This is a genomic window from Hwanghaeella grinnelliae (genome assembly GCF_004005845.1).
Lineage (GTDB): Bacteria > Pseudomonadota > Alphaproteobacteria > UBA8366 > Aestuariispiraceae > Hwanghaeella > Hwanghaeella grinnelliae.
Map to the genome: position 1 here is coordinate 1,088,572 of NZ_SADE01000001.1, position 448,762 is coordinate 1,537,333.

Consider the following 448,762-nt stretch of genomic DNA (forward strand, 5'->3'; position numbering starts at 1 on the left):
CCGTATCGCAAACACACTCCATACAATCTGTCACGAAATTGCACATACATCTGATGGTCGGATGGTTGATAGCGGAAGGTCGCATCGATCCCACCTTGCCGGTGTCGCGTGTTCTGCCTGACATTGGCGATGGTTATCGCCATGTCACGGTCCAGGACTTGCTGGACATGCAGGTGGTGAATGATTTTTCCGAGGATTACAGCGACCCCAATGCCGATTGTTATCGGGAAGAAGTCGCCCTTGGATGGCGTCTGCCGCCGCAGGGGGAGAGCGAGTCCGGCCTGTCGGATTTCGCCCATGGGATCGGTGGGGCGGGCGTGAGAGCCGGTGACGGTGTTGTCCATTACAAATCGGTGAACACCGATGTCTTAACGCTGATTTGCTCACAAGTGTCGCCGGTCCCCTTGGAACAATTGATAGAGGCTGTCGTATCCGCCGCTGGTTATGAGGGAGCTTTTCATATCAGTATCAGCCCGGATGGGTATCCAGCCTTTTCTGGGGGCGGTTGTCTCACCGCCCGGGATGCGGTTCGGCTTGGATTGTTGTTCGCCCGATGGGGCGCTGGACCGGATGGATCTACGATGTTCAATGGAGCCTTCCTGAGGAAAAGCATCGAACGATCCGCCCCGCGTTTCAAACCGCCGCGACAGCACGTCCGATATTCGAACCATCTGATGACCAACGGTGTTTGGGTTGGTCATGCGGGGTACGGCGGCCAATTTGTCATGGCTGATCCTAACCGCGGCGTAGCAGCGGCCTTTCTAAGTGTCCTGGACAATGAGTCCGGATATGACGAACGGTACATGGAAAACGTGGTGCGAGATCTCGATACAGTGATATCCAGCGTCGGCGCCTAGCCGCGTTGAGACACTTGGCCGGGAACCTTTGCGAAGAAACTCAGGCTTTGTGTTGTGGATAAGAAATGACGGATAGGTATCGGATAGGGAATTCGACCAACCGTTCCGGTCCATGCGGCGCGTCGGCATCGAAGAACAGTGTGTCGCCGGGTTCAAGGTGATAGATCTCGCTCCCGTGCAGGTAATCCACTTTGCCTTCCAGCATATGTATCATCTCGATCCCGTCATGCTGGAAGGTTTTGAACGTGTCGGATTTTGTATTCAGCGATATTAGATATGGTTCAACAATGACGCCGCTTGAATTCGATCCGATATGGCCCAACAAATTGTATTGATGCCCCGCTCTTGTGCCCGCACGTTCCGTTTCCATCCCCTGGCCGGCTTTGGTTAAAACGGCTTCACGTCTTTCTTCAAAGCCGCGGAAGAATGCGGTCAGCGGAACGGAAAGCGTGTTGGCGAGCGTTTGCAGGGTGGTCAGAGAAGGGGAGGTGTTGCCGTTCTCGATCTTCGACAGCATCCCGATGGAAAGGTTGGTCAGTTTGGCCATCTCCGCAACGGTCATGCCCTGCTGCTTCCGGAAGGCGCGAATTTCGCGGCCAATAGCGACCTCTAGGTTTTTCTCGCTGTCGTCGCGAACGCGATGCGGATCTTGGTCAAGTTTCGTTGTAGATGGGCGTGGGCCAGTGTCCGTCGCCATGTGTTTCCTCGATTGCGCTTGGTCACGATAAGATCAGAACCGGCTGTCTTTGTTAGCCTTTATTCACTGATTTAAACTATTTTTCCCTTCATTAAACAAGATCGAGGGGACGGTTGTTTTGGGTTTGGCAGGCACGACAACGCGTATCGGAGTTCTACTTTGCCCAGGCCCTCCAATGGCCCGGCTAACTCGCCGTTAGAGCCGCATTGCATGGCTGACCGGATTTTGGACCCGCGCCTCCCGGCATGCAGGTCCCCATCCCCTGTGGCCAACGAACGCTTTGGTGCTGAATTTGAAATCTGAATAACGTATTGAATTCGATCACTTTGCGCCCTCTAGCCAGGTTGGTTCGGGAACCTACAGGGGCTTTGGGGCCAAAAACGACGTCGCAAGCGAAATAAGTTGTGAAACCCGCGGAGATATGGCGGCGAACGGCCTGTAACTATTTGAAGTTACGAGATTAAAAATCCCGTTGGATGCTTCGGGACGCCGTGCCGCGAGGTCAGCAAAAGTTTCTTAAAAGTAAAAATATATTCACCGTATTGCGATTTTAAAACGTCGCTGCTAACCTGCCTGCAACGGCCCGGAAGGGACAGAATGGTGAGCGAGGAGCGGCCAAGAAATGTGCGGAATTGTAGGCCTTTTTCTGAAAGACAAAGCACTGGAACCTCAGCTGGGTTCCTTGCTGACCGCTATGCTGGTCACGATGACGGACCGGGGTCCCGATAGCGCGGGCATCGCGATATATGGGGAAGACAACCCGGCCATCTCAAAATTGACGGTCCAGTCCGACGAACCGGAACAGGCGTTTGCGACGCTGGAGAAAGATTTGGCGGCTGCCTTGGGCGGCGCGGTACATCTGCGCGCAAAGGACACTCATGCGGTGTTGGAAGTCGAGCGCGGGCAGTTGTCCGCCGCGCGCGCACTGCTCACCAAGATCGCCCCGGACATCCGTGTTATGGCGACGGGCGATACGGTTGAGATTTATAAAGAGGTCGGCCTGCCAAAGGATGTGGCAGCCCGTTTCGATTTGGCGTCAATGTCCGGCACCCATGGCATCGGCCATACCCGCATGGCGACGGAATCGCTGGTCACCACCATGGGGGCGCACCCGTTCAACACCGGCCCCGACCAGTGCCTCGTACACAACGGGTCGCTGTCCAATCACAACCGCCTGCGCCGGAAACTCCAGCGCGAAGGTGTGCATATTGAGACCGAGAACGATACCGAAGTTGGTGCTGCCTATATCACGTGGCGCATCCAGAACGGCGCGACCTTGGGTGAAGCGCTGGAGGGCGCGCTGAATGACCTCGACGGGTTCTTTACCTTTCTAGTCGGCACCAAGGACGGGTTTGGCGTCGTGCGAGACCCGATTGCCTGCAAACCCGCGGTGATGGCCGAAACCGATCAATATGTGGCTTTCGGGTCGGAATACCGCGCGCTGGTCAACTTGCCGGGCATCGAACAGGCCCGCGTTTGGGAACCGGAACCCGCGACCGTCTATTTCTGGAGCCACCAAAGCCCCTCCACGCCCACGAAGAAGGCCGCCTAACATGCAGACGATTGACATGGAAACCACCGCTCTGCGCGATTTGAACGCAACACTTCAGGCCCAGGCGGAAACCACGAACCAGACCACATGGGAAATTACGAACCCCAAGGGCAGTCACGCAATTGCCGTGGGGCTGGACGCGCCGATTGACGTAACGGTTAAAGGGTCAACCGGCTACTACTGTGCTGGCATGAACAAACAGGCCACGATCACTGTGGACGGCTCGGCCGGTCCGGGGGTTGCCGAAAATATGATGAGTGGCAAGGTCGTGATCACGGGCGATGCGTCGCAATATGCCGGTGCGACCGGCAATGGCGGCACGCTTGTCATCAAGGGCAATGCCTCGTCGCGCTGCGGAATATCTATGAAGGGCATCGACATCATCGTGCACGGTAATGTCGGACATATGTCGGCGTTCATGGCGCAATCCGGAAATTTGGTGGTCTGCGGTGATGCCGGCGATGCCTTGGGCGATTCCATCTACGAGGCGCGTCTGTTTGTGCGCGGATCGGTGAAGTCGCTGGGTGCGGATTGCATCGAGAAGGAAATGCGACCCGAACACTTAACGCTTCTTACGGATCTTCTGGAACGTGGCGGCTGTGATGCCAAACCCGAAGAGTTCAAGCGCTACGGTTCGGCGCGCGAACTTTACCACTTTAAAATCGACAATGCGTATTGAGGGCAGGCGACATGAACGACGAAAACATCAGCGCCCCGCGCACCATGCCCATCCAATCCGCAACCTTCAGCCAAGACACCAACGCCGAAATCCGGCGTGCCGCGGCCACGGGTATCTATGATATCCGCGGCGGCGGGGCCAAACGCAAGGTGCCGCATTTTGACGACCTGCTGTTTTTGGGCGCGTCAATCTCGCGTTATCCGCTCGAAGGGTATCGGGAGGCTTGCGACACCTCTGTGACGCTGGGCACGCGCTTTGCCAAGAACCCGATCCAGCTGGACATACCCATCACCATCGCCGGTATGTCTTTTGGGGCCTTGTCCGGTGCCGCGAAAGAGGCGTTGGGCCGTGGCGCCACATTGGCAGGGACCTCTACCACCACAGGGGATGGCGGTATGACCCCCGAAGAACGCGGCCATTCCGAAAAACTGGTATATCAATACCTGCCGTCGCGCTATGGGATGAACCCTGATGACCTGCGCCGCGCGGATGCCATTGAAATCGTCGTGGGCCAGGGCGCAAAGCCAGGCGGCGGGGGTATGCTGCTGGGGCAAAAGATCACTGACCGCGTTGCGGGCATGCGGAACCTGCCCAAGGGGATCGACCAACGCTCCGCCTGCCGCCATCCGGATTGGACAGGGCCTGATGATCTTGAAATCAAGATACTGGAGTTGCGTGAGATCACCGGCTGGAAGGTTCCGATTTATATCAAGGTCGGCGGGTCGCGGCCGTATTTCGACACCACGCTGGCCGTGAAAGCCGGTGCGGATGTCGTCGTTCTCGACGGGATGCAGGGCGGCACGGCGGCCACGCAGGATGTGTTCATCGAAAATGTCGGGATGCCCATCCTTGCCTGTATCCGCGAAGCGGTGCGGGCGCTGGAAGACCTTGGCATGCACCGGGAGGTGCAATTGATTGTGTCGGGTGGCGTGCGAACCGGCGCCGATGTGGCCATATGCATGGCCTTGGGGGCCGATGCCGTTTCAATCGGCACCGCCGCATTGATTGCGCTGGGCGATAACGATCCCAAATGGGAAGCCGAATATCAAAAGCTGGGCACCACGGCGGGGGCCTATGACGACTGGCACGAAGGCAATGATCCTGCGGGCATCAGCACGCAAAACCCCGAGCTTTCTGCGCGTCTCGATCCGGTTGAAGGCGGGCGGCGCTTGCGCAACTATCTCAAGGTGATGACGCTTGAAGCGCAGACAATTGCGCGCGCCTGCGGCAAGAACAAATTGCATAACCTGGAACCCGAGGATCTTTGCGCGCTAACCATGGAGGCCGCAGCAATGGCCAAGGTCCCGCTAGCGGGCACGGATTGGTGGCCGGGTAAGCCAGGCACGGCATTTTAAGGGGAGCACGAAAGGCGCGGCGCGGATGCCGCGCCTTTTCCAATTCATGGACAGACAATGGGGAACGGATTGCATGACCACTGATCTCGCGAAATTCGCCAAAGACAACGGCGTCAAATATTTCATGATTTCCTTCACGGATCTTTTTGGCGGGCAGCGCGCCAAGCTGGTGCCTGCGCAGGCCATCGCGGATATGCAGGAAGACGGCGCGGGCTTTGCCGGGTTCGCCACATGGCTCGACATGACCCCGGCGCACCCCGATATGCTGGCCGTGCCGGATCCGTCCTCCGTAATCCAACTCCCATGGAAGCCTGAAGTGGCATGGGTCGCAGCGAACTGTGTGATGGAAGGCGAGGACGTGGCCCAAGCCCCACGTAATGTCCTGCGGCGCTTGGTGGATGAGGCGGCCGATATGGGGCTGCACGTTAAAACAGGTGTTGAGGCCGAGTTTTTCCTGCTCACCCCGGAAGGTGACCAAGTCAGCGATCCCTTCGATAACGCTGAAAAGCCATGCTATGATCAACAGGCGGTCATGCGCCGCTATGACGTGGTGCGAGAGATTTGCGACTATATGCTCGAATTGGGCTGGGGGCCGTACCAGAACGACCACGAGGACGCCAATGGCCAGTTCGAAATGAATTGGGAATTCGACGACTCGCTCAAAACCGCAGACAAGCATTCCTTCTTCAAGTTCATGACCAAATCTGTTGCGGAAAAGCACGGCTTTCGCGCGACGTTCATGCCCAAACCCATTGAAGGCCTGACCGGCAACGGCTGTCATGCGCATGTGTCGGTTTGGGATGCGCCGGGCGAGGCGGCCACCACGAACGTGTTTGCAGGGGAAGGGGAAGGCCAGACCGGTGAACTGGGCCTCTCCGAGCAGGGGAAATTTTTCCTTGGCGGGATCATGAAACATGCCAGTGCGTTGGCCGCGATCACCAACCCGACCGTGAACAGCTATAAGCGCATCAACGCCCCCCGTACGATGTCGGGCGCAACCTGGGCGCCAAATACCGTCACATGGACCGGCAACAACCGCACCCACATGGTCCGCGTGCCCGGTCCTGGCCGGTTTGAGTTGCGGCTGCCCGATGGCGCCGCCAACCCGTATTTGCTGCAGGCCGTCATCATCGCCGCCGGTCTGTCGGGTATCCGCAGCAAGGCAGACCCGGGCAAGCGCTACGACATCGACATGTATGCCGAGGGCCACACGGTGCGCGGCGCCCCCAAGCTGCCGCTAAACATGCTAGACGCCATCCGCGAATATGACAGCGACACGGAGCTGAAAGAGGCGATGGGCGACGCGTTTTCGGCCTCGTACATCAAGATGAAAATGCAGGAATGGACGTCTTTCGTAACCCATTTCAGCCAATGGGAAAAAGACAACACGCTCGATATCTGATCCGGGGTCTAAACGATCCGTATCGGGTGAGGGGCATTGGATCGCGGTGCGCGGGAACCTTCACCGCGACGGTGATGATGTCGATTTCGGGATCTGCAAGCATCTGGTAGGGGGCTGAGAACCATTTCTCCGCACCGAAATCCTTGGCTGACGCCTTTGCGCTTTCTTCCCGCCGGGTCGCGACCGCTAAGAGCCTCAGCGGCGGTTGCGTCATCAAGGCGGGAATGTGTGATCCTATCAATCTAGCGGCGACCGCGCCGGGCTGGCAGAATTATCTGAAACTCAGCGCGGAAGCCGGAAACCTCACTAGTCGGAAGAACAAGATTCTAACGGCGGCACCGTTCTATACCGCTCCGAAGGAATTTTTACTGAATTCTTGGCTGACGGGCTGAATGGTCCGCCGGCCTATTTCCTCATGCAAGCAACAGGGTTCCGTTATCGCATCGGGGCCGATAGGCCGCGTCGTTTCGGTTCTCCCCGTCGCACGGCGAGCGCGCTGAAGACAATGACGGCAGTGCCGATCAATGCCTCGACAGTCGGCAGTTCTTGGAACATCAGGAAGCCGACGAGGATGGCGAAGGCGATGCGAAGATAGGGATAGGGCGCGAGCGCGGATACTTCCCCGACCCGATAGGCCTCGACCGTCAGGATCATGCCGATCGTTCCCAGACCGCCCGATAGAAATAGCATCCCGATCAATTCCGGCGCCAGCGGACGCCATTCCTGGATGACGCCGGGCAGGGCGCCCAACGTCGTGATCAGGCCGATATACAGCATGATGGTCGGTGTCGTCTCGCTGCGGGTCAGTACTCTGTTCTGGAAGACGAGCGCCGCGGCGGCCATGGCCGCCACCAGCCCGTAGACGAAGCCGAAATTGAAATCTGCGGCGAACAGGTTTTCCGGCCCCATCGCCAGCATCACGCCCGCAAAGCCCAGCAGCGTCAATGCCCATCGCCCGGCGGAGACATGTTCCTTCAGCAACGGTCCTGCCAGGACGACGACGAAAAGCGATGTGGTGAAGGTCAGCGTTGTGGCGACCGCGATATCCAGGCTCTGGAAGCTGCGATAGTAGAAGAACCAGCATAGCAGGCTGGTTAGGCCGCGGATTAGATGCAGGCCAGGCCGGGCGGTTTTCACAAGGCTTGGCCGTGTCGCCAGGATCCAGCCCAGTACAATGATCAACTGCACTGCCGCCCGCGCAAAGACGATCTGACCGTTGGCGACCTCCCCACTCAAGAGGCGGACGACGGTGACTTCGCCGGTGAAGACGGCGGCGGCAATCGCCAGCAGCAGCGCGCCGCGTGTATTGTTGACCGATAAGGGGGCGCTCATTTTTGGCGATAGGGCAAGTATTGGTCGGGCGACTGCTTTCCGATCCTGTCCAGAATGGTGATCCAGGCGCGAATGCCATCGTCGATGGCGGAGACGCGAAGGAATTCGTTCGGCGCGTGGAACTGTTCGTCGGCGGTGGAAAAGGAAAACATGATCGTGTCGATACCCAATTCGCGTGCGACAAGGTCCGACAAGGGCAGTGTCGCGCCGATGCGGACACGGACCGGCTTCTGACCGAAGGTTTCGAACAGGGCCTCTTCCGCTGCCAGCAGCAGCGGGTGCGCCCCGGGGACCGCATAGGCCTTTGTCCACCCGCGGTCCGCCGTGAAGGTCAGTTCGATGCCAGGCGGCACCAGCGCGGCGATATGGGCCTTTACCGCGTCGCGGATTGCTTCCGGCTTTTGGCCTTGCACCAGACGCATGGTGATCTTGGCATGGGCCTCGTTCGGAATGACGGTCTTGCTGCCGGCACCCTGATAGCCCCCCCACATGCCGTTCACTTCCAGCGTCGGGCGATCCCACAAACGCTGCAGGGTCGTGTATCCGGATTCACCTTGTTCGGCGGCCCCGACCGCGCCCGCCCAGGCGGCGCCGTCGAAAGGAATGGCGTGGAGGTCGGCTTCGGTCGCGGCGTCTGGCATGACGATATCGTCATAAAAGCCGGGCACGGTCACCCGGTTGTCCGCGTCATGCAGGGCGGCGATGACCCGCGCCATTTCATGCAGGGCGTTGGGTACCGCGCCGCCATATCGGCCGGAATGCAGGTCCAGATCGGCGGTTCGCAGGGAAAATTCGAGTCCGCCATTGCCGCGAGAACCGACATTGACGGCCGTCAGGTCCGACCGCCAGCGCGCGCCATCGGCGGACAGGATGGCATCGGCCGACAGCAGGTCGGCGTTCCGCTTCAGGATATTGGGCAGGGAAGGGGACCCGGTTTCTTCCTCTCCCTCCAGCAGGATCTTCACGTTCAGGGGCAACCTGTCCTGAACGGCGATATAGGCGCGCATCGCTTCAAGTGCGATCAACGTCGGACCCTTGTCGTCGGAAATGCCGCGCGCGTAAAGACGCCCGTCGCGTTCCTGCATGTCGAAAGGCGGGGTGGTCCAGCGGTCCAGTGGGTCCGGCGGCTGCACGTCGTAATGCCCATAGATCAGCATGGTCGGCGCGCCGTCGGCTTTCAGCCATTCGGCATATAAGGCAGGGTGTCCGTCGACGCCGCCATCCAGTTCCCGGATGCCGGAAAATCCCATGCCGGTCAGCAGGTCGGTCAGGAAAGACCTTGCCGCCGCCATGCCTTCCGCATAGGCCGGGTCCGTACTGACCGATTGGCAACTGAGATAGGTTTTCAGGCGGGTGTGAAAAACCTCACGGCCGGCCCGGCTTTCCGCCAGAACCTCCGCCAGTGGATCGGTGTTCATCTATGGCCCCCGTCGACGGACAGAATCTGTCCGGTGATCCAGGAAGCCTGGTCGCCGACCAGGAAGGCGACCGCGTTTGCGATGTCTTCCGGTTGGCCCAGACGGCGCAGATGAATGTTCTCGACCAGCGCCTTCTGGCCGTCCGCGCCGTAGCTTTCCCATTGCCGCTGGGTGGCGTCGTTCGACAGTACGAAACCGGGGGCGACGGAATTGACCGTGATGCCGAAAGGCCCTAGTTCCAGCGCCAACTGCTTGGTCAGGCCGACCAGCGCGTGCTTGGCGGCGGTATAGGCCTGGATCTTGGTCAGACTCGGCTTCAACCCCGCGCCGGAGCTGATGGTCACGATGCGACCCGCGCCGCGTTTTTTCATGGCGGGCGCGAACATCTGCGCCAGGAAGAAAGCGCTGTCCGTATTGGCGGCGAAAATGGCGCGCCAGTCGTCTTCCGCGACATCCTCCACCGGATGGTGGACCTGACCGCGGACACCGCCCGCGGCGCTGACCAGCACCGTCGGCGCGCCCTGGTGCTTTTTGATCGTGTCGGCAAGGCGCGCCACATCTTCCCGGTTGCCCAGATCGGCCGCATGGCCGGGCAGGCCCAGTTCGGCCTGTGCCGCCTCGAAAGCAGGGCCCGGCATGTCGGTCACGACCACATCCATGCCATCCTGCCGCAATCTGCGCGCGATGGCGGCACCGATGCCGCCCACCACGCCGGTAACAAGCGCGAGGGTCATGCTGCCGCAGTCCCCCGCAGGACCTTGTCCAGTTCCATGAAGGTGTCCTTGCTTTGCGGCCTTTTGCCGTCTTCGATCTCGTGGATCAGTTCCACAAGCCGGGCCAGGACGGGGACGTCCAACCCGTGTTTTGCGGCGATCGTCACGATGATGCCGATCTGCGGGTCGACCTCCGTCCGGCGTTTGCGCACCGCCAAGTCGCGCCAGATTCCCGAATGGGTCTTCGCGGTCTTAGAGGTGAACGCCGCCAACGCGGCAATCGAGGCCCGAGCTTCGGCATCGCCCGCCGTATCGCTATAGGCGGCCGGGTCGAAGCCGTTGAAGCCGCGCGGTGGGATATTTTCGGCCTTGGCGACCTTCATGACTTCCCGCCCCAGTTCGATCAGCACCGGTACCCGGTCGGGATCGGCGAAATTGGCCGACATGCTGTCCGGCGTCAGCGCGGTTGCGAAAAGCTGCGCGCCGTAGCCAAGTTTACCCCAGAGATAGGACCATATGTTTTCGGTCAGAACCGCATCGGGCTCGAAGACCTTCAACAGGTCGAACATCTCACGGGTTCTGTCACGGATGCTGCCGTCGATTTCGCCGACCACGACCGCGCCGCGATTCCCGAACAGGATCCGGCCCGGCCCTTGCCAGTCGCTGCCGTAATTGACGAAGGCGCCCATCGTCCGCTGTGGGCCGGCAAGTTCAGCGATCAGATGCTCGTTCAGACCGTTCTGGGCGGACAGGATGTACCCGTCGTCTGCCAGATGCGGCAGTAGCATCTTCATCGCGGCTTCCGTTGCCTGCGCCTTCACCGCAAGCACCACGCGCCGGAAGGTGCCTTTCACCTGGTCCGGCGTGGCTGCGGGCACGGCTTGGATGAATTCCTCGACTGGTCCTTCGATATGCAGGCCTGTTTCATTGCAGGCCGCGACATGGGCCGCGTCGATATCGACCAAAAGCACCGGATGGCCGGCGCGCGCCCAATAGGCGCCCAGAATTCCGCCGATGGCGCCGGCGCCCCAGATCAGGATCGTGTCTTCTTGCCCGGCCTCCGTCATCACCGGTTGTCCCAGTTCGGCCAGGGGCCTTCGATGGCCTCGCGGGTTTCCTCGACACCGGCATTCCAGACTTTCATGACCTGATCGTCCGGCATTTGCCAAGGGCCGCCGAAATTGCCGTCGCCCAACAGCTTTTTCGCGTCATGCGGGGCCGCCGCCTTCACCGCGTCCAGGTTCACGACGGGCTTTTCGCCTTCCGGGGCAGGCGCGTGGGGCAAACGGGTCCAGGGGAAGTTTTCCATCCAATTGGCATGGCTGCCGACAGGGTGGACGTCCTTCACCGCCTGCATGGTCTTTGGCGCGGCCCACCAGTTGTGCAGGCGGACTGAGATGTCGCCGTAATCGGCCATCAATTCCTGCGCCAGTGCGCCGATCGGGTTGTTGCCGCCATGGCCATTGACCATCAAGATATTGCGGAAACCGCTGCGGCGCAGCGACCCTATGACATCGCGCATCAAGCCCATAAGGGTTTCGACCCGTAGCGTGATCGTCCCTGGATAGGCGCTGAAATAGGGGGTCAGACCGAAAGGGATGACCGGATAGACGGGAACACCCAGCGGTTCGGCGGCTTCCCGGGCCACCCGTTCGGCCAGGATGACGTCGACGCATAGCGACAGTTGCGCATGTTGTTCCGTCGATCCGATGGGCAGGACGCAGCGTGGGTCCTTGGCGACCTGCTTTTCGACATCCATCCAGTTCATTTCAGCGATCATCATGTTTCGGTCTTCCCCGCTTCTTGTGGATTGAATGAGTCCGGTATCTCGTCGGAAAGGGGTGCGCAGTTCAGCACGACCTTCGCCAGCAGATTGGACAGGGTTTTCAATTCGTCTTCCTTCAGGCCGTCCAGCATTTCCCGTTCACGCATTTCGAAGACGGCGACGGTACGGTCGAACAGGGCGCGCCCGTTTTCAGTCAGATACAGCGACTGATTGCGGCGGTCCGATTCGTCCTGCTCGCGATAGATCAGGCCTTCCTTTTCAAGCTTGGCCATGGCGCGCGACAGGCTGTTCTTCGGAAAGCCTGAGGAGTGGGCGATGTCCCTTGCCTGGCCGCCCTCGCACAGCGCGATGGAATAGATCACGACGTATTCTATGCGGCTGAGCCCTTCTGTCTTCTGCACCCAGCCATAGCAGGGGGTGTTATAGCGAAGCGCCAGATAGTTGAGTCGAAAGGCAAACGGGCAGGGATTGGTCCAAAGTTTGGCCTCGGTCATTTCATCCATTCCCGATACCCCGCCGCTTCGTCGGTTCACGACAAAGTCATTTGCAAATTGCATGTTTCCCACCCTCTTTTGAAACTTATTTAGTTCCATATAGAACTTGACATCAACACTATTCCGTACCACCGTCAAGCTTGTAAGTTCCATGTGGAACTATTTTGACACACACAAACTTGGACGGGGGAGCAATGAAAGCGAAACAATTGTTGGCATCCTTGGCAGTTGCCTTGGGTGTTGCAGTGTCCGCAGCAGGCGTGTCTGCGCAGACGCTCACGATGGGAGTCCGTGGTGGTCCGGAATCTTTGGATCCGCATTATTCGGCGTTGGGCAGTCATGCCGAAGCCGCCAAGCATATCTTCGACACCTTGGTCTGGTCCGGTGACGACCTGCAGATCGAGCCGGGTCTGGCGACGTCCTGGAAGCCGTTGAACGAGACGACCTGGGAATTCAAGCTGCGCGAAGGGGTCAAGTTCCACGACGGCTCCACCTTTGACGCGGAAGATGTGAAGTTCTCCATCGAACGCATTCCGGCGGTCAGCGGCCCGACAACGACGACGATCTATGTTCGCCGTGTCGAATCGGTCGAAATCATCGACCCTTATACGATCCACATCCACACCAACGGTCCGGCCGCCACGCTGCCCTACGACTTCGTAAGGCTGTTCATCGTCAGCGCCGAAGCCGCGAAGGACTACTCCACGAAGGAAACCGCCTCCGCGGGCTTCAACGGCGGTCCGGCCGCGGTCGGCACCGGCCCATACAAGCTGGTCAGCTGGGAGCCGAAGGGTGACCTTGTTCTGGAACGGTTCGACGATTACTGGCGCGGCAAGGGAGCCTGGGAAAAGGTCATCCGCAAGGAAATCCCGAATGACAGCGCGCGTCTTGCCGCTCTGAAGGCCGGCCAGGTGGACATCATCAACTATGTGTCCTCCGTCGACTATCTCGCCTTGCAGCGGGATTCCTCGGTCGATGCGGTCGTCGGCGACAGCGTCTACATCATGAACCTGCAGCTGGACCAGCGTCCTGATACGCCGAAGGTCTATGCCATGGACGGGTCCAAGCTGGCGGAAAATCCGTTGCAGAACCCGAAGGTTCGTGAAGCGATCGATCTTGCCATCGACCGTGAGACGATGGTCGACATCGTTCTTGAAGGGCTCGGCAAGCCGGCCAATCAGATGATGCCGGCCGGCTTCTTCGGATCGAGCGAAAAGATCCCCGCCCGCGTGCATGACAGTGCCAAGGCGAAGGCGCTGTTGGCCGAAGCCGGCTATCCGGACGGTTTCCAGATGGACCTGTATTGCACCTCCGACCGTCTTCCGGGCGATGGCGCGATCTGCCAGGGCCTGGGCCAGATGTTCAGCCAGATCGGCATCAAGACCAACGTCAACGCCATCTCAAAGACCGTTTATTTCCCGGCTCAGTCGCGCCTGGAATATTCCGTCTTCATGAACGGCTGGGGCACGCTGACCGGTGAAGCGTCCTATACGCTGGGTGCGCTGGCGCATTCCAACGACCCCGACGTCAAGATGGGCGCCTTCAACCGCGTCGCCTATAAGAACGAGAAGGTCGACGAGCTGATGGAAAAGGGCGCGATGACGCTCGATGCCGATGCCCGCCGTGCGTTGTATGAAGAGGCGATGGAACTGACCATGGCCGACCGGGTCTACATTCCGGTTGTCCAATTGCAGACCGTTTGGGCGACCAAGGCCGGAAAACTTAGTTTCCCGCCGCGCTTCGACGAAGACACGCTGGCTTTCTTCATAAAGCCGAAGGGTTGAGTCACAATGGCTGGGGAGGGCGTTTTCCTCCCCGGCCATAATTTTCAGATTAAGTCAGGGCTCGATCCGTCATGCTGGGGTTCGTCATTCAACGCCTGATTCAGGCCAGCCTGGTCATGGCGGCGATGTCCGTTATCGTCTTCGTTGGGGTCTATGCCATCGGCAACCCCATCGAAATCATCATTCCGCCCGAAGCGACGCAGGAAATCCGCGAAGCGACGATTCGTAGCCTTGGCCTCGATCTGCCGCTTTGGAAACAGTATTTCATCTTCGTCGGTAATTTGACGGAGGGCGATTTCGGGCGCTCCTTCATTTATAACCTCCCGGTTCTTGAGCTGATTCTGGGTCGATTGCCGGCGACGCTCGAACTGGTCTTGATTTCCGTCATCTCCGCCACGGTCGGCGGTGTGGTTCTTGGCATTTATGCCGGGTACAGACCTGACAGCATCATCGCCAAGACGATCATGGCGGTCTCTGTGCTGGGCTTTTCCGTCCCAAGCTTCTGGGTTGGGCTAATCCTTATTCTGACATTCGCCGTCAATCTCGGCTGGCTTCCGGCTGGCGGACGGGGCGAAACCGTCTCGCTGTTCGGCGTGCAATGGAGTTTCCTGACCTTCGACGGTCTGTCCCATATCGTGCTGCCGGCGCTGAACCTCGCCTTTTTCAAACTGGCGATGATGATCCGCCTGGCGCGCGCGGGAACGCGGGAAACCATGCTGACCGATACGATTAAATTCGCGCGGGCGGCGGGCATTTCCGAAGGGCGCATCCTGCGCCGTCATCTGCTCAAGCTTATTTCCATTCCGATCATCACGGTCTTCGGCCTTGAACTGGGGTCGACACTCGCCTTCGCCGTGGTGACCGAGACGATCTTCTCCTGGCCGGGCGTCGGCAAGCTGATCATCGACAGCATCGCGGTCCTCGACCGGCCTGTCATGGTCGCCTATCTGATCCTGACGGCACTGCTCTTCGTGCTGATCAATCTGACGGTCGATCTGGTCTTCGCGTTCATCGATCCGCGCATCCGCGCCAAGGGGGCATGATGTCAGCTTCGGATACCCAATCGCCGCTGCGCCTGTTCTGGCGGGAATTCTCGGAGAACAAATTCGCCGTCGGGTCCCTTGTCGTCGTCGTGCTGCTGGCCGTGGTCGCTTTCCTGGCGCCGCTGCTGGTGCCGCAGGACCCGTACAATCTGGAACTGCTATCGCTGTTGGACGCGCGCCGCCCGCCGGGCTTCGTGGGTTCCGGCGGTTATGTCCATGTGCTGGGCACCGACCCGCAGGGACGGGACCTGCTGTCCGCCATTTTCTACGGTTTGCGCATCTCGATCATCATCGGCCTTGCGGCGGGCGCGATCGCCCTGGTCCTGGGCACGATCGTCGGTATCTTCGCCGCCTACGCAGGGGGCTGGATCGAAACCGTGCTGATGCGGGTGATCGACCTTCAACTGTCCTTCCCGGCGATCCTGCTGGCGCTGGTGCTGGTGGCGCTGCTGGGGCAGGGGAAGGGGCAGCTGATCGCCGCGCTGGTCGCCGCACAATACGCCTATTTCGCACGCACTGCTTATGGCGCGGCCAAGGCCGAACGGCGCAAGGACTATGTGGAGGCTGCCCTCGCGACGCCGCTTGCCGGTTACAAGGTCGCCGTCCGGCATCTGCTGCCGAACTGCATGCCACCGCTGATCGTTGTCGCGACGGTGCAGATCGCCAATGCGATTTCCCTGGAGGCGACCCTGAGCTTCCTGGGCCTAGGCCTGCCGGTGACGGAACCGAGCCTGGGCATGCTGATCTCCAACGGCTTCCCCTATATGATGAGCGGCCGGTACTGGATTTCGGTCTTCCCGGGCATCGCGTTGATAATCCTGATCGTCGCCATCAATGTCGTCGGCGACCAGATCCGCGACCAGTTCAATCCGAGGCTCCGCAAATGACTCTTGTTCTCGACGTTCAGGACCTCTGCACCAGTTTTCACACCCGGGCCGGTGTCGTGAAGGCGGTAAACGGCGTCAGCTTCACCTTGCGCAAGGGCGAAGTATTGGGGCTGGTCGGCGAATCCGGGTCCGGCAAGACGGTCACCGGTTTCTCCCTGCTTGGGTTGGTCGATGCGCCGGGCCGGATCGATCGCGGGCGGATCGTCCTCAATGGGCAGGATCTTGTGGGATTGCCGGAACGCGAATTGCGCAAGCGCCGGGGTCGCGACATCGCCATGATTTTCCAAGACCCGATTGCGACCCTGAACCCGCTGTTGTCCATCCGCACCCAGATGACGATGGCGCTGGATGCGCATGCCTCGATGGGCCGTGCAGCAGCGGAAAAACGTTGCGTGGAGGTTCTGGAAAAGGTCGGTATCCCGGATCCGCGTTCGCGGTTGGACAACTACCCGCATGAATTCTCCGGCGGTATGCGTCAGCGCGTCGCCATTGCCATCGCGCTGTTGCACAATCCCTCGGTCATCGTTGCGGACGAACCGACGACGGCGCTGGACGTTTCCATCCAGGCGCAGATACTGCACGAAATGCGCAGTCTGGCGCAGGAGACGGGGACCGCACTGATCTGGATCAGTCACGATCTGGCAACCGTCTCCAGCCTCGCCACGCGACTGCTGGTCATGTATGCGGGCAGGGTGGTTGAAGAAGGGCCGACGGCCGAAGTCTTGAACAACCCGCGGCATCCCTATACGCGGGGATTGATCGACTCCCTGCCGGCGACTGCTGAGCCGGGCAAGCCGCTGAGCCAGATTCCGGGCACCACGCCCTCGCTGCTATCGCTGGGTCAGGGCTGCCCCTTCAAGCCGCGCTGCACTTACGCCACGGATATTTGTGATACGGCGCCGGCCCTGTCCGCCGTCACCAAGCGCGCCTGGCGCTGTCATCATCCGCTGGCCATGGAAGGGGCTGCCTGATGGATGCCTTTTTCGAAGTAGAAAATGTGGTGCGCGAGTTTCGCCCGCCGGTAACGCTTGGCGACAAGATCGCCGCCAGGCTTGGCGCCAAGGTGGAAATGCGGTCGGTCAAGGCGGTCAACGATGTCTCCCTCACCCTGGAGAAGGGCAAGACATTGGGGCTGGTCGGCGAGTCGGGTTGCGGGAAATCCACGCTGGGTAAAGTTGCCGCCGGTATCCTGGCGCCGACCGCCGGTACCGTTTTATTGGACGGCAAGCCGGTCATGACGGACGGGCGGAAGCAGACAACTCGCGTACAGACCGTGTTTCAGGACCCCTTCGCCTCGCTCGACCCGCGGATGAAGGTGGGCGACGCGGTGGCGGAGGGCCCGATTGAGCACGGCCTCGTCACGCGGGCCGATGCGCGCGCCTATGTGTTGGACTGGTTCGCCCGTGTTGGCCTGGATCCCAGTTATGCCAACCGTTACCCGCACCAGTTCTCGGGCGGTCAGCGGCAACGCATCGCCATTGCCCGGGCCCTGGCAATGCAACCGGACTTGTTGATCTGCGACGAGCCTGTGGCCTCGCTGGATGTCTCAATTCAGGCCCAGGTCATCAATCTGTTCCTGGACCTGCGGCGCGACCTGGACCTGACCTGCCTGTTCATCAGCCATGACCTGTCGGTGGTTCGCCATGTCAGCGACCGGGTTGCGGTCATGTATCTGGGGCGGATCGTTGAAGAAGCGCCGACGGAAGCCCTGTTCGAGGCACCGGCGCATCCCTATACGCGGGCTTTGATCGCATCCATCCCGAAACTGGTTTTGAATCGGGAAACGCTGGTGGAGTTCGACCCGATCGCGGGTGAGATCCCGTCGCCGCTGTCGCCGCCGCCCGGGTGTTATTTCGCGCCGCGCTGCCCCTTGGCCGCCGACCGATGCCGAGAGACCGCGCCCGACCTTCGAACGACCGAGAATGGGCGTCGGGTCGCCTGCTATTTTCCCGTCAGCACTCGTGGGGCAGATTGAGTAGATTGCAACGGGCCCATTCTTTGGATCGCCCAGGGGACTGCTATTCTGTGCATGAATAAAGCATGACAGTTGTCGCGAAAAATGCGCAATCAAAAAACATAAATAATTCAGTTGGATAGTGGTGCTGCAGCGGGGAATTGAACCCCGGACCTCTCCCTTACCAAGGGAGTGCTCTACCCCTGAGCTACTGCAGCGCCGATCGGGCCGACCGATAGTTTCCGGCGCGGGGTGGGCCGTTGGCCCGTGCCTCCCGGAACGGCGCGGTGTATGCCACAGGCTTTCCGGGCCTGCAAGCGTTGACGGCCCCCCCCGAGAACGTTTTCCCCGAGCCGACTGGCAAAGGGTTGGAGGCGGGCCCAGAATTGGTCCTATAGGCAGGTTGGGGGCAGGGTCGCAATGCGCCTCTGCCGTTGGTGGGAGAATCCGGTACAAGGGGGAGCGATGAACCTACCGAACGGGCTGGAAATCCAATGACTGCTTGGCAAAAAGCGCTGGAGGAGGGGGACCCACTTGGGGCCGCCGAACTCTCGTTCGCCGCCTATGCCGGCGGTGACCGGGATGCGGAGACAGCTGATTTCGCCTTTAAGGCCCAGTGCGGCACGGGGCGTTTCGAGGAAGCGCTGGAAATTCTGGCGGAAACGCCCACCGCCGCGCAATCGACAAGCAGTTTCGTTTCCCTGCTGAACATGATCGCCATGACCGGCGCAACCGAGCTGGTGGAGAAATACGGCCTTTTCCCGGTCATGGAAGCGAATGAGGGAACGCATCCGGGCATCTCGGAATTCGGCGTCCGGATCGCGGCGCAATGCCTGCGGCGGCGCCCGGATCATGCCGAGGCGCGGTTGTTCCTGCACACCGTCTTTCCGAAACTGATCGCGGGGGCGGATTGGAATCTGCTGCGCTGTGTCCTGGTACCGGTGTCGGATGCTGACCGGCAGTTGATGGTGAATCGGATAGATGGCGCCTTCGGCGGGGTTCCTTACCCGCTGGTGCCGGAACTCGCGCGCTTTTCTTCGACGGCCGTAGACAATTTGTGCGGTCCCGATATCCTGACCCGCCCGATGGAGGCGGTATTCTTGCCCCAAACCATCGTCTGGCGCATCGCGAACGGGGCCGCCCATATGCAAGTGGCGGAGGATCGCCCCGCCTCCCTGACCCCACCGGTCCTGAACCGGGAGCGAATTGCCGCCAATGTGCGGGCGCTGCAACGGGCGGCGCGCGACTTTGTATCGACGGCCCGGGACTATCCGTTCGACCGGTATGAAGGCTTTGGCGATGGCGTCCTTGGAAGCGGCGCGCCGGTGATCGTCCTGTCGACCGGCCGCGTCGGGACGATGGCCATGGAGGCCCTGCTGAAACGGTCGGACGGGTTGTTGCCCTTCCATGCGTTTAATCTGCATGTGGAAACAGGCGACCAGAATGCCATCCTTTACAAGCTGATCTCCGAGGATCCGGGGAGTTTCGAACGGGATATCGAATCCATCCTGCGCTATCGGTTCAGCGAATTCGCCTATTGCCGGGCAGCAGGCAAGATACCGGTCATCGTAAACCATCTGGACACGGTCCTGGCGCCCATCCTGATGGGGGCGTTTCCCGACGCACGGCTGATCCGCATGCACCGGGCGCCGGAAAAGACCCTTCTTTCGCTAGCCTACAAGAACCAGTTCGGGTATCGGCAGTTGCGCCATCTGAAGAGCCGTTTTGACAAGGACACGGGGGAGTTCGTCTTCCGGCGCGACCGGTCGCTCACGATCGAACAGGAATGCGCCTGGTACATGTATGTGACCGATCTATTGGCCGATATCTACCGAACCGAACTGGCCCGGCCCGGACGCTTCCTGGATTTGGACATGGAACAGGTCTTCGGATTGGCGGCGGGCGCAATAAGGCACTTGTCGGATTTCCTGGATGACCCGGCGATCACACCGGAAACCTGCCGGGACGTGTTTTCGCAACGGATCAACGAGAAGAGTTTTTATACCTTCGATCCGGTCCGGGGGGACCTTGCCCGCCTGGCTGCGGAATTGGAAAAGGCCTATACCGCCTTGGAGGGCGAGGGTGGTTTTGGTTAGGCCATGACGAGCGACTGGGAACAGGCGGCGGAGAGGGGCGACCTCGACATGGAACCCGCCGTCGCCCTGGATGGGCATGTTCTGGAAAATCTGGTGGCGTTCCTGGACAATCCCGGAATCTCTTCAGAGTCTTGCCGGGCCGTCTTCGCGCAGCGGGTGAACGAAAAGGCGCGTTACACCGTCGATGTGGCGAAGGCCGACCCGGCCCGATTGACCGAGGTCGCGCGTCATTGGTCCGTGGTCCTGGACCGTGAGGGCACCTTCCACTCGGCATGATTCGGGGATTGCCGGTGCCTGGAAACGGCCGGAGATATTCAGCACAAGCCTTGGTAGCGTGATTTATCCATCAATTTTAAGGGCTTGCGGTCTGTCTTGAGTCTTGATTGTGGGCCGTCTTGAGGTTGCCTGCCGGATACTCACAATGACCGTTGGACTGGGGCAATGGAACGATGTCGAACGGCAAGTCCGATAAGGGTGGCAAACCGGATCGCGATGAGCGGCTGGCGGCGCGTCTGCGCGAGAACCTGCGCAAGCGGAAGCAGCAGGCGCGGTCGCGGGCGTCGTCGGAGCCGGATGAGAAGTCCGATCCGCCGGGTAACAGTGATTAGGGATTAGGAGCACGTCATGGCGATTTTGCCCGACACATGGATTCGGGAACGCGCGTTGAAGGACAAGATGATCGAGCCCTTCGTCGACAGCCAGAAGCGCGAAGGCACGATTTCCTTCGGCGTCTCGTCCTATGGATACGATGCCAGGGTGTCGGACGAGTTTCGCATTTTCACCAATGTGGACAATGCGATCGTCGATCCCAAGCACTTCTCCGACAGCAGCTTTGTCGAACGGAAGACGGATGTTTGCATCATCCCGCCTAACAGCTTCGCACTGGCGCGGACGGTTGAGTATTTCCGTATTCCGCGCGATGTGCTGGTCATCTGTTTGGGCAAATCCACCTATGCCCGCTGCGGCATCATCGTGAACGTCACACCGCTGGAACCGGAATGGGAAGGGCATGTGACGCTGGAATTTTCGAACACCACGCCCTTGCCTGCGAAAATCTATGCAAACGAAGGGGCCTGCCAGTTCCTGTTCCTACAGGGGGCGGGCCCGTGTGAGGTCTCATATGCCGACAGGGCGGGGAAATATATGGGCCAGACGGGCGTGACCCTGCCGCGCCTTTAGTTTCCGGGCAGTCCTCGGTTGCCACGATCCGGACGGTCCCGATGGTCTCAATTTTGCCCAAATTGCTTGTTAAGTGCTGTGCCGGGAAATGAGTGAAATGCTTTTATGCAGCCGTGTGATGCCCCAATCATTTGATGCCTGGGCCGTCCTGCTGGACCGCGACGGTGTTGCGTAACCTTTAGAGAGTGCTATGGCCCCGGACGACAATCTTGTATCGCGTATCGAACGGCATCAATCAGAAGAACCATCGGGCGCACGTGCGCGGGAGGGCGGAATGGATCGCATAAGAATTACCGGCGGCAATCGCCTGAGCGGCAGTCTGCCGATCGCCGGGGCGAAGAACGCCGCCCTGCCTTTGATGGCCGCCGCGTTGCTGACCGACGAGACGCTGGAACTTCAGAACCTGCCCTTGCTGGCGGATATCGACACGCTCGCGAACCTGTTGGTGCAGCATGGCGTGACGCTGACCATGAAAAGCGTCGGCGTCGGCGAGGGGCACCGCAGCCGCAGTTTCGTGATGTCGACGCCGGAGATCACCTCCACCGTCGCGCCTTATGACCTTGTCCGGAAAATGCGCGCCAGCGTGCTGGTCCTGGGTCCGATCCTGGCCCGTTGCGGCGAGGCCAAGGTCTCCTTGCCGGGCGGCTGCGCCATTGGGACGCGTCCGGTCGATTTGCACCTGAAAGGGATGCAGGCCCTGGGCGCTGAGATCGAGCTGGACGGCGGTTATGTCGTCGCCCGCGCCCCCAAGGGGTTGATCGGCGACGAGGTCGTCTTCCCCTTTGTCTCCGTTGGGGCGACAGAAAACCTGTTGATGGCGGCGGCGCTGGCCAAGGGCGAAACCCGCCTGGTCAATGCGGCGCGGGAGCCTGAGGTGGTGGACCTAGCGCATTGCCTGATGGCGATGGGCGCGAAGATCGAAGGGGCCGGAACCGACGTCATCAAAATCCAGGGCGTCGACCGTCTGCATGGGGCGGTTCATCCGGTCATCGCCGACCGCATCGAAACCGGTACCTATGCCATGGCGGCGGCCGCCACGCGGGGCGATGTGGAATTGATTGGCGCACGGCCGGAAATGATCAAGAGCGTCGTCGAACACCTGACCCTGGCCGGTGTGACGGTGGAAAAGACAGATGCGGGCATGCGGGTGAAGGCGGATGAGATCCGGGGCGTGGACGTCATGACCGAGCCTTTCCCGGGTTTCCCGACCGATCTTCAGGCCCAGATGATGGCGATGCTGGCGACGGCGGACGGGGCCTCGATGATCACCGAGACGATTTTCGAGAACCGATTCATGCATGTGCCGGAATTGACGCGAATGGGCGCGAACATCAACCTGCATGGCCGGTCGGCCATGGTGCGGGGATCGCGCGACTTGAAGGGTGCGGAAGTGATGGCGACAGATCTGCGGGCCAGCGTCAGTCTTGTGATCGCCGCGCTGGCGGCAAAAGGGGAGACCGTGGTGAACCGAGTCTACCATTTGGACCGGGGTTACGAGCGCGTTGAAGACAAGTTGGCAGCCTGCGGCGCTGACATTGAGAGAATTTCGGGCTAAGACAATAGATGTGGGCCGGTCAGCCGGCCGGTGTGAGCAGAATAGGGGCGGTTTTGAAAGACGGGGACGATCATCTGCGCTTACGCGCGCAGGATCTGGAAGACCTTACCGTTATCGGGACGATGGTCCAGGACGCGCTGGCCCCGGCGGGGGACATGCGCCTGATCAAGGAGTCCCGGCAATTCGTCATCGTCATGAACCGCTTTCGCTGGGAAAAAGCCGGGGATACCGGTCCTTATTCGCGCATCCATTCCGGGCTTCGCTTCGATGGTGTCCAGCGGGTGCAGTTCCGGGGCATCGACTGGCACGACCCGGACAAGATCATGTCCTTCCTGACAATTGCCTATAATCGTGATCCGGATGGGGAGTACGAGACAATCGTCATCCATTTCGCCGGCGGTGCAGCTGTTCGGATCATGGTCGATACCCTGCAATGCGCCTTGGACGACCTCGGGGAACCTTGGCCGACCCAATGGAAGCCGGACCACGAACCGGACTAGGATCCTACCCTGAAAACTCAATGGAGTTTTGACGGCAACAGCTTCCCGCCACCGTTGCCCGATACCAGGAGGCTTGATATAGTTTCATTTGAAACTAATTCTGCGTCCTGGTCGGAATTCTCGTCCGGCCTGCACTAGTCGTGACCGGGCGCTAGGTATTGGGCGCTCGATGCAGGGCGCTAGATCGGGTGAGGGACAATAATCATGAAAAACTATATCTCGTTTCCCCGTATACAGGGCACTGCCAGCCGCCAGGCGCATGCCGGTCTGCCGGAAGGAACGTTCGAGCGTGAGTTGGGCAAGGAAGGCTTTTTCGGCCCGGCGACGCATATGTATCACGAACATCCGCCAACGGGCTGGACCGCCTTCGACGGCGATCTGCAGCCGCGCGCCTTCGACCTGACGCGGATGAACGAGGATCAGCCATCACCCTTCGACGCGCAGACGGTCCTGCACAACGCGCAGACAAAAATCCGTTTCTGGCGCGCGCCGAAGAAAATGGATCATCTGGCCCGCAACGCGGATGGGGATGAGCTGTTCTTCGTCCATGAAGGGGCGGGTGATCTGTATTGCGACTATGGGCATATGTCCTTCACGGCGGGCGATTATATCGTCCTGCCGCGCAGCACCATGTGGCGCATCGACTGTTCCGAACCGGTGACCGCCTTGCTGATCGAGGCGACGAATTCGACCTATATGCTGCCGGACAAGGGCATGGTGGGCCGGCATGCGATCTTCGATCCGGCAATGTTGGATATTCCGGAATTGGACGAAGCGTTTATTGCCCAGAAGTCCAACGGTGCGGGACAGGAAACCAAGGTGCGCATCAAGCGCGGCAACCGCTTGGCGACCATGACCTATCCGTTCAATCCGCTGGACGCGGTGGGTTGGAAGGGCGACCTGTCGGTCGTGCGGATCAATGTGAAGGATATTCGCCCGCTGATGAGCCACCGGTATCACCTGCCGCCCTCGGCGCATTCGACCTTCGTGGCCGCAGGTTTCGTCGTGTGCACCTTCGTGCCCCGGCCGTTTGAAATGTCGGAAGACGCACTGAAGGTGCCGTTCTATCACAACAACGACGACTATGATGAAGTGATCTTCTATCACGCGGGTGACTTCTTCAGTCGCGACAATATCGATGCCGGGATGATGACCTTCCATCCCTGTGGCTTCACGCATGGCCCGCATCCGAAGGCATTGAAGGCGGCGTTCAAGCCCAAGAAGGATGCCACGAACGAATATGCCGTGATGATCGATACCCGTTCCGCGCTGGAGGTCGGCGACCTTCCGGCCGGGGTCGAGAATACGGACTATGTGAAAAGCTGGGCGGGTGGCGGTTCCTACGAATAGGCCTGCCCCAAAACCGAAAAGCGTTTGACGACAAAATCTAAAGAAAAGAGTGAATGGGATGAAGCTTGCGACTTTGAAGACGGGCACGCGCGATGGCGAACTGGTGGTGGTCAGCCGCGATTTGACCAAGGCGGTGAAGGCCGAGGGCATCGCGCCGACGCTGCAGGCCGCGCTGGATGATTGGGAAACCATGGCACCGGCCTTGCAGGTCCTGTCCGACCGCGTCAATGACGGCACGGCCGAGGAGATTTTCGACTTCGATCCCGCCCGGGCGGAAGCGCCCTTGCCGCGCGCCTATCAATGGGCGGACGGCTCGGCCTATGTGAACCATGTGGAATTGGTCCGGCGCGCCCGCGGGGCCGTCCTGCCAGAAAGTTTCTGGACCGATCCGCTGATGTACCAGGGCGGGTCTGATTCTTTCCTGGGCCCGTACGAAGATATCCAGGCCGGCGATGAAGCCTGGGGCATCGATTTCGAGGGCGAGGTCGCGATCATTACCGACGATGTGCCGATGGGTGTTGCCGCCGAAGACGCGGGCAAGCACATCAAATTGCTGATGCTGGTGAACGACGTTTCCCTGCGCGGCTTGATTCCGGCGGAACTTGGCAAGGGCTTCGGCTTCTTCCATGCGAAACCCTCCAGCGCCTTTTCCCCGGTGGCGGTCACGCCGGACGAGTTGGGCGGTGCCTGGGACGGCGGGAAGGTTTCCCTGCCACTGTTATCGCATTTGAACGGCGACCTGTTCGGCAAGCCGAATGCGGGGGAGGACATGACCTTCACTTTCCCGAAGCTGATCGCCCATGCGGCGAAAACACGACCGCTCGGCGCGGGCTGCATCGTCGGCTCCGGTACCGTCTCCAACAAGCAGGATACCGATCACGGCTCCGCCATCGCCGATGGCGGGGTGGGCTATTCCTGCATCGCGGAAGTGCGGATGATCGAGACGATCAATTCCGGCGAGGCCAAGACCCCCTTCATGCGTTTCGGCGACCGAATCAAGATCGAGATGAAAGATGATGCCGGTGCTTCCATCTTCGGGGCGATCGATCAGCAGGTTGTGAAGTATGACGGTCCTTGATAGGGCTTAACTATACAAAAACAAAGGGATCGTTCGACCATGCCTGCATCCGACCGCACCGGCTTTATCGCGCTTCTGGAACAACTGCGTCAGGATGACGACGCGGCGGTGGTTGCCGCGGCCCGTGAAATCACCGCCCGCATGGACGCAAGCGGCCTGACCTGGGAAGCCCTGATCGTGGAGGCGGATGCCGAGGACGATGTTGATGACGGTGATACGGCCTTCGTGCCGGTCAGCGATGCATCCAGCGATGCCGAACTGATCGACAACCTGCTTGCCCGCGGCGACCTGTCCGAAGACACCCGCGAAGAATTGGAAGACTACAAGCAGGACATCGCCGAAGGCGAGTTCACCGAAGCCGACAGCCAGTATTTGCGGGCCTTGGCGAAGCGGTTGAGCGACTAGGGCAAGAACTTCAACTGCATTTTTTACCAAGTGATATCTCGTCGCAGGTGAGTTTGGACATTGGAATGGATGGGAAGACTGACAGCGGTGTTCAAATTGGCGCCGGATCATTCTTCGTGCGTCTGAGCCGTCGGAACGAACCTAGCGCCGACAATGGGAGCTCGTTGGCGGAGATTGAGGTTAAGGCTGGCCCGTTCACCGGCCTAGTTGCCGATGACGTGCTTTTCGGTGTCGCTGAGTTCTGCTCCGACCTTCAATCGCTCTATGACCGCCTCACCGGACGCGCAACGTTACGCAGTTATGAGAAGTTTGAGCTCATGGCCGAGGGCAACGGCCGTGGCGCGATCCATGGGCTTGTAGAGCTATATGGCTGTCACGATCCCCTCTCGAAATTGACGTTTGAATTGGACGTTGATCAGACATTCCTACCGGATCTCATTCGAAGTCTGAGGAAAGAGTTTCTAGAACCGCATTGATTTTGAGTTCTGTCGAGCGTGGCCGTTCTCAGAATTCGACAGCTGTTATCTGGAACTCCTGGCAAGCGGTTGAGCGGCGGGGCGCAACACAAGGTGCTCGCCGAGAGATCACTCAGGTTAGGCACGCAAGTCAACTAGCCAACGCACTCGAAAATCAGATGGCAGTTTGTGGGCTCTAACACTTGGTCGCCTTCGTAGTAGTCTAAGTGAAAGTGGTCTTGGCTGGATGAGTTGTGATCGAAGTAGTTTAATAGGCTATCTCCAATTATCCTTAGCGCGTGATTTGTACCTTCAAAGAACAGCGATTCAGCATTTGCTGACACTTTGACACGATCTGTACCCTCAGATCGGAGCACGATCACGATTGACGTGAGACTGTGTGGATAGAACTCATTGCCTGATGCAGGGAGTTCGAATTCTTGGGTCGAGGTCACGCTATTTAGAAGGGAGCCAAATGCTCTGAGGTCGGCAGCGGAACCGGAAATTGAAATTTCTGGCTCTTGTTGGTCACCGTCACAAGCGGCGCGAACTTGCGATATCATTCGTACCATTACATTCGACCTTCACGATGGACAGGCTCCACTCTAAACCACAGCCTCTTCCAAAAACTTCTCACTCGCCGGCCGCGATGGCTTGTGCCGTTCGAGTGGATGAAGGCCAACGCTGAAATTCGCATTACAAAAAGCTGCAAGTAGTCCTACACTGTTGTTCAGTGCAAAAGTACACACAACTTTTTTGTAAGCCTATCGGGGCGCGTGATGGTCAAACATTTGGGGCTTGCTGGTGACGGCGATGAATTGGACTTGGTTGACGATATTGAGGAGGCGTTCCGTGTTCGCTTCGCGCTGGAAGCTTTAGAAGCGGTCCGAACTGTTGGAGAGTTGTTTGAACACCTGGAAGATCGTCGGCCCAAGAATATTGATGCCGGGGGGCGTTGTGCTACCGCGATGTGCTTCTACAGACTGCGAAAAGCACTCCAGCCCTATGCAGCGGTGCAACTAAGGCCCGACACTCCTATCGAAGAATTGCGAGGAATTTCGGGCCGAAAGCTTCGGCAATTGATTTCGTCCGAAGATGGCCTGCAGCCTCCTATGTTTCACCTATCCAGAATTTCATGGGCCGCTTTGTTCTCCGCTATTGCGTTCGGGCTTCTTGCTCTGTTTGCTCATTGGCCTTGGTACATAGCTTGTTTGAGCATGATTTTGTTTTGCTTCCTGTGCTACATGGCGCCAATTCGACTGCCGGAGGACGTGAGGACTCTAGGAGACCTGGCGAAAATGCTAACAACAACATCGATTGGTAGCCTAGTTGAGCGAGGCGCACGATTGGGACGGGATGAAGCTTGGGACATCTACCTTGAACTGCTTGCTCGTCACACCGGTATTCCTAAGCAACTGATCATGCGTGATACTTACCTAATTGATGCTAGCTAGCTGCATCCGCGCTGGCGGAGGAACCGTTGGTGTGTGTTAAACCACCGCTTCTTCCAAAAACTTCTCGCCCGCCGCGATGCGATCGAAGCGGAAGGCGGATAGGTCCAGGGTTTCGAATTTTCCGGTTACGATGAGTTCGGAAAGGGCGCGGCCCACCGCCGGGCTTTGCTGAATGCCGTGGCCGCTGAAGCCGTTCGCGAAGAAGAGGTTGGTGATTTCGGGGTGCGGGCCGATGACCGCGTTGTGGTCGAACAGGTTCATGTCATACATGCCGGCCCAGAAGTTCACGACTTTCAGCGCTTCGAATTTGGAACAGCGTTCCGCCATAACGGGCCAAATCTCGTTTTCGAACCAGGCATGGTCGACCTCGAAATCGTCGTCTTCGACCTCCGGGTCGTTGTCTTCGTCCGGTGATTTTCCGCAAACGAAGTATTGTCCCTCCGGCCGCCAATAGACGCCGGTATGGTCGATCAGCAGGGGATGGCCCGGGATCTGTTCCTTGATGTCGACGACAAAGACGCTGCGCTTGCGCGGACGCACCGGCAGGTCGGCCCCGGCCATCGCCGCGACCTTGCCGCCGCGATACCCCGCCGCGTTGACGACGATTCCCGCCGACAGGGTTTCGCCGCCCTTTAGATGGACCGCCGTCACTTTGTTGCCGTCGCGGTCGATGCCCACTGCCTCGTCGTCGAAATAGGTCGCGCCCAAGGCGCGCGCCTTGCGCCGAAAAGCCTGTAAAAGGGCGAAGGGATCGATCCAGCCTTCATTCGCGGTGCCAAAGGAACCGAGCGAAATGCCTTCCAGGTTCAGCCAGGGAAATTTCACGGCCATTGCATCGGCATCGAGCAGCGTGACAGGCGCGTTCTCACGGTTCTGGATATCGTGGATTCGGCGCATACCGTCTTCCATCCCCGGCGTGCCCAGGAACAGATATCCCTGTTTCTTGAAGCCCACATCCGGGCGGTCGCCGTCGACTTCCAACAGATCGCCGATCTCGGCCAGGAACTCCGCGGTATATTGGGAGATCTTGATGTTTTCCGGCGTGGTGAACTGTTGCCTGACACCGCCCAGCGAGCGGGGCGCGGAGGCGTATTCATAGGTCTGGTCGCGCTCGATCACCGCGATACTGCCGGTGAAATCGGGCCGGTTGGACAGGAAATAGGCGATGGCGCTGCCGATCACCCCGCCGCCGATGACGACGACATCGAATGCCTTGCTGGTCATGAAAACGGATCACCATAAGAACGCGTGAATATTGGCTGCGGCGGGGCCGCCCTTGCCCACTCTAGGCGCGGTTTGGGGGACTTTTCCAGTCCTGTGACACCGGGGAAGCACATAAGTTTCCCTTCAGGGTTTCACCGGGACTTGATGTAGCATGAGGATTGCATTCTAGTACGCGTCGAGGAGCTTGTTTCATGTTCGAAAAACTTCGGGACGCAATACAGGAAGCCGTCGAACGGCACCGGCACCGCCCCTTTCTGGAAGCGGCGATGGCGGCCTGTGCGTATGTTGCCATGGCCGATGGCAGTATCAGTATCGGTGAGCGCGGCCGGGTGGACGACATCATGGAACATCTGGACCAGTTGCGAATTTTTGACCCTCACGAAGGGGTTGATTTGATGAATGAGTTCGCGGATGGTCTGCGCGACGACCCGAAGAAGGGCAAGAAAGCGGTGATGAAAGCTGTGGCGGAAATGGCCGACGATCCCGAAGCCGCTTATCTGGTCGCTCGCATGTGCATCGCCATCAGCAATGCCGATGCAGATTTCAGCCAGGTGGAACGGGAAGCGGTGATCGAGATCATCGACGTCCTGAAAGCGTCCGACAGGGTGACGATCTAAGTCAGGCCGCTTTTGGCGCCCACAATTTTGGGACGCCACGCAGGATCGGTCCTGTTTCCGACGGCGATACATCGTCGAAATAACGCGACAAGATATCCGGAACGTTCAAGCCGCCCCTGCGGCGATCGTCGAAGTTTTGTTCGAACAACAAACCGTCTGGCGGTAGGAGCCTTGCCAGGCCCTGGCCATATCCGTCGACCTGCGCTTCGGTCATTTCAGCGAAGGAAAGCGTGTTGAGGCCAAGATCCGCATGTTGCAGGCATTCGACGATGTCGGACCAGGCATAGTGGGGAACGAAAAGAAAGTCGTCGTTCTTGTCCAGATTTGCCTCAGACCGACCGTCGAAGAACGCAATGCGGGCGTCCGGCCGTGTCGCGGACAAATAGGCGGCTGAAAATGCCAAACTTGAGGGAAGGTCGACGATAACATAATGAAGGTTTGGCAAGGCGCGTTTGAGAATATAGGCGATACCGCCGAACCCGCCGCCGATTTCCACCACCACATGCCGGCGCGTTTGTTCCATGATGTGTTGGATCGCGCCGAAATTCGCCATCATCGCAATGCGTTCCGAAAAAGCGATGGTATCCAAATTCACCACGCCATGCGGACCTAGCCATCCCACTTCGCCCATCTGTTGGGGCAGGGTGATTGGGAGGAGTGCCGAGAACTGCTCCGCCGCGTCCAACGCATGGGACATTTCCAGATCCAGGCCGCGCGCCTCGATCGAGGCGAGCGAAGCATCGGGATCCGAATAGTCGGTCGGTCCGCCAATCACTTCCGGACTGGTGGCCATGTGAAGCAGCGAAATACCGGAAAACGGCCAGGAGAGAAAACGGAGGCGCTCCAAAGCCGCCTGCTCACCGGCTACAAGGTCAGCGGCATAGTCGGTAACGCCGGTCCAGAGCGGGGAGGTTTCCGTGAAACCATCCCCGTCCAGCGTCTTCTGAGTCTCCATGAACGACCTGACGATATCCAGTGCATTTCGTGCGCGGGCCAGTTGTTGGTCACTCAGCGGGATTTGGTCCCGGAAGTAACAGAACCGCGCCCGGTCTGCGGCTGGTTTTGTCAGGTCGTCCGATGGCGTCATAGACCGAGTTTTTCGACATCCGCAGCGGTTGCGTCGAGAGCCTGGCGCAGGGCGGCGACCAAATCGTCGATCTGCTCCTTCTCGATGATCAGCGGCGGGGAGACGACCATGGTGTCGCCGCATGCCCGGGAAACCGTGTTCAGTTTCATGATATGGTCGCGGCACATGGTGCCGACCTTGCCCACATCGGCAAAGCGTTGACGGGTCTTCTTGTCCTTGCAGATTTCGACCGCACCCAACAGGCCTAGTGTGCGAACCTCGCCCACCAGGGGGTGATCTGCCAGCGTGGCGAGTTTTTCGGCCAGATAGGGGCCGGTTTCATCCCGAACTTTCTCGACCAGATGCTCGCGCTCCATGATCTCGATATTCTTCAGCGCCACGGCGCAGGCGGCCGGGTGACCGGAATAGGTATAGCCGTGGGTGAACTCGCCGCCCTTGTCGATCAGGACCTTGGTGATCTTGTCGGAAACGGCGACAGCCGAAATGGGCAGATAGCCCGACGACATGCCCTTGGCCATCGGCACCAGATCGGGCTTGATTCCCAGTGTCTGATGACCGAACCAGGACCCCGTCCGGCCGAAACCGCAGATCACTTCGTCGGCAATCAGCAGCAGGTCGTACTTTTCACAGATGCGCTGAACTTCCGGCCAATACGTGCTGGGCGGAATGACCACGCCGCCGGCGCCTTGGATCGGCTCGCCGATGAAGGCGGCGATATTGTCGGGGCCCAGTTCCAGGATGCGCTGTTCGATGGCGTGTGCCGCGCGTTTGCCGAAATCTTCCTTGGATTCGCCTTCTTCCGCATTGTCGAACCAATGCGGCTGCATCACGTGGGTGATTCCGGGGATCGGCAGGTCGGCCTGTTTATGCATGCCTTTCATGCCACCCAGGCTGGCGCTCGCGACGGTGGATCCGTGATAGGCGTTCCAGCGGCTGATGATCGTCTTTTTGTACGGCTTGCCCATCAGATTCCAATATTGGCGAACCAGACGGATGACCGTGTCATTCGCTTCCGACCCGGAATTGGAATAGAAAAGATGGTTGAACTCGTCGCCCATCAGCGAGGAGACCTTCGCCGACAATTCAATCACCGGCGGCGTCGCCGATTTGAAGAAGGTGTTGTAGTAGGGCAGTTCCAGCATCTGCCGATAGGCGGCCTCCGCCAGTTCCGCCCGGCCGTAGCCGACATTCACGCACCACAGGCCGGCCATCCCGTCCAGCATCTTGTTGCCGTCCCCGTCATAGAGGTAACAGCCTTCGGCGCGGGTAACGACGCGCGCGCCGCCTTCCTTGCCCAATGCCTTGGTATCGGTGAAGGGATGCAGGTGATGCGCCATATCCAGGCGCTTCAGCTCTTCGATGTCGTAGTTGCGAACGGGTTGTGTATCGAGCGTCTCGGTCATAACGCAGGTCCTTTTCGATTGAGTGTCATATAGGCGAAAGGAACCCGCCGGATCAGGGATTGTACCCGATCCGCGCACAGAGGATCATCAACTCCATCTTTTCGTTACGAGCGAACATGCCGGCAGTATAACAGGTCTTTCCCGAAGGGGTAGGGGGCCGGGACAAATTGCCCTTCTGAAAACTCCCTTTCCCGGCAAAAAATAATTCGGGATCGGACCCTAGACGGATTTAGGCGTCGGCTCAGTTATCGGTGCGGTCCGGGCCCCGCCCAACGTCGCGACCAGTTGCGAAAGACGCGCGACGACGCGTTCCACCGTCGTGGACATGTCGAGCGTTCGTTCGGCGTATTTCCGGCTTTCCACTGCGGCCAGCTTCACCCTGTTCATTCCCTCAGCGGTCGCGTTGGACGATGCGCTGGCAACCGCGCCTTTTTCCGTTACACCGCGCGCGGCATCGGTGACCCCGGCGATCATGTCGACGACGCTGTTCGTCTCCACCTTGGCAGACTTCATCTTCTCAGCGATTTCCGAGGCTGCGGCCGATTGCGTCGCGATGGCGTCGGTGATCGTTAGAACGGCATCGCCCATAGAGGTCGTCGTGTCGGCAATTCCCGCGATGATCCGGGCGGTGTCGTCGGATTCCAACTGCACTTTGCCGATGGTCGTGTTGATTTCGTCGACTGCGGCCGTTGTTTGGTTGGCGAGGCCTTTGACCTCATTGGCGACGACGGCAAACCCTTTCCCGGCTTCTCCCGCCCGGGCTGCTTCGATTGTCGCATTCAGGGCCAACAGATTCGTCTGGTCTGCGATATCTTTGATGAAATTCAAGATATTGCCGATCTCGCCGACCGCTTCGGACAAACGGGCAACGCTTGCCGATGCCTCCTCCGACCGTTCCTTGGCTTCGCTGACGACAGAGCGCGTCTGGCCGGTTGTCGCTTCGATCGACGCGATCGCATCGCGCACCGTGACCGTTCCCTGTTCCGCGGCATCGACGGCGTCACGCAGGGAAATGGAACTGTTTGAAATCGTCGAGGTTTCGGCGAGCAGGCTTTCAAGAGAGTTGGAAATGTCGTCAACGGTTCGCGCGGTTTCCCGGCTTTCCGTTTCCATTGTCTCTGTGCTGCTGAAAGTCTCCTCGCTCTGGCTGCGCAAGGTATGGGCAATCCCTGACAGATCGCTTGCGGAGCTTTGCAGTTCCTGCGCATTGGCCGCGATGCCCGTCACCAGGCTATCGACATTTTCGATGATTCTGTTGAAGGCAAAACCGAGTTCTCCCGATTCATCCGCGCTGCTTTCTTCAAGCCGGCTCGTAAGATCCGCATCGCCGCGGGACAATTCGAGCATGCGGGCAAGGACGATTCCCGTTCCCAGGCTGGTTCCGTGCTCTGCCTCATTCAGGCCGATCAACTCATGCTCGCGCGATACCCGAAGGCCGCCCGACATGGATTTGTCCATCAGGAAAAAGGTCAGATAGGCGACACCGAAGGCCCAGACGAAGCCGATGGCGACACCGGCGCATTGCACGCCGATCTGCGACAGGCGGCCCTCCGCCGGCAAAAGGTCGGCGGGCATCAGGACGGCCAGAATGATCGTGCCCCAGGCACCGGCTACCCCATGTACCGCGACGGCCCCGACGGCGTCGTCGATTTTGAACCGGCGAAGCAGGATATGGCCCGCCAGCAACTGCACAATGCCGCCGGATATGCCGACAAGAACCGCGGTTTGCGTCGAAAGCACATCACAGCCGGCAGTGATCGCGACAAGCCCACCCAAGACGCCGTTGATCGATCGGTCCGGTTTGAAATATCCATCCAGCACCCGCGCAGCCAGCATGCAGGCAAGACCGCCCGTCGCGCCGGCGACGACCGTATTGGTGATGATATGGGCGAAGGCCGGGGTGCCGGCCGTCGTCGACCCGCCGTTGAACCCGATCCAGCCGATCCAAAGAATGATCGCCCCCACGGTCGCCAGCACAGGACTATGCCCGTGTATCGGCAGGGGGTTGCCGTCGCCGTCAAAGGCGCCCAGGCGCGGGCCGAGTACGATGCAGCCTGCCAGGGCCACCCAGCCGCCGACGGAATGCACGACCGTAGATCCGGCAAAGTCGATGAATCCCCAATCGGCCAGGAATGCCGGATTGTCCGCATGCAGCAGGTTGCCCCAGGCCCAATTGCCGAAGAACGGATAGATGATCACGGAAATGATGACGGTGATGATCAGGTAGCCGGAAAATTTCATCCGCTCGGCAACGGCGCCAGACATGATGGTCGCCGCGGTGCCGCAAAACACCACTTGGAAAACGAAGAATGTGAAGGTCCAGTCTGCGACCTTGTCGAAGATGAACAGCTCCGCTTCCATTCCAACGATACCGTTCCAGCTTTTACCGAACATCAGCATGAAACCGACGGCGCCATAGGCCACGACAGCGATGACCATGTCGGCGATATTCTTCTGCGCCACGCTGATCGAGTTCTTCGACCGGACCATCCCCGCTTCCAGCAGAAGAAATCCGCCCTGCATGAAAAAGACCAGTGCCGCCGCGATCATCGTCCAGACATGGTCCAGGTTCGTCTGCACCTGCGCGGCATCGATCGACTGGGCGAAGGCGTTTGATGGTAAGCCCGCAACTGCGGCCAAAACGATCAGTAGAAGTTTCATGTCAGTACCTTCAGTCTAGGCCGATAGCGGCGTTTGATCTTGGCCGTCGTGCTTGCGCAGGACGAATTGCCGGATGCTCATCAGTGTCGTGTATTCCAGGCGGGTGAAGGCGCAACCGGCGCCGGCTGCGGTCGACCGAACGACCTTCAAATGCGTCGCCAAGACCCGCTGCCCCGTCGCGGTTGGCAGGATGAGGTCGACGGAAAGCACCGCATTCTTGGCCAGCCTGTCCTTGCCGCTCTGAATGAACAGACCGCCGAGTGAGATATCCCGAACCGGGTGCTGTACGCCGTTATGGGCAACGAAGCACCCATGACAGAGATGCCGCGTGTCTTTACGCCGGTCTTTTTTCGATTTCCTGAACAAGCGAAGCATTTCAGCGCCTCAGTCCTAAGCCCTCGCATAAGGGGAACTGCCTTGACGCAGGTTCCCTCCGCCAAGCTGATAACTTAACATAGGTCTAAATAATTAAAGGATTATTAGCACCAAAAGCGGCTTTCTATCCCTGCACCGGTTGTATAAAGCGGGTTACCGCAGGACCGTTGCCACGCTTAATACTATCTTGGGATGCGACGATGTCATTCTTTCTGGGGATAGACCGGGCATTCTGAGAATGCGGGGAGGACTGCGGAGGGATGCTCTAATTGGCATTGTGATCGTTACAATAAGTGCGGTACCTTGGTCCGGCATTGATCGCCTTGGAACGGGCGAGATATGGGCGAGATATGGTCGAACGACGGGCAGGCAGTCATCACTGACGATGCCATGGCCAACCGTTCGTCATTCCCCAAGAAATAATCCGCCGAACCCCTTTCAGGAGACCGAGAATGACGATTACATCGCCCTATTACCCGATCATCTACGTTCGGGGTTATGCGGCCACGATGGGAGAGATCGAGAACACGGTCGCCACGCCCTATATGGGATTCAACCTGGGCTCGACGAAAATCCGCCAGGACTACGATGGCGATATTGTACCCTTCGTCTTCGAATCCCCCTTGATCCGTCTGATGAAGGACGAGGGATATATCGACTCCTATCGGGATGGAAAATTCGTGCCGCGCGGGCAACGCGTTCCGGCGAAAAGCGTTTGGATTTTTCGGTACTATGAGCCCGTGTCTGAAGACCTGGGATCGGGCCAGCGGCAAACCATCCCGCGTTTTGCGCTGGAGCTTCGGAAGTTCATTCTGCGCATTCGCGACCATGTCTGCGGCGACGACCAGGATGCACGGGACAAGTTCAAAGTCTATCTGGTCGCCCATTCCATGGGGGGGCTGATCTGCCGGACCTATCTTCAAAACATCTGCCGGAACGGGGTCCCGGAAGGGATATCACTTTCCGATATCACAAAAACACCGGGAGAGACGTTGGAACTGGACCAATTGCCGGCAGACCCGATGGTGGACAAGGTTTTCACCTATGCGACGCCGCATAACGGGATCGAGTTGAAAGGCATAAACGTGCCGGATGTCGGGACACTCGACCCGGTCCATGTGCGCAATTTCAATCGGTCCTATATGCGCGAATATTTGAGCTTGCCTGAGGGCGAGGGCGCGGTGAACAAGCTTGATGGGGCCTTCCCGTCGGAACGCTTCTTCTGTTTTGTCGGCACCAACTACAAGGATTACGACGCCTTTTTCGGCCTGTCGAAAAAAGGCACCGGCGCGATGAGCGACGGGTTGGTGATGATCAAGAATGCCAGCGTCGACACGGCGCCACGCGCATTCGCCCATCGCAGCCATAGCGGCCACTACGGCATCGTGAATTCCGAAGAAGGCTACCAAAATCTGAAACGCTTCCTGTTCGGCGACCTGCGGGTCGACGTGAAGCTGCTGGTCGACGAAATCACCCTGCCCAAGGAAATCATGGAAGAGGTCGACGGGAACCTGTCACGGGTGAAGGCGGCTTATAATATCGAAACCTCGGCCAAGATCCGGGGGTTGAACGTCGCCTTGAGCGAACGCATGGTCCGCCACGGATCGGCGATCCGTCTAACCTATGAGGAACTGGTTCACGCGGGTAAGCCAGCCTATCTGTTCAGCGGCTACCTTCAGCGAAAGGCGAAGATGTCGGGCGCCAAGGACACAGCGATGGCCTTTGCGGTAGAAATCGGCGTTCAGGTTCCGGTCTATGAAATCGACAACAGTTTTTGGTTCGATGAGCATTTCGAGGGCGGTCTTCTGTTCAAGGAAACCGTCATCTTCCATGTCCGGCGCACGGCGCAGGGGGAGACGATCCGCTACGGGCTGGCGTCCGAAACCGGCATGATGGCCGCCAACCGCCCGATGCAGCCGAGCCAGGTTCACGGCAAGGGAGCCACCTTCGAATTGCCGCTGGGTTTCAAGGAAGGTGCTGCCCGGAAGCCCATGCCCGGCTTGCGCGGCCGTCTCGTTGTCGATGCGTCGCTTTGGAACACGGAATGAACAGCAAAAAAACCCGGCGCATAACACGCCGGGTTTTCGGTCACACGTTCAGCAATAGGTTTTCGCGTTCCCAGCTTGAGATGACGCGCTGGTAGAGGTCGGACTCGTAGGTCTTCACTTCCGCCAGCAGCTTCACGAACTGTTCGCCCAGCATCAGCTTCAGCGGCCGGGCGTAATTTAGTTTGCTCAGCGAGTCTTCCAGGTGCCTTGGCAGGTTGAAGGCCAACCGATAGGCGTCGCCATCGATCGGTTTGGTCGGTTCGAGCTTGTCCTTCAAACCCAGCAAGCCGCAGGCCAGGGACCCGGCAAAGGCGAGGTAGGGGTTGGCGTCCGCGCCGGCGACGCGGTTTTCCACCCGGAAAGCATTCGGCGCCGAATCGGGAACCCGCAAGCCGACGGTTCTGTTGTCGATGCCCCAATGGGTGTTGATGGGCGCGTCGGAATACGGGGTGATGCGGCGATAGGAATTCACGTTCGGCGCAAAAAGCGGCATGGCGGCATTCACATATTTCTGCAATCCGCCGATATAATGATGCAGCTTCTTGGAATGTTTGCCCTTGTCCGTGGCGAAGATGTTCTTGCCGGTGCGCGTGTCCAATACTGATTGATGGATATGCATCGACGACCCCGGTTGATACTGATGGGGGCGGGCCATGAACGTGGCGTACATGTCGTGCTTCAAGGCCGCCTGCCGGACCGTGCGTTTGAACAGGAAGACCTGATCGGCAAGGTCCATCGGGTCGCCATGATTGAAATTGATTTCCATCTGCGCGGCGCCGGCCTCATGGGCCATTGTCTCGACATCGATGCCGCTGCCTTCGCAATAATCGTAGATGTCTTCGATCACCGGGTCGAATTCGTTCGCGGCTTCGATGCCATAGGCTTGGCGGCCGGTTTCCTGCCGGCCGGACAAACCGGCGGCCGGTTCCAGGGGATAGTCCGGATCCAGGTTCTTCTTGATCAGATAGAATTCCAATTCCGGTGCGACGACCGGTTTCAGGTTCCGCTTCGCATATTGTTCCAACACGTTCCGCAAAACCGCGCGCGGCGCGAAGGGGACCGGCTTACCGTCCAGGAAACTGACGTCGCAGATGACCTGCGCCACCGGTTCCGGATACCAAGGCACCATGCGAATGCTGGAGGGATCGGGCTGCATGAAAATGTCGCGGTTGGATTCCCAAACCACCCCGGAAACACTGGCGACGAAATCGCCGGTCACCGTTTGCAGGAAGATCGCTTCCGGGATACGCAACCCTCGATCCGACAATCCGCCGATGAAGCGCTGTGTCGGGACGATCTTGCCGCGCGCAATGCCTGAAATATCGGCAACGAGGCATTCGACCTCGTCGATACGGTTTTCCCTCAACCAGTCGGACATTTCGCTTAAGGAGGGTTGGGTCACGTGTGATTCCATTCATGGTTATTGTCGATGGCGTCGAGAATATCCCTCAGGGCTTGACGCGGCAAATCCCACGGGCACCATTCTGCAAATGGTTGCGCTTTGCCGGATTTGTGCGGAACGCTCTTAACGTGGATTGCTCATGACCCAGCTTTTAACACAAGAATCCGTCGATGCCTTTCTTTCCGAACATCCCGATGTTGAGACGGTCGACGTCCTTCTGCCGGATACGAACGGAATCTTTCGCGGCAAGCGGTTGCAGATGTCGGCCCTCAGCAAGCTTACCAAGGAAGGTATGCGGATGCCGGGATCGACATATCTGTTGGATATCGAAGGGCAAAACTGCCTTACGACGCCGTATGGATCGACGGACGGGGACCCCGATTTGGCCGTTTTTGGGGTGGACGAAACCCTTTCCCTGATCCCGTGGGCCGAACGCCCCTCAGCGCAAATCATGGGAACGATGTTAAACGATGACGGCGCGCCGTTCTTCGGCGACCCGCGCCAAGTGCTGTTGTATGCAATGAAACCGCTGACGGATATGGGGCTGACCCCGGTCATCGCGATCGAGCTTGAGTTCTATTTGCTGGATCCGAAGATGGGACGTGACGGTATGCCGCGCACGGCGATTGCCCCGGATCTGCGCCAAAGGCCCAAGACGGTTCAAGTCTATAGCATGGATGACTTGGGCGATTTCGATGCGGTGCTGACCGAAATCGAACGAAGCTGCGAGATACAGGGCGTGATGGCGGATGTGACCACGTCGGAATTCGCGCCGGGGCAGTTCGAAATCAACCTGAACCATGTTGCCGATGCGGCGGCGGCCTGCGATCAGGCGGTCCTTTTCAAGCGGGTCGTTAAAAGCGTTGCGCGGAAGCACCGGATGATTGCCAGTTTTATGGCGAAACCATTCCCCGAACAGGCCGGAAACGGCATGCATGTGCATGTCAGTCTTGTCGACAAGGAGGGGCGGAACATCTTTTCCAGCGAGGCGGTCGATCCGGAAACCGGCTTGAACATGGATGCCAGCCTGAAACACGCGATTGCCGGTTTGCGGCAGACGATGGCGGATGGGATGGCGATCTATGCGCCGAACGCCAATTCATACCGGCGGTTCCGCACCGATAGTTACGCGCCGGTCAACCGGGCCTGGGGCGTGAACAATCGGTCTGTCGCTTTGCGCATCCCGCATAGCGACGCTGCCGCCGTCCGTGTGGAACACCGCGCCGCGGGCGCGGATGCCAATCCCTATCTGGTCACCGCCGCAATTCTGGCGGGGATCCATCACGGCATTTCGGAGAGACTTGATCCGGGGCCGATGGAAAAGGGCAACGCCTATGACCGACCGCAAGGGGGCTTGCCGACACGGTGGGAACCGGCGCTCTTAAAGTTCCAGGGTAGCGACGTGATGCGGCGCTATTTGGGTGAGACGTATCACGAAACCTATTTGGGCATTCGCCGGTGGGAGGCCGACCAATATCATGACGTTATTCCGCCGCGGGATTATGAACTTTATATGCGCAGTGTGTGATAAAGTGCCCGGGTTTGATTGGTGAGGCCTGAATTTCCATCTGATGAGTAGCTTTAGGGCGTTCGTAAACGGTAATTTGGCGGGTGTGACGCATGGTTAGATCATTTTCGATGATTGTCCTTTTGCTGGCCTTGGCCTGTATGGTCGGTGTGCAGCGGCCTGCCTATGCGCAATCTGTTCTGAATTCGCCGATAGAAGGGCTGTGGATCGCGCGTTTCTTCGGGTCCGACAAGGATACGAGCGGCGCCGCGCAATCCTCCTTCTGCGGTGCCCGCCGGTCGCCCTTCAGGGATCTGTATTTCCAGTTTGGTCGCGTGAAAACCACGCTGGAGGATGAATACGGCTACCGGTTCGATCTGGCAGGGGCTTTCATTGGCCGCAACTTCATCGGCGAAGTACGCCTCACGGACGGGCAGGGGCTTGAACTGCTCGGACCGGCCAAGGGGGTCTTGACCGGCAGTGGCCAGGCGCGGATTTCTTTCAAGGCGAAAAACCTCAGCGGCGCGTCGGACTTGGTCTGCAATGCGGTGTTGCACCTGAAGAAGGGTGCCGGCGGCGATTGACCGGGTTGATAAACACACCCTAAGATACCGTTTATGGGGTACTATTTTTCTCTTCTCGGCTGCGTTCCCGGTCATTCTTGTCAGGCTATCGTTTGCGCTTCTTTCAGGCGATGGGGATGCGCATTGCTCATGCTTGCCCTGGTTACGGCCTGCCAAACGACGGCGGGCGGTCCGCCGCGGGATGAATGGGTCAAAGTTCCGAAGGACCTTCTGCGGCTGCAAGTCGCTGATGACTTCTACGCCAAGCGGATCGATGCCCTGGGAAGCGAGGCGGAAGTCGCTTGGTTGACCGCCAAGGGAAACCAAAAATATTTTGAGCGCCTAACCTTCCGTGGGCCTTCTTATCTGATGAGCCTGCATCTCAGAATGTTGCCTACCGGTTGGTATTGGACCGTCCCCGAATCCGCCATTGGTCTGCAAGGCGACCTTGGAATTTTCTATGACTGGGCGTTGGGCGACGTTGACCTAGCGGGCATATCGGTTGTGCAGACAGGGTTTCCCCGTTCCTTCTATGCACGGTTTACGTCGAAGGGCCGCGATTGCGCCGGCGTGATGATCGCAAGCCGGGTCGCCGGGCTGTCCAACAGTTTTCAGAATACGATCGTCGGCTTTCTTTGTGCGTCGGCGGGGAGTGCTTCGTCGCTTAGTGACGATACGATCCGGGCCATGATATTTGCCGTCAGCATCAACGATCCCTACTACAATGGCGACGGTTTCAGCGACGAGCAGATCGAGTATTTCAAGGGCCAGCAAAAAGGGATTGTCCTGTATCGACCGAACTTCGTGCCCGGGCAGGGCTGAAGGTCCCGCGCACCCCGCGATAGCTGAAAATCCTGAACAAAACGCTTTTTGTGCAGTCGTCGCGGCCCCCATCTGTGGCTTTTTTGCCATAGTATGAACAAGATATTGGATTAAAATTAGAGAAAGCTGAAGTTTTAGATAGCCACGGGATCATTTTTTACTAAACTAGCCCGGTACCACACATAATCAGCCCGGCATCAAGATCGGGAGGATAGAGAGTAGGGGGACGCCATGTTTGCCCTTGTGGGAGTAGCCTTTTTCTTCGCCGCGTTGGTGCCGACCTATGTGTTGAGCCGGGTTCTGCTTGTCTTCTTCTGGCGGTCCGACAGCGGTCCATCCCTTATCGCAGGGTGCCATGTGGGCGCCTATCTGTTCTGCGCCTTGATAGGCGCTGTCGGTTTTGCCGCGGGTGACGCGGCCGCCGGGGCGCCTAAGGTCATGCTCGCCGTGCTCAGCTTCGCCTTGCCTCAATTCGCTTGGCTGGTGATGGACCTGTATCGGTTCGAGCAACGATACGGTGCGCGCCGTCGGGCCGAGACGCCTGTTCGCGATGTCAGGCCCGCGCCGAGCCCATTGATGCTGCCCCCGCCGGATCATTTCAGCCGCAGTGGAATGCGCTGAGCCTTCATTCGTGATGGATGCACCGCGCCCGACGTGCCGGGTTTGATTAGCATTTCCGCAACATTCCTACCCGCGTACAGGGCTTGTGGCCCCCCCACCGCGGGCGCTAGAACGGATGTGTTCTATTACTTATCGATGGACGAATTCCCATGCATCCGACGAATGAACCTCTGTCCTATTACAGGGCCAGCGCCAACGACCATTCCGATCATCCTGCGTTGCAGGGGGACATGACGGTGGATGTCTGTGTCGTCGGCGCCGGATATACCGGCCTGTCTGCCGCGCTGGATCTGGCCACGGCAGGTTATTCGGTTGCCGTGCTGGAAGCCAAGGTGGTCGGCTATGGCGCGTCCGGGCGGAACGGTGGGCAGATATGTTCGGGCTTTAACAGCAGCTTCGAACGCATGGCAGAACGGGTCGGCAACGACGATGCCGTGAAGGCCTGGAACGTGGCCGATGACGCGGTGAAACTGGTTGCGCAACGGGTGGCGGACCACAAGATCGACTGCGATATCAAATGGGGCTACATGCATGCTGCGATCAAGCAGCGTCAGGTCGATGAACTGGAGCATATGGCGGAAGAATATACCCGTTTCGGGCATGACGATGTGCGCCTGTTGGACAAGGACGGGATTCGGGAAAAGATCGGTTCGGATGCCTATGTCGGTGGTTTGTGGGAAGAGCGGGCCGGTCATCTGCATCCGCTGAATTATTGCCTGGGATTGGCCAAAGCGGCTGTTGAGGCCGGGGCGCGGATATTCGAGAATTCGCCCGTTTTATCTGTCGAAACCGAAGGCAGCCCGAAGGCGCATACGGCGAACGGCACGGTTTCCGCAAAATTCATGGTATTGGCGGGGAACGCTTATCTGGGGGGCACGGTGCCGTATTTGTTCCGTCGCTTGATGCCGGTACAAAGCTATATCCTGGCGACGGAACCTTTGAGCGACAACCTGGCGCGGGACGTGTTGCCGGAAGATGACGCGATCGCGGATTGCAATTTCATCGTGAATTATTTCCGCCTCAGCGGCGACAAACGAATGCTGTTCGGTGGGCGGGCGAGCTATTCCACGGTGCAGCCCGGCGATTTGTTTTCCTTCATGAAGCCGCGCATGACGGCGATTTTTCCGCAGCTATCAGAGTCAAAACTCGATTATTGCTGGGGCGGTTACATCGGCATCACGGTGGATCGGATGCCGCATTTGGGCCGGATGGGCCAGTCGACCTATTTCGCACAGGGCTTTTCCGGGCACGGGCTTGCGCTCAGCGGCATGTCGGGGCGCTTGATGGCGGATGCGATCCGTGGACAAGCCGAACATTTCGACGCTGTTGCCAAGTTCAAGCACCCGATCTTCCCCGGCGGCCGTTTCCGCACCCCGGCCCTGGTGATGGCAATGATCTACTACCGTATGAAGGATTTACTGCCCTGATCCCACCGTCGTTGGCGTCAATAGGCTGATGGGCCGTTGCGCTGACGGTGTGACCGAAATCTCAAGACCGAAAACCGCTTCTTCGCCGGATAGCAAGTACCGGGTGTCGTGAGCGGCAGGACCGGCCCATGAAAGTTGCTTGTTCTTACAACAAGCAAGGAACGGTTCCATGGGTGCGCGTCCAATGTCAGCCGGTGTATGGGGGTTGATTGTCCTTTTATCCCTGGTCTGGGGTGGCTCTTTTTTCCTTACCGAAATCATCCTCACCGGCATGGGGCCACTAACCCTGGTGACCGGGCGCGTCGGAATTGCGGCGGTGGGCCTTTGGGTCGTCATTGCTATTCGGGGTGAAAGCTTGCCCCGCTTCGGGTGGATCTGGCTCGGCCTGCTGGCGATGGGGGCGCTGAACAACGTAATCCCCTTCAGTCTGATCAGTTGGGGACAGACACGGATCGATAGCGGTGTCGCTTCCATTCTGAACGCCACGACCCCGCTTTTCGCCGTTCTTGTTGCGCATGTCTTCACGCAAGACGAAAAATTGACCGTGCCGCGTATGGTCGGTGTGTGTTGTGGTGTTGCCGGCGTGGCCGTTCTGATCGGGCCGAATGCCATCACGGGGCTTGGCGATTGGCGCGAAGGGGCTTTGCTGGGCCAATGTGCGGGCCTCGCCGGCGCGCTTTCCTATGCGCTGGCGGGCGTCTTCGGCCGCCGGTTGCGCGGATTGTCGCCCTTGGTCGCGGCCACGGGCATGTTGACCGGCAGCACGATCCTGATGGTGCCGATCTCCATGATCGTCGAACAGCCCCAGGCCGGGCCTTTTCCGGGGCTTGTTCCCTTGGCGGCAGTCACGGCAATCGCGCTCGTCTGCACTGCCTTCGCCTATCTGCTCTATTTCCGAATTCTGGCGCGGGCCGGTGCCACCAATCTGTTATTGGTGACCTTGCTGATTCCGGTGAGCGCACTCTTCCTTGGATCGGCCTTCCTGGGCGAGGCGATCACCCCGAACGCCCTTATCGGCATCGGGATGATCGGCGCGGGCCTGTTGGCCGTTGATGGCCGCCTAATGCTGCTGCTCTACAAGCCAAGCACTTCTTCAGGGGCGTGATAGTCCATGCCGAATTCATCGGCGACCGCCCGGTAGGTGCACTGTCCCTGGTGGATGTTCAGTCCGGCACGCAGATGCACATCCTTGCCAAGCGCCGCCCGGTATCCGTCATTCGCCAATTTTAAGGCGAAGGGTAGGGTGGCGTTGTTGAGCGCGAAGGTCGATGTCCGCGCCACCGCGCCCGGCATATTGGTGACACAGTAATGCACCACGTCATCGACGACATAGGTCGGGTCCGAATGGCTGGTCGGGCGTGAGGTTTCGAAACAGCCGCCCTGGTCGATGGCGATATCCACCATGACGGATCCCGGCCGCATCGCTTTCACCATGTCCTGCGTCACAAGTTTCGGCGCGGCCGCGCCCGGCACCAGAACGGCGCCGATCACGAGGTCCGCGTTGGTCACGTGATGTTCGATCGCATCGACGGTCGAATAAATAGTGTTCAGCGTCGGCCCGAAGATCGTATCCAATTCCATCAACCGGTCCAGCGACCGGTCGATGACGGTCACGCGCGCCTCCATTCCCATGGCCATGCGCGCCGCGTTGGTGCCGGAAACACCGCCGCCGATGACGACGACATCGGCCGCAGGCACGCCCGCGACACCGCCCAGCAGCACGCCGCGTCCGCCCTGTTCCTTTTCCAGATGGTGGGCGCCGACCTGCACGCTCATCCGGCCTGCCACTTCGCTCATCGGCGCCAGCAAGGGCAATCGACCGCGAGCGTCGGTGACGGTTTCATACGCGATGGCGATGCAGCCGCTGTCCATCAAACCCCTGGTCTGCGTTTCGTCCGCCGCCAGGTGCAGATAGGTGAAAAGTATCTGCCCGTCGCGCAGCATCTTGATTTCGGAAGGCTGCGGCTCCTTGACCTTGACGATCATATCCGCCTTTTCGAAGACCTGGGGCGCGTCCGGCAGGATTGTCGCGCCGGCCCTTTCATAGTCTTGGTCCCATACGCCGATGCCGGCGCCGGCCTCTGTTTCGACAAATACTTCGTGCCCGTGATGAACCAGTTCACGGACGCTGGAAGGCACAAGGCCGACCCTGTATTCGTGAATTTTTATCTCTTTCGGAACACCCACTCGCATAATCGTTCACTCCCGCTTTTGCTTTTGATTTTCTCCGAGGATAACAGTTCCACGCTGTTTTCCAATTGGCAGTTGACCGTCGGGATACATGGTTGAAAGCTGTCGCCGGCGGCCGACTAGGTTTGGCGGCCTTTCGATTTCGCGGCGACGCATTTTTACGAGGGATGGGATATGACGGGATCAAGTGAGCAAAAGGGCGACCAGGGTTTTCGAAAGACGGACCCCTATGGCCGTTGGCGGGAATCCACCTATTCCGGCACGCTGTCCTTCTTGCGCCGTCCCTATACACGCGAGCTTGAGGGGATTGATGTCGCGGTAACGGGTATTCCGTTCGACCTAGCGACAACCTATCGGCCGGGCACACGCCTTGGCCCGCGCGGGGTGCGCGCCGGCAGCGTCCAATTGTCTGAACTGTTGGCTTTTCCGTTCAATTTCGACCCCTTCGACCATCTTGCCGTGGTCGACTATGGCGACTGCTTTCTTGAAGTCGGATATCCGGAAAAAATGCCGGCGATCATCACCGCCCACATCCGTGAGATCATGGACGGCGGCGCGAAGCCGCTTTCCATCGGCGGCGATCACTTCATCACCCTGCCCATTCTGGAAGCGATTGTTGAGAAACACGGTCCGATCGGCCTGGTCCATTTCGACGCGCATCCCGATACGTGGGACGACGACGGCAGCGAATTGAACCATGGCACGATGTTCACCCGTGCGGTAGCGAAAGGTTTGGTCGACCCGGCGCGGTCGGTTCAAATCGGCATTCGCACGATCACCGATGACGACCGGGGCATCACCATCCTGGATGCGCCTTTCGTACACAACAACGGGCCGGAAGCGGTGATCGAACGGACGCTGGAAATCGTCGGGTCCGGGAAGGCTTACCTGACCTTTGACATCGACTGTCTCGATCCGGCCTCCGCGCCCGGCACAGGCACGCCGGTGGCCGGCGGCCTCAGCAGCGCGCAGGCGCTGGAGATCGTCCGCGGCCTGGGTTCAATTGATTGGACGGGGATGGACATCGTCGAGGTTGCGCCGCCTTACGATCACGCGGAAATCACGTCTATCGCCGCGGCGACCATCGCCCATGACTGGATTTGCCTGGAAGCGCTGCGAAAGAAAGCGGCGTCCTAGTTAGGCTGACTGACCTTTCAGCCGGTCCATACGGATGTGAAGGCCTCATGGCTGGGGCGGTCCTTGACCGGGCCTGTCCCGTCCGGTGTGCCCATATAGATGAAGGTCACGATGGCGTCCTTGCGGCTAAGGCCGAGCGAACTTTTCACATGTTCGTCATACGCCGGCCAACCGCTGAGCATGATGGCCCCGTAGCCCTTGGCATGGGCGGCGGTAATGACGTTCTGCGCGGCGCAGGCGGCGGCGACCACCTGCTCGACCGGCGGCACCTTGGGATGGTCCTCGGTGATTTCGGCACAGACCGCGACGATCAGCGGCGAGCGAAGCGGTTTGGAACGGATAGACTCCAGGGCGGCCTTGTCGGAATTCGGTTCACGCAGGATCAGGGCCTCGGCGAAGACGTCGCCAAGGCGTTGCCGCGCATCCCCTTCGATGATTTTGAAGCGCCAGGGCCGCAATGCGCCATGGTCCGGCGCGGTCATCCCGGCTTGCAGTATTTCCGCCAGGTCCTGGCCCTCGGGCACAGGTTCCTTCAGCGTCACGGCGCGTGCAGATTGGCGGGAAAGGATGGCTTCAATTGCTTGCATGGATCATCACCGTTCGAATGGCTTAAAGAATGAACCGGCCCGAAACGCCGACCGGCTGACAAGGATATAAGGGCAAACCCCCGGCCGTGCCAGTTCCCCGGCCCGTCGCAGGCAGGAAGGTTAACGGGTTGGAAGCCGTTTCTCCAGCATGGGCATCAGGATAAAGCCCAGGATGAAGCCGCCGAGATGCGATTCCCAGGCAATGCGGCCTTCGACGCCGAACAAGGCGCCCGGTAGCACGCCAACCACCACGGTTAGGCCAATCCATACCATGATGAAGACTGCGGCGTTGCGCGGGTCGTTGAAGGGGCGGGGCGGCGGCAACCTGTCCGGACGCGGCTTCAAGGCGACTGCCGCGACCGCGCCGACCATGCCGGAAACGGCGCCGGACGCGCCGATCACGATTGCGGTCGATTCCGAATTGAGGACCTGCAAGGTCAAAACGCCCGCAATCGCCGTCAGCGCATAGAGCAGCAGGAACTTCAATTCCCCCATGCGGCGCGCCACGACGCTTCCAAATGCCATGAAGAAGGACATGTTCATGAACAGATGCATGAAGTCAGCGTGCAGAAGCGTGTAGCCGATGGGCGATATGATCGCCGCGACCGGGTCCGCCGCCAAAGCGCCTTCGCCCGTGTACCGCGCCGGCATGTAGGCGAAGGTTCTAAACAACCATTCCTGGGCGGGATAGGACAGGAACATGCGGCCGACATGGACCAATACATTGGCCGCGACGACCCAAGTCACGATTGGGGGAAGATTGAAAATCGGCGGTTCAGCGCGCGGATTACCCCCTTGCGGCGGCGGCGTGTTGGGGGACGAAGGCTCGGTCATCTGTATCTTTCTTTTCCAGAGCCTACCATGTGGCTTCTGAGGCAAGCGCCTGCAAGGCCAGCCCGTCAAGTTCCAGGATGCGGGCCTCCTCGTCCCTGGCGCCAAGCGCGGTAAAAAAGGCCCGTGCGGGCAAATTGTCGCTCATCACGCCCCACCACAAAGATGGCAGGCCGGAGTTGACTGTTTCGGCGGCAACGGCGCTGAAAAGTTTGCGCCCGACACCGAAGCGGCGCTTGTCCGGCATGACGAACAGGTCGGTCAACCAGATGCCGCGCCGGGCAAGATCGGAATTGAACATCCAATGATACAGCGCATAGCCGGCCGGACGGCCGGTATGCTCGGCAATCAGGAAATGGCATATACGGTCTTCGGAAAAGGCCTCGTCATGGATCAACTCCGCGGTATAGAGGGTGGCCGGTTTGCCGTGCGCCAGGTTCAAGGCATTCGCCATATCGGCCAGCGCTTGGGTGTCCCGCGGTTCGGCGCGCCGCACGGCGACGGCATCCTCATTGTTCTTTGGGGCGGGCCTGTTCACGGAAAACCTCGAAATGCAGTACGGCGGAGCATTCCGACTCTAGGCCCGGGGGCCGGCGGATGCCAAGTTGCCCCATTTGGCCGCACATCGAAACAAGCAGTGTTGCCGTTCGCGGCGTTGTCGCTGACTGAACCGCATGCCAATCTTTCGCCAACAAGTAATAAATTTCGAGGAGGATTTAGGCATGGCGGATCGCTTGGCGGGAAAGGTCGCCCTTATTGTCGGGGCGGGATCTTCGGGCCCGGGTTGGGGGAACGGCAAGGCGACGGCGGTGCTCTTCGCCCGCGAAGGGGCCAAGGTGATGTGCGTGGACCGAAATGGCGACGCGGCGGCGGAAACGGCCGCTGTCATCGAAGCCGAAGGCGGCGAGGCCAGGACGTTTCCGGCCGATGTCACTTCCCATGACGACATCAAGGCCATGGTGGATGCTACCATGAAGGCCTGGGGTCGGATCGATATTCTGGACAATAATGTTGGGATTGCTGAGACCGGCGGCGTCGTCGAGACGACCGAAGAGCAGTGGGACTTCGTCCATGCGGTAAATTTGAAATCCGCGTTTCTATCGATGAAACATGTGATTCCCATCATGGCCGATCAGGGCGGCGGGTCGATCATCAATATCTCTTCCATCGCCGGGATCGCCTATACCGGCGTGCCCTATTGCACATATTACTCGACCAAGGCAGCGATGAACCATCTGACGCGGACGACTGCCCGGCAATACGCGAAAGACCATGTGCGTGTGAACGCTGTCTTGCCCGGCCTGATGAAGACGCCGATGGTCGCCGCGGCCACGGGACTGGTGTCTCAATACGGTGAAGGCGATGTGGAAGCGACCTGGGCGGCGCGCGACGCGCAATGCCCCATGGGCCATATGGGGGATGCCTGGGATGTCGCCTATGCCGCGCTGTTTCTGGCCTCGGATGAATCGAAATACGTCACCGGGCTGGAAATGGTTGTCGATGGCGGTATCACGCTTGGTTACACAAGTGGGCAGTAGAGCGTTGCTGGGACGGATGGCTGTAGGAAACGGATAAGATGAATCTCGCGACTTGGTTGGCGCGCGCGGCGCGTAGTTTTCCCGAAATTTGCGCGGTCGGGTTTGGCACCACCCCCTATCAGGACTACCGCACGCTGGCGAACCGGGCCGCGCGCCTCGCCGCGACTTTGCGCCAGGACCTTGGTCTGAAACCGGGGGACCGGGTGGCACTGGCGATGAAGAACACGCCCGACTATATGGAAATCCTCTGGGGCTTGTGGTGGGCGAACATTTCCGCCGTACCGGTCAATGCCAAGCTGCATGGGAACGAGTTCAAATACATCCTGGAGAACTCCGGCTGCCGCGTGGTCTTCACCACGCCCGACCTGACCGAAACGATCGAGCAATTCAAGCCGGCCTGCGTCGAACGTGTTTTCGAGGTGCGTACGGCGGAACACGAAGCGCTGTTCGGCGATGTGACGCTGGACCTGCAGGATGCCCATCCCGATGATATGGCGTGGCTGTTCTACACAAGCGGCACCACGGGGCGTCCCAAGGGCGCGCAGATCAGCCACCGGAACATTGCGGCGATGACCTTCGGCTATCTGTCCGATATCGAGCCGATCCATCCCGGTGAGCAATGCCTGCATGCCGCCCCGCTCAGTCATGGGTCGGGCATGTATATGGTGCCGCATCTGTGCAAGGCCGGTGTCAATGTCATCCCCGAATCCGGTGGCTTCGACCCGGCGGAAATCGGCGAATTGGCGAACCATTGGGGCGCGGTTTCCATGTTCGCGGCGCCGACCATGGTGACACGGTTGACCGGTCATCCGGGCGATATCGACCCGAGTGGCATTCGGACCATCACCTATGGCGGCGCGCCGATGTATGTAGACGATGCGATTCGTGCCATCGACCGGTTCGGCAACCGTTTCGCGCAACTTTTCGGTCAGGGGGAAAGCCCGATGACCGGCACTATTCTGTCGAAAGCGCAGATCGCAGACCGGAACCATCCGGATTGGCGGCACCGCCTCGGCTCCATCGGTATTGCCAATTCCACGGTTGAATGCACGATCGCCGATGACGACGGCACTCTGCTGGGCCCGAATGAAATCGGCGAAGTGGTGATTCGCGGTGACGCCGTTTTCAAGGGCTATTGGAACAATCCGGAAGCGACGGCCAAGGCGCTGAAGCATGGCTGGCTCTATACCGGCGATGTGGGGGAAATCGACGCGGACGGTTTCATCACGCTGAAGGATCGTTCAAAGGACATGATCATCTCCGGCGGGTCGAACATCTATCCGCGTGAGATAGAGGAAGTGCTGCTCACCGACGACCGGGTTCAGGAAGTCTCCGTCATCGGGCGCCCCGACGCCGATTGGGGCGAAGTGGTCGTGGCCTATGTCGTCGGGGAGGGTGTCGGTCCCGCCGATTTGGACAAGCTGTGCCTGGATAATATCGCCCGGTTCAAACGCCCCAAGGAATACGTCTTCGTCGATGCGCTGCCGAAGAGCAATTACGGCAAGATCCTGAAAACCGAGCTGCGGGAAACGGACAAGGCACGGCAGGGATAGGTATTGCGCGTCAATCAAAGACAGGCGTTGGAGCGGGGCAATCTTTGGTATAGTTTTTGACCGACACTGTCCCGGAGTTAGGCTGCGCCCTCGGCTTGTTATGAAATCCGACCGTTTTTCCCCTTTTGCAGCCACGCTGCTTTTCTCACTGTGTTTTCCGTTCCTCGCTTCCAACGGCTTGGCTCAAGGGGCGTCCGACCCTGGTGCCGTCGCCCGTGAGATCCTGTCGAACGGACCCTACCAGACCGAGTTGGACCTGGCGAAACCCCGCGAGAAGCAAGATCTGAATTGGGATTGGTCTTGGCTGAGCGACTTGTTTTCCTTCAGCGAGTCGATGGCGCCCGCCATGCGGGCCGTTCTTTACGTCCTGCTCATTGCCGGGATTTGCCTAATCCTCTTCGCGGTTTTCCGAGGATTGTACGGCCGTTTCCGTCCAAAGATCGACACTGACGAAGAGATCGATGACGACGCCGGCGTTACGGTCCGAACACGACGGTTTGACGGTGTGGGCACGTTGAACGACGCCGATGCGCTGGCCGAAGCGGGCCGGTATTCAGAAGCCGTGCGCGTGCTGATGTTTCGAAGCCTTGAGTTTCTTCGGTCTGGGATCGGGGATGCGCTTTTTCCCTTCCTGACCAGCCGGGAAATTCTGCTGGTGTCGGGCTTGGACGCGGATGAACGGGACGCCCTTCGGCGGATCGTCGCGGCGGAAGAAATTTCTCATTTCGGCGAGACCCTGTTGAACGCGGAAGCCTATCGAAGCTGCCGGCAGGATTTCATGGTGTTTTCCGGTCAATCCGGTGAGGGCACGGCATGAAATCGGGTGCCGTATTTGATACCCGTGTTGTGGCCGTACTGGTCTGCCTAGGCATTGCCGGATTCGTCGGGTCGTTGATCGTCGGATCGTTGGCCGGCGATCCGGAGGTCAGCAAACCTGTCGGGGCGAACGGATTTTCAACTTCGGCGGTCGGTCATCGGGCGTTCCGGGAATTGCTAACGGAATTGGGCCATGACGTTCGGACCCATACAAGAAAGGAAGTCCCGCCGGCGGGTGACCTGTCAGCCTTGGTGCTGGCTGAACCTTTGACCGGCAAACGCGCCCATGTTCAGCGCATGGTGCAAGACTACCCGACCCTGGTTGTCTTACCGAAATGGTGGGTACGGCCTGCTTTCAACAACCCGCATTGGGCCGCCAGTGCGACATTGCTGAGTGACAATCACGTTGCCGCTATCCTGGATTGGGTCCTTGAAGACGCGGAACTGCAGCGGATCGAAAAGGCCCCTACGGAATGGAAAATGGCGTCCAGTAGCGACATGCCGACGATCGATGGGGTGGTTCAACTGGTTCGGTCGGACCGGCTTTTCCCGTTGATATCGACGGATCAAGGCATCTTGGTTGGGGCCGTCGCCGATGGCGCTCAAACGACTATCATCGTCGCCGATCCGGATATGCTGGCGACCCATGGTCTGGGCAAGGGTGAAAACGCCGCCTTGATGGTGAAACTGATCGAGTCCTTCGGCGGGGCCGGGGCAATCGTTTTCGATGAGACAATCCACGGGTTCCAGATCCATCCCAGCGTGACCTCAGCGATTTTCGATATGCCCTTTGTCTGGATAACCGTTTTGGTGGGTATGGCGATCGGGGTCCTTGTCTGGGCTTCGTTCGGCCGGTTCGGGGCGCCCTTGGCTGTGCGCGACACCGTGAATACCGGCGGCGCCACCTTGGTCGAAAGCACGTCGGACCTGGTTGTGGAAGCCGGGAACCTCAGTGAATCTTTCAAACGCTATGTCGAGCAACTTCAGGCGCGGGTAGCCCAGCGACTGCATGCGCCGAAATCCCTTTCACGGGACGAATTGGTGGACTGGCTGGACAAGGTCGGCCGCAACCGCGGATCACAATTGGGGTATCGCGAATTGATGCGCCAAGTTTTGCTTCAACTAGACGGAAGCGGAACGTCGAATTCAAACGTATTGCGGCTGGCTCGTGCCTTGCGCCGCTGGGAAGAGGAGGTCACGCATGGCGATCGAAGCCGTCCGCAAAATGGCGGATAATCTGAAGGCTGAAGTCGGAAAGGTCGTCGTCGGCCAGGAAGATGCGGTGGAAATCCTGCTGGTCGCCCTGCTGTCCGAAGGCCATGTGCTGATGGAAGGGGTGCCGGGCACGGCCAAGACCTTGCTGGCGCAGACGTTTTCATCCGCCCTGTCTTTGGATTTCGGACGCATTCAGTTTACGCCGGATCTGATGCCGGGCGATGTCATCGGGACCAATTTGTTCGATTTCGGGTCGAATTCCTTTTCCCTTGTGAAGGGGCCGATCTTCACCCAGTTCCTGCTGGCCGATGAAATCAACCGAACACCGCCGAAGACCCAGGCTTCCCTGCTGCAAGCGATGCAGGAAAGGGAAGTGACGATCGACGGCAAGACGCATTCCCTGGGCGACGCCTTCATGGTGGTGGCGACCCAGAACCCGATTGAGCAACAGGGCACCTATCCCCTGCCGGAAGCGCAATTGGACAGGTTTCTGTTCAAACATGTTCTGACCTATCCAAGCCGCGATCAGGAACGGGATGTCGTCCGGCGGCATGGGGCGCGGACGGCGATGCCGTCGGTCAAGGAACATGGCGTTCGCCCGGTCGGCGATCTTGATGCATTGCGGGCCGCACGCGGCGTCGTGGCCGGCATCACCCTGTCCGATGACATGACGGATTATATCGTCGATGTTATCCGCGCGACGCGGGAACATCCGGCGCTTGCGTTCGGCGCCTCGCCGCGTGCCGCGACCAATTTGTCGGCGGCGGCGCGGGCCTATGCCGTTCTGCAGGGCCGCGACTATGTCATTCCCGACGATGTGAAGGCATTGGCCAACCCATTGCTTCGGCATCGCGTCGTCCTCTCGGCCTCGGCCGAAATCGAAGGCACGGGTGAGGACCAGGTGATCGATCAGATCCTGCAGCAAATTCCCGTGCCGCGCTGATGAAACCGACGATCCGCGCCGTTCTGCTCTGTGCTGCCGGCATTCCGCCGGTGGGGGCGTTGATCGTGATGGACGCCGCCTATTGGCCGGCTTCCGTCTTCTATATGCTGTTCGTGATTCTGATCGGCGGTGCGGACGCGGTGCTGTGTCCTTCAGCTCGATCCTTGACGGTCGCGATGGCGCCGCCGGGACAGCTATATGTTGGGCGGAACGGCGCGCTTGCGATGACATTGGCGTTCCACAGAACAGGGATGGCCGTTCCGGTCGACTGCCTGCTGGACGTCAACGAGGTGCTGCGGCGGCCTGCGCTGCGCCGCGTGACCGTTCCGGGCGAGGGTGAGGTGCAATTCGACATTCCCCTGCACGCCGACCGACGAGGCATGGCGGAGGTTGAGGCGCTTTGGCTGCGATGGCGCGGCCCGCTCGGTCTTTTTCAGCGCAGCCATGCGGTGGAAGGTGGCCGGATCCCGGTCGTCCCCGACGTCAATCTGGTTCGGGAAATGGAAATACGGTTCAACGCGCGCGACGCCATGCATGGCGTGAAGGTTCAGCGCCAAAAGGGCGAGGGGCAGGAATTCAATGCGCTTAAGGAATGGCGGGCGGGAATGGATACCCGCTCGATCGATTGGAAACAGTCGGCCCGCCACCGCGCCTTGATCTGCAAGGAATACGATGTCGAACGCAATCATCCGGTCGTGTTCGCCTTCGATACCGGCCATTTGATGGGCGAAGCGGTTCACGGACTGACGAAGCTGGACCACGCGATCAATGCCTCGCTGGTTCTGGGATGGACCTGTCTGCAAGGCGGCGATCGGGTCGGTGCCTATGGGTTCAATGCGCGGATGGGCGCCTATGCGGCGCCGGTCAGTGGGCGTTCCGGATTCTCGCGCCTGCAGGGCTTCGGCGCGGAACTGGCCTATTCCTTCGACGAAACGAATTTCACGCTGGGGCTCGGCGGTCTGCTCGGCCGTTTGGACCGGCGCAGCCTGGTCATCGTCTTCAGCGATTTTGTCGATACGGTGACCGCGGACCTGATGATCGACGGGCTGCGCCGCTTGGCCGGGCGGCACGTGGTTCTTTTCGTGACCTTCCGGAACGTCGAATTGGAAGACGTCGCCGAACGCATGCCGGCCGGTCCGAAGAACCTGGCCCAATCGGTCATCGCCGCGGACCTGATGCAGGAACGCAGGATCGTGACGCGCAGTTTGGAACAGATGGGGGTTCTGTGCTTGGAAACGGTGCCGGGCGAAATGAGTGCGTCCTTGATCAATCGGTATACGGACATCAAACGGCAGGGGCTGATCTGATCCATGAGTGAGATGATCCTGAAAAGCGCCGTCTTTCGCCAGGAACGGGAAAAGACCTGGCAGGAATTGGACGCGATCGTTACCCAGATCGAGAAAAAGGGCGTTCGGTCCCTGACGCCGGAACAATGCCATCGTCTGCCGCTGTTATATCGCGCGACGCTGTCATCGCTTTCCGTCGCGCGCAGCATATCGCTGGACCGTAACGTCCTCGACTATTTGGAAACGCTGTCCACGCGCGCCTATTTCTGCGTTCACGGCGCGCGCGGATCGGTCCTGAAATATCTGCGTGCGTTTCTGTTCGTTGAGTTCCCCGAAGCGGTTCGAGCGGCCAAATGGCACCTATTGGTCGCCATCGTGCTGCTGCTGGGGGGATTGCTTGCCGGGCATTGGTTGGTGGTCGCCAATGTGGATTGGTATCACAGCATCGTCCCGGAAGGCATGGCCGGCGGCAGGACGCCCGAGGCAAGCGCGGAAGACCTGCGTGCCGTCCTTTACGCGCCACCGGAGGATGGCGAGGCCATGCTGCATGTCTTCGCGTCCTATCTGTTCACGCATAATGCGGGTATCGGCATTCTGTGTTTCGGGTTGGGCTTTGCCCTGGGCATCCCGGTTTTTCTGCTGATCTTCTATAACGGGCTGATGATCGGGGCGATGACCGGTCTGCACGCAACGAAAGGATTGCTGCCGGATTTCGTCGGGTGGCTGTTCGTCCACGGCACGACCGAATTGCTGGCGGTGGTGCTATGCGCGGCAGCTGGTCTGATGCTCGGTTCCGCCGTTGCTCTGCCGGGCTCTTATTCACGGCTAGAGAATCTTCGGCGTCAAGGGCGGCTGGCGGCAAAGGTCGTTGTCGGGGCGGTGTTGATGTTCCTGGTTGCGGCCTTGCTGGAAGGTTTCGCCCGGCAATTGGTGACCGACATGACGACGCGGTATCTGATCGGCACCACCGCGGCGGTTCTATGGGCCGCATATTTCATTCTTGCCGGACGGGGGCGCCCGCATGGCTAGTCCGGCCGCCACCACAGCCGACGGCAAGAAACCGGCCGAAAGGAAACTATTGGGCGCGGTGCAAGAGAAAGCACGGCAGACGCGCCTGATTTCCACACCTGAAGGAGTCCAGGTCAGCGTTGCCCTGGCCGACCGCGGCGAACGCGCGGGGGCCGTTATTCTGGACCTGATCTTCATCGGGTTGGCGCTGACCGGTGTCATCCTGGCGCTGGGCGGCCTGCGGCTGAGCGGCCTTATGACCATGGACTGGGTGATCGCCTTAGGGTATCTGATGTTCTTTCTGATCCAGAACTTCTATTTCCTGTTCTTCGAACTTCGCTGGCAGGGCAGAACACCCGGCAAGAAAATCATGAACCTGCGGGTCATCGACCGGCGCGGCGGAACGCTTTCCGCCGATGCGGTATTCGCCCGCAACCTGATCCGGGAAGTGGAACTATTCATTCCGATGCTGCTGTTACTCTCAGGGGCCGGTAGCGGCTTGGGTGCCTGGGGGACGCTGTTTCAATGGTTGTGGATTGGCGTCTTTCTGTTTTTCCCGTTTTTCAACAGGGACCGGATGCGGGTCGGCGATTTGATCGCGGGAACCTGGGTTGTCGTTTCCCCCAAGGCGGCGCTGCTGTCCGACTTGTCGGAGGAGGACCGTTATTCACCGCAAACCTCGCCCGAAGCAAAACAGCGCGGGCGTTTGCAGACCGTGCCGGATGCGGAGTCCCAGACAGGTCCGCAGGCTGCTCCCCAGACGGTTGTCCAGACGGCTGCCCAGACGGCTGCCCAGGCACCGCCGGAGGAGCCCTCGAAACTGCGCTTCACCTTCACGGACAAGCAGTTGGATACCTATGGAATCTTCGAACTTCAGACGCTGGAGGACGTGCTGCGCCGATCCGGCCCGGAAGCGTATGCGGTCCGCGCCGCGGTCGCCAACCGGATCCGCCAAAAGATCGGCCATGCCAGCGGCGCTGCGCCTGATGGAAGCCTGACCCCCGGTCAGGTCGCCCCCTTCCTGGACCAATTCTACAAGGCGCTGCGCCAACGGCTGGAAGCGCGAATGCTGCTGGGCGACCGCAAGGAAAGCAAATACGACTGATCCAATCGAAGGGTCAGTCGAAAACTGCCGCGACTTCGTCCTGCCGGCAGCCCTCTTTGGCGTTTCGTATTTCGTCGTATAACGCAGCAATGAAGATCACGGCAAACACGTACATCGGCGTGCCGATCGCATTTGTCATTGGGATTTTCGAATTTGCTTCCGCGAAATTAACTATTTCTGCGTCGTGTATCAGATACATTAGTTGAAACGCAGAAAGCCCGACAAATTGTATGATGCTGTAAAAGATCGCTAGCACCAGCAAAGCGACGAGAATCTTCCAACGATACCCAATGACCAATGTCTTGCTTCTGAAAAACGCATCCTTGACGCCGAGACCTTCACGCACAATTGCGGGAGTGACTAGCGCGTAGGTCGCGATGAAGTAGAGGCCGGGTATCACAAGCAGAATCAACCCGAGCCCAAACCCAATATGGGTAAGGATTGTTCCGATATACACGGGGAGCATTCCGATCAGACCGTTGCCGAGCGATGTGAATAACTCTGGTTTGGCGCCAGCCAAGCGCTGCAAAGAGAATGTAGTAATTGCTCTGCTTGCCACACTGTAAATTGCCAATTGTCCAAGGAAAAAGATTACGCCAAGAATGCTCGCGATATCAGTAAGCCGGTATTCCGACAACAGCGTGTCCGGAGTAACTGCTAGTATGGCTACAAAGGGTAGGACGCCGATAAGTCCGAAAACGATATTCTGCGGTAAGTACCGGAAGAATAACGAACAGCTTCGTCCAAACACTGAAAACACTGAAAACACTGAAATTGGCGGTGCCTTGCCGGTTTGAATCTGAATTTCTGCCGGACTGTCGGTCAAAATCCGCCTCACAAACATTATTGATCCCGGAACCACATTGGTCCGTCGTCATGCAATGTGGATATGTGCTTTTTGACCTCAGTCGAAGACGGATGCGATTTCTTCCGCGCTGGACCCTTCCTTGGCGACCCGGATCTGGTGATACAGAACCGATGCGAAGACCAGAATGAAGAGGTATTGAACCGCTTCGAAGAGCGAGCCAATAACGATTGCTGCGGTTCCGGGCGCCGTCTGGATCAATTCGCCTGACAAGGTGAAGGGGAACGTTCCCGCGGCGATGCCGAAAGCGACCCCGACGGCCAGCATCAACAGAAATGCAAGAATCCCTGCGCCGAAGATGCGCCATCGATACCCTTTGGTGAGGGCGGCGCTTCGGGAGAGAGCAGCGAAAGGACCTTTACGCTCCGCCACGGCGGCCGGAACGGCAATGAACAGCATGGTCATCACAATCACGCCCGGGATGACGAGGAAGACGAAGCCGACCATCATGGCCAAACCTTGGAGCACCATTACAAAGAAAACAGGAATGCCGCGCTTCAACCCCTCAACCATGGAGGCAACGATTGAGACGTCACCGTTCGCCAGGAGGACACAGGCCATGTGCGTGATCGCACCGTAGAGCCACGACACCAGGAGCCATGAGACAATCACATAAGCCGCGATGAATACGGGGCTTGCTGCGCCTGTCATCATATCGGCCTGGAAGGATGGTGCAATCAAGATGACCGCGAGGGTGGGGAGCCAGGTAACCGCGGCGAGCAGGAAGAAGCGGTGGAAATTCGTGAACAGGATGGAAAGGGTCACCGAGAAGACCGTACCGATTGAAAGCGTCCCCGGCGCCATGGCCGGCGCGGACACGCCGGCTGCCCCGGAATCTGATGTACCGCTTGGAATTCCGCCATTCTGATCCGACATTGCTTTCCCCCTGTAAAGCTCAATCCCCGAGACGACTCGGTGCAGCTTTCAACCTTGATGGCTTTGTCAATAAGGGGCAACCAAAAATGAACGGCATTTGTCCGGAGTCGAGCGTAGGTTAGGAGGCGACTTCCACAATGAGGGTGGAGCCTTCTACTTCGGTCACGCGGGCCTTGGCGCCCGCGATGAAATCCGACCCATCGGTGCTGCGGGCGGACCAGGATGAGTCTTCAAGCTTTACCCGGCCCTGGCCGTTCACGAAGGCATCGAGGACGATGACGGTGCGGCCGATGTAATGGGCGCCGCGGCGGTTGAGCATTTCATCGGAGGATTCGGTTGGATGGCGTTGCTGCCAATATCGGAACCCCGCGATGGAGACGACGCTGATCACCGCGAAGATCAGCATCTGATATTCCCAGTCGATGCCGGGATGGATCAGCAATAGCGCGCCGACGGCGGCGGACGCGACCGACATCCACATGAAGAAGGTCCCGGGGACAACGATTTCAAGCGCCAGCAGCCCCAAGCCAAGGGCCCACCACCACCAGAATTCGATCTGGTCTAGCCACTCCATGGGCCGCTCCTCGGCGTCGTCGGGGAGTCGTCATCATCATCGCCCAGGTCCAACGCGCCGTCCCCGCCCTTGAAGTTCAGCGCTTCCTTGGCGAGGTCGGCGATCCCGGCGACCGAACCGATGATCGAGGCAGCTTCCACCGGCATCATCAGAACCTTCTGGTTCGGGGATGAGGCCAGATGTTTCAGCGCGTCGGTATATTTCAAGGCGACGAAATAGTTGATGGCCTGCACATTGCCGCCGGCAATCGCCTTGGAAACGATGGCCGTTGCCCGCGCTTCCGCCTGGGCTTCGCGTTCGCGGGCCTCGGCGTCGCGGAACGCTGCTTCCTTGCGGCCTTCGGCTTCCAGGATCGCGGCCTGTTTCTGGCCGTCCGCCTGAAGGATGGCGGATTGCTTGTCGCCTTCCGCTTCCAGGATGGTGGCGCGCTTCTCGCGTTCCGCTTTCATCTGGCGCGCCATGGCGTCCACCAGGTCGCGCGGGGGGGATATGTCCTTGATTTCAATACGCGTGACCTTCACGCCCCAGGGATTGGTCGCTTGATCCACCACGGTCAGCAATTTGGTGTTGATCGCGTCGCGTTCCGACAGCACTGCGTCCAAGTCCATGCCGCCCATCACGGTCCGAAGATTGGTTTTGGTCAGGTTCATGATGGCGCGTTCCAGGTTATTGACCTCATAGGCCGCCTTGGCAGCGCTGATGACCTGAAAGAAGACGACGCCGTCCGCCGTGACCTGGGCGTTGTCGCGGGTGATGACTTCCTGACTTTCGACGTCCATCACGGTTTCGCGCATATTGATCTTGGATCCGACGCGGTCGACGATCGGCACAATCAGGTTAAGGCCCGGCGTCAGGGTCTTGGTATATTTTCCGAACCGTTCGACGGTGTATTCCATGCCCTGGGGAACCGATTTGATTCCCATGAAGACAAGCACGATCGCCAGAATGACCGCCAGAATGACGAAAATGGCGAAACCTTCGATAGGGAAGGGCAATTGTTGCATCGGCTTTCTCCAGCCTGTTCGACCCAAAAGGGACACGACGGAAAAAACCGCCTGTAGTCAAATAGATAGGGTGGATTAAGCTCTTTTCCAAGCACCCTAAGGTTGCAAATTGGTTGCTATCATTCCTGCTTTTTAATCCCGGTCAGTTTGAAGAATTGCGGCGCGACAATGACCACATAGGCAATTCGCACCACGTGATGGGTCGCGACGAAGGCGACATCGGCGCCAAGGGCGAGGGCCACCAGGGACATTTCGGCAAGTCCCCCCGGCGCATAGGCCAGGACCACCATCAATGGGTCCAGGTCGGTTATCCAGCCGATGCCGACGGCGAACATGGCCGTTACCATCAGCATCAAAACGGTCGACCCGACCCCGATCCTGATAACACGCAGGATTTCCTTCGGCGGCACACCGACGAAACGACAGCCGATGACCGTCCCAATGATCCATTGCGCGGTGTTGACGATTTCCAGGGGCGGCTGGGCTGAGGTGATGCCCGCCAAGTGGATCGCCGCGCTGGCGACCATGGGCCCGACCAGCATTTTCGCGGGCAGGTTCAGGATCTTGGCGATCGGGTAGCCGACCACCATGCAGGACCCCAGGATGGCGAGGTCTTTCAGCGGCACATCGACGATGGACACGCCGAACTGCGATCGGTCCGACATGTCCAGGCCCTCGACCAGCCGGAACCAGATCGGGATGATGAACACGGCAATCAAAATGCGGCTGGCATGGGTCAGGACGATTTTCTTTTCATCCCCGCCCATCACGGCGCCGACGATCATCATTTCGTTCAACCCGCCGGGCATGCCGGAGAAATAGGCAGTCACGGGGTCGTATCCCGCGACTTTGCGGAAATAGGGATAGGCGACGAGGCCGATGACGCCGACATAAAGCGCCAGCATCGCGATACTGACAGACCATTCGGCGACATGGTCCATCATCTCCGGCCGGAATCCGCTACCCAACATGACGCCGAGGATCATGATCATAGGCGGGCGCAAGCGGATCGGCCCCTTGACCGGCAGGTTGAACAGCGCCGCGATCAGGCAGAAGGTCATCGGCCCCAGCATCCAGGGCAGGGGCAACGTCGCCAGATTGGCCAGGAAGCCGCCGGCGGCGGCGATCGACAAGGCGAATGCAACCTGCATCAGGTCGGACTTGCTGGGCGCGTTGAAAGAAATAGCCATTACGGCATCACCCGGCCGAGCCGAACCGCCGTCTGTCCCTTGCGGGCGGCGTGGCTCGGCATGACCAAGGCGCAATCGTCATAGGGGGTCGTGACATCAGCCGACCCATCCCGGCCGATCACGGTTCCGGCCTTCTCTATCCGCTCCATGCCCTGGAACGGTTTGGAAAAGGTGAAGCTGTCGGATGAAACGGTAACGACATCGGTGACGCGGACAACCTTTTGATCGGATGGTGGCGCGCTGAACCCCTGGGCATCGAGGAATGCGCTGTCGGCGAGCTTGGTGGCATGCAGGAAGGCCAGCAAGACCGTCCAGGCCATGTCGCCGGTTTGCCGGTGCCAATGCTGTCCACACTCGACCAAAAGCGCGTTCCTTTTAGAACTCGGATCGCCGAAATCGCGATAGTCGCGCAGTCGAACCCCGGCGGCATGGCCGGAATCGATGATGGTCGTTCCCGGATAACCGACGGCTTTCGCGAAATCGACGCCTTTGTTGAGCGGACCGGCGAGCATCATGGCCGGTGAATTACCGGACATGGAATGGATGTCCAGCAACAGGTCCGTCTCGTCGATCAAGGGGCGGATCTTCCGGGCGCGCGTCAATTCAAGGCTCTGCCGCGGGCCGTCCAGCACGTCGGCCGACCACAGCCGGTTGAAGTCTTCGTCGACATATCGGGATTGGCCCGGGTTCATCGGATCGAAGTTTTCGTATGCAGCGATATTCGCGAATCCAAGAAGCAGGCTGCCGCGGGCGGGCCGAAAACCGGATTTGAAAAGCCGGTCCAGTGCGATTGCGCCGCAGATCTCGTTGCCGTGGGTCAGGGCGTTCACCATGACCGTTGGCCCGGCCTGACCGCTGTCGAAACGATGATAATAATCGACACCGGTATTGCCCTGCCGGTAGGGCGACAGATCGGGCGCTGTCAGGTCGACTTGGACTTCGCTTGAACCGGATTGTTTTGAGGACATTGGCCTGGATGCGTTTTTATTGCAGGGGTGTTGGGATAGAAGTGCGGCTGTTTGGAAGGGATCTCAATCCACTGGGGCTTGGATAGGGACAGATCAACCCGATGTCTCCGCAGGCGGGGTGTGACAGACGGCTTGGATCTTGTTGCCGTCAGGGTCGCGGATATAGGCGCCGTAATAGTTCGGATGATAGTGCGGGCGAAGGCCCGGCGCGCCGTCATCCGACCCGCCATGCGCCAGGGCGGCAGCGTGGAAGGCATCGACCTGATCACGACTTTCCGCCAAGAAGGCGATATGCGTGCCGTTGCCGACTGTCGCGGGTTTTCCGTCGAAAGGTTTCATGACCCAAACCTGATCACTACGGGCATCGCCATAACCGGCATGGTCGTCTTGCAGATAGAAACGCTCGATCCCCAGACATGCGAAAACGGCGTCATAAAACGCCACAGCGCGGTGTATGTCGTTCGTGCCGATGGTTGCATGGCTGAACATGGCGTCTAGTTCCCGGACGTTTGCTCAAATCTCAGCAGAGTGAATTGCGGAGAGTATAAGCCGCGTCGCGGGTGACCGATACCTTCTTGGGCGGGCAGCTGTATTGCGGTTCCGGCATGGTTTGGGGACATACCCCGCCCGGGATGAGAAAAGGGCCCCGGCAAAAGCCGGGGCCTAGTCACAGGGAGCACCGTGCCGGGATGAGGAACCCCGGCCCTACGAACACCCACTCGTCGCGCCACAGGTGACGCATTTCATGCAGGTGCCGTTCCTGACGAGGGTGAAGTTTCCGCATTCTCCGCAGGAATCGCCCTCGTAACCCTTGGCTCTCGCCATACGAACTTGATCTAATCGATCATCAACCGCGATTCGGGTTTCCTCGTCTACCTCTACGGACACGGTGGTTTCCGTCTTGACCACTTCGACCGTCGCTCCGCCATTTCCGCCGCCGTTATTGCCACTCACCGATACGGGATTGGAACTGCCTTGTGCGGTGGCCGGTTTGGAGGACGACTTTGCACTCGAAAAGCCCGACAGCGACGATTTACGCACGAAGCCGTGGGACGTGATCCGCTGGATGGCTTCCATCGCGGCACCGAATTCCGCGGGGGCCTCGCCTTCTTTTTCGCCCCGGCCCATGGAGTCGGGAAGCATGTCGCCCGGGGGTACATGCGCGAGATCTTCGCGCGCCAGATAGCTGATCGCCAGTTCGCGGAAGATATAGTCGAGGACGGAGGTCGCCATCTTGATCGCCTCGTTCCCTTCGACCATGCCCGAGGGCTCGAACCGGGTGAAGGTGTAGGCGTCGACAAACTCTTCCAGCGGCACGCCGTATTGCAGGCCGATGGAAACCGCGATGGCGAAATTGTTCATCAACGACCGGAAGGCGGCGCCTTCCTTATGCATGTCGATGAAGATCTCGCCTATCGACCCGTCTTCGTATTCACCGGTGCGCAGATAGACCTTGTGCCCGCCGACGATGGCCTTCTGGGTATACCCCTTGCGGCGATGCGGCATCTTACGGCGTTCGGAAATGCGCTCGACGATCCGCTCCACGATCTTTTCCGCGATGACCGGTGCGGCGGCTGCGGCCGGTGCGTCCAGCATCGCATCCAGTGCGTCTTCGTCATCGTCGAACAAGGCGGAGGACAGCGGCTGGCTGAGTTTCGAACCGTCGCGATACAGCGCGTTCGCTTTCAGGCCCAGGCGCCAGCTCAATAGATAGGCGTCCTTGCATTCCTCGACCGTGGCTGCGTTCGGCATGTTGATGGTCTTGGAAATCGCACCGGAAATGAACGGCTGCGCCGCCGCCATCATCAGGATGTGGCTGTCGGTCGCCAGGAAGCGTTTACCGTTCCGGCCGCAAGGATTGGCGCAATCGAAGACCGGCAGATGCTCGTCCTTCAAATGCGGCGCGCCTTCCAGCGTCATGGCCCCGCAGCAGAAGATGTTGGCTTCGTCGATATCCTTCTTCTTGAAGCCCATCGCCGCCAGCATGTCGAAGCTGAAATCGTCCAACTGCGCTTTCGTGAAGCCCAGGCGGTCGATGCAAAGCTCTTCGCCCAAGGTCCACTTGTTGAAGGCAAACTTGATATCGAAGGCGCTGGCCAGTCCCGCTTCCAGCTTCGCCAGGTCTTCCTCGTCAAAGCCGCGCTCACGAAGGGTGTTATGATTGATCTTCGGGGCGTTCTTCAGCGTGCCGTTTCCGACCGCGTAGCGGATGATGTCGCTGGTTTCCTTTTCCGAGTAGCCCAGGTTGGCCAATGCCTCGGGAACGGTGCGGTTGATGATCTTGAAATAACCGCCACCGGCCAGCTTCTTGAACTTCACCAGGGCGAAGTCCGGCTCGATTCCGGTCGTATCGCAATCCATCACCAGACCGATCGTGCCCGTCGGGGCGATCACGGTGGACTGGGCGTTGCGGTAGCCGTGCTCTTCGCCGAGGCGGACGGCGTTGACCCAGGCCCGGCCCGCCGCTTCGACAAGATCGGCCTGCGGGCAGTTTTTCGTATCCATCGGGACCGGCGGGATGGAAAGGCCTTCATAGCCGTCCTTGTTGCCCAGGGCCGCGTTCTTGTGATTGCGCATGACCCGCAGCATGGCGTCCGCGTTTTCCGCGTGACCGGGGAAGGGGCCAAGCTCGCCGGCCATCTCCGCGCTGGTCTGATAAGCGACGCCGGTCATTAGTGCAGTGATCGCGCCGCAAAGCGCGCGGCCTTCGACCGAATCGTAGCTGAGGCCCGAGGCCATCAACAGGCCGCCGATATTGGCATAGCCCAGGCCCAGGGTACGGAACTTGTAGGACAGGTCGGCTATTTCCTTCGACGGGAACTGCGCCATCATGACCGAGATTTCCAGCGCGATCGTCCACAAGCGCACCGCATGCTCGAATTTCGGCACGTCGAAGGAACCGTCCTTCTTGCGGAAGGTCATCAGGTTGAGCGAGGCCAGGTTACAGGCCGTATCGTCCAGGAACATGTATTCGGAGCATGGGTTGGACGCGTTGATACGGCCCGAATTCGGGCAGGTGTGCCATTCGTTGATCGTTGTGTCGTATTGCGTGCCCGGATCGGCGCTGGCCCAGGCGGCGTGGGCGATCTTTTCCCATAGCTCGGCCGCCTTCAGCGTCTTGGTCACCTTGCCGTCGCGGCGTGAGGTCAGGTTCCAGTCGCTGTCTTTTTCGACCGCGTCCAGGAAGTCGTTGGTCAGGCGAACGGTGTTGTTCGCGTTCTGGCCGCTGACCGTCAGATAGGCTTCAGAATCCCAATCCGTGTCGTAGGAGGGGAAGTCGATTTCGGTATAACCCTGACGCGCGAACTCGATCACCCGCTGGACGTAGTTCTCCGGGATCAGCACTTTCCGGGCGGCGCGGATTTCCTGTTTCAGGACCAGGTTTTCCTTCGGATCGAACGCGGCGTCGCCGGTGGCGCCTTCCGCATGGCAGGCGGCCATGATCGCGTTCAGATGCTTGGCGTGGAGTTTCGATCCGGTAACGATGGAGGCCACCTTCTGTTCTTCACGGACTTTCCAGTCGATGAAGCCCTCGACATCCGGGTGGTCGATATCGACCACGACCATCTTGGCAGCCCGGCGAGTCGTGCCGCCGGATTTGATCGCGCCGGCGGCCCGGTCGCCGATTTTCAGGAAGGACATCAAACCCGACGACTTGCCGCCGCCGGAAAGACGCTCGCCTTCCCCGCGGATGGCGGAGAAGTTCGTGCCCGTGCCCGACCCGTATTTGAACAGGCGCGCCTCACGAACCCAAAGGTCCATGATGCCGTTCTCGTTCACCAGATCGTCCTTCACAGACTGAATGAAGCAGGCATGCGGCTGGGGATGTTCGTAGGCGGATTTGGACTTGGTCAGTTTGCCGGTGCGGTAGTCCACATAGTAGTGGCCTTGGCCGGGACCATCGATGCCATAGGCCCAATGCAGGCCGGTATTGAACCATTGCGGGCTGTTGGGCGCGGACATCTGCTTGGCCAGCATGTAGCGCATTTCGTCGTAATAGGTGCGGGCGTCTTCCTCGGCATCGAAATAGCCGCCTTTCCAGCCCCAATACGTCCAAGCCCCGGCCAGGCGGTCGAACACCTGGGTGGCTGAGATTTCGGACCCGAAATGCTCCTCCTCGTCCAATTCTGCCATGGCGTCCGTATCCGGCACGCGCCGCCACAGCCAGTTGGGGACTTCCTTCTCCTTGACCGGGCGGGATTTGGCCGGGACGCCGGCTTTGCGGAAATACTTCTGGGCCAGCACATCGGCGGCGACCTGACTCCAGGACGCCGGCACTTCCACATTCTCAAGCTTGAAGACGACCGTCCCGTCGGGATTGCGAATCTCACTCGTCGTCAGTCGGAACTCGATACCTTCATATGGTGACTCGCCGACCTTGGTGAAACGCCGATCAATCCGCATGCTAAAATTCTCCCAACTTTCCCCTGATTCCGCCCGCAAAGGGTGCCCGGTTCAGACTGTCGTCGGTGACCCGCGAAACCGTCTTGAACCCTGCCCGAACCGCCCTGAAAACGGGCCGAGCGGAAATCTGTTAAACCTATCAATCACTTGTGCCGAACCAGAGATTTTGGCGAACTTTTACGCTTTTGTTTCAAACGCGGTCGCTATATCTTGTGTTGGCTTGCCGGGAAGGATACATCATCTGGATAGGCGCGCAACAATAAATCTTCCCATCCGAGGTACTTTTTTCTTGCGGTAGTCTTCACCGCCAAGGAATCCCTATGTCTTCGGCAAGTAATGACCAAGTAATGGGAAAGAGTAGCCGAATTAAAGGCGTTACGGAGTCTTAAATTAACCTATTGCAGGGCCTGGAATCGGGACATGATCTCCGATTTTCCGGGCGGGTGTGAGCCACTTGAAGCGGGCAAACCGAGCGGGCTATTTACGCGGTTGGGGCCGCGACTCGGTTGCGGAAGTCAGGGCTGTTGACGTGACAGCAGCGCCTTCGCCGCCGGCGCCGCATAGTCCAGCGTCACCTTCAACGAGGTTTGCCAACTGAGCGGGTCGTTGTAGCGGCCGACAAAGGCGGCAACGACAAAGTCATGTTCCGGCTGAACGGTAAGCCGTTGTCCGCCATTCCCGACCGCGATCGCAAGCGGGGCCTTCGGTCGGCCGGCGATGTACCACAGATAACCGTACCGGGTTCCTTCGGTAACGTCGGCGCGCGGCGTCACCGATTCTTCGATCCAGGCTTTCGGAACAACCTGCTTGCCGTCATATCGGCCATCCTGCGCGACCAAATGTCCGATTTTAGCCAGGTCTGGCAGTGTCAGCCGCAGGCCGGACGCGGCGGAAGGCGTACCGTCGGCCCCGCGCACCCACTCGAAATGGGAAATGCCCAGTGGTTCAAAGAGCGTGTGCCGGGCGTAGGCGTCGAGTGACATGCCGGTGCCGATCTCAATCAATCTGCCCAACAGCGCCACCGCGCCGCCGCTGTAGATCCACGATTGGCCCGGTGCTTCCCGGATAGGCTGCTCCAGAACGTAGCGATACCGGTCCGAAGCGCGTTCCATGCCGATTTCGCTGTTTCGAGGGTCGCTATAGGGAAGGTCTTCATTCCATTCCAACCCCATCTGCATGGACAGGGCGTGAGCGACCAATATGCGATCGCGGCCGGGTTCCGCCATCAAATCGGGATAGTCCGGAAATTGTGCGTATAGAGGTTCGCTCGGCGCGGGAACCTTCCCCTCGGCCAGGGCGATTCCATACAGAAGGCCGACCACGGATTTGGTGACCGAGCGTAAGTCATGCAGCGTGTCCGGGCCGTGCTGTCGTTCGCCAATGGGGGAGCCCCACCGTTCATCTTTCCCCGGGAAATAGATTTCCGCCAAGCGGCGCTTTCCAAGATCAATGACCGCGCCGTGCAAGCCGGGCAGTTCGCCATTCTTAAACCCGGCCCGCAGTTTCTGGTCCAGCGTATCCGCTAGGGCGCTGCCTGGGGCGTTGGTCAGCGCGGCGGTCATTAGTAGAGCTGCGGCAAGGGACAGGGCCGGTATGGCGCGCATGGCAGTATCTCTTATAGGTGTCGTTAAGAGGGGCGATTAGCGTTCCTCAGATTGGATCTCCATTGGCCTGAAACAAGCGTAATTCCAGCGGTGGACATAGGACCTATCATGTCCTTGTCCTCGCTATCGAATTTCCCGCCGGTGTCTGGACAGAATAGGGTGCTTGGGCCATATTCGCCGCTCATTCGCGACAACGGCTTCGGATACATTCATGGCGAACGCAATTACCCGCGTCATCACCTGGCTGAACGGCGAGCGTGTGGGCGAAGACCAATTCGGCAACGTCTATTACCAAACCCGCAAGACGCCGGCCACCGGTCGCCGTCGGCGGTGGGTCATCTATTCCAGCGGTGGGGACGAGGCGAGCAGGGTGCCGCCCGAATTCCACGCTTGGCTGCACTACACCAGCAACGATTTGCCGGCGAAGGATCACGCGAAGAAATATCCGTGGCTGCGCGACCATGCGCCGAATCTGACCGGGACTGCCGCGGCATACCGTCCGCCGGGCCACACATTGCAGGGCGGCAAGCGCGATCATGCCACCGGCGACTACGAAGCCTGGACGCCAGAATAGGCCGATGAACAGGCTCAAAAGAAGCGTAGCGCATCGCCCGATGAAGTGCCCCGTGATCATCTTGGCGCTGGCAGGGGCGGGACCGATCCCGGCCCCTGCACTTTGCCCGGTTGGCGAATAGCGCATCGATGCAGATCAAGTCAGACAAGTATAATATTTTGGTCGGGGCCTCGGTCATCGGGGTCATCCTGGCCTATATGATTTACGGCTATATGTCCGACCGCCCGGGAACGGAGGAGGACGGCTATCTCCTCACCGCGAAATTCCGATCGATCGACGGTATCGTCGAGGGCAGCAAGGTGCTTCTGGCCGGCCTGCCCGTGGGCGAAGTCACGAAGACGGATTTCGATCCCGAGACAAATAACGCAATCCTGACGCTGGCCGTCCACGACGATATCGAATTGCCGCTCGACTCGGTCGCCATGATCGTCAGCGAAGGCGTTTTCGGCAGCAAGTTCGTCAAGATCGCTCCGGGGGGCGATTTGGATATGCTGGAACCGGGCGATCAGTTCGAATATGTCCAGGATTCCGTGATCTTCGAAGAATTGCTTGAGAAAGTGATTCTAGCGGCGGAAACGAAGAGACGGGCTGCCAACGAAGAGAAGGCCGCGGATTAACGCGTCGGACCAAGCGCCGGACTTGAAAGGAATTTCGATGAAACGCAGCGCCATAGAAACCGTTTTGGGGGCCGTCGTGCTTCTGGTGGCGGCCGTCTTCATGGTCCTTGCCTACAACACGACCGACCTGAAACCGAAGAGCGGTTACGAGTTGATCGGAAAGTTCTACGCGGTGGACGGTCTGACCGTTGGGTCGGATGTGCGGATCGGCGGTGTGAAGGTCGGCGCGGTCATCGATCAATATATCGACCCGGACCTTTACCAGGCGGTCGTAAAAATCTCGGTACAGGACTCAATCAAGGTGCCGGAAGATTCGACAGCTTCGGTTTCCAGCAGTGGTTTGCTGGGCGGCAAATATCTGAAGATCGACCCGGGCAATTCCTCAACCCTGCTGACCGGCGGCGGCGAGATCAAGCGGACCAAGGATGTGGTTGCCCTTGAAGAATTGTTGGGCAAGGTCATCTTTTTGGTGACGGATCAGGACATCGATCAATAATCCGAGGCCGCGGATTTCGTGGCCCAAATCGGCGGGACACTGTGATGGCGAGTGATGTGGGTCAGCGGGCGACCCAGAAATGGGACCCGTCACGATATCAAACCAATGCGGGATTCGTGCCGAAGCTTGGGCGCCCTGTGCTGGATATGGCGGCGCCCGTCGCCGGTGAGCGCGTTCTGGACCTTGGCTGCGGCGACGGTGTTTTGACCGAAGAGGTCGTGGCGCTGGGATGCACCGTCACCGGCGTCGATTTCAGCGCCGACCAGATTGCCGCCGCACGGGACCGCGGGCTGGATGCCCATGTCATGGACGGCCAGAAACTGACTTTCGATACTGAATTCGACTTGGTCCTGTCCAATGCCGCCATGCATTGGATGCCGGATCAGGCAGCGGTCATCGACGGTGTCTGGCGCGCCTTGAAGCCGGGCGGGCGGTTCGCCTCGGAAATGGGCGGCGGCGATAATGTTGGCAAGATCCGGCGTGCGGTGCGGACCGCGCTGTCCGCGCGCGGTATCAATGCGGAAGCCCTCGACCCCTGGACCTTCCCGGGGGTGGACGAACAGCGCGCCCGTCTGGAAGCCCGTGGCTTTACCGTCGAAAGCATAAAGCTGATCGACCGCCCGACGCCCTTGCCGGGCGATATTGAAGGCTGGCTGTGGACCTTCTGCGAGAGTTTCCTGATGGCCGCGCCGGAAGGTGAACGGGCCGCAATCGTCGACGAGGTTCGAACGGCCTTGGACCCCATCCTGCGCGACGAAAACGGCGTTTGGATCGCCGACTATGTCCGCCTTCGTTTCCTTGCGCACAAACCGGCTTGAACGAACCAATCATGCGATTTTTGAGATTTCTGACCAGTAGCGCGCTCGCTGTCGCATTCTGTGGGGCAATGACCGCAACGACCGCCGCCTTCGCTTTCCCCGGCGACAAGGTCATCATGCAGGGGCTCGACAAGGTGACGGCGCGGATTTCAACTTTCGAAATCGGTTTGGAGGAGGAAGTCTCCTTCGGTACGTTGCGAATCCGGTTGCGCGCCTGCGACCGCACGCCGCCTGAAGAGCCGCCCGAATCCGCCGCTTTCCTGGAGATCATCGAGATTCGTCCCGACGAGCGTCCCGAAACGCTCTTTACTGGTTGGATGTTTGCGTCTAGTCCGGCGTTATCGGCCCTGGAGCATCCCGTATACGATGTCTGGGTAAAAGAGTGTGTCGTTTCGGAACCGTTGGATACCGCGCCCGCGGCCCCGGCAGATTGATCGTATAGGCTGGTAATTCTTTAAGTTCTTATGCCCCGTCGGGCTCTATCCTGCTGATTTCAATAATTTTTCACGAGGCGTTTCGACTGCCGGGCAATCGTGTGCCGGGTTTTCCATCGACGATGGTACAGTCTGTGCGTGGGACGCAACCGGTCAAATACGGATACTATGCGTATGAAGTTTTTCGGCAAAGCCGAACCAGCATCGGGAAGAGTCCGGCGTGCGCGCATCGCGGCTGTCGTTACTGCCTGTCTGGCGGGGGCGCTTTGGCTTGTGGCCGCACAGATCTGGCGCGCGCCGTTGGTTCCTGTCGAGGTAACTTGTCTTGCCGTCACGGCAGATGGCACCGATGGCGGATTCCGCACCCTTGATTTCGATCTGACGACGGACGAGTTCCGGGTGGCCTTGCGGCGGGAATTGGAAACCAGCGGTCAGACGGTAGAGGATATCGGGGGCCGGTTGCGTCTGTCGCTGGCGGGCACATCCACATCTTCGCTCTTCGGGGCCGATGGCCCGATCGATTCACCCGAGACTTTCGCACATTGGGTTTCCTATGGCGCGATGCTGCGCATGATACAGGCGCGTATCGATCTCGGCTTGATGAACCGGCAGACCTTGGAGAGTTTTACAGTCACCAATCCGGCGACCGGTAATACGCGGGTTCTCGACCCGGGGAATTGCAAGGTGATGGAGCAGTTCGTGCTGGTCGGCGGCCGTTTCGCGGCTGAGTGAGACTTCCGTCCCCGCGCCATTGTTTAGGGCGGGACTCTCCCCTAGAACTAGAAGCAGTGCATAACTGGGTTTTCCAGCCCGTTTGAGGGCGCGGAAATACCTGGACGAAAATATTGGTGGAGGGGCGCGATGGCGCGGAAGTCGGTCCTGGTCTTGAACGGGCCCAATTTGAATATGCTCGGTCTGCGGCAGCCGGAAATCTACGGCACCATGTCGCTGAAGGACCTGGATCAAATCTGTGTCGACGCGGCCAAGGATGCCGGATGGACGGCGGATTGCCGCCAATCGAATATGGAAGGCGAGTTGGTCGGCTGGATTCACGAAGCACGCACCGATTTCGACGGAATTGTTATCAATGCGGGCGCCTACACACATACATCCGTGGCGCTACGCGATGCGATTTCGGCGGCGGAAACACCGACCATAGAGGTGCATTTGTCCAATATTCATAAGCGTGAGAGTTTTCGGCATCATTCCTACCTGACCCCGGTTGCGGTCGGAATGATCTGCGGGTTCGGCGCGCATGGATATGTCCTGGGCATACAGGCTTTGGCCCGGATGGCGGACGAATAGGAACTGGATCGGGCTATGCCCGGTTGTACCCGGTCGATGCCGGCCCAGTTCAGGTCCTGGCGGTGCCGCGGCACAAAACTTAGGATGGAAGTGGCGGTACGAAGCCGCTAGACAAGCTTCGAAACATTGGATTGAAAACACTGGAATGAAAACGGGTTCCGACAAAATGGCGAAACTGACGGTTGATACGGATCTGGTCGATGTGCTGGCGGATCTGATGGAGAAAAAGGGCCTGACCGAGGTCGAGGTCACCGTGGGTGATCAGACGCTCAGGCTCTCCAAGGGTGGCACCGCGCCCGCGGTTACCCATATGGCGGCACCGGTCGCGGCGGCGCCCGCACCGGCGGCGGCCCCGGCCGCACCCGCGGAGCATCCGGGCGCGATCAAGTCGCCGATGGTGGGGACGATCTATCTCAGCCCCCAGCCGGGCAATCCGGCCTTCATATCCGTCGGCGATACGGTGACCGAAGGGCAGACGCTGCTGATCGTCGAAGCGATGAAGGTCATGAACCCGATCCCCGCCCCGCGCGCGGGCAAGGTGACCGCCATTCTGGTGGACGATGCGGAACCGGTCGAATTCGACCAGCCGCTGGTCGTTCTGGAATAGGTTGGGGCGGTTTACGAAACAGTGCACGGGACGATAAGCGGAGACGAGTGTGTTCGATAAGGTTCTGATCGCCAACCGGGGGGAAATCGCGCTGCGGATCCACCGGGCTTGCAAGGAAATGGGCATCCAGACGGTGGCGATCCATTCGACCGCCGATAGCGATGCGATGCATGTGCGACTGGCGGATGAAGCCGTTTGCATCGGCCCGCCGGCGCCCAAGGACAGTTATCTCAACATGGCCGCGATCCTCTCGGCGGCGAATATCACCGGCGCGGATGCGGTTCATCCGGGCGTCGGGTTCCTGGCCGAAAACGCGGATTTCGCGGAAATGGTCGAAGAACATGGCCATGTGTTCATCGGGCCTACGCCCGAACATATCCGCATCATGGGCGATAAGATTGCCGCCAAGGAAAAAGCGCGGGAGATCGGCATTCCGGTCGTGCCCGGTTCCGACGGCGGGATCGAAACGGACGCGGAAGCGATTGCCGTCGCCAAGGAAGTCGGCTTCCCCCTGATCGTGAAGGCGGCCGCCGGTGGCGGTGGGCGCGGCATGAAGGTGGCCGAAAGCATGGACCGCCTGCCGGAAGCGCTGTCGCTGTGCCGGTCCGAGGCAAAGGCGGCCTTCGGGGACGACGCCGTCTATCTGGAACGGTATTTGGGGCATCCGCGCCATATCGAGGTTCAGATCCTGGCCGACGGGCAGGGGAACTGCATTCATTTGGGCGAACGCGATTGTTCCCTGCAGCGCCGGCACCAGAAGGTCGTGGAGGAAGCGCCGAGCCCCGCGCTAAACGAGGAAGAACGGAACAGGATCGGCAAGACCGTCACCGACGCCTTGGCGAAAATGAACTACCGAAGCGCCGGAACCGTCGAGTTCCTGTACGAGGATGGCGAGTTCTTCTTCATCGAGATGAATACCCGCCTGCAGGTGGAACACCCGATCAGCGAGATGATTTGCGGCATCGATCTGGTGCGCGAGCAGATCCGCGTCGCGACCGGGGCAGCCCTGCCGATCACGCAGGAAGACATCAAATTCAATGGCCATGCCATCGAATGCCGCATCACTGCCGAGGATCCGGATACCTTCGCACCGTCACCGGGGCGGATCACGGACTACCATGCTCCGGGTGGGCTCGGCGTTCGCGTCGATTCCCACCTCTATTCGGGCTATTCCATCCCACCGTATTATGACAGCTTGGTTTCAAAACTGATCGTGCATGGGAATACGCGTAACGAATGCCTGATGCGGCTGCGGCGCGCGCTAGAAGAATACGTTATTGGGGGAATTAAGACGACGATCCCCTTGCATGAACGTATCATTATAGAGCAAGCTTTCATTAACGGCGACTACGACATCCACTGGCTGGAACGCTGGATGGGTCTCAAATAGGGGGCGTTCCGTTCTTCGGCATCGGGCCGGGGGAAGGAATGACCGATAACTGTGGCGCCGATGAACAAAGGGACGCCATGGAACCGCTGGATCTAACACCGGATATGTTACTGCGTGCCTATGCCATTGGGGTATTCCCAATGGCCGAGGACCGAGACGATCCGGATCTGTTCTGGATCGATCCGCGGATGCGCGGCGTTATGCCATTCGAGCGGTTCCACGTGCCGCGGCGGTTGGCCAAGACCGTGCGGCAGGGGCGGTACCACGTCACCTTCGACCACGCCTTCGAGGAAGTCATGGAAGGCTGTGCGGAGATGACGTCACGCCGGCCGCGGACTTGGATCAACGACAAGATCTTGACCCTCTACACATCGCTCCATCGCATGGACCAAGCTCATTCGGTTGAGGTTTGGGAGAAGGGCGAATTGGTCGGCGGGCTGTATGGGGTGTCGCTCGGTGGCGCATTCTTCGGCGAAAGTATGTTCAGCCGTGCCCGCGACGCCAGCAAGGTGGGGCTCGTCCATCTGGTCGCGCGCCTGACCCGCGCCGGCTACACCTTGTTGGACAGTCAGTTCGTGACCCGGCATCTGGAAAATTTCGGCGCCATCGAATTGCCGCGCGCCGAATACAGGACCCTGTTGTCCGAGGCGATCGTGCAGGACACTGACTTCCACAGCGATTATCGCGACGGGGAAGTGTTGGAATACCTCCGCAGTTTAACCTGAAACCCCGTTTGGCTTCCCGTTCGGCTTCATTCGGGCCCGACCTAGCGCTGTCCGCTATTCGCTGCCGCATTCGCGGTCAGGTCCGAAACAGCTTTTGCGCTTCCGGCGACGGTGGAGGGCGGATCGTCGCGGCCGTGATCCTTTTTGAGCAGCGGAAGCCACTCATCCATGCGTTCCTTCAGCGTATAGTTCTTCTTCTTGAAGACAGACCAGCCGACGCTGGAATGGACGGCACCGAAGATCAACTTCCGTTCCTTGACCTTTGACGTCGTCATTCCCGCCAGGAACATGGTGTCCGCGAAGACCCAATCCTGCCGGCGCGCCTTTGTCCGAAAATCCGTCCACCCCATGTAGAGATAGTCGTGAAGGATGCTCGCTTCCAAATGCGGTCCGATGGGGCCGATCAGGGACCACAGCAGTTTCGGAACCGACGACAAGTCGGTGAACATTCCGCGGGGCGCCTTGATCGTAAGCGGATAGGGCGACCCGTTCACCGGATGGACCGTCATGCTGGCCCGAAAGTCGGCGGAGAGTTGCCAGAGGGAAGCCGGCGTCTTGTCGACATGTATGTTGGCATGCCTGATGAACTTCAGTTCATCCAGATAGGTAAAGTCGGTGATCTCTTTGAAATCATCCGCAGGAAACGGGTCCGGACCCGGATTCCACCCTGCCATGACGCTCCCCCTTTGCAATCATTGGCGCGGTTGTTCGCGTGTTTGGTCATCTATCCAAAACTAAATCATAGACTGTATTGCCGAGTCGATATCGACGAACGACCCCCGTCTCGGGTGCTCGGCGGCTGAGTTTGGATGGTAGATTAAGGGTTAACGATTAAGATATTGATTTTTAATTTAAAAATAACATACCTAAATTTTCGGTTCAGGCCTTGCCATGCCGATTTTGCAACACGCGGATGCGCCCCATCATATCTGTCCAATCCACATAGCAGCCGCGCAGGTGCCGAGCGCCGGTGTTGGGATCGAACTTGGTTCGGCCGTGAAGCGTCCGCCGATTGTTGAAGGCGAAGACATCGCCCGGGCGGCTTTTCAACTCGAACCGGTAATGCGGGTCATAGGTGAGGGCCAGGAAGGCGCGGTAGGCCCGGTAATAGGCAATGGACTCTTCCGGATCCATGTCGAACACATCCGTCAGATGCCGGTTCCAATTGACCTCCACAGGTTCGCCGCGGGCGTCTTCCGCCAGGACCGGGCGGCTGAAACGGATGTCCCAATCGTCATCGAAATAGCGGCTGGGGATTTTCACGTCTCGCAGCAGGCGATAGGCATCCGGGTTTCGGTCGCGCAGGTCCTCGGCCATGCGGATGCCGTCTGCGAAGATCGAAACGCCGCCTTCCGCCTCGTTCCGCAAAGTGTGCAGGAACTGGAAGCCCGGGGGCGTTTCCTGGTTCGATTGATCGGTATGAAGCGGCAGCGCGTCGGCCGTATAAGCTTGGTTCGTCGGATTGGGTTTTGAGAAAACTTCGAACACGGTCCCGAAGTTGGTTTCCCGCAGATGGGCGATACGCCGGCACAGTGTTTCCAGGCTGCCGACAACCGGCGGGGTGTTCTCAACCACGGTCAGTCCCAGACAGGTTATATCCTCCAACCAAGCCAACAGGGCGCGGTCGTCCTGCATGATCGCGTCGTGATCATGGCGCGGCAGGCGTTCGCCGAACCTGCCGTCCCAGCTTTCCGGCACGATCGGGGCGGCGGCGCGGCGGCCTTTCTCCAGAAACTGTTTGCGCAGGAAGTCGCTGTCGAAGCGTGTGACATGACCGTCTTCCCAGGTCAGCGTCACCGCCTGGCCGTCCTCGACAACGCTGCTGTCAACCAAATGCGGCTCTTCGGGAACGGACAGAAGGTCGAAGACCCGCTCGCCGGTTTCCGGGTGAAATCCCATTGGGTCGTGATCGCGCAGCCATATCAGGGCATGCCGGGACGGGGGCGCGTCGGCCCAGTCGACGGTCAGGAAAAGAGCATCATGATTCAAGGCGGATATGGACACGCACAGGCCTCCCAAGCAGCCGGCTGGTTGAGCGAATTCGACCGGGTCGCCCGGCCACTCAAGGGAGGATGTTGCGGCGCACCATCAAATGCCATCGAAAAAAATGGACCCTGCCGGTGAACGAATTGAAACCTCGCTCTCAATGGAGGGAATTAATTTTTCAGGTTTGGATGACTATATAAGGCGCTGATTAATATATTAAATTTAATGAATTCGTGAGCGATGATGACGGCGATTTATGGCCCGCATGTCGGGTGATCGCGACTGTGGGGATATGCCGGTCGTCTCATTTTTCGAGAATTGATGGAATGCCGCTGCTGGGCCGGCTTGTTGAGGGATATTCGTTCGGCCGGACCAAGACGGTAACGCCCATACCGTCTTTGACGGCGGGGGCGTTCCGTTTGGTCTCAACCTGCCAAAGCGGGATCAGAACGTCGCTGAAATTTCTCGGACGCAGGCATTGGCGACGCTATTGCTGGCTTCGGTCGCACCCGGCATCGTCGCCCAACCGGCTTCGATCAGGATATCCCGGCGCTGATAGGTGCTTGCACCCTTCAGTTCGGCGATTGTCGTCCCGGAATTCGGATCGTGCTGGTATTGGTCGAGGCAGATCGGCACCAAGGCGGCAACGACTTCGAGCTGCGCTTGTTCGGATGCGAGTTTCTCGGCGGTGCTACCGGTGACCCAGCCGCCCCAGGAAAATCCAACATAGGCAAGTACGGCGGCGCCAGCGGCGGCGCCCATCAGTCCAGGTTTCAGCCATTCAGGCAAATTCATAAATCTCTCCCATAGGGGAAGAAGAATCTCTTCCCGCTCAATTATGGAGATTTAGCTGGAAGAAAACAAACTAAATTATTGATTTATTTATATTTTTTTATTTCATAAATTATGATCCATCCGGAATCTGCGCATCGCGTTGTTTTCGTTGTTCAATATGCCCGATCCCAATCGCCGATCTGCGTACCGCGAAACAATCTTCAGTCCAATTGCCGGCGCATGATCGGGCGGGTTTCCGACCGGCGCGCGACTTCCTGGAAACCGGCATTCCGGAAGCTGCCGGCGAAACCGGTCCAGGCATAGGCCGTCGGGTAAGGCTTTTTCACCGGGTCTATGGGATAGCCCTCGACCATATTGCCGCCTTGCGACCGCACGAAATCGTCGGCCGCTTCCAACAGGCGTTGGGCCAGTCCGTCGCCGCGATAACACTTCTTGATGAAAAAGCAGGAGACGGACCAGACCGGTCGTTCATCGACGGGCGAAAGAACCTTTGAGGCGCCGAGGCGGATGAAGACATCGCGCGGCGCGATTGAACACCAGGCGACGGGGTCGGCACCGTCATAGGCGATCAAGCCGGGTGGTGGGCCTGTTTCAAAAGCTTTTCGAATATCCGTCTTGGCCGTGTCGCCCTTGTTGGCTTTCATCTGTTTGGCGGTGTAGCGCCAAGCCATGCACCAACATCCGCCGACAGCACCCTTGGGGCCCATCAGGCGTTCGAAATCCGGCCACCGGTCCGGCGTTGCCGGGTGTATTGCGATGGCGGAGTCGCTATGCCCCATGCCTTCAAACCGCGGGCGGCAGGGCGCAGACCTGATCATAGGCGAAGCGCTCGGTGATCACACCATTATACGCGAAGATGTCCAAAGTGGCTTCATAGGCTTCCTTGGTGATCTCCACATGCGGGGTCCAGGTGCCGAGTTGTTGATAGGCCGCGATGCATTTGGCCAGCACATCTTCGTCGATCTTCGGGAAATAGGGTTTCTCCGCTTTGGCGATTTCCGCCGCCGGGGTGTCGTTCATATAGCGGCGCGTTTTGATGTAGGCGCGGGTGAAGGCCTTTGCCATATCGGTTTCCAGCCAGTCACGCGTGGTCGCCAGGCTGGAGAACCCGCACGGGCCGATCTGCTTGCCGACCTGCGCGACCACATGACCGATGCCGTCGGCCTCCAACTGCTGCGGGAAGGGGCCCTGTTGCTGAACATAGGTGCCTTCGCCGGCCCGGAAGGCGGCGTCGATATCCGCCGCGTTGCCGGGATGGATCGCCTTGATCTTGTCGAAGTCGATACCGGCCTTGTGGCAGGCGTATTTGAACATGGCCAGCGGTTGACCGCCGCCGAACAGAACGACTTCCGACCCTTCCAGCTTCTTCCAGGTGAAGTCCGGGTCGGGCTGCCGGCCGGTCAGGAAGAACCCATCCATTTCATTGACCTGGGCGAAATGGACCGCGGGCGGGGTCTCACCCTTGTTCAAGGGACCGAAGGCCTGGCTTAGGGCCGATTGAACCACATGCGCGCTGCCGTTCTTGAGGGATTCGATCGCCGTGACGCCGGGGGGCGAAACCGACCATTCCGGTTCCAGGCCCTCCGCCTCCAGAAAACCGCCGGACATGGTGGAAATCAGCGGCGAATAGAAAGCGGAAAAGAGTGTGAACTGAATGTTGATCTTGGCCATCGATGATTCTCCCAGGGGCGCATGTGTTCTTGTTGATCGCGATGGTAACACGCTACGCGGGGCTGGCGAGTGGCCTTGGCGGCAATGCTCTCTTTACGGGGGGCTCTCTTTACGGCGGGGGTTCTCTTTATGGAGGAGACATCCCCGCGACCTTATCCCAGAAGGGCGAGGACGACCGATCCAACAAGAAGAATCGCGAAGGTTATATTCGCAATCCGCCCTGCGGTCGGATGCCGCAACAGGCGCGCAAGCCCGGCGCCGAGGACGAGCCAGGTCGTGTTCACCGCCACGATCACGATCGACAGGACGATCAGTTTCACCGCCGCGTCCCGGATCGGCGCGTCGGCAATGACGATGACACTGGTATAGACCGCCCCGATCGCCGCATAGGCTTTGGGATTGGCTATGGCCAGCAGATACCCGCCTGCGAAGGCCGGGGCGGGACGGTCACCCTTGTCTTCCGACAGGACCGGCGCGGTGGCGATCCGGTAGGCGAGATACAGGATATAGGCCGCCGCCGCGATGGTCAGCACGGGCATCAGGCCGGGGACAGTGAACAAGACACCGGTGACCCCGGTCGCGATGATCGCCAGGACCGTGGCGGTTCCCAGGCAAATACCGGTGAGATAGGGGATGCCGCGGGCGATGCCATAGACCGACCCGGTGGCGGCGGCGCTTAGGGTGGCGGGGCCGGGACTGCCCATCAGGGGCAGGGCGGCAAGCAGCAGGACAAGGATGTTTTCGGCCATGAACCGGTCTCCGTGGATAGGGCGGCCAGTATGGCAATCCCCGGCGGGGAGCGTCTTGAACGATACTGCGTGACTTGGTGCCTAGTCACGTTGGCGCTTTTTCGGATTGGCGGGCCGCTTCCCAGTTCAGGCGCAATTGACGGGCGTCCGGTCCGAACCCCTCTTCAAGCACGTCCATGCTTTGTATCCGGTCGATCCGGAAGTGACGGAAATCCTTCCGCAAACGGCACCAGGCGGCCAAGACCGCGACTTGCACGTAATACACCAGGGCGACCGGCAGGATTGTCCGTTCGGTGGCATCCCCGGCCTCGTCCAGATAGGCGATGCGCAGCGCCCGGTTTTCGCGCAGCGCCGTGCGCAGGGCGGCCATATCGATCAGGTCGGGGGGATCGGCGCCCCAGTCGGAAACATTCAGATGGCTGCCCTCGGCTTCCCCGCGGCGGCTTTCGGGCAGGACTTCGGCGATCTTTGCATTGGCCCGCCGGGCGGCGGTTTGCAGGCCGACATCGCCGGTGCGCGCCAACAAACTCAGGCCGACGACGATCGCCTCCATTTCCTCGACGTCGAACATCAGCGGCGCGAGATCATAGCCCCGGCGCATCAGGTAACCGATACCGGCCGCGCCCTCGATCGGGACGCGCATGCCCTGCAGGGTGGCGATATCGCGGTAGACGGTGCGGATATTGACTTCCAACTGCTCGGCAAGCGCGGCGGCGGTCATCGGGGCGCGGGCCTGCCGAAGCAATTGGATGATTTCGAATAAGCGATCGGCGCGCCGCACCCGGACCTCCCTCTGTTCGTGCCAGGCCGTTGCTGACAGAAAACGCATAACACATCGCTACTGACAATAGGGTGTCAGTATCGGGCGATTATATCCCCCTCCACACCAGCATGGAGGACATGATGCCCAGCAGCGCCGACCGCCTTTCCGACGGACAAATTGCCCATATTCGTTCGCAACCGTTGTTTTTCGTCGCGACCGCCGCGCCGACCGGCAGGGTCAACCTGTCGCCGAAGGGGATGGATACGCTGCGCGTGTTGACGCCGAACCGGATCGTCTGGCTAAGCCTTTCGGGAAGCGGCAACGAAACCGCGGCGCATTTGCTGGAAGACAGCCGGATGACGCTGATGTTCTGCGCCTTTGAAGGCAAGGCAGGCATCCTTCGCGCCTACGGCACCGCGCGGGCTGTCTATCCGGGTGGTCGGGATTGGCCGAACTTGTCCGGCCTATTTCCGGACATGGCGGGAACACGGCAGATCTTCGATCTCACCGTCGATCTCGTTCAGACCTCCTGTGGTACCGGGGTTCCCGTCATGCGGTTCGAGCGTCAGCGCGGTCCCGATGAACTTCTGCCGTTTTACGATGCGTTGGGGGCCGACGGTGTGCGGGCCTATTGGGGGCGGAAAAACGCGGTCAGCCTGGATGGACGTCCCACCGGGATTTCCACCAACCTCCGTTCGGATGAAAGGATATGAGCGCCGGCGCGGGCGCTGTCGAAGCCAGGTTCAAAGGCGCCTTTTTGGTCGTCGCCTCGGCGGTGTTGTTCGCATCCGCGGGGGTGTTCACAAAACTAATCCCGTCGGATGCCTGGACCATCCTGTTCTGGCGCGGCCTTATCGCAGCCGTGTTCCTGGGGGCACTGATGGCGATGCGCGGCAGTTTGCGCGATCAAATCCTACGCATGGGGTGGAGCGGCTTCGCCGCGGCCTGCGTCTCCAGCCTGGGCAGCGTGGCCTTCATCCCGGCTTTCAAGGAAACGACGGTGGCGAATGTCACATTGATCTACACGTCCGCACCTTTCCTGGCGGCCTTCGTCGCGTGGATTTGGATGCGGGAAAAGCCGTCCCGACGGTGTATGGCTGCTGCCGGGGCGGCCCTGGTCGGTGTGGCGGTGATTTTTGGGGCGCCGGCGCCCGGCGTCTCCGTGACCGGCGATTTGTTCGCCTTGTGGATGACGCTCTGCATGTCGGTGGCGATGGTGATTTACCGGCGGTACCCGGCAACGCCGGCGGTCGGGCCGATGGTGCTGAGCAGTCTGATGCTGCTGCCGGTCGCGGTCTTGTTTTCCGACCCATTCGAGGTTCCGTTGGGTGAGGTCCCGATGCTGACGGCATTCGGCCTGTGTTTCGCGCTGGCCTCTGTGGCATTGCTGTCCGGCGCCAAACTGCTGCCGTCTTCGGAAACCGCTTTGCTTAGCATCATGGAAACACCCTTGGCGCCGCTTCTGGCCTGGTTGCTTCTGGCCGAAACACCGTCGCTGCGGTGTTTGGCGGGCGGCGTTCTGATCATTGCCGCGTTGATCTGGTATTTGGGGAGAAGACCGGACAGAGGGACCGGGAGGGTTGCCGCTGGGGCTGATAATCATACAGTCTAATATAAATATCATATGATTTTATGATGTTGATGTGTGATGGGATGCTATCTTTAGAGCGCTCTCACCGACCGTCTTTTTCGCCGCAATTCAACGCAAAGGCCTTATGACCGGAACCGCCCCAACGATATCCTCGCGCCTCGGGGCATTCATCGTCGCATCCATGGTGTTCGTCGCCTTGTCCGGCGCCACGCATTACATAGTGACGGCGGAAAGTGACCGCCTTGAGCAAATTGAACGCTCGAAGGTTCAGCAGCGCCTTTCGACCTTGGTTTCGCGCATCGAAGCGGAGCTGAATGCCAATGTCTTTCTGGCCAATGGGCTTGTTGCCTATATTTCGGCCCTTGGGGACAATTATGGGAGCCGGATGCAAGCCGCCCTGAAAGCGGTCCACGATTTTGGCAGACATATCAAGAATATAGGCGCCGCGCCCGGCAACCGGCTCAGCTACATCTATCCGTTGGAAGGCAACGAGGCAGCGTTGGGCCTTTACTATCCCGATCTACCGCGACAATGGCCCGCCGTTCTGGATGCGATTGCGAAGAGAGAAACCGTCCTGGCCGGCCCTGTGACTTTGCTGCAGGGCGGCGAGGCCTTTATCAGCCGGACCCCCGTTTTTTGGGAGGACGGAACGTATTGGGGCATTCTCAGCCTGGTTCTGGATAAGGAAAGTCTGTTCACCGCGGTCGGCTTGTCAGCGGAGGTCGACGGCATCCGCTATGCCGTGCGCGGCAAGGACGCGCTGGGCGCCGAGGGCGACGTTTTCCATGGCGATTCTGCGCTTTTCGGAATGGATTCCGTTCAGGTTCGTTTAAGCGTTCCGGGCGGAGAGTGGGTGGCCGCGGCCATTCCGGAGGGGGGATGGCAATATGGGCAGGATTACCTTGTCCTGGCCGAAGCGGTCGGGATTTTATCCGCCCTTATGATCGCGATCGGTGTTTTCAGCTATCAACGGATCCGGACTCAGACCTTTGAAAGCGAGAAACGCCTGCGCGCCTTCCAGGAAACGACGCGTGAAGGGGTGATTGTCGTCGACCAAAACGGCGTGATCGAGGAGTTCAATGCCGCTGCCGAAAATTTGTTCGGCTATACGTCGGAGGAGATCGCCGGCACGCGGGCGGACCGATTGCTGCCAGATTTGGACAAGGTGCGGGACAGCTTTCAAGCCGGCGAAGGCGAGAGCAAGAGTTTACAAGTGGTGCCGGGCGTACATCGATTAAAGGGGCAGCGGCGCGACGGCAGTTCCGTTCCGACAGAAGTTGCCATTGGCTTGGCTGAGATCGGAAACCGACGCTTCTATGTCGTCTTGGTCCGCGACATTACCTTACGAGAGGCGCATGAAAACAAGCTCGTCGAACTTGCGACCACCGATGGCCTGACCCATGTGCTGAACAGAAGGGCTTTTCTTGAAGCCGCGGAGGATGGCTTCAAGCTGATGCGCCGGTATGGGCGGCCGTTGAGCTTGATGATGATCGATGCGGATCACTTCAAACTCATCAATGACAATTTCGGCCATCACACCGGCGACGACGTTCTTGTCCGTTTGGCGGAAATTTGCCGGGAAAGTTTGCGGGTCACCGACAAGCTCGCCCGTTTCGGCGGGGAGGAATTCATCGCGTTGCTGCCCGAAACCGGGGTGACGCAGGCCGCTGAGGTGGCGGCCCGTCTGCAGGATAAAGCCCGGGCGTGCGACGTTGCCGCTGATAAGGACGGGACCGTCCGTTTCACCGTCAGTATCGGCATAGCCGGAGCCGCCGGGTCGGACGAGACCATCGACGACGTGATTAAACGCGCCGATGCCGCGCTCTACGACGCCAAGGAACAAGGCCGCGATAGAACGGTCGTTGCATCGCCACCCGCCTGACCCAATCTGTATCGGATGATGTTGGAAAAGCGAGACAGAACGCAACTGAATGAAGCCAAGGCGCGGCGCGCCGGGCTGATCGCGGTCGTTCTGTTCTTTGCGGTGTGCGTGTATGCCGGCCAGATCCCCGCATCCGCCGAAACCCCGCGCGAAAAGAAGCAGGCCGAGCCGCAAGGCAGTCCGTCCCGTCCCGCGTTTCAACCGCGGTCATCGGGGACCAGCCAGCAACAGGAACGTCAGGACACTGCCCGCCCGGCGCCGGTCCGGAAGAAGGCAAAGCCGGGGGAAAGCCAGCAGGACGCCCGCAAACGCCGAAACAAGGAACGGGCCTTGGGGCAATAGCCGATCGATTCAGACAAGGGGCGCTGTTACGCGATCTCCCCCCGAACGATCAGCAAGTCTCGCTTTGCGGCCTTGTTGGCGAAGGTCTTGGCCGCCTGATAATCCGGGTCTTCATAACAGGCGACCGCGTCTTCATAGGTGGGGAACTCGACGATGATGACCCGTGCGGTGTCTCGGGCCTCCTTCAAGATCGGCGGCGTTTCGGTGGGGTTGATCTTCACCCCGTATTTTTCGGCGATGGGCGCCCATAGACGGTTGTATTCCGCATGGGCTGCCTGATCAGTGACTTCCGTGCCGAGAACAATCCAGTAGCCTTTCATCGCAAATCCCCTTCTTGCGGCCCCTCGTGCCGTCTTCGTGCCACCCGTCGTGACTGTCTGCTCAATCGCTACCTAGCATCATGGCGACGGGGACGACAGAGATTTGGTGACGGGCGCGCGCCTTCCTTCCTGACAGTATGCTGTCAGCATGTACCGGGTAATTATTCCCAGGTTTGAATTGATCGAAAACCCAGGAAGGATACGACCCGACATGGACGCGTGGACACTTTACCTACCCGGTATTCTCTTGGCGTTGGGGGCTTGTGGGCTGGGCCTGATGAGCCCGGGGCCAAACGTCATGGCGGTGATCGGAACCGCCATGTCTTCCGGGCGGTCGCAGGGAATGGCGCTTGCGGCCGGTGTTTCCACCGGTTCCGCCCTGTGGGCCTCGGCCACGGCGGCCGGCCTTTCCTCGCTGCTGGCGGCCTATGCCGGCGCGCTGACCATCATCAAGATCATCGGCGGTGTCTATTTGCTCTGGCTCGCGTTCAAATCCTTCCGTTCGGCAGCAAGCCCCGGCGATCTTGAGGGGCGCGTTCAGACCAGCGGGCACGGACTGTCCCGGCTTTTCCTGCGCGGTTTGACGGTCCAGATGAGCAACCCGAAGGCGGCGTTGACCTGGATTGCCATCATGTCCCTCGGTCTTGCGCCAAATGCGCCGATCTGGGTCGTGGCCGTGATCGTGATCGGTGCCGCCTCAATGTCGCTCGCCGCCCACAGTCTGTATGCGCTGGCCTTTTCAACCGGCGTGATGGTCCGGCTCTATAGCAAGGCGCGGCGCTGGATTCAGGGCGCTCTGGGGCTGTTCTTCACCTATGCGGGGATCAGGATGCTGGCCGCGCGGCTTTAGGCGCAGACGAGCAGGTAGCGCGGTTAGGTCTCCAGACCCAACCGCGTGTGCCAAGCTTCCAGGGATTCTTCCGGATAACCGTCATAGGATTGGTCGTCCGGCCCGTGTTCCACGGAAACCCAGGCCGGTTTCGAGGCGAGCATCAGATGAACCAATTCCGGCGGTTTCGGCAGGGGCGTGTCGATCGCCCCCGCATGCGGGTGGATCAGGTCCGGCCAACGGTCGTCCCAAGCCCATAGGGCCGAGCCGCAGTGACTGCAGAAATGCCGGCGCAGCGGGCTTTGTCCAATTTCCTCGCCGGCGTCGTCACGGATCGCCGCCTGATAGACGGAAACGAATTCCTGCCCCGTCACCTGCATCGTCTCGGCGATGCCGCCGATATTGATGGCGAAGCCGCCGCTACCGGCCGTTTTGCGGCAGATTTCGCAATAGCAGCGGTTGAAAGGAACCGGATGGGGGCTTTCCACCTCGAACCGTACTTTCCCGCAGTGACAAGATCCTTTGAGGTGCATTCTCTTTCTCCCTTTCCCGGTTCGCTCTAGATTTCCTTCACCATAAACCGAATCCGAACAGGCGAGGGAGAGTGTCATGCTGTTGGATGTGCGTACGTACAAAGTAAAGCCCGGTTACATGAAGGAACATATGGCGCTGTATGAAAAATACGGAAAGCCCGCTCAGTTCCGTTGTTTGGGTGAGCCGCTGGTCTATATGACCACCGAAACCGGCGATCCGAACGAATACGTCCATATTTGGGTCTACGAGAATGCCGGCGACCGCGAAAAGAAACGTACCGCCATGTGGAAAGACCCGGAATGGCTGGAATACACCATGAAAAGCCGCGAACTGGGCGCGCTCGTCGAACAGTCGAACAAGCTGATGGTGCCGACCGCTTTCAGCCCGCCGATAAAGCGGTAGTTGCAGCAAAAGCCTGTCGCCGTCCCCATATCCTGTTTCTGACGATCAGGGGACGGCGATGCGGTTTCTTGCCACAATCCTAGCCTTATTGTTACCGATCCTCGCCGGACCCGTTCTGGCGCAGGATGCCGGTGTGACCGTCTGGCGCGGCAAGCCGGGCCATTATGGCGACGCTAATCACGGCCGTGAAATGGCCGCCTGGATCCGCGAAGCGCAGGGCCATCTTGGTGTCGGGGCGGCGGCGATTCCCAAGGACATACACAAACGCTTCCGAATTGCCTTTCCGGCGGGACTGTTCGATTGGGCGCGTTTTCGGGTCGGGGGGACGGACAGGTTCTGGCGGCAAGCCGCCCGGCGCGGATATGGCAACGGTTTGGTTCTGGTCCTGGGCGACGTGATCCTGTTCCGAACCGAGGATGCGGCGCGAAACCACACCCTGTGGTATGCGGGCTTGGAACAGGCGCAGAATTTTCGGCGCTTCGGGATCGAGAAAGCGTTGGAACGATCTGGTGCCGCGCAGCGAACGGCGACGCCAACGCGACTCCTCGGCCGGAATCGCATCCACACCTATCCCTACCGGTTTCTTTATCCGCGATGGAAGACGCCGCGCGGAAAACCGCCGGACGAAACGGCGCCGAAACCGATCACCGTGCCCGGAAAGATCATCGTGAAACCGGTGAACCCGTTCTTGAACGAATAGACATTGTTCGACCCGAAGGTCGGGATGGTCTCTCCGGTGTTGCTGGGGGGCTCTGTTGACCTGCATCAACGACCAGAACCACGTTTTCTCCTAGACCAGCAGGTAACGAATTGCCCTGCCATGAAGGGCGGATGCGGTTCGCGTTCTCAACTCCAGGAGCGATGCAATGGGGCGGTGTGCGCTGTCCGAGTGTCGTATCTGGTTTTCGCAAAAGAAGGTCTAAGGATGAAGATGAAAAACCAATTCATTATCGCTATTGCCGTCGCCATGGCTGTTATATTTGGCGCAGCTTCTCAATCGAGCGCCGCGGAAGACCCCAATGCCGGCCTGTTCGTCAATCTGACCAGCGGGGACACGGGCATGGCGGGACATGCGCTTGTTTTCGCCGGCAAGGCCCTGAAACGCGGACATCCCGTGGTTCTGTTCCTGAACCACAAGGCCGTCCTCATCGCGGCGGAGGGCGTTCCCCAAACATCCTATCAAGGCATGACGTTGACCGATCACCTGACCGCCCTCATCACGGACGGGGCCAAGGTCATCGTCTGCCAGATGTGCATGAAGATGCACGGCATGACCGAAGCGCATCTCATCGACGGCGCGGTCCGCGGAGAGCCTGACTTGGTGCAGGGTTACTTCTTTGACCCGATCTACAAGGTGATGAGCTGGTAGAAACACCGCAAAGCTTGAGCCATCCAGGCAAAGCAAAGCGGCGCAAGTTTCGATAGCCTTGCGCCGCTTCCTTGTTCGGAACCTGGATTTCAGGCTTCACTCGATCGGGACGGTGACGTTGAAGCCGCCCTTGGTTTTCAGTTCGAACTTGCCGTCTTGCACGGCGCGGGTCCAGGCGGCGGTCTTCTTCAAGCCGCCCAAGGGATACATATGCGCCATGTCGATCCCGCAATTCGGGTCGGTGGCGTGATAGGCGGCCAGGTCGCGAACTAGGCGGTCGGGTGCGTTCACCGTCATCAGCTTGGTGACGTTCAGCGCCTGTTTCTTCAAGAAGTTCATGGAATTGCCGATGCCGCAGGCGACCGCGTGCTTCATCAATGTCTTGACCGTGGCCAGGCCGGGAACCCCGATATGGATCGGCAATTCGTTCCCCGCGTCGCGGATGGCCTTGTCCCATTCGATGATCGGCTTGGCTTCGAAACAGAACTGGGTCGTGATGTACATATCCGTCCCGGTTTCTTTCGCATAAACGTTCTTTTCCAGCAGGGCGGCGATGATGTCGGCATCCTTGATGTCCGGCGACCCTTCCGGGTGCCCGGCGACACCCAGGCGGGTGATGCCGTATTTTTCCAGCAGGCCGGTGCGGATGACCTGGATCGTGGCGTCGAACTCACCGACCGGCGTGTCGACACCGCCGCCGATCAACAGTGCTTCGGAAACGGCGGCTTCGCCTTGAAGAACTTTCAGGTTCTCTTCCAGGAAGGCCTTGGACGGGATCGAGCGCGCGGCCAGATGCGGCACCGGGTTCATTCCTTCGGCGCTAAGCTTTTTCACTGTCTTTACGGTTTCGGCGAAATCCGAACCGGGCAGGAAGGTCACGAAGACGGTCGTTCCCGCAGCGAGCACTTCCCGAAAATCGTCGACCTTGGAGGCCTGGGTCGGCGTGACCTCGAAGGTGGCGTTGCTCAAGAAATCCCTGATCTGATCGGATTCGGTCCCGGTGTTGGTCATGGGCTGAGCCTCTTCAAGTCGAATTGCGGCGTTGGTCACTGTCTTCATCCCTTCGAAAAACGGCACCCTGGCCGGGCTGTTCGTTCGGTTCGTCTATTGGGCGCGCCGGCGGCGTCGGCGGCGGGAATCGTCGCCGCCATCGCCGTCGGTTGCCTGTTTCGGTTCCGGCAATTCGACTTCTTTCCGCAGATTCGGAAAAGGCGCCGTCTTGTTCGGTATCGCCATCGCGTCGACGAAATGTTCCTGAAAGCGCGGTTCGACCGCGGTTTCGATTTTCTCGATGCGGGTAATGACTTCGCGGATCTCGTCGCGCGACTTCACATTCAGCAGGGCAATGCGCGCGCCGGTTCCGGCCGCGTTGCCGACCGAGGCGACCATGTCCAGCGGGCAATCGGGAATCAGGCCCAGAATCATGGCGTATTTCGTGTCGATATGGCTGCCGAAGGCGCCAGCCAGGACCACCCGCTCCGGGGGCTTGCCGATTTTGTCGATCAGCAGTTGCGCGCCGGCATAGAGGGCCGCCTTGGCCAACTGAATCGCGCGCACATCTGCTTGGGTGACGCGGATTTCCGGTTCGCCCCGATGCAGGACGTAGGAGAAGGTTCGCCCTTCCGGCACAATGCGGTCCGTCTTGGCCGCCAGGGACCCGTCGATGATGCCGTCCCGCGTGATCACACCGGCAAGGTACAGTTCCGCCATGACCTCGATGATACCGGAACCGCAAATGCCAGTGACGCCGGTGCGTTTGACCGTTTCGGGAAATGCCTCGTTATCCGACCAAAGGTCGCCGCCGATGACACGGAATCGCGGCTCAAGCGTTTCCTTGTCGATGCGCACGCGTTCGATCGCGCCCGGTGCGGCGCGCTGGCCGGACGAGATTTGTGCCCCTTCCAATGCCGGGCCGGTCGGGCTGGAACAGGCCAGAAGCCTTTCCTTGTTGCCATAGACGATTTCCGCGTTGGTGCCGACATCGACCACCAAGGTCATCTCATCCCGGTATTGCGGCCCTTCGGACAGCACGACAGCGGCGGCGTCCGCGCCGACATGGCCCGCGACACAGGGCAGGAAATAGGCCCGCGCGCCGGGATTGGTCTTCCCCTCCAGTCCAAGTTCACTGGCCCGGATACGGACCGGCTGATTGGTCGCCAGCGCGAAAGGCGCCCAGCCAAGTTCCGTCGGGTCTATGCCCAGCATCAGGTGATGCATGATCGGATTGCCGACCAAAACGATTTCCAGAATATCGGTAACGTCGACGGACGCTTCCAGTCCGGCTTGGCTTAACAGATATCCCAAGGTCTCGCGCACGACCTGGGTCATTTCCTGGTCGCCGCCCGGATTCATCATGACGTAGGACACCCGGCTCATCAGGTCCTCGCCGAAGCGGATCTGCGGGTTCATCGCCCCGACAGAGGCGACAACTTCACCATTCTGCAAGTCGGTTAGATGCACCGACATTGTGGTCGATCCAATATCGACTGCCGCGCCGAAGGCCTTGTCATGAAAGCCGGGCCAGATATGGACGATCTTCTTGTCCCAACGGACGGCGACGGTGATCTTCCATTCGCCTTCGCGCAGCGCCTTCTGCAGGCTTTGCAGTACGGGAAGGTCCGCGCGTTCCAGACCCGTGATGTCCCATTGCTCGTTCAATGCGGTCATCACGCGTTCCAGGTCGCCCGATGGATGGTGCATGTCGGGTTCAGCGACTTCGACATAATATAAGCGTACGGCCGGATCGATCTCGATGTTGCGGACTTCCGCGCGCTTGCGGACGACTTGTTTGTGGACCTGGCTTTCTTCCGGGACGTCGATGACGACATCGCCCAACAGCTTCGATTGACAGCCGAGCCGCCGGCCGTCCTTCATGCCGCGTTTGGATTTATAGCGTTCCTCGACCGCATTCACGCCCGACAGGTGATCCGTCTTGCTCTTGACCCCGAATTTGGAAAAGTCGCCTTCGCTCAACTTGCATTGGCACCGACCGCAAATACCACGGCCGCCGCAGACGGAGTCCAGATCGACGCCAAGCGCGCGGGCGGCTTCCAGCACGGTTGTCCCGGCCGCGAAAGCCCCCCGTTTGCCGGATGGCGTGAAGACAACCTTCGCTTCGGCGGCCACCGGTTCGGTTGCCGTGTCGAGGCCGTCGTCATTCGCCGGCGCGGTGTCTTGGTCCGCCATTCCATTGCCCTCCTGGGCGAGGCCGCACGAAGCGCCCGGTTTCGTCAGGCGACGCGACGGCGGCGGCGTTCGCCGCGACCGCCCCGCGCACCCCGGCCGTCTTCGGTTTCGGCGGCCGGCTCACGGAATTTCCGAATCCAGGTCGTGCAGTCCTTGTCCACGCCATTGATCACGTCCGCGCCAAGCAGGCCGACCATTTCCGGTTCGTGCAGCGGGTTCAGAATGGCCGATGTCATGCCGGCGCCCGCGGCCATGGCAAGAAAGGCCTGGTTCAACTGATGACGGTTCGGAAGGCCGAAGCTGACATTGGACGCGCCGCAGGTGGTGTTCACCTTAAGCTCCTCGCGCAGGCGGCGGATCAGCGAAAGGGCGCCGCGGCCGGCCGTGCCCAAGGCACCAATCGGCATGACCAGCGGGTCGATCACGATATCCTCCTTAGGAATACCGTAGTCGGCGGCGCGCTCGACAATCTTCTTGGCGACTTCGTAGCGGACGTCCGGGTCTTCCGAGATACCGGTTTCATCGTTGGAAATGCCGACAACGGCGCAACCGTATTTCTTCACCATCGGCAGGATCACTTCCAGGCGCTCTTCCTCACCGGTGACGGAGTTCAGCAGCGGCTTGCCCTGATAAACCTCCAGCCCGGCCTCCAGCGCTTCGACGATGGAGGAATCGATGGCCAGGGGCACGTCGACCAGGCTTTGCACCAGCTTGATCGTATCGGCTAGAATCTTGGGTTCGTCGGCCAAGGGAATGCCCGCATTCACATCCAGCATATGCGCGCCCGCGGCCACCTGCGCGAGGGCGTCCGATTCGACGGTGGAGAAATCACCGGCCTTCATTTCCGCCGCCAGTTTCTTGCGGCCCGTCGGGTTGATCCTCTCCCCGATGACGCAGAACGGACGGTCGAACCCGATGATGACTTCCTTTTTGGCGGAACTGATGACGGTTCGTGTCATTTTCGGACCCTTTCGCGGGGATTGTGCGGGCCGTTCCGGTTTCCGGACGGGGCTACGCGTTGAAACGAAGCGGGGTTGCGTCATGGTTCCGGCGCGGACTGGACGAACCCCCTTTACGAGTCTTATGCCTGTGCGATGGGGCTGTCGGATTGCTGACTTGCGCCGAAATCCTTCTCGCAAGCGTCATCGACGGCTATGCGATGGCGCGGATGACGAATTTCTTCCTCTTTGTGGTGGGGTTGCACTGGATTGCACGCCAGTTCGGATTAAATCGTCTTGAGGATAACGTAAAATGCTAATATAAAAACATTATGGAAAACTGTAATGCGATATCTTGGTGCTCGGTTAGCGGGTGTCAAAGGTGATCTGGAGCGCAGTATCGTGCGGCGAAAGCCGAGAAAGGAACCCGTCGACATGAAAGTCCTAATACAGTCATCCTACGCGATGGAACGGGCCGGGATCGTCGGCTTGGTGAATAAGGTTTGGCCTGACGGCGAGGTCTTGGATGTTGAAGACCGCGCCGCGTTGGAGGGCGTCAAAGGGTGGGACGAGAATGTCGATCTTCTGATTCTCGATTGGCGGAACGAAGCCGCCGCGGAGGAATTGATCGAGCACTTCCTGGGCAGCGGCTTCGATTGTTCCTTTGATGTAAAGAAAAGCAACGGCAATGGCGAAGAAAAGGGCGGAAGCGACAAGAACGGCACGGCGTTCAAGAACCGTCCCGCGACGATCGTTTTCTGTCACCGGCCGGATGTCGAGCAAACCCGACGCATTGTTGCGCTTGGCGCTAAGGCGGTTGTTCCCCTGACGGACCCGCCGTCGGTTGTCGCGGCCCTGCTGAACTTCATTATGGCTGGCGGGACGTATCTGCCGCTGGCGGTTTTGAACCAGGTCCCCGCGAACAGCCAGGGCAGAGGGGGGCGTCCAGCGGGTGCACATGCCGTGATCTCAGCCGACGATCCGCGCTTCAAGGTCCTGACGCGGCGCCAGCGGGAAGTCCTGCGGCTGATCAATCGGGGCTTGTCGAACGAAGAAATCGCCGAAGAAATCGGGGTGACGCTGAATACGGTGAAGTCTCATGTCAGCAGCATGCTGAAGGCTTTGGGCGTGAAGCGCCGCACACAGGCGATGCGCATGCTGACGGTGCCCGAAGACCGAACCGGCTTGTAGGCGCTGCTTACACCGACATTCGATCGACGTGCTGCGGCGGGCCAGGGCCCGCCGCACGGCATTTTATTTCCGGGAGTTCAGTTCCGCCGTGGTCTTCAGCAGGCGTTGGCCCAGGTCCCGTGTCATTTCGAACGAGAAATACGGATCCTGCCGCGCCAGTTCCACAAAGACGTCGCGGTTGAGGCGCAATGCCGTCAGCGCCGTGCGGGCGCGGACCGTTGCCGACCGGGGCGTATCGCATAGCATGGCCAATTCACCCAGGACCTGGCCGCGCTTCATGACATAGAGGATCGTCTCGTCCCCATTCGCACCTTCCAAAACCACTTCGGCCTCGCCGTCCAGCACGACGAAGGCGGCATCGCCCTGGTCGCCCTGTTTGACCATTTCCTCGCCGGGTTCATAGGTTTTGCGGTCACTGGTAAAGGCAAGAAGACGAAGCTTGCTGGAATCCAGGTTTGCGAAAAGCGGCAATTCCCGAAGGAACTTTGTTTCCGCGCCGAGCGCCGCCGAGGTGTCGATGCTTTCCTCTTCCTCGACGGTTTCCGGCGGCCCGGCGGCGACCTCGGCCGCTTCGCCATGCAGTGGCGTCAGCCGGCCGTTTGTCAGTTCGAATACATGATCGAATTCGATATCTTTCGCGGGCGCGCTGTCGACCCAGATGAAGGTGGTGTCCGGCAGTTCGGCGAACAGGCGCGATACGATCCGTTGCTGCGCTTCGGTATCGAGTGCGCCGAAGGCTTCGTTGACGATGCAGATATCGGGCTTGGTCAGGATCGTGCGTACGACGGCTATTTTTTGGCGCTGCATGGCGGAAAGCCGCGTTCCGCCGATCCCGACGGGGAATTCGAAGGCCGCCGTCAGGATGTCTTCCCACAAACCCAGTTCAGCGACGATGCCGACCATGGCTTCCAGGATCTTGTCCGTCGCATCGGCGCGGCCATGGACGATGCGGCCGAACAGGACGTTGTCCAGGATCGAGACGCCGTTGTTGTATCCGTCGGGGTCGAACTTCCGAATTTTCGTGCCGAACAGTTCCGGGTGCTTTTCGTGCAGTCGATGGCGCAACTTGACCACGGTCTCACGCAGTTCATCGTCAATCAGGCCCAAGCGGTGACGCTGCGGGATCAATTTGAAGGGCAGGGACATCACAAGGTCCCGTTCATCGTCGTTCAGGCTATCGATACCGTCCTGTTTCGCGTGGCGAATGACGGTTTTGAATTCCGGCAGCAATTCTTCATCGACGAAGGAATACTGCTCGAAGAAGGGATGGCCCGGCGGTAGCCCCTGAAACAATTCCAGCATCAATTCTGCGCAGCGCATCCCGATATCCAGAAAGCGGGGGCGCATGTCAAACTCGTCGAGAATGCTCAGAATAATGGGGTTGGCCCCCATGTTCTCCTTTCTGAACTCGTCCGCGGCGGGTTTCCCGAACAGGACGTTTTCGGCGATCGTGCTATAGGTGTTGAACAGTTCGTAATCGTAGCTCTGAACCAGATCCTCGATGCCGCGTTCGTCAAGAACCTCGCGCATGCGGTGCCGCGCCTTCAACAGTTTCTCGACCATATCCGGGTGTTTCTTCGGGTCGATTTGCTGGCGCAGACCCAGTGAGTAGAGTTCCTCGTCCAATTCGAAACGTTCAAGCAGTTTAGCTGTGTGCGTCATCAGATCGGCGCGGTTCTCGTATCCCACGGCCTGATAGTCGGTCCAGTCGCCATTGAAGGGGAACGGCGAGTTCCCGGTCGCCAGCGCTTCATCCAGATCGCGTTCCCATTCCTCCGGGTTTTCCGAGGGCAATTCTGGCGGGAGGTGCTGGAGCCCCAGAAACAGATTGGTTTCGATCGAGGCGTTGAAAAATATACTGTTTCCCGTGAGGACGGCCATCCGCCGGCCGGTGACCGCTTCATGGAGATGGGCGAGGTCCATGTCACCGACTTGGATCTTGCCGCTTGTCGGCATCATGAGGCGGCCCAGCACCGCGGTCGCGGCTTCCTTTGCCGTGCCGTTGTTGGACAGGATTGCCGTGCGCGACCCGACCGGCAGTTTGAAGGTAGCGCCGTCGAGCAGTTTGACGCCGTCTTCGTCGATGTAACTCAGGCTCTTTGCCTCGATATCCAGGTTCAGGCGCGGAATCTCTTCCGGGGGATTTTCCTGCAGCTCTTCCGGCAGCATCCTGTCCGGCGCGAATTGGCTGGTAACCGCTTCATACTTGATGGTGGCATCCGCCATCTGATTGTAATAGCCGAGCAGTTCCTTCCACGGCGCGGCGAGGTCCTTATAGGCGGCAAGCGCCGCGACAAGCGCGCCGACGGACAAAGACCCGTTGATGACGAGATATCCCCCGACGGAAAAGAAGAAGAAGGGGGTCAGCTGGTTCATGAAGTTGTTGACGAACTTCATGAAGAACTTGCGCTGATAGATTTCGAAGCGGATCCAGAAAATCTTACCCAGACGGTGGCCCATATCGGCCAGGATATAGCGGGACGTATCCTGTGAATGGATGTCCTGCACCCCGCCGATGACTTCGCCGATCCGGCCGGAAAGCGCGCGGACATGCTTCACGCGTTCCTTGCCCAACAGGTTCACTTTGCGCTGCAGCTTCGGGATGACATAGCCTTGGACCGGGATCATCGCGAAAGCGGCAAGACCGATGCGCCAGTCCTGGGCGAACATGAACGCCATGATGGTGGCGAATTGCCCGCCCTGGAACGCGACGAGCACATAGGCGTCGCCGAAGAATCCGCCAAGCGGTTCGACCTCCTGCGCGACCATGCTGACGACTTCGCCCTGCGAGGTGCGGCGGAATTCCGGCAATGGGAAACGCAGTGTTCTGTTTAAAAGGATATAGCGCATGCGGCGCAGCAGCCGTTCGGCCATCACGCCTTTATAGGTATTGATGCGCAGTTTGAACCCGCCGTTGATGAAAACCAGGGCCAGGAATATCCCGCAGAGCGTGAACAGATAGGGCAATTGATCCATCAGGATCCCGTCCCATCCGAACTGGACCCCGAAAAGGTCGATGTCGAAGGCGAAAAGATGCGCCGGGAAGCGGCCTTCTTGGGTGTCGATGGCCTTGTTGATGATCGTCTTAGGAAGGTCCAGGGAGAAATAGAGGAATGGGAAGGAAACAAGCGTCAGCGCCAATGCAGTCAGCTGTTGTGTGCTGCTGTACCGCCATATGAACTTGAACATACTACGGTCCATCGTGCCGCCCCCAAATACCCAAACCAGGCGCTCTCGAAAATGAGGGACGCACCTGCTTTGCGTAACGTTGTTACAGGCCGAAAACCGAATATTTCCTTAAGATTCTCCCCAGGAAGGTCGGCGGCCTATTTCTTGTCCAGATCCAAGACGCCGTCCCAACCCTCGGACGGCGGCGACGCCAACATCTCCCGCGTTCGGTCGCGCGCGTAAGCGGCGGCCTTATCCCCCTTGCCGGCGAGTGCGTCGAATACTCCTATCGCGTCATCAAATTTCCTTGACCACCGAAGCTGCAACCCTGCCTCAAATTGGTCCCGCTGCACAAGAACCTCTTGCGATACCGCGCCTTTTTCCCCCAAAGGCTCACGCAAGGTGACCGGCGTGTCGCGCCCGACCACGCGAACACGATCAATGACCCGCCATTCGAAGTCGTCCTTGCACTGTTCCCAGGTCGTATCGCCGACCAGCAGGGTTGTGCCGAATTGCTTGTTCACGGATTCCAACCGCGCGGCCAGGTTCACATTGTCGCCGAAAACCGTGTAGTTGGCCCGTTGCGCGCCGCCGACATTGCCCACCGTCATCTCACCCGAATTGACGCCAAGGCGGGTTACGACCTCCGTCCCCTCCGGCAGGTTCACCAGGTATTCCTTGAAGACGTCCTGGCTTTCCGCCAATCGTTTCTGGATGCCAAGGCAGCAGGAAACCGCGTCGCGGGCATGGTTCGGGTCGTCCTTCGGCGCGCCGAAAATCGCCATCACCGCGTCCCCGATATACTTGTCCAGAATGCCGTTATGGTCGCGCAGGGCCTCGTCGAAGATATTGAAATATTCGTTCAGGAACGAAATCAGGTCTTCCGGTGGCAGGTTTTCCGAGAAAGAGGAAAAACCGGCGATATCGGAAAACAGCACCGACACCTCGCGCGTTTCCCCGCCGAGAACCGGGGGCGAGCCGCTGTCGATCATCTCGTCGATCACTGACGGGTCCAGGTAGAATTTGAACGCCTCGTGGATCAACGCGCGTTCCTTATCCGTCGAAATGAAGCGATATCCGATGCTGGCACCCAGGCACAGAATGCCCGCGAATAGCGGCGCGCTGAGCGGCAGGACATAGGATTCCCGGAACGCGGCCGTGGCGATCGCGGTCCATACAAGGCCGATGATCACGGCCAAGGGGGCGGATTTTTGCGGCCGGAGGCCCAGCGCGAGCACCACAATCACGCCGGCGACCGACAACACGCACAGAATGCCGAGCCAGCTCGGTGACTCCTGCAACGCGTTGTTGCGGACAATGTTGTTGATCGCCGTCGCGTGCAGATAGACACCGGGGGTCGGGGTTCGCGCTTCGGCCGGCGCGAACTCATACCCTTCCGAACACGGGGCGGGCGCGCCTTCGAAATCGGCATGGGTGACGAACCTGTTCGACGAAACCTTCCGGTCATCAAGGTTGCTGACCAGACCGAAAAGAACGGCTTTGCCCTCGAAATGACGCTTGAAATAGTCGCTGTTCCCCGCCCGTGCGCAGGCCAGCAGGTCGGCGAAGGAAAAAGTCGGTATGGCGCCGACGCCCGTATCGAAGTTGAGCAGGACGGCATTGTTTCCATAGGAGGGCAGAACCGCTTCACCCAGTTTGATCGTGCCATCCGGATCGATCGTGGCGGAATTTCCTGTCAGCCTCGAAGCGAGTTCGAACGCCATGCCGGTTTGAAACGCGACCTCGCCGTGCTGGTCCTTCGCCTGCACGAAATAGGGAACGCCTCGGACGCCGCCATCCCTGTCCGGATGCGCCAGCAAGGAACGGATGTTGGGTTCGCCGCCCACTTGCCGCCGGTATCCTGGAAAAGGTTGAAGGTCTTCCACATCGCCGGAACTGTCGAAGACGCCGAAGGAAACCTTCCCAAGCAGCAGGCGGCCTTGTTTCAAGCCGTATTTGCGCAGGCTGAGCAAAAGGGGTTTATCGAACCGTTTGTCGGCAACGAAGGCGGCCGGCGAGGTAGGCAGGATAATATCCCACCCATAGTACGCGGCACCGTTCTCCAGCACCGCGTTCTGGACTTCCGCCATTTGAGGGGTCCACAGGATGCTGGGCCTGCCGGCAAGTTCGGGTGCGATATAGCTGGCTTCATCGATCGCCACGACCACGGCCGACGACGAGGCAGGGGCGGCATGTTGCGGCGCAATCTGTTCGCGCAGCCAGTGCAGGGCGTCTATGTCGAAGCCTTTGAGGTACCAGGTGTGTGAGATCGTCAGAGCGATCATCGCGGTGACCAGCGCGATCAGCAGGCCGGCAATTCCCATATGAAGGCGCTGAACGGCGGACTTGCCGGGTACGGTGGGTTTTCTGACACTCTCCGGCCCCGTCACGTTCGTTCAATCCTCAATACTGAGAAAGGTCCGGTCAAGGCCGTCACTCGTCCCTGCGATCAAAAAGGCAGAAGGCGCGCCAGGGCAGAGGCGCCACTGCCTTCGGCGAGGCGAGAGATCTTGAAAATCACTTCCCGTTCACCCGCTTTCGCTTTGTAGGTTCCGCCTGGCGTCAAGGCGATCTTTGCCTTGGCAAAGTCTACCACGGCACCGGTGGCGGAGACACGGTGAATGACTTCCTCCGTATCCAACCGGGATATTTCCACCGCTTCCGCGGGTTGGCTCAATTTGACCAAGGGGCTTACACCGAAGAGTATCCGGCTCGCGTTGAGTTCATCCGTGCCGGCATCCCTGAATGCCGCCGCGCCGGCTTCCTGTTCGGCGCCGACTTGGGCGACGACGGGACCGCTGTCGCAATCCACATAACCGGAGTCCTTCTTACCGCCGGAAACCGCGCTTTCATTTTCACCGACCGTAACCGTGCCGCCGGTAATCGTTTCCTGAACGCAAGAACGCAGGTATCCGATAACGATTGTTTCGTCGGCGGCGAGTTTTATGGTTTGGCCGGGTTCCAGATAATCCAACAGCTGTACATCGTCGCGGTCGGACGTAATGTCCTCTACCAGTGCCGAAGGCTCGGCCTGGGCGGCACCGGCCGCAAGAATGCTCGCAAAACCCAGTGCAATCGGCATCCTCAAGACTTTGAAACGCATTGTGACCTCCTCAAAACCATCCGTCGGGATGGCGAAATCCCCATTTGGGGCATCCTAACGCCACCACGCCCAGGATACTAGAGTTCCGCGGTATTCGGGTCTGTGTCTCCGGTCACATTTCTACGGAAATAGAATTACGTCCGCCCGTAAGTGTCTTCCAGGCGTTCGATATCGTCTTCGCCGACATAGGAGCCGACCTGTACTTCAATCAGGTGCAGGGCTTCCTCGCCGGGGTTTTCCAGGCGGTGTTGCTCCATCACGGGAATGAAGGTGGATTCGTTTTCCCGCAGCACGATCACCTTGTCGCCGCGTGTGACTTTGGCGACCCCGGTGACCACCACCCAATGTTCCGACCGGTATTGATGCCGCTGCAGGGAGAGCGTCGCGCCCGGTTTGACGATCAATCGTTTGACGCGGAAGCCCGGACCCGCATCGATATCCTGATACGATCCCCAGGGTCGGTAGACGAGGGGGTGTTCGCGGGCCTGTTTCTTCCCCGCTGCCGTCATCTCGGCGACCAGGTCCTTGACCTCAGCCGTGCGATCCGACTGGGCGACCAGGACCGCATCGCCGGTGGCGACGACCGTGACGCCCTCCATGCCGATCACCGCCAGGGACTTGCCGTCCTCCGCGCGCAGATAGCTTTCCTTTGTGTCGCGCAGGTTCACATCGCCCGCGATGACATTGCCGGCGTCGTCGCGGGGCGACAGTTCCCACAGGGCCTGCCAGGCGCCGACATCGCTCCAGCCGATTTCAGTCGGTACGACGGCGGCCTTCGCGGTTTGCTCCATGATGGCGACGTCGATGGATTCCGACGGGCAGGCGGCAAAGGCCTCGGCGGACAAGCGCAGGAAATCGAGATCCGTCCGCGCGCCTGCCAATGCGTCCCGGCAGGCGGCGACCATGGCAGGCACCAAGCGTTCCGCTTCCGCCAGGAAGGTATCGACGCGTAAGACGAACATGCCGCTATTCCAGGCGAAGCCGCCTTCCGCCAACATCGCTTCCGCGCGTTCACGCTGCGGTTTCTCGACGAAGCGATCGACGGTGAAGGCGCCCGGGATGGCGGGAAGCGCCGCGCCCTGTTTGATATAGCCGTATCCCGTCTCAGGCTTGGTCGCCGTCATGCCGAAGGTCACCAGGTATCCCTGCCGGGCCGCTTCCGCGGCGGCAGCCAGGCCGCGATGCAGGCCTTCCGTGTCGCGGATGATGTGATCCGACGGCAGCAGGATCATCACGCCTTCCGGGTCCTTGGCCGCGATGTGAAGCGCCGCGACGATGGCGGCGGGTGCGGTATTGCGTGCGCAGGGCTCCAGGATGATTTCAGCGCGGTCGATATCGGCTGCGCGCAATTGCTCGGCAACCAGGAAGCGGTGCTCGTCATTGGAAATCGTCACCGGCGCGCCATAGCGGGATTTGACGGCGAAGCGCATCGCGGTTTGCTGCAGCAGGGTCAGGTCTTCGACCGCGCCGTTCGTATCCCCGGCGGTCAAGGCCAGGAATTGTTTCGGGAAGGTTGCCCGGCTGAGTGGCCAAAGCCTGGTGCCGGAACCGCCGGAAAGGATGACGGGATAAAGGGTCAAGGTCGGGTCCTAGTCGGCTGCCGTTCGTACTATCGCAAATCAGGCGGTAAACTGCTCTTTCAAAATGCGTTCTTCAAGGTCGTGCTCGGCATCGAAAAGGGCGGTGGCGAAACGGTCCAGGTCTTCCATGACGGTCACGCGTTTAACGTCGCGGATTTCCGAGGCGTCGGCCACCGCACTGACGGGCCGCTTTTTCGATTCCAGTACTTCAAAGTCGATCTTTGCATTATGCGGCAACAATGCGCCGCGCCAGCGCCGCGGCCGGAACGGGCTGATTGGGGTGAGGGCGAGGATCCCGGACCCCATGGGGACGATCGGCCCATGCGCGGACAGGTTATAGGCCGTGCTACCGGCGGGGGTGGAAACGATCACGCCGTCGCAGGTGAGGCTGGGCAACCGTTCCACGCCGTCGATCAGGATACGGATCTTCGCCGCCTGGCGGGTCTCTCGGAAAAGGGAAACTTCGTTGATTGCGATGGCTTCGGCGTTCTCGCCGGATTCCGTAACCACCTTCATGACCAGCGGATAAAGGCGAACGGACTCTGCCGCCAGCAGGCGCGCAGGCAGTTCGTTCGGGTCGTATGCATTCATCAGGAAGCCGACCGTGCCGCGGTTCATACCGAAAACCGGTTTTGCCAGGGCGAGGGAGTCGTGCATCGCCTGCAGCATGTAACCGTCCCCGCCCAAGGCGACGATGATATCCGCCTCGGTGACTGGTACGTGGTCGTACAGGCTCATCAATTCGGACCGGGCGGCTTGGGCCATCGGCGTATCCGCGGCCACGAAGGCCATTTTCAACTCGGTCATGCGCGCCCTTCCGCCCATATATGTCATTATGCTTTGGGAATTTTCCGGTTCGCCCGACATCCCTTTTCCGGCACTGTATCGTCCAGCCGGTTTGCCGACCGAGACCCGTTGATCCACTATTCCCTATAGTGGGACGCGCCTTTAGTCTGTTGTTGTATAGCGTCTGCCCCCGGATCACGAAAGTGAGAGAGATGACATTGACTTATGATCACCGTGCGGAACGCCGGTTCACCTGTCGGCCATTTGCGGTTCTGTTTCTCGTGTGCGCCGTTCTTGCCAGTCTCACCGGGGCCGGCGATGCCGCCCAGGCGGAAAGCAAGCATGAAGGATATTATTATCCGCCGCCCAGTTCCGAGGAAACATATGTCGCCCGTGTCGATACGATGCCGGAAGCCAACCGGCGGACCCGGATTGCCTTCGTCACCGGGCTGACCGCGCAGCAATCGCAGAGCGCCTATCCGCCTACCTATCATCTGTTCGCGAAAGGGGACGGGGCGCAGAAGTTCATTCTGGTTTCGGTCGACCGGGACAAATACTCGACGCTGTATCAACTGCGCGCCCTGCTGGCAGCGATGACGGCGCTGACCCGTAACACACCCTTGTTCCAGGACTCCGCGATGCCGGAGAACCTGACATTTCTGGATTTGTGCAAGCTGATGGGGGTTCAGGAGATCGTGGTGTCCAACGGCGTGGCGGTCGCTCACCGGATCAATATCAAATAGGCGCCGATCGGTATGATGACCGAAGAAACGGCCCTGTTCGCCAACGAAGCCTTCTATGCCGCGTTTCGGGAAGGCGATTTTCCTGCCATGGCGGCTCTTTGGGCGAGTGCGGCGAACCAGTGCTGTATTCATCCGATGTGGGAACCCTTCTTCGGGCGTGAAGCGGTTCTAGAAAGTTGGCGGGAGATTTTGCAGAACGCACCGCCGATCGAATGTCAGGCCCCCTATGTGATCGCCACACCGGCGATGGCGACGGTATTCTGTTTCGAGAAGATCGAAGAGACCTTTCTGTCGGCAACGAACGTTTTCATTTTGGAAGACGGCCGCCCCCGCATGGTTCATCATCAGGCCGGCGCCACACGCGGCAGGCCGAAAGCGGGTCTGACGCGGAGCAGGGTGATCAATTAACGATGGGTTCCGGCAACTTTTTGCCCTGATCACGATTTGCGCTGATCACGATTTGCGCTGATCACGATTTGCGCTGGCTTTCGGCATGTTCGCTCGGCTAGGTTCCCGGAGGGCTGGGGGGCTTGCTACATGTCGAATTGAGTTTTCAAAATGCCCCCTGCAGAGTCTGGCGAAACACAGCCCGTTTCCGGAGCTGAGAAAATCGCGACCTTCCTGGAATCCCGGAATGTTCTGCGATTCTTCGATTATTGGCGTTCCAAGCGAACGGGGCGGGGCTTGCCGTCCCGCAGAGATATCGACCCGATCGAGATCCCCTGGGCGCTGCCTTGGATATTCCTGATGGATTATGAGGTTCCGGAAACCTTCCGCTTTCGGTTGGCGGGCCAGGAATTGGTGGACGTCTTCGGGCGGCGTTTGAAGGGCAGCACCTTGAAGGACGTATTGTCGGACGAGGTATTTCCCCAAGTGACGGAACGCTGGCTGCCGTTAGTCAATTCCCGTGCGGCGATTTGCATGAAGGGGATGGTCTATGAGGTGAAGGGCAGGCTTCCCATCGGCGAGCGGATCGTACTCCCTTTGGCGGATGAGCCTGATGGTCCTGTCACCGGATTGGCCGGGGTGACGATTTTTTCTTGGGTTCCGGAGGGCGCTTTGCCGGAAAGAAAGCCGGCGGAGGTTTTGACCGTTCCCATTGATACGATTTTCTGATCGGCCAGCCTTGGAACCCGATCGGCTGTAAATTCAGCCGCCCGTGACGCTCATATGGCGGACATTGCTCTTGGCGCCGCGGCGGCGGTCGATGACGAAGTCGTGGCCCTTGGGTTTGCGGCTGATGGCTTCGTGGATGGCATCGACCAGAAGCGCGTCGTCATCGCTGGCGCGCAGTGCGGTGCGCAGGTCGGCCGCGTCTTCCTGGCCCAGGCACATGAACAGCGTCCCCGTGCAGGTCAACCGAACGCGGTTGCAGCTTTCGCAGAAATTATGGGTAAGCGGTGTGATAAAGCCCAGCCGCCCGCCGGTTTCCCGAACGCGCGAATAGCGGGCAGGCCCGCCGGTCGTGTAGTCGATTTCGTCCAATGTCCACCGTTTCGCCAGTTCGGCGCGAACCATGGAAAGCGGCCAATACTGATCGACGCGCTCCGCGTCGCCGATTTCGCCCATCGGCATGACTTCGATGAAGGTCAGGTCGAAGCCCTCGCGCCCGCACCAGGCAACGAGGTCGTGGATTTCACCGTCATTCACGCCTTTCAGCGCGACGGCGTTGATCTTTACGTCCAGCCCGGCGCTTTTCGCGGCTTCCAGACCCGCCATGACCTTGTCGAGTTTACCCCACCGGGTGATCGACAGAAACTTGGCCGGGTCGAGCGTGTCGAGGGATACGTTGATGCGGCGCACGCCGGCCTTGTACAGGTCGTCGGCGTATTTGGTCAGCTGGCTCGCATTGGTGGTCAGGGTCAGCTCATTAAGCTTGCCGGTCTTCAGGTGACGTCCCAGCCGGTCGATCAGCCACATGATGTTGCGGCGAACCAACGGCTCACCACCGGTCAGGCGCAGCTTGTTCACGCCAAGCTCGACGAAAGCGCTGCACAACCGGTCCAGTTCCTCAAGTGACAGCACATCCGATTTAGGCAAAAAGGTCATGTCTTCCGACATGCAATAGACACAGCGGAAGTCGCAGCGGTCGGTAACCGATACGCGTAGGTAGGAGATATGTCGGCCGAACGGATCAATCATGGCACACATCTTTAGTGCCGGGGCCTGGAAATCAAGCCCGACCGATGCACAATATCGGAAAAAGACCGTGAACGGGGGAACCTGAGCGTCCGGAAGGGCGTTATCCACCGTGACGAATCCAATCCATCGTTCTAATCCATCGAACCGAATCTAATCATTGGAGTCCTGACACCGTGCGGATACGCGCCGTTCTCAATCGCGAGGGGGGAACCCTCAAGACCATGGATCTTGAGATGTTCTCCGATCATCTGCGGGAGGTTTTCGGCCGCGAGGGGCACGACTTCGACGTTTGCCTGGTGAATGGCAAGGAAATGGAAGACGCCCTGGAACAAGAAACCTCGGCCGGGGATCTGGATGCGATCATTGCCGGGGGCGGGGACGGCACCGTCAGTTGCGCGGCGGCCCATGCCTGGAAGAACGGCATGCCCTTGGGCGTTCTGCCGGCCGGTACCATGAATCTGTTTGCACGCTCCATCGGTGTTCCGCTGGATATCATGGTGGCGGCCTCCGCGCTGGCCCGGGCGCCGGTTCGGCAGTGCGACATCGGGACGGCGAATGGCAGACCTTTCGTGCATCAAATCTCCGTCGGGATGCAGTCGCGCATGATCGACGAACGGAAACGCAGCAGCCACAAATCGCGTTTCGGTAAGATCCTCGCCAGCGTGTCGGCGACCTTTTCGATGCTTTCCCGCCCGCCGAGATTTCCGGCCGTGGTGACCGTTGACGGGGAAAGGGTCGCGGATGGCAGGTTCAGCGTCGTCTCGATTTCGAATAATCCGTTCGGGGAAGGGCATCTGCCCTATGCGGACCGATTGGACCAGGGCGTGTTGGGGGTTTACCACGCCGCTGCGCTGGACCGGGGCGCCTCGGCGCGTCTGACCACCGATTTGATCATGGGAAGCTGGGCCGGCAATTCCGATTTCAAAACCGGGTCGGGCCGCAAGGTCGAGCTTGAATTTCCGCGGCCGAAACGATCCGCACGGGTGGTTGTCGATGGCGAATTGATCCGTTTGGCGCCGAAAGTCAGCGTCGAGATTCATCCAGGCGAGTTGAAGCTGTTGGTGCCGACGGCAGATTGACGACAGCCGGAAGACTGTCGTTCAGTTCCCGGGCGGTTCACTGGCGGTTGCCGGTTTGGGGATTGAGTTCCATATTCATGGGAACAATTTCAACAACCCGCAGGCTACCGGGGATGACCGCGCAAAAGGCTGGAAACGACAAGTTCGCGCTGCCGAAGATCGGCGCCGGGGGCGATGTGCCGCAGGACGGGCCCATCGTCGTGCCCGACCCGGACGACCCGCGCCTGACCGAAGCGGTGACCGGCATCGATCATCAAGGACGTCAGGTCGAAACGCGCGTCGTCGTCGAACGGCCGTTGACGCTGTATCTCAATGGGCAGGAGATCGTCACCAATATGACGATCGGCGACCATCCGGAATATCTGGCGGTCGGCTATCTGTTGAATCAGAACATGCTGCGGGCCGACGATAGAATTATCGCCGTCGACTATGACGACGATATCGAGACGATCGTCGTGCGGACCGAACGCAGCACCAATTTCGAGGAAAAGCTGAAGAAGAAGGTGCGCACGTCGGGTTGTGCCCAGGGGACGGTCTTCGGCGATTTGATGGAAAAGTTCGAGGATGTGGCCCTGCCGAAAGCGGCGCGGATCCATACCTCATGGCTGCATCACCTGACCAAGGCGATCAATACCATGCCCAGCCTGTATCTGGCCGCAGGCGCGATCCATGGCTGCGTCTTGTGCCAGGGCGACAAGCCTTTGATCTATATGGAAGATGTGGGCCGCCACAATGCGGTCGACAAGATCGCGGGCTACATGCATCTGAACGGCATTTCGCCGGACGATAAGATCTTCTACACGACCGGCCGCCTGACATCGGAAATGGTCATCAAGACGGTTCAGATGGGCATTCCCATCCTGGTGTCGCGCTCGGGCTTTACGGCTTGGGGGGTCGACTTGGCGCGGCAGGCCGGCTTGACCCTGATCGGCCGGGCCAAGGGGCGCCGCTTCATTGCCCTTGCCGGGGAAGAGCGCATTGTCTTCGACGCTGTCCCGGCGGAAGCCGATGACGAAGACGCGCGTCATAAGCGGAAAGCGAGCCTGCCCGATGACGCCGTCTGACGAAACGGGCAGGGGCGCTAAGAATCGCGCTGCGGCGAAGGGGTCGGAAACGGGCGCGGAACGGCGCGGTCCTGATCGCCCGCCGGCCTGCAAGCCGCAGGACGTACTCGGCGCGCTCGACGAAGGCGTCGATGAACTGCGCCGTTTCATGCAGGCCTGGCACCGTTCCATCGTGTGCGGCAAGCCGCCGGATAGGCGGGTGATGGCGCTCGACTCCCATATGCAGACCCAGTTCGGAAAATGGATGTCGGAACGGTCCGGCGACGGTTTATTGCAGCAGCCCGCCTTTGAGGAACTGACCCGCTCCCACCGGCAGATCCATGAACAAGCGCGCCGTTTGGCCAATGTCGTGCTGGAGGGACAGCCGATCCGCACGGCCGAATACGATGGGCTTATCAATCATGTAAGCCGGTTCTACGATCAATCCCGCCGGCTGCGGGACGCTTTCGCCAAGCTGGTATCGGAAATCGATCCGCTGACCGGTCTGCATAACCGCCAGATCATGGCGCATGACCTGGATGTGGAATTCGAACGCGGGCAGCGCACCGGCGGCCCGCTTTGCTTGGCGCTGACCGATATCGACCACTTCAAGCGGGTCAACGACACCTATGGCCATGCCGCCGGGGACGTGGTGCTGGCCAGTGTCGCCGGGCGCTTCCAATCGAATTTGCGGCCCTATGATTCCATCTACCGTTATGGCGGGGAGGAATTCCTGATCACCTTGCCGAACGCCAATACGGGGACCGCGATTTCGGTGTTGGAGCGTCTGCGCGGCGCGTTGGAAACCGCGCCGATCGCGCTTTCCGACGGCACCCGATTGCCGGTCACGGCCTCGTTCGGGATCGTGCGCGTGAAATACGATATTCCGCTGAAACAGTCGATCGAGCGGGCCGATAAGGCGCTTTATGCGGCGAAACAGGGGGGGCGCAACCGCGTCGTCACCTGGAGCGAAGCGCTGGAGACAGAGACGCTTGAAGATCAGGCGGAGGAAGAAGAATGAACGGGGAGGGGATGCGTCTTTGCGGCATCCTGCTGGCCGGCGGACAATCCCGGCGTATGGGGGGCGGTGACAAATGCCTTCGCGCCCTTGCCGGCAAGACCGTGCTGGCCCGGATCATCGGGCGGATTGGGCCACAGGTCGACACCCTTGTGCTGAACGCCAACGGCGATACGGCTAGGTTCGCTGAGTATGGGTTGCGTGTGATTCCGGATGCGATCGGCGATTTCGCCGGTCCCTTGGCGGGCGTGCTGACAGGGATGGAATGGGCGTCCCAACACGGGCATCCCACAAACGGCCCCGATAAGGGCGGTGAGGTTACCGTCGACAGCGGCTACACGCATATTCTGACCGTGCCGACCGATGCGCCATTTCTGCCCACGGACCTTGTAGAGCGGCTTGCGGCCCCAATACAGGCTGGAGAAGCGGATATGACCTGTGCGATGTCGGATGGACGCACCCATCCGGTCGTGGGTATCTGGCCAATATCACTTGCCGGTGACTTGCGCCGCGCGATGGTGGATGAGGATATCCGCAAGGTCGACCGTTGGACGGCCCGTCACCGGTTGGCGGAGGTTCCCTTCGGGACAGAGCCTTTCGATCCGTTCTTCAATATGAATCGTCCGGAAGATGCGCAACAGGCGGCGGAATATGCCGCGCTTGTCGACAGATAGGCCCGACAGGCCGGATCACCCTTTCAGTTGAAGTGAGCGTGCCGCGCCATTCCACCGCGACATCCCCCAATATCTTTTTGCGCGGGCAAAAAAAATGGCCCCACGGCGAAATGCCGAGGGGCCAGTATTGGGAGGAAACGTAAACTCTACAAAGGGTACTCGTACTAACCGTCCGAAAAATGGACCTAAGCTGTTCGGGGCGGAGTATGCCCCGTTTCCGGGCCTTTGCCCCGGCCGTCCCTGGGAGGAAGCGAACGGGCCGAAGCAGAAGGGTCCCGAAAGACTAGGGAAATTGCCCGGTGCCGGAATATGCGGCAGCCGTTACGGCAAGATCCTTAGGACGTAACCGGGCGCCCGGTGGCAACGGTCTGACCGAACAAGCCGGTGAAGCTGCGGCCGATGCCCTTGAAGATTTCATGGAAAGTCTCGCTACGGGCCACTCGGGCGCGAGAAATCGCGGCGTCGATCTGTTCCGGGCTGTAGTCCATGCTGGGTTTCGTGATCGTGGTCATAACATCAATCCTTCCATATGCGGCGGGACAGTATATTTCGGCCTTGTCTCCGCCAGGTGAATTTTGCTGCAACTGCGTAAGAAAACCTGGGTTCCGCTCTTCGCCGTTTGCATGATTGAAAGATACTCACGGGCACAGAAAATGTAATGGGTCAAAAATGTAAATGACCTTTGAATACTAGGAACAGATAAGCGGTGACATAATGGTGCGATGCAACAATATTTAATAATGAAATGGCGGTTTTCTGCGGGTTTTGGGATCAAGCCGGATTTCATGAAGTTTTAACGACATCGGCCATTTATCCCCATGCCCTAGCCGTGTTCGATCCATTGTTGCCGAATTTCCGATGCGGGCGGACCGCGGATTGATGAAGTTTTACCCGGTCGGTGCCTGTCTATTAGTTCTTTTTACCTCGTCTCACAGGCATAAAATGTTGGTTGGCCGGCTCGTCTATGCTAATTGTTCATCAAAGCTATGGGTCGTTGTGCCCAAGCGGAAAAAATAATTCGTCGATGGGTGGGATTTCCGGGTCATGGATAACATCAATGAAATGCAGGTCTTCGCGCGCGTCGTGGATACCGGCGGGTTTTCGGCCGCTGCGCGCAGTTTGAGTTTGAGCCCTTCTGCGGTCAGCAAGCAGATTACGCGGCTGGAAGACCGTTTGGGTGTGCGGCTTTTGACGCGCACGACGCGGCGTTTGAACCTGACGGAAGAGGGCGATGCCTTTTATCACCGCGTTAAGCGCATTCTGTCGGATATCGATGAGGCGGAGCAGGCTGTTTCCCTTTCCAAGACCGCGCCGCGTGGTCACCTTAGAGTGACTTGTTCGGTCGCCTTTGGTGAGCATCAGGTCGCGCCGATCATTTCCGAATTCCTGGACCGTTACCCGGAAGTGACGCTGGAATTGATGCTGTCCGACGGCATTGTCGATCTGGTCGAGGAAGGCGTCGATGTCGCGGTGCGCATGGGCAAGCTCAGCAATTCGGCCATGGTTGCGCGCAAGCTGGGTGACAACAAACGTCGCATCTGCGCCGCGCCCGCGTATATAGAGAAGTATGGCATTCCCGAAACGCCGGATGATTTGAACCATCATAACTGTCTGGGTTTCGCCGGGCATCAGTTCCTGAACGAATGGCCCTTCCGCTATCCCGACGGGCGCCGGCAAGCGATCCGGGCGTCCGGCAATTTCGTCGCCAATAACGGCGAGTCGATCTACGACCTGCTGATTGCCGGATTGGGTATCGCGCGCTGCGCGGAGTTCCTGTGCCGGAAGGATATTCGGGAAGGACGTTTGGTCGAAGTGCTGGGCGACTTCCTGGAAGACGAACCCTCGCCGATCCACGCGGTCTATCCCGACCCGCGTCATCTGTCGCCAAAGACTCGCGCCTTCATCGACTATCTGGTCGAAAAGTTCACGCCGGTCCCGCCCTGGGAAAAGTAGGCGGTATACCTGTCAGCGCGGAAAACCATTCTAACAATAGTAAATAGCCTCTCCGGCTGCGAAAGACGGAGAGGCTATTTCGTTACGTGAAAACGGTTTTGGCCTACGCGACCCAGGTTACGGTCCAGGTTACGCTATTGCGCGCCGCCGCTTGAGGCGGGGTACGCCGAATAGGGCGATCAAGCCCGCGGACAACAGCAGGAACGGCGCCGGCAGGGGAACGGTCGAAATTGCGGTCACGCTGTTTATGTCAAAGCGCATTCGTGCGACCGAGCCGTTGATACCATCCGGGTGATCGATGTCGCGGAATTCTAAGGCGCCCTTGAATCCACCCTTCGAGGTTTGGGCGCTCGCCATCGCGATAAGGTCGGCGAGGCTCGGCAAGGCCGGCGGAGTGAGGATCGGATCCGCGCCGGAGTTTTGAACCGGGTCGAGGAATTCGCCATACGTCAGCAGAAGGGTCGTGAAAGTGTGCCCGTTGATGGTAGGGCCCGTCGGCGGCGGATTGACGAAAGAGTAGGATGCACTGAAATCGTTGGAATCCAAGGATGGCGCTAACGGGATTGAGAAGAACGTTGTTTCTGCGAATCTTCCGCCATCGACATAGGCCCAGGTTCTCGTGCCGTCCGAGAAACTCAACAGCGACATGGCGCCGGTGGTATCGTCGAATATGAGCTGTCCCGATATCTCCTGATCGACGGCGAACTCCCCGTCGAGGACGGTCGGTCCGTCCAGTTCGATCGATGTGATCGTGCCGCCGTAGTTTATCCCGACCGCGTAAGCGGATGCCGGGACAAACAGCAACGCCGCAAAGAATGCTGCTAAGATTTTCCTCATCTGACCTCTTCCCCATTAATCTGATACCGTGAGGCTAGGTCAGTTTAGTAACAAGGCAAGCACTAATGTTGATTTATGAACGACGGTTGACGGCATGCGGCCGGTTAAACCATGACGGTTAATGTTTCGCCGATTTTGTCATGGTTTCAGGCGGGAAAATACAGGCCGCCGACCCGCGTGCGGTCCGGTCGCGGTGCCGGCGACGCTACATCGGTTCGGTCACCTTGCGCCCCATTTCCATCACCGCCTCGCGGATCGACAGATCCGGATTGCGGATCATCAGGAATAAGGCGTCGCCCAGGATCGGATCGCTGGTGATGCCGATCTTCTGCAGCAGCGTTTCCATCCGCAGTTCCGTCGTCCGGTCGCACCAGGGCGCGGTGCGGAAATCCCAATACCGGTTTTCCCGTTCCCGCCCGACCGGCCGCCAAGGCATGTCCGGTGCGATCGCCTCGCCGGGACCGATCCGCCAAAGCGGGCAGAAGTCGCGGGAAAACAGAACGCGCGATCCGTCTTCCTCCTCCCAATCCCCGAAGGGAAGCCTTAGCCGCATCGGCAGACAGTCGGCGGCGGGTTTGGCGGGAATGGAAAAGTCCTGGCGTTTGACCGTGGCCTTGCCGGCATCGGTGAACAGCGTGGCGCTTTCCCCGTCGCACCGCAGGATCACCGCGGTGGAGCCGAACCGCGCCTTCAGGCGCGGTGTTCGCAAATGAACCAATCGGCCCGATTGAAGCCCAGAATGCAGGTTGGACATGAAATCCTCCTATCCGCGATACCGGTTCGATTTGAAGCGTGAAACGATTCGACGGGATGCGATAGCGGCATGCATCTGCATTGAAAAAAAGTTTGCGAGGGGGGTGTTCCGATACCAGCATGATGGACGAATACACGGTGTAGTGTTCAATTTGACTGAATCCCGCTAGCCTAGTGACCGGCAGCATTGGGGTGCTGGCCTGGGGAACTCGCCGTCACAGTAGAACACGATCGGCGAGCAAAGTAATTTGGGGGGGGAGCCATGCACGCGAAAGACGATCAGTCGCGGCAATCTTGGATCGATGCGTTTCTCGACATGTCCCGGCATAAGCCGGAAGGGGCGTCGATGTCGGAGGTTCGGTCCTGCATCATCAAGCTGGACGATATCCTGCATCGGAACTGGAAGCTGGGAAAGAACATCATCCTGGCCTGGACGCCATCCCATGAAGGGCTGGATATTCTGATCGTCCCGCATCATTCGATCATCGACTACATCACAAGTCCAAACCGGATCGAGGAAGTCAGCTTCATCTTTCAAATCATATCCGGCCGCAAACAGGTGACGCCGCGCTGGCTGAAACGTATCGCCGCAGCGCTGGGGACCGAGATCGTGAGCGTCGATCTGGGTTTCGCGACCGGGCGCTGGCTGGACGATGAGACGGTGGAAGCCTTGATCCGCCGCTATTCCCTGTCGCACGGGACGGACCGGGCGGTCGCGCTATTCGACGCGGTCGGCTTTTCGCTGCTCAGCCCGTTGGAACAGGTGACACAGCTGAACAGTCTCGCCTATTCGGTGAACTCCGCGCATGCCAAGCTGCGGGACAAGTCGATCACCATTAAATTCGCCAGATCCACGACGGGGGACGGGTTTTATATCTGGAACCGAACATCCAGCCTGCAGGCGAACCGGGATCTGTATCACTTCATGCATCTGATCCTGGCCGACAACGCGATTGCCCAGCGCAAGGCGACCAGTAATTCAGTGCCGAAATTGCGGGCCGCCTTTCATATCGGCGATCATTATGAATTCTATCAATCGGAAGGGTTGAGCCCGACCACCTTCAGCTACATCGTCGGCGACGTGACCATCGAACTGGCGCGGATGATCGAACGGGCTATTCCGGGCCAGATCATCATGGGCGATTTCGACATCACCACCCCGCATCCGCTTACGGGGGAAGATTGGCATCTGGGCACGCGGGAATTTATCGAAACGGCGCAATTGAATCTGGCTGACTTGAACGGCCTGGTCCTCAGCGATGATGAGATTTCCGACATCAAGGTCTATCTGACGGGGCCGCCGGTGAAGGAAGGCGGCTTCGGTATCAACCGCTACCGGATCCAGGACAAGCACGGCAGGTCGCGGTCGGTCTTCAACGCCAAGGTGAACATTTACCGTCAGGCGAAGGACCCGATTTTCCTGGGCATCCAGGACAATCAGCTTGGGCCTTTCCAAACCATCGGGATCGAGACCCTGGCCGGATGAACCTATCCGGCCGGTTTGCCCGGACCGGGTTTGATCCATCTCATTTCCTGCCGCAAAAGCTTCGCTATGCTGCGGATCGCTAAAGGCAGCGGTGGAGCTTGAACATGGCTGAATTGATGAGGGCAATGGTTCTGCGCGACGGCGGAGGCGGGGTTGAGCTGCGGGATGTTACCATCCCCGAACCGGGCCCGGGTCAAGTTCGTATCAAGGTAAATGCCTGCGGGGTATGTCGCACGGATCTGCATGTGGTCGATGGCGATCTTTCCAAACCGCTGTCCAATGTCATTCCGGGTCACGAAGTGGTCGGCACGGTCGAGGCGATCGGGCCTGAGGAGTCGGATGGAACGGCCGGGTCGAAAGGTCACGCCTTGGCAATCGGTGACCGCGTCGGCGTGCCCTGGTTGGGGCATACCTGCGGGCATTGTGACTATTGTCGCGGCCATCAGGAAAACCTTTGCGATACGCCCGGTTTTACCGGCTATACGCTGAATGGCGGCTACGCGGAATTTTGCGTTGCCGATGCCCAGTACGTCTTCCCCTTGCCGGACGAATATGACGATCCGCACGCCGCGCCGCTGCTCTGCGCCGGGCTGATCGGTTATCGGTCTTGGGCCATGGTCCGGGACGCGAAGGTGCTCGGTCTGTATGGGTTCGGGGCGGCTGCCCATATCATTGCCCAGGTCGCCATGGCAAAGGGTGTCGAGATACATGCCTTCACCTCGCCGGGCGACATTCAGGCGCAGGACTTCGCGCGTGGGCTGGGCGCCGTCTGGGCCGGTGGGTCAGACGAGGCGCCTGTGAAGCCGTTGGATGCGGCCATCATCTTCGCGCCGGTCGGCGGGTTGGTCCCCGCCGCCCTGCAAGCCGTGCGAAAAGGCGGCACGGTCGTCTGCGCCGGCATTCATATGAGTGACATTCCCAGCTTTCCCTACAGCATCCTTTGGGAGGAACGCGTGGTCCGGTCGGTCGCCAATCTGACACGCGCGGACGGGGATGAATTCATGGCGCTTGCCGCCGAGGTGCCGATCGAAACGCATGTCCGCCCTTATCCCCTGGCCGAAGCTCAACAAGCCTTGGATGATCTGCGTGCAGGCCGCCTGTCAGGCGCGGCGGTATTGATCCCCTGACCGCGCCGGCCGACGACCCGCATTCGGCGCCGTACATTATTTTATAGGCCATATTATAGAACGCGCGCGCGCAGCCACCCGCTTGCCTGTTCCACCATCAGGACCAGGATGAAAATGGAAATGATGATCATGCAGGCCAGGTCGTAGCTGAAGAAATCCATCGCCACCTTCAATTCGATGCCGATGCCGCCGGCACCGACCAGGCCCAGCACCACCGACGACCGGGTCGCCTTTTCCAGGGCGAACAGGCCGGTGGCGATAAAGCTTGGGATCACCTGCGGGTAGACCGCGCTGAACAGAATGCCGGTGCGCCCGGCGCCCATGGCGGTCAGTGCTTCCTGCGGGCCGTCATCGGCCTCTTCCATCGCTTCGGCGAAGAAGCGGGCACAGAACCCGATTGTATCGATCATGATGGCCAATGTGCCTGCCGCGGGACCCAGGCCGACTGCGATGACGAAGACAAGCGCCCAAATCAGGTCGGGGACGGTTCGGAAAAAGGCGATGAGCCCGCGGAACCCAATTCGCAACAAAGGATGGGGCGCGTGTTTGGCGCTGGCCATCACCGCCAAGGGCAGACTGAAGGCGATGCCCAGAACCGTCCCGACGACGGCCATCTGAAAGGTTTCCAGCAGCGACACCAGCACCGGTGTCAGGCGGCTCAGGTCCGGCGGAAACATCTGGCTGACCAAACGGGCCAGACCGGGGCCGCCGCCGAGGATCTTTTCCCAGGACAATCCCACATGGTTGAAGGACACCAGGACGAAGGCGGCGGCGCCGACGGTCAGTGCGAAGGCCAGCGGGGTGATTTTCCCCATGCGATGGGGCACGCCGTGATCAGGTCCGGTCGTTGCTGTCATAAATCCAATCCAGGTCCTGTTCCCGCAGCCGGGCGGTGGGTTTGTCCTCGACGACAAGGCCGGCCTTCAAGGCGACGACCCGGTCGCCATAGGCCAGTGCGTGTTTCAAGTGGTGGGACGTGAAGATCAGGGTGATGCCGCGTTCGCGCATCAAACGCGCGAAAAGGTCCATCACCTCTTCCGCCGAACTCGGATCCAGGCTGGCGACCGGTTCGTCCGCAATCATGATTTCCGGGCGCTGCATCAAGGCGCGGGCAATCGCCACCCGTTGGGATTGGCCGCCGGACAGCTGGTCGGCGCGTCTGCCGGCCAGATCCGTCAGGCTGACTTGCGCCAGGCAGTCCATGGCTTCTTCCCGCAGTTCCTGGGGCGCCAATGCCTGGTGACAGGCGCGCAGGGCGCCGGCGCGGCCGTGGGCGCCGTGGATGACGTTGGACAGAACGGATAGGCGGGTCGACAGATTATGGCGCTGGAAAACGAAACCGATCCGGCTTCTCAATCGCCTGAGACCCGCACGCCGAAGCGACATGACGTCTTCGCCTAACAGCGAGACGGACCCCTCACTTGGCTCCAGCAATCTTGGCAGGCATCGCAGCAGCGTCGATTTGCCGGCGCCGTTCGACCCCAGAACGGCAACCGCTTCGCCATCGGCGATGACGAGCGAAACACCTTTCAGGATTGCCGGCGATCCACGCCCGCCGAAGCGCAAGACCAACCTGTCGACGGCACAGACGGTAGCGGGCCGGTCGGCGGGCACTTCCGTCACAACGGGGCCGGGGATGAAGTTGCACTCCACCCCCGATGCTTCCGGTATGCCCGGTTCGACCGGCCTGGACCGGGTTGCGGTTGACTCGGACACGGCGGCCTAGTTGCCGACGAAGGAGTTGAACTTGTCCACACCGATGGTCGAGTACATCGACCGGACATAGTTGTAGTCCTTGTCCTCGATCGTAGCCAAGAAATGCCCGCCCAGATATTTCTTGTTGTCGTCGCCTTTGACGACCTGCGCCATCAGATCCTTGCCATGCTCAATGAAGGTGGTGCGGATTTTGTCGAACATCTCTGCCGACACATGCTTGCCCGCGATCAGAATGTCGTTGGGCAGGTCTCGGCCGCGCGCGACGACGGTGAAGGCATGGTCCGGAAAAGCCTTCCGGATTATATTGAGATGACCGAAGTTCATACCGACCGCCTGAAGGTCGCCGCGGATCATCGCTTCGACGGCGACGTTTCGCGAAATGATCTGCGGTGCGTAGTCCTTGTTATAGACAAGGCCCATATCGGCCAGGGCCTGGGCCGGACCAAGATGCTGGCTGGTCGAGCCGACTGAGCCGAAGGAAACCTTCTTGCCGCGCAGGTCTTCGACGGTCTTGATCGGTCCGTCGGCCATGACGACGATCTGCGCGAAATAGTCAGGCCGCTGCCAGCCGACCACCACCTTGGCGTCTGTGCGGGACTTGAAGACGACATATTCCGCCGGGCCGGTCAGGACAAAGTCGATATGTTCGGAACTCAAAGCTTCGACCGCGGCGGTGCGGCTGTTGACCGGGAAGAATTCAACGTCGTACCCGGTGAGCGCGCTGAGCTTGTCGCGGAACGGGCCGAACTCGGTCTGCAGCGCTTCCAGTCCCTCGACATCGGTAACGGCGAAGCGGATCGTCTCGGCCGCGCTGGCGGCCGTGGCGGTCAGGGCAATCGCCGTGGCGGCAAGCGCGCCGGCGGCGGCGGAAACAAAACGGCGTCTATTCATCGTGCAGGTCCCTTAAAGGTGAATCGGATTCGATGCCGCCGTTTCGATTCTCCAGCGGCATGGTTGGCTTTGAACCAGGTGGCGGGCAGGGCGCGTCACGCCCAACCCGGTCCGCCTTTTCATGGCGTGTGAGGATGGGGCTGGTGTGCGGCAACGGCGTTTCGGAAATGTTTCGGAACGGCGAACAACCGAAGAAGGTTTTGTTTCAACGGCCCGAATAGGCCCGTCGGGGCTTGTTGCCCGTCGGCCGGCCGGGATAGAGATGCGGTCCCGGTTGCGCGGCGCGATTGCGGTTTGGAGGATGAGTATGACGACGATAGTGAACGGCCAGGTCCTGTTGCCCAGCGGCGATTTCGCCGAAACCAGCGTTCGTTTGGACGGTGACCATATAGCCGGCTTGGGCGGTGCTTCCGATGGCCGGGAAATCGATGCGACCGGCCTTTGGGTCTTGCCGGGCATGATCGACATTCACGGCGATGCCTTCGAGCGCCAGATGATGCCGCGCCCGGGCGTCCATGTGGACCATGCCATTGCCTTCATGGATACCGACCGGCAGTTGGTGTCCAACGGCATCACGACGGCTTTCCATGGCATCACTTATTCCTGGGAACCGGGACTGCGTGGCGCGGAGCAATGCCGCAGCGTCCTGGATGCGATTGAGGAATTGCGGCCGTCCTTCGGCTGCGATGCGCGAACCCATCTTCGGTGGGAGACCTATAACCTCGACGCGGTGGAAGAAGTGGCGGAATGGATCGCGGCGGGGCGGATCGACCTGCTGGCCTTCAACGATCACGCGCCCACCATCCTTAAGCGCGTCCTCAGCCCCGAGAAGAAGAAGCTTGGCGAATATACCGGCCGGACCGGTTTGACCGAGCAGGACTTCGTCGACCTCGCCAAGCGTGTCGCGGCGCGCAAGGACGATGTGCCGGGCGCGATCGAACGCCTGGCCGCCGCGGCGGTGAAGGCCGGTGTGGCTCAGCTTTCCCACGACGACACGACGGCGGAGACGCGCGGCTGGTACAACGGGCTGGGTTGCACGGTGGCGGAATTCCCGATGACCGACGAAGCTGCCGACGAAGCCTTGCGGCTGGGCAACCCCATCGTTCTCGGCGCGCCGAACGTGATGCGCGGGGGCAGCCATAATGGGTCGCTCGACGCTGCGGTAAATGTCGCGGCGGGACGGTGCGATATTCTGGCCAGCGATTATTACTATCCCAGCATGTTGGCCGCGGCTTTCCGGCTGGTGCGGGACGGGCGCTGTTCCTTCCCGGAAGCCTGGGCGCGTGTCAGCCGGAATCCGGCCCTGGCCGCCGGGCTTTCCGATCGCGGTGAAATCGCGCAGGGGGCACGGGCGGATCTGGTTCTCGTCGATCCGGAAACATCGGCCGGTCCGCAGGTGCGCGCGACGATCGCCGGTGGCGCAATTGTCTATGACAGCGGCCCGGCCCGGAACGGGATTTAAATCCGGCATGTGAAACCGGCATGTGAAACCGGGATGTGAACAGGACGCTGTATCGATTGATTTTGTTAACAGTCGTTCAAAAGGACGGTCGAATATGCAACGCCCGTGTATGAGCGCCCCCTATTGGAGGAAACGTGCATAACCTATACTGGTCCGGTCGTTTCTAAAAATGTGTCGTCAATTCTTCGATTGTTTAAGCCTTAGGGGAGGCATCCATGCGTATCGCTTTCAAAACCTTCGCCGCAGCCGCTGTCCTCAGCGCGTCGGTGTTCGGATACACCGCTGCCAACGCGGCATCGCTGGTGATCCTCGGCCCGCCGGACTTGCAGCGGGAACTTGATGTGAACAACAACAAGCCCGGGATCGCACACTTCAATCCGGGGCCCGGCACGGGCTCTGTCCTGTCGCAGATCGATAGTTTCATCGATACCGGCAGCACGGACCGGACGCTGAACAACGAAACCCTGAACATCTTCAATTCCAGCAGCAACGGCCAAAACCGCGGCTTGGCCATCGATGGTCTGGCGGGGTTGTCCTCGGTCACCATCCAGTTCACGTATTTCGGATCCGAAGCCGGGTACTTCAATCTGGCATTTCAGGACAGCAACGGTGGGTTCGATCTGATTTTCGATGAGACCGCCGCGATCGGCGCCACGACCCAACGCACTTTTTCGGTGGCTGATCTTGGGGCCGCGCCCGCTTTGCTGCCATTCGTCTTCCGCACCTCGCAAGGCGCGCAGGAAGCCAGCAACACCGGCGATATCGACGGGCAGTTGGAAATGGCTTTCCTGAACGTCATTGACGAAAACGCGCTCGGCTTCGCCGATGGGTCGACGATTGCTTTCTTCGGCGATGGCGGCGGCGGTTTCGACAAGGATCTCGATGATCTGGTCATCGGGATCGGTGTTGCCAGCGTGACCGCAATCCCGGTTCCGCCGGCCGCGGTCCTGCTGTTGACCGGCTTGTTCGGCATCGGCGCGCTGAAGCGCATGCGCCGTGGCGGCATGACAGCTTAAGAACTGCTCAGCGCGGCGTCATCCGCCGCGCCGCAGGTTTCCAAAATCGCGCTCGGTCATCCAGACCGGGCGCGTTTTTTTTGCCCGCCACCCGCTATTGCCTCGCAAATGGACTTACGTTAACGTAAACGTAAATCAGCGCAAGATAACCGCGAACAGCAGGTCATGTCCCAAACCTATACCATCCGTGAACTGGCCGACGCCTTCGACGTGACGACGCGGACGATCCGGTTCTATGAGGACGAGGGGTTATTGAGCCCGCTGCGGGACGGCCAGAACCGGATATTCCGATCCCGCGACAGGGTGCGTTTGAAACTGATTTTGCGCGGCAAGCGTCTTGGATTCACGCTGGCGGAGATCAAGGAAATCGTCGGTATGTACGACGCGCCGCCGGGCGAGTCCGGTCAATTGACCCTGTTCATCGAAAAGCTGCGGGAACGCCGCGCGGAGCTTGAGGATAAGCGCCGCGACATCGACGAGACCTTGGCGGAACTCGACGCGCTGGAAGAGCAGAGCGTCGCGCGGTTGAAGGAGCTGACCGCCAAATGACCCCTGCAAAACCGACTTTCGCGCCGAAGAACCCCGATTTCGAAACCCGGGTGCGGGACAGTTTCAACCGCCAACCCTTCATGCATCACTGCAACATCACCATGCCGGTCGTCGAACCGGGTTATGTGGAAATGCGGGTCGATCACGACCATGCCTTGACCCAGCAGCACGGTTTCCTGCATGGCGGGATGGTCGGCACCGTGGCCGATTGCACGGCGGGTTATGCGGCCTTTTCCCTGATGCGGGCCGAAGACTCGGTCATCACGGTGGAGTATAAGATCAACATGCTGGCCCCGGCGCATGGCAGGACGATGCTGGGCCGTTCGCGGGTGATCCGCGCGGGCGGCAGTCTGATGATCTGTCAGTCGGACCTTTACGTGCTCAATGGGGCGGGGGACGCGGCGACGGAGAAGCATTGCGCAACGGCCCTGGTGACGTTGATGGTGCTGAAGGACACGCCGGACGCGCCGCCGGAATAACCAGGCGGCGTGCCGAAAACTGAATGATGAGGCGCGGGGCGGCTGAACGCCCCGCCGGAGGAAACGGAGCAAATCATGATCGCCAACGATTATCCCAGCCTGAACTTCAACCTCGGTGAAACCGCGGACATGCTGCGCGATGCCGTCCGCTCCTTCTCGGCGGATGAGATCGCGCCGCGGGCGGAAGAAATCGACCGCACCGACCAGTTCCCGATGGACCTTTGGAAGAAGATGGGGGACCTCGGCGTGCTTGGCGTGACGGTCGAGGAGGAATACGGCGGCGCGGCCATGGGCTATCTGGAACATGTCGTCGCGATGGAGGAAATCAGCCGGGCGAGCGCTTCGGTAGGCCTCAGCTATGGCGCGCATTCCAACCTCTGCGTTAACCAGATCCGCCGCAACGGGACGGAGGATCAGAAAAAGCGCTATCTGCCGAAGCTGATCTCCGGCGATCATATCGGCGCACTGGCCATGTCGGAACCGGGCGCGGGGTCGGACGTCGTTTCCATGAAACTGCGGGCTGACAAGAAGGGCGATCGCTACGTCCTGAACGGCAACAAGATGTGGATCACGAACGGGCCGGATGCCGATACGATGGTGATCTATGCCAAGACCGATCCGGATGCCGGGCCGCGCGGGATGACCGCCTTCCTGGTCGAGAAAACCTTCAAGGGTTTCTCCGTTGCCCAGAAGCTCGACAAGCTCGGCATGCGCGGAAGCCACACCGGTGAGTTGGTTTTCGAGGATTGCGAAGTGCCTGAAGAAAACGTGCTCGGCGAGGTTGGCCGCGGCGTCAACGTACTGATGTCCGGCCTCGACTATGAACGCGCGGTGCTGGCGGCCGGCCCGACCGGCATCATGCAGGCCTGCATGGATATCGTCGTGCCTTACTTGCACGAACGAAAGCAGTTCGGTAAAGCCATCGGCGAATTCCAGCTGATGCAGGGCAAGCTGGCGGATATGTACACGACGATGAATGCCTGCAAGTCCTATGTCTACATGGTGGCGCAGGCCTGCGACCGGGGTGAGACGACCCGAAAGGATGCAGCCGGGGTCATTCTTTATGCGGCGGAAAAAGCCACTTGGATGGCCCTTGAAGCGATTCAGACGCTGGGTGGAAACGGTTATATCAACGAATATGCGACCGGCCGTTTGCTGCGCGATGCCAAGCTTTACGAGATCGGCGCGGGCACCAGCGAAATCCGCCGGATGCTGATCGGCCGTGAGTTGTTTAACGAAACGGCCTAGCGCCAATTTTCTTGGCGCGCACCCAGCCCGCTCCCCCTGTCTGCCACCCACAGAATGGTAAGCCTAGGTGGTTGCAAGGGCGAGGGGGCGAAACCGGTTTTGCAATGTCATAGGAGGTCGGGCGGCGACAACCGCCCCAGCCAACAATGCGTAACACATCAGTTAGTTTGTTCGACTTCTTCGAAATGGCCTTTGGTCTCATCGGCTTCAGCCGAACCACCGGGCTAAGGCTGGGCGATGCGGCGTCACCGGCGATGCCAAGGGGCGGGATGCGGCAGACCGCCGGACCGGCCAATGAAAATGGTGTCCGCGGTCTGACCCCGATCGTATCGATGGCGGTTTCCGTCTGTCCGGTCTCCCCGGTCGTGAAACGCACCTGATAGGACCGTTGTTTGAACGGCAACAGGCAGTCTGGAAGGATGCGAATGACGAAGGAACGTGAAGCGGATATCGCGGGCCACTACACGGATGGCGCTTTATTTGAGCGGCTGTGTGCCCTTCTTGCGACGGACGGCGCGGACCCGAACCACCCGACACTTGCCGACCTGGCCCCGTACGACCAGTTCCATGGCCGCGCCTTCGAGGCGACACGGGAACTTGCCGATCTTTTCGATCCCGGTCCGGGGGGACATCTTCTGGATATCGGCTGCGGCATCGGCGGCCCGGCCCGCTATCTGGCGGATCGCTACGGCTGCCGCGTTACCGGCATAGACCTGACGGAAGAGTTCATCGACGTGGCGCGGCGGCTGACCGATCTGGTCGGGATGGCCGACCGTGTATCCTTCGAATTGGGAAATGCGTTGGCGATGCCGTTCGACGATGACAGTTTCGACGGGGCCTTTTGCATGAATGTCTCGATGAATATCGAAGACAAGGACGGGTTCTACCGGGAAACGCTTCGTGTCTTGCGGCCCGGTGCCCCCTTGGTCCTGTCCGAATTGGCGAGCGGGAATCCGGCCGCGATAGAGTATCCGACCCCCTGGGCGGATACCGAAGCGGCGAGTTTCCTGGTGAGTGTGGAAGATACGGTTTCCGGGCTGCAGGCGGCCGGGTTTCACGTCGAGAATGTCAGGGACGCGACCGAAGCGAATTTGGAATTCGGTAAACGCAGCAAGGCAATGCTGGATCGCGGTGAAAAGCCGCCCCATCGGGGCGTTCATCTAATTCACGGTCCGGCCTTGGCGAAGGTCGCGACGGCGAATACCGCCAAAGGGATCATCAGTGGAAATCTAGTTCCGATCGAGGTGCTCTGCCGCAAGGAGGTCTGATCGCGACAGAGCACCTGATGGAACCGGCGCCGGGAGGGACTAGGCGCCGGTCTTGGGGGCCCGGTGTCGTTGTCGTCGAGGTTCGGGACGTCTTCCCCAAAAAAAGGATGGGATCAGATGATCAACCGGCTGACCGTCGCCGGCTCTATGATCATCTTGTATTTCGGATGACGACGCAGTTTCGTGATATGCAGATGCGTCAGTTGGTGCCCTGCGGACAGAAGCAGCGTGCCGTCGGATGCGCAAAGGTCGGTTTCCAAGATATCCCCCGACATCAGCCGCGACGGCGGAAGTTCCAAGACCTCAACCTGATCCGTACCGCGGAAAGATGCGTCATGGTCCAGAATATCCTGAACGATCAGGACCACCGCGGGGTCGTACTCCTCCCCATCCATCGATAGGTTCCGGCACAATTCCGGGTCGGGTCGCATATTGGCCCCCATCGGGGTCACCGCGTTCAACACTTTCAGAATGCGGCTGCCCAAGGGAATTTTTTCACCCGCGATAGCATCGTCGGGATAGCCGGAACCATCGAAGTTTTTTTCCTGATAGCGAATGATACTGGCCACGCCACCCATGCGCGGCACCCATTTGATCAGGTCATAGGCGACATCCACATGACGCTCGATGAGCTCCTGCTCCTCGGTGGTCAGTTTCTGTTTCAACACGACTTTCTGGATGATGTCATCCGGGACGCTGATCCACCCGATCGACGACAACAATGTCGCGATCTTGATTTCCCAGTTGTTGATGGCACCCAGGGCTTCGTGCGTCTTTTCGGCCAAACCGCGCAGGCCGCAAACCCGTCCGAAGGCAATCGGGTTGGTTACTTCCATGACGTCGAGCAACACCTTGACGCTGCCGGCCAGCGTCCGTTCCATCAGGTCGCGTTCCAGACAGCGCAGGCGATGACGTTCGATGGCGCCTTTCAGCGTTTCCCGCAACTCGTCCATGGTGCAAGGCTTGTTCAAGAAGCGGTACACATGGCCTTCATTCACCGCTTTGACCGCGGTCTCCTGATCGTTGTTGCCCGTTAGCATGATGCGGGTCGGATCCGGATGCCGGACCGCGACGGAAGAAAGAAACTCTACGCCGTCCATACCTGGCATGCGCATGTCCGCGACGATTGCCGCATAGTTCGTGCCGCTGTTGATCATATCCAAACCGGAGGGACCGTCCTCGGCGCAATCCACGTCGAATTCGTTCCGCAATTGGCGGCGAATACCAGCCAGTAGCATCGGGTCGTCATCGACAAAAAGTATCTTTTCCATTGTTTCCTCCTTTAACAGGCATGTTCTAGGGCGCGCTCGCTCATCACGCCGGGTCAGACCACGGCGGGATGCTTGCGCAACCAATTCGCCAATTCATTGGCCGGGACGGGTTTCGAGAAGTGGTATCCCTGCATCTCGTCATAGCCCAAGGCGCGGACGAAATTGGCATGTACGTCGTCCTCGATTCCTTCGGCGATGGTCTTGATGCCAAGGCGATGGCCGAGCTCCCGCACGGCAAGAAGGACCGCACCTTCGGATGGGTTTGTCGTTGCTTTGGATACGAATTTCCGGGCGACTTTCAGGCAGTCCAAACCTAAGGATCGCAAAAAAGCGAAGGACACATAGCCCGTGCCAAAATCGTCGAGCGATAGACGAACGCCCATCTTCTTAATCTCGGCGACCGTGCCCGCTGCGGTTTTGTGTTGATGCAGTTCCAGGCCTTCGGTGATTTCCAGTTGGAGCGACCGAGGACTGAACCCCGTTTTTTTCAACACCCGCGAAACCGTATCGACCAAACGCGGGTCTCCGAACAGCACAGGCGAAATGTTCACCGATAACGGCATCTGCCGACCCTGTGTATCGCGCCAGTTCGTCCATGTGGCGCAGGCGGCGTTCAATGCCCATTCGGTGATCCAGATGATGTCCCCTGTCTTCTCCGCGGCCGGGATGAAAGCGGCGGGCGAAACCTGCCCAAGGGTCGGACTGTTCCAACGGATCAAGGCTTCGATGCTTTTGGTGTCGCCTGTGGCGGAACAAACACGGGGTTGGTAGACAAGGTTGAATTCCTTGTCCGCGTCCGCGCTGTTGAGAAACTCTGCCAAGTCGCGGCCATGCTTGGCGCGGGGCGTGGTACTGTTATCGCGATCCTTTAACTCAACACATTCATCGAGGACTTCAAGCAAGCGCTTTGCGTTGATTGGCTTTGCAAGGAACCGGTATACGGAAGCCCGATTGATCGCGTCCGTCATAATGTCTGCATCAATATAACCGGTCAGCAAAATCCGGGGAACATCCGGTGCTATCTTCTTGGCCTTTTCCAGAAACTCGAGCCCTGGCATGTCCTGCATGCTCATATCGCAGATGACCGCGCAGATATCGCCATGGTTTTGGAGCAGGGTGAGGCCCGTCTCGCCACAGTGTGTGGTCAGAACATCGAATTGGCGTCCCGCGATTCGATTGATCGCGTTCAGTGTCATGCGATCATTGTCCGCTGCGAGAATTTTATACATCGTCAGTGCCTCTTTGGGTCTCGATACAATCGATATAGAGGCCGGCGCAGGCCCGGCACATCCGCATTTGGGGGCGATTCAGATGAAAAGATTTTGGCGGGATACTGCTGTGGCTCGCATGGTGGTGGGGCGGATTCCGGTTGGTCCGCGTTTTAAAGCCAAATAAAGGTAATAAAGAGGGGGGATGCGCGGATCAGGCAGAAGCGCGGCTTTGAATCCAATGGGCAAGGTCGCCTTGCGCCAACGGCCTGGAGATATGGAAGCCCTGCATCTGGTCGAATCCGAGTTTCCGGATGAACTCGGCGTGCTGAAGGGTTTCGACACCGGCAGCGACGGTCTTGATGCCCATTTTGGCTCCCAGCTTCAGCATGGCTTGAAGGGTGGACACAGGGTCTTTTCCGGTCACCCGCCGTATGAATTTGTCGCCCCTTTGCAGGCAGGCTTGGTTTTCGACGGTCAATGTAGAATCGGGAAGTCCCTGATCGACAACACTGTCGATGTTGACACGGACGCCCAAGTCCCTGAGTGCGGCGGCGGTGGCGCTGGCTTTCTTGTTGCCGCAAAGACTGAGCCCTGCGGTCACCTCCAGTTCCAAACGGTTTGCAGGTATGCCGGCAACCCGGATTGCATTCGCGACCAATCCAATGAAGCGGGGATCGGTATAGCCCATCGGCGAGATATTGACGGAAACCGGGATCGCCGGACACCCTTGGTCGGTCCAGTCCCGTACGGCGTTACACGCGGTCTGCAGAGTCCAATCTGTAATCCATGCGATATCGCCGCTCTGTTCCGCGACGGGAATGAAGGTCGCCGGCGGGATGGCGCCCAATGCGGGGTTTTCCCAGCGTACCAATGCCTCGACGGCGCAGACGCGGCCCGACGCCGTGCAGATCCGCGGTTGGTAGAGCATGTTGAATTGCACGTCGGGATCGGTTTTCGACAAGGCATCGCGAACGTTCTCATCGTCGGAATTGCTGCTGAAACCGTGGCCGGGCGGCTTGTCGGCACCTGAAATTTGTCCGTCCAACAGGGCAAGAATTGTCCGGGCGTCGACTGGCTTTTCGACACAGTGCCAGAAAGGCGAACGCCCATCCATGCGCTGGGGCCTGACATCCGTCGTGGGGTCGACCATCAGCACGAAAGTCGCGTCCGGCACGACCTTGGCGGCTGCTTCCAAAAATTCAGGGCCGGACATGTTGCTTGCCTTGGTATCGCAGACCACCGCGCCGACCTTCGAGAAATCAGCCAACAGGCTCACAGCCGTCTCGCCGTCATCGGCGGTTAGGACATGGAAGTTGTCCTGAAGCATCCTCTTGGCGGATGCCAGGACCGACAGGTCGTATGAGACAACAAGTACCTTAAGCATTTCCGGCATCCCCAAGAACATTGTCTGAGGGTATATGCCTGGATCCGGACTTGACCTATCCGCATTTGGGGGCGAATTGATAGGGTGTTAATAAAGATGTTCTAACATACGAATATGATAGACAGCCCTAAGGTCACATTTGTCGATGATGACGCCGCCGTTCTTTCCGGTTTACGCCGGGCGTTAAGGGGCAGGCGGGATTCCTGGGACATGAAATTCTACCAGGACCCTGTCGTGGCCTTCGACGCTATGCGCGAAAATCCACCGCATGTCGCGGTCGTGGATATACGCATGCCGGTGATGGATGGTGTCGAACTCGCCAAACAGATACGCAGCGCAATACCATCGGTGCAAACCATCGTCTTGTCGGGGTCGACGGAGTTCGATGTCGCGGTGTCGATGATCAACGATGGAAATATCTTTCGCTTCTACGTTAAACCTTGCCCCGCGGAGCAATTGTCTGAGGGGATAGAGGCCGCACTGTCCAAGAGGCTGGCGCAATCCGAGGACGAGACTGCCATCGCCGGCGACGTCGGTGCCTCTGCATTGAACAATCTTCCCTTCGCGGTGCTTGTGACCAATAGCGATGGAAAGCTTCTGTTCACCAACCAGTCGGGCGGTGAGTTGATTGCAAACCATACGGGACTGACGGTCGATAACGCCGGCATTCTGCGGGCTACCCGGTCCGAGGATACTGAGCGCCTGCATGGCGCCATGCGCTCGGCCCGGGACACCAATCGCACCGCGGGATTGAGGTTGGAAGATGAAGACGGTGAGCCCATTCGGGCCACGATCCTCGCCAACGCCATGGGCTCGTCGGAAGACACGCGTCTATATCTGTATGTATCGCGGGATGGCACCGCACCCAATCCGACGCCGGATTTGATCGCGGCGCTATTCGGTCTGACCGTTTCGGAATCCCGGCTTGCCGCGGCAATGGCGCAGGGACTCAGTTTAGAGGAAGCGGCAGTGGAATGCGGCGTGACCAAAAGCACGGCGCGGACCTATTTGAAGAATATCTTTTCAAAGACGGGGGCGACGCGGCAGGCCGAACTCGTCCGCAAGATCCTGCTTTCGGTCGCATCCCGGTAGGTGACGCGGCGCGTCGCGCTGCGCTATCGCTTGGTGTTCTCTTGTAGTTCCTGCAACGCCTCGATCACCGCATCGCGCCAGATTTCGATGCGATCAAAGCACCCGGTCGCCGTCAGGTATTCTTCATCCAAACCCCGTTTGACCATTTCCTCCGGTCCCATATCCGGGCGGTCCAGCGCCCTGACCAGAAGTTGGGCGGCGTGGACGCAGGCCAAGACGTCGACGGAGCGCGGGATGTCGGGCACCAGCGTGTCGGACGGGTTATGGTGAAAGCAGACGGCTTCGATGATGTTTGGCGGAAAGTCCCAAAGGCCGACGAGGCGAGCGCCCAATTGTGCATGCGAGGCACCGAAATGGTCGGTCTCCGCTTCCGGCAGTGCGCTCCTGCCTTTTTCCACATCCGTCATGGCGGTATTGAATGCCTTGTTGTCGTTGACCTGTAGAACCAAAGTGCCGACATGGCAGAGAATGCCGGCGGTCGATGCCGCTTCCCTGTCCTCCACCGGAAGCTTCTCCACCCTGGCTATCCGTGCGGCCGCCGTGCCGATGGACAGCGATCTTTCCGCCAACCGCGCGACCACATTCTGTAATTCAGGTTTACGGTCGGCGATCTTGTGGAACTCGGCCAGGGTGGCCAAGGCTTTCACCGTCTCCAATCCCAGTAGTTGAACGGCCTGCTTGCAGTTGGAAATTCTGCTCGGCATGGAAAAACAGGGTGAGTTCGCAAGCCGAAGGATTTGTGCCGTCAGCCCCAGGTCGGACTCGACGATCTTGCCGACGGATGCCGCGCTGGATGTCGGCGAGTCTATTTCGGCCATCAGCGCGATAAAGGTTTTCGATGGGGATGGCAGTGATCTTAAACTGTCCGTCAGATGGCGGAGGCTCTCGGAATGCACGTTGCATCTAAGATTCAGCAGCCGGTGCAATATGTCGATCAGCAGATCGGGTTCGCAGGGTTTGGGCAGGAACTGATGGGCGCTGCCGACAGCCCGAAGAAGCATATCCTGCTCTGCATGGCCTGACAGTATGATGCGGACCGATTCAGGATGGCGGTGCGCGGCCTCGGCCATTACCGAAGCGCCGTCGACGACCGGCATTCGCATGTCGGAAATCACCGCGTCGATCTTGTGGGTGGCCATGTAGTCCAGCGCGGCCTGCCCGCCTTCCAGGAAGACCATATCCCAGATATCGCGTTTCTTGCGCAAATTTCTGCGAAGACCGTCAAGCACGTGGCCTTCGTCATCGACGAAGATGATCCTGGGAAGGCCTTGCGACATCGACTCCAACCGGCTGAAAATTTCCTAATAGCTCGAATATAGTGGAAACCTCAGCTAAGCAACAGCCGTCTCTTTGGGGGTGTCATTCCGGTCCGATGGCTTCTGTGCCTCAGTATTGCAGGGCAGGGTTATGACGAATTCGGTTCCGCCACCCTCCGGCGTTGTGACCTCGATCGTGCCATCGTGTTTGTCGCACACGATATTCCGGCAGATCGTCAAACCTTGGCCGGTGCCCTTTCCGGGCGGCTTGGTCGTAAAGAAGGGATCAAAAACACGGTTGCGGATTTCCTTCGGAATGCCGGGGCCGTTGTCTCGGACGATCAACGCTACCCGGTCGCCCCGGGTTTCCGTTTCGATTTCGATCCGGCCATGCTGTTTCGTTTTGTCGTCGTCGCCCTCATTGCCGCTTTCGATCGCGTCGGCCGCGTTGACGATCAAATTCACCAGCAACTGCGTAATCTGCCCGTCATTCGCCACGATGTCGGGCAGGTTCTGGTCCAGTTTTTCTTCCAGGTCGGCGACGTATTTCCATTGGTTCCGGGTGACGATCGCTGTGTTGCGGACCGCTTCGTTCAGACTGATCTTCTGTTTTTCGATCGCGCCGGGATGGGCATAGAATTTCACCGCGCCGATGATATCCCGGATGCGGCCTACACCCTCGATCGATTGGCTTGCCGCCGCGGGCATCTCCTCGCGCAGGTAGTCGTAGTCGGCTTTTTGAAGCCTTTGCTTGCTCGCGTCCTCCTTGCCGCAGGACTTGAGGTCTTCGCTCATCCCGTCGATGCATTCGAACAGGTCGCCGATGGAATCCGACAGGAAGCTTAAATTGTCGCCGACGAATTGGGCCGGGGTATTGATTTCGTGCGCAACGCCGCCCGCAAGGGTCCCCAGGCTTTCCAGCTTCTGCTTTTGCATCAGGTTGCGTTCCAGCTTGGCATTCTTTTCGGCTGCCGCGAACAGGTCCGTGACATCGGTTTCAACAAGCACGATTCCGCCATCGCGCATGGTTTCCTGGGTAGTCTGGATAATCCGGCCGTCGGACAGTTTCGTTTCCCAACGGCGGAAACGGTCCGGTCTTGCATGTCGTTCCATGCGCCCGGAACTCAGCTCATTCTCACCTTCCCGTTGGGGCGGCGGCGTCAACAGATGGCCTTCCAGCATCTCACGCAACGCGGGTAGGTGCCGGTAGTTCGCACCTTCCCGGACCAGTTTCTGGTCAAAATCAAACATTGTGCATAGGGCGCTGTTCACATGGACGACCGTCAGGTCGTGCTCCAACACCGCAACGCCTTGGGGCATGCTTTCGATAGCATCGTACAAGCGGTCCTCTGCCGCGGCGCGGCGTTCTTCGGCGAGGGCGCGGGCTTCTTCCAACCGGTGGGAATAATTCTGCAGAAACTCCGACATGATGTTGAAGCTGATCGCCGTTTGGGCCAGTTCGTCTTCGCCGCGGACTTCCGTTTGGACGCCGAATTCACCATTGGCGACCCGGTTCGCCGCTTTTTGCAGCCGGACGAGCTGTCTGGTCAGCATCTGGCCAAGCAACAGGCCGAAAACCGCGACGACAAGTATTTCCGCGCCCGCGACGCTCAACATCCACTCGCGCGCATCGGCAACGGTTTCCTTCAATCCGCTGGTGGACATGCCCAGTTCCACGCGGCCGAATGGCTTCCCGGCGACGACGATCGGGGACCAGACGTCCAGGCGATGGTCCTCATGCGCATCGGCAACCGACATATCCTGCTTGAAGGGCAGGGCCAGGACGTCATCCGGGCCTTCTTCCGAGATGACAGTGCCGTCCTCAAGCCGGACCCTGGCATAGTCGATCCCTGGGTTGGAAACCGCCTGGTAGACCAATTCCTCCAACGTCGCGATATCCAGAGAGACGGTCGCGTCGGCAGTCATCGTGGCCAGAAGCCGGCTGGCGGTCTGCGCCTGCTCGACGATCCTGTCTTCGTTAGAGGTTCGGATATAGTTGAGACTGCTGACGATGAGCACGGCCAGCATGAGGAATTCGATTGCCGCAATTCCCAGAACGGTTTTCAGCCGGAATGACATCGATTGCCCGTTTCATCCACGATTTGGGTTTGGGCCTTGTCCAAATGCAACGAACGGACATCGTCCCAATCCGCGTTTTTTCCATCTTCAAAGCCTAATATACCCAGATTTTTCAAAATGTCGCCGTCCGCTGCGGAAAGCGCCAACAGGGCTGCCTGGATGCCGTCCCGCAGGCCCGGATCCATGTCCTGCGCCACGGCGATCGCATGCGGCGTGTAGGGGGCGGTTTCGTAGAAGATATCCAGTTGATCCCGGATCTCCGGCGCCAGGGTGTTCCAGGTCCGCCGCACGCCGCCGCCCGCCTCGTACAGGCCAAGCGCTACGGCGCGATAGACGGAATCGTGGGATTTCACGTAATCGGCGGTGAAGTCGACACCTTCTTTCCGCAACTCGGCGCGCGGGATGACGCTGGCGCCGAAGGCGGCCGGACTGGGAAAGGCGAGTTTCGCGCCTTGCAACTGCTTCAGTTCCGTCTTCGGGCGATCCTTGCGGGTCACCAGCAAGCCTTTGAGTTTTTTGTCTTTTTGCCGTGCGATTGCCTCATACCCTGTCTCGTCGTGGAACACCACGTAGTGATACGGGTTCATATAGGCGATGTCGTAGGCGCCCTTCGCCAGGCAGGATTCAAAGGTGGGGATGTCTTTCGCGGTCGCGAATTCGATCGATCGACCGAGTTTCTCGGACAGGTATTGCGTCAACGGCAGCCAAACCCGGGCCAAGCGGCTGGCGGATTGCTGCGGAACCACGCCGAACAGAACCGTCTTCTCCGCCGCTAGCGCCCCATTGGCCCCAAATCCGGTATTCGCGAAAAGCGGCGCTACGATAAGTGCGGCGTAAAGAACGGCGCGTTTCATTCTCCTGGTCCTCCTGCGTTTTCACCCCGCGGCAGATGTATCGGAGGGAAGGGGGAAACCATACCCCCAAACAGGGATGATTTACCCCAGGTTGAGAAGAAATTGGATCCGGGAAATTGTCCGGCGGCGATTTTCCCGACAATTAATATGATACACTTTTTCCGTTGAAATTAAAAAAACCATATCATATTATCTGGGTAGGTGAGGTGAACAAACTGGCTGCGATGCCTCTGCCGCGTCGGACGCAAAGCGACGCAAAAGGATGGCGAAATCATCCGCGGCGAAAACCGGACGGGACGGAAACGCGACATGGCCTATACGATTGCAGAAAAGCCGGAAGAGGCGCGCGCCTTCGCCGCCGAAACCGCAAAGGATGAAGATCCGGCGAAGCGGACGGCATTCGACGAAAAGGTCGCCGCGGAAGGCAAGATCGAGCCGCGCGACTGGATGCCGGAGAAATACCGCAAAACGCTGGTTCGGCAGATTTCCCAGCACGCGCATTCGGAATATGTCGGCATGCTGCCGGAAGGAAACTGGGTGACGCGCGCGCCCAGCTTGCGGCGCAAGGCCATTCTGCTGTCGAAAATCCAGGACGAGGCGGGGCATTCCCTGTACCTCTACAGCGCGGCGGAGACCTTAGGCGTTTCCCGCGACGCGATGCTGGAAGCGCTGCATGACGGCCGCGCCAAATACAGCAGCATTTTCAACTATCCGACCCTGACCTGGGCGGATGTGGCGGCGATCGGCTGGCTGGTCGATGGCGCCGCGATCGTCAACCAGGTCTCCCTTCAGCGCTGTTCATACGGCCCTTACAGCCGCGCGATGGTGCGGATCTGCAAGGAGGAAAGCTTCCATCAGCGCCAGGGTTATGAAGCGATGATGGCGCTGGCCCAGGGCACGCCGGAACAGAAGAAGATGGCGCAGGAAGCGCTGAACCGCTGGTGGTGGCCGAGCCTGATGATGTTCGGGCCGAGCGACAAGGACAGCCCGAATTCCGAACAGAGCATGGCCTGGCGGATCAAGCGCGATTCCAACGACGATCTGCGTCAACGCTTCGTCGACATGACCATTCCCCAGGCCGACTATCTGGGCCTGACGGTGCCGGACCCGGAGCTGAAGCTGAACGCGGAAACCGGCCATTACGATTTCGGCGAAATCGATTGGGACGAGTTCTGGCAGGTCGTGAACGGCAACGGCATCTGTAACCGCGAGAGGCTGCAAAACCGGCGCGATGCCTGGGACAAAGGCGCCTGGGTTCGCGAAGCCGCGATGGCGCATGCGGACAAGAAAGCCGCCCGCAAACTGGCCGCCGCCGCCGAGTAACGGCGCCCGATTTTCAAACGAGTACAGTCACGGGTCGCCGAGTGCGCCCGCATATCGAAAAACAGACTGGCAGACAGGCAGGAGTGTATCCAATGTCGAAAGAGTGGCCCCTTTGGGAAGTCTTCACCCGCAGCAAAGCGGGGATGCATCATCGCCATGCCGGCAGTCTGCGCGCGCCGGACGCGGAAATGGCGCTGCAGAACGCACGCGACGTCTATACCCGACGCGGCGAAGGGGTCAGCATCTGGGTCGTGAAATCGGTCGACATCACCGCATCCGACCCGGACGACAAGGGCATGCTGTTCGACCCGTCGGACGACAAGATCTACCGCCACCCGACCTTCTACGACATCCCCGATGAAGTAGGACATATGTAGAGTCCGATAGGATCTGCATCGCATTGAATAAGAACGGATTTCAGGGATCGCTATGAATAAGGATCAACATGTCGAATTCCTGCTGCGGCTGGGCGACAATTCGCTCGTCCTCGGCCACCGCCTGTCGGAATGGTGCGGCCATGCGCCGGTGCTGGAAGAAGACATCGCCATGACCAATGTGGCGCTGGACCTGATCGGCCAGGCGCGGATGCTGTACAGCCATGCGGGCGAGATCGAGGGCAAGGGCCGGGACGAGGACGCCATCGCCTATCTGCGCGACGTGCTCGATTGGCGGAACTGCCTGCTGGTGGAACAGCCGAACGGCGACTTCGCCGATACCATGGCGCGCCAGTTCCTGTTCGATGTCTGGAATTTCGAAGTCTTCTCCGCGCTGACCAAATCGTCTGACGAACAACTCGCCGCCATCGCCGCCAAGGCGCTCAAGGAAATCTCCTACCACCGCCGCCATTCCGGCGACTGGGTCATCCGCCTGGGCGACGGGACGGAGGAGAGCCGCGCGAAGATGATCGCCGCGCTCGACCGGGTCTGGGGTTTCACGGACGAGCTGTTCCAGATGGACGATGTGGACAAGGCCGCGCTGGCGGCCGGCATCGGTGTCGATCTGGAAGCCTTGCGCCCGGCCTGGGAGTCCCATGTCGGCGCGGTGCTGGCCGAAGCGGGCCTGGAAAAGCCCAGCGTCACCTGGTCGGTCAAGGGCGGCCGCACCAAGGGGCACCACAGCGAGCATCTGGGTTTCCTTCTGGCCGAGCTGCAATTCATGCAGCGCGCCTATCCGAACAGCAACTGGTAGGCGCGGGGGCATGGGATAGGAAAGGCGGCAGGCGATGAACACCCATCCGATCACCGATCCGGCGCTTGGCGACCGAGCGGCCTGGGCCGTGCTGCGCGATGTGACGGACCCGGAGATTCCGGTCCTCACGCTGGAAGACCTGGGCGTCATCCGCGCGGTGGATGTGGACCTTGAACATCACAGCGTTCATGTGACCATCACGCCGACCTATTCGGGTTGCCCCGCCATGCAGACGATGGAAATCGATATCCGCGACCGATTGATGCGCGCGGGTTTCACCACGGTCGATGTGGAGACCGTGCTGTCGCCGGCCTGGACCACCGATTGGCTGACCGAGACAGGGCGCGAGAAACTGCGCGCCTATGGCATCGCCCCGCCGGCGAAAGGCGAAGGCGGCGGCAAGGCCGTGCTGATGGGGCATGACCCCGTGGTCGCCTGTCCGCAATGCGGATCGGAAGACACCAAGCCGATCAGCGAATTCGGCTCCACGGCCTGCAAGGCGCTTTATCGCTGCAATGCGTGTTTAGAGCCCTTCGACTATTTCAAGTGCATATAAAGTTCTGAGGAAACGAATCTCATGTCCAAGTTCCACCGCTTGAAAGTCAGCGACGTCCGCCGGGAGACCGAGGACACCGTCTCCATCGCCTTCCAGGTGCCGGACGATTTGCGCGCCGATTACAGCTTCATGCCGGGCCAGTATCTGACGCTGAAGGCGGATCTGGGCGGGGAAGACGTGCGCCGGACCTATTCGATTTGCAGCGCGGCGAATGAGTTCCAGGGCGGCGCGGGGGAATTGCGCGTCGCGGTCAAACGCGTCGATGGCGGGCTGTTCTCCTCCTACGCCAATGAAAACATCTCAGCCGGCGACGAGATCGAGGTCATGGTGCCGGACGGGCGGTTCACTGTTTCGCCGGACCCGGCCGCGTCGAAAACTTATGTCGCCTTCGCCTCGGGCAGCGGCATCACGCCGGTCATGTCGATGATAAAGACCGTCTTGGCGGCGGAGCCGGACAGCAGCTTCACGCTGTTTTACGGCAACCGGTCCACCGGCAGCATCATCTTCCGCGACGCGCTGGAGGATTTGAAGGACCGCTATCACGACCGCTTCACCCTGGTCCATGTGTTCAGCCGGGAATTCCAGGAAGCGCCGCTGTTCAACGGCCGTCTGGATACGGACCGCGCCGGGCAATTGCTCGATGCGCTGGTCGAGCTGGGCGATGTGGACAAGTTCCTGATCTGCGGCCCGGGCAGCATGATCGCCGACGTCACCGCCGCGCTGGAACAGCGCGATGTGCCGAAGGACAAGATCGGGTTTGAGATGTTTACCCCGGCCGACGGGTCTTCACCGCTCGCCAAGCCCGCCTCGGTCGGCGCCGCTGACGGGGCGGGGGACAGTGACGTCGCGGAACTTGCCGCGCCGGGTGCGGAAGCGGAAGTCACCGTCGTCATCGACGGCGCGCGCACCAAATTCGCGCTGGCGGGCGATGGCGACAACATCATGCAGGCCGCCCGGGACCAGGGCGCCGACGCGCCGTTTTCCTGCACCGGGGGCGTGTGCGCCTCCTGCCGCGCGCGGCTGAAGGAAGGCCGCGTGGAAATGGACGTCAACTTCGCCCTCAGCGACGAAGAACTCGCCCAGGGCTATATCCTCACCTGCCAGTCCCACCCCCGCACCACGCGGGTCGTGGTGGACTATGATGATGCGGTTTGAGAAGCGCGCTATTCGTATACTGTGACATAAAATTCTGCTACCTAAACTAAGTAGCTAAGAAGTTTCGCTTTTGCTTTTGTCCTGTGTCAGGTGCGCATGAAGCGTGATTTCAAATATCTTTTCTTCCGTCCCATCGACGGTACATATTGCTGATTTCAAGTCCGCAGTTGGTGCTTCATCCTCAAATCGCTGCAGAAAACTCTTGGCCACATAAGCGGCTAACTTTTGAGTTGGCCGTGTTCCCGGAACACTTATCCTCATCGTTCCGTTTCGGTCCATTTTTTCGTCAGGATCGCGAAACATGAAACTTACCTTCATCGCCATGGTTGCTCCAACATTCTTCGCTTGTTCAAAATGCCGCTTTGAATGTTCTTCAGCAAACATCGGTGCGGCCGCTTCATGTGAAATCAACATGCTAATCTCGAGCGCGAGAAGGCAAAGCACCTCAGCTTTGTCTTGTTCATGAGGTTGCCAAGCATTCCCACGTTTTCTGTTCCCGTGAAAATAAAACCCACGCATATCAACAAGGTGATCGATCACCCGATTCACTGTAGGCGACTGAGATAGCAATTTCTCAGTATCGGAGTTTCGTGGTCTCGTTGGCGGCGTGCGAACGCTGAGAGCTTCCGTGATTATTGCGTGCAAGTCCGGATTTGCCTTCAACGCAGCCTTTAACTGGACGGATTTGAACTTTCCATCGCCATACAGAGACTCGATTAACAGGAAAGAATAACGAAATGAATCGATGAATCTTTTTTCAGTCATCGCTTTTCGCGATGCAGCTACCAAAGTGGCTTCGAACTCTGGTGCCGGTCCGCTTTCGGCGGCCATCAATGCCATAGTGAGCATCGAGTAAGGTATTTCTAAAGTATGTTCAGCCTTACCCGTGCTTAGTTTCTCTATTTGGATTTCCCTTATCTCTTCGTCCGTTTCACCTTCGAAGGCTGTTTCAATTTCATCAATTAGTATTTCAGTATCAAAATAACATCGTAGGTAGGAGAAAGCCTTCTCGACCTGCATGCTAACAAACGGCAGCAAGGAATCGCGATCTGTGATTGAGGCTTTAGCCTTCCCGTGTTCATGCACCTCAAGCTTGGGGGAAAGGCTCAAAGGTTGACCAATGAAAGTGATTTTGAAGGCGATAATTTTTCCATCTTGGGAGACCGGGTTCAGTTGGCCGTCCAATATTGGAATCGGCCAGTAGTCTTCTAGACGGATTGGCTTGTCGAGTTTCAAAAGATAACAAATACGCATTCGGTATGTGCTTTCTGAAATTACGACGACGAAATTGTGACGACCGTTTTCGAAACTTCTTGGGCTGGAATTTCAGAATTCAGTTTCGTGTATTGGTAGATGAATTGAAAGGCATTTACTTTGATCTCATGCAATCAAGTCGCTGTGTAGACTTAATCCTAATGACTAACTTTCGGCCATTGAAAAGGTTCTGTCGGTAAGTCTCTTAGTGAGCTCACGCCAAGAAGTCTTCGACCGGAAATGACGGCTCTTGAGCGCGCATCAGTGTACGCGCCAATCAATTTTCGAACTTCGTTATCAACATGCGTGTCAAGGTTAACAAAAATATTGGAATCATTACAAAAACGATAGTGTTTTCCCCAACCGTGTACCGTCCCAGATATTCGCAGCATTGTTGGCACTAGTGCGAATTCTGGTTTGAATTTCTCTTCTGATCCCAGCATCTGTTTCGATGAGTCACTTACAATACTGTGAATTTTCTCTTTGAATTTTCCTACAGATTGCCCATCCGGGCGGATCAACCCGTTAATCATCTCAATTCCAAGAAAAACGAAGCCGTCCTTGAAATTTTGAACACCAAAACTCGATTTTTCTTTGGAAAAGTCCATACCTAAACCATCAAGATATTTCTTCGCATACCTGAACGTTCTAGAAACCTCCTTTTCACTTGGCCCCAGTATCAAAATGTCATCGATGTACCGAATACAGCGACAGGCTCCTTCGTTCATTGTTCGATCAAAATCATACAGTAGAATATTTCCCATCAACGGTGAGAGCGAGCTGCCTTGCGCTACACCAAGATCTTCTCGCGGGAATCGATTGGCGCCAACTCCGAGCTCGGACAAGTTCGACAACTCGACTTTTATGCATTCGTCGAAAAGAGCTAAAAAGTCGGGGTCCGGAACGGCATCTGATACAATTTTTTTGACGGTAGATTTCCTGATCCTTGTGAAGAAGGATTGGATGTCTGCACATCTGACAAATTCCATCCCTTCCGCTTTTGCATCGAGTGCCGCACGGATTGCAGCAGGCACCGCCGCTAGACTCTCGTCATCACGCTTCTTTACACCACCAAAGCTGTAAGGTGTTGAGGCATATGGCTTCAAATTCGCGTTAGCCAACAAATAATCCAGTACCGATCTCTGTATGATGCGGGTCTCAATCGGAGCTATAACAAGCGGACGAAAGTCCCCCGGATTTCGCTTGGGGATTTTTTTGCCTACGGCAGGCTGAAATACGTATTTGTCGGAACGTAGTTGCCTTTGCAGGCGGCGAATTTCTTTGTCGATTTTCAACGCATATTCGTCGACCTCGTCGCTCGTACGGCTAGAGCGCGATGACTTGCCATTTGCGTAAACCTGTCGCCACGCAGCCATAAGCGCGGCCTGCGTCGTCACGGATTTGAATGCCTTGCTTTTCATTCGGTCCTGGGGGCCCTGTTGGTCGCTTACCCGTCCGACCGTGCGCTAAACTCTGCCGAGGTGCCAACTGGCCCTTTCGGAAGCTCCGCGACAAGGACGTTCGCCCTTATGGCGGCGCTGCACTTAACCTCAAGATCACTGGGAAGCCCAGTCAGCCAGAGGCCAAACGCCAAAGTCACTCCGAGCGAATACCGAAACCAGTCCAGTAGCCCGGCCCGCGCCAGCAAACTGGCACGTTTTTGCATCGATCATCCATCAGCTTCTCCTTTCAAAACTGTACCCTTTTTGGGTGCAGAGGCAAGCCGGTGGCGATCTATCGCCCTCCACCCGCGCCTCTTGAAAAATGCCGACCAGCCGCCCCAACAGGTCCCCTCGACGGAGAAAGCAACGGCTATGGTCGTACCGGACGGGTGGGCGCTAAACTCTGCCGAGGTGCCAACTGGCCCTTTCGGAAGCTCCGCGACAAGGACGTTCGCCCTTATGGCGGCGCTGCACTTAACCTCAAGATCACTGGGAAGCCCAGTCAGCCAGAGGCCAAACGCCAAAGCCTAACCAACTAAATATTGTTCCGCGCGAGCGAAATTTCAAGGACTACGGTCAATATCTTGATTATTTTAACTATAGGTAGCAGGTAAGGAGATTGTGTGTCGGGTTACGGTGACGGTAACCCAAACACTATGGAGTTACGGTAGCAGTAACCAAAATAGGATTGCACCTCGTCAGGCCGTTGCATCCGATAAAGGCTCGACCTGTCTGTTGATATCACGGCCGCTTTCCGCCGATGCGCGGGACAGGTCGTGGGCGAATTGCAGGTTCATCCAGAATTCGGGCGTGGTGCCGAAGCATTTGGCGAGGCGCAGAGCCGTGTCGGCGGTTATGCCGCGCCAACAATAAGTCGACAGCATCCGTCTCAATCACATTGCATGTGCCGACAGACGGTTTGCTTGAAGGCGCGTACACGCTCTTCGGCAAAGCGGATGCCGCCATTGACGCGGAAGTCGACGAACGAAACTTTCGCCATCACATGCGAAGAAAGCACGGTGTAGTAGTCGCAAAAGAAATTCGGCTTGGCATTCTCCGGAGTGCGATAGCACCTAATCTTCCTAATCAGGTCGCCGGGTTTTCCGAAATAGACTTCGCTGGTCCCCAGAGTATCGTGCCGCTTTAATGTGCCATAGTCGCCGATATACGGCTCATAGTCTCGCGGATGAAAAATTGCTGAATCGTAAGCGACTGGTTTAGACGTTGAAATTGCACCTTCTGTGAGAACGGAGCGAAGTTGGGTCGACGGACTCTTCAAATCGGTGTTTCCATTCCGTCGCGCAGCGACAAAGCTCTCGTTCAGCCGAGCAAGTGCAACACTGTAAGGCTCGCCGGCGGGATAAGTCAGGACGATGAAGATTGTATCTGCTTCGATCTCTGACGGAAGCTCAACAACCTGCTTTTCTGAATGGTGGCTGGTGAGGTAAATGTAAGCCCTCGGTAGATTGAACACGGCTAGAGGCGCCGCTTCAGTCTCGCCCCTCGGCATCGGCATCGTAATTTTTATTAAGTCCATCTCGGTCGTGAAAAAGAATCCGTTCGGAATATCACCCATTCCGGGGATTCGGGTCGCCTGTGAAACGCTCGAAGAAACTAAAAGGACAGCCAACGCAAGTTGGCTGACCAGGAACGTTTTGCCACACCACCAAGCAGGGCCAATTGTGTCAGAGGCCAAGTTTGCCATTCAGATTACCCTGTCTTCCTGCAGCCGATGCATCTCTATGATGCCGACTTGTTCTTCCAAGGTCTACTCTGACGGCACCTTCGTTCTCAACTGGCAGGCTGCCCGCGACCAGGGCGTCGATGCGCCGTTCTCCTGCACGGGGGGGCTGTGCTTCCTGTCGCGCGCGGCTGAAGGAAGGCCGCGTGGAGATGGTCGTCAACGTCGTGCCCGGCGACGAAGAACGCGTCCAAGGCTATATCCTCACCTGCCAGTCCCACCCCCGCACCGGTTGAAACCGATGCAGGGGCAGTGTGCCTGTGTCGCATCCCGTAGGGGCGGTGAGGCGATACGATTACAGTACGGTCAGTGTGCCATCATCGCGTGGACGATATCGTCGCCATTCATGGATGACGGGTAATAGGTCGGCCAATTGGTCACTTCTTCCAGAAGCGCCGCGCGGTCGTCGCCCCAGTAAAGGTGATAGTGGTCGGCCTTTTCCGGCGCGATGCGGTGATCGCTGAACTGAATGAACTGAGGGGCCTCGCTGTCGCCGGCCGTTTTCTTGAAGATGAACCGCACGCCGCGATTTCCCTTCTTGTAGGTCAGGACCTCATAGCCGTCCGCCGCATACTGGCCTTGGACGGATTTGCCATCTTTGTAGAAGGCGACGCTGCCGGGACCGATGACGATGCGGTCGACATCCGTTCGATAGCCGATTTCGTAATAGGCGCGGTATTCCTCGGCGGTTTTTTTGCCATGTTCCGCCTTGTGTTCCATGACCGGGTCCAGGGTGCCGTCCTGCAAATAGGGATAGACGGATTGCCAATCGCCTTCCCAATCCGACAGGGACCGTTCCGCGATTTGGCTGTCCTTGAAATAGCCTTTGTAGACGTCGTTGTCGTGATTGTGCGCATGGTTATGCGTTGAGGAGCCGGCGGCGATTTGTATGCCCTGCATTTGCGCGGCGCCATTCGTCGCGAACAGCATCGTGATGGCCATGGCCAGCGCGCCGACAGTTTTCCTGAACGTTGCTTGCATTTCTTTTGACCACTCCTTGTGTCGATCTTGGATTTCTGGGTTTAGTGAATTTGTATGTAATAACATAACATACATGGGGCGCGTGATTTAACGCAGTCTTTCGCGGCGCACAATCGGATTTTAACCGAGCCCCCGATTTGGCGGTGGGCGCATGTTATTGGGGGGACGTTATTGCGCGCATGTTGTTGGGCGCATGCCATGCGCGGCTGAAGGAAGGCCGGGTGGAAAGGGACGGTCAACGTCGCCCTCAGTGGCGAAGAACGCCCAGGGCTACATCCTCACCTGCCAGTCCCACCTGCGCACGACGCGTGTTGTGGTGGACTATAATGATGCGGTGTAGGTAGGTTACGCGGAACCTAGCGTCACCCGGTTACTGCCAGAAAAGCGGCGGAAAAACGGACGCAATAATCCTTCCAGTAGTGCATTTTTGACTTGAACCTGCATATTGTCCGAAAGGGGTGGGGCAACTGCGGCGTTTAATACCGCGTGATCGGGAGTCGGAACAAATGACTGTTGAGTTCAAGCAATTCTACAAGAATAGGATTGCGCCATTGGTTGAGGAGGCGGAGGCGAAGACGCGCGGATTGCGCGGGAAGCGCAGACCATTGGCCGCTGCCGTCGCCGGGGCGTGGTTGGTTGCCGCGGGGGCGGGGATTTATGCCCTGCACGAGGGGCAGCCAATGTTGGTGATTATCGCGCTTTGTGTCTTCGCGGTCTTTGGCGGGCTGGTCCTTTTCGGCGCGATCGGGCGTGACGGGAGCGCCGGTTTCGCCAAGGAATTTGCCGGGAAGATCGCCGCGCTTTTGACGGAAAAGGGGTTCGGCGGCGACTTCATTGCAAACCCCGATGATGATCATGTGCGTTATGGCGTTTTGGCGGATTTGGGCGGCTTGAAGAAACTGGCCAAACCGCGTCTGACCTACGGATTGTCGGGAATCTGGAACGGCCGGGCCTTCCGTTTGCTTCACCTTCATTCGTCGAGCCGGGGCAGCTACAGCTCAAGCGAGAAAATGAGCGGTACCCCGTATCATTCGGTCTCGTTCAACGGCGTCGTTCTTGAAGTCGATTTGCCCGCAGCAACGCCGGCTATCGTCATTCGAGAGCGGGACTTCTTGAAAGATCTTCTGTCCAAACAGCCCGACGGTTTCGAGTTGCAAGACTTTACGGCCGGCGTGGCTGAATTTGATGATCGCTTTCAGGTGCGTACAGATAACCCCGATGCCGCGAAAGACTGGATTACGCCCGAGTTCGCGCGGGCCTTCGCGGCGATTCAGACTGACCTGTTGGCCGCCGCCGATACGATAAGCGCCGCGTTTTTCGAGGGTCGGTTCTATTTTTCCGCGACCCGGGCCGGCATGAATATCCTGTCAGATCTGGAGCCGCAGCTAAAACTTGAAAGCGTTCTTTCATATGAAGAGCGCGCTGAGAGGGCCTATCAGGAACTCTGCCTGCCCTGCGGCGTTCTTGCGCGATTGCCGCTTGGACCGACCGGTTAGGGTACGGCGGTCGCGGGCGCTAACAGACCTTAGCGGAAATAGGCGGTCCAAGAAGTAACGCTCAATACGGCAAATACGGCAAGTATAATCGTCAATCTCTTAACTCCCCGATGATAGCCATCCACACCGACAAGGGTCGATATTTCAGGTGCTTGCGGGTCGTACACCACAGTGTAATGCGCCCCGACCTCCAGGTAATCCTGGTATTCCTTACCCACATTCTCCGATTCAGTGATCAATTGTCCGGTTTCCGTCATGTATTCATATTCGACCATATATGACGTTGGCCCCGATCGGTCGCTCGGATTGTCCGTGGTAGCCATGCTGCTGCTGCCGGTTGATGTTTCCTCATATTTTCTAAGAATTTCGGCCTCGGTCGTTACACCTCTGGCGTTCAAATTGTCTGAATTCACAAAATTGTGGTAATACAGAAACACAAAAAGGGCGGTCAGAGCCGTGAATATTATGCCGAAACCAAGAAAGACGCCGTTCATTTCTCATCCCATTCAAATCACAAAAGCAGGCAATGCAGGCAGGTTTCTGGCAAGCCATGCAGTGTCATGCTATGTGCGGTTTTAAGCCCAGATCATCAAAAAAGCTTTGTTGATGGCGTTTTCTGGCAGATAAAATCCCATCGGAAAGTGACGGTACGCACATAGTTATCATTCAGGAGTGGTAATTATGACCCTCCGTTTATGATTGCGTCACGTTTATGATTGCGTCATTAGCCGCCGCATAACTTTTTTCTTGATGCTGGAGACCTGTGAATTGTTGAAAACCCATTTATCGATTTTGGCCGTTTTTATCCTGCTCGCGATTCCGGTTTATCTGATTGATCGTTGGTTGCTGATGCCGCGGGGTGGTGGAAGTTTCCTTGACTTGAGCGGCTTGTTCTTCTGGCTGTATGTGGGCTTTGCGGCCGTTCACGTCGTTGTCAGTTCTCTGGGCTTCTTTCTTTTTCGGCCAGGCAGCATGGTGGCTTTGCATGTCTTGGCTGTATTGGTTTCTATCCTTGCGCTGGGACTTGGCATCTACGCGGTTGAGAGCTACAGCAGCATGAAAACCAGGGAGGCCCATCAAGAAAAGATGAGCGCCCGCGAAAAGCTGTACGATACCGTTGTACTTGAAAAATGGTGGTATGCGCCTGAGGAGGCGGATCCGCAGGCCGTCTACATGGAAGTGTCATTCAAAAGAGGCGGCCGCTTTTCCGGCAGCATGTCGGCGCGGGGACCGGATGAGGATTCGCTCATCAAGTTTTGGGCGGAAATGGACAGGCAAGTGTCTGTTGGGCCCGGTGACCGGCAGATCTTCAAGATGCCCGTTCAACGAGACCAGCCGGGCCGGGCAGACTACGTTATTTTCTGGCTGTATCTGTTCCCTGAAACACCGCAGCTGACAGACAACCATATAACGAAAAGGTATAGTCCCGAGATCGATCTGAAAGATGACGGCAAGGTGATGTATGCCGTCTTACCGGAGCGATCGGCCGCGCCCTGAGGCATGCCGCGTTACGGTGGCCCCCCTTTTGGACAAGGGCGCGGTAGACGTATAGCGGTCGATGCGCGACGTGCCTGTTGGCCGAGAGGCAGAGAGGGCGAGGGGGAGCATGAATTCCTCTTTCAGGATTTCGCCCAGATGTGTCTTGATGCGCGCCATCGGTTTCTATCCTTGGGACTACCGTGACTGAATTTGATGACAGTTTGCTCTTCTCTTTGGCCCAACGGCCATCGATCATAGACACAGATTACATCTTCAGCGGCATTCTGTACTGCTCCCCACGCCCCCTGCCTGGTCGGGCGAGGGGGCGCCCATAAGGGGCAGTAGGCCGCTTAACTTTCGTACCGGAAGCCGAGTTTCAGGGTCACTTGGTAATGGCCGACTTTTCCGTCCACGATGTGGCCGCGTGTTTCGATCACTTCGAACCATTCGACGTTTCTAAGTTTTTTCGACGCCGTGGCGATGGCGTTCTCGATCGCATCCTCGATGGTTTTGTCCGAGGAGCCGACAATCTCGCTAATGGAATATACATTGTTGCTCATTGGGCTTTCTCCATGGTTTTGGGCGACGGATTTCATCCTCCGTCGTGTGGATTGATATGCCTTATTAACGCGGCCCAACCAGGCCGGTTGCGATGTGCCCCCGCAATACGGGGTGGGCAGCGCGGTGCCGCGTCTCATGGCACGGCATCAAGTCCGGCAGGGCTTCACGCGGCGACAGGTTCCAATCCGATCTCGTGCCCCTAAACGTCCTTGGGCGCCCTGTGTGGAACGGCCCCGCCGATTGGGAGGGCACTCCACCGCACGCCGCGGATCGATAGGATCAATGTTGGTGTCCACGCCCGCCGATGCAAGGCCCGGCCCGGTCTTGTGGAGAGGTCAAGGACGTAAGCCATCGCGCTGAAAGGCGCACGACTTGCCTGCGCTTTCCCCACCCGAAGCGTCCAAGCCGAAGATCGGCGCATAACCGGCAGGCCCCGTCATGCGGTGGCCGACCGTGCTACCTGTAGCGTCTTATCCTGAGGAGAAGGTTCAGCAGATAGATAAAGACGAAGAGGGAGATATAGAGTTCCTGCAGTTCCTGATAGTCGCGCGTGGTCATGACATAAGGGCCGGTGACGCTGATGTCGAACCAGAGCTGAATTCGCTCGGCGAGGCGCGGCAGGAACACGATCAGGCTGGTGGGGACCAGCGCCCGCGTCGGCATCAGCCAATCGACGAACGGATACTTGTCCAGAAACTTCAAGCCAGAGCGGAACAACGGTAAAAAGAACCCGAAGATCAGAATGATGAAGGTGGCAACGGCCCTGGGTTTCTGATCCAGGGTATTCTCCGCCACATTGTGCAGGTTGGTTTCGCCCTGTTTGTTGATGTCGGACAGCCATTCCGGCGTATGCCAGCCGAAGAAATGCTGTCCCCAGCTCCACTCCTCGCCGGCGACGAACATCGCGACGGCGAAAAGAGAGTAAAAAGAACCGCGCAGCCAGGCGACGGGGATGAGGCGTTTCTGCCGTGCCAAGACGAAGGCCAGCACGGCGGCGAGGACGAAGACGCTCGCGGTGATGTTTTCGCCCGGTCCTGTTTCGCTGCCCGCCCACCAGACGAACAGATCCCGATCGATCAGCAAAAAAACCACGCTGGCCAGCAGGAGCGTGACGGGAAGACCGAACCATACAACGGGTGGCACCGGGGTATCGCTTTCGGCGAAGACCGTGCCTTGGTATTGCCCGCGCAAGGGGTCGAAGAGTTTAACGAAAAGCATGCCTGTATAACCGGTGGATTTGTAAAAGGGGATGCCCAAATCGGTCATCAAGCCCGCCCACCAACAGGAGCGGGAGGGGTGACGACGGTACCAGCGTGACCATCGCCCTTCATGGTTGTCAAGAAAACGTCACGACAATGTAACAATCTCGCAGATTTCCGAGATGCGTCGGCCCTGCCGCCCCTTGGCCGGCTCGTTCAGGTCCGTCGATATCCAAATACCGGCTGCACCGATTCGCCGCGCAAGCCTCTTGGCGATACAGCGCATGAAGACATGCAAAGGGCAGGGGCGAGGCAGGTTAGTCGCTGGGCCCGATCATCTTTTCCGGACGCACCAGCGTGTCGAATTCCGCTTCGGTGACATAGCCCAGCTTGAGGGCTTCTTCGCGAAGCGAGGTGCCGTTCTTGTGCGCGCTCTTGGCGATTTCCGTCGCCTTGTCGTAGCCGATGGCGGGGGCCAGTGCGGTGACAAGCATCAGGGAGCGTTCCATCAGCGCCGTGATATTGTCCTCGTTCGCGGTGATGCCGGCGACGCAGCGATCCGCGAAGCTGTTGCAGGCATCGGCCAGCAGCTTGATCGATTGCAGCATGGCGTTCGCCATCACCGGCTTGAACACGTTCAACTCGAAATGCCCTTGGCTGCCGGCGAAGGACAGCGTCGCCTGATTGCCGTGGACCTGAGCGCAGACCATGGTCATCGCCTCACACTGGGTCGGGTTGACCTTGCCCGGCATGATCGAGGAGCCGGGCTCGTTTTCCGGCAGCGAGAGTTCGCCCAAGCCCGACCGCGGACCGGAGCCCAGAAAGCGGATGTCGTTGGCGATCTTGAAGAGCGAGACCGCGACCGTGTTCAACGCGCCATGGGCATGGACATAGGCGTCGTTGGCGGCCAGCGCCTCGAACTTGTTCGCGGCGGTCCTGAACGGCAGGCCGGTGATTTTCGCGACCTCGGCGGCGAAGGCTTCGTCGAACCCCTTCTTCGTATTCAGGCCCGTCCCGACAGCGGTGCCGCCCTGGGCCAGCGCGTAGAGACCGTCCAGTGCCTGTTCGACGCGGTGGATGCCGAGGCCGAGCTGCGCCGCATAGCCGCTGAATTCCTGGCCCAGCGTCAGCGGCGTCGCATCCTGCGTATGGGTGCGGCCGATCTTCACGATATCGGCCCATTCCGCGGATTTGGCGTCCAGGGCCTGTTTCAGATGGTTCAGGGCGGGCAACAGGCTGTGCGTGATTTCCCGCGCGGCGGCGATGTGCATCGCGGTCGGGAAGGTGTCGTTGGAAGACTGCCCCATATTGCAGTGATCGTTCGGATGCACCGGATCTTTCGAGCCAATCTCGCCGCCCAGCAGTTCGATGGCGCGGTTCGCGATCACTTCATTGGCGTTCATGTTGGACTGGGTGCCGGACCCGGTCTGCCAGACGACCAGGGGGAAATGATCGTCGAGCTTTCCGTCGATCACCTCACCGGCGGCCTTGTCGATGGCATCGGCGATCCGTGCGTCCAACTGACCTTGCGCCTTGTTGATCCGCGCGGCGGCCTGCTTGATCACGCCCAGCGCGTGCACCAGGGGGAGCGGCATGGTTTCCCCGCCGATCGGAAAGTTCATCAGGGACCGCGCGGTTTGCGCCCCGAAATACATCTCGCCCGGCACGTCGAGCGTTCCGAAGGAGTCGGATTCCTGGCGAATGGATTTTGACATCTGCGATCTATTCCTTGAATGGCGATGCTACCCTTGAGACTTAGTGCGTCTTTCCGATTTGTCATCCGGCGATGTTTCGCCAGGGGCCCCGATGCGCTTCACCAACTGCTGACCCAGTCGTGATTGGCCGTGCCGGCGGTTTCGGCCAATGCTGGTCGCACAGAGCGTGTGCCGATTGTCGGCCGCGTGAGAAGACGCAAGACAGGCGAGGGACGTCTCATGGTATCGGCAGGCAGATTTCCGACCCGCATGGTCTTGCTCGCGCCCCTGATTGCGCTGTTTCTTTTCTGGTCGACCGGAGTATGGGCCACCGACATACGGCTCGAGGGAAGGGCGCCGCTGCCGGATTATGTCATCGCGGCATTCGGTCAACCGCCTTCCATCCCCGATGGTCCCTTGTCCGAGACAGTGCGGGCCGCCGTGCAGGTGGCTTTCGTCGACAGTGCCGAGCAAGCGATCTGGGGTTTGGAACAAGGCGCGGCGCTCAGTGAGATCGCACAGTCGAAAGACCCGCGGCTGGCCTGGATCGTCGCCGACATGATGCGCTTCATCACCCAGCGCGACCTGCATACTACGCTTGCCCAAGCCGCCGCAGAATTGCTGGGGCTGGACCTGCCGCGCGACCGGTATTGGGCCTTCGTGACGGACCATCTGATCGCCTGGGACATCCCCGCGCCGCCCGACTATCTGCGGGTCAAGCGAGCCATTTTCACGAGCGTCCTGCCCGGTTGGGAGGAGATCTTCGTGCCGGGCGATATCGATTGGCGGCATGTTTCCTGGGGGGGCGTGCCGATCGACGACCGCGCCTATGACACGACCGACACGCCGTGCAACTGCATCCCCGCGGCGGACAACCCCGAAGTGAGCAGCGCGGCGGAGGCCAATTGGCTAAGGGACGAGGATATCGTCTTCGGCATCGGTGTGAACGGGGAATACCGGGCCTATCCGCGGCGCATCATGGAAGTGCGCGAAATGGTCAACGACACTTTGGGCGGGCGGGATCTGGGCATTCCCTATTGCACGCTCTGCGGTTCGGCCCAGGCCTATTTCACCGATACTTTGCCCGACGGTGTCGCGCGGCCCATTCTGCGCACCACGGGCCTGCTGATCCGGTCGAACAAGGTGATGTACGATATCACCACCCAGTCGGTCTTTGACACTTTCCAGGGCAAGGCGGTGACGGGGCCGCTGGCGGAAAAGGGCGTGCAGTTGGACCAGGCCAGCGTGGTCACGACGGAATGGGGCACCTGGAAACAGGCACATCCCGAAACCACCGTGCTGGTCGAGGCGCTGGCGCTGGGCCGCGACTTCGATTTCCGCAATACCCGCGATGCAGACGGGCCGATCTTTCCCATCGGCGATGTCGACCCGCGCTTGGCTGTCCATGAGGATGTGATCGGCGTTGTCTCACCCTCCGGCCAGCCGGTGGCGTTTCAACGCAGCACGGCCTTCCTGACCTTGAAGAAAGGGAAGGATATCGTTTTCGCGGATATACGTCTGGTGCTTGAGGCCGGCGGCATCAAGGCCGTGGGGGCAGACGGTTCCGATCTGGGCAGCCATCAGGCCTTCTGGTTCGCCTGGTCCCAGTTCCATCCCAAGACCGCGCTTTGGCCGCAATAGCCGGCTGGGTTCTGTCGGCGCCAACGCTAAGGCTGGCGCCAACATCATTCCGGGGCGGGGGGAACGAGTTTGGGGGCGAGGCGGTCTTGGACCTCCCGCGCGTCATAGGCATTCGGATCGCCGTCAGGTTTTTCGCCGCGACGCAACTGGATTTCCGCAAAGGCCGTATAGCGGTGGCGTTCCTGCGTGGTGCCAAGAACGTAGGAGGGACCGAACCGGTCGAAATACCGGTCATAAAGTGGGTCCCCGCGGGAATAGCCGTAAGTGCTAAAGGGATAGTCGTCGTCGAAAAAATGGGTAAAGGCGGTCGTCTTGCGTTCGGTATCCTTCTCCACGATCAGGAAATAGTCGTAGCCCCGTTGCAGTGTGACTTCCGCCGCGCGGTACAACAGATAATCCTCCACCGTCTCGCGCGTCGTCAGGAAATTTCCGGCGAAAGTCACGCGGAAGCGGTCGTCCTCGATCGCGCGGTCGCTGAACCCTTGGCCGTCCTGTTCCGCTTGATAGGGCGTGGGATGGGCGCAGGCCGCCAACGCCAAAAGTCCGGCGAGGAAGAAGAAGCGAACTTCGCCGAAGCGGAGTCGGGGGTGGCGAATTGATCGGGTCATGGGGGACGGCTTACCTCTTGCGTCTCCCCATGAAATTGGGTCGTCGGGCAGAAAATCAAGCAAATCCCCGTGCATGAACCGACCGCGTTGCGCAGGGGCGGCGGTGATAAAAATGGCGCGGTGTGGTGGGAGAACGCCCCGGTTATCGTTTATCCACGATAAAGCCGAAGGCTTCCATTCTGAATATATCCGTCTTGCCTGCCGCCAAGTCGTATTCCGTGCGCTCGGCCTGGTCCTCGAACCGCGTGCCGTAGAAGTGGAGGTGCAGCAACGGTTCGGTCCCGACACCCTCGATGGCGTGGATGCCTTCCGGCGTCAGCGAGACGGCCGTGCCGGGTTCGCAGGTCAGCGTCTCCTTCAGGATCGGCGTGCCGGGCGCGGCCGGGTCGGCCAAATATAGATCGTGCTTTTCCTGTCCCTGAACGGCGGCGATCATCGCCCAGGATCCGCCATGGTCGTGCGGGCGGTATGTCATGCCGGGCACGGCGGTGATGGCGTAAAGCGCCGCCCCCTCCGCGTTGTCATAGATCAGATAGGTCCGGTCGGTGACGTCACCCGTGGGCAAGGGAAAGTCCGCTGCCGGGAAGAGGTCCGCCCGTTCGGCAAGCGCCATCAGATGCGGCTTGGCCTGTTCCAACCGGTCCACGGTGGGGGCGTCGCCGATGATCGATACGATCCGCTCGGCGGTTGCCGTCACGGCTTTACGGCGTTCCTGTGCGATGCTCATCGTCCGGTCTCCTCGTTTCAGGTATAATACCGAATATACAAGATGGCCTGTCCGGCCGCCCAAGATTCCGGGCTTCTGAAAGTATCCTACGAGTTCAAGCCGACTTTAAGTCAAGGGTGGCAGAAAGCGGTTTGATTCCCATCCTTTTGCGGGATGTGTTGTCGGGGGCTTGGCGAAACTGGCAGGGAAGGTGCCGTGGCGGGCGCTGGGACGCAAGACTCCGCGCGATTCACAGCCGAACACCATCGACGTTTACGCTTTTTTCAGTGGTTTCATATATACTGATATTAGCCTTTATGGGTGACTTGAATTTTTAGTGTTCTGGAGCCGTCACGGTGCGGGATTTTTTGAACAATTCTTCAACAGGGGCTGTAAAGCTCTCGGATATGTTTTGCGACGAACCGGTGTTCAGTCCCTCAGCCGAGGCGCTGATGTCACAACGGATCGCGGAAGCGGCATATCCGTTGGCGGACTATTGCCTGAAAAACGGCAAGCATTTTGCGGTCCTGACGATTTCCTATCGCGAAATTTATGCGATGCTGCGTGTCTTCGGTCCGCGCATTGTGACGCAAATCCACCTTCGCGTCGTTGAGGTGCTTCGGCAGGAACTGCCATCCCATTGTTTCGTCGTCGCGGCACAGGGCGGCTTGGTTCTGTTGATGCAGGACGTCAACCGCGAGGAGGCATTTCAACTCGCTATTCGCTTGGAATCCATTTTGTGCGGCAGTTTTCGCATCGACGGCTTCGACTACGGCGTGAATTTTATTTTTTCGACGGGTGAGTTTCCGGGCCATACCACCGGCACCGATATCAGTATAGCGGAGTTTCACCGGCTCTTTACATTGTATGAAGACGAAAATTACGAACTCTACAAGGACACCGGAACACGGGTTTTTTCGATCACCAAGGAACGTTTCGAATCGCTGTCCCGGGTCCATGAATTGGATCGATTGATGCGGAACGACTTCGCCGCGGGGCGGTTCGTGATGCACTATCAGCCGCGGGTGGAACTGACCACAGGCAAGATCGTCGGGGCCGAAGCCCTGATGCGTTGGGACAGCAGCAAGGATGGCATGATCTCGCCAGGTGTGTTTATTCCCATAGCCGAGAAGAATGGCTTCATCCATACGCTCACGCCCCATGCGGTGCGGTCGGTCGCGCGGGACGTCGGCCGGTTTTGCGCGGCATTTGGCCAGGACTTTACCGTCGGCGCGAACTTGAGCGGCATTTGCATACGGTCCCCGAACATCGTCCCGATCATCAAGGAATGCTTGGACGAGTTCGGCGCGCCCCGTGGTTCACTTGAGATTGAAATCACCGAAAGCCAGTTGATCGATCAACGCCGTTTCGTGATGGACCGGTTGGAGGAATTGCGGGAGGCCGGCGTCGCTACTGCCTTGGACGATTTCGGGACGGGGTTTTCCAGCCTGCATGTGTTGACGCATATTCCTCTCGACTATCTGAAGCTGGACCGGTCTTTCGTCAGCCTCTTGTCGGACGACCCGACCGGAAAACACGCGGCGATCGCCCGAAGCATTTCGGAAATGGGGAAGGCCTGTGGCCTTCAGGTCATTGCCGAAGGGATGGAAACGGAAACCGAAGTCAGGGCCTTGATCGAAAAGGTCGGCTGTCCGCTCGGGCAGGGTTTCTTCTTCGCGAGGCCGATGCCGCTGGAGGACTTCCTGGCCCTTCCCGAGTGTTTGCCAACCGCTAGCAAACACTAGACAACGGATCGTTGCGACCGACAGGCCCGCCACCGGAAGACCCAGTCTCGCGCCGCCCAATCGTCTTAAAACGCCTTTGCCCTACCAGTACCGGACGGGGCCGACATCCATATGAATGAAATTGGATTTCGCGTATTTGCCGACACCGCCGACCTTAAGGGCCCGGGCGGCCTTGTGCAGGCGGTCGAGATCGACACGGTCGGTTCTGATGTCAGACGCCATGCCCCGCATGTGATAGCTTTTCTTGGCGACGCCGTTGCTGTTGGCGGCCAGATTCGCATTCGTCTTAGGCGAGCGGTATCCGGAAATGAGCTGAAAGCGGGGCTGCGTTTCGACCACGGCGGAGAGCGCATAAAGCGCGTCATAGAGGTTTGCGTCGATTTCGAAAATGTCCCCGGTGCGGTGGTCGCGCATCACGGTGTTCAACTCGGCGAGTGCATCGGGATTATAGTGGCCGTGTTCCCAGAATGTGACCTTGCACTTTTCGCCCGTATGCAGGCTTTCGACCATCAGGTCGCGGTGTTCGGCGGTTTTCATCGCAAGGGCGGGCGTGCTGCCGATCAGGGCCGAAAAGGCTATGGCCTGGGTAATGAATCCGCGGCGGCTAACGGGGTTGGCGATCAATCTTCGGCTCCTATGCGCATCATTCTGGTATTTTTGCCTGTAATCACTAACGAATGGCTAATGGATGCCAGAATCTCCGCACATTTTCTACCAGTATTCTGCACCTGCCCCCAAAATGCCTTATTTCGGGCTGCCGGCCAGGGACTCCTGCAGGCTTGCGTCGCGCCCGTAGATGTCGGGCCGGAACTCAATCGTGCCGCCTTCGCCTGCCCAGGCCGTCGCATAGGTGATGTAGATCGGGATCGGCTTGGAAAGCGGCACCTTCACAGGCTCGTCCAAGGCCATCGCCTTGGCGATTTCCGTTTCGGTCCATTGCGGCTGATCCGATAGCAGTAGGGCGGCCAGATCCGAAGGGCGTTCTACCCGGATACAGCCAGAACTAAAGGCGCGGCTGGCCCGGTCGAAAAGGGTCTTGTCGGGCGTGTCGTGCAGATAGACGCTGTACTGGTTCGGGAACATGAACTTGACCCTGCCGAGCGCGTTTTTAGGCCCCGGCGGCTGAACGTAGCGATAGGACACCAACTGCGACATGGGGGCGTGCCAATCGATTTTTGCCGGATCGATGATCTGCGCGTCCCGGTTCCAACTGCTGAAAATACGGATGCCCTTCTTGGCCAGCAATTCCGGGTCCTTACGCATGCCGGGGATAATGTCTTCCTTCAGGATGGTCGGCGGCACCGTCCAGGTCGGGCTGAATTCAAGGTAGGAAACGGCGGCGGAGAAGACCGGCGTGCGCCGGAACGGGCGTCCGACCACGACGGGCATTTCTATGCTGGGCACGCCCAGTTCGAAAACCTGCAACCGAAAGCCTGCGATATTGACCAGAATATAGTCGTCGCCCAGATCACCGGGCAGCCAGCGCCAGCGTTCCATGTTCACGGTGATCTGGTCGATGCGCGCCGCGATGGAAATGTTAAGTTCCGCCAGCGTCTGCTTGCCGACCACGCCGTCGGGTTCCAAACCATGGCGTTTCTGAAACTGGATCACCGATTGTACCAGAGCTGGATCGAAGAGATCGCCCTCGTTTCCGGATGGTTTTGCGATGAGGTCACCCAACTGATTCAGGCGGTCGCGAATCAGGGGGACACGGCCATCCCGATTGCCGGGCTTGATGGACGGCCCGCCAGGAATGGGGTCGACCGGCGTGGTGCCGTTGTTCCGGGCCATGGCCTGATAGGTCGATAGCGCGCGTCGAAGGGCCCGGTATGGCGCATTTCCCGGGACCGCGTTCTGCAGGGCCACCTCGATGTCTTCCGCTGTGGTCAAAAGGGTCAGCGCCTTTTCGACATCGAATGCCTTGTCGCCACCGACCGATTCCGGATCCTGCAGGCGGCCGTGCCGTACTTCGTAAAGGAAATGCAGCAATTGCCCCGTGATTGTCATGTCCGCGGCCAAGGTGGTGGCCAGGGTGACGGCAGGGTCGCCCGGCGGTTCGTTGCTCAACGCTTGGAGCGGATCGGCCGCACTGTAATGCGCCGGATCCAAACCTTCCTGATCCGGGTTGGCCAGATGGGCAAGCGCCTGCTTTGCGCGATCGGTCAACGCGCCGTTCTCGATCCAGATCGGGACATTGCCGCGTGCATCGTAGAACCGGTTTACCTGCGCCCAAAACGGTTCAGTCACCGTATGGCGCAATGCGTCCGGGACCGGGAAATCCGTCTCAGCGGCCGCGCAAACGGCCGGCGCGGCGGTGGCGAGCAGAGTGGCCAGCGACGCGGAGAGGAGCAGGCGGCGGGAAAATTTCATTGGTGCCGGACTTCTGATTCCAAAGGTATTCAAGGAGTATGGCGATATTGAAGCGGTACCATGGCTCACCGCTACCGAACAACTGATGAAAGGCGATCTTAAGCGGGACCGATCAACACCCTCGGCTCAGGCTCGGACCAGGTCCTCGTAGTTGGGATCAATGCCGTGGCCGATATCGATGAAATCCCGTTGGAGTAAATTTGCGCCGAGTAGGGTGTTTTTTTCTTCCGAGCCGAAACCAAGGTCTTCGGTCGTTTGGTCGGAAAACAGGATTTGTCCCGCTTCGCCATTTCTGGCCGGCGCCAATGGCAGGCCGACGGCCTCGGCAGCGGTCGATTGTCCGGATGTATAGACTTGCTCCAAGTCAGCCCGGAAACCGCAGGGCGTTTCGACCACCGTTTCCATGATCCGTTTCACCGACGCGACCCGGTCGTCCGGCACATAGTCGTAATAGTTTACGAGGGTGACCGGAAATCCCATTCGTTCGCGCAAATTTTCGCCAATGATACGAAATTCGCACCGCAGGTCCTTGATGACCGAACAAAGAGCGAAATGCGGTGTGATCGCGGCAAAGTCCGCAATGTCCAGATCGGTGAATTTGGGCAAGTGGTTGCTGTTCGCTCGAAGATACTTCGAATACCCGAAGATCAGCCTGCGCCCCGCCGCGGTTTTGCACCGGCCCGCCACCTGTTCCAGGTTGCCCACAAATTCAGGTTTCTTGGAAACCCACTGCATGCCCAATTCCTTGTTCCCCCGGTGCTTCGGAGTGGGTTTCACACAATGCCAACCTGCCGCCGGCCAGTACCATCGGCAAGCCTTCAGTATCTACTAATATGACTCTTGGAAACCGAAAAGAACAAGGTGAAGAGCGACGTTTCCGCAGGTTGCGCATCTTAAGGTGAGCCATGGCGGTCGCCATACTATTGATGTTTGCGAAGCGATTTTATCAGGCGCGACCCAGGGCACGCAATTGCCTTGAGCGCGTCGTTCAGTGTACCCAAGCCGAACGTTCTATTTTGGAGGAGACGCAGCATGGACCGTTTCACCGGGGGTTGTCTTTGCGGCGATGTCCGCTTCGTGGCGACGGGGCGTCCCTATCGGGTTGGTCTGTGCCATTGTCTGGACTGCCGGAAGCACCATGGCGCCTTGTTCTACGGCGCGGCCGTGTTTCCTGAGGACGCGGTAACGGTGGAGGGTGAGACCCGCGACTATGCCGGCCGGCATTTCTGCCCGCGCTGCGGGTCATCGGTCTTCGCGCGCAGCGGTGACGAGATTGAACTGCATCTTGGCGCCCTGGACGAACCCGACCAACTGACGCCGACCTATGAAAGTTGGACCGCCCGGCGCGAATCCTGGCTGCCGCCATTTCCGCTGTCGAAACACTTTGAACGGGACCGCACCGGCACGGACCGGTCCGAGGACTGAGCGGGCGCGATCATCCGTCCACGCGGAACGTGACTAAAGAATCGGCAATTCCGGGGCGGCGCGTTCGGAAAGCAGTACCGGCGCGCCGTCGGTGATGAGCAGGTTTTCCTCGTGCACCATGATCTTGCCGTCTTCGACTTCCATGCCGGGTTCCAGCGTCATCACCATACCGGGTTTCATCACCGTCATGTCGAAATGGATGTTCGACGGGCTTTCCGTCAACTGCATTCCCAGGCCATGGCCGTAGCGCCCGACATTGCCGCCACTGGTCTTGCCCTGGGGATCGATCACGCCAGCCATGGCGTTATAGAGATCGCGGCAGGTAGCGCCGGGCCGGGCGATGTTCAAGGCCGCGTCCGTCGCCTCGTAAAGTGTACGATAGGCGCGCCTGGCCGCGTCGCTGGCATGGCCGAAGGCCCAGTTTCGGTCGAAGTCGCAGTAATAGCCGCGCAAGGTCGCGCCGGTATCCAGCATCAATACATCACCGGCCCGCAGCGGTTTATCGCCGGGCGGTGAGATGACATCCGCATAGCCACCCTGGTCCGCGCCGCCGACAAGATAGGGAACGTCTTCCGCCCCTTCGCGCAGCAGGTCGATCTTGAAGGCGCGGAAGGCTTCCTTCAGTGTCTGGCCCTCGTGGAAAAGCCGCGGCGCGTTGGCGAAGGACCGTGAGGCGATGGCGCAGATCTCCGCGATGGTCTCGACCTCCGCCACGGATTTCACTTCGCGCAAGGATTGGATTAGGGGCGTGGCATCCACCGGTTCCATGCCGGGCAGCAATTCGTGAAGCCGGGCCAAGTCGTTCAGAGGCATCCGCAGAGAACTTTCCCGGCCCATGGGAATGCCGACCTTGGTGCAGTCGCGCAAAGTGTCCGCCAGCATGGAAACGCCGTCGTCGTCTTCATGGGGGGAGGACCAGCTGCGTACATCGTCGATCCAGGTCGTCCGCATCAAGGCGGCGCCTATTTCCGGAATGACGGCGATGGGTTTGCCGGTCTTCGGGACGACCAGGAACCAGGGGCGCGTGGGGCTCAACCAGAAGAGAGTCCGGAAGCCGGTGAAATAACGCATCTCCGCTTCCGTGGTGAACAGCAGCGCATCCAGACCTTGGTCGTGCATGGCCCGCTGGGTGCGTTCCAATCGCGTTTGGTATTCCGATACGGGGAAGTCCGGCTTGGCGGCGTCAGTCATCGATCTCACCTTCCGATACATAAAGCAGAATACGGGATGCATCGCCCAAACCGTTGATGGCGCCCGCGGTCTTTGCGGTGACCAGCCCGGCAAGTGCCGCGGCGGCTGAAGGCGAGGTGGCAATGCCGTGTTTCCCATAAAGCGCCACCGCGTCTCCGGCCTCCGCCTCAGTCACCGTCATAAAACCGTCGGCCTCCCGCGCCAGGTATTTCAAGGCCAGATGGCTCGGCTCCTTGCAGTCCAACCGTCCCATGCTGGAAACCGATCCTTGGGTGGTCACGGGCTTGCCCGCTTCGATGCTTTCGATCAGGGCGGGGGCCGCTTCGGGTTCGACGACGCAGATATGGACCGCGTCGCCCCATCTCTGCCGCGCCATGGCGGTGCAGGCGGCGGCAAGCCCGCCGACCCCGGCCTGCAGGAAGATATGGGTGGGTGGTGCAGGAATGTCGTCGGCCGCTTCGGCCGCCATGATCAGATAGCCTTCCATCACGTCGCGCGCCGGATCGGTATAGCCGATCCATGAACTGTCGGAGAGCAGGCGCCAGCCCTTGGCAGCGGCATCCCGGGCGGCGGCTTCCATGCTTTCTTCATAGGTCGCGCCGGCGCGGACGACATCCGCGCCCTTGGCCCGCAATCGGTCGGCGAAGTCTTCGGGGACGGGATCGGCAAGATAGACCGCGGCATTGGCCCCGAAGACCCGTGCGCCGGCGGCGACCGACAAGCCGTGATTGCCGGCGCTGGCGCAGACGAAGGTTTCACCTTTCAAGGCATCGGTGTAGTCGGCGGCGGCGCCGTCGGTGACTTTCTTCGCGGCCAGTTTGGCGATGGCGTGGGCCGCGCCCAGCGCCTTGAAACTGCCCAAGCCCATGCGTTCCCGTTCATCCTTGATGAACACCGACGCCAGGCCTAGCTCGGCGGCAAGGGCGGGAAGGGCGGTCAGCGGCGTCTTTTGTGCCGCGGGGCATAGCTTGTACAGCGTCATTGCCGCGGTGGCGTCGGTGCAGACCTCTCCATCGGCAATTTCTATCCCAGTCGGAAGACCCGTGCCGCGCAGCCGGTTTGCGATGAACCTCATTACTAAATGCCCCCGTGTTGGAATCAGCCCGTCGAAGCGGGTCGGCACTATGCAGGAGCGTATCGTGGGAAACCAGCCGTTGGGAGCAAATTATCAGACCGCGGCGAGGTCGTAGTAAAAGTCGCGCCGCGCGGCGAGGCGGTCGAAGATGTCGCCATCCAATTGCCCGTCATTCACCATGGCGCGCATGATGCGGATCACGTCCGCCGCACTCTTGCGGTCGCGATAGGGGCGGGGTTGGCCTAGCGCCTGGAAGATATCGGCGATGGCGACAATCCGCGATCCCTTGTCCAGGTCGGGACCCGACAGGTGATAGGGATAGCCGCCGCCATCCAAACGTTCGTGATGGTTCGCGGCCCATTCCGGAAAACGCGCGCCGGGGAAACACCGTTCCAGCATCTGCCGTGTCTTGGTGACGTGCTGCTTGATGACGGAATATTCTTCCGCGTTCAGTGCACCATCCTTCAAGACGGCGGCCGTGGGCGCATCCACATAGCCAAGGTCGTGCAGCAGGCCGGCCGTGTGCAACTCCTGCTGTCCCCTTCGGTCGAAGCCCATTTCCGCCCCCAGGTCCTCGCAGATCAGCGCGACGCGTTCGGAATGCTCAAGGGTGAAGGCGCTTTTGCCATCGACCAAACGGGCCAGGAAAACGGCCAGCTTGCGAAGCTCTTCCCGGCCGATATCGGATATGAAGTCAGGGGCTTTTCCAAGGTTGGCGCAAAGGTTCTGCAATTCCGGCCCGCGCAGGGACCGCCAGAAGACCGGGTCGTCCATCACCGTGATCAAGGCGTCGACCTGGGCCCTGTTGAACCGCTCTCCGGCTTCCTCCCGCAAGGCGGAAGCAACCGTTTCCGGCGTGTCCGGTACGCCGCCAGCACCTTCTATCAGCCTGTCGGCGAAACCGGATAGATTGATCAGCGCGGCCGCGTCCCTGTCCGGCTGGGGGATCGGCAGGGCCTTCAAGGTGGACCACGGCGTGCGATAGTGCCGGATGATGTTCGCGAAAGGGCGCAGCAGGGAAATGTGTTTGGCGTATTCGGCGCCACGGATGCAGGCGCCGCAATCGGGCTCTACGTTTCTGCCGTCGCCCGACGGAATATTGTCCGCATCTGTGGGCAGGCCGCAATTGTGGAGTACGCCGGCAATATAAATGAACTCCCGCCGCGCGACGGACCAGCCCAGCTGTTTTGCACAGCGCGTGGCGATATAGGCGGTTCGGAACCCGTGATCCTTGCCGTCGCTGCCGATATAATTGACGGCGCGGCCGATGAGAAGGGCCAGGTGCCGCAAGTCCACGCGGATCTTATCCGGAAAGGCGCTGGTCTCGGCAGGCGGCATATGAAGCTCCCCGTTTCGGTCCGTCCCTGGTGCCGTCTTAGCCGGACGGCGCGTTCAAGGCGGACTCTATTGCGGAAATAATGGCCTCGGAATCCGGTTTTGTCACGGATGGCCACCCGGCGAGTGCGCTGCCGTCCGGTCCGATCAGTATCTTGTGGAAATTCCATCGGGGCGTGCCCTCGGCGCCCAGCGCTTCCCGCGCCCATTTGTAGAACGGATGAGCGGCGTCGCCGCGCACGACCTGCTTTTCCGTCATCGGAAAGGTGATGTCGTAGGTGGTTTCGCAGAATTCCTTGATTTCAGTCGCCGTGCCCGGTTCCTGGGACCCGAAATCGTTGCTGGGGACGCCCAGAACGACCAGTCCTCGGTCCCGATATTTCTCATAGACCGCTTGAAGTGCCTTATATTGACCTGTGTAACCGCAGAACGAGGCGGTGTTGACGACCAGCACGGCCTTGCCCGCGTAGTCGTTCATGGGCATCGCGTCGCCCTCGATGGATACGAAGTCGTATTTATGCGCGTTTGGGTCTGCCGCGGATGCCACTGATGCGGTGTTCGTCAGGCTAAGCGCCGCAAGCGCGGCCACGGCCAGGGCGAAGAACAAGGTGTGTAGCTTGGTCATAGGCAATATGGCTCCTAAGCTAGTGAAATAACCGTCTGTCGATAATACGGGCGGATCGGCGGCGCCGATCAATATATCACCGAAACCGAAACAGGTGGAATTTGGGCCGTCCGCTCCGCGAATTGTGAGAATCTCCACGGGAGGGTGCAATGAGTCAGCAAGTCATGGAACAGGCGATTCTGCTGTCGCTTGAGCCGCTGTTCGAGAAGGCGGAAGCGGAAGGGTTCTGGTTCTATCATCATTCGAAGGAAGCCGGTGAGATCTGGTGCTCGCCGAAATATCTGCGTGTCTGCCATGACAAGGGCCGATACATCTGGGGACCCGACAATTGGGAACTGCGCAGTCCGCTGATCTATATGAAGCAGCTGAAATACAAGGCGCAGGAACTGGTCGAGGAATATAACGAGATGGCGGAACGCATGAAGCTGGAGGAGAAGATCGAACTCGCCTCCGTCTCCAGCAATCCGGCCGATCTGCCGGAAAACATGCCCCCCTATGACAGTGAGACGGAAACGGCGTAAGAAGGGGGCGCTTGCCAATCCTTACCGGCCGAAAGGCGCCCATTATGTCGAAACCGATTACCGTTGCCGGCGATGATGCCGTTCGCGCCAACCTGACCGCCTGGGACGAGGTCGCGCCCATTCATGCGCACCACAACCAGGCCGATCTGCTCAAGGCGTTCGCCCAACCCGGCTTTTCGGTTCTGGAAGACGATACCAAAGCGGTCTTTGCCGAATTGGGCGTTGCCGGCAAATCGGTGGCGCAGCTTTGCTGTAACAATGGCCGCGAACTGATTTCCGTCAAAGCCCTTGGGGCGGGGCGTTGCGTCGGTTTCGACGGGGCGCCGGCCTTCGTGCAACAGGCCCGCGAGTTGAATGAAGCGGCGGGACAGGACTGTGAATTCGTCGCCGGGGATATCCATGCCGTTCCCGCCGCCTATGACGGGGCCTTCGATATCCTCTATGTGACAATCGGCGTGCTGTCCTGGATGCCGAATTTGCGCGCCTTTTTCGATGTGGCCGCCCGTCTTGCCAAGCCCGGCGGGCATTTCCTGATCGAGGAGCAGCACCCGATCATGAACATGGTGGAACCCGGCGGCCCGGACGCCCCGGTCGAATGGCGCTATTCCTATTTTCAGGATCACCCCTTCGCCGAGGAAGGGCTGGATTACTATGGCGAGACCGAATACGAGGCCGCGACCCATTTTTCCTATCAACACACGATGGGCGACATCATCAACGCGTCGATTGCGGCGGGGTTCGAGGTTCTACGTTTTGACGAACGTCCGCAGCACATTTCCAACACTTGGTACAATGTGGAGAAACAGGGCCCGCCGATGCCGATGAGTTTCGACCTGTTACTGCGCAAACGCCCCGGGGCTTGTGGCGCGTGATCCGTCAACACTGTTCTGCCGCCGGGCCGCTTGTCGTCCTCTGTAGTTGAGGGCTAACGTCCACCCCGAAGAAAAAAACCGAACAGGGGGAGGATACCCATGGCTTTCGTGATCATTCCGGAATTTCGCGTAAAGGACGACAAGGTCGAGGCCTTCAAGGAACTGATGGTGAAACATTCCCGCAATTCCGTCACGAAAGAGGAGGGATGCCTCGGTTTCGACTGCTGTCAGGATCAATCCGACCCGACCCGTTTCGTACTGTATGAAAGCTATGTGAATGAAGCCGCCTTGGATGTGCATCGGGCGAGCGATCATTTCGCCTGGTATAACGACCAGGCGAAAGACATGGTCATCCCGGGGGATGACGGCCGCCTGCCGCAGAAAATCACGTTCTACAATCGCACGGCTTCTGGGACGGATGGCGCTTAGCTGTCGGCGATGCCGGTTAGGTTTGTATGACTATTGGGGGCCTGAGGGGGGCGCTGTGCCCCTGACGGTCAGCCGGCTTTCGCGATCTGTTCCTGATCGAAGGGCAGGCCGGGTTCGTCTTCCTGCCGGGGGATGCTGATCGTAACGGACGTTCCCTTGCCCAATGCGCTTTCGATGCTCAAACGGCCTTTGTGAAGGCCGACTAGGGCGTTGGCGATCGCCAGGCCCAATCCCCAGCCTTGTTCGGAATCCAACGGGTTCCGTTCCCCGCGGGTGAAGGGGTTGGTGATGTTCGGCAGGCGCTCCGGCTCGATCCCTTGGCCGGTATCGGCAACCGTGATCGTACAGTCCCTATCCGTCGCCGTTGCCTGAATTGAGATTTTGCCCTCGGGCTCGGTGAATTTGATCGCGTTCGTGACCAGGTTCAGCAGAACCTGCTTTATCGCGCGTTTGTCGGCCATCATGGGGGGCAGGTCTTCGGGTACGTCGGTGTCGATTATCAGGTTCTTCTCAGCAGCCCGGCCGGCGAAGTTCTGGAAGCAATCAACGATGAGGTCCGAAACGTTGACGGGCTCAAGGCTCAGTTTCGTCTTTCCGGCCTCGATAAAGGAAATGTCGAGCAGGTCGTTGACCAATTCTAGCAGATAGCTGGCGCTGTTATGGATGTCGTCCGCGTATTCCAGGTATTTGCGGTTGTGTAGCGGACCCAGCATCTGTTCGCGCAAAATGTCGGAAAACCCCAAAATGGCGTTCAAGGGCGTGCGCAGATCGTGGCTCATATTCGCCAGGAATCGCGATTTTGCCGTATTGGCGCGCTGGGCCTCCGTCAGGGCCCTGTCGCGCTCCATTTCCGTTTCGACTTGATCGGTGATGTCCCGGCCGTTGCCTCGGTATCCTTTGAAATTGCCCTTTTCGTCGAAATAGGGCTGGCCGCTGATGGCGAGGTGGACCAGCGAGCCGTCCGGCTTCCGGCGCCCATGGATGAAGTTCCGGAAGGGGCGGTGCGCCGCGAGATCAGCGAGTTGTTTCCGATAGTCTTCCGGATCGCAGAATTTCTCGACACCGGATTCCTGCCGGTTCTTGCCGACCAGCCATTCGGAATTGACGCCCGTGATTTCGGTGAATCGGTCAGAAAAATAGCAGAACCGCAGGTTCTCATCCATTTCCCAGAACCAGTCCGAGGTGGCTGAGGCGAAATCCTGGAAACGCTGGCGTGCGAATTCCAGGTCCTCCAGCATGATGCGCCGCTCAAGTTCCGCGGATGCGCGCATGGCGACGATTTGAAGCAAGGTCTCGACCAGTTCGACGTTTTCCAGCGGTTTTTCGTCGACGATGACGATGAGGCCGATGGGATTGTCATGGTCGCCCCACAAGGCGATGCCGGCATAGCTTTCCGCATGCATATCCCCCAGCAGGCCAAAGGTGGGGAAAGTCTGTTGGACGCCGGCCGGGTAGCAGCAGAGCTCTTGTTCCAAGACGGTTTTGCAGGGAGAGCCGGGCAGGCAGTACCCGAAATTCGGGGCGATGGCGCCGTGGGCATACAAGGCCACGGTTTCGACCTCTCCGTCATTGCCCTCAACGACCCGGTCGACGAGTGCATAAGCCACGCCGAGAGATTCTGCCAGATGCGTCACCAGGGCCGAGAAGAAGTCGCCGTCCGTTTCTTTCCAGCCGCGCTGGGCAATGAAACGCAATGTCGCGTCGACCGTACCGCGGTCGGAGAGCAATTGGGGGCGAGTCTTCCGCGCTGTCTTTTCACTCATTCAAATGTCCTGGCCGCCGGGATTTTTGGATATCCGGCGGCATCGGCTGGTTACAGTCGGCTCGCTCAGGCGTCGCGAACTGCCCCCCTGCCTGATCCGTCGGCCTTAATGTAGCGAACGCTGGATTAATATCACCTTAATTGCGGGTGCCGCGCCCATATTTGGGGTGTGTGTCGATGAATTAAGGATTTGTTGGTTCGGACTATGCCCTGGGGGGCTAAAAAAAGGTCCAACACCACCTCGCTTTTTCCATGAAGCGGGGATATAGGGAGGCATCATTGGAACCCAGATCGAATCGGGCGGTTGCAGTTGTGCCGTGCCCTTTCTTTTTTCCGCCCGTCATCCCCGGCGGGTTAAACCTGTTTTTTGAAAGCACTTCGAATGTCCAAAACCGCCCAAGACGGCGCCGCTGCGATGGATCGATCCCCAATCGGTATGGGCGAGTTCGTTATCCTGATGGCGGTCATGATGTCCATGCTGGCGCTGTCGATCGACGCCATGCTGCCGGCATTCAACGATATTGCCCAGGATCTTGCGCTGGAGGACGCGACCGACGTCCAATACATCCTGTCCTTCATGTTTGCGGGGCTTGCCGTGGGGCAGCTCTTCTACGGGCCGTTCTCGGACAGTTTCGGGCGGAAACGCGCGATCTATCTTGCCGCGACCATCTTCTGCACCGGTTGTCTTCTGTCGATTTTTACCGACAGTTTCGCGGTCATGCTGGTCGGTCGGGTGCTGCAAGGTTTGGGCGCGGCCGGAAACCGGATCGTGGTCATGGCCATCGTCCGGGACCGATATGAAGGCCGCATGATGGCGCGCGTGGCGTCTTTCGTGATGTCGATCTTCATTCTGGTTCCCGTCATTGCTCCCTTCATCGGGCAGGGCATTCTATGGGTGGCGGAATGGCACATGATCTTCGTGATGTTCCTGGCCGTGTCACTGTTCTCCACATCCTGGTTCTTCCTGCGCCAGCATGAAACCTTGCCGCCGGAACGCCGCAGGGCCTTTTCCCTGGCCCCGATCATGGCCGGGTTCCGCGTGGCGGCGACCAACCGAACCACCTTCGGCTATACGCTGTGCGCCGGTGCGGTCTTCGGCTCGTTCCAAGGTTATCTCGTCTCGTCCCAGCCCGTTTTCCAGGGCGTCTACGGGGTGGGCGACATGTTCCCGGTCTATTTTGGGATACCCGCGCTGGCCATCGGTTTGGCCGGTGTCATCAACGGCAAGATTGTCTTGAAATACGGGATGCGGCGGCTTGTGCGTACGGCGCTGATCACGACCATCGGTCTTGCAGTCGCTTTCGGCGCTTACTCAGCCTGGATCGGCGGCGTGCCGCATTTGGCCGCTCTGGAGGTCTATCTGATCCTGACCTTTTTCTGCATGGGAATGCTGTTCGGCAATCTGAACGCCTGCGCGATGGAGCCGATGGGCGCGCTGGCCGGAATCGCGGCTGCCTTTGTCGGCTCGGTATCGACCATGGTGGCGATTCCGCCCGCGGCCGTTGTCGGGCATTTCTTCGATAATACGGTCGTGCCGATGGTTGGCGGTTTCGCGGTGCTCGGCTGCGTCGCTCTGTTAATCAGCCTGTGGGCGGATCACGATCATCCACCAGGACCGATCGTTGAAGACGCCTGATCCTCCGAGGCCTGTCTTAGCGTCGCGGCGGTACAAGATGTTTGTCCTGGCCGGGCGTTGCCTGGCCCCGTGATTGACGGTAGCAAGGTTGGCCCAATCCAGCAGAAGGATATCTTGCCATGGCGATGCTTATACAATGCACGGACAAACCCGGGATGCTGCAGACGCGCCTCGACACACGCGCCACGCATCTCGATTACCTGGACAGCAAGAAGGACATCATCCTAGCCGGTGGGGCGGTGATGGACGCGGAAGGGAAACCCTTCGGCTCCGTCCTGATCATCGATACGGATGACGAAGCGGTTGCGCGGGATTTCGCCGAGAACGACCCCTTTAACAAGGCTGGTCTGTTTGAAACGGTTACCGTCACCACTTGGCGCAAGGCCTTTTTCAATTTCGAAAACCTGACGTAAGAAACGGCAAGAATGGGACGGCGCGGCGCGGGTTTTCCGCGTGTCCGGCGCGCGATAGGGAGAACAGCGAATGGCCGACGGGCAGAATCAACGCAATGGCGGACGCATCCTGGTCGATGCCCTGAAGGGGCACGAGGTAGAGTTCATGTTCGGGGTGCCGGGGGAAAGTTACCTGGCCGTTTTGGACGCCCTGCACGACACGCCGGAAATCCGATACATCAATGCCCGCCATGAGGGCGGCGCCACGATGATGGCGGATGCCTATGGCAAGCTGACGGGCAAGCCCGGCATCGCCGTCGTAACCCGTGGACCCGGTGCTACCAATGCGTCTTCCGGCGTGCATGTCGCCTTTCAGGATTCGACCCCGATGATCCTGCTGATTGGGCAGGTCGGCCGCGACATGGTCGAGCGCGAAGCCTTTCAGGAAATCGATTATCGCCGGATGTTCGGTCAGATGGCGAAATGGGTGGCGGAGATCGACGACCCGGCCCGTATCCCGGAATTCATCAACCGTGCCTTCAACGTGGCGGTTTCCGGCCGCCCCGGCCCGGTGGTGCTGAGCCTGCCGGAAGACATGCTGACCGAAACGGCTGAGGCGGTGAATATCGGCGCCTATACCCAGGTCGAAGCGCATCCCGGCGACCAGCAGATGGCGGATCTGCGGATGATGATGATGTCGGCGGAAAAGCCTTTCATGATCGTGGGCGGCGGCGATTGGTCGGTGGATGCCTGCGCGGACATCATGGCCTTCGCGGAACATATGCATCTGCCGGTTGGTGCGTCTTTCCGCTGCCAGGACTATTTCGACAATTTGCATCCCAATTACGCCGGACATGTCGGCATCGGTATCGATCCGGGCCTAGCCAAACGCATCAAGGAAGCGGACCTGCTGATCGTGGTCGGCGCGCGCTTGGGTGAGATGACGACCGGCGGCTATTCGCTGATCGACATTCCCCGCCCGAAGCAGAAGTTGGTTCATGTCTATCCCGACGCGGCGGAAATCAACCGTGTCTATGATGCGGATCTGGGAATCGCATCGGGCATGAAGGCTTTCGCGCGGGCGGCGTCGCGGCTGTATCAATTGCGCGGCACGCCGGTCTGGAGCGCGGAGGTCAAGGATCTGCATGACGGCTATCTCGCCTTCTCCGAACCGACGGAAGTGCCGGGCGCGGTGAACTTCGGAACCGTGATTAAGACCCTGGACGAAAAGCTGGGACCCGATGCGATTTATTGCAACGGGGCGGGCAACTATACGGTCTGGATCCACCGTTTCCGGCGATACCGGAAATACCGGACCTGTCTTGCGCCGACCAGCGGGTCGATGGGCTATGGCCCACCGGCGGGGATCGCCGCTAAGCTGGTGCATCCGAACAGTCCGGTCGTGGTGGTGGCCGGGGACGGCTGTTTCCAAATGACGGGGCAGGAGATGGTGACGGCGGTTCAATACAATCTGCCGATCCTTTACATCGTTGCCAACAATGCCATGTACGGCACGATCCGCATGCATCAGGAACGCGAATACCCGACCCGGGAATCCGGTACGGCGCTCGCCAATCCCGACTTTGCGAAATGGGCCGAGGCGTGCGGCGCGCATGGTGAAGTCGTTGAGAAGACGGAAGACTTCGAAGCGGCGCTTGACCGGGCGCTCGCCAGCGGCAAGCCTGCCTTGATCGAGGTTCGCACCGATCCCGAAGCGCTCACGCCGGCGGCCACGCTGAGCGGCACGCGCGACAAGGCGCTCGCTATTCGGAAGTAAGGTCAGGGTGTTCCGGCGCGTTTCATTTCCCGGATCAGGAAACGCGCCGGATGCACCGCTTCGATCAGGTCTTTCTCCAACGGCAGGGGCATGCCCGCGAGCATGTCCGCCAACAGTTCGGCCATCAGCGGCGAAAACTGGTACCCGCGGGCGCCAAGGCCTGACAGGACGTATAGGCCATCCCTGTAGCGGGCCGGTGGGTAGTCGACCCAATGACGGCCGTGATGCAAATCCCCATAGTCGGATCCATAGGCTTCCGCGTCCGGCATCGGTCCAGCGATGGGCAGGCGGTCGCCGGTCATGGCGCGCAGCCCTGTCCAACCGGCCTCGGCCGGCGGCGGTGACAGGTCGAAGGCTTGGGAAAAGACTTGGGCGAATTCCGCCGCATAGCGTTGGTGATCGTCATGGGACCAGACTTGCCAGCCGGTGTCGCCGTCCGGGTCGGGCCAGGCATCGAAGCTGGAGCCTAGGACCCGGCCGCGCCTGCCGTCCCGCAGGGTTATGTTCGGTGACAGATAACCGCCGAAGCCGATTCCTTGCTCGGGAATGCCGGCCGGAAGGGCGTCACCCTTGATCCAACTCACTTGTCCCCGGCTGGGGCGGATTTCGAGCCAGGGTGCCTGCAGCAGACGGCCTGTCCAGCCGCCCGCCGCGACGATGACCCTGCGTCCGCTCCAAACTTCGCCGCAGTCGCCATCCATCAGCCGCCAACCGCCGTCGATGGGGATCAGGGCGTTTATATCCGCGCTTTCGACCGGCGCGCCGATGACATTGCGCACCGCTTGCGGATCCAGGCAGCCGGAGGCCGGGTAGGACAGGGCGGATCTGCCCGCGACTTCCGTCACGGTGATGAGGTCTTTGGGCCAATCGAGCGCATCGATCAGACGGGCCTGCCGGTCATCCGAGTCCACCCCTTCCGCGGCGGCTTGCATCGCACCGCGCGGGTCATACCAGACCGTGGGACCCAAGCCATCATAGAAGGCAAGCGCCTTCAGGAAGGTGAGGGCGTTGAGCCGGCCGGGCAGACTGGCGTTGACCGGCAGCTTCGGCGCGATCATCGCGACGGGGTTGGCCCCCATTCCGCCTGCCGGGCCCGCACGGTCGAAAAGCGTCGCTTCTATCCCGCGCGCTTTCAGCGCATGCCAGCAGCATTGCGCGGCGATGCCGCCGCCGATGATGGCGACCTCACCTGGGTCAGCCGGGGTGGGTGGGAGGGAGAACCAGGGCGTTTGCGCCTTTTCATCATCGGGCGGGGTAGCGAGTGTGCCGGTCAGGCGTTCCCGCTTATGCGCAAAGCCGGGATGTTTTTCGACGGAAAAGCCAACATCCTCCAAGCCACGCCGGACATGGCCGGCGGCGGTATAGGTCGCAAACCGGCCGCCGGGTTTGGTTCGACATGCGATGGCGCGAAAGACAGGAGCGGTCCACATATCCGGATTTCGGGCGGGCGCGAAACCATCCAGATACCAGGCATCCATTTTTCCCGAGAGTTGGGAAAGGCTATGCTCCACTGGGCCGAAAAGCAGAGTCAGCTGCACCCGGCCGCCGTCGAGGGATAAGCGATGGAAACCCGCATGACGAAGGGGAAAGCGGTCGCAGATCTCGTCGATCAACGACGCTAGGCCGGGGATGTCCCGGTAGAGCTGCAAGGCGCGGGTGAGGGAGTGTTGGTCGAGCGGATAACCCTCGACACTGACATAATGCAGGCAGGCATCGGGCATTGCGGTGCGGCGCCAAAGTGCCCAGGTCATCAGGAAGTTCAGACCCAGGCCGAACCCTGTCTCGCCGATCGCGAAGGTTGGCCGGTCCCGCCATGCCGAAGGCGCGCCGATGCCGTCCAGGAAGACGGTCTCGGTCTCCGCCGCCGCGCCGGCCGGCGACGCGTAGCCGTCATTGAACAGGATCGAGCGCGGCCCGCTGTCAGGATCTATGTCGAAATCCGGCGAGGGGAGCCGCGGCCAGCCCGTCATTCAAATCCCTTTATTCAAGGCATGACATATGGGGGAACGGTTTGCGGGCAAAACCATCGGCAGACGGCTAGCCGACTTCAAGCCGCTTTTCGAGGTCGGTCAGAATTTCAGTCAGTTCCACGACCTTCTGCTTGGCGATCGCCAATTTACTGCGGACCACCTCTTCATCACTATCCATTTCCATGAATTCATTCTCACGCCCTTGCAGCAGCCAGGGGGCGGTCACGTTCAGCAAGCCGGCCATCATCACGATCTGGTTCGCGCGCGGCACACGCCGGGATTTTTCCCAGCCGCGGACGGTCTTGGAGGTTACGCCCAGGCGTCTTGCGAATTCTTCCGCCGTCAGGTTGGAAGACTTCCGCGCAAACTTGATACGTTCGCCCAGTTGTTCCTGGGCCAGGTCTCCTGCCTTGGCCAGTTCCTTCTTCATAGAATACTCCACTACTACCTATGCTTTCTCGGGAAATCAGGTCACACCGACACACCATAGTCGGCCGCCCAGCTCAGTCCTGCTTTCGTCTCGCCCTTGGGCCGGTATTCGCAACCGATCCAGCCCTGATATCCAAGCCCGTCCAGCAAGTCGAACAGGAAGGGATAATACACTTCCCCTATGTCGGGTTCATGACGATCCGGATTTCCCGCAATCTGAATATGCTCCACGCGGTCGAGCAATGCGCGTGTGCGCATGGCGAGGTCACCCTCGCTGATCTGCAGGTGGTACAGATCTAATTGGAGCCCGATATTCGGTTCATCGACCGCCTCTATTACATCCACCGCCTGACCGGTCGTTGCAAGGAAAAACCCCGGAATGTCCCTTTGGTTGATCGGTTCGATACACAGATTGACGCCATCCAAGGCCGCGCGTTTGGCGGCTTTCTTAAGGTTCGCCACATAGGTTTCGGTATTGGCGCCGTGCTGCCGCATGCCCGCCATGACATGCAGGCGCGGGCATTTCAGGGCCTTGGCATAGGTCAGCGCTTTTTCTAGGCTTTCCATGAATTCGTCTTCCCGGCCCGGCAGGGAGGAAAGGCCGCGTTCGCCGTTTTCCCAGTCGCCGGGCGGCAGATTGAACAGCGCCTGCTGCAGGCCGGCCGCGTTCAGCTTTTCCGCCAATTCGTCGGGCGCGAAGTCGTAGGGAAACAGGTATTCCACCGCCTTGAAGCCGCAGGCAGCCGCTTCCGCGAAGCGATCCAGGAACGGCACTTCGTTGAACATCATGCTGAGATTGGCGGCGAGCTTTACCATGCGTTTTCCTTTCGAATTTCGGCAAATACGGCGTAACCGGTGGGCGGACTGTTCAAATAGGGAACCGTTCGCGCAAGTCGGCGACCTGTTGCGGGGTCAGCGTCCGGACGGGGATGCCGCGCAGCATCAGATGCAGCTTGGCGGTTTCCTCCAACTCCTCCATCGCGCCGACGGCGTCGCGCAGGCTTTTATCCGCGACAACCGGCCCATGATTGGCAAGCAGGCAGGCTTTGTGATCCTTGAAGACGGGCCGCATTGCGTCGGCCAGTCCTTTATCGCCGGGCGGGAAATAGGGCACCATCGGCAGCTTGCCGATGCGCATGACGTAATAGGCCGTGATCGGGGGCAGGGCGTCCTCCGGGTCCGTTTCCTCCATGACCGACAGCGCGACGGAATAGGAGGAATGCAGATGAACCACCGCTTCGGTCTGTGGGCGCACCTCATAGACCGCCATGTGCAGGAAGGTTTCCTTGGTCGGCTTGTCGCCCGAAAGATGCGTGCCGTCCGGCGCGATCTTGGCCAGCCTGTCCGGTTCCAATTCCCCCAGCATCGACCCGGTCGGCGTCATCAGCCATCCGTCATCCAGCCGGGCGCTGATATTGCCGGACGACCCGGGTGTCAGCCTGCGGTCGAACATCGACCGGCCCAGGCTGCAAATCTCCTCCCGCAATGTCGATTCGGCTCGGCTCATGACAGGACCTTGAAGGCTTTTTCGAAAAAGTCGGGCGCACCGAAATTGCCGGATTTCATGGCCAGGGCCGTCGGATCGTCCTCCACGGACGCAGTCCAGGGCACGCCCGGATCAATCTGGGGTCCGATGCGCAGCGCCGTAACGTTCAGTGCCTTGACCACCGCACCCGACGTTTCTCCGCCGGCGGAAACGATGCGCCGTGCGCCTTTGGCGTGCAGGCCCTCCGCGACACGGGCCAGGATGCCTTCCATCAATGCGCCGGCCTCGTTTCTGCCGATGCGGTCCTGAAGGGCTTTGACGTTTTCCGGTGCCGCAGTCGCGGACACCATCACCGGCGTATCGCCCAATTGCGGCGCGGCCCAGTCCAGAATGTCGTCGGCCAGCGTCTGACCCTTTTCGACCGCCATGTCGGCGTCGATCCGCCATAGCGGCACGCGGTTTTCCATGTAGTCCACCTGACCGCGCGTGGCTTCGGAGCATGAACCGCTCAGGATGGCGGCCGTGCCCGTCACTTTCGGCAGGGCATCCGAAACCTGGTCCTCGGCCAGCAGCCCGGCGGCCCGGAAATTGTCCGGCAAGCCCATGGCGACGCCGGACCCGCCGGTCACCAGTTTCAAATCCTTGCAGGCATGGCCGATCTCGATCAGGTCCCGGTCGCGGGCCGCATCGACGATGGCGTGGCGCAAGCCGTCCTTTCGCATCGTACCGAAGGCCTGCTCGATGGCCGTTGCGCCCTTGTCCACGGTCAACTGGTTCACCAGTCCGACCCCGTTCGGCGTTTGCCGGGCCAGGACACGGACAAGGTTGGGATCGGTCATCGGCGTTAGTGGATGGTTGCGCATGCTGGATTCCGACAGCAGCACGTCGCCGACGAAAAGATAGCCGTTGAAAATCTGCCGGCCGTTTTCCGGGAAAGCGGGGCAATAGATGGTGAAATCACCCCCGGCCGCGTCGAGCAAGGCGTCCCCCACCGGTCCGATATTCCCCTCATCGGTGGAATCGAAAGTCGAGCAGTATTTGAAGAAGATCTGCTTCGTGGCGCGGTCCGCCAGCCAGCGATAGGCGTCGAGCGATTGGTCGATGGCGTCTGGCGCCGGAATGCTGCGGCTTTTCAGGGCGATGACAACGGCATCCGTATCGCCCAGGTCGAGACTGTCCGGCGGAATGCCGATGGTCTGCACCGTCCGCATGCCGGATTTGACCAGCGTGTTCGCAAGGTCGCTCGCGCCCGTGAAATCGTCCGCAATCGCGCCGAGAAGAATGGCCATGCGCCGTGTCCTGCCCCTGTTCGTTTTCGTGTTCTTGCTTGTCTGACAACAAAGAATACACGAGTGCCGGGGGCAGAAAAGGGCGGCCCAGGTCCAAAGTGAAACGCCGGGCACGACAAGGCCCGGCGTTTCAAAACGGTTTGCGCGCCGATGACGGTCAGGGTCAGGCCGCGGCCTTCACTTGGGCTTCCTTCATCACGCCGGCGACCAGGCCGTAACACTCGGTCCAGGCTTCCTCGACCTCGGGTGTGAAATCATCACCAAGGCCTTTGCCCAGCGTAAAGAGCAGGGCCGCGCCGACGGCGTCATATTGTTCCAGTTTCACATTGTAGCCATTGTGCCGCGCGCCGCAGGCCTGCAGGGCCGGGACGACTTCCTCGACCCGGTTCAGGCCGTTGACCGCCATGGCCAGCAGTTTCAGAAGCTTCTTCTTTTGCTCGCTCATGTCGTCTGGAAACAGCGGCCGGACCTCGGGCGCGATTTCGAACAGCCGAGCATAGAAGATATCGGCGGCCGCATCGGCGATGGGTAGGACCTTCTGAAAACTGGATTGAACGAGTTCGATCTGTCTGGGGGTCATTATCTTTATCCCGGTTTTTTGCGTGATGCGGGTCGCCTCACAATCCGGATAAAGATAAAACATTAAATACTAATGTAATGTGAACGTAGCCAGCGGGTTAAGCGGACTGTCCAGTTTGCAACCTGTCCCGTCGCCTTGATCGGTGTCGGTTTCGCCATGTGGAACCGCGCGGGCTCAGGCCGCGGCCATGGCTTGCAGCCAGGTCAGAAAGGCCTGGCTGTCCTTTCCGGCATTGGGTGGGGACAGCGCGACATAAGCGATGCCGCTGGGGATGAAGCCGAAAGGCGCGACGAGGCGGCCAGCCCGCAGATCGTCCTGAACCAGAATATGCGGTGCGATGGCAACGCCCAACCCGGCTGTCGCGGCCTCGAGCAGGAAGTAGAAATGTTCGAAATATTGTCCGTCGAGCGGTAGGGACGCGCCGACAGATGCGCACCATTTCGGCCAGGCCCCCACCCGTGTTTTCGTGTGCAGGATCGGCAGCGCTGCCAGTGCGGCGGGGTCGTGAAATCCCCCTTCGGGAACCAGAGACGGGCTGACAACTGGACCGACAAGGTCTTGCAGAAGCGGTGTAACGACCGCATCGGCCCACTGGTCCTGGCCGCCTTGGTCGGACCGGATGGCGATGTCCATCTTGTGCCGCCGGAAGTCGACCGGGATGTCCTCCGACGTCATTCTGATTTCGATGGCCGGATGCCGGTTCTGGAAATCGTAAAGGCGCGGGATCAACCAGCGCAGCACGAAGGTGCCGAAGCAGGAGATGTCGAGCAGGCGCTTTTCCTGCCCGGTGACGCGGTTCACGGCCGCTTCGATCCCGTCGAAGGCCTCAGTCAGGCTGGGCAAAAGATCTTCCGCCGCGTCGGTCGGGCGCAACCGATTGCGCGGCCCTTCGAACAGCGTGACGCCCAGCACTTCCTCCAGCGACCGGACCTGACGGCTGACCGCGCCATAGGTCACGCCTAGCTCATCGGCCGCCAATGTCATTTTCCCATTTCGCGCCGTGGCTTCGAAGGCGCGTAGGGCGTTCAGGGGCAATGCGCCGCGTTTCATGGTAAGGTTCCTATGTGTGGAAAACTCACAAATGATGTCCGTAAACATCGTTTTACTTGAAAGATGAACAATACGAAAAGACGGAATGTCACAAGAAAACACACTCCTTCGACCCTTGTTCATGCGGTTTCGCCCACTCAAATGCATTCGGCACTGGTGGCAGAAATCGTCTTCCCGCATTGCGCTGGCCCAGCTTCCCGATGAAAGGCTGGCCGATATCGGCCTGACGCGGGCGGAACGTGACCGCGAAGTCGCGCGTCCGTTCTGGGACTAGCCGTTCTGGGATTAGAGTTCTGGGATTTGCATTCTGGGACCAACGAAAAAAACAAACCGTTCCGGTTGGGATAAAAGATATGGAATTCGTCGTCTTTCTAGCGGTCGTTGCCGCCGCCATGCTGCATGCCGGGTGGAACTCCGTCCTCAAACTCGGCATGGATCGCGGCACCGCTGTGTTGCTGCTGACGTTGGTTCAGGCCGGTATCGCCCTGCCGATGCTGCCCTTCGCAGTCCAGCCGGATGCGGCCGCCTGGGGCTGGATCGCGGCGTCTGCCGTGTTGCATTGCGGCTATATGATTTTCCTGTCGCAGGCCTATGCGCATGCGGATCTAAGCTTGGCCTATCCGCTGGCGCGCGGCACCGCGCCGTTATTGGTGGCGGGTGTCTCGGTCGCCTTCCTCGGTGCGGTGTTCAGCGACACGCAACTGGTCGCGATTTTGGCGATTTCGACCGGCATTCTGGTGATGGCGCTGCGCGGCGACAAGAACGGACGGGCCGGCGGCATGGCGCTGTTCTATGCTTTGGGGACCTCGGTCTTCATCGCCTCCTACACGCTGGTGGACGGAATGGGCGTGCGGGCCGCCGGCGCGTCTTCCGGCTATATCCTGTGGCTGACCCTGTTCGAGGGGGCCGGCATGGTCATGTGGACCGTGCTGCGCCGGGCCTTGCGCCCGTCACGCGGCCCGGAACCATCGATCCTGTCGGCGATCCGGCGGGAATGGCGCAAAAGCGTGATCGCCGGGGCTATGTCGCTCGCCGCCTATTGGATCACGGTCTGGGCCTTCCTGCATGCGCCGATCGCCCTGGTCGCGGCCTTGCGTGAATCGAGCATTTTCTTCGCCGTTGTGATCGCCGCCTTCGCCCTGCACGAACCCGTGCATCGGCTCCGCTGGATTTCGGCCGCCGCGATCGTGCTCGGTGTCGGTCTGATAAGATTGTGATGGGGGTCGAGTTCCCCCGGGTTTCCCCAGGTTTCCCCAGGTTTCATTGACCCGTGGCGGGATACCCGGAATCTGATTACAGTTTCCAATTGGTATCGGCTTGGTCATCGGTTTCATGGAAGGCTACGGCATGTCCCTTGCGCAGAATGCGGACGCACCGCGCCTGTCGCCCACCGCGCGGCGGGTAGTGGTGACGGGCGGGGCGGGGTTTCTCGGCTCCCACCTTTGCAAGCATCTCCTTGCGCGGGGGGATGAGGTCGTCTGCGTCGACAATTACTATACCGGCCGCCGGGCGCTGATCGCCGACCTGCTGGATGATCCCCGGTTCGAGGTGCTGCGCCACGACATCACTTTTCCGCTCTATTTGGAAAGCGACGAGGTCTATAACCTCGCCTGTCCGGCATCCCCCATCCATTATCAGCGCGATCCGGTGCAGACGACGAAGACCAGCGTGATCGGGGCGATCAACATGCTGGGCCTGTCGCGGCGGGTGGGCGCGCGGTTCTTCCAGGCCTCGACCAGCGAGGTCTATGGCGACCCGGAAGTGCATCCCCAGCCGGAGGACTATACCGGCAACGTCACCTCCATCGGCCCGCGGGCCTGCTATGATGAAGGCAAGCGCTGCGCCGAAACCCTGTGTTTCGACTATCAGCGCCAGCACGGGCTGGACGTGCGCGTGGCGCGGATTTTCAACACCTATGGCCCCAACATGCATCCCGATGACGGGCGGGTGGTGTCCAACTTCATCATCCAGGCGCTGAAAAATCAGCCGATCACGATCTATGGGGACGGGTCGCAGACACGCTCCTTCTGCTATGTCACCGACCTTGTGCGCGGGATCGTCGCACTGATGGAGGCCGAACGCGTGGAAGGCCCGGTCAACCTGGGCAATCCGCAGGAAGTCACCATCGGCGAATTGGCCCGCATCGTGATCGACATGACCGGATCCAAGTCGGACATCGTCCATCATCCCTTGCCGCAGAACGACCCGGTCCGGCGCTGCCCGGATATCGGTAAGGCGCAGGGGCTGATCGATTGGAAGCCGGCGACGCCCTTGAAGGAAGGGCTTGCCAGCACCATCGCCTATTTCGAGGATTACCTGCGCGGAAACGGGGAACTATAGGCCACGGTTAGTCGAACAGATCCGAGGTTTCGAAGGCGTCGATCCTGGGACGCCATTTACATGTGCCGCGCAGTCTTTCCGACGCCATTTGCTGGTCCAGCGTCGGGCCTTCGGCCCAGGCGCCGTGTTCGGCGACGAGCCCCTCCTTCGACAGAATGACGGTTTCTGGCGGGGCATCGTATTTCGCGGCGATGGCCTCCACTATTTTGCCGACCGGCACGCCGGGTTGGGCGCTTGCATTGAAATGCCCGCTCACGTCCCGGTTTTCCAGCAACAGCCGATAGGCGACGGCCAGATCGTCGCGGTGGATCAGCGGCCAGCGCGTGTCCGCTCCGCCCCAAACTTCGATGGGTTCACCGGCTTTGGCTTTTTCCAGGAAGCGCGTGAAGACGCCGCCCGCGCGGTGATAGACCATCGCGGGGTGAATGACGGCGGTCGAGAATTTTCCGGACGCGGTCAGCCGCTCGGCATTCTCGACCATCCAGACGAAGGAAGAGATCGGGTTAAACGGGCTGTCTTCCGTGGCGACATCGTCGCCGGTCGCGCCATAGAGCCAGCAGCCCCCGGTATAGACAAAGCGGACCGGCGGTGTCGAAGGCGGGGCGGCGGCGATCAGGGCGTCGATCACACCGCGGTCCACGTCACCCATATCCTCGGTGAAGGTGACGGCCGCCTGAATGACGCCGTCGACCTCGTTGACGATGCCGGCCCAATCTTCCGGCCGACGGAGATCGCCGCGCAGGGTTTCGTATCCAAGGGCTTTCAAATCACGTTCGGACGCGTCGGACCGGCATAGGGCGAGGACTGTGTGACCCTGTCCGGCCAATTCCCGCGCGACAGCCGTTCCGATCGATCCGGTCGCCCCCAATACCAATACTTTCATGGTCGATATCCGCTGGTGTTCACGTCAGCACGCCGCATTCCGTGAGCAGGCCGGCATGACCGGTCATGAACCGGTCGAGATGGGCCAACTGCCGCCGGCGCAGGTCTTCGCGCAGGAAAAGCTTCAGGTTCATTTTGCGCGATTTGCCGTTGACGCCCAGGTCCAATTCGCCATCGACATGCCGGTCCCCGGCGGAGGTCGCATGGACGAAGCGCGTTTTGCCGGTGCCGTCGGCAACCGCGTCGTCCAGCAACGCGCCGTGCGCATTCCATTCCGACGTATCCAATTGCCGGATTTTATTCGGCGCCGAATGGGCCAGCGTGTTGAAGCTGTTCTGTTCGAACAACAGCCAGACATGCTGTTTCAGAACCAGATCGCGCCAAGCATGGGCCAGGTTGGCATCGGTGCAAATCAGGAAACCCGTGTTCAAATAATTTGAGTCAGGGTCGACACCGAAGTCTTTGATTTGTTTTGCGAAAGGTTCGATGTCACGGTCCCGATTTCGCCATTGATCGATGAAGCTCGACAAGCTGCATCCGACATCGTCCGGGCAGAGCGCGGCGCTTTGGCCGTCCACGCGCATCTCGGCCGCCAGGTCAGCGAGATCGGCGGCGAAGGGGCGCAGCGGGATGATATCGGCGTCGATCCAGACGAACCCACGCGCGGCCATTTCGGCGGGGGGCAGGAAATCGCCCATGGCCGCCTTCGCATACCAGGGATGGTCATGGCCTTGAAGGAAGGCGGGCTTGGACAGCAGCACGCCGATTTCTTCCAGGAAGCGCCGGACCGGCGGGCTGAACCCGAAATCGCAGACCTTGATCTCCACCCCCGGATTCAGCACCGCGACCGCGTCCAGCAACATGAACAGATTGCCGAGCAGATGATCGTCGGCGCCGGAGAGAAAGAAGGGGGCGGTGGTTTCTGTCATTCGATTGAAATTGGTATGTCCAAGTTGGTCGGCGGCAATAGGCGTCTGTAGATTGGCGCCAAGAAGTGACTTTCGGAGACGAAGCCAATGCTATTCATCACTCTACTATCCAATGAATTGTCTCGGTTGTCGCCCAGCACGAAGTAATGACCGTCGGGTACAGAATAAACCGGTGTGTTATCCAGGGGTCCATTGCCTTCGTAAATCTTAAGAATCCGATGCATTGGTCGGATCAAGGTGTTTGTTCCTCCCTGCTCAGTCGATGGCAGGCTTTCCCTATATTGGCGAACGCGCCTTTCAGCTTGTGTGTTAGGATGCATCACGAAATCAGGCAGCCGAATTCGCTCGGTAGGGACGCCGTTGATATGCAGAATTCCCCGAATGAATTGGACCGTATCACCCGGGATGCCGATAACACGCTTCAGATAAATGTTGTGTGGGTCCGTTGGTCCACGAAAGGCGCCGATTTCCCCACGTTTCGGAGGTCGCCAAAGATATGCCCATTTGTTGGCCACCACATTCTCTCCGGCCCGTAAGGTCGGCAGCATTGAACCAGCAGCATTGTTATAGGTTTCAATGGGCCATACCGGCGTTGCTTGCAGGGCGGACAAAAGCCCCGTAGCGGCGAAAACACCCAGATAGATTGCAAAGCCGCCATTGCTGCCCTCGAATTTCAGCTGGCGTGCGGTCCAGTAATAGGAAAACAGGCCTATCGCGATCAAAGGCCAGACCAGATGGGGCTGGAGGTTGGCAAATTCTTCCCGTGGAAGCAGTAAAAGCGGCAGATAGAAGATGACGACCGTTGCGCCGGTGACCAAGGCCGATCCATAGCAAAGCACTCTAAATAACGTCGAAACAGTTACCGAACGGCCGGCGAGTTTCAAAAAACAATAGGGCACCAGCATCCAAAGCGCTGTCGCAAGAGCGAACGTCGCGAAGGTTGAAAGGGGCAGGGGATCCAAAAATTTGGAAAGGGGAAGGAATGTCGGCGGCAGTTCGAATGCCGGCGTGTGACCGAGAACGATCATTTCTAGGGCCGAAAGAACGACAAGGTTCGCGATCAGAAACCTCAAACCGGGCATCGGTTCGATTTGTTTAGCGGAACCTCGGTTACTGCTTTCGCGGTTCGCCGACGATAACGCTCGCGGGTTGAACCAAGCCAGGAAATGGGTCTTGGCGAACGACGGTATCGCTTTCAACACCTCAAACAGAAAGACGGAGGGTCTGTGCGCCGCCACTCCAAAATCCTTCTCGGAATATAAGGGGCCTGGTGATTGGATGCCGTGTGCACGTGACCGGGTTGTCGGGGGCCAATACGTTACACGCATGCGTAGTATGCGGCAGGTTACGCACAAAAAAAAGGGCGGCGCCGGCTTTCTTTGAGAAGGGGCCAGACGCCGCCGCAAATTCCGTTCCCAAAGATACAGGGGACGCCGCGCCTTTATGCGACGTTCTTGCTGGCTTCCTTGGTTACTTCCTTGCTCGCAGCCTTGTTGGAGTCTTCGCTACCGCTGCTGCTGCGGCGATACGCGACCGCGCAATGGGAATTGCAATAGGGTTTGCCCGGAGCGGCGGTCTCACCGCAAAAACGGAAATCGTCCTGGCCCGGATGGCCGATCGGCCATTGGCAAGTCCGTGCCATTTTGCTGAAATCGATTGGTGCTTCTTCGCGCTTTACCGGCTGCGGACGGGACGAAAGGCCCAACCGGTGCGCCTTGCCGATGACTGCGTTACGCGTAACACCGCCCAACCGCTCGGCAATCTGCCGCGCCGTATATCCGTTTTTCCACAGTCCCTTTAGGGTCTCGACCCGTTCTTCGGTCCATTCCATGACGCCTACCCCTATGGTTTTGATCTCTAAGGAAACGGTCTGGTTTTCCCATACCCACTATATATTAGGGTTGTCCCGATATATGGTGGTTTTTGTCTCCCCGTTGACAATATACAGCCAGCGGCACGCAAACAATATCATTATATGGCGTTTTTTATCCACACACCCCCAATATCTGGGGAAAAGTCTGTGGATGATTCGGAGCTTCTTGCTAGATATCAACGGCTTTAAGCCGATTCCAGCCAGGGCAAAAACTTTTCGAATTTTTTTGCGGATTGCGGCGCCGGATTTCGGGAACCCGGCGCGGTAGTCAGCTGTGCCGGGCGACTTGGCCGAGGGACGGCCAATCGGGGCGTGTGGCGACGTCCTTCGACCCGCAGCCGCTGCACCGCATATGCACGCCGATATCGGGTACCGGCAGGGCAGGGCCCAAGGACGCGGCCAATTGATGACTGTCCACCACCGCATTGTGGCCGCAACGGTTGCACCAGCAAAAAATGGCGATGCCCTTTGGCAGCAGATCCCCGATCCGTGTCGCGGTCAGCGTCTCGTCCCGTTTGGCCATGGCTTGATGTTTCATACGTCCCATCGCGAGCTCCATTTGATCACGATTTGTTCTCTTTAATAGCGTTCTGTTTTTGTTCTGTAAAGCGACAATTGATGCGATATCCGCGATGCGATGAGAGGGGGCGCGCGACGGAAAGCCTTAGAAAGTGAGTCCGAAGCGGTGCTTATTCCATTGATAAAAATGGGAAAGGCAGGTCAGCCGCGTTGAGGGACGAGGCGAAGCGGTTTGTCAAAAATCGCCAGCGCTTCGGTTAGCGACTTTGATTTGGCCAATATCCGCCGGCCGTTCAGAACAAGGTATTCGAACCCTTTGCCCGATGTGCGCTTGGCGACGGAGAAGACAGGCGTTTCGTAGCTGTGCCGGAAAATAGAGAAGATGGCGATCGGCCCGTGCTGGTCGACGGCATAGTCTTTCCATTCGCCCTGGGCCACCCGCATGGAATAGACGTTCAGAAGGGTCCGTAACTCAGTCCGGTCGAACCGGATGCGTTGTTTTTTGTTGCGGCGACGGTATTCCGAAAGATCGATCAGGTTGCTCATGCGGCAGCCTCCATCTTACTGCCGCGGCACTGTCGACTTTCCTCGGTCTTTCCTTCGCTTGCCGTCAACAGACATCCCCTTCCGTTGGACTTGTCCCGGTTGCTGCCGGGCCCGCAAAGCGCATCAGAACGGCGCGTAAATCAGTATAACGCGACGGCAACCGCATGGAAGACATTTGTTACGGAAATCTTACCTGCAGGGCAGGGCTGTCGGGGATCCTGCCCCGGCGCGTGGCAGGGGCTAGGGCGGGTTACGGCAGGGTGCCGCTGACTTGTTCCGCGCCGTCGCGATACGGATCGGGCTGGTCGTAGCAGTTGATCGTTCCCAGGGTCCGATAACAATAGACCGGGCGTTCGATCACGCGCTGTTCGGGGGCGCGGCACAACGGGCCCTTATCCATGGATTGCCGGATGGAATTACAGTCCAAACCGGTCACGGCATCGGCGATGAAGTCTGTGGGCAGCTTGTCGGAATTGATGACCGTCGAGGTGGCGGCGGTGAGAGCGAGGAAACCCGGTTCCGCGCCGCCGCAACCGGCAAGGGCTAGAATGGCGAGAACGGCCCCGATGCGGCCGGCCCCTGATCGGCGGAAACAAGATCGGCGGAAACAAGAACGACCAAACCGCGCTTGCCGCGGTTCTGCGGCAAGTCTGGATCCGAATAGGTTTTCTACCTGCATGGAAATCTCCGGCATAAAGCGAACGCCAATACTGCAAGCACAAATCATGCCATGGATCGCGCGGCGATGGTACGGCGTGGTGATCACAGGGCGAATACCCGGCGAATGCCCAGCGAATGCCCGGCCGTCGGGGGGCGCATCGCCGATCCGTGCGGGAAATCGGGCTTTTCTTGCCGGTTCGTCGTGCGGGAACGGTTGCCGCATCGGGTGCGACACCGTAAAGAATGCGCTTGGATTTGCCCGGCGGGGCGCGCCCGGTGTTTATCACGCCTTGGGCGGTGCGGTTTCCGCGGGCAAGTCGGGTTTGAAAACAGAAAATTTTGCCGTGAATACGGGGTCATAGCGTGTCGGAAATCTTTCGTGAAATTGATGAGGAACTGCGCCAGGACAAGCTGAAAGAGCAATGGGCGAAGTATGGCCGCTACGTTGTCGTGGTGGCGGTCCTCGTTGTCGGCGGCGTCGGTGGATACAAGGGCTGGCAGTACTATGAGCTGCAGCAGCGGGAAAAAGCGGCCGCGATGTATGCGGAAGCGATCGACCTTGCGGGCCAGAAGAACCTCTCGGAAGCCGCAGCCCGGCTGGGGCAGTTGGCGGATGTGGGCGGTACTGGTTACCGTATCGTCGGGACGCTGCAGCAGGCGGCACTTCTGGTGCAGGCCGGTGACCATCAGAACGCGGCGGTGATTTACGAAAAGCTCGCGGCGGATACCTCTATACCGGAATATTATCAGGAACTGGCGCTGATCCTGATGGCCATGCAACAGGCGGACGACGCGGACCCGCAGGCGCTGATCGACCGCATTTCGCCGCTTGCCGCGGACGGCAAGCCGTGGCGCAACACCGCGCGCGAATTGATGGCCAGCCTGTATCTGCGCCTGAACGATACCGGCGCCGCCCGTAAGGAACTGGCGGCGGTGGCGGACGATTTGGACGCGCCGGCGACGGCCCGCGCCCGCGCCGCCGAATTGCTGCAGACCCTGCCGGAATAAGGGGCGGGCACGCGGATCATGTCGCATAGGAATTTGTCTCAACGGAATCTATCCGGGGCCGGCCGGGTGGCGGGTGCCTTGCTGGCGCTTGCCCTGTTGGCCGGGTGCGGGCTTACCGACGAATGGTTCGGAGATCCCGAAGCGCCGCCGCTGCCGGGCCAGCGGATTTCCGTCATCATTGATTCCGGTGCCGTCGAACCCGATGCACGTCTTGCGGATCTGGATGTGCTGCTGCCGCCGCCATACCTTAACCAGGCTTGGCCGCAGGCCGGTGGCAATTCCAACCATGCGATGCACCACCTGAAGATCGCCGACGGTCTGTCGCGGGCGTGGAGTAGGGATTTCGGTGAAGGATCTGAAGGTGACCAGCGTATTCTGACCGGTCCGGTTTCGGCCAATGGGTTGGTCTTTACCATGGACCGCGATTTCGTCGTCCGCGCCTTTCGTCTGGATAACGGTGCGCCGGTGTGGACCTTCGACCCGGAAGTGCCCGAGGAAGACGAGGAAGCCTTCGGCGGCGGCCTTGCCTATGACGAAGGCAAGCTTTTCGCCAGTACTGGCTTTGCGCAGTTGATCGCGATCGATGCGGCACAAGGCACGGAACTTTGGCGGGCCAACTTGCCGGGGCCGATGCGGGCCGCGCCGACGGCGGGCAGCAATACGGTGGTGGCGATCACAATCGACAACCAGGCGACCGGCTTCAACGCGACGACAGGCGAACAAGCCTGGTCCCATTCCGGCTTCTCCGAAACGGCCGGTTTGCTGGGCGGCGCCAGTCCGGCGATCGAAGGCAATATGGTCGTCGTGCCCTATTCGTCCGGCGAGTTGTTCGCCTTGCGTTTGGGGACCGGACGTTCGATCTGGTCCGATACGCTGACCACGGTGCGCCGCGTCGATACCCTCTCGACGCTGGCCGATATCCGTGGCCTGCCGATCATCGACCGTGGGGTCGTCTACGCCGTCAGTCATGCGGGCCGGTCCATCGCGCTGGATGCGCGCACCGGCGGCCGTGTTTGGGACCAGCAAGTGGGCGGCCTGCAAAGTCCGTGGATCGCGGGTGAGTTCCTGTATCTGATCACCACGGAAGGCAATCTATTGTGCCTGACGCGCCGTGGCGGCCGGGTGAAATGGGTGTCCAGCCTGCCGATTTGGGAAGATCCCGAAGACCGGCAGGACCCGATATCCTGGGTCGGCCCGGTTCTGGCAGGTGATCGCTTGCTGCTGGCCAATAATTTGGGCGAAGTCTGGGCGATTTCCCCCTATAACGGAAAAGCCTTGGGTAAGATCGACGCCGGGTCGCCCATACGCGTGCCGCCGATTGTGGTGAACGGCACTGTCATCGTGCAAACCGAAGACGGTAACCTGCAGGCATATCGCTGAGCCCCGGCCTGGCATAGGAAAAATGACAGAATTCACCGTTGTTATCATCGGACGCCCCAATGTGGGCAAGTCGACGCTGTTCAATCGTCTGGTTGGCAAACGGCTGGCTATTGTCGACGACACGCCGGGCGTGACCCGCGACCGGCGGGAAGGAAGCGGCAAGATCAGCGATCTGCGTTTCCGCGTCATCGACACTGCCGGTCTGGAGGACGCCACCGATCATAGCCTTGAGGCGCGCATGCGCCGGCAGACGGAGATGGCCCTGGAAGAGGCGGACCTGGCCTTCTTCCTGATCGATGCGCGCGCCGGGGTGACGCCGCTGGACGAGCATTTCGCGGGTGTTCTGCGCAAGGCGAAAACGCCCGTGACCCTGCTCGCCAACAAGTGCGAGGGGCGGGCCGGGCAACCCGGATTGCACGAAGCTTTCAGGCTGGGCCTGGGTGAGCCTGTGCCGGTATCGGCCGAACATGGCGAGGGGATGAGCGACCTTTACGACGTCATCCGCGAAGCCAAGGAATTGTGGACCGGCGGCGACGAGTCCGGGGTGGAATCCGAAGAGGATTTCGAGGATCGGTTGGAAAAGTTCTTGGCCGAGAACGAGGACGGCGAGCTCGACGCCGAAGCCCTCGAAGCGGCTTTCGCGGCTGAAGCCGCGCCGCGCAAGATGAAGCTGACCATCGTCGGCCGGCCGAATGTCGGCAAGTCGACCTTGATCAACCGGTTGATCGATTCCGACCGGCTGCTGACCGGCCCGGAAGCCGGGATCACGCGTGATTCCATCGCGCTCGATTGGACCTGGAAGGGCCGGCCGATGGAATTGGTCGACACGGCGGGGCTCCGCAAACGCGCGCGGGTCAGCGAAAAGGTGGAACGGCTTTCAGCCGCCGATACCCAACGCGCGGTCCGCTTCTCACACGTGGTCATCCTGCTTCTGGATGCGGCGGACATGTTGGAAAAGCAGGATCTGACCATCGCCCGCCAGGTGCTGGAAGAAGGCAGGGCCCTGATCATCGCGGCGAATAAATGGGATGCCGTCGACGACCGCCAGGAAGCGCTACAGAAACTGCGCGACCGCATTCTGCGATCCCTGCCGCAGGCCAAGGGTGTCCCGGTCACGACCGTTTCCGCCCTGCGCGGACAGCGCGTCGATGCGCTGCTTGATATGGCCTTCGACGTTTACGATTTGTGGAATACGCGTGTTCCGACCAGCGCGCTGAACAATTGGCTGGCCGATAATGTAGAGGCGCATCCACCGCCCCTGGCCAACGGCCGGCGCATCAAGTTGCGTTATGTGACGCAGGCGAAAACCCGCCCGCCGACCTTCGTGCTCTTTGCCTCCGTCCCGGAATCCCTGCCGGACAGTTACCACCGCTATCTGATCAACAGCCTGCGGGAAACGTTCAATTTGCCCGGCATCCCCTTGCGCCTGTATGTGCGGCGAGGCAAAAATCCTTTTGCGACCGACGCTGCCAAGCGCGGCGGCAAGGGTGGTGGCAAAGGTGGCGGACGCCGCCGCGGTCATTGATCGCGGCCGTGTTTGAACGACTTAGTTTGAGCAAGAGGGGCGGAATGCCGAGTTTTCTATCATCAATGAAACAGGTGGCCCTGACGGCGGTCCTCCTCACCGGGCTTGCGGGCTGCAACACCGCGGGTCTTCTTCCGGGCGAGCCATCCCCCTACGATGGAATCTGGGCGGGCAGAGTCTTGTTCACCTACGGCGTGGCGAGTTGCCCGCGCCGCGGCGCCATAAAGGCGGAAATCCGCGGCGGCAATCTGGATGCGGAACTGCGCTGGTCGGACGGTACGGGCGATATGGACGGGTCGGTTCGCGAGGACGGAACGCTGTTCGGCAGCAGCATGTCCAGAAAAGGTTTCGACTTCGGTGAAGCGGAAGGCAAATTCGAGGAACGGACGGCCAAGGGAACGTTTTCCGGCAAGAAATGTCGGGGATCCTGGGAATTGCAAAAGGTCCGCAACCTTTGACGACCCTGGCGGGTTCGACGATTTAGGCGGTTTATTTGGGGGTTTGGTACATGAGCAAGGATAAGAAATTCAGACCGGTTTCGGGGACGGTTCTGCCGCGTTTCGCAGGCATTCCGACCTTTATGCGGCTGCCGCATGTCGCCGTTGAAGAGGCCGACGCTGTCGATATCGGTATCATCGGGGTGCCGTGGGACGGGGGCACGACCAACCGCGCCGGTGCCCGTCACGGTCCACGCCAGATGCGCGATCAGTCGACGATGATGCGGAATGTCCACCACGTCACCGGTATTCGCCCTTATGAACTCGCCAATTGCGCGGATCTCGGCGATACGTCGGTCAATCCGGTGGATTTGTTGGATACGCTGAAACGGGTGGAAGAATTCTATCAAGGCGTTCACGCCAAGGGCATCATGCCGTTGACCGCCGGGGGCGATCACCTGATCACCCTGCCGGTCATGCGCGCCATCGCGGACAAGTCGCGTCCGCTGGGCATGGTTCACTTCGATGCCCATACCGATACCTGGGACCGGTATTTCGGCGATTACGAATACACCCATGGCACCCCCTTCCGCCGCGCCATCGAGGAAGGTCTGCTCGACCCGAAACGGACGATCCAGATCGGCATCCGTGGCGGACTCTACACGCCGGAAGACAAGGATTGGGGACTGGAACAGGGCATCCGGGTGGTGGAGATCGAAGAATATTTCGACCTGGGGCCCGAGAAGGTCGGCCAATTGGCGCGCGAAGTGGTCGGCGACGGACCGGTCTATGTCAGCTTTGACGTCGACGGTTTGGACCCGGTCTACACGCCGGGGACCGGCACACCGGAAATCGGCGGGTATTCCACCCATGACGCTCAGAAGATGCTGCGCGCCTTGCGCGGCCTGGACATCGTCGGCGCGGATGTCGTCGAAGTGTCGCCGCCGTTCGATCCATCCGGCGCGACCGCGCTGGTCGGGGTAACGATGATGTGGGAATTGCTCTGCATGATGGCGGAGAAGGTGGCGGCGGAGTAGGCCCCTGTCACCACCGCCGTTTCCCAAGCGCCGGGTTCGGCTAGGCGGGGCCTGCGCGGTCGCTTTGCAGGGCGCAGGGCAGGGTGACCGTGATACGGGTCCATTCGCCTTCCGAGCTTTCGATTTTGAGTGAGCCGTCCATTTGCTCCGCCAAGCCACGCGAAATGGCCAGCCCGAGGCCCGTGCCGGGATTCGAGGAATCGTGAGCGGAACTCGCCTTCTGAAACGGCGTTCCCAGGCTGGGCAGGATATGCGCGGGAATGCCCCGCCCATTATCTTCCACGAATAGATCCACGGCGGACCCGACATCGGCGATGCGGGCCGAAACCGAAATAAAGCCGCCAATGGGCGTGAACTTGGCCGCGTTGGACAACAGGTTAAGCAGTATCTGATGAACCGAGCGCTGGTCGGCCGTCAATGCCGGCAGATCGGCCGGCAGGTCCGTCGCGACCGTCAGGCCGGCTTTCTGGATCATTGGGCGAATGGCATCGACGGCGTTGTTCACGGCCGTGTCGATCGCGACATCTTCAATCGTCAGATCAACGCGCCCGGCTTCGATCCGGGACAGATCCAATATCTCGTTGATGATGGACAGAAGATGTTGACCGCTGGTCCTGATGTCACCCGCATAGTGCCGGTATCGTTCCGCGCCGAGCGGGCCGAAGGTCTCGCTTTCCAGTAATTCGGCAAAGCCGATAATGGCGTTCAATGGCGTCCGCAATTCGTGGCTCATCGTGCCGAGGAACTGGGTCTTCGCCTTGTTGGCGTTTTCGGCCAATTCCAACTGTAAGGCCAGTTGTTGCGACAGGTCGCTCAATTCCCGATTCCGGCGGTCCACATCGGTCATGTCGCGAGCGATGGCTGTCACCAGCGATTGCGAGCCGATTTCCGAGTGACCCAGCCGGACCATGATGGGAAACAGGCTGCCGTCTCGGCGACGGCCCTGCAGCAGCCGCCAATCGCCCATGGTCCGGGCGATCCTTTCGTCTTTTTCCATATAGGCCATGGCCATGGCCGTGTGGGTGTTCCGTTGTTCTTCCGGAACCAGCAGGTTGATCGTTTGTCCGACAATTTCGTCCCGCGGCCAACCGAAGACCTTTTCAGCCGCGGCGTTGAAGGACTGAATCCGCAGTTCGGATCCGACAGTCAGGATGGCGTCCGGGGCGTTTTCGAGGACCATCGACTTCCAATGTTCGCGCTGACGGAAACGGTCCTCCAGTATCTTCTGTTCGGTTACATCGACGATCACGCCCCGCACCTGATCGGAATTTTCTTCCCGTCTGCGCCGGTCATCGACCGTGGTCAGGTGGCGCATCCATACGATGGTCCCGCGGCGGGAAATCATCCGATACTCGAATTCATGCTCCCGGCCGGCCAGCGCGGCCTTCTTGTGTTCCTCTACCGCGCGTTCCCGGTCCTCGGGGTGGATGTGATCTGCCCAAAAACTCGGTTTCGTCCATTCGGAAAGCGGGAATCCCAAAACGGATTCCGCGTAAGGGGAGACGAAGCTGAATGTCAGGTCCGGCGCCGTTGCTTCATACAGGATGACATTCGCCCCGGCGACGATCTTGGAAATGCGGTCTTCCGACCAATCCGTCCGTGTCGCCCGCGCACCCAGCCGGGTGGCATCCTGCAGAAAGGCGATCAGGTATAGGGGGGTTCCATCCTCGTCCGTGACGGCGGAGGCTTGGACATTGTTCAGGAAGCTTGTGCCGTCCTTGCGGTAGCACTGAAACGCGGCGGAGGTCGGCAGCCCTTGACCGATCTTCTCCTTGAAGTCGTGCCATTCAGGCTGGTCCAGATTTTCGCCCAACATGAAACCGCAGGGGCACCCAAGCGCGTCCTCGACGGCATAGCCCGTCAGTTCGGTGAATGCCGCGTTCACATAGATCAAAGGAATGGTCGGGCTGCGGTAGTCGGCAATCGCGACGCTTTGATTAAGCTTATCGAACAGCCCGGTCAGTTCATCGAGACTGGGCTGAGACCCGGCTGTGGCATTGGCCCGATCTGCTGCGGCGCGATGGTTCCGCAAACCGCCAAAGAAGCGGGATAGGCGCTGTAACGCGCTGTGAACTGCGTTCGGTCCAGCCATGGGTTCGGATTACTTTCCGCAATAAACGTCGACGGCGCGGCACCAGCCCGTCTTAGGTGTCGCTTCGCTTCGAAGCGTTTTTTGCAAGAAGGGAAGGACAGTTCGGTGACGCTAACTAGAAATGGTGAATGCATCCTTAATTTGTAGGAAATTTTACACAATTCGCCCAATAGGACGCCATAGATTCAAGGCAGGCAAAATCTGCCAAAATATGCCGAATTATTCAAACTAAAGAATGAGGTTTTTTGCGGTTTTTACTAAATCGACCAGAGGTTTCTGCATTTGTTGCCGAATGACGCACAACGCAAGATGGTTGGGGCGGAAACAACAAAGGGCCCCGGAAAGGGGCCCTTTGGAAACAACCGTATGGAAACGGTGTGTCTTACTTCATCTTCGATTCCTTGAAGACGACATGCTTGCGAACGACCGGGTCGTATTTCCGCATTTCGAGCTTCTCGGTCAGGTTCCGCGGGTTCTTCTTCGTGACATAGAAGAAGCCCGTATCGGCGGTGCTGACCATCTTCACCTGTAAAGTCGCCGGTTTGGCCATGGGATTACCCTTTCATTCCGCATCCCGGCTTGGGCCGCGCCCATCCAGGTTAATTCAAAATCATCCACACATGCTTGTCGACAAACCTAAAAGGGCCGATTCCTTCGGAAAGGGTTCAGAAGGCCCAGCGGCACGTCGGCATTTCATGAGTCCGGCGCGCAACTTAGGTATTTGTGGGGCGAAGTCAAGCGAAGGAATCCTTGAGGCCCAGGCGCTTGCCGGCCGGCACTCAGTCTTCTTCCGGCCATTTCAGTGTTTCCGGGTCGATTTGCGGCTGGTCGCCCGGTTTGTCCTCGGTCATGGCGAAGGCTCTGTTCCGTTGCGTGAAGCAGGGGATCGGCCTGTCGGACGGCTCAAAAGGCCCGCCATTGGGCGACCCCGCGCACCAGATGGCCAGCGCCCTGCACAATACGAAGCGGGTGATGTTGGCCATGGGATAGGTCGCGATGACCATTTCGGCCCGGTGCCAGGCGACGTCCTCCAACTCTCCCGTGGCGCGGGGCTTGCCGGAGACGTAGCGGCCCTCCGGCCCGGCATCGGCCAGGAAGAAACGGCTGTCGAAACGCATCGGTGATTCCCGCGGCGTCACGGCCCGGGCGATGAAGGCCATTCGTTCGGCGCCGGGCGTCACCCTTTCAGCCCGATAGGCATCCGCCGCAACGCATTTTCCCGTCTCGATAGTCCATTGGCTGTCCGGCGCCCCGAAAAAGACCTCAGCCTCCTCCCAGGCTTCCCGCAGGGCGGCCCAGACAAGGGCGCCCTGGCGCTCGGGCGCGGCATGCCGGGCCAGGGACTTCATGGTTTCGGGGTGCAGCGACAGCCCCTGTGAGACGGCGTCATCGGTGTCGTCGACGGTGCCGCCGGGAAAGACGTAATAGCCCGGCATGAAGCGCAGGTTTTCGTTCCGTCGGCCCATCAGCACTTCGGGTTTGTCAGGGGTACCTCGCAGCAGAACAAGGCTGGCCGCGTCGCGCGGTATTACGGGCATGGTTCGGCTCCAAATGCCAAAAGTGCGCGGGGACCGCGCAGTCTTTCGCGAAGGGATAATCGGCTGCCGGGGCGGCAGCAAGGGAAACAGCCTGTCACGTGGCGGGAGGCAATTCCAGGGTAATTGCCGTTTGATACAGGTCGGGGCTGCTCAGCAGGCGGATCCCGGTGGTCGTAGTCAGGTCGGGGCCTTCATCCGGCCGCCAAGGGCACAGTGTCGCCACATGTTCGCGGGCGGCGGCATCGTTCGGTCCGACGCGCCGGCGCAGCGACAGATTATGGATTGTTGTCGCAGGTTCCACGAGCAGAACATGCCTAAGAAGCGAATCGGGCGGGACCGATTGTTGCGAACAGATGGTCGGCATGACGCCCGCTTCATGCAGAACATAGCCGCTTGGCGCCAGAAGACGCGCCCATGTCAAAATCAATTCGCCGCCATTGGGCAGGTCCAGGACGGTTTGCACGGTGCCCTTCCCGAAAGATGACGACCCGATCGGGACGGCTCGTCCCTGGTCCTGCAAGGCGGCGGCCAGGACCTCCGCGGCGGATGCGGTCGCGCCGTCGATCAGAACGGCTACTGGCTTGCCCGCGGAAATATCCCCGGGTTCCGCCTCGAAATCCTGGAAGCTGCGGGGGTTGCGCCCATCCGTTCTGGAAATCGTGCCGCTGTGCAGGAACAGGTCGGCGACGTCGATGGCCTTGTCCAGCAGCCCCCCCGGATTGCCGCGCAGATCCAGGATATAGCCGGTAAGGTCTGTGCCCAGGGCCGCCTGTGCCTCGCTCACGGCTTCGGCCACACGCTTGGGCGTACGGTCGTTGAAAGCTGTGATGCGGATAATCGCCGCATTTCCTTTCGGCATGAAGAACACTGTGTTCGGCACGATATGGGTCCGCCCGACCGTCACGGTCAGCGGGTTCTGCAAACCGGCGCGGCTGATGCTCAGGACGACGGGCTTTTCCACCGGGCCGCGCAGCTTGCGAATGATCTGCCGAAGCGGCATGCCGCCAAGCGCGCGCCCATCGATGGTGATCAGGATATCGCCGCCATGTATGCCGGCGGCCTGGGCGGGATGGCCCGGTGTCACGGTTAGGACGCGCGCGCCAAGCGGGTGGGGCCCCACCGATACGCCGATGCCGCCGAAGCCTTGCCGCGATTCCCGGTTGGACTGTGCTTCGTCCGCGCCGGCATAGCGCGTGTAGCGATCGAGATGCCCGACCATCGACCCGAACATGATGCCGTAAAGCTTTTCATCGGGCGTGTCGCGCAAGGGAGCGGAAACCGAACGGGCAACCGTCAGGATGTTGTCGGCTTGTATGGCCCAAAGATCGAGTCGCTCTTCCGCCGGGATGTCAGTCCGGTAGACTTCTGAGTCGCGGTAGATCAGCAGGATGGCCCCTTCATCGGAATCGACGGAAAAGCCGGGATCGATCTCACGGATCGATTCGAGTGCCGACAGCGTCAGGCTTTCGGCGTCTTGGGGTTCGATGTAGTTGATTTCGATGGCAGACAGTATCGCACCGAACATTTCGGCGGTCAGGGACGGGGGGCCGTCATTCCGCAAATCCTGCCCGCCGGCGCAAGCCGCCAATGCGAGCATCAGGGCTGCCCCCAGCAGCCTTTTCGTCCCCCTAATAAACATCCGTCCCTCTTGATCGACCGACCACGCCCCCGGCCCGATACCCCATGATCGACGACCGTGTGCAAAGGGTGACGCCCCTTTGCCGGGGACGCAAGCGGCTAAGCGACCGCATCGCGATGATGTCAGCGTTTCGCTTTCCTGCCGGGACGGCCCTTGGATTTGCCGCCGCCCTTTCGGCCAGCCTTGCCACCGGCTTTACCACCGGGGCCGCCCCGGCGGTTGCCGAAGGCACCGCCACGGCCGGCGCGCGGGATGTTTTTCAGGATCTGTTTGGATGCCTCTTTCCCGCCGTCGATCACTTCGAAGACAAGGCCGCCGGTCAGGGCGTTCGCTTCTTTAAGGCGAACCGTCACACGGTCGCTCAAGGTGAAGGCAATGCCGTTTTCCCGGCCGACGAGGCAGTGATGAACCTCATCGTGATGGTAACGGTCCCAGGGCGACAAGGTGCTGATCGGCACTAGGCCGTCAGCGCCCGTCTCGTCCAGCGCGACGAACAGGCCGAAACGTGCGACACCTGAAATCCGCGCCGGGAACTCCGCGCCGACACGATCGCTGAGATAGGCGGTTACATACCGTTCCGTCGCCTCGCGCTCGGCTGTGGAGGCACGGCGCTCAGTGCCCGATATCGCATCGGCGATTTCATCGAATGTCTCGATTTCCTCCGTACCTATGCCGTCGTCACCCAGGTTGTAATCCGTGACGAGCGCCCGGTGGACAAGGACATCCGAATAGCGGCGGATGGGCGAGGTGAAGTGGCAGTACCGCCGCAGGGCCAGGCCGAAATGACCCATATTGTTGGACGAATAGACCGCCTGGGATTGGGACCGCAGCACGATGTCGGACACCAAGGGCCCTTTGCCGGCCTTTTCGGCCTGATCCAGGATACCGGTGAACATGCGCGGCTTCACGACCGCGCCCTTCGCCAGCTTGAACCCGAGGACGGCCAAGCTGTCCCTGAGCGCTTCCAGCTTGTCCAAGGGCGGCGGTTCATGGACGCGGTACATGATCGGGATCCGCGTCTGCGGCTGTTTCTTTTCCAAGGCTTCCGCGGCGGCGACATTGGCGCAGATCATGAATTCTTCGATCAGCTTGTGGCTGTCGAAACGCTGGCGCACGACGATTTCGGAGATCTTGCCGTCTTCTCCGATTTTGACCTGGCGTTCAGGCAGGTCCAGTTCCAGCGTGCCGCGCGCCTCACGGGCCCGGGACAGCGCATGGTAGGCTTGGTACAGCGGTTTCAGAACCGGATCCACCAGGGTATCGGTCGCGTCATCCGGCGTGCCGTCCATGGCGGCCTGGACCTGAGTATAGGTCAGGCGGGCAGCGGACCTCATCAGGGCACGGCTGAACCGATGGCGCAGTAACTGTCCGTCGGCATCGATGACCATGTGGCAGGCCATGCAAGCGCGGTCTTCGTTCGGGCGCAGCGAGCACAGATCGTTGGACAGACGTTCCGGCAGCATCGGCACGACCCGGTCCGGGAAATAGACCGAGTTGCCGCGTAGCCGCGCAGCTTTGTCGAGCGCGCTACCCGATTTCACGTAATGGGCGACATCGGCGATGGCGACGATCAGCTTGAAGCCGCCCGGGTTTTCCTTGTCCTCATCGGGCTGGGCCCAGACGGCGTCGTCGAAGTCGCGCGCATCCGCCCCGTCGATAGTGATCAGCGGAACGTCCCGCAAATCCTCGCGCTTGCCTAGTTCCACGGGTTTCAGCTTGTCCGTCTCGGCCAAGGCATTTTCGGGGAAGGCAACGGGAATACCGTTCTGGTGGATTGCGATCAGGCTGAAGGCCTTTGGATCGCTGAGATTGCCGACCCGCTCCACCACTTCGGCTTCGCGCGGCAGGTTCTCGAACCGTTTGGAACTGGGCGCGGGCAGGGGGCGGATCAGCACAAGGTCGCCGTCGCGGACTTCCTCAGGCACGGTATTCAGGGTGTATTCCCGGTCGATGCGCCGGTCCGTCGGCTTTACCCGCCAGCCTTTCGGGGTTCGGGACACAGCCCCCAGAATGTTCTCAGGCCCGGCGCGTAGGATGCGGATCGGTTGCGCCTCGTAGCGGCTATCGCCGATCCGCTTGAAGCGGGCCAGAAGCCGGTCGCCCGGTTTCGGCAGGCCTGTGGCCCGGCCGCCGGGCACGACAATGATCTCCGCCTCGATATCCGCGAGCGGGCCGACGGGTTTGGCGAAAAGCTCGCCATCGACACTGGCGTCTGAAACCATGACCACGCCGACTTCGGGCAAGGAACCCTTCGGGGCCATCTTCCGTTTCCGACCCTTGTCGATCGCACCGTCGCTTTCCAATTCCCGCAGCAGGGCTTTCAGCTCAATGCGTTGGGCACCTTTGATCTGGAAGGCGCGGGCGATTTCGCGTTTTCCGACGGGGGTCGGGCTGTCTTGGATGTAGTCCAGGATTTCCTGTTTTGTGGGAAGCCTGTTGGGGTCGTCGGTCACCTTGGATCAATCCGTCCCGGCGGCGGGTTTCTTTGCCGCGGCTTTTTTGGCACCCGCTTTTTTCGCGCCTGCTTTTTTGGCTTTCGCCTTCTTAGCCCCGGATTTCTTAGCGCCAGATTTCTTAGCGCCAGATTTCTTAGCGCCAGCCTTCTTCGCAGACGCCTTTTTCACTGGCCCACCCTTGGCGGCCTGTTTCGCGGCCTTCTCGGCCAGCAGGCGAACGGCTTCTTCCAGGCTGACGCTTTCCGGTTCCACATCGCGCGGAATGGAGGCGTAGAGCTTGCCGTGTTTCACATAGGGACCGAAACGCCCGGCCCCCTGGGTGATCGCCTTGCCGTCGTCCGGGTGTTCGCCCAACGAGCGTGTGGCGCGGGCCTTACCCTTTTCGCCTGCTTGGGCGATGACCTCGACGGCGCGGTTCATGCCGATCGACAGAACATCGTCATCCGCCGGTATCGAGACATAGCTGCTGCCATGTTTCAGGAACGGACCGAACCGGCCGACGCCTGCGGTGATCATTGCGCCGCTTTCCGGATGCGTCCCGATTTCGCGCGGCAGGGCCAGCAGGCGAAGGGCAAGGGCAAGGTCCACATCCGCCGCGGACATCCCTTTCAATAGGGACGCGCGCTTCGGTTTCGGTGGTGCCTTCTTGCCCTTTTCCTTCGGCAATTGTTCGCCGACCTGAACATAAAGGCCATAGGGACCTTTCCGCAGGCTGACGTCTTCGCCGGTCTCAGGGTAGGGACCCAGAACTTTCGGATAATTCGCGTCTTCTCCGTCTTCCGACCCGTCCTCGCCCAATTGGCGCGTATACCGGCAATTGGGATAGTTCGAGCAGGCGATGAAAGCGCCGTGGCGACCGAAGTTCAGGCTCAACCGGCCGCCGTCGCAGGCCGGGCAAACGCGGGCGGCTTCGGTGCTGCCGTTTTCGTCCGCCGGGAAGAAGTGGGGGCCAAGCTCGCGGTCGATCGTGTCTCTGACCTCGACACCGGTCAGTTCCTTGGTGTGTTCGGCGATCTTGTAGAAATTGTCCCAGAAGTCCCGCAGGACCTGCTGCCAGTTGCGCCGCCCATCCGACACATCGTCCAATTGTTCTTCCAGATCGGCGGTGAAGCCGTATTCGAAATACCGGTCGAAGAAGCTGGACAGGAAGGCAGTGACGAGGCGTCCCCGGTCTTCCGGCACAAAACGCCGGCTTTCAAGCAGCACATAGTTACGGTCCTGAAGGACTTTTAGAATGGAAGCATAGGTGGACGGTCGCCCAATTCCCAATTCCTCCATCTTCTTCACCAGGCTCGCCTCGGAATAGCGGGGCGGGGGCTGGGTGAAGTGCTGTTCCGGAATGACGTCCTTGAGGGACGGGGTTTCGCCCTCGGTCATGTTGGGAAGGCGCCGATCATCGTCGTCCGACCCGTCGCCCTGCTGGCGGTCGTCGACATCCTCGAAATACAGTTTCAGGAAGCCGTCGAATTTGATCACCGACCCGTTGGCCCGGAAGGTCGCCGCCCCGTTGGCGCTGTCGATATCCACGGCGACGCGGTCGATCACAGCACTTTCCATCTGTGAGGCCATGGTCCGTTTCCAGACCAATTCGTAAAGACGGGCCTGATCCTTATCCAGATATCGGGCGACGTCTTCCGGCTTACGGAACAAATCCGTCGGGCGAATCGCTTCGTGCGCTTCCTGGGCGTTCTTGGCTTTGGTGCGATAGACGCGCGGGGAGTCGGGCAGATAATTGTCGCCAAAGATTTTCTCAATGGCGCGCCGGCTGCCGGCGATTGCCTCGCCGCTCAAACTTGTGCTGTCGGTCCGCATATAGGTGATCAGGCCGACGGTTTCGCCGCCCAGTTCGATCCCTTCATACAGCCGCTGAGCCACGCTCATCGTTCGGCTGGCGCCCATGCCGAGCTTGCGGCTGGCTTCCTGCTGCAGCGTAGAGGTGGTGAAGGGCGGGGCCGGGTTCCGCTTCTGCGTCTTGCGCTCGACCTTGGTGACCGAATAGGGCTGGCCCTCGGCCATTGAAACAGCGCGCTTGGCGGCGGCTTCGTCGCCCAGGTCGAAACGGTCCAGCTTTTTGCCGTCCAGATGCGTCAGGCGGGCCTTGAAGGCATCGCCGGCCGCGGTCGCCATCAAGGCGTCGACGGACCAGTATTCCTGCGGCCGGAAGGCTTCGATTTCCGCTTCACGCTCGCAGATCAGCCGTAGCGCGACGGATTGCACACGGCCGGCGGACCGGGCGCCGGGCAGTTTGCGCCACAAAACGGGCGACAGGGTAAAGCCGACCAGATAGTCCAGCGCACGCCGCGCTAAATAGGCGTCGATCAAGGCCTGGTCCAGATCACGCGGATGGCTGACCGCCTCGGTCACCGCCTTCTTGGTGATTTCGTGGAAGACGACGCGGCTGACATCCATGCCGTCGATCACATTGCGGCGGGCCAACTCGTCCTTCACATGCCAGGAAATGGCTTCTCCCTCGCGATCCGGGTCAGTTGCGAGATAGAGATGTTTCGCGCCTTTGACCGCTTTGGCGATCGCGTCCAGCTGCTTCTTGCCGCGGACGTCGACTTCCCACCGCATGGCAAAGTCTTGATCTGGATCGACGGACCCATCCTTCGCCGGAAGGTCGCGAACGTGACCAAAACTGGCGAGAACCTCGAAACCGTCGCCGAGGTATTTATTGATGGTTTTGGCCTTCGCCGGTGATTCGACGACGACTACGCTTTTATCCGCCATGTAAGTGACCAGGCTCCCGATTGCTCTGTACAGGACGCGAGGTACTGGCACGGTAGCTCGGTTGCCGTCAACTGCTCAAAGAAGTCTCTAATGTCGCAAGAGGGCGGTATCGACGTCAGTGTTTCGTCGCGCCAGCGGAGATGCACCAAGCGTTCACAGTGGTCCGGGCTTGGTCTTTCGTCAATGCTTCGAAGGCCTCGATCGCGCCGTTGATCTGATTATTCGCACGCATTTCCTTCATTGACCTGTGGCCCAGCACTTCGGGCATGACGGTCATGTATTGATTCGAGTCCATCCCAAAGGCGCGGCAAATGATACCAAGGGATTCGGCGCCGGTCCGCGTCAGCATTTTGCGCGTTTCAACTTCCGTCTTGCCGATCACAGCGCCCACCGCTTCGACGAATCCTTCCTCACCTTGCCCTTCAAGGGCGCCGATCAGGCGCTGGGCATGGTCGCGGCCCTTCTCGTCGTACCAGTCGATCCCGGCGTCTTCCGCTTCCAGCGCGGCATCGACGGCGTCGGATACGGCGTCGGCAACGATGACCGTGTCTAGATCGTAGTTGCGTCCGATATAGTCGCGCAGCGCGTCGCCGACCCAGGCATACATCCGTTTGGCGACGGCCGGCGGCAGATCGCGGCGCTGAAGCAGAGGCGCCTGAAGGTCTGCGTCGTGAACTGAAAGGCGAACCGTCTCGCCGATGCCCCAGGGCGTCATCTCGGCCGACAGGTTGCGCAAAAGGTTGATCAAAACTTCGGTATTGGCGGTGGAGACCAGCTTGTCGCTGACCGCACCGGTCAGGCCCGGCCGTTTGGCGACCGCCATTTGATGGGCCGCGCCGTTGTTGTCGATGATCGCGATGAGGTGGTCGTCTTCCAACTGGGCCGAATGCACCAGGATCGGATAGGCGACATTGATGACGTCGTTCGCCAGGAAGTCGAGAAGGTCTTGGGGAACATCGACCCGTTCCGCCAGATAGTCCGCGATATAGCGCCGTATCTGGACTTCGACTTGATCGATCAGTTTTCGCAGAATGTCGAAGGTGAGGGAGAGTTCTTCTTCGTTCAGGTCGGCGCGTGAATCCAGGCACATCTTTGCGATGGATGCGGCTAGCCCGCCTTTGCCATCAACTGCGCGTTGATGTGCAAGTTTCAACAACCTTTCGTAAGACGCGGAACCCACCATTTGATTTGTACTAACCGCTCCATCCGGCTTCCCCAGCCCGGACTCTGTCTTAGCTTTTTTGTTACCCGTGTCGCCTGATATCAAACTCGACATTTCAGACACCCCAACACAGCTGGGTAACAGCTGGTTAAACCATTCAGGATTGGGTGCGCTGACGCACTGACGGCAGGAAAAATGCGCGCCGGGTCATGCCCGACAAAGATGCTCCCTGACAACACCATGGTTCAGGTCACCACAACCTTCACCCGTGCTCCGTCTCCCCCAAACCTGATCCGCAATTGTCTGCGTGAATTGTAAACTAACTGTTAACAGACACAGCTTGTTTGAACGACGGTTAACATACCTGCGCAGGAAGAACTAGCTAAAATGTGCTACAGGAGTCTGTATTTACGTGATTATTAGCGGGATATGAATCCACCGGGATGGCGGGAGAGCCTGCCGGCCAGCTCCATTTCCAGCAAAACGGCGTTAACCAACGGTGCGGGAAGGCGCAATTCCCTGATCAGGGCATCGACGGCGACCGGTGTGCTGCTCAATCCGTGTTCGACGCGCTCATGAATCACCGCGATCGTCCCGTCATCGGGTTCGCTTGGTATCGCCGCCGGCGGATCGGAAAAACCCGTCGCCGGACCGAAGGGTAGGCCGACGGCGTTTGAAGGGGGAAGGTCCTGCAGCACATCGTCAACAATTTGAATCAGGGTCGCGCCGTCGCGGATCAAGTCGTTGCAGCCGGCACCGCGCACATCCATCGGCGCGGATGGGGCGGCAAAGACCGATCGGCCCTGTTCCGCCGCCCGACGCGCGGTAATCAACGAGCCTGATTTGCGCTTCGCCTCGATCACCACGACAGCCAGCGACAATCCGGAAATGATCCGGTTGCGGCGCGGGAAGTGACGGGCCAGCGGCTGCATGCCGGGCGGCATTTCCGAGATCACCGCGCCTTTCTCGATCAAGGAGCGATAAAGGCCGTCGTTTTCCGGCGGAAAGACAATATCGACGCCTCCCGCCAGGACGGCGATGGTGCCGGTTTCCAACGATCCTTCATGGGACGCTGTATCGATGCCGCGGGCCATGCCCGATGCAATGGCATAGCCGGCCCGGCCGATATCAGCGGCCAGCTTGCGGGCGAAGCCCTTGCCGGCGACCGAAGCGTTCCGGCCCCCGACCATGCCGATACAGTCCCGTCCGACCAGATCCGGATTGCCGAGCAGATAGAAAAATGGGGGGGCATCGTCGATCGCGGCGAGTGGCAACGGATAGCCCGCCGCGCCGAAATGCAGGTCCCGCGCGCCGAGCTTTTCCGCGGCTTCACGTTCCTGGTCGACCACGTCAGCAGCAGCGATCCGCAAGGCCTTGGCCCGACCGCCGCGCCGGGCCAGGTCCGGCAAGGCGAGCAGCGCTTCCTGACCCGACCCGAAGCGGCGCAGCAATTGCCGGAAGGTGACCGGGCCGACATTCTCCGTCCTGGCCAGGCGAAACCGGGCATGGCGTTCCTGCTCGGTCAAAGGGGAAGGGGTTTTTGTCGCCGCGTCGCTCATCCCCAATCCTCAACCGGGCGGGGAATCGAGTCAACGTAAAGGCGCTTTCGGGAAAAGAATCAACCTTTGCGTTTAAAGCTGATTTTCGATTCCTCGCCGGCGATGAGGCGGCCGATATTCTGGTGATGCCGTATCCAGCCTAGGGCGGCGAGCACCGCACTGGCGACCGTGATGTCGGTCAGTCCCAAGGCCCAGGCGATTAAGGGCGCGGCCAAACCGGCGGTGAGCGCGGCTGCGGAGGAATAGCGGGTCACGACGGCTACCAGCAGCCAGACCAGGCCGGCCCCCAAGGCGACCAGCGGCGCGATCGCGATCAGCACGCCGAAGGTGGTGGCGACACCCTTGCCGCCTTTGAAGCGAAGCCAGATGGGGAAGTTGTGGCCGAAAACCGCGGCCACGCCCGCCAGGATGCCCACGGTCGGCCCGGCCAACATCATGGCGATAACGACCGCGATAGCGCCCTTGCCGCTGTCCAGTACCAGGGTAGCGGCAGCCAGGGGTTTATTGCCGGTCCGCAGCACATTCGTCGCGCCGATACTGCCGGAGCCGATGTCGCGGATATCGCCCAGCCCGGCCAATCGCGTCAGCACAAGGCCGAAGGGAATGGAGCCGAACAGATAGCCCCCGGCAATCGCCAGGGCTGCAATCTCGATCGGGGGAAAACTACCGTCCACTGTAACGGCCTAAAGCGGTGCGTCGGGCGCGCGGAACAGCGTGCGGCCGTCGACAATGGTCATCAGCGCTTTGCCCTGGACCGGGCGCTTGTCGAAGGGCGTGTTCTTCGACCGGCTCTTCATTTTGGCTTCATCGATCTGCCAGGGGCGGTCGGGATCGAAGATCACAAGGTCCGCCGGCGCGCCCCGGACCAACCGTCCGGCCTTCAGGCGCAGCAGGTCGGCGGGCTTGCACGTCACCGCGGCCAGTGCTTCCAGCAAAGTCATATGCTTGTTGTGATACAGTTCCAGCGTCAGCGGCAGCAGCGTTTCCAAACCGATGATCCCGAAGGAGGCCTGCGGGAAAGGCAGACGCTTGGAATCCTGGTCATGCGGCGCGTGATCGCTGGCGATCGCATCGATCGTGCCGTCGGCGATGGCCGCGACAACCGCCTGGCGGTCGCCCTCGTCCCGCAGCGGCGGGGAGACCTTGGCGAAAGTCCGGTAATTGCCGATGGCGGTCTCGTTCAAGGCGAAGTAATGCGGCGCCGTATCGCAGGTGACCGGCAGGCCCTGTTTCTTCGCTTTGCGGATCGCGTCCAGCGCCTCGGCGGTGGTGACATGGGCGAAATGGAACCTTGTGCCGGACATGGCGGCCAGGCGCAGATCGCGTTCCACCATGATGATTTCGGCTTCGCGGGGAATACCGGACAGGCCCAGGCGGCTGGCCAACTCACCCTTGTTCATCAACCCATTTTCGGCCAGCGAGGGTTCTTCCGGATGCTGGACGATCATCGCGTCGAAGGCTTCGGCGTATTTCAAGGCGCGGGACAATGTCTTGGCGTTCACCGTCGCCTTCTCGCCATCGGTGAAGGCGACGACGCCCGCTTCGCTCAACAATCCGATTTCGGTCAACTCCTTGCCCTGCATGCCCTTGGTCAGCGCTGCATAGCAGTTGATCTTGACCTTTTTCGCCTCCCGCGCGCGCCGGGCGATGAACTCCACCACCGGCACGTCGTCGATAACCGGCTGGGTGTTCGGCAGGCAGGCCAGTTGCGTGATCCCGCCCGCCAAGGCGGCGTCACCCGCGCTGTTGATGTCTTCCAGATGTTCCTGACCGGGTTCGCGCAACTGAACGCGCATGTCGACCAGCCCGGGCGCAAGGCACAGCCCCGCACAATCCACCACTTGGCGAACCGACGGCGCGCCGCCCTTGAACAGATGGGCGCCGAAATCGGCGATCTTGCCGTCTTCGACCAGCACCGCGCCGGTCTCGTCCAGGCCGGTGGCCGGGTCGAGCAGACGGGCGTTCAGATAGGCGATGCGTCCGGCGGGCATGCGGCTCAATTCCCTCCCGCCGTTTCGGTCGGATCGACGTAGGTGTCGCCTGTTGGGCCGGGGCGGGCCTGGTTGCGGGTTAGAATGTCGATACAAGCCATGCGAACCGCGACCCCCATTTCAACCTGCTGGCGGATGACCGAACGGTCGATGTCGTCGGCCAGTTCGGAGGCGATTTCAACGCCCCGGTTCATCGGGCCGGGATGCATGACGAAGGCGTCCGGCTTGGCATAGGCCAACTTGTCGGCATCCAAACCGAAATACCGGTAATATTCCCTGACCGAGGGTACGAAGCTGCCCTGCATGCGTTCCAATTGTAGGCGCAGCATCATCACCACATCGCAATCGGCCAGCCCCTTGCGCATGTCGGTGAAGACCTCCACCCCAAACCGGTCCATGGCCGGCGGCAGCAGGGTGGGCGGGGCGACCACGCGGACGCGCGCGCCCATCGTGTGAAGCAGGTGGATGTTCGACCGCGCCACGCGGCTATGGGCGATGTCGCCGCAAATCGCGACGGTCAGGTTGTTCAGTCGCCCGATGCGGCGGCGGATGGTCAGGGCGTCCAACAGTGCCTGGGTCGGATGTTCGTGGCTGCCGTCGCCGGCATTGATGACGGAACAATTCACCTTCTGCGACAACAGTTCCACCGCGCCCGAGTCGGCATGGCGCACAACCAGCACATCGGGGTGCATGGCGTTCAAGGTCATCGCCGTATCGATCAGCGTCTCGCCCTTCTTGATGGCGCTGGTGGCGACCGACATGTTGATCACATCCAGGCCAAGACGCTTTCCGGCAAGCTCGAAAGACGTCCGCGTGCGCGTTGAATTTTCAAAGAAAAGATTGATCAGCGTTCGACCGTGAAGCAGGTCGCGCTTCTTATCGGCCTGGCGATTCTGCTCGACATAACCGTCCGCCGTATCCAGCAAAAGCGAGATTTCCGAGGCCGATAGGCCTTCCATGCCGAGAATATGCTCGTGCGGGAAAATGGAGGGTAAATCCGATGTGGAAGGGGTGCTATTCATCGGGCGGCGACTATACGCCGGAGTCGGATTAACGCAAACGGAATGTCACCTGAATTTTCGGAATCGCGAAACGTGTGAATTCGCTTCATCCAGGGGTCGCAGATTCTAGGGCTGCACGTTCCCGGCGAACCGGTCATCATCCGGGCCGGTTTCGAACACCGTACAGACATACGGAACAATATATAGGGAAGGGGTTCGCCCATGAAAGTTGGCTTCATCGGTTTGGGCAATGTCGGCGGCAAATTGGCGGGCAGTCTGCTGCGCAACGGGGTCGATCTGACGGTGCGGGACCTGGACCGCAAAGCGGCCGAACCCTTCCTGGCCCAAGGCGCGAAATGGGCCGACAGCGCCAAGGCCGTGGCGGAAGCCTGCGACATCACCATCACCTGCCTGCCCAGTCCGGCGATCTGTTCCGCCGTCGTGGAAGGACCGGACGGTGTGCTGGAAGGCCTCAGCCCCGGCAAGATCTGGGCGGAAATGTCGACGACGGACGAGGGCGAGGTAAAACGCCTGGGCGCGATGGTCGAAGCGGTCGGTGCGCATCCGGTCGATTGCCCGGTTTCCGGCGGTTGCCATCGCGCGGCGACCGGCAATATTGCCATCCTGGCCGGCTGCGACCGGGAAACTTTCGAGAAGATGTTGCCGGTGCTGACCATCCTGGGCCGCCGCGTGCTGCATACCGGCGCGCTGGGCACGGCTTCTGCGCTCAAGGTCGTGACGAACTTCCTGGCGACCGCGAACCTGGTCGCTGTAACGGAAGCGCTGACCACCTGCCAATTGGCGGGGATGGATATGAATGTCGCCTTCGAGGGGATTAAAATATCGTCCGGCAATTCCTTCGTTCATGAGACGGAAAGCCAGGTCATCCTGAACGGGTCGCGCGACATCAACTTCACCATGGAATTGGTGTTGAAGGATATCGGTCTGTTCCAGGGCATCGCCGACCGGGTCGGCGCGAAGCTCGACGTCTCGCCGCTGCTGATCGAGATTTTCAAGGACGGCATCGCGAAATACGGCGGCGGCGAATGGTCGCCCAACATCATCCGCCGCATCGAGGAACCCGCCGGCATCAAGGTCCTCGCCCCCGGCTTCCCCGCCGAAATCCTCGACGACGAACCGGAGGAGCGGGGGTATGAAGTCACCCCGGCCCGCGGTTAGGCGCTAAAACTCTGCGGGACAAAAAAAGGGACCGGGTTTATGCCCGGTCCCTTCAGTTTTTGGGAGGATCAACAGGGGTAAGGGGACTATTCCGTCTGTTCTGTGGCCTGAGCGGTATTTACCTTGGCCAGGGCGGGCTGAAGTTCCATGAACATGTCTTCCACATGCGGGATCAGGTCGATGACGATTTTCTGGGTGGCCTCGTCGGAAATCCGGTACCGATAAGCATCCGACCCCCAGGACGTGCTCAGTTTCTCGAACTTTGTCTGCGCGTTGGCAGTGCCATAGGGATACCCGTTTCGCACGCCGATCAGCAGTGCCTTAGCGGAACCTGTCACCTGCATTGAGCGTGTCGGCAGAACCGCGCCGCCGATGATGGTCAGGTCCAGGAAGGCCAGCGCGGTGTTTTCCTTTTTCGCCTCAACATCCACTTCATAGACAAGAATCGCGTCCATATGTTGTCGCGCCGCGCCAAGGCGCACCTTCTTGACGGTGTTGGCAACGCCATAGCCACTGTCCAGCCCCAGCGTATGGGCTGTGAAATCCGCAATCAGCGGGTCTAAAGCGGAAAATCGGCCCAGCAGCCGGTATTTGTCTGCCAATTCAGCCCAAACCTTGAATTCAGCTTCCGGTATTTCCGTCAGTTTTCCATCACGGAGCCTCGCCAATCCGATATGCGCCGGGAATTGAAGGGTCGGTTCGACGGCAGCCGCCTCCCGAAGCATTCCGTCAAAGGTCGAAGCGCCGCTTGTACCGTCGGTGATCGCGGTCGTTTCATATTGGCTCAGGTAGTCCGCGCCCGAACTGGTCTGGACCGCATGCGTGGTGCAGCCGGACAGGAAGGCCCCCAAAACCCCTAGTGCCAATACGCCAAGAAAATGTTTCATCTCTCCATCCTCTAAAAATGTGCAAGGTGCACATTAATTGGTGAAAGAATGATTTGTGGTCAAGAGAAAATGTGCATATTGTCCATTTCATGAAGACGACCCTTGAACCCGAAAGCACGGACAAACCGTTCCTGGACGCCTTGAACCGCATTCTTCGGCCCTTGGCGCGCGCCTTGATCGAACAGCGCATCGGGGTGCCCGCGCTTGTGGACCGCTTGAAGGAAACCTTCGTGGCGGTGGCGACGGAGGACTACCGGCTTGAGGGTAAGCCTCCGACCGACAGCCGGGTCAGCCTGTTGACCGGGTTGCAGCGCCGGGACGTGAAAGCGGTTCGGGAAAGGCTTGCCGACGGCGGGCCGGCGGAACCGGAACGGGGCGGCGGCTATTTTCCCAGGGTGATTGCGCGCTGGCGCGGCGATGACCGGTTCCGGGACGGGGCGGGGCAGCCCCTTGTGCTCTCACGCGTCGCCAGGGACGAAAAGCCCAGTTTCGAGGAATTGGTGGCCGAGGTCAGCCAGGACATGCATGCCCGCACCGTGCTGGACGAAATGCGCCGGTCCGGCATGGTGGCGTGGGACGAGGCGGCGGATACTATCCGCCTGCTGGCCGAGGCCTATACGCCACATTGGAACCAGGCCGACCTACTGCATTATTTCGGGGCCAATCTGGGGGACCACGCGGAAGCCGCGGTGGCGAATGTCATGGCCGGGCCGGGCAAGGCGCCCTTCTTCGAGCGGGCGGTGCACTATAACGGGCTGACGCCGGAATCGCGCGCGGAACTCGATGCGCTTGCCCGAGACCTGCAGATGGATGCGTTGCAGGCGTTGAGCGATAAGGCCCTGCAATTTCAGGAGCGGGACAGGGACAAGCCGGACGCGACGGAGCGTTTCCGCTGTGGCGGCTTTGTCTATTGGACGGCGGAAAAACCGGGAAAGGACGATGCGTCATGAAGGCGGCTCACAGGATGAACCGGCGGTCGATTTTCAGGACCATCCTTTTCGCCGTGCTGCTTGGCGCGACGGGATTGTTGTTTGGTTGCGCGACCGAGCCTGAGGAAACCATCGATCACCAACCCGGTAAGGATTGTCCCCAACGCGTGCCCGGCACGGGCAGCGACGGCGGCATCGGCGGCACCGGCATAGAGGGCGATGTCGCCGACCCGGACGGCGGCATCGGCGGCACGGGCGCCAAGGACGACCCCTGCGCCAGCGATACACAGGTCAATTGACGGCCTTAGCGCAAGACAAACCCGAACAGCTTTGACCATCGAACCGCGCGGGAGGGCCTGGGACCATGACACGCCTCTTTGTCCTCTTCCTGCTCTGCGTTTTTGCCGGCTGTACACCGTTTGTCGATCGGCTTCCCGAGCCGACGGAAGAAGAACGCGTCAGACTGGAGACCCTTTGCGGCGGCGTTTGGATTATTGCCGATCGCGGTGAAGGCATGGCGTATGAGCGCAGGATTCCGGTCGAAACATGCCTCGACTACGTGCAGGGACATGGGGAGCCGGGCTACCCGTATCTCTACCATTACCTGACTGAGGTGTGCTGGCGAGCCGCACCAAAGTCGGAACGCCGCCGTCGCTCCATATGGACCTTCGATTACAAGGATTGCCTAGCGGAAGACCGTATCGACAGAAGAGTGGTTGCTGATCTTAGAAGTATTTTTATGCCCCAAGTCTCCTGCCTTGCTTGGTTGCTCAAGGAACCGGACAGGCTGGAGGATGGGTTTTGTATTTTTGGTACTGCCGGGATAGGTAACAATGTGGTCCTGAGTGGGATCGTTCAGGACTATTTCCGCCGCTTGCGACACGGGGAAAGGGCACAGGGTGAGCCCTGCAATTATGATCCGAATGAGGGGGCGTGGCCGGTACCATATCGGATATCCATTGAAGACCTGATCGGTCAAAAAAGGCCAACGGAAGCGGTGTTGAGTGCCTACCTCACCGATCTGGGATTGGAATGCCGTTCTGCTGAAAACGACTATGGGCGGAATCGTCGGTGCGAAACCGGGGCTTTGGTCATTCCTTGGTCGCGAAGCGACTATTCATCGTTTGGATTGGTTACAAATTTTGCGGGTTGGAGCCTAAGTATAGACTACGGTGTGAACCGGGAGGACGGCCGCGTCGACGAAGCCTGCTACAGCATGTTTGCTCTATCCCCGTAAGCGGCGGGTTGTACGTGCCGTGACTCATGATATCCATGGCTGCAATCTTGGATGGCATACACTTAGGGGGTAAATGTGTTCCGTTTTACCAGCGTTCTCGGTCTTCTTCTTGTTCTCGCCGCTTGCGGCACACCTCAGAAAAACAACTTGAACACAATCGCGTCGGCCCCGGCTGGCTCGGGGACGGTGGTCGTTATCGATGCGCCGCTGCCGGTTGCGACGGATGCCGTCATATTCGGTATCGAAGAAAGTGGGTATGAAATAAAGCGCGCGGACCGGCCTGGCCCGGTCACGAACCGTGTATTGATGGTTCATGGCGTCACCTTGACCAGTTGGGGCGAGGTAGGCCGGGCGGTTCTGACACCGACATCCCCGGCAACGACGAGCGCGGAGTTCTTCGTTCGCCAGCGTCACGATCTCGAGGAATGGCCGAACACGGAACTCGAAGAGCTGGAGGGTTGGGAAGCCTCGATCCAGAAATTCCTGGCCGATGTGCGTGTCGGCGCAGGCGTTACAGATGCGATGAAAGTCACGCAGCGTGATATCGCGGAAGTCGGGGCCGACGAACAATCCGGGGAAAGGGCGGTTATCGGCTTCTTGTCGGGCGGGATATTCGGTGCGGCGATCGCGAGCGATGGTGTGGAGGAGGATATCGATATCCGGACGCCCTATCGCTACACGATGGCTGATAAGAACGGCGAAACGGCGGTCGTGCTATCGTTTTCTCTGCTCGAAACTGGAGATTGCGCGGCAGCCTATTTCGGGCCTGAGAATGAAGCCCCGACATTTGAAAAAGACGACGTCTCGATCATTTACCTCGTCAACCGGCCATCCTCAGACTGTGCATTCTAGGACCGAACGGAACAACCTTCTCTGGGATTCGTAGAGCGGCATCGTCCGAAGGGAATTAGAACGGTTATGGTCGAAGGGGGATCGCGCGGCGACCGGCAATATCGCCATCCTGGCCGGCTGCGACCGGGAAACTTTCGAGAAGATACTGCCGGTGCTGACCATCCTGGGCCGCCGCGTGCTGCATACCGGCGTGCTGGGCACGGCTTCTGCGCTCAAGGTCGTGACGAACTTCCTGGCGACCGCGAACCTGGTCAGTGTGGCCGAGGCGCTGACCACCTGCCAATTGGCGGGGATGGATATGAATGTCGCCTTCGAGGGGATCAAAATCTCGTCGGGCAATTCCTTCGTTCATGAAACGGAAAGCCAGGTCATCCTGAACGGGTCGCGCGACATCAATTTTACCATGGAACTGGTGCTGAAAGATATCGGCCTGTTCCAGGGCATCGCCGACCGGGTCGGCGCGAAGCTCGACGTCTCGCCGCTGCTGATCGAGATTTTCAAGGACGGCATCGCGAAATACGGCGGCGGCGAATGGTCCCCCAACATCATCCGCCGCATCTAGGAACCCGCCGGCATCAAGGTCCTCGCCCCCGGCTTCCCCGCCGAAATCCTCGACGACGAACCGGAGAAGCGGGGGTATGAAGTGGTAGTGGCGCGGGGCTGATTCTAAAGGGCGCACGCCCGCGTCCCCTTACCAGCGGGCATGCGGCGGTGTCGTGGCCGGGACGGTTCAACGAACAGGGCCCCACCGACTGGGCTATCTTCGAAGTGTATGGTATGCGAATACTCACCGATGCCGCGCATTTGCGAAGGAAATGGCCATGTGGGTTTTCGATTGGCTCAATAAGCATGCAACGGACGCGACGGAGTCCGAAAAGGATCTGGCCTCGGCGGTTCGCTTTGCCGTAACGGGCAGTATTCTGGGGCTCGGCGGGGTTTTGATGCTGGCCGTCGCGGCGTCGCTCGCCGAGGACCGCGCGATCGCATTCGCTCTCTTCGCGGTGCTGCTCGGGATATCCGGCGCCGCCGCCGTCATCGGCGGGTTGCTGGGCTTTCTTTTCGGCATCCCGCGCACCTTGCAAGGGGACAGTGGTGGGAATGGCGGCGCGGGCGATCGGGTCAATACCAATCTGGAGCAGATATCCGACTGGCTGACCAAGATTATCGTCGGTGTCGGTCTGGTTCAGGTGCAGGAGATTTCCAACCAAGTCTGGGAAGCGGCCAGCTATATAGAGACCAACGCCTTCCCGATGCTGACCTGGGCGGCCATCGGGGTTCTTTGCGTCGCGGTATATTTCGCGGTCTTCAGTTTTGTCGCCGGTTATATCCTGACCCGGATGCGGCTATCCCTCGCTTTCATCCGTGCGGACAAGCAGGTCTCGGATGTTGCGTCGGCGGACCAGATGGTCGTCCGGCAGGCGTCGGCCGCGAGTATGGAGGAGTTCCGCGGCGGCAAGACGATTGACGAGTCGGTCCTGACCGCTGCACGCGCCATCGTCGAGGTCCCTCTGCGGGAGATCAAGGACGCGGCCGCCGCCGCTGACTGGGCGCGCTCGCAGCGCATGCTTGGCAATGACGAAGCCTCCGTGGCCGGGTTCCAATATGCCGTGAAGCTTGGGGTGTCGGACCCTGAAGTCTTGCGGGAATACGCAGCCGCCTTGCGAACCGTGGGCGACAGCAAGCGGTCGCGCCAAGTCGCACAGGAAGCGGTGGATGCTGCCGTCAAGCGCAAGGACCCCCGCCTTGCGGTGAAAGGGAAGATGGATATCGCCCTTCAATCCCTCTATGACGCACCGCCCCAGGGGTATCTTCAGGCGCGCGATCAGCTTGAGGAGATCGGTGTGTTGAGCGATGCGTCGCTTGAGGCGCGGCGGCAATATTACCTGGCCTGTGCAGCGGGTCAGGAAGCGACCTATCATCGGGCTTCCGACGCCGAGTACGAAGCCGCCCGCGACCGTGCAGCCGAAGCGATCCGGGCGGTGATTGAAGCGGACGGCAACAGCGGACGATGGGTGCGGATGTTGCTTTGGGTCTGGGACAAGGACTCGCCGCATTTCAATCCACGCGAAAACGACCTCGCCGTGTTCTTTGAAAAGCAGGACCCGGTCATCGACGATCTGATGCGGCCTTTGAGACGGTTTGCCTGACCGGTTTTTCCTGTTCAGGCGGCTGCCTTTTCGAACTGTTCCATCCCCTGCGCAAAAAGCTCTTCCAGGAACACGCTGAGCAATTGGGAGCGGCCGTCGACTTGGGCCTTGGCGTAGATCTTGGCGCATTGGGCGCGGACGGTGCCCGGCGCGGTGCCGCGCATCTCGGCGATGGCGTCGTTCTCGATCCCTTTCAGGATCATCAGGGCGACGTCGCGCTCCGACGGTGTCAGGCCCCATTGGTCGAAGAAATGATCGACCAGTTGGGCCATCTCCCCGCGCGCGGCGCGCAGGCCGGTTTCCATGGAGGCGACCCGTTGTATCAAGATCCGCAATTCGACCATCAGGAAGACGACCCCGGCAACCAGGCCAAGGGCGACGCAGGCTTCGATCGCCAGATGCAGTTCGACCAGCCCGTCGCCGCCCTGTAGATCGACGATCACGTCGCCGATGAAGAAAAGCGCGCAGAGCGCCTGGAACAGAATGATGACGGCGAGCGTCGCCGCCCGCCGTTCCTGCGTCAGTACCGGCATCAGCCTTGAAAACATGCGGTGTGCGTTCCTTTCATGAACAGCGGGCACTTTGAGGGCGTCCGCGTTTCATTCCCAGCACGACCTTACACGGTCCTTACGACACCGGACCTTGACCCCAGTCAAATCGCTTGGGGTCAAACCGCTTGGGATCAAACCGGCGGTAGGCTTATTCGACCGGCCTGCCTTCGGGGACTCGCTTGCGGCCGTCAATCATGGCGCGGACCAGAGGAACGCCAGACCGCCAGGTGTCGAAAAAGACGCCCGCGACATGCAGCGCGACGGAAAACATCAGCCAGCCGAAGGCCGCTTCGTGCAATTCCTCGACCCATTCCATGCCGAAGAAGGTGACTGTGGTCATCATATAGCCGGTCGCCCCCAGGGCCGCGACGGTCGCCCAGATGTTATAGACCATCAGCGCGCCGAGCGGGTTGTGGGACAAATGAACCGACCTGTCGCCCTTCAGCATCGCGAACACGTGGTGCAGGGCGCGGGCCGGGCTGGGCGGGAAGGCGGTGAATCGGGCCGGTTTCGTTCCGATCAGGCCCCACAGCAGGCGCACAGCCACAAGGCCCAGGGCCACGTAACCGACCCATTCATGCAGACGGCTTTCCTCGTCCGTAAAGGCGCTGTTGATCAGAATGCTAAGCGCCAGGGACCAATGGATCAGGCGCACCAGCGGGTCCCAAACGGGAACGGTACGCGCGGGTTCCGGGCCGCCGGTTTCTGGGGCGCCGGTTTCTGGGCGGGCGCCCGGATGGCGCCCGCTTGTCTGTGTGTCGAGGGAGGTCATGACCGGATCACTTCGACTTGATCTTGCTGACTTGGCCGGTCTGCTGGTTGACGTAGATTTCCGACATCTTGCCGTCCTTCACGACATAGGCTTCGATTTCTCCGTCTTCCATTTCAGCCTTGCGAACCTCGTAGCCCATTTCTTTCAGCTTGGCCTGGACCTGTTCCATGCTGGTGCCCAGTTCTGTGCCGGTGGTGAGGTCCATGGCCATCGCGGAACTGGCGGTGAAGGCGGCGAAGAACGCGGTGGCGAGGATTGTTTTATACGTCATTTGGAAACTCCTGCGGTGGGGATGCCCGAAGCCCCTTTGGCGTCGGTGGTGCAGAAGTAGCGGTGGCCGGCCCGGGCCGGAATTGGCGAGGCGCTTACAATCCGCCGCATAAGCGCGTGCTTACGATGAATGCGTCGATGCCTGATCCGATGGACAGGCGAAAAATGGATCAGGAATGGTCCGTTTCCCTAGAACCTCTAGCTAGGGTCTGTATCCCAGCATCCATGATCATCGTCTCTGTCGCCAAGCAAACATGGAAAATTAATATTAGAATATATAATTTTTATGGCTTGATTGGCTCGAAAGATTGATTAACGATATATTAGGAAAAATTGATTTAAAGGCTTTGCAAACAAGAATTGATTGGCCGGTTTCAAAGAACTGTGAGTTCGTATCGGTTCGGTCCATACGTGCTTTCAGGTGTATGAAATCCCGCCGCATCGGTTCGGGAGGATGGAAGTATGAGGTTGTTTGCACGTTCGGCTTCGGGAGGATCGGCAAATGGTCAACTCGGTGTCGCTCAATCAATGGCAGCGCTCGAGATGCTGCCCGTCAACTGCATGATCGCTGATGCAGACTACAACATCGTCTATTTGAACCCTGCAGTGCGATCTTTCCTGAAAAGCTACGAAAGTCGCTTGAAAGAATCGCTGCCGAGCTTCGCCGTGGACACGCTGGTGGGCCGAAACATCGATGTGTTTCATAAGGACCCCTCGCATCAGCGCCGTATGTTGGATTCCCTGGCGGAAGAATATATCGCGCATATCCGGGTGGCCGGGGTGATGTTCGGTCTGAACGCGACCCCTCTTCGGGATACCTCGGGCAAGCGGATCGGGACCATGGTTGTTTGGTCCGATGCAGAGGAGACAGCGGAAAACGCGGCTCTTGTGGACGCCATCAATCGGTCCCAAGGTGTAATTCAATTCGAGATGGACGGCACGATCATTGATGCGAATGAAAATTTCCTCAACGTTCTAGGCTATAGCCTCGATGAGATAAAAGGCAAACATCACAGCATGTTTGTTGAACCGGACTATGCCGCCAGTCAGGAATACAAAGAATTTTGGGCGGCGCTGAATCGCGGTGAATTTCAGGCAAGCCAATTCAAACGTATCGGCAAGGGCGGAAAGGAGGTTTTTATCGAGGCTTCCTACAACCCGATCTTCGATCCGCTGGGACAAGCGTACAAAGTGACAAAGTTCGCAACGGACCTGACCCCTCGGAAAGAGGAAATGCTTCGGCTTGCGGACAATTTCGAGAAAAATGTGCAATCGCTCGTTTCGACGGTCGCATCCGCTGCGGCCCAGATGGAATCGACAGCGCGCGGTTTGTCCGAAGCGGCGGAACGAACGAGCGGCCAATCCGGCACCGTGGCATCCGCGACGGAGGAGTTGTCGGCATCGGTGAACGAGATTTCCGGTCAGGTCTCCAACTCGGTTCAAATAGTAAACGACGCGGTCAATCAGGCGAAGCAGACTGAAGAACTAGTCAATGGGTTGGTGACCGCGGGCGGCAAGATCGGTGAGGTGACCGCGTTGATTTCTGAAATCGCCGATCAAACCAATCTGCTTGCCTTGAACGCCACGATCGAAGCCGCGCGCGCGGGCGACGCAGGGAAGGGGTTTGCCGTCGTTGCGTCCGAAGTCAAAAGCCTCGCCTCCGAGACGGCGAAAGCGACGGAAGAGATCGAAGGCCAGATATCAAGCATCCAATCCGTCAGCCAGACAACGGCGGAAGCGATCAAGGCAATCGTCAGTGTGATCGGTCAGGTCAGCGAGATCAGCACTGCCATCTCCGGCGCGGTGGAAGAGCAGTCTGCCGCGACACGGGAAGTTTCCTCCAACATAACAGGTGTGCAAACCTCAGCGGGAGAGACAGGCGATTCTTCAGCCGTTGTTCTGAAAGTCGCCGGTGAACTCGCTGAACAGGCGGAAGATTTGCAGACACGCGTTAGTGCCTTCCTGGTCGAAGTGCGCAGTATGTAGCCGCAAGGCGGACGCGACTTCTATCGTTTGGTCACGTCACGCTCGTCAGGTCGCGGTGCCGGGTGATCAGGCGGCAGGCGTTCAGGTAGTTGGGCAGTTCGACCAAGGCGCCGTCGACCTCGACGCGGGCCTCGCCCCGGGCGCGGGCTTCCTCGAACCGTTCTTTGACGATCCGGGCCTGGGCGACGGCCTCATCGGACGGGGTCAGGATATCGTTGATGATGCGGGCATGGGCGTGGTGGACCGCGCTTTTGGCGGTATAGCCGCGCCGCCGTGCCCACAGGGTTTCGGCCGCCGCGCCGTCATCGTCGCGGAAGGTGAAGGGGCAGTCGACGGCGACCACCTCCGCCGCGCGGCATTCAACCAGAAAGCGCGCCCTGGCATAGTCCAGTTCCGCGCCGTCCATGCCCCGTTCCGCGCCCAGATCGGCGGCAAGGTCTTCGGATGCGATCAGGCAACCGACCACGCGCGGGCTGGCCCCGGCAATCGCCGGCAGGGTCATCAAGCCCTTCGCGGATTCCACATTCGGCAGCAATCGGGTACTGCCTTCGGGCAAGCCGTATTCCCGCTCGAACCGCGTGACCGCCTCATCCAGTTCCATGACATATTGATGCCCGTGCACCTTGGGCAGGGCCACGATATCCGGCGCGCCCTTCATCACGGCGGCCAGATCGTCCATCCCGTCGCGGCTCAGCGGATTGACCCGCACCGCGACGACCGCCCCCGCCGCGCGCCAGGCGGCATAGGTCTCGACAGCCAGCGCGCGCGCCTTGGGCCGTTCTGACGGCGGGGTGAAATCCTCCAATTCCTGGATCAGCACATCCGCCCCGGAACCGGGCGCGGTAGACAACGCGTCTTGATTTGCCCCCTCGACAAACAGCCAGGACCGGCAGAGGTGCGAGGGGCGGGGTTCTTTCGATACGAGTTCCGAAGGCGGGGACATCGGCTGATCCGTAGTGAGTTTTCTTTCGGCAGCGAGGATAAAAGCCGCTCAAACCTGCCGCAACGTTTCCGACGGACCAAGCGGGGGTTGAACCGTCACAAGGCGATTTTTATCACCGCCCTGTGGCTGGTACGTCGACGCGAAGCGGGCTATTGAATGCATCCGGAGGTTGGGTGGTCTAAGGTCAAATGGGGGTTGAAGTGGCGCTGTCCTGTGTTTCCTGTGGCAAGGAAATCGACTCGAATGATATCAACATCGAAAAGGACCTAGCGAAATGCGGTTCCTGCGGAGAAGTCTTCGCGGCCTCGGAAGCTCTGCACGGCAACGAAGCCGGGGATCCTTTCGACCCGCATGATTGTCCCGGCGGTGTGTCTTTCGTCGAAAACTACCAAGGCTTTGTGTTGACCGCGTCGACCCGGTCCGCCAGCGCACTCTTCCTGATACCGTTCACTCTGGTGTGGAGCGGTTTTTCACTCGGTAATATCTATGTCGTGCCGCTCCTGGCGGGTAAAAGCCTTGGTATGTTGGGCTTGTGAGGCATTCCCTTTCTTATCGGTTCGGTGGTTCTTGGTTCCGCGTGTGCGATGCGTGTGATGGGGCGGGTCGAAATTCGCGCCGACGGTTACGATGGTTCCGTTTTCACAGGCGTCGGGCCGTTCGGTTGGACGAAGCGATTTTCGTGGCGGGATGTTTGGCGGATCAATGAAGGGGAGAGTTCCATCCGCGTGAACAGGCAGGCGCGACGGCAGCTCAGTCTGGATGGAAAACGGCATATCGCCTTCGGCTGGATGTTGTCCGGGGAACGCATGTTTCACGTCCGCAAGACACTGGAGCTGATGTTGAAACGCTTGGCGTGAGGTAGTTACCGCAACGCCTCCAACGCGCCTTGCAGGATGTAGGCGGCGGCAATCCTTGCGACGACCACCGAAGCCCGCATCGGGGATAAAGGAAGTTCGCGGACTTTCACGATTCACGACTTCCGGGATGATTTGGGTTGCCGGCACCGCCCCAATCCCGATTAGTCTCCCGCGAATCAGGAAATGCTTTTCTAGGACGGGTTCGTAAGTTTCAGCAACTTGGCGACAGCATCGCCTTCGAAACGAGGCTTTTTGATCTCTGGTTCAAGATGAGAAATATCTTCGACCTCGTAACCGGCTTCTTCGGAAATCCTAACCATCTCCTCAACACTGAAGTACCAGTCTTTGTGCGATAGTCGAAAGGATTGTCCTGAAACATGAGCCGTGAAACTTGCCAAAAAAGCGCCGCCCGGCTTCAGGTGGGGGCGGGCATTCGCAAGAATTTCCGCGACGTCTTCAAGAGGCATATGCGTAAACACCCCATAGCACCATATGAAGTCCATTTTGCGTTTCAGCCACGAGAAACTGTTGTCCAGTGTGTGGAGCAGTTCAGGGTTCCGCGTCATCAATCCCAGCTGTTCCAGGCGGGTCTTTGCTTCGTTCAAGCTGTCGATGGCCAAATCGTTGGTAGAGTAGTGGCCCGGCTCTAGATAGGCGACCAAGTGCTGGGTCGTACGCCCCCGGCCACAGCCCACTTCATGGAGATAGTGATCAGGTAGTAGACCAAGCGCTTTCAGGATCTCCAAGTCTTCGTGGCCTGTCGCGTAAATGCGTTCAAGCGCACCTTGATTTAAGACAGGCGCATCGGAACGACGGTCGGCATCCGCTTCGCGTTCTTTGAAATTCGCATACCATTCGACATAGGTTTTGCCTCGCAGGCGATAGGCAAATTGCTCTAATGCCATGGCGGGAATGCGGTAAAGGTTCGCGTCCATCGATGTGTGCTGGCCGCGAAGTTTCACTCTAACGCTTTCGGGGATCAGTGCTCTCAGTGGCCGTAAAATGTGAAAGAAGCACGAATACAATGCGATTAAGCCGCTCAGGATAGCGGAAAAGACAGTCTTGATGAGTTTCATAACAGGCCAGCCACCAACTTTTTGATTTGATTATTGCCACACACACTGGTGTCGAAGGTTTGGCGGCTTCGCTGCCAACGTCCTTCAATCCCCGTTGCAGAACGGTATTGGAGTTCAAGAACAACGCGAGTTTTCGTATTACCGCGGCTCCCATAGTGCAAACACCTAGACGTGTCGATGAAAATAGCCCCACCGCGTTCGCCCAAAAGCGATATTTCATCTGGGGATGTTGACAAGACGTCTTCATCGCTCATCCGGCCCGTAACCGGCCCGAATTTTTTCGCGATCTGTTCGGTTTGGTCAGCACTGACGAAGGTGAACGGGCCATGGTCTGTCGTCATGTCAGTGACGGCAACGATGCATTTAAAGATCCTCGTGTCACCAATGTCGCAATGGTAGAGTTGTGACCCCTCTAAGGATTCATTTGGAAGTGATGCGTAGAGGGTGATTCCTGAGATGACCGGTATCGTTCCCAAATATGCTGCCGCAGAGGACACAATCGTATCGCTGAGGGCAAAGTCCAACAAACCGGGGATAGCTTCCGCATCAATCGCGAGAATGCTTCCATCGTTGTTGGACGGACCACCCGGCGACAGCAAATCGACCGACCAAGTATCGTCCCTCATATTGTCGACAATGTCCTGCTTGGATTGATAAAAAGCCAAGCATGTGTTTGCAATTTCAAGAGATCCCGGCAATTCCTTAGGCGAGAAAAAGCGATATCCGGACGATTCCATCTGGGCGTCTTTATCGTATCGCCGTGCCAACCTCTTTCGGGTTATCGTGGAAATTGGAGAGATCAAAGATCTAACGCAATGCACGGCGGTGAAACGAAGATCCTTCGGAATTCCCGCCTGACGCGTGAAGGAATAAACTAGATTGCCAAGACCCCAATGCTGAATACGCGAAATTGGGTTCAAAAGTGATGAGACTTGCATCTCCGAGTCCTTACATTGCTTTGTCTCTCAACCCAAGCCGCGACGCCCAGCAGTTTGCTCTGGATATCGATTTAAGATTGTGAAGGCAATAGTGTTTTGTCCTTTTTTCCAATGCTTGCCGTTTTATCGCAGGCCTAACGCAACGCCTCCAACGCGCCTTGCAGGATGTAAGCAGCCGCCATTTTGTCGACGACTTCGCCGCGGCGTTTGCGGGTCATGTCGGCGCCGTCGATCAGGAAGCGCTCGACCGCGCTGGTGGACAGGCGTTCGTCCCAGAAGGCGATGGGGAGGGCCAAGCCCCGGTGTTCCAGATTACGCGCGAATTGGCGGGTGGACTGGCAGCGCGGGCCTTCGCTGCCGTCCATATTGACCGGTAGGCCCAGGACCAAGCCGCCGATGCGCCATTCGGCGATCACCTTGTCCAAGGCTTCGGCATCCTTGGTGAATTTGGTCCGGCGGATGGTTTCAAGCGGTGTCGCCACCGTCAGACCCGGATCGGCCAGCGCAAGGCCGATGGTCTTCTCCCCCAGGTCGAGGGCGAGCAGCCGGTGCCCCCTGGCGAGGGCATCCGGCAAGTCCTTAAGCTCGACGATCACTTGCGCCGTCTGCCTTCCGTCACTCGGCCGCGAGCGCCAGGCCGCCCGCCGCCGTGAAGCCGCCGCCGACGAGCGTGCCGTTCTTATAGACAGCCCGGTGGTTGGTCTTGTCCGCTGCCATTTCGATATCGGCGACCGGGTTACCATCGACGATGACCAGGTCCGCCAGCATGCCTTCGGCGATGGCGCCCTGTTCCGGCAGGCCGATCAGGTCCGCCGCGTTGCTGGTGGCGGTGATCAGCGCGTCGGTCGGCGTCATGCCGCCTTCCACCATGTAGCGCAGTTCCTGCAGGTTTTCCCCATGCTTGTTAAAGGGCGTGCCCGCATCGGTGCCCAGCGCGATCTTGCCGCCCAGCTCATAGAAGCGCTTGAAGCTGGCCTTGTGGATATCGGCGATGCGGAGTGACTTTTCGATGACGTAATCGGGAATGCCGTTGCCGGCGTTTTCCAGAATGTTGCGCAAAGCCGCCAGGGTCGGAACCAGATAGGTGCCGCTTTCCAGCATTTCCTCATAGCATTTTTCCGACATGAAAATGCCGTGTTCGATGGAGGAGATGCCCGCGCGCACCGCGTTCAAAATGCCTTCGGTGCCCTGGGCATGGCTGGCGGTGGGTTTGTGGAAGCGTTTCGCCTCATGCACCCCGGCGGTCATTTCCTCCGGGCTGTAGTGGGCGTCTTCCGGGTTCACGCCGGGGGTCATCACCCCGCCGGTCGCCATGATCTTCACCAGGTCGCAGCCAGCATGGACCTGTTCGCGCACGGCCTTCTTCACATCGTCGCAGCCGTCGGCGACGCGGCCGGTGCGGTTGCCGTGCCCGCCGGTCATGCAGATCATCCGCCCCGCCGCACTGATCGAGGGGCCGACGAACTCGCCCTTGCGGATCGCGTCGCGAACCGAGAATTCGATATAGTCCTTGCCGCCGCAATCGCGGATCATGGTGATGCCGGATTTCAGGCTGGTCTGCGCGTTGGACAACACGGTCAACGCGATCTGCCCGGTGGATTTCTTCATCATCGAGGCGTTGGGGTCGGCGGCGGCGTCATAGCACAGATGCACATGGCAATCGGCCATGCCGGGCAGCAGGGTGCCGCCGGAGGTATCCACCACGTCGCCCGCGAATCCGTCGAATTCGCCGACCGGCGCGAGTTTCGCGATCTTCCCGCCTTCGACCAGCACCGCATGCCCGTCCAGCAGCGTGCCCTTGCCGTCGAAAACCTTACCCCCAGTGAATAGCGTCGCCATCCCCATGCCTCCTGACTGAAAATGCAATTAGCGCCCGTACGGGCCGTTTCCGAAGACTATGCCTCTGGAGCGGTGAGGCCAAGCAGAGGCTGGAGGATGCGCAGGGCATTTGTTGATGGTGCGCGGGCTCTGTCTTTCGGGCCGTGCCGATTGTCTGGATGTATCAACCAGAATGCCGATCGAGTTCAGTGACAGTATTTATCGACCGTGTCGTTGAAGACGTCGCTATCACGGTAGCTGTTCATGAGCTGCGAAAGGGGAGGGCTCCCCTCAGTCTTGGAGGATGTGTCCAAGTAGTGGCTCAGGCCGAAATAGGGGATCATTCCCCGCTCCCGTATAGCCGTTTCGAACCTCTGGAATCGATACTGGCGATCGAGAAATCCTTTCTCGAACTTGTCTATGGCATCATTAAGATTCCTCGCCGACCCATTGTCTATGGCAGGCTTCAGAAGCGCCCAGTACACCATGAAGTCCACGCTCCCATTATTCAGTGCGGACTTGAACTTCTTCTTGGTTTTCGCGAGCGATCTGTAGTCGTCGAACTGGCTGACAAAGAATTTCTCCTTTGCCTCAGGCTCTATGAAGGATTTCGCAACGAAGCCCCAGATGGCTGCGAATTCCTTGTCCGCTACGACAAGCCGACGAAAAGCCTCCTCCAAAGGACCCTCTTGCCAGGAGGCTCCAGAATTTCCTTCTGCAGCCAGTAGGTAGGCTTCTTTTGAGCGGATTTTTTGCCATCTGGCCCAGATCTCACGCCAACGCGCGATATTCTCCGGCTTCAAGTTTAGTTCACCCTGCTCCAAAGCGTATTCCAGCTTAGCCCTCACATCCCCCCATCTCGTGTCAGCGTCACCGTCTATTATCGCTTCGGCAGCCGCAATTCGTGTGCGTTTGATTTGCTGCGTCTCATGAAACCGTTCCTCGAAGTTGCTCATTGCGGTCACGAACGCGCCGGGACGTTCGGTGTTGTTGGCGCCCGTCACGTCGCGAAGTTTGTTTACTAGATCCCTGTATCTTTTCGGGTCTTCGCTTTCGAATTCTGCAGCGAGCTCTGCTGTGCCAACTCTGACTTGCTCGATTTCTGTTCTGAGGAAAATGTCGTGTACGGCTCCCGACATTTGCTGGATTCGTTCCAGCGCGCTTGTGACGAAGCTCTGTGCACCTGCCGCGAAACGGGCCTTTAGTTCCTGTAACTTCTGACCCGCGATCGGCGGCAGAGTGCGCTTCGCGGTGACGCTGGCGTCCCTTGGCGGGGAGTTAGCAGGAGTGAATATCGACTTTATTAGTTGGAGCCTTTGTTCCAGCGCCTCCGAGAAGTATTCGCCGACAGGGCCTTGAATACCGCCCGCGACGACGTCGAGGGCAATATCGAGGAAGGGGTCGCCGCCGGATGCCGCCCGAATGGCTGGAATGTGCCGTGGATCCAGGATGGATGCGCTGATGAGGTCCAATAGCTCTGTTCGATAGGTTGCCAACCTGTCCGGAAGCGCAGAAATTTTACCGATTGGCTGGGGGGCGCCAACCTCCTCCGCCATGGCCTGAATAGCGCTGGTGTAGTCCTTGGCGAACCATCCTTCCGCTTGACGGGCTTCCGATACGCTCATCTCCGAGAACGGCGCAACTTTTCGGGAAATTTCGGCGCCGGTGCTTCCTCGTTCCTGGGTTGGGTCGACTACCGTATGCCCATTCCGACCATCGGCTTCGCCCCGCGGTTTCTCCTCCGTCGGCGTCCCGCCGGTCCCTCTCCCGTTACTTGGCCCACTTGGCCCGTCGGCACTGCGGGGCGGTGGCGGGTTCCAATCCCCAAGGTCCAATGCGGCGAAACGCCCGGGCAGATGCGGGATTACATTGGCGACGTAGGCGTGGTCGTCCTCATCAAGATCCTGTGTATCGAGCAGGCTTTCGAGTATCGATGCGAAAATCCGGGCGGCCGCTTCCGTGGCGGCGTGTTTCTCAACGCCGTCATTGAGTGTCAGATACTGGCCGTAGGCCCCATTGATGGACGCACGAACCCTTCCTTCCGGCGCGGCAACCTGACCGCCGAGCAGGGACGCTGAAGTGGAAAGAGCGGTGACGACGACCAGAACATCGACAGCGGACCTGTACCGGGTGAAGTGTGGAAAGGCGAGGTCGAGAATCCTCTTGATGCCGGACAGTGGAAGGTCGTCACCCTTTGTGCCAGCCTCTGCTCCTGAATACTCGGAATTATTTTCCCGCGACAAGCGGACCATCAACAAGGTGGTTTCGGTCAGAATTCCCAGAATTATCACCGCTAGAGAAACCGAGAACAGAACTGCAGGAGAGGGCAGGAACTCATCGACAAGGGTGGATGTATCGAGAAGAAATGCGTCAATATCCTGAATGCTCTTGAGGGTCAGAGATCCATTCTGAATGCCCAGATTCAGGGCGGTTTCCATGGCTTTATAGAGGAGGCCGACGGAAAGGACGACGAGGCCGACTTGCCTAGATTTTCTGCCGGTTGCTTTCATGAAGGCGCCGAACATGCCCCCAGGTCCGTACCGAGCGACGGCTTCCCCGAGGATTGCGGCGACGAGCGACCAGGCAATGACTGTCCAAATACTCATGGCGACACCTCTACCTTAATCGTTGAAATAGAGATTTTGAACAACCAAGGGTATCCATAACATAGAATTTGAAGTCAGAAAAGTTGTAAGGGGGCGGCTGGCCGAGGCTCTTTTATTGGGCTGCCGGGGCCGGTCGCGTCCGCATATGTCGCGGAGTTACACATTCAAGCGGTATCGCGGGGCCGTGGCGGCTCCCCCCCTATCCCGCCTTGTTCCCCTCCTGCCTTGTTCCTGGGGGGCGTGGGTGTTAGAGCTTGTCTTCGCTTCGGTCGCGCGGCGGAAATGGCTGCGGGCCGGGGCTTTCTCGGGTTTTCAAAGCAGTGATGGAAAGGGCGGACATGGCGCTCGACAAGCAAACCGTGGCCAAGGTCGCGCATTTGGCGCGCATTCGCGTCGAGGAAGACGAGTTGGAAACGCTGGCCGGCGAAATGAACTCCATCATCGGCTGGGTGGAGCAACTGGGCGAAGTGGATACCGACGGCGTGGAGCCGATGACATCCGCCGTCGACCTGAAGCTGCGCCTGCGCGAAGACGCAATAACCGACGGCGATTATCCGGACCGGGTGCTGAAGAACGGCCCGTCGACCGAGATGCATTTCTACGTCGTTCCCAAAGTTGTCGAATAGGGAATGGAATCCATGTCCGATATGCTGACACTCACCCTCGCCGAAGCGCGCGACAAGCTCCGCGCCAAGGAAATCACCGCCGTCGAACTGACCGACGCGTATCTCAACGCCATGGAGCAGACGCGGGATCTGAACTGCTACATCACCGAAACGCCGGAAAAGGCACGCGCCATGGCCAAGGCCTCGGACGAGCGCATCGCCGCCGGCAAGGCGGGCGCGATGGAAGGCCTGCCGATCGGGATGAAGGATCTGTTCTGCACGAATGGCGTTCAGTCCACCGCCGGCAGCCATATTCTGGAAGGCTTCACGCCGACCTATGAAAGCACCGTCTCGCAAAACCTGTGGGACGCGGGCGCGGTGATGCTGGGCAAGACGAACCTGGACGAATTCGCCATGGGCTCGTCGAACCTGACCAGCTATTACGGCGGGGTGAAAAACCCCTATACCAAGGCGGGGTCCAACCAGTCGCTGGTGCCGGGCGGGTCTTCCGGCGGGTCGGCCGCGGCCGTTGCCGCTCATGCGGCCATCGCCGCGACCGGGACCGATACCGGCGGATCGATCCGCCAGCCGGCCGCCTTCGCGGGCCTTGTCGGGTTCAAGCCGACCTATGGCCGGTGTTCGCGTTGGGGCATCGTTGCCTTCGCCTCCTCGCTGGATCAGGCCGGACCGATGACCCGCACCGTGCGCGACAGCGCGATCATGCTGGGCGCCATGGCAGGGTTCGACGCCAAGGATTCCACCAGCCTGGACGTGGCCGTGCCGGATTTCGAAGCGGCGCTGACCGGCGATATCCGCGGCATGAAGATCGGCATTCCCAAGGAATACCGCGTCGAAAACATGCCGGCCGATATCGAAGCGCTTTGGAAACAGGGCATCGAATGGATGAAGGATGCCGGCGCGGAAGTGGTCGACGTCACCCTGCCGCATACGAAATACGCGTTGCCGACTTATTATATCGTCGCGCCGGCGGAGGCTTCCTCCAACCTCGCGCGGTATGACGGCGTGCGCTTCGGCTTGCGGGTCGAGGGCAAGGACCTGAACGAAATGTACGAGAACACGCGCGCCGCCGGTTTCGGGGCGGAAGTGCGCCGCCGCGTGCTGATCGGCACCTATGTTCTCTCGGCCGGATACTACGACGCCTATTACCTGAAGGCGCAGAAGGTCCGCACCAAGATCGCCCAGGACTTCAAGAATGCCTGGGGCCAATGCGACCTGCTGCTGACGCCGACGACGCCCAGCGCCGCCTTCGCGATGGACGAGAAGATCGACGACCCGGTGGCGATGTATCTGAACGACGTCTTCACCGTGCCGGCCTCGCTGGCCGGGCTGCCGGGCATTTCGGTGCCGGCGGGCGTCGACAAGGACGGGCTGCCGCTGGGCCTGCAGTTGATCGGTCCGGCAATGGGCGAGGAAGCGGTTCTGCGCGCGGCCGGCGTGCTGGAAACGGCGGCCGGGTTCTCCGCCAAGCCGGCTTTGATGGCGGCCTGATCGGCGACGGGGAACGGCATGTCTTCCGAACCGGTCAATGTCGCGATCCCGATCCTGCCGTCATCGGATACGGCGGCGGCGGTCGCGTTCTGGCAGGGGCTGGGTTTTGAGATCGGCCATGTCTTCGGCGCGGAAAACGAGGGTGGAGGCTACGGCATCGTGCGGGACGGGGAGGTGGAGTTCCACTTCCTGGACATGGCGGACAGCCATGTGGCGCAGAATACAAGCTGCTACATCCGGGTGTCGGATGTAGATGCCTGGTTCGACCGCCTTGCGCCGAAGGTGAAAGCCCCGGCGCGGGTCAGCGAGGAACCGTTGGACCGAGAGTGGGGCATGCGTGAGTTTTACATCTGGGACCGTGACGGGGTCCTGTTCAAGTTCGGCCAAGTTCTCGATTGAGGGCGTTGGGCTGGACGGTACCGAGTTTGAAGATCTGAAGGACGTAAGCGATGGGCGACATCATCAAGGGCGAAACCGGCGACTGGGAAATCGTGATGGGCTTGGAAGTGCATGCCCAGATCACCTCGAAGTCCAAGCTGTTCTCCGGCGCCGCGACCAATTTCGGCGGTGACCCGAACGAACAGGTCAGCCTGGTCGACGCGGCCATGCCGGGCATGCTGCCGGTCCTGAACGCCGAATGCGTTCGCCAGGGCGTGCGCACCGGCCTGGCGCTGAAGGCGCAGATCAACAAGCGCTCGGTCTTTGCCCGCAAAAACTACTTCTACGCCGACCTGCCGCAGGGCTATCAGATCTCACAGTACGAAGAACCCGTGGTGGGTGAGGGCGAGGTGCAGATCGATCTGGCCGACGGCACCAGCAAATCCATCGGCATCGAACGGCTGCACCTGGAACAGGATGCGGGCAAGTCGCTGCACGACCAGCATCCCAGCAAGTCCTATATCGACCTGAACCGGTCTGGCGTCGCTTTGATGGAAATCGTCTCCAAGCCGGACATGCGCTCGGCCGACGAAGCGACGGCCTATGTGAACAAGCTGCGCTCCATCGTTCGCTATATCGGGTCTTGCGACGGCAATATGGCCGAAGGCTCGATGCGCGCCGACGTCAACATCTCCGTCCGAAAGGCGGGGGAGCCCATGGGCACGCGCACGGAGTTGAAGAACCTGAACTCCGTCCGTTTCATCCGTCAGGCGATCGAGATCGAGGCCAAGCGCCAGGTCAAGGTCATCGAAGGCGGTGGGGAAATCACCCAGGAAACCCGTCTGTTCGACCCGACCAAGGGCGAGACGCGGTCCATGCGGTCCAAGGAAGACGCGCATGATTACCGCTATTTCCCGGACCCGGACCTGCTGCCGCTGGAATTGGAAGACGCCTTTATCGACGAGTGCCTGAAAAGCCTGCCGGAACTGCCGGACGAGAAGAAGGCCCGCTTCATGGCCGATTACGGCTTGGGCGCCTATGACGCCGGCGTGCTGGTGGCGGATCAGGAAACCGCCGCCTATTTCGAGGAAGCCGCCAAGGCCGCGGGCGACGCCAAACTGGCCGCCAACTGGATCACGGTGGAACTGTTCGGGCGCTTGAACAAGGCGGGCACGGACCTGGGCGACAGCCCGATTTCGGCCAAGCAGATCGGTGAGCTGATCGGCCTGATCAAGGATGACACGATTTCCGGAAAGATCGCCAAGGACGTCTTCGACGAAATGTTCGAGACCTCCAAGGACCCCGGCGTCATCGTCGAGGAAAAGGGCCTGAAGCAGATCACCGATACGGGTGCGATCGAGTCCATCGTTGACGACATCATCGCCAACAATGAAGGCCAGGTCAGCGCCTATCGCGGCGGCAAGACGGGCCTGCTCGGCTGGTTCGTCGGCCAGGTGATGAAACAGACCCAGGGCAAGGCCAATCCCGGGGTCGTCAACAAGCTGTTGAAAGACAAGCTGGACGGGTAGGGGGGATGGCGGCCTGTGGCACGGTGTTAGGTAGATCACCGTTCACACTGTGAAACGCAATCTAATTCCCCTGTAATTGACACCCGTATTTGGAAAAAGATAGGCTGATTATTCTATCAATGTTTGTTTTGGGGGGTGTGATGTTTCGCAAGGTAATCGCTTTTTCGGTGCTCGTGGTTCTGAGCGGAATAGGCAGTACGCACGCGGCTACGGTCAATTTTACGGCAAAGATATCTGGCTTTTCAGGAAACCTCGCTGCTCTTGGAGCTTCAGATGGAGATAGTGTTTCGGGCAGTTTGTCGTTTGACGACATAAACCCCTTGGAAGACAGTTTATCGAAATCCGTGTACAATCTGACCGAGCTCACAATGAGTATTGGATCGGTCTTTTTTCAATCTCCAGATCCCTTTCCCGCACCGCCATTTTCTTCGGCCAACAAATTGCGTATCAACAATGACATCCAAGGGCCTACTTCACCTGTACCTACGGACACGGCTGAAATCTCGGTTCAGGACGGTGCATTCGCAGCAAATGGACTTTTCCTGTCCGTTTTTAACATGACTTTGTTCGCGAATTCATCCGCGATTGAAGACGCATCCGGGACACCTGTTGTGAACCTCTTGCAGGCGATCGTAGGACCCGCAGCGACGCAGAGGTCCTTCGTAATCAATGTCGGTGATGAACAGGGGCGGTTCTCTGGTCCGTCGGTTGGGTTTTCCGATTTGGTGTTTAGTGGAGACGAAAACGTTTCAACTGTTCCAGTTCCGCCAGCGCTTGGTCTCCTAGCGATAGGACTTGCCGCGTTGGGATCGGCCAAGAAGCAGCGGACGTCGGTTCGGATGCGCGCCGTAAACTAGGACACATCTCTGTATCTGTCCTTCGGTTTACGGATTGACGCATCGAGATAGGCCTCAATACTCTTGAATGCCCGCTGTACGTTGGGATCGTGAGTGTTTCGATGGGCTGTTTTCGCGTCTCTTTCGGCTGTTTTCTTTTCGTCTGTTCGATGGCGGCTGTGCCCGTGCACGCTGAGTTGGTCAATGCGGACTGGCGGATCGCCGGTGACAAACTGCTGACCCGGGACACGGAAACCGGCCTGGAATGGCTGAACGTCGAACAGACCTATCGGCGGTCGAAGGCGGATGTGAGCCAGTTGTTCGGGATCGACCAGGAATTCGAGGGGTTCCGCTTCGCGCGGCTGGACGAGTACCAGACGCTTTTGAAAAATGCGGGGATCCCGCTGACTTTCGATCGCGCGGAGCCGAGCAATAACTTTTTCGCGGGTGAGGTGACGAACGCAAAGGCTGCCCTGACCCTGATGGACCTAATCGGGTATTCGGTGTTCATGTTCAAGCGCGGCGCGCCGGATGACGGGCACAGGCGGCTTCACGGCGTTCTGGAGGACGGGTTCAGTCCCATTCTGGAAACCTTCCAGCCCATCGATGCTATCACCGGTGAAAACGACGGCGGGTTGCGCGCAAGGCTGTCCGCGGCGGTCCTGGAAGATCATCAAGTCGGCGTCGATGTCGGCATGTTCCTGGTGCGGGAGGCGATCGTTTCGGCGGTCCCCAAACGCTCGTCCCTTGCCATGCTCACATTGGGATCGACCCTTTTTGCCGAGACATGTTGCGGCCGGATGCGCTGACGGCGGGGACAGAAGACCAACAGGTCCCGTTGATGATCCTGGCGACAGGCGAGAACTCCCCGCACCAAACCAGCACCCATCGGCACTGCGCCTTCATCGGTAGCAAGGACGGCAACCTCACGGCGCTGAGTGGACGTTACGGCTTTTCCGACCCGCGTCCTTAGGCAGGAAAGTTTAGTGAACTGCCTTTGTATTCCCGGTCATGGAAATATTCGAAAAGGGGGGGGCTGCTATCAGGACCTTGGATGACCCGATTTCCAGCGCACCAATCCCACACCCATGATCGCCGACCCCAACAAAAGCAGTGATGCCGGCAGGGGCACTGCGGTTACGGTTACTCGGTCAATCGTAAAGGCGGCAACCGGGCTGTTGGATGAGGTGCTGTCACGGAAGGCAAGATTCGAAGTCGACCGGGTCGTCTGATCAAACAGCCCCTCATGAGTCAAAAGGTCAGTGCCGGAAAGATCGAAGTTTTGAGAAATGCTGGGATCGTCGAATGTCGACGGATCGGTGAAAATGTTGGCACTGATTTGATGAAGGAGAAAGTTATCCAGTGCGGGGCCTGTAAAATCATCTGATGAGACAAAGACCTGGAAGAAATCCCTTGGGACCTTCTCTCCAATTGCTTCGTCCTTGAATAAAGGATTGTTCGAAATCGAAAAACTGCCGCCGGTCGCAGTGGCTGAGTACGCGGTGGTGACGAACTGAAGTTCGGTTAGTGTGTAGGACGCTCTGTCCTGCCCGAATTCGGGAAGGAAAACACGGTTCTCGCTGTTTGTATCGAACCGTGCGGATAGTCTGAACGGGTCGCCGACAGTGAAGAACTGAGGGAGGGGGTTTTGTGCCGCCCTCAGAGAGCCGGTGAGTTCGATTTTGTATGTGGTGGCGAATGCCGGTCCTGCCATTGTCACGAGCAGGCCGAGTACGGTGATTAGAAATCTCAACATTGAACTCCCCAAAATCCAAACCCCACTATGGGGAGCGAAACCTTCATTTACCAATCGAGAATATATTTTTGAGGTTTAAAGAAAAAGGGTTATTGCTATTTATAATGTTAACGGACGGTGTCATTCATCAGACACTGGAAACAGCCGTGATTACGGTGTCAGTTCACTTCTTTCAGTCATGCCGAAGGTAAGGACGACGCCGTTTGCCGTCGAGAATGTCAGGTCGAGGGATTGGGCTTTCGGCGTCGGGCCGAACAACAGCGCCTCTCCGGTTGCCAGCGTTTCGGTCATTCCCCCCGCCGCGACGCCCACCGCACCGTCGCAGACGACCACAAGATGCCAATGGGCCGGCGGCAGGGTCAGTGGGGTCTCGCCTTTGACCGCCTGAACCTGGTGCGCCACCGAAACCGCATCGCGCCGCCAGATCAGGTTCAGATCGTGGGAGGTGCCCGCGATGGCGGCGGAGACGGGTCGGTCGCAGGAGAAGCTTCGCGGAGCGAATGTCTCCAGGGTCAGTGTTTCGCCGTCCTCGAAGTCGAGCGTGACCGGCGGGCCGTCGATGAGGGTGATGATGCGGTCGCAGCCCGAGAAAAGGGAGAAGGGGCCGCTTTGGTGGATCGTGGCGATGCTGGCGCGCCAGAGAATGCCGTCCGCGTCCTCCACCTTCCAGATTTCGCGGGTGCTGCCACCGCCGTTTTTCCACGGCATGACAGTCTGCAGGCTCAACGGGAGGGCGGTGATCTGCCTGTGGGAATGGTCCATGCCGGTCACATGCCCGCGGGGTTCAGCGCCGCCTCACGCCGTTTCAGCATGGATGGCGGCCATTCTTCCTCCACCTCATAGAAAATCTCGAAGGCTTTCTGGGCGTCGGGGATCACGACCCAATCCAGCTTCGAGCGGGTGAAGATATGAACGTCGGGCTCAATTGCGCTGGGGTCGTCCAGCGTGCCGACGCGGACGAAACGGTAGTTCGGCCGGCCGCCGTAGTCGCTCCAAACCGCCGTCTGGCAGGATGGGCAGCGATATATGTCATGGGGCCGGCCGGACTCGGAGGGCCCCGGAGTCACGGCAACCGTGCCCGAAAGGATCTCGATGCAATCATTCTCGATGATGGTGTTGAGGGCGAACGCGCTGCCGGTCAGTTTCTGGCACTGGGTACAGTGACAGCAATGGGTGAACATCGGCGGTTGCGTCAATTCATAGCGCAGGGCGCCGCAGGCGCATTGGCCTTTCAGCGTTGAATTCGACTCGGCAATTGGCATCTTCCACGTATCCCAGGATGCATAAACAGATGCAGCCATGATTGGGACACCGCCCGGCTGATGGCAATAGGCGGGTGCAAATTTGGGGGCGGCAATAGGGCTGAACCAAAAAGGGTGGGGGCAAGGCGCCGAACCAGCGTGTCCCCATGCCCGACCTTTTCGATCCGGTGTCGGCCAGATAGGTGGCGGTCTATTTCTTCTTCATGATGCTAACCCGATCCGATGCCGTGCTTTTGCCGGAATCGGCAGTCGCCAGGACTTTTGTGACGGTTTTCTTGGGCTTCTTGTCTTCGCGGTTTCCGCGTCTCTTGTCGCCTTTAGACATTTTAATTCCTCTTTAAGTGGTATTTTTGGCGATGGGGCCGAATTGGCAGCAACGCAGGGTTAAAATTTTCAGAATGGTAGAGATGGTCGATATGCCGGAGTTTTCTTACCACCGGAGCGGGCCGCGGCGTGGGAGACATTCTTCAGCCTGCGGCATGCGGATCACTGTATAGGGATTGCCGTCTTTTGGATAACGAAATCGAAAATCAACTTTTTATGGATTTTTCCGGTGTTGGCCCCATATGTATGGATGCGGCAAATCATTGTCCGCACCGACCCGAAAGGGGTTATCCATGTCATTCAAGAGTTTCGCCGCGTCGACCGCCAATATCGGCAAGGACAAGACCGACACCAAAGCCACGCCCGCAACCGAAGCGCAGGTGGATAAACCCGCCGCGAAACAAGGTGATGCAGCGCCGGCGACAAAGTCTTAGTACGGTGAACGGCGGGGGCTGCACCCCCGCCATTGGCCGCCTGCTTTTTTCGGCTCACTACGCCTTCCGGCGAATCTCGGTTTTCGCACCCCGCGTAACCAGGTGACATTCCATGAGTGATATTCAATGACGACCCGCACGACCAAATCGACCGTCACCTTCGCCCATCCTTTTACCCTCGGCGAACTCGATGAAGTTTTGCCGTCGGGGACCTATGATGTGGAAACCGACGAGGATTTGATCGAAGGTCTTTCGTTTCAGGTTTATCGACGGGTGAAGACCCTGTTCCATGTGCCGGACAAATCCGGGAAGCCGGGCCTTGCACGGACCTTGACCATCCATCCGGATGTGCTGGATGACGCCATGGACCGCGACAATGCGGCAACCGCCGCCTAGCAGGTCGCGTCACGCGCCGGCTAGAATGAACCGCGCGGCTTTTTCACCGATCATCATGGACGGGGCGTTTGTGTTGCCGCCGATCAGCGTCGGCATGATAGAGGCGTCCGCCACCCGCAGGTTTGCCATCCCCTTTACCTTCAGCGTCAATGGGTCGACCACGGCCTGATTGTCGGTTCCCATTTTACAGGTGCCGACGGGGTGGAAGACGTGCAGCGCTTCGGCCCGCAGATAGGCCAGGATTTCGTTGTCACTTTCGACATCGGGACCCGGTAGCATTTCCGCGCCGCGGATTTCATCGAAGACGGGAGAGGCGAGGATTGTGCGGGCGATTTTAATGCCTTCCACAAGGGTCAAGGCGTCTTGTTCCTCGGAAAAGAAGCGATGGTCGATCAAGGGGGACATCCGGTCCTTGTCGAGTGTGATCTCGCCGATGCTTTTCGGCCGCAAAACGCAGGTGTGAACTGCATAGCCATGGCCGTATTCGATAAGCCGGCCACGATGGCTGCGATATCCGGGGACGAAATGGAACTGGATGTCAGGCAGGGCCGTCGCGAATTTCGTTTTCGCGAAACCGCCGGCCTCTACATAGTTCGTCGTCAACATGCCTTTCCGTGCAGCGAAGTATTGGAAAGGCGCCGCCAACATGGACGGCAGGTTGAGCAGGGACAGGCCCAGCGTCTTCGTGCTTTTGGACCGAACGGTGATCATGCCGTCGACATGGTCCCGCAGGTTCTTGCCGACCCCGGGGACGTTGCTTTGGCATTTGATCCCAAGTGCGTTGAGCGCCTCACCCGGACCGATGCCGGATGAGAGCAAAATGCGCGGGCTGCCGATTGCGCCGGCGCTCAAGACGATTTCGCCCTTGCAGGAAAACGACTTCTTTTCACCGTCCAATAGAACATCCACACCGGTCGCGCTTCCGTCCTTGCAAATCAGGGTGTTTACGTCCGCCCCGGTGACGATGGTCAGGTTTGACCGGTTCATGACGGGCTTCAGAAAGGCCGTGAAGCTGGAAAACCGTTCGCCGTTGTCTTGCGTCACGTTGTAGACGCCGAGGCCAAATTGGCTCTCCGCATTGAAGTCCGTATTCTTGGGCAATTGGATATATTCGCCGGCTTCGACGAACATATCTGAAACCGCGTTGTGGTCCTTCGGCCGATCGACCAGCAACTCGCCTTCGAATCCATGGAAGACGGGGTTTTGACCGATCCGGTTTTTCTCCAATCCCTTAAAGACCGGCAATACATCCGAATAGCCCCAGCCGGCGCAGCCCAGCGCGGCCCATTCGTCATAGTCGGCAGCGGCCCCGCGAATATACACCATCGAATTGATGATAGAGCTGCCGCCCAGGCCCTTGCCCCGATTGACGGGCATGCATCTGTTGTTCATTTCCGGCTGGGGAACGCCGGAATAGCCGTAGTCGAAACGCGGGCTGTTGTAGAGCGAGAGGATACCGGCCGGCACCCGGACCTGCATGTTTTCGGCCGGGCCGCCGGCCTCGAGCAACAGGACCTTGTGTCTGGGATCGGCGCTCAATCGGTTGGCGAGAACGCAGCCCGCGGAACCCGCGCCGATGACGATAAAATCGTAGGACGTTCCAAACGTGTCGCTCATGGTCGTTTTGCCCCGACCTTAGTGTTCGTCATCGTCAGTGTCCTTGAGAAGTTCAAGGATTTCCCGCTTCGTGGAAATGAAGTCGGGTTCCAGGACAAGATCCATGTTGCGGGGACGATCGAAGTTGATCGTGATTTCCTTCTTGATCTGACCGGGGCGGCCGGACATGACCAGGACCCGGTCCGCAAGCAGGATCGCTTCTTCGATATCGTGGGTTACGAAAAGTACCGTTTTTTTGGAATGCTCCCATACTCGAAGCAACAAACCCTGCATGGTGTGCCGCGTTTGCGAGTCGAGGGCGCCGAACGGTTCATCCATCAACAGGACCATAGGATCGTTGGCCAGGGCCCGCGCGATTGCGACGCGCTGCTTCATGCCGCCCGATAGTTGGGAGGGATAGTGGTCCGCAAACTTCGACAGGCCGACCTCGGCCAGGAAGTGGTCGACGATATCCTTACGTTCCGCGGCCGGGTATCCTTTCCGTTTCGGACCGTATTCGACGTTCTTCGCGACGGTCAGCCACGGGAAAAGAGTATAGGCCTGGAAGACCATGCCGCGTTCCGGCCCTGGGTCGGAAACCGGTTTGCCATTCACCGTAATGGTGCCCGCTGTTTTGGTTTCGAGCCCGGCCACGAGGTATAATAGGCTGGATTTGCCGCATCCCGACGGACCGACAATGACGCAGAACTCATTGGGTTTTACGTCGAAGGATATGCCGTCCAGTGCCAGGACCGATGAGGGGCCCGTGCCGTAACGAAGGTGGACATCGTCGATCACGATGTCGGCGCTTCTTAAATTCGCGTATCGCGATTTTGCCATAAGAGTCGAATTTCCATCCATTGGATTGCCCAATCGCTCAAAGCGCCCAAGGGGCGGCGTATTTACGGAGCAGGCGGAAGCCCTGATCGGTGATAAGACCGAGGATTCCAATCATTGCGATCGCCATGAAAATGACGTCGACTTGAAATCCGCGCATCGCTTTAAGGGATATGTATCCCAGGCCCGACCGCGCTGCGACCAGTTCAGCGACAACGAGATACGTCCAGGCCCAGCCCATGGTTACACGCAGGATATCGAAAATGTTCGGCAGCGATGCCGGCAGCACGATGTGAAAAACCGTATGGGCCCTGCTGGTGCCGAGTGTATAGGCCGCGTTGACCAGGTCGCGCGGGACTGATCGCGCCGTGTCGGCCAGCATGACCAGCTGTTGGAAGAAGATACCGAAGATGATCACGGTAACCCGCTGTTCGATGCCGATGCCGATCCACAAAATGAAAAGCGGCACAAAGGACGTGACCGGCAGATAGCGCATGAAATTGACGAGAGGATCCAGGAAGGCTTGGACGATCCGGTAGGTGCCCATGAACAGACCCAACGGCACGGATACCACGCTGGACAGTACGAAGCCTATAAACACCACTTGGACACTTGCCGAGGTATGTTCCCAAAGCACGCCGTTCTGAATGTATTTCAGGGTGCGTGACACCACCATGTCAGGCGTTGGCAGGAAGGTCTCGGTGATCATGCCGGAATAGGTGATGGCCGACCACGAGGCGATGACCACCACCCAGATGGCGACACCCAGGAATACGATCATCCATTTCGGTATCTGTTCGAACGGCGTCGTAATGGCCCTGAAGGAAAAAGACGGTGACTTCACTTGAGGGAACTCCGGTTTGCCGTCACGCCCCTGTGACGGTCGGAAGGGCAGGGGCCGGCCCCCGGAACCCCGGGCGATATGCCCGATTCCGGAAGCCGGCTTTGCGCTGTAACGCCCGTTAAAGGCCCGAGAAGCTAAAGGCCCAAAAAGCTGGCATCGATGGCATCGTCGAAGGTGATGTCCTTCATCTTGACCTTGCCGGCCTCACCCCAGATCTCGCGTCCGAGCATGATAAGCTTGCCGGCCTCGCCATCGGCGTTGCCTTTGAAGAACTCGAGATTCCGCTCCTTGCCGTAGAAGTTCACGCCGGAAGCGGCATCGGCGAAGTCTTTCGGGTCTTCAAGCCAGCCGCCAACGCCCTTTGCCATGATCTTGTAGGCTTCGTCCTGGTTCGCTTTCAGATATTCGTGGGCCTTGTACAGACCAGCGACCAGCGCCTTGACGTCTTCGGGATGATTTTCGATGTAGTCGCACCGAAGGGAGAGAACGTCGACAATCACGCCCGGCGTTTGCGAGGAGTCGATAAGGACGTGGCCCTTGTTGGCTTTCTTGGCCAGGGTCAAATGCGGTTCCCAGGTGATCGCAACGGGGATCCGGTCCGCCATGAAGGCGGCTGCCGCGTCGTCCGCGCTCATATTCGTCACGACAACATCGGCTTCGGTCATGCCTTCGCGCTTCAGCAGAATGTCGAACCAGAATTGCGACACCGAGCCTTCGTTCATCGCGACTTCCATGCCTTTCAGGTCGGCGATGGATTTGACGTCCGTGGGGGCGAGGATGCCGTCTCCGCCATGCGAATCGTCAAGGGCATAGACTGTCTTCGTGCAGAAGTCTTTCGTTCTGTATTGCAGAATTTCGTCAAGCGTTCCGGCGTCGCCGTCAAGCTCCCCGGCCGCTTCGGCGGCCATGGCGTAGGCGTGGTCCTCAACGATTTGAAGGTCGACCTCCAAACCGCCTTCCTCGAAATAGCCAAGGTCGCGGGCAAGGAATAGAGGGCCATAGCCGACCCATGTGGTCATGCCGAGTTTCATTGTGCCGGCATGCGCGGCGGAAGCAGCCGTAAGCAGGGCCAAGCCGGCTACGGTTGCCTTAAGAACAGTTACGAATTTCATCACGTGTATTCCCCATTCGGGCGCACACGAAACGAGGCGCTTAATGTATTATTGGTTTTGTTGCGGCGCAGCGTTACGGCACGCGATCCTGAATCTTTTGATGTCCAGAATCCTCCCTTGAAGGAAGCGTAGGCGCGATTTTTAATTTGTAAAACAATAAAATTTTTTATTTTGGCGGATGACGATTTGGGATGACAGGCCCCTATTCTTGTTCTTAGGATCGTGTTGCGTCGCAACAATTCCCGGTCACGGTTCGACTTTCGCGCTTTTCCGGCCCGGAAGTTTTACCGGGCGGTATGCCGGGCGTTTCACCGGACGGTTTCCCAAATATCTCTTTGACGGAGCACCTTCTTGAGCAATCCCGCATTTGATTTGCAAGGCCGTGTCGCCGTGGTGACAGGGGCAAGCAGAGGGTTGGGACGGGCCATTGCGGTGGCATTGGCGCAGGCGGGTGCAAAGCTTTGCCTCACGGCACGGGACGCGGACGGCCTTCACGGCACGCAGTCGATGATCCTGGAGAATGGCGGCGACTGCATCATCGCCGAACAGGATGTCCGGAATTTGGAGAGCATCGGCCCGACACTCGATGGTTTCGTAACCCGTTACGGCGCCGTCGATATTCTGGTTAACAATGCCGGGATGGAATCCGTGCGCCCATCCATCGATGTGGACGAGGCGCTGTGGGACTCGATCGTCTCGACGAACCTGAAAGGGGCGTTCTTCTGGTCCCGTGCCGTCGGCAAATTGATGGCGGAAAAAGGCAGCGGTGGCGCCATTGTCAATCAATGCTCCTTGACGTCGTTTGTCGGCGTCCCGACAGCGGTTCCTTACGGCGCCTCGAAATCCGGTGTCTTGGGAATGACACGGGCTCTTGCGACCGAATGGGCCCCATACGGCATTCGGGTCAATGCGCTTGCACCCGGCTATTTCCGGACCGCCATGACCGAACCCTTCTATCAGGATGGTGATTGGCAGCAGCAGATGCTCAACAAAATCCCGCAGCGCCGCTTCGGCAGCGATAGCGATATCGCCGGCGCGGCGGTTTTCCTATGCAGTGATGCTGCATCTTACATTACCGGCCATTGCCTGCCAGTTGATGGCGGATATCTGGCCTCGATTTAACAGTGAAGGCGAAGCTCGCGACATGGACAAGGTTACATTCCACGACTACGCGGCATTGAACGCGGAAGAACGAAGCGCGATTCTGCGGCGCTCCGAAGCGGACCTTTCCGACTTCCTGGAGAAGTCCAAACCGATCCTGGAAGCGGTCCGCACCGAGGGGGACGAGGCGGTCGCCCGTTTCGGGCGGGATTTCGACAAGGCAGCCGTTACGAAGGATACGATCAAGGCGACGGCGGCGGAATTCGATGCGGCGTTCTCGATGGTCGATGCGGAAACGATTGAGGCGATTGAGTTCGGCATCGCGAATATCCGCAAGTTTCATGAGGAACAGGCGCCTGAGGCGATGTGGCTGAAGGAAATTCGGCCGGGTGCCTTCGCCGGCGACCGGTTCACGCCGATCAAGTCCGTTGCGCTCTACGTGCCGCGGGGCAAGGGGTCTTTCCCATCCGTGACCATGATGACTGCCGTGCCTGCGGTTGTCGCCGGCGTGCCGGAACTGGCCATCGTGACGCCGCCGGCCCCGGATGGCTCAGTGGACGCCGCAACCCTTGTGGCGGCGCGGCTGGCCGGTGTCGATACCGTCTATAAGGTTGGCGGCGCGCAGGCCGTGGCCGCCGTCGCCTATGGCACGGAGACGATCAAGCCCGCGCTTAAGATCGTTGGCCCGGGCAGTCCATGGGTCGTGGCGGCAAAACGTTTGCTTTCCGGTGTCATCGATACCGGTCTGCCGGCCGGTCCGTCGGAATGCATCGTCTTTGCGGACGATACGGTGAATGGGGGGCTTGCCGCGCTCGACCTGTTGATCGAGGCGGAGCATGGTCCCGACTCTTCAGCCTATCTCGTCACCCATAGCAGGCGGGTGGTGGAAGAAGCGCTTGCCGCGCTTCCGGATCATTGGTCACGCATGACCGAACAGCGCGTGGCGTTTTCCAAAACGGTCCTGACCGGCCGTTCCGGTGGCATTGTTCTGACGTCGTCTGTTCAGGAAAGCTACGATTTCATCAATGCCTATGCGCCGGAGCATCTTGAGATTCTGTCCCAGGATCCCTTTGCCCACTTGTCCCACATCACCGAGGCGGCGGAAGTCTTGATGGGACCGCATACACCGGTGAGCATCGCCAATTTCTGCCTGGGCCCCAACGCGGTGCTTCCCACCAGCCGTTGGGCGCGGACCTATGGGCCGCTCTCGGTGACCGATTTCGTCAAACGATCCTCCATCGGCTATGTGACGGCGTCGGCCTATCCGGAATTCGCCAAATACGCTCATCGGCTTGCGACATATGAAGGCTTTTCGTCGCATGCCAATGCGGTATCACCGATACGGGAAGACTATTTGAAAATGGCATCGGATTGATCGCGCCTGTCGGGGCCAATTCGCGGCAATCCGTCGGTTACTCTTCCGGCGGAATCAGGCAGAAATCCGGCAGCGTGTTTTCATTCTTCAAGCTGCCAAGAAGAAAGACCGTCTTGTAACTGCGCACATAGGGCGACTCCCCGAAGACGTTCTGTGCCATGTCGTGATAGGCCTCGATGGTCTTTGCCTGGACGATCAGTAGAAAGTCGAAATCCCCGGTCACGATATGGCACTGCTGGACTTCTTCCAGGGATTGGATCCTGCGGGTGAATTCCTGGGTATAGCTTGCCTTGGGTTGGGTCAGCGTGACCATCACAGCGGCGGAGACAGGGCGTCGGAAGCGTTTGCGGTCCAGGACCGCTACCATGCGGTCGATATAACCGTCGGACCATAGCCGGGCCATGCGCTTGGCGCAGGCCGACAGGGACAGGCCAACCGCGTCGGCCATCTCGGCGGCGGTCGTGCGCGCGTCTTTCTGAAGCAGGGATAGAATGCGCCGGTCGCGGGCATCGAGCATGGTTTTCAATCCAGTTTTCCAATTCGACTAATTATCGCGTCTATTCCAGTATTTTCGAGAGAAATTCTTACTGAAGGGCAATAATAGAGAATCAGCGGCTGCTGCGCCGGATAGGATTGAGGAAATCCAACCCCAGCGGGAGGCCTCACCTTGTCCCAATCCCCGTCGCCCAAATCCGATTTTCTCGCTCGTGCCGACTCCGTCCTGCTGCGCTTTGGAGCGCATTATTTCGACAAGCAGATCGTTTCCGCCGACGGCAGCTATGTTATCGCCGAAGACGGCCAAAAGATCCTGGATTTCACCTCCGGTCAGATGAGCGCCATTCTGGGGCATCGCCATCCGGAATTGACCGCGGTGGTTCATGAATGGACGGACCGCCTGGTGCATCTGCATTCCTGCATGTTGTCTCCCCCGGTGCTGGACCTGGCCGAGGCGCTTGTGAAGATCACGCCGGACGGGCTGGACCGCGTTTTGCTGTTATCCACCGGGGGGGAGGCGAATGACGCCGCCGTGCGCCTTGCCAAACTGGTGACGGGCGGGTTTGAGGTCGTCAGTTTCGCCCAGTCCTGGCATGGCATGACGGGCGGGGCCGCGGCGGCGACCTACGCGGCCGGGCGAAAGGGCTACGGCCCGACCGCGCCGGGCAATTTCTCCATTCCCGTGCCGAACGCCTTTCGACCCCGTTTTCCGGGTGTGACGATCGATTGGCGTGACGAGTTGGACGACGCCTTCAAATTGATTGACGCCCAATCGACCGGCGCTCCGGCGGCATTCATCGCCGAACCGATCCTGTCGACCGGCGGTATCATCGACCTGCCGGAAGGCTATCTTGCCGCCCTGAAGCAGAAATGCACGGAACGCGGAATGTTGTTGATTCTGGATGAGGCGCAGACGGGTATCGGCCGGACTGGTTTGATGTTCGCCTTCGAACGCGACGGTGTTGTCCCGGATATACTGACCCTGTCCAAGACGCTGGGCGCGGGCCTGCCCCTATCGGCCGTGATGACCAGCGCGGCAATCGAGGCGACGGCGCATGAACGTGGCTTTCTTTTCTATACCACCCATGTGGCCGATCCCTTGCCGGCGGCGGTGGGCGCGAAGGTGATCGAAATCGCCCTGCGTGACGATTTGCCGGGACGGGCGGCGCGCCTCGGTGGGCGGCTTGAAGATGGGCTGCGGGCCTTGGCCAACAAATACGAGAAGATCGGCGATGTCCGTGGGCGGGGCCTGCTGCTGGGGCTGGAGGTCGTGACCGACCGCGCGAGCAAACGGCCCGACGAGGCCTATGGCGTGAAGGTGATGGAAATCTGCGCGCGCGACGGGCTGAACATGAACATCGCAAGCCTGCCGGGTCTGTCCGCCGTTTTCCGCATCGCGCCGCCCCTGTCGGTGACGGAGGGCGAAGTCGACGAAGCCCTCGACATCCTCGACGGCGCGCTGGCGGAAGCGATGGGATAGGCCGCAAACGCGCAAGTCCCATTCTCCTCAGGACGCCATCTCTTTTGCGACGGCGCGGACGGTATCGCACAGGTCGCTTGCCGCCGCCGAGGGGCCGTGGGCGGATAGCATCCGCAGTTCGACCGGCGGCAGGTCGGGCAGTGCGTAGCGACGCGTGATATCGGCAATACCTTCGGGGACGCTTTTCCCGGTCCGCACCGAAATGCCGTGCCCGCCCCGAACGGCGCCCCAAACACCGGGCAGGCTGGGCGTGGTCAGGGCGAGCCGCCATTTGCGGCCGGCTTGGTCCAGTGCCTGTAGGGCGGCCTTTCGGAACAGGCAGGGATGGTCGTACATGACCAGCGGCAGGATATCCTCCGCCGGCCTTTTCATGCCCGTCGCCCCGTACCAGTGCAGCGGTAGATCCGCGATATGCGTACCCTGGCGTTGGACGCCGTGGTCGAAGAAGGCGATGGCCGCGTCCAGCCGGCCGGTCAGGACTTCCTCCTCGAACATATGATTGCGTCCGGCGCGGACTTCCAAATGCACGTCCGGCCGCAGACGTGAGTAGCGGTCCATGACGGCGGGCAGAAGATCCTCGAAATAATCCTGAGGCAAACCCAGCCGAACCGTCGTTCGGTTCACCGCCGTGCCCAGCGCGGCGGCAGCCTCGTCGTTCAGCGCGATGATCCGGCGTGCATAGCTCAGCAGTGCCTCGCCCGGTTCGGTGGGTTCCAAACCCCGGCCTTTCCGGACGAACAGCTTTTCGCCGGTCTGCTCCTCCAGCTTCTTCAATTGCATGCTGATCGCCGATTGTGACCGACCGAGGTGATTGGCGGCGCGGGAGAAACTGCCGAGTTCGACGCCGGTAATCATGGTGCGCAGTGCGTCCATGTCGAAGGTTTGGTTCATAGTTTCGAAATCCGAATACGGGTTTTCATATATATTCGTTATTCAAAAGTATTTTTGGGCGTTAGCGTCAAGCCAATTCGGAAGCGCTGTCGTATGGCGGCCACCTGAAAAGCTGTTCGAAAATCCTGATGGAAATGAAGGAAGGATGACATGGCCGACGTATCGCTGATCAAGGAACTTGCCTATCTGACCACCCCGCATATCGCCGATGGATGCCTGGTTTCCGGTAATCCGATCCGGATTGCGCCGGCGGGAACCAAGGCGGTCGTTGCCGGCATGACCTGCTTCGGCCGGGCCAGGCCGATCCAGCATCTGGGCAGCATCGATATTTTCCTGGAGGCGATCGAAGCAATGCCGCCGGGAGAGGTTCTGGTCGTCGACAACGGCGGCAAACTGGATGAGGCGTGCATCGGAGACATCATCGTGTTGGAGGCACAGGCCGCGGGCGCGGCGGGATTCGTCGTCTGGGGGCTCCATCGCGACAATCGGGAACTGACGGCCGCGGGCTTTCCGGTGTTCAGCCTGGGGGCGGTGCCAACCGGCCCGCAAAGATCCGCGATCCGCCCGGACGATGTGCTGACCCGCGCCACGGTCGGCAACGTCACCGTGACATCGCAGGACTTTGTCGTGGCCGATGAGAACGGCGCGCTTTTCCTGGCCGAAGACAAGCTTGAGGAAATCGTGCCGGCCGCGATGGCCTATCGCGATATCGAAGCGCGTCAATTGAAAGCCATGCGGACCGGCACGTCATATCGTCAGCAGGTCGCCTTCGCCGACTACCTGACGGTCCGGGCGCAGCGGCCGTCCTACGGTTTCCGCCAGCATTTAAAGGAAATCTCGGCGGCGGGCGAAGTCTGACGCCGCAGCCCGGACGATCCTCCACCCAACAACATCCCCAAAAACCAGGAGTAACAATAGTCATGTCCTATGCCATCCGGATACATCAAACGGGCGGGCCCGAGGTTCTGAAATGGGAAGAAGTCGACCTGCCCGCACCGGCGGCGGGGGAAGTGATGATCCGCCAGTCGGCCGTCGGTCTGAACTATATCGATATCTATCAACGCGACGGACTCTACCCGATCCCGATCCCCGGTGGTTTGGGCGTGGAAGGGGCGGGCGTCATTGAAGCCGTCGGCGCCGGCGTGACCGGTTTCAAGCCTGGTGACCGCGTCGCATATGCCGGGGCGGTCGGTGCCTATGCGGAGGTTCGCAATGTTCCCGCCGCCTCCGTTTTGGCCCTGCCGGATGGCGTGTCGGAAGAAGACGCAGCCGCCACCCTGCTGAAAGGCATGACGGTGCAATTCCTGATCCGCCGAACCTATGCGGTCGGCGCGGGCGACACGGTTCTTTTTCATGCCGCCGCCGGCGGTGTGGGCCTGCTTGCTTGCCAATGGCTCAGTGCTTTGGGTGCGCGCGTCATCGGTACGGTCAGCTCGCCGGAGAAAGCGGCCCTTGCAAAGGCCAATGGCTGCGACGAGACCATCAACTACCGTGAAGAGAACATCGTTGAGCGGGTCAGGGACCTGACCGACGGCGCGGGCGTGCCGGTGGTCTACGATTCAGTCGGCAAGGACACCTTTGAGACCTCGCTTGATTGCCTGCTACCGCGCGGCATGCTGGTCAGTTACGGGAACACGACCGGCCCGGTTGACGGCGTCAATATCGGGGTCTTGGCGGCGAAGGGGTCGCTTTATGTGACGCGCCCCGTGCTTGGCGCCTATATCGGGACGCGGGCTGAGTTGGAAGCCACCGCCGCGGACCTGTTCGCGATGATGGAAGCAGGCAAGGTCAAGGCATCGATAGGGCAGCGATACGCCCTGAAGGATGCCGCCAAGGCCCAGGCCGATCTTGCCGCAGGGAAGACAGTCGGTGCGACGATCCTGCGCCCCTGAGCGGGATCGCGGCGCACCGCAGCACCTCCGTGAACACGACGCGTTCACGGAGGTGTTTATTCCAATCCGTTTGGAGCCCCTGTATGCCCGACAGCGTCGGAAATGCACTGGCAAGGGACGATGGCGGTGGCGCGGATTGGTTTTGCACCTCTTCAGGACATTGCAGAAGAAGACCTGATCGCCTTGATGAACGAACCGGCGGTCGGACATTTTCTGCCGTTGTTGGGAGACGGCTTCACGGCGGCGGATTGCCGTGCCTTCCTGGTGGCGAAACAGGCCCTTTGGGACGCGCATGGCTATGGTCCCTGGGCCTTCCTGATCGATGGGGACTTTGCCGGCTGGGGCGGGCTTCAGCCGGAGCAGGGGGACGCGGATTTTGCGATGGTCCTGCATCCCCGGTTCTGGGGCTGGGGCCGCCGCATCTTCACCCTCATCAAGGTGCGCGCTTTCGGTGAAATGGGGCTTACCTCCATCACTGCGCTGCTGCCCCCGGCACGTACGAACGCGAATGCAATCAAACGCCTTGGATTCGTCGAGGACGGCAGCGTGCATGTCGACGGTGAGCGGTTCAGGCGGTTCCGCCTCTGCCGCGACGCCGGTCAGAAGGCGTAACGATGCATGCCGCCGTCGACCGGGACGGTCACGCCGGTGACATAGCCCGCGATGGGGGAGGCGAGGAAGACGATAACGCTGGCGATCTCTTCCGGTTCGCCGAAGCGCCCAATCGGGATCATGGAGTCGATGAAGGCGTCCCGCGACTCTTCCGTCGGATGCAATTTCTGCATGATCTGGCGCGTCTTGATCCGGCCGGGCGCGACACAGTTCACGGTGACCCCGTCTTTCGCGACTTCCGCCGCCAGCCCCTTGGACCAACTGGTCAGGGCCGCCTTGGCGGGCGTTGCCGCGTTCACGTTCCAATAAACCAGCGCGCCTGAAATATTGACGACCCGTCCCCAGCCGCGTTCGCGCATGCCGGGCAGGATCGCCTGGGTCAGTTTGCGGCAGGACGTGAAATTCAGGGTCATGGATTCTTCCCAGACACGTTCTGCCTCTTCCGGTGTAACACCCTGCATCGGGCGAGACCCGCCCGCATTGTTGATTAGGATATCAACCTCACCCAAAGCGGCGAGCGCTTGTTCGGCGACCGAATCCGGGCCGTCCGGATCGGTCAGGTTGGCGGTGCAGATCGCCGGGGCTGGAAATCCTTCCGCCACGATCGCGTTGACCAAAGGCGCAAGGCGACCTTCGTTGGTCGCGGCGACGGCCAGCGCAACCCCTTCGCGCGCCAGAATACGCGCAACTTCATAGCCGATGCCTGAACTTGCGCCGGTCACCAAAGCCCGCTTTCCGGTCAGATTGAGATCCATGTTTTTTTCCCTGTTTGAACAGTATTCCTTACGGTCTGTCTTATCATTTCTACCCGCAATGTAGCACCGGCCAACGGTCACATCTGAGATGCGCCGATACGGGTCAATCCCTGGCGAATGTCGTTAACGGTATCTGGCTGCTCAATTGACACCCGGCAAAATGGATTTCATCGTTATCCCTTCCCCATAAATTACCGTTGAGCGTTTCTTCCATGACAGTTCGATCAATGCTCGGGGCCGCTTCGGCGCGGCTCTTCCGCACGAGTCCGTTTCTTGCCCTGGTCCTGGTATTGCCTCTGGCAGGGTGTGTCACCGCGACCCAGAAGGCCCGGGTTACAGGTCAGACGCAGGGCGTGGTCGCAGACGCTGCATCGGGCGGGATCGACTATGCGGCGCTGGAACATGGCGAGCATTTGATGATCTGCACGATCCTGTTGAACGCGCGGCATTATAAGGCGCTGGACGATTGCATCGCGGTTTTGGAACGGCGCAAGGCGGCCGCGCAGGAAGGCTTCACCACTGGCCTGGTTGCGGTGACGCCGGCCTATTACGAGTCCAGCCTGGCGTTGATCAAATCCAAGCGGGCGAACGAGTTGGGCGACTATGACGAAGCGGCGCGCAGTGCGCGCCGTGCTGTCGAAATCGGCCAGGGCAATGACGCGCTGGTGCAGGTCAACAGCGGCTACAGCATGCTTTCCGGATTGTTGACGCTGGGCATGGCCGCACCCAACGATCCGGACTCTCCCTATCAGCAAAATTTGCGTCGGATCGTGTTGGCTGATGCTTACTCCGCGATGGCGACCGCGCAATACGGCTTGGGCGACATGCAGGCGCTGGAAGGCGTCCGCAACGCGTTGAAACAAATCTATTCGGAAGAAAACCTCAGCGAGCAAAATCCGCTGACCCGGCATTTGAAGCACAGCCTGTCGCACAGTTATTTCCTGACCGGCGATTACAAGCAAAGCTATGACTGGCTGGTGCGGGACGACCGCAGCGCCTTGCTGCAGCTTCTCGATGGGGTGGGGGAAGCCTATATGACCATTGGTGTGCTCGCCACGCCGGTCAGCGAGGCCATGGCGCAAGCCATCGCAGGGGCCTCGACCGAGGATCTGAACTTCATCAACAATCTGCCCTTTGCCTTCCGGCTATGCGTCACCGCGCTGGAAGTGGGCCGCAATGATGAAGCTCGCAACTGTTTCGAAACCATTTTGAACGAACCGCTCAGCCGGCCCTTTGGCGAATACCGCTTCGGTACCTATTACGGTTTGGCGCGGATCGCACGGGATGCGGGGGATCCGGCGAAAGCGATCGGGTATCTGAGCAATGCGATCGACCTGATAGAAGGCCAGCGTGCATCCATCCTGACGGAGGGTCACAAGCTGGGCTTCATCTCGGACAAGCAGGATCTTTACCGCATGCAGGTCGACCTGCTTCTGGAAACGGGCGATGTGGTCGGCGCGCTTGAATATGCGGAACGGTCGAAATCGCGGGCGCTGATCGACTTGTTGGCTGCCCGCGAGGGTGGGGAGGCCGGCGTTCTGGTCGCAGGCGACAATGCGGCTGCGCTACCGGCGCAGGTCGCCGCCCGGGACCGTCTGTTGGAAGAGTTGTCGTCGATTGAGCAGGAAGCCCGCATCGGTCTGCCGAACCGGGACCGCGGCGCGTCGCTGGCAGCGCGCCGGGCCGAGGTGTTGGACCGCCTGCGCCAGTCGGACCGCAGGGCCCTGCCTTTGGTTCGGGTCGACAAGCCGGACCTTGCGGCGCTTCGCAGCCATCTTCGTCCCGATGAAGTTCTGCTTTTCTACTACGGGGACGAGAATGGGCTCGTCGGTTTCCTGTATGATCAGGCGGGCGTTTCCGCGAAACGCCTGGACAGCAATAACTTGGATGTCCTGGTCGAAGTGTTCCGTGAGCAATTGGCCAGGAAGACGGGGGGCGGATACCGGACACATGCCATTCGGCTGTATGAACGCCTGATCGCGCCTTTTGCGGCGCAGGTGGCAGGCAAGTCGTTGGCCATCGTGCCGCATGGAAAACTCCATTACCTGCCCTTTGCCGCGCTGTATGACGGGGATGCGCATCTGGCTGAAAAGCACGCTTTGCGCATCCTGCCCAGCGCCAGTGTTCTCGACTATATCGACCGGGGTGCCGGTGGCGCCGGGGCCATGCTGGCCTTGGGCAATCCGGCGCTGAACGATCCCTCGCTGGATCTGCCGGGGGCGGAGCGAGAAGCACAAGCAATCGCTGCCGAGTGGAACGGCTTGGCATCGTCCGGCGGCGCGCCGGCAAGGGCGGATCTGTATCTGCGCAATCAGGCAACGGAAACGGTCGTGAAGACCGGGGCGCAGGGCTACGGCGTTCTGCACCTGGCCAGCCATGGTGTGTTCGACGGGGATAAGCCGCTGGCCTCGCGGCTTCTGCTCAGCGCGGATGATCGCAATGACGGCGTGCTGACGGTGCGGGAGATCTATGACCTGACGCTCTCCGCCGACCTAGTGACGCTAAGCGCTTGTGAAACCGGTCTGGGTGAGGTCGCCAACGGCGACGACGTCATTGGTCTGACGCGAGGCTTTCTCTATGCCGGGGCGGGGTCGATCGTGTCCAGCTTGTGGACCGTGTCGGACGATGCCACCGAGGTCCTGATGAAGGCCTTCTACCGCAACCTTCAGACCATGCCGAAGACGGAGGCCCTGCGCCGCGCGCAATTGGAAACGGCGGCGCAGTATCCCCATCCGTATTTCTGGTCGGCCTTCCAAATCAGCGGCGCAGTGTGAGGTGAAACCGTGCAAGGAAGGCGTCGTATTCAGCCTTCCTTGCCAATCCAAGCCCGGCCAAACAGGCCCTGTTTTTTTTGAAGTCGCTTTGCAACGTTGGTTTGGGAAGGAGAGGGCCGCCGATGCGACGGGCGCATTGTGCCTCTCCGCCCCGCGCCTGATCTAATCAGACCTATTCTCGCGGTTTTCCAATTCAGATCAGGCTGAATTGCGTGTCGCGGCGCGAGCCCGCCGCTTGCGGAAGCGGGCCATTACCGAAAAGCCGACAATCGCGGAAGCCAAGAGTGGAAGAGCTGCCGGTACCGGAACCGCATGCACCACATTAAAGGTCACCGTAAAGTCCATGTTTGTCGACTGCGGTCCGGGTGATATCGTTACCAGCCCGTTGAACCCAAACCGTAAATTCCCCTGAACATCCCCCGGCAACGTGCCTACAGCAAAGGATCGGTTGATGATTTCCGTAACCGATCCTGGTTCAGAATAGGTATCAAAATCATCAAATGTCGCAATGAACGTCTCAAGGACGACTTCAAATGGGTTGAACGTTAGGAGATCGAAACTGTTTCCGTTGAGACCATTGGGGCCGACTGGGGCCCAATCCACCTGTACCGACTTCAGGACGGAGTTTTCCGGCAGGACGATGTTGAACGCATCGAAATTATCGAAGAACGTACCGCGGACAATGTTGTTGCCGAAGTCGAAATTAAAGGGTGTTGCAACACTGTCGTCAATGTCGCCACTGATTGCCTCATCATAGAAAAACGGCGCCGCGTTGGCCTGTCCACACAGAATGACTACGGTTCCGATTGCCGCAAGAAATGCTCTTAACTTCATAGATCTACCCCCTACTTCGCGTGATCCGCGATTAGCCCCCAATGGCAAGAATTTGAAGCTAGCTCTCTCCGGTGCTGATTGCCATAAAAAGTAGCGTCGTAATTTTTAACGTATGTTCACGGTATCAATCAATTGTAGACAGCGGGGGGGGCCGCTTGGTCTTTTAACTTCTTGGCAAAGATAGCACGTCCGCCCATGGGGCGAGATCGCCAATCCGGAAGATGAGCGAAACGACCGGCAGGTTGAACACCATGCGGTAGATCCGTTGCATTACATTATTTCCGGCGTTCGGTCCCCGCACGGTCTAGGTCGCGTTTCACAAAGTTGGGAAAGGTGTTGAAAATGCCGACGACAACCGCGGCCCAAAAAGGCCGCGGCTGCGTTGAGTTAAGGTGAGGGATGTCTTTGTATTTATGACTGTTCCTCCCTGATTGGCGCCCATACGCCCTTAGCGGCTGTCTCAGTGGCAAAATCGGCGAAGTCGCGCGGGGCGCGGCCCAATGCTTTTTGCACGCCGTCGGTCACCTGGGCATTGCGGCCGTCCAACACGGTGGTGAACAGATAGTTCAACAGCCAGATGAAGTCGCCGGGGACTTCGGCCGCTTCCAGATAGGCGGTGTATTCTTCCGCCGTGATCTGGCGGAAGCGGAAATCGCGGCCGCTGGCCTCGGCGATTTCGGCCACCGCGTCCGCGAAGGTCAAAAGGCGCGGGCCGGTCACTTCGTAGATTTTACCGATATGCCGCTCGTCGGTCAGGGCCGCGGTCACGACATCGGCGATGTCGTCGACATCGATGAAGGGTTCCTTCACATCGGCGATGGGCAGGGCCAGTTCACCGGTCATCAAGGCGTCCAGAATGAAGCTTTCGCTGAAGTTCTGCGCGAACCAGCTGGCACGAACGACGGTCGCGTCCGCGCCGCTTTCCATCAACACCTGTTCGGCGGCCTGCGCTTCGTCCTCACCCCGGCCCGACAGCAGCACCATGCGCTTGACACCCTGACCCAAGGCAATCGCCGTGAAGTCGCGGATGTCATCCACAGCGCTCGGCACGGCAAGGTCCGGTTGGTAAACGATGTAGAGCGCGGCGGCGCCTTTGACGGCGTTTTCCCAGGTGGATTTATCTTCCCAGTCGAACGGCGTGCCGGTGGAGCGGGAAACGGCCCTGACGGGAATGCCCTGCGTTTGCAGACGGGTGGCGACACGGCCGCCGGTTTTGCCGGCGCCGCCCAGAATGACAACGGGTTTACGGTTCTGAATGTCGGTCATGAAAAGATCCTCCAGCGTTGAAAGTTTACACGGTGTAAAGTTTGACGAAACGGCAAATAGGTGTAACTTGACACGATGTCAAGGGATGCAGCCGAAACACGCGAAAAAATTTTGAACAGCACGCTCGACCTGCTGGAGGCCGGCGACCCCCATCGTGTGCGCATGTCCGATATCGCGAAGGCGGCGGGGGTGTCGCGTCAAGCGGTCTATCTGCATTTCCCGTCGCGCGCGGAATTGCTGATAGCCGCGACCTATTTGCTGGACGATCGCAAGGGCGTGGAAGAACGGTTGGTGGCCAGCCGCTCGGCCGGGTCGGGACGGAACAGGCTGGATGCCTATGTGGATTGCTGGGCCGGATACCTGCCGGAAATCGCCGGTGTCGCCCGCGCTTTTTTGGCGATGGTGGAAACTGACGCGGAAGCGGCCAGCGCCTGGAACCAACGCATGGAGGATGTGCGCGAAGGCTGCGAAGCGGTCGTGAAGGCCCTGAAGGCCGATGGCGACCTGGCGAAGGGCCTGACCATCAAAGCCGCCACGGATTTATTCTGGACCCTGTTGTCTGTGCGCAATTGGGAACAGCTCACGCGGGACTGCGGCTGGTCGGAAAAGGAATACGGTAAATACATCAAGGCCGCGGCGCGGGCGGTGTTGGTGAAGGGGGAGGGCGGTTAGCGACTAGATTCAATTTTGCCGAAGCGCCAGCGTGCATAGGCGGACCATATGGCCAGCGCGAGTATGGCTACCATGGCCATCAACGCAGTATAGGCAGAGACCAGAGAGATTTGATTATACAATTCAAACCCATCCGCATAGTCGATATAGCGATGTGGCTGCGACATCGTTAACTGCAAGATCAGATCGTTCGAGTTCAAAGCCGCTATAGACGTGAAAAACGGCCAGAAGAGCCACCGTGATATGCGTGGAAATCGCATGGCGTGAAATCGATCCTGGACCCAGGTTATGGCAGCCAAGATAAAGATCACGAGCAGTTGCGCGATCAACGTATGAAACGATGCCACCACATAGGAGGTGTCTAGGAAAATCCCGTTCTGACCGTCACTCCCAAGTAAAACGGCAACAGGAATATTTGCCGAGATAAAAAGCGAGGTGATGCCGAAGCCTCCCAGCAGGTGCATGACCGACGGCCTTATCCCGCGAATGTGGGCGGTTACGAGCAGCAGGACAGTCAGAACAAACGCAGTATGCGCTGCCAGTCGAACAAAGCTGGAATGTCTAGCTAGAAGATCCAGCCATACTTTGAGGTCTATCCAGTCGTGCGGTGTGATAGACGTTATCCCTTCACAGCGAGCGTTGCGAACACCTTCAGCTTACCACCGTTCAACTCGGTCGTGTCTTCGACGGTCAGGCCGGCCTGGGTCAGCCAGTCCTGCATTTCTTCCTTGTCGAAGCCGGGCCAGAGGTGTTGCAGGGCGGTGCGGATTTCCGTGTTGTCATGGCGCACCAGGTCGATGATCAACACCCGACCCCCTTTGGTGAGCACGCGAGCGATTTCGGTGATGACCAGCGCCGGTGTTTCCGAATAGTGCAGCACCATATGAACCAGTGCGGTGTCGAAGGTTTCCGCCTCATACGGCATTTGCGTCATATCCGCGTGGCGGACCTGGCAATTGTTGAGGTTCGACTCCTCGATATTGTTCCGGGCGATGTCGAGCATTGCGAAGGAATTGTCGATCCCGATTCCGGCGCCGATGGACGGGCCCAGCTCCAGCAGGGCCTTGCCCGTGCCGGTGCCCACATCCAGCAAATGCTTCACCGGCTTCGCCAATAGGACGTCGCGGATATGCGCGTCGATCGCCGATTGATTGACCAGTTCGGCCCGCATTTCCTCCCATTTCGGGGCATTCTCACGGAAGAATTGCTGGATCCGCTGCTGCCGCGCATCCATCCGGCGGGTCAAAATCTCATGATCTCGTCGGAAGACCGGGGACATCATATCGATATTTTGCAGGATATAGCGGGCCAACGAGATGCCGGCCTTGTTCGAGTCCTGACCCGGGATGGCCGATCCTTGCCCCGCCAGGCGATAGCGCGCCCATTGGCCTTCCTGATAGCGCTCGAGCAAGCCTGCCTCGACCAATATCTTCAGGTGGCGGGAGACACGCGATTGCGTCTGGCCCAGGACCTGGATCAGGTCCGTGACCGAGAGTTCGTGCTGCGCGCAAAGCGCCAGTATCCTCAACCGCGTCTGTTCCCCTGCCGCGCGCAAGGCCTGAAGCAACAAATCCACTACGACCACCCAACTTTGATGCCGGCCCCGGTTTTCCCCGGTTCTATTGGTAGGTCCAGGGGTTTTGCGGGAAAGGGCCAAGCGTTTCCTTCCGCATTCTATCGCCATAGAGTCCGAGATAAATCAAGAAATCAAGAAAACTTGATATATTGATATAGGCGTGCATAATGGGCCGGTGAGCAAACCGCCATGCGCGACCGGAGAAACCGGGCGCCCCCGGCAGAGAGGTCCAGATGAGCAAACCGGCGCCCGACCACGCGACCAAGATCAAGCTGTCCTTCGAATATTTCCCGGCCCGGACCGAGAAGGCGGCGGCGACCCTGCGCCGCACCGCTTCGGCTCTGGATGCGATGGGGCCGCGTTTCACGTCGGTTACATACGGCGCGCTGGGTTCGAACCGGGATGCCAGCATCAACACAATCGCCGATGTCCAGGATGCAACCGCGGCCCCGGTCGCCGCGCATCTGACCTGTTCCGGTGCCTCGCGAGAGGAAATTCACGCGACGGCCGACCGGTTCTGGGACATGGGCGTGCGGTCCGTCGTCGCCTTGCGCGGGGACGCGGCGGATGACGCGGACGCAGTGCGCGCCTACGACCATGCGTCGGACTTCGTGGCCGGGCTGAAAAAGCGCCATGGGTTCGAGGTCAATGTGGCCGCTTTCCCGGAAGGACATCCCGAAACCAGCGGCCCCGGATTGGACGGCCAATTGGTCGATATCGAAAACCTGAAGCGCAAGGCGGATGCCGGCGCGGACCGGGCGCTATGCCAATTCTGTTTCGACGATGAGGCCTTCCTGCGCTATCGCGACCGCGCTGCCGCGGCGGGGATCGGAATCGAAATCGCCCCCGGCTTTCTGCCGATCATGAATTTCCGCCGCTTGGTGGATTTCAGCGAGAAATGCGGCGGCACCCTGCCGCAATGGCTGTGGGACCGTTTCGCCGGCTACGAAGACGACGTGGAAGCGACACGCCGCATCGCCGTTGAGGTGGGCGCGCGCCAGATCGAACGCCTGCGGGCGGCCGGCGTCGACAGGTTCCACGTTTTCACCCTGAACAAGGCCGCGCTGGTGCAGGACATTTTCCGCGCCGCCGGTGTCGAGACGCGCGACCGTATCGCCGCCTGACCAAATGATGAAACGGCCGGCGGGGCGATGGCCCGGCCGGGGATAAGAAAGAGAGGCCGACAATGGCAACGCAATCATCCAATACCGACCTTCTGCTCGAAGTCGCCAAGGAGCGTATCCTGGTCACGGACGGCGCCATGGGTACCATGATCCAGGCGGAAAAGCCGACAGAAGAGGATTATCGCGGTGAGCGTTTCGCGGATGTGAAGGCGGACCTTGTCGGGAATAACGAGCTTCTGTCCCTGACCCGGCCGGACATGATCCGCCGCATCCACGATGCCTATCTGGAAGCGGGCGCGGACATCGTCGGCACCAATACTTTCAACGCCAATGCGATTTCCCAGGCCGATTACGGGCTGGAGGATCTGTCCTATGAGTTGAACTATCAGTCGGCGCTGCTGGCGGATTCCATGGCGGATGAGTGGACCGCGTTGACGCCCTTGAAGCCGCGTTTCGCCGCCGGTGCGGTCGGGCCGACGAACAAGACGGCCTCGATCTCCCCCGATGTGACCGATCCGGGTTTCCGCGCGGTCGATTTCGACACCCTGGTCGCCGCCTATAGTGACGCGGTGCGCGGGTTGATGGATGGCGGCGTCGACCTGCTGCTGGTGGAAACCATTTTCGATACGCTGAACGCGAAGGCGGCGCTCTATGCCATACAGTCGGTCTTCGATGAACGCGCAACGACGCTGCCGATCATGATTTCCGGCACCATCACCGACCGGTCGGGCCGGACGTTGACCGGCCAGACCCCGGAAGCCTTCTGGGCCTCTGTCGAACATGTTCGCCCCTTCAGCATCGGGCTCAATTGCGCGCTGGGCGCGGATGAAATGCGGCCGCATATCGCTGAGTTGTCGCGCATCGCCGATACCCGGGTCAGCGCCTATCCCAATGCGGGCCTGCCGAACGAGTTGGGCGGCTATGACGAAACCCCGGAGCAGACCGGCGGCGCGCTCGGCGAATGGGCCGAGGCAGGATTGGTGAACATTGTCGGCGGATGCTGCGGCACGACGCCGGACCATATCCGCGCCATCGCGGCCGCCGTCGACGGCGTCGCGCCCCGTGACATTCCGGCATCGAAGACCAGCTTGCGTCTTTCGGGCCTGGAAGTGTTCGAGTTCCGCGCCCAATGATCGGTACATTCATCAATATCGGCGAGCGGACGAATGTTACCGGCTCCGCCAAGTTTCGGAAGCTGATCCAGGCCGACGATTATAACGGTGCGCTCGACGTGGCGCGCCAGCAGATCGAGAACGGCGCGCAGATCATCGACGTCAACATGGATGACGGCCTGATCGACGGGGAGGCGGCGATGACCACCTTCCTGAACCTGATCGCGTCGGAACCGGATATCAGCCGCGTGCCGATCATGATCGATTCCTCGAAATGGTCGGTCATCGAAGCGGGCCTGAAATGCGCCCAGGGCAAATGCGTGGTGAATTCCATCAGCCTGAAGGAAGGCGAAGCGGATTTCCTGGCCCAGGCGCGCGAGGTCCAGAAGCTGGGCGCCGCCGTCGTGGTCATGGGCTTCGACGAGGACGGCCAGGCCGATACGGTCCAGCGCAAGGTGGAGATCGCCGAACGCAGCCACGCCTTGTTGACGCGCAAGGCCGGTTTCCAATCCCATGACATCATCTTCGATCCGAACATTTTCGCCGTGGCGACCGGGATCGACGAACACAATGACTATGGCAATGCCTTCATCGAGGCGACGCGCCAGATCCGCGAAAAGCTGGAAGGGTGCCACGTCTCCGGCGGGGTATCCAATCTGTCATTCTCCTTCCGGGGGAATGAACCGATCCGCCGTGCGATGCATTCGGTCTTCCTGTATCACGCGATCCGCAACGGCTTGACCATGGCGATTGTGAATGCGGGCCAGATCGACATTTACGACGAGATCCCGAGACATATCCGCGACACGGTGGAAGATGTCATCCTGAACCGCCGTGACGACGCGACCGAACGCCTGTTGGCGCTGGCGGAAGAAGTGCGCGATACGGGCGGTCCGAAGAAGGAAGCCGCCAATGCGGAATGGCGGGAAAAGCCCGTCGTGGAACGCCTGCGCCATGCGCTGGTAAACGGCATCGACAAACATGTTGTCGAGGATACGGAAGAGGCGCGGCTAGAGGCCGACCGTCCGCTGGAAGTCATCGAAGGCCCGCTGATGGCGGGCATGGGTGTGGTCGGCGATCTGTTCGGGTCGGGCAAGATGTTTCTGCCGCAGGTGGTGAAAAGCGCGCGGGTCATGAAACTCGCCGTCAATCATCTGATCCCGTATATGGAGGCGGACAAACGCGCCGAGGACCGCCAGGAAAAGGGCAAGATCCTGATGGCGACGGTGAAAGGCGATGTGCACGACATCGGCAAGAACATCGTCGGCGTGGTGCTGCAATGTAACAACTACGATGTCATCGATCTTGGCGTCATGGTGCCGACGGAAAAGATCCTGGAAGTCGCCAAGGCCGAGAATGTGGATGTCATCGGGCTCAGCGGTCTGATCACGCCCAGTTTGGACCGGATGGTCGATGTGGCGTCGGAAATGGAACGCCAGGGCTTCGACATTCCGCTGCTGATCGGCGGGGCGACGACCAGCCGCAAGCACACCGCCTTGAAGATCGAGCCGCAATACAGCGGCGGCGTCATTCATGTGGACGATGCCTCGCGCGCCGTGTCCGTCGTTTCCCGTCTGCTGTCCGACAATACGCGCCAGCAGGTGCTGGACGAGGCCGCCGCGCTGTACGAGGGCATTCGCGAAAACCGATCGCCGGACGCCCGCGCCAAGGGCGGCGTGTCGCTGAAAGTGGCGCGCGGGAACCGGTTCCAGGCGGATTGGTCTTCCTATACCCCGCCGCAGCCGGGCTTTACCGGTGTACGGGAAATTGAAGACCTGTCGCTTGCCGACATCGCCGAGCATATCGACTGGACGCCCTTCTTCCATACCTGGGGCGTAAAGGGGGCCTATCCCCGCGTACTGGACGACCCGAAGAAGGGCGCCGTCGCGCGCGACCTGTTCGACAAGGGCCAGGCGATGCTGGATCGCATCGTGAAAGAGGAATGGTTCCAGCCCCGCGCCGTGGTCGGCTTCTGGCCGGCCAACGCGGATGGCGACGATGTTGCGCTCTATACCGGCGAAGACCGTGCGGATCCGCTCGGCCATTTCCGGTTCCTGCGTCAGCAGGGCGACAAGTCCGCCGGCCGGCCGAACCTGTGCCTGTCGGACTATGTGGCCCCGAAGCAGAGCGGGTTGAAGGATTGGATCGGCGGTTTCGCCGTGACCTCCGGCCCGGAACCGGACCGCATCGCCGACCGGTTCGCGCAGGACAACCGCGACTTCGACGCGATCATGGTGAAGGCGCTGGGCGACCGCTTCGCGGAAGCCCTGGCGGAATACCTGCACAAGCGTGTGCGGCGGGAACTCTGGGGCTATGCGCCCGACGAGGCTTTGGACAACGACGCGCTGATCGCGGAGACCTATCGCGGAATCCGCCCCGCGCCCGGCTATCCGGCCTGCCCGGAACATACGGAGAAGGGCCTGCTGTTCCAGCTTCTGGACGCGGAGGAAAAAGCGGGGATCAGCTTGACCGAATCCTACGCAATGTGGCCCGGCGCCGCCGTCTCAGGCTTCTATTTCAGCCATCCGGAAGCCCGTTATTTCGGTGTCGGCCGCATCAACCGCGACCAGGTCGCCGACTATGCGGGCCGCAAGGGCATGACGGTGGAAGAAGCCGAAACATGGCTCTCCCCCAGCCTGGCCTACGACCCGGCCGATCCGGAAGAAGCGGTGAAGGATGCGGCATAGTGTTTGAGGTCCGGCCCCGGTTCAGGATGATTTAAATCTTCCAGAATCGAACTACCCTGCGCATCCCGTTGCCGATCATTGGCGCGGGTGTGGGCGGGTTCAACGATGGCCGAATTTGCGGATAGGGCTTCTTTCAGCAACTACTTCCTCCCCGAACTTTTCGATGAGGAGGTGCGGAAGGCTGTCCAAAAGGCGGTGAGCATCGGCTTCAAGGGGCAGTTCATCGAGGCGATGGACCTGCTGGACGGGCTTGAGAAGACCGCCAGCCCGGATCAGGTCGCGGTCTTCATCAACGGTCCCGTCTATCCGGCGCTTTTGTTCAAGCTGGCGCAGCAGGCGGGCGACACGCAGACCGCCGAGCAGATGCGGGAGATCGTCCAGGCGCGCGGCGGAAACCTTGTCTGGTGCTTCAACGATCTGGCGGTTCTGTTGGCGGAACGCGGGGATTACGCTGCGGCGGCATCGACGTTGACGGCGTTGCATCGCGATGCGCCGGACGACCTGACGGTCCTGGCCAATCTGTTGGCGGTTTCCGTCGTTATGGGGATGGAGGCGCAGGTTGCCGCGACGGCAGAGGCCTTCGCCGCCCGCAACGACGGCTTGGCGGAAATGGTGGCGAAGGGCGCCGACCCAAAATTCGCGCCCTATCGACGGCTTTCCGGCAGCATTGTTTCGAACGTGACAGGGACGCTTGTCCGCTACGGCCGGCAGGATGTGACCGACGATGCGGTGAGCGAGATATTGGAGAGTGTCTTCGACGCGATCCTCGCCGTCCTCGATGGATTGCCGGACCCGGACCGGGACACCTATCTGGCCGGCATGCTGGAAGCGGTGCGGTGGGACAAGGCCGCCATCGTCGCGATGATCGACGGCGGGCGTCTTTCCCCAAGCCGAACGGTTAGCCTGTTGCGCGCCGGTTTAGCCTTTCAATGTGTCGAGCCCGACGCGGAAGCGCGCCTTAAGGAAATCGCGCCCAGCGACACGGGGCGCATCGCGCTCTATGGCCTGGCGCTGCTGGCGGGTGAGGCGGGTCGGTTGGAGGAAGAGCGCCAGTTGATCGAGCAATTGCTGGAACGCGATCCCAATCATTCGCGGCCCTGGTTCTATCTGGGATCGAACCGGTTCAGGGCAGGGGACTTGGAGGCGGCGAACGCCGCGGCGGCAAAGGCGATTGAACGCTCAAGCGGCCCGTCCAACGAAATGATCGCCATCGCCAAGGCGCAATCCCAGTATCTGCGGAAAGCGATTGCGGAGGACATTCCGGAACGCTGGCCGGAAATCGACCCCTATGCGGATGTGGAATGGGCGCTGAACTACTGGGAAAAATATCTGTTCGATTTCGAACATCTCAGCTACCGGCAGGACAATACGACCTTCCTGAACAAAACCTATATCGAGACCATTGGGGAGATGCTGAAACGCGACCCGGCGATTTCCAGCGTGTTCAATTTCGGCGCCTTCTGCGGCAAGCCCGACTATGACCTGGCACAGCTTCATCCCGACCTGACGGTGATCGGTTTCGATCGGGACAAACAGGCCATCGCCGAAAGCGGCAAGCGGTTCGTTGCATCGAACCTCAAATTCCTGGCGGGCGACCTCGCCGACGCGCTGGGCGAAATGCCGGAAGAGGGCCGGTCGGTCATGGTGCATATCCGCACCTGCACGACGCTGTTTCCCGAAGGTGTGCGGCGGGTCTATGCGGCCGCGGCAAAGGCGGGGGTCGACTATATTCTGGGGATCGAGACAACCGGGTTTTCCTACCAGACTGTTTCCTGGCCCGACTTCTCCGACCCCGAACAGGAACCGGTGGTGCCGCTGGGCGTGATGGTCGACCATCATTACCCGAACCTGCTGGCGGAAGCCGGCTATACGGATTTCCAGCAGGACCTGCTGCTCTATCCCTATCTGATGCCTGCGACGGTCAATCCGGAAGCACAGACGCCCAGACGGTTTATAGCGTCTGGGGCGTCTGTGGCAGGAGTGAAGCGGAGATAAGCGGCCTGTGGCGGTGGCTGTCCGCAAACGGCGCTTGATCTTCCGCTTCATCCCTATGCTCTACCGATCAAGCGGTGTATCCGATCACCCATAGAAGGGTGAGTTCATGGCCCGGCTCGCTTCTTCGGTGATGCTGGCGTCGAAGATGCGCGTATAGAAGGCGGTGCCCAGTTTGGCGGCCGTCTCCGGAAAGGCATTGATCGCGTAATCGATTGCCTCGTCCAGGCTTGCAAAGGCGTCGAACCCGCCAAGGCTATGGGTGCCGTGGCCGCTCAGCCAAAGTTTGTTCTGCAGGCCCGGCACGGCCTTCAATTCCGCATTGCGAGCCTGCCAGGAAAAGCCTTCGAACGGTTTGGAAATCTGCAACTCCGTATAGACGAAGGCGGCCGGTTTCTGGGCGGGTGCTGCGCCGTAATGCACCGATCCCATGTCTTCGCTTGCCGCGCGGACAACCTCTGCATCGAAAACCCGCGTGTTATGGGCGACCCCGAAGGAACGCGGTTCACTCGGGAAATAGCCGGTCACGAATTTTGTCGCGTTCTCAAGCGAGTCGAAGGCGTAAATGCCGCCAAGGGATTGGGTCGCGTGTCCCTGCAGCCATGTCTTGTTCAGGAAGCCGGGCTGTTTCTTGATATCCTCGTTGATCTTCTTCCAGGGGGCTTGGTCGAAGGGAACGGAGATGGCGACTTCGGTGTAAACGAATGCTTTCGGGGACATGCTGTTTTCCTTTGCTTTGAGAAGGGCGGGGGTGAGGATTGTGCCGGCCAGGGCCGCCGATGTGGCGAGGAACCGGCGTCTGGGCATAAGGGTTCGTTCGCGGAATGCCGCGTTTTCATCGTCTTCAGTCATGGGTTCTCCTAGTCAACTTGCGTTTTGCAAGTTCACTATGAAATACATATCAACTTGCAAAAGGCAAGTTGATATCGATATATTTTCGACATGAAGAAAAATACCAACCAAACCTATGACACCGGTTGCCCCGTTGCGTTTGCTTTGCGGATGTTCGGCGATCAATGGACGCTGCTCGTCATCCGCGACATGGCGGTGAAGGGCGCGCGTACCTATTCGGAATTGCTGGACGGCGGGGAGGGGATCTCCACCAACATTCTGGCCCAGCGGTTGAAGCAGTTGGAGGAGAACGGTCTGGTTTCCAAAACCCGTGATCCGGAAAACTGGCGCAGTTTTCTTTACGCCCTAACCGACAAGGGGCGGGACCTGGCCCCGGTGCTGGCCGAAATCATTCTGTGGAGCGGCAAATACAATCACGGCGACAATGCGATGACGGATACGCTGCAAAAGGTCCGGCGCGACCGGTCCGGCTTTGAGGAGAGCATCCGCAACGGCGCCGTTCCGTAACGCCGTGCGCCGTCTACAGCGGCGACGCGAAGAGCGGCTAAGCCTGAATTTGCGCAACCGCCTGATGGAATACCTCCCGCAACCCGGTGTGCCGGTCTTCCAATCCCCCCATGCAATAGCTGTTCAGGAATTGCCTTCCGGCGAACAGGGCCTGGTCGGTTGGGGTGACTTCCGACGCGTCGCAGGTCTCGGCCCAGCTTTCCGCGATCGTGGTGATCTGGCCTTCGATCAGGGTGAGCGCCTCGGCCTCGCTGAGTTGATAATCCGCCGCCGCGTTGAGGCAGGCTTCCAGCGTGCTCGACCGGTCCTCCCCCTTGATCAGCATGGCCTGGGTCGCGACGTTGCCGGTGCGGCTTTGCGGGCAGATGTCATAGGCGGGGGTGAGGGAGAGCGCCCTTCCGTCCCAGAAGGCCGCATGGTTGCGGGCGTGGTCGTCGGTATTGCCGCACAGGATGTTGAAACAGATCCGCCCGAACAATTCCTTCAGCGTGGCGCGCGGGTTGGTGAAGCGGTGGCGGATGATCTCGGCCAAGTCCTCATAGGAGGCATAGCGCGCCATCATCTCGTCCATGCCGAACATGGTCAGCGCGGACACCATCGCGCGGCGGGCCCAGGCATCGCCTTCCTTGACGCGGTCGAAGCGTTCGATCAGCAGCACGTCCTTGCCGCCCGCATGGGTGACCGATACGGGTGCTACGTTCAGTCCGCAACGGGCCGCCAGCCGCATGGCGATGAACTCCGCTTTCACGACGCTGTAGATGTCGACGCCGGACGAGAACTTGGCGATGAATTTCTTCTCGTCCGCGTCGATCAGCGCCTTGGGCCGCGCCCCCCCGATGGAGGTGCCGTGGTTCAGCGCCTGGTCCAGGGCCGGGGTGATCGGCAAGCCGTTCTCGATATGGTCGGCGGCATCCAGCAATTCCTCCAGCGTCGCCGCGGCGGTCTGGCGCGGCACGTATTCCTTGGCGGAAGATTGGAAATCCAGCGCCCCGATCCGGTCCGACCCCGATTGCAGCAGGAAAGTCAGCTCGCCCAGATCCGGAACGTCGGGCCCGTCCGGTTTCATACCCGTCATCCGGTTGATGATGACACGCCGCCCCCAGGCATCGGGGGATCCGTCGCGGATGCAGCTTGGCATCGTCAACCCGGCCAAGGGTTCGATCGACCCGGCGCGCAGTGGCAGTTCCGGCTCATAGATCGGGATGGCATCCGGACGGGCGCGATAACTGGCGCCGTAGTTGAAGATCATGCGGTCGCCATCCTGCACCAGCCGGCCCGCGACGACGGGCTCGGTCGCGCCGGGAAGCCAGACCCAGACGAACACGTCTTTCGGGGCGCCGGGGGTCGGATCTCCCGGTTGCGTTTCGTCTTCAGAAGTCATCGTCGACCTCGCGTTTCGGCCGCCGGACGCTTTGCGGCAAAAGGGCCAGTTTTTCGGAAAGCCGTTTGTCCTGAACGGCCAAATTGCGGCTGTCGGGCTCAAACAGTTGCACCCCGACGATGGCCGCCAGTTCGAAGACCGTCCCGATCTCAGGGCCCGGCGCGCCTTTCTCGATGCTGTAAAGCGTCGTTCGGCTGATCCCGGCGCGCTCGGCCAGGTCCTGGGCGGTCATGCCGCGCTCAATCCGGCCGATCTTGATCAGATTGCCCAGGATCGACAGCGCCTGCAGGGTCATGCGCGAATAGGTTCTGGTGCGTTTCATAGGGCAAGCCTACAGAATGTTCATTTAGTTAAACATAAACCGATTTCGTGTTTGTTATATTGAACAACCTAGTTCCATGCAGGAGGTGGGTCAAGGGTTGTCTATTATAATGAACATTAAAGCGTTTGATGTTTAATAAAATGAACGAAACGTATGATTTCAACGAAACGACTTCTAGCTGGCCGCTGTGTCGTCAACTGACCGGCGGCGCGCCGCCTTGTTCGGTGCGCTTGGCGATGAAGGCGTCGAGTTCCTCGATCCGGGCTTCGTCCATCGGTGGGGGCGTGAAGTCGGCCAGCTTCTTTTGCCACAGCGCGGTGGCGCGTTCATCAGCGGTCATGGCGCCGTTTTCCGTCCAGGAGCCGAAGTTGGACCAGTCTGCGATCAAGGGATCGTAAAAGGCGGTCTGGTATCGCTGCATGGTGTGTTCAGCGGCAAAGAAATGGCCGCCGGGTTCGACTGAGGCAATGGCGTCGAAGCCGATATCGTCCGCCTCCGCCGGGGCGGGCGTACACAATTCGGCCAGGGTCTGCAGCGCTTCCAGATCAATCATCATCTTCTCCAGCGAGAAGGTGAGGCCGCCTTCCAACCATCCCGCCGAATGCACCACATAGGTGACGCCCGCCATCAGGCAGCCCCATAGGCTCATCATCGTTTCCGTACTTGCCTGGGCATCGGCGACATTCGCGGCGCTGGCCGCCGCGGAACGCCACGGCAGGCCGATCAGCCGGGCCAATTGACCCGATCCAAGGGTCGCGGTCACATGTTCCGGGGTGCCGAAAGCGGGGGAGCCCAACTTCATATCCACATTGGAGCTGAAGCTTCCATAGAGCACCGGCGCGCCGGGCCGAACCAGTTGAGTCAGAACGATCGCGGCCAGGGCTTCGGCATGCTGCAAGGTGATCGCGCCCGCCATCGTGATCGGCGCCATGGCGCCGGCTAGGCAGAAGGGCGTGACGACGGAGGGCTGACCGGCCTTGGCCATGTCGATCAGGCCCTGGGCCATGGGAATGTCCAGCGTACGGGGCGAATTGGTATTGATGACCGTGTAGCACCAGGCGTCGTCCCGGAAGGCATCGGCATCCAAACCACGGGCGATGCGGATCATTTCCAGGGTGTCTTCGACCTGCGGCGTGCCGCGCGCATAGACGAAGCAGGGCTTGTCGCTCAAAACCAGGCCGCCGCGCGTCATCGCATAATGGCGCAGGTTGATCGGCACGTCTTGGGCCTCCACATGCGGGCCGATCGTGTGCAGAACATCGAAACTCTGCGTCAGTTTCACGGTTTCCAAGTAGTCGCTCAGCGTACCCGGCCGGCGCCCACGCGCCCGGTCTGTCAAATGCGGGCAGCCTGCGCCGGCCTGAAAGACCAGCGCGCCTGGTTCCATCGTCACGTCGCGCTGTGCTTGGCCGCCACGCAGGCGAAAGCTTTTCGGGGCGGTGCGGATCGCCGCGTCGACGACCTCCCGGCCGATGCGGACCATCTCGGTTCCGTCATCGACGATGGCGCCTGCTCGGGCGTAGATCTTCCGCGCCTCGGGCAGCAGAACCTTGATGCCGAGTTCTTCAAGAATGCGCAAAGCGGTCTCATGCATCTCGGCGATGCGGTCGTCACTGAAGGCTTTTTGCGGGGCGAATGGGTTGCGGAGCTGGCGGTAATCTACCGACCGTTGGGCTTTTGGCGTGGCGCCCTCGGCCCGCCGCCTTGACTTTCGTTCCCGCCGTACCGGTTCGTCCACCATGTCGGATCCTCCCGACAAAGGCGTAGATTGAAAGGAGGAGAGGCGCAAGTGTCTGGAATTAAAGGGGCTTCAAAAGGGTAGATTTTGGTAGTTCGAGAGTCCCGTAACAGGCAACCGCGAATGGCTGGGATTTTAAGAAACAGCGATAAGAATGTCGGGTTTATCCGAAGCGATATGAGTCGCCTTGGTGAGCGAATTCCTAAATCTTCCAAAACGAGGTGAGCAGGTCGGCATTCGGATGGGATGGAGGCTTTTGAGATGGTTGAGGTTATTGTGCAAAAGAATTTCTTTTTGACGGTTGATGAAGTGGAATTGCTCCTCGGATGCACCATCGATCCGATGCTGCGTGCGCAGTTCCATCGGGCGAAAAACGTGCCGGACGGCGATTTCTGTCTTTTGACGCTGACGGAATCGGAACTCCACGAAGTTTATGCCCTGTTGGCGGAACTACTGACCGCCGAGGGATTGAACGACGACGGCTTCTTCAACGCCATCGGCAACAAGGTAGATGCGATCATGGTGGTGCTGGAAGCGCAGATTTCGACCAACGAGGACGAAACGGCACCCGGTCCGGATCTGTCGCCCTATACCGAGCTTCTCGCGGCGGAATGAGAGGACTAGGCGACCCCGGTTTCTAACCTGGGCGCCAAGCTGGGCACCGAACCGGGCGCGAAGTTTACCCGGTCACCCTTTACGGGATCGGCGGCGGCGTGGTTCGTTTTCGCCCTCCGTCCCGGCGCTAACCGCGACCAGCACGACACCGAGTTCCTTTTCCAATTTTTCGATACGGGCCAAGCGCTCTCTGTCCAACCGGGCGGGCGCGACGTCGACTTGCGCCATCGCAAGCAAGGGCGCGCCGATTTCCGCCTCAAGCGATTGCAAGGCCGCCAGTTTTTCATCGGGTATTGTTGCCAAGGTGAATACCATCTGCGGATCCTCCTTCAATTTCGGGCAGTTTCGGGCAGTTCCAGGCCTTTCAGGGCCGATACGGGTTTGTTTCCCGGCCCGTTCGCGGATGATACGCTAAATCAGTGCGGCGGATCATCTTTCTTTTGCAGCCCATCGGATGTGGCGGCGATTTCGACCTCTTCCATCATATCCGCCATCTCCTCAACATAGGCTTCAGGCTGCGCTTGGATCGGCGCGGTGGCTGAGACGGCGACGAAGTCTTCCTGCGTTTCCTGGGGCGGCAATGCTCGACGCGTCATGCGCCAGAACGTGTAGAGCACGAAGAGGCCCGATGTTGCGGCAAACATTAGGAACAGTGCGCCAGGGTCGAAATTCTCCAACAGCAGGCTGCCGACCGCCGGGCCCGCAATAGCGCCGATGCTCCAGGCCAGGATAAGGGAGGACGCGAGGGACACATGCTGCCCCGGCCGCGCGTGATCGTTCGCATGTGCTGCGCCGACCGAATAGAGTGTCTCCATCGATCCGGCCATGATCATGAAGACGGCTGCGACAAGGAACAGCCCGCCCAACATCGACAGGTCCAGCAGTCCGACGATCAGGGCCGATGCGGTGGTCAGCACCGCGGCAAGAACCAGGATGCGGCGGCGGTCGTATTTGTCCGACCACAAGCCCATCGGCAATTGCAGGGCCAGGTTTCCCAACGGCGCAATCGCCATCAGGATTCCGACCTGTTGCTTGTCGAAACCTTCCAGCAGGGCATAGACCGGACCGACACCGTAGAAGGTCATGGTCAGTGCGCCCGCCGCGGCCGAGCCCACGAAACCAAGCGGCGAAATCCGAAAGGCGCCGCGCAGGTCCATGCCGGCCTGTTCCGGCGGGGGCGGGGTTGGGGCGGGCGTGAAGACGAAGGGGATGATGGCGGTCACGTAAAACGTCGCGCCAAGGACAAAGGCGCTTGCGGTGTCCAGGTCCAGCCGGCTCATGATCAGCGATCCCAGGCCGATCCCGATGACATAGATCACGTAGAAGACTGAGAGTACCCGGCCGCGTTGGTCCGACGGTGAGATTTCGTTCAACCAGCTTTGCGAGGCGATGAAAATGGCGGTGGAGGCAAAGCCGGTCGCCAACCGGGCAAGGGCCCATAGCGGGACGGAGGGGGCCGCGCTCATCGCCAGGATGCTCAAGCCCGCCAGACTGCAGAAGAAGGCGAGGGCGCGGATATGGCCGATGCGCCGGACCAGACGGCCCGCGAAGAAACAGCCCAGCAACAGGCCGATGCTGAATGCAGTGACGACAATGCCGACTTCGCCCTCACCGAAGCCGAGCAGCTTCAGACGTGTCGGCGTGAAGGTGGCCATGAGTCCGGCGCCGGGGGCGATCAAACTCATGCCGCCGATGACCCACCATGTGGCCTTTTGCTGATCGACGTCGTCGTCGGATATCATCGTCATGGTCGGCACTTCCCCCGGAAGCGGTTCGGCGCATCGGTCTCCCACAGGAACCGGTTGCCATTCCAACTGCCGCACTACACCCTTCCGGAAAGGCCCGCAACGACGGGAGCGGTCGGTTCTTCCATGTCTGCGACCGCATTATGTTGTCAGTTGGTTTGTATTGAGGTGAGACGTATCCGTGAGTATCGAACTTTACACTTGGCCGACGCCGAACGGGCACAAGGTGCATATCCTGCTGGAGGAACTGGCGGTTCCCTATGCGGTCGTCCCGGTCGATATCGTTACCGGCGAACAGTTCGCGCCGGACTTCCTGAAGATCAGCCCGAACAACAAGATGCCGGCCCTGGTCGATAGCGACGGACCGGATGGGCAGCCAATCACGATGTTCGAATCCGGCGCCATCATGATTTATCTGGCGGAAAAGTTCGGGCGCTTCATACCGGGCGATGCGCGCGGCCGGTACTCGGTTTTGCAATGGGTGATGTTCCAGATGGCCAGCATCGGGCCGATGCTGGGACAGGCCCAGCACTTCTTTCAATATGCGCCGGAAGCCAATGACTACGCGAGGAACCGCTATTCCAAGGAAGCGGCGCGGCTCTATGGGGTGGTCGACCGCCGATTGGCGGAAAGCCCCTATATCGCGGGGGAGGAATATAGCATCGCGGATATGGCGGTTTGGCCCTGGATGAAGTTCTCGCACTATCAGGGTGTCGAGCGGGACGGCTTTCCGAATTTTCTGCGCTGGTATGACGAGATCAAGGAACGCCCGGCGGTGCGGCGGGGCATGGATGTGCTGAAGGACAAACGCCGCAAGCACACGATTTCAGATGATGCGAAAACGATCCTGTTCGGCGACCGGCAATACGAACGCCGGGAATAGCCAGCCGTGCCGCTATGAGTAGCGGACCGTTTGGCGCGGCCGGATGTCGACGACGCTTGCCGCCTCCGCCTCGGGTTCCTGCCGTGTCGGGTCGTCTTCTTCGTCTTGTGATCCGGCCTTGAAGTTCGGCCCGATGACACGGCTGCGGCCGAAGACCAAGCGGACCTCCGTCCATTGGCCGAATTCGCTGTCGATGACCAGTTCCGCGCCATGGGCCTCGGCATAGGCCGCGACGAGCGACAGGCCCAGCCCGGTGCCTTCCCGGCTGCGCGACAGGGTGGAGTCGACCTGATAGAAGGGCTCGGTCAGCTTGGCGATGACGTCCGGCTTCATACCGATACCCGTATCCCGGACGACGATGCCGACGCCGCCGTCTTTTGCCTCGGCAACAGTCATCCCTATGCTGTCGCCGCTTTCCGAATATTTCACGGCATTGGACAGCAGATTGACGATCATCTGCTTCAGAAGCCGTTCGTCCGCGAACAGGTTCGGGCAGACTTCCGGAAGCTCCATGGTGATGTTGCGGTCCGCCGATTCCGGCCACCCTTTACTCAAGGTAAAACAGGCTTCCATCACCTGCCGTAGGTCGACCAAATCCTCATGCAGTTCGAAACTGCCGGATTCAATCTTCGACACATCAAGGATGTTGTTGATGACCGACAGCAGATGCTTGCCGCTGTCGTGGATGTTCAACAGGTATTCTTTGTATTTCGGCTCGATCGGGCCCAGCAGCTCGCCGTGCACCACTTCCGAAAACCCAATGATCGCGTTCAGGGGCGTGCGCAATTCGTGGCTCATATTGGCCAGGAATTCGGTCTTCGCGCGGCTGGCGGCGACGGCGGCTTCCAAGGCTTCGCGTTCCTTTTCCGCCAGTTCGCTGCGCGCGGTGACGTCGCGGAAGGTATAACTGAACAGGTTGCGCGTATTGGTCCGGCGTTCCCATTTGGTTTCGCTTGGGCGTATGACGAAGCGGCCGACCACGACTTCCAGAATTAGGGGCAGGCCGGTTGCGGGGCTGACGTTAATTTCCCGCGGGCCGACGAAGCGGGCCTCATGGCCTTCCTTCTCCAGCGCTGTGAGTTCGTTCTCCATAGCGCTGACTTCCGGCAGGAAGCCCGCCATGCTGTTGCCGATCATTGCGCTGGGGCTGGTGCCCAAAAGGCGCGCGGCCTCCTTATTGGCGCGTTCGATGCGGCCGATGGAATCGGTCACGACAATGCCGTCGAAACTGTCTTCAAGAACCCGGTCGATCACGCCGCCGCGGTGCAGCAGCATCATCGCATGCCGGAACAGGTCGGCGGCCTTTTGTTCCAGGGCGATCAACAACCCCCACAGGAAACAAAGGAAAAGCACAAGGTCGATCGCCACGGTGGGCAGCAGAAAGGGATAGAAACTTTGCAGACCGAAAGCCAGGGCCTCGGTAGAGACAATAGCGGCAACCATCGCCAGTCCCGCCCATTGCCAGGACCACCGGGTCAGCCTTTTTCCCAAGACCATGGCGACGATCAGGACGAACCCGATGATCGCTTCCGGCCGTAATTCCTGCAAGGCGCGATCCTGGACAAGGGATTCATAAGCGACGGCCTGGATCACCGGACCGGGCAGCGACCTGAAGACAGGCACAGCGTGCTGATCGCCCAGTTCCGTCGCGGTTGCGCCGATCAAGACCTTCTTACCCTTGAAGGCGGCCCCAGGAATGCGGTCGTTCAAGACATCGACCAGCGAGTAGCGGGGAATCGTTTCGGGATCGATGCCATAGTCGATGGAGAATTCCGGAATTCCCAATGCCTTCGGTCCGGCAAGCAAAGTCACGAAGGACGGCAGCGTTTTTTCTTCCCAAACGTGGGTGGTCATCAAGTTCCTGACCAGTCCGTCGCTTTCAGGGAATATGGTCACACTGCCCAATTGGACGAACTGAATGAAATCGCGGTGAGGGGAGGTGTCGTGCACACCCGACGTGGCGGCGCCCGGCCGGGCCTGTTGCCGAAAAACCGGCAGGATCACCAGTTCGCCGAGTTCCCGCAGAGTTCCCGCCAGCACATCATCGGCCGATCGTTTCCCGCGGGAGGAGAAATCGACATCGACGGCGATTTCGGTGGCGCCGGCACGGGCCAGCTTTTGTAGCACGCCGGCATACACATCCCGGGGCCAGGGCCAAACGCCTACTTCATTTATGGAAGTCGGGTCGATTTCGACGACCGCCAATGTCCCCGTGGCGGGGCGGGTAATCGTTTCCAAACGCAGGTCATAGAGCATTCGGTCGAAGGGGCGAACCGCATTGGAAAGGAATAACACGGTGACGACAAGGGCCAGCAGAATATGCGGGTAGTCGACAAGCAAACGTCCCAGACGCGAGGTAATCGCAGTCCGGGACGCTGAATTCATTGGCTGTTCGATCTCCCCCATCGCCTACAGCCGTTATGTCTGAACGGGGTGGCTAGCCATTGCCATTGCCATTGCCGTTGCCGTTGCCATTGCCATTGCCACCGGCATTGCTATTGCCGTTGCCGCCGGCATTTGCGTTGCCGCCACCGGCATTGGGGTTGCCACCACCGGCATTGGGGTTGCCACCACCGGCATTTGGATTGCCACCACCGGCATTTGGATTGCCACCACCGGCATTTGGGTTGCCGCTGGCAACGTTGGTGCTACCAGCTCCGTTGCCGTTGCCGTTGCCGTTGCCGTTGCCGTTGCCGTTGCCGTTGCCGCCTGCGCTGCTGCTGTTGTCTGTTCCGCCGCTATTGCCATTACCGTTGCCACCGGCATTGCTCTTCTCGGATCGATTGATCTGGCCGTTGTAACTGCCGGGCAACGAACTGGTGACCACAGCGACATCTACGGAGACCACGCCGAGCGTGCGCCCGATTGCCTTGCCATTGCCGCCGGCCTTGCCGTCGCTGGCTTCGGTCGCCGTTGCGAACCCATCGGCGCTTTTCACGCCGCCTTGGGCCTTGCCGTTGCCGCCCGCATTGCTGTCACCCTGGCTGGCATCCAGCGCGGCTGTGTCGGTTTCGGCTTTCTTCTGCTGACCGGGGGCGGCCGCTTTCTGGCCTTTCACGTCCAATCCCGCGGCGGCGGCATTGCGCGTCGCTGTTTGTCCGGGGCGGACGAAGACGGCTTGGCCGGTAACCGCGTCGGCGACTTGGACCAGACCTTCCATAACATGCACAGCCGCGCCGGACCGGTCCACGTTGACCGTGAAGCTGGTGCCTTTGACGACGGCGGCAAGATAGGGGGTCACGACTTCAAAATGTTCGGTCTTCTTCTTTTCAACATTCAGGAAAAGCGTACCGACCTTTTGCAGGATGCGGGTCGCCAGACCATTGGTCTTTTCCAAGGGAATGGACATTTCGGTGCCCGGCGCGACGACGATGGTCGATCCGCCGCGGGTCAGGACCGCCCGACCGGTCTCGCCGGTCACGACACGGTCGCCCTCGGAAAGGGCATCGCCGGGGCTCAGGGCCACGGGCTGGATACCCTCCTTGACGATTTTGGCATCCCCTTCGATGGCGCTGACCGTCCATTCGGACCCGGCCTGTGCGGCGCCGGCCACGAAAAGCGTGACGAAAAGGACTGAAAGGAAGTGGAAAATATTGGAGGTCACCGTGGTTGCGTGGCGCGGTGAAGTCACAAAACATGTACGCATGATAGAGATTCCCCGAAGAACTTAACCGAACTGTACCCTGCATCCCTGGTGGAAACCTGCCCCTAAGAATGCTTATTAGTATATCAACATTCTCGCAAAAAGACCTCTTCGATGGAAATTGCCTAAAATTAAAGAGACATTTTCCTCAAATCACTTTCGGGTTTCCGGGATGCGGTGTCCTGCCCCACGCGGCGCCGCATCCATCGAAAGCTTGATCGGATATTTCCATAAGGTAATTAATATATCGTAAATCTCTGTTGGTTCATGATGATGAGAATCCAGGCCGCGATCGCGGGTAAATCGGGTGGCGATCGTGGTTTGCAAAAAAAATTTAGTGCGTTTGGAGGGGACCGGTTTGCGACAATTCATACCTTCGATGGTCTACATCGGGGCTGGTGCATATATTCTTTGTGCCGCCCTTGCCGGGCCGGTACAGGCGCAACGCGCTGATTCCAACGACGTCATCCAAATCAAACGGCAGATCGAAGAAGCCAAGCCGGCCCGGGAAGAACGCCAGCAGGAAATCGAAACCGAAACAGTGGTCGAACCCGAAGCCGTCGCGCCTGAAGACGGTGTGTCTTTCATTCTGGGGGGCGTGGTGGTTGAAGGCAGTTCAGTCTTCGAACCGTCGCGGTTCACCGAGTTTTATACCGACTTGATCGCGCGTCAGGTGACCTCCGCCGATATCGACCGCGTCGCGAAAGCCATCACCGATTTTTACAAGCAGGAAGGCTTTGTTCTGACCCGGGCGGAAGTGCGGCCGCAGGAAGTTGCCAGCGGCGTGCTGACCATTGATGTGATCGAAGGCTATATCGCCGAGGTCGCGATCCAGGGCGATGGTATCGACGCGAACAGGTTTCAGTCCTATTTCACCGATTTATTGGAGGAACGGCCCACCCGCCTGTCGACAATGGAACGCGCGCTTTATCTGACTGGGGATCTGCCAGGTTATTGGGTCGCGAAGTCGACCGTGACGGAAGGCGCTGCACCGGGCGCCTATATCCTGAATGTGACGATTGGGTATGATGCCTTCGACTTTTATACCTATCTGGACAACCGTGGCACGCCGGAAAGCGGGCGGCTGGAGAGCTGGACCGCGGTCGGGGCGAATGACACGCTTGGCCTGAACGAACGCCTGCAATTGGGTTTCTTCACCAATCCGCTTGAGCCGGCGGAGGTTCTGTACGGTGAATTCGCCTGGACCCAACCGGTCGGCAACGCTGGGACGACGGTGACGACGACCCTATCCGCGACCGAAACCGATTCCGGCGGCAGCGACCGCAATTTGGATCTGGAATCGAAAAGCCGCAACGCTACGCTGGACGTTATTCATCCCCTGTTGCGCGGGGCGGGGCACAGTATCTGGGCGACGGGAAGTTTCGATTTCATGGAACTGCGCGAGCAGCAACGCGGTATCGACAATTTCGATGATCAAACGCGCGTGTTACGGGCCGGGCTGCGCTATTACGGTGCGAACCGATGGAGCGGGGATCACTTCCTGCAATTGGAGGTGAGCAAGGGATTGGAGATATTCGGTTCGTCGGAAACCGGCGACGCGAACCTGTCGCGTGCCGATGCGGAACCTGATTTCACGAAAGTCGAATTCTTTGGCCGCCGTGTACAACGGATGGGAAATATCTTCAGTGTCGAGGTCAGCGGCAAGGCGCAATGGTCGGATGCTCCGTTGCTGACGACGGAGGAGTATTCCCTTGGCGGCGCGGCGTTCGGCCGGGCCTATGATTATGGCGAACTTGAAGGTGAGGGCGGTATCGCCGGCCTGGCCGAAGCGCGCGTGGATCTGGGACAATTCGTCGATTTCATGAGCCAGATCCAGTTCTATGGCTTCTATGATGTCGGAACGGTTTTCCGGGACAATTTCCAAAGCGATTGGGAATCGCTTGCCTCCGCCGGCGGGGGCGTGCGGCTTGGCGCATACGGCCTCTATACCGATTTGCAGATCGCCAAGCCGCTGACGCGCCGGCCGTCGGGACAGAGTGACGACGACCCCCGCTATATGTTTTCCGTCAGCCTAGGGCTTTGACGGAGCAGGTTAGTCCGGTCAGTCCGGAATATCCGCTGAGGCTTTGGCGATGATCGCGAAGCGGTCGGATAACTCCGTCATCGCAACTTCATGGACAAGTTCGGCGGCGACCGTGCCGTCGCCCGTGGCGCTCGGCAGGGGGCGTGTGGCCACGGCGGAAGCGACGACTGTCGCGCCATAGCCATGGTCCAGGGCGGATCGCGCCGTGGCGCTGACGCACATATGGCTCATAAAGCCGACAATGATCACTTTCTTCCGGCCGATCCCCTTCAAAATCTCATCCAGATTCGTTCCCGCAAAGGAATTCGGCAGGGATTTCTCCACTTCCGCCTCGCCGGGTTTCGGTTCCGCCTGCGTCATATATTTGAAACCGTTTCCATCCTTGCCGAAGGGGCTGCCATCCGGTCCGACATGGCGGACATGGACGATGGGCGTGGCGGCGGCCCGGGCACGATTCAAAAGGGTCGCGATTTCCTCCGCCGCAGGGCCGACCCCGGTCAGCACCAGGGGGCCATCGGAATAGACCCGCTGGGCGTCAATGACGATCAGCGCGGCGGCGCTCATCGCGGCGGGGGTCAAGTCTGCGCCTGCCATCTGCATCAGCGTCTTGGGCTGGTCGGACATGGGATGTTTCCTCTTTCATGGTGTGAGCTATTCCGCTTTGTACTTCTGCATTTTTGCTAGATCCAGCTGGATTATTTCGCCGGCCTGCCGCAAAAATGCAGGATGATCAATTGGAACGATATGCGGTTCGTGCTCGCGATCGTGCGGGAAGGGACACTGAGTGCTGCGGGCCGGTCACTGGGGGTCGATCAGACCACCGTCACCCGGCGTTTGGCGGCGTTGGAGGAAGGGCTGAACGCCCGGCTTTTCGACCGCCGTGACGGACGCCTGATTCCGACGCCGGCGGGGGAGGAGGTCATCACCCGGGCCGAGCGGGCGGAGGTCGAACTGGCCGCGTTGGAGCGTGACGTCGCGGGCCGGGACACCAAGCCCGGCGGGCTGGTGCGCATGACCAGTGTGCCGACGCTCTCCAACCGACTGCTGGCGCCAAGGGTCGGCCTTCTGTTCGAAACCTATCCCGATATTGACCTGGACCTCATCGCCGAACCGGCGACCTTGAGCGTGACCCGGCGGGAGGCCGATATCGCCCTGCGCCTGACGCGCCCGACGGAGGACGGAATGATTGCTCGCCGCCTGGGCGCCATACGCTACGCGCCTTATGCACGGTCCGATTTGGCGGATCGGGTCGATGGGGCTGAGGGGCGGAGAGGCGCGGGAGACGCTGACCTGGCCTGGATCACGTATGAGGAGAGCTTCGCCGCCATCCCGCAAGCAAAGTGGATCGCCAAGGAGGGTAAGGAGCCGCTCAGTCCTTTGCGGGTCAATGACGGCGAACCTATTCTGCAGGCCGTCCTTGCCGGATTGGGCCGTTCGCTGCTGCCGGTTTTCGTTGGTGAAGCGGAACCCGGACTGACCCGCCTGTCCGACCCCGTCACAAGCCGCGATGTCTGGTTGGTCGTGCACCCCCATGTACGGCGCAGCGCCCGCATCGACGCGGTCGTCGGCTGGATCGACGGGATCTTCGCGGAATTGAAAAAAGCGGGGGCGGTTGCGTAACCGCTGCGTCACATTGGCAATTGCCCGGTTTCATGGAAACCGTCATGGTGTGGAGGTATTTCAAGCTGTGGGGGCAGCCATGTCATTACGGTCCGAAACCGTCGACACGCAAATCGCCAGTATTCTACTCGATTGCAACTCCGAGAAGCTGCAGAGTTTGATCGACGAGGCGGGGCTGGATCCTTTGGTGCGGGCCTATATCGACGAGCACTTCGGCGCCCGGCACATCGAGGATCTAAACAATCGGCAGATCCGGGATGTGCTGAATCTGATAGCCGCTTTTCGGGCTTTGGCGAAAGGGGCTGCAGGGTGATGCATTACGAGCGCACTGCCATCGACGCACCAATCAAAACAGATGACCTTGTCTATTGCCGGGCCGCCGCTTGGTTTCGGGCGACGCGGGGCGATGCGTCCGCCGACACGGCCGCTTTGACCAGGATCCTTCCCTATCTTCAAGTGCAAACGGTGTCGGGTGACGAAACGCGGTATCTCTATTGCGGCACCCTGACACCCGCGGGTGCGCTATACGGAAAGGATTTTTGCCGCACGGCCGCCGGCAAGTCCGGCATACCCGATGAAAAGGTCGACCGTTACCTGACACGAACCTATTTCGACGTGGTGCGGAACCAGCGTCCCGCGTTGGAGCGGGTCGCCATGCCGGTTCAGGTGGAGGGCGTGCCGCATTTCTGCGATTTCTATCGCTTCATCTTTCCACTGAACCTGAACGGGGTCAGCGCGGTGGCTGCCCTTGCACGCTTCGCCGATACTCCAACTCCACTAAATTGACCAAGTGGCGGCTGTCCATCCAGCCGATCAAATCGGTCGGCAGCAGCCAACCGTGATAATGCCGGCCGATTGCCTCATACATCTTGAACCAGGCCTTTGACGGAAAGCCGCTATCGACCACCTGTTCGTCGAAGAAGGCATAGACATAGTCCGGCGACCAGCGCATCAGAATGGCGATGGTGCCGAGATGGATGAAGGTCCGCGCCAGGTTTGTCTTGCGGAAGTCCGGCGCGACCCAGCCTTCGCCGTGATAGACGCATCGCCCCTGCATCCGCGCCATTGCTTTGCAATCGGTGACCTGCTCTTCGTCGGTCCGGAAGAAGCGGCGGAAACGGGCGTCTATCAACACGCCGAGCGGGGTGTGGCCCGTATCGTCGATCCGGGCTGCCTGGACCAGGACGGTTCGGCCCTTTGCGGTACCGTGAATCCAAAAACTGTTGTCGGGGACCAACTCGTAGGAATCGGGATGGAAGTACGGGGACAAGGGCTTGTCCTCAAGCGCCGGCTGCACCGTCTGCAGGGCGCCGATTTCCTGACAGAACTCAACCTCGATCCCGGCTGCCTCGATCTCATCCAGATAGAGGGCCATCAGGCGTGCCGCCCTGATTGGATTGTAGCTGGCCATAGTCCCCCAATCGCCTGCTGCCGACTTGCACAAGGGCTTACAGGGACTCGGGTTTCCATGCCAGTGGTTGCCACGCAAAAGCGAAGGGCGGCCTTATGGCCGCCCTAATCTTAACGCCTTTGTGGCGATTGCCTGCCGCAATATTACGCGGGCATTGGAATATCGCTGACATATTTCGGTTGATCGTAACCGCGTTTGGTCGCGGGACGGTTCGCGATTTCAACATACCAACGTTTGACGTTGGGGAATTCGTTCAAGTCAATCTGCTGCCATTCGAACCGCGAAACCCAGGGCCAGGTCGCCATGTCGGCGATGGAATATTCCTTGCCGGCCATGAAGGCGCCGGTCTCGGAAAGGCGCTTGTCCAGCACGCCGTAAATCCGCTTGGCTTCCTTGCCGAACCGTTCTTCCGCATAGGCCGCTTTGCCCGGGTTGAAATGCAGGAAGTGATGCGCTTGGCCCAGCATCGGCCCCAAACCGCCCATCTGCCACATCAACCATTCGACGCAGCGGAAGTATCCTTCCTCATCCTGGGGAATGAACTTGCCGGTCTTCTTGGCCAAATACATCAGGATGGCGCCCGATTCCATCAGTGTCATGCCGTTGTCGTTGTCGACGATGGCCGGGATCTTGTTGTTCGGGCTGATCTTAAGGAAGTCCGGCGCGAACTGTTCGTCCTGACCGATATTGATGGAATGGCTGGTATATTCCAGGCCCATCTCCTCAAGCGCGATGGAGACCTTGCGGCCGTTCGGCGTGGTCCAGGTATAAAGATCGATAGACATGCACTATTCCCCCTCGTTAAGCGTTTTCATGTGTCTGTCTTGGGTATTCCAGATAGTTCAGGAACCGGCTGCGTCCAGCGCCTGTTTCAAATCCAGGATCAGATCGTCGGCATTTTCGATTCCGACACTCAGGCGCAAAAGGTCGTCGGCAACCGGGCTGTCCGGCGGTTCGACCGATCGGCGGTGCTCGATCAGCGTCTCCACCCCGCCCAGCGACGTGGCTCGCTTGATAACCTGCACCCGTTTTGCAACGGCAAGCGCGCCGGGCGCGCCACCGGCGACGTGAAAGCTCAACAGGCCGCCGAAACCGTCCCGCATCTGACGCGCCGCCAGGTCATGGCGGGGATGGCTCGTCAGGCCGGGATAATTGACCCGCGTCACCTTGGGATGGGCTTCCAGGAATTCGGCGATCTTCATCGCGTTGGCCGATTGCCGCTCGACACGAACGAACAGCGTGCGCATGCCCCGGACCAGCAGGAACAGGTCGAAGCCGCCCGGTTGCGGGCCGGTCAGATAGCGGTGTTTGCGGATACGCTCCCAGAAATCGGTTTTGTCGCGCACAGCCAAGGCACCGGCCAATACGTCGGAATGACCGTTCAGGTATTTCGTCGCGGAATGCACAACGATATCCGCGCCGAACTCGATGGGTTTGCAATGCACCGGTGTTGCCGTCGTCGAGTCGATGCACAATACGCCGCCCGCTTTGTGGGTGGCGTCGGCCACGGCGGCGATATCCGTCACGTGCAGGTCTGGGTTCGACGGGTTTTCGATCCAGACCAAGGCGGTTGGCGCCTCAGCGATGGCGGCCAGCAAGGCCGCTTCGTCGCCGGAAGGGACGAAAACCGGTTTCAGGCCATGGGCGTTACCGAATTCGGCCAGCCAAGTCGGCACCCCGAAGTAAATGCCGCTTTGGACCACGACCCGGTCGCCGGGTTGAAGCGCATGAAACGGCGCCATGCAGGCGGCCAGACCGGAAGAGAAGACCATGGCGTCTTCAGCGCCTTCCAGGGCGGCGATCATCGATTCCGCCTGGTCGAGCGCGGGGGACGCGTCGCGGATATAAGTCCGCCCGTCCGGCAGTTCGTAATTTTCGTCTCGTGCGAATGTGGTGGAGACATGGACGGGCCGAATGACCGCGCCGGTCTCGTCGTCTTCCCAACCCAGGCCCTGGGCGGCCAGGGTTTCCGGGGCTAGCGGCGCATTCTTTTTCATCTTCGGCGTCCCTTCGAAAGTGGCAGGGATCGTAGCCGCTTCGGCCCGCCGGTCAATCGCGCGGTCCTGTCCGCGGGGGAAGTTCAGTCTTTCGCGCGGTTTCCGGAATTGGCCGGTTTTGAAAGGGGCGGTTTGCCCTTAATCTTTCCTGCACCGGCCCGGAATGGCCCGCAATGAATGGAAAACAAACGGATAAGGGGGGCGTTATGGCGGCTCTATTGATTGTCGATGTCAAAGAAATCCGCGATCCCGAGAAATACGAGATCTATAAGACCATGACGCCGGACGCGATCGCCGCTTTTGGCGGGCGCTTCCTGGTGCGCGGCAATCCCTGCGAACAGCTGGAAGGCGATTACCTGCCCAGCCGCCATGTCATCGTCGAGTTCGAGAGCATGGACAGGCTGAAGGAATTCTATCATTCCGACACTTATGCCCCGGCGCTGGCGATCCGCTTGGCGATCGCCACCAGCAACGCCTATGCGGTCGAAACCCTATGACGATGCCTGTCTACGATTATGCCGGCAAGAAAGCGGTCGTGACCGGCGGGTCGAGCGGGATCGGAAAGGCGATTGCCGAACGGCTCAGGGATGCGGGGGCGGCGGTCCAGGTTTGGGACCTGTCGGAACCGACCTTCGACGGTGTCACCTTCGCGGCGGTCGATGTTAGCAAGCCTGACATGGTGACGGCGGCGGCAAAGGGGCTCGACGGTGTGGACCTGTTGGTCAACAGCGCCGGGTTCACCGGACCTTCGGAACCGCTGGTGGATCTCGACCCCGCGATGTGGCGCAGGGTCGTGGATGTGAACTTGATCGGTGTTTATGAAGTATGCCGCAATCTGGTGCCCATCATGCAGCGGCAAGGGAACGGCAAGGGGACGGGACGGATCGTCAATATCGCTTCCCTTGCGGGTAAGGAAGGCACGCCCAACGCGTCCGCTTATAGCGCGGCGAAGGCCGGCGTCATCGGGCTGACCAAGTCGCTCGGCAAGGAGCTCGCCCAAACCGACATCCGGGTGAACAGTTTGGCGCCGGCCGCGGTGGACTCGCCGATTCTGGCGCAGATGTCGCCGGATCATGTCCAGATCATGATCGACAAAAGCCCGATGAAACGCCTCGGCACGGTGGACGAGGTGGCTGAAATGGTGCTCTGGATGCTGTCCGATGCCTGCACGTTTTCAACCGGCGCGGCCTTCGACCTCTCCGGCGGGCGCGCAACCTACTGAGGATTGGCCTGATGCGATTGATGCCGGCGGAATGGGAACGCCACGACTGCTGTTGGATGGCTTGGCCAGACCACCCGATGTGGGAGGGCATCCTGCCGCAGGTGGAGGCTGAATACGCCGCCGTTGCGCAGGCCATAAGACAATTCGAACCCGTTCGCGTGATTGCCAATCCGCACTCCGCGTCCCGGGCGCGGAACCTGTTGGGCGCAGATATCGATGTGTTGGAATTGCCGCTGGACGATGCCTGGTTCCGCGATGCGGGGCCGTCCTTCGTGCGCCGGGACGATGGCGGAATTGAGGGTGTCTGCTGGCGGTTCAACGGCTGGGGCGGGGCGAATGCGGAATTCGAGAAGGACGCCGCGCTTGGCCGGGCCACGCTCGACCGGGTCGGCCTGCCGGCGGTGACCTCCGCCTTGGCGATGGAAGGCGGGGCGCTGGCGGTGGACGGGGCTGGGACGCTGCTGACCACCGAAACGGTCGTTTTCAACCAGAACCGCAATCCCGGTCTGACCCGCCAGCATGCGGAAGCGGAATTCGCCCGCACACTGGGCATTCGCAAAGTGATCTGGCTGCCCGGCAATACAGCGGAGTTCGGGACCGACGGTCATATCGACGGCATCGCCTGTTTTGTCCGGCCCGGCGTGGTTCTGTTCGAGGACCCCGCGATCGCGTCCGGCCCCGGCTTCGACACGGCGGAAGGCAACCGCCGCGCACTGGAAGGCCAAACCGATGCGGAGGGCCGGCCGATTGAGTTGATCTTTATCCGCGAGGCGCCACCCTTGGCCCGCGAAGGACAGGGGGATTGGGGCTATTGCCGCTCCTACATCAATTTCTACATCGCCAATGGCGGCGTGGTGATGCCGAAATTCGGCATTCCCGAGGACGACGCGGCGCGGGACGCGGTCGCCGCCGCCTTTCCGGACAGGACGGTGGTGCAGGTCGATGTCTCGACCGTTTCGCAGGGTGGCGGCGGCATTCACTGCATCACGCAGCAGCAGCCAGCGGTGTGACGTTGGTTTGCGGTGGTACGATATCCAGCTGCGTGGCGTTGAAAAGACGGGTAGGAAGAAGGCCGGTCAGATGACCACGAGGCCGTCGATCTCGTCGCGATGGCTGACCGGGGCATAGTGCAGGATATTAATGAATTTGTTGGGCCGGATCCCGTCCTCCGCGACCGGCAGGACCAGCTTTGACATGGTTTTCGCCACCCCGGACTTGGTCGGAACATCGCGCTGAAGATAGACCGGCCCGCCTATTTCCAAGGCTTCGAAATAGGGCGGATAAACGAGTGGGTGCTTGTCCGGTGGAAAAACCTCGTCCAGATAACGCCCCGTATTGTCGGCCTGTTCGATCTTCGTGACCTGTGTGCCGGCGAGGCGGATCTTGAAGCGGATGGGATCGCCGTATTCGATTTCGTAGATACTGACCCAGCCGATCCAGTCCATGAAATCGGTCATGTCGAAATCAGCGCGCGCCGGCAGCAGGCCCGGCCCGGGTCGTCGGGCCTCCCAAAGATCCACAATATTGGCGAAAATCTTGCGGACGTTATCTTGATCGGTCGCGCTCATCCCCGGAATTGGTAAGCACTGAACCGCCGGTTCGCAATATTTTATAAATTACTGGTTTCTTTTATTATGGCGTGGCTTGGAGACCTGCGAAGGCTTGGTCCAGAAAGGCATACATCAGGTCCTGGCTTGACTGCCCGACCAGCCTGATGCGTCCCGTTCGTTCCAAGACAAGGGTCCCGACAGCTTGGGCAATGCCACCGCCCGCCGTCTTCGCGGGGTCCGGCAGGCCGGCTTTGGCGCAGGCGTCCGTCAACAAGGTGAAAAGGTCCGCCAATTGGGCGTTCAGCGCGCGATCCAATTCCTTGGTCAAACCGTTCGGCCCCAGGCCTTGAAACAGATACAGGCCCAGCGCCAGTTCGTCGGGCCGGTCCTGGTAATAGTCATAGAAAGCGGTCAAACCGGCCCGCGCCCGCGCCGGCGGTGTTTCTGCCGCAGCGATGCAGGTCCGAATATAGTCCTGCAGCAGGTCCAGAGATTCGGTCAGCACCGCGCCGTAGATTTCTTCCTTGCCCTGGAAATACGGATAGATCGCGCCGGTCGTGCAGTTTGCTTCGGTGGCGATGGTCCGCATGGAGGCTTTTTCCAAGCCGTTCCGCATGAAGACGCTCTTGGCGGCTTCGATGATGGCCGCGCGTCTTTCCTCTCGCAAAGCCCCGGCCCGTTCCTGTGTCAGGTCCTGTACCTTGGGGGCTCTTTGTTTGGCCATCTGGCGCCTCTACTGTCCTGGCAGATTACAATTGACCGTTTTCGCTTGGCTGCCTGCCGAAAAGGCCGGAATTGATCATGCCGCTATTTTGGGGCGTTGATCGGCCGGTTGGCGGTCCAATCAAAGGTTCCCTGGTCGCGTTCCCTTACCGCGTGTTTCCACGTCATCTCTTCGGCCCGGTTTTTGAAATTCAGGCCCTCCGGCGAATGCCGCGTAATTCCGTCCAAGATAGTAGCAAGGCGCTGGGTGTTGGCCAGTCCCATTGCTTCGATTGCCTGGTTGATCACCATCTTTTGCATCATCAACTGGTTCACGGGAACCGAACACATCCGCTCGGCGAGGTCTTCGACTTCCTTGTCCAATGCATCGACCGGCACCGATTTATGTACCAGGCCGATCCGGGCGGCTTCCTTGCCGTCGATCTTATCGCCGGTGAACAGCATCCGTTTGGCCATTTCCGGGCCGATCCGATAAACCCACATCGCCGTCGTCGGGCAGCCCCAGACGCGGACCGGCATATAACCGATTTCCGCATCGTCTGCCATGACGATCAGGTCGGAGCAAAGCGCGATGTCCGATCCCCCGGCAAGCGCATGACCGTGGATCTTGCAGACCACGGGCCGGTAGCTACGCCAAAGCGACATGAACAATTCCGTGTTCCGCATCATAAAGGCATAGTCCTTCATCGGGTCCCATGGCATGTCCTGTGTGACGTCGTTGCCGCCCGGTTCCTGGGCATAGGCGGTCAGGTCGTAGCCGGCGGAAAAGGCGCGCCCGGCACCGGCAAGCACGATGACGTGAACGCCCTGGTCCGCGTTTGCCCGCTCGACGCAATCGGCCAGGTCCTGCGGCATATCGCTGTTGATGGCATTCAATACATCCGGTCGGTTCAAGGTTATGCGGGCTATGCGCCCGTCCTTTTCATACGAAACCGTGGACATCGAATTTCCTTTCTGCACCCGGCAGGGGAAGGCCGGATGTTTGATATCTTGCGCGCGTGTTCGGACCGGACGCAAGGTGGCCGAACGATACTGGAAAATAACACCGTTATGATGGAGTTCAACCGGTTTCTTAAACCGCCCGATAGGGAGGCCGACCAGTTTAAAGAGGACTCGACTTGCCGCCGGCCTGGTGCATGATCCATCGCTGATTCACGCGCGTACCAAACTGATGCATGCGGACCGATACCGAACCCAGGCATGTTTCCCATCGCGCAACCGCATTCGGCGACGAACGACGGACGGTTTTTTGAAGGCGGTTCCTGACGAGGGACGTCGGATGGATGAAGGATCCTGTGACGGACAATTCAGCGACATTCTATGCGACGCTCGACAGCTTCGATGATTTCGCCGGGGTTCACGACCTGGGCCTTTATCGGCCCGCGCCGGACGACTGGGCCGTCATATTGGCCGACATACGGGGGTCGACCAAGGCAATCGCGGAAGGCCGATACAAGGATGTGAACATGATCGGCGCGGCCTGTATCACCGCCGTGCTCAATGTTCTTGGCGATGTCGAAATCCCTTATGTTTTCGGCGGTGACGGCGCGACGATGCTGGTGCCGCAGACCAGTCTGCCGGCGGTGCGTGCCGCCTTGCTGAAAACCAGGAACCTGGCGCAAGTCAGTTTCGATCTGGACCTGCGTGTCGGCGCGGTGTCCTTGCCGGCAATCCGGGCGCAGGGCGCGAATGTGTTGGTCGCCAAATTCCGCCTCAGCCCCGGAAATTATCTGGCCATGTTCAATGGCGGCGGGGTTTCGTTGGCCGACCGGTTGATCAAGGCCGACACTGGCGATCAGGGCTACCTGTTCACCGAAAGCGGCGAGGGGGACGAGCCGGACTTGGAAGGTCTTTCCTGCCGGTGGGAACCGTTGAAGTCCCGACATGGGGTCATGCTGTCCATCCTGGTTCAGCCGCTGGCCAAAGATCGCGAGGCGGCGGCCGCGGTTATCGGCAAGGTGCTTCGCCAGATCAATCTGGCGTTAGGACACGCCATTGAGCAAAACAGGCCCGTTTCGGCCGAGAACATGACCTTCAAATGGCCGCCGCGCGGGTTGGTGTCGGAGGCGCGGGCGACCCACGGACAGGGCCGTGGGTTCAAACGGCGGCTGGCCAAGATCCTGGTGCAGAGTTTCATCCAATATCTGCTGGAGAAGTTCGACAAGGAAGCCGGCGGGTATGACGCGCCGGCCTATCGGGCGGAACTGCGCCAGAATTCGGATTACCGCCGCTTCGATGACACCTTGCGCCTGGTGCTGGATTGTCCGGCCGGGGATGCGGACAAGATCGAGGCCGTTTTGCAGCGGGTGCGGGCGGACGGTGAAATTGCCTTCGGTACCTATCGAACCGACGCCGCCCTGATGACCTGCCTGCTGTTCAGTCTGGAAGACAGCGAACATGTCCATTTCATCGACGGATCGGACGGCGGCTTCGCCATGGCGGCGGTCGGCCTCAAAGAACAGTTGCGCGAAACCGCCGAGGCAGGCTGACGCGCGCCTGAAAACCGCCGGTTGGATCGTATGCCGGTCAAAAGGTTACGGACTTGCTTTCCGGCGCCTTCGGTCCGGCGGCGTCCAATTCGTCCAACAGGCTCAGAACGTCTTCCGAAGCTTTCTCCACCTTGCCGATGGCCGTCATTGCGCCATCAAGATTGCCGGCATTGAAAAGCCGTGCTGCTTCGATGCCGTTTTGATGAACGGCGGCGTGGGGTTCTTCCAGCCGTGCGAAGGCCGCGTGTTCACGATAGGGAAGCGAGCCGGGCCCGTAATACCACTTGCCCAGCCGGCAGGACTTGTGGTCCGCCAGTTCCGATTCCGAGAGAGCGGCGCGGCCGACGGACATGTCGACAAGGCGTTTTTTCCAAAGCACGTGATCGGCCTTGGCCAGTTTGACGACCTTGTTGACGGCATCGAACTTGGCGAAATTGCCCAATTGTTGAGCGACGCTGCGCTGTGCTTCATCCAGTGCGTCGGCAAGGGCGGCGACCTGGGTCACGTTGTCCCCCGTCTGCTCGGCGATACCGGTGACGCCCTGCGCCACTTCCGCAGAAGCTTGCGTCTGCTGTTCCAGAATTTCCGCAATCTCCTCCATCCGGGAGGTAACAGTTGAAACCTTCACGCCGACGGTGTTCATGTCGTCGCCGAGCGTATCGATTATCGTCTTGCTGCGTTCGACCGTATCGGTGCCGGCGGTCATTGACGACACGATGCCATTGATCTGGCTTTGCAGGCCTTCGATATGGGTCCGGATCTCTTCGGTCGCACTGGCGGTCTGCTGCGACAGGCTCTTCACTTCGCCCGCAACCACCGCAAACCCCTTGCCGGCCGCGCCGGCCCGCGCCGCCTCGATTGTGGCATTCAGGGCGAGCAAATTGGTCTGTTTCGCAATCGCTCCGATCGTGGCGACGATGGAACCGATCGCTTCTGACGCTTGGCTAAGGGATTGCGCCTGGGCTGATGTTTCAGCGACGGTTTCCGCCAACTCGCCCATTGCGCGGACCGCGTTTCCGGCCTCTGTGTTGCTATGCTCGACAGAGGCTTGCATTTCTTCAGCGGCGGCCGCCGCGTGCCGGCTGGTCTCACTTATCTGATTGACTGATGCGACCATCTCTTCCGTCGCCGCGGCAATCGACTGCGCCTTTGAATCGACGGTCCGCGCCGCCTTCAGGATATGCGCCGTGGCGACCGAGGCTTCGTTAGCGACCATCGCGATCTTAACGCTGTGGTCCAGGTTCGATGACAGATCCGCGCGCAGCAATTCCGCCAACTCCGCCGCCTTGCGGCCGATCTCCGTGTCGCCACCGTAGACCTGCGTCAGGTCGCGCTCCGTCAGCGCGGTCAACAACGACAGCGCGGCGTCTGTCTGTTCGGATCCTTCGGCTGTCTTGCTCTGGCCGTTGAGAGCATCGCGAGGCATGTTCCACCCGTATATTTGTCGATTATTCAAGGATTGGCACAATTATGAATGTACCGAAACATACACCGAGTACAAGAAGGCTTTCGACATTCTTGCGACAGCGCATTCGGGTTTAGAAAACCTTTGATATCCTTGGATAAATGCCGAGTTTACATGCTATCTGCGCTGATGGAAAATACCAATTACTTTACGAATCCTGCCATTGGGTTGGCGGGCCGGAGCCGGGTCACCAAATCTGCTCGAACGCTCGGAACGCGGTCGATGTCCGCGCGGGCCGTTCGGTGTATCGCAGGCGCGCTTCGATCCCGGCTGAGAGGGCTTCGACCAGGGCCAATCCTTCCATCAACTCCGTGCAGCTGAAATAGGTAAGCAGTGTCTCGGCCAGGTCTTCCTTCCCCTGGCCGATCAGGATTTCTGCCATGGCGAGCGCCTGTGCGACCGCATCGGCCAATTTCGCTTCCCTGGCCTCGAACACGGGCAGAACTTCCCCGGCGAAGCGGTCGGGTGCCTGAACCATCAGATAGAGCAGCCGCTTGCAGGCCGCCACGGCCGAACGGGAACATTCAACGGTTTGTGAAACGGTGGAGAGTTGGCTGGGGCCGTCATCGTCCGTCTTGCGATTGTCCATGAAGGTCCGGTCTTCGCCGGTCGTCAGGTAACGATGCTTGCGGAATTCGTCGGGGACTTTGCTCTGCCCTATGAAGACCGGTGCGAAGGGCGCGGCCACCGGCCCGATCGGGGCGTGCCACAACATGCGCAGCATGGCGTTGCCGGGCGTATTCAAGGGCACGACCTGGCCGTAACCGGCCGTGTCGCCGGTCAATCGGGGGGACCGCACGGCGAAGACCATATCTTCGAACCCGATCTTTTCGGGGCGGGCGGCCCTGTCGGCCATTTCCGCTTCTATCCATTGCACGCCGTCCCAGGGACCTTTGCCATCGCCATAGATACGGTTCGCATCGAAGGGCGTGCCCGCTTCGTACCAGCCCTGCTGCACGGCGAAATCGACGAAGTTGTCTGAATAGAGGAAATCGGGATGGCCGGGCCGGTCGACCGGAACGATGGTGATATAGCCCGGCCGTGACGCGCGGATGCTCGACGGCCCCAGCCGTTCCGCCGCCCAAAGACCCTTGCCGCCGGAGAATTGGATCATCACCCAAGCCTCGTCCGCATCGGCGATCAGGTGCGAGTTTCCGCCATAGGTCGCCTCCCCATGGGTGCGGATCAAATCGGCAATGATATCGATGCCCTCGCGGGCGGTGCGCGCTCGGGCCAGCGCGATGCGCGCCTGTTCGCTGTAATTCGGGCCGGTCTGCTCCGGCGGGGTCATGGCGGTCAGTTCCGGACGGGACGGGGACCAGACGTCGCGCACGGCGACGCCATATTCGTTCAACCCGCCATTGACCAGCGGGGCCGGCGCGCCTTTGTAATAGCTGTAATTCACACAGATATGACGGCAGGTTTCCCTTGCCTGGGGAATGGTTGACAGGCGACCCGGGATATCCGCGTCGGCCGTGACCCCGACCGTGATTTCCGCTCCCTCTTCATGGGTCGAGCGGGGAACGATATCCAGCCAGTGGCTCGACGGTTCGTCGCCATAGCCCGCCAGCCAGGCATGGCCGTCGCGGCTGTGGTCGCTTCCGATATAGATGGCATAGCTCATGCCGTACTCCCTGAATGCCTGAAATGGACGTGGCGTGGATTCGCATGCCGCCGGCAACGGCGGTCCGGCCCCACAAGGGACCGGACCGGCCGTCTATCGGTGAAGGAACACTGGGAACGGGACCGTTACGCCACCCACCACCGTTCCGCGATGCGCCTGCCGTCCATGGCGCCGTCGGCGGCCAGTTCATCGTGCTGGACCGCATCGCTCCGCGCCAGGACGTCATTCGCGAAGCAGGGAACCACCGCACCGCCGCGATCGCGCAGAATGATCTGCATGTCGCGATAGATTTCCCGGCGGATTTCGGGGTTGGTTTCCGTGCGGCCCGCGGCCATCAGCTTGTTGAATTCCTCGTCGTCCCACTGGGTGTCGTTCCAGGCGGCGCCCGGCGCATAGCCGGTCAGGAACATCTCGCTTTCCGTCGTGTATCCACCCCAATAGCAGGCGCACCAGGGCTTCTTGAGCCAAACATTCGACCAATAGCCGTCATTGGGCTCGCGAACGACCTGAATGTCGATACCGGCAGGCCGGGCGTGTTCCTTGTAGAGCACGGCGGCGTCGACGGCACCGGAGAAGGCAGCGTCGGCAGCGCTGAGCTTGACCGCGATCGAGTCATGGCCCGCCTGTTTGAGGTGCCAGCGCGCTTTGTCAGGGTCGTAGGGCAGGCGGTCGATATCGTCGGCGAAGTAACGGTAGGACGGACCGATCGGGTTGTCGTTGCCGATGGAGCCGTGACCCTGGAGAATCTTGCTCAGCATTTCCTCACGGTTGATGGCGTGTTTCAGCGCCTGCCGAACATGCACATCGTCGAAGGGGGCGGTCTTGGTGAGCATGGGGAAGGTGTAGTGCAGCGACCCGCTGGTTTCTTCCACATTGATGCCCGGCGTTTTGGCCAAGCGGTCGAGGACTTTCAATTCGACGGAGTCGATCGCGTGGACGACGCCCGTCATCAAGGCGTTCACGCGCGCCGACGGATCGGCGATCACCAGCATGGTGATCTGGTCCGCATGGGCGCGGTCCGGATTCCAATAATTCGGGTTGCGCTCCAGTTCCGCGACGACGCCGGGGTCGTATCGCTTCAGCTTATAGCCGCCGGTACCGTTGCCGTCCTGCCAGTTGATATGTCCGTTCCCATCGCTGGGGAAGATCGTGAAACCGGCCGAGGTCGTCGTGACCGGGAAGTCGGCATTGCCGCCGGACAGGTGGAAAATCACCCGGTGCTTTCCGTCGGTCTTGATATCGGTGATCTGGTCGACCAGCGGCTTCACGAAGGAAGCCAGATCTTCCGCGCGGTGATGGTTGAAGGAGTCGATCACATCCTGCGCTTCCATGGTCTTGCCGTTGTGGAACTCGACGCCCTTGCGCAGCTCGAAGGTCCATACGCTGGCATCAGCATTGGCGCTCCATTCGGTTGCCAGGCTCGGGCCGAGCGACCCGTCGGCCAGCGTTTCCGTCAGCGTATTGGCGATCGCGAATTGGACCATCCACTGATAGCCGTTGGGCAAAAGGCCGGGGTTCAGCGTGTCGGTTGTTGCGCCATGGGCGGAGGCCAGCTTCATATGCCCGCCCTTCTTGGGCGTTGCGGCGCGGGCCTTGGCCGAAGGCAACAGGCCGGCAAGGGCGGCGGTGGCACCCAGCACGGCGGAGGAGCCCAGAAGGTCACGCCGGGTAAACTGGCGGCCGAAGCCGGTTTCTGCGCCGGGCGTGGTTCCGAATGCGGGGCTCTTTGTGGAATTCGACATGGACGGTATCTCCCGATTGTTGGAGGGGCCTCGTGAAAGGCTCGGTCCGCTTGCCGTCGCTGCCGGAAGGGCGCGACCGGTGCGGTCCGCGAGGGCCGGTTTTCAACGCCGGCGGATGCGACGATAGGGATGCGCCGGGGCGGGCGACAATTTCTTGAGTTGACGGGGGTTTAAGTTATTTTACGTTATAGGGCGTAAAAACGCGTCATATTTTGACCGGGCCGCCGAAAAAATTTTGGGAGAGGGAGTAGAGAGACTTATGGCATTGGACGGTTTCCCCGCCAATCTACGCCTGCTGTGCAGCGAGCGAAGTTCGGTCTCGCAGATCTGCCGGGAAATCGGCGTGAACCGGCAGCAATTCAACAGCTATCTCAGCGGCCGGTCGCGGCCGTCCAATCACAACCTTCTGAAGATCTGCCGCTATTTCGACGTGACGGCGACGGAGCTGGAACGCCCCTCGGCGGAATTCGCCCGAAACCGGCAGCCCGCGACGGCGCTTGTGGGGACCGGTGGGCCGAACCGAATGATCGGTCTGCTGAAACAGGCGATGGGAACCAAGAACCCCTCGATGCAGCGGCATGTGGGCTTTTATCACAGCTATTTCCAAGCGCCGCATGACCCGAACAGCATCGAGCGCGCCTTTATTTCGCTGTATGAGGAGGGCGGGAATTTCTTCACCAAATCCATCGAGCGGTTGGATAGTCCGGGCCGTCCGAAAACCTTCTCGAAATACGAAGGAATCGCCAGTTTCCTGGGCGACAAGATTTTCGTGGTGGAATTCGAGACCTTGTCCAAGGATACGATCGTGGAAACGATCCTCTACCCGACCTATCGCCGCAGTCTTTCTTATCTTTATGGATTGACCTTCGGCACCACCTCTTTCGGCGACCGTGCGCCGTTCTCGACCCCCATCGTCTGGCGCTATCTTGGTGCCAGCGTCGACGCCAAGGAAGCGCTCGCCCAATGCGGCATGTTCAACGCCGACTCCACCGCGATCAATCCGACGGTTCGCAAGATGCTGCGGGAAAACTTCCAACTCACCGGCAGCGCCACGACCGTCGAACGGGAGTGGTAAGCGCGGGCGATACCGGAAAAACCAAGCCGTCAACGCCGGGACGACATCCCCGGTTCCGTCCCGCACCTCATGCCTAGGATCCTCTCTTGGGCTGACAGATATCGAACAGGCCGGCAGCGATGCGAAAGACATTGTTTGTCGTGTTGTTGGAGAAAACCGCGATCAGCAGATCGTCGTCGAGGCTGTATATGAAATAGCTCCGGAACCCGACGATACTGCCTTCGTGCATGACCAGGTCGCCGCTTCTCATCACGCCGAGGCCGTAGCGGGCCTCGCCGCGCAGATCGCGACCGGGCCAGCGTTTCGCGTCGATCGGCGCGACCGGCTGCAGCATTTGCTCCAGGAAGGGTCTGGAAAGCCGGGGGTGGGTCATGCGTTTATATACGCCCATCCAGCGCAGGAAATCGTCAGCGGTGGTCACCAAGCCGCCATCGGCGGGGGTTACGGGCAGGGACACCACATCGTCCCTGACATGTCGGCTCGATGCGTCCTCCCATCTCAGCCCCAGGGCATCGGTCGGCCGCGGTAGAAATCCTTCGTCGTGAATTTCTGAGTCCGTCATTTCCAGGGGGGTGAGTAGTTCTTCCCGGATATGGGCGGCGTAACGGCGCCCCGTCTGCGCTTCGATGATTTTGCCCAGAAGCGTAAAGCCGATATTCGAATACTCGAACCGGCTGCCCGGTGTGAAGTTCAAGGCGCGCGTCATCGCCTCACCGATCATGCCGTCAATCGTCGTATCGAAGGCCCAGCCGTCGGTCACATCGTAATAGTCGCGTGTGACCGCATAGTCCGGGATGCCGCTGGTATGGCTGAGGAGGTGACGGACCGTGATGTCTGTCCAGATCGGCGCGGTGTACCTGTCCGGCAAAAGGCTGTTGATCGGGTCGTCGAGCGTGATCTTCCCAGCCTCGACCAATTGCAGGATCGCCGCGGCCGTGAACTGTTTCGTCACGGAACCGACATGCAGCCGCTGGTCTGCTTGGTTCGGCTGGCTCTCCGAGGCGGGTCCATAAGCGCGCTTGTGAAGGACACGGTCGCCCGACGTCACCAGAACGGTGCCGGAAAAATGCTCGGCCGCGACCATCTCGCGAAGATAGGCTTCCGAGGTATCATCGATTGTTTCGCCCACTTCGAAGCTCCAGCCGCCTCTTCAGCCTGTTAAATGTCACTGCAAAGCGTCACCAAAATGCCAATGGCGGACGCCGTTGCCAATGCCGAATGCGGTCCCCCCTTGGAACAAATGGGGGCCGGGATCAGACAGAGTGACGCCGGCTGCTACGGTGGAATGCCGGGAATGGTTACGCGGTCCTTGTGCGTAAATCGGCCAGATACGATGACAGAGTTTCCTCCATCGACTGGATGGCGTCGTTGAGCTTCGTCGTCGACGACGCAACATCCCGGGCGGACATCATCGTTTGATCGGCATTTTCCGAGACTTCGGTAATATGCCCCGTGATATCCTGGGTGCCGCGGGATGTTTCCCGCACATTTCTGCTAATCTCCTCAATCGCGGCATTTTGTTCTTCAATCGCCGCCGCGATTGCCGAGGATGCAACATGCACTTCGTTGATCGTGTTTGTAATGCCTTCAATGGCATGAACGGCGTTTTTCGTTTCGGTTTGGATCGCCTTTATCTGATTGGAGACCTCATCCGTCGCTTTAGCCGTTTCGTTGGCAAGGTTCTTCACTTCGGATGCCACCACCGAGAACCCTTTGCCGGCCTCCCCGGCGCGGGCCGCCTCGATCGTTGCGTTCAGCGCAAGAAGATTTGTCTGCTCGGCGATGTCTTGAATGATGCTCACGACCTCGCCGATTTTCCCGGCGGCCCCGTCGAGGATCTGAATGACGCTGTTGGCGCGTCCCGCTTCTTCCGCGGCTTTTTGGCTTATGCTGTTTGTATTCTCCACCTGCCGTCCGATTTCATTGCTGGACGCATTGAGCTCTTCCGTGGCTGCGGCGACCGTTTCAACGTTTTGTGAGGTTTGTTTTGAAATCGACGCGACGCTGTTTGTCTTCTCATTCGTTGCATCCGCCTTCGAGGACATAACCCCCGCGGACGCCTCCAATTGACCCATCACATCGCTCATATTCTTGACCGAAGACTGCATCGTGGATTCGAGGTTGTCCGCCATGCTCATCAACGACCGTCTTTTCTCTTCCTCCAATGACTTTTTGCGTTCTTCTTCCCGACTCGCAAGTTGCGCGGCTTCCCGCTCCGCGGCCTTCAGATCGACCAGGGCGTTGTGAGACGCGTTGAAGAGATTGAAGAGCCGCCAAGCCAGCCAAAGCATAGGCCCGCCGACCAAGACGACGTAAGTGGCGTGAATCAGAAAATGGTACAAAGCGTAATCCGCGCTGGGCCAGATAAGCAGCGGGAAAAGCAGGGAGAACAGAACGTGGTGGACGGTCGCGATGACATTGACGATCAGTATGGTCCGCCAGCAGAAATAGGCGACAAGCTGCGCATTCAAGACGAAAAACAGCATATGCGCATCCAGGACGAACCCGTCCGGAAGGCCGCTGGCGTCGAGAACGATAAGGGCCCACATCGCGGTCAATGAGGCGGCGATGGCATAGCGTGTCGCGCTCGCGTCCCGGCTTCTGATGTACAGTCCCGTCGTAAACAATGCGAAAACAAAGGCCAGGCCTGTCGATTCCAGAACCGCGCCGTCAGCGATGTAAGCCACCCCGGCAGTTACAAGAACGAGGACCCAAAGATAGGCAATAAAACATTTGCTGGCCAAAGACCGTATTCTTTGCAGCTCCGGAGAAATACCGCCTGATTTTTGATCGTCACTCATCTTATTTCCTCGAGATGTTTGTGTAGCCTTGAGGCCCCGCACAGGTTCGGAAGTCGGCTATACTGAGCGTGAATAGAGCGCCGCTGTCGCGGATCTTGTGCGCAAAATCTTGCCGCTGTGGCTTTACGATAACGATGGACGCACCAAGCCCGTCTCCGACAGGCAGCCCATTGGCCGCGACAATCCGGGAGAATATTTCCTGCGCCGCCATGGAAGGTGGGAAAAACACAGCCTGGAGAGACTCCGGCGCCCCTCTGAAAAAAGTAAGATAGAACACAGCACACAGGGTCAGAATGCCAATACCGGCCGCCGGCAGAAGATCCCGGGCGCCGCCACTGTCCGTTCTACAGTCTTTCATGTCGGTAGAATGGCTCATGGTTCATGGCTCTCGTTTCACAACCAAGTGTGAGCCATTATTTATTAGAGCAATATAATAATTTTAGGTTAACAGCCTGAACTGCCCGTTCCGGACAGTCCGGTGCGCGTCAATTCCTGTGCGTCGTGCTGCCGCCGGTGACTTGGTTTTTTTAAGGGGTACGGACCGCAGCGCCTGATGGGGGCTGATGAGGGCTGGTGAGGGCGAGGTGGCTCGATCTGGCAATGCGTTTCGGGTTCACCGAGCATGATGTCGGTCCGCTCACCGCAATGGCGTCTTCGTAATCGCGGGTGGCCGCTACGGTACAATCAGGGCCGAACCGCTTTGTCTTCGGCAGGGCGGGCCGACCGGACGGGTGCCGTTCCGGTAAACCGAGACGCGGTCGAATATGTCCGACGGCACCGTCCAGAAAGCCATTCTGGATGGACACCATTCATAGCATCGGTGTCTCTCTTGCATCGTTTGGCGATTTTTGATCGGGATCGATACCCTCCCGCATGTACAGGATTTCCCGCCCTAACTTGATGGTCGGGCGCATGCCGAAAAGGATAGAACCGATCAGAAACAACCAGGTGCCGAAGTAGGTCGTACTCTCGCTGAAGAACAACACGCTGCCGACGACAAACAAAAGAGCAGCGGAAAAATCCACCAAATTGTAAACAAGTTCGGTGGTTGCGTGAATTCTGCGATGATTGGTGCTTAGGTCGTGATTTCTGGGGTCGAACAATGTCATGGGGCAGAGCCCTCCATTATGGCTTGCGGGTCATATCGACAGCGTCTGGTTTAAGGGCGCTTTCAAAGAAAGACGGGGAGGCCGGCATACTCTCAGATCGCGGCAGTTCAGGCAGCCCAAAAACCGCCGGCCGGCCAATGCCGCCCGACGCGCCTGTCTATAGCGCATAATTCACGAATTCGATGACAGTATACTTTATTCCGCCTTAGGCTTCGGCCCTCTTTTCAAGGGGCGGACGCGGCGGCCCAATTTGCGTTCCACTTTTTTCAGCCAGTCCTCCGATCCCAGCGGACGGCCGATCGTTTCGGCGTTATGGATCAGGGCCGACATTTCCGCATCTTCTCCGCCCTTCAACAGCGCGCGAAAATCGGGGTAGCGTTCCAGAACCGGTGCGACGTCGACAAGCCCGTCGCTCTTTCCGGCAAGATGGGCGCGCGTACTCGCCCATTTCCAATCCCGCGCCCGCCGGATGAGCCGCGCCCGCACGGGGTTGAGCGACACATAGCGCACCGCATGCATCAAATGCTCTTCATCCATGGCGACGGAGGCGAACCGCCCCTGCCACAGATGGCCTGTCCAGTCGTGGCGCGCGTTGATGTGCCGGGTATAGCGCCGATGCGCGTCGGCCAATGTCGCGCGCAACCCGTCCTCGGTTTTCGGCACCAGGATGAGGTGGACATGGTTCGGCATCAGGCAATAGGCCCACACGGCCGTGCCGGCCCGTTCCGCGGCCTCGGTCAGAAGGCGTTTGTAGAGGATGTAATCCCCATCCTCAAAAAAGACGGGCTCACGCCGGTTACCCCGCTGCGTGACGAGATGCGGGATACCGGGAAGAACGATGCGTGCGATACGGGCCATGGGGGGAGGATAGCGTGGAGGTGGGGTCTAGTAAAGTAAACCGTCACCGTAATTCCAAACCGTCACCGTAATTCCCACCGTAATTCCAAGTAAGCTGTCACCGTAAAATGGTCACTGCAAAATGTCACCGGAGCCACGCTTCAGAGCAGGCGGATTCCATACCCAAATGCATCATTTGATGGGCAAGTTCACCGTAGTCCGCCATGGTAATTCCACCCGCTATGACTATGGTTTTCTAGGCACACCAAACAAGTTCGGCTGGTCTATCATCCGATAGCAGGCCCGCGTTACTGAGGGTGAAAGCATCTGAAATGTGCCAGAAGCAGCTGTTGTGTGTTATAAAAAATCGGCGCGATTTTTTGACGTCATGTTGAAAAGAAAGAATGTCAGTTGCGACTTTCAGCCAATTTACGGCTCGCTATTACGTTTTTTTTCGGGATGGTGATGTTTGCTACCACCTCTGCGACAGTGTCTGGCGAGGAGCAGCCTACGCTGATTCTTGCTACGATAGAGGGCTCAGACGGCGTGCGGATCAGGAGCGAGAATGGCCAGCTCATATCGGACAATCCCGGCTATTATCCTCTTTTGGCAGCGAAAGCGGCTGACATCTGCGGCGCTAAAGTCGAGTTCAAGTTCATGCCATGGAAGAGGGCTTTGGAATCCGTCAAAGCCGGTCGGGTATCGGCAGCATTCGCAAGTAGCTTCAAAGAAGAGCGGGCCGTATACGGCGTTTATCCAAGAATAAATGGCACCCTTGATCCAAGCCGTGCCCAGCGTGTCTACGCTTACCATTTTTACGCCAAAAAGAACAGACCGGAAGCAAAAGAAGGCTGGAGAAAGACGATCGGTGACGCGCTGGTCGGCGTCGAACGTGACGCGTCGATAATCCCGATGCTTAAAGAACTTGGGGCAAAGCCATACGAGAACTCCCAATACGACATACTTCTAAAAATGCTGGTTAATGGGCGCTTCCCTTTCGTCGTTGGAATTGCCGATAACTTTGACCCCGTAGTCAAGGCGGATGAAACACTATCTGCCCAGGTCGTTAGACTGGAGCCGGCTCTTGAAGTCAGGACCGGTTACGTCATGTTTGGTAAAGCGTTTTATGAAGCAAATAGAAACTTGGTCGAGTGTTTTTGGGATGAATCCGCCCGCATTTCAAAAACACAGTGGTATCGGGACGTGGTCCGCCAACACTACTCGCAATAGGATCGACTGGCTCATCTAGGGGCTGCGTCAGGTCAATATGCGCTCTGTCTCGCGCAAACTTTTGGGCTCGGCTCGTCCCACGGGCACGGGACGGAAATCAATAGGCGGATTCAGGTTAGAAGTGCACCACGCGTTCCGCTTCGCCAAGCTCGGCTATTGCGTCGATTGATCGATCTATGAGGTGTTTCAAGCTCGTCTTTGGCCATCGCTACTCCTGTTCGCTTAGTTTTGATGTGCGGTCCCAGGAATCGTGCCAGTCGATCAGACTGTCTCCTTCGCGAATATCACCCTGCGTGTGCCAGACTTTGAATCCTGACCGTTTTGCCGAGTGAATGAAAACGGACGCATTTTTCTCATCGATGGGGCCGAATTCTGAGAAGAATTGTTTGGCCTTATCCGTGTAGGCCGTGATCCTCACATTCGTCAGCGGCTGGGCCGTCAATTTGAAATCATAGTCCATGCGTAATCTCTTTTCGTAATGTTCAAGGCCTGCGTGCTCGATATTGCGTCGTAGGGTTTCCTCATGCACCCGGTTGGTTTGCGAATTGCGGTGGAATTACGGTGACGGAATTACGGTGACAGTTTACTTAACTGCCTTTCTGTCCGCTTAACCGAGCGCTAAGCTGAAAAGTCTATGAATTAAGTAAACTGTCACCGTAATCCGTCGCTCTTTCCGGCCAGATGCGCGCGCGTACTCGCCCATTTCCAGTCCCGCGCCCGCCGGACGAGCCGCGCCCGGAGAGGGTTGAGCGACACATAGCGCACCGCATGCATCAAATGCTCCTCGTCCATGGCGACGGAGCTGAACCGCCCTTGCCACAGATGGCCCGTCCACTCATGGCGCGCGTTGATATGGCGGGTATAGCGCCGATGCGCATCGGCCAGCGTCGCGCGCAAACCGTCCTCGGTTTTGGGCACCAGGATCAGATGAACATGGTTCGGCATCAGGCAATAGGCCCACACCGCCGTGCCGGCCCGCTCGGCCGCCTCGGCCAAAAGGCGCTTGTAGAGGATGTAATCCCCGTCCTCGAAAAAGACGGGCTCACGCCGGTTGCCCCGCTGCGTGACGTGATGCGGAATACCGGGAAGAACGATGCGTGCGATACGGGCCATAGGGGGAGGATAGGGGGGAAGCGGGTTCCAGTAAAGTAAGCTGTCACCGTAACACATTTTGTATCGAGCAGTTCAGAAAATGTCGTCTCTAGCAATAGCGTCTAGCTGCGCTGCTATCCGGTGCGAATACGGATCTATTTCGAGCGCATCTGGCGTCGAGACTAGCTTGTCACCCCAAATCGGATATCCATTTTCGACCTTTACTGGAGGTTGTTCGTTCTTTTGAAGCAAAGAATTGGCGGCGAGTACCGCGTCGTTGATCGAATTTCTGAAAAACAGTGAGACATATCCGTTAGACTTTTGCGCAGATACTAATGCATTTCGCCATGCGACCAGATCAGGCTTATTGTCGGAAATGCCATTTACAATTTCTGCGGCAGACGGCACGTTGGTTGGGTCAAGCCGCTTCGCGGTGATATAGGAAAAATTTAATTGGCCGGGAAGATAACCGGCCCGGCGGGAAAGCGTCGCGGCAAGACTGCTGCTTGTTGGAGTGCCTCCGAATTTTTCTGCGAGTTGCACAGCGCTCAGTGTTTCCGATGAAATCTTAACTCCAAAATCTTGGGCCAGCAGATCCTCTGCCAATGCTAGGTCAGAATATGCATATGCCAAACGGCGTCGCTGGCCTATCGGCACTTCGATCAACTCTATGGCAGTCACAGGAGGAAGGGAGTGCCTCAACTCGGATACGACTGATTGAAGCAAAAGATTCCGAACATATGCAGGTGCTTCCGAATAGGCACTGTTCTTGTCTCTGTATCGTGCCAATAGAAACTGCGAATTCTCAATAGATTCTTGGAACTTCAGAGTTCCGAAGGTGGTACGCGGCAAATCTGTGATACTTACGGGTATGCGTGTTGGCTGTTGCTCGCTTACAGATATTTGGTCCGATCCAAAATCTGTCACAGTCAAGAGCAATCGCGCGTCGGTTTGGCCGGGGCCTGAGTATTCCGCCTGTCGAATTGTCTGAAGAGCGAGGATTAGTTCTTTCGATAGACACTTTTGTTCGCTATATCGGTAGAGCTTGTTCAACACTCTCAAGTGTCTCTCCCCGAGTTCACTCGATATCCAACCCTTTCTTATCCACGAGAATATATGTAAGAGATCAAGTGCTCCAAAGTTGCGATCGGACTGGTACAACCATTCCAGTTCAGCATCTCCGAGATGGTCGTCGGTGAGATCGTGCTCTAGTTTTACTAGGATATCGCTGGGCGGAATTTGATCACGAAGTAATCTCAGTATTTTAGGACGAACCAAGAAGTTTCCTTCAGTCATTCGTGCTGATTCCAACGCCGCGACGAATCCCTTTTGTCGAAGGTTCTCATCAGTTTCGTGATCGAATTTCTTGTGCAACGAGGCAAAGCCCATCCCACATTCGCTGATGACCAGAGATCCAGACTGACCTTCATGTACGATCTTGTTCGTGTGGAATACTGTGACGTCATCAGGAATGTTGTCGTATTTTCGCGTTGCCTCGATATCAATAGAAACCTCGAAATGATGTCCATCTACAACGAATCCCGCAGCCCTTCCTCTCCACGGATGATCCCGACCAAGCAATAGGGGAACGGCGCCGTAGTCCAGTCGTTGGCCTTTCAGGGCTTTGAGAATGACGAAGTCAATGTCCGTGTGTGAACCCGTTCCAAGGCTTTCAAATTTGATATAACGTTTGGGGTCCCTTGAAGGTCCAAGAACCAACCGGAGGTTTTCCGGATCCGCATATTGGACCACATGCATTGCGGTGACGAAATAGCCACGTGAATCAATCGCTGTTGCGGTTCCAATGGTCCTGTCGCCACCATCTTTAGGAGCGCGTAATTCCACAACCTGGTAATGCGTTCGATCAATCAGATCATCTAGATTCGGCTGATTGTTGCCGGAGCATGTGCAAGTGGCATGTGCCGGGAGAACCGGAAGGAATAGTGACAATAGTAGAAATATAGCGGCAACGTGCTGTTGAATGCACATGTGGATCTCTGGTGTTTGACTATTGTACTTCAAGGACATCTACCGGCTCTAGAATGACTCTGCGAATGTTCGCACTGGCTAACCCAGTCGGCAGGATGTCGGCTATCTTTGCTAATCCTCCTTGCGACGCGACGCCTAAAAAAAATGGGTTCTCACCGCCAACTTCTAGCCCCGTGTCGCCAACAGCTTTCCAATTGGCACCAGCACTAGCCCCGACCTGCTTTGCAAGTGTTAGACCGGCCTCAGCTTTGAACAAGTTCGTTTCTGAGAACTCATACCTGAGTTGGCCTTTGATCGCCCGCACCACAACAAAGAGCCGGTTGGCGTTACCTTGATCTAGCAATTGTTTTACCCTCGCGAGACACTGCTTCTTGATTGGTCTCGTCATACCAGTTTGGTCGAAGATGAGCTCGCTTGTTGCGATGCTATCTTCAGAGGTGTTGGTCAGTGCAATTTTCACGTTTGATGACTGTTTGGTCTCTACGCCTAGTTTTGCCGAGGAGGATGGGCCAAAAACTTTTTCAAGAAGACTTGCGCCAATTGAGAAGTCTCTGTCGGAGTGGCCACTATAGTTCGCAAGAATTACGTTGCTGTTCCGAATAAGACTACGCTCGTACTCGAACAAACCTTCGGGACAAATTTCCTCAACATTAACAAGCTTTTTGTCCTTTAGATCGCCCAAGATGACGTAGTTTGGACCCCAGTTTTCTCGCAATGGGTAGTAAATAGAATACCCTGCTTGATTTAGAGATGCTTCGAATCCAGAGAGATTTGCTGTTCCGTTACACCCTGTCAAAAAAAGCAGGATGGTCGCAACCATCTGAAACGCAGTTGTCTGTCTTCCCACAAGTAAACCCTCCCAAGAAATAGCTTCGCAGGGTACTAGGCTCCAAACGCCATCTGAGATCATATATTCAAAAATTGAACGACCTAATGATACAAAAAATGAAACTGAAATGCAATTTTAAGGAGTCATGGCTGTATGGGGGAATTGTGTGCGGCTTGGGAGTCTTTCTTTGATTTAGCCGTGTCTCGTCGATTGCTGATTGAGCAACGAAGCTGACGTCCTGATAACGGTTTATTCTAAGGTAGGTGGAGCTCGACTGAAATTGTAAGAGACACCGAAGTAGCTGATTGGCTTAACAGTCACTGATTGCGACAGGATGAGAATTGTCGACTGTATCATCGGCATTCGTGCAATTTGTAAGACGCCGTGGCGGTCTCACCCCGGCCGCCAATACTCAAAACCATCGAGGCTGCCTTTGCGGACGCGCTGGCTCTTGCGGGTTTCGCGTCTGGCTTCCAGCAATCCGCCGAAGCGCTGGTCCAGCGCCGGGGCCGGTAGATAGTCCTTGGGCGGGGGGGCGTAGTCGCCCTTGGCCATCACGGCGGCGACATGGGCGTCCGCCGCGCCGGCCAGGTTCAGATACAGGTCCTGATACAGTTCCGTCGCCTCCGCCGCCAGGCCGGGGTCGGGATGGATTTCAAGGGGCAGGGCCGGGCTGTTGAGGACGATCCGCCGCCAGGCATGAACCAGCAGGCTGCGCAGCACGAAGGCGCGTTCCGCGTCGCGGTGCGGTTGCTGCGGCTCGCTGGCGTCCAGGCCCGCGGCCGCCGTGCCAAACAGGGTCAGGAAGTTTCGGTATTTCGCCTGAAGGGTGTCGAGCGGCCAGGCATCGCGGATCATTTGATGCAGGGCGTCGGGCTTCACGCCGGGCAGGGCGCCGGCGCGCCATTCCACCACCTTGTCGGCGATGCCCAGACTGTCCAGGGTCTGCGCCACGGCCTCAGGCGCGGGCACCGCGTTGACCAACAAATTGGGGCCGATCTGGGCGAAGCCCTGCCAGCCCAATTGCTTCACCGCGGCGGCCCGTTCCCGGCGGCTCAACCCGCCGGTCAGGATCAGCACCGTCCACTGTTCGTCCCAGGGAACCGCGTCGCCGGCATAGATGCGCCGTTCGGCGGCGTCGAAGGTCAGCCGCGCGGGCTTGGTGAGCGAATAGAAACTGCGCCGCCCTTCCTTGGTGGTGTCGAAATAGGCGTCCTGGCTCAACCGATAGACGGCGGTGCGCACCACGCGCTCGCCGACCCCGAAGGGTTCCATCAGGCGGATCAGGTCCGACAGCCAGATCGCCCCGCCATGGGGGACGATGGCGTCCCCGAAGACGGTCACGATCATCGACTTGCCGCGGATCTCCATTTCCGACAACAGGCGGGCGACCAGCGGATCGGCGCTGCTATCATAAGGGGCGTGGGCCCGGGATGTCGCGATGTCGGCGCTGTCTGCCATGATTGCCTTTCTAATGCCGATGCCGATGCCGATGCCGATGCCTGTTCGGTTCCGGCTCTAGCGGTGGTCGACCACGCGCTTGGCCTTGCCCATGGAGCGTTCGACCGCACCTTCGGGCCGGATCTGCACCTTGGCGCTGATGCCGATCAGGCTCTTGATATGATGGGTCAGGTCCTTGGCCATCGCGGCGGCGGCGCTTTCGTCGGCGGGCGCGCGGCTTTCCACATTGACCGTCAGCTTGTCCAAGGGGCCTTCCTTGTGGACCTCCAACTGGTAATGCGGGGCGAAGCGGTCGTCCTTCAAGATCAGTTCCTCGATCTGCGAGGGGAAGACGTTGACGCCGCGGATGATCAGCATGTCGTCCGTCCGGCCCGTGACCTTTTCCATCCGCCGCATGGTTCGCGCCGTGCCCGGCAACAGGCGGGTCAGGTCGCGGGTGCGATAGCGGATGATCGGCTGCGCTTCCTTGGACAGGGTGGTGAAGACCAGCTCGCCCAACTCGCCGTCGGCGACCGGCTCGCCCGTGTCCGGGTTGATGATCTCCGGGTAGAAGTGATCCTCCCAGATATGCAGCCCGTCCTTGGTTTCGATGCATTCGACCGACACGCCGGGGCCGACGATTTCCGACAGGCCATAGATGTCGACCGCCTGGATGCCCACGCGTTCCTCGATGGTGCTGCGCATTTCCTCGGTCCAGGGTTCGGCGCCGAAGATGCCCACCTCCAGCGAGCATTCCTCTTTCGTCAGGCCGGTGCGTTCCATCTCATCGGCGAGCGCCAGCATATAGCTCGGCGTGACCATGATGATGGTGGGGCGGAAATCGCGGATCAGCTGAACCTGCTTTTCGGTCTGGCCGCCGGACATCGGAATGACGGTGGCGCCCAGGCGTTCCGCGCCGTAATGCGCGCCCAGGCCCCCGGTGAACAGCCCATAGCCGTAGGAGACATGGACCATGTCGTTCCGCGTGCCGCCGGCGGCGCGGATCGACCGCGCCATGACCTGGGCCCAGACGTCGATATCGCCCTTGGTATAGGCGACCACGGTGGGCTTGCCCGTCGTGCCGCTGGAGGCGTGCAGGCGGACGATATCGCTCATCGGGCTGGCGAACAGACCATAGGGATAGGTGACGCGCAGGTCTTCCTTGGTGCTGAAGGGGAATTTCTTCAAATCCTCCAGGCTGTGGAAGTCGTCGGGATGGACGCCGTGGGCGTCGAACTTGGCCTTGTAATGCGGCACGTTTTCATAGGCGCGGGTCAGGGCGCGTTTCATGCGGCCGACCTGGACGGCGGTGATTTCGTCGCGGCTGGCGATTTCGATCGGGTCGAGGTCTTGGGGGTCGTGTTTGCTGACGGTCATGGCGCTCTAGACCTCCGATTGGGGAAGGGAGGGATCGATGGGCTGGCCCAAGGTGCGGGACTTGCCGCGGAACAGCGCGATGATCGTGCCGTCCTGGTTGGTGACGGTGACGTCGTAGATGCCGGACCGGCCGCGCCGCAGCGCCTCGGTGCATTCCGCGGTCAGCACATCGCCTTCCTTCGCCGAATTGGTGAAGTCGACATCGCAGCTCTGCGCCACGGTCATCTTGTTATAGCTGTTGCAGGCAACGGCGAAGGCGGTATCGGCGAGGGTGAAGGTGAAACCGCCATGCATTATCTTGAACCCGTTCAACATGTCGGGGCGGATGGCCATTTTCACTCTGGCATAGCCGGGGCGGACCTCTTCGACCGTCATGCCCAGCGATGTGCTCGCCGCGTCGTCGGCCAGCATCCGGCGGGCCGTTCCCTCGGCGATCCGTTGCGCGGATGTCCCGGCGTCCTCCTGTTCCGAAGCGGTCATGATCATTCCCCCTTGAAGGCGGGTTTGCGCTTCTCGAGAAAGGCGGTGACGCCTTCGCGGTAATCCTCGGTCTTGCCGGCCATGCGCTGCAGGTCGCGTTCAAGGTCCAATTGCTGGTCCAGCGTATGAGTGGGGGACTGGTTGAAGGCCTGCTTGATGAGGCTGAGGCCGCGGGTCGGCTGGGTCGCCAGATGACGGGCCATGTCATTGGCGGTCTGGGCCAGGACGTCATCGGCGACGCAATCCCAGATCATGCCCCATTCCAGCGCCTTTTCCGCCGGCAGCGTGTCGCCCAGCAGCGCCAGGCCCAGCGCGCGCTGGCGGCCGATCAGGCGCGGCAGCATCCAGGTGCCGCCGCAATCGGGGATCAGGCCGATCTTGCAGAAAGCCTGAATGAACTTGGCCGATTTGCCGGCGATGACGATGTCGCAGTTCAGCGCCAGATTGGCGCCGGCCCCGGCGGCGACGCCGTTCACCGCCGCGATCACCGGCAGTTCCAGCGCGCGCAATCTGCGGATCAGCGGGTTGTATTCCTGGTCCAGCGTGGCGCCGGTATCGGGCGGGGCGTCACCGGGTTTCACCGCCCGGTCGTTCAAATCCTGCCCGGCGCAGAAACCGCGCCCGGCGCCGGTCAAAACCATGGCGCGGACGGCCTTGTCGCTTTCGATCCGCTTCAGCGCGTCGCGCAATTCGGACCGCATCTGGCCGGTGAAGCTGTTCAGCTTGTCCGGACGGTTCAGCGTCACGGTTGCAACACCCTCGGCAATGTCGAAAAGAATGGTCTCGTAATCACTCGTCGCGGACATGCGTTTCGTTTCCCCCAAGCTTCGGACCGGTTCGGCCCGGTTGTTTTCGATCTTGAAAAACGTGATACGATATTGGCGCGGATTTTTCAATTTTGGTATCACGTTTTTCCCGCGAAGTCTGATGCGGTTGTGTGAGACGCCTCACCGGAAAGGATGAAGATGGCCCTTGTATACGAAATCGACGGCGTCCGCCCGGTCGTGGACCCGTCGGCCTATGTGCATCCGACCGCGGTGCTGATCGGGGACGCCATTGTCGGCCCCGAGGTCTATGTGGGACCGGGCGCCAGCATGCGTGGCGATTTCGGCCGGCTGATCCTGGAAAAGGGATCGAACCTGCAGGACAATTGCGTCATGCACGGCTTCCCGGAGGGGGAAACGGTGGTTGAGGAAGACGGCCATATCGGCCATGGCGCGGTGCTGCATGGCTGCGTCGTGAAGCGCAACGCGCTGGTCGGCATGAACAGCGTGGTGATGGACGGCGCGGTGATCGGCGAGGAATCGATCGTCGGCGCCATGGCCTTCGTTCGCGCGGGCCAGGTTTTCGAGCCGCGTTCGCTGATCGTCGGCATGCCGGCCCGGCGGATCCGTGCGGTGACGGATGCGGAAATCGAGTGGAAGGGCGGGGGCACGCGGGACTATCAGAACCTTGTCGGGCGCTGCCTGAGAACCATGAAAGCAGTCGAACCGCTGACCGAATTCGACCCGGACCGCCCGCGCGTTCCGGTGCAGTCGACCCGGCCCCTGTATAAAGTTAAAAAAGCATAGAAAGCGCCTTTACCAGCCTTGGTTTCCTTGACATGACCCCGCCCACCCTTACGTAAACGGGGGGAACCACACCGCGCTGAAACACTTCAAACTGCTGCAAGAAAAGGGGATCGTCATCAACGACGCCTGGACATCGCCACCGAGACCGAACACGCCGTCGGGCGAGGTTCGTCGTATCGGCATTGAGTTGGAGTTCATCGACCTCGACGCCATGACCAGCGCCGAGATCGTGAAATCCCTGTTCGGTGGCGACTTGGACAGGGTAAGCCAGCACAAGGTCCATGTCCGCGGCTGCCGATTTGGCGATTTCCTGGTCGAGCTCGATCTGCAGTTGCTTCACGAGGGCGATCCGACGAACCCGCTGCGCCAATTGGCCGGCGAACTAGGCGCGGCCCTGATCCCGATGGAGATCACCTGCCCGCCGATCCGTTTCGACGAGGCGCATGTCATCGATGCGTTGCGGGAGGAACTTCGCCAAGCCGGCGCGCAGGGAACCCTGACGAGTCCGTTCTATGCGCTGGGCGCGCAATTGAACCCGGAACTGCCGTCCCATGAAAGCGCCTATCTGCTGTCGGTATTGCGATCCTTCGTTTTGCTGCGCGACTGGCTGCGGGATGAGATTCAGGTGGACACGAGCCGACGGCTGTCCTTCTTCGCCTCCGCCTTTCCTGGCGATTGGTGCGACATGATCCTCGACCCTCGCTATGCCCCGGACATGGCGGGATTGACCCGCGGCTATCTGGATCACAACCCGACCCGGAACCGGGAATTGGACATGCTTCCCTTCCTGGCTTTCTTGGACGAAAAGCGGATCCGGTCGGCCGTGGCGGGACAGAAGGTCCATAAGCGGCCGACCTACCACTACCGTCTGCCTAACGCCCTGATCGATTCCCCGGATTGGTCCCTGGCGCTTGAATGGGAACGCTGGCTTGCGGTCGAACAATTGGCGGAGCGGCCCGAGCTGATCGAAAAATACGCCGCGCTGTGGCGGGAAAACCACGCCCGGTTGATCCCCCATGACTGGACGCCGACATCGCGCGAGTTGCGGGGGCAGTTGTGACGCGGCCCGTCATCGGCGTGACAGGCGGACGCGGGCGCGGGCGCATTTCCTGGCTCTGCGCGGCGTTTTCCCTGTGGCTGCATGGGGCGCGCGCCGTTCGCATCACCGCCCAGAAAGACCCGCATTCGCACTTCGACCCGGCCGTGGTTGCCGGCCTGGATGGGCTGGTGATTGGCGGTGGGGATGATATCGGCGCGACGATCTATGGCGCTGAGCCGACGCCCGATGTACGACTGGACCCCGCCCGCGACGCGCTGGAACTATCGGCGCTTGAATCCCTATGGGACACGGAAATCCCGATCCTGGGCATATGCCGCGGGTCGCAGATGCTGAACATCTATGCCGGCGGCAATCTGCACCAGGATATCTATTCCGCCTTCGCGGAAGTCCCGCGCATTCATACGCCCCTGCCGCGCAAGCGGGTGACCCTTGAGCCCGGGACCCGGCTTGAGAAGATCATCGGGGCCGGCACCGTGAAGGTGAACGCGCTGCATCACCAGTCGGTCGACCGGCTGGGGAAGGGGTTCCGGGTCGCCGCACGGGACGAATTCGGCATCGTTCAAGCAACCGAGCATCAAGGGGCGGTTTTCAGGGTCGGGGTCCAATGGCATCCGGAATTCCTGTTCTACCGTTTTCCGCATCGGCGCTTGTTCGGATCGCTGGTGGAAGCGGCACGGGGCTACGCCAACCGCATGTAACCCGGACCTGTCAGATCTCCGCGCAGGGAATCTGAACGATGTCTTCTTCGAAAAGCGCCATGCGTTTCTGCTCGCTTCCCGCCAAGCGATACAGGCTGACGCCGATGACATGGTCGATCCGGCCGTCGGCGGAGGCGAGAGGCATTAAAAGACGTTCCGCCCGCCAAAGGTCCTGGCTGGAGAGTTTTTCTTGCTTTGCGCCGTATTGGACAAGGGGGGTGTCGATGATCTTGCGCCATCTTGCTTGGACGACGGGGTAATCCTCATCCCCGACGACTTGGCGTAATGTTTTGTCCTTGATTGGATGCCCCCAGGCACGGTTCACCTCTTCGCCCGCCAACAGGCAGACGAAATCACCGGCCACGGGGTCATCACGGTACAACCAAGTGAAGCGAAGCAGCGCGGGCATCTGGAAGGGGTCGAAATCCCGTTTGGTCGGCACCGCTGCCCCGGACCGGGCAGACCGCCAGGCATCGAAAAATACTAGAAGCCGCGCGTCTGTGCCGGGTGGCAGTATTTCGTCGGCCGGTCGGGCAAATCCATCATGTCCTGTGTGTTCCATATCAACCGGAAGCCTAAGATTTCGAAAGGGGCGGCGGGGGGCGTGATCGGCTTAGTATCGCCGAATGGATGAACTAAAAAAAATGTTTTCATTGCATTAGGGAGGAATACCAGAGCGCACCGTATTCTAAGGTTTGGCGGCGATACGTCCGTTTGACTCAGACCTCGTCACAACGCAGGCGAAACTTTCCCTCGTTGATCGATGTTCTGACAGGGACGTTTCCGGTGGCCAAGCTGTACAGGCTGACGCCGATGATATGGTCTGCTTGTTCGCCGTCCGTACTCAGCGGCATAAGCAAACGCTCAGCCTTCCAAAGCGACAGGTTGGATAGCTGTTCGTCTCTTTGTCCATATTGGACCAATGGAACGTCGAGCACCTCCCGCCAGCGCTGAAGGATGGCAGGGTGTTCGTCTTCGCCAACAATTTCGGCCAAGGTTTTGCCTCTGATGGATCTACCCCACGCCTGGTTCACATCCTCACCCGCCAGCAGACAGAGGAAGTCACCAATCTGCGGCTCGTAGCGGTAGAGCCATGCATAACGCAACAGGGACGAAATCTGAGACGGGTCGAAATCCCGCTTCATCGGCAGCAGCGCACCCTTGCGGCAGGACCGCCAAGAATCGAAGAATGTCAGCAACCGAGAGTCGGTTCCTGGGGGGAGTAGTTCGCCCGCGGGGCGGCCGATAGCACCCAATCTGTTATGGTTCATATCAATCAGTATTAATTAAAAGGAATTTACGCGGGTCATAACAGCATAGGCTGGCTATTTCTATACCGCGAATGAAAATTTTATACGCATTTTCAGATGTTTAGGTGTCTTGATACCGCGTGGTATCAAAATGCGTCGGAGTCAGGAATTAATCGAAAATGGGAAAGGGTTTCCCGTCGGCTGCGATCGAGTGTCGGAACGGCGAGAAAGGGAGGATCCGGCTGCACGCATATGCTGGACCTATGGCCGGGCTTGCTCTACGCACAAAGCTGCCCAAATTTTGGGCCTTGTACGACGACGGTCTCTTTTGGGCCATGCGGACCGGCAACAGATCGAACGACAACAGCGAGGCGACATGTTCAGATCCTTTTTCCTGTCCAAGGAATGGGCCGTATGGGCCTGGGGTGGCATGGCCATCATTTTCGGCGGCACCTGGTATCAGGTTCAGTTGGACGTCAGAATCAACGAATGGTTCGGCGGGTTCTATGACGTTGTGCAAAAGGCGCTTGGGGAACCAGGCAGCGTAACCATGCCGGAGTTCTATGGCTTTCTGCTGACTTTCGGAAAGATCGCAGGGATTTATATCGTCGTCGCGGTGTTTCTGGGTTTCTTTACCAAACACTGGACCTTCCGCTGGCGGCACGCGATGAACGACTTCTATACATCGCACTGGGACAGCCTGCGCCATATCGAAGGGGCCAGCCAACGCGTTCAGGAAGACACCCGCCGTTTCGCTAATATCATGGAGTCGCTGGGAAGCCGTTTGCTAGACTCCCTCATGACGCTGGTCGCCTTCCTGCCGATCCTGTGGGGATTGTCGAAGCAGGTGACGGAGATTCCGATCTTCGGCGAAGTTCAACATGCACTGGTCTATGTCGCGATCATCTTCGCGCTTTTCGGCACCGCCGTTCTGGCGGTGGTTGGCATCAAACTGCCGGGACTGGAATTCAACAACCAGAAGGTCGAAGCGGCCTATCGCAAGGAACTGGTCTATGGCGAGGACCACGAGGACCGCGCCACCCCGCCGACGGTAAAGGAACTGTTCCTCAATGTGCGCCGGAACTATTTCCGACTGTTCTTTCACTACATGTATTTCGACGTCGCCAAATGGTCCTATCTGCAGTTCGGCGTTTTGGTACCCTATATGGCCTTGGCGCCGACGATCGTGTCCGGCGCGATCACGTTGGGGGTGATGCAGCAGATCGTGCGCGCCTTCGGACGAGTTGAAAGCTCGTTCCAGTTCCTGGTCCATAGCTGGACGATCATCGTCGAATTGATGTCGGTCTATAAACGCCTGCGCGCCTTCGAGGCGACGATCTACGACGAACCGGATCCTGACCGCTGGGAAGTCGCGGACGATACCGTGAAATAGAGGGCCGGAGTATCTTTGTTGGCTGATTAGGCGGTTGTAAGGTTTTCGCCCAATACCTATTCTAGGCTGTGCGCTCGGGAGGCGCGGGTTCGGTGTATGTTGTTTGGGGGGAATATGAAGACCATCAAATTCGCGGCCGTTCCGGCCATGGTTCTGGTTTTGGCCGGGTGCAGCAGCAGCTTCGGCTATTTCCATGATCGCACCAAGCCGCCGGAGACCGTTCGGTCGGATTATTTGGAATGCGGGCGCATCGCCTTTGTCCAAAAGTCGAACGTCCACATGCCTCTGAAGCCCAATCAAGCCGCTGTGTCGGATTCAAGCACTTCCGCCGCGACGGCGACACCGCCGACAAACAATGCCGCGGCCGGGTTCGCAACTGGTTTTGCCTCCGGCTTCGCCGAGGGTTGGAACGAAGCCGAACGTAAGAAGCAGAACATGATAAAGTGCATGGCTTTGCGCGGATACGCGATGTACCACGCGGGCGGCAGCACCAATTCCGAATTCCAGGCCTTGCCGCGGGAAAAGAAGATGGATCGGCGCGTCGAACTGGGCGGTCTGGAAAATCCTGTCGGCGAGTTTGTCGCCTACCCGCCGGAATGGGATTTGGGAGCGGAATGACGCCAAAGAGTCCGGCTGGGCCGTATCGCGATTATGGCCCGGTTGTTTGTGCCGGACGGCGCACCAATTAGATACAATCATTTTGTTATTCTAACCGGATGTTTCGCTCGGCGGGGCATTCGCCGGTGGCCTGTGCTATATATTTCAGGAAACCCTTGAACACGTTTTCGGACCGCGTATGGATATTGTTCTGATCACCACGATTATTGCGTCGCTTTTCCTGGTGATCGGGACCGCGGAGCCTTTGGCCGCCCGTCTGAAACTGCCCTATAGCGTGATCCTTGCCGTCATAGGCATTTTGATCGGCCTGGGGGCGACGTTTTTTCTGCGCACGGAACTGACGGATGCGCTGAACCCGGTCGCGGAAGCGATCTTGGACCTGCCGATCCGGTCCAACGTCTTCCTGTATATCTTTCTACCGACATTGCTGTTCCAGGCCACCTTGGGCATGGATCTGCGGCGAATGCTGGACGATTGGGTGCCAATCCTGGTGCTGGCGGTCGTTGCCGTCGTGGCGGCGACCCTGTCGGTCGGCTTCGCCTTGGCGGCGACAAGTGTGATGCCGTTGGTCGCCTGTCTGCTTGTAGGCGCCATCGTGTCCACCACGGACCCATCGGCGGTCATCTCGATTTTCCGCTCCCTGTCCACGCCCCGGCGCTTGGCCAGGATCATCGAGGGCGAAAGTCTGTTGAACGACGCGGCGGCCATCGCCTTGTTCGGGTTCTTCATGGGGTTCGTCATGACCGGCCGGCCGGACCCGACCTTCATGGATGCGCTGACCAGCTTTCCCATCCTGATCATCGGCGGCGTGCTGACCGGTTGGCTGACGGCGCGGGGCGCGGTGTGGCTGATGGCGATGTTCGCCCGGTACGAAAAGGCGCAGTTTTCGATTTCCGTCGCGCTGCCCTATCTGGCCTATATCATCGCCGAGCAGAGTGTCGGGGCGTCGGGCGTGATTTCCGTTGTCGTGGCGGGACTTACATTGAACCTGGCGGGACCGGGGCGGTTGACGCCGCAGTCTTGGACCGGCCTGCGGGAAATTTGGGATACCCTGGCGCATTGGGCCGGCGCGCTGATCTTCATCTTGGCCGCGCTGTTGATTCCGCGCTTGTTGGAACAGGTACGGCTTCAGGAAGTGTTGCTGATCGGTGTGGTCGTGGTGGCGGCTTTTTTCGCACGGGCGGTCATCCTGTACGGCGTGTTCCCGCTGTTGACGGTGATGCGCGCGTCGCCCCCGGTTCAACGGCCATATCGGGCGGCTATCCTATGGGGCGGCCTGCGCGGCGCGGTCACACTCGCCCTGGCCCTGGCGGTGACGGAAAGCTTCCGGGTGCCGATAGAGGTCAAGCGCTTGGTCGGCATCCTGGCTACAGGATATGCCGTGTTTACCCTGATCGTGCAGGGGACGACCTTGCGGTCGGTCGTGAGGTGGCTTGGCCTGGAACAACTTTCCCCGATCGATGTGGCGCTGTCGAAACAGGTGGTCGCCGTTGCCTTGCAGACCGTCCGCGAGGACATGGCCAAAACGACGGAGAACTACGAACTGGCGCATGACATCGTCCGGTCGGAGGCGAAACGGTTCGGTGAACGCCTGGATGCGGCGGTGAAGGAAGCGGAAAAAAGTGGCGAGATCCTGGATCGCGACCGTGTGACGTTGGGCCTGTTGGCGCTTGCCGGGGCCGAACGGGACCTGATCATCGCCAGGGCCCGGGAACAAACCGTGTCGTCGCGGCTGACACAGAAACTGCTGGCCGACGCGGACCGATTGATTGAAAGCACGCGGGGCGGCGGGCGGTTGGGCTACCGCCGGGCGGCGCGGGCCAGTGTTCATTACGGCGGAGTTTTTCGGGTCGCCGTTTTTCTGCACAACCGTTTCGGACTTTCCGCGCCGCTGGCGGTGATGACGGCCGACCGGCTTGAAGTCCTGCTTTCCAAGCGGCTGATCCTGCGCGACCTGACCGGCTTCATCGACAGAAGAATACGGCGCATTCACGGCAGGCGCGTCGCGGAACTGCTTCGCAGTTTGCTGGCGCTTCGCTTGAATGCCATCGATACGGCGTTGCAAGGGCTGCGGCTGCAATACCCGGGTTATGCCGGGGAACTAGAACGGCGCTTCATTCGCCGAATGGCGCTGCGCATCGAGGAACGCGAATACGAAGCGATGCGCGCCGACGGCTTGATCGAGACGGAACTGCATGCGGCGTTAAGCCAGGAAATCGCTGTCCGAAGCGCGAAGGCGCGCAGAAGACCCCGTTTGGATCTGGCCCTTAGTGGCAGCGAGCTGGTACGGCAATTCCCGCTTTTTTCCGACCTGGACGAAAAATCCATCAAGCGGCTCACCAGGGCGCTTTCGACGCGTTATGTGAATGCGGGAGAGGTCGTGATCAGCCGAGATACCACGGTGAAGAGTGTTTATTTCATCGCCTCCGGTGCGGTTGAGTTGGAAAGCGTGGCCGGTCGCACGCGCCTGGGACGCGGGGAAATGTTCGGGCAGATGGCATTGTTGATGGAGCGCCCCCGGCGGTTCGAAGCCAGCGCCATTGCGCCGACGACCCTGCTTGTGTTGGACGAATCCGGGTTCCGCCGACTGCTGGGACGCAGCCCTTCGATGCGGGACGCGGTGCGCGCGAGCGCTGAAAAACGGGGTATTTCCCCTTCGCGCTTGATTCCGCTGCGCCCCCCTAAGGAGGATTGATCTTCCGCGAAGCAGGTCAATGAAACCGTTCTGATGAGGTAATTTGACCAGCAGCGCTATGGCCAGCCGTTATCTGGATTGCTGCTATTGTCACAGCCGGGATGCGGTTATCAGCTGTTGCCGCCGTCGGTCTCGATCTTGATCGTTTCGCCGCAATGCTTGCAGTGGACGGCGTCGGGCTCATGCCGGTTCAAACCGCATTCGGGGCAAGAATACTTGACCTTCGACGGCTGGAAGATCGCGCGCAGCAATTGCAGGAACAGCGACACGCCGACCACCATGATCAATACCGACAGCAGCTTGCCGCCGGTCGTTTCCATCGTGATGTCGCCGAACCCCGTTGTCGTCAGGGTCGCGACCGTGAAATAGAGCGCGTCGACATAGCCGCTCACGCCTGCATGCCCCTCGAAGGCCAGGACGAAGACGCAGGAAGTGGTGAAGAATATGAAGACCAGAAGGTTCACCGCGGCGAGGATCGCGTCCTCGTGCAGGCGGAAGAACCGGCTTTCCTGGCGCAGGTCGCGCAGCAGATGATAGGCGCGGATCAGCCGCAACCCGCGCAGGATGCGAACGAAGCCCAGGTTCTCGGCAAAGAAGGGTGCCAGAAAGATGGAGGCGACCACGACCACATCGGCGATGGTGTGGATGCGCGTCAATTCCTTGCGCAGCTTGTCCGAAACCCAAAGCCGGGCGGCGAGGTCCACCAGGATCGCAAGGCCCAGCACTAAATTGATCACCGTATAGACCGGGTCTTCCGGCAGGGCGGAGATGATCACGAAATAGACGATGCTGACCGCGTCGAAGGCGATCAACCCATATCTGAACTGCCGCGCGCGTTCGCTGCTGCCCGTGTAAAGTAGGCGGACGGTGCGGTGAAAATTGGATTCTTCGGCCAACAACTGCCTCGTAGTTTTCATTTAAGGGACTGCCGCCACCGTAACGCCGCCGGCCGGCCTTGTCATCGCAATGCCCAATTGCGGAGACGGTTGTCTTGGTTTTGGGGGACAGAAGAAGACGCATACGGGGTTTGTCAAAACCGGTTCTCCGCTACTGCTTCTGAGCGGAGAGGTCCCTTGAAAGCGGACTGTCAGTCGTTTTCCATACGCCTTTGTCGGTCGCGCGGCCGTCCTCGAAAGTGACGTAGCTTCGGCTGCCGTAATGCGGCAAGGGGCGCATCATGCGTTCGATACCCGCCGTATCTATTGCCCGGATCAACAACACCGGGTGGCCTTCCGGGCTTCGGAACGTCCATGCGGCGGCGGCGCTTTCCGAAACGGGTTCCGGTATGTCGGATTCCAGATGATCCCTGACATAGGACACGATATCCGCGCTGTTCCCGATGACGATGGCCGGGCCGGTTGGGGCACGCTTCGGCACCCAGGTCGGATTCTTCGACAACCGGCCGGTGAGGGCGCGTGCGGCGGACGCGAAACCCTCATCGCTGCCCAGCACAGTTGCATCGACATTCCGCGCCAGCGTGATGTCCCGCAGGATCGGCGGGCTTTCGCCCGGCAGCAACCGGCGAAACACGTCGAAGTCCGGATCGACCCGAACACGAAGGGGCGCGCTTTCCAATTCGATGGAGAAGGTTTCTTCCGCCGACGATAGGCGGACCTGTTCGTGGATGGCTTCGCCCTCGGTCTCGACGATGATCGGCACCGTCAGACGATAGAGAGGACCCTTCTGGCGCAGTGTGACATGCAGTGTGTGTTTCCCGCCGGTTTGCTCAACCCGTGTTTCCGCAAGGGTGAGTTCCGGTGCGCCCGCTTGCCCAACCCATTGGGAGAAGAACCAATCGAGATCGCGGCCGGACGCGGTTTCAAGCGCGTGCTGAATGTCCTTCCATGCGGCGGTCTTGAAGCGATGATCGTTCCAGAAGGCGCGTATCCCTTGTTCGAACGCGGCCGGGCCGATCTCAAGCCGCAGCATGTGAAAGATATGGGCGGTCTTGTTGTAGCCGATGACTTGGGAGGCCTGGTGCGTCTTCGAAGTGAAGGCGGATACGGGCGTGTCGTCCGACGTGGGCAGGGCGGCATAGTCGCGCAGCCAGCCAAGGCGCATTTCCCGCGCCGCGTCGGGGCCTTGCCGTTCGGCCAGACCGTAATCGGCGAAGAAGGTCGTCAGGCCTTCCGACCAGTTGCCGGTCGCATAGTCGATGCCCACGCCATTGCCCCACCAGTTATGCAGAACTTCATGCGCCAGCGAGCGGCCGCGCATGAAAGGCAGCGGCACGATCGTCCGCCCGATATAGGTCATGTTCGGGAAGCCGAGGCCGACGGGAAGCGGGGCTGAAACCACGTGGAAATCATCGAAGGGATAGGCGCCGATCATCTCGGCGAAGATGCGGATGTAGTCGGCGGATTGCGTAATATAGTGATCGGCGGACCCAGCGATTTCTTCATGGAAATAGGTTCTGATCCGCGTGCCGTCGACGATCCGCTCAGTGACGGTATAAGGCCCGATGAAAAGCGATGGCGCCTCGGTCGGGTAATCAGCCGCGAAGACCGCTTCGAAAGCGCCGTCCAAATCCGTTTCAGACAGAATCCGGCCTGTCGCGACCGGGCGGAGCGACCCGTCGATGCGCACTTTCAGGCGGTATGTGACGTGGGCCGCCCCAGTATCGGGTATCCATGCGGCGTAGCTCGGCAGATAACTGCCGTCCCACGCGTCCGCGGCGGCGCCCGATACACCGCGCCGCTGGTCGGCGGGCGGCATCGCGGGGACGGTGCCTTGGGCGCTGATCGTGAGGGCGTCGATCGGGCCGTTCGCACTGGAAATCCGCCAATGGCGGCCGACACGGTCGACGGATAATGGTACGCCGTTCGCGTCGGCGCGGTCTATTTCCAGCCAATCGGCCAGGACGACGGTGAGGTTGGCAGTGGGTGAGATCGTAAGGCGGTCGGTGACGCCGAGTTGGCCGGTTTTCTGATCGAAAACGACCTGGACATCATGGTGAGGGAAACCGGATTCCGCATGTGCGGGCAGGCCGATCAAGACGAACAACAGCGTGCAGAAAAGGACGACGGGTCGATTGAATGTCATTGATCCGCCCCGGCAAGCGGCGGGAATTTGGCGACGACCGAAAGTGTTTCGCCACCGCGCCGGATTTCAAGGGGCAGCCATGTGCCCGGTGCCTGCCGTTGGATGATCTCCACCAGGTCCCGGACCTGGCGTACCTGCGTTCCGGCGGCCGTGACGATGATGTCGTCCGTGAACAAGCCTGCCGCCTCGGCGATGCTGTTCGGCGTCACTTGCACGATGCGGATGCCCTGGTCGCCCGCGTCGCCTTGGTCAACCGGTTCGATCACGACGCCGAGGCGTGGTTTCGGCTTTTCCGCTTCGGCCTGCGCGGGCGGGTCGACGGTAAAGACAGCGTCGGCCAAACCAGGTTGTGCAGCGGCACAGTCTTCTCCGGCCTCCAAGGGGATGAGAACGGCAACATTGTCGATCCCTAGATCGGACAGCTGATGCGGCACGCCGTGGCGGTAATCGATATGCCCGCGCCCCATGACGCCGATGATCAGCGCGTTCGGATTATCGTTCTTGGCTGTCGCCAGCGCTTCCGCCATGGCGCGGTCCCAGGTGACTTGCGCCTGGACGAAATTCGCGAATGGCTCGGACTTCATGATCGATTCCAGACTGGGTGCCGGGCTGTCCGACGCGCTGTCTCCTCGGCTGTGGCCGTGCTGCAGTTTGGCGAGAAAAACCTCGGCGAGTGACTCACGGTAGGCGAAGCTTGCCGGGGCGGGGTCCGTCACCCCCTCGCGGTCGTCCGCGGCCACGGACGCCCACCCTTCGCGGCCCACTTTTGCGATCAGGGTTCGCGCGACGTTCAAGGCGACCATCGGGTTTCTGTTCAAGCGGGCCTGTTCGAACATCGGCATATAGAGTTCCGGCGGATAGCCCCAAACTTCCGACCAACGGCTTTGCTTCAGGAATTCCTGGCGGGTGGTCGCGCCCGAAATCCATGCGTCCAAAGCGGGTTGCACCGATCGTGGGAACATCTCGAACCCCAGCACGATATCAGGGTTCAGGGCCTGCAGGGCGGCGATCGTTTGGGTCTGCCAGACATGATGATCCTTTGTTGTGTGCTGCTCGCCAAGCAGCACGACATCCTTCCCGGCCAGGTCGGCGAGCAAGGCACGCGCATCCAGGGTGCGCTTGGTCGCGGGATCGACCCATTGACCGACCTTGGCGCAGGCGTTGGACGCCGCCTGCGCATCGGGAACCGTCGATGTGGTGCACCCGGCAATAGCCAAGGGAACCGCCAAGGTGGCTGCCAGGCAGATAGGTGGAAGAATGGAACGTGGAAGCCTGCCGAATACGCGTTTCATGACTCTTTCCCAATTGCGATAACGGATGCCAAATCGGTGCATCTTATACGGAAACGCCGGGGTGGAGACACTCCTGCCTTAATGCCCATGCGCCGCCGGGGGCTGGGTGTGGCTGTTTCCTTTGATCCTAGACCAGCTATGGTGAGTATACGGTCGCGATGCGGTACCGGACCCACGGCTTTGCCGGACAATTTGTCACGGGAACACGCCGATCAATCTCGATCGGGTGCCGTATCAAAGCGTGACCGGCAATAGAACTGTCACCGTGGTGCCTTGGTTCGGGCGGCTTTCGATCAGCAGTTCGCCGTCATGAAGGTCGACGAAGGCTTTGACCAGCGACAGGCCCAGGCCGACGCCGTCCTGGGTCAGCACGGCGGAGCCGGTGCCGCGGACGAAAGCTTGTGTGATCCGGCCCAGATCCTCTTGCGCGATGCCGATGCCGGAATCCCGTACGCGGATCCGCACTTTGGTGTCGGTGCCAACGTCCCCCACCGCGTGATCCGCAGGTGCAATAGCCGCATCGACGAAAATCGTGCTGTCCTTGGGGGAGAATTTCACGGCGTTGCCGACAAGATTGATCAGGACCTGCCACAACATCCGCCGGTCGCCCTCAACAGTCAGGTCCGGCGGGATGATGTCAAAACGCAGCTGGGGTAATGGCCGATCCGGCGTTTCCTGGAACATCTTTCCGACATCCGAGAACAGGTCCGCGACCGGAATCGCGTGGCGTTCGAGCGATTGATGACCAAGTTCAATCCGGGACAGCTCCAGAAGATCCCCGACCAAATCGTTCAGAACCGTGCCGCTTTCATTGATATGCGTTGCATAGTCCCGGTATTCGGGTGCAAGCGGACCGAAGATTTCATGCTGCATGGCATTGGAGAAGCCGACAATTGCGTTGAGGGGGGTGCGCAATTCGTGGCTCATGGTTGCCAGGAACTGTGTTTTTGCCTCCGACGCGGCCTTGGCCTCCATCTCGGTCCGTTCGCGCTCTGTTGCAAGGGTCGTCGCCCGATGCGCCGCTGCCAGGGCCGCCACGGTTTTACGGTAGAGCCGTTTGTTGACCAACCAAAGCGCCAAGGCGCTTTTGATGCGTTTCGCAAGCGCGCGGGATATGCCCAACATGCCGATCGTGAAGACGAGTACGGCAAGCGCCATGCCGATATGGGCGTCGTGATCGGCCAAGACCAGGCCGAGGACAAGGAGTGTCAGATATGGCAGTACGAAACAGGTGAAGCCCCAGGTGACGGCGCTGAACGAGGCCGCCGCGGCTGCGGTCATGCCCGCGGCGCAAAATGAAAGAAGCACGCTGACGATCAATTGTTGGTCCACGACAATCAACCAGAGCGATCCCGCGCCCCAGGCCAATCCCGAAGCGACTGTGCCGGCATAGAGAATGGCTCTGGCGCGTGCCGGGTTGCGGGACAGAATAGCCGGCTTAGCCGATTGTTTTACGGAAATGGCGCGCAAAGCCGTAACGAGCGCGATGGCCGCGAACCAGGACGCCGGCAGAACGAATTCAGTGACCGACGCTATCGCAATCGCGATGGTCAGACCTCCGCCGAGCGTGCCTGCCATGGCCCAGCGCAAGCCGTCGACAAAAAGCCGCCAACGCGCCCGTTCCAATATGTTCTGCTCGTAGTCCGACTCCGGTGCGGATCGCCGCATTTCTGTGCGAAGACTGTATGCCCGGCTTGAATTTTCACTCGACATGCTGTGACGGGGGGCCTCTACACAGTTTCAGCTTTACCCTTGGCACCGGGCCGTGAGGGCCTTGCGCCAGGACGATCAGAGGGCGGTGTGAATGGTAAAACCGCGAAAACTTCGCGTATCCAAGGCGATGGAACAGAACTACGCGACGGTAGAGTTATACCCCCCGTATGGTAAATCTAATATTAACGAGTCGAACTGGGTGCCCGAAAGTGCAGATCAGTGAAGTCTGTTATACTGCCTTTACAGCAGGTGGGGCGTCGTCCTGTGCCGAGAGCTGCAGCAAGGCGGCGAGGGTGCCGACGACGATGAGCGAGATCCACCCTGTCGTATAGCTGCCGCTCCATTCGAAGCTCAGGCCACCGAGCCAGGCGCCGAGAAAGGCGCCGATCTGATGGCTCAGGAACATCATACCGAACAGCGCGCCGAAATTGGTGGAGCCGAACATGCTGTTGATCATGCCGCTTACCGGCGGCACGACGCTGAGCCAGAGAAACCCCATCGCGGCGGCGAACAGCAATGTCGATTCCACGCTGACGGGCAGGGTGAAGAAAACGGCGATGGAAATCGTGCGCAACAGATAGATTGCGGCAAGGACATTGCGGTTGCCCCAACGCTGGCAGCAATAGCCGGCGGTCAATGTGCCGATCGCGTTGCAGATACCGATCAACGCAATCGCCTGTGCGCCGACGGTCGGCGGCAGGCCGCAAATGCCGATAAAGTTCGGCAGATGGGTCGCGACAAAGATCAACTGAAAGCCGCAAGCGAAGAAGGCAAGTGCCGAAATAACGAAGCTGCGGTTCGCCAAGGCTTCCTTGATGGCCTGGCGCGCATCCACTTTTTGAGGCTGGGCCACCGTCGTACTTTTGTACCCGATATCGGCCGGCTTGTTGTTCTTGAAGACAAAGGCGGCCAGGGCCATCAAGCCGGCGAGGGCGGCCAGCCCGACTAGCGACAGTTGCCAGGACCAGCCTTCCAACATGGTCTGCGCCGCGGGCGCGATGAAAAAGGTGCCAAGTGACCCCGCAGCTGCGAGCACGGAAACCGCGGTGGCCCGCACGGCCGGTGTTGCCAGCCGCGATATGATGCCGACGAGGACGCCATGCGATGTGCCCGCCACGGCCAGGCCGATCAGCACGCCGCCGCCTAGGAAGAGGGCGGCGTGATTGCCGGTCGCCATCAGGAACAGGCCGGCGCAGAACAGCGCCGCCGCGATGGCGACCACCAATTTGCCGCCGAAGCGGTCGCATAGAGCGCCCATGAAAGGCTGGCCGATTCCCCAAGCCAGGTTTTGAACCGCCATGGCAAGGCCGAAACTTGCGACCGTCACGCCCGCGCCGCGCACCATGGGTTCCATGAACAGGCCCAGGCTTTGCCGCAGCCCCATGGACACGGACAGAATGACAATGGCGGCGGCGAGCGCGGTGAGCAGGGCGGGCGACCATTGGCGGGTGTGGTCGGTGTGCATGGGCTTCCTCCTATGGACTGGCGGCCATAGGGTACCTGCACGGGACGTCGCGCAAACTCACTAGTCGGTATACATGGAGGAGACCTTGCCTGTGCCGGTGTCAGACGGCCTCTTTTTGCCGGGCCGTGCCATGCCTTGTCGTTGCCTCTCCGGTCGCTATATCTCCGGTCGAGGCGGCCGCCACCAGAAGTGCGGCGGCTTGCCCGGCCACCCGCGCATAGGAAACATCCCGATGGACCAGGATCTGGGCGATCGCCCCTTCGATAAGGGTGACAACCTGCTGACCCAACAGGGCCGGGCCTGCGGTGCCCGCTTCCTCGAACGCGCGGGCCAGCCACGCCTCGAAACGCTTCTTATGGTCCGCCGCCATGATGACGGCGGGATGGCCCGGCATGTCGATGAGTTCTATCGCGGCCCGGGTAAAGCCGCATCCACGCCAGTTGGGTTGGCCCGCATACTCGGCCAGACAGGAAAACAGATGCCGTATCCGGTCCGGCATCGGCCGGTCTGCGGCGCCGAGCCAGGTGCGGTAGCGTTCGATCGTGGGGTTGTCCCGCGCTTGAAGATAGGCTTCGATCAAATCGTCTTTGCTGTCGAAATGATAGTACAGGGTTCGTTTGGTGACGCCGGCGCGTTCCGCGATCATGTCCACACTGACACTGCGCAGCCCATGTTCATAAAACAGTTCTTCCGCCGCACCGATGATTTTCGAACCTGTGCTTTTTTCGGGCATGCCTGGACCTTTCGTTCGAACATCACTCCGCCAGAACAATTGCCTCCGGCGCGGGTTTGCCCAGGATCAGGTCGCTGGCCTTTTCGGCTGTCATGATGACGCCGGCGTTCAGGTTGGCGCTGACCATCATGGGCATGATAGAGGCGTCGACAACGCGAAGGCCGTCTAGGCCATGGACGCGAAGCTGGTCGTCGACCACCGTCGTCTTGTTTTCCGCCGGACCCATGCGGCAGGTGCCGGCCGGATGGAAGGTAGTGGTGCCGCGGCCTTTCACCGAGTCGAGCAATTCGTCATCGGTGACGATGTCCTTACCGGGGAACATCTCCTCCTTGAAATAGGGGGCCATCGGTTCCGAATGCATCACACGCCGCGCCAATTTCATGCCGGCAAGCAGGACGCGGCGGTCGGATTCCTCTTCCAGGTAGTTCGGCTGGATGATCGGCTTGTCGAACGGGTCGGCGGTTTTCAGTTTCACATAGCCGGAACTGTTCGGACGCTGTTGCCAGGTGGCGATGGACATGCCGGGGAAATTATCCAGCGTCGCTTGCCGGCCCATCTGATAACTGGCCGGCGCGAAGGTCAGTTGCAAATCGCTGTTCGCGATCTTCGGGTCGGACCGCCAAAAGGCATAGACCTGGGTCGCCGGAACCGACAGAACGCCGGGCTTCCCCAACACCCATCGCGCGATTTGGGGAATAAGGCCGATGCCTTGGGCGTCCTCGTTGAAGGTACGGGTGTTCTTAACCTTGGCGCTAAACCGCGGCGCATAATGGTCGCGCAGGTTCATGCCGACGGAGGGCAGGGCATGCGCTAGCGGAATACCCATTTCCTGCAGGTGATCGGGATCGCCGATGCCGCTGAGCAGCATCAATTGCGGGGAATTGATGACCCCGCCGGACAGGATGACTTCCTTGTTCGCCGCCACCTGCCTGGCGCTGCCGCCCCGTCCGCCCTTGGCGTAGTTTACGCCGGTGACCTTCTTGCCCTCCAGGATCAGGCCGGTCGCATGCGCTTCGGTAATGACGGTCAGGTTCGGGCGGGATTTGGCCGGTTTCAAAAAGGCGCGGGCGGTCGACATGCGTCGGCGCTTGTGGATCGTGCGCTGGGTATAGCTGACGCCTTCCTGGTGGCGACCGTTATAGTCGTCGGTCTTGGGAATGCCCTGTGACTCGCAGCCGGCGATGAAGGCGTCGCACAGTTTGTGTTTCCAGTCCGTGTCGGTGACGACCAGCGGGCCTTCTTTGCCGCGAAAGGTTTCTTCGCCTCGAAACTCCGTGCCTTCGCCGTTCAACTTGGTTTCGGCGCGTTTGAAATAGGGCAGCACGTCGGCATAGCCCCAGCCCTTGTTCCCGAACTGGGCCCAGGTGTTGTAATCCTCCCGATTGCCGCGGGTATAAACATTGCCGTTGATCGAACTGGACCCGCCCAGCGTCTTGCCGCGGGGCACGGGGATCGCCCGGCCGCCTGTCCATTCGGACGGTTCGGTCTCATACCGCCAATTCAGGGTCTTGTGGTCCATCAGCTTCATGAAGCCGGTAGGGACGTGGATGTAAGGACTCCAGTCAGGCGGGCCGGCTTCCAGCAGGCAGACGGTGTGTTTGCCGTCCGCGCTCAACCGATTGGCCAGGACGCAGCCGGCCGAACCGGCGCCCACGATGACGTAATCGAACCTATCCACGCGTTTCCCTCATCCCTGCACCGCTTTTTCGCAGTGCCTGATTGTCCCATTTTTTATCCCGGGACTGAACATCCCATTGTCCTTATGGCCAAGACGTTAGGGGAGGGGGATGGTTTTTGGAACCGGTAAGAGGCTTCCTGTGGGTCAAAACAGTTTCGGCTGGATAAGAACAAGTCGGGTTGCGGGGCGGTCGTGGATCGGCCTGGGAACCGTGGTTTCGGCACTGCCTTCAGCCCAAGATGCCGGTTGCACTGATTATCATTAGTCAATAAAGATAGTGAATGGGCGGATATTTTTGAAAAATATAAAAAAGTGAGCGGTGATATTGGAGAATGCGCCGGGTCGCTTTTCCATAATCGAGCCCGCCTCCAACATTTAAAATTCGTACGCGGACTATCCCAGGGGCACCGTTTTTCCCAGGGCCAGTGTTTTTTCCAGGGCCAGTGTTTTTCCCGGGACCAGTGTCTTGCCGGGGCAAGCGGGGAACCCGCCTGTCGCGACACTGGTTCACTCGGCTTAGATCCGCGCGCCGACATGCTTAGCGTTCAATTCATTTAAAACATTTCAGGAGGTGTCTATGACGCCGGAGTCACAAAGTGAAAAGGGTAGCAATGCCGCCCAGCGGGAGGCCGAGGAGATGGCGTATTTCGGCATTACAAGCCATCCCGTCACTGTTTTCCACTACAAGGATTATCGCTACACGCGGCTGGAAGACGCCTTGGCTCAAGCCCGCCGGACAGGACCCGACGCCCCGGCCGACGGACGGATTGGCGGCCATTTCGCAATGGAAAACATGGGCGGCGCCGTCCGCAACAAGCTCGCTGCGGCGCCGGACAAGCCTTGGTGCGATACCAAGGGCAGGAACATCGTCGAGGGGAGTTACACCCAGTAGCGCCTTGAACCCGATGACCGGTGGCCCCGTTGCCCCGGTTGGGCCGCAAGGAGCAGGGTCGCAAATATAGGAATAAGCGCGTGCATGACGAGCCTGTCGATCTGGATGCAAGGCGTGGCCGCGCCGGATTGATCGAAACCGAGAACCGGCGGAAGTCGTTGCATGACCGCGGGGCGGAAAAGGCTGCGAACGAAGCAGGGCACGCGGCCGTCGATGAGGCCGATGATCTGGCTGAAGCGACGGGGTCCTGGGTGTCGGCGGCCGATAAGGCCCGTCACCTGTTGCGCCAATACGCCCGGACGCGCGAAGGCCGGATACCGGCGCAGAGCCGGATGATCGAGCGAACGTTGAACGACCTTTCGGTGTTGATCGACACAGCACGGAAAGAGGCCCAGGAGGCGGGCAAGGAAGGGGAAGATTGACCCTTCCGTTTTTATTTATGAGGACAGGAGGTGGGGATGTTCATTCGGGTTGGATTTGAAGCAAAGGTGGATTGTCCGAATCCGACGCCGATGTTGCTGGCGTTGCGGCTGGACCCCGCCGGGGACCGGAAGGTCGTCGGGTCGGACGCGGTCAGGTTGGTCCCCGAGGTGCCGCTTGAAGAATATTACGACACTTTCGGAAATCGTTTCGGCCGGGTCACGATGCCGGTGGGCCAGACCATGCTTTGGTCCGATTGTATCGTCGAGGACAGCGGTGCGAGCGACGTTTACGATTGGCAGGCCACGCAGCACGAAATCGTGGATCTGCCGAAGGAAACGCTGCAATTCCTGATGCCCAGCCGGTATTGCGAAAGCGACAGCCTGATGGCGACGGCCTGGGGGCTGTTCGGCAATACGCCGCCAGGATGGGCGCGGGCCCAGGAGATTTCGAACTGGGTCCATAACAATGTGCTGTTTGGCTATCCGTTCGGCAGGCCCAGTAAGACCGCGGTCGATGTCTTCCGGGAAGGTACCGGCGTCTGCCGGGACTTCGCACATTTGTTCATCACGCTCTGCCGGGCAATGAATATCCCGGCACGTTATGTCAGTGGGTATTTAAGCGATATCGGGGCGAATCCGGACGGCGCGGGCGATTTCTGCGCCTGGGCGGAAGTCTATCTGGGTGGCCGATGGTTTGCCTTCGACGCGCGCCACAACACGCCGCGCATCGGCCGTATTCCGATGGTGCGCGGACGGGATGCCGCCGATGTGGCGATGATCACGGCCTTCGGCTTTTACGATCTGTCCTATCTGAAGGTCTGGACCGAGCCGGTCGACGAGACTATCCCGGAACAGCAATTTGACGACTTGCTGGCCGAACGACCGGATGTCGAGGCGTTGGTCCTGAACGTCATTCCGGACCGAACCATTCGCGACAGCTTCGTGCCCGGACCGACTTAAGCCGGAAAGGCTCGTTCGATCCGGATTCGGGTTGTCATGGGACGGCCTCTCAAATACCCAGGGGACATGGAAAACAGGATCCAAAGCCTTGGCGTGGTCGCGCGGCTTTTTCCGCTTATTCTCAGCGGGGTAAAGACCTCGACGATACGGTGGCGGGAGGGACGCATCCGTCCGGGCCCGATGCGTTATGTGCATGACGACGACCCTGGGCAATGGGTCATCGTGCAGGTCACCCGATGCACGGATATGCCGCTTGCCGACGCTGCCGCCTATCTCGGAAAAACTGCCGAATGGCCCGACGATGTGATGCTGGCCGGTATGCGCGAGCATTACCCGGAGATCGCCTTAACCGATACCGTCCAGGTGATCGAACACGATCCGCCGCCCCAGTCCTGAATGTATTCCTGGCGGCTTTGCAGCCGACATGCATGCGCCTTTCCAACTTCGTAGTCTTGGACAGATCAGCAACATCTGGTAGAATTATACTTGTCAATGCAACCCGAATTTAGCTACCAATTCGGGATGTATGATGAGTTAAAGGTCTGCCAAAACATGACAAAGCCTGCGGCGAGCAAGCCACCCCGGGAAGTGGTCGAGACGATGAAACTGCACATGGCCGGACGGCTGGATGAAGCCGAGCGGCGTTACCGCGCCTTGCTGCCGGAGCACCCCCGTGTGGCCGATCTACATTATGGGATCGGGTTTCTGGCCTTGCAGAAAAGGCAATCCGACGCGGCGATGAAACATCTGGAGACAGCGCGGATGCTGCGGCCGGGCCATGCGAAAACCTTGGGCGCGCTTGGCTCCGCTTATCTCGGCACCGGTCGGGTGAAGGAGGCCATGGCCCGGTTCGGGGAAGCGTTTCAGGCGGAACCCTCGGCGATGGCGGCGGAAAATTGGGCGATTGCGGCGCGACAAGCCGGCGATTTCAAGACAATGGTTCAGATATACGAAACTGCGTCACAGTCCGGTTTTGCCACCCCGCGGCTGCAAAGCATGGCCGCGCATGCCACTGCCGGATTGGGCGATGCCGACCGTGCGGCCGAGATCGTCCGGCAAGCGGTAGAAGGCGCGCCGAACGACATCGAAATTCGCCAAGTGGCGGGTAAGATCGCGACGCTGCGGATGCAGCCGAAAGAAGCGATAACGCATCTCGAACTGGCGGTGGAACAAGCCCCGTCGGCTGCGCAACTGCACCTTGATCTGGCCTGGGCCTATATTTTTGGCGAGCGCGCCGATGACGCTGCGCGGGCGCTTCGGGCGGCGGTGCAGTATGCAGGGGGTAATGCGCTGATCTTGAGGGATTGCGCCAAAGGACTGGAGCGGCTGAACCTTTTGGCGGAGGCCGAGCCGATTGCCGCCGAAGCTGCGAAAGCATTGCCCGGGGACGCCATTCTTTCAACGCTTCGCTCAACCTTGGCGCGGCGCGATGGCCGTTTGGAAGATGCTCATGACGTATTGGCGCCGTTGATACACGAAGCGCCTGTGCAACACCGTGACGTTTGGTTTGAATGGGCAAAAGTGCTCGACGGATTGGGGGACGTTGAGGCTGCGGGAAATGCCTATGGGAAAGCCAATGAACTTTGGAGGGCCTATCCGAATTCGGTTGCCTGGGCGGAGAAGGAAAACCGGGACATGGAAGCCAGGCTTCGGGATGTAGAGTCACTGCCGGAGATCGCTTTGCCCGAAGGTCTGGCGCCTCTGCCGTTTCGTGTGGTTTTTGTAACCGGTTTTCCGCGTTCGGGTACCACGCTTGTCGACCGGATCTTGGGCGCGCATTCGACGGTCAGCATCTTGGAAGAGAAGCCCTTGATCGAGGCTGTTTTGAAACAGGTGGAAGATAAACACGGGCCCTATCCCGCCTGCCTGCCGGCGCTGGCGGCGAACCGGGACGACATGAACGCCTTACGGGACTTTTTTGCCAAAACCGTGGAACTGCACGGAGGGGCCCCGGGCGGTGTGTTGCTGGACAAGCACCCGATCAACTATTGGCGCCTTGGCCTTATCCGGTTGCTGTTCCCGGAAGCGCCGATCCTGGTACTGCGGCGGAATCCTTTGGATTCGGTTTTGAGTTGTTGGCAGCAGGATTTTTTCCATGCGCCGAACCTCTGTGTGTTTTCGACCTTGCCGGACGCCGCTGCGGCCTTTGACCAGTGGCATCGGCTTGTGGAAGCGATTGGCCGGCGTTTGCCGCTCGATTTGATCGACCTGAAATACGAAGAACTCGCCGCCGAGCCGGAAAAGACAATCCGGCAGGTCCTGCCCCGGTTGGGGCTCGACTGGGAAGACGCAATCATGCGGTTCGCCGAACATACGGTGGCAGGCGCGGTCGTGACATCGGCCAGCTACGCCCAAGTGGGCGAACAGATAAACAGCAAAGCTGTCGGGAAGTGGAAGCGATACGAAAAACAGCTTTCCGCGGTGGTAGGGGTGCTGAAGCCCTGGTGCGACCGTTTTGGGTATTCGGTATAAAGGCGCCGCCGACGGGGGCACCTTCGCCGATCTTCAGCTTTCCAATTCTATCACCGCTTCGGCAGCGCGTAGACCCGACATATAGGCGCCATGTGTTGTGCCCGCATAGTCGAACAAAGTGTGTTCGCCGGCGAGGAACAGGCATTCCTCAATCGCTCTGGCTAAGCCGTCATAATCGGATTTCTTGTTGCCGGGTCGGGGATAGGCATAGGCGCCGAGCGTATAGGGATCAGTGGCCCAATGGGTCGCCAGAACCTGCGTGGGGGTGCCGACATCCTCACCCCAAACCTGGCGCAGCACGTCCAGACCGTCTTCCGTCATCTCCGCATCCGTCATCCTGTCGGCGATGGGTGCGTAGGCGCCGACGCTGAGGCCCAGTAGGATGTTTTCCTCCGAAAATGTCCGGTAGTTCAGCCAATAGTTCCAGCGGCCCTTAGGTTCGGTGACGATACCGAAATACTGGGTTTCGATATCCCAGAACGGCTCGGCGAATTTCAAGGCCAGTTTCGTCACACTGCCGAAGCCGAGTTTGTCGATTGAGTTCCGGTAGCGCTGCGGCAGTGGCGGATCGAAGGCGATCTTTTCCGCCTTCAGAATGCCGAGCGGGACCGTGCAGATGCAGTAGTCTCCTTCAAAAACCCCCTGGTCGGTTTCGACCGCGACCCCATCGCCCTTTTCGTAGGCGACCCCGCTCACCGTGTGGGACAGACGAATATCCAACCCTTCGGTCAAAGGGGTCAGGATTTTGTCATAGCCGGTGGTGACGACGACATCCGGCGTGTCGAAAGCCTTGTCGGCGTTAAACAGAACCGCGGACAGGTCCTCGATCGGCCCGCCCTTGGAAAATTCCGTCCAGGCGGAAAAAGCCCACATCACGCGGGGATCATCCAACAGGTCGCTGTCATAATCGCGGATCGCCTTGAGCAGGGAACGCGGGTCGTTGTTCTCAAAGTTTCGGTCGATGTGTTCCAGGACGCTTTCCCATCCGTCGCTCATTTCCTCATAATCTTCTTCCGCGAATTCGTTCCCGTTGCTCAGGAAATAGGTCGCGTTTTCATCCTCGGTCACGACGTATTCCGCGCCGACCGCGTCGGCTAATTGTCGGGACGGGTTTTCCTCTTCTGGTCCGTGGATCCAGCCGGCGCCTACTTCAAACGGCGCGCCCATCGACCAATCGGTCAGCAGTCGACCGCCGATATGCGGCTTTCCTTCCAGTACGACGACCTCCGCGCCCTGGTTTCGCAGCGTGTGCGCTGCGCCCAACCCGGCAATTCCAGCACCGATAACGACGACCTTGGTGCCCTCTAACGCTTGCGCCCGTGCCCGCCCAATGGGGGTCATCGCCAATACGCCGGTCGAGGCCAGCAGCATCAAGCCAACATCGCGCCGCGTGAAGGTCATCGATTTCATCATTTTTCCTTATGTCCTTGTGATGGCCGTTGCAGCCATCCTCCCCCCTCATTGCACGCATGAAGCATTTAACGATTTGTGAATGTTCGGCGATTATATGGCAAAAACAGAAACTATATGCGTAAATGCTAAACAATAGAGCGGTGAGGAGTGCCGACAATTGCAAGACGATGTTTCCGTTTTCTTTTTATTGTTAAACAACATCTCGGTCTTTGTTGTTCTGATCGTCGGATATTCATTCCTGATTGAACGGTTGCAGTCGCGAACCGCACTAACCCGGCAGGCTGTCATGGGGCTTTATTTTGGCCTGATTACCCTTGTCAGCATGCATGTCAAAATTCCTGTCGTCGAAGGTGTGATCGTCGATCAGCGCAATGCATTGATCGTCTTGAGCGGTGCATTCGGCGGCCCAATCTCGGCCCTGATATGCGGTGCGATGGCTGGTGCCTTTCGCATGTATCTGGGGGGCGCCGGGGTCGTTGGCGGTGTCTTTGGTATCACCCTGTCAGCCGCGTTCGGGGCAATTCTGTACTTGGTGCCCAGGCGGACCAATATCGTTGTTTTCATGTTTTTGGCTGCGGCTTTCGCGGTCGTCTTTACAGCGCCCGGATTCCTGCTGGTCGGTGATTTCGATCAAGGCTTGGCCTTGATGCAACGCATGTTGCCGCCCTGGGGCATGGCGATCTTTGTGGGGATCTTCCTGGGCGGGCTGCTTCTGTCGCGGGAAGACCAAAGGCTGAAATCGGATCAGGAAAAGCGGGCGACGGAAGCCCAATTCAAGACGCTTTACGACGGGACCGTCATCGCCATCCTGGATGTGGATCTTACCGAAATCGTCACGGCGTTCAGGAAGCTTCGCGAAAAGGGAATTACCGATATCGACGCCTTTGTCGCGGCTGGCGGGCCCGAAGTCCCAAGTCTTGATCGGCGCGTTATCGTGCGCCATGCGAACCCTGCCGCACGAGCACTGTACGGGGCCGATTCCATAGGGGACATGCTGGGGCGTTTCGACGGCGGCTTTGGGCCGGAGAGTGGTGGCATTCACCCCGCCATCGCACATGGACTTTGGTATGGCGAGCCAAGCATTACCTTTGAGTCGAAGCATCGAACATTCGATGGAAAGGCCATCAATGTCTCCATCTCGATGCCAATTCCAGGACCTATTGATGGGCCGTTGGAGAAATTTGCGAGCCTTCCCGTTACCGTTCTTGACGTGACCGAACACAAGAAGGCGGAAGCAGCCCGGGACGAAGCACGGCGGAACGCGGAGAATGCGAGCAAGGCGAAATCGGATTTCCTAGCGGGAATGAGTCACGAGTTGCGGACACCGTTGAACGCCATACTCGGTTTTTCGGAAGTGATACGGGACCAGATGCTCGGGCCTTTGGGACACAGCAAATACGGTGAATACGCGCGGCACATTCATTCCAGCGGGGTCCTGCTTTTGGAGCTAGTGAACGACATTCTCGATATCGCGACCATCGAAGCCGGTAGGAAGAGTCTCTCTCTTCGGGATATCGACTTGGACGATTTGGTGGATGAATGCCTGGCCATCGTCGAACATCGTGCGAAAGAAGCGGGCGTGAGCATACGAAAACAGATAGCCGTGACCGAGGACCAGTCGGTTCTGGCCGACCGCCGCGCCTTGCAACAGGTTCTGCTGAATCTGCTGACGAATGCCGTAAAGTACACACCGGCCGGCGGGCAAGTCGCTGTATCGGCCCAACTGGGTATATCGGAAGCGGAAATCGTCGTTTCGGATACTGGCTGCGGGATTCCCAAAGACAGAATCGAAAAGGTTGTCAGCCCCTTCGAGCGCGGAAGCGACGACCCGTATCTAGCCGAAAAGGGGTGGGGGCTTGGCTTGGCAATCGCCAAGACCCTTGTTGAGCTTCATGATGGGGAATTGCGGATCGACAGTGTTGTCGGGGACGGCACCTCCGTGCGGATTTCACTGCCACGGCAAACCCAATGACGCTGCGATGGGCCATTTCGTAACCGGTTCACGAAATGGCCCGGCAGGGTGAGCCGCCGGGCCGTCTTCGTCAAAAGAAGTGTTAGCCGATTAGAACATCGCCACTGGGTTGATGATCATCTGCACCGTGCCGCGGATGCGGGCCTGGCCCAGAACGAACATGAATTCGTTAGCCCCAGCGCGCAGGACCGGGCCGGTATTCATGGTCTCCAGCAGGTAGATACCCTTTTCCTGAAGGGCCAGAACATGGCCGTAGAAGACCCCGTCGCCCTTCGGAGCGGGAACCGGTTCGACACCCCAGGTATCCGCGCCGATCGCCATCAGGTTCTGCGAGGCGAGCCATTTCATGCCCTCGTTGTTGACGCCCGGTTCGCCGGAGACCCAGGCATCCGGGTCGCTGTCCAGCTTGTTCTCGGTCCAGCCGGTGTGGAAGAGGACGATGTCGCCTTCGCGGATTTCGACGCCCTGCGCCTTGGCGGCCGCCTGAATTTCCGCCGATCCGAAATGTTCTCCCGCATCTAGGAAGTCCTTACCCGCGTGTTTGGCCATGTCGATGATAACGGCCCGACCAACCAATGGCGGGATGTTGTGGACCCCCATCTTTTTCAGCCCGGTGATGCCGGCGAAGTCCTTTTCGTTATTGCAGTTGTAGTACAGGCCGTTTTCGCCGAGATGGCCCAGGCCATCGATCTGCGAGCCGATGCCGATCCAGGTTTGCAGGACATCGTCGTTATAGTTTGCCGGATAGCCGAAGGGCAGGCGTTGGCCGCCTTGCTGGTTCGGCTGGACGATTTGAAGGCTCAGGCTGCGTGGCGCGAAGGCCGGGGTCTTGCTGTCGATGACGATGCCGAGAGGCATGGTCTTGCCCTGCTTCACAAGTTTCAGCGCCTCCATGGTGCGCTCGGGCGTCACCAGATTGGCGGAGCCCAATTCGTCGTCCGGCCCCCATTGCGACGGCACGCATTCTGTCGCTGCCATGGCGGTACCCGCGCCAAAGGCCATCAAGCCGGTCAGAACACCGGCAAACCCAATTTTTCTGATCATTTATTCCTCCCACAGTATCGTTTGTTTTTTGGTTACGGTATCAGGGTGCCCAATCCTGCCAAGGTTGCATAGGGAAACTAGCTGCAATTGCAGACATTTCGCGGCAATGGGCAGGGATGGGCGGGGGATGCCGATTTCGTAAGCGGGCCTCCACCCCCGCGATACCCGGTTCCAATACCCAGTTACCCTGGGGAGTATCGCTGAATCGTGTACTCTTCGTTCATCGACGACCGCCGCATAGAAAAAGACGGTTGCGATACAGCGGGAAGGAAAACGCGATGTATGTTCTCATACTCGTCGCGTGCATGAGTTTTAGCGGTGAAACCCACTGCCAGAACTTCGAACGCGACCATGCTTTCACCTCCGAAAATCGATGCCGTATGGCGGCCGCGATAGAGCGCGGCCAATATTCGCAACGTAGCCAGAGCCGCAAGGACTGGTTGACCTATGATTGGCAATGCAGGCCAACCCAGGTGACGATGTTGGAGGAAAGCGCCGAATAGGCGCTTTACCGGCCCTTCGGCCGGGATGTCAGGCCCGGCCCTGCCGGGCGGTTTATCCGGTGCGAAGCTGCCGCGCGGGCAATAGGCAAATCGGCGTACCACGTGCCTAAAAATTAAACAGAGACTAATATTTAAGCAAATTTTGGAACGTCTATTCACTTTTTGAGTGTGGGCCTGTGTGCCGAGAATCATAAAAAATACAACAAAAACAAATGACTATAATGTATCTTCTGGTTGTTTTTCAGATGGCATCCTTATTGCGATTGGGCTTGGTCTACTATCCGTATCGGGAGAGATCAGGATGAAAATCAAAGTAAATAAAATGTTGGGGGCGGCCTCCGTACTGGTGATGGGACTTGCCGCAGGGGCGGCGCAAGCGGCTGACACGATCAAGGTCGGCGTTTTGCACTCATTGTCCGGCACGATGGCGATTTCCGAAACCACGCTGAAGGACACGATCCTGATGCTGGTCGAAGAACAGAATGCCAAGGGCGGACTTCTGGGCAAGCAGCTGGAAGCCGTTGTGGTCGACCCGGCGTCGAACTGGCCGCTATTCGCCGAAAAAGCGCGCGAACTGCTGGAAGTTCACAATGTCGACGTGATCTTCGGGAACTGGACCTCGGTCAGCCGCAAGTCTGTCCTGCCGGTGATCGAGGAACTGAACGGCATGCTTTTCTACCCGGTTCAGTATGAAGGGGAAGAAAGCTCGAAGAACGTTTTCTACACAGGCGCCGCGCCGAACCAGCAGGCGATCCCCGCGGTCGATTACCTGATGAGCGAAGCGGGCGGTTCCGTGAAGCGGTTCGTGCTGGCCGGTACCGACTATGTCTATCCGCGCACGACCAACAAAATCCTGGAGCAATACCTGATCGACAAAGGTATTCCCAAAGAAGACATCATGATCAACTACACGCCGTTCGGTCATTCTGATTGGCAGACGATCGTGAGCGACATCAAGACCTTCGGTTCCGCCGGCAAGAAGACGGCAGTGGTCTCCACCGTCAATGGCGACGCCAACGTTCCCTTCTATAAGGAACTGGGTAACCAGGGCATCACCGCGGAAGACATTCCGGTCATCGCGTTTTCCGTCGGGGAAGAAGAACTCAGCGGCATCGATACCGGCCCGCTGGTCGGCCATCTCGCCGCCTGGAACTATTTCATGAGCGCCGAGTCGGAAGCGAATGACGAGTTCATCACCAAGTGGCACAAGTTCATCGGCAGCGAAGACCGTGTAACCAATGACCCGATGGAAGCCCATTACATCGGCTTCAACATGTGGGTTAAGGCAGTTGAAGCCGTCGGCACGACCGACGTCGACACGGTTCGTCAGGCGATGTACGGCATCACCTACCCGAACCTGACGGGCGGTATCGCGGTTATGAACACCAACCACCACCTGACCAAGCCGGTCCTGATCGGTGAAATTCAGGATGACGGTCAGTTCGAAATCGTCTGGTCCACGCCCAAGGGTGTGATCGGCGATGCCTGGACCGACTTCCTGCCGGAATCCAAGAACCTGGTGGCTGATTGGACCGCGCCGATCATGTGCGGAAACTTCAACATCACGTCCGGTAAATGCTCGGGCCAGAATTACTAAGGCTCGATCTGTGACGGCCGACGGGCGGGGCGACAATAGCCGTTCCGCCCGAACCGGTCACTGTCCCATCGGGTCGCGTTTAGCGTCTTCGCGATGGGGTACGGGCGGCAGCACCTGCGTGGAGGTTTAGGGGGCGCGGGTTGCTTGCCGGGGGTAGTTATCGACAGTTCCAAGCTTTGGGCGAATGGCCCGGGTGTTCCGTTATTCTGGATAAATTCATGTCTGTTGCGGCTTTGATTTCTTCCTTGCGCACGGGTTTGGTAACCGCGCTGGCCGCCTTGGTGCTGGCCATCTGCGTGACCGGGACCGCTGGCGCGCAGGATGCGGCGTCCGAAGATGCGTTGAAGGCTGCCTTGCCGAAGCTGACCGAACGGTCCTTCGACGTTAAGGGCCAGGCCATCAAGGATATCTCAACATCGGGCGACCCGCGGGCGCTCGACCTGCTGCTCGCCATTCAGGAAGGCGATCTCTATTACCGGAAAAGCGACGATTTGATCGTCTACGCCGCGGATGCGGAAAGCGGCTATGACATTAAAGATGCACTGACCGGCGAAGACCTCGGCAATGTGGGCAAGCGCAAGGTCAAAAAGATCAGCATCAATAATCAGCTGCGTTCGATCCTGAAAGGGGCGATCGGATCCCTGGAATTGATGTCGCCGAACCCGGATCAACGCGTCGCGGCGGCACGCGCAATGCTGTCGAACCCGACGGCGGACGCGATGCCGATCCTGCTGACGGCGTTGGAAAAGGAAACCGATCCGGCCGTCCGGGATATGCTGGATTTGGCGAAAGCGGCTTTGGAAGCGTCCATCGGTTCTGTCGAGGATCGCCTCGCCGCGGTGGAAATCATGGCCGGGTCGATGAACCCGGATGTCTGGGCCATTCTCGGCCGGTTGGCCGCCAAGAGCGACGGTTCCGGCAGTGAGGACGAAACCACGGTTGGAAAGGCCGCTCAGCAGGCCTTGAACGAGATAGAGGGGCAGAAACAGGTCTTCGCCCTTGTCGAGACTGTCTATTTCGGTTTGAGCCTGGGGGCGGTGCTGCTGCTGGCCGCGGTCGGCCTGGCGATCACCTTCGGGGTGATGGGCGTCATCAACATGGCCCATGGCGAAATGCTGATGATCGGCGCCTATGTGACCTTCGTGGTCCAGCAGTTGATGCCGAACCATATCGAATATTCGCTATTCGTGGCGATCCCGGCGGCCTTCGTGGTCACCGGTCTGATCGGGATCGGCCTGGAACGCTCGGTGATCCGCGTGTTGTACGGCCGGCCGCTGGAAACGCTGCTCGCCACCTTCGGAATCAGCCTGTTCTTGCAGCAGACCGTGCGCTCCGTCTTCTCGCCGCTGAACCAGCCGGTAACGACGCCGGAATGGATGAGCGGCTTCTACGAGGTCAATGGCGCTTTGTCGCTGACCTATAACCGCCTCTATATCATTTTGTTCTGCCTTATCGTCTTTGCAGCCCTGCTGCTGCTGTTGCGGAAAACCCCGCTCGGCCTGCAGATGCGGGCGGTGACGCAGAACCGCGCGATGGCCTCCTCCATGGGCATCCGAACCGGCTGGGTCGATGCCATGACCTTCGGCCTGGGATCGGGGGTTGCCGGGATCGGCGGCGTTGCGTTGAGCCAGTTGACCAATGTCGGGCCTAACCTCGGGCAGGCTTATATTATCGACAGTTTCATGGTCGTCGTCTTCGGCGGCGTCGGAAATCTGTGGGGCACCTTCGTGGGAGCGATGTCGCTGGGCGTGGCGAATAAGTTCCTGGAGCCCTTCACCGGCGCCGTCGTCGCAAAAATCATCGTCCTGGTCCTGATCATCCTGTTCATTCAACGGCGGCCGCGCGGCTTGTTCGCGCTCAAGGGCCGCAGTGTGGAGGGCTGAGCATGGCAAAGGCAGAGACGATGACGGAAGCGAACACTACACCGCGCTACTCGTCCTGGGTTCTGTCCGCGCTGACGGACCGGACCTCGGTATCGGTGCTGGGGGCGATCGGGGCCCTCGCCATAGCCTGTGTGCTGCTGAACCAATTGCCGGAATCCAGCGCCTTCCATGTGCCCACCTATATGATCAGCCTGTTCGGCAAGTATCTGTGTTACGCGGTGCTGGCACTGTCGGTCGATCTGGTTTGGGGCTATTGCGGAATTTTGAGCCTGGGGCACGGGGCGTTCTTCGCGCTCGGCGGTTACGCGATGGGCATGTACCTGATGCGCCAGATTGGCGACCGGGGCGTCTATGGCCACCCGATATTGCCGGACTTCATGGTCTTCCTGAATTGGGAGGAACTGCCCTGGTACTGGTACGGGTTCGACTTCTTCCCCTTCGCCATGCTGATGGTGGTGGTGGCGCCGGGCGCGCTGGCCTTCGTTTTCGGCTGGTTCGCCTTCCGGTCACGTGTGACCGGGGTGTATCTGTCGATCATCACCCAAGCGATGACTTATGCGCTGATGCTGGCCTTCTTCCAGAACGATATGGGCTTCGGCGGCAATAACGGCCTGACCGACTTCAAGGACCTGATGGGCTTCGATCTGCGGTCCGACGGGGTGCGGAATTGGCTGTTCCTGTCGTCCGCCGCGACGCTGGCCATCGGCTATATCCTGTGCCGGTTGGTGACGACGTCCCGCATGGGCAAGGTCCTGATCGCGATCCGCGACGCGGAAAGCCGGGCCCGGTTCCTGGGCTACCGGGTCGAGTACTATAAACTGTTCGTCTTCACCCTGTCGGCCATGTTGGCCGGGGTTGCGGGCGCGCTTTACGTGCCTCAGGTGGGGATCATCAATCCCGGTGAATTCGCGCCACTGATTTCCATCGAGATCGTCATCTGGGTGGCGCTCGGCGGGCGCGGTTACCTCTATGGCGCCATTGTCGGCGCGCTGGTGGTCAATATCGCGAAAAGCTATTTCACCGTCGCCTTTCCGGAAATCTGGCTGTTTTTCCTAGGGGGGCTGTTCGTGCTGGTGACGCTATTCATGCCGCGCGGCATCGTCGGCCTGGTCGGCGAAACGATCGGGTCCGCCTATGGATCGATGAAGGGATCCGCGCGCCGGCGCGCCGAAGCGATGGGGGGCGCCGATGACTAATAGAAAGGGTGTCACGCCGCACGAAGCGGCGAAGGTGGCCGATGGGTCGATGCTGTATCTGGACGGCGTGACGGTCAGCTTCGACGGGTTCAAGGCATTGAATTCGCTGTCGATGATCATCAAGCCCGGCGAGATGCGGGCCATCATCGGCCCCAACGGCGCAGGCAAGACGACGATGATGGATGTCATCACCGGCAAGACGCGGCCCGATTTGGGCGACGTGCTGTTCGACGGCGGTGTCGATCTGACGAAGCATGACGAAGCGGCGATCGCCTCCATGGGGATCGGCCGGAAATTTCAGAAGCCGACCGTCTTCGAAAGTCATTCGGTCTATGACAATCTGATCCTGGCCCTGAAGCAGAACCGCACGGCGCGCGCCACCTTGTTCGCGATGACGGGCAAGGCGGACGAGGACCGGATCAATGAATTGCTGGAATTGACGCGCCTGACCGCGCAGCGCGACCTGTTGGCCGCGAACCTGTCCCATGGGCAGAAACAATGGCTGGAAATCGGGATGTTGCTGGCGCAGGACCCGCGTCTTCTGCTGGTCGACGAACCGGCCGCCGGTATGACCGATGCGGAAACGGCCGAAACGGCGGTGCTGCTGAAGGAAATCGCGAAGTCGCATTCCGTTGTCGTCGTAGAGCATGACATGGATTTCGTGCGTGATTTGGACGTGCGCGTCACCGTGCTGCACGAAGGCAGCGTGCTGGCCGAGGGGACATTGGATCAGGTCAGTTCCAACGACCGCGTCATTGAAGTCTATTTGGGACGATAGGAACGGGCACATGCTGGCTGTTGAGAATGTCGATCTGTTCTACGGCGCGGCCCAGGCGCTGAAATCCGTTTCCGTCACGGCGGAGCAGGGCAAGGTGACCTGCGTGCTGGGGCGCAACGGGGTGGGCAAGACCAGCCTGTTGAAGGCAATCGCCGGGCAGCAGGCGGTCAGCGCCGGGACCATCACGCTTGCCGGTGAAAACATCCTGTCCATGCGGCCCTATGACCGGGCGCGGAAGGGCATTGCCTATGTGCCGCAGGGGCGGGAAATCTTTCCTTTGCTGACGGTGCGGGAAAATTTGGAAACCGGCTATGCCTGCTTGGACCGGAAGACCAGCTTCGTGCCGGATGAGGTGTTCGAACTGTTCCCGGTGTTGAAGGATATGCTGCGCCGGCGCGGCGGGGACCTTTCGGGCGGTCAGCAGCAGCAGCTTGCCATCGGCCGCGCCCTTGTCATGCGGCCGAAACTGTTGATCCTGGACGAACCGACGGAAGGGATCCAACCGTCGATCATCAAGGATATCGGCCGCGCGATCGCGTTCCTGCGCGATCGGGGCGACATGGCCATCGTGCTGGTCGAACAGTATTTTGACTTCGCCAAGGAGTTGGCAGACAGTTTCGCTGTCTTGGACAGGGGCGAAGTCGTCGCCTCCGGCGGACGGGAAGAGTTGGCGAATAGCGATGTACGACGGCATCTTACCGTCTGATCAGGTAAAGCGGTTACAGCGCGTCAGCGCCACGGCTTCCGTGACACTGCACCGGAAGGACGGCGCCGTTCGGCTGTGCCGGCTGTATCAGGCCGGCGCCGCGAAGATACGCCTGCCGAAGTCCTACGCACCGGACCGCGCCGACGTGACATTGATCAACACCGCCGGCGGATTGACCGGCGGGGATGTCTTCGATGTCTCTGTCACCGTCGCGGAAGAGGCGGCCGCCTGTGTCACTACCCAGGCTTGCGAGAAGATGTATCGCAGCCTGGACGGCGACGCGGTGGTCACGAACAGTCTTGCCGTCGGCCCCGGCGCGCGCCTCGCCTGGATGCCACAGGAAACCATCTTCTACGACCGTGCGTCCCTTTATCGGAAATTAAATGCAACGGTAGACCCGGACGGGGCGTTGTTTGCCATGGAGCCGATGGTCTTCGGCCGTACCGCCATGGGCGAGTCGGTCGAGCGCGGTTCCCTCAAGGACGCTTGGACAGTCAAACGCGGAGACGTGCTTGTCTATGCGGATCGTACCTACCTCAACGACGAATTCGCCAGCGTCCTGAGCAGGCCCGGCATAATGCGCGCGGCAAGGGCCTTTGCCGCCGGCGTGTATGTCGGGCCCGGGCAGGGGCGGGTGCGGGATGCGATCCGCGCCGTGGCCGAGCCCGATGGCGTCACCGCCGGCGTCAGTATTGTACGGGGGGCGGTTTCAATTCGGTGTGTCGCAACGGACAGCCAAGGGTTACGCCGGTGGATCGGCGCAGCCTATCAAGCTGCCTGGGGTGAGGATCTGCCCCGTGTTTGGGGGTGCTAGTTTTGCTTAGGGAAAGACGGGAAGCGGGAGAGAAAACATGAACCTGACCCCGAGGGAGAAGGACAAGCTGCTGATATCGATGGCGGCCATGGTGGCGCGCCGCAGGCTTGAACGCGGCGTGAAACTGAACCATCCGGAAGCCATCGCGCTGATCACCGATCACGTGGTCGAAGGCGCCCGGGACGGCCGGTCCGTCGCCGACCTGATGGAGGCGGGCGCCCATGTCATCACCCGCGATCAGGTGATGGAAGGCGTCGCGGAGATGATCCATGACGTTCAGGTCGAGGCGACCTTTCCCGATGGCACCAAGTTGGTGACCGTTCACGAACCGATACGCTGAGGGGGATTGAACCATGATACCGGGCGAACTCTTTCCCGCGGACGGGGAAATCGAATTGAACGCGGGCGCGGAAGCGGTGACGCTCAGCGTCTCCAATACCGGCGACCGGCCCGTGCAGGTCGGCTCGCATTATCATTTCTATGAGACGAATACCGGGCTGGACTTCGACCGGGAAAAGGCGCGCGGCATGCGCCTCGACATCGCGGCGGGCACCGCCGTGCGGTTCGAACCGGGCCAGACCCGCGAGGTGACGCTGGTCCCCTATGGGGGCGCGCGCCGCGTGTTCGGTTTCAATCAGAAGATCATGGGTAGCTTGTAAGGGGGGCTAGGAACATGCCGGCAAAAATCAGTCGCGCCGCTTATGCGGATATGTACGGCCCCACCGTCGGGGACAAGTTGCGCCTGGCGGATACGGACCTGATCGTCGAGGTGGAGAAAGACTTCACCACCTATGGCGAGGAAGTGAAATTCGGCGGCGGCAAGGTGATCCGCGACGGCATGGGCCAGGCGCAGACCACCCGCGCCGAAGGCTCGGTCGATACGGTCATCACCAATGCGCTGATCATCGATCATTGGGGCATCGTGAAGGCGGATGTGGGCCTGAAGGACGGCCGCATCGCCGCCATCGGCAAGGCCGGAAACCCGGACGTTCAGCCCGACGTGAACATCGTCGTCGGCCCCGGCACGGAAGCCATCGCGGGGGAGGGTAAGATCCTGACCGCGGGCGGCTTCGACTGCCATATTCATATGATCTGCCCGCAGCAGATCGACGACGCGCTGATGTCCGGCGTCACCACCATGCTGGGTGGCGGCACCGGCCCCGCGACGGGCACGAATGCCACCACCTGCACGCCCGGGTCCTGGCATATCGGCAAGATGATCCAATCCGCCGACTCATTCCCGGTGAACCTGGCCTTTTCCGGCAAGGGCAATGCCAGCCAGCCCGCCGGGCTGGTGGAGCAGATCCTGGGCGGGGCCTGCGCGCTGAAACTGCATGAGGATTGGGGCACCACGCCGGGCGCCATCGATTGTTGCCTGTCGGTCGCCGACGAGTACGACATTCAGGTGATGATCCATACCGATACGCTGAACGAAAGCGGTTTCGTGGAAAACACGGTCGCGTCCTTCAAGGGCCGCACCATCCATGCCTTCCACACGGAAGGGGCGGGCGGCGGCCACGCGCCGGACATCATCAAGGTCTGCGGGGAGTCCAACGTTCTGCCGTCGTCGACCAACCCGACACGGCCCTATACGGTGAACACGCTGGAAGAACATCTGGACATGCTGATGGTCTGCCATCATCTAGACCCCAGCATTCCCGAAGACGTCGCCTTCGCCGAAAGCCGCATCCGCAAGGAAACCATCGCGGCGGAAGACATCCTGCACGACATGGGGGCGTTTTCCATCATCGCGTCAGACAGCCAGGCCATGGGCCGGGTGGGCGAGGTGCTGATCCGCACCTGGCAGACCGCCGACAAGATGAAGAAGCAGCGCGGGCCGCTGAAGGAAGAAACCGGCGATAACGACAATTTCCGGGTTAAACGCTATATCGCGAAATACACGATCAACCCGGCCGTCGCGCAGGGCATGTCGAAGCATATCGGCTCGGTCGAGGTGGGCAAACGCGCCGACCTGGTCCTGTGGTCGCCCGCCTTCTTCGGCGTGAAGCCGGACCTGGTGATGGTCGGCGGCATGATCGCCGCCGCGCCGATGGGGGACCCGAACGCCTCGATCCCGACGCCGCAGCCGGTGCATTACCGGCCGATGTTCGGCGCCTTTGGCCGCGCCAGGGAGGCTGTCGGCGCCACTTTCGTCTCGCAAGCCGCGCTGGATGCGGGGCTGGCCCAGACGCTCGGCACGGGCAAAACCCTGCTCGCGGTCGAGAATACGCGCGGCGGGATATCCAAAGCCTCGATGGTTTTGAACGATGCGACGCCAAAAGTGGAAGTGGATTCAGAGACTTATGAGGTCCATGCAGATGGCGAATTGCTGACATGCGAACCTGCCGATGTACTTCCGATGGCACAGCGGTATTTTCTATTTTGACGCAAGTGCGGCTGAAGCATCGCACGGAATTCATGCTAGGGAGATTTTATGATTAGAGCGGTTACGGTACTTGAACGCGGCACGTGGAACGGCGAGGCCGTCGATACGGTTGTGTTGGATTATGACGCGCGCCACCGCCGGCGCATTGCCATGAACGGGGTGCACGGGCTTTCCTTCCTGCTGGACCTGCCCCGGCCGGTGGCGATCTCGTCGGGCGACGCGCTCCGGCTGGAAGACGGCCGCCTCGTCGCGGTTCAGGCGGCGGAAGAAAAGCTGCTGGAAGTGACCTGCGAGAACCGCCACGACCTGATGCGGGTGGCCTGGCATCTGGGCAACCGGCATCTGCCCACGGAGATCCATGAAGCGGCGGTGTTCATCCGCTACGATCATGTGATCGAGGAAATGCTGAAGGGCCTGGGCGCGTGGACGACCGTCGTTTCCCGCCCGTTCCAGCCGGAAGGCGGGGCCTATGGCCAGGGCACCGTGATGGGCCACAGCCACGGCCCGCATGACCATGTCCATGCCTATGACGCCAGCGGCGACCACGACCATTCCCATTTCGGGCAAACCCACTAGGGCCAAAATCGTTAGGGGCTGAACCATGGCAGCGCCGTCCTCTCTTTCGGAAAGCCGGGCGCTGCTGCGCTTGATGACCTGGATGTCGCCGTCCTTTCCGGTTGGCGCCTTCACCTATTCCCATGGCTTGGAATGGGCAGTCGAGCAGGGGGACGTGAAAGACGCGGAGACCCTGCGCCTGTGGCTGTTGGATGTGTTGCAGCACGGCTCCGGCCGTAGCGACGCGATACTGCTGGCGGAAGCGTGGCGGCGGGTGACCGGCCAAGCGGGTGAGATAGGTGAAGGCGTGGATCTGGCCGATCTGGTCGACCTCGCCTTGGCGCTGAACCCCAGCGAGGAACGCCTGCTGGAATCCGAATCCCAGGGCAAGGCCTTCGTGAAGGCGGCCAAGGCCGGCTGGCCGGTACTGGACGGGTGCGGCGAGGATCTGGTCCGGGACATCGCCCGCGCGCCCTATCCCATCGCGGTCGGCGCGGTGGCGGGGTTGAGCGGCATTGCCCTGGAAGACGCGCTGGCGGCATTCCTGCACGGGGTGGTGGCGAACCTCGTTTCGGCGGGGGTGCGGCTTGTGCCGCTGGGCCAAAGCGACGGCATCCGCGTGCTCGCCGCGCTGGAAGGCGAGCTGCTTTCCCGCGCCGACTGGGCCGCCAAGGCCGGTTTTGAGGAATTGGGCGGCTTCGCGCCGCTGATCGACATCGCATCGATGAAACACGAAACCCAATATACAAGGTTGTTCAGGTCATGAGTGCAGTTGCGGAAACATCCGGTCCCTTGGAAAATACATCGAACATGAACGGGCCGCTGCGCGTCGGCATCGGCGGGCCGGTCGGGTCGGGCAAGACCGCGTTGATGGAACAGTTGAGCCGCGCGATGTATGGCCGCTTCAATCTCTGCGCCATCACCAACGACATCTATACCAAGGAAGACGCGCGCATCCTGACCGAAACCGGCGTGCTGCCCGAAGACCGGATCATGGGCGTGGAAACGGGCGGCTGCCCGCATACCGCCATCCGGGAAGACGCCAGCATCAACCTCGCCGCCGTCGACACGATGATGGAAAAGTTTCCGGGCCTGGATTTGATCCTGATCGAAAGCGGCGGCGACAACCTGGCCGCCACCTATTCGCCCGAACTGGCGGACCTGACCATCTATGTCATCGACGTCTCGGCGGGGGAGAAGATTCCCCGCAAGGGCGGCCCCGGCATCACCCGTTCCGACCTGCTGATCATCAACAAAACAGACCTCGCCCCCCTCGTCGGCGCCAGCCTGGACGTCATGGACCAGGACACCAAACGCATGCGCGGCGAACGGCCGTACTACTTCACGAACCTGAAGGCCGGGAAGGGCGTTGAGGAGATTGTTGAGTTCATTGTGAAGAGCGGCGGATTGGACGGATAGCTCGGCAAACTGTCACTTTCCGTCCATCTTCCGTCGTTAACCTCATTGAGGCTGCGGTAGCTGCCCGTGCCGGTGAAACCGCTTCGAGAGGCTTCAGGTTCTAACGATCCTCCTCTCGTTCATTCTCGCTTTTGGGGGATGAAAATTCGAGGATGTCTCCGGGTTGGCAGTCCAACGTGGCGCATATCTTATCCAGCGTCTCGAAACGCACACCTTTGACCTTACCTGACCTGAGCAATGACAGGTTTTGCTCGGTGATGCCGATGGCCTTCGCCAGTTCCTTCGATTTCATTTTCCTGAGTGCCAATTGCACATCCAGGCGGACAATAATGGTCATGATTGAATCCCGGTTCGGCGATGTGATGGCTCTAGACGAATGACTGGTTTTCGACATTCAGATTGTGCCCAACGGACATGATCCACGCCGTCACACGCATCACCAAAGCCGCAAACAGCGCAAGTGCGTGCGTATGGTCAAAGCTTATCTCCAATTCGGGAGAGGCCGTGTGGTAGGACATGGCGATGCTCAAGAGGGATTCCGAGACCATCCAGATGATGACGAAAAGCACCGCTGCCGTCGCAATCCGGCTGTAGATCCGAACGGTCGCCTCGGAAAAGAACACGCCTTTTGAATAGAGCGCGAACAGTTGCTTGAGGTGCCACAACCCTTTCGCCATGAAAAACCCCGGCAGAAAGCAAATCAGGATCCCCAATGCCCGCTGTTCCGGCGGCGGCGGCCAGGAATCGAAGTACTTCGTCGACTCGCCGAAAGGCATCTGGTCAAACCACAGGTCGGTCGGCAACAGCCAGTGATGGGCCAGATAAAAGGGGAGGAGGCAGAGCAGCGCGAGGCAGAGAAAAGAGAGCTTCTTGCTCGTGCTGGTGATTCTTTCATACCGTGTCATAAGGGGGTTCCTGAAATTGAAAAGCATAGAAAAATTAACGTAAAACAGTAATAAAATACTGTAAACAGAAAAATTGTGCCGAGCGAGGGCAACTTGTTCGTGCCCTTGCCGGCGATGACAGGTTCGCGCCGTCCAGCCCCAAGCCCCTGAAAACAAAGCCGTCTTGTGCCGGGGTGCGGTTTTTTGGAATGAGGTGGATATCGATGTCGACCAGGGGGACTGGCGGGGTAGGGGGGCGGCCGCCTTCCCGTGTGCCGGATGATTGCTTAGACTATGGCTTTGGGCCGCCCGCAGGCGATCAAGGAGACGAGCGTGAGCGAAAATTTTCAAGACGGGTTTTATCCGGACGGGCTTCCCGGGGATGTCAGCGTCGTGACGGACGAAGCCGCATTGCGCGCGATGCACAAGGAACCGATGACACGGTCGACCGACAAGGTGCTGCCGGCGCTCGACCGGCATTGCCGGGCGATCATTGCAAAATCGCCGTTTTGTCTGATCTCGTCCCAAAGCGACGACGGGGCCGATATTTCCCCGCGGGGCGACCCGCCGGGTTTCGTTCGGGTCATCGATAAGTCCCATTTGCTCCTGCCCGATCGGGTCGGCAACAACCGGCTCGACAACGCGGCGAACCTGCTGAAAAACCCGAAAATCGGTATGTTGTTTCTGGTACCCGGCATGAACGAGACATTGCGCGTAAACGGTCTCGCCCGGATTACCGACGACCGCCGTCTTCTCGATCCTTGCGCGGTGAAGGGCCGCGCGCCGATTACCGGCCTGCTTATCACGGTGAACGAGGCCTTCGTGCACTGCGCGAAAGCCTTGCAGCGATCTGAGCTTTGGAACCCGGATGTCCAGATTCAGCGGAACGAGCTGCCCAGCTATGCGACGATGCTGGTCGACCATTGCGAAGGGCTGACCCAGGCGGAATCGGACCGTCAGGGCAAGATCATGGCCGAGAGAGGACTTTATTGAACGGCGCGCGTCGCTAGGGATCTGTCAGAGGTGAATCCACCTCGTAACCGTCACCGCAAGTGCACCACGCTTTGCGTCTGAACTTACCATTCAGTAGCCATCGCAAGGCAGGCATTTGTTTGGTAGGCTGCCGTCTTAACGAAAACAGTAAACGACGACCATACGGATGGGGCGTGGGATGTTTTTCAGAACAAGCTTGGTCGCCATGGCAGCGGTTCTAACCTTGGCGGCGCCGGCTGCGGCGCAGAACGTAGATTGGAAGCTGTTAGATTCGGGTGTCTTGGTTGATACGGCCCACGGTAAAGGAGTGGAAATGCGTATCCAGCCTGAACCGATGGTCGATGGCCTGTTCGACAGCCCGGAGATCGGCAGGATCATGGTGCTGCTTTGCAATCACTATGTGCCGTATGTCCTTCCTTATGTGACGGAGAAATTCGACATGGATAAAGCGGATTTCATATCTGTCCGATTGCTATCAGGCGGCGCGGTGTTTGGTAGATACATACAAGAATTCTATGCTGTATCCGACGACGGGTGCGGCGCGGCGCTCTGAGCCAAACTCGGTTACGCAACATGCAAAGAAACACTGCTGCTTATTTTGACCTAGAACGTGACTTGTGCCCAATGCTTGAACAGGTGTTGGCGCAATTGTCAGAGTATCTTCTGACGCATTCTATATCGAGCCTTGATAAGGGGCTTCTCTTGAATTTGCCGATATGCAGCGATTTTTCCAAAGCTATCGAAGACGTAGGTATTTTTAATTTTTTAGCTAAATCAATCGATTGTCGGGGAAAGTTCCAAAACGCAACCCATAGACAAATGTTCGCTAATTGGCTTTTGGTTAGAGGCTTAGAGGTGTCGGCAGCTAGAGCGGTAGAAGATGTCAAGCTGTACCTTTCGGCGTCCGAGATAGATTTTTATGTGATAGCTTTGGTGCACGGTATTTTATTTGAAGATGATTTCGAGGCACTCGAATTGGGTGACGGTGTGTTTGTCTCGCCAATAGAAACGCCACCTGTGCGATTTTTTAGAGGCTATGCAAAAGAAGGCGCGAATTGGCGAAGCTCGCTGGCGACAGCGTTACTGTTCAAGAAGATATCAAGACCTCGACGCGAAGGGGAAGGCGCGTTTAGTAGCCTTCAAACAGTTGATAATGTGGAGGCAATTCGGGAAGAGATAAATGATGCGCGTTTGATTTATGCAACTCAATCTCAAAAAGGTATTCAGTTAGAGGGGTTTACCACTATTCCGGCTGACTCAGTTCCACACTGGGGTGGGAGTTTTGTGTTACATAGAAATTTCTTAGGGCCAGTCGAACTAAACGGGGGAATATTAGAGAGAGATGCGACATGTACGAAAATGTTGTTAGAACAGTTTCGTCGCTTAGATAGAACCGAGAGAGAGCGACTGAGTGTACCTCTGCGCTTCTATAACGATTATCTTTCTGTTACTGGTCCGGAAGACCGCGCCATGTTCTTGCGAGTTTGCTCTGAGGCTTTGTTTCTTGACGACAACGAAACAGGAGAACTTCGATATCGCCTTGGTCTAAGGGCAGCTTTTTATTTGGCAGATGAATTGGACGAAAGAAAGTCTGTCATTAAGGCGGTTAGAGACGGATACGATATTGGTTCGAGAGCAATTCACTCTGGTAGGATTCAAAGTACGAAGACCTCCGAAGAAAAACTAGATCATGCTGCCAGCTTAGTTCGAAAAGCGATTTTGAAGCGAATAGAAACTGGACCAGTTGATTGGAACGAAATTGTTCTGCAATCAAAATAAGGTATCGAATTCAGAGTTACGGTGACAGTTAACTAAATAGTAAAGTCAGTTGATGCCGCGATTAAACCCTCACCTCACGGTAGTTTACCCAGTCGTTTCAAGACGGTCTTGGTCCTCGACTGCATTCTCACGATGGAGTCGTCCGCAAGGCTTTGCGGGATTTCCGTTAGGGCGAGCCAAGCCAGATCGTTCGATTCCGGGCTGACGATGAAGTCTCGGTCGCCGGCCAGTATCAAGAACCTGCAATCATAATGGTAGTGGGTCGGGGTGCCTTTCCTTTCCGGGATGAGGTGGACGTCGATATCGAACAGGGCCTCGTCGAGCAGGTCCATTTTGGCAATGCCGCTTTCTTCCCGTGCTTCCCGAAGCGCGGCGGCTTGTATGGAACTGTCGTCCTCCACGTGACCGCCGAGCTGGAACCAGCGGCCAAGTTTCTTGTGGTGGGTGAGCAGGACTGACTTCAGGTCGGGGGAGAGTATCCAGGCCGATGCCGTGACATGACCTTCCAAAGTTTCCCTGCTTGCGCAGTTCGGTGTGCGGCTTACGAAGCCGAGCGTATTCTTCCGGTGTTCCTCTTCCGTCTCGTCGGCGGAAACATGGTTCTGGAGCAATTCAATCAAGTGGCGTTGCATGGGTTTCCAAACATTTCATCTGACTACAAACGGGATGGATAGAATTACGGTGTTTTGTTTGAGGCGATAGTTTAACGAACAATTCTATCTTAAGATCATGGTTCCGATGATCATCCGATGTGGAATACCTAATGCATCGACTATCGATAGGCGATTCAGTATGCAATTGTTCGGAATAAACTTAGGGAAAAAGAGGTTTGAATTTCGATGTTCGGGCTGCGGGAAAATGCATCGAGGCTCGCCCTCTATCAGTTATCCTCGTCCGATTCAGTATTATTGGATCCCAGAAGACGAGAGAACACAACGCATCAAAGATAGTGATGACTTTTGCATAATTAGCCATACGTCTGGTACGGAAGAAGACTTAGATTTTTTTATTCGGGGCACGCTTGAGATTCCAATCCACGGTGTTGATGACCCGTTTATTTGGGGCGTGTGGGTCTCACAATCAGAGGCAAATTTCGAACGGTATCTCAAGACCTACGATTCCGACCAAACCGGACTAGGCAGTTTCGGTTGGCTGACCGTGACCATGCCCTATTACAATCAAAGTGAGCCCGGTGAAGAACTGGCGAATGTGGAATGTAATGTCGAATGGGGAGCAGCCCGACCGAAGATCTACGTTCGGGAATACGACCACCCGTTATTTTTCGATCAGCAGAATGGGCTGCCATGGGACAAAGCTGTGGAAATAGCGCAATTGGCTCTTCACGTGACCGATGACTAGTGTCTTCAGTAAGGTAGTGTCACATCGGGCGAGGGCCTCGGAATGGTATTTTGACAGTACCATAGAGACATAGAATCTCGGGTCACCAATGGGATCGAAACATGCAACTAGTGCACATTCGACTTGTCGTGTTTTGCCTTTCTATCATCGGCATAACGGGTGCATCGGTTCTTGCCGGGGAGGCGTCCCCATCCGGTCCTGCGGGCGGCGCGGGTATCCCGCCCGACTTCTTTGCCGGGGACTATGTCGTGGTCGGCCAGCTGCCCGATGGCAGGGCAGCCTATAGCGGCAATGCCCGCATCGCGGCCGATGGCGACGGCCTTTCGATGCAGTTGCGGATCGACGGCGAAACAACATCCGCGGCCGGGCGGTTCGACATCCCCAGCCCGCCGGGGGAAGGCATGGTCCTCCGGTTCGTAGAAGCGAGCGGCGCATGGAAATCTACGTGTTTGTGGCACGTCGACCTGGACAACTACCCACGGCTGACCTGCACTAAACTGCTGGCCGGGGCCGATCACACCGCGCCGGGCTTGGAGAGTTTTTTCCCCACCGGCGCTTGGCCCGACAGCGCGCCGGGCAAGGCTTTCAACGCCCCTGACTAGACCCAGCCGGACCGGGGTCGAAACCCAGCCGTCTTACGCCCCGAACATTTCGTCAAACAATAGACGGGTTAGTGTGAATTAGGGTGTCTGACAGAGTCGCGCGGTAATTGCACCGCGTTCATTGATCCGCCGGTTCGGCCCGGGCGTATCCCTTGCACCAAGCAGTCGTACAGAGTGGCGCGCTTCCGGCGCGGGAAAGCATTGGGATATGCATGAAAATGGCGCGGGCGGGGCAGGGACGACCGTTCTTTACGACGGGTCCTGCCCGCTCTGCAAAGCCGAGATCGGCCTGTATCGGGACCGCGACGTGGACGGCCGGTTGTGTCTTGTCGATGTCTCCGCACAGAACGCCGCGCTCCCTCAAGGTCTCGACCGGCAGGCGGCGATGGCGCGTTTCCATGTCATCGCCTCGGACGGACAAGTGCTGTCCGGCGCGGCGGCGTTTATCGAAGTCTGGCGGGCGTTACCCGGCTGGCGCTGGTTGGCGCGGTTGGCGGCCCTGCCGGGCGTTGAGCCTATCCTGGAAGTCACCTACCGCGCCTTCCTGAAAGCACGGCCCGCGATGGTCCGGCTGTTCGTCGCCGTAAAGCGGTTCTGATCATCCAAACGTCACCCCCCGAACAATTCCTTCAATTCCGCCAATTGATCCTCCGTCAACCGGTCGCGGCCTTCCGCATAGTTTAGCGCGTTCATATGGTAGAAACGCGCATTGCCCAAATTCGCTTTGCTGTTGTCGCGTTCCGCCACGCGTTTGCCGGGGACGCCGGCGATGATCGAGTTTTCGGGGAAGACCGCGTTTTCCCGAACGATGGTATGGCCGGCGACGATGGAATTCGCGCCGATCTTGGCCCCGTCCATCACCGTGGCGTTGATGCCGATCAGGCAGCGGTCGCCGATCTCGCAGCCATGCAGGGTGACATGGTGGGTGATCGAGCAATCCTCGCCCACGATGGTCGGCGTTCGCGCGCCCACATGGATCATCACGAAGTCCTGGATATTGGTGCGCGCGCCGATCCGGATTTCCTCCATCTCCGCCCGCGTCACCACATTCGGCCAGATCGAGGCCCCGGGGCCGATATAGACCTTGCCGTAAAGATAGGCGCTGTCATGTACCAATGCCGGATTGTCCAGCGTTACGTCCGCCCCGATATGTCCCATCGCGCCGTTTCCTCCCATCATCGCCGTTCGCTGATCGCCGTTTGGTCCGGCAACCTTTCAGGCACTATCTGACCACGAACCGGGCCGTGCGACCAAGCCGCGATGTGGGGGCAACAGGCTTTGTCCCATGCCCAGACCCGATGCCTGCGTGACAGGCATCGGCGTCATGAGCGGCGGTATCAAACCGTGAGGCGACGTTTGCGCCAGCCGAGCAGGCCGAACCCGGCTAAGGCCGCGCCCATCAAGGGAAGTGCTGCGGGGAGCGGGACCACCGCGCTCTGTGAGACGAAAGTGGCATTGTCGAGTTCAAAAGTATCCAAGCCGGATGGAAATGCCGTTCCGGTGAACTCGATGGATGAAATCGTTCCGGTGCTGATGAAACCGGCAAAGCCATCGTCTGATACAAACGTGCCTCCAATGACGTCGTGCAACAGGAACGTTTCCGCACCATCATCGTCAATGATCGTAACGTTAACGCCGGCGTTTGCTGCAGCGTTCACGCTGAAAGCATCGAACCCGATCGCGAAAAAACCCGTTGGAAATGTCCAAACAATGCTGGTCGGCCGAGAGAATTCGTCTTCGAAGTCTATGTCCGCATTGAACACACCCGAACTCACATTGTGACCGAAACCGGAAAACGGGGTCGCCGTGGAAATCACACCGGAGGCGAAATTGAGAACGGCGGCATTCGCGATGGCGCTGTCGAAGGTTTCGGTCACGGTGGTCGTGCCGCCGGGCAGGGCGCCCTGGAAAGCGGTCAGATCGTCAAAGGTGGTGACGGCGGCGCTGCCGGTTGTGCAAATCGCCATGGTGCCGAGGAAGGCCAGGGCGGTCAGAGATGTCTTCAACATAGGATGCTTTCCTTTTTTACCAAAAATCATGCCGCACGGTTTTTTCCGAACGAACCGTTTACGGCGCTGACCGTTTCGATCAGCACCGTTCAAATTCACATGTGCCCCTCAACCTCATGTGTCGGGCGCAGGGTAGCCCAATAGGCACCTCGAAGATGTCAACCCAGCCGGCGACATTGTGTACAGCTGGACATAGGATTGTATGCAGAAGCGGTCTGAGGGCCGGTTCGGCTGCCGCGAAACAGCGGAAAATCCCCAATCTTTGCCAAGGAATATGGATTTCGGCCGACTGATGATGGTGACCCGAATTGGCGACTCTGACAGAGAGTGGTGGCAGACGCCTGACGATTGCAATTCGGGGAGGGTGCCCTGGATACAGTGGCCGGGCTACGGTGGTTTGGGACAATCGAGGGAAGCGGGCGAATGTCGGTCGAAGCGAATAAGGCGCTGATGCGCCGGTTTTATGAGGAATTCTGGTGCAAGGGGAATCCGGATGCGGTGGACGAACTGGTCGCGCCGGACTTCACGGATCATCAATTGCCGCCGGGACTTCAGCCGGGGCCGGAGGGGTTGAAACAGCTAGTCCGCGAATGGCGTACGGGCTTTCCGGACATGCATGAAACCGTGGACATGATCCTGGTTGACGGCGAGATGGTCACCGGACGATTTATCCTGACCGGGACGCATCAGGGGCCGTTCTTCGGTATTGCGCCGACAGGACGAAAGGTGCGCATCACCGGGATCGACCTCGTGCGCATCCGGGACGGGCGGATCACCGATTTCTGGTATAGCGAGGACCAGCTGAGCCTATTGCGGCAGTTGGGCCAGATCCCGGATGAGCCGATGCCCTCGCCGCAGCCGGTGTGACGGGGGGCTGCCCAAACCGAGCGCCGCCGTTGCCCTTTCATCTGCCCGGTCTACCTGATGTTGATAGGGATATGAAAATATCCTAATGTCTTTGGCCGGAATATAGGGAAATTCTTCCCGCGCTGGCGGATGGCCGGTTTCCGGCACAAGGCAAAGCATTCAGGGCAGAAATGGACGATACGGTACGGTACGACGTCAAGGCGGCTTTTGCCCCGCAGGATCTGCGGACGTTTCGCACCGGTGACGGTAAGACCTATGCCATCGTTTCGCATTTTCCGGAAAAGAAGCTGACCATCGATACATGGATCGGCGGTTTTTACACCGTGGCCGAATTTCGCGCGGTCCTGACCTATATCTGCGACCAATTCGATGCCGGCCGATACGCGTATTGGCTGGCTGACCTGCGCCACTTGAACAGCGGCTTCCATCATTCGGAAACGTGGCCCGCCCGCAGGTCTGTTGGACGCCTGGGCTTGTTCGCCGCAAAAGAAATAGCCGAGCAGGACAATCTGCGTTAGGCATTATTCTTGCTGGTTCTGCGTAGAAGCCGAGATCCAATAGAAAACATGGCGAAAGGACGGAACGCATGCGGGTTCTTCTGATAAACCCCCAAGGGAATTATCCGAATAAGGGCCCAAGCTTGGATATGATTCCCCAAGGCCCGGCCTATATTTCCGGCATGATGATCGCGCAGGGGCATGCCGTGCGGGGGGTCAATACAAGTTGGATACTCAGCGATGAAACGGCGCCGGACGCCCTGGCGCGCTCGATCAAAGAAAATATCCATGAGTTCGAACCGCAAGTGATCGCCGTCGGTGGCATGGTCGCGGAGTACCTTTTCGTGCGGGACGCGATAGGGTTTGTCCGTAAATTCGCGCCCGATACGCCGATTCTGTTGGGCGGCAGCATCCTGACCAATGACCGATCCTTGTTCGAAACCCTGCGTCCGGATTTCGGTATCATGGATGAGGGTGAGTTGCCGATCAAAGAACTGCTGCACGCTTTGGAAACCGGCGGCTCGGTGGAAGCAATTGAGAATATCTCGTATTGGCGGGACGGCAGACCCGTCTACAACAAGCTGCGCAATGCGAATTACGGTTTGGACGAATTGCCGTTGCCCGATTACGACGTGATGGAGATCGAAAAGTACTTTCAGATCAGCAATCAGTTCGACAACTATTTTCACGTCATCACGCAAAAATACCCGCGGGTTCTTCCTTTGAGCTCCGGGCGTTCCTGCCCCTTCAAATGCACGTTCTGCCAATATTCGACGCTCGATGGATCGCGGCGGAAGTACCGGGGCAGGTCCATGCAGAGCGTGGTCGACGAGATCGCGTATTTTCATAACAAGTACGAGATCAACATTCTCAAGATCTATGACGACTTGTTTTCGGTGAAGTCCGACCGGATTTACGAGTTCTGCGACCTGCTCAATAAGTCGAACATCAAGATCGATTGGAACGCGTCAATGCGCGTTGGGGATGTGACGCTTGATCTGTTGAAGGCAATGAAGGACGCGGGCTGTATCCATATCGGCTACGGATTCGAGAGCGCGGATGACGGCGTGCTCAAAAGCATGAACAAGCGCATTACCGCTAGCCAAATTCAAAACGCAATCGAGTTGTCGGAACAGGCCGGTATTGGCGTTCAAGCCAACTTCATCTTCGGCGACCCGAAGGAGACCCGGGAATCCGTCGAGAAGACGATCTATTTCTACAAGAAATACGGTATCGATCATATCATCCACACCGATTACATCATGCCTTATCCCGGCAGTCCGATCTTCGATGTCGCGAAGGCCAAGGGGTTGATCGAGTCGAACATCGCCTATTGCGAGACCTTGCATTACCGTCCCAGATACAACATGACGGAAATGAGCGATCAGGAGTTTTACAAGGCTATCGATCCGATCATTGAGGACAAACTGGCCGGCGCGAAATTCGCCGAAAACGTCCGGATAGGCATCGACACCAGTCCCAAGTTCAAGTCGGCGTTTTTCGCCACCAGGGTTCCCTATGCAGTTCAATGCACCTGCCCGCATTGCAGCGAGGAACAGGACTTTGTTTTCCCCATGCCCAAGCGTGACATCGGCAAATGGTCCGAGCGGGCCCGATTCTTTCCGCCCCATAAGTTTTATTGCGGAAGTTGCTATAAACGCATCCTCATTTCATTGCTCTCAATCGGTGGTATGGAGGAATCCTTCACAAAGTACCTTATGGAACTGCAGTCGATCGCGGCGTCCGGTAAATCGATCGTCATAGCGAACACGGTCCCGTATGAAATTATAGACTCGCTGAAGGCCTATGGTGTCGACTTTGACAAGTTGAACATTAATAGATTTTTGCAAAAAGAGAACCTGACCCAGTTCACGAGCTTCCTGGATTATAAATGTGAGACCCGCTCGACCGAGAATGTTATGCGAAACGCCCATCTTCTGCATGTGATCCTTCCGCATCATGCCGCGGAACTGGTGCTTGAGGATTTGCGCGCGACCGGTTTACCCGACAGTAAGATTCTGACGATGGATACCACTCAGATTCCCGATGCAAAATATCTTGCGGCGAACGGCTGTGAGGACCCTACCGACCTTCGTCTGGTGGCGGCATCCGCCTGATTGTTCGAGCGGTTTTTACGAGCGACGCCGGGGCGCCTTTTGGCCGATCCCGAACGCGCAATACATTGAGGGGGACGGGCGAATGTCGGTCGAAGCGAAGAAGGCGCTGATGCGCCGGTTCTACGAAGAATTCTGGTGCAAGGGGAATCCGGATGCGGTGGACGAACTGGTCGCGCCGGACTTCACGGATCATCAATTGCCGCCGGGACTTCAGCCGGGGCCGGAAGGGTTGAAACAGCTAGTTCGCGAATGGCGTACGGGCTTTCCGGACATGCATGAAACCGTGGACATGATCCTGGTTGACGGCGAGATGGTCACCGGACGATTTATCCTGACCGGGACGCATCAGGGGCCGTTCTTCGGTATTGCGCCGACAGGACGAAAGGTGCGCATTACCGGGATCGACCTCGTGCGCATCCGGGACGGGCGGATCACCGATTTCTGGTATAGCGAGGACCAACTGAGCCTGTTGCGGCAGTTGGGCCAGATCCCGGATGAGCCGATGCCCTCGCCGCAGCCGGTGTGACGGGGGGCTGCCCAAACCGAGCGCAGCCGTTGCCCTTTTATCTGCCCGGTCTACCTGATGTTGAGAGGGATATGAAAATATCCTAATGTCTTTGGCCGGAATATAGGGAAATTCTTCCCGCGCTGGCGGATGGCCGGTTTCCGGCACAAGGCAAAGCATTCAGGGCAGAAATGGACGATACGGTACGGTACGACGTCAAGGCGGCTTTTGCCCCGCAGGATCTGCGGACGTTTCGCACCGGTGACGGTAAGACCTATGCCATCGTTTCGCATTTTCCGGAAAAGAAGCTGATCATCGATACATGGATCGGCGGTTTTTACACCGTGGCCGAATTTCGCGCGGTCCTGACCTATATCTGTGACCAGTTCGATACAGGTCGATACGCGTATTGGCTGGCCGACCTGCGCCACTTGAACAGCGGCTTCCATCATTCGGAAACGTGGCTCGCCGAATATGCGTTTCCACGGGTGCTTGCTGGCGGTCTCGTCCGTGAGGCCGTTGTTCTACCCGAGGACAGGGGCGACCCTGCGGACTACGATGTTTTTGGATCCGCGTCCGCCGCCCTAAGAAAAATTACCGACGGCAAAATTCGCGGCTTCGGCAATGTGAGCGACGCCAAGGCCTGGCTGTTCGACGTAGGCTGACCCGCGCGAAGCGGAAACCCGGCTGTACCGAATGCGTTGGGAGAACGTTTTTTGCCGCTGAACCGGTTCTGAATAAGGAGAAGAAGGATGCGTATCGGACTGTTCCTGGTTCCTATGTTTATGCTGTCCGCCAATGCCTATGCGGCCAATTGCACCTCTTACAATTTCTCGGTCCCGAAATACGAAACGATCTGCTTTTCGCAATCGAAGTATCAGTACCGGTGTGTGGCAAGTGAAGGGCGGCCGGCCTTCAGCTACGTTCAGAAAATCACCCTCAAATCGTCTTTGAACGATGCCAGCATTTGCGACTATCTGGACGACGAGCATGCGGAACCGCAGGGACTTCCGGCCGGTGCGAAGGTTCTTGAAAAGTAGGGACCGACCGGGCTGGATTCCGGCGGCAAACCGTCGGCGGTTTCTCGCCGTCCCTGGTTTTACGATGGCGCGCGGTCCAGCAGGGTGAGGAAGGACCGAAGGGCGGGCTGATCTTTCTCCGCCCGCCAGACCATGCAGGTCTCGATGTGAGGCGGCTTTTCTTCGATCGGCACGTAGCGGGCGCCGGTGCGGTTCATCGCGGTCATGGATGTCGGCACCAGGGACACGCCTAGACCGGCGGCGACCAGGCCGATGATGGTCTGCATCTGGATCGCTTCCTGATGGATGTGCAGCGGCTTTCCGTTCCGGGCGTAATACTCCGCCACGATATCGTAATAGGCGGGCGCGACCTGACGCGGGAAAAGGATCAGCGGTTCCGCCGCGATCCGGTCGAAAGGAACGGGCTGGCCCGTTTCCGCGCCGGGAAAGGTGAAATCCGCCGGCACCACCGCGACCAAAGGTTCCCGTTGGAGCGGTCGGTGGGATAGGCCGGCGGACCGAAAACCCTCGCCGGACGGAATGATGATCCCGGCATCGATTTCGCCTTTCGCGAGGGAATCCAACTGTATGTCGCTTGTCGCCTCCCGAAGGTCGACCCGGACATCCGGAAAGGCATCGCGGAAACGGCGGACGAGGTCGGGCAACACGCTGTAGCTGGCGGTGCTGACGAAGGCGAGGCGCAACCGGCCCAGCTCTCCACGGGCGGCGCGCTGCGCGATGGCGGGCAGGGCTTCGGCGTCGGCGAGCACCCGGCGGGCATGGTCCAGCCAGATGGCGCCGGCCGGTGTCAGTGCCACGCTGCGTTTCGTGCGGCGGAACAGCGGCACGCCCAGGGTCTCCTCCAACCCGCGGATGGACATGCTGAGCGGCGGCTGGGTGATATTCAGCCGGTCGGCCGCACGTCCGAAATGCAGTTCCTCCGCGACCGCGATGAAATGCCTGATTTGGCGAAGGTTCATGCCGATCTCACATTGATATATTTTAAGTATGAGTAAGGTCTTAGTTATATATTTCACAAACAATCCGGCAAAATCTAGGATTGCGGACAAGGCAAACAAGCTTCAATCCAATGAAGGGCATGCCAGCCGCGGTGAGGAACAGCGTGCAGGGCGAAGCGCGGCAGGAGCGTGACACGGTGGAGCGGCACAAGGAGGAGCGGCGCAAGGAGGAGCGGCACAAGGTTGGGGCGGGCATCGTGATGATGTGCGTAGGAGTCGCCTGCCTCAGCGTCAACGACGCCATCGCCAAGCACTTGATCGAGGTCTATTCGCCGCTGCAGATCCTGTTTCTGCGCAATGTGATCGCCTTGCCCTTCGCCTTGGTGATCACGGCGCGGGTCGGCGGCGTTCAAGCGCTGCGCTCAAGCCGACCCTTTCCGCATCTAATGCGTGGCTTCCTTTGGGTCGTGGCGACGATCCTGTTCTTTACCAGCTTCGCCTATCTGGACTTGGCCGAGGCGACGGCGCTGATCTTCGTCGCGCCGTTGTTCATTACCGCGCTTTCGGCGGCCTTCTTGAAGGAGCAGGTCGGCTGGCGCCGCTGGTTCGCGGTGATTGCCGGTTTCGTCGGCGTGCTGGTCGTCATCCGTCCGGGATCGACGGCGTTTCAACTGGTCTCCCTGCTGCCGGTTGTGGTGGCCTTCCTCTACGCCTTGCTGATGCTGGGCGCGCGCTGGGTCGATCCCCGGGAAAGCGCCTGGACGATGCTGCTCTATATGACGGGCGCCAGCGCCTTGTTAAGCGCCTTTGTCGTGCCCTTCGTCTGGACAGCCATCCGGGTCGAGGATTTCTGGTTCTTTGCCGGCGTCGCGCTGTTCGGCACCGCGGGCATGACCCTGATGACTCAGGCCTTCCGCTTTGCACCGGCCTCGATCGTGGCGCCTTTCGATTATACCGGCTTACTCTGGGCGACCGTGTTGGGTTGGTGGTTCTGGCATGAGGTCCCCGACGCCTGGGCTGTCTTGGGCGCAGCCATCATCGTCGCCAGCGGTATTTTCATCCTGTGGCGGGAACGGGGGCGATCCTGAACAAGAAAACGCCCGACCAAAGGGCCGGGCGCTTTGTGCGTCTATTGCTTAGCGGCGGTTATGCCGACGCCTTCCCACGCCGACGCCATGACATGAAGCCAAGACCGCCGATGGCCGATAGCAGAAGCGGCAAGGCCGCCGGGACGGGCACGCGAGAAACCGTCATCTGCATCGATGCCAGGGCTGCATCGGCGGAGTCGTAAAGGACAGTAACGTTTGCGTCGGATATCACCAAGATATCCGGATCGTCGTCGCAACCGATGAAATGACAGCCGAAGAAACCGCCGGCGCCGCCCTTAAATGGATTGCCGCTCGCCACAAACGTAGCGGATAGCCCGTCTGCCGCGATGGTGCCTCCAGCCGAATCCCATCCGGTAAATGTGAAGTCGGTGATGCTGTCGCCGGTAACCGTGATGTCCGTCGAAACGATATCCGACAGGGAGAACGATCCGCCGGCCGCGGCATTGATCTCTATCGTGCCGGTCGCGCGCAGGGTGGTATCTTCGGTCGATACGACACCGGGCGCATCGGCGGCGCCGGACCAGAAGAAGTCGAATACGGTGGCGCTCGCTTCGCCCCCCAACATCGCCAGCAGCGCGGCCGCGCCGATCAAGCTTTTCCACATTTTCAGTCTCTCCTTCACCTTGAAGTTAGTTTGGAACGGCAAGCGCAGAACCTTTGCACGTGTTCTAATGCGTTTCATTCTTTGACGTAACCGCTTGAGACGGAAACTGCGTTAACGGGCCCCTCATGAAGTCAATGAGTGTTCACGCCTTCATCACGCGAGTGTGTTTATTTGGCTTTTGGAGCAAAGAGCGGGTGCGCAATTCGCGCATTCTTGGAAAAGCATCGGATGACGGAACAAACCGACGCTGTTAGCGTTCCCGGTCAGAGTTGACGCACGCTTGAAACACTGTTTGATCCGGGGTGCCGGGACGTTGAAAGGGAACGTGGTGGACTGTCGGATTCTTGGTTTCGCGGTGTGGTTGGTTTTTTCCATGGTCGGGAGTGTGCCCCTGGCCGAGGCCCAGAACGCGGCCGTGACACCCAAAGGCGATGGTGGCGTGACGGTGGAGGGCGCCGATGAGGGAGCCGCCGAGTTCAAGCAGATCTTTCAGTTCGGAAAGAAAAAACCGCAGACGGTGGCGCCGAAGAAGCCTTCAATGGACTACGACGCGGAGATCAAGAAGGCGAAGGCCGCGGGTGACTATTTCAAAGCGGCCATTCTGAAGAATTGTCAGCGCGTGTCGCCAGGCACCACATTGACGACCTCGCCGGCGACAGCCGCGATCATGCGGCAATACTGTACGCCGCGGGATTTCGACATCGCCGTCGATGCAAAGCAATTGCACAAGGGGCCGATCCGCACCGACCCGCCGGTTGCCGCGAAACAGGAAAGCGGTCGCCAACCCGACCCGGCGGTCGAAGCCTGCCGCAGGGAAACACTCGACCATGTCATAACCTGTGCGAAGGTGACCGATTACCAGAACTGCGAGACCTGGGGCTGCCCTGAGATCATTCAGTGCGACAAGCGCCTGACCAGCTGCGACGATCACGGCTCGCCTTATAACGAAAGCGGCAATTTCTATTGCGATACACGGAACTGGCGGACGCGGGATTTCGACCTGAACGCCCTGCTGGCGCGGACCTGCCCGGGCGGATAACGGGGCAAGCAAGCCCGACCTGACGGAACAGCACCTTCTCCACGACGGTGCGGTTTCTTCCATTGCGTGAAAATCGAGACCCGGCCACTATTCTCCGAAAGAGGGGGGCTGACACGGTCGAGAAGCGGCGTGAGAACGGTCCCGCCATGGAGGAAATTCTCATGGCCATTTCCGTTACGGCGATGGATGCGACGCGCCCGACCTTCGGCGCCTTGGTCGAAGGCGTGGACATCGCCGCCGGGGTTTCGCCCCAGGTCGCGGCGGAAATTGAAGACGCGATCGATATCTATGGCGTGCTGGTCTTCCGCGATCAGGTGGTCGATGACGACCAACAATATGCCTTTTCCCAGCATTTCGGGGAGATGGAGACGGCCACGGGCGACATCGCGCGGCCGCAGGATCGCCGGTTACCCATGACCGTCAACGACATCTCCAACCTGGACAAGGATGGCAATGTGGTGGCGCGGGACGACCGGCGGCGGCTGTTCGGACTGGGCAACATGCTGTGGCATTCCGACAGCTCCTTCAAACGCATACCGTCGAAGTTCTCGCTGCTCTCGGCCCGGACGATCCCGGGGGAAGGCGGCAACACCGAATTCGCCGATATGCGCGCGGCCTGGGAGACGCTGGACCCTGCCTTGCAAGCGGAATGCATGGACCTGATCTGCGAACACAGCCAGATCCATTCCCGGGGCAAGCTGGGCTTCGTCGAGTTTACCGAGGAGGAACGCGCGAAATGGGCGCCGGTTCTGCAGCGGCTGGTGCGCAGGCATCCGCGGACCGGCAAGCTGTCGCTCTATCTGGCTTCCCATGCCGGGGGGATCGTCGGCTGGCCGGTGCCAGAGGCGCGGATGTTCCTGATGGACCTGACCGAACACGCCACCCAGCGGCAATTCGTCTATGCCCATGAATGGCGGCAATGGGATTTGGTGATGTGGGACAACCGGGTGACCATGCACAGAGCCCGGCGCTATGACCACACCAAACCCCGCGACATGCACCGCACAACGGTCGCGTGCGAAGATCCGACGGTTGCCGAACAGGCGGCGTGAAGGGGTGGGTCAGTCCTTTTCCTCAATCACCTTATGTTCGAAATGACCCAGAACCAGCACGATGGTGACCGCGAAACCGCTGAATAGGGCGGCGAGCGGCAAATAACCCAGACCGCAGGCCAGGCCGATGGCGCCGGCCGCCCAGACCGATGCGCCGGTTGTGAGCCCTTTAATGTCTCCGCCGCTCTGGATGATTGCGCCCGCGCCGAGAAAGCCGATCCCGCCGATCACCCCATCGATGATCCGGGTGGGGTCGATGCTGGCCGACGGGTCCCCTTCGGCGGTGGCGAACAGCAGGCTCATCCCCATGATTATGAAAGCCGCCGAGCCGAGGGAGACCAGCATATGGGTGCGCAAGCCGGCAGCTTTCCCGCGGACCTCCCGGTCCAGACCGAGAAAAAAGGCGAAGCCGCACGCGCAGGCCAGCCGGATCGCCATATCCGCGATCGGGATTTCGGTTTCGAAAGTCATGGCGCCGGTCTCCGCATTTCCGTTCGATATCTCACGGGAACAACGGTTTACCGGGAAGGTGGGTTGCATGGCGGGCGATGGATCGCGTGCCGGTGCCGGTCAGTTCGCCGTAGACCCGCGCGACCCGGCACAGACATCGCCCTCCGGGATGCCGTCGGCCCAGTCGCGCAGTTGCGCGATGCGGGGGCCGGTCAGGTTCGCGGCGACCGAGGCCATGCACATGGACAGGCTGCTGCCGTATTCGTACTGCGCGTCCGGCGTGTCCGCTTTGGGATAGACGGCCGCGACATGGGCTTCCCGGAAAGCCAGCCAAGCTTGCTGCGCGGCACGGATTTTTCCCAAGGTTTCGGGATCGCCCCGGAACTTGTCCAGCACGATCGCATAGAGCGTGTTCATCTGTATTTCCGCCGCGTCCATGTCCCGCGCCGCGCAATCGGTCAGGTCGCGCTGTGTCACGGCCTTGTCCCAGCAGGCATCGGACGCGTCCTGCGCCAGGGCCGGCGCGGCTGTAAGGGCGAACGCGGCGAAAGCGGCGGTAAGAATGGAACGGGCTGTAGGATGCATGGAAACCTCACGTCTGGACTGGGGAAGGGGATAAATCATAGCATCCGTCAGCCAGGGGCCCCAAGACGCCGTCCCCTTGCACCCTGATCACTATATCGTCTTCTCTGCAATTACACTTGTGTTCCCATCTGTCCGGCGCTGCACTGCGTCACGGTATTTGAGCTGATTTTCCATTGGGGTTCGATTTTTGCGTTTCGATCTGGTCGACGGGATACGCGGGCATTTGCTGATCGGCATGTTGGTCGCCCATCTCAGTTTCCATCCCGGCATGGGGTGGCTGCTGCATTTCCATCACCATGCCCTGTTCAAGGTCTTCGACGCGGAATTTTTCGTGGTCATCGCCGGGTTCCTGGTCGGTTTTTTGGCCAGTGAAAAGATTGGGGCGAAACCCGCGACGCGTTGGGAACTGGCCCAATATCTCGGCAGGCGGACAATGACGGTCTATGCCTATTTCACCTTGGCGGGCTTCGCCCTTTTGATGCTGCTGGGGGAGGGGGCGTATTCCTGGCACGGCGCGTTGTCGACCGCGGCGGATGTGCTGATCTTTCAGAACGGGCCGCGGTTCGGCGGCATCCTCGGCCTGTATATCCTCTGCTTCCTGCTGTTGTTGGCGGCCGTGTTGGTGCTGGGGGTGCGGCCTTTGGGGTTGTTGGCGCTATCCGCCGGTTTGTATCTGTTGAGCCAATTTTCCTACATGCGCGGGCTCTGGGGGATCGGCGGGGATATCATGGCCTTCGACGTAGCGGCCTGGCAGTTTCCTTTCATCGCGTCCTTCGCGCTCGGCTTCCACCGCAAGGCGGTGGGGCGGGCGATCGATCGATTGCCGGAACCTGTGGCCCTTGCCGCGGTCGTCGGATTATTCTGCGCCAGCCTCGTATTGGCGAAGTTTTGGATCACCCCACCCTTTGCCGAAGTCCCGCCCGAGATGCCGCGCCATTGGCCGCGCCCGCAGTTGCATCCGTATCATCTTTTGAAGACCCTCGTTCTGGCCTTGGCTGTTACGATAGTGCTGGTCGGTGGGCATCGCCTGTTGGCCTGGCCGCGCGCCGTCGCGGCGGGATATTTCCGGTTGGGCTTCCTGCGCGCCATCGGCAAATACTCCATCCGCATGTTCACCCTGCATCTTATTCTGGTCTCGCTCTTCGCATATAGTGTCGATAGGCTGACACAGGGCGAGAAGACGGCGCTGGCCTTTTTCATGCTTGCCGTCTTCATCGCCGCGCCAAGCGTCGTCACCGCCATCGGGCGCGGGTACGGAAAGCGCGGCAAGCAAACCGAAATTCGACCGTGACGTGGGGACCGCAGCATGACTCAGACCGCCGAATTCCAAGACGGCGCCGCCTATTCAGGAGGCGTCTTTATGCCCGTGGCGGAGGCAAAGATCTCCGTCCTCGATTGGGGCTTCACCCGGTCCGACGCGGTCTATGACGTGGTGCATGTGAAGGACGGTCGGTTCTTCCGGCTGGACGATCATCTGGCCCGGTTCGAACGCTCCATGGCGCGGCGGCGGATCGCGATCCCGGAAAGCCGGGAAGACGTGAAGGAAATTCTGGTGCGCTGCGTGCAACTGGCCGGGCTGACCGACAGTTATGTGGCGATGGTCGCCAGCCGCGGACGGCCGCAGGTCAAGGGTTCCCGCAAGCCGGCGGATTGCGCCAACCATCTTGTCGCTTATGCCATTCCCTGGATCGACGTGATCCCGGCCGAGGTCCAGGAACGCGGTGCGACCCTGATGGTGTCGGACCACCCGCGCGTGGCGGACGACGCGGTCGACCCGACGGTGAAGAACTATCAGTGGTCTGACCTGACATCGGGCCTGTTCGACGCGGTGGACGAGGGATTCGACACCGCCGTGCTGTGCGACGCACGCGGCATGGTGACCGAGGGGCCGGGTTTCAACATCTTCGCGGTGATCGGCGGCGGTTTGGTGACGCCGGAACACGGCTGCCTGCACGGCATCACCCGGCGGTCGGTGATCGACATCTGCGCCAAGCAAGGCATCGCCTGCCGCACCGGGGACCTGCCGCGAACGGATCTTGAAAGCGCGGATGAGGTCTTCCTGTGCACCACCGCCGGCGGCATCATGCCGATCGCCCGGATTGGAAACCGAAAGATCGAGGCCGGCGCGCCCGGCCCGGTGACCCGCCGTGTCATGGATGCCTATCAGGCGATGCACGAAGACCCGGCCTATGTGACCTTCATCGACTCCCCGACACGGTTCGCCGCGGCGGAATAGATGTTTGGCATGTCGTTGCGGCAACCTCACATCGTCCTCGAAGGCCTTCGGTCTGATAGCTTTTCCCCTGGATACGCCCCTTTTTCAGCGACGGCACGATAGTCGGTCACAGCGGATGTTTGTTGATTGCACGTTAGTGGTGCCATGTGAAACAGCGTGTTGCGGTTGGCGCGGCTGATTGAACACTATGAAAACAAATAAAAACTCGTGTTCCTGGGATTTTGCGTTAGGCGGAACATTACTTTTTCATTGAAAAACCAGCGTCAAACACAAACTTTAGATAATGAACTTGGTGCGCATGCCGGCATGGTGGTCGGATGGTCAAAGACGAACAGGGTTATTTATTGTAGGTAGAATTTTCACATAGTGATTTAGGTCAGACCATCATGATGCCCGGCATCCGCGCCACAACGAAACGGGGTGCTGGGAAATGAATCATGATGGAAAAAGGCTCAACCTAGTTAGAAATACTCTGTTGATTTCATTGGCCTTGGGCCTTAGCGGCTGCGGGGGCGTCGATGGACTGTTCAACGGAAGCAGTTATCGCAAAAAAATCTACTCGCTGAACACGCAAAAAGCGGACCTTACGCTTGCGAACCAAAAAGCCCAAAAGCAGAACGAGGCGCTAAGCAACAGGAATGTCGCGCTGGAAAACGAAGCATTGCGGCTTGGACGGGAAGTGCAAGTCCTGCGCTACGGCAATGCGGATTTGGCTGAACAGCAAAGGGCCTTTCGCTCGCTGCTTGCCACGCTTGAGAACAATCCTTGCTTCGACGTAACTCGAGGCTCCAATTACAGCGTGTCGATTCAGCCGATCTACAATGAGGAGTGCGTGCAATGAAAACGCGACGCGCCTTTATTGGGCTGGTTGGGGCAACCGCCATATACAGAGTCATGCCGGTTAGGCCGGCTGAGGCAAACCCATTCATTTTTTTGCTGCGGTTTCTGTTTTCGGCGGTTACGCGCCCCTTGGTCGGCGCCGGGGTACGGAGATTGAGCGGTAGCGTTTTGGGACGTGGAACCGGGTCCCATATTGTCCGGCAATCGGGGAACAAGGTTTTTCGATCCGCACCGCGAAGCCAGGCGCTTGCTGGGGCGTCGCGCCGCGTCCAAGAATGGACGGCCGATTTCATAACGATGGGATTGGAAGAACTGGTATTCGGAACGATCAATGTGCCGCCGATGAGTGACGATGGCCGGGTTGAAGTTCCAGACGACGCGCCCGTGTTCAAGCGTGGCAGGTCGAATACGAGGATCCCGATCAAAATCGTGAATAAAAGCGATGTTTGGCAGCAGCCTGACGTTACCGTCTATCTGTTCGATATCGATTCGGGAATTGTGGAGAAAAAACCGCCGAAGCTCGCCTTGTCCTTAGCCCCAAGGGGCAGCATGGAAGTTAAGGTGAATTTGGGGACGTTGAAACATAAGGGCCGTAAGGTGCTGTGTGTTGAACAAGACGGTTTTGATCGGCGGGTCAGCCAAATAATCTACGTTACCTAGGACGCAGCGAATTGGTATAGATGGTCCGCGCAATTCGAGGATCGTTGCAATGACCGAGCCGATCGGCCCCGTGCCGCTTATCGTTCTGGACGTTCAGGACGCCATCGACCAACCGGTTTGGGCAGATAAGAGCAATCCGGATTACTTGGCTTCGATCCTGCGCCTGGTGGCTCATTGGCGGGAACGGGGCTGGCCGGTCATCCACGTCAAGCATGACGAGGCGACGCCGTCCTCCACCTATCACACCCACGGCCCCTGGAACGGCATAAAGGCGGAGGTCGCGCCGGTCCCCGGCGAACCGGTCGTGGTGAAGCATCAGAACTGCGCCTTCATCGATACCGATCTGGATGCTGTTTTGAAGCGGCTGGGGGCGGCGTGTTTCGTAATGACCGGCGTCGTCATTCATAACAGCATGGATGCCACCGCGCGGGCGGGCAAGGCCTTGGGCTATACCATCCTGCTGCCGTCCGACGCGACCACGGCGGTGCCGGTCGTGGCGAGGGATGGCCAGAGTTGGGATGCCCGGACGGTACATGACCTGACGCTGGCCATCCTGGATGGGGAATACGCGCAGGTCACGGACACGGACGCCCTGATTGCGGAGATCCGTTAGGCCGGCGCTAAATCTTCTTCACGAATTCCGATTTCAACTGCATCGGGCCGATGCCGTCGATCTTGCAGTCGATGTCGTGGTCGCCTTCCGAGAGGCGGATGTTCTTTACCTTGGTGCCGACCTTAACGACCAGGGACGAGCCCTTGACCTTCAAATCCTTGATCACCGTCACGGTGTCGCCGTCCTGCAGTTGATTGCCGTTGGCATCCTTGAAGACCGGACCTTCCGCGCCCGCGGCCGCCGCAGACCATTCATGGCCGCATTCGGGGCAAATCAGCAACGCGCCGTCCTCATAGGTATAGGTGGACTGGCATTGCGGGCAGGCGGGCAAGTCGCTCATGACGGTCTTTCATCTTTTTCATAGCAGGGGTGTTTCGGTTCGGATGGCTTAGCCCCCGGCGGACCGTTTGTCGAGGCGGCGGGATAACCCATTCGTGACAACCGCGGGCATGGTCCCCTGTGCTAATCCTTCCATATCGATAGGACGGAAGAAAAATTCCGGTTCCGATCCGACAGGAGGCATTCGCGATGACTTTAACCGCAGAAATTCCCAATGATGGCGCGTCCACTGTATCGCCGGACGAAATCGATCCCCGTATCTACGATTTGTATGATGAGTTTTGCCATACGGACATGGACCGCCGTACCTTCCTCTCCCGCGCGGCAGCGCTGGGGATTGTCGGCGGGGTCGCGATGGCGACCTCCCTGCTGCCGCGCTATGCGGAAGCCGCGATGATCAAGTTCACGGATCCGCGCATCAAAGCGACCTATATTGAATATGACAGCCCCGGCGGCACATCCGGCAAGATGCGCGGCTACCTCGTAAGACCAACGGGCGAAGGACCTTTCCCCGCCGTCGTCGTGATCCATGAGAACCGGGGCCTCAACCCGCATATCGAGGATGTCGCCCGCCGCGCCGCGGTGGAAGGGTTCCTGGCCTTCGCGCCGGATGGGCTTTATCCCATCGGCGGTTATCCTGGGAACGATGAGGACGGCAAGGTCATGCAATCCTCACTCGACAAGGGCAAGCTGTTTACCGACTTGCTGAATGGGGCGAAATTCGTGAAATCGCACCCGCTTTCGACCGGCAAGCTGGGGGCGACGGGGTTCTGCTACGGCGGCGGCGTGGTGAACGCGTTTGCCGTGGAAATGGGCGAGGATCTAAACGCGGGCGTCCCGTTCTATGGCGCGGCGGCAAAGGCGGAAGACGTGCCGAAAATCGAGGCGCCGCTGCTGATCCAATATGCCGAAGACGATGCCCGCATCAACGCCATGCGCGACGGCTATGAGGCGGCGCTGAAAGCCAACGGCAAAAGCTTCGAGAGCCATGTCTATCCCGGCACGAAGCACGGCTTCCACAACAACTCCACCCCGCGCTTCAACGAAGAACAGGCCAAGATCGCCTGGGACCGCACGGTGGCGTTTTTCAATGAACACCTTGCCTGAGGCGTTGTAACCTTCGTTGCATCCCATCGTGGATATTGGTCCGGCACGCGTTGTAAAAGCGCGTGCCGGTCACGTTGACGCGCAGGCCGTCGCGCCCCAGCGGTAAGCAGGGAAAGTGCTGGTAGAACGCTGTTGCCGTGCAAGTAACGCTATCCTCGACATGGTTTTGGAAGCACCAGTCGTACATACCGCGGGACTGACCGCCTACGTGTTCCTCGCGGTGTGCATACCCTTTTCGATCCGCTTGGAGCAGCAGCGAGGACGGGTCGTTGACGATCTCCCCTAATGTCTTCCAATACATGTAGTCGAACCGCAGGCCGACGGCCTTTGCGAGATCGCTATTGAACCCTTTTTTGTAGAACAGGATCAGATTATGGGGATCGCCTGCATATAGACCTGCGCGCAGTGCTTCCATGCCGTCGCCTAAATTTATGTATCGGAACGCGTCATCCGGCAGATTGGCAAGAAGACTCGCCAATACCGAATCCAGATATGGATCTGGATACTCTTCCGTGGCGTCAATAAGATCACGGAGGTCCCGGTGATCAGGTGGGCCAGTGTCCGAACCCCTGCTCACGAATTTTAGGAAAGCGTCGAAAACGACTTTCCGCGGTGAGTTTGCTTCCGCCGCAATGGTCGATAAGTCAGGAAGGGCCTTGCGCAAAAGTGCGCGCGCTTTCGGTGCGAGGGTGTCATCGTACATTTCGCCGGCAAGCATCTCGAAGAATGCCGTACCTGCTGCCAGGGACCGCTTCTCGAGGATGGCCGCCCTAATGGTGGCGCTGTACCGTTTTTCAACTTTCGAGAAGCCTGAGATGTTCAATGGATCGCCCAGCGCGAGCAAGGCAAAGCCTGAAAGATAATCGTGCCAGCCGTCAGCGGAACTCAATATGGGGACGTTCCCGCTATGCTGATACGCATCCATGATGTCGTCCAGAACCAGGACCGCTTCAGCCCTGTCAGGGTGCAGGCCGTCGGTTGCCCAAGCAAATCCTTGGATGAATTGAAGTGCCAGAAGACAGCCGGCTACGCGTGCGGATCTCCGAAGATTCCGTATCCACGCGTCACCGAGTGAAACCCGAACCGTAAGACGGTTGAACTGATAAGGCATATGCTAAGGCCAGTGTGCTGTTGCTGGAATCACGGCGCTGCCCAACGGATGGCGACGCCGCGCCATTTGCGACGATAGGCCGAGGCCGGGATTCCGACATGTTTGCGAAAGGCGGAGCGGAAGCTCGAAGGCTCTGAGTATCCACACTCGGCGGCGATATCCTCGATGGATGTCGCTGTCGTCTCCAGCATCTGTTTGGCTTCCTCGACGCGCAGGGTTTGGACGTATTCGGCAGGTGACTGCCCTGTTGCGCGGCGGAACCGGCGCAGAAAGCCGCGTTCCGACAAGCCGCTGCGCGCGGCCATGGCGCCGACCGGGTTGGGCTCGTGATAATGGTCCGCGATCCAAAGCTGCGCGTCCGCGATCAGCCGGTCTTCATGCCGCTTGCCGCTGGCCAGCGAGGCATAGCAGCGCTGGCCATCCTCATGCGGTTCCAACAGATAGAGTTTTGCGATACGGCGGGCTTGCTCGGCACCGGCCATCCTACCGATCAGGTGCAGCATCAGGTCCGTCCAGGCCGAGGCGCCGCCGGCGGTGATTACGCGGTGACCGTCCCCGGATTGAACCAGAATGCGTTCGCGCTGAAGGTGGATGGCCGGGAAATGGTGGATCAGGGCATCGGCATATCCCCAATGGGTCGTCGCCTCCCGCCCGTCCAAGACCCCGGCGGCAGCAAGCAGCAGCGCGCCGGAACAGGCAGAGGCGACAATCGCTCCGTTGTCATAGGCTTCGGCGACCCAGCGGGCGGGTTCGTCGATCCATTGCGGGACGGGTCCGCCGGGATCGACATGCAGGTCCGGGACGATGATGATGTCAGGCGCCGGATAATCCGCCAAAACGCCTTCCGGCACGATCGTCCTGCCGTTCATGTCCTCGTACGGCGCGCCGTCGACCGATAGCAGCGTCGCCTTGAAGACCTGCGGGCAGGCGGGCTCGCCATGCAGCATCTCCCAATCGCGCCCGACTGAGCCGAGCACATCCAGGATTGAATAAGCGATCGACGAGCCCACGGCGGGGCTGCCGAAAATAGCCACGGAGAGTGGGCCGTCTGTCGATGTTCCGTCCTGCTTTTTGCTTTCCAGCATGATTTCCCAAGATACCGCTGTTGTCTGTCCGATTATCACCGGTTCTTACGGTTTTGCTTCTAACATGTTTCGGCCATCCAGGCCATTTCCGTCTCCCGCAGCGGGGGTTCCCCCCAGGAAGCGAAAACTAAGAACTGGAGATTGAAGTGAACCATCACGCCCCATTGGAAACTTTCGACGACAACAAGGCCGAGGCTTTCGCCGGCCGTTTTGTCGGCGCGCTGAGCGATGCCGCGCTGGTCCTGATGACCGCGCTGGGCCATCGTACCGGCTTGTTCGACGCCCTGGCCCTGCGCCCCGGCGTGACGGCGGAAGACCTGGCCGCGGAAGCCGGATTGGCGGAACGCTATGTCCGCGAATGGCTGGCGGTCATGGTGACGTCAGCCGTCATCGACTATGACCCGCAGACAACGGCCTACACCTTGCCCGCCGAACATGCGGCCTTTCTGACCCGGCAGGCCAGCCCCAATAACATGGCCGTGACCGCACAGTTCATCGGTGTCGCTGCCTCGGTCGAGGACGCGATGCTTGCCCGGTTCCAATCCGGCCAGGGGCTGCATTACGGCCATTTCGACCGCTTCCACGAGGTGATGGCCGAGGATAGCGCACAGCTCGCCGTCGCGGCATTGCTGGAACATATTTTGCCCATCGTTCCCGGTCTTACCCTACGCCTGACGGATGGGATCGAGGTCGTGGATATCGGCTGCGGCGCCGGCCGTGCCATGCTTCGGATGGCTGAAGCTTTTCCCGAAAGCACTTTCCTGGGCCTCGACCTGTGCGCCGATGCCTTTGCCGAAACGGAAGCGGAGGCGGTGCGGCGCGGCCTATCCAATCTGCGGTTCGAGGCGCGCGACCTTTCCGGTCTGTCTTCGCTCGGCCAATTCGACCTCGTGACCGCGTTCGACGCGGTGCACGACCAGAAAGACCCGCAGGGTTTTCTTGCGATGGTGCGCCACTCGCTGCGCCCGGGCGGGGTGTTCCTGATGCAGGATATCGGCGGGTCGCGGGACCTGGAGCGCAATCTCGACAACCCCTTCGCGCCGCTTCTCTACACCATATCCCTGATGCATTGCACGCCGATCTCGATCGGTCAGGGCGGTCCCGGCCTGGGCGCCATGTGGGGCGTGGAAACCGCCCAGGAATACCTGGCGCAGGCCGGCTTCGACACGGTCGAGACGCATCGCCTGCCGCATGATCCGATCAACGCCTATTACGTCGCCCGGCCATGAGCCGGCGAGCACAAACGAGGAATCAAGAAATGAGTGCGATTGAAACAACACAAGCGTTGGTGATCGGCGCGGGCCTATCGGGGCTCGCCGCCGCACGGGAACTCACCCGGCGCGGGTTGCAGGTCACGGTGGTCGAGGCACGCGACCGCGTGGCGGAACCCTGGCGCGGGCGGCACCCGGCGCTGCGGCTGAACATCCACCGGCACTTCGCAAGCCTGCCCGGCATGGCGATGACCGATCGGGACGGGCACTTCGTGAAACGCGATACGGTCGTCGACTATCTGGAAAGCTATGCCGCGGCGCTGGACACGCCGATCCGGTATGGTGTCGAGGTGACCGGGTTCGAGAAGACCGATGGCGGCTGGCGCGTGACGACGAACGGCACGAATTATGACTGTTCCCATGTCATCGTCGCCACGGGCCGGGACCGCGTTCCGCATATTCCGGATTGGCCGGGTCTGGATGACTATCAGGGCGAGGTGCTGCACGCCGCCGATCTGGGTGATGTGTCGCGGTTCGACGACAAGCGCGTGCTGGTCGTCGGCGCCGGGAATTCCGGGGCCGATGTACTGAACCATCTATCGCGGCACAGGCCGGCGCGTGTCTGGATCGCGGTGCGGCATGGGCCGGCGGTGGTTCCCGCGCGGATCTTCGGCTTTCCGCTGCACCGTCTGGCGCGGGTTTTTACGGCCCTGCCGCTCGCTGTGGTGGACCCGGCGTTCCGACTGACCCAACGATTGTTCCTGGGCAATCTGGCGAAATTCGGGCTGTCGAGCCATCCGGATGGCGGCGGTACGCGGCTGCTGCGCGACGGCATCGCATTCGCCATCGATGACGGCTTCGCGGCCGCGATCCGGTCCTATCGCTTCCGTATGGTGGGGGATGTCGCCGGTTTCGCCCGCGACCGTGTCTATGTGAAAGACGGTAAGTATTTCGCGCCGGATGTGGTGATCTGCGCCACCGGATACAGGACGGGCCTGGGCCCCTTGTTGGGACGTTTCGGCGTGCTGGACGGGCAAGGTGAGCCGCGTCACCCGCGCGGCGAGGCGGACCCTGAAAATCCGGGCCTGTGGTTCACGGGCTTTAGGTCGGGTTTCACCGGGTATTTCGACGCGGCTGCCATTGCCGCTAGACGGATCGCCGATGGCGTGGCAACGGATTTGCCGCATACCGTGCCTGCCGAATCCGATAGAAAGCTCCCGAACGCTGGGACGCGCGCCAATCGGTCGATGGTGACTGCCGCGCGCGGGGGAGAGTGAGCATGAAGAAATCGGTCGACCCGAAAGGGATCGCCCCACCGGCCAGCGCCTATCGTCACGCCCTGTTGTCGCAGGGCGTGACCGACCTGCTGACCCTGTCCGGCCAATTGGGCGAGGACCCGGACGGGAAATGCGCGGAAGGCGCGCGCGCCCAGGCGGAGCAGGCCTGGCAAAATGTACGGGCCATCCTGGACGAGGCGGGCATGGGCTTTGCCGATATCGTCAAGGTCACGAGCTATATCGTCGGCGAGGAGAATATCGCCGCCTATGTCGAGGTTCACAAGGAACTGCTCGGCGATATCCTACCGCCTTGGACGCTGGTGGTCGTGGCGGCCTTGGGCCGTCCGGAATACCTGATCGAGGTCGATGTGACGGCCGCGCGCACGGCGCAAGAATGACCGCCGCCGCGCCTTCCCAAGAACGCTGCACTGCTTATACTGCGCGGTTTGGAAACCCGTGAACCCGTGGGGAAACATGATGCGCCGTCCCGTCCTATATGCCGCCGTCCTGGCGATTGTCTGCGGCCTGCCGGGAGTGTCGCGGGCCGATGCGCTGGACGACAAGCTCCGGCCCTTGATCTCAGAACAATACGCCGCCGAATTCATGCAGAAGTCGCTGAAGGGCATCCACTATCTGAACTGCGACGGTGTGCCTTGCCGCCGTACGGATGAGTTCGAATTGTTCAATCCGCCGGTGTCGACCGCAGATACGCGCCAAATCCTGGTCTATGCGATCAAGGGGGCGCTTGCCTGGTGGTGCGGGCTGGACGAGGGGCGCGGCACCGTCGCGCTGGGCGAGTTTCTGCAGGAACGCGATTTCAATGCCAGGCAGACGGCGTTGGCATCGGCCATGCACGGTACCTTTATGCGGATGCAGAAGGCTGTTTTCGATACCTCCGGAAAGACCTGCCAGGCGGAAACCAAAGCGGAACTGGACGAAGCCCTGCCGAACGGGGTGAAATAGGGGCAGGACAATTTATCCGGGGCCCGTCATGACCGCCAGCGATCCGCTTCTACAGCCTTTTACTCTAAAACATCTGACGCTGAAGAACCGCGTCGTCTCCACCGCGCATGAACCGGCCTATACCGATGGGCGCATGCCGGGCGACCGTTACCTGCGCTATCAGGCCGAAAAGGCAAAAGGCGGGATTGGGCTGACCATGTTCGGCGGGTCCTGCACGGTTTCCGCGGATTCACCCGCGGCCTTCGGGAATATCGATGCCTCGACGGACGAGGTCGTGAAATTCTACGCCGATCTTTCCGATACAATGCACAAGCACGGCGCGGCGATCATGAACCAGATCACCCATCTGGGCCGCCGCACCAGTTGGTCGACGGAACATTGGCTGCCCATTGTCAGTCCCTCCACGGTGCGGGAAATGGCGCATCGTATGTTTCCCAAAGTCGCGGAAAAAGAGGACATAGACCGTATCGCGAAAGACTTCGGTCAGGCCGCACTGCGGTCCAAGCTCGGCGGGTTGGACGGCTTGGAAGTGGAATCCTACGGCCATCTGTTCGACGCCTTCGCGTCCCCGCTGACCAACAAGCGGCAGGATGAATATGGCGGCAGTTTGGAGAACCGCTTGCGTTTCGGCATGCAAGTGCTTGAGGAAATCCGCAAGGCGGTGGGCGACGACTATATCGTCGGCCTGCGCATTTCCATCGACGAACGCCTGCGCGGCGGCATCGACAAGACCGAAGGGTTCGAAATTGTACGCCGCTTTGTGGAGACCGGCATGGTCGATTTTCTGAGTGTCATTGTGGGGTCGGTCGACAGCGACGAGACATTGAGCCATGTGATCCCGGTGATGGGAACGCCCGCCGCGCCGAACCTTGCCGTGGTGGGCGAGGTGAAGCAGGCATTCGATCTGCCGGTCATGCATGCGGCCAAGATCGCCGATGTCGCGACCGCGCGGCATGCGATCGAAAGCGGCGCGATGGATCTGGTGGGGATGACCCGCGCGCATATGACCGATCCGCATATCGTCGCAAAGCTGATGCGGGGGGAGGAGGAGCGCATCCGACCCTGCGTCGGCGCGGGCTATTGCATCGACAATATCTATATTTCCGGCGCGGCTTATTGCATCCACAACCCGGCCACGGGGCGTGAGAAGACGGTACCGCAATTGGTCCCGCCGTCGCAGGGGCCGGCGAAGAAGGCGGTTGTCGTGGGCGCCGGCCCGGCGGGCCTTGAAGCGGCGCGTGTGCTGGCGCTGCGCGGGCACACCGTCGTGCTGTTCGAAGCGGCGGAGCGTGCCGGCGGACAGGTGGTGATTGCCGCCAAGGCGCCGCGGCGCCGCGACCTGATCGGCATCGTCGATTGGCTGACGGCGGAGGCTGAGCGCGCCGGCGTCGAAATCCGCTACAATACCTATGCGGAGCAGGCGGAGATCGCGGCGGAAAACCCGGACCTGGTCATCATCGCGACGGGCGGACTTCCGAACACGGCGTTTCTGGAAGAAGGCGAAGACCTGGTCGTGACAAGTTGGGATGTTTTGTCCGGTCAGGTGGCCCCGGCGGACACTGTGCTGATGTATGACGAGAACGGACGGCAACAGGGACCCTCCGCGGCAGAATTCATGGCAGAGGCGGGATCGACCGTTCATTTCGTCACGCCGGACCGGATGGTCGGCCCGGATATCGGCGTCACCAACAATCCGTCGATCCTGAAGGGTTTCTACGATCATGGGATCAAGGTTTCGACCGATCACCGGCTGCTCGGTGTGAAACGGGACGGCAACAAGCTGATTGCCAGTCTGTACAATATTTTCACGCATCAGATATCGGAACAATCGGCGGATCAGGTGGTCACCGAATATGCGACCGTCGCGGCGGACGACGTCTATTTCGAGGTCAAGAACCGGTCCAAGAACAACGGCCAGACGGATATCGACGCGATTAAGGAAAACCGTCCGCAGGAAAGCGTTACGAACCCGAACGGCGATTATTTCCTGTTCCGGGTCGGCGACGCGGTCAATGCACGGGACATACATGCCGCGATATTCGACAGCCGCCGCCTGTGCCAGCATTTATAGCCTGGGCCCGCATTTACGGAATACGTCACCCCGAATGCATCACCCCGAATGCATCACGCTGGATGCGTTGAGTGGGCGGATCGCGTCGAATTGGTACTTTTGGTTCCCATATTGCGCGACGATGATATGATCATTCCGTTTCTATGACAGAACAGGCATCGCACTGTCAGCGGAGCTGAACCTGGGAATGGCCGTTTGATCGTTAAAACCCCAACGGTTCGCATGCGCGCGCCGGAGAAACCCGCAACGAGCTGGGGGCTTCGGTGGGGCAGGGCTGCGGCAATTTGGAGTGTTTTTCTCACAATCGCGACGGCGATGGACGGTGCGGCCCATGCGGAAGAGCCCATTGTCGTGCTTCATACCCATGATGAGGAAATAGGCTCCGACATCCTGGAGGAGAGCCCGGCGGTCGGGGCCATGCGATGTATTTTTCGCAGGTTGGGGCGTCGCGTGGATATTCGTCGTGCCCCGAGAATTCGAAATAGGGAATTGTTGAAGTCGGGCCGCATAGACGGGATTTTTCCCAATCTGCCTGATCCGCTTCTCGACACGCTGGCTGTCCCCACCGCCCCCTTCGTGCTGGAACGGTGGAGCTATATCCAACTTAAATCGTCCGCTAACTCGGCCCGCCCGCGCGACGAGACGGTCGGGGTCGTGTTGGGATCCAATGAGAGCCGGCTTCTGGCCCAGGAAGGGGGCAAATTTTTCGACGCGATCCCCAACATGGAATCGCTTGTGAAATTACTGGTGGCCGAACGGTTACCCTTCGTCATGGTGGATGAGTGGAGCTTCGAGTCAGAAGCCACCGCGATGGGCTATTCCCGCGACCGGTTCAGGTCCTCGATCGTACGGTACGTTCCCTTGCAGCTCTATTTTTCCAAATCCTTCGTCGCGGCCAACCCAACCTTCATTTCCTTATTCAACGGAACGATCAAGGATTGCGTACACGGGGCGCGCGCAGTGGCTTCTTGGGAAAGGGAGATTTTGTTGGCCGAGGCCAGGAAAATTATCGACGGGGCCCACGATGAACTCGTTGACCGTATTAAGCGCTTCAGAACCTTGGATGCGTTGGATCCTTTGGAATCGCGGGTCGAGACGCTGGCCGGAGACGATGAAGATTGGCAAGCAGCGCTGAACGAAGACCGAACCAGCACATTGATGGAAATCGTGCTATCGAATCCATTGTCCGAAGTCCTGCGTGACGTTGCCGCCGAGCACCCCACTATCACGGAAATTTTCGTGACGAACGAAGATGGTTTCATTATCGGCTTGAACCGCCTGACCAGCGATTATTGGCAAGGGGACGAAAACGCGGCGGAGGCGGTTCTGGCGAGCGGCGCCCAGCGACACTTTTCCAACTTCGAATACGACACATCGACGAAGCGATTTCAGGTCAAGGTTTCATTGGCGATCCATGACGGCGATGAAGGGGCGGCACCGATCGGCATGGTGACCATCGGCATCGACGCCGCGAGGTTGTTGGCAGGGCACATGCATTGATCAGAAATTGCTTCAAATCCCGTCAAGAAAACTAGGCAAACGCTTGGCGACCGTTGTAGACAGAGTTATGCGTCAAACAGGGTGTTTTCCGACCGGTGCCTTCTAACCGTCCTCCCCAAGGTAGTTTCTTTGTGCCCCGCGCAGGCAAGATCGGCATCGCGCAAATCGATGCCGATCACCAGGATATCGTGGAGGCATTGGAAGCGCTTCGTCAGCATTTGGACGATGCGGCATACGACCCGGTGGCGAAGTTGCAGGAATTGGTCGCGCTTCTAACGGCCCATTTCCGGCGGGAGGAAGACCTGATGCGTCAGGCTGAGTATCCCCAAGCCGACCGGCATGCCTATCATCACGCAAAGACTATTGTCGAAATTCAGGATGTCGTGTCCCGTGTTGATAGTAGTGGCGACGTCGATATCGTGGATCTTCGCAGCCTCTACAAGGTGTTGATCGACGACATCTTTCCGGCGGACCTTCATTTTCAAGAATATTTGGTTGGAATTGGCCGCCTGAAATAGGCCGGCATCAGGGCCTAAACCATCCCCGTTCTGTTGTTCGATTGAAAACTAATTGCATTTCCATGATTGAAGTTAATTCAGGAAAAACTAATGTATTATTCTGTGGAACATTTGCGGGGTAGTCATGGACCGGTCAAACTCTGGGCGTATTCGAGGATCGTTTTTCATTCCGAGAAGTGGAATGGTCGGCGTGCAGGAAATTGACGACGACCATCAAAGCGTTGTCGACGCCCTTGAAGAGGTGAGGATTCATCTCGAAAACAGTGAGTATTCCCATGTCAAGAAAACGCGGGAAATCACACAAACCCTTCTATCCCATTTCAGGCATGAAGAAGACCTGATGCGGCATGTGGACTATCCCCACACGGAAGCGCACTGCATTCACCACGATCAAACTTTGGGACACATTTATCGTATCGTCGGAAACGCCGAACTGCAGGAAACCGTGACGTTGGGCGATCTGCGCGATCTGTACCGGACGCTGCTGGACGATATTTTCTCAGCCGATATGAACTTTCATAAATACTTGCTGGAAACGAACCGGCTCCGCAATTGAGCATCCCTGCGCGTACACGGCCCAGCCGTCGCGGCCCCACATTTTTCCGTCATTGGGTTAGAATTTCCTGGTCCGACCGTATGGGTGACAGCTTTTGAAGCGCCGCGTTGAGCTGGGGCAGTTTCGCCGCGCATGGGGAGTTCCGCGAAAATGCCATGTGGACCGGCAGGCTCACGTTTGCCCCTGGCAGATTTTCAAAATCCTTGGATCGATAGTCGTGGGATTTATGGAGTAACTGTCGAAAGACCCCCAGTGGTCCGACAACGAAATCCACGCGGCCGGCATTCAGCATTTCGAAAAGCGATGCGGGCGAGGAAGTCTCAAACAGTTGACCACCTTGTCGCCGAATTTCGTTCAGTGGGGGAGGGATTCTGGCACCGAGCAGGGTGCCACCGACCTTTCCCTCCAAATCGGCGACCGAGGTATAAGGGAAGCTGCGTCCCGCGCGAACAAGTATGCCATGTATGTCCCGAGTCCAGGGAACGGTGTAGGCATAGACTTTACTGCGCTTGTCGCTCTTGAGGATCGTGTGAACAAGGTCGAGTTTTCCGTTTCGCAGCTGCTTCAGAACCCGTTTCCACGGTTCCGGCGCGACGATCACAGGCTCAATGCCGATGGACTTCAGTGCCTGCAATGCCAGCGCGCGGCCTTGCTCGATAACGGTATTAATGCCGATCGTGCGGGGCGCTAAGGCTGTGCTGATCTGTGGCCCCGATATGCGCGCGCTCACACAATCCGCCGCTACGGCGGGGGCTGCCAATCCTGTAACGGCAACTCCTAGAGTGCAGAGTACGAGGAAACGGACTTTCACGAGGGAACTCCAGCGGTTCGTATGTTCCGCTTTTTCTCGTAATATTAGTAACCGATAAATAAACGGGTTACAATTGGTCCGCCCAGTCGGATGCCTCGCCGCTAGCGCATTTCGATCAGGCTGCCTTCGGCAACAGTGTCCGGCGGGTTCATAATGACCGCGTCTCCTTCGGCAAGCCCGCCAAGGACCTGCGCCTTTTCCGCGTTCCGGTGGCCGAGTTCGACCGTCCGGAGCACGGCCTTTCCGTCGACCGCTTGGAATACCGCCCAAGACGTACCGGACCTGAAAAGGGCCGCGGTCGGAACGGCCAGGTCCTCCACATCGTGCAGAAAGATCGAAACATCGACACGGTAGCCATGGCCCAGGCGCTTCCATTCTTCGGCTGGGTCGGCGATATCGAGCAGCACGTCAACGCGCTGTTCTTCAATGCCCAGTGCCGAAACCTTGGTATAGCCGAAGGGTTCAACACGCCGAACCACGGCGCGCAGCGGCCCGCCGCCCCAACCGTCGACGCGGGCGGCCAGGCCCGGTTTCACCAAGACGGCGTCCTCGGACAGCAGGTCGACCCGGATTTGCAGGTCCTTCGGGTCGCCGATCTCAATAATGCCGTTGCCGGGCGCCAAACTGGTTTCGCTTTCTTCGATCACCTGAAGGACTTCGCCGTCGACCGGCGCACGCAGCACCAGACACTCGCAACTGCCGCCATCATCCGACGGCGCCGTGGGGGAGACGAGCTTTGCTTCGGCCACTTCCAATTCATGCTGACTTTGATCCCGCCGCGCTTGGGCGGTCAGCAAATCGGCGGCCGCCACACGATAGGCGCGCTCCGCCTCATCCAGGCGCTGTTTCGGCACCGTGCCGCGCGTGAACAGGCTGCGGCTGCGCTCCAATTCAGTTGATGTAAATTCCTCTTCCGCCTGGGCGCGTTTCCATTCCGCATCGGCCAAGGTCTTGGCGGCTTTCGCGACTTCAACCGCCGCGCGGGCTTCCGCTTCCGTGCGGACATCCAGAAAAACCGGCGCTGAGGGTTCGATCCGCGCCAACTCGGTCGCACCGGCTTTCACCTTGTCGCCGACTTCAAGCCCGACCCGCATCAGGCGGCCCGCGACGGGGGCCGTAATCCGGTAGATTTCACGGACTTCCGCCTTGCCTTCATCGGTGACGGCAACGGTGATGCGATCCTTCTCTATCGTGGAAAGATCGACCGGTAAGGGTCTGGGAATAAATGCATAAACCAATCCCGCGATCAGGATCGCAGCGATGACGCCCCAGAATAAAACTCGGAACAATGCCGCTTTCATAAATCTACTCCCGCGTCTTCAAGACCGCGATCAGGTCGAGATGATCAAGCCGCCGGCGCACGATAAGGGCGCAGACGATGACGGTTGCCAGGATGATGACCGTGGCCAGACCGGCGGTTTGGTGCCGGATGATGAGAGGGATGCGGAACAATTCCGTCGCGAATTGTTCGGCGATATACCAGGACAGGATCGCGCCGCAGAGTATTCCCACCGGTACGGCAGCGACGGCCAGGATGCCGGTCTCACCCAACAGGATATAGGAAATCTCACCGCGGCCGAAACCCAGCACCCGCAAGGTCGCCAATTCGCGTGACCGTTCCGCTAGAGCGATGCGAAGCGTGTTATAGATGACGCCGAAGGCCAGGGTGCAGGAAAACACCGTGAAGATGCCGATGAAGACGTTCAGGTTCTTGTCCACGGTGGCATAGAACATATCGATGACGGCCTGCCGGAAGCCGACGGAACCGATTTTGGGCATTTCTTTCAAGGCGGCCAGGAACTCGGCCTTGAACGCCGGATCGACGCGAACCAGCAAGGTATTGATCTGCGGGCTTTCCAGCATCAAGTCGCTCAATGTGTCCAGATGCATGACGATCGGTGTGTCGATATAGGTCTCGAAAACCTCGACAACGGGCACTTGCACGACCGGCCGCCGCCCTTCCAGGATTTCCAAGGTCACGGTATCGCCGCGCCGGATGCCCAGGATGTCGGCCATGGTGGTGGAAATCGCCACGCCGCCCCGCGGAACCGGCAAGGGTCCCTTCTTGGCGTCGTGCAGCGGGGACAGCGTCGCGCCGTCCATACGGCCGATAATGCCTTGCCGGCGGGCGATGTTGCGGTATCGAATGCGCGCGGTAACGCCGCGCTGGCCTTCGACCACCATGACGCCCGGCAGGGCGGCTGCATCGTTCAACACGTTCAGCGGCGCGGCTTCGAACAGCGAAACGGTCGCGTCTTGATGACTGGCGCGGAAGAACTGATCCTCGATCATCTTGTCGACGGAATCGCCCCATTGCATCGCCAGGACCAGAACGGCGAGCGACAGCGCAATGCCCAACAGGGAAAAGCCCGTTTGCAGCGGCCAGCGGGCCAGACGCCGCAGGATCATGCGGGTCGGTTCGTCCATCCAGCGGGCAAAGGCGCTGGTGCTGAAACGAGTCCGTTTATAGATCGGCGGGGCCGGGGGACGCATCGCTTCCGCGGGCGGCAGTTGGACGGCGCGGCGCAGGGCGACGGCGCTACCGCCGACCGTGGCGGCGACGCAAACCAGCGCCGCGATCGCATAGGCCTGCGGGCCGGGCCGGTAGACCAGGAACGGGAACTGAAAGACCTCTGCATAGAGCGTCATGTTGAAGCGGCCTAGCCAGCTTCCGACAGCCGCGCCCACAAGGATGCCCAATCCGGTGATCGCCAGGACCATCTTCAAATAGTGCCATCCAACGGCCGCCGTGCTGTAGCCGAATGCCTTGAACAGGCCGATCTCCTCACGTTCCATCGCAATCACGCGGCCCATGATCATATTGGTCAGAAAGGCGGCGACGGCCATGAAGATCGCCGGCAGGGTAATCGCCATCGTGTGTTGCTGCTCGATCTCGTTTTGAACGAAGCGGTTGGACAATTGCAGATCCCGGCCATAGGCGCCGGCGCCGCCATAGCGCGCCAGCAGCGTGTCCAGGGCGTCGATCACCGGTTCGGGGTCGGTGCCGCGCGTCAGGGTGAGGGAGACCTCGTTGAAGGCGTTCTTCATGTCATAGGCGCCTTCCATGACTTCCCGGTTCATCCATAAAACGCCATAGCGCTCGTCATCCGGCATAATGGCGCCGGGCCCGATCAGATAGATGAATTCGGGCGACAGGGCGATGCCGACAACGGTCACCGTGCGCTTGCGGCCCTCCATCAAGACCGACACGCTGCCGCCCAGCGCAATGCCGTGCGATGCGGCGAAACGCTCGCCCAGAACAGCCTCGTCCTCCCGGCCTTGTTCGGGCAAGCGCCCGGCCCGAAGGACGATCCGGTTCAGGACGGGATTGCCATGGGTGGGTAGGGAGACGATCCGCGCACTCACCGGTTCCGGAAAGTCGGCGAAATCGACGGTGGCAAGGTCCACAATCCGGGTTTCCGCTTGCCGGACACCGGGGATCGTTTCGATACGATGGATCAACCTTTGCGGCGCCCGGGTCAGGCTGGCAAAGACGTTCGCCAAGCGGTTGCGTTCATAATAGGCATCCGTCGTATCGCGGAGGGCTTCTTCCGTTGTCAGTGAGGTGATGAGCAGCGCCGCGCCCGACGCGATGACCAAGGCGATGGCCAGGGCCTGGGCGCGCAGGCGCCACAGGTCGCGGAGAAGTTTCCTGTTCATCGCGGAGAGCAGGCCTACCATGTCATCTCCCGCGACGACTTTCGCGTCTCGTTCCGGTCGATCGAAACAATCCGCCCATCGGCGAGCCTGCAGGTTCTATCGGCCATTTCGGCGATGACCGCGTTGTGGGTGATGACGGCGGTCGTGGTGCCCAATTCGCGGTTCACGCGTTCCAGGGCTTCCAGGACCAGCATGCCGGTTTCGCTGTCCAGGGCCCCCGTCGGTTCGTCGCAAAGCAAAATGTCCGGCCGTTTTGCTATGGCACGGGCGATGGCGACACGCTGCTGCTCGCCACCCGACAATTGGGCGGGGAAGTGGTTCAGGCGCTCACCCAGGCCGACAAGGGACAGGGCTTCTTCGGGCGCGTAGGGATCGCGGGCGATTTCGGTCACAAGCGCGACGTTTTCGCGGGCGGTAAGGCTGGGGATCAGGTTGTAGAATTGAAAAACAAAGCCGACATGATTGCGGCGATAGCGGGTGAGGGCGGCGCTGGATTGGCCATCGATATCCTGTCCCCGGAACAGGACCTCGCCCGTGGTCGGCACATCCAATCCGCCCAAGATGTTCAGCAAGGTGGACTTTCCGCTGCCTGACGGTCCGAGCAGAACGACGAATTCACCCTCGAACAGATCCAGATCGACGTCGACCAGGGCGCGGACCTCAACCTCGCCCATCACATAGGTCTTGGTCAGGCCTCGGGCGGATAGGGCGACGGCGCGCCTATCGCCTCCAGGGCCCGTGGCCCGTTCGATTTCCGTTCCCGCATCGCTTTGCAACAGCATCACCAATCGCTGAAAGTTCATGCCGCCATCGCGTCGGAAAATTAAGGGGCGGGTTTGAACGACGCGGTAGGCACTTTATTCCAGCAACGACCGTGCCGGTATGATGTATGTCAATCAAGGCTGGCAAAGGACTATGATAGCGTTTGGGTCGGTCCAGCGTTCCAGCAAGCCTGCTGCTTATCGCGTAAGCCGTTGTGTACGTTGGGAAGAATTCATAAGGTTGGGCGCATTTCCGCGCAAAGAAAACGCCTCATTTAAGACCGGCACGCAGTGGCGAGGGAGGACGGCCTGTGAAATTGTTTCGGGGTATGATCGTCTTTTTGCTGCTCTGTATGGCCGGACCCGTCTGGGGCCAGGATCAGACGCAGAATTGGGACCATGACCTGCATGTCTCGCTGGCGACAGGGGACGACTATCCGCCTTTCACGGACGAGAGACTCCCCTATGGCGGATTTGCAACGCGGGTCGTGATGCGGGCCTTCCAATCGGCTGGGGTCCAGGTGGATTCGGTGATATGGCGGCCCTGGAACCGGGTCGGCGTGCTGACGCAGGAAAGCCAGGTCGACGCGGCCTTTCCCTATATCGTCACGCCCGAACGTGCGGAACAGTACCTGTTTTCCAAGCCGATATTCAGGAAAATCGACAGTGGTTGGCAGTGGTCGGGCTCCGGCCGCAGGATCGTCGACTTGAACGATCCAAAGGCTGTGGAAGGTTTGACCTTCTGTCTGCCGTTCGATTTCGCGGCCCCGGATTCGATCCGTAAACTGCTGCTGGAAAATCGAATTACGCTACAGCGTGCCGCGGATCTGGTCGGATGTTTCTCCATGCTGCATGTGGGCAGGGTCGACGTGACATTGGCGGGGCGGGACCAGGCGGCTGAAAGCATCGCCGAAATCGGCGTGCCGCGGGACGAGTTCCTGAGATCCAATCTGACCGCCGAAATCGAAGGGCGGTTGATCGTTTCGAAGGATCATCCGCACGGGCCCGAAATTATCGCGGCTTTCAACGCGGGATTGGAACGATTCGAGGCGACCACCGAATATGCGAAGCTGATGGTGGAATTTCGCATCACGGAAGCACCATTCCATTCCGACACGGATTGAACACCTAAATCCCGTTGCAACCATGACTTACACGTCTTTTGAGAATTCTTCTCAAAAAGAAGGCGCTGTCTTTGTTTCGTAATTTTCCTTGCGCGGTATTAAGATAGCGTCTTTCGTAAATGTTTTGGATTTACGGGTAGGGGAAAAGGAATGGCAAACGTACTAGTAGTGGGGTTCGATCCGAGCTCTGCGGGTGAGCGCGCCGTCGATTTCGCAATGGATCTTGCGAAACTGTCGGGTTCGGCGGTCATCATCGTGCACGTGTTGGAATGGTCGCCTTACAGCTTCCTGACGCCGGAAGAAATAGAAGAACGGCATGCCAGGCGCAAAGAGGAGCTCTCACGTGCGAAGGAATCCATCATCGATCCGTTGGTGAAGAAGCTGAGTGCGGGGGGCATCAGCGTCGAAACGTCCATTCGCTACGGCCATGTCGCCGAGACTTTGGGGGCGGTGGCCGAGGAAGCGGGGGCTTCCCAGATCATCATCGGCCGCACGGGCGGTCCGGGTATCGCATCCCGGCTGTTCGGTTCAGTTGCAGGGGCTTTGGCACAATCGTCGCCCGTGCCATGCACGATCGTGCCTTGATGGGGAGCTAAGATATGACCTTCAAAAACCTAATGAGTTGGCCGAGCGTGCTCGGCGCCGCGATGGCGCTTCTGCTGTCGTCTTCCGTCGCCCAGGCGGCGACGGTCGACGAAACCGTGAATGAAATTTTCGCGTCGTCGACCGGTTGGTTCGTCAGCCTGATCTTCTCGTCCTTCCCGGGAACGTCGTTCCCTTGGATCGTCGGTTGGCTGGTCGTGGCGGCGACTGTGTTCACGCTGTATTTCATGTTCATTCAGTTTCGCGGCTTCAGCCACGCGATCGCGCTGGTGAAGGGTGACTATTCAGACCCGAATGACGCCGGGGAAGTCAGTCACTTCCAGGCGCTTGCAACGGCGCTATCCGGCACAGTCGGTCTGGGCAATATCGCCGGTGTGGCGGTTGCCGTGGGGATCGGTGGTCCGGGCGCGACCTTCTGGATGATCTTGGCCGGCCTGATGGGCATGGCCTCGAAATTCACGGAGTGCACGCTGGGCGTCAAATACCGGAATGAATACGCCAACGGGACGGTGTCCGGCGGTCCGATGTACTATCTGACCAAGGGGTTCGCCGAACGCGGCATACCGGGCGGTAAGATTCTGGCCGTGTTGTTCGCTATTTTCTGTATCCTTGGTGCGCTCGGCGGCGGGAACATGTTCCAGGCCAACCAAGCACATCAACAGATCTCCGGCATTGTGGGCGAATATCCGGGTTGGATTACCGGGATCGTATTCGCGGGCGTGGTCTTCGCGGTCATCGTCGGCGGGTTGAAATCGATTGCCAGCGTCACCGAAAAGGTCGTGCCGTTCATGGGCATCATGTATGTCGCGGCGGCGTTGATCATTCTGTTGGTGAACTACGACAAGATCGGTTGGGCCATCGGTCAGATCTTCGAAGGCGCCTTTACCGGCCTGGGTGTTGCCGGCGGTTTCGTCGGGGCGTTGATCCAAGGCTTCAAGCGGGCGGCGTTCTCGAACGAAGCCGGTGTCGGCTCGGCCGCCATCGCGCACTCCGCGGTGCGGACGAAAGAGCCGATCACCGAAGGTCTCGTCTCCCTGCTGGAACCGCTCATCGATACGGTGGTCATCTGCACGATGACCGCCCTGGTGATCATCATCACCGGTCAGATGATGACCGATCCCGCGACGGGCAACTACATCGTCGAAGACGGCATGATCGCAACGGTCGGCGGCGTGTCCGGCGTCGGTCTGACATCGGCGGCATTCGGATCGGCGATCAGTTGGTTCCCGTATGTCCTGGCGCTCGCAGTCGTACTCTTCGCCTTCTCGACCATGATTTCCTGGTCATACTATGGGCTGAAGGCCTGGACCTATCTGTTCGGGGAAGGGAAGGGCAAGGAAATCGCCTTCAAGGTGATCTTCTGCGTCTTCGTCGTCATCGGGGCGGCAGCCAATCTGGGCCCTGTGATTGACTTCTCCGACGCCGCGATTTTCGCGATGGCGGTGGTCAACATCATCGGGCTGTACTTCCTGATGCCGATCGTGAAGCGGGAATTAGACAGTTATTTGTCTCGCCTGCAATCGGGTGAAATCAAGAAGTTCAAGTAAACCTTTAAAGCGTCACAATAGGGGCCGGGCATCATTCGCCCGGCCCTTTTTTGTGGTCGAAGTCACTCCAACTGGTCCGCGATGGCGCGGCCGGTGATGATCATCATCGGAATGACGCCGCCGGCGAAACGGCGCATGGTTTCCAGCAACGCGGTTTGGCCGGCAAGGTCGGGGACGGGGTCGATCAGGCGCGCAAGGCGGGCCGCTTCTTCATCCATTGCCTGTTCGACACGCGTGACGGCGGCGGTCATGGTGCCGTCCCGGAAAAGCGGTTCAAGGCCGACATGGAGAACCGCCAGATAGGCGGGCCAGTTCGTCAGATGCCGATACAGGCTCGGCACGACGGGATCGAGTTGGTCCGTATCCCCGAAGCGCAGATCATTCAAAAGGTACCGAACCGATGGCTCCATATCCGCGGGGGCCGTCATGGGCGGGATGGCGCGCGCGATGGCGGGCGGCGGCGACCAGTCGGCCGCGGCGGCGGGCGCTGCTTCGCGCGGTTGGTCGCTGTCGAGGCGGGCAAGCAGCACCTTCACCCCCAGCATGTTGACGGGGTTGGCGCGGTTATAGGCCTCCGCCAGCGCTTGGATCGTTTCCGCGTCTTCCGGCGCGATACCAAGCAGGGACCGGGCCCGTGGGGCCACCTTCGGAAGCAGTTTTCGGGGCGACTCTGCTTTGGCGACGCGCCAGGCGGCATCGGGCAGACGGCCGTCGGCGAAGAGGGGCCCAAGGGCGGTCCAACAGGCTTCAAGTAGGCCGGGATGCGTTGCGATGTGCCGCCAGATGAGGGCGGCGATCGGCGTCGCGGCACCCTGGCGCAGGCCGTCATAAACAGCCCGGACCGATGCGGGGGCCTCCGCCTCCAGCAGTTCGGGCAGGTTGTTCGCCGGTTGCGGCGTGTCGTCACGATGCGGCATTTGGGTCTCCGGTCCGGGCGGGTGTTTCCCGTGCATTCAAAGTGAAAATACCCGCAAGCAGCGCCGGATGGCAGCCCGTCAAACGGCAAGTCAGATGTGAACCGCGGCGCGGGCTGCCGCGTCAGTGTCCTGCCCCACCGCCGCCTGACTTGGCCTGCCGCATCAAGGGTGTCGCGGCGACCAGCACGACGAAAATGACGGTGATCGCCAGGAAAACGTCGGCGAAGGCCATCACATTGGCTTGTTGACGCACCATCAGGGACATCTGTTTCAAGGCTGCCGTGTCGGCGAGGGAGCCCAGGCCGGCGAACCCCTGTGTGATGGTCGCTAGCGTGCCTTCCGCCGTTTCGTTCCCCCAGGTCAGGTGTTCCTTCAGACGGAACAGATGCAGGTCCAACCGGTTGTTCAGGATCGTATTGATCACCGCCAGTCCGACAGCGCCACCCAGATTGCGCATCACGTTGAACAGGCCGGATGCGTTCTTCACCGCTGACATCGGCAAGGTTCCGAGCGACAGGTTCGTGATCGTCACCATGCACAGCATCAAGGAACAACCGCGCAGCACCTGGGGCACGAACAATTCCCAGAAATCCCATTCGGCGGTGATTTTGGATGCTTCCCAGGTCCCCAATCCGAAACCCAGAAAGCCGACGGCGACCATGATGCGGGGGTCGATCTTTGCCGCGAGGCGGCCGGCGAAGGGGGCGGTCAGGAACATGCAGATGCCGGTGACGAACATCGTTTCGCCGATCATCAGGGCGGAATAGCCGCGCACTTGGGCGAGGTAGAGCGGATACAAATAGGTCAGACCGTAGAGGCCGATACCCATGACGAAACCGAAGGACGCCCCGGTCGCAAAATTGCGGTTCGCGAAGGCGCGCAGGTCGACAATCGGATCCTTGGCCGTAAACACCCGGGCGAAGAAAACCAAGGCGCAGGCGGCGCAGAACGCGGAAAAGGCAACGATCATCCCGTCGTCGAACCAATCGTCGCCGGGGCCTTCCTCAAGCACGAATTCAAGACTGCCCAGAAATCCCGCCATGGACAGCAGGCCAATCCAGTCGAACCGGTCCAGAAGCTTCAGGTCCGGTTCGTCGAAGTCCACCAATGTGATGGTCGCGACGGTCACCAGAATGCCAGGCACAATGTTGACCAGGAACAGCCAGTGCCAGGAAAACAGTTCCGTTAGATAACCACCGATGGTCGGACCGATGGTCGGCGCCAGGGTCGCGACAAGCCCGATCATGGGGGAAACGATGGGCTGTTTGCTGCGCGGGAACACCGTATAGGCGGCCGCGAAGACAGCGGGGATCATTCCGCCGCCAATGAAACCCTGCAGCGCCCGATAGACGATCATCTCGTCGATCGAGGTCGCGGTCGCGCACAGGAAACTGGTGGCCGTGAAACCCGCGGCCGAAACGGCAAAAAGCCAACGGGTCGAAAAAGCGCGCGAGAGGAAACCCGAAAGGGGGATCATCACGACCTCGGCGATCAGATAGGCGGTCTGCACCCAGGAAATCTCGTCCGCGCTTGCCGAGAGACCCGCTTGGATGTCGGTCAGGGAGGCGGAAACGATCTGGATATCCAGGATCGCCATGAACATCCCCAAGACCATGGCCAGGAAGGCGATGAGTTTTCTGGGAGAAATCGGTGGGTCGGCAACGGGTGCGGCGCCAGCAGGGACACCGGCTGGGGCGCTGGAGGGGGAGGCAGGGGAAGTATCGGTCATTTCACTACGCCCTATTCCCCGCCCCGGCTGTCGAAACTGACTTCTACGGACATGCCGGGCCGCAGCACCGCTTCGGACCCTTTGCCTTCGCTACCGTCGTTTCCATCCGGGATAAGCCGGATCCGGACCGGCAGACGCTGAACGATCTTTGTGAAGTTTCCGGTCGCGTTTTCCGGTGGCAGTAGGCTGAAAAGCGATCCCGAAGCGGGGGAGATGCTTTCCACCGCACCCTTGAAGACGCGATCAGGATAGGCATCGACGGTGATGTCGACCGGCGTGCCGGGACGCAGGCCCGCAAGCTGCGTTTCCTTGAAATTGGCATCGATATGGATGTCGCGCAGCGGCACAATGGCGGCCAGCCGTGTTCCGGGCTGGACCAGTTGGCCAACCTCGACGGATTTGTTGCCGACGACGCCATCGACTGGGGCGTGGATGACCGTGTATTGCAGGTCGCGCCGGGTCTGGGCCAATTCGGTCTGCAAGCCGTTCAGGCTGCGCTCCGCTTCCACACGTTGTGCGTCGAAGACCGAAATATCGGCTTGGGCCGTGGCATGTTGCGCGCGGGCGGCGTTGAGGGCGGCGCGCGCCTTGTCACGGGCGGCAAGGGCATCGTCTTCGGCTTGCCTGCTGGCGAAATTGGTTTTTGCCAGTTTCGCCTGACGTTGATAGGCGGCGTTCGCGCGATCCAGCTCAGCCTTGGCGCTTTCGATACCGGCCATTGCTTCGCGCACGACGCTTTGGGCGGCAATCGTCTGAACGTCGATCCGTGCGACGGTGGCCTGTTGAACCGCAATCTTGTCCTCGACTGCCTGGACCGCTAGCCGGTAGTCGCCGTCTTCGATCCGGGCGATGACATCTCCGGCTTGGACGGATTGGTTCTCACGCACCGGGACGGCATCGACATATCCGGTAACCTTGGAGGACAGAACGGACATATCCGCGCCCACATAGGCATCGTCGGTCGACTCGATGAAACGGCCGACCGTCCACCAGGAATGGCCTTCATATCCGCCGACGCAGAGCAGGGCGGCCAAAACCAGCAATCGGATGCCTTTCCGCAGGGGGCTGGCTTTTTTCTTGGCTGTCTCTGCTTCGTCAGGCGGCTTTGCGCTGGAACCAGCCTGATTTTGGGCCGGGGAGGTGGCCTCGCCAGTGGGAGTGGTATCCGCTGGGGGCCGTTCCATAGGTGCGGGAGGGACCGTTTCCTTAAGGCCTTCTGCGCGGCGGGACCAGACTGCGGAGTGTTCCGCTTCCGGTTGAACCGGGTGCCGTTCTTCGGCCGTTAATGTCGGATGGGGGCGGCTTAACTGGTCTTCGGTTTTCGCGACCGTCTTTGGGGGTGTTGAATTCATAATGACTTTCCTGAAATAGATTGACCGAACGGTTCGGTCATACCATATAGATAGTGTTGACCGAACGGTTCGGTCAATAGAGTAGCGAACAAATTTTTTGCGGTCGGGCATCCGGGGTCGAATCCGGCATGTTGTTTAATTGGAAGGCGCGTGCGGTTTCGGCAGGATGTGGTTTAGGTCGCCCGCCATTGGGCAACAGATACTTGTCGACCGGTTTGAATGGCTTGGCTGGGCGCGACATTGAAGAACCAGCCGGTTCGTGATTTGGACAAAGCCCGAACGGGCGGGAAAATGTTATGACGACACAGATTTTAGACGACGGCGTTAAGACGGCGCAGGCCGGCACGGGAGAGGAATCGACCAAACGGCGCGCCATATTGGAAGGCGCGCGGGCTGTTTTCCGGTCCGAAGGGTTCGACGGGGCCAGCATGGGCCGGATCGCGCAGGTTGCGGGCGTATCCAAAGGAACGCTGTATGTCTATTTCCAGAATAAGGAGGCTTTGTTCCACGACCTGGTGATCGCAGATAAGGCCGAGGCGGCGGAACGTATCTGCAACGATTTGGCCGATGGGGCCGATCTTTCCGACTCCTTGCAGGGAATCGGCGAACGCTTCGTCCACATGATGGTGGACCCCCAGCATATTCAGTTGCTGCGCATGGTGATCGGCGCGGCGGAGAAGTTTCCCAAGGTCGGGCGTGCCTTTTTTGAGGCCGGACCCGCGAACGGCATGGCACGCCTAGCAGGCTATTTGCAGCGTCAGGAAGCGGACGGACGCCTGGACTTGAACCAGGAACCCGAATTGGCGGCCACTCATTTCTTGAATCTCTGTCAGGGCAATCTGGCGAAAAAGATTCTTTTCGGCGTTATGGAAGCGCCGGATGCGGCGGATATCAGTCGCACCGTGGCCAGTGCCGTGCGGGTATTTCTGCGGGCCTACGGAACGAAATAAGGGCGGTTTCCGAAAATAATCGAGACCTACGTGACATAGTCACGGACGTGGTCATCGGAGCGGCGCATAAACACCCCATCGAACAAACGGTGGGAGTTCCTCCAATGATTCAGAATGTCGGCAAGATCGACCGTATCCTGCGCTTGGTGCTGGGATTGGTTCTTATCGTCGTGCCATTCGTTACCGAACTGGCCATTTGGCAAACTGCCGGCTTCAAATACGGCGCGGTTGCCGTCGGTGTGGTCTTTATCGCCACCTCGATTTTCCGGTTCTGCCCGCTTTACCGCCTTGTTGGGATGAACACCTGCAAGCTTTGAGTTTTCTGTTCCGTACCTTTTCCCTACCCAAAACTTAAAGGCCGCCGGACTTGGTCCAGCGGCCTTTTTTTTTGTCCGGTTTTCGGGATCAGTCGTTCGACCCGCGGATGGCGTCGATCACCGCTTCGGTTACCTCATCCGTTCGGGCTTCGCCGCCAAGGTCCGGTGTGTGATAGCGTGGGTCGGCGGTAACGCGTTCGATGGCCGTCATCAATCGCCCGGCGGCATTGGCCTCGCCCAGATGTTCCAGCAGCATGACGGCGGACCAGAAAGTGCCGACCGGATTGGCGATGCCCTTGCCCATGATGTCGAAGGCGGAACCGTGGATCGGTTCGAACATAGAGGGGAATTCCCGCTCGGGATTCAGGTTCGCGGTCGGCGCGATCCCCAGTGAGCCCGCCAATGCCGCAGCCAGGTCCGACAGGATATCTGCGTGCAGGTTGGTCGCGACGACGGTGTCGATCGATTCCGGTTTGATCACCATGCGCATGGTCATTGCGTCCACCAGCATCTTGTCCCAGGTGACGTGCGGAAATTCCTTCGCGATTTCGACCGCGACTTCGTCCCACATCACCATGCCGTGGCGCTGGGCGTTCGATTTCGTGACCACCGTCAACAGCTTGCGGGGGCGGGACTGTGCCAGTTTGAAGGCATACCGCATTATGCGTTCGACGCCGGCGCGGGTGAACATGGTGACGTCGGTGGCGGCTTCCAGCGGCGACCCTTGGTGAACGCGCCCGCCGACGCCGGCATATTCCCCTTCGGAATTCTCGCGCACGATGACCCAGTCCAACTCCTTGTCTTCGACACTCCGCAGGGGCGAGGTGATGCCGGGCAGGACGCGTGTGGGGCGGACATTGGCGTATTGGTCGAAGGGCTGACAGATCGCCAAGCGCAGACCCCAAAGGGTGATGTGATCTGGAATGTCGGGATGGCCCGCCGAGCCGAACAGAATGGCATCGTGATTCTTGATTTGGTCGCGGCCGTCTTCCGGCATCATTCGGCCGTGTTTCAGGTAATAGTCGCCGCCCCAATCGTAATGATCGGTCGCGAATTGGAACCCGCCGTCACGCGCGGCCAAGGCGTCGAGCACCGCGACGCCCGCGGCGACAACCTCGGTCCCGATTCCATCGCCCGGAATGGCGGCAAGTTTATAGGTCTTCATTAAGAAACTCCCTGAGGCATCGTGTTTTTTCGTTTCAGCACGCTTCCTACCATCCGGCCGGCATGGTCGAAAGCCTCTAGGGAACGTGCGCGGGACGCGGGTGTAAAATACTTAAGCAAATGTTAATGTATAGATGGTGATCATTCAGTGCACATTCGTTGAAGAGGCGTAATTATGCCCCGGACAAATGAAGGGATTAGAGTAGGAAATCTCGATGGCAAATGACGCGTTGTCGCTCAAGCCGTCGTTCGGTCCTGTTCTTTTTGAAGCTGCGGGAGAAGAACTCGAGGACTGCCTTGTGTCTCCCTGCCTGACGCAGATGTACGATTTTTGGCGCCGCAACCATAGTGGCGGCGGCTTGCCCAATCAAACCTGCATAGACCCAGTGGCGTTTTTTCCTTGGCTGCCGAACATCATGCTTGTCGACCTCGAATCCGAGGATGAGCGACTGTATTGCCGGGTGCGATTGAACGGCGAATTGCATATCTCGATAGCGGGCCAAAACATGTCCGGGCGCAGGTTCGACGAAATCCCGACGGTTCGGAACGATGAAGGCAGCGTGGTGGACGTATTTCTAAACGTCGCCGAATCGCGTGAGCCGCATTATTGGCGCCGCCAATACATCAACCCGCGGATGCCTTGGAATGCCTACGAACGCTGCTTGCTGCCGTTCGTGGACGAAAGCGGCGCGGTGCGGTCGTTGATGGCGGTGGCGCAGGTCCTGATGGAGGAAACCTGATGGAGGAGGCCTGAGTCTTAACCCGCGACGGGAACTGAAAACGGGCCGGTCCAATTAAGGACCGGCCCGTTTCAAAATGGCTCCGGAGCAGGGATTCGAACCCCGGACCGATCGGTTAACAGCCGATTGCTCTACCGCTGAGCTACTCCGGATCAGAGCCATGCGGGGTTTCCCCCGCGCAGGTGCGGGCTTATAGCAATCCGGATCGCCCTTGCCAAGCATCCAGACCGCCCCAAAAGCGGAAAAATTTTCGCACCATTCAGCTCCCGTTTCCGGTCATCACTCGGCCACAGCCGCGGTGATGATGATCTCCACTTTCAAGTCGGGCCGGGCAAGCTTTGCCTCGCCGCAGGCGCGCGCCGGGGCTTCGCCTTCCGGAACCCAGGCGTCCCAAACCGCATTCATCTCGTCGAAATCGGCCATGTCGGCGACCCAGACGATAGCTTGAAGGATGTGCTTGGGGGACGAACCGGCCTTGGCCAACAATGCTTCGATCCGGCCCAAGCAATCGCGGGTCTGATCCGCGACCGTATCCCCAGCGCCGACTTGGCCGCACAGATAAACGGTACCGTTATGCTTGACGATTTTGGACATCCGGGTTGCGGTGTCGATGCGTTCGATCATGGCTATTTTCCTTTTCGTTGAGCCGTGGCCGCGAGTTCACCCAAGGTGACGGGTTTGATCGGCGGCCGAATTCGATAGTACCCCGTTTCGTCGGGCGTCTTTCCGTTCGCGGCAGCGAGTAGCGCGGTCACGGTCAAGCCGCAATACCGCCCCTGGCACGGTCCCATGCCGGACCTTCCGAAGGCCTTGGCCTGATTGGGGCCGAGGCATCCCATGCCGGCATAGCGCCGGATATCGCCTGCCGTCACTTCCTCGCACCGGCAGACGATGGTCGCGTCGTCCGGTGAAAGGGCTTCCTTGTAAGGCGGATAGGCCGTGTCCAGGAAGGGGCGGACCGCCAGTTCGCGGTTCAAGCTGGCTTGAAGCGGGCGGCTCTCACGGCGGCAATCCGCTGCCGTGATTCGCTCCAGGTCCTGCGCGATGGAAAGGGCTGAGATGCGCCCCGCGATGGCGGCGGCCTTCGCACCGCCGATCCCGGCGCCGTCCCCGGCGATGAAGACGGTATCGATCGCGGTGCGTCCGGTTTCGTCATGCTCCGGCGCGAAGCATTGCTGCTGCGCATTCCAACGGTGTGGAATGCCGATCGAACGGGCAGCCTGAATATGGGGAACCACCCCGTGATGCAGAAGAACGGTGCGGGCTTCGATCTTGTGCTGCCGTCCGCCCGCATTGAAGACCAGGGCTTCGGCCCGGTCGCCGCCCTCTACCCGCAGTCCCGTGGCGCCGGTATGGCGCGGCACGCCCGCGCGCCGCAGCGCCGCCAGCATGTCCTTGCCCTTCATCAGATAGGGCCAGCCGCGCAAAGCACCCGGCAGATATTTCAAGGCGCGCCGGAAGTCGCCGCCCGTTTGCGTTTCGACCAGGGCGAGGGGCGGGGCACCGGCCTTAACCATCTGTGCCGCGACGAGATAAAGCAGCGGGCCGGCCCCGGCCAGAACCGCCCGTTCGGCGACCATGCCGGACTGTTTCAACAGAATCTGCGCCGCACCCGCCGTCATGACGCCGGGCAGGGTCCATCCCGGTATCGGCATCGGGCGTTCCAGCGCGCCGGTCGCGATCAGCAGGCGTTTCGCGGCGGCCGTTTTGCCCGCGCCATTCTGGGTGTAGTAAACCCGGTATCCGTCCTCGATCTGCCAGACCGAGGCGGAGGCGGCATGCGTTATACCCGGATGGTCCAGGCCGCGCGCCAGGTCGATCCCGTCAGTATAGTCTTTGCCCAGAATCTCGCCGCGCAGCAGGGCGGCGCGTTCCACATCGCGATAAATCTGGCCGCCTGACCGGGACTGTTCATCCAGAATCAGCACTGTCAGACCGAGATCCGCCGCCCGCCGGGCCGCGGCCATGCCGGCAGGGCCGGCGCCAATGACGATCAGATCATACATCGGAAGTTCCGTTCGGTTTACGGATGTTCATGCCGTCGGTGACGGTGGCGAGGCAGGCTTGCCGGACGGTCCCGTCGATTTCCACCAGACAGTCGAAGCAGGCGCCCATCATGCAGAACGGTGCGCGCGGTGCGCCGGAAACCGGCGTTTCGCGAAACGTATCGACCCCGGCGGCCAGCAATGCGGCGGCCAGGTTTTCCCCTTCCACCAGTGTCAGTTCCTGGCCGTCGAAGGTGACGGCGACCATCTGCCCAGGGGACGACGCGGGGGCCGTTAGGTTACGAAAAGCGGGCTTCACTGAAGACCTCCAAATCCGGGGCGTTCGCATTGCCTTCCAACCAGTCGGGCAGGAAGCGGGCATGGGCGGCGGACAGCGTCACGCCGCTGTGGCAGGTAACCAGGAAAGCGCCCGGCATGGCGGCGCTTTCCTGATAGATCGGCAAGCCATCCGGGGACAGGATGCGCAAGGCGCCCCAGGACCGGATCAGGTTCACCTTGCCCAAAATGGGATAGGCATTCACCGCGTCGGCCGCCAAATGGGCGATCCCGTCTTGGGTGACGTCGTCGTTGAAATCGACTTCCTCGTTCGTCGCGCCGATCTGAATGCCGCCCTCGTCGACCTGACGCGCGATCAGGGAGGGGCGGTTGATAATCTTCGGCATTTTCTCGGTAATCAGGACCTGGCCGCGCTGCGGCCTGATCGGCGCCTTGAAGCCCATTTTCGGACCCAGGTCGATGGCGCCCAAACCGGCGGAAAGAACCGTCTTGGCCGCGCGAATTTCGGTGCCGTCGGCGCAGGTCAGGCGGAATAGGTCGGTCTTTTCGACCCCCGTGATCTGTTTGCCGGTTAAAACCGTGCCGCCCAACCGGCGCACATCCTGCGCCAAGGATTGCAGCAGGCGCAGCGGATTGGTGTGGCCGTCCTGGTGGTGCAGGATCGCGCCGATAACGGAGGGGCCGATATGCGGCTCCTCTCGGCGGAGCGCGTTGCCGCCCAAAATTTCGTAAGGATAGTTGCCGTCCAGCTTGGCCTTCAGCGTTTCGTAATCCGAAACGGTTTTTTCCATTTCGTCTTCGGAAAAGAACAGGGTCAATCCGCCGTCCTGGCGAAGGCCCATGTCATGTCCGGTCGCATCGCCCAGTTCGGCGGCGTGGTCGGCCCAGGCCGCGGCGGATTCTTGCGACCAACGGGCGTAGCGCGGCTGATTCATGCCCTTGGACTGGACCCAGACGAGACCGAAATTGCCGCGGCTTGCCCGAAAGGATCCATCATCGCCGTCAAGCACCGTGACGCTCCGGCCGCGTTTCAGCAGGCCCCAGGCGATGGACAGGCCAACCACCCCGCCGCCGATGATGGCGTAGTCCGATTCCATGAAAATTCTCCGACTGATTTCCGGTCGGGGAACCGGGCGGCGATTTGGGCCGCCCGGTTTCCGCATCGAGTTAACGGGGTTGGATCAGTTGCCCGCGCCAACCTTGTCGAGGATCGCCTGGCCCCATTCCTTGCCGATGTCTTCCAGGACGACCGGCCAAACCTCGGCACGGGCCTTCTTCGCCATGCCGGCGATTTCCGCGTCGGTCAGCGCGATGACCTTGGTGCCCAATTCATCGACCAGCTTTTGTTCGTTGCGTGCCTGGTCGGCTTCCGCGACGCCCCACCGGGTGGTTTCGAACTCGACGGCCTTTTCCATCATGGCCGCCCGGTCGTCGTCGGAAAGGTTCGACAAGCTTTCGTTGGACGCGATCATGAACCAAACCTCGAAATGGGTGTTGGCCGGGATATAGGTCTTGGTGACGTCACGGAACGAGGCGTAATAGCCTTCCGCGCCCGACCCGATGACACCGTCGACCACACCGGTCTGAACGGCGGTGAAGGCTTCCGCGAAGGGGATCGGCGCGGGGATGTAGCCCAGGGCCTCGCCGGTCAGCTGAAAGCTCTTGATGCCGGGAACGCGGACCTTGATGCCATTCGGTTCGGTGCTGCCGGCCTGTGGGTTGTCGACGTTCAGCGAAATGCCGCCGAAATAGACCGGGTATGCGGCCAGGACGGTGATGTCCTGTTTGGCGAACAACTCGACCATGGTTTCGCGAACCGCGCCGCCTGGTCCGTAGATCGATTTCGCTTCTTCCCAATTACCGGCCAGATAGGGGAAGGATGCGATCTGCATGCGGCGGTCGACGGCGGCGGCGGCCGGTTGGGTCGCCATATCGACGGCGCCGACGCTGACGCGTTCCTGCACGGTCGTGTAATCACCGAGTGCCGAGGCGGGGAAGATTTCGATCTTCACATTGCCGTTGGTGGCGGCGTCGACGGCGGCGGCATAGGCACGGAGTTCTACGTCGATGGTCGCGCCCTGCGGACGGACGTGACTCATCTTGAAGGTTTCGGCGGCGGACGCGGGTCCAGCCAGAACCAGGGCGGCAAGCGCCGTTGCGAGCAGTTTAGTTTTCATAGACTTCTCCTGTTGATTGGTTGTGTTCTCGTTACGAAAAGGTTGGAAAATCAGTACCCGAAAAGCCTGGGCAGGAATAAGGACAGGTCAGGCCAGAAGGACGTCAGAAAGACGACCGGCACATAGCCTGTCAGGATCAGGAACATCGCGGGCGGGATCACTTTCGTGACCTTCACGTTGCCGACCCGCGCGCCCAGGTAAAGGATGGAGGCATAGGGCGGTGTGACACCCCCCATCGCCGTGTTGACGCCCATGATGGCGGCGAATTGCACCGGGCTGATGTCGATCGCGGTCATCAACGGCAGCAGCAGCGGGGCGATCAAAATAATCGCGGTAGCGTCGTTGACCACCATGCCCACCAGGAACAGCAGGATGTTGATGAAGATCAGCAGCAGAATCTTGTTTTCCGTGACCGAGAATATGGCCGAGACCATTTTCTGCGGGATGCTCTCATAAACGAACATCTGGCTCAGGATCATCGAAAACAGGATCATTACCATGATCGTGCCGACCGCAGTTGCCGCTTCTTTACCAGCGGCCAGGAAATTCGGCAGTTTCAGACCCTTGTAGACCAGGAAGCCTACCGGGATGGAATAGATCACGGCGATGGCCGCCGCTTCGGTCGGCGTCACGATGCCGCCGTAGATGCCGCCCAGAATGATGACCGGCAGCAGCAGGGCGGGGATCGCGACCAGACCACGCCGGCTCACTTCGCCGGCCAGTTCCCGGGGACTGGGTTTCTCGTCAAGGATCAGCGGGAACTTGCGGCTCATCCATAGATTGACCACGGAGAAGGAAAGCATGATCAACAGACCCGGACCGAGCGTCGCCAGGAAACAGGCGGCGATTGAAGTATCGGTGACCCAACCGTAGAGAATCATGGTGACCGAGGGCGGTATAAGCAGCCCAAGGATGGATGAGTTCGCGATCAGGGCGGTGGCGTATTCGCGGGGATAGCCGCGCTCCACCATTTCGGGGATCAGCAGCGGGCCGATTGCCGCGATGCCGGTCAGGCCGGAGCCGGAGATTGCGCCGATGATCGCGCAGCTAACCGCCGCAACGACACCGAGGCCGCCGCGCACATGGCCGATGAAGGCATTCACGAAGCGTAGCAATGACGCGGCTATGCCGCTTTCCGACATGATCGTTCCGGCCAACACGAAGAGCGGAATCGCCAGCAGAATTGGATTGGACAATTGCTGGACGCCCCAAAGCATCATGCCCTTCATGGTCACGTCGCCGATGAAATACATCACGGCCAGCGCAGCGCCGAAACAATAGGGCAGGGGCACGCCCAGGGTCAGCGCCACGACCAGGACGCCAATGGCGAGCATTGCAACTTCGATCATCGGGCGACTCCGGTGCGCAGGGTACGAATGTGAGCGACGAGGTGGCCTGCGGTGAAGACCATCATCAATGCCAGGCCGATCACCAGGGCCACGTCGAAATAGAAAGTCGGGAAGTAGAGCGTCGGGCTTTCACGCCAGACACGCCACGCATAGCGCGTGAAATCCCACGCCCATGTCAGCAGCCAGATCCCGACAGCGAGGCTGATCACCTCACCCACAATAGCAAGGAGGGTATGGCCTTTTTCCGTCTTGATGAAGATCTCAAGGACGTTCGCACGGATATGCGAATTCTCGCGGGACGCGTTCGCCGAACCGAGTATATAGAGCCAGACGGTCGGATAGATCATCGTCTCTTCCAAGCCCATCACCGGCAGTTCCAGAACATAGCGGGTGATGACCTGGACGAATTGCCCGGCGGCAACGACGCAGATCAGTCCCGTCAGCAAAATCGATACAAAGCGGTTCATGGATGCTTCCCCCAAACGAGCTGTTGAAATAAGTCTGAAGCCATGCACAAGTTCAAATTGGAAATTTCGCTGAATCCATAGATTGAACTTATGACTATGCTGCCGAACCTCACGATCCGACAGTTGCAAACCTTTCGCGAGGTGATGCGCACAGGCTCCATTTCAGAAGCGGGCCGGGCGCTGGGACGGACGCAGCCGGCGATCTCCAGCATGATTTCGGTGATTGAGACGGAATTGGGTTTTCCGCTTTTCGTCCGCGACCGGGGCCGGCTGATTCCCCGCCCCGAGGCGCAGTATTTCCTGGAAGAGGCGGAAGAGGTCCTGGGGCGTCTCGAACGGGCGCAACAGGCCATGATGGAATTGTCCAGTCATCAACGCGGCGGATTACGCATCGCGTGCTATCCGGCGGGATCCGGGGTTTTCCTGCCGAAGTTGCTGGTATCCTTCCTGCGCGATCGACCCGAAGTGAAGGCGGATCTGATGATGCGGTCCTCGCTGATGGTGGAAGATTTGGTGGCGTCTCAGGAATACGATATCGGTTTGGCTGAAACCCCCAAACCCCGGCCGTCGATCCAAATCGAAACATATCGGATGAGCGGCGTCGTCGCGCTGGCCGCGGACGACCCGTTGGCGGCCCTTTCCGTCGTTACGCCCAAGGATCTGAGTGGCAAGCCGCTGGCCATATTGTTCGAAGAGCATACCTCTACGATTGCCCTGCGTGAGGTTTTTCGTGAGGCAGGCGCGATCATCAATCCGCGCTTCACCCTCAGAACCTTCCAGCCGACACTCGAACTGGTGTCGGGCGGGCTCTGCGCGGCGGTGATCGATCCCATGACGGTCGCGTCTTATTCCGGGAACGGCGTCGTGTTTCGTCAGTTCATGCCGCGCACGACAACCGGGATCTCTATCCTGATGCCGGCCCACCGGCCGCCCTCGCAACTGTCGCTCGCCTTCCACGAAACACTCGCCGCGGAAATGCAGCGCCTGGAAAACCTTACCGGCATGCCGGAGTGACGGGGCGGCCACCCCGCAATCAGTCTGGTACGGAAGGTAGGCAGATATGGAAGGCGCGCGCAGCAATCGCACCTGCGTTGAGGACAATGCCAACGATTTCCACAATAACGTTTATGTTTGACGGTGCATGGTCATGAAAGTACTGGCAAGGGACGCTTGAGACGACGACCGGACACTGAAGAAAACGCTTAAACCATCCATGTTTGATTACTTTTCACGCGCGACGGGGAGCGCCAAGGAGTGGCTGGTTCTGCTGCGACCGCTCGACTGGTCCAAGAATCTGGTGGTCATCGCGCCGGTGTTCATGACGCCTATTTCAAACTGGGCTGCCGCCTCCGCGTCAATTTTCGCTGCGTTTCTCGCGTTCTGCCTGGTGTCTTCTGCCGGGTATATCGTGAATGACCTGGTGGATGCTGAAGCGGATCGATTTCATCCGGTCAAACGCTACCGTCCGCTGGCATCACGGGCGATACCGGCGACGAACGCCTCTATTGTCGCGGTCGTTCTGATTGTCCTTGGCGTCGGGGTGTCCAGCCTGACCACGGATCGGGCGGTGATTTTTTTCGTTCTCGCATACACGGCAACGTCACTCAGTTACTCATTGCTGCTGAAAACGGTTCCCGTGCTTGAATTGGCGGCCGTTTCCGCTGGGTTTCCGCTGCGCCTCGGCGCTGGGGCCGTTGCGTTGACCGTGCTGCCGTCCGCCTGGGCCCTGGCCTGCGTTTCGTCCGCGGCGTTGTTGGTCGTGGTGACGAAACGGCGCATGGAACGATTGAGGTTGGGTGAGGAAAGCCACGCGACGCGGGCGGTCATGAGCTTTTATTCGTCCGCCCTGTTACGGTGGTTCCAACTGTTTTTCTTGATGTGCACAGTGGCCGTGTTCCTGATTTTTCTATCAAGCGATACCGCCGGCCATCGATATCGGACCGAAATATTGGCCTTCGCCGTGATCCCCATTTTCCTGGCAATGGTGCGATTCATCACGCTCGCCGATAGAGCCCAGACGGATGTCAGCACCACCAAACTGCTCACCGGGGATTGGTTCGTCGTTGCAAGTTCCATCATCACGGCGGGTATTTTCTACAAAGCGCTGACCGCATGACCGATCCCGGATCCGCAAACCTTGATAAGATGACGGGGGCGGAAGCCCGGGGGTTGGACAAGGGGTTAAATAAAGGGATGGACGCGGGGTTGGATACGGGGTCGGACACGGGGTGGGACACGGGGACTGTGCTCCAGCGTCTAGCGGCGCTCACGCTCGTTGCAGCCGCGTTACAGCCGCCATGGGAGTCGTTGTGGCAGGTCGGCGCAATCGCGGTCGCCGCCGTTTTGATTTTCGGCGGCCGCGTACAAGCCGACGGCAAGCGATGGTTGGTCGCCATGGGACTTGTCGCCCTTGCCATTTTCGGACGGCTTTTTTTGCCCGGGCCGCAAATACTAGAGGGGCATAATGTTCTTTCGGTTTGGCAACGGCCCGCGGCGGTGGAAAAGGTTTTGCCGCAGGCCCTTGTGGATCGGTTCGATGCCATCATGCGCGCCGACTATCCGGCCATCGCCGATTGCGACACGTCAGAACCGGTTTGTCGGGATGCGCGGACCTCCCCCACAGAGCCATATGCCTGGTCCAACGCAAGTGTTTGGGATGCGCCGGAAGCGCCTTACTCGCGCATCGTGTCGGCGATTGATTTCGACTCCGTCCTGGCATTGCGGGCCGGCTTTACCGATACGACGCTGTTCAACTGGTACAAGGACCATCGGTATATCCGCCGCGAAGCGATGCCGTACTTCGTCGTCTTTCAATGGCCGGAAGATGTCGAGGGCTGGGAATTGTGTTGGCGCGGTCGGCTTTACTGGGAAACGGAAATCGATTCATTCACTGATGTTTCCAGTGAAGCCGGGACCTGCCGAACGATTACAGCGGACGATGTTGGGCGGCGGATTGCGGCGCTCGATACCGGCAGGTCGATTGGATTGGAAATCACGCTGGTACCGAATGTCCTTGGCACGGTTAAGCAGGTTGTTAAGGCGGTTTTGGCGTTTCTCTGTGCCTTGATCATCCTGGTTATTCTCGTCCGCCCCGATTTGCGGCGTGTTTTCCCCGCACTTGGGCTTCTCGGTCTTTCCACGCTCGTTGTCTGTGTTGTGGCGCCGGACTTTCTGACGGCGACAATTCTGCATTTTGGGGGCGGCGACGGACTCACCCATGAATCCTACGGGCAGACAATTCTGCGGTTGGCGCAGGAAGGGGCTTTGATCGAGGCGTTGAAGGGCGTTGAAGCGGTTTATTACTTCATGCCGGGCTTGCGGTACTTCAGGGCCATGGAAAACCTGTTCTTTGGTGAGACGGATTTCGGAATGCTGCTGGCCCTTCTGGCCTTGCCCTTTGTCGTCTTCTGGATTTGCAGGCTTTTCCTTCCCCTTTATGCCGCCGTTGCGGCGACGATTGCGTTTACGGCGACGACCGTCGGGAAGTATTTGGGGTTCTCGTTCTCTAAGTATATAGAGGAAGCGGCGCTGGGGCATGCCGAACCGCTCGGGTACACGGCGTTTTTCGCGGCCATCGTGCTGGCTGTGGCGCGTTATGATCGACTGAAGGCTGTTCACCGGCAACCGTACTGGCCCTGGTTGCTTTCAGGCCTTGCCTTCGCGTTTGCGGTTTTCATGCGGCCCAATCTGGCGCCGGGCGTCGCCGTCTTTTGCCTTGTATTGGGGCTGGCGATGCTGAAGGGCGGGCATCTTCGCCTCGTTCTGGCCTGGGCTGTTGGCATCGGCGCGGTCTTGTGGCTTCCGTTCCACAACTGGTTCTACGGTGATGCTTTCGTGCTTTTGACCGCCGCGGCGGATATCGATGCGAACATGCTGGCGCCGCCGCAACGCTATATCGACGCCTTGGCAGCGGTCTTCCAGGGGGAATTCAACAACGCCGCTGTCGCGCAAATCACGGCGCATGTTTCGAAATGGCTCAGCCCATTCAGATTCGCGGTATTGCTCGCCTGTATCTATGCGGTGTTTATCCGACGCGGTGTTCCCTGGCAGTTACGTGCCCTTGGTGCCGCCGCCCTGGCGCAACAATGCGTGCTTATGTTCTATCACCCGAACGGGCGGTACGAATTCCTGGCCTGGTTCCTGACAACCTTGACCGTCTTGGGCGTATTTTGGCCGGCCTTCGAACGGCGTTGGCTGGATCGTCTGTCGGGCAGCCGCGCGATGGAGCGTCTTGCCGGCTGGCTGGGCTTGGCCAACCGGCCATCGCGCGCGCATCTGGCCCGCCTCTTGGAAGGGCCGATCGATGGGATGACGGCGGTCGATGCGTTCAAGACCTGGTGCCGGCCCTTCGTGAGCCCTCTGCCGACCATCTTGGCGCGTCTGCCTCGGAATGCCCGAATTTTCGACATTGGTACCGGCAATGGCGCCTTGCTGTATCTCGCCTCTGAAACACGCTCTCCCGCGGAACTCAGGGGATCCGACTGCGCGGACCGCAGCGCCGTATTGGCGTCACTCAAGGAATGGCGGAACCCACCGCAATTCATCCTGACCGGGAAGAACATGGTGCCGGATCTTGCGGGGGCCGAAGTCGTGACCCTGATCGATGTGCTTCATCATGTGGACGCGGGGGCGCAACAGGCATTCCTGGAGGGCCTTTTCAAAGGCATGGACCCGGGCGCTACTCTTTTGGTCGCGGATATCGACGCCGGCCGGCCGTTTCGGCGTTTCATGAATCAGATCCACGACCTGATTCTCGCGAGACAATGGGTAAACCCGCTGCCTGTCGAAAAGACGCTGTCGATGCTGCGCCAAGCGGGCTTCGAAACGAGTGGGGCGGAGAAGGAAGTGGCGCTTTGGTACGCCCATTATGTGCTTTCCGCCCGGGTTCCCGATTGATCGATCCGAAGCGGGGGGCTGCCTGTTCGGACACCGATAGCGCCAAAAGGCATCGGTCACCGGGGTCGTGCCGGGAATAGCGCCTGAAATAGTGTTGGGAGATTTGGAGGCGCGAGCCGGAATCGAACCGGCGTGCAAGGATTTGCAGTCCTCTGCGTAACCACTCCGCCATCGCGCCATGCGAGGCAGGCCAAGGACCTGCCGCGAAGGGCGCTACTGATAACGATCTTCGCAGGGCATTTCAATCACCCAAATCACCCGATTCATATTATGTTCAGATAGGGGTGAGACAGTTGCCGCGTCGACATTGGGCCGATTGCCGATCGAATGCGTTTGGATTGCCTTTCGTGGGGGCGGTTTCTATAACAGTCGGCGTTATCGGCCCGTATCCTAACGGCAGCTTTACGGCAGCCGAACGGGCCGTCCGAGATACCGGAAAAAGGTGAGAAGGCATGGACTACGCGCTTGCACGCCAAAACATGATCGAGAGCCAGCTGCGGACGAACAAGATCACGCAGGATGAATTGCTGGATGCGGTACGGAAAGTGCCGCGGGAACAGTTCCTTCCCCTCAATAAACAGAAATTCGCCTATCTGGACGAAGACATTCCCTTGGGGGCCGGCCGTTACGAGACGGAGCCCATGGTCCTCGCCACCCTTATACAGGCTCTGAAACTCGGCCCGGATGACGACGTCCTGGTGGTCGGTGCGGCAGCCGGGTATTCCGCCGCTGTGACCGGGCAGATCGCCAGGTCGGTCTTCGCGCTTGAAAGCGAGCACGATCTGGCTGCGCGGGCCTCCGAACAACTGACCCAATTCGCCTTCGACAATGTGGTCGTGGTTGAAGGGCCGTTGACCGAGGGCAAGGCCGACCAAGGACCTTTTGACGCGATTCTGGTCAATGGTGCGGTCGCGGAAATCCCCACGGCGCTTACCGCGCAGTTGAAAAACGGCGGACGTCTGGCAACGGTCGTGCGTCCCGCCGAGGACAAGGTTGGCACGATTCAGGTAGCCGAGAATGTCGGCGGGGTCATTTCGGAACGAATCTTGGCAAATGCCAGCGTGCCGTTTCTGAAAGGGTTCGAGCCGAAGCCTGCTTTCACGTTTTAGGCGCGCTGATGCGGAAAGGGCGGATTTATCGCCTTCCGTGGCCTTGTGTGCGTTGCAATAGAACTTACTTTCCTATCGTTAGGGTAGACCCGACTCCTTGTCGGGATTAGGGTCACCACGAACATATTTTTGGGCGGTTCGATTGGGCGGAAGCCTCACCGCGTTTTTTTGAAGGGCCCGGATCGGGCTTCTTGGGTACGGAGCAGAGAATGAGTTCAGCGTATGGTGCTTTCGGAAGTCTTCCGTTCAGCAATCTGAAAAAGGCCGTTATTCGGCCACGCCGGTTTCTGTTGGGGGCCTACCTATTGGGCGGATCGCTCCTGCTGGCGGGCGGTGCTCATGCCCAAACGTTGGATCAGGCCCTGACCGCGGCGTATGAAAACAATCCAACGCTGCAAGCCGAGCGGGCACAGGTGCGGTCGACGGATGAAGGCGTGCCGCAAAGCCTGGGCCGGTGGCGCCCGACCGTGGAATTGGTCGGTTCGCTTGGTTATGACAGCACGACAACGGATCCCGGGAACATCCGCGATAGCCGCAGCTTTTACAGCGGCACCGCGCAGGTAACGCAGAACCTGTACGAAGGCGGCGGCACGACCGCCCGCGTGGCCCAGTCCGAAGCGCTTGTGAAAGCGGCGCGCGCCCGGTTGCTCGATACCGAACAGACCATTTTGCTGCAAACCGTCTCTGCCTTCATGGATGTCGTGCGCGACCGTGCCGTGCTGGACCTGAATCAGCAGAACGAAGAACGCTTGAAGCGTCAGTTGGAAGCGACCGGTGACCGTTTCGAGGTTGGCGAAGTCACCCGCACGGATGTCGCCCAGGCCGAATCGCGTGTCTCCGGTGCCCAGGCGGACCGGATCGCCGCGAAGGGGAACCTGGAAGTCAGCCGCGCCGCCTATCAGCAGGTCGTCGGCGAATTGCCGGGCAATCTGACCTCACCAAGCAATTTCCCGGCGATCCCGAGTGGACGGGATGAAGCGATTTCGCTGGCGCAGGAACGCAACCCGCGTGTCATCGCCGCTATCTTCGACTTGGAATCGGCAAAACATTTCGTCCGGGTCGAAGCCGCGGACCTGTTGCCGACGGTCGATCTTGTCGGGTCGGCCCAGGCGAATCGTGACGTCGCCCGCAAAGGTACCGATACGGATGGGTTCCGGGTTACGGCCACGGTTACTGTGCCGATCTATCAGCAAGGGATCGCCACCAGTGAAATCCGCGAAGCCCGTCAGGATGAAGCCCGTGCCCAGCGCCTGATCGACGAAGCCCAGCGTCTGGCGACCGAAGACGCCACCGCGGCGTGGGAAACGTATAAGTCAGCCCTGGCGCAGATCCGCGCCCGCGAGGACGAAGTCAGGGCGACCTCGATCGCGCTTGAAGGGGTTGAGCAGGAAGCCGCTGTCGGGTCCCGCACCGTGCTGGACGTTTTGGATGCGGAACAGGAACTGCTCGATGCGCGGGTCAGCCTTGTGCAGGCGCAGCGGGATGAAATTGTCGCGCGCTATGATCTGATCGCCGCAGTCGGCGGGATGAATGCCGTTGAACTGCAATTGCCGGTGCGCGGCTATGATGTGGAGTTCTACTACAACGCCGTCCGCAACAGCGTTTACGATCTGGGAACCTGGAACGAGATCTTTCCGGGTATCGTCGAGCGCGAAGGCGACTAACCGGTTTCAAGGCCTCTTCGGGGCGGTTCCGCCCGTTAGCGGCACCCGATTGTGGGGCGCCGCCGAACGTACCCGATTTCCCTTGTCCGTCGCCGAATCGCGATATCTTATCGCGGTTTAGGTGACCTTTGCGCGGATCGGCGTAAAGCAACGGTAGTCGGGATTAGAGGTATTCGTTGCGCTGGGGAAACCAATGGTGAACCCAAAACGGGGGTTACGGTCGATTACCGGAACAGGCTGCGCGCGGCCGTCCGGTGGAAAAGCCGGACCTAGGATTGCATTGGCGGCAAACGACTTGCAGGATGACTTCATTCTCGGTCGGGCGCTGTCCAAGTCCCGCCGGGCGGGACATTAAAGGGGCTAAGGTCGAGGCATGAGCGACGCGCAACAAGAACCCTCAATGGAGGAAATCCTTGCGTCGATCCGGAAGATTATTTCGGAAGACGGTGAGGAAGAGGGTCAGGACGCCGCCGGTGAAGACGCGGACGAGGACGCGTTTGAGCTTGATGAAGAGGACCTGCCCGAGCCGGAACCCGAGCCCGAGCCCGAGCCCGAACCGGAGCCCGAACCGGAATTAGAAGCCGAGGCCGAAGAAGAACTTCTGGATCTCTCCGAAGAGGTTGAAGACGAGCCGCTCGAACTTGAGGACGAGCTCGAGGAAGAGCCCCTCGAGCTTGACGAAGAAGTCGAGGACATTCCGGAAATCGAATTTGCGGAGCCGGAACCCGAGTTTGAGCCCGAGCCGGAGCCTGAACCCGAGCCGGCCCCCATGCCACCGCCACCGCCGCCACCTGTACCGGCGCCTGAGCCGCCGCCCCAACAGATGGCCGCGAGCGACCGTATCGTATCCGACCCGACGGCAGCGGCCGGGTCCGCGGCCTTCCTGGCCCTGGAACAGTCCATTCGGATGGGACAGGCCGGCGAGACCTTGGAAGACGTCGTGAAGGGGCTTTTGCGGCCCATGTTGCGCTCCTGGCTTGACGAAAACCTGCCGGATATGGTGGAACGCCTCGTCCGCGCCGAGATCGAAAAGATGGCGGGCGGCGCGCGGCGGCGCGGCGACGACGGAGACATGTTCGACTAGGCCTTTTTCGACGGCTTAATTTACCGGCCCCTTCTACCGGGCCGGTTTCGCTTCCTTTCCCGGTTCACCAGCCCCGTACTTGCCTTTTTCAGGCGGAACACTCATGAAGTTGTCGCCATCGCGCCACGGCCCCCCGCCGTAGCGGCGCGGAGGTTCGTATACCGTTGAAAGGATTGCCGCTGCCGGCTCGCAGAACTGGCCGGCGGCTGTGGAGGAACTGATGCTGGAAAAAACCTATACGCCGGAAACGGTGGAAGACCGCCGCTATCGCGAATGGGAAGAGGGCGGCTTTTTCAAATGCGGCCAGAACGCTGAACGGAATTCCAGTGACGAGACCTTCACCATCGTCATTCCGCCGCCGAACGTTACCGGCAGCCTGCATATGGGCCACGCGCTGAACAACACGCTGCAGGACATCATGATCCGCTATCAGCGCATGCGTGGCCTGGACGTGCTGTGGCAGCCGGGCACGGACCATGCGGGCATCGCGACTCAAATGGTGGTCGAACGGCAACTTGCTCAGAACGGTGAGCCCAACCGGCGCGATATGGGCCGCGAGGCGTTCCTGGAACGGGTCTGGAAATGGAAGGAAGAATCCGGCGGGACGATCACGGGGCAGCTGCGCCGGCTTGGCGCATCCTGCGATTGGAGCCGCGAGCGCTTCACCATGGACGAAGGTCTTTCGCGCGCCGTTTTGAAAGTGTTTGTACAGCTTTACAAAGAAAACCTCATCTATCGCGACAAGCGTTTGGTGAACTGGGACCCGGCCCTTGAAACCGCGATCTCCGATCTGGAAGTGCAACAGCAGGAGATCCAGAGTAATTTGTGGTATTTCCGCTATCCGGTGGAAGGTGAGGACGGCACGTATCTGACCGTCGCCACGACCCGGCCGGAAACCATGCTGGGCGACAGCGGTGTCGCGGTTCATCCCGATGACGAACGCTACAAGCATCTTATCGGCAAACATTGCATCCTGCCCCTGGTCGGGCGCCGCATTCCCATCGTGGCCGATGCTTATGCGGACCCGGAACAAGGGTCGGGCGCGGTGAAGATGACCCCGGCCCACGACTTCAACGATTTCGAGGTCGGCGTGCGGCATAACCTGGAGATGATCAACATCTTCACGACGACCGCCCATATCAACGAAAACGCGCCCGAAAAATATCGTGGCATGGACCGCTTCGAAGCGCGCAAGGCAATCGTCGAGGATATCGAGGCATTGGGCCTGTTGGAGAAGATCGACGACCATACGCATATGGTGCCCTATGGCGACCGGGGCGGGGTGCCGATCGAACCCTATCTGACCGACCAGTGGTTCGCCGATGCCAAGACGCTGGCGAAGCCCGCCATCGAATCCGTGGAACAGGGCCGCACCAAATTCGTGCCGGAAAACTGGACCAAGACCTATTACGAATGGATGCGGAATATTCAGCCCTGGTGCATTTCGCGCCAGCTGTGGTGGGGCCATCAGATACCGGCCTGGTACGGGCCGGACGGGGAAGTCTTCGTCGAGGAAACGGAAGAACTCGCCTATGCCGAGGCACTCGCCCATTACAAGGATAAGGGCGACGTCCAGTCCGTCGAGATGCTGGAGGAAGGCCGCGGCTTGGAACGCGACCCCGATGTGCTCGATACTTGGTTCTCCTCCGCGCTTTGGCCGTTTTCCACGCTCGGTTGGCCGGATGAGACGCCGGAAGTGGCCAGGTATTATCCGACTTCCGTCCTGGTGACCGGCTTCGACATCATTTTCTTCTGGGTCGCCCGGATGATGATGATGGGCCTGCATTTCATGAAGGAAGAACCGTTCCACACGGTCTATGTCCACGCGCTTGTCCGGGATGAGAAGGGCGCGAAAATGTCCAAGTCCAAGGGCAACGTGATCGACCCGCTGGACCTGATCGACCAATACGGCGCGGACAGCCTGCGTTTCACCTTGACCGCCCAAGCGGCGCAGGGCCGTGACGTGAAGCTGGCGACCAGCCGTGTTGAGGGTTACCGCAACTTCATGACCAAATTGTGGAACGCCGCGCGGTTCTGCGAAATGAACGAATGCCTGCCGGTCGACGGGTTCGACCCGGCGGCCGTCGGGCAGACCGTGAACAAGTGGATCGTGGGCGAGACGGTGAAGGCCGAACGCGCGGTGCGCGCGGGCATCGAAAGCTATCGCTTCAACGATGCCGCCAGTTCCGCCTATCAGTTCGTCTGGAACGTGTTCTGCGACTGGTACCTGGAATTCGCCAAGCCATTGCTGACCGGTGACGACGCCGCCGCACAGGTGGAAACCCGCGCCACGGCGGCCTGGGTGCTGGAGCAGATTCTGAAGCTGATGCATCCGATGACACCGTTCATCACCGAAGAACTCTACGATCACTTGAAGGGCGAAAACCGTAGTAAGCCGCTGATCGTCAGCGACTGGCCGGTTTACGACGATGGGCTGATCGATGCGGCGGCGGATGCCGACATGAACTGGGTGATCAAGCTGATCTCCGAAATCCGTTCGGCCCGGTCCGAGGCGAATGTTCCGCCGGCGGCCAAGATGGACGCAATCCTTGTCGAAGGCGGCGACGCCGTGCTGAGCCGGGCCAAGGCCTATATGGACCTTCTGGGCAGAATGGCGCGGATCGACGGCATCTCGATCGGCGAAGCCCCGAAAGGCGCTTTGCAGGTGGTCGTCGACGAAGCGGTTGTGGCGCTGCCCCTGGCCGGTGTGATCGACCTGGATGCGGAAAAGGCGCGCTTGGAAAAGGCAATTGCCAAGGCGGATGGGGAAATCACCAAGATCGACAAGAAGCTGTCGAACCAGGGTTTCCTCGCTAAGGCGCCGGACGAAGTCGTACAGGAAAACCGTGACCGTCTGGCCGAGGAAAAGGCCGCTCGGGACAAGCTGGCCAATGCTTTGGAACGGATTTCCGCCGCCCTTTAGGACGACGGTTCCGCCGGTCACCTCCTCCATTGGGGCTAGTCAACCTATCATTCTACTGTAGGATGTTTTTCCGGTCTGGTCTGCGTCATTGCAGGCGACCGAGCGGGAGATGGCGTCGAGACGGAGGGGCGGATGTACCGGCCCAGTGTTGCCCTGATGTTTGTGGTGGGCGTTGCCATCGCATTGCCGGGTCTTGCATTTGCGTCGGCGAGTGATTGCCTGGTCTTTGGCCGTGCCTTCGACGAACAGGATGTGTCCGGCCGGATTCTTTCCGGCAACATTATGCTCGCTCTCAACGCCGTTGGGATTTGCGTTACGGCCAGTCCGTTGCCCGGAAAACGCATTGAACAAGCGCTCCTCCATGGTGAAATCGACGGGGAATTCGTTCGGGTTCCATCCTATTTGAAACGTGTCGGCGATGTGGCGGTAACAGTCGATGAGCCGGTTGTTGAGGCCGTCGGGCTGTTTGTATCCCTCGATCCTTCGATTGGATCGGTGCGCGACCTGGGAACAGGCATGTTGGGCATCTTGCGGGGGTATGTTTGGCAAGAGGAGCTTGCCAGCGCCCATTCCCGGGTCGCCGTCGCGAATAATTCTTCGCAATTGGCAGAGATGTTGCTGAACCGGAGAGTGAAAGCGATCCTTATTGACGAGTACAATTTGGAGAGGTTCCCAAAGTTGGAGCACGCGCACCGGTCAACAGTCGCTGAACTCACAGCCTATGTCGTTCTGCACAAACGAAAGGCGGCCCTGCGGGGGGCGATTGCGGAAGCCGTAAGGTTCTACAAGTCCGCCGGATGCGTTTTTGAAAAATTCCGTGGCGGGCCCGCTTGCGGGTTGCGGAATCCGCCGGCTGCCGGGAACCGTTGAAGACGGACATGCCCTGATATCGAACCCAGCCAAAATACATTTTCAAATTCCAGTTTTCGGCTATGGTTATGCGGCGGGGCAGATATTCATGAACTCAGTAGAGGTTTCACGCATGATGCGTGCATTTCGGGCTGTGTCGGTGATGCTGCTGCTGGCGGCGATCACGGCGGAAGCCGCCTTCGCACAGCAGGCGCCCTGCCTGCGCATCGGCTCGTCTTTCGGCGAAAAGCATTCCGCTGATGATAGGGTGGAAGCGAACATACGGACCGTCCTCACTTCCTTGAATCTTTGCGTCGAGACCGTAACCGGACCGCCGAAGCGGCTGACCGAAGCGCTTCTGCGGGGAGAGATCGACGGCGAGTTGATCCGTGTCAGGGAATATGGACGCGCGGTGGCGGATGCGGCCGTCCTGGTGGAGGAGCCTTTGGCCGAGGCGAACGGGTACCTGGTGGCGCGCGCCGGTATCGATCTTCCCGAAACGGCCGAGGGCGACCTGACAATCGGCATGCTGCGCGGCGTCAGATGGCACCGGGCGGCTTTGGAAAATGCCGGCCAGACGTTCGTCGCCAACGACATGGAACAGCTTATGGAAATGCTGCGGAACGGCCGTGTCGACGCCATTCTGGTCGGCGGGTTCCTGCGGGACGATTACCCCGAACTCGCCGCGCTTTCGTCCAAGGTGGTACACAAGACCACGCTGCATTTCGTCCTTCACCGCTCCCATGCGGATCTGGCGGAAAAGATCGGTGGCGCTATTCGGGCCTTCAAAAGCCGCGGGTGTTCGTTTCAGAAGGAAAAAGGTGGGCCGACCTGCTCCGACGTGGGCGAAACAGAGGGGCGCGCCCCCCCGGACTCCTTGGCCTTGCTGTGTTCACAGATTGAATGCGGAAGCGAGGCCTTCCCGGCCACGGAATTGAAAAGAGAACCATATTCCGGCCGTCCCGCCTCATGACATTCCGCGACAGGTTGGTTGATTTTCAGACTGTGGTGTCGCGGCTTTTTCTTGCCGCCTTGATTGCCGCCTTGGCGATACAGGTGAGCTTTTTCGCCTACGCCGATGACTGCCTGCGGTTGGGCTCGACCGATGCGGTGGGACTGACGCTGGCGGGAAGACTTCACGAGAATCTGGGACGTGCCCTGAACCGGGTTGGTATTTGCCATCACTTCGTCTTATTACCCGCGAATAGGACGACGGAGCTCCTTAAACAGGGAACGCTGGACGGAGAAATCGACCGTGTAACGTCCTATCTGGAAACGGTGTCGGAATTCGCCTTCATGCTGGAGGAGCCGACAGTGAGGGGGGAAGGGTTCATCGTCGTGAATGACCCGGCCTTCAACACGCTGAGCGACGCGGACGCTGTCACGATCGGCATTGTGCGTGGGTTCAATTGGCATTCGAAGCTAGCGCCGCGTTTCGCGAAAACGGTTGTTGCCAATGAATATGCACATTTGGTCGGATTGTTCTTAAAGGGCCGGGTGGGCGTGATTCCCATCGACAATTATACGCTTCGCCGATTTCCCAGTTTGGAAACCTACCGCAAAATTAAAATCTCCGAGTCGGCGCTGCATATTTTCCTGCGCAAGGAACTTGCGGATACGGGCCGACGCATCAACGCCGCGTTGAAAGAGTATAAATCGCTCGGTTGCCGCTTTGACCTGGCGGATGGCGGGCCGGATTGCCGCGTCGCGGATTAGCAATTTCACTCCTCATTCGGGCCTTGCACACTGATCTTTCAGCGATCATCGTGCTCGGCATAAATGGGTAGGGGTGTTTGATGTCTGATCCGATTGTGCTGGACCCGGGTGCCGGCAGTCTGGAAGTTTTCCATAAGGTTTTGAACGAAGGGGCGCCGGTCGTCCTGGCCGATGGCGCGCAAGAAAATGTCGATCGCGCCTCGGACCTCGTGGCCCGCGCCGCCGCGGGAAAGGCCCCCTATTACGGGGTGAATACCGGTTTCGGGAAACTGGCCCAGACCCGGATTTCTCCGGAAGACACGGAAACCCTGCAGCGCAATTTGATCCTGTCCCATTCCGCCGGCATCGGACCGATCCTGCCGGAAGCGGAAACCCGACTGCTGATCGCGTTGAAGATCAATTCCCTCGGGCGCGGGGCATCCGGTGTGCGATGGCCGGTCCTGGCCTTGATGCAGGATCTTTTGGCGCGCGGCGTCACCCCGTTGATCCCGATGCAGGGATCGGTCGGCGCTTCCGGCGATCTGGCGCCGCTGGCCCATTTGGCCGCGGTGCTGATCGGGGAGGGGGAAGCCTTCTACGACGGGCAACGCATGCCGGGCGGCGCGGCGCTGAAAAAGGCCGGACTCACGCCGGTGGTGTTGGCCGCGAAGGAAGGACTGGGGCTTATCAACGGCACTCAGTTTTCGACCGCCGTGGCGCTCGCCGCCTTCTATCGCGCGGCCGATCTGTTTAATGCGGGTTTGATCACCGGCGCCCTGGCGACGGACGCAGCGATGGGATCGGCGGCGCCCTTCCGGCCGGAAATCCACGCCCTGCGCAGTCAGCCGGGACAGATCGCCGCCGCCATGACGTTGCGCGCCCTGCTGGAGGATAGCGAAATCCGCGAGTCGCATCGTGAAGACGATGAGAGGGTTCAGGACCCGTATTGCATCCGTTGCCAGCCGCAGGTCATGGGGGCCTGCCTGGACTTGTTGACCCATATATCCGGGACGCTGGAGCGGGAAGCCAATGCGGTCACCGACAACCCGCTCGTCTTCCCCGACACCGGGGAGATCCTGTCGGGCGGGAACTTCCATGCGGAACCGGTGGCCTTCGCCGCCGACCAGATGGCGCTCGCCATCGCGGAGATCGGATCTATCGCCCAGCGGCGTGTCGCCATGCTGGTGGACCCTGCTTTGAGCTATGGCCTGCCGCCTTTCCTGACGCCCAAGCCCGGCGTCAATTCGGGCTTCATGATCGCAGAGGTGACATCGGCGGCGCTGCAGTCGGAGAACAAGCAGAAGGCCGCGCCGGCCTCTATCGATTCAACGCCGACCAGCGCGAACCAGGAAGATCATGTCTCCATGGCCGCGCACGGGGCCTGCCGTCTGCTGCCGATGCTGGACAATTTGGCCGGCATTATCGGGATCGAACTGTTGATCGCGGGGCAGGGGGTGGATCTGCGGGGGCCGTTGAAGACCAGTCCCGCTTTGCAGAAGGTATTGGCCCATCTGCGCGCCCGCATCCCGATGTTGCAGGAAGACCGGTATATGGCGCCAGATCTGGAAGCGGCGCGGGCCATCGTCGCCAGCGGCGACCTGCCCGGCATTTCAGGGGTGGAAGGCTTTCCCAAATTCGGAGGAGTGATGTGATGAGCACCGACGCGACCGCAGACCGCAAGAATACCCGCACCGTGCGCGCGCCGACGGGAACGGAGCTGAATTGCAAATCCTGGCTGACCGAAGCGCCGTACCGGATGCTGATGAACAATCTGGACCCGGACGTTGCGGAAAACCCGCATGAACTGGTGGTCTATGGCGGCATCGGCCGGGCGGCGCGGACCTGGACCGATTTCGACCGCATCGCCGCCAGCCTGGAAGGGCTGGAGGAAGACGAGACCCTTCTGGTCCAGTCCGGCAAGCCGGTCGGTGTGTTCAAGACGCATGAGAACGCGCCGCGGGTGTTGATCGCCAATTCCAATCTGGTGCCCCATTGGGCGACTTGGGACCATTTCCACAAGTTGGATAAGGTCGGCCTGATGATGTACGGCCAGATGACGGCGGGATCTTGGATCTATATCGGGTCGCAGGGCATCGTGCAGGGCACCTACGAGACCTTCGTGGAAGCCGGCCGCCAGCATTACCAGGGCGACCTGACCGGCAAGTGGATTCTGACCGGCGGTCTTGGCGGTATGGGCGGCGCGCAGCCGCTTGCCGCCACCATGGCCGGCGCCAGTTGTCTGGCCGTCGAATGCGACGAGACCCGCATCGATTTCCGCCTGCGTACGCGGTATGTGGACGAAAAGGCGACGACGCTGGACGATGCGCTGGCCATCATAAACAAGGCGACGTCCGAAAGGCGTGCGGTTTCGGTCGGGTTGCTGGGCAATACGGCGGATGTTTTCCCGGAATTGGTGAAGCGCGGGGTGCATCCGGATATCGTCACCGATCAGACCTCGGCCCATGACCCGATCAACGGCTATCTGCCGCAGGGCTGGTCCCTGGCGCAGTGGCGGGAAAAGCGGGAGAGCGACCCCAAATCTGTGGAAAAGGCCGCCCGTGCCTCCATGAAGGTGCATGTGCAGGCGATGCTGGATTTCTGGAAAGCGGGCGTGCCGACGCTCGACTACGGCAACAACATCCGCCAGGTGGCGTTCGAGGAAGGGCTGGAAAACGCCTTCGATTTTCCGGGTTTCGTGCCCGCCTATATCCGCCCGCTGTTCTGCCGGGGCGTCGGGCCGTTCCGGTGGTGCGCGCTCAGCGGCGACCCGGAAGACATCTACAAGACCGACGCCAAGGTGAAGGAACTGCTGCCCGACAACGAACACCTGCACAATTGGCTCGACATGGCGCGGGAGCGGATCTCTTTCCAGGGCCTGCCGGCGCGGATTTGCTGGGTCGGGCTGGGTGATCGGCATCGGTTGGGCCTGGCGTTCAATGAGATGGTGGCGTCCGGCGAATTGAAGGCCCCCATCGTCATCGGCCGCGACCATCTGGATTCAGGATCGGTGGCCAGCCCGAACCGCGAGACGGAAGGCATGAAAGACGGCTCCGACGCCGTTTCCGACTGGCCGCTGCTCAACGCGTTGCTCAACACTGCCAGTGGCGCGACCTGGGTGTCGCTGCATCATGGCGGCGGCGTCGGCATGGGCTTCAGCCAGCATGCCGGCATGGTCGTCGTCTGTGACGGGACGGAAGACGCGGCCAAGCGCGTCGGCCGCGTGCTGTGGAACGACCCCGCCACCGGCGTCATGCGCCATGCGGATGCCGGCTACGACATCGCCATCGATTGCGCCAAGGAAAAGGGACTGAACCTGCCGGGGATACTGGGGTAGGCATTACAGGCAATTGTATTTGGAACATGTTTCCCGATGCCTGGGCAGTTACCCGTAGTTGATAAAAATAGTATGAATCCGATTGAAAGGAGTGGGGCCTTGTGGCGTGTTTGCTCCATTGTCATACAGCCGAGTGCGTGGAGGTAGTGTGAAGCGCAAACATAATTTGCTTGTTCTCCTGGTGTGTGCCGCGCTGGCAGGATGTGCCACAGCAAAGACTCCAAAGGATAATTCGATTGCGCGGGGCGTCAGTCTGGTGGAACTGCGCGAACAAGTGGAGGGTGCACCGGTAGTCCGGTTCGACCCGATTGACGGTGAAACCCTCTTTGAGGCCATGGCGCCTATTCTTCGCGAGAAGGGATTCAGTCCGTTCAAGAACAATACCGATCCGCTTATCGTTTCGGCGTATTTCCGGAAGGATTTCTCCTTTGGAGAGAAGCTGGCAAAAAGCCTAATCGCTGGATTGTTCACCGGCAGTGCATTCTCGAGCGAGGAAAGAGTGCAATCCTACATGTCGATCGTTGCGACGCGTGGTGAAGACGAACGCGGCGCGTATATGGAGATGGACGGCCGATTGACGAAGTTCGCGACGACATCCGGCGGTGTTGGCGTGCGCGGTAGCAATGCCGCCTTGAAGAAAGAGTTCCTGGTTGAACTTGTAACGGCTGCCGGCGCGAAGGTGAGAGAGACCGATGCCGAATAGCCATATTGGGGCTGTAATACTCGCAATTCTGATCGCTTGCCCCTTGCAAGCTGTCCGTGCCGAACCGTTAGACTACTGGTTGAGTAACGTCTGTTCGTTCACCAAGCCTGACGATCTCAGCATAACTCTTGTTGCTGATGTCGGGGAGAACTACCGGGCAACCAACGTGACTCTACAGCAAGTGAACAGCGCCATAGCGCGAACGATGCATGATTTCGGTTTTGTCATCCGCATGTTCTATTCGGTCGAGGGCGAAACTGTTGCGATGGGGGAACAGGACGCGAACGGGCTTTTCTCCGTTGGGAACCCATACATAAAACAAGAATCCGCCGTATACAGATTCCTGATCGAGTTTGAAGCCAGCGAGAATAAGGCTCCGAATAGAGGCAATGTTGTAAACCTTAATCTGAAAGCATCCAAATACGACAATCCGCTTCGGGACCCGTGTCTATACAGCACGTTCATCGCGCGGTTTGCTAAAAATCTCCCGGTCGCGGCGGAATTGTCGAGTGCAAACTAGATGTACAGGCTGCCAAGATATCTAAGGTATCGACATTGAATGCGCCTGGAACGAGGATCTGAAGCTGCCGGGAAGTTTGCGTTAAAGGTTTCCAACATGGATACGATCATCACCAACGCGACGGTCATTACCGTCGATGGCAGTGGCACCATTTACCAGCCGGGCGCAGTCGTGGTGCGTGGGGATCGGATCGCGGATATCGGGCCGTCGGCTGAGGTCGAGGCGCGGAACCCCGATGTGGCCAAGCGCATCGACGGGCGCGGGCGCGTCGTGCTGCCGGGCTTCGTCAGTGTGCACAATCACCTCGGCTATTCCGTGTTTCGCGGGCGGGCCGAAGATATCGGGCATGACGCGGTGATGGGCCTCTACGTGCCCATGAGCACGATCCTGGCGCGCGAGGAACGCGCCCTGCTGGCGGCGCTGTCGACCGCCGAGCTGCTGCGGGGCGGGGTCACTACCGTCCTGCAGATGGAAGAGGATGCGGATGTTTCCGCCGCTTTCGTAGAGGAAATCGGTATGCGCGCGGCGCTTGGCATCATGGCGAGCGATATCGACGTCGCGGCGCTGAAGCAAGGCCGTATCGTGTTCGATGAGGCGATCCGCGCCGCGCAAATCGCGCAATCTACGCGGTTGGCTGAAGAGGTGCACGGACGGGCCAATGGTCGACTGACCGCGGTGATGGCCGCCAACACTGCGTCCACGTCGTCGCCCGAATTGCTGCGGGCCTTGCGCGACGTCGCGGATCGCTTGGGCGTGCCGGTTTCCATGCATATTGGGATCGGTGAAGCGCCGGACGTGAAGGCGGTGCATTCCGGTGCGGGCGTATTCGATTTTTGCCGCGATAACGGCTTCCTGGATGAACGCGCCATTGCGGTTCATTGCTATCAATTGGAAGACGGAGATGTTGAAAGGCTGGCGCTATCAGGCGCGGCGCTTGCCCATTGCCCGCTGATGAACCAGTTCCGGGGCGCCATCGCGCCGGCTGAGACCCTGCGGGAGCATGGGGTCCGCGTGGGCCTGGGCATCGATAACTATTTCTCCGACCATTTCGAGGTGATCCGCTCACGCATCGCGGTTGCCCGCATTCGCGCCAACGATCCCTCGGTGGTTCAGTCTATGGATGCCCTGGCGGATGCCACGATACGGTCGGCAGAGGTTATGGGCATGGCCGACCAGATCGGGTCGCTGGAAATCGGCAAGAAGGCGGATTTGCAGATCGTGGATGCCCGGCGCTATGGCCTTGCGCCGCTGAACGATCCGGTCCGGACATTGGTTTATCACGGTCACGGCAAGGATATCGAAACGGTCATGGTCGATGGCCGGATCGTCGTCGAGGACGGTCGCGTGACGGGCGTGGACGAGACAGCCCTGATCGATGAAGCTGCGCGCGCCGGCGAAGCGGCTTGGGCTCGTTTCAAGGATGCGCATGGGTCCTATGTGGCACCGCATTGAGCGGGATGTCCGAGGCGCTCAGAATAATATTGTTAATCACTGATTTACGGTTTTCTACTATAGTGGATCCAACCGGCCCTCGCGTCATTGCGGAAGAACGTGGCTGGGTAAGGATAACCGCGTGGGAGGAACCCGTGTTCAATAAGAATATGCATATATTGGATAGTGCGCTCAGGCTCGTGTTGGGCGGTATTTTAGTATGGGCCGGGTTCTTCGACAGCAGCTTCATCGCGAATACCTGGGTCAGCGTCGCTGTCGGCCTGTTCGGCGTCTTGAACGTGGTCTCGGCCGTCATCGGGTTTTGCCCCGTGTATCACTTGGCCGGGTTGAGTTCGAGGCGGAGCGAAGGCTGACGTGCGCAAGGATAAGCTGACGGTTGTCGCCGTCGCCGTTGTCAGTTTTTTCGTTTTCGTTTTTCTCGGCGCCGTTTCTCTCGAATCCGCGACATCGCTCAGCATCATCAATCAGCAACGCATCCTCCGCGCCCTTTTGGCGGTGCCAGGGTCTGCGGAAATGACGCCGGAGGATATATTGGCGTCCTTGAGCGACCGGGCGTTCATGGAATCCGGCACTTTCTTCGCGTTCGGCTTGGACGGTGAGGGGAAGGCGACGATTTTGGGGCCCGATCGCGCGACGCCCGGAAGGGCGGCGTTGGTCGCCCATATCCAAAACAACAGAAATCTTGAGCCGCAGCAGATGTTCTTTGATGCGGATGGGTCGATCTTCGTCTGGATCGACGCTTCGATGCCAGGGCATGGAGGCGAACTGTTTTTGGCTTTTCAGCGTCCGGACGACACCTGGCTGACCCGGGCGCGACTGTATTTCGTTCCGTCGGTCATCGCCATTCTTGTCGTGTTATGGATCAGTGTCTGGTCGGGACTGATCGCAAGGCGGTCGACACGCGCCCACAACCGGCAGCAGGAATTGGAATTGGAACTCCGCCATCAGGAGGAGGCCAGCCGCGTAAAATCCGCCTTCCTGGCGAATATGAACCATGAATTGAGGACGCCGCTTAACGCCATTCTTGGTTTTTCGCAGATGATGCAGATGCAGATCTTCGGACCGATCGGGCACGAAAAGTACAAGGAATATGTCGAGAACATCATCTTCGCGAGCACGCATCTTAGGAAGTTGATCGGCAATATCCTGGATATCTCCAAAATCGAAGCCGGCGAGGATTCGCTCGATGAGGAGATCGTCTGTTTCAAGGATGTCGTGGCCGAGTGCTACGCCATGACGCAGAAGGATTTCGAAAGCAAGAAGCAGCGGGTTGTTCTGAACCAGGAAGAGAACGCGTGCTGTATCCTGGCCGACCGGCTCAAGATTCGCCAGATTCTGCTCAACCTGCTGACAAACGCGAATAAGTTCACCCCGGACGGTGGAACCGTCACCGTTTCGGTCGGGGCAGGACGCAAGGGGGCGGGCGGCCTCTATGTGACGGTTGCCGATACAGGCAAGGGGATCGCGGCGGAAGAATTGGAAACCATCCTGAAGCCGTTCAAGCGGTCGCAGGACCAGGCCGACACGGCCAAGGACGGGTTCGGCCTCGGTTTGCCGCTAAGTTGCGCTCTGGCAAAAATGCACGGGGCGACTTTCGACATGGAAAGCGAGGTCGGGGCCGGTACAACGGTGCGGATCGTGTTCCCCGAAGAACGCGTTATCCCGCACAACGATATGCAGGATACGGAATCCGCAGCCTGATGGGTCCGGTCGTTTGATCGGTCAAAATCAAGGCCGGCAAAAAAGAACGAACCCGCCCAGCCGGTGAGGGAGACCGGCCTGACGGGTTCGGCATAAGGGGAGGATCAATTGATGGAGACGTTTACTCGGCCTCTTCCATTTTTTCTTTCACATAACCGGCCGCGGCGCCTACGCCCGCGCCGATGGCCGCACCGCAGCTGACGCAGCCGCCCGTCATCAGCGTGCCGGCCGCGCCGACACCCGCACCGATGGCTCCGCCGCTCAGCGTGCTCTGTTGCGTGTCGTTCAAGTTCGTGCAGCCGGTTGCCAGCCCCAAGGTCAAGATGGAGGCGGCGATGAGGGATTTGCTATGGGTCATCTTAAATCTCCTTGGTCACGTTCAAAACGGTCTTAAACACGTTTGTTACGTCCGGTTTCGGTCAAATTCTGATTTGTCCACCGGGACCGTATGGGGAAGTAACGCTCGGCAATGTACCGAGGTTGCCTGGAAAATGAGGCGATTTTGTGATGCAGGCGGGAAGGGAGCGCAGCAAAGGGTTTCGGCCAGTCCGGCGCTGCCGAAACTGTCCGGCGCCGCCGAACCTGTCTCGCAGGCTCCGTTCCGCCTAATCCAGGTTGAAATGCGCGGAAGACGGTCCGGGCGCTTGCGCCGCGTCGTCTTCTACGGCCTTTAAGATCTCGACGCTTTTTTCAACCAGGGCTCCGACGGATCCGTCGGCCATGCGTGCCGACATCAACAGGGACGCCACGCAAAGTATAAGTCCTAAAAGTGCGATCTGCCTCATAGCTGTTTCTCTAGAGGTAATGGATCTGTACGCATTCGATTATATAGTTCCCAACCGGCACGCGGGAACCGCATCGGCAGCGTCGTTGTCCGAGGCTGCCGACGCGGCACCGTGTTATCCGGTTGGATTGACTTCAAGGGGAGGGTTAACCGCCCTGAAGTTCGTTCCAGGCGGCCTCAAGGCGTTTGATCGATTCATCGAACTTCGCTTTGGCCTCTTCCCAGTTTTCCTCACTGGCTTCCTGGACCTCGTCCCAAGAACTTTGGACATCGGCCCATGCTTCATCCAGCGCTTCGCCGGCATCTTCGGCGACATTCTCGGCGTTATCATCCGCCGCTTCCAAATGTTTGGCGATCTGGTCCGTCCAACTGTCGAACGTTTCTTCGATGGCCTTCTTTTGCTCTTCGAAGGTCGTTTCCTGATCGTTCGATGCCGCCGCGATCTGAACCGAGGCGGTGTCGTGGCTATCGGCTGCGTTCGCGATTCCGGCGGTGGCGATTCCAGCGGCAGCGACTCCGGTGGTCAGGGCGACCGTAGAAGCGAGGGCGGTGGTTTTCAAAAGTTTCAACATTATTGCCTCCTTTCACTGTGGCATCTGACCCAACAACGCGCCGGCCGTACGGGCGGTTGCAACGTGGTTTGAATTTTTCCGCCCCAATCCGGTTCGGCTCGGGATTCCGCGAATTTCCCGCGAATTTCGCAACCAAGCCGGTGTATCGAGCGTTGTCTCAATACAAGTCGGCGGGCGACGCCAGTTACACCGTCGAAATCCCAAGCCGACATTTTGAGAGTAACGGTGGAAAGGAGATCGTGATGAACGAGCAAATTTTGAAAGGCCGCTGGACGGAACTAAAAGGCCAGGCCAAGGAAAAATGGGGCCGTTTGACCAACGATGAAATCGATCAGGTCGACGGCAATGTCGACCAATTGATCGGCAAACTGCAGCAACGCTACGGCTTGGTCGAGGAAGAGGCGCGCAAGGAAGTCAACGCTTGGCTTGAGGCGCGTTGATCGCGAAGCCTCTGTTGTTGCATGGGTCAGAAATTTAGAGGAAAATTAAGGAGTTAATGATGATTAGGTGGGCAATTCTGTGTTTGATTCTGGCGCTTGTCGCGGCTGTATTCGGCTTCGGCGGCATCGCGGCGGCCTTTGTCGACGTAGCCCAGATTCTATTCTTCGTCTTCATCGTGCTATTCATTCTGGCAGCTGTTGTCGGGGTGGTGCAGGGGCGCAGACCTCCGCAGTGACGCACGATTGAACACCGCAGCCGGAGCCGCCCTTCCCGGGCGCGCTTCGGACCGGCGGTGTTTTTACGGCGAAGTGTTACTAGCAAATAGGGGATGGGCATGACTTCGCCGTCGAATTCGCCACTTAGTTTTCCAATAAATCTGGGTCGTCAGACCCTGGCGCGCCTGTTCAATTCCCTGATGGCCCTGCAAGCGAATTTGTGGCTGGTGCCGGCGCTGTACTGCATTGGTTTCTTTATAGTAACGGCGGGTTTGTATACCGCGGAAATAGCGTATCCTGAGATATTCCATAAACCGATAACGTTGTTCCAGGGCGAAGCTGCAGACGCAAAGACCGTCGTCGCCACGCTTTTATCGGCCATGATCACCATGGCCACCCTGTCGATTTCCATCACCATTGTCGTCCTGTCGCTTGCGGCCTCTCAGCTAGGACCGCGATTGATCAAATCCGTCATGTCGGACCGGCGGACGAAAGACTTCATTGGGATGTTCTTCGGCGCCATTGTCGCTTGTTTCGTCCTGACGGTGATCCTGCATTCCCGGCAACCAGACCAGCCGGTTCCCCAGACGACGATCGCTTTCGTATTTCTAGTGGTTTTCGTAAACCTGTTCGTATTGCTGGGTTTCGTTCATCACATCGCACAGTCCTGCATGGCCGACAGTGTGATTTACCGTGTCTCGCGTGAGTTGAATCATACCATCGACCGCTTGGCGGAAGACGAAGGCACGGAGGATGAATCTGAAGAATTGGCCGACCTGCCGTCTGATTTTGAGAAATCCGGCGTGCCGTTGGAATTGCGGCAATCGGGTTACATCCAGCATATTGGGTACAAGACCGTCGTCGAAAGGGCCGCCGCAGCCGACGCGTTGGTTCGGATAGATGTTTCCGCGGGCTATTACGGCATCGCGGGCGAACGCGTCGGATGGATCCATGGCGTCAAAGACGGTACGGATGAGGCACGGACGCTTTTGGATGCGATCGGCGGTGCGATCACCATCGACACAACGCGGACCCCGACGCAGGATCTGGAGTATTCGGTGCGCCATCTGGTGGAAATTGCGGTCAGGGCCCTGTCGCCGGGTATCAACGACAACTATACCGCCATCCAGGTTGTCGACCAGTTCTCCGCCTCTCTGGCGGCCATGTTCAGCAAAACAGTCCCCAACGGACGGTATTGCGACGAAGATGGCGTTGCGCGCCTTTGGGCCGTAACCACAGGGCCGGAGGATATCGTGTTCAATGCCTTCGATCGGATCCGCCTCGCCGCAGCAGGCAAGCCCGACGTGACGGCGCATATGCTGGCCAAGATAAAGGTCTTATCTTCTTTCGCGCGTCGGGACGCTGTGCGGTCTGTCCTTCGCGATCAGGTCAAGGCGATCATGCAGGACATGGAGTGCTGCAGCGCCACGATCGTGGACGAGGCTGAGATCAAGTCCCTGGCCGATGAAGCGATGAAATCCCTGCACGGGAAAGGGACCGAATAAGCCTTCCTTACCCGGCCAGGGGCGTATTTTTACAGGCGCGTTTATATACGTCGATATAACGTTGAAAACAGAATAATATATATAAAACAAAAACTTATCGTATTTTTGCCGTGGCGGGCCTGTTTTTTCTTTATGAAATCTTTATGCCCAGGCCGTGAATCACACATCGAACCTTCACGGGGATCCGCTCCATATTCAAGGCGTCGCACAAACGCAGACGCAAATAAGGAGCTTTCAAGATGTGTATCGTTCGCGAACAGATTTCCGATCAAATTCCGCATCTGGAACGATTTGCCATGTCCCTGGTCGGTCACTCGCGCCGCGCCGATGCGGATGATCTGGTTCAGGATTGTGTCGAACGTGCCCTTGTGAAGGCCGAGCAATTCGAACCGGGCACTAACCTTCGGGCTTGGTTGTTTACGATGATGCGCAACCTGTTCCTGTCGGGGAAGCGCCACGACAAGGTCCGGAGCGCCCATGTAGAGCTTGTGTCTAAGCAGGAAATGAATTCGCGCCCCGCCGATCAGGCCGTCTCTCTGTTGCTGAAGCAGACCGATCGCGCGATCAAGACGCTACCCAAGAAAGACCAGGCGCTTATTCGCGATGTGGCGGTTTACGATATGCCGTATCAGCAGATTGCCGAGGCCCGCAACGAACGGGTAGGGACGTTGAAATCCCGCCTCAGCCGCGCCCGCATCAAGCTCCGGGATCAAATCGGTTTCGCCGTTAATGACAGCGACTTCAGTATGGCAGCCTAATTCGTTTTGAAGTTTTAACCGGTGAGGACCGGCCCGAACCTGCCAGTAAGGTCCTCCCCCCTTGCCGGTTAAATAAGCCCGGCGTCGGGTACGATCCTGTAACCGACGCCGGGTTCCGTTACGATTATGCGCGGATCGTCGGAATCGTCTTTCAGCTTGGCGCGCAAATTCTTGATATAGACGCGCAAGTAGTGGGTTTGATCCCGATAGGCCGCGCCCCAGCACTCTTCCAAAATTTGTGAATGCTGCAGCACCTTGCCCGGGTGGCGCACCATGAAGGCCAGAATGTCGAATTCCTTCTTGGTCAGGCGAATAGGCTGGCCGGCCAATTCTACCGACCGTTGGGCCATGTTGATGCTCAAGGTTCCCACCTTCAGCGACCCATCCTCGCCGGCACTTTCAGCCTCCGAGAAGTCCCGGAACAGCCGGCGCAACCTGGCCAGCAATTCCCCCATGCCAAAAGGCTTGGTTACATAATCGTTCGCCCCGACATCCAGCGCGGAAATCTTCTGGGACTCGTGGTGGCGGGCGGAAAGAACAATAACCGGTGTCTCGGAAAATTCGCGTATGGTGCGCAGCACGTCCAAACCGTCCTGGTCCGGCAGTCCCAGGTCGAGGATCATGGCATCCGGATTCCAAGTGGTGAATTCCCGGATCGCGGAATTCCCATCTTCAGCCTGGCGGACTTCGTTCCCATGCGCGGTCAAGCTGGCGGTGAGGAAACGGCGGATTGGTGCTTCGTCGTCGACAACTAATACCTTCATGGGGATACCCTAACCGGTCATCTCCGAATTTTCCAATACGATGACATTATCGACGGGCAGTTCCAGGTTGAAACGGGACCCTTTGCCCTGTCCGTCGCTTTCCGCCCAAACGCGCCCACCGTGAAGCCGAGCGATTTCCTTGCAAATACTCAATCCGAGCCCTGGGCTGCTTTCCGTGTGCGAGGCGTGACGAACCTTGAATAAGCGCTCAAAAATCCTTTCTAGATTCTCAGGCGCTATGCCAACGCCCGAATCCGCGACAGTGAAGACAACTGTTGAGCCGTTGCTTTTCAGGATTGCGGTAATGTTGCTGCCGGCGCCGGAATATTTGGTGGCGTTTTCCAGGAAATTCTGGACGATCTTTTCAAGCAGCAACGCTTCGCCGCTAACGAAGGGGATGGGGTGATCGAAGTCGCGCTCGAAATTGAAATTGGCCAAGTGGGACGAAATCGACTCCGCGACCGTATCGACGATGTCGACAAGGTCGACCGGTTCCAGGCGCGACTCCAGGTCGTCATGTTCCAGTTTCGTTAGGTCCAGCACTTCCGCGACGAACCGATCCAGCCGTGAGGCTTCGTTGTAGATATCGTCCAGCAGGCTATTGATTGTTTCTTCGTCGTATTTGTCTCTGAAGGCCTGCAGGCTGGTCGCGCTGCCGATAATGGTGGACAGCGGCGTTCTGAAATCGTGCGACACCGCTGACAAAACCGTGTTGTGCAGGTTCTCGGTCGTTTCCTTTGCCCTGACCTGTTCGACTTCTTCTTCCGCGATGATCCGTTCGACGGCTATGCCGGACAAGTCGGCGACCACCTCGATCAACACGCGGATCCGCGGGTCGGCCAGTTTCTGCTCTTCGATCTTGTCGATCACGATCAACCCAGACGGATTGTTGCCGCCCGAAATCGGCTGGAAGTGTAGAATCGTGTCGTTCGCGACGCTGGTCCCGTAACCGGTAGGTTCGCCCGTTTCCAGGGCGATCTGGGCGGCTAAGAGATCGGCGGGCAGGATATCGTATCCCGTCTGCTTGGCCAGTTCGGCGGCGAAGACTTTCTCTCCATAGCGATAGTCGACAATGAAGACACGGGCGTTCAGCGGCTTTTCGAGTTCGCCGGCCACAAGTTCATAAGCTTTCTCAAGCGTGACGGTTTCCGTCAGCTTCCGAGAAATTTTCAGGACGATTTCGTTGAAGGCCTGTTTCTCCCGCGCCGAACTGAGCAAATCGGCCGCGCGGCCAACGAGAACACTGGTGAGGGAGCCGACGACAAGGAAAATGACCAAAGTCATGATGTCTTCGACGCTGTCGATCTTGATCGACCTGATCGGGATGACGAACAGGAAGTTCAGCATCAACATGCCCGCGGCGGCGGCAACAAGGCCGCCCCACCGTCCGAACAGAACCGCCGACAGGACGACTGAAGTAATCATGACCATGTAGGGAAAGACGATGGGGGTAGAGGCGCGAAACTCCCAGCAGACATAGGCGCTGAGCCCCACCAGCCCTAAAACACCGGCAAGGTTCCACAGGGTCTTTCGGCCTGATTTTGGGTTTTCGGCGGAATGGACGATTGAATAACCGGAGGTCAGGGCATCGCATTCCATGCGGTGCAGCTCCGCCGATTTCAGTATCGACCGCAAATTGCGGTAGAGGCGATAGCCGAGGTATTTGCCGATAATCCCTTTCGGCTGGAAGATCAGAACGTTGTCCAGGCCGGCGCCGATCTTGCCCATAAGATCGAACAGTTCATCGCGGGTGCCCAGCACCGTCTTCGCACCGGACCGTTCGGCCAGGAAGCCTATATCCCCGGTCCATGCGTCGGACAAATCGCCCAAGGCGTCGGGCGTCCGGGTGATGACGAAGACCAGCCAGTTTTCCGGGGATGTTCTGAATTGCTGCGAGGCTATCCTGCGCACGGAACGCCAATCTGTGGCGGTTTTCAAGATGACGACGTGGCGGATGCCGTCATGAGGGGCGCTTTCAGAATGTTGAATAGACTGGTCGTCACTGGCTGTCGTGTTCAATTTAATGCATTCCCATCGGTCCCGCCGACCTGGCGGAAATGTTACACTATACCCCCCAATGCATTGTAGGGCGCCGGCACGTTGGTATTGCTGATGTCGTGAACGTTGGCCTGAAACCAAGCTCTGCCGTACGTCTTACCTATTCCTTCTGACATAGAAACCCCCATTTAGGGAGTCCTGGATGCTTTACCGTCCCGTAATATCGCCTTTGATCGTAGGGAACGGTTGCGGGGTAATGGTGATCGAAAAAAAAACGACATGCCGTCCTGATTTTCGCCACAATTGAATGCAACCTTCTTTTCATCCCCGGCGTTATTGAACCAGCACTATTGGGGTTCTCACCAGGCTGGTTGACGCCAGACAAGTTGATGGAGGCAACGATGTTCCTGACCCAGGTAAATGACCGTGCCGGTTTTCCCGCGTCTTCCCGTGCCGCGATTGTCGCGCGCAGGATGGAAAGCCGACTGACCGGAACCATGGTTGCCGCCGGCTTTGCGACGTTGATGCTGATCGGCGTTGCGCTGACGGCCAACGACATCCATGCCTCAGGCGATGCGCTGAAGGCGCGGGTCTGGCAATCGGTGTCCAATGTCCTGTGCAGCAGCCATTTGGATGCAATTACGCCGATCGGGTCGTCCTGCGGGGCGGTAGGGCGCTAGATCTACTCTTTTAATGCCCTGGCCGATTCCGGCGCTATCTGAATGGTCGCCGCACTGATCGACCGTTCTGTTTTCTAGCCGGCCTATTTACAGGCCGGCTTCTTTCCGGGCTGGAAGTCGCCTTCCGGCCCGTTTCCTTCTCTAACCACCGCTGTTTCCTCAAAAAAAACGAGATGCTGAATGCAACGCCCGCAAGGCTGGGCCGTTAATAGGTCAAGGAAGGCAGCCGGTCGATACATACCGACGGCGCGCGTTTCAAAACCATAGTTTCAAATCGCGCCAATCGGACGCGACCACAATCCACCAGCGCCGTAAAGGCGTCAAACCACATCAAGGAGATCTAAATGAGCTTCAAGATCAAGATGACGACTGCGACCATGGCCGCCTGTATCGCTTTTGCGGCGGCCCCGGCCAGTGCCGCCAATATTCTCTTCCCGGACTATGAAGAGTTCAAAAGCCATACTGTGACGGGCTCCGATTTCAATGCGGAACTGGCGCGTCAGTATCAGACTCTAAGTGCCTATGAATACGAAGAAATGTACGACTACATCGATGCCGAAACCTATGCGGAACGCGGTATGATGGCTGAGAAGGATATCTCACCGTCGCCGTTCAAGCCGGAAGAGTGGAGCATCGACGATCCTTCTGCCATGAAGGAATTGCAGGCCGCCCGTGTCGAACTGATCGGCGCGCTGCAAAAGGGCGCCGGCAATATCGCGCCGGGCCGTGCGGCCAATGCGCAGGCCAAGTTCGATTGCTGGGTCGAGCAGCAGGAAGAAGGTTGGCAGACCGATCATATCGCGCAGTGCCGCGAAGGATTCCGCGCCGCGATGCTGGACCTGCACGAAGCGATGATGCCGAAGAAGGCCGAAGCGGAACCGGCCGCCCCGGTCGCCAAGACCGAGCCGCTGGCCTTGCCGCCGCGCGTGGAGTTGAGCCGTGAGGTAATTTACTTCGACTTTGATGACGCGACGCTGACGCAGAGCGCTGAACGCAAGATCCGCTTGCTGACCGAGAGCATCGCCGATCTGGATGACATCAACGTCCATGTGGAAGGTCATGCCGACCGTGCTGGTCCGTCGGACTACAACAAGGCGCTTTCAGAGAAACGGGCGGAGAACGTTCGTAACGCCCTGATCGCCAATGGCTTGCCGACCTCTAAGCTGAAGCGGATGCTGACCGACTCGGAAGGCGAGACCGATCCGGCTGTTGCCACCGCGGATGGTGTTCGGGAAGCGCGGAATCGTCGGGTTGAGATCTCCGTCACCGGTTTCGAACAAAAGACGGCTTCCACCCAGTAACCGTTGCCGTAGAGTGGAGGAAAGTGGGCGTTAGCCGCCCGCTCTAATCAAAGCACATGCTCCCCCGTCCCTTGGTTTGGGCGGGGGAGTTTGCTTTTTGATGGTATTTGGATGCCGCGGCGAAGAAATGTGACTGGTGATTGAAAACGTGCATGTTGGTTTGCCTTGTTACTGACCGCAGAAACATCGGAACCATAATTGTGTGTTAGACGAAGAGGGGAATATCCATATTACTAATATAGGGAGAGAGCAGGGATGAAGAATTGTAGGGGAGTAATTGCCGCGGCCGTGATGGGGGCGTCGATCGTTTTGGCCGGCCAGGCAGGGGCCGTAACGCTGACAGAGCAGACCTTCGACACGGATCCCGTTTTAGGGGCAAGCCAGGCACCGGGTGTTTGGTATACTGACCGTTTCGCGCCCGCGGGCTTCGAGTCTGAATTCTTTGACGGCGACAACCGTCTTGCCCATACGATTTCGTCCGCCGACGGCGCGACAGGCCGCCCGAGCGGTTTCGCCAGTTCCTTCTATAATACGCAGGGTCGCAAGTTCGACACGGTCGGTGCGACATCCATTTCCGTCGACTTCTATGTCGACTCGGCTTTCCAGAACGACACGGGCCGGATCGCGGGAATTTGGGGAACCGGTTTCGAGGGCGATGGTTCGACAATTTCACATTTTCCGATCATCGAATTCGCGGATAGTGACTTCCAAGTCTGGGACGGGACGCAATTCGTTGACCCGTCAACGGCGCCGGTCTTTTCTTTCGACACCTTCGTCAACTTGGCCATCGACTTGGACACGGTTAACGACGTGTTCAACTTCTCCATCGCCGGACAACAAGTTCTGACGACCGGTGCGTTTGGCACCCAGTCGATCGACAACATCATCCTGCAGAACATCAATACCGACGCGGGCGTGGATCGCACGGTCTATTGGGACAATCTTACGGCGAAATCCGTCGCGGCTGTTCCGGTACCGGCCGCCTTGCCGCTTTTGGCAGCCGCCATCGCGGGCCTTGGGTTCGCCGGGTGGCGTAAGCGCCGCGTAAGCGCTTGATTACAGGTGCCATGAGGTTTCGGAAAAGGGCGCTTCGGCGCCCTTTTTTCCGTCCTAATGCACGACCTATTTACCTTTTTGTCCGAACAGGACCTTTCGTTCCTCATCGCTTGGCGGGGCGCTTCGGCGGGACTCCTTGCCAAGGTCGACGCCACGTTGCACGGGGGGGCGTTCCTTGATCTCAGACCGCCAGCGGCTGAGGTTCGGATAGGCCGATAGATCCATCGAGGGGGTATCGGCCAACGGCGATTTGGACAGCATCGGCTTGGCGATCAGCACCCAGGGCCAATTGATCATATCCGCGATGGTATAGTCGTCGCCCAGGATAAAGCGGCGTCCCTCAAGGCGGCGGTCCAGCACGCCCAGGCAGCGGTCGTATTCATTGGCGTAGCGTTCCGCCGAATAGGCGTTGTCGCCCTGATCCCGGCCCGGGGCGTAATTCACGAAATGGCTCAACTGACCGCCCATCGGCCCCTGGTTGCCGGTCTGCCAGAACAGCCATTCCAGGCATTCCTTCCGGCCGCGCGGATCCTTCGGGATGAACGAGCCGAATTTGTCGGCAAGGTAAATCATGATGGCGCCGGATTCGAAAACAGACACCGGTTCGGTTCCGTATTCGGCGGGCGGGGCGTGATCGACGATGGCGGGCATGCGGTTGTTCGGGCTGATCTTCAGGAAGTCCGGTTTGAACTGATCGCCCTTGCCGATATTCACCGGGATCATCGTGTAGTCGATGCCCAGCGCATCGACCAATTCCTCCAACAGGATGGAGACCTTCCAGCCATTGGGGGTCGGCCAGTAATAGAAATCGATCACTGTCTGCGTCGTCATGCTCTTACCCCTTACCGTCCGCTTTTGCCGCGCCGCTGGTGAGCAGCGCCTCGATTTCGGCTTGATCGTAGCCGGCTTCGCGCAGGATTTCCTCGGTGTGTTCCCCAAGCAATGGCGCGCCGTGGTCCAGGTCCGGCACCGTCTTGGAGAATTGCGCGGCGGGACGCGCCTGGCGCAGCCGCCCGGCGACCGGATGGTCCAGTTCCACCAGCATGCCGTTTTCGACGATTTGGGGATGATCGATCATTTCCTTACGCTTCAAAACCTGGGCGCAGGGAATGTCATGGTCGTCCAGGTGCTTCAGCCAATAGTCCGCGCTGTTGGTGCGCAGCGCTTCCTGCGTCAGTTCAAGCCGGGCGTCGATATTCTCATGCCGTTTCTCGGGCGTGTTGAAACGCGGATCGTCCCGCCATTCCGGGTGGCCGACCGCTTCGGTCAGGGCGAACCATTGCTTGTCCGTGTTCACCGCGACCGTGATGAAATCTGTCGTCGTCTCATAGATCAGGTCGATGAAACTGTGCGCCTTTTCGCTCTCGATCTCGTCGCCGACAAAAGTGTGCCCACCCATGTCGGAATGCCACAGGAACGAGACGACGCTGTCGAGCATGGAAACCTTCACATGCTGGCCTTCGCCGGTGCGTTCGCGGTGGAGCAGGGCGGCGGTGACGGCCTGGGCCATGGTGAAGCCGGTCAGCTTGTCCGGCACGATGGTGCGGACCAGCCGCGGCCGCGCCTCGTCCGACCCGCCCTGGATCGTCGTCAGGCCCGACAGCGCCTGGACCAGCGGGTCATAGACCGGCTTGTTGGCGAAGGGGCCGTTTTCCCCGAAACCGCTGATCGAGGCATAGACGATATCCGGGCGGATCTTTCGCACGTCTTCTTCACCCAGGCCCAGCCGCGCGACCACGCCCGGGCGGAAATTGTGGATGAAGACATCCGCTGTCTTCAAAAGCCTTTGAACCACCGCCAGCGCCTTGGCGTCCTTCAGGTTCAGTGAAATCGAGCGCTTGTTGCGGTTGTTGTTCAGGAAGGACGCGGTCATCCCGCCACGCCGTGTGGAAACCTCCCGCGTTACATCGCCCGCGCCGGTATTCTCCACCTTGATGACATCCGCCCCCTGGTCCGCCAACAGCATGGTAGACAAGGGGCCGGAAACGACCTGCGTCAGATCGACAATGCGAATTCCCTGCAACGGTCCGGACATTGATGCTTCCCCAATAACGATGAACCAAGCCGCATTGCGGCGCCGCGGCTAGAACCTAAACCCGCATTCCAAAACTATTAGCGCCGGGAGGGGAAAGGCAATCTTGCCGTATCCGGCGAACGAGTCGACCCTATGGTCGAATGTCCTGTTTTTTCTGGGGGTGGAAGTCATGGCTGCAATGAAACTTGGGATCATCGGCGTCGGGATCATGGGGGAACGGGTGATGAATGCCGTGCTGCGGCACGACCCGTCGGTCGTCGAATTGGGCGGCATCTGGGATCCGTCCGGCGACACCATGGCGCGGATCGCGGCGGAACATCCCACGGTTCCGGTCAAGGATGGTCCGGACGCTGTCATCGCATCCTCGGACTGTCTGTATATCGCCTCGCCGCCGGTCACCCATCTGGACTATGCGCGCAGGGCGATGGAAAAGGGCTTGTCCGTGCTGACCGAAAAGCCGCTTGCCGTCGATCTTGGCGATGCTGTTGCCTTCGTCGATGAGGTGGAGGAGCGCAAGGCGCGGGCGGCGGTGAATTTCATTTTCGCCTCGTCCCCCGGTGTCGAGCATCTACGGCGCTGGATCGCAGAAGGAGCGGTTGGCCAGGTGGAAAGCCTGACCATTGACCTCGCCTATGCAGCCTGGCCGCGGCCCTGGCAGATGGACGCGCTGGGCTGGTTGGACAAGCGCGAGCAGGGCGGTTTCACACGGGAAATCGCGAGCCACTTCCTATTCCTGACCCGCCGGCTTGTCGGCCCGATAGTGCTGAAATCGGCCTCTGCCACCTATCCCGATGGTCCGGACGGTGACAGCAGCGAAACGGCGATTTCGGCCGAGATCGAAGCCGGCGGCATTCCCGTCACGCTGAAAGGGTCGGTAGCCACGACCGACAAGCCCGACCATTGCGAATGGACCCTGAAGGGCCGCGACGGGTCGGTCCGATTGGCCGATTGGACGCGCGGTCTGAAGCTTGGCGCGGATGGGGAATGGGAAGAACATCCCGACTGCCTGCCGCTGGCCGAAACCCGGCCGATCCTGCTGAAAGGGCAATTGGATAAACTGGCGGCGCTGACCGCGGGTACGCCGCTGCCGGAAGGGGCGTTCCCGCTGGCCACCGTTCAGGAAGCCCTGGAGGTTCAGCGCATGGTGGAGACGATCTTGGCGAGCGGATGACGGCGCGTCAGGCTTTCCTGTCGCGCAGCGCTGCAACTTCGGCGATTTTCTGATTGATGAAGGCTTCTGCTGAGGGGCGATCTTCGACCTGCAGGAGCTCATTCTTTATACCAACAGTGTACAGGTTTTCTTCCGCCAGCTTGATGATATTGGGGTAACCCTGGTCTTTGCTGATGATGGCGCCGTAGTAAAACTCGATACCGCCTTCGAGCAGGATATTGTCGAGTAATCTGATGTCCTCGAAAGTCACCGTGTTCTCGTGGCCTGCCGAGTTGTCGATGATGCAGAAATAGTGTGGTGGCAGGGAATGGCGCAGTGTTTCGTGATAAAGCGGAATGCGGACCCTCAGGTCGATCGGTCCGACGACCTTGATTTCGTGCAGGTGAAAGCCTTTCACGCGGAAGGTCGTGAACGTGTAGCTTTCCACGGCGCCATTGAAGACGACGTTTGCCCCGCTTCCGATCATGGGGGCAAACGCCTGAAACCCGTGCCAGGGTCCTGACGCAACTGGTGTTGGATTCTGTGGGTCACGATGGCTCTAACATCCTAATACAGCGCTTCGTTGAACCGAAAATCACATGGCTGTCACATCGGATAGTTGATCATCTTCTTATCAAAGAATCCAGTGTAGCGCGTTCAAAGATGTCCTGATGATGCCAACAAGGCCCGGTGTCGGGCGGGGTTGGCAGTCTAGTGAGGGTTGTGCAAGGGTTGCGCGTCCCGTGCGGTCGCAGCCGCGGCAATTTTTTCAAGAACGAACGCTTTGGCATCCTCATAGTTCGGCACCCTGATAAGCGCGCCATTGAGGCCGATGGTTTCCATATAGGTCTGCGCCAATTTGATCAGCTTGGAATAGCCGACGTCATTCGTGATCGTGGCGCCGCAATAATGCGTGACGCCTTGATCGAGCAAAAGGTGATCTACCTGTTTGATCGCGTCGAAAGAAAAGTCGTTCTCAAACCCGGCCGTATTGTCCAGGATGCCGAAATATTGGCCCGAAACCATATGCGGCAGCGTCCTGCTATAGAGTTGAAGGCGCGTTTCTAGATTGATGGGTCCGATGACTTTCGTGTCGTTGTACCGGAACCCGGATAATTCGATGATTTTGTACTCATAGCTTGTAACAGTGCCCTGTTCGATCAGGGTCCCACCTTGGGCCGCCCAATACGCCGCGTCCATATAAAGAAAATCCGTGAATTCTGCGCGGCCAGCCGTTCTTCGGCTGTGTCGCGTACCCATCCTACCCAAACGCCGCACCGTTCTATGCGTGCTTGCCCCACCGAACAGCTACCGCACCCGGGCCGGTCTTTCCAGTCTTGGTTCGGCAAAAAAATGCCATCAGGCCGATCGCGGGACTGGGCAAGAAGACCCGGAATCCTATTTAGACTCGGTGCATGCTGCTGGCCCCCTGGTGTAGGGCCGAATGGCGGCGGTCAAACGGAAGGCAGCATGGATTCAGTAACGCAATTTGCCCTGGGATCGGTCATCGGCGTGGCGACGCTCGGCCGTCGGATCGGTCCGCGCAAGGCCGCGATAACCGGTGGACTCGTGGCGACACTGCCGGATATGGATGTCTTCCTGCCGTCGCAGGATGCGATCACCGATTTCGTCAGCCACCGGGGCTTCAGCCATTCCCTGATCGTGCATACGATCGTCGCCCCGGTGCTCGGCTTGGGCATCGGCAAACTGTTCGAGGGGTTGAGGACCGCGCCGCGCTGGCAAACCATTGGGGCGGTCTGGCTGATGCTGACGACCCATGCGTTGCTCGACGCTTTCACGGTCTATGGCACCAAGTTGCTTTGGCCGCTGACGGACTATCCCTTCGGTCTGGGATCCGTCTTCATCATCGATCCGCTTTACACCATTCCGCTGGCGGTGGTGACGCTCTGGGCCCTTTTCCAAGGGGAATGGGGCAAGCGGATCGGACGGGCGGCTTCCGTCGGTCTGGTCCTCAGCAGCATGTATCTGGGATGGACTGTGCTGGCGCAGCAGCTGATGAAGGAGAAGATCGCCGGCATACTGGAAAAACAGGCCATCGCGGCGGAGAAACTGCTGGTGACGCCGATGCCCTTCAACACCGTGCTGTGGAAGGGGATCGCCATCGACGGTGACCGCTATGTCAATGTCTACAGCTCGCTTCTCGACGGGCCGGAGGCGCGCGATATTCACCCCCATGCGCGGCAATTGTCGCTTGGCGATAGCTTGCCCGATCCCGCGCCGGCGGAAGCGGTCGCGCGGTTCAGCAAGGGGTTTTATGCGTATGGCTTCGGTAAAGTTGGCAATCGCGAAGGGGATGGAGATATCTTGGTTCGCGACCTGCGCATGGGCGCGACGCCAAATTATGTCTTCACCTTCAAATTGGCGGAATCCAAGGGTGGCGCCGTGCGGCAAGCCGTCCCGGTGAAACTCAAACGGATCGTCGAGGACGGCGCGCTTGAATGGCTTTGGGTCCGCGTTTTCGACGAAGGTGCGACGCGCTCGGAAACGAGCCTGCATCACGCCTATACGGCCCAGACCGGTGCGGAAGAAAACAACGCCGGGCAATAGACGTGCTTAAAGCCCTTGAACATGGCGGGGTTACGGCGTTACCCCATCGGGGGTAATCTGCAGGAAAAACCGGGGACCGGCTTTCATGGCGCCACGCGTTCAATTCAAGCTTTCCTATTCCGATGTCGAAGACCGCATCCTGTTCAGCGGGACGTTCGCCGATGGTCAGGAAATGAATTTGTGGTTTACGCGGCGGCTGACCTTGGGGTTCCTGGATCTGGCCGGAAGGATCTCCGCAGCGACCAGTGGGACCGCGTCCGCCGACCCGGTGGCGAAGAAGGAAATCGCGGCGTTCCAGAAGGATGCGGCAGTGCAAGCGGCTGACCGATCGACACCCTATGACGCGGGGACCCCGCATCCGGACCTGGGTGCGGCGCCGCAATTGATCAACCGTGTCAGCGTCAAGCCGCAGGGGGAGGACCGGGTCTCCCTGGTCTTCGGACTGACCGATCAACGGCAGATATCATTTCCCATTGCCCGCGACGCCTTCCTGACGATTTGGGACATGATTGACGAATTGGTGCGCAACAAGACGGGGTGGCTGTCCTTGCCCGAAAAAAGGACCGGGCAGGGCCGGCCGCCGCAAAGCGTGCTTCACTGACGGTGGGCCTTTCCGACCGTGACTTCATAAGCCGCTTCCTCATCCAACACTGCCCCGCGGTTTTCCAGTTCCGCTTCTAAACAGCGGATCAACCAATCCTCCCTGGCTATCAGCGTGCGTTTCGTTTGGCTGTCGGGCGTGGGAAGCAGCATGCCGCGCCGATCCCGTGCCTGACGCAAGGCGGTGGCCAGTTTCGCGTCGGCTGCGTCTGCCAATAGGCGCGCAGTCCAGGGCCGTATGGAATTTCCGGAATTTCTCACCCCAAGCCGCATTCCGGCCTCCATCCGACGAACGATAGTGGTTTGTCATTTTTCAGCATTATAATTCCAGAAAATGGAAATAACAAGGCCATTCACAATGGAAAGAAACCCCGTGCTTCACGATGCCCGGCTGGAAAATTGGAGAATTGATCCGTTTTAGAGGAGAGGGCGGGGAATCGGCGGGGCCAGGTCCCGGTCATTTCTGGCGGTAGGCGGGGGAGGCGGGCATAGCGCAGAGAGCGGCCGGCGGCATTCACCGATCCGCGGTGTGGCGAGGCCGGCGCCCAAGAAGTATCGACTGGGCAGGGGGCGGGATCCGGGGATTGGCCGTCACCAAAGGCAGTCGGCGACGCAAAGCCGATGCCGGTCGCTGCGCTTTGTCCGGTTCGTTCCCTCTGGAGGTTTTTAGAATCCTAGCAATTCGTGCAGTGGCATGACTTTATGCACGCTGGAGACCTGATCCCGGGGAAAGCTCATTTCCCGGGGCGGATCGAATTGGGTGCAGATGATTTCGTCGGCGGTCTGGCGCAGGAAGCGCCTCAGGTAGGACTTCTGCGGTTTGTCCTCGGTCCCGGCGAGGCGGATGACGACATCGTCGCCCGGGCGGGGCGGGCGGTGCGGATGCACCAGGCACAGCTCGCCGCTCGGAAAACGCGGCGCCATTGTATCGTCAAGGACATAGAAACCATAGGCATCCGGCACGCTCTGCAGGCCAGGCGGCCGGCGCACGAATTCCACCGGGGCCTCGGTCACCGACATCGCGCCGTTTTCGCCCGCGGGGTTTGTGCCGGAAACCGGAAGGTCCTTGGGCCAGCTGTCGATCGACGGGGCCGGGGTGTCGGGCTTGCGCATCGCCGCGCCGGAGGATGACTTGAGATAGCGCAGCGTGCTGTCTTCCGGTGCGCCTTCCGGTTCCATCGGGTCTTCGCCATAGCGCAGCCAAGCCAGCCGCACGCCTAATTCCCGCGCCATATCCGCCATCAGGGTGCCGCGCGGTTGGGCGACTTTGCCCTGAGCGCATTTGATGACCCGTTCATAGGATGCGCCCGTCCGGCGCGCCAATTCGGCGATGGAAATGCCCCGCATTCCCGCGACCATATTCAGTCGGTCAGCCCAGTCTTCCATAATGTTCACTGCCCCCCGGTACAAAATGATACGCCCGCCCGCGCACCTTGTTGTGCCCTGCCGTCGGTGCGACGGCCTCTGTCGGCCGTCCAGCCGGTTCGCAGAAGAGCGATGGTTTGAGCCTCCCAGAACAGACACATCGCCTTAAAAACGCATTGCCAAGTGCGTATGCGGGAACTCCAGGGAATTTGCACAAGATATTGGAATTTGGGTATGGAAAAAAATTCTTGACGATTGGAGGAAAAGTATATAAATTCCACTCACGCTAAAGAACGGTGGATTTAAATGACATTTCTTCCAAGGAAATCGCAGCGGGTACCGATCGGTGACGGGTTGTCATGCGCCGCCGTCGCTTTGCCGGTGGATCCCGCCCGTCATGCTCGGGGTGCCCAATCGCCGGTTGGAAAATCGCCGGTTGGAAAATCGCCGGTGGGTAATTCGCTGGGGTGCCAGTGGATCGACGGGCCGGTCAGCGGCGACGACGATTGCAAATGCGGCAAACCGGTCCTTGCCGATCTGCCTGGGCGGGCGCCCTATTGCGCGGAACACGCCCCGCGCTGCTTCGAAAGCGCGGCTGCCTGGAAAAGGCGGAACGCCTGGCTCGGTGAATTGGATGCCAGCTTTTCAACCGTCTCCCTCAAGGACTGGATGGGTGACCTGGAATGACGGTGGGTCAGGCCAGCATAGCTGGTGGCGAACGGCCCCATACGCCCCAAACGCCAAAAACGCAGGCGGCGCCCGCAGCGCTTGCCGCCTTCGCGCAGGACCCGCTGGGTTTTGTCGAGACGGCCTTTCCTTGGGGCGAAGGGGAACTGCGGTCGCATACCGGCCCGGACGATTGGCAGCGCGACGTGTTGGGCGATATCACCGATGCGATGCGGGTCAGAAAGCCGAATGGCCGCGATCCCATCCGCTATGCCATTGCCAGCGGCCACGGCGTCGGCAAGTCGGCCCTGGTGTCCTGGTTGATTCTGTGGGCCGTTTCGACGAGCGCCGATGCCAAGGGCGTGGTGACCGCGAATACGGAACGGCAATTGCGCACCAAGACCTGGGTGGAGGTCGGCAAATGGCACCGTCTGATGACCGGACGAGCCGTGATGAAACTGGGGGCGACGGCCCTGACTGCCGCCGACAAGGACCTACAAAACACCTGGCGTGTGGATATGGTGCCTTGGAACGAACGCGCCACCGAAGCCTTCGCCGGCCTGCACAACCACGGCAAGCGCATCGCGCTGTTCTTCGACGAGGCGAGCGCGATCGACGACCGTATCTGGGAAACGGCCGAAGGCGCGCTGACGGATGAGGATACGGAAATCCTGTGGTTCGTGTGCGGCAACCCGACCCGGAACAAGGGCCGGTTCAAGGAATGCTTCCATCGCCTGCGCCATCGCTGGATCTGCAAGCAGGTGGACAGCCGCGCGGCCCGGCTGACCAACAAGGATCAGATCGCCGGCTGGATCGCGGATTATGGCGAGGATTCCGATTTCGTGCGGGTGCGCGTGCGCGGTGTCTTTCCCCAGAAAGGGCCGAACCAGTTCATCGCGACGGCGCTGGTCGAGGCCGCCGTGCAGCGCCAACCTCTCCCCGACGGATCGGCCGACAGGCTGGCCCCCACGGTGATCGGTGTGGATGTCGCGCGCTATGGGGACGATCAGTCGGTGATCCTGGTGCGCAAGGGACGGGCGGTTTTGGAAATCTCCCGGTTCCGCAACAAGGATACGTGGGAGGTCGCCCAACATACCGCGGAAAAGATGGCGCAATGGCGACCCGATGCGGTCTTTGTCGACGGCGGCGGTGTCGGCGGCGGCGTGGTCGACAGCTTGCGGCGGATGCATTGTCCCGCGATCGAGGTGTTGTTCGGGTCGAAGGCGTTACGCGATACGGAATACGCCAACCGCCGCGCGGAAATGTGGGGCGAAATGCGGAAATGGCTGCAAACCGGAAGCCTGCCGGACGACCGCGAGTTGGCGGACGATCTGACCGGGCCGGAATACTCCTTCGTGCGGGAGAACGTGATCCAGCTGGAACGCAAGGCGGATATGAAAGCACGCGGTCTGGCTTCCCCCGATACCGGTGATGCCCTTGCCCTGACCTTCGCCCAACCGGTTCGAAGCCGGGCGTCCAACGAGCGGGACGGCATTCTTGCCGCCAACACGGAATTCGAGGTTTGGAATGACTGACGTCTTGGAAGCTGATTGCACCGATACTGTGGCTGGCCATTCCTGGCGCGTGGTGTTTTGCGACCCCGAACCTTTGGACCCGGCTTGTGCCAGCTGGCGTGAGAGAGCGTTCAACGCGGTTCTGAAAATCCTGGCACCCGGTTTCCGGCATTGTTTTCTGATGCGGGCCTTGAGGACTGGCAGAGGGGACACGGCCGGCTGGCTGATCGTCAACCCGAATGCCGCCAGGCTCGATATCTTCGAAGTCTCGGATGGTGATGGCGGGGATAGGGGCTATGGAACTTACATAGACCGGCTGGCCCGGTCGGGCGCGGTGCATGTTCTGGACCTGCCGCAGCGATATCCCGCAGCCGTCACCCTGCGCCCCTGGTTCAGTTGCGTGGAAGTGGTGAAGCACACCACCGGCGTGAAGCCGCCCTTCTGGGTCGTGACGCCGCGGCAGCTCTATCGATGGATCCGGGCAAACGGGCCGGACGTCTAAGCCGGACCATATCGAAAGCAGATTGATTGGAATGCGCCGCGCGGCGCCACGGGACCGGCATGCCGGAACGCACCCGGCACCGTCGGAACACCGGATGAAAGGAAAGACTATGGGTGGATTGTTCAGTGCACCGAAACCGGCGCCGCCCGCGCCGGAGGACGATGCCCTCAAGGCGCAACTGGATCTGCAAAAGCAGGAACGCGCGCGGGCCAAGGAGGCGAGCGATGCGAGGTTGCGGAACCTGCGCCGCCGGGGACAACGCCGCCCCTTGCTGTTTTCCGGTTATGCCGGTGTCGAAGACGGCGACCGGAAGTCCGACACGCTCGGCTGACGCTGCAGACCCCCGATACTTTGAACGAGGCTTTTCATGAACATGACCCATTCCGTGCAGGGGACCGGTGCGCAATCCGCCGAGGATACCGTGCTGGCGCGATACCGGCTTGCCGACCAGCGCCGCCGGCGTTGGGACGCGATCTTACAGGATGCCTACCGCTATACATTGCCAGAATTCGAAGCCGGGGATGGGGCGGATGAGGCATCGCGCGGTTCAGACCGACGCACGGCCTTGTTCGACAGCACAGGCGCAGACGCTTTGGATGAAAAGGCGGCCCGCACCCATGGCCAGTTGTTTCCACCGTTTCAGCATTGGATGTCGATCCAGGACCCCAAAGGGGACGATAGCCTTGGTGGCGGGCCGGAAGGCGCGCAAATGGAAGCGATGGTGGAACAAGCCCGTGCGGCGGCCGTGGAGCGGTTTCACGATGCGTTGGATATTTCCAACTTCCACACGGAAATCGCCCCGGCCTTGCGGGAGGCCTATGTCTCGCTCGGTTGCATCAACATCAATTTCGGATCGCCCGAAAACCCGTTGAGTTTTGAGGCTGTGCCGGTTTCCCGTGTCGTCCCGGAAGAAGCGCCTGACGGCATTCCCCGCACAGTCTTCATCAAGCAACAAGTCCGTTTGCGCGACATTGCCCTGCGCTATCCAACCGCCCGCCTGCCGGAACGGTTGGAGCGGGAGAAGCAGCGCGACCCGGATCAAAACGTGGATGTGTTGGAAGCCAGTCTCTGGGTGCCGGGCGATGCCGCAACCGGGCAGGGCGCCCATGTCGACTGGTCGGTCTGGCTGCTGCAGGACGGGGAGGCCATCCTGCGTGACCGATTGGAGAGTGAACGCACCATCGCCTTCCGCGTCGACAAGGCCCCGGGCGAAGTGATGGGGCGCGGACCTGTCTTGAAGGCATTGCCGGAAATCAAGACGGCGAACAAGATCGTCGAACTTGTGCTGAAGAACGCCTCCATCGCCGTCAGCGGGATCTGGCAGGCGGAAGACGACGGCGTGCTCAACCCCGCCAATATCCGCCTGGCGCCGGGGACGATCATTCCCAAGGCCGTGGGGTCGGCGGGGCTGACACCGTTGGAAGCGCCGGGCCGGTTTGATGTCTCGGAACTGATCCTGGGTGATTTGCAGCAGCGGATCCGCACCGCGATCAAAGGACCGGACCTGCCGCCGGCATCGGACGGCGTACGCACTGCCTTCGAGTTGGGTGAACGGCGCGCGGACCAGACGGCGGTGGAGATACCGCAAACCCTGCGCCTGCTGAACGAATGCTACGACCGGCTGGTGCGGCGCTGCCTGCATATTCTGTCGCATCATTCGATGGCCGGCAGCCGGTATTACATCGAACCCGTCCAGGTCGACGACCGCCGCATTCGGCTTGTACCGACATCGCCTATGGTGCGCGTCCAGGACGAAATAGCGGCGCGGAACAGCTTCAATGGGGTGACGGCCGTCGCGCAATTCGCCGGGCCGGAACAGGTCGCCCGTTCGGTCAAGATGGACGATTTCGCCCGCTGGTGGCTGACGCAGTCGGGCTTTCCGCCCGACCTTATTAGAACACCGGATGAAGTCGCTGCGCTGGACCTCGAACAGCAGGCGGGGGTCGCGGCCCTCACCGATGCGGCGGGCGCGGTCATTGGCGATGGGACGGCCCCCTATGAATGATCCGACCCCCGCGGCGCCGCCCGGCGACCCGGATGCGATTTCCCGCGTTTTTGCCCGCTGTTTTCGCGGCCGGGATGGGGAAAGGGCCTTGGCTTTCCTGCGCCGCTTGACCGTCGAGCGATGCCTGCCGGCGACGGCAAAGGCGGAAGAACTGCGTGACGCCGAAGGGCAGCGCCGGTTGGTGAAATTGATCGAAACCCTAGTCCAACGAGGTAACGAGGATGAATAGAGATAAGCACGTGCCGACCCCGCCCCTTGACCCGAATGCGGGAATGAGCCTCGCCGAACCCAGCGTGCCGTTGGTGGAGCGCAACCCGGAATCCGAACCCGGGCTGGGTGCTGAAATGGCGGACTATACCCTGACGGTGCCGGAAGACCTGGCCGATATCGGCATAGAACCGGATACGGAACACCCGCTCTACAAGTCCGCCGCTGCTTGGGCGCGGGAGCGTCAATTGTCCCAGCACGACTTCGACGAATTGGCGGCCGGATTCTATCGAAACTTGGCAGAAGATGCGAAGCGCGATCAGGAATCCGAGCAGGCGGAACGCAAGTCTTTCATCGATGCTTTCGCGCCGGTGGCCATGCAGGGGCGGGACGATGATGCCGCCTTGGAGGCCGCGCGCCGCAACGCACGGCCGGTTGTTGACTGGGCGGCGGGTCTTCTTGCCCCGGCCATTCGTCAGAACCCGGACCTGGGTCAGATGCTTGAGGAAGTCTTCTCCTTCGCCGATGGGGTTGCGCTGATGCGGGCCGTAAAATCCGCGATCGGGGAAAAGACGCCGGGCCCGCAGCCGACGCCGTCGGGCATGCCCAAACCGCGTTCCGCCGAGGAAGTGCTCTACGGCGCCACCACGCCCGCCCGAGGCCTATGACGTACATGGCGTCTGTGACGCAAAGGGTCCTCTGATGGGCGCTCTTTCGGATACTGATTTCAACCAAGGAGTAAAAGATGCCGCAAATCGGTGACACCTATCTGAACCTGGCCGACGGCTTCAAGCGGTCGGCATCCGGGGATTCCCGCGAGGCGATCGTCGCCGAGCTTCTGTCCCAGACCAACGAGATCATGCTGGACGCGCACGCCATGCCCGCCAATGACGGGGCCAGCCATATTTCCACGGTCCGGACGGGCCTGCCTTCCACCACATGGCGCAAGTTGTACAAGGGCGTGCCGGTCTCCAAATCCACGACCCAGCAAGTGCGCGATACCTGCGGCATGCTGGAAAGTTTCTCTAGCCACGACCGCGACCTTGTCGACAAACAGGTCCTGCCGCAGCGCTTCCGCATCATCGAAAGCCGGGCGCATCTGGAAGCGATGGGTCAGGAAATGGCCGCGACCTTCATCTATGGCGATACGGCCGTCGCGCCGGAAAAGTTCATGGGCCTGGCCCCGCGTTACAACGCCTATCAGGACAGCGACGATGGCAAGTCCAGTTTTAACGTGATCGACGCGGGCGGCGAGGTCGCGGATGCCAATACGTCTATCTGGTTCGTCAAATGGGGCGATAGCACGGCCCATTTCATCTATCCGAAAGGATCGAAGGCGGGCTTGCGCCATGACGATTTGGGCCTGGATACGGTCGAGGATGGGGAGGGGAACCCGTACCGCGCCTATCGCGACCATTACAAGCACGATATCGGCCTGGTGGTGAAGGACTGGCGCGCCATTGCCCGGGTCGCGAATGTCGATGTCGCGGCGATGCGCGCTGGCAATACCGCGATCGAGGACTTCATGCTGGAAGCCTTTTACCGCACCGACGACACCAGCGGCACCATGGCGATCTATTGCAACCGCGAGGTTCAGGTGGCGCTGCATAAACGCGCCAAGTCGCAGCAGAACGTGAACCTGACCCTGGAGACCTTTGAGGGCCGCAAGGTGGTCAGTTTCCTGGGCGCGCCGATCCGCCGCGTCCGTGCCATCCGGAACACAGAGGCCCTGGTGCCGGCCGACGTCTAGGTGTCGCCTTCCAATACCCTCGATCCCTTTTTCCAAGGAGTGAATGCATGATCCTCGATAGCGAATTGCTGCTGTCCGACGGCCAGGAAATCACCGCGACGGCCGCATCGGACGACTTCATCGACTTCGGCTCTAACCGCGATGTGGGGCCCGGCACGCCGGTGCCGCTGCTGATCCAGGTCGCTTCCGATTTCAGCGACATGGACGACCTGACGGTCGATATCCAGAC

The 448,762-nt window shown here is 59.6% G+C and carries 444 protein-coding genes and 3 tRNA genes (2 of these 447 running past the window's edge); 239 read left to right on the forward strand and 208 right to left on the reverse strand.

What is annotated here, in order from left to right:
* Positions 1-857, forward strand: the 3' portion of a protein-coding gene (locus EOI86_RS04900; protein ID WP_127763991.1) for a serine hydrolase domain-containing protein. The gene continues 289 nt to the left of window position 1, outside the view; 857 of the gene's 1,146 nt are visible here — the last part of the coding sequence; its start codon lies off the left edge, out of view; the stop codon is at positions 855-857.
* A gap of 40 nt (positions 858-897) precedes the next feature.
* On the opposite strand, the gene EOI86_RS04905 is transcribed toward EOI86_RS04900, so the two are convergent.
* Positions 898-1,554, reverse strand: a complete 657-nt coding sequence (locus EOI86_RS04905; protein ID WP_127763992.1) for a helix-turn-helix domain-containing protein — start codon at positions 1,552-1,554, stop codon at positions 898-900.
* Positions 1,555-2,176: 622 nt separating this feature from the next.
* Here EOI86_RS04905 and EOI86_RS04910 point away from each other — a divergent pair.
* The 4 genes from EOI86_RS04910 (at position 2,177) to glnT (ending at position 6,542) form a co-directional block, all read left to right on the forward strand.
* Entirely contained in the window at positions 2,177-3,106 is a 930-nt protein-coding gene (locus EOI86_RS04910; protein ID WP_127763993.1) for a class II glutamine amidotransferase, read from the forward strand.
* A 1-nt stretch (position 3,107) separates the two neighbouring features.
* Entirely contained in the window at positions 3,108-3,785 is a 678-nt protein-coding gene (locus tag EOI86_RS04915; protein ID WP_127763994.1) for a GltB/FmdC/FwdC-like GXGXG domain-containing protein, read from the forward strand.
* Between the two features lie 11 nt (positions 3,786-3,796).
* Positions 3,797-5,140, forward strand: a complete 1,344-nt coding sequence (locus tag EOI86_RS04920; protein WP_127763995.1) for an FMN-binding glutamate synthase family protein — start codon at positions 3,797-3,799, stop codon at positions 5,138-5,140.
* Positions 5,141-5,213: 73 nt separating this feature from the next.
* A complete protein-coding gene (gene glnT / locus EOI86_RS04925) occupies positions 5,214-6,542 on the forward strand; it encodes a type III glutamate--ammonia ligase (RefSeq protein WP_127763996.1) in 1,329 nt (442 codons plus the stop codon).
* Here the strand turns inward: glnT and EOI86_RS24935 are convergent.
* The 7 genes from EOI86_RS24935 to EOI86_RS04960 all read right to left on the reverse strand — a co-directional run bounded on the left by EOI86_RS24935 (position 6,505) and on the right by EOI86_RS04960 (position 12,348).
* Positions 6,505-6,783 (reverse strand): Gfo/Idh/MocA family oxidoreductase, encoded by a 279-nt coding sequence (locus EOI86_RS24935; protein WP_420810082.1) that lies wholly within the window; start codon positions 6,781-6,783, stop codon positions 6,505-6,507. The two genes, glnT and EOI86_RS24935, sit on opposite strands and share 38 nt — an antisense overlap.
* 194 nt (positions 6,784-6,977) lie before the next feature.
* Entirely contained in the window at positions 6,978-7,874 is an 897-nt protein-coding gene (locus EOI86_RS04935) for a DMT family transporter (RefSeq protein ID WP_127763997.1), read from the reverse strand.
* On the reverse strand, positions 7,871-9,292 hold the full coding sequence (locus tag EOI86_RS04940) for a M20/M25/M40 family metallo-hydrolase (RefSeq protein ID WP_127763998.1): 1,422 nt from the start codon (positions 9,290-9,292) through the stop codon (positions 7,871-7,873). Before EOI86_RS04940 ends, EOI86_RS04935 begins: the two co-directional genes overlap by 4 nt.
* Positions 9,289-10,026 (reverse strand): SDR family NAD(P)-dependent oxidoreductase, encoded by a 738-nt coding sequence (locus EOI86_RS04945; RefSeq protein WP_127763999.1) that lies wholly within the window; start codon positions 10,024-10,026, stop codon positions 9,289-9,291. The genes EOI86_RS04940 and EOI86_RS04945 overlap by 4 nt, the downstream gene beginning before the upstream one ends.
* Positions 10,023-11,072 carry a ketopantoate reductase family protein gene (locus tag EOI86_RS04950; protein WP_127764000.1) on the reverse strand — a complete coding sequence of 350 codons (1,050 nt, stop codon included), beginning with the start codon at positions 11,070-11,072 and terminating at the stop codon, positions 10,023-10,025. The genes EOI86_RS04945 and EOI86_RS04950 overlap by 4 nt, the downstream gene beginning before the upstream one ends.
* Positions 11,072-11,788 carry a creatininase family protein gene (locus tag EOI86_RS04955; protein ID WP_127764001.1) on the reverse strand — a complete coding sequence of 239 codons (717 nt, stop codon included), beginning with the start codon at positions 11,786-11,788 and terminating at the stop codon, positions 11,072-11,074. The genes EOI86_RS04950 and EOI86_RS04955 overlap by 1 nt, the downstream gene beginning before the upstream one ends.
* Entirely contained in the window at positions 11,785-12,348 is a 564-nt protein-coding gene (locus tag EOI86_RS04960; protein WP_127764002.1) for a MarR family winged helix-turn-helix transcriptional regulator, read from the reverse strand. Before EOI86_RS04960 ends, EOI86_RS04955 begins: the two co-directional genes overlap by 4 nt.
* A 131-nt stretch (positions 12,349-12,479) precedes the next feature.
* On the opposite strand from EOI86_RS04960, the gene EOI86_RS04965 reads away from it, so the two are divergent.
* The 5 genes from EOI86_RS04965 to EOI86_RS04985 all read left to right on the forward strand — a co-directional run bounded on the left by EOI86_RS04965 (position 12,480) and on the right by EOI86_RS04985 (position 17,974).
* On the forward strand, positions 12,480-14,069 hold the full coding sequence (locus tag EOI86_RS04965) for an ABC transporter substrate-binding protein (RefSeq protein ID WP_127764003.1): 1,590 nt from the start codon (positions 12,480-12,482) through the stop codon (positions 14,067-14,069).
* A 71-nt stretch (positions 14,070-14,140) separates the two neighbouring features.
* On the forward strand, positions 14,141-15,112 hold the full coding sequence (locus EOI86_RS04970) for an ABC transporter permease (protein WP_127764004.1): 972 nt from the start codon (positions 14,141-14,143) through the stop codon (positions 15,110-15,112).
* The gene (locus EOI86_RS04975; RefSeq protein WP_205032065.1) at positions 15,109-15,999 is read left to right on the forward strand and encodes an ABC transporter permease; all 891 of its coding nucleotides are present in this window, start codon (positions 15,109-15,111) and stop codon (positions 15,997-15,999) included. Before EOI86_RS04970 ends, EOI86_RS04975 begins: the two co-directional genes overlap by 4 nt.
* Positions 15,996-16,970, forward strand: coding sequence for an ABC transporter ATP-binding protein (locus EOI86_RS04980; protein WP_127764005.1), 975 nt, complete (start codon positions 15,996-15,998; stop codon positions 16,968-16,970). Before EOI86_RS04975 ends, EOI86_RS04980 begins: the two co-directional genes overlap by 4 nt.
* Positions 16,970-17,974 (forward strand): ABC transporter ATP-binding protein, encoded by a 1,005-nt coding sequence (locus EOI86_RS04985; protein ID WP_127764006.1) that lies wholly within the window; start codon positions 16,970-16,972, stop codon positions 17,972-17,974. Before EOI86_RS04980 ends, EOI86_RS04985 begins: the two co-directional genes overlap by 1 nt.
* A 122-nt stretch (positions 17,975-18,096) precedes the next feature.
* Here the strand turns inward: EOI86_RS04985 and EOI86_RS04990 are convergent.
* A tRNA-Thr gene (locus EOI86_RS04990) sits at positions 18,097-18,171 on the reverse strand.
* A gap of 276 nt (positions 18,172-18,447) precedes the next feature.
* On the opposite strand from EOI86_RS04990, the gene EOI86_RS04995 reads away from it, so the two are divergent.
* From EOI86_RS04995 to EOI86_RS05035, 10 genes are all read left to right on the forward strand, one after another.
* On the forward strand, positions 18,448-20,049 hold the full coding sequence (locus tag EOI86_RS04995) for a sulfotransferase family protein (RefSeq protein WP_127764007.1): 1,602 nt from the start codon (positions 18,448-18,450) through the stop codon (positions 20,047-20,049).
* 3 nt (positions 20,050-20,052) lie between these two features.
* Positions 20,053-20,325, forward strand: coding sequence for a hypothetical protein (locus tag EOI86_RS05000; protein ID WP_127764008.1), 273 nt, complete (start codon positions 20,053-20,055; stop codon positions 20,323-20,325).
* Positions 20,326-20,498: 173 nt separating this feature from the next.
* On the forward strand, positions 20,499-20,657 hold the full coding sequence (locus EOI86_RS24590; protein WP_193555768.1) for a hypothetical protein: 159 nt from the start codon (positions 20,499-20,501) through the stop codon (positions 20,655-20,657).
* Between the two features lie 16 nt (positions 20,658-20,673).
* Positions 20,674-21,228 (forward strand): dCTP deaminase, encoded by a 555-nt coding sequence (dcd, locus tag EOI86_RS05005; protein ID WP_127764009.1) that lies wholly within the window; start codon positions 20,674-20,676, stop codon positions 21,226-21,228.
* A gap of 274 nt (positions 21,229-21,502) precedes the next feature.
* Positions 21,503-22,783: a UDP-N-acetylglucosamine 1-carboxyvinyltransferase gene (murA, locus tag EOI86_RS05010; protein WP_127764010.1), complete on the forward strand. Its 1,281-nt coding sequence runs from the start codon at positions 21,503-21,505 to the stop codon at positions 22,781-22,783.
* Positions 22,784-22,815: 32 nt separating this feature from the next.
* Positions 22,816-23,283, forward strand: coding sequence for a DUF2948 family protein (locus EOI86_RS05015; protein WP_161973703.1), 468 nt, complete (start codon positions 22,816-22,818; stop codon positions 23,281-23,283).
* A 204-nt stretch (positions 23,284-23,487) separates the two neighbouring features.
* Positions 23,488-24,633, forward strand: coding sequence for a homogentisate 1,2-dioxygenase (locus tag EOI86_RS05020; RefSeq protein ID WP_127764012.1), 1,146 nt, complete (start codon positions 23,488-23,490; stop codon positions 24,631-24,633).
* Between the two features lie 58 nt (positions 24,634-24,691).
* Positions 24,692-25,711 carry a fumarylacetoacetate hydrolase family protein gene (locus EOI86_RS05025; RefSeq protein ID WP_127764013.1) on the forward strand — a complete coding sequence of 340 codons (1,020 nt, stop codon included), beginning with the start codon at positions 24,692-24,694 and terminating at the stop codon, positions 25,709-25,711.
* 39 nt (positions 25,712-25,750) lie between these two features.
* Complete coding sequence (locus tag EOI86_RS05030; protein WP_127764014.1) at positions 25,751-26,116, forward strand: hypothetical protein; 366 nt, start codon at positions 25,751-25,753, stop codon at positions 26,114-26,116.
* 65 nt (positions 26,117-26,181) lie between these two features.
* The gene (locus EOI86_RS05035) at positions 26,182-26,592 is read left to right on the forward strand and encodes a WapI family immunity protein (protein ID WP_127764015.1); all 411 of its coding nucleotides are present in this window, start codon (positions 26,182-26,184) and stop codon (positions 26,590-26,592) included.
* A gap of 134 nt (positions 26,593-26,726) precedes the next feature.
* Here EOI86_RS05035 and EOI86_RS24940 read toward each other — a convergent pair whose 3' ends face one another.
* On the reverse strand, positions 26,727-27,143 hold the full coding sequence (locus EOI86_RS24940; RefSeq protein WP_420810083.1) for an Imm32 family immunity protein: 417 nt from the start codon (positions 27,141-27,143) through the stop codon (positions 26,727-26,729).
* 207 nt (positions 27,144-27,350) lie between these two features.
* Here EOI86_RS24940 and EOI86_RS05040 point away from each other — a divergent pair, with 207 nt between their 5' ends.
* Positions 27,351-28,025, forward strand: coding sequence for an acyl carrier protein (locus EOI86_RS05040; RefSeq protein WP_127764016.1), 675 nt, complete (start codon positions 27,351-27,353; stop codon positions 28,023-28,025).
* 36 nt (positions 28,026-28,061) lie between these two features.
* Here the strand turns inward: EOI86_RS05040 and EOI86_RS05045 are convergent, their stop codons facing one another.
* The gene (locus EOI86_RS05045; RefSeq protein WP_127764017.1) at positions 28,062-29,249 is read right to left on the reverse strand and encodes an NAD(P)/FAD-dependent oxidoreductase; all 1,188 of its coding nucleotides are present in this window, start codon (positions 29,247-29,249) and stop codon (positions 28,062-28,064) included.
* Positions 29,250-29,440: 191 nt separating this feature from the next.
* On the opposite strand from EOI86_RS05045, the gene EOI86_RS05050 reads away from it, so the two are divergent.
* Complete coding sequence (locus tag EOI86_RS05050) at positions 29,441-29,866, forward strand: TerB family tellurite resistance protein (protein ID WP_127764018.1); 426 nt, start codon at positions 29,441-29,443, stop codon at positions 29,864-29,866.
* A 1-nt stretch (position 29,867) separates the two neighbouring features.
* Here EOI86_RS05050 and EOI86_RS05055 read toward each other — a convergent pair whose 3' ends face one another.
* From EOI86_RS05055 to EOI86_RS05070, 4 genes are all read right to left on the reverse strand, one after another.
* Positions 29,868-30,953, reverse strand: a complete 1,086-nt coding sequence (locus tag EOI86_RS05055) for a putative sugar O-methyltransferase (protein WP_161973704.1) — start codon at positions 30,951-30,953, stop codon at positions 29,868-29,870.
* Positions 30,950-32,356, reverse strand: coding sequence for an aspartate aminotransferase family protein (locus tag EOI86_RS05060; RefSeq protein ID WP_127764020.1), 1,407 nt, complete (start codon positions 32,354-32,356; stop codon positions 30,950-30,952). Before EOI86_RS05060 ends, EOI86_RS05055 begins: the two co-directional genes overlap by 4 nt.
* Before the next feature lie 219 nt (positions 32,357-32,575).
* Positions 32,576-35,017 (reverse strand): ammonium transporter, encoded by a 2,442-nt coding sequence (amt, locus tag EOI86_RS05065; RefSeq protein WP_127764021.1) that lies wholly within the window; start codon positions 35,015-35,017, stop codon positions 32,576-32,578.
* 15 nt (positions 35,018-35,032) lie between these two features.
* Positions 35,033-35,392: a PilZ domain-containing protein gene (locus EOI86_RS05070; RefSeq protein ID WP_127764022.1), complete on the reverse strand. Its 360-nt coding sequence runs from the start codon at positions 35,390-35,392 to the stop codon at positions 35,033-35,035.
* A gap of 452 nt (positions 35,393-35,844) precedes the next feature.
* Between EOI86_RS05070 and EOI86_RS05075 the strand changes: the two genes are divergently transcribed.
* Positions 35,845-37,440, forward strand: a complete 1,596-nt coding sequence (locus EOI86_RS05075) for an esterase/lipase family protein (RefSeq protein ID WP_127764023.1) — start codon at positions 35,845-35,847, stop codon at positions 37,438-37,440.
* 40 nt (positions 37,441-37,480) lie between these two features.
* Here EOI86_RS05075 and EOI86_RS05080 read toward each other — a convergent pair whose 3' ends face one another.
* The gene (locus tag EOI86_RS05080; protein WP_127764024.1) at positions 37,481-38,854 is read right to left on the reverse strand and encodes a glutamine synthetase family protein; all 1,374 of its coding nucleotides are present in this window, start codon (positions 38,852-38,854) and stop codon (positions 37,481-37,483) included.
* 127 nt (positions 38,855-38,981) lie between these two features.
* On the opposite strand from EOI86_RS05080, the gene EOI86_RS05085 reads away from it, so the two are divergent.
* From EOI86_RS05085 to EOI86_RS05110, 6 genes are all read left to right on the forward strand, one after another.
* Positions 38,982-40,370: a glutamine synthetase family protein gene (locus EOI86_RS05085; RefSeq protein ID WP_127764025.1), complete on the forward strand. Its 1,389-nt coding sequence runs from the start codon at positions 38,982-38,984 to the stop codon at positions 40,368-40,370.
* Between the two features lie 92 nt (positions 40,371-40,462).
* The gene (locus tag EOI86_RS05090; protein ID WP_127764026.1) at positions 40,463-40,933 is read left to right on the forward strand and encodes a hypothetical protein; all 471 of its coding nucleotides are present in this window, start codon (positions 40,463-40,465) and stop codon (positions 40,931-40,933) included.
* A gap of 129 nt (positions 40,934-41,062) precedes the next feature.
* Complete coding sequence (locus tag EOI86_RS05095; RefSeq protein ID WP_127764027.1) at positions 41,063-41,734, forward strand: hypothetical protein; 672 nt, start codon at positions 41,063-41,065, stop codon at positions 41,732-41,734.
* A gap of 231 nt (positions 41,735-41,965) precedes the next feature.
* Complete coding sequence (locus EOI86_RS05100) at positions 41,966-42,355, forward strand: hypothetical protein (protein WP_127764028.1); 390 nt, start codon at positions 41,966-41,968, stop codon at positions 42,353-42,355.
* 149 nt (positions 42,356-42,504) lie between these two features.
* A complete protein-coding gene (locus EOI86_RS05105; RefSeq protein WP_127764029.1) occupies positions 42,505-43,782 on the forward strand; it encodes an NAD(P)/FAD-dependent oxidoreductase in 1,278 nt (425 codons plus the stop codon).
* Between the two features lie 169 nt (positions 43,783-43,951).
* Positions 43,952-44,887 carry a DMT family transporter gene (locus tag EOI86_RS05110; RefSeq protein WP_127764030.1) on the forward strand — a complete coding sequence of 312 codons (936 nt, stop codon included), beginning with the start codon at positions 43,952-43,954 and terminating at the stop codon, positions 44,885-44,887.
* On the opposite strand, the gene ald is transcribed toward EOI86_RS05110, so the two are convergent.
* Positions 44,857-45,975 (reverse strand): alanine dehydrogenase, encoded by a 1,119-nt coding sequence (ald, locus tag EOI86_RS05115; protein WP_127764031.1) that lies wholly within the window; start codon positions 45,973-45,975, stop codon positions 44,857-44,859. The two genes, EOI86_RS05110 and ald, sit on opposite strands and share 31 nt — an antisense overlap.
* Before the next feature lie 171 nt (positions 45,976-46,146).
* Here ald and speB (EOI86_RS05120) point away from each other — a divergent pair, with 171 nt between their 5' ends.
* Positions 46,147-47,109, forward strand: a complete 963-nt coding sequence (gene speB / locus EOI86_RS05120) for an agmatinase (protein ID WP_127764032.1) — start codon at positions 46,147-46,149, stop codon at positions 47,107-47,109.
* Positions 47,110-47,126: 17 nt separating this feature from the next.
* On the opposite strand, the gene EOI86_RS05125 is transcribed toward speB (EOI86_RS05120), so the two are convergent.
* The 3 genes from EOI86_RS05125 to EOI86_RS05135 form a co-directional block, all read right to left on the reverse strand.
* A complete protein-coding gene (locus EOI86_RS05125; RefSeq protein WP_127764033.1) occupies positions 47,127-47,696 on the reverse strand; it encodes a nitroreductase family protein in 570 nt (189 codons plus the stop codon).
* 120 nt (positions 47,697-47,816) lie between these two features.
* Positions 47,817-48,530, reverse strand: a complete 714-nt coding sequence (locus tag EOI86_RS05130; protein ID WP_127764034.1) for a rhomboid family intramembrane serine protease — start codon at positions 48,528-48,530, stop codon at positions 47,817-47,819.
* A gap of 22 nt (positions 48,531-48,552) precedes the next feature.
* Positions 48,553-49,065 carry a GNAT family N-acetyltransferase gene (locus EOI86_RS05135; protein WP_127764035.1) on the reverse strand — a complete coding sequence of 171 codons (513 nt, stop codon included), beginning with the start codon at positions 49,063-49,065 and terminating at the stop codon, positions 48,553-48,555.
* A 184-nt stretch (positions 49,066-49,249) separates the two neighbouring features.
* Between EOI86_RS05135 and EOI86_RS05140 the strand changes: the two genes are divergently transcribed.
* The 8 genes from EOI86_RS05140 to EOI86_RS05175 all read left to right on the forward strand — a co-directional run bounded on the left by EOI86_RS05140 (position 49,250) and on the right by EOI86_RS05175 (position 57,991).
* Entirely contained in the window at positions 49,250-50,065 is an 816-nt protein-coding gene (locus EOI86_RS05140; protein ID WP_127764036.1) for an SDR family NAD(P)-dependent oxidoreductase, read from the forward strand.
* A 38-nt stretch (positions 50,066-50,103) separates the two neighbouring features.
* Positions 50,104-51,618, forward strand: coding sequence for an AMP-binding protein (locus EOI86_RS05145; RefSeq protein ID WP_127764037.1), 1,515 nt, complete (start codon positions 50,104-50,106; stop codon positions 51,616-51,618).
* A 100-nt stretch (positions 51,619-51,718) separates the two neighbouring features.
* Positions 51,719-52,435, forward strand: coding sequence for a hypothetical protein (locus EOI86_RS05150; protein ID WP_127764038.1), 717 nt, complete (start codon positions 51,719-51,721; stop codon positions 52,433-52,435).
* Entirely contained in the window at positions 52,432-53,670 is a 1,239-nt protein-coding gene (locus EOI86_RS05155) for a DUF4350 domain-containing protein (RefSeq protein ID WP_127764039.1), read from the forward strand. The genes EOI86_RS05150 and EOI86_RS05155 overlap by 4 nt, the downstream gene beginning before the upstream one ends.
* A complete protein-coding gene (locus EOI86_RS05160; RefSeq protein ID WP_127764040.1) occupies positions 53,636-54,592 on the forward strand; it encodes an AAA family ATPase in 957 nt (318 codons plus the stop codon). The genes EOI86_RS05155 and EOI86_RS05160 overlap by 35 nt, the downstream gene beginning before the upstream one ends.
* The gene (locus EOI86_RS05165; protein ID WP_127764041.1) at positions 54,592-55,899 is read left to right on the forward strand and encodes a DUF58 domain-containing protein; all 1,308 of its coding nucleotides are present in this window, start codon (positions 54,592-54,594) and stop codon (positions 55,897-55,899) included. Before EOI86_RS05160 ends, EOI86_RS05165 begins: the two co-directional genes overlap by 1 nt.
* 3 nt (positions 55,900-55,902) lie before the next feature.
* Positions 55,903-56,907, forward strand: coding sequence for a stage II sporulation protein M (locus EOI86_RS05170; RefSeq protein WP_127764042.1), 1,005 nt, complete (start codon positions 55,903-55,905; stop codon positions 56,905-56,907).
* The gene (locus EOI86_RS05175) at positions 56,900-57,991 is read left to right on the forward strand and encodes an RDD family protein (RefSeq protein ID WP_127764043.1); all 1,092 of its coding nucleotides are present in this window, start codon (positions 56,900-56,902) and stop codon (positions 57,989-57,991) included. Before EOI86_RS05170 ends, EOI86_RS05175 begins: the two co-directional genes overlap by 8 nt.
* 13 nt (positions 57,992-58,004) lie before the next feature.
* Here EOI86_RS05175 and EOI86_RS05180 read toward each other — a convergent pair whose 3' ends face one another.
* The 9 genes from EOI86_RS05180 to EOI86_RS05220 form a co-directional block, all read right to left on the reverse strand.
* Positions 58,005-58,817, reverse strand: a complete 813-nt coding sequence (locus EOI86_RS05180) for a hypothetical protein (protein ID WP_127764044.1) — start codon at positions 58,815-58,817, stop codon at positions 58,005-58,007.
* Positions 58,818-58,895: 78 nt separating this feature from the next.
* On the reverse strand, positions 58,896-59,732 hold the full coding sequence (locus tag EOI86_RS05185) for a hypothetical protein (RefSeq protein ID WP_127764045.1): 837 nt from the start codon (positions 59,730-59,732) through the stop codon (positions 58,896-58,898).
* A gap of 118 nt (positions 59,733-59,850) precedes the next feature.
* Entirely contained in the window at positions 59,851-60,306 is a 456-nt protein-coding gene (locus EOI86_RS05190; protein WP_127764046.1) for an NfeD family protein, read from the reverse strand.
* Positions 60,294-61,310, reverse strand: coding sequence for an SPFH domain-containing protein (locus EOI86_RS05195; protein WP_193555769.1), 1,017 nt, complete (start codon positions 61,308-61,310; stop codon positions 60,294-60,296). The genes EOI86_RS05190 and EOI86_RS05195 overlap by 13 nt, the downstream gene beginning before the upstream one ends.
* Before the next feature lie 119 nt (positions 61,311-61,429).
* Entirely contained in the window at positions 61,430-62,500 is a 1,071-nt protein-coding gene (locus tag EOI86_RS05200) for an AbrB family transcriptional regulator (protein ID WP_205032066.1), read from the reverse strand.
* Positions 62,500-63,468 carry a M14 family metallopeptidase gene (locus EOI86_RS05205; RefSeq protein WP_127764047.1) on the reverse strand — a complete coding sequence of 323 codons (969 nt, stop codon included), beginning with the start codon at positions 63,466-63,468 and terminating at the stop codon, positions 62,500-62,502. The genes EOI86_RS05200 and EOI86_RS05205 overlap by 1 nt, the downstream gene beginning before the upstream one ends.
* Before the next feature lie 93 nt (positions 63,469-63,561).
* Positions 63,562-63,957 (reverse strand): VOC family protein, encoded by a 396-nt coding sequence (locus EOI86_RS05210; RefSeq protein WP_127764048.1) that lies wholly within the window; start codon positions 63,955-63,957, stop codon positions 63,562-63,564.
* A gap of 216 nt (positions 63,958-64,173) precedes the next feature.
* Complete coding sequence (locus tag EOI86_RS05215; protein ID WP_127764049.1) at positions 64,174-67,872, reverse strand: vitamin B12-dependent ribonucleotide reductase; 3,699 nt, start codon at positions 67,870-67,872, stop codon at positions 64,174-64,176.
* Between the two features lie 515 nt (positions 67,873-68,387).
* On the reverse strand, positions 68,388-69,476 hold the full coding sequence (locus tag EOI86_RS05220; protein ID WP_205032067.1) for a serine hydrolase domain-containing protein: 1,089 nt from the start codon (positions 69,474-69,476) through the stop codon (positions 68,388-68,390).
* Between the two features lie 211 nt (positions 69,477-69,687).
* Between EOI86_RS05220 and EOI86_RS05225 the strand changes: the two genes are divergently transcribed.
* The 10 genes from EOI86_RS05225 to aat all read left to right on the forward strand — a co-directional run bounded on the left by EOI86_RS05225 (position 69,688) and on the right by aat (position 76,442).
* Positions 69,688-70,050 (forward strand): NADH:ubiquinone oxidoreductase subunit NDUFA12, encoded by a 363-nt coding sequence (locus tag EOI86_RS05225; protein ID WP_127764050.1) that lies wholly within the window; start codon positions 69,688-69,690, stop codon positions 70,048-70,050.
* A 128-nt stretch (positions 70,051-70,178) separates the two neighbouring features.
* On the forward strand, positions 70,179-70,667 hold the full coding sequence (locus EOI86_RS05230) for an MlaD family protein (RefSeq protein WP_127764051.1): 489 nt from the start codon (positions 70,179-70,181) through the stop codon (positions 70,665-70,667).
* Between the two features lie 37 nt (positions 70,668-70,704).
* A complete protein-coding gene (gene mlaD / locus EOI86_RS05235; RefSeq protein ID WP_127764052.1) occupies positions 70,705-71,163 on the forward strand; it encodes an outer membrane lipid asymmetry maintenance protein MlaD in 459 nt (152 codons plus the stop codon).
* A gap of 44 nt (positions 71,164-71,207) precedes the next feature.
* The gene (locus tag EOI86_RS05240; protein WP_127764053.1) at positions 71,208-71,981 is read left to right on the forward strand and encodes a class I SAM-dependent methyltransferase; all 774 of its coding nucleotides are present in this window, start codon (positions 71,208-71,210) and stop codon (positions 71,979-71,981) included.
* A gap of 68 nt (positions 71,982-72,049) precedes the next feature.
* Complete coding sequence (locus EOI86_RS05245) at positions 72,050-72,415, forward strand: DUF2155 domain-containing protein (RefSeq protein WP_127765135.1); 366 nt, start codon at positions 72,050-72,052, stop codon at positions 72,413-72,415.
* Between the two features lie 174 nt (positions 72,416-72,589).
* On the forward strand, positions 72,590-73,147 hold the full coding sequence (locus EOI86_RS05250) for a hypothetical protein (RefSeq protein WP_127764054.1): 558 nt from the start codon (positions 72,590-72,592) through the stop codon (positions 73,145-73,147).
* A 129-nt stretch (positions 73,148-73,276) separates the two neighbouring features.
* The gene (aroQ, locus tag EOI86_RS05255; protein WP_127764055.1) at positions 73,277-73,720 is read left to right on the forward strand and encodes a type II 3-dehydroquinate dehydratase; all 444 of its coding nucleotides are present in this window, start codon (positions 73,277-73,279) and stop codon (positions 73,718-73,720) included.
* A gap of 145 nt (positions 73,721-73,865) precedes the next feature.
* Positions 73,866-74,327, forward strand: a complete 462-nt coding sequence (gene accB / locus EOI86_RS05260) for an acetyl-CoA carboxylase biotin carboxyl carrier protein (protein WP_338033035.1) — start codon at positions 73,866-73,868, stop codon at positions 74,325-74,327.
* A 49-nt stretch (positions 74,328-74,376) separates the two neighbouring features.
* The gene (gene accC, locus EOI86_RS05265; protein ID WP_127764056.1) at positions 74,377-75,717 is read left to right on the forward strand and encodes an acetyl-CoA carboxylase biotin carboxylase subunit; all 1,341 of its coding nucleotides are present in this window, start codon (positions 74,377-74,379) and stop codon (positions 75,715-75,717) included.
* Positions 75,718-75,755: 38 nt separating this feature from the next.
* Positions 75,756-76,442 carry a leucyl/phenylalanyl-tRNA--protein transferase gene (aat, locus tag EOI86_RS05270; protein WP_127764057.1) on the forward strand — a complete coding sequence of 229 codons (687 nt, stop codon included), beginning with the start codon at positions 75,756-75,758 and terminating at the stop codon, positions 76,440-76,442.
* 41 nt (positions 76,443-76,483) lie between these two features.
* Here aat and EOI86_RS05275 read toward each other — a convergent pair whose 3' ends face one another.
* The 7 genes from EOI86_RS05275 to EOI86_RS05305 form a co-directional block, all read right to left on the reverse strand.
* Complete coding sequence (locus tag EOI86_RS05275; protein ID WP_127764058.1) at positions 76,484-77,116, reverse strand: DUF1353 domain-containing protein; 633 nt, start codon at positions 77,114-77,116, stop codon at positions 76,484-76,486.
* A 205-nt stretch (positions 77,117-77,321) separates the two neighbouring features.
* Complete coding sequence (locus EOI86_RS05280) at positions 77,322-78,446, reverse strand: TauD/TfdA family dioxygenase (RefSeq protein ID WP_161973705.1); 1,125 nt, start codon at positions 78,444-78,446, stop codon at positions 77,322-77,324.
* 426 nt (positions 78,447-78,872) lie between these two features.
* Entirely contained in the window at positions 78,873-79,223 is a 351-nt protein-coding gene (locus EOI86_RS05285) for a hypothetical protein (protein ID WP_127764060.1), read from the reverse strand.
* A gap of 200 nt (positions 79,224-79,423) precedes the next feature.
* Complete coding sequence (locus EOI86_RS05290) at positions 79,424-80,002, reverse strand: GNAT family N-acetyltransferase (RefSeq protein WP_205032068.1); 579 nt, start codon at positions 80,000-80,002, stop codon at positions 79,424-79,426.
* Between the two features lie 4 nt (positions 80,003-80,006).
* Positions 80,007-80,894 carry an ABC transporter substrate-binding protein gene (locus EOI86_RS05295; RefSeq protein WP_127764061.1) on the reverse strand — a complete coding sequence of 296 codons (888 nt, stop codon included), beginning with the start codon at positions 80,892-80,894 and terminating at the stop codon, positions 80,007-80,009.
* A gap of 152 nt (positions 80,895-81,046) precedes the next feature.
* Positions 81,047-81,643: a LysE family translocator gene (locus EOI86_RS05300; protein WP_127764062.1), complete on the reverse strand. Its 597-nt coding sequence runs from the start codon at positions 81,641-81,643 to the stop codon at positions 81,047-81,049.
* An 85-nt stretch (positions 81,644-81,728) separates the two neighbouring features.
* Positions 81,729-82,472 (reverse strand): helix-turn-helix transcriptional regulator, encoded by a 744-nt coding sequence (locus tag EOI86_RS05305; RefSeq protein WP_127764063.1) that lies wholly within the window; start codon positions 82,470-82,472, stop codon positions 81,729-81,731.
* Between the two features lie 71 nt (positions 82,473-82,543).
* Here EOI86_RS05305 and EOI86_RS05310 point away from each other — a divergent pair, with 71 nt between their 5' ends.
* From EOI86_RS05310 to EOI86_RS05325, 4 genes are all read left to right on the forward strand, one after another.
* Positions 82,544-83,119 (forward strand): pyridoxamine 5'-phosphate oxidase family protein, encoded by a 576-nt coding sequence (locus EOI86_RS05310; protein ID WP_205032069.1) that lies wholly within the window; start codon positions 82,544-82,546, stop codon positions 83,117-83,119.
* Positions 83,116-84,018, forward strand: a complete 903-nt coding sequence (locus tag EOI86_RS05315) for a DMT family transporter (RefSeq protein ID WP_127764064.1) — start codon at positions 83,116-83,118, stop codon at positions 84,016-84,018. The genes EOI86_RS05310 and EOI86_RS05315 overlap by 4 nt, the downstream gene beginning before the upstream one ends.
* Positions 84,019-84,121: 103 nt before the next feature.
* A complete protein-coding gene (locus EOI86_RS05320) occupies positions 84,122-85,879 on the forward strand; it encodes a diguanylate cyclase (RefSeq protein ID WP_127764065.1) in 1,758 nt (585 codons plus the stop codon).
* Between the two features lie 15 nt (positions 85,880-85,894).
* Positions 85,895-86,221, forward strand: a complete 327-nt coding sequence (locus tag EOI86_RS05325) for a hypothetical protein (protein ID WP_127764066.1) — start codon at positions 85,895-85,897, stop codon at positions 86,219-86,221.
* Positions 86,222-86,247: 26 nt separating this feature from the next.
* Here EOI86_RS05325 and EOI86_RS05330 read toward each other — a convergent pair whose 3' ends face one another.
* Entirely contained in the window at positions 86,248-86,541 is a 294-nt protein-coding gene (locus EOI86_RS05330; protein ID WP_127764067.1) for a DUF1330 domain-containing protein, read from the reverse strand.
* A gap of 211 nt (positions 86,542-86,752) precedes the next feature.
* On the opposite strand from EOI86_RS05330, the gene EOI86_RS05335 reads away from it, so the two are divergent.
* Complete coding sequence (locus tag EOI86_RS05335) at positions 86,753-87,391, forward strand: LysE family translocator (RefSeq protein ID WP_127764068.1); 639 nt, start codon at positions 86,753-86,755, stop codon at positions 87,389-87,391.
* Positions 87,392-87,414: 23 nt separating this feature from the next.
* Here EOI86_RS05335 and EOI86_RS05340 read toward each other — a convergent pair whose 3' ends face one another.
* Entirely contained in the window at positions 87,415-87,903 is a 489-nt protein-coding gene (locus tag EOI86_RS05340; RefSeq protein WP_127764069.1) for a GFA family protein, read from the reverse strand.
* Between the two features lie 76 nt (positions 87,904-87,979).
* On the opposite strand from EOI86_RS05340, the gene EOI86_RS05345 reads away from it, so the two are divergent.
* The 3 genes from EOI86_RS05345 (at position 87,980) to EOI86_RS05355 (ending at position 89,675) form a co-directional block, all read left to right on the forward strand.
* Positions 87,980-88,306 (forward strand): NIPSNAP family protein, encoded by a 327-nt coding sequence (locus EOI86_RS05345; RefSeq protein WP_127764070.1) that lies wholly within the window; start codon positions 87,980-87,982, stop codon positions 88,304-88,306.
* Between the two features lie 58 nt (positions 88,307-88,364).
* On the forward strand, positions 88,365-89,006 hold the full coding sequence (locus EOI86_RS05350) for a hypothetical protein (RefSeq protein ID WP_127764071.1): 642 nt from the start codon (positions 88,365-88,367) through the stop codon (positions 89,004-89,006).
* A gap of 225 nt (positions 89,007-89,231) precedes the next feature.
* Positions 89,232-89,675: a DsrE family protein gene (locus EOI86_RS05355; protein WP_161973706.1), complete on the forward strand. Its 444-nt coding sequence runs from the start codon at positions 89,232-89,234 to the stop codon at positions 89,673-89,675.
* A gap of 96 nt (positions 89,676-89,771) precedes the next feature.
* Here EOI86_RS05355 and EOI86_RS05360 read toward each other — a convergent pair whose 3' ends face one another.
* The 3 genes from EOI86_RS05360 to EOI86_RS05370 form a co-directional block, all read right to left on the reverse strand.
* Complete coding sequence (locus EOI86_RS05360) at positions 89,772-90,686, reverse strand: methylenetetrahydrofolate reductase (RefSeq protein ID WP_127764073.1); 915 nt, start codon at positions 90,684-90,686, stop codon at positions 89,772-89,774.
* A gap of 93 nt (positions 90,687-90,779) precedes the next feature.
* Positions 90,780-92,861: an ASKHA domain-containing protein gene (locus tag EOI86_RS05365; RefSeq protein WP_127764074.1), complete on the reverse strand. Its 2,082-nt coding sequence runs from the start codon at positions 92,859-92,861 to the stop codon at positions 90,780-90,782.
* Between the two features lie 44 nt (positions 92,862-92,905).
* On the reverse strand, positions 92,906-93,820 hold the full coding sequence (locus EOI86_RS05370; RefSeq protein WP_127764075.1) for a methyltetrahydrofolate cobalamin methyltransferase: 915 nt from the start codon (positions 93,818-93,820) through the stop codon (positions 92,906-92,908).
* Between the two features lie 414 nt (positions 93,821-94,234).
* On the opposite strand from EOI86_RS05370, the gene EOI86_RS05375 reads away from it, so the two are divergent.
* Positions 94,235-94,990, forward strand: a complete 756-nt coding sequence (locus EOI86_RS05375; protein WP_161973707.1) for a response regulator transcription factor — start codon at positions 94,235-94,237, stop codon at positions 94,988-94,990.
* Between the two features lie 63 nt (positions 94,991-95,053).
* Here the strand turns inward: EOI86_RS05375 and EOI86_RS05380 are convergent, their stop codons facing one another.
* From EOI86_RS05380 to EOI86_RS05400, 5 genes are all read right to left on the reverse strand, one after another.
* Positions 95,054-98,191, reverse strand: a complete 3,138-nt coding sequence (locus tag EOI86_RS05380) for a cyclic nucleotide-binding domain-containing protein (protein ID WP_127764077.1) — start codon at positions 98,189-98,191, stop codon at positions 95,054-95,056.
* Positions 98,192-98,316: 125 nt separating this feature from the next.
* Positions 98,317-100,548 carry an adenylate/guanylate cyclase domain-containing protein gene (locus tag EOI86_RS05385; RefSeq protein ID WP_127764078.1) on the reverse strand — a complete coding sequence of 744 codons (2,232 nt, stop codon included), beginning with the start codon at positions 100,546-100,548 and terminating at the stop codon, positions 98,317-98,319.
* 59 nt (positions 100,549-100,607) lie between these two features.
* Positions 100,608-101,261, reverse strand: a complete 654-nt coding sequence (locus EOI86_RS05390; RefSeq protein WP_127764079.1) for a hypothetical protein — start codon at positions 101,259-101,261, stop codon at positions 100,608-100,610.
* Positions 101,262-101,395: 134 nt separating this feature from the next.
* Positions 101,396-102,841, reverse strand: coding sequence for a mannose-1-phosphate guanylyltransferase/mannose-6-phosphate isomerase (locus EOI86_RS05395; protein ID WP_127764080.1), 1,446 nt, complete (start codon positions 102,839-102,841; stop codon positions 101,396-101,398).
* Positions 102,842-102,880: 39 nt separating this feature from the next.
* Positions 102,881-103,648, reverse strand: a complete 768-nt coding sequence (locus tag EOI86_RS05400; protein ID WP_127764081.1) for an NAD kinase — start codon at positions 103,646-103,648, stop codon at positions 102,881-102,883.
* Between the two features lie 191 nt (positions 103,649-103,839).
* Between EOI86_RS05400 and EOI86_RS05405 the strand changes: the two genes are divergently transcribed.
* From EOI86_RS05405 to EOI86_RS05415, 3 genes are all read left to right on the forward strand, one after another.
* Positions 103,840-104,370, forward strand: coding sequence for a hypothetical protein (locus EOI86_RS05405; protein WP_127764082.1), 531 nt, complete (start codon positions 103,840-103,842; stop codon positions 104,368-104,370).
* A 12-nt stretch (positions 104,371-104,382) separates the two neighbouring features.
* A complete protein-coding gene (locus EOI86_RS05410; RefSeq protein WP_240035574.1) occupies positions 104,383-104,778 on the forward strand; it encodes a nuclear transport factor 2 family protein in 396 nt (131 codons plus the stop codon).
* 150 nt (positions 104,779-104,928) lie between these two features.
* Positions 104,929-105,486: a PAS domain-containing protein gene (locus tag EOI86_RS05415; protein WP_127764083.1), complete on the forward strand. Its 558-nt coding sequence runs from the start codon at positions 104,929-104,931 to the stop codon at positions 105,484-105,486.
* Between the two features lie 33 nt (positions 105,487-105,519).
* Here the strand turns inward: EOI86_RS05415 and moaA are convergent, their stop codons facing one another.
* Positions 105,520-106,512, reverse strand: coding sequence for a GTP 3',8-cyclase MoaA (moaA, locus tag EOI86_RS05420; RefSeq protein ID WP_127764084.1), 993 nt, complete (start codon positions 106,510-106,512; stop codon positions 105,520-105,522).
* Between the two features lie 173 nt (positions 106,513-106,685).
* Between moaA and EOI86_RS05425 the strand changes: the two genes are divergently transcribed.
* From EOI86_RS05425 to mobA, 4 genes are all read left to right on the forward strand, one after another.
* The gene (locus EOI86_RS05425; protein ID WP_127764085.1) at positions 106,686-107,591 is read left to right on the forward strand and encodes a diacylglycerol/lipid kinase family protein; all 906 of its coding nucleotides are present in this window, start codon (positions 106,686-106,688) and stop codon (positions 107,589-107,591) included.
* A gap of 113 nt (positions 107,592-107,704) precedes the next feature.
* Entirely contained in the window at positions 107,705-108,655 is a 951-nt protein-coding gene (gene fdhD, locus EOI86_RS05430) for a formate dehydrogenase accessory sulfurtransferase FdhD (RefSeq protein WP_127764086.1), read from the forward strand.
* Positions 108,600-109,655 carry a diguanylate cyclase gene (locus tag EOI86_RS05435; protein WP_127764087.1) on the forward strand — a complete coding sequence of 352 codons (1,056 nt, stop codon included), beginning with the start codon at positions 108,600-108,602 and terminating at the stop codon, positions 109,653-109,655. The genes fdhD and EOI86_RS05435 overlap by 56 nt, the downstream gene beginning before the upstream one ends.
* Positions 109,652-110,326: a molybdenum cofactor guanylyltransferase MobA gene (gene mobA / locus EOI86_RS05440; protein WP_127764088.1), complete on the forward strand. Its 675-nt coding sequence runs from the start codon at positions 109,652-109,654 to the stop codon at positions 110,324-110,326. Before EOI86_RS05435 ends, mobA begins: the two co-directional genes overlap by 4 nt.
* Before the next feature lie 335 nt (positions 110,327-110,661).
* Here mobA and EOI86_RS24465 read toward each other — a convergent pair whose 3' ends face one another.
* Entirely contained in the window at positions 110,662-110,838 is a 177-nt protein-coding gene (locus EOI86_RS24465; RefSeq protein WP_153811690.1) for a hypothetical protein, read from the reverse strand.
* A 532-nt stretch (positions 110,839-111,370) separates the two neighbouring features.
* Between EOI86_RS24465 and EOI86_RS05445 the strand changes: the two genes are divergently transcribed.
* A complete protein-coding gene (locus tag EOI86_RS05445; protein ID WP_127764089.1) occupies positions 111,371-112,279 on the forward strand; it encodes a LysR family transcriptional regulator in 909 nt (302 codons plus the stop codon).
* 129 nt (positions 112,280-112,408) lie between these two features.
* Here EOI86_RS05445 and EOI86_RS05450 read toward each other — a convergent pair whose 3' ends face one another.
* Together EOI86_RS05450 and EOI86_RS05455 are read right to left on the reverse strand one after the other, a co-directional pair.
* Positions 112,409-113,116, reverse strand: coding sequence for a hypothetical protein (locus tag EOI86_RS05450; protein WP_127764090.1), 708 nt, complete (start codon positions 113,114-113,116; stop codon positions 112,409-112,411).
* A gap of 205 nt (positions 113,117-113,321) precedes the next feature.
* The gene (locus tag EOI86_RS05455) at positions 113,322-113,870 is read right to left on the reverse strand and encodes a hypothetical protein (protein WP_127764091.1); all 549 of its coding nucleotides are present in this window, start codon (positions 113,868-113,870) and stop codon (positions 113,322-113,324) included.
* Between the two features lie 261 nt (positions 113,871-114,131).
* Between EOI86_RS05455 and EOI86_RS05460 the strand changes: the two genes are divergently transcribed.
* Positions 114,132-115,355: a hypothetical protein gene (locus EOI86_RS05460; protein ID WP_127764092.1), complete on the forward strand. Its 1,224-nt coding sequence runs from the start codon at positions 114,132-114,134 to the stop codon at positions 115,353-115,355.
* Positions 115,356-115,459: 104 nt separating this feature from the next.
* A complete protein-coding gene (locus tag EOI86_RS05465) occupies positions 115,460-116,482 on the forward strand; it encodes a zinc-dependent alcohol dehydrogenase family protein (protein ID WP_420810084.1) in 1,023 nt (340 codons plus the stop codon).
* A 53-nt stretch (positions 116,483-116,535) separates the two neighbouring features.
* Here EOI86_RS05465 and phnE read toward each other — a convergent pair whose 3' ends face one another.
* The 3 genes from phnE to EOI86_RS05480 are packed head-to-tail and all read right to left on the reverse strand — an operon-like array spanning position 116,536 to position 119,089.
* On the reverse strand, positions 116,536-117,339 hold the full coding sequence (gene phnE / locus EOI86_RS05470) for a phosphonate ABC transporter, permease protein PhnE (RefSeq protein WP_127764093.1): 804 nt from the start codon (positions 117,337-117,339) through the stop codon (positions 116,536-116,538).
* On the reverse strand, positions 117,317-118,198 hold the full coding sequence (locus tag EOI86_RS05475; protein ID WP_205032070.1) for a phosphonate ABC transporter ATP-binding protein: 882 nt from the start codon (positions 118,196-118,198) through the stop codon (positions 117,317-117,319). Before EOI86_RS05475 ends, phnE begins: the two co-directional genes overlap by 23 nt.
* A gap of 6 nt (positions 118,199-118,204) precedes the next feature.
* Positions 118,205-119,089 carry a PhnD/SsuA/transferrin family substrate-binding protein gene (locus tag EOI86_RS05480; RefSeq protein ID WP_127764094.1) on the reverse strand — a complete coding sequence of 295 codons (885 nt, stop codon included), beginning with the start codon at positions 119,087-119,089 and terminating at the stop codon, positions 118,205-118,207.
* Between the two features lie 307 nt (positions 119,090-119,396).
* On the opposite strand from EOI86_RS05480, the gene EOI86_RS05485 reads away from it, so the two are divergent.
* The 7 genes from EOI86_RS05485 (at position 119,397) to EOI86_RS05515 (ending at position 125,111) form a co-directional block, all read left to right on the forward strand.
* Positions 119,397-120,551: an alpha-D-ribose 1-methylphosphonate 5-triphosphate diphosphatase gene (locus EOI86_RS05485; protein ID WP_205032071.1), complete on the forward strand. Its 1,155-nt coding sequence runs from the start codon at positions 119,397-119,399 to the stop codon at positions 120,549-120,551.
* Positions 120,552-120,766: 215 nt separating this feature from the next.
* Positions 120,767-121,567, forward strand: a complete 801-nt coding sequence (locus EOI86_RS05490) for a hypothetical protein (RefSeq protein ID WP_127764096.1) — start codon at positions 120,767-120,769, stop codon at positions 121,565-121,567.
* 165 nt (positions 121,568-121,732) lie between these two features.
* Positions 121,733-122,116 carry a MerR family transcriptional regulator gene (locus EOI86_RS05495; protein ID WP_127764097.1) on the forward strand — a complete coding sequence of 128 codons (384 nt, stop codon included), beginning with the start codon at positions 121,733-121,735 and terminating at the stop codon, positions 122,114-122,116.
* Positions 122,113-122,595: a PaaI family thioesterase gene (locus EOI86_RS05500; RefSeq protein WP_127764098.1), complete on the forward strand. Its 483-nt coding sequence runs from the start codon at positions 122,113-122,115 to the stop codon at positions 122,593-122,595. Before EOI86_RS05495 ends, EOI86_RS05500 begins: the two co-directional genes overlap by 4 nt.
* A gap of 75 nt (positions 122,596-122,670) precedes the next feature.
* A complete protein-coding gene (locus EOI86_RS05505) occupies positions 122,671-123,843 on the forward strand; it encodes an isovaleryl-CoA dehydrogenase (protein WP_127764099.1) in 1,173 nt (390 codons plus the stop codon).
* 146 nt (positions 123,844-123,989) lie between these two features.
* Entirely contained in the window at positions 123,990-124,223 is a 234-nt protein-coding gene (locus EOI86_RS05510) for a hypothetical protein (protein WP_127764100.1), read from the forward strand.
* 45 nt (positions 124,224-124,268) lie between these two features.
* Positions 124,269-125,111, forward strand: coding sequence for a class I SAM-dependent methyltransferase (locus EOI86_RS05515; RefSeq protein WP_161973708.1), 843 nt, complete (start codon positions 124,269-124,271; stop codon positions 125,109-125,111).
* A 113-nt stretch (positions 125,112-125,224) separates the two neighbouring features.
* On the opposite strand, the gene EOI86_RS05520 is transcribed toward EOI86_RS05515, so the two are convergent.
* The 3 genes from EOI86_RS05520 to EOI86_RS05530 all read right to left on the reverse strand — a co-directional run bounded on the left by EOI86_RS05520 (position 125,225) and on the right by EOI86_RS05530 (position 128,977).
* Positions 125,225-126,382, reverse strand: a complete 1,158-nt coding sequence (locus tag EOI86_RS05520; RefSeq protein WP_127764102.1) for an HD domain-containing phosphohydrolase — start codon at positions 126,380-126,382, stop codon at positions 125,225-125,227.
* 53 nt (positions 126,383-126,435) lie between these two features.
* Complete coding sequence (locus tag EOI86_RS05525; RefSeq protein WP_127764103.1) at positions 126,436-127,611, reverse strand: EAL domain-containing response regulator; 1,176 nt, start codon at positions 127,609-127,611, stop codon at positions 126,436-126,438.
* A gap of 193 nt (positions 127,612-127,804) precedes the next feature.
* Positions 127,805-128,977, reverse strand: a complete 1,173-nt coding sequence (locus EOI86_RS05530; protein ID WP_161973709.1) for an EAL domain-containing protein — start codon at positions 128,975-128,977, stop codon at positions 127,805-127,807.
* A 114-nt stretch (positions 128,978-129,091) separates the two neighbouring features.
* Here EOI86_RS05530 and EOI86_RS05535 point away from each other — a divergent pair, with 114 nt between their 5' ends.
* Positions 129,092-130,069, forward strand: coding sequence for a DNA-binding response regulator (locus EOI86_RS05535; RefSeq protein WP_127764105.1), 978 nt, complete (start codon positions 129,092-129,094; stop codon positions 130,067-130,069).
* A 23-nt stretch (positions 130,070-130,092) separates the two neighbouring features.
* Here the strand turns inward: EOI86_RS05535 and EOI86_RS05540 are convergent, their stop codons facing one another.
* Genes EOI86_RS05540 through EOI86_RS05550 form a run of 3 tightly spaced genes read right to left on the reverse strand, consistent with a single transcriptional unit; the run spans position 130,093 to position 134,258 of the window.
* Positions 130,093-131,346, reverse strand: a complete 1,254-nt coding sequence (locus EOI86_RS05540) for a response regulator (protein WP_127764106.1) — start codon at positions 131,344-131,346, stop codon at positions 130,093-130,095.
* Positions 131,347-131,400: 54 nt separating this feature from the next.
* On the reverse strand, positions 131,401-133,404 hold the full coding sequence (locus tag EOI86_RS05545; protein ID WP_127764107.1) for an ATP-binding protein: 2,004 nt from the start codon (positions 133,402-133,404) through the stop codon (positions 131,401-131,403).
* Positions 133,389-134,258: a phosphate/phosphite/phosphonate ABC transporter substrate-binding protein gene (locus EOI86_RS05550; protein WP_127764108.1), complete on the reverse strand. Its 870-nt coding sequence runs from the start codon at positions 134,256-134,258 to the stop codon at positions 133,389-133,391. Before EOI86_RS05550 ends, EOI86_RS05545 begins: the two co-directional genes overlap by 16 nt.
* Before the next feature lie 309 nt (positions 134,259-134,567).
* On the opposite strand from EOI86_RS05550, the gene paaA reads away from it, so the two are divergent.
* The 5 genes from paaA (at position 134,568) to paaE (ending at position 138,480) form a co-directional block, all read left to right on the forward strand.
* Positions 134,568-135,581 carry a 1,2-phenylacetyl-CoA epoxidase subunit PaaA gene (gene paaA, locus EOI86_RS05555; protein WP_127764109.1) on the forward strand — a complete coding sequence of 338 codons (1,014 nt, stop codon included), beginning with the start codon at positions 134,568-134,570 and terminating at the stop codon, positions 135,579-135,581.
* A 92-nt stretch (positions 135,582-135,673) separates the two neighbouring features.
* Positions 135,674-135,958 (forward strand): 1,2-phenylacetyl-CoA epoxidase subunit PaaB, encoded by a 285-nt coding sequence (paaB, locus tag EOI86_RS05560; protein WP_127764110.1) that lies wholly within the window; start codon positions 135,674-135,676, stop codon positions 135,956-135,958.
* A gap of 52 nt (positions 135,959-136,010) precedes the next feature.
* Complete coding sequence (gene paaC / locus EOI86_RS05565) at positions 136,011-136,769, forward strand: 1,2-phenylacetyl-CoA epoxidase subunit PaaC (RefSeq protein WP_127764111.1); 759 nt, start codon at positions 136,011-136,013, stop codon at positions 136,767-136,769.
* 34 nt (positions 136,770-136,803) lie between these two features.
* Complete coding sequence (gene paaD / locus EOI86_RS05570; RefSeq protein ID WP_127764112.1) at positions 136,804-137,325, forward strand: 1,2-phenylacetyl-CoA epoxidase subunit PaaD; 522 nt, start codon at positions 136,804-136,806, stop codon at positions 137,323-137,325.
* 21 nt (positions 137,326-137,346) lie between these two features.
* Positions 137,347-138,480: a 1,2-phenylacetyl-CoA epoxidase subunit PaaE gene (paaE, locus tag EOI86_RS05575; RefSeq protein ID WP_127764113.1), complete on the forward strand. Its 1,134-nt coding sequence runs from the start codon at positions 137,347-137,349 to the stop codon at positions 138,478-138,480.
* Positions 138,481-138,534: 54 nt separating this feature from the next.
* Here paaE and EOI86_RS05580 read toward each other — a convergent pair whose 3' ends face one another.
* The 4 genes from EOI86_RS05580 to EOI86_RS05595 form a co-directional block, all read right to left on the reverse strand.
* The gene (locus tag EOI86_RS05580; RefSeq protein WP_127764114.1) at positions 138,535-139,734 is read right to left on the reverse strand and encodes a hypothetical protein; all 1,200 of its coding nucleotides are present in this window, start codon (positions 139,732-139,734) and stop codon (positions 138,535-138,537) included.
* A 158-nt stretch (positions 139,735-139,892) separates the two neighbouring features.
* Positions 139,893-141,155 carry a reverse transcriptase domain-containing protein gene (locus EOI86_RS05585; RefSeq protein WP_127764115.1) on the reverse strand — a complete coding sequence of 421 codons (1,263 nt, stop codon included), beginning with the start codon at positions 141,153-141,155 and terminating at the stop codon, positions 139,893-139,895.
* Between the two features lie 719 nt (positions 141,156-141,874).
* Positions 141,875-142,060, reverse strand: a complete 186-nt coding sequence (locus EOI86_RS05590; protein WP_127764116.1) for a HigA family addiction module antitoxin — start codon at positions 142,058-142,060, stop codon at positions 141,875-141,877.
* A 5-nt stretch (positions 142,061-142,065) separates the two neighbouring features.
* Positions 142,066-142,881, reverse strand: a complete 816-nt coding sequence (locus EOI86_RS05595; RefSeq protein WP_127764117.1) for a hypothetical protein — start codon at positions 142,879-142,881, stop codon at positions 142,066-142,068.
* A gap of 119 nt (positions 142,882-143,000) precedes the next feature.
* Here EOI86_RS05595 and EOI86_RS24875 point away from each other — a divergent pair, with 119 nt between their 5' ends.
* A complete protein-coding gene (locus tag EOI86_RS24875; protein WP_205032072.1) occupies positions 143,001-143,153 on the forward strand; it encodes a 2Fe-2S iron-sulfur cluster-binding protein in 153 nt (50 codons plus the stop codon).
* A 70-nt stretch (positions 143,154-143,223) separates the two neighbouring features.
* On the opposite strand, the gene EOI86_RS05605 is transcribed toward EOI86_RS24875, so the two are convergent.
* Positions 143,224-143,898, reverse strand: coding sequence for a ZinT family metal-binding protein (locus EOI86_RS05605; RefSeq protein WP_127764118.1), 675 nt, complete (start codon positions 143,896-143,898; stop codon positions 143,224-143,226).
* A gap of 506 nt (positions 143,899-144,404) precedes the next feature.
* Between EOI86_RS05605 and EOI86_RS05610 the strand changes: the two genes are divergently transcribed.
* Entirely contained in the window at positions 144,405-145,394 is a 990-nt protein-coding gene (locus tag EOI86_RS05610) for a DUF3137 domain-containing protein (RefSeq protein WP_127764119.1), read from the forward strand.
* A 29-nt stretch (positions 145,395-145,423) separates the two neighbouring features.
* Here EOI86_RS05610 and EOI86_RS05615 read toward each other — a convergent pair whose 3' ends face one another.
* Positions 145,424-145,888 (reverse strand): DUF3592 domain-containing protein, encoded by a 465-nt coding sequence (locus EOI86_RS05615; protein ID WP_127764120.1) that lies wholly within the window; start codon positions 145,886-145,888, stop codon positions 145,424-145,426.
* A 274-nt stretch (positions 145,889-146,162) separates the two neighbouring features.
* Here EOI86_RS05615 and EOI86_RS05620 point away from each other — a divergent pair, with 274 nt between their 5' ends.
* Complete coding sequence (locus EOI86_RS05620) at positions 146,163-146,891, forward strand: hypothetical protein (protein ID WP_127764121.1); 729 nt, start codon at positions 146,163-146,165, stop codon at positions 146,889-146,891.
* Between the two features lie 332 nt (positions 146,892-147,223).
* On the opposite strand, the gene EOI86_RS05625 is transcribed toward EOI86_RS05620, so the two are convergent.
* The 3 genes from EOI86_RS05625 to fumC form a co-directional block, all read right to left on the reverse strand.
* Entirely contained in the window at positions 147,224-147,433 is a 210-nt protein-coding gene (locus EOI86_RS05625) for a dodecin (protein WP_127764122.1), read from the reverse strand.
* Positions 147,434-147,890: 457 nt separating this feature from the next.
* Positions 147,891-148,700: a hypothetical protein gene (locus tag EOI86_RS05630; RefSeq protein WP_127764123.1), complete on the reverse strand. Its 810-nt coding sequence runs from the start codon at positions 148,698-148,700 to the stop codon at positions 147,891-147,893.
* A gap of 250 nt (positions 148,701-148,950) precedes the next feature.
* A complete protein-coding gene (gene fumC, locus EOI86_RS05635) occupies positions 148,951-150,348 on the reverse strand; it encodes a class II fumarate hydratase (protein WP_127764124.1) in 1,398 nt (465 codons plus the stop codon).
* 219 nt (positions 150,349-150,567) lie between these two features.
* Here fumC and EOI86_RS05640 point away from each other — a divergent pair, with 219 nt between their 5' ends.
* Positions 150,568-151,968, forward strand: a complete 1,401-nt coding sequence (locus tag EOI86_RS05640; protein ID WP_127764125.1) for a DUF3179 domain-containing (seleno)protein — start codon at positions 150,568-150,570, stop codon at positions 151,966-151,968.
* Positions 151,969-152,012: 44 nt separating this feature from the next.
* Here EOI86_RS05640 and EOI86_RS05645 read toward each other — a convergent pair whose 3' ends face one another.
* Both EOI86_RS05645 and EOI86_RS05650 read right to left on the reverse strand, forming a co-directional pair.
* Entirely contained in the window at positions 152,013-152,576 is a 564-nt protein-coding gene (locus EOI86_RS05645) for a CC0125/CC1285 family lipoprotein (RefSeq protein WP_127764126.1), read from the reverse strand.
* A 142-nt stretch (positions 152,577-152,718) separates the two neighbouring features.
* Entirely contained in the window at positions 152,719-153,303 is a 585-nt protein-coding gene (locus EOI86_RS05650; RefSeq protein ID WP_127764127.1) for a cysteine dioxygenase, read from the reverse strand.
* A 431-nt stretch (positions 153,304-153,734) separates the two neighbouring features.
* Here EOI86_RS05650 and EOI86_RS05655 point away from each other — a divergent pair, with 431 nt between their 5' ends.
* Entirely contained in the window at positions 153,735-155,027 is a 1,293-nt protein-coding gene (locus EOI86_RS05655) for an EAL domain-containing protein (RefSeq protein ID WP_161973710.1), read from the forward strand.
* 81 nt (positions 155,028-155,108) lie between these two features.
* On the opposite strand, the gene mepK is transcribed toward EOI86_RS05655, so the two are convergent.
* The 3 genes from mepK to EOI86_RS05670 all read right to left on the reverse strand — a co-directional run bounded on the left by mepK (position 155,109) and on the right by EOI86_RS05670 (position 158,132).
* On the reverse strand, positions 155,109-155,651 hold the full coding sequence (mepK, locus tag EOI86_RS05660; protein WP_240035575.1) for a peptidoglycan L,D-endopeptidase MepK: 543 nt from the start codon (positions 155,649-155,651) through the stop codon (positions 155,109-155,111).
* A gap of 120 nt (positions 155,652-155,771) precedes the next feature.
* Positions 155,772-157,397: a L,D-transpeptidase family protein gene (locus tag EOI86_RS05665; protein WP_127764129.1), complete on the reverse strand. Its 1,626-nt coding sequence runs from the start codon at positions 157,395-157,397 to the stop codon at positions 155,772-155,774.
* Between the two features lie 126 nt (positions 157,398-157,523).
* The gene (locus tag EOI86_RS05670) at positions 157,524-158,132 is read right to left on the reverse strand and encodes a PAS domain-containing protein (RefSeq protein WP_127764130.1); all 609 of its coding nucleotides are present in this window, start codon (positions 158,130-158,132) and stop codon (positions 157,524-157,526) included.
* Between the two features lie 297 nt (positions 158,133-158,429).
* Between EOI86_RS05670 and EOI86_RS05675 the strand changes: the two genes are divergently transcribed.
* The gene (locus EOI86_RS05675) at positions 158,430-158,822 is read left to right on the forward strand and encodes a GFA family protein (protein WP_127764131.1); all 393 of its coding nucleotides are present in this window, start codon (positions 158,430-158,432) and stop codon (positions 158,820-158,822) included.
* A gap of 33 nt (positions 158,823-158,855) precedes the next feature.
* On the opposite strand, the gene EOI86_RS05680 is transcribed toward EOI86_RS05675, so the two are convergent.
* The 4 genes from EOI86_RS05680 to EOI86_RS05695 form a co-directional block, all read right to left on the reverse strand.
* The gene (locus EOI86_RS05680) at positions 158,856-160,013 is read right to left on the reverse strand and encodes a M24 family metallopeptidase (RefSeq protein WP_127764132.1); all 1,158 of its coding nucleotides are present in this window, start codon (positions 160,011-160,013) and stop codon (positions 158,856-158,858) included.
* Entirely contained in the window at positions 160,006-161,088 is a 1,083-nt protein-coding gene (locus tag EOI86_RS05685; RefSeq protein WP_127764133.1) for a pyridoxal-phosphate dependent enzyme, read from the reverse strand. Before EOI86_RS05685 ends, EOI86_RS05680 begins: the two co-directional genes overlap by 8 nt.
* 93 nt (positions 161,089-161,181) lie before the next feature.
* A complete protein-coding gene (locus EOI86_RS05690) occupies positions 161,182-162,426 on the reverse strand; it encodes an HD-GYP domain-containing protein (protein ID WP_127764134.1) in 1,245 nt (414 codons plus the stop codon).
* Positions 162,427-162,463: 37 nt separating this feature from the next.
* On the reverse strand, positions 162,464-163,048 hold the full coding sequence (locus tag EOI86_RS05695; RefSeq protein WP_127764135.1) for a glutathione peroxidase: 585 nt from the start codon (positions 163,046-163,048) through the stop codon (positions 162,464-162,466).
* Positions 163,049-163,197: 149 nt separating this feature from the next.
* Here EOI86_RS05695 and EOI86_RS05700 point away from each other — a divergent pair, with 149 nt between their 5' ends.
* The 3 genes from EOI86_RS05700 to EOI86_RS05710 all read left to right on the forward strand — a co-directional run bounded on the left by EOI86_RS05700 (position 163,198) and on the right by EOI86_RS05710 (position 164,870).
* Positions 163,198-163,569: a hypothetical protein gene (locus tag EOI86_RS05700; protein ID WP_127764136.1), complete on the forward strand. Its 372-nt coding sequence runs from the start codon at positions 163,198-163,200 to the stop codon at positions 163,567-163,569.
* A gap of 44 nt (positions 163,570-163,613) precedes the next feature.
* A complete protein-coding gene (locus EOI86_RS05705; RefSeq protein WP_127764137.1) occupies positions 163,614-164,441 on the forward strand; it encodes a class I SAM-dependent methyltransferase in 828 nt (275 codons plus the stop codon).
* Positions 164,442-164,540: 99 nt separating this feature from the next.
* Positions 164,541-164,870, forward strand: a complete 330-nt coding sequence (locus EOI86_RS05710) for a putative quinol monooxygenase (RefSeq protein WP_127764138.1) — start codon at positions 164,541-164,543, stop codon at positions 164,868-164,870.
* A 68-nt stretch (positions 164,871-164,938) separates the two neighbouring features.
* On the opposite strand, the gene EOI86_RS05715 is transcribed toward EOI86_RS05710, so the two are convergent.
* Positions 164,939-166,633 (reverse strand): sensor histidine kinase, encoded by a 1,695-nt coding sequence (locus EOI86_RS05715; RefSeq protein WP_127764139.1) that lies wholly within the window; start codon positions 166,631-166,633, stop codon positions 164,939-164,941.
* A gap of 381 nt (positions 166,634-167,014) precedes the next feature.
* Here EOI86_RS05715 and EOI86_RS05720 point away from each other — a divergent pair, with 381 nt between their 5' ends.
* The 3 genes from EOI86_RS05720 to EOI86_RS05730 all read left to right on the forward strand — a co-directional run bounded on the left by EOI86_RS05720 (position 167,015) and on the right by EOI86_RS05730 (position 170,437).
* Positions 167,015-168,268, forward strand: coding sequence for a multidrug effflux MFS transporter (locus EOI86_RS05720; protein WP_205032073.1), 1,254 nt, complete (start codon positions 167,015-167,017; stop codon positions 168,266-168,268).
* Positions 168,269-168,387: 119 nt separating this feature from the next.
* Complete coding sequence (locus EOI86_RS05725) at positions 168,388-168,681, forward strand: YciI family protein (RefSeq protein WP_127764140.1); 294 nt, start codon at positions 168,388-168,390, stop codon at positions 168,679-168,681.
* A gap of 70 nt (positions 168,682-168,751) precedes the next feature.
* On the forward strand, positions 168,752-170,437 hold the full coding sequence (locus tag EOI86_RS05730; RefSeq protein WP_127764141.1) for a thiamine pyrophosphate-binding protein: 1,686 nt from the start codon (positions 168,752-168,754) through the stop codon (positions 170,435-170,437).
* 2 nt (positions 170,438-170,439) lie between these two features.
* Here the strand turns inward: EOI86_RS05730 and mnmC1 are convergent, their stop codons facing one another.
* The 7 genes from mnmC1 to EOI86_RS05765 all read right to left on the reverse strand — a co-directional run bounded on the left by mnmC1 (position 170,440) and on the right by EOI86_RS05765 (position 177,241).
* Entirely contained in the window at positions 170,440-172,407 is a 1,968-nt protein-coding gene (mnmC1, locus tag EOI86_RS05735; RefSeq protein WP_127764142.1) for an FAD-dependent 5-carboxymethylaminomethyl-2-thiouridine(34) oxidoreductase MnmC1, read from the reverse strand.
* A 67-nt stretch (positions 172,408-172,474) separates the two neighbouring features.
* A complete protein-coding gene (locus EOI86_RS05740; protein WP_127764143.1) occupies positions 172,475-172,837 on the reverse strand; it encodes a helix-turn-helix domain-containing protein in 363 nt (120 codons plus the stop codon).
* A gap of 41 nt (positions 172,838-172,878) precedes the next feature.
* On the reverse strand, positions 172,879-173,652 hold the full coding sequence (gene otnI, locus EOI86_RS05745) for a 2-oxo-tetronate isomerase (RefSeq protein ID WP_127764144.1): 774 nt from the start codon (positions 173,650-173,652) through the stop codon (positions 172,879-172,881).
* Positions 173,653-173,704: 52 nt separating this feature from the next.
* Positions 173,705-174,343 (reverse strand): 3-oxo-tetronate 4-phosphate decarboxylase, encoded by a 639-nt coding sequence (gene otnC, locus EOI86_RS05750; RefSeq protein ID WP_127764145.1) that lies wholly within the window; start codon positions 174,341-174,343, stop codon positions 173,705-173,707.
* Complete coding sequence (gene otnK, locus EOI86_RS05755) at positions 174,340-175,611, reverse strand: 3-oxo-tetronate kinase (protein WP_127764146.1); 1,272 nt, start codon at positions 175,609-175,611, stop codon at positions 174,340-174,342. Before otnK ends, otnC begins: the two co-directional genes overlap by 4 nt.
* A 163-nt stretch (positions 175,612-175,774) precedes the next feature.
* Positions 175,775-176,191 carry a globin family protein gene (locus tag EOI86_RS05760; protein WP_127764147.1) on the reverse strand — a complete coding sequence of 139 codons (417 nt, stop codon included), beginning with the start codon at positions 176,189-176,191 and terminating at the stop codon, positions 175,775-175,777.
* A gap of 174 nt (positions 176,192-176,365) precedes the next feature.
* Positions 176,366-177,241: a LysR substrate-binding domain-containing protein gene (locus tag EOI86_RS05765; RefSeq protein ID WP_127764148.1), complete on the reverse strand. Its 876-nt coding sequence runs from the start codon at positions 177,239-177,241 to the stop codon at positions 176,366-176,368.
* Positions 177,242-177,326: 85 nt separating this feature from the next.
* Between EOI86_RS05765 and EOI86_RS05770 the strand changes: the two genes are divergently transcribed.
* The 3 genes from EOI86_RS05770 to EOI86_RS05780 all read left to right on the forward strand — a co-directional run bounded on the left by EOI86_RS05770 (position 177,327) and on the right by EOI86_RS05780 (position 179,581).
* A complete protein-coding gene (locus tag EOI86_RS05770) occupies positions 177,327-177,515 on the forward strand; it encodes a DUF1127 domain-containing protein (protein ID WP_205032074.1) in 189 nt (62 codons plus the stop codon).
* Positions 177,516-177,594: 79 nt separating this feature from the next.
* Complete coding sequence (locus tag EOI86_RS05775; RefSeq protein WP_127764149.1) at positions 177,595-178,458, forward strand: EamA family transporter; 864 nt, start codon at positions 177,595-177,597, stop codon at positions 178,456-178,458.
* A gap of 130 nt (positions 178,459-178,588) precedes the next feature.
* Positions 178,589-179,581, forward strand: coding sequence for a UDP-glucuronic acid decarboxylase family protein (locus tag EOI86_RS05780; RefSeq protein WP_127764150.1), 993 nt, complete (start codon positions 178,589-178,591; stop codon positions 179,579-179,581).
* 7 nt (positions 179,582-179,588) lie between these two features.
* On the opposite strand, the gene EOI86_RS05785 is transcribed toward EOI86_RS05780, so the two are convergent.
* The 7 genes from EOI86_RS05785 to EOI86_RS05815 form a co-directional block, all read right to left on the reverse strand.
* Complete coding sequence (locus tag EOI86_RS05785; RefSeq protein WP_127764151.1) at positions 179,589-180,464, reverse strand: NAD-dependent epimerase/dehydratase family protein; 876 nt, start codon at positions 180,462-180,464, stop codon at positions 179,589-179,591.
* Between the two features lie 19 nt (positions 180,465-180,483).
* A complete protein-coding gene (locus EOI86_RS05790) occupies positions 180,484-181,392 on the reverse strand; it encodes a hypothetical protein (RefSeq protein ID WP_127764152.1) in 909 nt (302 codons plus the stop codon).
* A complete protein-coding gene (gene lepB, locus EOI86_RS05795; RefSeq protein ID WP_161973711.1) occupies positions 181,389-182,630 on the reverse strand; it encodes a signal peptidase I in 1,242 nt (413 codons plus the stop codon). The genes EOI86_RS05790 and lepB overlap by 4 nt, the downstream gene beginning before the upstream one ends.
* Before the next feature lie 203 nt (positions 182,631-182,833).
* Positions 182,834-183,223 carry a GcrA family cell cycle regulator gene (locus EOI86_RS05800; protein WP_127764154.1) on the reverse strand — a complete coding sequence of 130 codons (390 nt, stop codon included), beginning with the start codon at positions 183,221-183,223 and terminating at the stop codon, positions 182,834-182,836.
* A gap of 310 nt (positions 183,224-183,533) precedes the next feature.
* Positions 183,534-183,812, reverse strand: coding sequence for a hypothetical protein (locus tag EOI86_RS05805; protein ID WP_205032075.1), 279 nt, complete (start codon positions 183,810-183,812; stop codon positions 183,534-183,536).
* Between the two features lie 173 nt (positions 183,813-183,985).
* Complete coding sequence (locus EOI86_RS05810) at positions 183,986-184,330, reverse strand: DUF2794 domain-containing protein (RefSeq protein ID WP_127764155.1); 345 nt, start codon at positions 184,328-184,330, stop codon at positions 183,986-183,988.
* Between the two features lie 250 nt (positions 184,331-184,580).
* Entirely contained in the window at positions 184,581-185,009 is a 429-nt protein-coding gene (locus EOI86_RS05815; protein ID WP_127764156.1) for a hypothetical protein, read from the reverse strand.
* A 344-nt stretch (positions 185,010-185,353) separates the two neighbouring features.
* On the opposite strand from EOI86_RS05815, the gene EOI86_RS05820 reads away from it, so the two are divergent.
* The 5 genes from EOI86_RS05820 to speB (EOI86_RS05840) are packed head-to-tail and all read left to right on the forward strand — an operon-like array spanning position 185,354 to position 190,377.
* Entirely contained in the window at positions 185,354-185,998 is a 645-nt protein-coding gene (locus tag EOI86_RS05820) for a tetratricopeptide repeat protein (protein ID WP_161973712.1), read from the forward strand.
* Positions 185,999-186,016: 18 nt separating this feature from the next.
* Positions 186,017-187,378 carry an outer membrane protein assembly factor BamB family protein gene (locus EOI86_RS05825; protein WP_127764158.1) on the forward strand — a complete coding sequence of 454 codons (1,362 nt, stop codon included), beginning with the start codon at positions 186,017-186,019 and terminating at the stop codon, positions 187,376-187,378.
* 22 nt (positions 187,379-187,400) lie between these two features.
* Positions 187,401-188,903 (forward strand): ribosome biogenesis GTPase Der, encoded by a 1,503-nt coding sequence (gene der, locus EOI86_RS05830; RefSeq protein ID WP_127764159.1) that lies wholly within the window; start codon positions 187,401-187,403, stop codon positions 188,901-188,903.
* 44 nt (positions 188,904-188,947) lie between these two features.
* Positions 188,948-189,361, forward strand: coding sequence for a hypothetical protein (locus tag EOI86_RS05835; RefSeq protein ID WP_127764160.1), 414 nt, complete (start codon positions 188,948-188,950; stop codon positions 189,359-189,361).
* A 50-nt stretch (positions 189,362-189,411) separates the two neighbouring features.
* Positions 189,412-190,377: an agmatinase gene (speB, locus tag EOI86_RS05840; protein WP_205032076.1), complete on the forward strand. Its 966-nt coding sequence runs from the start codon at positions 189,412-189,414 to the stop codon at positions 190,375-190,377.
* Between the two features lie 40 nt (positions 190,378-190,417).
* Here speB (EOI86_RS05840) and EOI86_RS05845 read toward each other — a convergent pair whose 3' ends face one another.
* From EOI86_RS05845 to EOI86_RS05895, 11 genes are all read right to left on the reverse strand, one after another.
* Complete coding sequence (locus tag EOI86_RS05845) at positions 190,418-192,469, reverse strand: PAS domain S-box protein (RefSeq protein WP_127764161.1); 2,052 nt, start codon at positions 192,467-192,469, stop codon at positions 190,418-190,420.
* A 382-nt stretch (positions 192,470-192,851) separates the two neighbouring features.
* Positions 192,852-193,019 (reverse strand): 50S ribosomal protein L33, encoded by a 168-nt coding sequence (rpmG, locus tag EOI86_RS05850; RefSeq protein WP_127764162.1) that lies wholly within the window; start codon positions 193,017-193,019, stop codon positions 192,852-192,854.
* Between the two features lie 229 nt (positions 193,020-193,248).
* On the reverse strand, positions 193,249-194,007 hold the full coding sequence (locus EOI86_RS05855; protein WP_127764163.1) for an NUDIX hydrolase: 759 nt from the start codon (positions 194,005-194,007) through the stop codon (positions 193,249-193,251).
* Positions 194,008-194,101: 94 nt separating this feature from the next.
* Positions 194,102-195,646: a S41 family peptidase gene (locus tag EOI86_RS05860; RefSeq protein ID WP_127764164.1), complete on the reverse strand. Its 1,545-nt coding sequence runs from the start codon at positions 195,644-195,646 to the stop codon at positions 194,102-194,104.
* A gap of 122 nt (positions 195,647-195,768) precedes the next feature.
* The gene (gene rnr, locus EOI86_RS05865; RefSeq protein ID WP_127764165.1) at positions 195,769-198,099 is read right to left on the reverse strand and encodes a ribonuclease R; all 2,331 of its coding nucleotides are present in this window, start codon (positions 198,097-198,099) and stop codon (positions 195,769-195,771) included.
* Positions 198,100-198,105: 6 nt separating this feature from the next.
* Entirely contained in the window at positions 198,106-200,832 is a 2,727-nt protein-coding gene (gene topA / locus EOI86_RS05870; RefSeq protein WP_127764166.1) for a type I DNA topoisomerase, read from the reverse strand.
* Positions 200,833-200,947: 115 nt separating this feature from the next.
* Complete coding sequence (locus EOI86_RS05875; RefSeq protein ID WP_161973713.1) at positions 200,948-201,985, reverse strand: DUF2336 domain-containing protein; 1,038 nt, start codon at positions 201,983-201,985, stop codon at positions 200,948-200,950.
* Between the two features lie 428 nt (positions 201,986-202,413).
* Positions 202,414-203,553, reverse strand: a complete 1,140-nt coding sequence (dprA, locus tag EOI86_RS05880; RefSeq protein ID WP_127764168.1) for a DNA-processing protein DprA — start codon at positions 203,551-203,553, stop codon at positions 202,414-202,416.
* Between the two features lie 59 nt (positions 203,554-203,612).
* Complete coding sequence (gene plsY / locus EOI86_RS05885; protein ID WP_127764169.1) at positions 203,613-204,227, reverse strand: glycerol-3-phosphate 1-O-acyltransferase PlsY; 615 nt, start codon at positions 204,225-204,227, stop codon at positions 203,613-203,615.
* A 9-nt stretch (positions 204,228-204,236) separates the two neighbouring features.
* Positions 204,237-205,544: a dihydroorotase gene (pyrC, locus tag EOI86_RS05890; protein WP_127764170.1), complete on the reverse strand. Its 1,308-nt coding sequence runs from the start codon at positions 205,542-205,544 to the stop codon at positions 204,237-204,239.
* Positions 205,545-205,549: 5 nt separating this feature from the next.
* Positions 205,550-206,566, reverse strand: coding sequence for an aspartate carbamoyltransferase catalytic subunit (locus EOI86_RS05895; protein ID WP_127764171.1), 1,017 nt, complete (start codon positions 206,564-206,566; stop codon positions 205,550-205,552).
* A gap of 201 nt (positions 206,567-206,767) precedes the next feature.
* Here EOI86_RS05895 and EOI86_RS05900 point away from each other — a divergent pair, with 201 nt between their 5' ends.
* The gene (locus EOI86_RS05900) at positions 206,768-207,724 is read left to right on the forward strand and encodes an NAD(P)-dependent oxidoreductase (protein ID WP_127764172.1); all 957 of its coding nucleotides are present in this window, start codon (positions 206,768-206,770) and stop codon (positions 207,722-207,724) included.
* Positions 207,725-207,810: 86 nt separating this feature from the next.
* Here the strand turns inward: EOI86_RS05900 and EOI86_RS05905 are convergent, their stop codons facing one another.
* A complete protein-coding gene (locus tag EOI86_RS05905) occupies positions 207,811-208,611 on the reverse strand; it encodes a hypothetical protein (RefSeq protein ID WP_127764173.1) in 801 nt (266 codons plus the stop codon).
* An 89-nt stretch (positions 208,612-208,700) separates the two neighbouring features.
* On the opposite strand from EOI86_RS05905, the gene EOI86_RS05910 reads away from it, so the two are divergent.
* From EOI86_RS05910 to EOI86_RS05935, 6 genes are all read left to right on the forward strand, one after another.
* Positions 208,701-209,561, forward strand: coding sequence for a DUF6502 family protein (locus tag EOI86_RS05910; protein ID WP_127764174.1), 861 nt, complete (start codon positions 208,701-208,703; stop codon positions 209,559-209,561).
* The gene (locus tag EOI86_RS05915; RefSeq protein ID WP_127764175.1) at positions 209,558-209,839 is read left to right on the forward strand and encodes a hypothetical protein; all 282 of its coding nucleotides are present in this window, start codon (positions 209,558-209,560) and stop codon (positions 209,837-209,839) included. Before EOI86_RS05910 ends, EOI86_RS05915 begins: the two co-directional genes overlap by 4 nt.
* A gap of 65 nt (positions 209,840-209,904) precedes the next feature.
* Positions 209,905-210,777 (forward strand): hypothetical protein, encoded by an 873-nt coding sequence (locus EOI86_RS05920; protein ID WP_127764176.1) that lies wholly within the window; start codon positions 209,905-209,907, stop codon positions 210,775-210,777.
* 75 nt (positions 210,778-210,852) lie between these two features.
* Positions 210,853-211,629 carry a hypothetical protein gene (locus tag EOI86_RS05925; RefSeq protein ID WP_127764177.1) on the forward strand — a complete coding sequence of 259 codons (777 nt, stop codon included), beginning with the start codon at positions 210,853-210,855 and terminating at the stop codon, positions 211,627-211,629.
* Between the two features lie 151 nt (positions 211,630-211,780).
* Positions 211,781-212,191, forward strand: coding sequence for an NAD-binding protein (locus EOI86_RS05930; RefSeq protein ID WP_205032077.1), 411 nt, complete (start codon positions 211,781-211,783; stop codon positions 212,189-212,191).
* A gap of 259 nt (positions 212,192-212,450) precedes the next feature.
* On the forward strand, positions 212,451-213,776 hold the full coding sequence (locus EOI86_RS05935; RefSeq protein ID WP_127764178.1) for a hypothetical protein: 1,326 nt from the start codon (positions 212,451-212,453) through the stop codon (positions 213,774-213,776).
* A 14-nt stretch (positions 213,777-213,790) separates the two neighbouring features.
* Here EOI86_RS05935 and EOI86_RS05940 read toward each other — a convergent pair whose 3' ends face one another.
* The 3 genes from EOI86_RS05940 to EOI86_RS05950 form a co-directional block, all read right to left on the reverse strand.
* The gene (locus tag EOI86_RS05940; protein ID WP_205032078.1) at positions 213,791-214,324 is read right to left on the reverse strand and encodes a helix-turn-helix transcriptional regulator; all 534 of its coding nucleotides are present in this window, start codon (positions 214,322-214,324) and stop codon (positions 213,791-213,793) included.
* A gap of 151 nt (positions 214,325-214,475) precedes the next feature.
* On the reverse strand, positions 214,476-215,099 hold the full coding sequence (locus EOI86_RS05945; RefSeq protein ID WP_127764179.1) for a cytochrome b/b6 domain-containing protein: 624 nt from the start codon (positions 215,097-215,099) through the stop codon (positions 214,476-214,478).
* Between the two features lie 7 nt (positions 215,100-215,106).
* Entirely contained in the window at positions 215,107-215,370 is a 264-nt protein-coding gene (locus EOI86_RS05950) for a PepSY domain-containing protein (RefSeq protein ID WP_127764180.1), read from the reverse strand.
* A gap of 461 nt (positions 215,371-215,831) precedes the next feature.
* On the opposite strand from EOI86_RS05950, the gene EOI86_RS05955 reads away from it, so the two are divergent.
* Complete coding sequence (locus EOI86_RS05955) at positions 215,832-217,355, forward strand: methyl-accepting chemotaxis protein (RefSeq protein WP_127764181.1); 1,524 nt, start codon at positions 215,832-215,834, stop codon at positions 217,353-217,355.
* A gap of 31 nt (positions 217,356-217,386) precedes the next feature.
* On the opposite strand, the gene EOI86_RS05960 is transcribed toward EOI86_RS05955, so the two are convergent.
* A complete protein-coding gene (locus EOI86_RS05960) occupies positions 217,387-218,298 on the reverse strand; it encodes an HpcH/HpaI aldolase/citrate lyase family protein (protein WP_127764182.1) in 912 nt (303 codons plus the stop codon).
* 188 nt (positions 218,299-218,486) lie between these two features.
* Here EOI86_RS05960 and EOI86_RS05965 point away from each other — a divergent pair, with 188 nt between their 5' ends.
* Together EOI86_RS05965 and EOI86_RS05970 are read left to right on the forward strand one after the other, a co-directional pair.
* Complete coding sequence (locus EOI86_RS05965; RefSeq protein ID WP_127764183.1) at positions 218,487-218,834, forward strand: hypothetical protein; 348 nt, start codon at positions 218,487-218,489, stop codon at positions 218,832-218,834.
* Between the two features lie 57 nt (positions 218,835-218,891).
* The gene (locus tag EOI86_RS05970) at positions 218,892-219,155 is read left to right on the forward strand and encodes a hypothetical protein (RefSeq protein ID WP_127764184.1); all 264 of its coding nucleotides are present in this window, start codon (positions 218,892-218,894) and stop codon (positions 219,153-219,155) included.
* Positions 219,156-219,346: 191 nt separating this feature from the next.
* On the opposite strand, the gene EOI86_RS05975 is transcribed toward EOI86_RS05970, so the two are convergent.
* The 5 genes from EOI86_RS05975 to EOI86_RS05995 all read right to left on the reverse strand — a co-directional run bounded on the left by EOI86_RS05975 (position 219,347) and on the right by EOI86_RS05995 (position 225,593).
* Positions 219,347-220,231, reverse strand: a complete 885-nt coding sequence (locus tag EOI86_RS05975) for a class I SAM-dependent methyltransferase (protein ID WP_127764185.1) — start codon at positions 220,229-220,231, stop codon at positions 219,347-219,349.
* Positions 220,228-221,169 carry a hypothetical protein gene (locus EOI86_RS05980; protein ID WP_127764186.1) on the reverse strand — a complete coding sequence of 314 codons (942 nt, stop codon included), beginning with the start codon at positions 221,167-221,169 and terminating at the stop codon, positions 220,228-220,230. The genes EOI86_RS05975 and EOI86_RS05980 overlap by 4 nt, the downstream gene beginning before the upstream one ends.
* A 134-nt stretch (positions 221,170-221,303) precedes the next feature.
* Entirely contained in the window at positions 221,304-221,765 is a 462-nt protein-coding gene (gene ruvX, locus EOI86_RS05985) for a Holliday junction resolvase RuvX (RefSeq protein WP_193555784.1), read from the reverse strand.
* A 19-nt stretch (positions 221,766-221,784) separates the two neighbouring features.
* Positions 221,785-223,008, reverse strand: coding sequence for a metal-dependent hydrolase family protein (locus EOI86_RS05990; RefSeq protein ID WP_205032079.1), 1,224 nt, complete (start codon positions 223,006-223,008; stop codon positions 221,785-221,787).
* 185 nt (positions 223,009-223,193) lie between these two features.
* The gene (locus EOI86_RS05995; protein WP_127764189.1) at positions 223,194-225,593 is read right to left on the reverse strand and encodes a hypothetical protein; all 2,400 of its coding nucleotides are present in this window, start codon (positions 225,591-225,593) and stop codon (positions 223,194-223,196) included.
* Positions 225,594-225,931: 338 nt separating this feature from the next.
* Between EOI86_RS05995 and gatC the strand changes: the two genes are divergently transcribed.
* From gatC to EOI86_RS06025, 6 genes are all read left to right on the forward strand, one after another.
* Complete coding sequence (gene gatC / locus EOI86_RS06000) at positions 225,932-226,219, forward strand: Asp-tRNA(Asn)/Glu-tRNA(Gln) amidotransferase subunit GatC (RefSeq protein ID WP_127764190.1); 288 nt, start codon at positions 225,932-225,934, stop codon at positions 226,217-226,219.
* A gap of 12 nt (positions 226,220-226,231) precedes the next feature.
* Positions 226,232-227,707, forward strand: coding sequence for an Asp-tRNA(Asn)/Glu-tRNA(Gln) amidotransferase subunit GatA (gene gatA / locus EOI86_RS06005; protein ID WP_127764191.1), 1,476 nt, complete (start codon positions 226,232-226,234; stop codon positions 227,705-227,707).
* Between the two features lie 18 nt (positions 227,708-227,725).
* The gene (locus tag EOI86_RS06010; protein ID WP_127764192.1) at positions 227,726-228,106 is read left to right on the forward strand and encodes a bleomycin resistance protein; all 381 of its coding nucleotides are present in this window, start codon (positions 227,726-227,728) and stop codon (positions 228,104-228,106) included.
* Between the two features lie 50 nt (positions 228,107-228,156).
* Complete coding sequence (gatB, locus tag EOI86_RS06015; RefSeq protein ID WP_127764193.1) at positions 228,157-229,614, forward strand: Asp-tRNA(Asn)/Glu-tRNA(Gln) amidotransferase subunit GatB; 1,458 nt, start codon at positions 228,157-228,159, stop codon at positions 229,612-229,614.
* Positions 229,615-229,754: 140 nt separating this feature from the next.
* The gene (locus EOI86_RS06020) at positions 229,755-230,471 is read left to right on the forward strand and encodes a hypothetical protein (RefSeq protein WP_127764194.1); all 717 of its coding nucleotides are present in this window, start codon (positions 229,755-229,757) and stop codon (positions 230,469-230,471) included.
* Positions 230,472-230,635: 164 nt separating this feature from the next.
* Positions 230,636-231,259 (forward strand): hypothetical protein, encoded by a 624-nt coding sequence (locus EOI86_RS06025; protein ID WP_127764195.1) that lies wholly within the window; start codon positions 230,636-230,638, stop codon positions 231,257-231,259.
* A 233-nt stretch (positions 231,260-231,492) separates the two neighbouring features.
* On the opposite strand, the gene EOI86_RS06030 is transcribed toward EOI86_RS06025, so the two are convergent.
* The 3 genes from EOI86_RS06030 to EOI86_RS06040 all read right to left on the reverse strand — a co-directional run bounded on the left by EOI86_RS06030 (position 231,493) and on the right by EOI86_RS06040 (position 233,507).
* A complete protein-coding gene (locus tag EOI86_RS06030) occupies positions 231,493-232,206 on the reverse strand; it encodes a VPLPA-CTERM sorting domain-containing protein (RefSeq protein WP_127764196.1) in 714 nt (237 codons plus the stop codon).
* A 150-nt stretch (positions 232,207-232,356) separates the two neighbouring features.
* Complete coding sequence (locus EOI86_RS06035) at positions 232,357-232,914, reverse strand: HutD/Ves family protein (protein ID WP_161973714.1); 558 nt, start codon at positions 232,912-232,914, stop codon at positions 232,357-232,359.
* 59 nt (positions 232,915-232,973) lie between these two features.
* Positions 232,974-233,507 (reverse strand): GFA family protein, encoded by a 534-nt coding sequence (locus EOI86_RS06040; protein WP_205032081.1) that lies wholly within the window; start codon positions 233,505-233,507, stop codon positions 232,974-232,976.
* 578 nt (positions 233,508-234,085) lie between these two features.
* On the opposite strand from EOI86_RS06040, the gene EOI86_RS24470 reads away from it, so the two are divergent.
* Positions 234,086-234,226 carry a hypothetical protein gene (locus EOI86_RS24470; RefSeq protein WP_153811691.1) on the forward strand — a complete coding sequence of 47 codons (141 nt, stop codon included), beginning with the start codon at positions 234,086-234,088 and terminating at the stop codon, positions 234,224-234,226.
* A 126-nt stretch (positions 234,227-234,352) separates the two neighbouring features.
* On the forward strand, positions 234,353-234,622 hold the full coding sequence (locus EOI86_RS06045) for a hypothetical protein (RefSeq protein ID WP_127764198.1): 270 nt from the start codon (positions 234,353-234,355) through the stop codon (positions 234,620-234,622).
* A gap of 9 nt (positions 234,623-234,631) precedes the next feature.
* Here EOI86_RS06045 and EOI86_RS06050 read toward each other — a convergent pair whose 3' ends face one another.
* The 4 genes from EOI86_RS06050 to EOI86_RS06065 form a co-directional block, all read right to left on the reverse strand.
* Positions 234,632-236,239 (reverse strand): GMC family oxidoreductase, encoded by a 1,608-nt coding sequence (locus EOI86_RS06050; RefSeq protein WP_127764199.1) that lies wholly within the window; start codon positions 236,237-236,239, stop codon positions 234,632-234,634.
* Between the two features lie 18 nt (positions 236,240-236,257).
* The gene (locus EOI86_RS06055) at positions 236,258-237,058 is read right to left on the reverse strand and encodes an ABC transporter ATP-binding protein (protein ID WP_127764200.1); all 801 of its coding nucleotides are present in this window, start codon (positions 237,056-237,058) and stop codon (positions 236,258-236,260) included.
* 37 nt (positions 237,059-237,095) lie between these two features.
* Complete coding sequence (locus EOI86_RS06060) at positions 237,096-237,899, reverse strand: ABC transporter permease (RefSeq protein WP_205032082.1); 804 nt, start codon at positions 237,897-237,899, stop codon at positions 237,096-237,098.
* Positions 237,900-238,033: 134 nt separating this feature from the next.
* A complete protein-coding gene (locus EOI86_RS06065) occupies positions 238,034-239,011 on the reverse strand; it encodes an ABC transporter substrate-binding protein (protein WP_127764201.1) in 978 nt (325 codons plus the stop codon).
* A gap of 351 nt (positions 239,012-239,362) precedes the next feature.
* On the opposite strand from EOI86_RS06065, the gene EOI86_RS06070 reads away from it, so the two are divergent.
* Both EOI86_RS06070 and hisD read left to right on the forward strand, forming a co-directional pair.
* Entirely contained in the window at positions 239,363-240,133 is a 771-nt protein-coding gene (locus EOI86_RS06070; RefSeq protein WP_127764202.1) for an SDR family NAD(P)-dependent oxidoreductase, read from the forward strand.
* 22 nt (positions 240,134-240,155) lie between these two features.
* Positions 240,156-241,487, forward strand: coding sequence for a histidinol dehydrogenase (hisD, locus tag EOI86_RS06075; protein ID WP_127764203.1), 1,332 nt, complete (start codon positions 240,156-240,158; stop codon positions 241,485-241,487).
* Between the two features lie 37 nt (positions 241,488-241,524).
* Here hisD and EOI86_RS06080 read toward each other — a convergent pair whose 3' ends face one another.
* Positions 241,525-242,004, reverse strand: coding sequence for an Lrp/AsnC family transcriptional regulator (locus EOI86_RS06080; protein WP_240035623.1), 480 nt, complete (start codon positions 242,002-242,004; stop codon positions 241,525-241,527).
* A gap of 150 nt (positions 242,005-242,154) precedes the next feature.
* Here EOI86_RS06080 and EOI86_RS06085 point away from each other — a divergent pair, with 150 nt between their 5' ends.
* Positions 242,155-243,462, forward strand: a complete 1,308-nt coding sequence (locus EOI86_RS06085) for an aspartate aminotransferase family protein (protein ID WP_127764205.1) — start codon at positions 242,155-242,157, stop codon at positions 243,460-243,462.
* Between the two features lie 27 nt (positions 243,463-243,489).
* Here EOI86_RS06085 and EOI86_RS06090 read toward each other — a convergent pair whose 3' ends face one another.
* The gene (locus EOI86_RS06090; protein WP_127764206.1) at positions 243,490-244,353 is read right to left on the reverse strand and encodes a LysR substrate-binding domain-containing protein; all 864 of its coding nucleotides are present in this window, start codon (positions 244,351-244,353) and stop codon (positions 243,490-243,492) included.
* Between the two features lie 150 nt (positions 244,354-244,503).
* On the opposite strand from EOI86_RS06090, the gene EOI86_RS06095 reads away from it, so the two are divergent.
* The 3 genes from EOI86_RS06095 to EOI86_RS06105 all read left to right on the forward strand — a co-directional run bounded on the left by EOI86_RS06095 (position 244,504) and on the right by EOI86_RS06105 (position 246,857).
* Positions 244,504-245,211: an RraA family protein gene (locus tag EOI86_RS06095; protein WP_127764207.1), complete on the forward strand. Its 708-nt coding sequence runs from the start codon at positions 244,504-244,506 to the stop codon at positions 245,209-245,211.
* Between the two features lie 62 nt (positions 245,212-245,273).
* Positions 245,274-246,245 carry a quinone oxidoreductase family protein gene (locus tag EOI86_RS06100; protein WP_127764208.1) on the forward strand — a complete coding sequence of 324 codons (972 nt, stop codon included), beginning with the start codon at positions 245,274-245,276 and terminating at the stop codon, positions 246,243-246,245.
* Between the two features lie 126 nt (positions 246,246-246,371).
* The gene (locus EOI86_RS06105) at positions 246,372-246,857 is read left to right on the forward strand and encodes a GNAT family N-acetyltransferase (protein ID WP_205032083.1); all 486 of its coding nucleotides are present in this window, start codon (positions 246,372-246,374) and stop codon (positions 246,855-246,857) included.
* On the opposite strand, the gene EOI86_RS06110 is transcribed toward EOI86_RS06105, so the two are convergent.
* Entirely contained in the window at positions 246,845-247,612 is a 768-nt protein-coding gene (locus EOI86_RS06110) for an SDR family NAD(P)-dependent oxidoreductase (protein WP_127764209.1), read from the reverse strand. The genes EOI86_RS06105 and EOI86_RS06110 overlap by 13 nt on opposite strands.
* 212 nt (positions 247,613-247,824) lie before the next feature.
* Between EOI86_RS06110 and EOI86_RS06115 the strand changes: the two genes are divergently transcribed.
* Positions 247,825-250,386, forward strand: coding sequence for a CHAT domain-containing protein (locus EOI86_RS06115; protein WP_127764210.1), 2,562 nt, complete (start codon positions 247,825-247,827; stop codon positions 250,384-250,386).
* Positions 250,387-250,584: 198 nt separating this feature from the next.
* Here EOI86_RS06115 and EOI86_RS06120 read toward each other — a convergent pair whose 3' ends face one another.
* Together EOI86_RS06120 and EOI86_RS06125 are read right to left on the reverse strand one after the other, a co-directional pair.
* A complete protein-coding gene (locus tag EOI86_RS06120; protein ID WP_127764211.1) occupies positions 250,585-251,220 on the reverse strand; it encodes a VPLPA-CTERM sorting domain-containing protein in 636 nt (211 codons plus the stop codon).
* 411 nt (positions 251,221-251,631) lie between these two features.
* Complete coding sequence (locus tag EOI86_RS06125) at positions 251,632-252,486, reverse strand: NmrA family NAD(P)-binding protein (RefSeq protein ID WP_127764212.1); 855 nt, start codon at positions 252,484-252,486, stop codon at positions 251,632-251,634.
* Positions 252,487-252,561: 75 nt separating this feature from the next.
* On the opposite strand from EOI86_RS06125, the gene EOI86_RS06130 reads away from it, so the two are divergent.
* Entirely contained in the window at positions 252,562-253,158 is a 597-nt protein-coding gene (locus EOI86_RS06130; protein ID WP_127764213.1) for a TetR/AcrR family transcriptional regulator, read from the forward strand.
* Here EOI86_RS06130 and EOI86_RS06135 read toward each other — a convergent pair.
* Together EOI86_RS06135 and EOI86_RS06140 are read right to left on the reverse strand one after the other, a co-directional pair.
* Positions 253,155-253,622, reverse strand: coding sequence for a heme-copper oxidase family protein (locus EOI86_RS06135; RefSeq protein ID WP_127764214.1), 468 nt, complete (start codon positions 253,620-253,622; stop codon positions 253,155-253,157). The genes EOI86_RS06130 and EOI86_RS06135 overlap by 4 nt on opposite strands.
* 155 nt (positions 253,623-253,777) lie before the next feature.
* Positions 253,778-254,734 carry an ArsR/SmtB family transcription factor gene (locus tag EOI86_RS06140; protein ID WP_161973715.1) on the reverse strand — a complete coding sequence of 319 codons (957 nt, stop codon included), beginning with the start codon at positions 254,732-254,734 and terminating at the stop codon, positions 253,778-253,780.
* A 233-nt stretch (positions 254,735-254,967) separates the two neighbouring features.
* On the opposite strand from EOI86_RS06140, the gene EOI86_RS06145 reads away from it, so the two are divergent.
* The 4 genes from EOI86_RS06145 (at position 254,968) to EOI86_RS06155 (ending at position 261,652) form a co-directional block, all read left to right on the forward strand.
* Positions 254,968-255,858 carry a methylenetetrahydrofolate reductase gene (locus tag EOI86_RS06145; protein WP_127764216.1) on the forward strand — a complete coding sequence of 297 codons (891 nt, stop codon included), beginning with the start codon at positions 254,968-254,970 and terminating at the stop codon, positions 255,856-255,858.
* 62 nt (positions 255,859-255,920) lie between these two features.
* Entirely contained in the window at positions 255,921-256,991 is a 1,071-nt protein-coding gene (locus EOI86_RS24670) for a homocysteine S-methyltransferase family protein (RefSeq protein ID WP_205032084.1), read from the forward strand.
* On the forward strand, positions 256,988-259,657 hold the full coding sequence (metH, locus tag EOI86_RS06150) for a methionine synthase (protein WP_205032085.1): 2,670 nt from the start codon (positions 256,988-256,990) through the stop codon (positions 259,655-259,657). Before EOI86_RS24670 ends, metH begins: the two co-directional genes overlap by 4 nt.
* A gap of 105 nt (positions 259,658-259,762) precedes the next feature.
* Positions 259,763-261,652 carry a tetratricopeptide repeat protein gene (locus EOI86_RS06155; RefSeq protein ID WP_127764217.1) on the forward strand — a complete coding sequence of 630 codons (1,890 nt, stop codon included), beginning with the start codon at positions 259,763-259,765 and terminating at the stop codon, positions 261,650-261,652.
* An 84-nt stretch (positions 261,653-261,736) separates the two neighbouring features.
* Here EOI86_RS06155 and EOI86_RS06160 read toward each other — a convergent pair whose 3' ends face one another.
* Positions 261,737-262,501 (reverse strand): YdhR family protein, encoded by a 765-nt coding sequence (locus EOI86_RS06160; protein WP_127764218.1) that lies wholly within the window; start codon positions 262,499-262,501, stop codon positions 261,737-261,739.
* Between the two features lie 90 nt (positions 262,502-262,591).
* Between EOI86_RS06160 and EOI86_RS06165 the strand changes: the two genes are divergently transcribed.
* Positions 262,592-263,008: a winged helix-turn-helix transcriptional regulator gene (locus EOI86_RS06165; RefSeq protein ID WP_127764219.1), complete on the forward strand. Its 417-nt coding sequence runs from the start codon at positions 262,592-262,594 to the stop codon at positions 263,006-263,008.
* Between the two features lie 37 nt (positions 263,009-263,045).
* Here EOI86_RS06165 and EOI86_RS06170 read toward each other — a convergent pair whose 3' ends face one another.
* The 3 genes from EOI86_RS06170 to EOI86_RS06180 form a co-directional block, all read right to left on the reverse strand.
* Entirely contained in the window at positions 263,046-264,389 is a 1,344-nt protein-coding gene (locus EOI86_RS06170; RefSeq protein ID WP_127764220.1) for a type II toxin-antitoxin system HipA family toxin, read from the reverse strand.
* Positions 264,379-264,711 (reverse strand): helix-turn-helix transcriptional regulator, encoded by a 333-nt coding sequence (locus EOI86_RS06175; protein WP_127764221.1) that lies wholly within the window; start codon positions 264,709-264,711, stop codon positions 264,379-264,381. Before EOI86_RS06175 ends, EOI86_RS06170 begins: the two co-directional genes overlap by 11 nt.
* A gap of 193 nt (positions 264,712-264,904) precedes the next feature.
* The gene (locus EOI86_RS06180) at positions 264,905-266,452 is read right to left on the reverse strand and encodes a trimethylamine methyltransferase family protein (RefSeq protein WP_127764222.1); all 1,548 of its coding nucleotides are present in this window, start codon (positions 266,450-266,452) and stop codon (positions 264,905-264,907) included.
* A gap of 258 nt (positions 266,453-266,710) precedes the next feature.
* Between EOI86_RS06180 and EOI86_RS06185 the strand changes: the two genes are divergently transcribed.
* Positions 266,711-267,064, forward strand: a complete 354-nt coding sequence (locus EOI86_RS06185) for a hypothetical protein (protein ID WP_127764223.1) — start codon at positions 266,711-266,713, stop codon at positions 267,062-267,064.
* 72 nt (positions 267,065-267,136) lie between these two features.
* On the opposite strand, the gene EOI86_RS06190 is transcribed toward EOI86_RS06185, so the two are convergent.
* Positions 267,137-267,379 (reverse strand): hypothetical protein, encoded by a 243-nt coding sequence (locus EOI86_RS06190; RefSeq protein ID WP_127764224.1) that lies wholly within the window; start codon positions 267,377-267,379, stop codon positions 267,137-267,139.
* 101 nt (positions 267,380-267,480) lie between these two features.
* Positions 267,481-268,812 carry an MFS transporter gene (locus EOI86_RS06195; RefSeq protein WP_127764225.1) on the reverse strand — a complete coding sequence of 444 codons (1,332 nt, stop codon included), beginning with the start codon at positions 268,810-268,812 and terminating at the stop codon, positions 267,481-267,483.
* A gap of 178 nt (positions 268,813-268,990) precedes the next feature.
* On the opposite strand from EOI86_RS06195, the gene EOI86_RS06200 reads away from it, so the two are divergent.
* Positions 268,991-269,692 carry a glutathione S-transferase N-terminal domain-containing protein gene (locus EOI86_RS06200; RefSeq protein ID WP_205032086.1) on the forward strand — a complete coding sequence of 234 codons (702 nt, stop codon included), beginning with the start codon at positions 268,991-268,993 and terminating at the stop codon, positions 269,690-269,692.
* Positions 269,693-269,704: 12 nt separating this feature from the next.
* Here the strand turns inward: EOI86_RS06200 and EOI86_RS06205 are convergent, their stop codons facing one another.
* Together EOI86_RS06205 and EOI86_RS06210 are read right to left on the reverse strand one after the other, a co-directional pair.
* A complete protein-coding gene (locus tag EOI86_RS06205; protein ID WP_161973716.1) occupies positions 269,705-272,077 on the reverse strand; it encodes a CHASE2 domain-containing protein in 2,373 nt (790 codons plus the stop codon).
* A 52-nt stretch (positions 272,078-272,129) separates the two neighbouring features.
* Positions 272,130-273,338, reverse strand: coding sequence for a FecR family protein (locus tag EOI86_RS06210; protein WP_127764227.1), 1,209 nt, complete (start codon positions 273,336-273,338; stop codon positions 272,130-272,132).
* 355 nt (positions 273,339-273,693) lie between these two features.
* Here EOI86_RS06210 and EOI86_RS06215 point away from each other — a divergent pair, with 355 nt between their 5' ends.
* A complete protein-coding gene (locus EOI86_RS06215) occupies positions 273,694-275,379 on the forward strand; it encodes a ShlB/FhaC/HecB family hemolysin secretion/activation protein (RefSeq protein WP_127764228.1) in 1,686 nt (561 codons plus the stop codon).
* Between the two features lie 18 nt (positions 275,380-275,397).
* Here EOI86_RS06215 and EOI86_RS06220 read toward each other — a convergent pair whose 3' ends face one another.
* A complete protein-coding gene (locus EOI86_RS06220) occupies positions 275,398-276,003 on the reverse strand; it encodes a cysteine hydrolase family protein (protein ID WP_127764229.1) in 606 nt (201 codons plus the stop codon).
* Positions 276,004-276,123: 120 nt separating this feature from the next.
* On the opposite strand from EOI86_RS06220, the gene EOI86_RS06225 reads away from it, so the two are divergent.
* From EOI86_RS06225 to EOI86_RS06235, 3 genes are all read left to right on the forward strand, one after another.
* Positions 276,124-276,999 carry a LysR family transcriptional regulator gene (locus EOI86_RS06225; protein ID WP_205032087.1) on the forward strand — a complete coding sequence of 292 codons (876 nt, stop codon included), beginning with the start codon at positions 276,124-276,126 and terminating at the stop codon, positions 276,997-276,999.
* Between the two features lie 79 nt (positions 277,000-277,078).
* Positions 277,079-277,312 carry a hypothetical protein gene (locus EOI86_RS06230; RefSeq protein ID WP_127764231.1) on the forward strand — a complete coding sequence of 78 codons (234 nt, stop codon included), beginning with the start codon at positions 277,079-277,081 and terminating at the stop codon, positions 277,310-277,312.
* Complete coding sequence (locus tag EOI86_RS06235; RefSeq protein ID WP_127764232.1) at positions 277,312-277,785, forward strand: hypothetical protein; 474 nt, start codon at positions 277,312-277,314, stop codon at positions 277,783-277,785. The genes EOI86_RS06230 and EOI86_RS06235 overlap by 1 nt, the downstream gene beginning before the upstream one ends.
* On the opposite strand, the gene EOI86_RS06240 is transcribed toward EOI86_RS06235, so the two are convergent.
* The 3 genes from EOI86_RS06240 to EOI86_RS06250 form a co-directional block, all read right to left on the reverse strand.
* Positions 277,730-278,410 (reverse strand): hypothetical protein, encoded by a 681-nt coding sequence (locus EOI86_RS06240; protein ID WP_127764233.1) that lies wholly within the window; start codon positions 278,408-278,410, stop codon positions 277,730-277,732. The genes EOI86_RS06235 and EOI86_RS06240 overlap by 56 nt on opposite strands.
* A 143-nt stretch (positions 278,411-278,553) precedes the next feature.
* Positions 278,554-279,195, reverse strand: a complete 642-nt coding sequence (locus EOI86_RS06245; protein ID WP_127764234.1) for a glutathione S-transferase N-terminal domain-containing protein — start codon at positions 279,193-279,195, stop codon at positions 278,554-278,556.
* 57 nt (positions 279,196-279,252) lie between these two features.
* On the reverse strand, positions 279,253-280,407 hold the full coding sequence (locus tag EOI86_RS06250; RefSeq protein WP_127764235.1) for a trans-sulfuration enzyme family protein: 1,155 nt from the start codon (positions 280,405-280,407) through the stop codon (positions 279,253-279,255).
* Positions 280,408-280,613: 206 nt separating this feature from the next.
* Between EOI86_RS06250 and EOI86_RS06255 the strand changes: the two genes are divergently transcribed.
* Genes EOI86_RS06255 through EOI86_RS06265 form a run of 3 tightly spaced genes read left to right on the forward strand, consistent with a single transcriptional unit; the run spans position 280,614 to position 282,639 of the window.
* On the forward strand, positions 280,614-280,904 hold the full coding sequence (locus EOI86_RS06255) for a DUF1330 domain-containing protein (RefSeq protein WP_127764236.1): 291 nt from the start codon (positions 280,614-280,616) through the stop codon (positions 280,902-280,904).
* A complete protein-coding gene (locus tag EOI86_RS06260) occupies positions 280,901-281,629 on the forward strand; it encodes an SDR family NAD(P)-dependent oxidoreductase (protein WP_127764237.1) in 729 nt (242 codons plus the stop codon). Before EOI86_RS06255 ends, EOI86_RS06260 begins: the two co-directional genes overlap by 4 nt.
* A gap of 11 nt (positions 281,630-281,640) precedes the next feature.
* Complete coding sequence (locus tag EOI86_RS06265; protein ID WP_127764238.1) at positions 281,641-282,639, forward strand: agmatine deiminase family protein; 999 nt, start codon at positions 281,641-281,643, stop codon at positions 282,637-282,639.
* A 66-nt stretch (positions 282,640-282,705) separates the two neighbouring features.
* Here EOI86_RS06265 and EOI86_RS06270 read toward each other — a convergent pair whose 3' ends face one another.
* From EOI86_RS06270 to EOI86_RS06280, 3 genes are all read right to left on the reverse strand, one after another.
* The gene (locus EOI86_RS06270) at positions 282,706-283,197 is read right to left on the reverse strand and encodes a PAS domain-containing protein (protein WP_127764239.1); all 492 of its coding nucleotides are present in this window, start codon (positions 283,195-283,197) and stop codon (positions 282,706-282,708) included.
* Positions 283,198-283,261: 64 nt separating this feature from the next.
* Positions 283,262-283,903 (reverse strand): TetR/AcrR family transcriptional regulator, encoded by a 642-nt coding sequence (locus EOI86_RS06275; RefSeq protein WP_127764240.1) that lies wholly within the window; start codon positions 283,901-283,903, stop codon positions 283,262-283,264.
* 83 nt (positions 283,904-283,986) lie between these two features.
* Positions 283,987-284,862, reverse strand: coding sequence for a crotonase/enoyl-CoA hydratase family protein (locus EOI86_RS06280; RefSeq protein WP_275668580.1), 876 nt, complete (start codon positions 284,860-284,862; stop codon positions 283,987-283,989).
* Between the two features lie 323 nt (positions 284,863-285,185).
* Here EOI86_RS06280 and EOI86_RS06285 point away from each other — a divergent pair, with 323 nt between their 5' ends.
* The gene (locus EOI86_RS06285) at positions 285,186-286,391 is read left to right on the forward strand and encodes a DUF3095 domain-containing protein (RefSeq protein ID WP_127764242.1); all 1,206 of its coding nucleotides are present in this window, start codon (positions 285,186-285,188) and stop codon (positions 286,389-286,391) included.
* A gap of 37 nt (positions 286,392-286,428) precedes the next feature.
* On the opposite strand, the gene EOI86_RS06290 is transcribed toward EOI86_RS06285, so the two are convergent.
* From EOI86_RS06290 to EOI86_RS06300, 3 genes are all read right to left on the reverse strand, one after another.
* Entirely contained in the window at positions 286,429-287,817 is a 1,389-nt protein-coding gene (locus EOI86_RS06290; protein ID WP_127764243.1) for a methyl-accepting chemotaxis protein, read from the reverse strand.
* 226 nt (positions 287,818-288,043) lie between these two features.
* Complete coding sequence (locus EOI86_RS06295; RefSeq protein ID WP_127764244.1) at positions 288,044-289,480, reverse strand: C69 family dipeptidase; 1,437 nt, start codon at positions 289,478-289,480, stop codon at positions 288,044-288,046.
* 125 nt (positions 289,481-289,605) lie between these two features.
* Positions 289,606-291,222, reverse strand: coding sequence for an ABC transporter substrate-binding protein (locus tag EOI86_RS06300; RefSeq protein WP_127764245.1), 1,617 nt, complete (start codon positions 291,220-291,222; stop codon positions 289,606-289,608).
* A 259-nt stretch (positions 291,223-291,481) separates the two neighbouring features.
* On the opposite strand from EOI86_RS06300, the gene EOI86_RS06305 reads away from it, so the two are divergent.
* The gene (locus EOI86_RS06305; RefSeq protein ID WP_127764246.1) at positions 291,482-292,297 is read left to right on the forward strand and encodes a helix-turn-helix domain-containing protein; all 816 of its coding nucleotides are present in this window, start codon (positions 291,482-291,484) and stop codon (positions 292,295-292,297) included.
* Between the two features lie 73 nt (positions 292,298-292,370).
* On the opposite strand, the gene EOI86_RS06310 is transcribed toward EOI86_RS06305, so the two are convergent.
* The 4 genes from EOI86_RS06310 to EOI86_RS06325 form a co-directional block, all read right to left on the reverse strand.
* On the reverse strand, positions 292,371-293,426 hold the full coding sequence (locus tag EOI86_RS06310) for a serine hydrolase domain-containing protein (RefSeq protein WP_127764247.1): 1,056 nt from the start codon (positions 293,424-293,426) through the stop codon (positions 292,371-292,373).
* 169 nt (positions 293,427-293,595) lie between these two features.
* A complete protein-coding gene (locus tag EOI86_RS06315) occupies positions 293,596-295,098 on the reverse strand; it encodes a methyl-accepting chemotaxis protein (RefSeq protein ID WP_127764248.1) in 1,503 nt (500 codons plus the stop codon).
* A gap of 809 nt (positions 295,099-295,907) precedes the next feature.
* The gene (locus EOI86_RS06320) at positions 295,908-296,207 is read right to left on the reverse strand and encodes a YrhK family protein (protein WP_127764249.1); all 300 of its coding nucleotides are present in this window, start codon (positions 296,205-296,207) and stop codon (positions 295,908-295,910) included.
* A gap of 195 nt (positions 296,208-296,402) precedes the next feature.
* Entirely contained in the window at positions 296,403-297,065 is a 663-nt protein-coding gene (locus EOI86_RS06325; RefSeq protein ID WP_127764250.1) for a transposase, read from the reverse strand.
* Between the two features lie 390 nt (positions 297,066-297,455).
* Here EOI86_RS06325 and EOI86_RS06330 point away from each other — a divergent pair, with 390 nt between their 5' ends.
* Positions 297,456-298,274 carry a type 2 periplasmic-binding domain-containing protein gene (locus EOI86_RS06330; RefSeq protein WP_127764251.1) on the forward strand — a complete coding sequence of 273 codons (819 nt, stop codon included), beginning with the start codon at positions 297,456-297,458 and terminating at the stop codon, positions 298,272-298,274.
* A gap of 208 nt (positions 298,275-298,482) precedes the next feature.
* Here the strand turns inward: EOI86_RS06330 and EOI86_RS06335 are convergent, their stop codons facing one another.
* The 8 genes from EOI86_RS06335 to paaG all read right to left on the reverse strand — a co-directional run bounded on the left by EOI86_RS06335 (position 298,483) and on the right by paaG (position 306,287).
* Entirely contained in the window at positions 298,483-298,734 is a 252-nt protein-coding gene (locus EOI86_RS06335; RefSeq protein ID WP_127764252.1) for a hypothetical protein, read from the reverse strand.
* Positions 298,735-298,925: 191 nt separating this feature from the next.
* On the reverse strand, positions 298,926-299,387 hold the full coding sequence (locus EOI86_RS06340) for a transposase (protein ID WP_161973717.1): 462 nt from the start codon (positions 299,385-299,387) through the stop codon (positions 298,926-298,928).
* Between the two features lie 72 nt (positions 299,388-299,459).
* Positions 299,460-301,394, reverse strand: a complete 1,935-nt coding sequence (locus EOI86_RS06345; RefSeq protein ID WP_127764254.1) for a S1 family peptidase — start codon at positions 301,392-301,394, stop codon at positions 299,460-299,462.
* Positions 301,375-302,202: a hypothetical protein gene (locus EOI86_RS06350; RefSeq protein ID WP_127764255.1), complete on the reverse strand. Its 828-nt coding sequence runs from the start codon at positions 302,200-302,202 to the stop codon at positions 301,375-301,377. The genes EOI86_RS06345 and EOI86_RS06350 overlap by 20 nt, the downstream gene beginning before the upstream one ends.
* Before the next feature lie 375 nt (positions 302,203-302,577).
* Positions 302,578-303,645, reverse strand: coding sequence for a PaaX family transcriptional regulator (locus EOI86_RS06355; RefSeq protein ID WP_127764256.1), 1,068 nt, complete (start codon positions 303,643-303,645; stop codon positions 302,578-302,580).
* Between the two features lie 57 nt (positions 303,646-303,702).
* Positions 303,703-305,001 carry a phenylacetate--CoA ligase PaaK gene (gene paaK, locus EOI86_RS06360; protein WP_127764257.1) on the reverse strand — a complete coding sequence of 433 codons (1,299 nt, stop codon included), beginning with the start codon at positions 304,999-305,001 and terminating at the stop codon, positions 303,703-303,705.
* A gap of 6 nt (positions 305,002-305,007) precedes the next feature.
* A complete protein-coding gene (paaI, locus tag EOI86_RS06365; RefSeq protein WP_127764258.1) occupies positions 305,008-305,481 on the reverse strand; it encodes a hydroxyphenylacetyl-CoA thioesterase PaaI in 474 nt (157 codons plus the stop codon).
* 2 nt (positions 305,482-305,483) lie between these two features.
* The gene (gene paaG / locus EOI86_RS06370; protein WP_127764259.1) at positions 305,484-306,287 is read right to left on the reverse strand and encodes a 2-(1,2-epoxy-1,2-dihydrophenyl)acetyl-CoA isomerase PaaG; all 804 of its coding nucleotides are present in this window, start codon (positions 306,285-306,287) and stop codon (positions 305,484-305,486) included.
* A gap of 159 nt (positions 306,288-306,446) precedes the next feature.
* Here paaG and EOI86_RS06375 point away from each other — a divergent pair, with 159 nt between their 5' ends.
* The 3 genes from EOI86_RS06375 (at position 306,447) to EOI86_RS06385 (ending at position 308,810) form a co-directional block, all read left to right on the forward strand.
* Complete coding sequence (locus EOI86_RS06375) at positions 306,447-307,052, forward strand: phenylacetic acid degradation protein PaaY (RefSeq protein WP_127764260.1); 606 nt, start codon at positions 306,447-306,449, stop codon at positions 307,050-307,052.
* A 175-nt stretch (positions 307,053-307,227) separates the two neighbouring features.
* Entirely contained in the window at positions 307,228-308,112 is an 885-nt protein-coding gene (locus tag EOI86_RS06380) for an amidoligase family protein (RefSeq protein ID WP_275668585.1), read from the forward strand.
* A complete protein-coding gene (locus EOI86_RS06385) occupies positions 308,109-308,810 on the forward strand; it encodes a gamma-glutamyl-gamma-aminobutyrate hydrolase family protein (RefSeq protein WP_127764262.1) in 702 nt (233 codons plus the stop codon). The genes EOI86_RS06380 and EOI86_RS06385 overlap by 4 nt, the downstream gene beginning before the upstream one ends.
* A 10-nt stretch (positions 308,811-308,820) precedes the next feature.
* On the opposite strand, the gene EOI86_RS06390 is transcribed toward EOI86_RS06385, so the two are convergent.
* Both EOI86_RS06390 and EOI86_RS06395 read right to left on the reverse strand, forming a co-directional pair.
* A complete protein-coding gene (locus EOI86_RS06390) occupies positions 308,821-309,372 on the reverse strand; it encodes a PAS domain-containing protein (RefSeq protein WP_127764263.1) in 552 nt (183 codons plus the stop codon).
* 157 nt (positions 309,373-309,529) lie between these two features.
* A complete protein-coding gene (locus EOI86_RS06395) occupies positions 309,530-310,009 on the reverse strand; it encodes a PAS domain-containing protein (RefSeq protein WP_161973719.1) in 480 nt (159 codons plus the stop codon).
* Between the two features lie 427 nt (positions 310,010-310,436).
* On the opposite strand from EOI86_RS06395, the gene sbmA reads away from it, so the two are divergent.
* From sbmA to EOI86_RS06410, 3 genes are all read left to right on the forward strand, one after another.
* The gene (gene sbmA / locus EOI86_RS06400; protein WP_127764265.1) at positions 310,437-311,453 is read left to right on the forward strand and encodes a peptide antibiotic transporter SbmA; all 1,017 of its coding nucleotides are present in this window, start codon (positions 310,437-310,439) and stop codon (positions 311,451-311,453) included.
* Between the two features lie 114 nt (positions 311,454-311,567).
* The gene (locus EOI86_RS06405) at positions 311,568-312,071 is read left to right on the forward strand and encodes a hypothetical protein (RefSeq protein ID WP_127764266.1); all 504 of its coding nucleotides are present in this window, start codon (positions 311,568-311,570) and stop codon (positions 312,069-312,071) included.
* Between the two features lie 178 nt (positions 312,072-312,249).
* Entirely contained in the window at positions 312,250-314,766 is a 2,517-nt protein-coding gene (locus tag EOI86_RS06410) for a cation:proton antiporter (protein ID WP_127764267.1), read from the forward strand.
* Positions 314,767-314,876: 110 nt separating this feature from the next.
* Here the strand turns inward: EOI86_RS06410 and EOI86_RS06415 are convergent, their stop codons facing one another.
* The 7 genes from EOI86_RS06415 to EOI86_RS06445 form a co-directional block, all read right to left on the reverse strand.
* Complete coding sequence (locus tag EOI86_RS06415) at positions 314,877-315,683, reverse strand: ion channel (protein ID WP_127764268.1); 807 nt, start codon at positions 315,681-315,683, stop codon at positions 314,877-314,879.
* 130 nt (positions 315,684-315,813) lie between these two features.
* Complete coding sequence (locus tag EOI86_RS06420; protein WP_127764269.1) at positions 315,814-317,808, reverse strand: M1 family metallopeptidase; 1,995 nt, start codon at positions 317,806-317,808, stop codon at positions 315,814-315,816.
* Complete coding sequence (locus EOI86_RS06425; RefSeq protein ID WP_161973720.1) at positions 317,805-319,100, reverse strand: ChaN family lipoprotein; 1,296 nt, start codon at positions 319,098-319,100, stop codon at positions 317,805-317,807. The genes EOI86_RS06420 and EOI86_RS06425 overlap by 4 nt, the downstream gene beginning before the upstream one ends.
* 234 nt (positions 319,101-319,334) lie before the next feature.
* The gene (locus tag EOI86_RS06430; RefSeq protein ID WP_161973721.1) at positions 319,335-320,768 is read right to left on the reverse strand and encodes a sensor histidine kinase; all 1,434 of its coding nucleotides are present in this window, start codon (positions 320,766-320,768) and stop codon (positions 319,335-319,337) included.
* 274 nt (positions 320,769-321,042) lie between these two features.
* A complete protein-coding gene (locus EOI86_RS06435) occupies positions 321,043-322,278 on the reverse strand; it encodes an MFS transporter (protein ID WP_127764272.1) in 1,236 nt (411 codons plus the stop codon).
* 100 nt (positions 322,279-322,378) lie between these two features.
* Positions 322,379-323,011, reverse strand: coding sequence for a TetR/AcrR family transcriptional regulator (locus EOI86_RS06440; protein ID WP_127764273.1), 633 nt, complete (start codon positions 323,009-323,011; stop codon positions 322,379-322,381).
* A gap of 22 nt (positions 323,012-323,033) precedes the next feature.
* Positions 323,034-324,689, reverse strand: a complete 1,656-nt coding sequence (locus EOI86_RS06445; RefSeq protein ID WP_127764274.1) for a GMC family oxidoreductase — start codon at positions 324,687-324,689, stop codon at positions 323,034-323,036.
* Between the two features lie 577 nt (positions 324,690-325,266).
* Here EOI86_RS06445 and EOI86_RS06450 point away from each other — a divergent pair.
* The 5 genes from EOI86_RS06450 to EOI86_RS06470 all read left to right on the forward strand — a co-directional run bounded on the left by EOI86_RS06450 (position 325,267) and on the right by EOI86_RS06470 (position 329,435).
* Positions 325,267-325,581: a hypothetical protein gene (locus tag EOI86_RS06450; RefSeq protein ID WP_127764275.1), complete on the forward strand. Its 315-nt coding sequence runs from the start codon at positions 325,267-325,269 to the stop codon at positions 325,579-325,581.
* Positions 325,582-325,661: 80 nt separating this feature from the next.
* Positions 325,662-326,003 carry a hypothetical protein gene (locus tag EOI86_RS06455; RefSeq protein WP_127764276.1) on the forward strand — a complete coding sequence of 114 codons (342 nt, stop codon included), beginning with the start codon at positions 325,662-325,664 and terminating at the stop codon, positions 326,001-326,003.
* Between the two features lie 36 nt (positions 326,004-326,039).
* Positions 326,040-326,963 (forward strand): transglutaminase-like domain-containing protein, encoded by a 924-nt coding sequence (locus tag EOI86_RS06460; RefSeq protein WP_127764277.1) that lies wholly within the window; start codon positions 326,040-326,042, stop codon positions 326,961-326,963.
* Positions 326,964-327,029: 66 nt separating this feature from the next.
* Positions 327,030-327,359 carry an ASCH domain-containing protein gene (locus tag EOI86_RS06465; RefSeq protein WP_205032088.1) on the forward strand — a complete coding sequence of 110 codons (330 nt, stop codon included), beginning with the start codon at positions 327,030-327,032 and terminating at the stop codon, positions 327,357-327,359.
* Positions 327,360-327,515: 156 nt separating this feature from the next.
* Positions 327,516-329,435: a sulfotransferase family protein gene (locus tag EOI86_RS06470; protein WP_161973722.1), complete on the forward strand. Its 1,920-nt coding sequence runs from the start codon at positions 327,516-327,518 to the stop codon at positions 329,433-329,435.
* 33 nt (positions 329,436-329,468) lie between these two features.
* Here the strand turns inward: EOI86_RS06470 and EOI86_RS06475 are convergent, their stop codons facing one another.
* The gene (locus tag EOI86_RS06475; protein WP_240035576.1) at positions 329,469-330,848 is read right to left on the reverse strand and encodes a flavin monoamine oxidase family protein; all 1,380 of its coding nucleotides are present in this window, start codon (positions 330,846-330,848) and stop codon (positions 329,469-329,471) included.
* A gap of 157 nt (positions 330,849-331,005) precedes the next feature.
* Between EOI86_RS06475 and EOI86_RS06480 the strand changes: the two genes are divergently transcribed.
* Positions 331,006-332,820, forward strand: coding sequence for an ATP-binding protein (locus tag EOI86_RS06480; RefSeq protein ID WP_127764279.1), 1,815 nt, complete (start codon positions 331,006-331,008; stop codon positions 332,818-332,820).
* A gap of 90 nt (positions 332,821-332,910) precedes the next feature.
* On the opposite strand, the gene EOI86_RS06485 is transcribed toward EOI86_RS06480, so the two are convergent.
* Positions 332,911-333,864, reverse strand: a complete 954-nt coding sequence (locus EOI86_RS06485; RefSeq protein WP_205032089.1) for a cyclase family protein — start codon at positions 333,862-333,864, stop codon at positions 332,911-332,913.
* Positions 333,865-334,142: 278 nt separating this feature from the next.
* Between EOI86_RS06485 and EOI86_RS06490 the strand changes: the two genes are divergently transcribed.
* From EOI86_RS06490 to ureG, 13 genes are all read left to right on the forward strand, one after another.
* The gene (locus EOI86_RS06490; RefSeq protein ID WP_127764280.1) at positions 334,143-334,367 is read left to right on the forward strand and encodes a hypothetical protein; all 225 of its coding nucleotides are present in this window, start codon (positions 334,143-334,145) and stop codon (positions 334,365-334,367) included.
* Positions 334,368-334,689: 322 nt separating this feature from the next.
* Positions 334,690-335,964, forward strand: coding sequence for an urea ABC transporter substrate-binding protein (gene urtA / locus EOI86_RS06495; RefSeq protein ID WP_476702843.1), 1,275 nt, complete (start codon positions 334,690-334,692; stop codon positions 335,962-335,964).
* Between the two features lie 218 nt (positions 335,965-336,182).
* Positions 336,183-337,847, forward strand: a complete 1,665-nt coding sequence (urtB, locus tag EOI86_RS06500) for an urea ABC transporter permease subunit UrtB (protein ID WP_127764282.1) — start codon at positions 336,183-336,185, stop codon at positions 337,845-337,847.
* A 2-nt stretch (positions 337,848-337,849) separates the two neighbouring features.
* Entirely contained in the window at positions 337,850-339,043 is a 1,194-nt protein-coding gene (urtC, locus tag EOI86_RS06505) for an urea ABC transporter permease subunit UrtC (protein WP_240035577.1), read from the forward strand.
* Positions 339,036-339,821: an urea ABC transporter ATP-binding protein UrtD gene (urtD, locus tag EOI86_RS06510; RefSeq protein ID WP_127764283.1), complete on the forward strand. Its 786-nt coding sequence runs from the start codon at positions 339,036-339,038 to the stop codon at positions 339,819-339,821. The genes urtC and urtD overlap by 8 nt, the downstream gene beginning before the upstream one ends.
* 10 nt (positions 339,822-339,831) lie before the next feature.
* Entirely contained in the window at positions 339,832-340,527 is a 696-nt protein-coding gene (gene urtE, locus EOI86_RS06515; RefSeq protein WP_127764284.1) for an urea ABC transporter ATP-binding subunit UrtE, read from the forward strand.
* Positions 340,502-341,341 carry an urease accessory protein UreD gene (locus EOI86_RS06520; RefSeq protein WP_127764285.1) on the forward strand — a complete coding sequence of 280 codons (840 nt, stop codon included), beginning with the start codon at positions 340,502-340,504 and terminating at the stop codon, positions 341,339-341,341. Before urtE ends, EOI86_RS06520 begins: the two co-directional genes overlap by 26 nt.
* 37 nt (positions 341,342-341,378) lie before the next feature.
* On the forward strand, positions 341,379-341,681 hold the full coding sequence (locus tag EOI86_RS06525) for an urease subunit gamma (protein ID WP_127764286.1): 303 nt from the start codon (positions 341,379-341,381) through the stop codon (positions 341,679-341,681).
* 13 nt (positions 341,682-341,694) lie between these two features.
* The gene (locus tag EOI86_RS06530) at positions 341,695-342,000 is read left to right on the forward strand and encodes an urease subunit beta (RefSeq protein WP_127764287.1); all 306 of its coding nucleotides are present in this window, start codon (positions 341,695-341,697) and stop codon (positions 341,998-342,000) included.
* 14 nt (positions 342,001-342,014) lie between these two features.
* The gene (gene ureC / locus EOI86_RS06535; RefSeq protein ID WP_127764288.1) at positions 342,015-343,727 is read left to right on the forward strand and encodes an urease subunit alpha; all 1,713 of its coding nucleotides are present in this window, start codon (positions 342,015-342,017) and stop codon (positions 343,725-343,727) included.
* Positions 343,728-343,775: 48 nt separating this feature from the next.
* Complete coding sequence (locus EOI86_RS06540; RefSeq protein WP_127764289.1) at positions 343,776-344,303, forward strand: urease accessory protein UreE; 528 nt, start codon at positions 343,776-343,778, stop codon at positions 344,301-344,303.
* Between the two features lie 25 nt (positions 344,304-344,328).
* Positions 344,329-345,048, forward strand: coding sequence for an urease accessory protein UreF (locus EOI86_RS06545; protein ID WP_127764290.1), 720 nt, complete (start codon positions 344,329-344,331; stop codon positions 345,046-345,048).
* A gap of 44 nt (positions 345,049-345,092) precedes the next feature.
* Positions 345,093-345,701 (forward strand): urease accessory protein UreG, encoded by a 609-nt coding sequence (ureG, locus tag EOI86_RS06550; RefSeq protein ID WP_205032156.1) that lies wholly within the window; start codon positions 345,093-345,095, stop codon positions 345,699-345,701.
* Positions 345,702-345,801: 100 nt separating this feature from the next.
* Here ureG and EOI86_RS06555 read toward each other — a convergent pair whose 3' ends face one another.
* Complete coding sequence (locus EOI86_RS06555; RefSeq protein ID WP_127764292.1) at positions 345,802-346,038, reverse strand: helix-turn-helix domain-containing protein; 237 nt, start codon at positions 346,036-346,038, stop codon at positions 345,802-345,804.
* A gap of 31 nt (positions 346,039-346,069) precedes the next feature.
* Complete coding sequence (locus EOI86_RS24525; RefSeq protein ID WP_161973723.1) at positions 346,070-346,606, reverse strand: DUF2975 domain-containing protein; 537 nt, start codon at positions 346,604-346,606, stop codon at positions 346,070-346,072.
* 312 nt (positions 346,607-346,918) lie between these two features.
* Here EOI86_RS24525 and EOI86_RS06565 point away from each other — a divergent pair, with 312 nt between their 5' ends.
* The 3 genes from EOI86_RS06565 (at position 346,919) to EOI86_RS06575 (ending at position 349,357) form a co-directional block, all read left to right on the forward strand.
* Entirely contained in the window at positions 346,919-347,578 is a 660-nt protein-coding gene (locus EOI86_RS06565; RefSeq protein ID WP_240035578.1) for an MSMEG_1061 family FMN-dependent PPOX-type flavoprotein, read from the forward strand.
* Between the two features lie 178 nt (positions 347,579-347,756).
* Positions 347,757-348,131: a hypothetical protein gene (locus EOI86_RS06570; RefSeq protein ID WP_127764295.1), complete on the forward strand. Its 375-nt coding sequence runs from the start codon at positions 347,757-347,759 to the stop codon at positions 348,129-348,131.
* Positions 348,132-348,151: 20 nt separating this feature from the next.
* Positions 348,152-349,357 carry a hypothetical protein gene (locus tag EOI86_RS06575; protein WP_127764296.1) on the forward strand — a complete coding sequence of 402 codons (1,206 nt, stop codon included), beginning with the start codon at positions 348,152-348,154 and terminating at the stop codon, positions 349,355-349,357.
* 74 nt (positions 349,358-349,431) lie between these two features.
* Here EOI86_RS06575 and EOI86_RS06580 read toward each other — a convergent pair whose 3' ends face one another.
* The gene (locus EOI86_RS06580; RefSeq protein WP_127764297.1) at positions 349,432-349,989 is read right to left on the reverse strand and encodes an NUDIX hydrolase; all 558 of its coding nucleotides are present in this window, start codon (positions 349,987-349,989) and stop codon (positions 349,432-349,434) included.
* A 160-nt stretch (positions 349,990-350,149) separates the two neighbouring features.
* Between EOI86_RS06580 and EOI86_RS06585 the strand changes: the two genes are divergently transcribed.
* From EOI86_RS06585 to EOI86_RS06595, 3 genes are all read left to right on the forward strand, one after another.
* Positions 350,150-350,716 (forward strand): DUF2199 domain-containing protein, encoded by a 567-nt coding sequence (locus EOI86_RS06585; RefSeq protein WP_161973724.1) that lies wholly within the window; start codon positions 350,150-350,152, stop codon positions 350,714-350,716.
* A gap of 101 nt (positions 350,717-350,817) precedes the next feature.
* Positions 350,818-351,318 (forward strand): hypothetical protein, encoded by a 501-nt coding sequence (locus tag EOI86_RS06590; protein ID WP_127764299.1) that lies wholly within the window; start codon positions 350,818-350,820, stop codon positions 351,316-351,318.
* A gap of 208 nt (positions 351,319-351,526) precedes the next feature.
* Positions 351,527-351,916 carry a thiol-disulfide oxidoreductase DCC family protein gene (locus EOI86_RS06595; protein WP_127764300.1) on the forward strand — a complete coding sequence of 130 codons (390 nt, stop codon included), beginning with the start codon at positions 351,527-351,529 and terminating at the stop codon, positions 351,914-351,916.
* 11 nt (positions 351,917-351,927) lie between these two features.
* On the opposite strand, the gene EOI86_RS06600 is transcribed toward EOI86_RS06595, so the two are convergent.
* Together EOI86_RS06600 and EOI86_RS06605 are read right to left on the reverse strand one after the other, a co-directional pair.
* Positions 351,928-352,476: a gamma carbonic anhydrase family protein gene (locus tag EOI86_RS06600; protein ID WP_127764301.1), complete on the reverse strand. Its 549-nt coding sequence runs from the start codon at positions 352,474-352,476 to the stop codon at positions 351,928-351,930.
* Positions 352,477-352,655: 179 nt separating this feature from the next.
* The gene (locus tag EOI86_RS06605) at positions 352,656-353,327 is read right to left on the reverse strand and encodes a VPLPA-CTERM sorting domain-containing protein (protein ID WP_127764302.1); all 672 of its coding nucleotides are present in this window, start codon (positions 353,325-353,327) and stop codon (positions 352,656-352,658) included.
* A gap of 423 nt (positions 353,328-353,750) precedes the next feature.
* On the opposite strand from EOI86_RS06605, the gene EOI86_RS06610 reads away from it, so the two are divergent.
* From EOI86_RS06610 to EOI86_RS06635, 6 genes are all read left to right on the forward strand, one after another.
* On the forward strand, positions 353,751-354,194 hold the full coding sequence (locus EOI86_RS06610) for an ester cyclase (RefSeq protein ID WP_127764303.1): 444 nt from the start codon (positions 353,751-353,753) through the stop codon (positions 354,192-354,194).
* Between the two features lie 170 nt (positions 354,195-354,364).
* Positions 354,365-354,712 (forward strand): hypothetical protein, encoded by a 348-nt coding sequence (locus EOI86_RS06615; protein WP_127764304.1) that lies wholly within the window; start codon positions 354,365-354,367, stop codon positions 354,710-354,712.
* A gap of 68 nt (positions 354,713-354,780) precedes the next feature.
* The gene (locus EOI86_RS06620) at positions 354,781-356,808 is read left to right on the forward strand and encodes a B12-binding domain-containing radical SAM protein (RefSeq protein ID WP_127764305.1); all 2,028 of its coding nucleotides are present in this window, start codon (positions 354,781-354,783) and stop codon (positions 356,806-356,808) included.
* 82 nt (positions 356,809-356,890) lie between these two features.
* Positions 356,891-357,334: an ester cyclase gene (locus EOI86_RS06625; RefSeq protein WP_161973726.1), complete on the forward strand. Its 444-nt coding sequence runs from the start codon at positions 356,891-356,893 to the stop codon at positions 357,332-357,334.
* Positions 357,335-357,504: 170 nt separating this feature from the next.
* A complete protein-coding gene (locus EOI86_RS06630; RefSeq protein WP_127764307.1) occupies positions 357,505-357,978 on the forward strand; it encodes a hypothetical protein in 474 nt (157 codons plus the stop codon).
* 87 nt (positions 357,979-358,065) lie between these two features.
* Positions 358,066-358,353 (forward strand): hypothetical protein, encoded by a 288-nt coding sequence (locus EOI86_RS06635; RefSeq protein ID WP_127764308.1) that lies wholly within the window; start codon positions 358,066-358,068, stop codon positions 358,351-358,353.
* A gap of 59 nt (positions 358,354-358,412) precedes the next feature.
* Here the strand turns inward: EOI86_RS06635 and EOI86_RS06640 are convergent, their stop codons facing one another.
* A complete protein-coding gene (locus EOI86_RS06640; protein ID WP_127764309.1) occupies positions 358,413-359,312 on the reverse strand; it encodes a LysR family transcriptional regulator in 900 nt (299 codons plus the stop codon).
* A gap of 119 nt (positions 359,313-359,431) precedes the next feature.
* Between EOI86_RS06640 and EOI86_RS06645 the strand changes: the two genes are divergently transcribed.
* Positions 359,432-360,379, forward strand: coding sequence for a DMT family transporter (locus tag EOI86_RS06645; protein ID WP_127764310.1), 948 nt, complete (start codon positions 359,432-359,434; stop codon positions 360,377-360,379).
* Positions 360,380-360,437: 58 nt separating this feature from the next.
* Here EOI86_RS06645 and EOI86_RS06650 read toward each other — a convergent pair whose 3' ends face one another.
* Positions 360,438-361,004: a VPLPA-CTERM sorting domain-containing protein gene (locus EOI86_RS06650; RefSeq protein ID WP_127764311.1), complete on the reverse strand. Its 567-nt coding sequence runs from the start codon at positions 361,002-361,004 to the stop codon at positions 360,438-360,440.
* A 373-nt stretch (positions 361,005-361,377) separates the two neighbouring features.
* Between EOI86_RS06650 and EOI86_RS06655 the strand changes: the two genes are divergently transcribed.
* Positions 361,378-362,043, forward strand: coding sequence for a hypothetical protein (locus tag EOI86_RS06655; protein WP_127764312.1), 666 nt, complete (start codon positions 361,378-361,380; stop codon positions 362,041-362,043).
* Positions 362,044-362,204: 161 nt separating this feature from the next.
* Complete coding sequence (locus EOI86_RS06660; RefSeq protein WP_127764313.1) at positions 362,205-363,095, forward strand: TauD/TfdA dioxygenase family protein; 891 nt, start codon at positions 362,205-362,207, stop codon at positions 363,093-363,095.
* A gap of 9 nt (positions 363,096-363,104) precedes the next feature.
* Here the strand turns inward: EOI86_RS06660 and EOI86_RS06665 are convergent, their stop codons facing one another.
* Both EOI86_RS06665 and EOI86_RS06670 read right to left on the reverse strand, forming a co-directional pair.
* Complete coding sequence (locus EOI86_RS06665) at positions 363,105-363,566, reverse strand: MgtC/SapB family protein (RefSeq protein WP_127764314.1); 462 nt, start codon at positions 363,564-363,566, stop codon at positions 363,105-363,107.
* A gap of 99 nt (positions 363,567-363,665) precedes the next feature.
* Complete coding sequence (locus EOI86_RS06670; protein ID WP_161973727.1) at positions 363,666-364,130, reverse strand: lysozyme inhibitor LprI family protein; 465 nt, start codon at positions 364,128-364,130, stop codon at positions 363,666-363,668.
* Positions 364,131-364,317: 187 nt separating this feature from the next.
* On the opposite strand from EOI86_RS06670, the gene opgC reads away from it, so the two are divergent.
* The 5 genes from opgC to EOI86_RS06695 all read left to right on the forward strand — a co-directional run bounded on the left by opgC (position 364,318) and on the right by EOI86_RS06695 (position 368,479).
* Entirely contained in the window at positions 364,318-365,421 is a 1,104-nt protein-coding gene (gene opgC / locus EOI86_RS06675; protein WP_127764316.1) for an OpgC domain-containing protein, read from the forward strand.
* A gap of 15 nt (positions 365,422-365,436) precedes the next feature.
* Positions 365,437-366,366, forward strand: a complete 930-nt coding sequence (locus EOI86_RS06680) for an aminotransferase class IV (RefSeq protein ID WP_127764317.1) — start codon at positions 365,437-365,439, stop codon at positions 366,364-366,366.
* Between the two features lie 430 nt (positions 366,367-366,796).
* Positions 366,797-367,207, forward strand: coding sequence for a hypothetical protein (locus EOI86_RS06685; RefSeq protein WP_127764318.1), 411 nt, complete (start codon positions 366,797-366,799; stop codon positions 367,205-367,207).
* Positions 367,208-367,359: 152 nt separating this feature from the next.
* On the forward strand, positions 367,360-367,866 hold the full coding sequence (locus tag EOI86_RS06690; RefSeq protein WP_127764319.1) for a hypothetical protein: 507 nt from the start codon (positions 367,360-367,362) through the stop codon (positions 367,864-367,866).
* A gap of 49 nt (positions 367,867-367,915) precedes the next feature.
* Positions 367,916-368,479: an isochorismatase family protein gene (locus EOI86_RS06695; RefSeq protein ID WP_127764320.1), complete on the forward strand. Its 564-nt coding sequence runs from the start codon at positions 367,916-367,918 to the stop codon at positions 368,477-368,479.
* Positions 368,480-368,486: 7 nt separating this feature from the next.
* On the opposite strand, the gene EOI86_RS06700 is transcribed toward EOI86_RS06695, so the two are convergent.
* Positions 368,487-368,819 carry a zinc ribbon domain-containing protein YjdM gene (locus EOI86_RS06700; RefSeq protein ID WP_127764321.1) on the reverse strand — a complete coding sequence of 111 codons (333 nt, stop codon included), beginning with the start codon at positions 368,817-368,819 and terminating at the stop codon, positions 368,487-368,489.
* A gap of 188 nt (positions 368,820-369,007) precedes the next feature.
* Between EOI86_RS06700 and EOI86_RS06705 the strand changes: the two genes are divergently transcribed.
* Complete coding sequence (locus EOI86_RS06705; protein ID WP_127764322.1) at positions 369,008-369,925, forward strand: dienelactone hydrolase family protein; 918 nt, start codon at positions 369,008-369,010, stop codon at positions 369,923-369,925.
* On the opposite strand, the gene EOI86_RS06710 is transcribed toward EOI86_RS06705, so the two are convergent.
* Positions 369,906-370,850 carry a hypothetical protein gene (locus EOI86_RS06710; protein WP_127764323.1) on the reverse strand — a complete coding sequence of 315 codons (945 nt, stop codon included), beginning with the start codon at positions 370,848-370,850 and terminating at the stop codon, positions 369,906-369,908. The genes EOI86_RS06705 and EOI86_RS06710 overlap by 20 nt on opposite strands.
* 215 nt (positions 370,851-371,065) lie before the next feature.
* A complete protein-coding gene (locus tag EOI86_RS06715; RefSeq protein ID WP_127764324.1) occupies positions 371,066-372,121 on the reverse strand; it encodes a GlxA family transcriptional regulator in 1,056 nt (351 codons plus the stop codon).
* 146 nt (positions 372,122-372,267) lie between these two features.
* Between EOI86_RS06715 and EOI86_RS06720 the strand changes: the two genes are divergently transcribed.
* From EOI86_RS06720 to EOI86_RS06755, 8 genes are all read left to right on the forward strand, one after another.
* Entirely contained in the window at positions 372,268-373,350 is a 1,083-nt protein-coding gene (locus EOI86_RS06720) for a class I SAM-dependent methyltransferase (protein ID WP_205032091.1), read from the forward strand.
* A 29-nt stretch (positions 373,351-373,379) separates the two neighbouring features.
* The gene (locus EOI86_RS06725) at positions 373,380-374,609 is read left to right on the forward strand and encodes a flavin-containing monooxygenase (protein ID WP_127764325.1); all 1,230 of its coding nucleotides are present in this window, start codon (positions 373,380-373,382) and stop codon (positions 374,607-374,609) included.
* A 2-nt stretch (positions 374,610-374,611) separates the two neighbouring features.
* Complete coding sequence (locus EOI86_RS06730; protein ID WP_127764326.1) at positions 374,612-375,007, forward strand: RidA family protein; 396 nt, start codon at positions 374,612-374,614, stop codon at positions 375,005-375,007.
* A 76-nt stretch (positions 375,008-375,083) separates the two neighbouring features.
* The gene (locus EOI86_RS06735) at positions 375,084-375,572 is read left to right on the forward strand and encodes a hypothetical protein (RefSeq protein ID WP_127764327.1); all 489 of its coding nucleotides are present in this window, start codon (positions 375,084-375,086) and stop codon (positions 375,570-375,572) included.
* 28 nt (positions 375,573-375,600) lie between these two features.
* Positions 375,601-377,643, forward strand: a complete 2,043-nt coding sequence (locus tag EOI86_RS06740; protein ID WP_127764328.1) for an oxidoreductase — start codon at positions 375,601-375,603, stop codon at positions 377,641-377,643.
* Positions 377,644-377,838: 195 nt separating this feature from the next.
* On the forward strand, positions 377,839-379,143 hold the full coding sequence (locus EOI86_RS06745) for a PDC sensor domain-containing protein (protein ID WP_127764329.1): 1,305 nt from the start codon (positions 377,839-377,841) through the stop codon (positions 379,141-379,143).
* Positions 379,144-379,274: 131 nt separating this feature from the next.
* Entirely contained in the window at positions 379,275-379,661 is a 387-nt protein-coding gene (locus tag EOI86_RS06750; RefSeq protein WP_161973728.1) for a bacteriohemerythrin, read from the forward strand.
* Positions 379,662-379,851: 190 nt separating this feature from the next.
* Positions 379,852-380,217: a hemerythrin domain-containing protein gene (locus EOI86_RS06755; RefSeq protein WP_127764331.1), complete on the forward strand. Its 366-nt coding sequence runs from the start codon at positions 379,852-379,854 to the stop codon at positions 380,215-380,217.
* 49 nt (positions 380,218-380,266) lie between these two features.
* Here EOI86_RS06755 and EOI86_RS24530 read toward each other — a convergent pair whose 3' ends face one another.
* The 4 genes from EOI86_RS24530 to EOI86_RS06775 form a co-directional block, all read right to left on the reverse strand.
* Entirely contained in the window at positions 380,267-380,947 is a 681-nt protein-coding gene (locus EOI86_RS24530; protein WP_161973729.1) for a substrate-binding periplasmic protein, read from the reverse strand.
* Positions 380,948-381,129: 182 nt separating this feature from the next.
* Entirely contained in the window at positions 381,130-382,329 is a 1,200-nt protein-coding gene (locus EOI86_RS06765; RefSeq protein WP_127764333.1) for an efflux RND transporter periplasmic adaptor subunit, read from the reverse strand.
* A 4-nt stretch (positions 382,330-382,333) separates the two neighbouring features.
* On the reverse strand, positions 382,334-384,709 hold the full coding sequence (locus EOI86_RS06770; protein WP_127764334.1) for an ABC transporter permease: 2,376 nt from the start codon (positions 384,707-384,709) through the stop codon (positions 382,334-382,336).
* Complete coding sequence (locus tag EOI86_RS06775) at positions 384,703-385,491, reverse strand: ABC transporter ATP-binding protein (RefSeq protein ID WP_127764335.1); 789 nt, start codon at positions 385,489-385,491, stop codon at positions 384,703-384,705. Before EOI86_RS06775 ends, EOI86_RS06770 begins: the two co-directional genes overlap by 7 nt.
* A 269-nt stretch (positions 385,492-385,760) precedes the next feature.
* On the opposite strand from EOI86_RS06775, the gene EOI86_RS06780 reads away from it, so the two are divergent.
* The 3 genes from EOI86_RS06780 to EOI86_RS06790 all read left to right on the forward strand — a co-directional run bounded on the left by EOI86_RS06780 (position 385,761) and on the right by EOI86_RS06790 (position 388,723).
* A complete protein-coding gene (locus EOI86_RS06780) occupies positions 385,761-386,573 on the forward strand; it encodes a substrate-binding periplasmic protein (protein WP_127764336.1) in 813 nt (270 codons plus the stop codon).
* A 150-nt stretch (positions 386,574-386,723) separates the two neighbouring features.
* Positions 386,724-387,158 carry a universal stress protein gene (locus EOI86_RS06785; protein ID WP_127764337.1) on the forward strand — a complete coding sequence of 145 codons (435 nt, stop codon included), beginning with the start codon at positions 386,724-386,726 and terminating at the stop codon, positions 387,156-387,158.
* Positions 387,159-387,172: 14 nt separating this feature from the next.
* Entirely contained in the window at positions 387,173-388,723 is a 1,551-nt protein-coding gene (locus EOI86_RS06790; RefSeq protein WP_240035579.1) for an alanine/glycine:cation symporter family protein, read from the forward strand.
* A gap of 62 nt (positions 388,724-388,785) precedes the next feature.
* Here EOI86_RS06790 and EOI86_RS06795 read toward each other — a convergent pair whose 3' ends face one another.
* The 3 genes from EOI86_RS06795 to EOI86_RS06805 form a co-directional block, all read right to left on the reverse strand.
* Positions 388,786-389,640 carry a hypothetical protein gene (locus tag EOI86_RS06795; protein WP_127764338.1) on the reverse strand — a complete coding sequence of 285 codons (855 nt, stop codon included), beginning with the start codon at positions 389,638-389,640 and terminating at the stop codon, positions 388,786-388,788.
* A gap of 121 nt (positions 389,641-389,761) precedes the next feature.
* Complete coding sequence (locus EOI86_RS06800) at positions 389,762-391,369, reverse strand: DHA2 family efflux MFS transporter permease subunit (protein ID WP_127764339.1); 1,608 nt, start codon at positions 391,367-391,369, stop codon at positions 389,762-389,764.
* A gap of 11 nt (positions 391,370-391,380) precedes the next feature.
* The gene (locus EOI86_RS06805; protein ID WP_127764340.1) at positions 391,381-392,721 is read right to left on the reverse strand and encodes an HlyD family secretion protein; all 1,341 of its coding nucleotides are present in this window, start codon (positions 392,719-392,721) and stop codon (positions 391,381-391,383) included.
* A 296-nt stretch (positions 392,722-393,017) separates the two neighbouring features.
* Between EOI86_RS06805 and EOI86_RS06810 the strand changes: the two genes are divergently transcribed.
* Both EOI86_RS06810 and EOI86_RS06815 read left to right on the forward strand, forming a co-directional pair.
* Positions 393,018-393,671: a TetR/AcrR family transcriptional regulator gene (locus EOI86_RS06810; RefSeq protein WP_127764341.1), complete on the forward strand. Its 654-nt coding sequence runs from the start codon at positions 393,018-393,020 to the stop codon at positions 393,669-393,671.
* Positions 393,672-393,775: 104 nt separating this feature from the next.
* Entirely contained in the window at positions 393,776-393,988 is a 213-nt protein-coding gene (locus EOI86_RS06815; protein WP_127764342.1) for a YgaP family membrane protein, read from the forward strand.
* 88 nt (positions 393,989-394,076) lie between these two features.
* Here the strand turns inward: EOI86_RS06815 and EOI86_RS06820 are convergent, their stop codons facing one another.
* Positions 394,077-395,153: a tartrate dehydrogenase gene (locus EOI86_RS06820; protein ID WP_127764343.1), complete on the reverse strand. Its 1,077-nt coding sequence runs from the start codon at positions 395,151-395,153 to the stop codon at positions 394,077-394,079.
* Between the two features lie 214 nt (positions 395,154-395,367).
* On the opposite strand from EOI86_RS06820, the gene EOI86_RS06825 reads away from it, so the two are divergent.
* Positions 395,368-395,892 carry a PAS domain-containing protein gene (locus tag EOI86_RS06825; RefSeq protein ID WP_127764344.1) on the forward strand — a complete coding sequence of 175 codons (525 nt, stop codon included), beginning with the start codon at positions 395,368-395,370 and terminating at the stop codon, positions 395,890-395,892.
* A 77-nt stretch (positions 395,893-395,969) separates the two neighbouring features.
* On the opposite strand, the gene EOI86_RS06830 is transcribed toward EOI86_RS06825, so the two are convergent.
* From EOI86_RS06830 to EOI86_RS06865, 8 genes are all read right to left on the reverse strand, one after another.
* A tRNA-Asn gene (locus EOI86_RS06830) sits at positions 395,970-396,044 on the reverse strand.
* A gap of 127 nt (positions 396,045-396,171) precedes the next feature.
* Positions 396,172-396,516, reverse strand: coding sequence for a RidA family protein (locus EOI86_RS06835; protein WP_127764345.1), 345 nt, complete (start codon positions 396,514-396,516; stop codon positions 396,172-396,174).
* 2 nt (positions 396,517-396,518) lie between these two features.
* A complete protein-coding gene (locus tag EOI86_RS06840; RefSeq protein ID WP_127764346.1) occupies positions 396,519-397,898 on the reverse strand; it encodes an FAD/NAD(P)-dependent oxidoreductase in 1,380 nt (459 codons plus the stop codon).
* The gene (locus EOI86_RS06845; protein ID WP_338033037.1) at positions 397,891-398,196 is read right to left on the reverse strand and encodes a (2Fe-2S)-binding protein; all 306 of its coding nucleotides are present in this window, start codon (positions 398,194-398,196) and stop codon (positions 397,891-397,893) included. Before EOI86_RS06845 ends, EOI86_RS06840 begins: the two co-directional genes overlap by 8 nt.
* Positions 398,177-399,271 carry an NAD(P)/FAD-dependent oxidoreductase gene (locus EOI86_RS06850; RefSeq protein ID WP_127764347.1) on the reverse strand — a complete coding sequence of 365 codons (1,095 nt, stop codon included), beginning with the start codon at positions 399,269-399,271 and terminating at the stop codon, positions 398,177-398,179. The genes EOI86_RS06845 and EOI86_RS06850 overlap by 20 nt, the downstream gene beginning before the upstream one ends.
* A gap of 84 nt (positions 399,272-399,355) precedes the next feature.
* Entirely contained in the window at positions 399,356-400,351 is a 996-nt protein-coding gene (dctP, locus tag EOI86_RS06855) for a TRAP transporter substrate-binding protein DctP (protein WP_127764348.1), read from the reverse strand.
* A 50-nt stretch (positions 400,352-400,401) separates the two neighbouring features.
* Positions 400,402-401,700 (reverse strand): TRAP transporter large permease, encoded by a 1,299-nt coding sequence (locus EOI86_RS06860; RefSeq protein WP_127764349.1) that lies wholly within the window; start codon positions 401,698-401,700, stop codon positions 400,402-400,404.
* On the reverse strand, positions 401,697-402,167 hold the full coding sequence (locus tag EOI86_RS06865) for a TRAP transporter small permease (RefSeq protein WP_127764350.1): 471 nt from the start codon (positions 402,165-402,167) through the stop codon (positions 401,697-401,699). Before EOI86_RS06865 ends, EOI86_RS06860 begins: the two co-directional genes overlap by 4 nt.
* Positions 402,168-402,257: 90 nt before the next feature.
* On the opposite strand from EOI86_RS06865, the gene EOI86_RS06870 reads away from it, so the two are divergent.
* The 3 genes from EOI86_RS06870 (at position 402,258) to EOI86_RS06880 (ending at position 407,063) form a co-directional block, all read left to right on the forward strand.
* Positions 402,258-403,181, forward strand: coding sequence for a LysR family transcriptional regulator (locus EOI86_RS06870; RefSeq protein WP_205032092.1), 924 nt, complete (start codon positions 402,258-402,260; stop codon positions 403,179-403,181).
* Positions 403,182-403,380: 199 nt separating this feature from the next.
* Positions 403,381-404,283 (forward strand): UbiA family prenyltransferase, encoded by a 903-nt coding sequence (locus tag EOI86_RS06875; RefSeq protein ID WP_127764351.1) that lies wholly within the window; start codon positions 403,381-403,383, stop codon positions 404,281-404,283.
* A complete protein-coding gene (locus tag EOI86_RS06880; RefSeq protein WP_127764352.1) occupies positions 404,280-407,063 on the forward strand; it encodes a methyltransferase domain-containing protein in 2,784 nt (927 codons plus the stop codon). Before EOI86_RS06875 ends, EOI86_RS06880 begins: the two co-directional genes overlap by 4 nt.
* A gap of 104 nt (positions 407,064-407,167) precedes the next feature.
* On the opposite strand, the gene EOI86_RS06885 is transcribed toward EOI86_RS06880, so the two are convergent.
* Positions 407,168-407,241, reverse strand: a tRNA-Cys gene (locus EOI86_RS06885).
* A gap of 274 nt (positions 407,242-407,515) precedes the next feature.
* Here EOI86_RS06885 and EOI86_RS06890 point away from each other — a divergent pair.
* From EOI86_RS06890 to EOI86_RS06955, 14 genes are all read left to right on the forward strand, one after another.
* The gene (locus tag EOI86_RS06890; protein ID WP_127764353.1) at positions 407,516-408,172 is read left to right on the forward strand and encodes a protein-L-isoaspartate O-methyltransferase family protein; all 657 of its coding nucleotides are present in this window, start codon (positions 407,516-407,518) and stop codon (positions 408,170-408,172) included.
* A 209-nt stretch (positions 408,173-408,381) separates the two neighbouring features.
* Complete coding sequence (locus EOI86_RS06895; protein WP_127764354.1) at positions 408,382-409,836, forward strand: TolC family outer membrane protein; 1,455 nt, start codon at positions 408,382-408,384, stop codon at positions 409,834-409,836.
* Between the two features lie 373 nt (positions 409,837-410,209).
* Positions 410,210-410,920, forward strand: a complete 711-nt coding sequence (locus EOI86_RS06900) for a DUF2497 domain-containing protein (protein ID WP_240035580.1) — start codon at positions 410,210-410,212, stop codon at positions 410,918-410,920.
* 220 nt (positions 410,921-411,140) lie between these two features.
* On the forward strand, positions 411,141-413,843 hold the full coding sequence (locus EOI86_RS06905; RefSeq protein WP_127764355.1) for a valine--tRNA ligase: 2,703 nt from the start codon (positions 411,141-411,143) through the stop codon (positions 413,841-413,843).
* A 132-nt stretch (positions 413,844-413,975) separates the two neighbouring features.
* The gene (locus tag EOI86_RS06910) at positions 413,976-414,713 is read left to right on the forward strand and encodes a hypothetical protein (RefSeq protein WP_127764356.1); all 738 of its coding nucleotides are present in this window, start codon (positions 413,976-413,978) and stop codon (positions 414,711-414,713) included.
* A gap of 112 nt (positions 414,714-414,825) precedes the next feature.
* Entirely contained in the window at positions 414,826-415,665 is an 840-nt protein-coding gene (locus tag EOI86_RS06915; RefSeq protein ID WP_127764357.1) for a type 2 periplasmic-binding domain-containing protein, read from the forward strand.
* On the forward strand, positions 415,662-416,408 hold the full coding sequence (locus EOI86_RS06920; RefSeq protein ID WP_127764358.1) for a type 2 periplasmic-binding domain-containing protein: 747 nt from the start codon (positions 415,662-415,664) through the stop codon (positions 416,406-416,408). Before EOI86_RS06915 ends, EOI86_RS06920 begins: the two co-directional genes overlap by 4 nt.
* A gap of 80 nt (positions 416,409-416,488) precedes the next feature.
* Positions 416,489-418,039 (forward strand): histidine ammonia-lyase, encoded by a 1,551-nt coding sequence (gene hutH / locus EOI86_RS06925; protein WP_127764359.1) that lies wholly within the window; start codon positions 416,489-416,491, stop codon positions 418,037-418,039.
* Positions 418,039-419,721, forward strand: coding sequence for a urocanate hydratase (hutU, locus tag EOI86_RS06930; RefSeq protein WP_127764360.1), 1,683 nt, complete (start codon positions 418,039-418,041; stop codon positions 419,719-419,721). The genes hutH and hutU overlap by 1 nt, the downstream gene beginning before the upstream one ends.
* A gap of 148 nt (positions 419,722-419,869) precedes the next feature.
* Entirely contained in the window at positions 419,870-420,424 is a 555-nt protein-coding gene (locus EOI86_RS06935; protein WP_127764361.1) for a hypothetical protein, read from the forward strand.
* Complete coding sequence (locus EOI86_RS06940) at positions 420,414-420,944, forward strand: hypothetical protein (protein ID WP_127764362.1); 531 nt, start codon at positions 420,414-420,416, stop codon at positions 420,942-420,944. The genes EOI86_RS06935 and EOI86_RS06940 overlap by 11 nt, the downstream gene beginning before the upstream one ends.
* A 96-nt stretch (positions 420,945-421,040) precedes the next feature.
* Entirely contained in the window at positions 421,041-422,396 is a 1,356-nt protein-coding gene (locus tag EOI86_RS06945; protein WP_161973730.1) for an amidohydrolase family protein, read from the forward strand.
* A gap of 134 nt (positions 422,397-422,530) precedes the next feature.
* A complete protein-coding gene (locus EOI86_RS24535; RefSeq protein WP_161973731.1) occupies positions 422,531-422,749 on the forward strand; it encodes a YgaP family membrane protein in 219 nt (72 codons plus the stop codon).
* 1 nt (position 422,750) lies between these two features.
* On the forward strand, positions 422,751-424,097 hold the full coding sequence (locus EOI86_RS06955) for a sensor histidine kinase (RefSeq protein WP_127764365.1): 1,347 nt from the start codon (positions 422,751-422,753) through the stop codon (positions 424,095-424,097).
* 121 nt (positions 424,098-424,218) lie between these two features.
* Here the strand turns inward: EOI86_RS06955 and EOI86_RS06960 are convergent, their stop codons facing one another.
* From EOI86_RS06960 to EOI86_RS06970, 3 genes are all read right to left on the reverse strand, one after another.
* Positions 424,219-424,455, reverse strand: coding sequence for a YMGG-like glycine zipper-containing protein (locus EOI86_RS06960; protein ID WP_127764366.1), 237 nt, complete (start codon positions 424,453-424,455; stop codon positions 424,219-424,221).
* A gap of 247 nt (positions 424,456-424,702) precedes the next feature.
* Positions 424,703-424,882 carry a hypothetical protein gene (locus tag EOI86_RS06965; protein ID WP_127764367.1) on the reverse strand — a complete coding sequence of 60 codons (180 nt, stop codon included), beginning with the start codon at positions 424,880-424,882 and terminating at the stop codon, positions 424,703-424,705.
* 145 nt (positions 424,883-425,027) lie between these two features.
* The gene (locus tag EOI86_RS06970) at positions 425,028-425,453 is read right to left on the reverse strand and encodes a type 2 periplasmic-binding domain-containing protein (RefSeq protein ID WP_127764368.1); all 426 of its coding nucleotides are present in this window, start codon (positions 425,451-425,453) and stop codon (positions 425,028-425,030) included.
* A gap of 242 nt (positions 425,454-425,695) precedes the next feature.
* Here EOI86_RS06970 and EOI86_RS06975 point away from each other — a divergent pair, with 242 nt between their 5' ends.
* The 4 genes from EOI86_RS06975 to EOI86_RS06990 all read left to right on the forward strand — a co-directional run bounded on the left by EOI86_RS06975 (position 425,696) and on the right by EOI86_RS06990 (position 428,372).
* Positions 425,696-425,893 carry a CsbD family protein gene (locus tag EOI86_RS06975; RefSeq protein WP_127764369.1) on the forward strand — a complete coding sequence of 66 codons (198 nt, stop codon included), beginning with the start codon at positions 425,696-425,698 and terminating at the stop codon, positions 425,891-425,893.
* A 59-nt stretch (positions 425,894-425,952) separates the two neighbouring features.
* A complete protein-coding gene (locus tag EOI86_RS06980) occupies positions 425,953-426,129 on the forward strand; it encodes a DUF1328 domain-containing protein (RefSeq protein ID WP_127765161.1) in 177 nt (58 codons plus the stop codon).
* Between the two features lie 99 nt (positions 426,130-426,228).
* Positions 426,229-427,614, forward strand: a complete 1,386-nt coding sequence (locus tag EOI86_RS06985) for a DUF2254 domain-containing protein (RefSeq protein WP_161973732.1) — start codon at positions 426,229-426,231, stop codon at positions 427,612-427,614.
* Positions 427,615-427,853: 239 nt separating this feature from the next.
* Complete coding sequence (locus EOI86_RS06990) at positions 427,854-428,372, forward strand: RNA polymerase sigma factor (RefSeq protein ID WP_127764371.1); 519 nt, start codon at positions 427,854-427,856, stop codon at positions 428,370-428,372.
* Between the two features lie 68 nt (positions 428,373-428,440).
* Here EOI86_RS06990 and EOI86_RS06995 read toward each other — a convergent pair whose 3' ends face one another.
* Entirely contained in the window at positions 428,441-429,136 is a 696-nt protein-coding gene (locus tag EOI86_RS06995) for a response regulator (RefSeq protein ID WP_127764372.1), read from the reverse strand.
* Positions 429,137-429,145: 9 nt separating this feature from the next.
* A complete protein-coding gene (locus EOI86_RS07000; RefSeq protein ID WP_127764373.1) occupies positions 429,146-431,155 on the reverse strand; it encodes an ATP-binding protein in 2,010 nt (669 codons plus the stop codon).
* Positions 431,156-431,535: 380 nt separating this feature from the next.
* Between EOI86_RS07000 and EOI86_RS07005 the strand changes: the two genes are divergently transcribed.
* The 3 genes from EOI86_RS07005 to EOI86_RS07015 all read left to right on the forward strand — a co-directional run bounded on the left by EOI86_RS07005 (position 431,536) and on the right by EOI86_RS07015 (position 434,171).
* Positions 431,536-431,814: a hypothetical protein gene (locus EOI86_RS07005; protein WP_127764374.1), complete on the forward strand. Its 279-nt coding sequence runs from the start codon at positions 431,536-431,538 to the stop codon at positions 431,812-431,814.
* 344 nt (positions 431,815-432,158) lie between these two features.
* The gene (locus EOI86_RS07010; protein WP_127764375.1) at positions 432,159-433,115 is read left to right on the forward strand and encodes an OmpA family protein; all 957 of its coding nucleotides are present in this window, start codon (positions 432,159-432,161) and stop codon (positions 433,113-433,115) included.
* 255 nt (positions 433,116-433,370) lie between these two features.
* Positions 433,371-434,171, forward strand: coding sequence for a hypothetical protein (locus EOI86_RS07015; RefSeq protein ID WP_127764376.1), 801 nt, complete (start codon positions 433,371-433,373; stop codon positions 434,169-434,171).
* A 66-nt stretch (positions 434,172-434,237) separates the two neighbouring features.
* On the opposite strand, the gene EOI86_RS07020 is transcribed toward EOI86_RS07015, so the two are convergent.
* Positions 434,238-435,002, reverse strand: a complete 765-nt coding sequence (locus tag EOI86_RS07020; RefSeq protein ID WP_338033038.1) for a glutathione S-transferase C-terminal domain-containing protein — start codon at positions 435,000-435,002, stop codon at positions 434,238-434,240.
* Positions 435,003-435,006: 4 nt separating this feature from the next.
* Positions 435,007-436,206: a CaiB/BaiF CoA transferase family protein gene (locus EOI86_RS07025; RefSeq protein WP_127764377.1), complete on the reverse strand. Its 1,200-nt coding sequence runs from the start codon at positions 436,204-436,206 to the stop codon at positions 435,007-435,009.
* 103 nt (positions 436,207-436,309) lie between these two features.
* On the opposite strand from EOI86_RS07025, the gene EOI86_RS07030 reads away from it, so the two are divergent.
* On the forward strand, positions 436,310-437,377 hold the full coding sequence (locus EOI86_RS07030; RefSeq protein ID WP_240035581.1) for a Gfo/Idh/MocA family protein: 1,068 nt from the start codon (positions 436,310-436,312) through the stop codon (positions 437,375-437,377).
* A 7-nt stretch (positions 437,378-437,384) separates the two neighbouring features.
* On the opposite strand, the gene EOI86_RS07035 is transcribed toward EOI86_RS07030, so the two are convergent.
* Entirely contained in the window at positions 437,385-437,843 is a 459-nt protein-coding gene (locus tag EOI86_RS07035; protein ID WP_127764378.1) for a hypothetical protein, read from the reverse strand.
* A gap of 224 nt (positions 437,844-438,067) precedes the next feature.
* Positions 438,068-438,556, reverse strand: coding sequence for a hypothetical protein (locus EOI86_RS07040; RefSeq protein WP_127764379.1), 489 nt, complete (start codon positions 438,554-438,556; stop codon positions 438,068-438,070).
* Positions 438,557-438,826: 270 nt separating this feature from the next.
* Here EOI86_RS07040 and EOI86_RS07045 point away from each other — a divergent pair, with 270 nt between their 5' ends.
* Both EOI86_RS07045 and EOI86_RS07050 read left to right on the forward strand, forming a co-directional pair.
* On the forward strand, positions 438,827-439,924 hold the full coding sequence (locus tag EOI86_RS07045; RefSeq protein ID WP_161973733.1) for a metal-dependent hydrolase: 1,098 nt from the start codon (positions 438,827-438,829) through the stop codon (positions 439,922-439,924).
* Positions 439,925-440,009: 85 nt separating this feature from the next.
* On the forward strand, positions 440,010-440,525 hold the full coding sequence (locus EOI86_RS07050; protein ID WP_127764381.1) for a hypothetical protein: 516 nt from the start codon (positions 440,010-440,012) through the stop codon (positions 440,523-440,525).
* Here the strand turns inward: EOI86_RS07050 and EOI86_RS07055 are convergent.
* Together EOI86_RS07055 and EOI86_RS07060 are read right to left on the reverse strand one after the other, a co-directional pair.
* Positions 440,519-440,740, reverse strand: a complete 222-nt coding sequence (locus EOI86_RS07055) for a hypothetical protein (RefSeq protein ID WP_127764382.1) — start codon at positions 440,738-440,740, stop codon at positions 440,519-440,521. The two genes, EOI86_RS07050 and EOI86_RS07055, sit on opposite strands and share 7 nt — an antisense overlap.
* A gap of 450 nt (positions 440,741-441,190) precedes the next feature.
* Positions 441,191-441,910 (reverse strand): helix-turn-helix domain-containing protein, encoded by a 720-nt coding sequence (locus EOI86_RS07060; protein WP_127764383.1) that lies wholly within the window; start codon positions 441,908-441,910, stop codon positions 441,191-441,193.
* Between the two features lie 285 nt (positions 441,911-442,195).
* Between EOI86_RS07060 and EOI86_RS07065 the strand changes: the two genes are divergently transcribed.
* From EOI86_RS07065 to EOI86_RS07105, 9 genes are all read left to right on the forward strand, one after another.
* Positions 442,196-442,576, forward strand: coding sequence for a hypothetical protein (locus tag EOI86_RS07065; protein ID WP_127764384.1), 381 nt, complete (start codon positions 442,196-442,198; stop codon positions 442,574-442,576).
* Positions 442,573-444,090 (forward strand): terminase, encoded by a 1,518-nt coding sequence (locus tag EOI86_RS07070; RefSeq protein ID WP_193555770.1) that lies wholly within the window; start codon positions 442,573-442,575, stop codon positions 444,088-444,090. The genes EOI86_RS07065 and EOI86_RS07070 overlap by 4 nt, the downstream gene beginning before the upstream one ends.
* Positions 444,083-444,571 carry a hypothetical protein gene (locus EOI86_RS07075; protein WP_127764385.1) on the forward strand — a complete coding sequence of 163 codons (489 nt, stop codon included), beginning with the start codon at positions 444,083-444,085 and terminating at the stop codon, positions 444,569-444,571. The genes EOI86_RS07070 and EOI86_RS07075 overlap by 8 nt, the downstream gene beginning before the upstream one ends.
* A gap of 94 nt (positions 444,572-444,665) precedes the next feature.
* The gene (locus EOI86_RS07080) at positions 444,666-444,902 is read left to right on the forward strand and encodes a hypothetical protein (RefSeq protein ID WP_127764386.1); all 237 of its coding nucleotides are present in this window, start codon (positions 444,666-444,668) and stop codon (positions 444,900-444,902) included.
* 36 nt (positions 444,903-444,938) lie between these two features.
* Complete coding sequence (locus EOI86_RS07085) at positions 444,939-446,576, forward strand: portal protein (RefSeq protein ID WP_127764387.1); 1,638 nt, start codon at positions 444,939-444,941, stop codon at positions 446,574-446,576.
* The gene (locus EOI86_RS07090) at positions 446,569-446,805 is read left to right on the forward strand and encodes a Bbp19 family protein (protein WP_127764388.1); all 237 of its coding nucleotides are present in this window, start codon (positions 446,569-446,571) and stop codon (positions 446,803-446,805) included. Before EOI86_RS07085 ends, EOI86_RS07090 begins: the two co-directional genes overlap by 8 nt.
* The gene (locus tag EOI86_RS07095; RefSeq protein WP_127764389.1) at positions 446,798-447,451 is read left to right on the forward strand and encodes a hypothetical protein; all 654 of its coding nucleotides are present in this window, start codon (positions 446,798-446,800) and stop codon (positions 447,449-447,451) included. Before EOI86_RS07090 ends, EOI86_RS07095 begins: the two co-directional genes overlap by 8 nt.
* Positions 447,452-447,528: 77 nt before the next feature.
* Positions 447,529-448,533 (forward strand): major capsid protein, encoded by a 1,005-nt coding sequence (locus EOI86_RS07100; RefSeq protein ID WP_127764390.1) that lies wholly within the window; start codon positions 447,529-447,531, stop codon positions 448,531-448,533.
* A gap of 47 nt (positions 448,534-448,580) precedes the next feature.
* On the forward strand, positions 448,581-448,762 hold the beginning of the coding sequence (locus tag EOI86_RS07105) for a Bbp16 family capsid cement protein (RefSeq protein WP_127764391.1). 217 nt of this gene lie beyond the right edge of the window; only the first 182 of its 399 coding nucleotides appear in the window; the start codon lies at positions 448,581-448,583; its stop codon lies beyond the right edge, outside the window.

Excerpts from the sequence above, each read along its gene's own strand:
- EOI86_RS06650 (WP_127764311.1), bottom strand. The coding sequence starts at position 361,004 with ATGTGGAAAAGCTTGATCGGCGCGGCCGCGCTGCTGGCGATGTTGGGG.
- EOI86_RS06990 (WP_127764371.1), top strand. The coding sequence starts at position 427,854 with ATGTGTATCGTTCGCGAACAGATTTCCGATCAAATTCCGCATCTGGAA.
- EOI86_RS05940 (WP_205032078.1), bottom strand. The coding sequence starts at position 214,324 with ATGTTTTCAAGGCTGATGCCGGTACTGACGCAGGAACGGCGGGCGGCG.
- EOI86_RS06815 (WP_127764342.1), top strand. The coding sequence starts at position 393,776 with ATGATTCAGAATGTCGGCAAGATCGACCGTATCCTGCGCTTGGTGCTG.
- EOI86_RS06190 (WP_127764224.1), bottom strand. The coding sequence starts at position 267,379 with ATGGTATTCACCTTGGCAACAATACCCGATGAAAAACTGGCGGCCTTG.
- EOI86_RS05070 (WP_127764022.1), bottom strand. The coding sequence starts at position 35,392 with ATGCTTCGCTTGTTCAGGAAATCGAAAAAAGACCGGCGTAAAGACACG.
- EOI86_RS06345 (WP_127764254.1), bottom strand. The coding sequence starts at position 301,394 with ATGTCCTTGAAGTACAATAGTCAAACACCAGAGATCCACATGTGCATT.
- EOI86_RS06810 (WP_127764341.1), top strand. The coding sequence starts at position 393,018 with ATGACGACACAGATTTTAGACGACGGCGTTAAGACGGCGCAGGCCGGC.
- EOI86_RS05215 (WP_127764049.1), bottom strand. The coding sequence starts at position 67,872 with ATGCGGATTGATCGGCGTTTCACCAAGGTCGGCGAGTCACCATATGAA.
- EOI86_RS05615 (WP_127764120.1), bottom strand. The coding sequence starts at position 145,888 with ATGAACGGCGTCTTTCTTGGTTTCGGCATAATATTCACGGCTCTGACC.
- EOI86_RS05955 (WP_127764181.1), top strand. The coding sequence starts at position 215,832 with ATGAGGTTGTTTGCACGTTCGGCTTCGGGAGGATCGGCAAATGGTCAA.
- EOI86_RS06625 (WP_161973726.1), top strand. The coding sequence starts at position 356,891 with ATGTCGGTCGAAGCGAAGAAGGCGCTGATGCGCCGGTTCTACGAAGAA.
- EOI86_RS05185 (WP_127764045.1), bottom strand. The coding sequence starts at position 59,732 with ATGTCGGATCAGAATGGCGGAATTCCAAGCGGTACATCAGATTCCGGG.
- EOI86_RS06295 (WP_127764244.1), bottom strand. The coding sequence starts at position 289,480 with ATGAGCTATGCCATCTATATCGGAAGCGACCACAGCCGCGACGGCCAT.
- EOI86_RS06905 (WP_127764355.1), top strand. The coding sequence starts at position 411,141 with ATGCTGGAAAAAACCTATACGCCGGAAACGGTGGAAGACCGCCGCTAT.
- paaC (WP_127764111.1), top strand. The coding sequence starts at position 136,011 with ATGAATAAGGATCAACATGTCGAATTCCTGCTGCGGCTGGGCGACAAT.
- EOI86_RS05085 (WP_127764025.1), top strand. The coding sequence starts at position 38,982 with ATGACCCAGCTTTTAACACAAGAATCCGTCGATGCCTTTCTTTCCGAA.
- EOI86_RS05400 (WP_127764081.1), bottom strand. The coding sequence starts at position 103,648 with ATGACCGAGTTGAAAATGGCCTTCGTGGCCGCGGATACGCCGATGGCC.
- EOI86_RS07050 (WP_127764381.1), top strand. The coding sequence starts at position 440,010 with ATGGCGCCACGCGTTCAATTCAAGCTTTCCTATTCCGATGTCGAAGAC.
- EOI86_RS04940 (WP_127763998.1), bottom strand. The coding sequence starts at position 9,292 with ATGAACACCGATCCACTGGCGGAGGTTCTGGCGGAAAGCCGGGCCGGC.
- EOI86_RS05910 (WP_127764174.1), top strand. The coding sequence starts at position 208,701 with ATGAAGACGACCCTTGAACCCGAAAGCACGGACAAACCGTTCCTGGAC.
- EOI86_RS05920 (WP_127764176.1), top strand. The coding sequence starts at position 209,905 with ATGACACGCCTCTTTGTCCTCTTCCTGCTCTGCGTTTTTGCCGGCTGT.
- EOI86_RS05675 (WP_127764131.1), top strand. The coding sequence starts at position 158,430 with ATGGACCGTTTCACCGGGGGTTGTCTTTGCGGCGATGTCCGCTTCGTG.
- EOI86_RS06985 (WP_161973732.1), top strand. The coding sequence starts at position 426,229 with ATGACTTCGCCGTCGAATTCGCCACTTAGTTTTCCAATAAATCTGGGT.
- EOI86_RS05540 (WP_127764106.1), bottom strand. The coding sequence starts at position 131,346 with ATGTCGCAAGGCCTTCCCAGGATCATCTTCGTCGATGACGAAGGCCAC.
- EOI86_RS05315 (WP_127764064.1), top strand. The coding sequence starts at position 83,116 with ATGAGCGCCGGCGCGGGCGCTGTCGAAGCCAGGTTCAAAGGCGCCTTT.
- EOI86_RS07060 (WP_127764383.1), bottom strand. The coding sequence starts at position 441,910 with ATGGAAGACTGGGCTGACCGACTGAATATGGTCGCGGGAATGCGGGGC.
- EOI86_RS06420 (WP_127764269.1), bottom strand. The coding sequence starts at position 317,808 with ATGACATTCAATCGACCCGTCGTCCTTTTCTGCACGCTGTTGTTCGTC.
- EOI86_RS04905 (WP_127763992.1), bottom strand. The coding sequence starts at position 1,554 with ATGGCGACGGACACTGGCCCACGCCCATCTACAACGAAACTTGACCAA.
- EOI86_RS05140 (WP_127764036.1), top strand. The coding sequence starts at position 49,250 with ATGGCGGATCGCTTGGCGGGAAAGGTCGCCCTTATTGTCGGGGCGGGA.
- EOI86_RS06115 (WP_127764210.1), top strand. The coding sequence starts at position 247,825 with ATGACAGTTCGATCAATGCTCGGGGCCGCTTCGGCGCGGCTCTTCCGC.
- EOI86_RS05040 (WP_127764016.1), top strand. The coding sequence starts at position 27,351 with ATGGTCAAACATTTGGGGCTTGCTGGTGACGGCGATGAATTGGACTTG.
- EOI86_RS06945 (WP_161973730.1), top strand. The coding sequence starts at position 421,041 with ATGGATACGATCATCACCAACGCGACGGTCATTACCGTCGATGGCAGT.
- EOI86_RS07015 (WP_127764376.1), top strand. The coding sequence starts at position 433,371 with ATGAAGAATTGTAGGGGAGTAATTGCCGCGGCCGTGATGGGGGCGTCG.
- topA (WP_127764166.1), bottom strand. The coding sequence starts at position 200,832 with ATGGCGGATAAAAGCGTAGTCGTCGTCGAATCACCGGCGAAGGCCAAA.
- paaI (WP_127764258.1), bottom strand. The coding sequence starts at position 305,481 with ATGACCGCTTCGGAACAGGAGGACGCCGGGACATCCGCGCAACGGATC.
- EOI86_RS06270 (WP_127764239.1), bottom strand. The coding sequence starts at position 283,197 with ATGAGCGCGACCGATCAAGATAACGTCCGCAAGATTTTCGCCAATATT.
- EOI86_RS06615 (WP_127764304.1), top strand. The coding sequence starts at position 354,365 with ATGGACGATACGGTACGGTACGACGTCAAGGCGGCTTTTGCCCCGCAG.
- EOI86_RS05905 (WP_127764173.1), bottom strand. The coding sequence starts at position 208,611 with ATGAAACATTTTCTTGGCGTATTGGCACTAGGGGTTTTGGGGGCCTTC.
- EOI86_RS06775 (WP_127764335.1), bottom strand. The coding sequence starts at position 385,491 with ATGAACTTTCAGCGATTGGTGATGCTGTTGCAAAGCGATGCGGGAACG.
- EOI86_RS07065 (WP_127764384.1), top strand. The coding sequence starts at position 442,196 with ATGACATTTCTTCCAAGGAAATCGCAGCGGGTACCGATCGGTGACGGG.
- EOI86_RS07045 (WP_161973733.1), top strand. The coding sequence starts at position 438,827 with ATGGATTCAGTAACGCAATTTGCCCTGGGATCGGTCATCGGCGTGGCG.
- EOI86_RS05355 (WP_161973706.1), top strand. The coding sequence starts at position 89,232 with ATGAAGATGAAAAACCAATTCATTATCGCTATTGCCGTCGCCATGGCT.
- EOI86_RS05995 (WP_127764189.1), bottom strand. The coding sequence starts at position 225,593 with ATGAGTATTTGGACAGTCATTGCCTGGTCGCTCGTCGCCGCAATCCTC.
- EOI86_RS05610 (WP_127764119.1), top strand. The coding sequence starts at position 144,405 with ATGACTGTTGAGTTCAAGCAATTCTACAAGAATAGGATTGCGCCATTG.
- EOI86_RS06275 (WP_127764240.1), bottom strand. The coding sequence starts at position 283,903 with ATGGCCAAACAAAGAGCCCCCAAGGTACAGGACCTGACACAGGAACGG.
- paaK (WP_127764257.1), bottom strand. The coding sequence starts at position 305,001 with ATGACCGTCAGCAAACACGACCCCCAAGACCTCGACCCGATCGAAATC.
- EOI86_RS05705 (WP_127764137.1), top strand. The coding sequence starts at position 163,614 with ATGTCGAAACCGATTACCGTTGCCGGCGATGATGCCGTTCGCGCCAAC.
- EOI86_RS06235 (WP_127764232.1), top strand. The coding sequence starts at position 277,312 with ATGCATTACGAGCGCACTGCCATCGACGCACCAATCAAAACAGATGAC.
- EOI86_RS24465 (WP_153811690.1), bottom strand. The coding sequence starts at position 110,838 with ATGACCACGATCACGAAACCCAGCATGGACTACAGCCCGGAACAGATC.
- EOI86_RS06570 (WP_127764295.1), top strand. The coding sequence starts at position 347,757 with ATGTTTTTCAGAACAAGCTTGGTCGCCATGGCAGCGGTTCTAACCTTG.
- EOI86_RS06245 (WP_127764234.1), bottom strand. The coding sequence starts at position 279,195 with ATGTCTATCGATCTTTATACCTGGACCACGCCGAACGGCCGCAAGGTC.
- EOI86_RS05155 (WP_127764039.1), top strand. The coding sequence starts at position 52,432 with ATGAAATCGGGTGCCGTATTTGATACCCGTGTTGTGGCCGTACTGGTC.
- murA (WP_127764010.1), top strand. The coding sequence starts at position 21,503 with ATGGATCGCATAAGAATTACCGGCGGCAATCGCCTGAGCGGCAGTCTG.
- EOI86_RS06790 (WP_240035579.1), top strand. The coding sequence starts at position 387,173 with ATGACCTTCAAAAACCTAATGAGTTGGCCGAGCGTGCTCGGCGCCGCG.
- EOI86_RS05970 (WP_127764184.1), top strand. The coding sequence starts at position 218,892 with ATGGGGCGGGTCGAAATTCGCGCCGACGGTTACGATGGTTCCGTTTTC.
- EOI86_RS05730 (WP_127764141.1), top strand. The coding sequence starts at position 168,752 with ATGGCCGACGGGCAGAATCAACGCAATGGCGGACGCATCCTGGTCGAT.
- EOI86_RS24525 (WP_161973723.1), bottom strand. The coding sequence starts at position 346,606 with ATGACACGGTATGAAAGAATCACCAGCACGAGCAAGAAGCTCTCTTTT.
- EOI86_RS24940 (WP_420810083.1), bottom strand. The coding sequence starts at position 27,143 with ATGGTACGAATGATATCGCAAGTTCGCGCCGCTTGTGACGGTGACCAA.
- EOI86_RS05390 (WP_127764079.1), bottom strand. The coding sequence starts at position 101,261 with ATGCGTTTCAAAGTCTTGAGGATGCCGATTGCACTGGGTTTTGCGAGC.
- mlaD (WP_127764052.1), top strand. The coding sequence starts at position 70,705 with ATGAAACGCAGCGCCATAGAAACCGTTTTGGGGGCCGTCGTGCTTCTG.
- EOI86_RS05700 (WP_127764136.1), top strand. The coding sequence starts at position 163,198 with ATGAGTCAGCAAGTCATGGAACAGGCGATTCTGCTGTCGCTTGAGCCG.
- EOI86_RS05545 (WP_127764107.1), bottom strand. The coding sequence starts at position 133,404 with ATGTCATTCCGGCTGAAAACCGTTCTGGGAATTGCGGCAATCGAATTC.
- EOI86_RS05200 (WP_205032066.1), bottom strand. The coding sequence starts at position 62,500 with ATGGCTATTTCTTTCAACGCGCCCAGCAAGTCCGACCTGATGCAGGTT.
- EOI86_RS04980 (WP_127764005.1), top strand. The coding sequence starts at position 15,996 with ATGACTCTTGTTCTCGACGTTCAGGACCTCTGCACCAGTTTTCACACC.
- EOI86_RS05125 (WP_127764033.1), bottom strand. The coding sequence starts at position 47,696 with ATGCAAGCAATTGAAGCCATCCTTTCCCGCCAATCTGCACGCGCCGTG.
- EOI86_RS05685 (WP_127764133.1), bottom strand. The coding sequence starts at position 161,088 with ATGAGGTTCATCGCAAACCGGCTGCGCGGCACGGGTCTTCCGACTGGG.
- EOI86_RS06240 (WP_127764233.1), bottom strand. The coding sequence starts at position 278,410 with ATGGCCAGCTACAATCCAATCAGGGCGGCACGCCTGATGGCCCTCTAT.
- amt (WP_127764021.1), bottom strand. The coding sequence starts at position 35,017 with ATGAAACTTCTACTGATCGTTTTGGCCGCAGTTGCGGGCTTACCATCA.
- EOI86_RS06465 (WP_205032088.1), top strand. The coding sequence starts at position 327,030 with ATGGAAAACAGGATCCAAAGCCTTGGCGTGGTCGCGCGGCTTTTTCCG.
- EOI86_RS07080 (WP_127764386.1), top strand. The coding sequence starts at position 444,666 with ATGAAAGGAAAGACTATGGGTGGATTGTTCAGTGCACCGAAACCGGCG.
- EOI86_RS05825 (WP_127764158.1), top strand. The coding sequence starts at position 186,017 with ATGTCGCATAGGAATTTGTCTCAACGGAATCTATCCGGGGCCGGCCGG.
- EOI86_RS05190 (WP_127764046.1), bottom strand. The coding sequence starts at position 60,306 with ATGGAGTGGCTAGACCAGATCGAATTCTGGTGGTGGTGGGCCCTTGGC.
- EOI86_RS05855 (WP_127764163.1), bottom strand. The coding sequence starts at position 194,007 with ATGCCCGTAATACCGCGCGACGCGGCCAGCCTTGTTCTGCTGCGAGGT.
- EOI86_RS05220 (WP_205032067.1), bottom strand. The coding sequence starts at position 69,476 with ATGCGCGCCATACCGGCCCTGTCCCTTGCCGCAGCTCTACTAATGACC.
- EOI86_RS05300 (WP_127764062.1), bottom strand. The coding sequence starts at position 81,643 with ATGGCCGAAAACATCCTTGTCCTGCTGCTTGCCGCCCTGCCCCTGATG.
- EOI86_RS07070 (WP_193555770.1), top strand. The coding sequence starts at position 442,573 with ATGACGGTGGGTCAGGCCAGCATAGCTGGTGGCGAACGGCCCCATACG.
- EOI86_RS06520 (WP_127764285.1), top strand. The coding sequence starts at position 340,502 with ATGTACGACGGCATCTTACCGTCTGATCAGGTAAAGCGGTTACAGCGC.
- EOI86_RS05715 (WP_127764139.1), bottom strand. The coding sequence starts at position 166,633 with ATGAGTGAAAAGACAGCGCGGAAGACTCGCCCCCAATTGCTCTCCGAC.
- EOI86_RS05695 (WP_127764135.1), bottom strand. The coding sequence starts at position 163,048 with ATGACCAAGCTACACACCTTGTTCTTCGCCCTGGCCGTGGCCGCGCTT.
- EOI86_RS06040 (WP_205032081.1), bottom strand. The coding sequence starts at position 233,507 with ATGGCTGCATCTGTTTATGCATCCTGGGATACGTGGAAGATGCCAATT.
- pyrC (WP_127764170.1), bottom strand. The coding sequence starts at position 205,544 with ATGCCCGCCGGACGCATCGCCTATCTGAACGCCCGTCTGCTCGACCCG.
- EOI86_RS05505 (WP_127764099.1), top strand. The coding sequence starts at position 122,671 with ATGATCGCCAACGATTATCCCAGCCTGAACTTCAACCTCGGTGAAACC.
- EOI86_RS06035 (WP_161973714.1), bottom strand. The coding sequence starts at position 232,914 with ATGCCGTGGAAAAACGGCGGTGGCAGCACCCGCGAAATCTGGAAGGTG.
- EOI86_RS06960 (WP_127764366.1), bottom strand. The coding sequence starts at position 424,455 with ATGACCCATAGCAAATCCCTCATCGCCGCCTCCATCTTGACCTTGGGG.
- EOI86_RS05050 (WP_127764018.1), top strand. The coding sequence starts at position 29,441 with ATGTTCGAAAAACTTCGGGACGCAATACAGGAAGCCGTCGAACGGCAC.
- EOI86_RS06545 (WP_127764290.1), top strand. The coding sequence starts at position 344,329 with ATGGCAGCGCCGTCCTCTCTTTCGGAAAGCCGGGCGCTGCTGCGCTTG.
- EOI86_RS06160 (WP_127764218.1), bottom strand. The coding sequence starts at position 262,501 with ATGACTGAAGACGATGAAAACGCGGCATTCCGCGAACGAACCCTTATG.
- EOI86_RS05950 (WP_127764180.1), bottom strand. The coding sequence starts at position 215,370 with ATGACGTATAAAACAATCCTCGCCACCGCGTTCTTCGCCGCCTTCACC.
- EOI86_RS05145 (WP_127764037.1), top strand. The coding sequence starts at position 50,104 with ATGAATCTCGCGACTTGGTTGGCGCGCGCGGCGCGTAGTTTTCCCGAA.
- EOI86_RS06095 (WP_127764207.1), top strand. The coding sequence starts at position 244,504 with ATGGCCGACGTATCGCTGATCAAGGAACTTGCCTATCTGACCACCCCG.
- EOI86_RS05740 (WP_127764143.1), bottom strand. The coding sequence starts at position 172,837 with ATGAAGAAGGAACTGGCCAAGGCAGGAGACCTGGCCCAGGAACAACTG.
- EOI86_RS06435 (WP_127764272.1), bottom strand. The coding sequence starts at position 322,278 with ATGCACACCGACCACACCCGCCAATGGTCGCCCGCCCTGCTCACCGCG.
- EOI86_RS05805 (WP_205032075.1), bottom strand. The coding sequence starts at position 183,812 with ATGGGACGTATGAAACATCAAGCCATGGCCAAACGGGACGAGACGCTG.
- EOI86_RS05710 (WP_127764138.1), top strand. The coding sequence starts at position 164,541 with ATGGCTTTCGTGATCATTCCGGAATTTCGCGTAAAGGACGACAAGGTC.
- EOI86_RS06290 (WP_127764243.1), bottom strand. The coding sequence starts at position 287,817 with ATGCCTCGCGATGCTCTCAACGGCCAGAGCAAGACAGCCGAAGGATCC.
- EOI86_RS05785 (WP_127764151.1), bottom strand. The coding sequence starts at position 180,464 with ATGAAAGTATTGGTATTGGGGGCGACCGGATCGATCGGAACGGCTGTC.
- EOI86_RS06055 (WP_127764200.1), bottom strand. The coding sequence starts at position 237,058 with ATGGCAAAATCGCGATACGCGAATTTAAGAAGCGCCGACATCGTGATC.
- dprA (WP_127764168.1), bottom strand. The coding sequence starts at position 203,553 with ATGAGCGACGCGGCGACAAAAACCCCTTCCCCTTTGACCGAGCAGGAA.
- urtE (WP_127764284.1), top strand. The coding sequence starts at position 339,832 with ATGCTGGCTGTTGAGAATGTCGATCTGTTCTACGGCGCGGCCCAGGCG.
- EOI86_RS06050 (WP_127764199.1), bottom strand. The coding sequence starts at position 236,239 with ATGAGCGACACGTTTGGAACGTCCTACGATTTTATCGTCATCGGCGCG.
- EOI86_RS05965 (WP_127764183.1), top strand. The coding sequence starts at position 218,487 with ATGGGGGTTGAAGTGGCGCTGTCCTGTGTTTCCTGTGGCAAGGAAATC.
- EOI86_RS05075 (WP_127764023.1), top strand. The coding sequence starts at position 35,845 with ATGACGATTACATCGCCCTATTACCCGATCATCTACGTTCGGGGTTAT.
- EOI86_RS05350 (WP_127764071.1), top strand. The coding sequence starts at position 88,365 with ATGCGGTTTCTTGCCACAATCCTAGCCTTATTGTTACCGATCCTCGCC.
- EOI86_RS07095 (WP_127764389.1), top strand. The coding sequence starts at position 446,798 with ATGAATAGAGATAAGCACGTGCCGACCCCGCCCCTTGACCCGAATGCG.
- EOI86_RS07010 (WP_127764375.1), top strand. The coding sequence starts at position 432,159 with ATGAGCTTCAAGATCAAGATGACGACTGCGACCATGGCCGCCTGTATC.
- hutH (WP_127764359.1), top strand. The coding sequence starts at position 416,489 with ATGTCTGATCCGATTGTGCTGGACCCGGGTGCCGGCAGTCTGGAAGTT.
- EOI86_RS05525 (WP_127764103.1), bottom strand. The coding sequence starts at position 127,611 with ATGTATAAAATTCTCGCAGCGGACAATGATCGCATGACACTGAACGCG.
- urtC (WP_240035577.1), top strand. The coding sequence starts at position 337,850 with ATGGCAAAGGCAGAGACGATGACGGAAGCGAACACTACACCGCGCTAC.
- EOI86_RS06430 (WP_161973721.1), bottom strand. The coding sequence starts at position 320,768 with ATGCGGCGATCCGCACCGGAGTCGGACTACGAGCAGAACATATTGGAA.
- EOI86_RS05335 (WP_127764068.1), top strand. The coding sequence starts at position 86,753 with ATGGACGCGTGGACACTTTACCTACCCGGTATTCTCTTGGCGTTGGGG.
- EOI86_RS06620 (WP_127764305.1), top strand. The coding sequence starts at position 354,781 with ATGCGGGTTCTTCTGATAAACCCCCAAGGGAATTATCCGAATAAGGGC.
- urtB (WP_127764282.1), top strand. The coding sequence starts at position 336,183 with ATGTCTGTTGCGGCTTTGATTTCTTCCTTGCGCACGGGTTTGGTAACC.
- metH (WP_205032085.1), top strand. The coding sequence starts at position 256,988 with ATGATCGGTACATTCATCAATATCGGCGAGCGGACGAATGTTACCGGC.
- EOI86_RS05725 (WP_127764140.1), top strand. The coding sequence starts at position 168,388 with ATGGCGATGCTTATACAATGCACGGACAAACCCGGGATGCTGCAGACG.
- EOI86_RS05680 (WP_127764132.1), bottom strand. The coding sequence starts at position 160,013 with ATGACTGACGCCGCCAAGCCGGACTTCCCCGTATCGGAATACCAAACG.
- EOI86_RS05205 (WP_127764047.1), bottom strand. The coding sequence starts at position 63,468 with ATGTCCTCAAAACAATCCGGTTCAAGCGAAGTCCAAGTCGACCTGACA.
- EOI86_RS05225 (WP_127764050.1), top strand. The coding sequence starts at position 69,688 with ATGGCGAACGCAATTACCCGCGTCATCACCTGGCTGAACGGCGAGCGT.
- EOI86_RS06260 (WP_127764237.1), top strand. The coding sequence starts at position 280,901 with ATGACGATGCCTGTCTACGATTATGCCGGCAAGAAAGCGGTCGTGACC.
- EOI86_RS06710 (WP_127764323.1), bottom strand. The coding sequence starts at position 370,850 with ATGGATGCGTATCAGCATAGCGGGAACGTCCCCATATTGAGTTCCGCT.
- EOI86_RS06660 (WP_127764313.1), top strand. The coding sequence starts at position 362,205 with ATGGCCATTTCCGTTACGGCGATGGATGCGACGCGCCCGACCTTCGGC.
- EOI86_RS05760 (WP_127764147.1), bottom strand. The coding sequence starts at position 176,191 with ATGACCCCCAGACAGATCGAACTCGTTCAATCCAGTTTTCAGAAGGTC.
- EOI86_RS06725 (WP_127764325.1), top strand. The coding sequence starts at position 373,380 with ATGAGTGCGATTGAAACAACACAAGCGTTGGTGATCGGCGCGGGCCTA.
- EOI86_RS05720 (WP_205032073.1), top strand. The coding sequence starts at position 167,015 with ATGTCCAAAACCGCCCAAGACGGCGCCGCTGCGATGGATCGATCCCCA.
- speB (WP_127764032.1), top strand. The coding sequence starts at position 46,147 with ATGACGGGATCAAGTGAGCAAAAGGGCGACCAGGGTTTTCGAAAGACG.
- EOI86_RS06285 (WP_127764242.1), top strand. The coding sequence starts at position 285,186 with ATGAAGGATCCTGTGACGGACAATTCAGCGACATTCTATGCGACGCTC.
- EOI86_RS04970 (WP_127764004.1), top strand. The coding sequence starts at position 14,141 with ATGCTGGGGTTCGTCATTCAACGCCTGATTCAGGCCAGCCTGGTCATG.
- EOI86_RS05105 (WP_127764029.1), top strand. The coding sequence starts at position 42,505 with ATGCATCCGACGAATGAACCTCTGTCCTATTACAGGGCCAGCGCCAAC.
- EOI86_RS06340 (WP_161973717.1), bottom strand. The coding sequence starts at position 299,387 with ATGGCCCGTATCGCACGCATCGTTCTTCCCGGTATTCCGCATCACGTC.
- EOI86_RS05000 (WP_127764008.1), top strand. The coding sequence starts at position 20,053 with ATGACGAGCGACTGGGAACAGGCGGCGGAGAGGGGCGACCTCGACATG.
- mobA (WP_127764088.1), top strand. The coding sequence starts at position 109,652 with ATGAACGGGGAGGGGATGCGTCTTTGCGGCATCCTGCTGGCCGGCGGA.
- EOI86_RS06110 (WP_127764209.1), bottom strand. The coding sequence starts at position 247,612 with ATGGATCTCAATCTGACCGGAAAGCGGGCTTTGGTGACCGGCGCAAGT.
- EOI86_RS06600 (WP_127764301.1), bottom strand. The coding sequence starts at position 352,476 with ATGGGACATATCGGGGCGGACGTAACGCTGGACAATCCGGCATTGGTA.
- EOI86_RS05455 (WP_127764091.1), bottom strand. The coding sequence starts at position 113,870 with ATGTCCAACCTGCATTCTGGGCTTCAATCGGGCCGATTGGTTCATTTG.
- aroQ (WP_127764055.1), top strand. The coding sequence starts at position 73,277 with ATGGCGCGGAAGTCGGTCCTGGTCTTGAACGGGCCCAATTTGAATATG.
- EOI86_RS05295 (WP_127764061.1), bottom strand. The coding sequence starts at position 80,894 with ATGGCCAAGATCAACATTCAGTTCACACTCTTTTCCGCTTTCTATTCG.
- EOI86_RS05645 (WP_127764126.1), bottom strand. The coding sequence starts at position 152,576 with ATGACCCGATCAATTCGCCACCCCCGACTCCGCTTCGGCGAAGTTCGC.
- EOI86_RS06530 (WP_127764287.1), top strand. The coding sequence starts at position 341,695 with ATGATACCGGGCGAACTCTTTCCCGCGGACGGGGAAATCGAATTGAAC.
- EOI86_RS06595 (WP_127764300.1), top strand. The coding sequence starts at position 351,527 with ATGCATGAAAATGGCGCGGGCGGGGCAGGGACGACCGTTCTTTACGAC.
- ald (WP_127764031.1), bottom strand. The coding sequence starts at position 45,975 with ATGCGAGTGGGTGTTCCGAAAGAGATAAAAATTCACGAATACAGGGTC.
- EOI86_RS06825 (WP_127764344.1), top strand. The coding sequence starts at position 395,368 with ATGGCAAATGACGCGTTGTCGCTCAAGCCGTCGTTCGGTCCTGTTCTT.
- EOI86_RS06585 (WP_161973724.1), top strand. The coding sequence starts at position 350,150 with ATGCAATTGTTCGGAATAAACTTAGGGAAAAAGAGGTTTGAATTTCGA.
- EOI86_RS06525 (WP_127764286.1), top strand. The coding sequence starts at position 341,379 with ATGAACCTGACCCCGAGGGAGAAGGACAAGCTGCTGATATCGATGGCG.
- EOI86_RS05310 (WP_205032069.1), top strand. The coding sequence starts at position 82,544 with ATGATGCCCAGCAGCGCCGACCGCCTTTCCGACGGACAAATTGCCCAT.
- EOI86_RS05630 (WP_127764123.1), bottom strand. The coding sequence starts at position 148,700 with ATGACCGATTTGGGCATCCCCTTTTACAAATCCACCGGTTATACAGGC.
- otnC (WP_127764145.1), bottom strand. The coding sequence starts at position 174,343 with ATGAGCCGAGCCGAATCGACATTGCGGGAGGAGATTTGCAGCCTGGGC.
- EOI86_RS05895 (WP_127764171.1), bottom strand. The coding sequence starts at position 206,566 with ATGAATAGCACCCCTTCCACATCGGATTTACCCTCCATTTTCCCGCAC.
- EOI86_RS06065 (WP_127764201.1), bottom strand. The coding sequence starts at position 239,011 with ATGAAATTCGTAACTGTTCTTAAGGCAACCGTAGCCGGCTTGGCCCTG.
- paaG (WP_127764259.1), bottom strand. The coding sequence starts at position 306,287 with ATGTCCGCGACGAGTGATTACGAGACCATTCTTTTCGACATTGCCGAG.
- EOI86_RS07090 (WP_127764388.1), top strand. The coding sequence starts at position 446,569 with ATGAATGATCCGACCCCCGCGGCGCCGCCCGGCGACCCGGATGCGATT.
- EOI86_RS06325 (WP_127764250.1), bottom strand. The coding sequence starts at position 297,065 with ATGGCCCGTATCGCACGCATCGTTCTTCCCGGTATCCCGCATCTCGTC.
- EOI86_RS05590 (WP_127764116.1), bottom strand. The coding sequence starts at position 142,060 with ATGCTGTCGACTTATTGTTGGCGCGGCATAACCGCCGACACGGCTCTG.
- EOI86_RS04935 (WP_127763997.1), bottom strand. The coding sequence starts at position 7,874 with ATGAGCGCCCCCTTATCGGTCAACAATACACGCGGCGCGCTGCTGCTG.
- EOI86_RS06175 (WP_127764221.1), bottom strand. The coding sequence starts at position 264,711 with ATGAAACGCACCAGAACCTATTCGCGCATGACCCTGCAGGCGCTGTCG.
- EOI86_RS04995 (WP_127764007.1), top strand. The coding sequence starts at position 18,448 with ATGACTGCTTGGCAAAAAGCGCTGGAGGAGGGGGACCCACTTGGGGCC.
- aat (WP_127764057.1), top strand. The coding sequence starts at position 75,756 with ATGACCGATAACTGTGGCGCCGATGAACAAAGGGACGCCATGGAACCG.
- EOI86_RS06185 (WP_127764223.1), top strand. The coding sequence starts at position 266,711 with ATGGTTGAGGTTATTGTGCAAAAGAATTTCTTTTTGACGGTTGATGAA.
- EOI86_RS06180 (WP_127764222.1), bottom strand. The coding sequence starts at position 266,452 with ATGGTGGACGAACCGGTACGGCGGGAACGAAAGTCAAGGCGGCGGGCC.
- EOI86_RS06255 (WP_127764236.1), top strand. The coding sequence starts at position 280,614 with ATGGCGGCTCTATTGATTGTCGATGTCAAAGAAATCCGCGATCCCGAG.
- EOI86_RS05170 (WP_127764042.1), top strand. The coding sequence starts at position 55,903 with ATGAGTGAGATGATCCTGAAAAGCGCCGTCTTTCGCCAGGAACGGGAA.
- EOI86_RS06045 (WP_127764198.1), top strand. The coding sequence starts at position 234,353 with ATGACGACCCGCACGACCAAATCGACCGTCACCTTCGCCCATCCTTTT.
- EOI86_RS05150 (WP_127764038.1), top strand. The coding sequence starts at position 51,719 with ATGAAATCCGACCGTTTTTCCCCTTTTGCAGCCACGCTGCTTTTCTCA.
- EOI86_RS05790 (WP_127764152.1), bottom strand. The coding sequence starts at position 181,392 with ATGACAGAAACCACCGCCCCCTTCTTTCTCTCCGGCGCCGACGATCAT.
- EOI86_RS06890 (WP_127764353.1), top strand. The coding sequence starts at position 407,516 with ATGGACTACGCGCTTGCACGCCAAAACATGATCGAGAGCCAGCTGCGG.
- EOI86_RS05490 (WP_127764096.1), top strand. The coding sequence starts at position 120,767 with ATGCGTATCGCTTTCAAAACCTTCGCCGCAGCCGCTGTCCTCAGCGCG.
- EOI86_RS07075 (WP_127764385.1), top strand. The coding sequence starts at position 444,083 with ATGACTGACGTCTTGGAAGCTGATTGCACCGATACTGTGGCTGGCCAT.
- EOI86_RS06170 (WP_127764220.1), bottom strand. The coding sequence starts at position 264,389 with ATGACTTCTGAAGACGAAACGCAACCGGGAGATCCGACCCCCGGCGCC.
- EOI86_RS06335 (WP_127764252.1), bottom strand. The coding sequence starts at position 298,734 with ATGGACTATGATTTCAAATTGACGGCCCAGCCGCTGACGAATGTGAGG.
- urtA (WP_476702843.1), top strand. The coding sequence starts at position 334,690 with ATGTTGGGGGCGGCCTCCGTACTGGTGATGGGACTTGCCGCAGGGGCG.
- EOI86_RS05020 (WP_127764012.1), top strand. The coding sequence starts at position 23,488 with ATGAAAAACTATATCTCGTTTCCCCGTATACAGGGCACTGCCAGCCGC.
- EOI86_RS06785 (WP_127764337.1), top strand. The coding sequence starts at position 386,724 with ATGGCAAACGTACTAGTAGTGGGGTTCGATCCGAGCTCTGCGGGTGAG.
- EOI86_RS06555 (WP_127764292.1), bottom strand. The coding sequence starts at position 346,038 with ATGACCATTATTGTCCGCCTGGATGTGCAATTGGCACTCAGGAAAATG.
- EOI86_RS06485 (WP_205032089.1), bottom strand. The coding sequence starts at position 333,864 with ATGATCAGAAAAATTGGGTTTGCCGGTGTTCTGACCGGCTTGATGGCC.
- EOI86_RS06230 (WP_127764231.1), top strand. The coding sequence starts at position 277,079 with ATGTCATTACGGTCCGAAACCGTCGACACGCAAATCGCCAGTATTCTA.
- EOI86_RS06860 (WP_127764349.1), bottom strand. The coding sequence starts at position 401,700 with ATGATCGAAGTTGCAATGCTCGCCATTGGCGTCCTGGTCGTGGCGCTG.
- EOI86_RS04955 (WP_127764001.1), bottom strand. The coding sequence starts at position 11,788 with ATGATGATCGCTGAAATGAACTGGATGGATGTCGAAAAGCAGGTCGCC.
- EOI86_RS07025 (WP_127764377.1), bottom strand. The coding sequence starts at position 436,206 with ATGTCCGGACCGTTGCAGGGAATTCGCATTGTCGATCTGACGCAGGTC.
- dcd (WP_127764009.1), top strand. The coding sequence starts at position 20,674 with ATGGCGATTTTGCCCGACACATGGATTCGGGAACGCGCGTTGAAGGAC.
- accB (WP_338033035.1), top strand. The coding sequence starts at position 73,866 with ATGAAAACGGGTTCCGACAAAATGGCGAAACTGACGGTTGATACGGAT.
- EOI86_RS06575 (WP_127764296.1), top strand. The coding sequence starts at position 348,152 with ATGCAAAGAAACACTGCTGCTTATTTTGACCTAGAACGTGACTTGTGC.
- EOI86_RS06225 (WP_205032087.1), top strand. The coding sequence starts at position 276,124 with ATGCGGTTCGTGCTCGCGATCGTGCGGGAAGGGACACTGAGTGCTGCG.
- EOI86_RS05370 (WP_127764075.1), bottom strand. The coding sequence starts at position 93,820 with ATGACACGAACCGTCATCAGTTCCGCCAAAAAGGAAGTCATCATCGGG.
- EOI86_RS05175 (WP_127764043.1), top strand. The coding sequence starts at position 56,900 with ATGGCTAGTCCGGCCGCCACCACAGCCGACGGCAAGAAACCGGCCGAA.
- EOI86_RS06605 (WP_127764302.1), bottom strand. The coding sequence starts at position 353,327 with ATGTTGAAGACATCTCTGACCGCCCTGGCCTTCCTCGGCACCATGGCG.
- gatC (WP_127764190.1), top strand. The coding sequence starts at position 225,932 with ATGGCGCTCGACAAGCAAACCGTGGCCAAGGTCGCGCATTTGGCGCGC.
- EOI86_RS06405 (WP_127764266.1), top strand. The coding sequence starts at position 311,568 with ATGAAGACCATCAAATTCGCGGCCGTTCCGGCCATGGTTCTGGTTTTG.
- speB (WP_205032076.1), top strand. The coding sequence starts at position 189,412 with ATGAGCAAGGATAAGAAATTCAGACCGGTTTCGGGGACGGTTCTGCCG.
- fdhD (WP_127764086.1), top strand. The coding sequence starts at position 107,705 with ATGACCGCGCAAAAGGCTGGAAACGACAAGTTCGCGCTGCCGAAGATC.
- urtD (WP_127764283.1), top strand. The coding sequence starts at position 339,036 with ATGACTAATAGAAAGGGTGTCACGCCGCACGAAGCGGCGAAGGTGGCC.
- EOI86_RS06715 (WP_127764324.1), bottom strand. The coding sequence starts at position 372,121 with ATGCTGGAAAGCAAAAAGCAGGACGGAACATCGACAGACGGCCCACTC.
- EOI86_RS06315 (WP_127764248.1), bottom strand. The coding sequence starts at position 295,098 with ATGAGTGACGATCAAAAATCAGGCGGTATTTCTCCGGAGCTGCAAAGA.
- EOI86_RS05480 (WP_127764094.1), bottom strand. The coding sequence starts at position 119,089 with ATGAATAGACGCCGTTTTGTTTCCGCCGCCGCCGGCGCGCTTGCCGCC.
- EOI86_RS05330 (WP_127764067.1), bottom strand. The coding sequence starts at position 86,541 with ATGAAAGGCTACTGGATTGTTCTCGGCACGGAAGTCACTGATCAGGCA.
- EOI86_RS05415 (WP_127764083.1), top strand. The coding sequence starts at position 104,929 with ATGCCCCCTGCAGAGTCTGGCGAAACACAGCCCGTTTCCGGAGCTGAG.
- rpmG (WP_127764162.1), bottom strand. The coding sequence starts at position 193,019 with ATGGCCAAACCGGCGACTTTACAGGTGAAGATGGTCAGCACCGCCGAT.
- EOI86_RS06120 (WP_127764211.1), bottom strand. The coding sequence starts at position 251,220 with ATGAAGTTAAGAGCATTTCTTGCGGCAATCGGAACCGTAGTCATTCTG.
- EOI86_RS06540 (WP_127764289.1), top strand. The coding sequence starts at position 343,776 with ATGATTAGAGCGGTTACGGTACTTGAACGCGGCACGTGGAACGGCGAG.
- EOI86_RS06010 (WP_127764192.1), top strand. The coding sequence starts at position 227,726 with ATGTCTTCCGAACCGGTCAATGTCGCGATCCCGATCCTGCCGTCATCG.
- EOI86_RS06305 (WP_127764246.1), top strand. The coding sequence starts at position 291,482 with ATGGCATTGGACGGTTTCCCCGCCAATCTACGCCTGCTGTGCAGCGAG.
- EOI86_RS06680 (WP_127764317.1), top strand. The coding sequence starts at position 365,437 with ATGACTCAGACCGCCGAATTCCAAGACGGCGCCGCCTATTCAGGAGGC.
- EOI86_RS06685 (WP_127764318.1), top strand. The coding sequence starts at position 366,797 with ATGAATCATGATGGAAAAAGGCTCAACCTAGTTAGAAATACTCTGTTG.
- EOI86_RS05530 (WP_161973709.1), bottom strand. The coding sequence starts at position 128,977 with ATGCTTAAGGTACTTGTTGTCTCATACGACCTGTCGGTCCTGGCATCC.
- EOI86_RS06850 (WP_127764347.1), bottom strand. The coding sequence starts at position 399,271 with ATGGAATCGGACTACGCCATCATCGGCGGCGGGGTGGTTGGCCTGTCC.
- EOI86_RS06195 (WP_127764225.1), bottom strand. The coding sequence starts at position 268,812 with ATGACGATGATATCCGACGACGACGTCGATCAGCAAAAGGCCACATGG.
- EOI86_RS05055 (WP_161973704.1), bottom strand. The coding sequence starts at position 30,953 with ATGACGCCATCGGACGACCTGACAAAACCAGCCGCAGACCGGGCGCGG.
- EOI86_RS06975 (WP_127764369.1), top strand. The coding sequence starts at position 425,696 with ATGAACGAGCAAATTTTGAAAGGCCGCTGGACGGAACTAAAAGGCCAG.
- EOI86_RS06590 (WP_127764299.1), top strand. The coding sequence starts at position 350,818 with ATGCAACTAGTGCACATTCGACTTGTCGTGTTTTGCCTTTCTATCATC.
- EOI86_RS24875 (WP_205032072.1), top strand. The coding sequence starts at position 143,001 with ATGCGCCGTTCTCCTGCACGGGGGGGCTGTGCTTCCTGTCGCGCGCGG.
- EOI86_RS06665 (WP_127764314.1), bottom strand. The coding sequence starts at position 363,566 with ATGACTTTCGAAACCGAAATCCCGATCGCGGATATGGCGATCCGGCTG.
- EOI86_RS06940 (WP_127764362.1), top strand. The coding sequence starts at position 420,414 with ATGCCGAATAGCCATATTGGGGCTGTAATACTCGCAATTCTGATCGCT.
- EOI86_RS05845 (WP_127764161.1), bottom strand. The coding sequence starts at position 192,469 with ATGGCTGGACCGAACGCAGTTCACAGCGCGTTACAGCGCCTATCCCGC.
- EOI86_RS06910 (WP_127764356.1), top strand. The coding sequence starts at position 413,976 with ATGTACCGGCCCAGTGTTGCCCTGATGTTTGTGGTGGGCGTTGCCATC.
- EOI86_RS05860 (WP_127764164.1), bottom strand. The coding sequence starts at position 195,646 with ATGTTTATTAGGGGGACGAAAAGGCTGCTGGGGGCAGCCCTGATGCTC.
- EOI86_RS24670 (WP_205032084.1), top strand. The coding sequence starts at position 255,921 with ATGGCAACGCAATCATCCAATACCGACCTTCTGCTCGAAGTCGCCAAG.
- EOI86_RS04910 (WP_127763993.1), top strand. The coding sequence starts at position 2,177 with ATGTGCGGAATTGTAGGCCTTTTTCTGAAAGACAAAGCACTGGAACCT.
- EOI86_RS05500 (WP_127764098.1), top strand. The coding sequence starts at position 122,113 with ATGACCCCTGCAAAACCGACTTTCGCGCCGAAGAACCCCGATTTCGAA.
- EOI86_RS05990 (WP_205032079.1), bottom strand. The coding sequence starts at position 223,008 with ATGGCGACGCTATTCACTGGGGGTAAGGTTTTCGACGGCAAGGGCACG.
- EOI86_RS06375 (WP_127764260.1), top strand. The coding sequence starts at position 306,447 with ATGGCCCTTGTATACGAAATCGACGGCGTCCGCCCGGTCGTGGACCCG.
- EOI86_RS05410 (WP_240035574.1), top strand. The coding sequence starts at position 104,383 with ATGATGACCGAAGAAACGGCCCTGTTCGCCAACGAAGCCTTCTATGCC.
- otnK (WP_127764146.1), bottom strand. The coding sequence starts at position 175,611 with ATGGCCATTCTTCTCGGCGCGATTGCGGACGATTTCACGGGCGCGAGC.
- EOI86_RS05765 (WP_127764148.1), bottom strand. The coding sequence starts at position 177,241 with ATGAAACGCGGCGCATTGCCCCTGAACGCCCTACGCGCCTTCGAAGCC.
- EOI86_RS06895 (WP_127764354.1), top strand. The coding sequence starts at position 408,382 with ATGAGTTCAGCGTATGGTGCTTTCGGAAGTCTTCCGTTCAGCAATCTG.
- EOI86_RS05690 (WP_127764134.1), bottom strand. The coding sequence starts at position 162,426 with ATGCCGCCTGCCGAGACCAGCGCCTTTCCGGATAAGATCCGCGTGGAC.
- EOI86_RS06805 (WP_127764340.1), bottom strand. The coding sequence starts at position 392,721 with ATGAATTCAACACCCCCAAAGACGGTCGCGAAAACCGAAGACCAGTTA.
- EOI86_RS05775 (WP_127764149.1), top strand. The coding sequence starts at position 177,595 with ATGGAATTCGTCGTCTTTCTAGCGGTCGTTGCCGCCGCCATGCTGCAT.
- EOI86_RS06740 (WP_127764328.1), top strand. The coding sequence starts at position 375,601 with ATGACCGCCAGCGATCCGCTTCTACAGCCTTTTACTCTAAAACATCTG.
- otnI (WP_127764144.1), bottom strand. The coding sequence starts at position 173,652 with ATGGTAAAGCTCGCCGCCAATCTCAGCATGATGTTCAACGAAGTGCCG.
- EOI86_RS05095 (WP_127764027.1), top strand. The coding sequence starts at position 41,063 with ATGCTTGCCCTGGTTACGGCCTGCCAAACGACGGCGGGCGGTCCGCCG.
- EOI86_RS04985 (WP_127764006.1), top strand. The coding sequence starts at position 16,970 with ATGGATGCCTTTTTCGAAGTAGAAAATGTGGTGCGCGAGTTTCGCCCG.
- EOI86_RS06265 (WP_127764238.1), top strand. The coding sequence starts at position 281,641 with ATGCGATTGATGCCGGCGGAATGGGAACGCCACGACTGCTGTTGGATG.
- EOI86_RS06145 (WP_127764216.1), top strand. The coding sequence starts at position 254,968 with ATGAGCAAACCGGCGCCCGACCACGCGACCAAGATCAAGCTGTCCTTC.
- paaB (WP_127764110.1), top strand. The coding sequence starts at position 135,674 with ATGTCGAAAGAGTGGCCCCTTTGGGAAGTCTTCACCCGCAGCAAAGCG.
- EOI86_RS06915 (WP_127764357.1), top strand. The coding sequence starts at position 414,826 with ATGATGCGTGCATTTCGGGCTGTGTCGGTGATGCTGCTGCTGGCGGCG.
- EOI86_RS05595 (WP_127764117.1), bottom strand. The coding sequence starts at position 142,881 with ATGGCAAACTTGGCCTCTGACACAATTGGCCCTGCTTGGTGGTGTGGC.
- EOI86_RS06125 (WP_127764212.1), bottom strand. The coding sequence starts at position 252,486 with ATGACCGACATTCAGAACCGTAAACCCGTTGTCATTCTGGGCGGCGCC.
- EOI86_RS06695 (WP_127764320.1), top strand. The coding sequence starts at position 367,916 with ATGACCGAGCCGATCGGCCCCGTGCCGCTTATCGTTCTGGACGTTCAG.
- EOI86_RS05080 (WP_127764024.1), bottom strand. The coding sequence starts at position 38,854 with ATGGAATCACACGTGACCCAACCCTCCTTAAGCGAAATGTCCGACTGG.
- EOI86_RS06460 (WP_127764277.1), top strand. The coding sequence starts at position 326,040 with ATGTTCATTCGGGTTGGATTTGAAGCAAAGGTGGATTGTCCGAATCCG.
- EOI86_RS05815 (WP_127764156.1), bottom strand. The coding sequence starts at position 185,009 with ATGCAGGTAGAAAACCTATTCGGATCCAGACTTGCCGCAGAACCGCGG.
- EOI86_RS06800 (WP_127764339.1), bottom strand. The coding sequence starts at position 391,369 with ATGACCGATACTTCCCCTGCCTCCCCCTCCAGCGCCCCAGCCGGTGTC.
- EOI86_RS06700 (WP_127764321.1), bottom strand. The coding sequence starts at position 368,819 with ATGAGCGACTTGCCCGCCTGCCCGCAATGCCAGTCCACCTATACCTAT.
- EOI86_RS05450 (WP_127764090.1), bottom strand. The coding sequence starts at position 113,116 with ATGAGGAAAATCTTAGCAGCATTCTTTGCGGCGTTGCTGTTTGTCCCG.
- EOI86_RS05025 (WP_127764013.1), top strand. The coding sequence starts at position 24,692 with ATGAAGCTTGCGACTTTGAAGACGGGCACGCGCGATGGCGAACTGGTG.
- EOI86_RS06080 (WP_240035623.1), bottom strand. The coding sequence starts at position 242,004 with ATGCTCGATGCCCGCGACCGGCGCATTCTATCCCTGCTTCAGAAAGAC.
- EOI86_RS06205 (WP_161973716.1), bottom strand. The coding sequence starts at position 272,077 with ATGAATTCAGCGTCCCGGACTGCGATTACCTCGCGTCTGGGACGTTTG.
- fumC (WP_127764124.1), bottom strand. The coding sequence starts at position 150,348 with ATGTCAAAATCCATTCGCCAGGAATCCGACTCCTTCGGAACGCTCGAC.
- EOI86_RS07085 (WP_127764387.1), top strand. The coding sequence starts at position 444,939 with ATGAACATGACCCATTCCGTGCAGGGGACCGGTGCGCAATCCGCCGAG.
- EOI86_RS24590 (WP_193555768.1), top strand. The coding sequence starts at position 20,499 with ATGTCGAACGGCAAGTCCGATAAGGGTGGCAAACCGGATCGCGATGAG.
- EOI86_RS06100 (WP_127764208.1), top strand. The coding sequence starts at position 245,274 with ATGTCCTATGCCATCCGGATACATCAAACGGGCGGGCCCGAGGTTCTG.
- EOI86_RS07020 (WP_338033038.1), bottom strand. The coding sequence starts at position 435,002 with ATGACGACGCAGACAGTGATCGATTTCTATTACTGGCCGACCCCCAAT.
- EOI86_RS05405 (WP_127764082.1), top strand. The coding sequence starts at position 103,840 with ATGACATTGACTTATGATCACCGTGCGGAACGCCGGTTCACCTGTCGG.
- EOI86_RS05605 (WP_127764118.1), bottom strand. The coding sequence starts at position 143,898 with ATGCAAGCAACGTTCAGGAAAACTGTCGGCGCGCTGGCCATGGCCATC.
- EOI86_RS06475 (WP_240035576.1), bottom strand. The coding sequence starts at position 330,848 with ATGATGAAATCGATGACCTTCACGCGGCGCGATGTTGGCTTGATGCTG.
- EOI86_RS06705 (WP_127764322.1), top strand. The coding sequence starts at position 369,008 with ATGACTTTAACCGCAGAAATTCCCAATGATGGCGCGTCCACTGTATCG.
- sbmA (WP_127764265.1), top strand. The coding sequence starts at position 310,437 with ATGTTCAGATCCTTTTTCCTGTCCAAGGAATGGGCCGTATGGGCCTGG.
- EOI86_RS06030 (WP_127764196.1), bottom strand. The coding sequence starts at position 232,206 with ATGTTGAGATTTCTAATCACCGTACTCGGCCTGCTCGTGACAATGGCA.
- EOI86_RS06250 (WP_127764235.1), bottom strand. The coding sequence starts at position 280,407 with ATGAAAAAGAATGCGCCGCTAGCCCCGGAAACCCTGGCCGCCCAGGGC.
- paaE (WP_127764113.1), top strand. The coding sequence starts at position 137,347 with ATGTCCAAGTTCCACCGCTTGAAAGTCAGCGACGTCCGCCGGGAGACC.
- EOI86_RS05585 (WP_127764115.1), bottom strand. The coding sequence starts at position 141,155 with ATGAAAAGCAAGGCATTCAAATCCGTGACGACGCAGGCCGCGCTTATG.
- EOI86_RS06155 (WP_127764217.1), top strand. The coding sequence starts at position 259,763 with ATGGCCGAATTTGCGGATAGGGCTTCTTTCAGCAACTACTTCCTCCCC.
- EOI86_RS04950 (WP_127764000.1), bottom strand. The coding sequence starts at position 11,072 with ATGACGGAGGCCGGGCAAGAAGACACGATCCTGATCTGGGGCGCCGGC.
- EOI86_RS05360 (WP_127764073.1), bottom strand. The coding sequence starts at position 90,686 with ATGACCAACACCGGGACCGAATCCGATCAGATCAGGGATTTCTTGAGC.
- EOI86_RS06440 (WP_127764273.1), bottom strand. The coding sequence starts at position 323,011 with ATGCCCGAAAAAAGCACAGGTTCGAAAATCATCGGTGCGGCGGAAGAA.
- EOI86_RS04915 (WP_127763994.1), top strand. The coding sequence starts at position 3,108 with ATGCAGACGATTGACATGGAAACCACCGCTCTGCGCGATTTGAACGCA.
- EOI86_RS06165 (WP_127764219.1), top strand. The coding sequence starts at position 262,592 with ATGAAGAAAAATACCAACCAAACCTATGACACCGGTTGCCCCGTTGCG.
- EOI86_RS04975 (WP_205032065.1), top strand. The coding sequence starts at position 15,109 with ATGATGTCAGCTTCGGATACCCAATCGCCGCTGCGCCTGTTCTGGCGG.
- EOI86_RS07005 (WP_127764374.1), top strand. The coding sequence starts at position 431,536 with ATGTTCCTGACCCAGGTAAATGACCGTGCCGGTTTTCCCGCGTCTTCC.
- EOI86_RS06610 (WP_127764303.1), top strand. The coding sequence starts at position 353,751 with ATGTCGGTCGAAGCGAATAAGGCGCTGATGCGCCGGTTTTATGAGGAA.
- EOI86_RS06820 (WP_127764343.1), bottom strand. The coding sequence starts at position 395,153 with ATGAAGACCTATAAACTTGCCGCCATTCCGGGCGATGGAATCGGGACC.
- EOI86_RS05665 (WP_127764129.1), bottom strand. The coding sequence starts at position 157,397 with ATGAAATTTTCCCGCCGCCTGCTCCTCTCCGCGTCGCTGGCCACTCTG.
- EOI86_RS05640 (WP_127764125.1), top strand. The coding sequence starts at position 150,568 with ATGGTATCGGCAGGCAGATTTCCGACCCGCATGGTCTTGCTCGCGCCC.
- EOI86_RS06870 (WP_205032092.1), top strand. The coding sequence starts at position 402,258 with ATGACTATGCTGCCGAACCTCACGATCCGACAGTTGCAAACCTTTCGC.
- phnE (WP_127764093.1), bottom strand. The coding sequence starts at position 117,339 with ATGACAGCAACGACCGGACCTGATCACGGCGTGCCCCATCGCATGGGG.
- EOI86_RS05030 (WP_127764014.1), top strand. The coding sequence starts at position 25,751 with ATGCCTGCATCCGACCGCACCGGCTTTATCGCGCTTCTGGAACAACTG.
- EOI86_RS06730 (WP_127764326.1), top strand. The coding sequence starts at position 374,612 with ATGAAGAAATCGGTCGACCCGAAAGGGATCGCCCCACCGGCCAGCGCC.
- EOI86_RS06630 (WP_127764307.1), top strand. The coding sequence starts at position 357,505 with ATGGACGATACGGTACGGTACGACGTCAAGGCGGCTTTTGCCCCGCAG.
- EOI86_RS05445 (WP_127764089.1), top strand. The coding sequence starts at position 111,371 with ATGGATAACATCAATGAAATGCAGGTCTTCGCGCGCGTCGTGGATACC.
- hutU (WP_127764360.1), top strand. The coding sequence starts at position 418,039 with ATGAGCACCGACGCGACCGCAGACCGCAAGAATACCCGCACCGTGCGC.
- EOI86_RS05285 (WP_127764060.1), bottom strand. The coding sequence starts at position 79,223 with ATGAATTTGCCTGAATGGCTGAAACCTGGACTGATGGGCGCCGCCGCT.
- gatB (WP_127764193.1), top strand. The coding sequence starts at position 228,157 with ATGGGCGACATCATCAAGGGCGAAACCGGCGACTGGGAAATCGTGATG.
- EOI86_RS06995 (WP_127764372.1), bottom strand. The coding sequence starts at position 429,136 with ATGAAGGTATTAGTTGTCGACGACGAAGCACCAATCCGCCGTTTCCTC.
- EOI86_RS05345 (WP_127764070.1), top strand. The coding sequence starts at position 87,980 with ATGCTGTTGGATGTGCGTACGTACAAAGTAAAGCCCGGTTACATGAAG.
- moaA (WP_127764084.1), bottom strand. The coding sequence starts at position 106,512 with ATGATTGATCCGTTCGGCCGACATATCTCCTACCTACGCGTATCGGTT.
- EOI86_RS05960 (WP_127764182.1), bottom strand. The coding sequence starts at position 218,298 with ATGTCCCCGCCTTCGGAACTCGTATCGAAAGAACCCCGCCCCTCGCAC.
- EOI86_RS05625 (WP_127764122.1), bottom strand. The coding sequence starts at position 147,433 with ATGAGCAACAATGTATATTCCATTAGCGAGATTGTCGGCTCCTCGGAC.
- EOI86_RS06965 (WP_127764367.1), bottom strand. The coding sequence starts at position 424,882 with ATGAGGCAGATCGCACTTTTAGGACTTATACTTTGCGTGGCGTCCCTG.
- paaD (WP_127764112.1), top strand. The coding sequence starts at position 136,804 with ATGAACACCCATCCGATCACCGATCCGGCGCTTGGCGACCGAGCGGCC.
- EOI86_RS05045 (WP_127764017.1), bottom strand. The coding sequence starts at position 29,249 with ATGACCAGCAAGGCATTCGATGTCGTCGTCATCGGCGGCGGGGTGATC.
- EOI86_RS06220 (WP_127764229.1), bottom strand. The coding sequence starts at position 276,003 with ATGTCCGACCAGCCCAAGACGCTGATGCAGATGGCAGGCGCAGACTTG.
- EOI86_RS05245 (WP_127765135.1), top strand. The coding sequence starts at position 72,050 with ATGACCGCAACGACCGCCGCCTTCGCTTTCCCCGGCGACAAGGTCATC.
- EOI86_RS06970 (WP_127764368.1), bottom strand. The coding sequence starts at position 425,453 with ATGTTGAAACTTTTGAAAACCACCGCCCTCGCTTCTACGGTCGCCCTG.
- ureG (WP_205032156.1), top strand. The coding sequence starts at position 345,093 with ATGAACGGGCCGCTGCGCGTCGGCATCGGCGGGCCGGTCGGGTCGGGC.
- EOI86_RS05375 (WP_161973707.1), top strand. The coding sequence starts at position 94,235 with ATGAAAGTCCTAATACAGTCATCCTACGCGATGGAACGGGCCGGGATC.
- EOI86_RS06355 (WP_127764256.1), bottom strand. The coding sequence starts at position 303,645 with ATGGCAGACAGCGCCGACATCGCGACATCCCGGGCCCACGCCCCTTAT.
- EOI86_RS05670 (WP_127764130.1), bottom strand. The coding sequence starts at position 158,132 with ATGCAGTGGGTTTCCAAGAAACCTGAATTTGTGGGCAACCTGGAACAG.
- EOI86_RS05340 (WP_127764069.1), bottom strand. The coding sequence starts at position 87,903 with ATGCACCTCAAAGGATCTTGTCACTGCGGGAAAGTACGGTTCGAGGTG.
- EOI86_RS05835 (WP_127764160.1), top strand. The coding sequence starts at position 188,948 with ATGCCGAGTTTTCTATCATCAATGAAACAGGTGGCCCTGACGGCGGTC.
- EOI86_RS06645 (WP_127764310.1), top strand. The coding sequence starts at position 359,432 with ATGCCAGCCGCGGTGAGGAACAGCGTGCAGGGCGAAGCGCGGCAGGAG.
- EOI86_RS05110 (WP_127764030.1), top strand. The coding sequence starts at position 43,952 with ATGGGTGCGCGTCCAATGTCAGCCGGTGTATGGGGGTTGATTGTCCTT.
- EOI86_RS06490 (WP_127764280.1), top strand. The coding sequence starts at position 334,143 with ATGTATGTTCTCATACTCGTCGCGTGCATGAGTTTTAGCGGTGAAACC.
- EOI86_RS07100 (WP_127764390.1), top strand. The coding sequence starts at position 447,529 with ATGCCGCAAATCGGTGACACCTATCTGAACCTGGCCGACGGCTTCAAG.
- EOI86_RS05485 (WP_205032071.1), top strand. The coding sequence starts at position 119,397 with ATGACGACGATAGTGAACGGCCAGGTCCTGTTGCCCAGCGGCGATTTC.
- EOI86_RS06410 (WP_127764267.1), top strand. The coding sequence starts at position 312,250 with ATGGATATTGTTCTGATCACCACGATTATTGCGTCGCTTTTCCTGGTG.
- EOI86_RS05090 (WP_127764026.1), top strand. The coding sequence starts at position 40,463 with ATGGTTAGATCATTTTCGATGATTGTCCTTTTGCTGGCCTTGGCCTGT.
- EOI86_RS06880 (WP_127764352.1), top strand. The coding sequence starts at position 404,280 with ATGACCGATCCCGGATCCGCAAACCTTGATAAGATGACGGGGGCGGAA.
- EOI86_RS06135 (WP_127764214.1), bottom strand. The coding sequence starts at position 253,622 with ATGCACCTGCTGGGAGGCTTCGGCATCACCTCGCTTTTTATCTCGGCA.
- EOI86_RS06020 (WP_127764194.1), top strand. The coding sequence starts at position 229,755 with ATGTTTCGCAAGGTAATCGCTTTTTCGGTGCTCGTGGTTCTGAGCGGA.
- EOI86_RS05655 (WP_161973710.1), top strand. The coding sequence starts at position 153,735 with ATGTCACAACGGATCGCGGAAGCGGCATATCCGTTGGCGGACTATTGC.
- EOI86_RS05550 (WP_127764108.1), bottom strand. The coding sequence starts at position 134,258 with ATGAAACGCGCCGTTCTTTACGCCGCACTTATCGTAGCGCCGCTTTTC.
- hisD (WP_127764203.1), top strand. The coding sequence starts at position 240,156 with ATGGACAAGGTTACATTCCACGACTACGCGGCATTGAACGCGGAAGAA.
- EOI86_RS06090 (WP_127764206.1), bottom strand. The coding sequence starts at position 244,353 with ATGAACCAAACCTTCGACATGGACGCACTGCGCACCATGATTACCGGC.
- glnT (WP_127763996.1), top strand. The coding sequence starts at position 5,214 with ATGACCACTGATCTCGCGAAATTCGCCAAAGACAACGGCGTCAAATAT.
- EOI86_RS05535 (WP_127764105.1), top strand. The coding sequence starts at position 129,092 with ATGATAGACAGCCCTAAGGTCACATTTGTCGATGATGACGCCGCCGTT.
- EOI86_RS06900 (WP_240035580.1), top strand. The coding sequence starts at position 410,210 with ATGAGCGACGCGCAACAAGAACCCTCAATGGAGGAAATCCTTGCGTCG.
- EOI86_RS06425 (WP_161973720.1), bottom strand. The coding sequence starts at position 319,100 with ATGAAACGCGTATTCGGCAGGCTTCCACGTTCCATTCTTCCACCTATC.
- EOI86_RS06795 (WP_127764338.1), bottom strand. The coding sequence starts at position 389,640 with ATGCCGCATCGTGACGACACGCCGCAACCGGCGAACAACCTGCCCGAA.
- EOI86_RS07035 (WP_127764378.1), bottom strand. The coding sequence starts at position 437,843 with ATGATCGGAAGCGGGGCAAACGTCGTCTTCAATGGCGCCGTGGAAAGC.
- EOI86_RS05305 (WP_127764063.1), bottom strand. The coding sequence starts at position 82,472 with ATGCGTTTTCTGTCAGCAACGGCCTGGCACGAACAGAGGGAGGTCCGG.
- EOI86_RS06415 (WP_127764268.1), bottom strand. The coding sequence starts at position 315,683 with ATGAAAACTACGAGGCAGTTGTTGGCCGAAGAATCCAATTTTCACCGC.
- EOI86_RS05650 (WP_127764127.1), bottom strand. The coding sequence starts at position 153,303 with ATGAGCATCGCACAGGAACGCCGTAAAGCCGTGACGGCAACCGCCGAG.
- der (WP_127764159.1), top strand. The coding sequence starts at position 187,401 with ATGACAGAATTCACCGTTGTTATCATCGGACGCCCCAATGTGGGCAAG.
- EOI86_RS05465 (WP_420810084.1), top strand. The coding sequence starts at position 115,460 with ATGGCTGAATTGATGAGGGCAATGGTTCTGCGCGACGGCGGAGGCGGG.
- EOI86_RS05325 (WP_127764066.1), top strand. The coding sequence starts at position 85,895 with ATGATGTTGGAAAAGCGAGACAGAACGCAACTGAATGAAGCCAAGGCG.
- EOI86_RS06735 (WP_127764327.1), top strand. The coding sequence starts at position 375,084 with ATGATGCGCCGTCCCGTCCTATATGCCGCCGTCCTGGCGATTGTCTGC.
- EOI86_RS05935 (WP_127764178.1), top strand. The coding sequence starts at position 212,451 with ATGTGGGTTTTCGATTGGCTCAATAAGCATGCAACGGACGCGACGGAG.
- EOI86_RS05900 (WP_127764172.1), top strand. The coding sequence starts at position 206,768 with ATGAAAGTTGGCTTCATCGGTTTGGGCAATGTCGGCGGCAAATTGGCG.
- EOI86_RS06390 (WP_127764263.1), bottom strand. The coding sequence starts at position 309,372 with ATGGAACACACAGGACATGATGGATTTGCCCGACCGGCCGACGAAATA.
- EOI86_RS05160 (WP_127764040.1), top strand. The coding sequence starts at position 53,636 with ATGGCGATCGAAGCCGTCCGCAAAATGGCGGATAATCTGAAGGCTGAA.
- EOI86_RS06300 (WP_127764245.1), bottom strand. The coding sequence starts at position 291,222 with ATGTCGAATTCCACAAAGAGCCCCGCATTCGGAACCACGCCCGGCGCA.
- EOI86_RS05060 (WP_127764020.1), bottom strand. The coding sequence starts at position 32,356 with ATGACCGAGACGCTCGATACACAACCCGTTCGCAACTACGACATCGAA.
- EOI86_RS05460 (WP_127764092.1), top strand. The coding sequence starts at position 114,132 with ATGCACGCGAAAGACGATCAGTCGCGGCAATCTTGGATCGATGCGTTT.
- EOI86_RS06320 (WP_127764249.1), bottom strand. The coding sequence starts at position 296,207 with ATGACATTGTTCGACCCCAGAAATCACGACCTAAGCACCAATCATCGC.
- EOI86_RS05365 (WP_127764074.1), bottom strand. The coding sequence starts at position 92,861 with ATGGCGGACCAAGACACCGCGCCGGCGAATGACGACGGCCTCGACACG.
- EOI86_RS05380 (WP_127764077.1), bottom strand. The coding sequence starts at position 98,191 with ATGGACCGTAGTATGTTCAAGTTCATATGGCGGTACAGCAGCACACAA.
- ureC (WP_127764288.1), top strand. The coding sequence starts at position 342,015 with ATGCCGGCAAAAATCAGTCGCGCCGCTTATGCGGATATGTACGGCCCC.
- EOI86_RS06835 (WP_127764345.1), bottom strand. The coding sequence starts at position 396,516 with ATGATCGAACGCATCGACACCGCAACCCGGATGTCCAAAATCGTCAAG.
- EOI86_RS05580 (WP_127764114.1), bottom strand. The coding sequence starts at position 139,734 with ATGCGTATTTGTTATCTTTTGAAACTCGACAAGCCAATCCGTCTAGAA.
- EOI86_RS06770 (WP_127764334.1), bottom strand. The coding sequence starts at position 384,709 with ATGGTAGGCCTGCTCTCCGCGATGAACAGGAAACTTCTCCGCGACCTG.
- EOI86_RS06130 (WP_127764213.1), top strand. The coding sequence starts at position 252,562 with ATGTCAAGGGATGCAGCCGAAACACGCGAAAAAATTTTGAACAGCACG.
- EOI86_RS05980 (WP_127764186.1), bottom strand. The coding sequence starts at position 221,169 with ATGCAAGTCTCATCACTTTTGAACCCAATTTCGCGTATTCAGCATTGG.
- EOI86_RS05945 (WP_127764179.1), bottom strand. The coding sequence starts at position 215,099 with ATGACCTCCCTCGACACACAGACAAGCGGGCGCCATCCGGGCGCCCGC.
- EOI86_RS05800 (WP_127764154.1), bottom strand. The coding sequence starts at position 183,223 with ATGGAATGGACCGAAGAACGGGTCGAGACCCTAAAGGGACTGTGGAAA.
- EOI86_RS05520 (WP_127764102.1), bottom strand. The coding sequence starts at position 126,382 with ATGGAAAAGATACTTTTTGTCGATGACGACCCGATGCTACTGGCTGGT.
- EOI86_RS06840 (WP_127764346.1), bottom strand. The coding sequence starts at position 397,898 with ATGTATGATCTGATCGTCATTGGCGCCGGCCCTGCCGGCATGGCCGCG.
- EOI86_RS05240 (WP_127764053.1), top strand. The coding sequence starts at position 71,208 with ATGGCGAGTGATGTGGGTCAGCGGGCGACCCAGAAATGGGACCCGTCA.
- mnmC1 (WP_127764142.1), bottom strand. The coding sequence starts at position 172,407 with ATGACGGGCTGGCCGCGGCTCCCCTCGCCGGATTTCGACATAGATCCT.
- EOI86_RS06470 (WP_161973722.1), top strand. The coding sequence starts at position 327,516 with ATGACAAAGCCTGCGGCGAGCAAGCCACCCCGGGAAGTGGTCGAGACG.
- EOI86_RS05435 (WP_127764087.1), top strand. The coding sequence starts at position 108,600 with ATGACGAAGACGCGCGTCATAAGCGGAAAGCGAGCCTGCCCGATGACG.
- EOI86_RS05250 (WP_127764054.1), top strand. The coding sequence starts at position 72,590 with ATGAAGTTTTTCGGCAAAGCCGAACCAGCATCGGGAAGAGTCCGGCGT.
- EOI86_RS05495 (WP_127764097.1), top strand. The coding sequence starts at position 121,733 with ATGTCCCAAACCTATACCATCCGTGAACTGGCCGACGCCTTCGACGTG.
- EOI86_RS05770 (WP_205032074.1), top strand. The coding sequence starts at position 177,327 with ATGTCACAAGAAAACACACTCCTTCGACCCTTGTTCATGCGGTTTCGC.
- EOI86_RS05780 (WP_127764150.1), top strand. The coding sequence starts at position 178,589 with ATGTCCCTTGCGCAGAATGCGGACGCACCGCGCCTGTCGCCCACCGCG.
- EOI86_RS05035 (WP_127764015.1), top strand. The coding sequence starts at position 26,182 with ATGGATGGGAAGACTGACAGCGGTGTTCAAATTGGCGCCGGATCATTC.
- EOI86_RS06580 (WP_127764297.1), bottom strand. The coding sequence starts at position 349,989 with ATGCAACGCCACTTGATTGAATTGCTCCAGAACCATGTTTCCGCCGAC.
- EOI86_RS24470 (WP_153811691.1), top strand. The coding sequence starts at position 234,086 with ATGTCATTCAAGAGTTTCGCCGCGTCGACCGCCAATATCGGCAAGGAC.
- EOI86_RS04965 (WP_127764003.1), top strand. The coding sequence starts at position 12,480 with ATGAAAGCGAAACAATTGTTGGCATCCTTGGCAGTTGCCTTGGGTGTT.
- EOI86_RS06450 (WP_127764275.1), top strand. The coding sequence starts at position 325,267 with ATGACGCCGGAGTCACAAAGTGAAAAGGGTAGCAATGCCGCCCAGCGG.
- EOI86_RS05275 (WP_127764058.1), bottom strand. The coding sequence starts at position 77,116 with ATGGCAGGGTGGAATCCGGGTCCGGACCCGTTTCCTGCGGATGATTTC.
- EOI86_RS05165 (WP_127764041.1), top strand. The coding sequence starts at position 54,592 with ATGAAACCGACGATCCGCGCCGTTCTGCTCTGTGCTGCCGGCATTCCG.
- EOI86_RS06865 (WP_127764350.1), bottom strand. The coding sequence starts at position 402,167 with ATGAACCGCTTTGTATCGATTTTGCTGACGGGACTGATCTGCGTCGTT.
- EOI86_RS05195 (WP_193555769.1), bottom strand. The coding sequence starts at position 61,310 with ATGCAACAATTGCCCTTCCCTATCGAAGGTTTCGCCATTTTCGTCATT.
- EOI86_RS06670 (WP_161973727.1), bottom strand. The coding sequence starts at position 364,130 with ATGCATCCTACAGCCCGTTCCATTCTTACCGCCGCTTTCGCCGCGTTC.
- paaA (WP_127764109.1), top strand. The coding sequence starts at position 134,568 with ATGGCCTATACGATTGCAGAAAAGCCGGAAGAGGCGCGCGCCTTCGCC.
- EOI86_RS05320 (WP_127764065.1), top strand. The coding sequence starts at position 84,122 with ATGACCGGAACCGCCCCAACGATATCCTCGCGCCTCGGGGCATTCATC.
- EOI86_RS06210 (WP_127764227.1), bottom strand. The coding sequence starts at position 273,338 with ATGCGTACATGTTTTGTGACTTCACCGCGCCACGCAACCACGGTGACC.
- EOI86_RS06920 (WP_127764358.1), top strand. The coding sequence starts at position 415,662 with ATGACATTCCGCGACAGGTTGGTTGATTTTCAGACTGTGGTGTCGCGG.
- EOI86_RS06765 (WP_127764333.1), bottom strand. The coding sequence starts at position 382,329 with ATGAAAGCGGCATTGTTCCGAGTTTTATTCTGGGGCGTCATCGCTGCG.
- EOI86_RS05210 (WP_127764048.1), bottom strand. The coding sequence starts at position 63,957 with ATGTTCAGCCATGCAACCATCGGCACGAACGACATACACCGCGCTGTG.
- EOI86_RS05975 (WP_127764185.1), bottom strand. The coding sequence starts at position 220,231 with ATGAAACTCATCAAGACTGTCTTTTCCGCTATCCTGAGCGGCTTAATC.
- EOI86_RS05515 (WP_161973708.1), top strand. The coding sequence starts at position 124,269 with ATGACGAAGGAACGTGAAGCGGATATCGCGGGCCACTACACGGATGGC.
- EOI86_RS06980 (WP_127765161.1), top strand. The coding sequence starts at position 425,953 with ATGATTAGGTGGGCAATTCTGTGTTTGATTCTGGCGCTTGTCGCGGCT.
- EOI86_RS05100 (WP_127764028.1), top strand. The coding sequence starts at position 41,966 with ATGTTTGCCCTTGTGGGAGTAGCCTTTTTCTTCGCCGCGTTGGTGCCG.
- gatA (WP_127764191.1), top strand. The coding sequence starts at position 226,232 with ATGTCCGATATGCTGACACTCACCCTCGCCGAAGCGCGCGACAAGCTC.
- EOI86_RS06640 (WP_127764309.1), bottom strand. The coding sequence starts at position 359,312 with ATGAACCTTCGCCAAATCAGGCATTTCATCGCGGTCGCGGAGGAACTG.
- dctP (WP_127764348.1), bottom strand. The coding sequence starts at position 400,351 with ATGAAAACTAAACTGCTCGCAACGGCGCTTGCCGCCCTGGTTCTGGCT.
- EOI86_RS06875 (WP_127764351.1), top strand. The coding sequence starts at position 403,381 with ATGTTTGATTACTTTTCACGCGCGACGGGGAGCGCCAAGGAGTGGCTG.
- EOI86_RS04945 (WP_127763999.1), bottom strand. The coding sequence starts at position 10,026 with ATGACCCTCGCGCTTGTTACCGGCGTGGTGGGCGGCATCGGTGCCGCC.
- EOI86_RS05130 (WP_127764034.1), bottom strand. The coding sequence starts at position 48,530 with ATGACCGAGCCTTCGTCCCCCAACACGCCGCCGCCGCAAGGGGGTAAT.
- EOI86_RS04920 (WP_127763995.1), top strand. The coding sequence starts at position 3,797 with ATGAACGACGAAAACATCAGCGCCCCGCGCACCATGCCCATCCAATCC.
- EOI86_RS05230 (WP_127764051.1), top strand. The coding sequence starts at position 70,179 with ATGCAGATCAAGTCAGACAAGTATAATATTTTGGTCGGGGCCTCGGTC.
- EOI86_RS05290 (WP_205032068.1), bottom strand. The coding sequence starts at position 80,002 with ATGGGGCATAGCGACTCCGCCATCGCAATACACCCGGCAACGCCGGAC.
- EOI86_RS05915 (WP_127764175.1), top strand. The coding sequence starts at position 209,558 with ATGAAGGCGGCTCACAGGATGAACCGGCGGTCGATTTTCAGGACCATC.
- EOI86_RS04960 (WP_127764002.1), bottom strand. The coding sequence starts at position 12,348 with ATGCAATTTGCAAATGACTTTGTCGTGAACCGACGAAGCGGCGGGGTA.
- EOI86_RS05810 (WP_127764155.1), bottom strand. The coding sequence starts at position 184,330 with ATGAGCAACCTGATCGATCTTTCGGAATACCGTCGCCGCAACAAAAAA.
- EOI86_RS06635 (WP_127764308.1), top strand. The coding sequence starts at position 358,066 with ATGCGTATCGGACTGTTCCTGGTTCCTATGTTTATGCTGTCCGCCAAT.
- EOI86_RS05510 (WP_127764100.1), top strand. The coding sequence starts at position 123,990 with ATGCGTAACACATCAGTTAGTTTGTTCGACTTCTTCGAAATGGCCTTT.
- EOI86_RS06655 (WP_127764312.1), top strand. The coding sequence starts at position 361,378 with ATGGTCGGGAGTGTGCCCCTGGCCGAGGCCCAGAACGCGGCCGTGACA.
- EOI86_RS07040 (WP_127764379.1), bottom strand. The coding sequence starts at position 438,556 with ATGGACGCGGCGTATTGGGCGGCCCAAGGTGGGACCCTGATCGAACAG.